386 protein-coding genes, 5 tRNA genes and 1 pseudogene (1 of these 392 only partly in view) are annotated in these 400,628 nt (G+C 75.2%); 247 read left to right on the plus strand and 145 right to left on the minus strand.

From position 1 onward, the window contains the following. The 3 genes in view from HL054_RS04300 to HL054_RS04310 are tightly spaced (each overlapping or abutting the next) and all read left to right on the plus strand, a layout consistent with a single transcriptional unit that may run on beyond the window. On the plus strand, window positions 1-1,667 hold the 3' portion of the coding sequence (locus HL054_RS04300; protein ID WP_369137524.1) for a hypothetical protein. The gene continues 1,069 nt to the left of window position 1, outside the view; 1,667 of the gene's 2,736 nt are visible here — the last part of the coding sequence; its start codon lies off the left edge, out of view; it ends in the stop codon at window positions 1,665-1,667. After that, window positions 1,657-2,490, plus strand: coding sequence for an ABC transporter ATP-binding protein (locus HL054_RS04305; RefSeq protein ID WP_369137525.1), 834 nt, complete (start codon window positions 1,657-1,659; stop codon window positions 2,488-2,490). The genes HL054_RS04300 and HL054_RS04305 overlap by 11 nt, the downstream gene beginning before the upstream one ends. After that, complete coding sequence (locus tag HL054_RS04310; protein WP_369137527.1) at window positions 2,487-3,131, plus strand: ABC transporter ATP-binding protein; 645 nt, start codon at window positions 2,487-2,489, stop codon at window positions 3,129-3,131. Before HL054_RS04305 ends, HL054_RS04310 begins: the two co-directional genes overlap by 4 nt. Window positions 3,132-3,176: 45 nt before the next feature. Here HL054_RS04310 and HL054_RS04315 read toward each other — a convergent pair whose 3' ends face one another. After that, the gene (locus HL054_RS04315) at window positions 3,177-5,447 is read right to left on the minus strand and encodes a putative bifunctional diguanylate cyclase/phosphodiesterase (protein WP_369137528.1); all 2,271 of its coding nucleotides are present in this window, start codon (window positions 5,445-5,447) and stop codon (window positions 3,177-3,179) included. Window positions 5,448-5,558: 111 nt separating this feature from the next. Between HL054_RS04315 and HL054_RS22315 the strand changes: the two genes are divergently transcribed. After that, entirely contained in the window at window positions 5,559-5,969 is a 411-nt protein-coding gene (locus tag HL054_RS22315; RefSeq protein ID WP_440347914.1) for a YkvA family protein, read from the plus strand. 59 nt (window positions 5,970-6,028) lie between these two features. On the opposite strand, the gene HL054_RS04325 is transcribed toward HL054_RS22315, so the two are convergent. Then, the gene (locus tag HL054_RS04325) at window positions 6,029-6,364 is read right to left on the minus strand and encodes a hypothetical protein (RefSeq protein ID WP_369137529.1); all 336 of its coding nucleotides are present in this window, start codon (window positions 6,362-6,364) and stop codon (window positions 6,029-6,031) included. Between the two features lie 286 nt (window positions 6,365-6,650). On the opposite strand from HL054_RS04325, the gene HL054_RS04330 reads away from it, so the two are divergent. Together HL054_RS04330 and HL054_RS04335 are read left to right on the plus strand one after the other, a co-directional pair. Beyond that, complete coding sequence (locus tag HL054_RS04330) at window positions 6,651-6,908, plus strand: DUF2795 domain-containing protein (protein WP_369137530.1); 258 nt, start codon at window positions 6,651-6,653, stop codon at window positions 6,906-6,908. A 44-nt stretch (window positions 6,909-6,952) separates the two neighbouring features. Continuing rightward, window positions 6,953-7,174: a hypothetical protein gene (locus tag HL054_RS04335; protein WP_369137531.1), complete on the plus strand. Its 222-nt coding sequence runs from the start codon at window positions 6,953-6,955 to the stop codon at window positions 7,172-7,174. Between the two features lie 19 nt (window positions 7,175-7,193). Here HL054_RS04335 and HL054_RS04340 read toward each other — a convergent pair whose 3' ends face one another. Further along, window positions 7,194-8,216, minus strand: a complete 1,023-nt coding sequence (locus tag HL054_RS04340; protein WP_369137532.1) for a LacI family DNA-binding transcriptional regulator — start codon at window positions 8,214-8,216, stop codon at window positions 7,194-7,196. A gap of 139 nt (window positions 8,217-8,355) precedes the next feature. On the opposite strand from HL054_RS04340, the gene HL054_RS04345 reads away from it, so the two are divergent. Both HL054_RS04345 and HL054_RS04350 read left to right on the plus strand, forming a co-directional pair. Continuing rightward, window positions 8,356-8,778, plus strand: a complete 423-nt coding sequence (locus HL054_RS04345; protein WP_369137533.1) for a ChaB family protein — start codon at window positions 8,356-8,358, stop codon at window positions 8,776-8,778. An 18-nt stretch (window positions 8,779-8,796) separates the two neighbouring features. Next, complete coding sequence (locus HL054_RS04350; protein ID WP_369137534.1) at window positions 8,797-9,567, plus strand: potassium channel family protein; 771 nt, start codon at window positions 8,797-8,799, stop codon at window positions 9,565-9,567. On the opposite strand, the gene HL054_RS04355 is transcribed toward HL054_RS04350, so the two are convergent. Then, window positions 9,545-10,867, minus strand: a complete 1,323-nt coding sequence (locus HL054_RS04355) for a M24 family metallopeptidase (RefSeq protein WP_369137535.1) — start codon at window positions 10,865-10,867, stop codon at window positions 9,545-9,547. The two genes, HL054_RS04350 and HL054_RS04355, sit on opposite strands and share 23 nt — an antisense overlap. A 56-nt stretch (window positions 10,868-10,923) precedes the next feature. Next, window positions 10,924-12,096, minus strand: coding sequence for a GGDEF domain-containing protein (locus HL054_RS04360; protein WP_369137536.1), 1,173 nt, complete (start codon window positions 12,094-12,096; stop codon window positions 10,924-10,926). Window positions 12,097-12,266: 170 nt separating this feature from the next. On the opposite strand from HL054_RS04360, the gene HL054_RS04365 reads away from it, so the two are divergent. Then, complete coding sequence (locus HL054_RS04365) at window positions 12,267-12,455, plus strand: hypothetical protein (protein ID WP_369137537.1); 189 nt, start codon at window positions 12,267-12,269, stop codon at window positions 12,453-12,455. Window positions 12,456-12,545: 90 nt separating this feature from the next. Next, window positions 12,546-13,241 (plus strand): NADPH-dependent F420 reductase, encoded by a 696-nt coding sequence (gene npdG / locus HL054_RS04370; RefSeq protein ID WP_369137538.1) that lies wholly within the window; start codon window positions 12,546-12,548, stop codon window positions 13,239-13,241. A 123-nt stretch (window positions 13,242-13,364) separates the two neighbouring features. Here npdG and panB read toward each other — a convergent pair whose 3' ends face one another. Both panB and HL054_RS04380 read right to left on the minus strand, forming a co-directional pair. Further along, window positions 13,365-14,195: a 3-methyl-2-oxobutanoate hydroxymethyltransferase gene (gene panB / locus HL054_RS04375; RefSeq protein ID WP_369137539.1), complete on the minus strand. Its 831-nt coding sequence runs from the start codon at window positions 14,193-14,195 to the stop codon at window positions 13,365-13,367. After that, window positions 14,192-16,024, minus strand: coding sequence for an NAD+ synthase (locus HL054_RS04380; protein ID WP_369137540.1), 1,833 nt, complete (start codon window positions 16,022-16,024; stop codon window positions 14,192-14,194). Before HL054_RS04380 ends, panB begins: the two co-directional genes overlap by 4 nt. Before the next feature lie 135 nt (window positions 16,025-16,159). On the opposite strand from HL054_RS04380, the gene HL054_RS04385 reads away from it, so the two are divergent. The 7 genes from HL054_RS04385 to HL054_RS04415 all read left to right on the plus strand — a co-directional run bounded on the left by HL054_RS04385 (window position 16,160) and on the right by HL054_RS04415 (window position 25,172). Further along, entirely contained in the window at window positions 16,160-17,371 is a 1,212-nt protein-coding gene (locus tag HL054_RS04385) for a L,D-transpeptidase (protein ID WP_369137541.1), read from the plus strand. Between the two features lie 109 nt (window positions 17,372-17,480). Then, complete coding sequence (locus HL054_RS04390) at window positions 17,481-18,821, plus strand: glutamine synthetase family protein (RefSeq protein ID WP_369137542.1); 1,341 nt, start codon at window positions 17,481-17,483, stop codon at window positions 18,819-18,821. Between the two features lie 86 nt (window positions 18,822-18,907). Further along, window positions 18,908-19,654: a type 1 glutamine amidotransferase gene (locus tag HL054_RS04395; RefSeq protein WP_369137543.1), complete on the plus strand. Its 747-nt coding sequence runs from the start codon at window positions 18,908-18,910 to the stop codon at window positions 19,652-19,654. Between the two features lie 2 nt (window positions 19,655-19,656). Next, window positions 19,657-22,770, plus strand: coding sequence for a bifunctional [glutamine synthetase] adenylyltransferase/[glutamine synthetase]-adenylyl-L-tyrosine phosphorylase (locus HL054_RS04400; protein ID WP_369137544.1), 3,114 nt, complete (start codon window positions 19,657-19,659; stop codon window positions 22,768-22,770). A 3-nt stretch (window positions 22,771-22,773) separates the two neighbouring features. Beyond that, complete coding sequence (locus tag HL054_RS04405; RefSeq protein ID WP_369137546.1) at window positions 22,774-23,394, plus strand: FMN-binding negative transcriptional regulator; 621 nt, start codon at window positions 22,774-22,776, stop codon at window positions 23,392-23,394. After that, window positions 23,391-23,786, plus strand: a complete 396-nt coding sequence (locus tag HL054_RS04410) for a CDGSH iron-sulfur domain-containing protein (protein WP_369137548.1) — start codon at window positions 23,391-23,393, stop codon at window positions 23,784-23,786. Before HL054_RS04405 ends, HL054_RS04410 begins: the two co-directional genes overlap by 4 nt. A 108-nt stretch (window positions 23,787-23,894) precedes the next feature. Continuing rightward, window positions 23,895-25,172, plus strand: coding sequence for a hypothetical protein (locus HL054_RS04415; protein ID WP_369137549.1), 1,278 nt, complete (start codon window positions 23,895-23,897; stop codon window positions 25,170-25,172). A 49-nt stretch (window positions 25,173-25,221) separates the two neighbouring features. Here the strand turns inward: HL054_RS04415 and HL054_RS04420 are convergent, their stop codons facing one another. Then, entirely contained in the window at window positions 25,222-26,235 is a 1,014-nt protein-coding gene (locus HL054_RS04420; protein ID WP_369137551.1) for an iron-containing redox enzyme family protein, read from the minus strand. A gap of 113 nt (window positions 26,236-26,348) precedes the next feature. Then, a complete protein-coding gene (locus HL054_RS04425; RefSeq protein WP_369137553.1) occupies window positions 26,349-27,908 on the minus strand; it encodes a methyl-accepting chemotaxis protein in 1,560 nt (519 codons plus the stop codon). A gap of 226 nt (window positions 27,909-28,134) precedes the next feature. Here HL054_RS04425 and HL054_RS04430 point away from each other — a divergent pair, with 226 nt between their 5' ends. Then, on the plus strand, window positions 28,135-29,292 hold the full coding sequence (locus HL054_RS04430) for an MFS transporter (protein WP_369137554.1): 1,158 nt from the start codon (window positions 28,135-28,137) through the stop codon (window positions 29,290-29,292). Window positions 29,293-29,395: 103 nt separating this feature from the next. Here the strand turns inward: HL054_RS04430 and HL054_RS04435 are convergent, their stop codons facing one another. The 5 genes from HL054_RS04435 to HL054_RS04455 are packed head-to-tail and all read right to left on the minus strand — an operon-like array spanning window position 29,396 to window position 34,415. Then, entirely contained in the window at window positions 29,396-30,637 is a 1,242-nt protein-coding gene (locus HL054_RS04435) for an ABC transporter substrate-binding protein (RefSeq protein WP_369137555.1), read from the minus strand. Further along, a complete protein-coding gene (locus HL054_RS04440; RefSeq protein ID WP_369137556.1) occupies window positions 30,634-31,863 on the minus strand; it encodes a branched-chain amino acid ABC transporter permease in 1,230 nt (409 codons plus the stop codon). The genes HL054_RS04435 and HL054_RS04440 overlap by 4 nt, the downstream gene beginning before the upstream one ends. Next, window positions 31,856-32,746 (minus strand): branched-chain amino acid ABC transporter permease, encoded by an 891-nt coding sequence (locus HL054_RS04445; protein ID WP_369137557.1) that lies wholly within the window; start codon window positions 32,744-32,746, stop codon window positions 31,856-31,858. The genes HL054_RS04440 and HL054_RS04445 overlap by 8 nt, the downstream gene beginning before the upstream one ends. Beyond that, window positions 32,743-33,639 (minus strand): ABC transporter ATP-binding protein, encoded by an 897-nt coding sequence (locus HL054_RS04450; RefSeq protein WP_369137558.1) that lies wholly within the window; start codon window positions 33,637-33,639, stop codon window positions 32,743-32,745. The genes HL054_RS04445 and HL054_RS04450 overlap by 4 nt, the downstream gene beginning before the upstream one ends. Beyond that, the gene (locus HL054_RS04455) at window positions 33,627-34,415 is read right to left on the minus strand and encodes an ABC transporter ATP-binding protein (RefSeq protein ID WP_369137559.1); all 789 of its coding nucleotides are present in this window, start codon (window positions 34,413-34,415) and stop codon (window positions 33,627-33,629) included. Before HL054_RS04455 ends, HL054_RS04450 begins: the two co-directional genes overlap by 13 nt. Before the next feature lie 298 nt (window positions 34,416-34,713). Between HL054_RS04455 and HL054_RS04460 the strand changes: the two genes are divergently transcribed. Beyond that, window positions 34,714-36,936 (plus strand): carbon starvation CstA family protein, encoded by a 2,223-nt coding sequence (locus HL054_RS04460; protein WP_369137560.1) that lies wholly within the window; start codon window positions 34,714-34,716, stop codon window positions 36,934-36,936. Further along, the gene (locus HL054_RS04465) at window positions 36,933-37,136 is read left to right on the plus strand and encodes a YbdD/YjiX family protein (RefSeq protein ID WP_369137561.1); all 204 of its coding nucleotides are present in this window, start codon (window positions 36,933-36,935) and stop codon (window positions 37,134-37,136) included. The genes HL054_RS04460 and HL054_RS04465 overlap by 4 nt, the downstream gene beginning before the upstream one ends. Window positions 37,137-37,201: 65 nt before the next feature. On the opposite strand, the gene glnA is transcribed toward HL054_RS04465, so the two are convergent. Continuing rightward, window positions 37,202-38,635, minus strand: a complete 1,434-nt coding sequence (gene glnA, locus HL054_RS04470; protein WP_369137562.1) for a type I glutamate--ammonia ligase — start codon at window positions 38,633-38,635, stop codon at window positions 37,202-37,204. Window positions 38,636-38,824: 189 nt separating this feature from the next. On the opposite strand from glnA, the gene HL054_RS04475 reads away from it, so the two are divergent. After that, window positions 38,825-39,247, plus strand: coding sequence for an RDD family protein (locus HL054_RS04475; protein ID WP_369137564.1), 423 nt, complete (start codon window positions 38,825-38,827; stop codon window positions 39,245-39,247). 15 nt (window positions 39,248-39,262) lie between these two features. Here the strand turns inward: HL054_RS04475 and HL054_RS04480 are convergent, their stop codons facing one another. The 5 genes from HL054_RS04480 to HL054_RS04500 form a co-directional block, all read right to left on the minus strand. Beyond that, a complete protein-coding gene (locus tag HL054_RS04480) occupies window positions 39,263-40,051 on the minus strand; it encodes a helix-turn-helix domain-containing protein (protein WP_369137565.1) in 789 nt (262 codons plus the stop codon). A gap of 55 nt (window positions 40,052-40,106) precedes the next feature. Then, entirely contained in the window at window positions 40,107-40,493 is a 387-nt protein-coding gene (locus HL054_RS04485; RefSeq protein ID WP_369137566.1) for a hypothetical protein, read from the minus strand. A 161-nt stretch (window positions 40,494-40,654) separates the two neighbouring features. After that, entirely contained in the window at window positions 40,655-41,515 is an 861-nt protein-coding gene (locus HL054_RS04490) for a DUF4191 domain-containing protein (RefSeq protein ID WP_369137567.1), read from the minus strand. An 83-nt stretch (window positions 41,516-41,598) separates the two neighbouring features. Continuing rightward, window positions 41,599-42,588, minus strand: a complete 990-nt coding sequence (gene lipA, locus HL054_RS04495; protein ID WP_369137568.1) for a lipoyl synthase — start codon at window positions 42,586-42,588, stop codon at window positions 41,599-41,601. A gap of 103 nt (window positions 42,589-42,691) precedes the next feature. Then, on the minus strand, window positions 42,692-44,110 hold the full coding sequence (locus HL054_RS04500) for a hypothetical protein (protein WP_369137569.1): 1,419 nt from the start codon (window positions 44,108-44,110) through the stop codon (window positions 42,692-42,694). Between the two features lie 115 nt (window positions 44,111-44,225). Between HL054_RS04500 and HL054_RS04505 the strand changes: the two genes are divergently transcribed. Beyond that, a complete protein-coding gene (locus HL054_RS04505) occupies window positions 44,226-45,155 on the plus strand; it encodes an LLM class F420-dependent oxidoreductase (protein WP_369137571.1) in 930 nt (309 codons plus the stop codon). A gap of 48 nt (window positions 45,156-45,203) precedes the next feature. On the opposite strand, the gene HL054_RS04510 is transcribed toward HL054_RS04505, so the two are convergent. The 4 genes from HL054_RS04510 to HL054_RS04525 are packed head-to-tail and all read right to left on the minus strand — an operon-like array spanning window position 45,204 to window position 49,604. After that, window positions 45,204-46,025, minus strand: a complete 822-nt coding sequence (locus HL054_RS04510; RefSeq protein ID WP_369137572.1) for an NTP transferase domain-containing protein — start codon at window positions 46,023-46,025, stop codon at window positions 45,204-45,206. A 2-nt stretch (window positions 46,026-46,027) separates the two neighbouring features. Continuing rightward, window positions 46,028-47,158, minus strand: coding sequence for a CDP-glycerol glycerophosphotransferase family protein (locus tag HL054_RS04515; RefSeq protein ID WP_369137573.1), 1,131 nt, complete (start codon window positions 47,156-47,158; stop codon window positions 46,028-46,030). After that, window positions 47,155-47,931 (minus strand): HAD family hydrolase, encoded by a 777-nt coding sequence (locus tag HL054_RS04520; protein WP_369137574.1) that lies wholly within the window; start codon window positions 47,929-47,931, stop codon window positions 47,155-47,157. Before HL054_RS04520 ends, HL054_RS04515 begins: the two co-directional genes overlap by 4 nt. Before the next feature lie 26 nt (window positions 47,932-47,957). After that, complete coding sequence (locus HL054_RS04525) at window positions 47,958-49,604, minus strand: mannitol dehydrogenase family protein (protein ID WP_369137575.1); 1,647 nt, start codon at window positions 49,602-49,604, stop codon at window positions 47,958-47,960. A 947-nt stretch (window positions 49,605-50,551) separates the two neighbouring features. Here HL054_RS04525 and leuS point away from each other — a divergent pair. Next, window positions 50,552-53,464 (plus strand): leucine--tRNA ligase, encoded by a 2,913-nt coding sequence (gene leuS, locus HL054_RS04530; RefSeq protein ID WP_369137576.1) that lies wholly within the window; start codon window positions 50,552-50,554, stop codon window positions 53,462-53,464. 136 nt (window positions 53,465-53,600) lie between these two features. Here leuS and lipB read toward each other — a convergent pair whose 3' ends face one another. The 3 genes from lipB to HL054_RS04545 are packed head-to-tail and all read right to left on the minus strand — an operon-like array spanning window position 53,601 to window position 56,276. Further along, complete coding sequence (lipB, locus tag HL054_RS04535) at window positions 53,601-54,239, minus strand: lipoyl(octanoyl) transferase LipB (RefSeq protein WP_369137577.1); 639 nt, start codon at window positions 54,237-54,239, stop codon at window positions 53,601-53,603. 40 nt (window positions 54,240-54,279) lie between these two features. Beyond that, entirely contained in the window at window positions 54,280-55,014 is a 735-nt protein-coding gene (locus HL054_RS04540; protein WP_369137578.1) for a Type 1 glutamine amidotransferase-like domain-containing protein, read from the minus strand. Then, window positions 55,014-56,276, minus strand: coding sequence for an NAD(P)/FAD-dependent oxidoreductase (locus HL054_RS04545; RefSeq protein ID WP_369137579.1), 1,263 nt, complete (start codon window positions 56,274-56,276; stop codon window positions 55,014-55,016). Before HL054_RS04545 ends, HL054_RS04540 begins: the two co-directional genes overlap by 1 nt. Before the next feature lie 119 nt (window positions 56,277-56,395). Between HL054_RS04545 and HL054_RS04550 the strand changes: the two genes are divergently transcribed. Then, window positions 56,396-58,132: a serine/threonine-protein kinase gene (locus tag HL054_RS04550; RefSeq protein ID WP_369137580.1), complete on the plus strand. Its 1,737-nt coding sequence runs from the start codon at window positions 56,396-56,398 to the stop codon at window positions 58,130-58,132. Window positions 58,133-58,153: 21 nt separating this feature from the next. Here the strand turns inward: HL054_RS04550 and HL054_RS04555 are convergent, their stop codons facing one another. The 3 genes from HL054_RS04555 to lpdA form a co-directional block, all read right to left on the minus strand. Next, complete coding sequence (locus tag HL054_RS04555) at window positions 58,154-59,059, minus strand: TIGR01777 family oxidoreductase (RefSeq protein ID WP_369137581.1); 906 nt, start codon at window positions 59,057-59,059, stop codon at window positions 58,154-58,156. A gap of 94 nt (window positions 59,060-59,153) precedes the next feature. Further along, the gene (gene sucB / locus HL054_RS04560) at window positions 59,154-61,049 is read right to left on the minus strand and encodes a 2-oxoglutarate dehydrogenase, E2 component, dihydrolipoamide succinyltransferase (RefSeq protein WP_369137582.1); all 1,896 of its coding nucleotides are present in this window, start codon (window positions 61,047-61,049) and stop codon (window positions 59,154-59,156) included. A gap of 62 nt (window positions 61,050-61,111) precedes the next feature. Further along, window positions 61,112-62,491 carry a dihydrolipoyl dehydrogenase gene (gene lpdA / locus HL054_RS04565; protein WP_369137583.1) on the minus strand — a complete coding sequence of 460 codons (1,380 nt, stop codon included), beginning with the start codon at window positions 62,489-62,491 and terminating at the stop codon, window positions 61,112-61,114. Window positions 62,492-62,647: 156 nt separating this feature from the next. On the opposite strand from lpdA, the gene HL054_RS04570 reads away from it, so the two are divergent. Further along, a complete protein-coding gene (locus tag HL054_RS04570) occupies window positions 62,648-63,034 on the plus strand; it encodes an oxidoreductase (protein ID WP_369137584.1) in 387 nt (128 codons plus the stop codon). A 2-nt stretch (window positions 63,035-63,036) separates the two neighbouring features. On the opposite strand, the gene HL054_RS04575 is transcribed toward HL054_RS04570, so the two are convergent. Beyond that, window positions 63,037-64,554: a leucyl aminopeptidase gene (locus tag HL054_RS04575; RefSeq protein WP_369137585.1), complete on the minus strand. Its 1,518-nt coding sequence runs from the start codon at window positions 64,552-64,554 to the stop codon at window positions 63,037-63,039. Between the two features lie 83 nt (window positions 64,555-64,637). Between HL054_RS04575 and gcvT the strand changes: the two genes are divergently transcribed. Continuing rightward, window positions 64,638-65,798: a glycine cleavage system aminomethyltransferase GcvT gene (gene gcvT, locus HL054_RS04580; protein ID WP_369137587.1), complete on the plus strand. Its 1,161-nt coding sequence runs from the start codon at window positions 64,638-64,640 to the stop codon at window positions 65,796-65,798. 14 nt (window positions 65,799-65,812) lie between these two features. Here gcvT and HL054_RS04585 read toward each other — a convergent pair whose 3' ends face one another. The 3 genes from HL054_RS04585 to HL054_RS04595 are packed head-to-tail and all read right to left on the minus strand — an operon-like array spanning window position 65,813 to window position 67,530. Further along, a complete protein-coding gene (locus tag HL054_RS04585; RefSeq protein WP_369137589.1) occupies window positions 65,813-66,988 on the minus strand; it encodes a YihY/virulence factor BrkB family protein in 1,176 nt (391 codons plus the stop codon). 27 nt (window positions 66,989-67,015) lie between these two features. Continuing rightward, window positions 67,016-67,288 (minus strand): DUF4235 domain-containing protein, encoded by a 273-nt coding sequence (locus HL054_RS04590; protein WP_369137590.1) that lies wholly within the window; start codon window positions 67,286-67,288, stop codon window positions 67,016-67,018. Beyond that, entirely contained in the window at window positions 67,285-67,530 is a 246-nt protein-coding gene (locus HL054_RS04595; protein ID WP_369137591.1) for a DUF3618 domain-containing protein, read from the minus strand. Before HL054_RS04595 ends, HL054_RS04590 begins: the two co-directional genes overlap by 4 nt. Window positions 67,531-67,714: 184 nt before the next feature. Between HL054_RS04595 and HL054_RS04600 the strand changes: the two genes are divergently transcribed. Beyond that, the gene (locus tag HL054_RS04600; RefSeq protein WP_369137593.1) at window positions 67,715-67,927 is read left to right on the plus strand and encodes a hypothetical protein; all 213 of its coding nucleotides are present in this window, start codon (window positions 67,715-67,717) and stop codon (window positions 67,925-67,927) included. A gap of 39 nt (window positions 67,928-67,966) precedes the next feature. Here HL054_RS04600 and HL054_RS04605 read toward each other — a convergent pair whose 3' ends face one another. Together HL054_RS04605 and HL054_RS04610 are read right to left on the minus strand one after the other, a co-directional pair. Continuing rightward, window positions 67,967-68,950, minus strand: a complete 984-nt coding sequence (locus tag HL054_RS04605; protein ID WP_369137594.1) for an aldo/keto reductase family protein — start codon at window positions 68,948-68,950, stop codon at window positions 67,967-67,969. A 98-nt stretch (window positions 68,951-69,048) separates the two neighbouring features. Beyond that, the gene (locus HL054_RS04610) at window positions 69,049-69,657 is read right to left on the minus strand and encodes a DUF3043 domain-containing protein (protein ID WP_369137595.1); all 609 of its coding nucleotides are present in this window, start codon (window positions 69,655-69,657) and stop codon (window positions 69,049-69,051) included. A 219-nt stretch (window positions 69,658-69,876) separates the two neighbouring features. Here HL054_RS04610 and HL054_RS04615 point away from each other — a divergent pair, with 219 nt between their 5' ends. Continuing rightward, a complete protein-coding gene (locus HL054_RS04615; protein WP_369137596.1) occupies window positions 69,877-70,233 on the plus strand; it encodes a HesB/IscA family protein in 357 nt (118 codons plus the stop codon). A gap of 105 nt (window positions 70,234-70,338) precedes the next feature. Here the strand turns inward: HL054_RS04615 and asnB are convergent, their stop codons facing one another. The 3 genes from asnB to HL054_RS04630 are packed head-to-tail and all read right to left on the minus strand — an operon-like array spanning window position 70,339 to window position 73,000. After that, a complete protein-coding gene (gene asnB / locus HL054_RS04620; RefSeq protein ID WP_369137598.1) occupies window positions 70,339-72,273 on the minus strand; it encodes an asparagine synthase (glutamine-hydrolyzing) in 1,935 nt (644 codons plus the stop codon). Window positions 72,274-72,309: 36 nt separating this feature from the next. Further along, on the minus strand, window positions 72,310-72,645 hold the full coding sequence (locus HL054_RS04625; RefSeq protein WP_369137599.1) for a DUF3817 domain-containing protein: 336 nt from the start codon (window positions 72,643-72,645) through the stop codon (window positions 72,310-72,312). Next, complete coding sequence (locus tag HL054_RS04630; RefSeq protein WP_369137601.1) at window positions 72,635-73,000, minus strand: metalloprotease; 366 nt, start codon at window positions 72,998-73,000, stop codon at window positions 72,635-72,637. Before HL054_RS04630 ends, HL054_RS04625 begins: the two co-directional genes overlap by 11 nt. A 244-nt stretch (window positions 73,001-73,244) precedes the next feature. Here HL054_RS04630 and ctaC point away from each other — a divergent pair, with 244 nt between their 5' ends. Together ctaC and HL054_RS04640 are read left to right on the plus strand one after the other, a co-directional pair. Continuing rightward, entirely contained in the window at window positions 73,245-74,153 is a 909-nt protein-coding gene (ctaC, locus tag HL054_RS04635; RefSeq protein ID WP_440347915.1) for an aa3-type cytochrome oxidase subunit II, read from the plus strand. 33 nt (window positions 74,154-74,186) lie between these two features. Then, on the plus strand, window positions 74,187-74,588 hold the full coding sequence (locus tag HL054_RS04640) for a cytochrome c oxidase subunit 4 (protein WP_369137604.1): 402 nt from the start codon (window positions 74,187-74,189) through the stop codon (window positions 74,586-74,588). A gap of 609 nt (window positions 74,589-75,197) precedes the next feature. Here HL054_RS04640 and qcrB read toward each other — a convergent pair. Genes qcrB through ctaE form a run of 4 tightly spaced genes read right to left on the minus strand, consistent with a single transcriptional unit; the run spans window position 75,198 to window position 79,523 of the window. Beyond that, a complete protein-coding gene (gene qcrB / locus HL054_RS04645; RefSeq protein ID WP_369137605.1) occupies window positions 75,198-76,904 on the minus strand; it encodes a cytochrome bc1 complex cytochrome b subunit in 1,707 nt (568 codons plus the stop codon). After that, window positions 76,904-78,022 carry a cytochrome bc1 complex Rieske iron-sulfur subunit gene (gene qcrA / locus HL054_RS04650; protein ID WP_369137606.1) on the minus strand — a complete coding sequence of 373 codons (1,119 nt, stop codon included), beginning with the start codon at window positions 78,020-78,022 and terminating at the stop codon, window positions 76,904-76,906. Before qcrA ends, qcrB begins: the two co-directional genes overlap by 1 nt. Next, on the minus strand, window positions 78,019-78,900 hold the full coding sequence (gene qcrC, locus HL054_RS04655; protein ID WP_369137607.1) for a cytochrome bc1 complex diheme cytochrome c subunit: 882 nt from the start codon (window positions 78,898-78,900) through the stop codon (window positions 78,019-78,021). The genes qcrA and qcrC overlap by 4 nt, the downstream gene beginning before the upstream one ends. 8 nt (window positions 78,901-78,908) lie before the next feature. Next, entirely contained in the window at window positions 78,909-79,523 is a 615-nt protein-coding gene (gene ctaE, locus HL054_RS04660) for an aa3-type cytochrome oxidase subunit III (protein WP_369137609.1), read from the minus strand. A 134-nt stretch (window positions 79,524-79,657) separates the two neighbouring features. Between ctaE and HL054_RS04665 the strand changes: the two genes are divergently transcribed. Beyond that, on the plus strand, window positions 79,658-80,080 hold the full coding sequence (locus HL054_RS04665; protein WP_369137610.1) for a hypothetical protein: 423 nt from the start codon (window positions 79,658-79,660) through the stop codon (window positions 80,078-80,080). A gap of 5 nt (window positions 80,081-80,085) precedes the next feature. Next, window positions 80,086-81,144 carry an anthranilate phosphoribosyltransferase gene (trpD, locus tag HL054_RS04670; RefSeq protein WP_369137611.1) on the plus strand — a complete coding sequence of 353 codons (1,059 nt, stop codon included), beginning with the start codon at window positions 80,086-80,088 and terminating at the stop codon, window positions 81,142-81,144. 59 nt (window positions 81,145-81,203) lie between these two features. On the opposite strand, the gene HL054_RS04675 is transcribed toward trpD, so the two are convergent. Further along, window positions 81,204-81,485 (minus strand): Lrp/AsnC family transcriptional regulator, encoded by a 282-nt coding sequence (locus tag HL054_RS04675; protein WP_369137612.1) that lies wholly within the window; start codon window positions 81,483-81,485, stop codon window positions 81,204-81,206. Further along, window positions 81,482-83,431, minus strand: coding sequence for a DEDD exonuclease domain-containing protein (locus HL054_RS04680; RefSeq protein ID WP_369137613.1), 1,950 nt, complete (start codon window positions 83,429-83,431; stop codon window positions 81,482-81,484). Before HL054_RS04680 ends, HL054_RS04675 begins: the two co-directional genes overlap by 4 nt. 175 nt (window positions 83,432-83,606) lie before the next feature. On the opposite strand from HL054_RS04680, the gene HL054_RS04685 reads away from it, so the two are divergent. The 4 genes from HL054_RS04685 (at window position 83,607) to HL054_RS04700 (ending at window position 87,857) form a co-directional block, all read left to right on the plus strand. Continuing rightward, window positions 83,607-84,005, plus strand: a complete 399-nt coding sequence (locus tag HL054_RS04685; protein ID WP_369137614.1) for a hypothetical protein — start codon at window positions 83,607-83,609, stop codon at window positions 84,003-84,005. A 471-nt stretch (window positions 84,006-84,476) separates the two neighbouring features. Beyond that, window positions 84,477-85,352: a C40 family peptidase gene (locus HL054_RS04690; RefSeq protein WP_369137615.1), complete on the plus strand. Its 876-nt coding sequence runs from the start codon at window positions 84,477-84,479 to the stop codon at window positions 85,350-85,352. Between the two features lie 94 nt (window positions 85,353-85,446). Beyond that, the gene (locus HL054_RS04695; protein WP_369137617.1) at window positions 85,447-86,736 is read left to right on the plus strand and encodes a M48 family metallopeptidase; all 1,290 of its coding nucleotides are present in this window, start codon (window positions 85,447-85,449) and stop codon (window positions 86,734-86,736) included. Then, on the plus strand, window positions 86,736-87,857 hold the full coding sequence (locus HL054_RS04700) for a glycosyltransferase family 4 protein (RefSeq protein ID WP_369137619.1): 1,122 nt from the start codon (window positions 86,736-86,738) through the stop codon (window positions 87,855-87,857). The genes HL054_RS04695 and HL054_RS04700 overlap by 1 nt, the downstream gene beginning before the upstream one ends. A 62-nt stretch (window positions 87,858-87,919) precedes the next feature. Here the strand turns inward: HL054_RS04700 and HL054_RS04705 are convergent, their stop codons facing one another. Then, complete coding sequence (locus HL054_RS04705; RefSeq protein WP_369137620.1) at window positions 87,920-89,713, minus strand: AMP-dependent synthetase/ligase; 1,794 nt, start codon at window positions 89,711-89,713, stop codon at window positions 87,920-87,922. A 179-nt stretch (window positions 89,714-89,892) separates the two neighbouring features. Between HL054_RS04705 and HL054_RS04710 the strand changes: the two genes are divergently transcribed. The 4 genes from HL054_RS04710 to HL054_RS04725 are packed head-to-tail and all read left to right on the plus strand — an operon-like array spanning window position 89,893 to window position 92,886. Further along, the gene (locus HL054_RS04710; RefSeq protein ID WP_369137621.1) at window positions 89,893-90,324 is read left to right on the plus strand and encodes an SRPBCC family protein; all 432 of its coding nucleotides are present in this window, start codon (window positions 89,893-89,895) and stop codon (window positions 90,322-90,324) included. An 8-nt stretch (window positions 90,325-90,332) separates the two neighbouring features. Further along, window positions 90,333-91,481, plus strand: coding sequence for an ArsA family ATPase (locus HL054_RS04715; RefSeq protein ID WP_369137622.1), 1,149 nt, complete (start codon window positions 90,333-90,335; stop codon window positions 91,479-91,481). Next, window positions 91,478-91,888, plus strand: coding sequence for a hypothetical protein (locus HL054_RS04720; RefSeq protein WP_369137623.1), 411 nt, complete (start codon window positions 91,478-91,480; stop codon window positions 91,886-91,888). The genes HL054_RS04715 and HL054_RS04720 overlap by 4 nt, the downstream gene beginning before the upstream one ends. Further along, the gene (locus HL054_RS04725; protein WP_369137625.1) at window positions 91,885-92,886 is read left to right on the plus strand and encodes an ROK family glucokinase; all 1,002 of its coding nucleotides are present in this window, start codon (window positions 91,885-91,887) and stop codon (window positions 92,884-92,886) included. Before HL054_RS04720 ends, HL054_RS04725 begins: the two co-directional genes overlap by 4 nt. 1 nt (window position 92,887) lies before the next feature. Here the strand turns inward: HL054_RS04725 and HL054_RS04730 are convergent, their stop codons facing one another. Genes HL054_RS04730 through HL054_RS04740 form a run of 3 tightly spaced genes read right to left on the minus strand, consistent with a single transcriptional unit; the run spans window position 92,888 to window position 95,606 of the window. Then, window positions 92,888-94,126, minus strand: a complete 1,239-nt coding sequence (locus HL054_RS04730; protein ID WP_369137626.1) for an ornithine cyclodeaminase — start codon at window positions 94,124-94,126, stop codon at window positions 92,888-92,890. A gap of 17 nt (window positions 94,127-94,143) precedes the next feature. Next, window positions 94,144-94,830 (minus strand): hypothetical protein, encoded by a 687-nt coding sequence (locus HL054_RS04735; protein ID WP_369137627.1) that lies wholly within the window; start codon window positions 94,828-94,830, stop codon window positions 94,144-94,146. Then, window positions 94,827-95,606, minus strand: coding sequence for an alpha/beta hydrolase (locus HL054_RS04740; RefSeq protein WP_369137629.1), 780 nt, complete (start codon window positions 95,604-95,606; stop codon window positions 94,827-94,829). Before HL054_RS04740 ends, HL054_RS04735 begins: the two co-directional genes overlap by 4 nt. 114 nt (window positions 95,607-95,720) lie before the next feature. Between HL054_RS04740 and HL054_RS04745 the strand changes: the two genes are divergently transcribed. Continuing rightward, window positions 95,721-96,503 (plus strand): lysophospholipid acyltransferase family protein, encoded by a 783-nt coding sequence (locus HL054_RS04745; RefSeq protein ID WP_369137630.1) that lies wholly within the window; start codon window positions 95,721-95,723, stop codon window positions 96,501-96,503. 102 nt (window positions 96,504-96,605) lie between these two features. On the opposite strand, the gene HL054_RS04750 is transcribed toward HL054_RS04745, so the two are convergent. Beyond that, window positions 96,606-98,162: an HNH endonuclease signature motif containing protein gene (locus tag HL054_RS04750; protein WP_369137631.1), complete on the minus strand. Its 1,557-nt coding sequence runs from the start codon at window positions 98,160-98,162 to the stop codon at window positions 96,606-96,608. 449 nt (window positions 98,163-98,611) lie between these two features. On the opposite strand from HL054_RS04750, the gene HL054_RS04755 reads away from it, so the two are divergent. Next, window positions 98,612-99,901, plus strand: coding sequence for a cation:proton antiporter (locus HL054_RS04755; RefSeq protein ID WP_369137633.1), 1,290 nt, complete (start codon window positions 98,612-98,614; stop codon window positions 99,899-99,901). A 3-nt stretch (window positions 99,902-99,904) separates the two neighbouring features. Here HL054_RS04755 and HL054_RS04760 read toward each other — a convergent pair whose 3' ends face one another. Continuing rightward, on the minus strand, window positions 99,905-100,411 hold the full coding sequence (locus HL054_RS04760) for a DUF6584 family protein (RefSeq protein ID WP_369137634.1): 507 nt from the start codon (window positions 100,409-100,411) through the stop codon (window positions 99,905-99,907). A gap of 60 nt (window positions 100,412-100,471) precedes the next feature. Between HL054_RS04760 and HL054_RS04765 the strand changes: the two genes are divergently transcribed. The 6 genes from HL054_RS04765 to HL054_RS04790 all read left to right on the plus strand — a co-directional run bounded on the left by HL054_RS04765 (window position 100,472) and on the right by HL054_RS04790 (window position 106,413). Next, window positions 100,472-100,882 (plus strand): RidA family protein, encoded by a 411-nt coding sequence (locus HL054_RS04765; protein ID WP_369137635.1) that lies wholly within the window; start codon window positions 100,472-100,474, stop codon window positions 100,880-100,882. After that, the gene (locus tag HL054_RS04770; RefSeq protein ID WP_369137636.1) at window positions 100,879-101,373 is read left to right on the plus strand and encodes a polyadenylate-specific 3'-exoribonuclease AS; all 495 of its coding nucleotides are present in this window, start codon (window positions 100,879-100,881) and stop codon (window positions 101,371-101,373) included. Before HL054_RS04765 ends, HL054_RS04770 begins: the two co-directional genes overlap by 4 nt. 86 nt (window positions 101,374-101,459) lie before the next feature. Further along, on the plus strand, window positions 101,460-102,482 hold the full coding sequence (locus HL054_RS04775) for a 6-phosphofructokinase (protein WP_369137637.1): 1,023 nt from the start codon (window positions 101,460-101,462) through the stop codon (window positions 102,480-102,482). A 26-nt stretch (window positions 102,483-102,508) separates the two neighbouring features. Beyond that, window positions 102,509-103,846 carry a class II 3-deoxy-7-phosphoheptulonate synthase gene (locus HL054_RS04780; protein WP_369137638.1) on the plus strand — a complete coding sequence of 446 codons (1,338 nt, stop codon included), beginning with the start codon at window positions 102,509-102,511 and terminating at the stop codon, window positions 103,844-103,846. Between the two features lie 3 nt (window positions 103,847-103,849). Beyond that, a complete protein-coding gene (locus HL054_RS04785; protein ID WP_369137639.1) occupies window positions 103,850-104,896 on the plus strand; it encodes a threonine aldolase family protein in 1,047 nt (348 codons plus the stop codon). A 101-nt stretch (window positions 104,897-104,997) separates the two neighbouring features. Further along, entirely contained in the window at window positions 104,998-106,413 is a 1,416-nt protein-coding gene (locus HL054_RS04790) for a GntP family permease (protein ID WP_369137640.1), read from the plus strand. Between the two features lie 63 nt (window positions 106,414-106,476). Here HL054_RS04790 and HL054_RS04795 read toward each other — a convergent pair whose 3' ends face one another. From HL054_RS04795 to pknB, 3 genes are all read right to left on the minus strand, one after another. After that, window positions 106,477-107,634 (minus strand): S8 family peptidase, encoded by a 1,158-nt coding sequence (locus tag HL054_RS04795; protein ID WP_369137642.1) that lies wholly within the window; start codon window positions 107,632-107,634, stop codon window positions 106,477-106,479. Between the two features lie 141 nt (window positions 107,635-107,775). Continuing rightward, window positions 107,776-108,675 carry a deoxyribonuclease IV gene (locus tag HL054_RS04800; protein WP_369137644.1) on the minus strand — a complete coding sequence of 300 codons (900 nt, stop codon included), beginning with the start codon at window positions 108,673-108,675 and terminating at the stop codon, window positions 107,776-107,778. Between the two features lie 10 nt (window positions 108,676-108,685). Then, on the minus strand, window positions 108,686-110,707 hold the full coding sequence (pknB, locus tag HL054_RS04805) for a Stk1 family PASTA domain-containing Ser/Thr kinase (RefSeq protein ID WP_369137645.1): 2,022 nt from the start codon (window positions 110,705-110,707) through the stop codon (window positions 108,686-108,688). 252 nt (window positions 110,708-110,959) lie between these two features. Here pknB and HL054_RS04810 point away from each other — a divergent pair, with 252 nt between their 5' ends. The 3 genes and pseudogenes from HL054_RS04810 to HL054_RS04820 all read left to right on the plus strand — a co-directional run. Further along, window positions 110,960-111,283 carry an Rv2175c family DNA-binding protein gene (locus HL054_RS04810; protein WP_369137646.1) on the plus strand — a complete coding sequence of 108 codons (324 nt, stop codon included), beginning with the start codon at window positions 110,960-110,962 and terminating at the stop codon, window positions 111,281-111,283. A gap of 13 nt (window positions 111,284-111,296) precedes the next feature. Next, window positions 111,297-111,653 carry a lycopene cyclase domain-containing protein gene (locus HL054_RS04815; protein ID WP_369137647.1) on the plus strand — a complete coding sequence of 119 codons (357 nt, stop codon included), beginning with the start codon at window positions 111,297-111,299 and terminating at the stop codon, window positions 111,651-111,653. Next, window positions 111,650-111,859 (plus strand): annotated as a pseudogene (locus tag HL054_RS04820) (lycopene cyclase domain-containing protein); the annotation flags it as partial. The gene HL054_RS04815 and the pseudogene HL054_RS04820, both read left to right, overlap by 4 nt. On the opposite strand, the gene HL054_RS04825 reads toward HL054_RS04820, so the two are convergent. From HL054_RS04825 to HL054_RS04835, 3 genes are read right to left on the minus strand one after another with little or no spacing between them, the layout of a single operon-like run. Then, window positions 111,856-112,818: a phytoene/squalene synthase family protein gene (locus HL054_RS04825; protein WP_369137648.1), complete on the minus strand. Its 963-nt coding sequence runs from the start codon at window positions 112,816-112,818 to the stop codon at window positions 111,856-111,858. The pseudogene HL054_RS04820 and the gene HL054_RS04825 sit on opposite strands and share 4 nt — an antisense overlap. After that, window positions 112,815-114,317 (minus strand): phytoene desaturase family protein, encoded by a 1,503-nt coding sequence (gene crtI, locus HL054_RS04830; protein WP_369137649.1) that lies wholly within the window; start codon window positions 114,315-114,317, stop codon window positions 112,815-112,817. Before crtI ends, HL054_RS04825 begins: the two co-directional genes overlap by 4 nt. Beyond that, a complete protein-coding gene (locus tag HL054_RS04835; protein WP_369137650.1) occupies window positions 114,314-115,450 on the minus strand; it encodes a polyprenyl synthetase family protein in 1,137 nt (378 codons plus the stop codon). The genes crtI and HL054_RS04835 overlap by 4 nt, the downstream gene beginning before the upstream one ends. 93 nt (window positions 115,451-115,543) lie before the next feature. On the opposite strand from HL054_RS04835, the gene metF reads away from it, so the two are divergent. Further along, window positions 115,544-116,443: a methylenetetrahydrofolate reductase [NAD(P)H] gene (gene metF, locus HL054_RS04840; RefSeq protein WP_369137651.1), complete on the plus strand. Its 900-nt coding sequence runs from the start codon at window positions 115,544-115,546 to the stop codon at window positions 116,441-116,443. On the opposite strand, the gene HL054_RS04845 is transcribed toward metF, so the two are convergent. Continuing rightward, a complete protein-coding gene (locus HL054_RS04845; RefSeq protein WP_369137653.1) occupies window positions 116,430-117,068 on the minus strand; it encodes a hypothetical protein in 639 nt (212 codons plus the stop codon). The two genes, metF and HL054_RS04845, sit on opposite strands and share 14 nt — an antisense overlap. Before the next feature lie 80 nt (window positions 117,069-117,148). Here HL054_RS04845 and HL054_RS04850 point away from each other — a divergent pair, with 80 nt between their 5' ends. Genes HL054_RS04850 through HL054_RS04860 form a run of 3 tightly spaced genes read left to right on the plus strand, consistent with a single transcriptional unit; the run spans window position 117,149 to window position 119,999 of the window. Then, window positions 117,149-118,261: a LolA family protein gene (locus tag HL054_RS04850; protein ID WP_369137654.1), complete on the plus strand. Its 1,113-nt coding sequence runs from the start codon at window positions 117,149-117,151 to the stop codon at window positions 118,259-118,261. 44 nt (window positions 118,262-118,305) lie between these two features. Then, the gene (locus HL054_RS04855; protein ID WP_369137974.1) at window positions 118,306-119,193 is read left to right on the plus strand and encodes an ABC transporter ATP-binding protein; all 888 of its coding nucleotides are present in this window, start codon (window positions 118,306-118,308) and stop codon (window positions 119,191-119,193) included. Further along, the gene (locus HL054_RS04860; protein WP_369137656.1) at window positions 119,190-119,999 is read left to right on the plus strand and encodes an ABC transporter permease; all 810 of its coding nucleotides are present in this window, start codon (window positions 119,190-119,192) and stop codon (window positions 119,997-119,999) included. The genes HL054_RS04855 and HL054_RS04860 overlap by 4 nt, the downstream gene beginning before the upstream one ends. On the opposite strand, the gene HL054_RS04865 is transcribed toward HL054_RS04860, so the two are convergent. After that, window positions 119,996-120,811, minus strand: coding sequence for a lipase family alpha/beta hydrolase (locus tag HL054_RS04865; protein ID WP_369137658.1), 816 nt, complete (start codon window positions 120,809-120,811; stop codon window positions 119,996-119,998). The two genes, HL054_RS04860 and HL054_RS04865, sit on opposite strands and share 4 nt — an antisense overlap. A gap of 47 nt (window positions 120,812-120,858) precedes the next feature. Here HL054_RS04865 and HL054_RS04870 point away from each other — a divergent pair, with 47 nt between their 5' ends. Continuing rightward, window positions 120,859-121,530, plus strand: coding sequence for a CDP-alcohol phosphatidyltransferase family protein (locus HL054_RS04870; protein ID WP_369137659.1), 672 nt, complete (start codon window positions 120,859-120,861; stop codon window positions 121,528-121,530). 114 nt (window positions 121,531-121,644) lie between these two features. After that, window positions 121,645-122,619: a carbohydrate kinase family protein gene (locus HL054_RS04875; protein WP_369137660.1), complete on the plus strand. Its 975-nt coding sequence runs from the start codon at window positions 121,645-121,647 to the stop codon at window positions 122,617-122,619. A 64-nt stretch (window positions 122,620-122,683) separates the two neighbouring features. On the opposite strand, the gene HL054_RS04880 is transcribed toward HL054_RS04875, so the two are convergent. The 6 genes from HL054_RS04880 to HL054_RS04905 are packed head-to-tail and all read right to left on the minus strand — an operon-like array spanning window position 122,684 to window position 128,000. Further along, on the minus strand, window positions 122,684-123,331 hold the full coding sequence (locus HL054_RS04880) for a flavin reductase family protein (RefSeq protein WP_369137661.1): 648 nt from the start codon (window positions 123,329-123,331) through the stop codon (window positions 122,684-122,686). Further along, window positions 123,328-124,461, minus strand: coding sequence for a glycosyltransferase (locus HL054_RS04885; RefSeq protein WP_369137662.1), 1,134 nt, complete (start codon window positions 124,459-124,461; stop codon window positions 123,328-123,330). The genes HL054_RS04880 and HL054_RS04885 overlap by 4 nt, the downstream gene beginning before the upstream one ends. Beyond that, window positions 124,458-125,255 carry a carotenoid biosynthesis protein gene (locus HL054_RS04890; protein WP_369137663.1) on the minus strand — a complete coding sequence of 266 codons (798 nt, stop codon included), beginning with the start codon at window positions 125,253-125,255 and terminating at the stop codon, window positions 124,458-124,460. Before HL054_RS04890 ends, HL054_RS04885 begins: the two co-directional genes overlap by 4 nt. Continuing rightward, a complete protein-coding gene (locus HL054_RS04895; RefSeq protein WP_369137664.1) occupies window positions 125,252-126,880 on the minus strand; it encodes a phytoene desaturase family protein in 1,629 nt (542 codons plus the stop codon). The genes HL054_RS04890 and HL054_RS04895 overlap by 4 nt, the downstream gene beginning before the upstream one ends. A gap of 14 nt (window positions 126,881-126,894) precedes the next feature. After that, window positions 126,895-127,473, minus strand: a complete 579-nt coding sequence (locus HL054_RS04900) for a GNAT family N-acetyltransferase (RefSeq protein ID WP_369137666.1) — start codon at window positions 127,471-127,473, stop codon at window positions 126,895-126,897. Then, on the minus strand, window positions 127,470-128,000 hold the full coding sequence (locus HL054_RS04905; RefSeq protein WP_369137667.1) for a YbaK/EbsC family protein: 531 nt from the start codon (window positions 127,998-128,000) through the stop codon (window positions 127,470-127,472). Before HL054_RS04905 ends, HL054_RS04900 begins: the two co-directional genes overlap by 4 nt. A gap of 310 nt (window positions 128,001-128,310) precedes the next feature. On the opposite strand from HL054_RS04905, the gene HL054_RS04910 reads away from it, so the two are divergent. Genes HL054_RS04910 through HL054_RS04920 form a run of 3 tightly spaced genes read left to right on the plus strand, consistent with a single transcriptional unit; the run spans window position 128,311 to window position 132,874 of the window. Further along, a complete protein-coding gene (locus HL054_RS04910; RefSeq protein WP_369137668.1) occupies window positions 128,311-128,631 on the plus strand; it encodes a DUF6504 family protein in 321 nt (106 codons plus the stop codon). A gap of 17 nt (window positions 128,632-128,648) precedes the next feature. Continuing rightward, a complete protein-coding gene (locus tag HL054_RS04915) occupies window positions 128,649-129,143 on the plus strand; it encodes an SAV_6107 family HEPN domain-containing protein (RefSeq protein ID WP_369137669.1) in 495 nt (164 codons plus the stop codon). Beyond that, window positions 129,140-132,874, plus strand: a complete 3,735-nt coding sequence (locus tag HL054_RS04920) for a DNA polymerase III subunit alpha (RefSeq protein ID WP_369137670.1) — start codon at window positions 129,140-129,142, stop codon at window positions 132,872-132,874. The genes HL054_RS04915 and HL054_RS04920 overlap by 4 nt, the downstream gene beginning before the upstream one ends. A gap of 61 nt (window positions 132,875-132,935) precedes the next feature. Here HL054_RS04920 and HL054_RS04925 read toward each other — a convergent pair whose 3' ends face one another. Then, window positions 132,936-133,142: a hypothetical protein gene (locus HL054_RS04925; protein WP_369137671.1), complete on the minus strand. Its 207-nt coding sequence runs from the start codon at window positions 133,140-133,142 to the stop codon at window positions 132,936-132,938. A 186-nt stretch (window positions 133,143-133,328) separates the two neighbouring features. Between HL054_RS04925 and HL054_RS04930 the strand changes: the two genes are divergently transcribed. Continuing rightward, the gene (locus HL054_RS04930) at window positions 133,329-134,072 is read left to right on the plus strand and encodes a class I SAM-dependent methyltransferase (RefSeq protein ID WP_369137672.1); all 744 of its coding nucleotides are present in this window, start codon (window positions 133,329-133,331) and stop codon (window positions 134,070-134,072) included. Then, window positions 134,072-135,241, plus strand: coding sequence for an alkaline phosphatase family protein (locus tag HL054_RS04935; RefSeq protein WP_369137674.1), 1,170 nt, complete (start codon window positions 134,072-134,074; stop codon window positions 135,239-135,241). The genes HL054_RS04930 and HL054_RS04935 overlap by 1 nt, the downstream gene beginning before the upstream one ends. Window positions 135,242-135,244: 3 nt before the next feature. Here the strand turns inward: HL054_RS04935 and HL054_RS04940 are convergent, their stop codons facing one another. The 3 genes from HL054_RS04940 to HL054_RS04950 are packed head-to-tail and all read right to left on the minus strand — an operon-like array spanning window position 135,245 to window position 137,803. Then, window positions 135,245-136,240 (minus strand): sucrase ferredoxin, encoded by a 996-nt coding sequence (locus HL054_RS04940; protein WP_440347916.1) that lies wholly within the window; start codon window positions 136,238-136,240, stop codon window positions 135,245-135,247. Further along, window positions 136,209-137,540 carry a cupin domain-containing protein gene (locus HL054_RS04945; RefSeq protein WP_369137676.1) on the minus strand — a complete coding sequence of 444 codons (1,332 nt, stop codon included), beginning with the start codon at window positions 137,538-137,540 and terminating at the stop codon, window positions 136,209-136,211. Before HL054_RS04945 ends, HL054_RS04940 begins: the two co-directional genes overlap by 32 nt. Window positions 137,541-137,542: 2 nt before the next feature. Next, window positions 137,543-137,803, minus strand: a complete 261-nt coding sequence (locus tag HL054_RS04950; RefSeq protein ID WP_369137677.1) for a BatC protein — start codon at window positions 137,801-137,803, stop codon at window positions 137,543-137,545. 393 nt (window positions 137,804-138,196) lie between these two features. On the opposite strand from HL054_RS04950, the gene dinB reads away from it, so the two are divergent. Both dinB and HL054_RS04960 read left to right on the plus strand, forming a co-directional pair. Then, a complete protein-coding gene (gene dinB / locus HL054_RS04955; RefSeq protein WP_369137678.1) occupies window positions 138,197-139,408 on the plus strand; it encodes a DNA polymerase IV in 1,212 nt (403 codons plus the stop codon). Window positions 139,409-139,552: 144 nt separating this feature from the next. After that, window positions 139,553-139,993, plus strand: coding sequence for a DUF3040 domain-containing protein (locus HL054_RS04960; protein WP_369137679.1), 441 nt, complete (start codon window positions 139,553-139,555; stop codon window positions 139,991-139,993). A gap of 204 nt (window positions 139,994-140,197) precedes the next feature. Here HL054_RS04960 and HL054_RS04965 read toward each other — a convergent pair whose 3' ends face one another. The 3 genes from HL054_RS04965 to HL054_RS04975 are packed head-to-tail and all read right to left on the minus strand — an operon-like array spanning window position 140,198 to window position 145,003. After that, window positions 140,198-142,537, minus strand: coding sequence for a transglutaminase family protein (locus HL054_RS04965; RefSeq protein WP_369137680.1), 2,340 nt, complete (start codon window positions 142,535-142,537; stop codon window positions 140,198-140,200). Further along, a complete protein-coding gene (locus HL054_RS04970) occupies window positions 142,534-143,931 on the minus strand; it encodes a DUF58 domain-containing protein (RefSeq protein ID WP_369137682.1) in 1,398 nt (465 codons plus the stop codon). Before HL054_RS04970 ends, HL054_RS04965 begins: the two co-directional genes overlap by 4 nt. Before the next feature lie 19 nt (window positions 143,932-143,950). After that, a complete protein-coding gene (locus tag HL054_RS04975) occupies window positions 143,951-145,003 on the minus strand; it encodes an AAA family ATPase (protein WP_440347917.1) in 1,053 nt (350 codons plus the stop codon). Between the two features lie 224 nt (window positions 145,004-145,227). Between HL054_RS04975 and mraZ the strand changes: the two genes are divergently transcribed. The 20 genes from mraZ (at window position 145,228) to HL054_RS05075 (ending at window position 167,022) form a co-directional block, all read left to right on the plus strand. Continuing rightward, a complete protein-coding gene (gene mraZ / locus HL054_RS04980) occupies window positions 145,228-145,662 on the plus strand; it encodes a division/cell wall cluster transcriptional repressor MraZ (RefSeq protein WP_369137683.1) in 435 nt (144 codons plus the stop codon). 388 nt (window positions 145,663-146,050) lie between these two features. Beyond that, a complete protein-coding gene (gene rsmH / locus HL054_RS04985) occupies window positions 146,051-147,028 on the plus strand; it encodes a 16S rRNA (cytosine(1402)-N(4))-methyltransferase RsmH (protein ID WP_369137684.1) in 978 nt (325 codons plus the stop codon). Beyond that, on the plus strand, window positions 147,025-147,690 hold the full coding sequence (locus HL054_RS04990; protein WP_369137685.1) for a hypothetical protein: 666 nt from the start codon (window positions 147,025-147,027) through the stop codon (window positions 147,688-147,690). The genes rsmH and HL054_RS04990 overlap by 4 nt, the downstream gene beginning before the upstream one ends. A 3-nt stretch (window positions 147,691-147,693) precedes the next feature. Then, a complete protein-coding gene (locus tag HL054_RS04995) occupies window positions 147,694-149,556 on the plus strand; it encodes a peptidoglycan D,D-transpeptidase FtsI family protein (protein ID WP_369137686.1) in 1,863 nt (620 codons plus the stop codon). 78 nt (window positions 149,557-149,634) lie between these two features. Then, window positions 149,635-151,188, plus strand: coding sequence for a UDP-N-acetylmuramoyl-L-alanyl-D-glutamate--2,6-diaminopimelate ligase (locus HL054_RS05000; RefSeq protein WP_369137687.1), 1,554 nt, complete (start codon window positions 149,635-149,637; stop codon window positions 151,186-151,188). Further along, a complete protein-coding gene (locus HL054_RS05005; protein WP_369137688.1) occupies window positions 151,185-152,642 on the plus strand; it encodes a UDP-N-acetylmuramoyl-tripeptide--D-alanyl-D-alanine ligase in 1,458 nt (485 codons plus the stop codon). The genes HL054_RS05000 and HL054_RS05005 overlap by 4 nt, the downstream gene beginning before the upstream one ends. Beyond that, entirely contained in the window at window positions 152,639-153,718 is a 1,080-nt protein-coding gene (mraY, locus tag HL054_RS05010; protein WP_369137689.1) for a phospho-N-acetylmuramoyl-pentapeptide-transferase, read from the plus strand. Before HL054_RS05005 ends, mraY begins: the two co-directional genes overlap by 4 nt. After that, window positions 153,718-155,130, plus strand: coding sequence for a UDP-N-acetylmuramoyl-L-alanine--D-glutamate ligase (murD, locus tag HL054_RS05015; protein WP_369137690.1), 1,413 nt, complete (start codon window positions 153,718-153,720; stop codon window positions 155,128-155,130). Before mraY ends, murD begins: the two co-directional genes overlap by 1 nt. 7 nt (window positions 155,131-155,137) lie before the next feature. Next, entirely contained in the window at window positions 155,138-156,997 is a 1,860-nt protein-coding gene (ftsW, locus tag HL054_RS05020; protein ID WP_369137691.1) for a putative lipid II flippase FtsW, read from the plus strand. Beyond that, window positions 156,994-158,148 carry an undecaprenyldiphospho-muramoylpentapeptide beta-N-acetylglucosaminyltransferase gene (gene murG, locus HL054_RS05025; RefSeq protein ID WP_440347918.1) on the plus strand — a complete coding sequence of 385 codons (1,155 nt, stop codon included), beginning with the start codon at window positions 156,994-156,996 and terminating at the stop codon, window positions 158,146-158,148. Before ftsW ends, murG begins: the two co-directional genes overlap by 4 nt. Further along, on the plus strand, window positions 158,145-159,626 hold the full coding sequence (gene murC / locus HL054_RS05030) for a UDP-N-acetylmuramate--L-alanine ligase (protein WP_369137692.1): 1,482 nt from the start codon (window positions 158,145-158,147) through the stop codon (window positions 159,624-159,626). Before murG ends, murC begins: the two co-directional genes overlap by 4 nt. Continuing rightward, window positions 159,623-160,438 (plus strand): cell division protein FtsQ/DivIB, encoded by an 816-nt coding sequence (locus HL054_RS05035; RefSeq protein WP_369137693.1) that lies wholly within the window; start codon window positions 159,623-159,625, stop codon window positions 160,436-160,438. Before murC ends, HL054_RS05035 begins: the two co-directional genes overlap by 4 nt. Before the next feature lie 26 nt (window positions 160,439-160,464). Then, window positions 160,465-161,049 (plus strand): peroxidase-related enzyme, encoded by a 585-nt coding sequence (locus tag HL054_RS05040; RefSeq protein WP_369137694.1) that lies wholly within the window; start codon window positions 160,465-160,467, stop codon window positions 161,047-161,049. Between the two features lie 310 nt (window positions 161,050-161,359). Further along, entirely contained in the window at window positions 161,360-162,649 is a 1,290-nt protein-coding gene (gene ftsZ / locus HL054_RS05045) for a cell division protein FtsZ (protein ID WP_369137695.1), read from the plus strand. Between the two features lie 104 nt (window positions 162,650-162,753). Further along, window positions 162,754-163,455: a peptidoglycan editing factor PgeF gene (pgeF, locus tag HL054_RS05050; protein ID WP_369137696.1), complete on the plus strand. Its 702-nt coding sequence runs from the start codon at window positions 162,754-162,756 to the stop codon at window positions 163,453-163,455. 2 nt (window positions 163,456-163,457) lie between these two features. Beyond that, window positions 163,458-164,231, plus strand: a complete 774-nt coding sequence (locus HL054_RS05055) for a YggS family pyridoxal phosphate-dependent enzyme (RefSeq protein WP_369137697.1) — start codon at window positions 163,458-163,460, stop codon at window positions 164,229-164,231. Window positions 164,232-164,299: 68 nt separating this feature from the next. After that, window positions 164,300-165,124, plus strand: coding sequence for a cell division protein SepF (locus HL054_RS05060; RefSeq protein WP_369137698.1), 825 nt, complete (start codon window positions 164,300-164,302; stop codon window positions 165,122-165,124). Window positions 165,125-165,177: 53 nt separating this feature from the next. After that, the gene (locus tag HL054_RS05065) at window positions 165,178-165,477 is read left to right on the plus strand and encodes a YggT family protein (protein WP_369137699.1); all 300 of its coding nucleotides are present in this window, start codon (window positions 165,178-165,180) and stop codon (window positions 165,475-165,477) included. Window positions 165,478-165,574: 97 nt separating this feature from the next. Next, complete coding sequence (wag31, locus tag HL054_RS05070; protein ID WP_369137700.1) at window positions 165,575-166,309, plus strand: DivIVA-like cell division protein Wag31; 735 nt, start codon at window positions 165,575-165,577, stop codon at window positions 166,307-166,309. 134 nt (window positions 166,310-166,443) lie between these two features. Continuing rightward, window positions 166,444-167,022 carry a hypothetical protein gene (locus HL054_RS05075; protein ID WP_369137701.1) on the plus strand — a complete coding sequence of 193 codons (579 nt, stop codon included), beginning with the start codon at window positions 166,444-166,446 and terminating at the stop codon, window positions 167,020-167,022. Between the two features lie 67 nt (window positions 167,023-167,089). On the opposite strand, the gene ileS is transcribed toward HL054_RS05075, so the two are convergent. Next, window positions 167,090-170,233, minus strand: coding sequence for an isoleucine--tRNA ligase (ileS, locus tag HL054_RS05080; protein WP_369137702.1), 3,144 nt, complete (start codon window positions 170,231-170,233; stop codon window positions 167,090-167,092). A gap of 118 nt (window positions 170,234-170,351) precedes the next feature. Here ileS and HL054_RS05085 point away from each other — a divergent pair, with 118 nt between their 5' ends. Further along, window positions 170,352-171,863, plus strand: a complete 1,512-nt coding sequence (locus HL054_RS05085) for a potassium/proton antiporter (protein WP_369137703.1) — start codon at window positions 170,352-170,354, stop codon at window positions 171,861-171,863. Here HL054_RS05085 and mqo read toward each other — a convergent pair. Next, on the minus strand, window positions 171,860-173,341 hold the full coding sequence (gene mqo, locus HL054_RS05090) for a malate dehydrogenase (quinone) (protein WP_369137704.1): 1,482 nt from the start codon (window positions 173,339-173,341) through the stop codon (window positions 171,860-171,862). The two genes, HL054_RS05085 and mqo, sit on opposite strands and share 4 nt — an antisense overlap. A gap of 248 nt (window positions 173,342-173,589) precedes the next feature. On the opposite strand from mqo, the gene lspA reads away from it, so the two are divergent. From lspA to HL054_RS05120, 6 genes are all read left to right on the plus strand, one after another. Beyond that, window positions 173,590-174,162, plus strand: a complete 573-nt coding sequence (gene lspA / locus HL054_RS05095; protein WP_369137705.1) for a signal peptidase II — start codon at window positions 173,590-173,592, stop codon at window positions 174,160-174,162. Window positions 174,163-174,236: 74 nt separating this feature from the next. Then, window positions 174,237-175,202 carry an RluA family pseudouridine synthase gene (locus HL054_RS05100; protein WP_369137706.1) on the plus strand — a complete coding sequence of 322 codons (966 nt, stop codon included), beginning with the start codon at window positions 174,237-174,239 and terminating at the stop codon, window positions 175,200-175,202. Between the two features lie 4 nt (window positions 175,203-175,206). Continuing rightward, on the plus strand, window positions 175,207-176,001 hold the full coding sequence (locus HL054_RS05105; protein WP_369137707.1) for a CPBP family intramembrane glutamic endopeptidase: 795 nt from the start codon (window positions 175,207-175,209) through the stop codon (window positions 175,999-176,001). After that, window positions 175,998-176,471, plus strand: coding sequence for a GNAT family N-acetyltransferase (locus tag HL054_RS05110; RefSeq protein WP_369137708.1), 474 nt, complete (start codon window positions 175,998-176,000; stop codon window positions 176,469-176,471). The genes HL054_RS05105 and HL054_RS05110 overlap by 4 nt, the downstream gene beginning before the upstream one ends. A 301-nt stretch (window positions 176,472-176,772) precedes the next feature. Next, window positions 176,773-180,330, plus strand: a complete 3,558-nt coding sequence (gene dnaE / locus HL054_RS05115; protein WP_369137709.1) for a DNA polymerase III subunit alpha — start codon at window positions 176,773-176,775, stop codon at window positions 180,328-180,330. A 43-nt stretch (window positions 180,331-180,373) separates the two neighbouring features. Continuing rightward, the gene (locus tag HL054_RS05120) at window positions 180,374-181,057 is read left to right on the plus strand and encodes a DUF2567 domain-containing protein (protein WP_369137710.1); all 684 of its coding nucleotides are present in this window, start codon (window positions 180,374-180,376) and stop codon (window positions 181,055-181,057) included. 97 nt (window positions 181,058-181,154) lie between these two features. Here HL054_RS05120 and HL054_RS05125 read toward each other — a convergent pair whose 3' ends face one another. Further along, on the minus strand, window positions 181,155-182,075 hold the full coding sequence (locus HL054_RS05125) for an LON peptidase substrate-binding domain-containing protein (RefSeq protein ID WP_369137711.1): 921 nt from the start codon (window positions 182,073-182,075) through the stop codon (window positions 181,155-181,157). A gap of 81 nt (window positions 182,076-182,156) precedes the next feature. On the opposite strand from HL054_RS05125, the gene hisD reads away from it, so the two are divergent. Genes hisD through hisH form a run of 7 tightly spaced genes read left to right on the plus strand, consistent with a single transcriptional unit; the run spans window position 182,157 to window position 187,084 of the window. Further along, a complete protein-coding gene (gene hisD / locus HL054_RS05130; RefSeq protein WP_369137712.1) occupies window positions 182,157-183,461 on the plus strand; it encodes a histidinol dehydrogenase in 1,305 nt (434 codons plus the stop codon). 5 nt (window positions 183,462-183,466) lie between these two features. Continuing rightward, window positions 183,467-184,570: a histidinol-phosphate transaminase gene (locus tag HL054_RS05135; RefSeq protein ID WP_369137713.1), complete on the plus strand. Its 1,104-nt coding sequence runs from the start codon at window positions 183,467-183,469 to the stop codon at window positions 184,568-184,570. Between the two features lie 5 nt (window positions 184,571-184,575). After that, entirely contained in the window at window positions 184,576-185,172 is a 597-nt protein-coding gene (gene hisB / locus HL054_RS05140) for an imidazoleglycerol-phosphate dehydratase HisB (RefSeq protein WP_369137715.1), read from the plus strand. Continuing rightward, window positions 185,169-185,348 carry a hypothetical protein gene (locus tag HL054_RS05145; protein ID WP_369137716.1) on the plus strand — a complete coding sequence of 60 codons (180 nt, stop codon included), beginning with the start codon at window positions 185,169-185,171 and terminating at the stop codon, window positions 185,346-185,348. The genes hisB and HL054_RS05145 overlap by 4 nt, the downstream gene beginning before the upstream one ends. A gap of 31 nt (window positions 185,349-185,379) precedes the next feature. After that, window positions 185,380-185,838 carry a GNAT family N-acetyltransferase gene (locus tag HL054_RS05150; RefSeq protein ID WP_369137717.1) on the plus strand — a complete coding sequence of 153 codons (459 nt, stop codon included), beginning with the start codon at window positions 185,380-185,382 and terminating at the stop codon, window positions 185,836-185,838. Continuing rightward, entirely contained in the window at window positions 185,835-186,428 is a 594-nt protein-coding gene (locus HL054_RS05155; protein ID WP_369137719.1) for a nucleotidyltransferase family protein, read from the plus strand. Before HL054_RS05150 ends, HL054_RS05155 begins: the two co-directional genes overlap by 4 nt. A gap of 17 nt (window positions 186,429-186,445) precedes the next feature. Next, the gene (hisH, locus tag HL054_RS05160; protein ID WP_369137720.1) at window positions 186,446-187,084 is read left to right on the plus strand and encodes an imidazole glycerol phosphate synthase subunit HisH; all 639 of its coding nucleotides are present in this window, start codon (window positions 186,446-186,448) and stop codon (window positions 187,082-187,084) included. A 74-nt stretch (window positions 187,085-187,158) separates the two neighbouring features. On the opposite strand, the gene HL054_RS05165 is transcribed toward hisH, so the two are convergent. Together HL054_RS05165 and HL054_RS05170 are read right to left on the minus strand one after the other, a co-directional pair. After that, entirely contained in the window at window positions 187,159-187,923 is a 765-nt protein-coding gene (locus tag HL054_RS05165) for an SDR family NAD(P)-dependent oxidoreductase (RefSeq protein WP_369137722.1), read from the minus strand. Between the two features lie 16 nt (window positions 187,924-187,939). Then, entirely contained in the window at window positions 187,940-188,539 is a 600-nt protein-coding gene (locus tag HL054_RS05170) for a nitroreductase family protein (RefSeq protein ID WP_369137723.1), read from the minus strand. A gap of 61 nt (window positions 188,540-188,600) precedes the next feature. On the opposite strand from HL054_RS05170, the gene priA reads away from it, so the two are divergent. The 3 genes from priA to hisF are packed head-to-tail and all read left to right on the plus strand — an operon-like array spanning window position 188,601 to window position 190,512. Next, on the plus strand, window positions 188,601-189,332 hold the full coding sequence (gene priA / locus HL054_RS05175) for a bifunctional 1-(5-phosphoribosyl)-5-((5-phosphoribosylamino)methylideneamino)imidazole-4-carboxamide isomerase/phosphoribosylanthranilate isomerase PriA (protein ID WP_369137724.1): 732 nt from the start codon (window positions 188,601-188,603) through the stop codon (window positions 189,330-189,332). Then, on the plus strand, window positions 189,329-189,721 hold the full coding sequence (locus HL054_RS05180) for a RidA family protein (RefSeq protein ID WP_369137725.1): 393 nt from the start codon (window positions 189,329-189,331) through the stop codon (window positions 189,719-189,721). Before priA ends, HL054_RS05180 begins: the two co-directional genes overlap by 4 nt. A 14-nt stretch (window positions 189,722-189,735) precedes the next feature. Continuing rightward, window positions 189,736-190,512, plus strand: a complete 777-nt coding sequence (gene hisF, locus HL054_RS05185) for an imidazole glycerol phosphate synthase subunit HisF (protein ID WP_440347919.1) — start codon at window positions 189,736-189,738, stop codon at window positions 190,510-190,512. Window positions 190,513-190,682: 170 nt separating this feature from the next. Here hisF and HL054_RS05190 read toward each other — a convergent pair whose 3' ends face one another. The 3 genes from HL054_RS05190 to HL054_RS05200 all read right to left on the minus strand — a co-directional run bounded on the left by HL054_RS05190 (window position 190,683) and on the right by HL054_RS05200 (window position 192,430). After that, on the minus strand, window positions 190,683-191,213 hold the full coding sequence (locus HL054_RS05190) for a pyridoxamine 5'-phosphate oxidase family protein (protein ID WP_369137727.1): 531 nt from the start codon (window positions 191,211-191,213) through the stop codon (window positions 190,683-190,685). 71 nt (window positions 191,214-191,284) lie between these two features. Then, window positions 191,285-191,797, minus strand: coding sequence for a GrpB family protein (locus HL054_RS05195; RefSeq protein ID WP_369137729.1), 513 nt, complete (start codon window positions 191,795-191,797; stop codon window positions 191,285-191,287). 3 nt (window positions 191,798-191,800) lie between these two features. Continuing rightward, window positions 191,801-192,430, minus strand: coding sequence for a TIGR03085 family metal-binding protein (locus HL054_RS05200; RefSeq protein ID WP_369137730.1), 630 nt, complete (start codon window positions 192,428-192,430; stop codon window positions 191,801-191,803). Between the two features lie 145 nt (window positions 192,431-192,575). Here HL054_RS05200 and HL054_RS05205 point away from each other — a divergent pair, with 145 nt between their 5' ends. From HL054_RS05205 to HL054_RS05285, 17 genes are all read left to right on the plus strand, one after another. Beyond that, window positions 192,576-194,381, plus strand: coding sequence for an ABC transporter ATP-binding protein (locus HL054_RS05205; RefSeq protein WP_369137731.1), 1,806 nt, complete (start codon window positions 192,576-192,578; stop codon window positions 194,379-194,381). Then, the gene (locus tag HL054_RS05210) at window positions 194,378-196,195 is read left to right on the plus strand and encodes an ABC transporter ATP-binding protein (protein WP_369137733.1); all 1,818 of its coding nucleotides are present in this window, start codon (window positions 194,378-194,380) and stop codon (window positions 196,193-196,195) included. Before HL054_RS05205 ends, HL054_RS05210 begins: the two co-directional genes overlap by 4 nt. 78 nt (window positions 196,196-196,273) lie before the next feature. Beyond that, window positions 196,274-196,699, plus strand: a complete 426-nt coding sequence (locus HL054_RS05215; RefSeq protein WP_369137734.1) for a hypothetical protein — start codon at window positions 196,274-196,276, stop codon at window positions 196,697-196,699. Window positions 196,700-196,751: 52 nt separating this feature from the next. After that, window positions 196,752-197,294 (plus strand): hypothetical protein, encoded by a 543-nt coding sequence (locus HL054_RS05220; RefSeq protein ID WP_369137735.1) that lies wholly within the window; start codon window positions 196,752-196,754, stop codon window positions 197,292-197,294. Window positions 197,295-197,304: 10 nt separating this feature from the next. Further along, entirely contained in the window at window positions 197,305-198,960 is a 1,656-nt protein-coding gene (locus HL054_RS05225) for an FAD-binding dehydrogenase (protein ID WP_369137737.1), read from the plus strand. Next, on the plus strand, window positions 198,957-199,637 hold the full coding sequence (locus HL054_RS05230; RefSeq protein WP_369137738.1) for a hypothetical protein: 681 nt from the start codon (window positions 198,957-198,959) through the stop codon (window positions 199,635-199,637). The genes HL054_RS05225 and HL054_RS05230 overlap by 4 nt, the downstream gene beginning before the upstream one ends. A 33-nt stretch (window positions 199,638-199,670) precedes the next feature. Further along, window positions 199,671-200,045, plus strand: coding sequence for a phosphoribosyl-AMP cyclohydrolase (gene hisI / locus HL054_RS05235; RefSeq protein ID WP_369137739.1), 375 nt, complete (start codon window positions 199,671-199,673; stop codon window positions 200,043-200,045). Beyond that, entirely contained in the window at window positions 200,042-201,550 is a 1,509-nt protein-coding gene (locus HL054_RS05240) for an anthranilate synthase component I (RefSeq protein WP_369137740.1), read from the plus strand. Before hisI ends, HL054_RS05240 begins: the two co-directional genes overlap by 4 nt. After that, on the plus strand, window positions 201,543-202,187 hold the full coding sequence (locus HL054_RS05245) for a TIGR02234 family membrane protein (RefSeq protein WP_369137741.1): 645 nt from the start codon (window positions 201,543-201,545) through the stop codon (window positions 202,185-202,187). The genes HL054_RS05240 and HL054_RS05245 overlap by 8 nt, the downstream gene beginning before the upstream one ends. A 130-nt stretch (window positions 202,188-202,317) precedes the next feature. Continuing rightward, window positions 202,318-203,127, plus strand: coding sequence for an indole-3-glycerol phosphate synthase TrpC (gene trpC, locus HL054_RS05250; RefSeq protein ID WP_369137742.1), 810 nt, complete (start codon window positions 202,318-202,320; stop codon window positions 203,125-203,127). A gap of 95 nt (window positions 203,128-203,222) precedes the next feature. After that, window positions 203,223-204,629 carry a tryptophan synthase subunit beta gene (trpB, locus tag HL054_RS05255; protein WP_369137743.1) on the plus strand — a complete coding sequence of 469 codons (1,407 nt, stop codon included), beginning with the start codon at window positions 203,223-203,225 and terminating at the stop codon, window positions 204,627-204,629. Further along, window positions 204,626-205,423 (plus strand): tryptophan synthase subunit alpha, encoded by a 798-nt coding sequence (gene trpA / locus HL054_RS05260; protein WP_369137744.1) that lies wholly within the window; start codon window positions 204,626-204,628, stop codon window positions 205,421-205,423. Before trpB ends, trpA begins: the two co-directional genes overlap by 4 nt. Further along, entirely contained in the window at window positions 205,420-206,490 is a 1,071-nt protein-coding gene (gene lgt, locus HL054_RS05265) for a prolipoprotein diacylglyceryl transferase (RefSeq protein WP_369137745.1), read from the plus strand. Before trpA ends, lgt begins: the two co-directional genes overlap by 4 nt. 434 nt (window positions 206,491-206,924) lie before the next feature. Next, a complete protein-coding gene (gltB, locus tag HL054_RS05270) occupies window positions 206,925-211,616 on the plus strand; it encodes a glutamate synthase large subunit (RefSeq protein ID WP_369137746.1) in 4,692 nt (1,563 codons plus the stop codon). Next, window positions 211,609-213,096, plus strand: coding sequence for a glutamate synthase subunit beta (locus HL054_RS05275; protein WP_369137747.1), 1,488 nt, complete (start codon window positions 211,609-211,611; stop codon window positions 213,094-213,096). The genes gltB and HL054_RS05275 overlap by 8 nt, the downstream gene beginning before the upstream one ends. Window positions 213,097-213,229: 133 nt before the next feature. Next, complete coding sequence (gene pyk, locus HL054_RS05280; protein ID WP_369137748.1) at window positions 213,230-214,645, plus strand: pyruvate kinase; 1,416 nt, start codon at window positions 213,230-213,232, stop codon at window positions 214,643-214,645. Then, on the plus strand, window positions 214,642-215,526 hold the full coding sequence (locus tag HL054_RS05285; protein WP_369137749.1) for an acyl-CoA thioesterase: 885 nt from the start codon (window positions 214,642-214,644) through the stop codon (window positions 215,524-215,526). Before pyk ends, HL054_RS05285 begins: the two co-directional genes overlap by 4 nt. A gap of 13 nt (window positions 215,527-215,539) precedes the next feature. Here the strand turns inward: HL054_RS05285 and HL054_RS05290 are convergent, their stop codons facing one another. Together HL054_RS05290 and HL054_RS05295 are read right to left on the minus strand one after the other, a co-directional pair. Further along, the gene (locus tag HL054_RS05290; RefSeq protein WP_369137750.1) at window positions 215,540-217,243 is read right to left on the minus strand and encodes an aminotransferase class V-fold PLP-dependent enzyme; all 1,704 of its coding nucleotides are present in this window, start codon (window positions 217,241-217,243) and stop codon (window positions 215,540-215,542) included. 227 nt (window positions 217,244-217,470) lie between these two features. Then, a tRNA-Leu gene (locus HL054_RS05295) sits at window positions 217,471-217,544 on the minus strand. 67 nt (window positions 217,545-217,611) lie between these two features. Between HL054_RS05295 and HL054_RS05300 the strand changes: the two genes are divergently transcribed. The 4 genes from HL054_RS05300 to HL054_RS05315 all read left to right on the plus strand — a co-directional run bounded on the left by HL054_RS05300 (window position 217,612) and on the right by HL054_RS05315 (window position 220,702). After that, window positions 217,612-218,229, plus strand: a complete 618-nt coding sequence (locus HL054_RS05300) for an ANTAR domain-containing response regulator (protein WP_369137752.1) — start codon at window positions 217,612-217,614, stop codon at window positions 218,227-218,229. 265 nt (window positions 218,230-218,494) lie between these two features. Beyond that, on the plus strand, window positions 218,495-219,832 hold the full coding sequence (locus tag HL054_RS05305) for an ABC transporter substrate-binding protein (protein WP_369137753.1): 1,338 nt from the start codon (window positions 218,495-218,497) through the stop codon (window positions 219,830-219,832). Between the two features lie 124 nt (window positions 219,833-219,956). After that, window positions 219,957-220,280, plus strand: a complete 324-nt coding sequence (locus tag HL054_RS05310; protein ID WP_369137754.1) for a hypothetical protein — start codon at window positions 219,957-219,959, stop codon at window positions 220,278-220,280. Next, entirely contained in the window at window positions 220,277-220,702 is a 426-nt protein-coding gene (locus HL054_RS05315) for a DUF1772 domain-containing protein (protein WP_369137755.1), read from the plus strand. The genes HL054_RS05310 and HL054_RS05315 overlap by 4 nt, the downstream gene beginning before the upstream one ends. An 89-nt stretch (window positions 220,703-220,791) precedes the next feature. On the opposite strand, the gene HL054_RS05320 is transcribed toward HL054_RS05315, so the two are convergent. From HL054_RS05320 to HL054_RS05340, 5 genes are all read right to left on the minus strand, one after another. Further along, window positions 220,792-221,643 (minus strand): ABC transporter ATP-binding protein, encoded by an 852-nt coding sequence (locus tag HL054_RS05320; protein WP_369137756.1) that lies wholly within the window; start codon window positions 221,641-221,643, stop codon window positions 220,792-220,794. Beyond that, the gene (locus HL054_RS05325) at window positions 221,640-222,683 is read right to left on the minus strand and encodes an ABC transporter ATP-binding protein (protein WP_369137757.1); all 1,044 of its coding nucleotides are present in this window, start codon (window positions 222,681-222,683) and stop codon (window positions 221,640-221,642) included. The genes HL054_RS05320 and HL054_RS05325 overlap by 4 nt, the downstream gene beginning before the upstream one ends. Continuing rightward, window positions 222,673-223,671, minus strand: coding sequence for a branched-chain amino acid ABC transporter permease (locus HL054_RS05330; protein ID WP_369137759.1), 999 nt, complete (start codon window positions 223,669-223,671; stop codon window positions 222,673-222,675). Before HL054_RS05330 ends, HL054_RS05325 begins: the two co-directional genes overlap by 11 nt. A gap of 4 nt (window positions 223,672-223,675) precedes the next feature. Continuing rightward, on the minus strand, window positions 223,676-224,986 hold the full coding sequence (locus tag HL054_RS05335) for an ABC transporter permease subunit (RefSeq protein WP_369137761.1): 1,311 nt from the start codon (window positions 224,984-224,986) through the stop codon (window positions 223,676-223,678). A gap of 243 nt (window positions 224,987-225,229) precedes the next feature. Continuing rightward, on the minus strand, window positions 225,230-225,652 hold the full coding sequence (locus HL054_RS05340; protein WP_369137762.1) for a PaaI family thioesterase: 423 nt from the start codon (window positions 225,650-225,652) through the stop codon (window positions 225,230-225,232). A gap of 79 nt (window positions 225,653-225,731) precedes the next feature. On the opposite strand from HL054_RS05340, the gene polA reads away from it, so the two are divergent. Next, the gene (polA, locus tag HL054_RS05345; protein ID WP_369137763.1) at window positions 225,732-228,473 is read left to right on the plus strand and encodes a DNA polymerase I; all 2,742 of its coding nucleotides are present in this window, start codon (window positions 225,732-225,734) and stop codon (window positions 228,471-228,473) included. A 106-nt stretch (window positions 228,474-228,579) separates the two neighbouring features. On the opposite strand, the gene HL054_RS05350 is transcribed toward polA, so the two are convergent. The 3 genes from HL054_RS05350 to HL054_RS05360 form a co-directional block, all read right to left on the minus strand. Next, window positions 228,580-229,422 carry an SDR family NAD(P)-dependent oxidoreductase gene (locus HL054_RS05350; protein WP_369137764.1) on the minus strand — a complete coding sequence of 281 codons (843 nt, stop codon included), beginning with the start codon at window positions 229,420-229,422 and terminating at the stop codon, window positions 228,580-228,582. 38 nt (window positions 229,423-229,460) lie between these two features. Continuing rightward, entirely contained in the window at window positions 229,461-230,468 is a 1,008-nt protein-coding gene (locus HL054_RS05355) for a zinc-dependent alcohol dehydrogenase (protein WP_369137765.1), read from the minus strand. 201 nt (window positions 230,469-230,669) lie between these two features. Then, the gene (locus tag HL054_RS05360) at window positions 230,670-231,530 is read right to left on the minus strand and encodes a class I SAM-dependent methyltransferase (protein WP_369137766.1); all 861 of its coding nucleotides are present in this window, start codon (window positions 231,528-231,530) and stop codon (window positions 230,670-230,672) included. 233 nt (window positions 231,531-231,763) lie between these two features. Between HL054_RS05360 and rpsA the strand changes: the two genes are divergently transcribed. Further along, on the plus strand, window positions 231,764-233,254 hold the full coding sequence (gene rpsA, locus HL054_RS05365; RefSeq protein ID WP_369137767.1) for a 30S ribosomal protein S1: 1,491 nt from the start codon (window positions 231,764-231,766) through the stop codon (window positions 233,252-233,254). A gap of 329 nt (window positions 233,255-233,583) precedes the next feature. Here rpsA and HL054_RS05370 read toward each other — a convergent pair whose 3' ends face one another. After that, entirely contained in the window at window positions 233,584-233,841 is a 258-nt protein-coding gene (locus HL054_RS05370) for a hypothetical protein (RefSeq protein WP_369137768.1), read from the minus strand. Window positions 233,842-234,027: 186 nt separating this feature from the next. Here HL054_RS05370 and coaE point away from each other — a divergent pair, with 186 nt between their 5' ends. Both coaE and HL054_RS05380 read left to right on the plus strand, forming a co-directional pair. After that, window positions 234,028-234,624: a dephospho-CoA kinase gene (coaE, locus tag HL054_RS05375; protein ID WP_369137769.1), complete on the plus strand. Its 597-nt coding sequence runs from the start codon at window positions 234,028-234,030 to the stop codon at window positions 234,622-234,624. A gap of 87 nt (window positions 234,625-234,711) precedes the next feature. Continuing rightward, a complete protein-coding gene (locus HL054_RS05380; RefSeq protein ID WP_369137770.1) occupies window positions 234,712-235,203 on the plus strand; it encodes a VOC family protein in 492 nt (163 codons plus the stop codon). Between the two features lie 109 nt (window positions 235,204-235,312). Here HL054_RS05380 and HL054_RS05385 read toward each other — a convergent pair. The 4 genes from HL054_RS05385 to HL054_RS05400 form a co-directional block, all read right to left on the minus strand. Next, window positions 235,313-235,384, minus strand: a tRNA-Val gene (locus HL054_RS05385). A 51-nt stretch (window positions 235,385-235,435) separates the two neighbouring features. Further along, window positions 235,436-235,506, minus strand: a tRNA-Cys gene (locus HL054_RS05390). 43 nt (window positions 235,507-235,549) lie between these two features. Beyond that, window positions 235,550-235,621, minus strand: a tRNA-Gly gene (locus HL054_RS05395). 103 nt (window positions 235,622-235,724) lie between these two features. Then, window positions 235,725-236,201 carry an SsgA family sporulation/cell division regulator gene (locus HL054_RS05400; RefSeq protein WP_369137771.1) on the minus strand — a complete coding sequence of 159 codons (477 nt, stop codon included), beginning with the start codon at window positions 236,199-236,201 and terminating at the stop codon, window positions 235,725-235,727. Window positions 236,202-236,367: 166 nt separating this feature from the next. Between HL054_RS05400 and HL054_RS05405 the strand changes: the two genes are divergently transcribed. From HL054_RS05405 to HL054_RS05475, 15 genes are all read left to right on the plus strand, one after another. Next, entirely contained in the window at window positions 236,368-236,982 is a 615-nt protein-coding gene (locus HL054_RS05405) for a sigma-70 family RNA polymerase sigma factor (RefSeq protein WP_369137772.1), read from the plus strand. Next, entirely contained in the window at window positions 236,979-237,839 is an 861-nt protein-coding gene (locus HL054_RS05410; RefSeq protein ID WP_369137773.1) for an anti-sigma factor domain-containing protein, read from the plus strand. The genes HL054_RS05405 and HL054_RS05410 overlap by 4 nt, the downstream gene beginning before the upstream one ends. A gap of 119 nt (window positions 237,840-237,958) precedes the next feature. Then, window positions 237,959-238,309 carry a TIGR02611 family protein gene (locus HL054_RS05415; RefSeq protein WP_369137977.1) on the plus strand — a complete coding sequence of 117 codons (351 nt, stop codon included), beginning with the start codon at window positions 237,959-237,961 and terminating at the stop codon, window positions 238,307-238,309. Window positions 238,310-238,335: 26 nt separating this feature from the next. Then, window positions 238,336-238,407 (plus strand) — tRNA-Val (locus tag HL054_RS05420). A gap of 84 nt (window positions 238,408-238,491) precedes the next feature. After that, the gene (locus HL054_RS05425; protein WP_369137774.1) at window positions 238,492-238,875 is read left to right on the plus strand and encodes an HNH endonuclease; all 384 of its coding nucleotides are present in this window, start codon (window positions 238,492-238,494) and stop codon (window positions 238,873-238,875) included. Window positions 238,876-238,885: 10 nt separating this feature from the next. Next, complete coding sequence (locus HL054_RS05430; RefSeq protein WP_369137775.1) at window positions 238,886-239,449, plus strand: MOSC N-terminal beta barrel domain-containing protein; 564 nt, start codon at window positions 238,886-238,888, stop codon at window positions 239,447-239,449. An 85-nt stretch (window positions 239,450-239,534) separates the two neighbouring features. Beyond that, window positions 239,535-241,571 carry a threonine--tRNA ligase gene (gene thrS, locus HL054_RS05435; RefSeq protein WP_369137776.1) on the plus strand — a complete coding sequence of 679 codons (2,037 nt, stop codon included), beginning with the start codon at window positions 239,535-239,537 and terminating at the stop codon, window positions 241,569-241,571. Then, window positions 241,568-242,134: an HIT family protein gene (locus HL054_RS05440; RefSeq protein WP_369137777.1), complete on the plus strand. Its 567-nt coding sequence runs from the start codon at window positions 241,568-241,570 to the stop codon at window positions 242,132-242,134. Before thrS ends, HL054_RS05440 begins: the two co-directional genes overlap by 4 nt. Beyond that, window positions 242,135-242,791 (plus strand): phosphatidylinositol phosphate synthase, encoded by a 657-nt coding sequence (gene pgsA, locus HL054_RS05445; protein ID WP_369137779.1) that lies wholly within the window; start codon window positions 242,135-242,137, stop codon window positions 242,789-242,791. Next, complete coding sequence (locus tag HL054_RS05450) at window positions 242,788-243,762, plus strand: phosphatidylinositol mannoside acyltransferase (RefSeq protein ID WP_369137781.1); 975 nt, start codon at window positions 242,788-242,790, stop codon at window positions 243,760-243,762. Before pgsA ends, HL054_RS05450 begins: the two co-directional genes overlap by 4 nt. After that, a complete protein-coding gene (locus HL054_RS05455) occupies window positions 243,762-244,991 on the plus strand; it encodes a glycosyltransferase family 4 protein (protein WP_369137783.1) in 1,230 nt (409 codons plus the stop codon). Before HL054_RS05450 ends, HL054_RS05455 begins: the two co-directional genes overlap by 1 nt. Before the next feature lie 11 nt (window positions 244,992-245,002). Next, complete coding sequence (locus HL054_RS05460) at window positions 245,003-245,545, plus strand: hypothetical protein (RefSeq protein WP_369137784.1); 543 nt, start codon at window positions 245,003-245,005, stop codon at window positions 245,543-245,545. A gap of 64 nt (window positions 245,546-245,609) precedes the next feature. Further along, the gene (gene pdxS, locus HL054_RS05465; protein ID WP_440347920.1) at window positions 245,610-246,527 is read left to right on the plus strand and encodes a pyridoxal 5'-phosphate synthase lyase subunit PdxS; all 918 of its coding nucleotides are present in this window, start codon (window positions 245,610-245,612) and stop codon (window positions 246,525-246,527) included. Then, the gene (gene pdxT, locus HL054_RS05470) at window positions 246,524-247,201 is read left to right on the plus strand and encodes a pyridoxal 5'-phosphate synthase glutaminase subunit PdxT (protein ID WP_369137785.1); all 678 of its coding nucleotides are present in this window, start codon (window positions 246,524-246,526) and stop codon (window positions 247,199-247,201) included. The genes pdxS and pdxT overlap by 4 nt, the downstream gene beginning before the upstream one ends. Then, on the plus strand, window positions 247,198-247,950 hold the full coding sequence (locus tag HL054_RS05475) for a YebC/PmpR family DNA-binding transcriptional regulator (RefSeq protein WP_369137786.1): 753 nt from the start codon (window positions 247,198-247,200) through the stop codon (window positions 247,948-247,950). Before pdxT ends, HL054_RS05475 begins: the two co-directional genes overlap by 4 nt. 181 nt (window positions 247,951-248,131) lie before the next feature. Here the strand turns inward: HL054_RS05475 and HL054_RS05480 are convergent, their stop codons facing one another. Continuing rightward, a complete protein-coding gene (locus HL054_RS05480) occupies window positions 248,132-248,710 on the minus strand; it encodes a hypothetical protein (protein WP_369137787.1) in 579 nt (192 codons plus the stop codon). A 194-nt stretch (window positions 248,711-248,904) separates the two neighbouring features. Between HL054_RS05480 and HL054_RS05485 the strand changes: the two genes are divergently transcribed. From HL054_RS05485 to HL054_RS05525, 9 genes are all read left to right on the plus strand, one after another. Next, window positions 248,905-249,081 carry a L,D-transpeptidase family protein gene (locus tag HL054_RS05485; protein ID WP_369137788.1) on the plus strand — a complete coding sequence of 59 codons (177 nt, stop codon included), beginning with the start codon at window positions 248,905-248,907 and terminating at the stop codon, window positions 249,079-249,081. An 88-nt stretch (window positions 249,082-249,169) separates the two neighbouring features. Beyond that, window positions 249,170-249,775, plus strand: a complete 606-nt coding sequence (gene ruvC / locus HL054_RS05490; protein WP_369137789.1) for a crossover junction endodeoxyribonuclease RuvC — start codon at window positions 249,170-249,172, stop codon at window positions 249,773-249,775. Further along, window positions 249,754-250,410 carry a Holliday junction branch migration protein RuvA gene (gene ruvA / locus HL054_RS05495; protein ID WP_369137791.1) on the plus strand — a complete coding sequence of 219 codons (657 nt, stop codon included), beginning with the start codon at window positions 249,754-249,756 and terminating at the stop codon, window positions 250,408-250,410. The genes ruvC and ruvA overlap by 22 nt, the downstream gene beginning before the upstream one ends. Further along, window positions 250,407-251,534 (plus strand): Holliday junction branch migration DNA helicase RuvB, encoded by a 1,128-nt coding sequence (ruvB, locus tag HL054_RS05500; RefSeq protein ID WP_369137792.1) that lies wholly within the window; start codon window positions 250,407-250,409, stop codon window positions 251,532-251,534. Before ruvA ends, ruvB begins: the two co-directional genes overlap by 4 nt. A gap of 156 nt (window positions 251,535-251,690) precedes the next feature. Continuing rightward, window positions 251,691-252,035, plus strand: a complete 345-nt coding sequence (yajC, locus tag HL054_RS05505) for a preprotein translocase subunit YajC (RefSeq protein WP_369137793.1) — start codon at window positions 251,691-251,693, stop codon at window positions 252,033-252,035. Window positions 252,036-252,048: 13 nt separating this feature from the next. After that, on the plus strand, window positions 252,049-253,728 hold the full coding sequence (secD, locus tag HL054_RS05510; RefSeq protein WP_369137794.1) for a protein translocase subunit SecD: 1,680 nt from the start codon (window positions 252,049-252,051) through the stop codon (window positions 253,726-253,728). Then, window positions 253,725-255,131 carry a protein translocase subunit SecF gene (gene secF / locus HL054_RS05515; protein ID WP_369137795.1) on the plus strand — a complete coding sequence of 469 codons (1,407 nt, stop codon included), beginning with the start codon at window positions 253,725-253,727 and terminating at the stop codon, window positions 255,129-255,131. The genes secD and secF overlap by 4 nt, the downstream gene beginning before the upstream one ends. After that, entirely contained in the window at window positions 255,128-255,703 is a 576-nt protein-coding gene (locus tag HL054_RS05520; RefSeq protein ID WP_369137796.1) for an adenine phosphoribosyltransferase, read from the plus strand. The genes secF and HL054_RS05520 overlap by 4 nt, the downstream gene beginning before the upstream one ends. 87 nt (window positions 255,704-255,790) lie before the next feature. Then, window positions 255,791-258,196 (plus strand): RelA/SpoT family protein, encoded by a 2,406-nt coding sequence (locus HL054_RS05525; protein ID WP_369137797.1) that lies wholly within the window; start codon window positions 255,791-255,793, stop codon window positions 258,194-258,196. A 77-nt stretch (window positions 258,197-258,273) separates the two neighbouring features. On the opposite strand, the gene HL054_RS05530 is transcribed toward HL054_RS05525, so the two are convergent. Then, window positions 258,274-258,918 carry a class I SAM-dependent methyltransferase gene (locus HL054_RS05530; protein WP_369137798.1) on the minus strand — a complete coding sequence of 215 codons (645 nt, stop codon included), beginning with the start codon at window positions 258,916-258,918 and terminating at the stop codon, window positions 258,274-258,276. Window positions 258,919-258,958: 40 nt separating this feature from the next. After that, the gene (locus HL054_RS05535) at window positions 258,959-259,807 is read right to left on the minus strand and encodes a peptidylprolyl isomerase (RefSeq protein WP_369137799.1); all 849 of its coding nucleotides are present in this window, start codon (window positions 259,805-259,807) and stop codon (window positions 258,959-258,961) included. A 161-nt stretch (window positions 259,808-259,968) separates the two neighbouring features. Here HL054_RS05535 and HL054_RS05540 point away from each other — a divergent pair, with 161 nt between their 5' ends. The 4 genes from HL054_RS05540 to aspS are packed head-to-tail and all read left to right on the plus strand — an operon-like array spanning window position 259,969 to window position 264,697. Next, window positions 259,969-260,652, plus strand: coding sequence for an MBL fold metallo-hydrolase (locus HL054_RS05540; RefSeq protein WP_369137800.1), 684 nt, complete (start codon window positions 259,969-259,971; stop codon window positions 260,650-260,652). Continuing rightward, the gene (hisS, locus tag HL054_RS05545) at window positions 260,649-261,914 is read left to right on the plus strand and encodes a histidine--tRNA ligase (protein ID WP_369137801.1); all 1,266 of its coding nucleotides are present in this window, start codon (window positions 260,649-260,651) and stop codon (window positions 261,912-261,914) included. Before HL054_RS05540 ends, hisS begins: the two co-directional genes overlap by 4 nt. After that, window positions 261,911-262,936 (plus strand): aldo/keto reductase, encoded by a 1,026-nt coding sequence (locus HL054_RS05550; RefSeq protein WP_369137802.1) that lies wholly within the window; start codon window positions 261,911-261,913, stop codon window positions 262,934-262,936. The genes hisS and HL054_RS05550 overlap by 4 nt, the downstream gene beginning before the upstream one ends. Before the next feature lie 24 nt (window positions 262,937-262,960). Next, complete coding sequence (aspS, locus tag HL054_RS05555) at window positions 262,961-264,697, plus strand: aspartate--tRNA ligase (protein ID WP_369137804.1); 1,737 nt, start codon at window positions 262,961-262,963, stop codon at window positions 264,695-264,697. 67 nt (window positions 264,698-264,764) lie between these two features. On the opposite strand, the gene HL054_RS05560 is transcribed toward aspS, so the two are convergent. Together HL054_RS05560 and HL054_RS05565 are read right to left on the minus strand one after the other, a co-directional pair. Further along, a complete protein-coding gene (locus HL054_RS05560; protein ID WP_369137805.1) occupies window positions 264,765-265,115 on the minus strand; it encodes a DUF559 domain-containing protein in 351 nt (116 codons plus the stop codon). Between the two features lie 722 nt (window positions 265,116-265,837). Further along, window positions 265,838-266,695, minus strand: a complete 858-nt coding sequence (locus tag HL054_RS05565) for an aldo/keto reductase (protein ID WP_369137806.1) — start codon at window positions 266,693-266,695, stop codon at window positions 265,838-265,840. A gap of 38 nt (window positions 266,696-266,733) precedes the next feature. Between HL054_RS05565 and HL054_RS05570 the strand changes: the two genes are divergently transcribed. The 16 genes from HL054_RS05570 (at window position 266,734) to nusB (ending at window position 281,372) form a co-directional block, all read left to right on the plus strand. Beyond that, window positions 266,734-268,068 (plus strand): replication-associated recombination protein A, encoded by a 1,335-nt coding sequence (locus HL054_RS05570; RefSeq protein ID WP_369137807.1) that lies wholly within the window; start codon window positions 266,734-266,736, stop codon window positions 268,066-268,068. 118 nt (window positions 268,069-268,186) lie between these two features. After that, window positions 268,187-268,612 (plus strand): DUF948 domain-containing protein, encoded by a 426-nt coding sequence (locus HL054_RS05575; RefSeq protein WP_369137809.1) that lies wholly within the window; start codon window positions 268,187-268,189, stop codon window positions 268,610-268,612. Next, complete coding sequence (locus HL054_RS05580) at window positions 268,612-268,890, plus strand: hypothetical protein (RefSeq protein WP_369137810.1); 279 nt, start codon at window positions 268,612-268,614, stop codon at window positions 268,888-268,890. Before HL054_RS05575 ends, HL054_RS05580 begins: the two co-directional genes overlap by 1 nt. 62 nt (window positions 268,891-268,952) lie before the next feature. After that, window positions 268,953-271,631: an alanine--tRNA ligase gene (alaS, locus tag HL054_RS05585; RefSeq protein ID WP_369137811.1), complete on the plus strand. Its 2,679-nt coding sequence runs from the start codon at window positions 268,953-268,955 to the stop codon at window positions 271,629-271,631. A 46-nt stretch (window positions 271,632-271,677) separates the two neighbouring features. After that, window positions 271,678-271,989, plus strand: coding sequence for a hypothetical protein (locus HL054_RS05590; RefSeq protein ID WP_369137813.1), 312 nt, complete (start codon window positions 271,678-271,680; stop codon window positions 271,987-271,989). Then, a complete protein-coding gene (ruvX, locus tag HL054_RS05595) occupies window positions 271,979-272,461 on the plus strand; it encodes a Holliday junction resolvase RuvX (RefSeq protein WP_369137814.1) in 483 nt (160 codons plus the stop codon). Before HL054_RS05590 ends, ruvX begins: the two co-directional genes overlap by 11 nt. Continuing rightward, entirely contained in the window at window positions 272,458-274,599 is a 2,142-nt protein-coding gene (gene mltG, locus HL054_RS05600; protein WP_369137815.1) for an endolytic transglycosylase MltG, read from the plus strand. The genes ruvX and mltG overlap by 4 nt, the downstream gene beginning before the upstream one ends. Further along, on the plus strand, window positions 274,596-275,423 hold the full coding sequence (locus HL054_RS05605; RefSeq protein WP_369137817.1) for a shikimate dehydrogenase: 828 nt from the start codon (window positions 274,596-274,598) through the stop codon (window positions 275,421-275,423). The genes mltG and HL054_RS05605 overlap by 4 nt, the downstream gene beginning before the upstream one ends. A gap of 7 nt (window positions 275,424-275,430) precedes the next feature. After that, window positions 275,431-276,087, plus strand: a complete 657-nt coding sequence (locus HL054_RS05610; RefSeq protein WP_369137818.1) for a prepilin peptidase — start codon at window positions 275,431-275,433, stop codon at window positions 276,085-276,087. Between the two features lie 24 nt (window positions 276,088-276,111). Continuing rightward, a complete protein-coding gene (gene aroC / locus HL054_RS05615; protein WP_369137820.1) occupies window positions 276,112-277,290 on the plus strand; it encodes a chorismate synthase in 1,179 nt (392 codons plus the stop codon). After that, on the plus strand, window positions 277,287-277,817 hold the full coding sequence (locus HL054_RS05620) for a shikimate kinase (protein ID WP_369137821.1): 531 nt from the start codon (window positions 277,287-277,289) through the stop codon (window positions 277,815-277,817). The genes aroC and HL054_RS05620 overlap by 4 nt, the downstream gene beginning before the upstream one ends. After that, window positions 277,814-278,878, plus strand: coding sequence for a 3-dehydroquinate synthase (gene aroB / locus HL054_RS05625; RefSeq protein ID WP_369137823.1), 1,065 nt, complete (start codon window positions 277,814-277,816; stop codon window positions 278,876-278,878). Before HL054_RS05620 ends, aroB begins: the two co-directional genes overlap by 4 nt. Continuing rightward, window positions 278,875-279,309 carry a type II 3-dehydroquinate dehydratase gene (gene aroQ, locus HL054_RS05630; RefSeq protein ID WP_369137824.1) on the plus strand — a complete coding sequence of 145 codons (435 nt, stop codon included), beginning with the start codon at window positions 278,875-278,877 and terminating at the stop codon, window positions 279,307-279,309. The genes aroB and aroQ overlap by 4 nt, the downstream gene beginning before the upstream one ends. Beyond that, window positions 279,306-280,403, plus strand: a complete 1,098-nt coding sequence (locus HL054_RS05635; protein ID WP_369137825.1) for a M24 family metallopeptidase — start codon at window positions 279,306-279,308, stop codon at window positions 280,401-280,403. Before aroQ ends, HL054_RS05635 begins: the two co-directional genes overlap by 4 nt. Further along, on the plus strand, window positions 280,403-280,963 hold the full coding sequence (efp, locus tag HL054_RS05640) for an elongation factor P (RefSeq protein ID WP_369137826.1): 561 nt from the start codon (window positions 280,403-280,405) through the stop codon (window positions 280,961-280,963). The genes HL054_RS05635 and efp overlap by 1 nt, the downstream gene beginning before the upstream one ends. A gap of 4 nt (window positions 280,964-280,967) precedes the next feature. After that, window positions 280,968-281,372 carry a transcription antitermination factor NusB gene (gene nusB, locus HL054_RS05645; protein ID WP_369137827.1) on the plus strand — a complete coding sequence of 135 codons (405 nt, stop codon included), beginning with the start codon at window positions 280,968-280,970 and terminating at the stop codon, window positions 281,370-281,372. Window positions 281,373-281,457: 85 nt separating this feature from the next. Here nusB and bldD read toward each other — a convergent pair whose 3' ends face one another. Continuing rightward, window positions 281,458-282,006, minus strand: a complete 549-nt coding sequence (gene bldD / locus HL054_RS05650; RefSeq protein ID WP_369137828.1) for a transcriptional regulator BldD — start codon at window positions 282,004-282,006, stop codon at window positions 281,458-281,460. Between the two features lie 253 nt (window positions 282,007-282,259). On the opposite strand from bldD, the gene pyrR reads away from it, so the two are divergent. The 18 genes from pyrR to HL054_RS05740 all read left to right on the plus strand — a co-directional run bounded on the left by pyrR (window position 282,260) and on the right by HL054_RS05740 (window position 302,656). After that, the gene (gene pyrR / locus HL054_RS05655) at window positions 282,260-282,832 is read left to right on the plus strand and encodes a bifunctional pyr operon transcriptional regulator/uracil phosphoribosyltransferase PyrR (protein ID WP_369137829.1); all 573 of its coding nucleotides are present in this window, start codon (window positions 282,260-282,262) and stop codon (window positions 282,830-282,832) included. Beyond that, window positions 282,829-283,755, plus strand: a complete 927-nt coding sequence (locus HL054_RS05660; RefSeq protein ID WP_369137830.1) for an aspartate carbamoyltransferase catalytic subunit — start codon at window positions 282,829-282,831, stop codon at window positions 283,753-283,755. Before pyrR ends, HL054_RS05660 begins: the two co-directional genes overlap by 4 nt. Before the next feature lie 69 nt (window positions 283,756-283,824). Next, window positions 283,825-285,126 carry a dihydroorotase gene (locus tag HL054_RS05665; protein ID WP_369137832.1) on the plus strand — a complete coding sequence of 434 codons (1,302 nt, stop codon included), beginning with the start codon at window positions 283,825-283,827 and terminating at the stop codon, window positions 285,124-285,126. Between the two features lie 73 nt (window positions 285,127-285,199). Then, window positions 285,200-286,357, plus strand: coding sequence for a glutamine-hydrolyzing carbamoyl-phosphate synthase small subunit (carA, locus tag HL054_RS05670; RefSeq protein ID WP_369137833.1), 1,158 nt, complete (start codon window positions 285,200-285,202; stop codon window positions 286,355-286,357). Continuing rightward, window positions 286,357-289,683 (plus strand): carbamoyl-phosphate synthase large subunit, encoded by a 3,327-nt coding sequence (gene carB, locus HL054_RS05675; RefSeq protein WP_369137834.1) that lies wholly within the window; start codon window positions 286,357-286,359, stop codon window positions 289,681-289,683. The genes carA and carB overlap by 1 nt, the downstream gene beginning before the upstream one ends. Further along, complete coding sequence (locus HL054_RS05680) at window positions 289,680-290,738, plus strand: iron-sulfur cluster-binding protein (protein ID WP_369137835.1); 1,059 nt, start codon at window positions 289,680-289,682, stop codon at window positions 290,736-290,738. The genes carB and HL054_RS05680 overlap by 4 nt, the downstream gene beginning before the upstream one ends. Continuing rightward, on the plus strand, window positions 290,735-291,694 hold the full coding sequence (locus tag HL054_RS05685) for a dihydroorotate dehydrogenase (protein WP_369137837.1): 960 nt from the start codon (window positions 290,735-290,737) through the stop codon (window positions 291,692-291,694). The genes HL054_RS05680 and HL054_RS05685 overlap by 4 nt, the downstream gene beginning before the upstream one ends. After that, on the plus strand, window positions 291,691-292,584 hold the full coding sequence (gene pyrF, locus HL054_RS05690; protein ID WP_369137838.1) for an orotidine-5'-phosphate decarboxylase: 894 nt from the start codon (window positions 291,691-291,693) through the stop codon (window positions 292,582-292,584). The genes HL054_RS05685 and pyrF overlap by 4 nt, the downstream gene beginning before the upstream one ends. Before the next feature lie 321 nt (window positions 292,585-292,905). After that, window positions 292,906-293,235, plus strand: coding sequence for an integration host factor, actinobacterial type (mihF, locus tag HL054_RS05695; RefSeq protein ID WP_369137839.1), 330 nt, complete (start codon window positions 292,906-292,908; stop codon window positions 293,233-293,235). 44 nt (window positions 293,236-293,279) lie between these two features. Beyond that, window positions 293,280-293,885 (plus strand): guanylate kinase, encoded by a 606-nt coding sequence (gene gmk / locus HL054_RS05700; protein WP_369137840.1) that lies wholly within the window; start codon window positions 293,280-293,282, stop codon window positions 293,883-293,885. Between the two features lie 66 nt (window positions 293,886-293,951). Beyond that, window positions 293,952-294,215, plus strand: a complete 264-nt coding sequence (gene rpoZ, locus HL054_RS05705; RefSeq protein ID WP_153360746.1) for a DNA-directed RNA polymerase subunit omega — start codon at window positions 293,952-293,954, stop codon at window positions 294,213-294,215. A gap of 135 nt (window positions 294,216-294,350) precedes the next feature. Beyond that, on the plus strand, window positions 294,351-295,586 hold the full coding sequence (gene coaBC / locus HL054_RS05710) for a bifunctional phosphopantothenoylcysteine decarboxylase/phosphopantothenate--cysteine ligase CoaBC (RefSeq protein WP_369137841.1): 1,236 nt from the start codon (window positions 294,351-294,353) through the stop codon (window positions 295,584-295,586). 160 nt (window positions 295,587-295,746) lie between these two features. Further along, entirely contained in the window at window positions 295,747-296,958 is a 1,212-nt protein-coding gene (metK, locus tag HL054_RS05715) for a methionine adenosyltransferase (RefSeq protein ID WP_369137843.1), read from the plus strand. A 96-nt stretch (window positions 296,959-297,054) separates the two neighbouring features. After that, a complete protein-coding gene (locus HL054_RS05720) occupies window positions 297,055-299,007 on the plus strand; it encodes a primosomal protein N' (protein WP_369137845.1) in 1,953 nt (650 codons plus the stop codon). Between the two features lie 28 nt (window positions 299,008-299,035). Next, window positions 299,036-299,725: an aspartate/glutamate racemase family protein gene (locus HL054_RS05725; protein WP_369137846.1), complete on the plus strand. Its 690-nt coding sequence runs from the start codon at window positions 299,036-299,038 to the stop codon at window positions 299,723-299,725. Between the two features lie 20 nt (window positions 299,726-299,745). Further along, window positions 299,746-300,303, plus strand: a complete 558-nt coding sequence (gene def / locus HL054_RS05730; RefSeq protein ID WP_369137848.1) for a peptide deformylase — start codon at window positions 299,746-299,748, stop codon at window positions 300,301-300,303. Next, complete coding sequence (gene fmt / locus HL054_RS05735; protein WP_369137979.1) at window positions 300,300-301,241, plus strand: methionyl-tRNA formyltransferase; 942 nt, start codon at window positions 300,300-300,302, stop codon at window positions 301,239-301,241. Before def ends, fmt begins: the two co-directional genes overlap by 4 nt. Then, on the plus strand, window positions 301,238-302,656 hold the full coding sequence (locus tag HL054_RS05740; RefSeq protein ID WP_369137849.1) for an RsmB/NOP family class I SAM-dependent RNA methyltransferase: 1,419 nt from the start codon (window positions 301,238-301,240) through the stop codon (window positions 302,654-302,656). The genes fmt and HL054_RS05740 overlap by 4 nt, the downstream gene beginning before the upstream one ends. Before the next feature lie 4 nt (window positions 302,657-302,660). On the opposite strand, the gene HL054_RS05745 is transcribed toward HL054_RS05740, so the two are convergent. Next, window positions 302,661-304,133 (minus strand): tannase/feruloyl esterase family alpha/beta hydrolase, encoded by a 1,473-nt coding sequence (locus HL054_RS05745; protein ID WP_369137850.1) that lies wholly within the window; start codon window positions 304,131-304,133, stop codon window positions 302,661-302,663. Window positions 304,134-304,255: 122 nt separating this feature from the next. Between HL054_RS05745 and HL054_RS05750 the strand changes: the two genes are divergently transcribed. After that, window positions 304,256-304,756 carry a hypothetical protein gene (locus HL054_RS05750; RefSeq protein WP_369137851.1) on the plus strand — a complete coding sequence of 167 codons (501 nt, stop codon included), beginning with the start codon at window positions 304,256-304,258 and terminating at the stop codon, window positions 304,754-304,756. Window positions 304,757-304,806: 50 nt separating this feature from the next. Here the strand turns inward: HL054_RS05750 and HL054_RS05755 are convergent, their stop codons facing one another. Together HL054_RS05755 and HL054_RS05760 are read right to left on the minus strand one after the other, a co-directional pair. Continuing rightward, window positions 304,807-305,298 (minus strand): hypothetical protein, encoded by a 492-nt coding sequence (locus tag HL054_RS05755; RefSeq protein ID WP_369137852.1) that lies wholly within the window; start codon window positions 305,296-305,298, stop codon window positions 304,807-304,809. Window positions 305,299-305,553: 255 nt separating this feature from the next. Beyond that, window positions 305,554-306,042: an SRPBCC family protein gene (locus HL054_RS05760; RefSeq protein ID WP_369137854.1), complete on the minus strand. Its 489-nt coding sequence runs from the start codon at window positions 306,040-306,042 to the stop codon at window positions 305,554-305,556. A gap of 105 nt (window positions 306,043-306,147) precedes the next feature. Between HL054_RS05760 and rpe the strand changes: the two genes are divergently transcribed. From rpe to HL054_RS05800, 8 genes are all read left to right on the plus strand, one after another. Then, window positions 306,148-306,807 carry a ribulose-phosphate 3-epimerase gene (rpe, locus tag HL054_RS05765; RefSeq protein ID WP_369137855.1) on the plus strand — a complete coding sequence of 220 codons (660 nt, stop codon included), beginning with the start codon at window positions 306,148-306,150 and terminating at the stop codon, window positions 306,805-306,807. Beyond that, complete coding sequence (gene ribD, locus HL054_RS05770) at window positions 306,804-307,859, plus strand: bifunctional diaminohydroxyphosphoribosylaminopyrimidine deaminase/5-amino-6-(5-phosphoribosylamino)uracil reductase RibD (protein ID WP_369137856.1); 1,056 nt, start codon at window positions 306,804-306,806, stop codon at window positions 307,857-307,859. The genes rpe and ribD overlap by 4 nt, the downstream gene beginning before the upstream one ends. Window position 307,860: 1 nt before the next feature. Next, window positions 307,861-308,493: a riboflavin synthase gene (locus HL054_RS05775; RefSeq protein ID WP_369137857.1), complete on the plus strand. Its 633-nt coding sequence runs from the start codon at window positions 307,861-307,863 to the stop codon at window positions 308,491-308,493. Then, complete coding sequence (locus tag HL054_RS05780; RefSeq protein ID WP_369137858.1) at window positions 308,490-309,800, plus strand: bifunctional 3,4-dihydroxy-2-butanone-4-phosphate synthase/GTP cyclohydrolase II; 1,311 nt, start codon at window positions 308,490-308,492, stop codon at window positions 309,798-309,800. Before HL054_RS05775 ends, HL054_RS05780 begins: the two co-directional genes overlap by 4 nt. Beyond that, entirely contained in the window at window positions 309,797-310,306 is a 510-nt protein-coding gene (gene ribH, locus HL054_RS05785) for a 6,7-dimethyl-8-ribityllumazine synthase (RefSeq protein ID WP_369137859.1), read from the plus strand. The genes HL054_RS05780 and ribH overlap by 4 nt, the downstream gene beginning before the upstream one ends. Beyond that, window positions 310,303-310,566, plus strand: a complete 264-nt coding sequence (locus tag HL054_RS05790; RefSeq protein ID WP_369137860.1) for a phosphoribosyl-ATP diphosphatase — start codon at window positions 310,303-310,305, stop codon at window positions 310,564-310,566. Before ribH ends, HL054_RS05790 begins: the two co-directional genes overlap by 4 nt. 91 nt (window positions 310,567-310,657) lie before the next feature. Then, window positions 310,658-311,524: an ATP phosphoribosyltransferase gene (gene hisG, locus HL054_RS05795; protein WP_369137861.1), complete on the plus strand. Its 867-nt coding sequence runs from the start codon at window positions 310,658-310,660 to the stop codon at window positions 311,522-311,524. 9 nt (window positions 311,525-311,533) lie between these two features. After that, the gene (locus HL054_RS05800) at window positions 311,534-311,938 is read left to right on the plus strand and encodes an SSI family serine proteinase inhibitor (RefSeq protein WP_369137862.1); all 405 of its coding nucleotides are present in this window, start codon (window positions 311,534-311,536) and stop codon (window positions 311,936-311,938) included. A gap of 15 nt (window positions 311,939-311,953) precedes the next feature. Here the strand turns inward: HL054_RS05800 and HL054_RS05805 are convergent, their stop codons facing one another. Next, window positions 311,954-312,958: a DUF2877 domain-containing protein gene (locus tag HL054_RS05805; RefSeq protein WP_369137863.1), complete on the minus strand. Its 1,005-nt coding sequence runs from the start codon at window positions 312,956-312,958 to the stop codon at window positions 311,954-311,956. A 389-nt stretch (window positions 312,959-313,347) separates the two neighbouring features. On the opposite strand from HL054_RS05805, the gene HL054_RS05810 reads away from it, so the two are divergent. From HL054_RS05810 to HL054_RS05820, 3 genes are all read left to right on the plus strand, one after another. Then, window positions 313,348-315,183 carry a PucR family transcriptional regulator gene (locus tag HL054_RS05810; RefSeq protein WP_369137864.1) on the plus strand — a complete coding sequence of 612 codons (1,836 nt, stop codon included), beginning with the start codon at window positions 313,348-313,350 and terminating at the stop codon, window positions 315,181-315,183. A gap of 145 nt (window positions 315,184-315,328) precedes the next feature. Beyond that, the gene (locus HL054_RS05815; RefSeq protein ID WP_369137865.1) at window positions 315,329-316,795 is read left to right on the plus strand and encodes a uracil-xanthine permease family protein; all 1,467 of its coding nucleotides are present in this window, start codon (window positions 315,329-315,331) and stop codon (window positions 316,793-316,795) included. A gap of 155 nt (window positions 316,796-316,950) precedes the next feature. Next, window positions 316,951-317,709, plus strand: a complete 759-nt coding sequence (locus HL054_RS05820; RefSeq protein WP_369137866.1) for an SDR family NAD(P)-dependent oxidoreductase — start codon at window positions 316,951-316,953, stop codon at window positions 317,707-317,709. A 1-nt stretch (window position 317,710) separates the two neighbouring features. Here the strand turns inward: HL054_RS05820 and HL054_RS05825 are convergent, their stop codons facing one another. Beyond that, window positions 317,711-318,109 (minus strand): SRPBCC family protein, encoded by a 399-nt coding sequence (locus HL054_RS05825; protein WP_369137867.1) that lies wholly within the window; start codon window positions 318,107-318,109, stop codon window positions 317,711-317,713. A gap of 159 nt (window positions 318,110-318,268) precedes the next feature. On the opposite strand from HL054_RS05825, the gene HL054_RS05830 reads away from it, so the two are divergent. Both HL054_RS05830 and HL054_RS05835 read left to right on the plus strand, forming a co-directional pair. After that, the gene (locus tag HL054_RS05830) at window positions 318,269-319,186 is read left to right on the plus strand and encodes a DMT family transporter (RefSeq protein WP_369137868.1); all 918 of its coding nucleotides are present in this window, start codon (window positions 318,269-318,271) and stop codon (window positions 319,184-319,186) included. 44 nt (window positions 319,187-319,230) lie between these two features. Beyond that, window positions 319,231-320,442, plus strand: coding sequence for an amidohydrolase family protein (locus HL054_RS05835; protein ID WP_369137869.1), 1,212 nt, complete (start codon window positions 319,231-319,233; stop codon window positions 320,440-320,442). A gap of 1 nt (window position 320,443) precedes the next feature. Here the strand turns inward: HL054_RS05835 and HL054_RS05840 are convergent, their stop codons facing one another. Further along, a complete protein-coding gene (locus HL054_RS05840; RefSeq protein WP_369137870.1) occupies window positions 320,444-320,806 on the minus strand; it encodes an ArsR/SmtB family transcription factor in 363 nt (120 codons plus the stop codon). 99 nt (window positions 320,807-320,905) lie between these two features. Between HL054_RS05840 and arsB the strand changes: the two genes are divergently transcribed. The 4 genes from arsB to HL054_RS05860 are packed head-to-tail and all read left to right on the plus strand — an operon-like array spanning window position 320,906 to window position 324,541. Beyond that, window positions 320,906-322,036: an ACR3 family arsenite efflux transporter gene (gene arsB, locus HL054_RS05845; RefSeq protein ID WP_369137871.1), complete on the plus strand. Its 1,131-nt coding sequence runs from the start codon at window positions 320,906-320,908 to the stop codon at window positions 322,034-322,036. Continuing rightward, window positions 322,033-322,683 (plus strand): arsenate-mycothiol transferase ArsC, encoded by a 651-nt coding sequence (locus tag HL054_RS05850; protein WP_369137872.1) that lies wholly within the window; start codon window positions 322,033-322,035, stop codon window positions 322,681-322,683. Before arsB ends, HL054_RS05850 begins: the two co-directional genes overlap by 4 nt. Beyond that, on the plus strand, window positions 322,680-324,098 hold the full coding sequence (locus tag HL054_RS05855) for an FAD-dependent oxidoreductase (RefSeq protein ID WP_369137873.1): 1,419 nt from the start codon (window positions 322,680-322,682) through the stop codon (window positions 324,096-324,098). Before HL054_RS05850 ends, HL054_RS05855 begins: the two co-directional genes overlap by 4 nt. A 23-nt stretch (window positions 324,099-324,121) precedes the next feature. Further along, on the plus strand, window positions 324,122-324,541 hold the full coding sequence (locus HL054_RS05860; RefSeq protein ID WP_369137874.1) for an arsenate reductase ArsC: 420 nt from the start codon (window positions 324,122-324,124) through the stop codon (window positions 324,539-324,541). Here the strand turns inward: HL054_RS05860 and HL054_RS05865 are convergent. Together HL054_RS05865 and HL054_RS05870 are read right to left on the minus strand one after the other, a co-directional pair. Continuing rightward, window positions 324,538-325,758: an MFS transporter gene (locus tag HL054_RS05865; RefSeq protein ID WP_369137876.1), complete on the minus strand. Its 1,221-nt coding sequence runs from the start codon at window positions 325,756-325,758 to the stop codon at window positions 324,538-324,540. The genes HL054_RS05860 and HL054_RS05865 overlap by 4 nt on opposite strands. Next, window positions 325,755-327,167: an FAD-dependent oxidoreductase gene (locus tag HL054_RS05870; protein ID WP_369137877.1), complete on the minus strand. Its 1,413-nt coding sequence runs from the start codon at window positions 327,165-327,167 to the stop codon at window positions 325,755-325,757. Before HL054_RS05870 ends, HL054_RS05865 begins: the two co-directional genes overlap by 4 nt. Before the next feature lie 93 nt (window positions 327,168-327,260). Here HL054_RS05870 and HL054_RS05875 point away from each other — a divergent pair, with 93 nt between their 5' ends. After that, complete coding sequence (locus HL054_RS05875) at window positions 327,261-327,623, plus strand: ArsR/SmtB family transcription factor (RefSeq protein ID WP_369137878.1); 363 nt, start codon at window positions 327,261-327,263, stop codon at window positions 327,621-327,623. Window positions 327,624-327,627: 4 nt separating this feature from the next. Here HL054_RS05875 and HL054_RS05880 read toward each other — a convergent pair whose 3' ends face one another. Together HL054_RS05880 and HL054_RS05885 are read right to left on the minus strand one after the other, a co-directional pair. Then, entirely contained in the window at window positions 327,628-328,233 is a 606-nt protein-coding gene (locus tag HL054_RS05880; protein ID WP_369137879.1) for a DUF305 domain-containing protein, read from the minus strand. 82 nt (window positions 328,234-328,315) lie between these two features. Further along, a complete protein-coding gene (locus HL054_RS05885) occupies window positions 328,316-328,807 on the minus strand; it encodes a DUF6153 family protein (protein ID WP_369137880.1) in 492 nt (163 codons plus the stop codon). A gap of 67 nt (window positions 328,808-328,874) precedes the next feature. On the opposite strand from HL054_RS05885, the gene HL054_RS05890 reads away from it, so the two are divergent. Next, a complete protein-coding gene (locus tag HL054_RS05890; RefSeq protein ID WP_369137881.1) occupies window positions 328,875-329,402 on the plus strand; it encodes a DUF4396 domain-containing protein in 528 nt (175 codons plus the stop codon). Between the two features lie 113 nt (window positions 329,403-329,515). Here HL054_RS05890 and HL054_RS05895 read toward each other — a convergent pair whose 3' ends face one another. After that, entirely contained in the window at window positions 329,516-330,322 is an 807-nt protein-coding gene (locus tag HL054_RS05895) for a DUF998 domain-containing protein (RefSeq protein ID WP_369137882.1), read from the minus strand. Between the two features lie 49 nt (window positions 330,323-330,371). On the opposite strand from HL054_RS05895, the gene HL054_RS05900 reads away from it, so the two are divergent. Continuing rightward, window positions 330,372-330,704, plus strand: coding sequence for a YnfA family protein (locus HL054_RS05900; RefSeq protein ID WP_369137883.1), 333 nt, complete (start codon window positions 330,372-330,374; stop codon window positions 330,702-330,704). On the opposite strand, the gene HL054_RS05905 is transcribed toward HL054_RS05900, so the two are convergent. Further along, the gene (locus HL054_RS05905; protein ID WP_369137884.1) at window positions 330,679-331,119 is read right to left on the minus strand and encodes a hypothetical protein; all 441 of its coding nucleotides are present in this window, start codon (window positions 331,117-331,119) and stop codon (window positions 330,679-330,681) included. The genes HL054_RS05900 and HL054_RS05905 overlap by 26 nt on opposite strands. A 107-nt stretch (window positions 331,120-331,226) precedes the next feature. Here HL054_RS05905 and HL054_RS05910 point away from each other — a divergent pair, with 107 nt between their 5' ends. Together HL054_RS05910 and HL054_RS05915 are read left to right on the plus strand one after the other, a co-directional pair. Next, the gene (locus HL054_RS05910; protein ID WP_369137885.1) at window positions 331,227-332,741 is read left to right on the plus strand and encodes a Mur ligase family protein; all 1,515 of its coding nucleotides are present in this window, start codon (window positions 331,227-331,229) and stop codon (window positions 332,739-332,741) included. A gap of 44 nt (window positions 332,742-332,785) precedes the next feature. Continuing rightward, window positions 332,786-333,997: an MFS transporter gene (locus HL054_RS05915; RefSeq protein WP_369137886.1), complete on the plus strand. Its 1,212-nt coding sequence runs from the start codon at window positions 332,786-332,788 to the stop codon at window positions 333,995-333,997. Between the two features lie 24 nt (window positions 333,998-334,021). On the opposite strand, the gene HL054_RS05920 is transcribed toward HL054_RS05915, so the two are convergent. From HL054_RS05920 to HL054_RS05930, 3 genes are all read right to left on the minus strand, one after another. Beyond that, complete coding sequence (locus HL054_RS05920; protein WP_369137887.1) at window positions 334,022-334,225, minus strand: hypothetical protein; 204 nt, start codon at window positions 334,223-334,225, stop codon at window positions 334,022-334,024. Window positions 334,226-334,377: 152 nt separating this feature from the next. After that, entirely contained in the window at window positions 334,378-334,707 is a 330-nt protein-coding gene (locus HL054_RS05925; protein WP_369137888.1) for a hypothetical protein, read from the minus strand. Window positions 334,708-334,752: 45 nt separating this feature from the next. After that, window positions 334,753-335,778: a helix-turn-helix domain-containing protein gene (locus tag HL054_RS05930; protein ID WP_369137889.1), complete on the minus strand. Its 1,026-nt coding sequence runs from the start codon at window positions 335,776-335,778 to the stop codon at window positions 334,753-334,755. Window positions 335,779-336,002: 224 nt separating this feature from the next. On the opposite strand from HL054_RS05930, the gene HL054_RS05935 reads away from it, so the two are divergent. Beyond that, window positions 336,003-336,827 (plus strand): alpha/beta fold hydrolase, encoded by an 825-nt coding sequence (locus HL054_RS05935; protein ID WP_369137890.1) that lies wholly within the window; start codon window positions 336,003-336,005, stop codon window positions 336,825-336,827. 43 nt (window positions 336,828-336,870) lie between these two features. Here the strand turns inward: HL054_RS05935 and malQ are convergent, their stop codons facing one another. Genes malQ through hrpB form a run of 5 tightly spaced genes read right to left on the minus strand, consistent with a single transcriptional unit; the run spans window position 336,871 to window position 343,826 of the window. Further along, window positions 336,871-338,790, minus strand: coding sequence for a 4-alpha-glucanotransferase (gene malQ / locus HL054_RS05940; RefSeq protein WP_369137892.1), 1,920 nt, complete (start codon window positions 338,788-338,790; stop codon window positions 336,871-336,873). A gap of 57 nt (window positions 338,791-338,847) precedes the next feature. Further along, the gene (locus HL054_RS05945) at window positions 338,848-340,056 is read right to left on the minus strand and encodes an MFS transporter (protein ID WP_369137893.1); all 1,209 of its coding nucleotides are present in this window, start codon (window positions 340,054-340,056) and stop codon (window positions 338,848-338,850) included. Continuing rightward, a complete protein-coding gene (locus HL054_RS05950; protein ID WP_369137894.1) occupies window positions 340,053-340,721 on the minus strand; it encodes a TetR/AcrR family transcriptional regulator in 669 nt (222 codons plus the stop codon). The genes HL054_RS05945 and HL054_RS05950 overlap by 4 nt, the downstream gene beginning before the upstream one ends. Continuing rightward, window positions 340,718-341,287 (minus strand): sugar O-acetyltransferase, encoded by a 570-nt coding sequence (locus tag HL054_RS05955; protein WP_369137895.1) that lies wholly within the window; start codon window positions 341,285-341,287, stop codon window positions 340,718-340,720. The genes HL054_RS05950 and HL054_RS05955 overlap by 4 nt, the downstream gene beginning before the upstream one ends. Further along, window positions 341,241-343,826: an ATP-dependent helicase HrpB gene (gene hrpB / locus HL054_RS05960; RefSeq protein ID WP_369137896.1), complete on the minus strand. Its 2,586-nt coding sequence runs from the start codon at window positions 343,824-343,826 to the stop codon at window positions 341,241-341,243. Before hrpB ends, HL054_RS05955 begins: the two co-directional genes overlap by 47 nt. Before the next feature lie 89 nt (window positions 343,827-343,915). Here hrpB and HL054_RS05965 point away from each other — a divergent pair, with 89 nt between their 5' ends. Continuing rightward, window positions 343,916-346,006, plus strand: coding sequence for an elongation factor G-like protein EF-G2 (locus HL054_RS05965; RefSeq protein ID WP_369137897.1), 2,091 nt, complete (start codon window positions 343,916-343,918; stop codon window positions 346,004-346,006). 67 nt (window positions 346,007-346,073) lie between these two features. Here the strand turns inward: HL054_RS05965 and HL054_RS05970 are convergent, their stop codons facing one another. After that, on the minus strand, window positions 346,074-346,451 hold the full coding sequence (locus HL054_RS05970; protein ID WP_369137898.1) for a nuclear transport factor 2 family protein: 378 nt from the start codon (window positions 346,449-346,451) through the stop codon (window positions 346,074-346,076). Between the two features lie 161 nt (window positions 346,452-346,612). On the opposite strand from HL054_RS05970, the gene HL054_RS05975 reads away from it, so the two are divergent. The 3 genes from HL054_RS05975 (at window position 346,613) to HL054_RS05985 (ending at window position 350,217) form a co-directional block, all read left to right on the plus strand. Then, the gene (locus tag HL054_RS05975; RefSeq protein WP_369137899.1) at window positions 346,613-347,662 is read left to right on the plus strand and encodes a TIGR03885 family FMN-dependent LLM class oxidoreductase; all 1,050 of its coding nucleotides are present in this window, start codon (window positions 346,613-346,615) and stop codon (window positions 347,660-347,662) included. Between the two features lie 29 nt (window positions 347,663-347,691). Beyond that, window positions 347,692-349,371 carry an alpha-amylase family protein gene (locus tag HL054_RS05980; protein WP_369137900.1) on the plus strand — a complete coding sequence of 560 codons (1,680 nt, stop codon included), beginning with the start codon at window positions 347,692-347,694 and terminating at the stop codon, window positions 349,369-349,371. 129 nt (window positions 349,372-349,500) lie between these two features. Beyond that, complete coding sequence (locus HL054_RS05985; protein WP_369137901.1) at window positions 349,501-350,217, plus strand: hypothetical protein; 717 nt, start codon at window positions 349,501-349,503, stop codon at window positions 350,215-350,217. On the opposite strand, the gene HL054_RS05990 is transcribed toward HL054_RS05985, so the two are convergent. The 6 genes from HL054_RS05990 to HL054_RS06015 form a co-directional block, all read right to left on the minus strand. After that, window positions 350,189-350,566, minus strand: coding sequence for a DoxX family protein (locus HL054_RS05990; RefSeq protein ID WP_369137902.1), 378 nt, complete (start codon window positions 350,564-350,566; stop codon window positions 350,189-350,191). The two genes, HL054_RS05985 and HL054_RS05990, sit on opposite strands and share 29 nt — an antisense overlap. Window positions 350,567-350,571: 5 nt before the next feature. Further along, window positions 350,572-351,054, minus strand: a complete 483-nt coding sequence (locus HL054_RS05995) for an SRPBCC family protein (RefSeq protein ID WP_369137903.1) — start codon at window positions 351,052-351,054, stop codon at window positions 350,572-350,574. After that, window positions 351,051-351,410, minus strand: coding sequence for an ArsR/SmtB family transcription factor (locus HL054_RS06000; RefSeq protein ID WP_369137904.1), 360 nt, complete (start codon window positions 351,408-351,410; stop codon window positions 351,051-351,053). Before HL054_RS06000 ends, HL054_RS05995 begins: the two co-directional genes overlap by 4 nt. 88 nt (window positions 351,411-351,498) lie before the next feature. Next, a complete protein-coding gene (locus tag HL054_RS06005; RefSeq protein ID WP_369137905.1) occupies window positions 351,499-352,239 on the minus strand; it encodes a hypothetical protein in 741 nt (246 codons plus the stop codon). Between the two features lie 80 nt (window positions 352,240-352,319). Next, window positions 352,320-353,081 carry a sulfite exporter TauE/SafE family protein gene (locus HL054_RS06010; protein ID WP_369137906.1) on the minus strand — a complete coding sequence of 254 codons (762 nt, stop codon included), beginning with the start codon at window positions 353,079-353,081 and terminating at the stop codon, window positions 352,320-352,322. Further along, on the minus strand, window positions 353,078-353,866 hold the full coding sequence (locus HL054_RS06015; protein WP_369137907.1) for a sulfite exporter TauE/SafE family protein: 789 nt from the start codon (window positions 353,864-353,866) through the stop codon (window positions 353,078-353,080). Before HL054_RS06015 ends, HL054_RS06010 begins: the two co-directional genes overlap by 4 nt. A 142-nt stretch (window positions 353,867-354,008) precedes the next feature. On the opposite strand from HL054_RS06015, the gene HL054_RS06020 reads away from it, so the two are divergent. Beyond that, a complete protein-coding gene (locus HL054_RS06020) occupies window positions 354,009-354,572 on the plus strand; it encodes an SRPBCC family protein (RefSeq protein ID WP_369137908.1) in 564 nt (187 codons plus the stop codon). An 18-nt stretch (window positions 354,573-354,590) separates the two neighbouring features. Here the strand turns inward: HL054_RS06020 and HL054_RS06025 are convergent, their stop codons facing one another. Then, window positions 354,591-357,197 carry a DEAD/DEAH box helicase gene (locus tag HL054_RS06025; RefSeq protein WP_369137909.1) on the minus strand — a complete coding sequence of 869 codons (2,607 nt, stop codon included), beginning with the start codon at window positions 357,195-357,197 and terminating at the stop codon, window positions 354,591-354,593. A gap of 158 nt (window positions 357,198-357,355) precedes the next feature. Here HL054_RS06025 and HL054_RS06030 point away from each other — a divergent pair, with 158 nt between their 5' ends. The 3 genes from HL054_RS06030 (at window position 357,356) to yidD (ending at window position 359,113) form a co-directional block, all read left to right on the plus strand. Next, complete coding sequence (locus tag HL054_RS06030) at window positions 357,356-357,499, plus strand: hypothetical protein (protein ID WP_369137910.1); 144 nt, start codon at window positions 357,356-357,358, stop codon at window positions 357,497-357,499. Between the two features lie 267 nt (window positions 357,500-357,766). Then, window positions 357,767-358,624: an SDR family oxidoreductase gene (locus tag HL054_RS06035; RefSeq protein WP_369137911.1), complete on the plus strand. Its 858-nt coding sequence runs from the start codon at window positions 357,767-357,769 to the stop codon at window positions 358,622-358,624. Continuing rightward, window positions 358,625-359,113, plus strand: a complete 489-nt coding sequence (gene yidD, locus HL054_RS06040; protein WP_369137912.1) for a membrane protein insertion efficiency factor YidD — start codon at window positions 358,625-358,627, stop codon at window positions 359,111-359,113. Between the two features lie 58 nt (window positions 359,114-359,171). Here the strand turns inward: yidD and mmuM are convergent, their stop codons facing one another. From mmuM to HL054_RS06055, 3 genes are all read right to left on the minus strand, one after another. Next, complete coding sequence (mmuM, locus tag HL054_RS06045; protein WP_369137913.1) at window positions 359,172-360,065, minus strand: homocysteine S-methyltransferase; 894 nt, start codon at window positions 360,063-360,065, stop codon at window positions 359,172-359,174. Between the two features lie 16 nt (window positions 360,066-360,081). Continuing rightward, window positions 360,082-360,840 (minus strand): hypothetical protein, encoded by a 759-nt coding sequence (locus HL054_RS06050; RefSeq protein ID WP_369137914.1) that lies wholly within the window; start codon window positions 360,838-360,840, stop codon window positions 360,082-360,084. 201 nt (window positions 360,841-361,041) lie between these two features. Further along, the gene (locus HL054_RS06055) at window positions 361,042-361,536 is read right to left on the minus strand and encodes a SixA phosphatase family protein (RefSeq protein ID WP_369137915.1); all 495 of its coding nucleotides are present in this window, start codon (window positions 361,534-361,536) and stop codon (window positions 361,042-361,044) included. A 113-nt stretch (window positions 361,537-361,649) separates the two neighbouring features. Between HL054_RS06055 and arfB the strand changes: the two genes are divergently transcribed. The 3 genes from arfB to HL054_RS06070 are packed head-to-tail and all read left to right on the plus strand — an operon-like array spanning window position 361,650 to window position 362,869. Further along, on the plus strand, window positions 361,650-362,087 hold the full coding sequence (arfB, locus tag HL054_RS06060; RefSeq protein WP_369137916.1) for an alternative ribosome rescue aminoacyl-tRNA hydrolase ArfB: 438 nt from the start codon (window positions 361,650-361,652) through the stop codon (window positions 362,085-362,087). A 2-nt stretch (window positions 362,088-362,089) separates the two neighbouring features. After that, complete coding sequence (locus HL054_RS06065) at window positions 362,090-362,482, plus strand: hypothetical protein (RefSeq protein WP_369137917.1); 393 nt, start codon at window positions 362,090-362,092, stop codon at window positions 362,480-362,482. A gap of 9 nt (window positions 362,483-362,491) precedes the next feature. Next, window positions 362,492-362,869, plus strand: a complete 378-nt coding sequence (locus HL054_RS06070; protein WP_369137918.1) for a VOC family protein — start codon at window positions 362,492-362,494, stop codon at window positions 362,867-362,869. 4 nt (window positions 362,870-362,873) lie between these two features. Here the strand turns inward: HL054_RS06070 and HL054_RS06075 are convergent, their stop codons facing one another. After that, the gene (locus HL054_RS06075; RefSeq protein WP_369137919.1) at window positions 362,874-363,023 is read right to left on the minus strand and encodes a hypothetical protein; all 150 of its coding nucleotides are present in this window, start codon (window positions 363,021-363,023) and stop codon (window positions 362,874-362,876) included. Window positions 363,024-363,076: 53 nt separating this feature from the next. On the opposite strand from HL054_RS06075, the gene HL054_RS06080 reads away from it, so the two are divergent. From HL054_RS06080 to HL054_RS06095, 4 genes are all read left to right on the plus strand, one after another. Further along, entirely contained in the window at window positions 363,077-363,403 is a 327-nt protein-coding gene (locus tag HL054_RS06080; RefSeq protein ID WP_369137920.1) for an MmcQ/YjbR family DNA-binding protein, read from the plus strand. 201 nt (window positions 363,404-363,604) lie between these two features. Beyond that, window positions 363,605-366,172, plus strand: coding sequence for a molybdopterin oxidoreductase family protein (locus HL054_RS06085; protein WP_369137921.1), 2,568 nt, complete (start codon window positions 363,605-363,607; stop codon window positions 366,170-366,172). Beyond that, window positions 366,169-368,721, plus strand: a complete 2,553-nt coding sequence (gene nirB, locus HL054_RS06090) for a nitrite reductase large subunit NirB (RefSeq protein ID WP_369137922.1) — start codon at window positions 366,169-366,171, stop codon at window positions 368,719-368,721. The genes HL054_RS06085 and nirB overlap by 4 nt, the downstream gene beginning before the upstream one ends. Further along, window positions 368,718-369,044, plus strand: coding sequence for a Rieske (2Fe-2S) protein (locus tag HL054_RS06095; RefSeq protein ID WP_369137923.1), 327 nt, complete (start codon window positions 368,718-368,720; stop codon window positions 369,042-369,044). The genes nirB and HL054_RS06095 overlap by 4 nt, the downstream gene beginning before the upstream one ends. 64 nt (window positions 369,045-369,108) lie before the next feature. Here HL054_RS06095 and HL054_RS06100 read toward each other — a convergent pair whose 3' ends face one another. Further along, window positions 369,109-369,540 carry a DUF2000 family protein gene (locus HL054_RS06100; RefSeq protein WP_369137925.1) on the minus strand — a complete coding sequence of 144 codons (432 nt, stop codon included), beginning with the start codon at window positions 369,538-369,540 and terminating at the stop codon, window positions 369,109-369,111. A gap of 49 nt (window positions 369,541-369,589) precedes the next feature. Here HL054_RS06100 and HL054_RS06105 point away from each other — a divergent pair, with 49 nt between their 5' ends. Beyond that, window positions 369,590-370,456: an AraC family transcriptional regulator gene (locus HL054_RS06105; RefSeq protein ID WP_369137926.1), complete on the plus strand. Its 867-nt coding sequence runs from the start codon at window positions 369,590-369,592 to the stop codon at window positions 370,454-370,456. Here HL054_RS06105 and HL054_RS06110 read toward each other — a convergent pair. The 5 genes from HL054_RS06110 to HL054_RS06130 form a co-directional block, all read right to left on the minus strand. Beyond that, the gene (locus HL054_RS06110) at window positions 370,357-370,929 is read right to left on the minus strand and encodes a hypothetical protein (protein ID WP_369137927.1); all 573 of its coding nucleotides are present in this window, start codon (window positions 370,927-370,929) and stop codon (window positions 370,357-370,359) included. The genes HL054_RS06105 and HL054_RS06110 overlap by 100 nt on opposite strands. Before the next feature lie 68 nt (window positions 370,930-370,997). Further along, window positions 370,998-371,570: a hypothetical protein gene (locus HL054_RS06115; RefSeq protein ID WP_369137928.1), complete on the minus strand. Its 573-nt coding sequence runs from the start codon at window positions 371,568-371,570 to the stop codon at window positions 370,998-371,000. A gap of 26 nt (window positions 371,571-371,596) precedes the next feature. Next, window positions 371,597-372,985, minus strand: coding sequence for a hypothetical protein (locus HL054_RS06120; RefSeq protein WP_369137929.1), 1,389 nt, complete (start codon window positions 372,983-372,985; stop codon window positions 371,597-371,599). Then, on the minus strand, window positions 372,982-373,479 hold the full coding sequence (locus HL054_RS06125) for a SigE family RNA polymerase sigma factor (protein ID WP_369137930.1): 498 nt from the start codon (window positions 373,477-373,479) through the stop codon (window positions 372,982-372,984). The genes HL054_RS06120 and HL054_RS06125 overlap by 4 nt, the downstream gene beginning before the upstream one ends. A gap of 251 nt (window positions 373,480-373,730) precedes the next feature. Then, entirely contained in the window at window positions 373,731-374,522 is a 792-nt protein-coding gene (locus tag HL054_RS06130) for a hypothetical protein (protein WP_369137931.1), read from the minus strand. Window positions 374,523-374,667: 145 nt separating this feature from the next. Here HL054_RS06130 and HL054_RS06135 point away from each other — a divergent pair, with 145 nt between their 5' ends. Continuing rightward, window positions 374,668-376,050: a nitrate/nitrite transporter gene (locus tag HL054_RS06135; protein WP_369137932.1), complete on the plus strand. Its 1,383-nt coding sequence runs from the start codon at window positions 374,668-374,670 to the stop codon at window positions 376,048-376,050. A gap of 61 nt (window positions 376,051-376,111) precedes the next feature. Here the strand turns inward: HL054_RS06135 and HL054_RS06140 are convergent, their stop codons facing one another. Then, a complete protein-coding gene (locus tag HL054_RS06140; protein WP_369137934.1) occupies window positions 376,112-376,435 on the minus strand; it encodes a DUF6221 family protein in 324 nt (107 codons plus the stop codon). A gap of 254 nt (window positions 376,436-376,689) precedes the next feature. On the opposite strand from HL054_RS06140, the gene HL054_RS06145 reads away from it, so the two are divergent. After that, on the plus strand, window positions 376,690-377,802 hold the full coding sequence (locus HL054_RS06145) for an amidohydrolase family protein (RefSeq protein WP_369137935.1): 1,113 nt from the start codon (window positions 376,690-376,692) through the stop codon (window positions 377,800-377,802). Between the two features lie 72 nt (window positions 377,803-377,874). Here HL054_RS06145 and HL054_RS06150 read toward each other — a convergent pair whose 3' ends face one another. Further along, window positions 377,875-379,050, minus strand: a complete 1,176-nt coding sequence (locus HL054_RS06150; RefSeq protein WP_369137936.1) for a uroporphyrinogen-III synthase — start codon at window positions 379,048-379,050, stop codon at window positions 377,875-377,877. A gap of 76 nt (window positions 379,051-379,126) precedes the next feature. Between HL054_RS06150 and HL054_RS06155 the strand changes: the two genes are divergently transcribed. The 5 genes from HL054_RS06155 (at window position 379,127) to HL054_RS06175 (ending at window position 382,188) form a co-directional block, all read left to right on the plus strand. Continuing rightward, a complete protein-coding gene (locus HL054_RS06155) occupies window positions 379,127-379,621 on the plus strand; it encodes a PH domain-containing protein (RefSeq protein WP_369137937.1) in 495 nt (164 codons plus the stop codon). Window positions 379,622-379,955: 334 nt separating this feature from the next. Further along, the gene (gene infC / locus HL054_RS06160; protein ID WP_369137980.1) at window positions 379,956-380,537 is read left to right on the plus strand and encodes a translation initiation factor IF-3; all 582 of its coding nucleotides are present in this window, start codon (window positions 379,956-379,958) and stop codon (window positions 380,535-380,537) included. A gap of 78 nt (window positions 380,538-380,615) precedes the next feature. Further along, window positions 380,616-380,810 (plus strand): 50S ribosomal protein L35, encoded by a 195-nt coding sequence (gene rpmI, locus HL054_RS06165; protein ID WP_369137939.1) that lies wholly within the window; start codon window positions 380,616-380,618, stop codon window positions 380,808-380,810. A 36-nt stretch (window positions 380,811-380,846) separates the two neighbouring features. Continuing rightward, window positions 380,847-381,236 carry a 50S ribosomal protein L20 gene (gene rplT / locus HL054_RS06170; protein ID WP_369137940.1) on the plus strand — a complete coding sequence of 130 codons (390 nt, stop codon included), beginning with the start codon at window positions 380,847-380,849 and terminating at the stop codon, window positions 381,234-381,236. Window positions 381,237-381,381: 145 nt separating this feature from the next. Next, entirely contained in the window at window positions 381,382-382,188 is an 807-nt protein-coding gene (locus HL054_RS06175) for a TrmH family RNA methyltransferase (RefSeq protein WP_369137941.1), read from the plus strand. A 97-nt stretch (window positions 382,189-382,285) separates the two neighbouring features. Here the strand turns inward: HL054_RS06175 and HL054_RS06180 are convergent, their stop codons facing one another. Next, the gene (locus HL054_RS06180) at window positions 382,286-384,541 is read right to left on the minus strand and encodes a diguanylate cyclase domain-containing protein (protein WP_369137942.1); all 2,256 of its coding nucleotides are present in this window, start codon (window positions 384,539-384,541) and stop codon (window positions 382,286-382,288) included. 155 nt (window positions 384,542-384,696) lie between these two features. Between HL054_RS06180 and pheS the strand changes: the two genes are divergently transcribed. The 3 genes from pheS to HL054_RS06195 are packed head-to-tail and all read left to right on the plus strand — an operon-like array spanning window position 384,697 to window position 389,104. After that, window positions 384,697-385,764, plus strand: coding sequence for a phenylalanine--tRNA ligase subunit alpha (gene pheS / locus HL054_RS06185; protein WP_369137943.1), 1,068 nt, complete (start codon window positions 384,697-384,699; stop codon window positions 385,762-385,764). Continuing rightward, window positions 385,764-388,223, plus strand: a complete 2,460-nt coding sequence (pheT, locus tag HL054_RS06190; RefSeq protein ID WP_369137945.1) for a phenylalanine--tRNA ligase subunit beta — start codon at window positions 385,764-385,766, stop codon at window positions 388,221-388,223. The genes pheS and pheT overlap by 1 nt, the downstream gene beginning before the upstream one ends. Next, complete coding sequence (locus HL054_RS06195; protein ID WP_369137946.1) at window positions 388,220-389,104, plus strand: SDR family NAD(P)-dependent oxidoreductase; 885 nt, start codon at window positions 388,220-388,222, stop codon at window positions 389,102-389,104. Before pheT ends, HL054_RS06195 begins: the two co-directional genes overlap by 4 nt. Before the next feature lie 38 nt (window positions 389,105-389,142). On the opposite strand, the gene HL054_RS06200 is transcribed toward HL054_RS06195, so the two are convergent. From HL054_RS06200 to HL054_RS06210, 3 genes are all read right to left on the minus strand, one after another. Beyond that, window positions 389,143-389,478, minus strand: coding sequence for an STAS domain-containing protein (locus HL054_RS06200; protein ID WP_369137947.1), 336 nt, complete (start codon window positions 389,476-389,478; stop codon window positions 389,143-389,145). A 106-nt stretch (window positions 389,479-389,584) separates the two neighbouring features. Further along, window positions 389,585-389,986: a VOC family protein gene (locus HL054_RS06205; protein ID WP_369137948.1), complete on the minus strand. Its 402-nt coding sequence runs from the start codon at window positions 389,984-389,986 to the stop codon at window positions 389,585-389,587. A 46-nt stretch (window positions 389,987-390,032) separates the two neighbouring features. Continuing rightward, window positions 390,033-390,914 (minus strand): diacylglycerol/lipid kinase family protein, encoded by an 882-nt coding sequence (locus tag HL054_RS06210; RefSeq protein WP_369137949.1) that lies wholly within the window; start codon window positions 390,912-390,914, stop codon window positions 390,033-390,035. Window positions 390,915-391,043: 129 nt separating this feature from the next. Between HL054_RS06210 and argC the strand changes: the two genes are divergently transcribed. Genes argC through tyrS form a run of 9 tightly spaced genes read left to right on the plus strand, consistent with a single transcriptional unit; the run spans window position 391,044 to window position 400,334 of the window. After that, entirely contained in the window at window positions 391,044-392,081 is a 1,038-nt protein-coding gene (gene argC / locus HL054_RS06215) for an N-acetyl-gamma-glutamyl-phosphate reductase (RefSeq protein ID WP_369137950.1), read from the plus strand. Next, window positions 392,078-393,229, plus strand: coding sequence for a bifunctional glutamate N-acetyltransferase/amino-acid acetyltransferase ArgJ (gene argJ, locus HL054_RS06220; protein WP_369137951.1), 1,152 nt, complete (start codon window positions 392,078-392,080; stop codon window positions 393,227-393,229). Before argC ends, argJ begins: the two co-directional genes overlap by 4 nt. After that, the gene (gene argB, locus HL054_RS06225; RefSeq protein WP_369137952.1) at window positions 393,226-394,236 is read left to right on the plus strand and encodes an acetylglutamate kinase; all 1,011 of its coding nucleotides are present in this window, start codon (window positions 393,226-393,228) and stop codon (window positions 394,234-394,236) included. The genes argJ and argB overlap by 4 nt, the downstream gene beginning before the upstream one ends. Continuing rightward, a complete protein-coding gene (locus tag HL054_RS06230) occupies window positions 394,233-395,417 on the plus strand; it encodes an acetylornithine transaminase (RefSeq protein ID WP_369137953.1) in 1,185 nt (394 codons plus the stop codon). The genes argB and HL054_RS06230 overlap by 4 nt, the downstream gene beginning before the upstream one ends. Continuing rightward, window positions 395,414-396,364, plus strand: a complete 951-nt coding sequence (gene argF / locus HL054_RS06235) for an ornithine carbamoyltransferase (protein WP_369137954.1) — start codon at window positions 395,414-395,416, stop codon at window positions 396,362-396,364. The genes HL054_RS06230 and argF overlap by 4 nt, the downstream gene beginning before the upstream one ends. Next, window positions 396,361-396,918: an arginine repressor gene (locus HL054_RS06240; RefSeq protein WP_369137955.1), complete on the plus strand. Its 558-nt coding sequence runs from the start codon at window positions 396,361-396,363 to the stop codon at window positions 396,916-396,918. Before argF ends, HL054_RS06240 begins: the two co-directional genes overlap by 4 nt. Further along, window positions 396,915-398,357 (plus strand): argininosuccinate lyase, encoded by a 1,443-nt coding sequence (gene argH, locus HL054_RS06245; protein ID WP_369137956.1) that lies wholly within the window; start codon window positions 396,915-396,917, stop codon window positions 398,355-398,357. The genes HL054_RS06240 and argH overlap by 4 nt, the downstream gene beginning before the upstream one ends. Window positions 398,358-398,361: 4 nt before the next feature. Further along, window positions 398,362-399,030: a DNA-3-methyladenine glycosylase gene (locus HL054_RS06250; protein ID WP_369137957.1), complete on the plus strand. Its 669-nt coding sequence runs from the start codon at window positions 398,362-398,364 to the stop codon at window positions 399,028-399,030. After that, entirely contained in the window at window positions 399,027-400,334 is a 1,308-nt protein-coding gene (gene tyrS / locus HL054_RS06255; RefSeq protein WP_369137958.1) for a tyrosine--tRNA ligase, read from the plus strand. The genes HL054_RS06250 and tyrS overlap by 4 nt, the downstream gene beginning before the upstream one ends. The last annotated feature ends 294 nt before the right edge of the window (window positions 400,335-400,628 follow it).

The following is a 400,628-nucleotide window of genomic DNA, read 5'->3' on the forward strand; positions in this document are numbered from 1 at the left end:
GCGGCGACGAGCTGGCCGCGCTGGTGGCCCGGGGGGTGTCCCCGCTGCGCGCGGCCGGGACGGCGGGGCGGGAGGCGCTGCTGCCCGTGCTGGCCGGGGCGGTCCTGGGCACCGGCGGCGCCTGGGCACTCGTCCGGCTCGGCGGGCCGGCGGCGGACCTGCCGGGGTCGGTGTGGCCGCGCGCCGGGGGAGCGCTGGCCGTCGGGGCGCTGGCCGCGCTGCTGGTCGTCGGCCTGGTGACCGGCGCCCTCGTGGCCCGGGCCGGGCAGCTGTCCCCGGGCCCGCTGGTCCAGTGGCTGGGCCGGCTGCCGTGGCTGGCCGTCACGGCGGCGGTCACCGCCGTCGCCGCCGTCCCGCTGGTCACCGGGGACCGCGGCGACCGGACGCTCGGCCCGGTGCCGCTGGCCGTGCCGCTGCTGGTGACCGTCGTCGTGGCCGGGGCGGTCACCGCGGCGCTGCCGCTGCTCGGCCGGCGGGCGGGGGCCCGGGTGCGGCGGCTGCCCCCGGCCGGCTTCCTGGTCGCCCGCCGCGTGCTGGCGGCGCCGGGCGCCACCCGGCTGGTCGTCGTGACGACGGCGCTGTCCCTCGGGCTGGTCGTGTACGCCGGTGCCCTGGCCGACTCCAGCCGGCGGTCGCTCGCGGCGAAGGCCGCCGTCGACACCCCCGCCGACGTCGTCGCGCCGCTGGTCCGCCGCACCGTCGAGGAGGGCGCGCTGCCGCCCGGGGCCACGATGGTCGGCTACGAGGAGGGGCTGGACGTCGTCCCGGGGGGTTCGACCGCCGACCTGCTGGCCGTGCGCCCCGACGAGCTGCCCGGGATCGTCCACTGGGACGACGCCCTCGCCGACCGGCCGCTGGCGGACCTGCTGGCGGCCCTGGCCGACGACCGCGGCACCGGGCGGGTGCCGGTGGTCGCAGCCGGCCCGGCGTCCGGCGCGCCGGCGGTCGGCCGCGAGCTCGAGGTGTCCCTGGGCCGCTACTACGCGGTGCCCGTCGTGGTCGTCGCCCGGGCCGAGGCATTCCCCGGCCAGCGCTCGCGGCTGCCGCTGCTCGTCGCCGACTGGGACAGCCTGGGTGCCGCGCTCGCCGCGGTCGACCGCGAGCCGGCCGGCGTCCTGGACCGCCAGGTGTGGGCCGCCGGTGCGGCCACCCCGCTGCTGGAGGCCCTCGCCGCCGCTGAGTACGGCGTCGACGAGACGGCCGTGGACACCGGCGGTGCGTTCGCGCTCCGGCCGGAGGTCCGGGCGCTGTCCTGGTCGCTGGGGTACCTGCGCGCCGTCGCGCTGGCCGCCGGCGGGCTCGGGCTGGTCGCGCTGGCCCTGCACGCGGCCGCCCAGCAGCGCCACCGCACGGTGGCGGCGCTGCTGCTGGCCCGGATGGGGATGAGCCGCCGCGCCTCGGACACCGCGGCCGGGCTGGAGACCGGGCTGCTCGCCGGGCTGGCCACCGTCGTCGCCCTGGCGGTGGCGCTGCCGGCGTCGGCGCTGGTGCTGCCGCTGCTGGACCCGGTGCCCGCGGTGCTGCCCGGGGTCACCGTCGCGGTGCCGTGGCCGACCGTCGGCCTCACCGTGGCCGGCGCGGCGCTGGCGACCGCCGCCGCGACGTGGCTGGTGGGTCGCGCCGCCGGGCGCACGAGCGGTGGGCAGGTGATGCGCGATGCCGGGTGACCCGCGGGCACCGGCCGCGCTGTGCGAGGGGCTGGTCCGCATCTACTGGTCCCGCAGCGGCGAGGTGCACGCGCTCAAGGGCGTCGACGCCGTCGTCCCGGCCGGCCGGCTGACCGCCGTCACCGGGCCGTCCGGGTCGGGCAAGAGCTCGCTGCTGCGGGTCCTGGCCGCCCAGGACCGGCCCACCGCCGGCCGGGCCGAGGTCGCCGGGGAGTCCCTCGCCGGCATGTCGGCCCGCCGGCTGCGCGCGGTGCGGCGCCGGCACGTCGGCTACGTCTTCCCCCGGCCCGCGGCGAACCTGGTGCCGCACCTGACCGGGCGCGAGCACCTGGCCATGGCCGCCCGGCTGCGGGGGGTGCCGCGGGCCCGTGCCGCCCGCGAGGGCGGAGAGCTGCTCGACCTGCTCGGCATCGCCGACCGCGCCGGGCACCTGCCCGGCCAGCTGTCCGGGGGAGAGCAGCAGCGGCTGGCCTTCGCGCTGGCGGTGATCGGCGGGCCGGCGCTGGTCGTCGCGGACGAGCCGACCGGCGAGCTGGACTCGCAGACGACCGCGGAGCTGCTCACCGCCGTCCGGGCGCTGACCCGGGCCGGCACCACGGTCGTGCTGGCCACCCACGACCCGCTGGCCGCCGCGGCCGCCGACCAGGTCGTGCACCTGCGCTCCGGCACCGTGGCGCACGAGGAGGTGGCCGGTCAGCGGCTGGCGGTCATCGACGGCGACGGGCGGGTGCAGCTGCCCGAGGAGGCGCTGCGCCGGTTCCCCGACCGGCGGGTGCGGATCGACGTGACGCCCGACGGCGTCGTCCTGCGGGAGCCGTCGTGACCGTGCTGCGCGCCGTCGACGTGCACAAGACGCACCGCCGCGGGCAGGAGCGGGTGCACGCGCTCCGCGGGGTCAGCCTGGAGGTGCACCCCGGTGAGGTGGTGCTGCTGCTGGGCCGGTCCGGCTCGGGCAAGACCACGCTGCTCAACTGCCTGCTGGGCTGGGAGACCCCCGACTCGGGCACGGTCAGCGTGCCCGGCGCCGCCGAGCCGGCCGCGGCCTCCTGGCGGACGGTCGCCGTCGTGCCCCAGCGGTTCGGGCTGCTCGAGGAGCTCAGCCTCGCCGACAACGTCACGGTGCCGGCCCGGCTGGCCGGGGTCGACCGGCCCCGCGAGGCGGCGCTCGCCACCCTGGCCGACCTCGGGCTGGGGCACCTGGCCGACCGGTCGCCCGACGAGGTGTCGCTGGGGGAGCAGCAGCGGACGGCGCTGGCCCGCGCGCTCGTCGTCCGCCCGGCGTTCCTGGTGGCCGACGAGCCGACCGCCCGGCTGGACGAGGAGACCTCCACCCGGGTGCTGGCCCTGCTGCGCGACCGGTACGCCGCCGCGGGCACCGGGGTGCTCCTCGCCGGCCACGACCCGCTCGCCGTCGCGATCGCCGACCGTGTCGTCCGGCTCAGCGACGGCGTCCTGCTGCCCTGACCCCCTGCTTCCCTGACCTCCTGCTGCCCTGACCGCTTGCTGCCGTCAGGCCAGCAGCGCCGGACGGGCCCGCGCCGCCAGCCACGCCTCCAGCTCGGTGGCCGGCAGCGGCCGGGAGTGCAGGTAGCCCTGGCTCTCGTCGCAGCCCAGCAGCCGGAGGTCGGCCAGCGTGGCGGGGTCCTCCACGCCCTCGGCCACCACCCGCAGCCCCAGCTGGTGGGCCAGGCCGATGGTGCTGGCGACGATGGCGGCGGCCCGGGCGTCGGTGAGCAGGTCGGCCGTGAAGGAGCGGTCCAGCTTGAGCTCCGCGACCGGCAGCTGCCGCAGGTAGGTCAGCGAGGCGTAGCCGGTGCCGAAGTCGTCGATGCTCACGGTGGTGCCCATCGCGGCCAGCGCCCCGACGACGGCGAGGCTCCGCTCGGGGTCGCTGAGCAGCACGCTCTCGGTCACCTCCAGCACGATGGCCGACGGCGGCACCCCGTGACCGGCGAGCAGGTCGGCGACCCGCTGCGGCAGCCCGGTGTCGAGCAGGTTGCTGGCCGACAGGTTCACCGACACCCGCAGGTGGTGGCCGGTGCGGCGCCAGGCGGCGGCCTGGGCGACCGCCTGGCAGAGGACGGTGTCGGTGAGCTGGCCCATCAGCCCGTGCACCTCGGCCAGGGCGAGGAACTCGGCGGGGCCCAGCAGGCCCCGGGTCGGGTGCGCCCAGCGGACCAGCGCCTCGACCCCGACGGTCCGGCCGGTGGCGACGTCGACCTGCGGCTGGTGGTGCAGCACGAACTGCCCGGTGAGCATCCCGTGCCGCATCTCCTCGACCAGTGCGAGGTGGCCGCTGCTGTCGACGTGCCGGGTGCTGTCGTAGACCGTCACCTCGGCACCGGTGCGCTTGGCGTCGTACATGGCGGCGTCTGCCTGCCGGAGCAGCACGGCGCGCGTGGCGGTGCCCGGTCCCTCGGCGGCCCCGTCGCTGCAGGTCAGCCCGATGCTCACCGTCACGTGCAGGCTCAGCCCGCCGACGTCGAAGGGCTCGGCGAGCCGGTCGCGCAGCAGCCGGCCCAGCAGCTCGGCGCGCTCGGCCGGGGACTGCCCGCCGGGGACGCGGGCGACCACGGCGAACTCGTCCCCGCCGAGCCGGCCCAGCACGTCGCTCGGCGCCAGCGCGGGCTCCAGCCGGGCGGCGACGAGCCGGAGCAGCTCGTCGCCGGCGGAGTGACCGAGGCCGTCGTTGACCTCCTTGAACTTGTCCAGGTCCAGCAGGGCGAGGACGACGGGCAGCCGCTCCTGGCACAGCTCCTCCACCCGGCGCAGCACGGCCCTGCGGTTGGCCAGCCCGGTCAGCTCGTCGGTCAGCGCCTCGCGGCGGCTCACCGCCAGCTGGGCCAGTTCCCGGACGTTGACCAGCAACCGCACGCTGGACCCGGTCGCTGCCACCGCGGCGCACCAGACGGGGAAGCCGCCGGACCCGGTGAGCGCGCTGCCCACCAGGAGCGCGGTCGAGGCGGCGATGACGACGAACGCGCCGACCGTGGAGGCCGTGGGGTCCGCCGGCTGGGGGCTGGACGGCGCCGGGTCGAGCAGCGCGGCCAGGCCCAGGCAGCACGCCCCGAGCACGCCGGCCACCACTGCCCAGCCGCCGGGCTCACCGCCGGCCGCCGTCGTCGCCACCGACCCGGAGAGCTGGAGGGAGAAGGCGGCGAACACCAGCCAGGTCCGCGGGTCCCGCCACATGGCGCCGAGGAAGACCATCGACAGGGCGGTGCCGGCGATGACGAACAGCACGGCGTCCTGGGCCAGCAGGGGCTGCAGCCGCCACCACGGGAGGTCGGCGAGGCGGCCGCCGGTGTGGGTCACGACCGCGCCGAGCACGGCGACGACGGCGAGGACGGCGGCCGACCCGTTCAGCACGTCGTTGGGGTCGGCGAGGCTGGTGCTGTAGCGGTTCCACCGGACCAGCCCGCCGTAGGCGAAGGGGAACGCGACGACCGGCGCCCACAGCAGCGGTGCGGCCACGACGGCGTCCGGCACCGGGAGGGCGAGCAGCACCGCGCCGAGCAGCACGGCGGCGGTCGTCAGCAGTCCGGCGACGGCCAGCCGCGACCAGAGCGACCGCTCGGTGGGCACGGTCCGCGCCCGCCAGACGAGGACGCCGGCCAGGCTGCCGTGGACCAGGGCCGCCGCTGAGAGTGCCGCCGCGGGGGAGGAGGGCACCGTCCAGCCAGCGGCGCCGCCCGGCGCTGCGAGCAGGGCGACGGGCGGGAGGGCGAGGGCCCACCGTGGCGCCCCGGGGAGGAACCGCGGCCGCGGCAGTACGGGCATGCAGCAGTCATCGAACGGCGGGCCGCCGCGCTGGAGCGCCCCGCGCCCGGCTCACCCCTTCGAGCGCCTGGGGCAGCCCGGCCGGAGAGGCGCCCGGGGCAGGATGTCCCGGTGGACCTCCGCCGCTGGCTGACCCTCGCCGGCATCGGCGTCGCCCTGGTCCTGCTCAGCTGGGCGGTGCTGGTGCTGCTCGCCCGCCGGCTCCCACCCGGCACCGCCCGGGAGCTGGCCCGGTTCCTGCCCGCCTGCGCGACCACGGTCCGCCGCCTGCGCCGCCACCCCGACGTCCCGCGGCGCGCCCGGCTCGCCCTGCTCGTGGCCCTGCTCTGGGTGCTGTCGCCGATCGACCTGATCCCGGAGTTCCTGCCGGTGATCGGTCCGCTGGACGACGTCGTGGTGGTGGCGCTGGCGCTGCGCTACGCGGCCCGCCAGGTGCCCCGGGAGGTGGTGCTCGAGGCGTGGCCGGGCGACCGGCGGCTGGTCGAGCGGCTGCTCGGTGAGCTTCGGACCACCGGCAGCTGAGCCGGCCGGCGCGGCGACGCGGCCGGGCGCTCCCCGGGTCGGGAGCGCCCGACCGAGGCTCAGCGGGGCTGCGCGGGGTTGGTCGGGTCGCCGTGCGACGGCGGGTTGACCGGCGGGCCGGACGTGGCCTCGGAGACCGCGGAGCCGCCCGCGGCCGCCGGGGCGTGCTCGGGCTGGGCGGCCGCCGGGTCGCCGCCCGAGGGCTGGGCCCCGGCCTTGAGGTCGTCCAGCCGGTGGGTCATCGCCGACACGACCTGCACCCGGTTCGCGTGCGCCTGCTCGTAGCCGAGCAGCGTCTCGAGGTCGTCGGCGTCCAGGGTGCGGATGCGCGAGGTCAGGCTGCCCACGGGCAGGTGGTCGTAGTCGGGCAGCGGGAGGTCGTCGCGGTCGGACATCCCAGCTCCTTCCGGTCGCGGGAACGGGTCCCCGAACCGCTACCCGGCGGGCCCGTGCCGACACCCGGGGTGTGAGCCCGGTGGTACCGGGTAGCGGTCGGGCGGACGACGCAGGGTCCAGCAACGGCCCTGGTTCGCACGCACCGCAGGAGCGCTCGTCCGACGGACGTCACCCCGGCACCCGGCGAGGATCGGGCTCGCCGGGGGCCGGTCGTCGAGGCGTTGCCCCGCCCGCCCCAGCCGACCTCCGGCCGCGCCGCGGCCGATCGAGAGAAGGAGCATCCCCATGACCGACCCGCACCAGCCAGGCACCCCGCAGGGCATGGACCCGGCCGACGTCGAGCGGCGGGCAGCGCTCGCTGAGGCGCTGGGCAAGGAGGTGTGGCCGGCCGACCGGGACACCCTGGTGGCGAAGGCCGAGGAGGCCGCCGCACCGGACGCCGTGCTGGGCCAGCTGCGCCGGCTGCCGGCCGGCACCGAGTTCACCAACGTGCAGGACGTCGCCGCCGCCCTGGGTCTGGGCACGGAGCAGCAGCGCTTCTGAGGCGTCGCCTCGGGGAGACGGGGTAGGGGGAGTCCATGCCCGACATGAAGGAACCGACCCCCGAGGCGCTCGCCAACGTCACCGAGCACAACGTGGAGACCCGCTCCCACCTGCTGCCCGAGGAGGTCTCCGCCGGGCCCAGCGCCGACCCGGAGACCCAGGCCGCAGTCATCCTCGCCGAGTCCGAGGAGCGCACCGTGCACGCCGACCCGGACGACGCCCAGGGCGGGCACCGGCAGTCCGCGGAGACCGCCGACCTGCCCTGAGCCCCGACTGCCCCGAGCCTCAGCGCGCCCGCGGCGGTGCGGTGCTCTCCCGGACGACGAGGTGGGTGGCCAGCTCCAGCCGCGGGGTCTCGAGCTGCTCGCCGCGCACCAGGCGCAGCACCGTGCGGGCGGCCAGCGCCCCCATCTCCGCCAGCGGCTGCACCACGGTCGTCAGCGGCGGGGAGGCCCAGCGGGCCCCCGGCAGGTCGTCGAAGCCGACCACGCTGACGTCCTCGGGCACCCGCAGCCCGCGCCGGCGGACCGCCTCGTAGACCCCGTAGGCCATCTGGTCGTTGGCCGCCACGACGGCGGTCGGCGGCTCCGGGTGGTCCAGCAGCTGCACGCCGGCGCGGAAGCCGGACTCGTGGTTGAAGTCGCCGACCACCACCAGCCCCGGGTCGACGGTGAGACCGGCCGCGTCGGCGGCGGCCCGGTGGCCGTCCAGCCGGGCCCGGCTGCACAGCAGCGTCGGGATGCCGGCGATGACGCCGATCCGCCGGTGGCCCAGCCCGATCAGGTGCTCGGTGGCGCTCAGCCCGCCGGCCCAGTTGGTCGCCCCGATCGTCGGGACGTCGAGCGCGGGCACCCCGGCCGGGTCGACGACGACCGCGGGCACGTGCAACCGCTGCAGCTCGGCGTGCAGGGCCGGGTCGACGTCGCTGGTCACCAGGATCGCGCCGTCGCTGGCCCGGGCGGCCAGGTTGTCCAGCCAGGAGCGGGTGTCGCTGGCCCGGCGGTGGATCGCGGTCACCACGGTGCCGACGCCCTCGGCGTGGGCGGCGTGCTCGACCCCGCGGATGATCTCGACGGCCCAGGGGCTGTCCAGGTCGTTGAAGACCAGGTCGACCAGCCGGGCGGCGGTGGTGGGGCGGACCCCGCGGCGGCGGTAGCCGTGGTCGCGGAGCAGCTGCTCGATGCGCTCCCGGGTGTGCGGCGCGACGTCGGAACGCCCGTTGAGCACGCGCGAGACGGTCGGCACGGAGACGCCGGCCTCCGCGGCGATGGTGGCGATCGTGACCCCGCGGGTCCGGCTCTCCGGCACTGGCCCTCCTCGTCCGACCGCCCAGCCTAGGGGGCGGCCCGGCGGGCCGCCCGGTCCGCGGCCGCCGGGCGCCCCGGCGTGGCAGGACTGAGGCCACCGGCGGGGGGTACCCCGGCGGGTCCACCGAGGAGGGACGGCCATGCCGAAGACGACGAAGAAGGGCGACGCGGTGCCGGAGGAGCTCCCCAGCACCCTGCAGCGCTCCGACGAGAAGGCGCAGCGGACCTTCGCCAAGGCGCACGACTCCGCCGCGGGGTCCTACGGCGACGAGCAGCGGGCGAACCAGGTGGCCTGGGCCGCGGTGAAGCACACCCACGAGAAGGTCGGCGACCACTGGGAGCCCAAGGACGCCGCCGGCCCGAGCGACCCGCAGGCCGAGGGCGGCGCCGGCACCGACCGGGAGACCAAGGGCGGGGTGGACGCCAACGCCAGCAAGGAGCACCTGATGGAGCTCGCCCGGCGGCTCGACGTGCCCGGCCGGTCGTCGATGACCAAGGCCGAGCTGGTGGACGCGGTGCAGAAGGCGAACGACCGGGAGACCGCCGCCGCGCGCAAGCGGTGACCAGGCGAGACTGACCGGGTGAGCAAGGACGACCTCCGCCGCCGGTACGAGGAGGTCAGCCAGTGGCCGCTGATCACGCTGGCGGTGCTGTTCGTGGCCGCCTACGCGTGGGGGGTGCTGCGGCCCGACCTGCCGGGGTGGCTGCTGAGCACCCTGCGCGTGGTCACCGTGGTCACCTGGCCGGTGTTCCTCGCCGACTACGTGCTGCGGCTGGCGCTCGCCGAGCAGCGCTGGCACTTCGTCCGGCGGAACTGGGTCGACGGGCTCGCCGTGCTGCTGCCGCTGCTGCGGCCGCTGCGCGTGCTCAGCCTGGTCCGGGTCGCCCGGGTGCTCGACCGGCGGCTGACGTCCACGCTGCACGGCCGGGTGGCCGCCTACGTCACCGCCATCGCCTCGCTGGTCGTCTTCATGGCCTCGCTGGCGGCCTTCGACGCCGAGCGGTCCGCTCCCGGCGCCTCGATCACCAGCTACGGCGACGCCGTGTGGTGGGCGATCACCACGATCACCACGGTCGGCTACGGCGACGCCTACCCGGTGACGCCGGAGGGCCGGCTGGTCGCGGTGCTGCTGATGATCAGCGGCATCGCGCTGCTGGGGGTGGTCACCGCCGCCGTCGCGTCCTGGTTCGTCGGCCGCGTCGCGGAGGCCGCCCAGGCCCAGGACGATGCCGACGACGCCGAGCTGCGCAGCGAGGTCCGCGCGCTGGCCGCCGAGGTGCGGGCGCTGCGCGCCGAGCTCGCCGGGCAGTACGCCGACGGCGGGGAGGTCAGGAGGACGGGATCAGGATGAGCTCGGTCTGCCGGCCGTCGAGGTACTCCACCCCGTCGCCGGTCAGCGCGATGCCCTGCTCCAGCGCCATCCGCACCAGCTGGCCGCCCCACTCGGCCACCGGCACCCGCACGCACAGCTCCAGCGCCCAGACGGTGTCGGTGCGCACCAGCGCGGAGCCGGCCCCGGGGACGCCGTGCTGCTGGTCCCACATGCCGATCGCCGGGCCGGCCCCGTGCCCGTGCACGCCCACCGGGTGGGAGTAGACGTCGCCGTCGATGCCCTCGGCGGCCGCCGCGGCGCGGGCCGCGGCCAGCACCTCGTCGCCGGTGCGGCCGGGCTGCAGGGCCGCCGTCGTCAGGTCCTGCATCCGGTTGCCGACCGCCAGCGCGGCCACCAGCCCGGCCGGCGGCCCGGTCTCGCCCGGACGCAGCACGTAGCCGTTGCGCTGGGTGTCGGTCATCAGCCCCAGGGTCGACAGGCCGACGTCGCAGTGCACCAGGTCACCGGCCTCGATCACCGCGTCCCACGGCACGCTCGGGACGGCGGTGCCGCGCTCCTCGGCGAGCGGTGAGCCGGCGCGCTGCAGGCCGACGGTCGGCTGGAACCAGCCGGCCACGCCGAGGTCGGCGAACCGCTGCCGGATCCACCAGGCGACGTCGGCCGCGGTGGTCCGGCCGACGGTGATGACCGCGGGGGAGTAGGCCTCGTCGATGACCTGGTGGACGAGCCGGTTCATCGCGTGCATCGCCGCGATCTCCTCGGGCAGCCGGGTCTCCAGCCAGCCGACGGCCACCTGCTCGGCCGACACCAGCTTCTCCGCGTGCGGCCCGAGCGCGGCCACCAGCAGGCCGTGCTCGGTGTGCGAGAGGCCGTCGGCGTGCGCGAAGGTCGCCGACACGTCGATCCCGATGGTGCGCGGGTCGGCCTGGTCGACGAACCGGCGGACCGCCGCCCACTGCGACTCCTCGTTGGTCCGGCCGGGCTGCCCGTCGGCGTCCCAGGCGGGGAGGAACTGGCCGACCGGGTAGCGGGAGACGGCCACCGCGGTGACGCCGTCGTCGCTGCGGTGGAACAGCAGGATCGTGCGCCGCCGGGCCGACAGCCAGGTCGCCGGCAGCAGGGTCGGCAGCACCGGGTCCTCGTTGTACTCGCGCCCGACGACCACCCACAGGTCGATCCCGGCCGCGTCCATCAGCCCCGGCAGCACGTCCAGCAGCCGCTGGGTGAGCCAGCGGTCGCGCACGTCGGCCTGCTCGCGCAACGGCAGCGGCACGGTGCGGGTGGGGTCCGGGACGGTGCGGTCGGCGGTGGCGGTCATGCAGGCAGGAAAGCAGACGGTGGCCCCGGGCACCGCTCGGGGCGGGTCCGTGCAGGTCAGGCCATGCCCCCGGCCCCCTGCGGGGCCACGTCACCGGCCTCCCGGGGGAGCGGTACGGCGGGGGGCCCGGCGACCGCGACGCGGTCCCGGCCGTGCTCCTTGGCCTGGTACATCGCCCCGTCGGCGCGGTCGACCAGCTGCCACAGCGCGTCGGTGGTGTCCTCCCCGTCGCCGGGGCGGGTCAGCGCCACCCCGATCGAGACGGTGACCGCCCGCTGCAGCCCCGCCCCGCTGACCGCCACCGCCGTCCGCAGGCGTTCGGCCAGGTGCCGGGCTTCGCTCGGGTCGGCCACCAGGCCGAGCACGACCAGCTCCTCGCCGCCGGTGCGGGCCAGCACGTCGGCCGGCCGGACCGTGGCGCGCAGGGCCCGGGCGACCTCGCACAGGACCGCGTCACCGGCGGCGTGGCCGAAGGCGTCGTTGAGGCGCTTGAAGTGGTCGACGTCGAGCACCAGCGCGGCCACCCGCTGCCCGTCCCGGCGGGCCTGCCGCCAGATGCGCGGGCCCTGCTCGACCAGCGACCGCCGGTTGGCCAGGCCGGTGAGCGGGTCGGTGGAGGACAGCGTGAGGGTGTGCGCCAGCAGCCGCTGCACCCGCCGCCGCAGCACGAAGACGCCCAGCGTGACCAGGTCCAGCACCGCCGCGTTCACCACCACCTGGACGACCAGGCCGGCGGTGTCGGGGTGGCTGCGGCCCAGTGCCAGGGCGCAGGCGACGACCACGAGCACCATCTGCAGGGCCACCATCCGGGGCCCGAGGAACCAGGCGGCGGCGGCGCAGCAGAACAGCAGCATCAGCGGCGAGGCGTAGAGCAGCGGGTCGACCGTCGAGGCGGCGACCACGACGTAGACGCCGTCGCCCACGACGACCAGCGCGGCGGTCGCCGCCGGGCCGACCCGGCGCAGCACCACGAGCACGGCGGCGGACAGCAGCAGCACGCCCATCGTCGCCGCGTACAGCGCCCGGGTGGGCCCGGGCCGCAGCACCCCGTCGATGAACAGGTTCATCGACCCGAGCGCCGCCCCGGTGCCCAGCAGGGCGGCCAGGCAGGCGGCGGTGACCCGGGTGTCCGTCCCGTCGGGGAGCAACCCCGGGACGTCGGCCGAGCACGGCTCGCGGACGGCGGAGGACCGGCGACGTCGGGCGCCCGGCCCCCGCAGACCCCACATGGGCAGCAGGATGCACCACCGGCGGCCCGGGCAGAACCCGTTCGGCCCTGCCCGTTCTCGGAACTCCCCGGTCGCGGCCGGCGACGGTGGGGGAGCGCTGACCTGGGCGTGGGTGCGAGGGTTGGCGCTGGGACGCACACGCGGACGCACACGCTGAGAGGAGCACGACGATGAGCGAGGGCCCCTGGTTCTTCTGCCTCAAGCACCACACCGTCGAGACGCGGGACGGGTGCGCCGAGCGGCACCGCCTCGGCCCCTTCGCCACCCGGGCCGAGGCCGAGCACGCGCTGGAGAAGGTGGCCGAGCGCAACGAGGCCGCGGACGCCGCCGACCGCGCCTGGCAGGAGGGCGACCGCTGAGCGGCCCGGTCGGCCGGGACGCGCCGGCCGGGGCATGATCCTCGGCAGGTGGCGCGCCCAGCGGGGCGGCCCGCGGGGACTGGAGGGGTCGTGACGGACGGACGTGCGGTGGAGGACCTCGTGGTCGGGGTGCTCGGGGGCACCGGGCCGCAGGGCCGCGGGCTGGCGGTGCGGCTGGCCGCCGCCGGGCAGCGGGTGCTGCTCGGGTCCCGCGACGCGCAGCGCGCCGAGGAGGTCGCGGCCGAGGTCGCCACCCGGGCCGGTGCGGCCGCCGGCGGGGTCGAGGTGTCGGTGCGCGGCGGGTCCAACGTCGACGTCGCCGGGGCGGCCGACCTGGTCGTCGTCGCCGTCCCCTACGCCGGTCACGCCGACACCCTCGCCGAGCTGGCCACCCCGCTCGCCGGCAAGGTCGTCGTCGACTGCGTCGTGCCGATGGGCTGGGACGAGCTGGGCGCCTACGTGCTCGACGTCCCGGAGGGCAGCGTCTGCCAGCAGGCCGCGGTGCTGCTGCCGGACAGCTCCGTCGTCGGGGCGTTCCACCACCTGTCCGCCGTGACGCTGGAGGACCTCTCCCAGCCCACCCTGGACGGCGACGTGATGGTCGTCGGCGACACCCGGGAGGCCACCGACGTGGTGCAGGCGCTGGCCGGGCGGCTGCCGGGCATGCGCGGGGTCTACGCCGGCCGGCTGCGCAACGCCCGCCAGGTGGAGGCGCTGACCATCAACCTGGTCTCGGTCAACCGCCGCTACAAGGCCCACGCCGGCGTCCGCATCACCGACGTGTAACGGGGTTGCGGCCGGAGGCCGCTGTCCGATCCGATCGCGGGGCCGGAGGCTCCCGATCCGATCGGACCCAACGGCTCCACGGCGGCCGGGACGGCTCCTGGCCGCGTTGACGTCCGGAGGACGTCAGTCGAAGGAGTGCTCGGGGCCGGGGAAGGTGCCCTCGCGGACGTCGGCGGCGTACTCCTGGGCGGCGCGGAGCAGCTCGCTGCGCAGGTCGGCGTACTTCTTCACGAACTTCGGCACCCGGCCGGCGGTCATCCCGGCCATGTCCGGCCAGACCAGCACCTGGGCATCGCAGTCCGGGCCGGCGCCGATGCCGACGGTGGGGATCGTCAGCTCCTTGGTGACCTGGCCGGCGATCTCCGCGGGCACCATCTCCAGCACGACGGCGAAGGCGCCGGCGTCCTCGACGGCGTGCGCGTCGGCGAGCAGCTGCTCGGCGCCGGCGCCGCGGCCCTGCACCCGGAAGCCGCCGAGGGCGTGCTCGCTCTGCGGGGTGAAGCCGATGTGCGCCATGACCGGGATGCCGGAGGAGACCAGCAGCTCGATCTGCGGCGCCACCCGGACGCCCCCCTCGAGCTTGACCGCCTGCGCCCCGCCCTCCTTCATCAGCCGGACGGCGGTGTCGAAGGCCTGCTGCGGGCCGGACTCGTAGCTGCCGAAGGGCAGGTCGGCGACGATCAGCGAGCGCTTCGTCGACCGGGTGACCGCCTTGGTCAGCAGCAGCATGTCCTCGACGGTCACCGGCACCGTGGAGGTGTGGCCGAGCACGACGTTGCCCGCCGAGTCGCCGACCAGCATCACCGGGGTGCCGGCCTCCTCGAACACCTGGGCGGCGTAGGTGTCGTAGGCGGTGAGCATCGCCCACCGCTCGCCGCGGGCCTTGGCCTGCAGCAGGTGGTGCACGCGCACCCGGGCGGTCGACGTGCCGCCGTAGAGGGGGGACTCGCTCACTGTGCCGCTCCTTCGCGGACGCTGGGCAGGCTCTCCCGCCAGCGGTTGGTGACCGGCAGCCGCCGGTCTCGGCCGAACGCCTTGAGGGAGATCTTGGTGCCCGGGGCCGACTGGCGGCGCTTGAACTCGGCGACGTCCACCAGCCGGAGGACCCGGGCGACGACCTCCGGGTCGTGCCCGCGCTCGAGCAGCTCGGCCATCCCGAGGTCGCGGTCCACGTAGTCGGTGATGACCGCGTCGAGCTCCTCGTAGGAGGGCAGCGAGTCGCTGTCCTGCTGGCCGGGGGCGAGCTCGGCCGACGGCGGCTTGTCGATGGAGTCCTGCGGGATCGGCTCCACCTCGCCGCGCTCCCGGGCGTGCGCGTTGCGCCAGCGGGCCAGGTCCCAGACGAGGGTCTTGAGCACGTCCTTGATCGGCGCGAAGCCACCGGCGGCGTCGCCGTAGAGCGTCGAGTAGCCCACGGCCACCTCGCTCTTGTTGCTGGTGGCCAGCAGCAGGTGGCCGTGCTGGTTGGACAGCCCCATGAGCAGCGTGCCGCGCACCCGGGCCTGGAGGTTCTCCGCGGCGACGCCGGACAGCTCCACCGCCTGCTCGTACGCCTTGACCATCGGGGCGATCGGGACGACCGAGTAGTGCATGCCGAGGCGCTGCGCGGAGTCCGCGGCGTCGGAGAGCGAGTGCTCGCTGGACCACTTCGACGGCAGCCCCACGCCGACCACCCGGTCCGGGCCGAGGGCGTCGACGGCGAGCGCGGCGACCAGCGCCGAGTCGATGCCGCCGGACATGCCGAGCACCACCGACGGCATGCCGTTCTTGTCGATGAAGTCGCGCAGCCCCAGCACCAGCGCCCGCCAGACCTCCTCGCAGTCGCCGAGCGGCTCGGCGACGGTGCCCGGCCGGGGCTCGTAGCCGGCGACGGGCGCGTCGGAGACGACGTGCCGGGTGACGGTCATCGGGCCGATCCGGCCCGCCCGGCGCTCCGGCACGGCCGCGGGGTCGAGGGCCAGGTCGACGGTGAGCAGGTGCTCGACGAACTGCGGGGCGCGGGCGAGCAGCCCGCCGTCCGCGCCGACGACCAGCGAGTCGCCGTCGAAGACCAGCTCGTCCTGCCCGCCGACCTGGTTGCAGTAGACGACCGGGGCGTGCGCCTCCGCGGCGCGGCGCTGCACCAGCGGCAGCCGGCTGTCGTCCTTGGCGCGCTCGTAGGGCGACGCGTTCGGCGACACCACCAGGTCGACCCCGGCCTGGCCGGCGACCCCGCACGGGCCGCCCTCCACCCAGAGGTCCTCGCAGATGGTCAGCGCGACGTCGACGCCGTGCAGCCGCACCACCGGCAGCTCGGTGCCGGGCACGAAGTACCGCGCCTCGTCGAAGACGCCGTAGTTGGGCAGGTGCCGCTTGTAGTAGCGGGCCACCACCACGCCGCCGTGCAGCAGGGCGGCGGCGTTGCGCGGGGCGCCGCGGCGCGGGTTGGCGTCGCCCGGGACGTCGTCGGCGTCCGTCGGCACCCGGTCGACCGGCGCCGGACCGCTGCCCTCGGTGTGCGCCAGGTACCCGACGACGACGGCGGTGTCGCCGAGGCCCTCGGCGGCCAGCCGGGCGGCCAGGTCGACCAGCGCGTGCTCGCTGGCCCGGGCGAAGGACTCGCGCAGCACAAGGTCCTCGGGCGGGTAGCCGGTGAGCGTCATCTCGGGGAAGACGACCAGGTGGGCGGCGTCGTCGGCGGCCCGCCGGGTCCAGCCGACGACGAGGTCCGCGTTGCCCGCCAGGTCGCCCACCCGGGTGTCGACCTGGGCGAGCGCGACGCGCAGCTGTACCGGTGCAGTCACAGGTCACAGTCTGGTCGCCGACCGCCTCCGATGACCATCGGGGGCTCCCGCGGCCGCCATGGGGGATGTCACACTCCCCGTCCCTCCCGCCGATACGGGGGTTGTCGTTCCTCCTCCCAGTTCGGGGTCCCCGCCATGACCGGCTCCCGGTCCGCCCGCACCACCGCCGCGCTGGCGGCCCTGCTCGTCCTGGCGCTGCCGGCCTGCTCCGCCGCCGAGGCCGGCACCGGCGTCACGCGCGCCGCTGCGCCCAGCACCCCGGCCGAGCAGCCGGCGCCGGTCGAGCCCGCGGTGATCAGCACCGACCCGCCGCTGGACTCCGTGGACGTCGCCCCGGTGACCCCGCTGCACGTCAACGCCGGCCACGGCACGCTCACCGCGGTGACCGTCACCGACCAGGACGGCGTGCCCCTCCCCGGCGCGCTGGACGCCGGGTCGGCGACCTGGACCGCCTCGGCCGAGCTCGCCTACGGCGCCACGTACTCGGTCGCGGCGACCGCGGTCGCCGCCGACGGCAGCCCGACGCAGGTCGGCGGCACCATCGCCACCGTGCGCCCCCGCACGCTCACCCTGGCCTCGGTCTTCCCCAGCGCCGACACCGGCACGGTCGGCGTCGGCCAGCCGATCTCGGTCACCTTCGACGAGGACGTCACCGACCGGGCCGCCGTCGAGCGCCGGCTGCACGTCACCACCACCCCGCCGGTCGCCGGCGCCTGGTCGTGGCTGTCCGACCGCACCGTGCACTACCGCCCGGAGCAGTACTGGCCGGCGCACACCCACGTCGCGGTGGACGTCGACGTGTACGGCGTGGACGTCGGTGCCGGGGTCCGCGGCCAGCGCAGCGAGCACGTGGAGTTCGACGTCGGCGCGAAGAAGGTCGCCGTGGTCGACGCCACCGAGCGGGTGCTGCGACTGTTCGTCGACGACCAGCTGGTCAAGGAGATGCCGACCTCGCTGGGCAAGAGCGCCAGCCCCACGCCCACCGGCACCTACGTCGTCATGCAGCAGTCCCGCGACTACACGATGCGCTCGGCGAGCTACGGCGTCCCGCTGGACGCCCCCGGCGGCTACGAGACCCCGGTCGAGTACGCGTCGCGGCTGTCCAACTCGGGGATCTTCGTGCACGCCGCCCCCTGGTCGGTGGGCGACCAGGGACGGCGCAACGTCTCCCACGGCTGCCTGAACGTCTCCACCGCGAACGCCGGCTGGTTCTACGACAACTTCGGCCGCGGCGACGTGGTCGAGGTGGCCAACGCCGGGCCCCGGCTCGAGGTCTGGGACGGCTTCGGCGACTGGAACACCGACTGGGCCTCGTGGCAGGCCGGCTCGGCGCTGGCCGCCGGCTGACCGACCCGGGCGACACACCCCGGGGGGCCTGGTGCGGCGGGGCACCCCGAGGAGGCAGGCTGGGGGTGCCGTAACACCCCCGACACGCCCGGAGACGACGATGCCCAGCATGGACCGTCAGCAGGAGTTCGTCCTGCGCACCCTGGAGGAGCGCGACATCCGCTTCGTGCGGCTGTGGTTCACCGACGTCTCGGGCTACCTGAAGGCGGTCGCGGTCGCCCCGGCCGAGATCGAGGCGGCCTTCGCCGAGGGCATCGGCTTCGACGGCTCGGCGATCGAGGGCTTCGCCCGGGTCTACGAGTCCGACATGCTGGCGAAGCCCGACCCGGGCACCTTCCAGGTGATGCCGGCGACGAAGGGCCAGCCCAGCGACACGGCGCGGATGTTCTGCGACATCACGCTGCCCGACGGCTCGCCGGCCTGGGCCGACCCGCGGCACGTGCTGCGCCGGACGCTGGCCAAGGCCGCCGACATGGGCTTCACCTTCTACACCCACCCCGAGGTCGAGTTCTTCCTGCTCAAGGACCTGCCCGCCGACGGCAGCCCGCCCGAGCCCGCGGACGTCGGCGGCTACTTCGACCTGTCCACGCACAACGTGGCGCACGACTTCCGGCGGGAGGCGGTCTTCGCGCTGGAGGCCATGGGCATCTCGGTGGAGTTCAGCCACCACGAGGTCGCGCCCGGCCAGCAGGAGATCGACCTGCGCTACGCCGACGCGCTGTCGATGGCCGACAACATCATGACGCTGCGGCACGTCGTCCGGGAGGTCGCGCTGGCCCAGGGGGTGCACGCCACCTTCATGCCCAAGCCGTTCACCGAGCTGGCCGGTTCGGCGATGCACACCCACCTGTCGCTGTTCGAGGGCGACCGCAACGCCTTCCACGACGCGTCGGACCCGATGCGGCTGTCCACCACGGCCAAGCAGTTCATCGCCGGCCTGCTGGTGCACGCCCGGGAGATGACCGCGGTCACCAACCAGACGGTCAACTCCTACCGGCGGCTGCTGGCCGGCACCGAGGCCCCGACCGCGGCGACCTGGGGCCGGGCCAACCGGTCGGCGCTGGTGCGGCTGCCCTCCTACAAGCCGAACAAGGGCAACTCGGCGCGGGTCGAGGTGCGCTCGCCGGACTCGGCGTGCAACCCGTACCTGACCTTCGCGGTGCTGCTGGCCGCCGGGCTGCGGGGGATCGAGAAGGGCTACGAGCTCCCGCCCGAGGCCGAGGACGACGTCTGGTCGCTCACCGACACCGAGCGGCGGGCCGCCGGCTACCAGGACCTGCCGGTCTCCCTCGGCGAGGCGCTGACGGCGATGGAGAGCAGCGAGCTGGTCGCCGAGACCCTGGGCGAGCACGTGTTCGACTTCTTCCTGCGCAACAAGCGCGAGGAGTTCGGCACCTACCGCCAGCAGGTCACCCCCTTCGAGCTGCGCCGCTACCTCCCCGGCCTGTAACGGCGAAGATGGCCATCTCCGCCCTTCCCGGAGGGGCGGAGATGGCCATCTCTGCGGGAGGGGTCCGGGGAACTAGCCTCTGCTGCGTGACCCGCCTGCTCGTCGTCGTGCCGTCCGACACCGATCCGCCGACCCGGCTCGGGCAGTGGCTGCGCGACGCCGGGCTGGAGCTCGACGAGCGGCGGCTGTCCGCCGGCGACCCGCTGCCGGAGGACCTCACCGGGCACCACGGGGTGCTGGTGCTCGGCGGCCCGCAGTCCTCGCTGGACGACGACACGGTCTCCCCGGAGCTCGTCGGCGTCCGGCACCTGCTGGGCCAGGCGGTCGCCGCCGACGTGCCGACGCTGGCGATCTGCCTCGGCGCGCAGCTGCTGGCCCAGGTCGGCGGGGGCAGCACCCGGGCGGGGGAGGACGGCCCCGAGGTGGGGGCGACGCTGGTGGCCAAGCGCGACGCCGCCGACGCCGACCCGCTGTTCGGGCCGCTGCCGCTGTCGCCCGACGTCCTGCAGTGGCACCACGACGAGGTCGACCGGCTGCCGCCGGGGGCGACGCTGCTGGCGAGCAACCCCCGCTACCCGCACCAGGCCTTCCGGGTGGGTCGGCAGGTGTACGGCCTGCAGTTCCACATCGAGCCCGACGAGGCGCTGATCCGGCGGTGGGCGGAGAGCGACCCGGTCGGCGTCGGGGCCAGCGGCACGGACGTCGACACGATCTGCGCACGGGCGGCCGCCGTCCAGCCCGACCTCGCCGAGGTGTGGGCGCCGTTCGCCGCCCGGTTCGCCGACCTGGTCCGCGCGCGGGCGCGCAGCGGGCAGCCGGCGTCCGGGGCCTGACGGTGGCGCTCGCCCCCACCGGCCCGGCTGCCGACGACGAGCTCCCGCGCCGGGCGGTCGTCCGGCTGGTCCGGTTCGGCTTCCAGGACGGCGCCCGCGCCGCCCGGCTGCTGAGCGACCCGACCCTGGGCCTGTGGGACCTGGAGCGCAACGAGCCGGCCGACCCCGAGGCCGCCCCGGTGGTCTCCGCGCTGGCCCGGGCCGGCGACCCGGACCTGGCGCTGCGCTCGCTGACCCGGCTGGTCGAGGCGCTGGACGCCGCCGACCCCGACGGGGAGCTGGCCGCGGGGCTGCTCGCCCGGCTGCGCGGCTCGGCGACCGTGCGGTCGCGGCTGCTGGCGGTGCTGGGCGCCTCGTCCGGGCTCGCCGACCACCTCGCCGCCCAGCCGGCCGACTGGGTCGTGCTGGACACCGAGGACCGCACCGCCCGCCCCTCGCCGCAGGAGCTCGAGGAGCAGATGCTCTTCGCGGTCGGCGCGGACCCCGGTGACCCGCCGTGGGGCGTGCGGCTGGGCACCGCGGCGCCGGACGCCTCCGCCGGCCGGGTCCGCGACCTCAAGCACGCCTACCTGCGCGCCGTGCTCTCGCTGGCCGGCCGGGACCTCGGCGACGGGCTGCCCGCCGACGAGGTCGCCGCCGAGCTGGCCGACATCGCCGGCGCGGTGCTCACCGCCGGGCTGGCGCTGGCCGTCGCCGAGCAGCCGGCCGACGCCGTGCCGTGCCGGCTGGCGGTCATCGCGCTGGGCAAGACCGGCGGGCGCGAGCTGAACTACGTCAGCGACGTCGACGTCGTCTTCGTCGCCGAGCCCGTCGACGCCGACGGCGACGACTCGGCGGCCCTGGGCAGCGCGACCCGGGTGGCCGGCGCGCTGATGCGGATCTGCCAGCAGGCGGCCTGGGAGGTCGACGCGGCGCTGCGGCCGGAGGGCAAGGCCGGCGTGCTGGTGCGCACCGTCGCCGGCATGCGCGCCTACTACGACCAGTGGGCGAGCACCTGGGAGTTCCAGGCGCTGCTGAAGATGCGCCCGGTGGCCGGCGACCCGGCGCTCGGGCGGGAGTACGTCGAGGCGCTGTGGCCGCTGGTGTGGCGGGCCGGCGACCGGCCCGGCTTCGTCGCCGAGATCCAGGCGATGCGCCGCCGGGTGGAGGCCAACATCCCCGCCGCGCAGGCCGACCGGGAGCTCAAGCTGGGCCGCGGCGGGCTGCGCGACGTGGAGTTCAGCGTCCAGCTGCTGCAGCTGGTGCACGGCCGCGCCGACGTCTCGCTGCGGGTCGGCGGCACCATCCCGGCGCTCACCGTGCTCGGGGCGAGCGGCTACATCAGCCGGGACGACGCCAACACCCTGGTCGCCTCCTACCGCTTCCTGCGCACCGTCGAGCACCGGCTGCAGCTGCTCCGGCTGCGGCGGACGCACCTGCTGCCGGTCGACGACGACCAGCTGCGCTGGCTGGCCCGCTCGCTGGGCTACAAGCCCGACTCCCGCGGCGACTCCGTGGTCGTGCTCAAGGCCGAGCTGGCGCTGCACACCCGGGTGGTGCGCCGGCTGCACGAGAAGCTGTTCTACGCACCGCTGCTGTCCTCGGTGGCACGGGTGCCCGGTGAGCAGCTGGCGCTGGGCCCCAAGGCGGCCGGGGCGTGGCTGCGGGCGCTGGGCTTCGCCGACCCGGAGGGCGCGCTGCGGCACATGACGGCGCTGACCGGCGGGCTGAGCCGGTCCGCCTCCATGCAGCGCTACCTGCTGCCGGTGCTGCTGCAGACCTTCGCCTCCTGCGCCGACCCCGACGCCGGCCTGCTGGCCTACCGCCGGGTCAGCGAGGCGCTGGGCAACGACCAGTGGTTCCTCCGGCTGCTGCGCGACGAGGGACAGGCCGCCGAGCGGCTCGCGGTGCTGCTGGGCTCCAGCCAGTACGTCGCCGGGCTGCTCACCCGCACGCCCGAGGCGATGCGGATCCTCGCCGATGACGCGCAGCTCGAGCCGCGCACCGCCGAGGCGCTCACCTCGGCGTGGCGGCAGGCCGTCGCCCGGGCCGGGGACGCCACGGCCGGCGTGCAGGTGCTGCGGTCGCTGCGCCGGCAGGAGCTGCTCCGGATCGCCTGCGCCGACCTGCTCGGCCGGCTCGACGTGCTGCAGGTGGGCCAGGCGCTGCACGCCGTCGCCGTCGCCACCCTCCGCGCCGGGCTCGACGCGGCGGTGCGCAGCTGGGCGGCCGACACCGGCAACGACGCCGCCGACGTGCCGGTGGACCTCGCGGTGATCGGGATGGGGCGCCTCGGCGGCGCCGAGCTCGGCTACGGCTCGGACGCCGACGTGCTGTTCGTCCACCGGGTGCGGCCGGGCGCGGACGAGTCCAAGGCCGCCTCGGTCGCCAACGCGGTCGCGCACGCGCTGCGCCGGCTGCTCGGTGCCCCCGCGCCGGACCCCGCCTTCGAGGTGGACGCCGACCTGCGCCCGGAGGGGCGGCAGGGGGCGCTGTCCCGCAGCCTCTCCGCCTTCGCCGAGTACTACCAGCGCTGGGTGTCCACCTGGGAGGTGCAGGCGCTGCTGCGGGCCGAGCCGGTCGCCGGCGACGAGGACCTGGGCCGCGAGTTCGTCGCGCTCGTCGACCCGCTGCGCTACCCGGGCGCCGGGCTGAGCTCGGAGCAGGTCGCCGAGATCCGCCGGATCAAGGCCCGGGTGGACAAGGAGCGGCTGCCCCGCGGCGCGGACCCCGCGACCCACACGAAGCTGGGCCGCGGCGGGCTGGCCGACGTCGAGTGGACCGTGCAGCTGCTGCAGCTCGAGCACGCCGCCGGCCACCCCGGGCTGCGGGTGACCTCGACGGTGGCCGCGCTGCACGCCCTGCGCCGGGCCGGCCTGCTGGACGACGGGCAGGCCGACGCGCTGCTGGCCGCCTGGGAGCTGGCCAGCCGGGCGCGCAACGCGGTGTTCCTGGTCCGCGGCCGCCCCGGCGACCAGCTGCCCCGGCAGGGCCTGGAGCTGCACGGCGTCGCCCGGGCCTGCGGTTACGGCGCCGACGTCGACCCCGGGCAGTTCCTCGACGACTACCGGCGCGTCACCCGGCACGCCCGTTCGGTCGTCGAGCACGTCTTCTACGGTCGCGACGAGGAGGGCTGAGCCGTGTACGTCCCCGCGCACTTCGCCGCCCCGGACGACGCCGTCGCGCAGCTGCTGGCCGCGCCCGGCGCCGTCGAGCTGGTCAGCAGCACGGCGGCCGGCCTCACCGCGACGACGATGCCGGTGCTGCACGACCCGGTGGCGGGCACGCTGACCGGCCACCTCGCGCGGAACAACCCGCAGTGGCAGGACACCCAGGGCGACGTCCTGGTGATCGTCCGCGGCCCGGACGCCTACGTGTCGCCGTCCTGGTACGCCACCAAGGCCGAGCACGGCCGGGTGGTGCCCACCTGGGACTACGTCGTGGCGCACGTGCACGGTGCGCTGGTGGTGCACGAGGACCCCGACTGGCTGGCCGCGCACGTGACCCGGCTGACCGCGGCGCACGAGGGCCACCGCGCCGAGCCCTGGGCGGTGACCGACGCGCCGGCCCGGTTCGTCGCCGGGCAGCTGCGCGCGATCGTCGGGGTGGAGGTGCGGATCAGCCGGGTCGAGGCGAAGTGGAAGCTGTCGCAGAACCGCCCGGCGGCCGACGTCGACGGTGTGGTCGCCGGGCTGCGGGCCGACGGGGAGCACGCCACCGCGGCGGCCGTGCAGGCCGTCCGGCCGGGGGAGCGCGGTTGAGCGCGGGCGTCACCGGGCACCGGGACCCGGTGCCCGACACCACCCCGGCCCAGCTCCCGGCCGCCGACGACGTGACCGACGAGACGGTGCGCGACCTGCCGCCGGCCGGCGAGCCGACCGCCACCATCACCCCCTACCGCGACGGCCCGCTGATCGTCCGCGGCGACTTCACCCTGCTCGACACCGAGGGCAACGAGATCGACCCCGGCCGCCGCACCGTGGCGCTGTGCCGCTGCGGGAAGTCGGGCATCAAGCCGTTCTGCGACGGCACCCACAAGCGCTCGGGCTTCCACGCCCCCAGCGCCCCCTCGCGGCCCCGCCCGGCCGCCCAGCTGTTCGGCGACGCCGCCCGCGACGACATCCGCGACGACACCCGCGACGACCGGGCCTGACCCGGCTGGCCGGGCGCGGGTCACCGGTCGTTCGCCGTCCGGACACCTGCTGCTGGCCGGGCGACCGCAGGGTGGTCGGGACCCCGTCCCCACCACCCGAGGTGATCCGTGCCCCGTCGTCCGCTCCGTCCCCTGACCGCCGTGCTCTCGCTGGGCGCGCTCGCCGTGGTCGCCACCGCCGGCCCGGCCGCCGCCCGGCCGCCGGCGCCCGTCCTCCAGCCGCTGGCGACGTTCGCGGTCGACGGCGAGGTGGCCGAGATCCTCAGCGCGACGCCGGACGGGAAGACAGTCGTCTACACCGACTCCGAGCTCGGCCGCATCGGCCTGGTCGACCTCCGCACCCCGTCGGCCCCGCGCCAGGTGGGCACCGTGGACGTCGGCGGCTCCCCGACGTCGGTCGCGGTCACCGACTCGGGCAGGTACGCGCTCGTCGCCGTCGACACCACCACCGACCTGACGGCGCCCTCGGGCCACCTGGCCGTCGTCGACCTCGCCGGGCGGGTCGTGGTGCGCACCCTCGACCTCGGCGGGCAGCCCGACTCGATCGACATCGGCCCCAGCGGGGCGTTCGCGGCGATCGCCGTGGAGGACCAGCGCGACGAGGAGCTCGTCGTCGACGGCGTCCCGGGCGGGCTGCCGCAGCTGCCCGCCGGCTTCCTGTCGGTGGTCGACCTGCGCGACGCCGTGCCGGCCTGGACCGCGGACCGGGTCGAGCTCACCGGGCTGCCGGGCGCCGCCTTCGCAGCGGACCCCGAGCCCGAGTTCGTCGACGTCAACCGGGCCGACGTCGCGGCCGTGACGCTGCAGGAGAACAACGCCGTCGCCCTGGTCGACCTGGCCCGCCGCCAGGTGGTGGGCTCGTTCTCGGCCGGCACGGTCACCCGCACCGACGCCGACACCGCCGACGACGGCGCCACCGCGTTCGACGACCCGCTGGTCGCCCCCCGCGAGCCGGACGCCGTGCAGTGGACGCGCGACGGCAACCTGGTCACCGCCGACGAGGGCGACCTCGCGGCCGAGCCCAGCGGCGGACGCGGCTGGACGGTGTTCCGCACCGACGGCAGCGTGCTGTGGTCCAGCGGTGGGTCCGCCGAGCAGGCCCTCGCCGCCGCGGGGCGGTACCCGGACGGCCGCAGCGACGACAAGGGCGCGGAGTTCGAGGGTGCCGAGGTCGCCCGGTCCAAGGGCGCCGACCTCGCGTTCATCGGCTCCGAGCGGGGTGACGCGGTGCTGGTCTACGACCTCGGCCGGGAGTCCGCCCCGCAGCTGCTGCAGGTGCTGGCGGTCGGCGACGCCCCCGAGGGCCTGCTCGCCCTGGAGAACCGGAAGCTGTTCCTGACCAGCAACGAGGACGACGGCACCCTGTCGGTCTTCGGTCTCCGCTGACGGCCACGCGCCCCGCCCACCCGGCCGAGCCGGGTGGGCGGGGTCTCGCTCAGGCGGCGAGCGCGGGCTGGGAGCGCAGGGCCGACCGGCCAGCCTCCCAGGCGCCGAGCAGGTGCACGGCGGTCAGCCCGTCCATCACCAGCGAGCACTGGGCGCCGAACAGCACGTCGGCGGCCAGCGCCGGGTCCTCGGCGACCAGCGAGCCGCACATGTCCACGGCCGCGATCTGCTCGTGCACGGCGTCGGCCTCCACGTGCTCGTCGTAGAAGACGGTCGTGCTCTCGTCGAAGCCCAGCCGGCGCAGCCCCGCGGAGTAGCGGCGGCTGGGCTCCGACGAGGTCATCTCCACCGCGGCCAGGTGCCCGAGGCAGGCCCCGCGCAGGGCACGGTGCAGGCCGAACAGCGACATGGTGTTGACCGAGCTGAACGCGACCGCGGGGGCGTCGTCCCACAGGGCGCCGTAGCCGGTGTCCAGGCCGAGGTCGCGCATCATGCCGGCGAACAGCTGGCTGTGCATGCGCTCGGCGGAGCCGCCGCCGTACTCGTCGGCCTGGATCTCCACCATGGCGGCCTTCGCCCGGCCGGACAGCCGCGGGATGGCGAACGTGTGCGGGTCGCCCTCCTTGAGGTGGTAGACCGACCGCAGCGCGAGGTACTCGCGCCACTGCCCGACGGTGCCCTGCCGGGCCAGGTACCGGGACAGCGACGGGCCGTCGTCGGCGGCGATCACCGCGGCCAGCTGCTGGTCGACCGGCTCGTCGGTGACCGGCCACGTGCCGGCCAGCTCGCGGAGCGCGGCCAGGTGCCGTTCCTCGAGCCGGGCCCGCAGCCGCAGGAGCTCGGGGTCCCACTCCCAGGTGTCGCCGACGCCGTCGAAGCCGCGGTAGTGCAGCTCGTAGCAGATCGCCAGGGACAGCTGGAGGTCGTCGTCGGTGAGCGGGTCGGCGACGGCGGCGAGCAGCTCGTCGGCCGCGGCCGTGGTGGCCGGGCTGATCGCGCGTCCGTCGAGCAGGTCGGTGCGCAGTCCGGCGCTGAGGGGGCCCCGTGGCTTGGGAAGCTGCATGGTCGCGATCATGCCCAGCTGCGCGCCGTCCGGAACCTCCTCGGCCCGGTGACCTGTTGCGCACAGCAGGACGGCCCGCCACCCGGTGGGTGGCGGGCCGTCAGGGTCCCTCGTCAGGGGCGGCGCTCGAAGGCCGAGGCCATCCTGGCCTGCTCCTCCAGCACCTCGCCGATCCGGGCCTGGACGACGTCGAGCTGGCCGATGATCTCCCCGGTGGTGTGGATGCCCGAGGCGACCGCCTTGCTGCTGGCCTGGATGCCGGCGATCTGGTTCGACACCCGCTGGGTGGCGTTGGCGGTCTCCCGGGCCAGGTCCTTGACCTCGCTGGCCACCACCGCGAAGCCCTTGCCCAGCTCACCGGCGCGGGCGGCCTCGATGGTGGCGTTGAGCGCGAGCAGGTTGGTCTGGTCGGCGATGCCGGAGATGATCCGGATGACCTCGCCGACGGCGGCGGAGGCCTCGTCGAGCGCCTCGACCTCGCTGGTCATCGTCGACGCCTGGCTGACCGCGCTCTCCGCGACCCGACCGGCGTCGCCGGCGGCCTCGCGCAGCCGGGCGACGGTGTCCAGCAGCTCCAGGGCGTTCTCGGCCGACTCCTCGGTGCGGCGCAGCACGTCGAGCCGCTGGGAGACCAGCTGCTGCACGTTGCGCAGCGCCGAGGCGCGGGACTCCGACAGCTCGATGGTCTGGGTGACGAAGAAGTCCATCGTGCCGACGACCCGGCCGCCGACGATGAGCGGGAAGCAGACGCCGGACTTCACGCCCGCGCGCTGGGCGGCAGGTGCCCGCACGCAGTCGGTCATCTCGCCGATGTCCCGGACGAAGAACAGGTCGCGGTTGCGCCAGGCCCGTCCGGAGACGCCGACGCCCTCGGCGAAGCTGGCGTTCAGCGTCACCTTGCGGAACTCGTCGCCGGCCGAGCCGGACTCCTGCTGGAAGCGCAGCACGTTCGCCTGCTCGTCCAGGGCCCAGTACGACCCGTATACCCAGCCGAAGGCCTCCCGCACGGTGTCCAGCGCGATCCGCAGCGCCGACTGCTGGTCGCTGGCGGCACCCAGCTCGGCGACCACGGTGGTGACGGCGACCCGGTCGTCGAGGTTCTCCTGCAGCGCCGTGCGGGCCAGCGCGGCCCGGCGGGCGTGGCTGAGCAGCCGGCCGAGGGAGTCCCACTTGCCCTTGCGGGCGCCGACGAAGGGCAGCTCGCCGGCGGAGTAGTACTCGTAGAGCGCGGCGACCTTGCCGTCCTCGACCATCGGCAGCAGGCAGCCGCCGGTCGCCCCCGCGGACAGCGCACCGCCCCAGCGCAGGCAGGCCCGGGGGTCGGACGAGGCGTCGAGCACCAGCGTCTTGCGGGTGCGGACGGCCTCCCCGCCGAAGCCGTCGCTGGGGGTGATCCGGGCGACGTGCCCGCTGGACCCGGAGGTGATGGCGGCGGCCAGCGGGCCGAACTCGGCGCGGCGGTGGAAGGCGCCGTCCTCGGCGGGGAGCCACACCGCGCCGTAGCCGATGCCCAGCTCGCCGACCAGCACCTCGGTGATCAGGCCGTGACCCTGCTCGTCGCTGAGGATGCCGCGGTCGAGCCGGTCGATGACGGCCTCGACCGCCTCGACGTCCCGGGGCATCTGATCGGTGGGCGTCGCGTTCGACGCCGGGCTGGCTGTGCGCCGCCTCATGCCTGTCCTCCATCGCCGGGACCCTGCTCACCGGGCGGGACGTCCCCTCCGGTGCCGGGGCCGCCGTCCCCGGCCGCCCTGGTCCCTGCTTGTCATCGGCAGTGGGCGGGCCGAGTTGACCTGTGCGATCGGGTCGTGTGCAACCTTTCCCCGGGGCGTCGTCCGGGGCGCACCGCCGTGGTCCGGGACGGCGCGCGAGTGTCCCCGGGTCCGTAGGGTCGCCCCGGTGACGTGGCGGCGGGCTGTCTTCGCGCTGTTCGCGGTGGCCGCCGGAACGAACGTGCCGACCCCGTTGCTGCTGGTCTACCAGGAACGGCTGGACCTCTCCGCCGAGGCGCTGACCGCGCTCTTCGGCTGCTACGCCGCGGGCCTGGTGCCGGCGCTGCTGCTGGCCGGCCCGCTGTCGGACCGGCTCGGCCGGCGCCGGGTGGCGCTGCCCGGGATGCTGCTGGCGGTCCTCGCGTCGCTGGCCTTCGCGCTGGCCGGCGGGTCGGTCGGGCTGCTGTTCACCGCCCGCTTCCTGCAGGGGGTGGTCAGCGGGATCGTGTTCAGCGTCGGCAGCGCCTGGGTCGGCGAGCTGTCGCTGGCCTCCGGTGAGGGGGCGGGGGGACGGCGGGCGGCCTTCGCCATGACGGCGGGCTTCTCGCTGGGGCCGCTGGTCAGCGGGTTCCTCGGCGAGTACGCCCCGGCGCCGACCGTGCTGCCCTACCTGCTGCACGCCGTGCTGGGCGTCGCCGGCCTGGCGCTGGCCACCCGGCTGCCGGAGACCGTCGACGTGCGCCCGGCCGGCAGTCCCGACGGCGCCGTCCCGGTGGCGGTGCCGCTGGTCCGGCCCGGGGACGGCGCGACCGTGCTGACCGTGCTGGCCCCGGTGGCCGTCTGCGTCTACGCCTTCCCGACCGCGGTGGTCTCGGCGGTGCCGCTGCTGGTCGACCTGCCCGGCCCGGCGGTCGCGGTCACCGGGGTGGTCGCCGGCGCCACGCTGGGCGCCGGGACGCTGGTCGCCGGGCTGCAGCGCCGGCTGGGCCCGTGGACCGCGGTGCTGGGCGCCGCCCTCGGCGCGGCCGGCTTCGCCGCGGCCACCGCGTTCGCGGTGACCGAGGCGCTGCCGTGGCTGGTGGCGGCCTCGCCGCTGCTGGGCGCCGGCGGCGGCCTCTGCCTGGCCGCCGGGTTGACGCTGAGCGCGCGGCTCGCGGCGCCGTCCCGCCGCGGCGCGCTGGCCTCCCTGTTCCTGGCCTGCGCCTACCTCGGCTTCGCCGCGCCCTTCCTGATCGCCACCGCGGCCGCGGCGACGTCGGCCGCCGTGCCGCTCACCGTGGCCGGGGTGCTCAGCGGCCTGCTGGCCCTCCGGCTCGTCCCCGCCGTCCGGCGCAGCCAGCTGTGACACGCGACGGCGCCCCCTCCCCGAGGGGAGGAGGCGCCGTCGGTGGCCCCCTCGCAGGGACCCGCCGTGAGCTCGCGAGTGGTGGGGGGCGAGGGGTCCTTCGTCAGCCGGCGATCGCCGCGGCGAACTCGCCCTCGAAGGCCTCCTCGAGCACCGTCGCGCCGCCGGGGACGTCGGCCGGCTGGAGGATGAAGCTCTCCAGGCTCGGCGAGGCGCCGGCCTCGAAGCCCCGGATCGGCACGACGACGTCGTTGGTGTCGACGTCCTCGAGGCCGGTGAAGGCGTCGAGCACGCCCTGCCGGGTCAGGTCACCGTTCTCGCAGGCCGAGTCGAGCACCTGCTTCATGATCTCGCTCATGCCCACGCCGACCAGCACGCCGAGGCTGGGCGTGGCGTCGGGGTAGGCGGTCTGGTACTGCTCCAGCAGCTCCGGGTGCGCGTCGAACGCGGAGACCGGCGAGGCCACGTACAGGTCGGCCTTGATCTTCGCCGCGGACGGCCCGGCGAGCAGGCCGGGGGCGAAGACCGGGTTGCTGCCCAGGATCGGGACGTCCAGGCCCTGGGCCTCCATCGCGACCGCCGCGGACGCCAGCTGGGTGGGCGCCACGGTGAGGGCGACCAGGTCGACCCCGGCGGCCTGGAACTGGGTGATCTGCGAGCTCATGTCCTGGTCGGTGGACTTGATCTGCGCCTCGACGACCTCCAGGCCGCGCTCCTCGGCGACGGCCTGGGTGCCGGCCAGGCCGTTGGCGCCGTACTCGCCCTCGAAGTAGATGTGGCCGACGGTGTCGCCCTCGGCCAGCAGCCCCTCGCGGAACATGTAGTCGTAGCCGTTGGCGATCTCCACCGCGTAGGTCGCCCCCACCACCCCGGTGCCGGGGATCTCGGTCAGGGTCTGCGCCCAGGCCGACGGGAAGTTGACGATCTGGTCGGCCTCGTACTCCGGTGCCAGCGCGGTGTTGATCGGCGACCCGATCGTCTGCTGCATCGCCAGGATGCCGTCCTTCATGCCGCTGTAGAGCTGCACGCCCTGCTGCGGCACGTAGCCGGTGTCCTGGACGTCGAGCTCCACGTCGTAGGTGTCGCAGACCTGGTTCTCCTCCCAGAACATCTGGTTGGCGTTGGTGATGTCCTTGCCGAGGGCGGCGAAGACGCCGGTCAGGTCGGTGAGCACGCCCAGGGTGATGGTGGTGCCCTCGACCCCGACGTCGGTGGCGACCTCCCCGGCGTCCCCGCCGGCGGCGGCGCCGCCGCCGGAGTCCTCGGCCTTGTTGCTGCAGCCGGTGGCGGCGGTGACGACGACCGCCGCCAGGACGGCGGCGCTGCCGGTTCGCTTGAGCTTCATGAGGTGCTCCCTTGTGCCGGTGGATCAGAGGGGTCAGCGGTGGTCGAGGAGGACGGGGGAGGAGGGGTGGTGGGCGCGGGCCGGCCTCCGCCGGGGTCCCGGCCGCGCCGGCGGAACCGTTGGCCCAGCCCGGCCAACCCGGCGGGCTGGAAGAGGATGACGAGCACGATCGCCGCGCCGTAGAGGAAGCGCGCCGCCTCACCGGCGGCCAGCCCGCCCTCGCCGACGCCGCTGACGAAGGGCACCGCGTCGGCGTAGCGCTGGAACACCAGCGGCAGCGCGCTGACGAACAGCGCGCCGAGCGCCGCGCCGCCGACCGACCCGAGCCCGCCCAGCACGATCATCGCCAGGTACTGGATGGAGACCTCCAGCCCGAAGGACTCCGGCGCGACGCTGCCGATGGACAGCGCGTACATCACCCCGGACAGCCCGGCGTACATCGAGCTGACCAGGAAGACCCGGCCCTTGTAGCGCTGCACGTTGACGCCCATCACCGACGCGGCGACCTCGCTGTCCCGCAGCGTCTGCAGCGCCCGCCCGGGGCGGCTGCGCAGCAGGTTGCGGGCGAACCAGTAGGCGGCCGCGGCGAGCGCGAGCCCCAGGTACCAGAGCCGCTCGGCCTCGCGGAACTCGACGCCGGCGATGAACAGCAGCGGGTCGCGGTTGGCGAAGGTGAACCCGAACAGCGAGAAGTCCGGCGCCGACCGCCCGTTGAAGCCGCCGGTCACCGACGTCCAGGAGTTGAGGACGTGCTGGCCGATGAACACCAGGCTGAGCGAGGCGACGCCGAGGTAGATGCCGCGCAGCCGCGCGGCGATCGGGCTGAACAGCAGCCCGGCCAGCCCGGCGAGCAGCACGCCCACGACCATGCCGACGATCGGCGGCAGGCCCAGGCCGGACAGCTGCGCGACCCCGATGCCGCCGGACTCGCCGGACACGAACACGTAGCTGATCGCCCCCACCGCGAGGAAGAACGCGTGCGCCAGCGACAGCTGGCCGGTGGTGCCGACCAGCAGGTTCAGCCCGATGGCCCCCACGACCGCGCCGAACACCGCGAACCCGGTGCGCAGCCAGAACTCCTCCACGTAGAAGGGCACCAGCAGCAGCACCACCAGGACGGCGACCGCCAGCAGCGGCCGGAGCCACGACCGGCGCGGCCGGGCCGCCGGGGTGGTCCCGGCCCGGCTCGACCCGCGGGCCGGCCGGGTGGCGGTCGCCTCAGACACGGGTCAGCTCCTTGGTGCCGAACAGGCCGGAGGGCCGCACCAGCAGGACCGCGATCATCACCACGTAGGGGACGACGTCGCCGAAGCCGCGGCCCAGGAACAGCAGCTGGTCCTGGTAGCCGGCGGCGAAGGACTCCGCCAGGCCGATGAGCAGCCCGCCCACCAGCGCACCGCCGGTGGAGTCCAGGCCGCCGAGGATCGCCGCCGGGAACGCGCGCAGCGCCACCGTGTAGGCCGCGGCGCTCACCCCCGGCGTCGGGGCGCCGACCAGGAACAGCGCCGCGACCGCGGCCAGCACGCCGGCGACGATCCAGGCCAGCGCGGAGACCCGGCCGAGCCGGATGCCCATCAGCGCCGCGGTCTCGCCGTCCTCGGCGGAGGCGCGCATCGCCACGCCCCAGCTGGAGTACTTGAACGCCAGGAAGAAGGCGATGATCAGCAGCCCGGCGACCCCGGTGGCGATCAGCCGGTTCTGGCTGATCCCGACGTCCCCGAGGCGCACGGAGCCGCTGCCCCACGGGTGCGGGACGTTGAGGATGTCCGAGCCGATCCGCCGGATGAGCTCGGTCAGCAGGATGATGTCGATCCCGATGGTGACGATCGCCAGGCTGATCACCGGCGCGCCCCGCAGCCGGTTGATGACCAGCCGCTCGATCACGAACGCGGCCAGCGCGGTGATCAGGATGCCGACCAGGATCGCCGGCAGGAAGCCCAGCGGCTCCGACAGCCGGGCGATCGAGTAGGCGCCCAGCAGCAGCAGCGAGCCGTGGGTGAAGCTCACGACCTCGCTGGCCTTGAAGATGATCACGAAGCCGAGGGCGATGAGCGCGTACAGCGCGCCCAGCGAGATGCCGTTGAGCAGCAGCGACAGGAACTGGGTCACGGGCGCGTCCCGGGGGTGTCGGAGGGAGTGGTCTCGGTGGCGGGGGTGGCGGGGGTGGCGGCGGCGCTGACGGCGTCCTCCGGGCTGGTGTCGTCGCCGGAGCCGAGGTAGGCCCGGATGACCTCGGGGTCCCGCTGCACCTCGGCCGGCGTGCCGTCGGCGATCCGGCGGCCGAAGTCCAGGACGGTGACCCGGTCGGCGAGGGACATGACCATCCCCATGTCGTGCTCGACCAGGACGACGGAGATGCCCAGCGCCGAGCGGATCTCCCGGATGGTCTGCGCCATCCGGTTGGTCTCCTCGGCGTTCATCCCGGCGACCGGCTCGTCCAGCAGCAGCAGCCGCGGCTCGGTGCAGAGCGCGCGGGCGACCTCCACCCGCTTCTGGTCGCCGTAGGAGAGCACCCCGACCGGCGTGTGCAGCCGGTCGCCGAGCTCGAGGAACTCGGCGATCTCGGCCACCCGCTCGCCGTGCCGTCGTCCCTCGCGGGTGGCCCGGGGGAGCCGCAGCCCGGCGGCGAGGAAGCCGGCCCTGGTCAGGTGGTGCCGGCCGAGCATCAGGTTCTCCGCCACCGACTGGGTGGGGGACAGCGCGATGTTCTGGAAGGCCCGGGCGACCCCGATGCCGGCGATCTCGTAGGGCCGCATCCGGTCCAGCCGGTGGTCGCCGAACCGGACCTCGCCCTCCGCGGCGCGGTAGACCCCGGAGAGGACGTTGAACATCGTCGACTTGCCGGCGCCGTTGGGCCCGATGATCGCGTGGATCGCGCCGGGGACCACGGTGAAGGAGACGTCGGCCAGCGCGGTGATGGCGCCGAACCGGACGGTGACGTGCTCGACCTCGACCGGCGGGATGTCGGTCCGGACGTCGGTGGGGGCGCTCACGGCGTCCACCGCGACAGGGTGCGGTGGGTCGTCGGCGCGGCGTCGACCGCGGTCTCGTCGCCGTCGTGCCCGAGGTAGAGCCGCTGCACCTCGTCGGTGCGGGCCAGCTCGGCCGCCGACCCGGACAGCGACACCTCGCCCACGTCGAGCACGCACGCGAGGTCGGCGACACCGAGGGCCATCGTGGCGTTCTGCTCCACCAGCAGCACCGAGGTGCCCTGCCGGTTGATCTCGGCGATGACCTCGCCGATCTGGCCGATGACGCGCGGGGCCAGGCCGAGCGAGGGCTCGTCGAGCAGCAGCAGCTTCGGGCTGGCCATCAGGGCCCGGCCGATCGCCAGCATCTGCTGCTCGCCGCCGGACAGCAGCGCGCCGCGCTGGGAGCTGCGCTCGCGGAGCACCGGGAACAGCTCGTACACCCGGTCGCGGGCCCGCGCCTTGCCCGCCTTGTCCCGGTTGCCCATGCCGCCGGCCCGGAGGTTCTCCTCGACGGTGAGCCGGCCGAAGATCCGCCGTCCCTCGGGCACCTGGACCAGGCCGAGGCGGACGGTCTGCGCCGGGTCGCGGTTGCCCAGCAGCGTGTCGCCGTAGCGGATCGTGCCGGAGTCGACCCGGCCGCGGTGCAGCCGCAGCGTGCCGGAGATGGCGCGCAGCAGGGTGCTCTTCCCGGCACCGTTGCTGCCCAGGACGGCGACGACGGTGCCGTCGGGCACCTCCAGGGAGATGCCGCGGAGCGCCTGCACCGCTCCGCCGTAGGTCACGTGCAGGGCGTCGATGCTCAGCACGGGCGCCACCTCTCAGATCGGCGTCGTCCCGGCGGTGGCCCGCTGTCCCGGCCGGGCCGAGGTGGCCCGTGCCGCGTGCCGTGCCGTGCGACGGGAACAGGTCAGCTGGTCGACGCGGGGCGCGTCGGGCCGGGACGGTATCGCAGTTTCTGCGACGTGCATCACATCGTTGCCATCTCGCGACCTTGGGGGTTGCGCCGCGCGGGCTCGGGTGCCCGGCGATCCGCCCGGCTCGGATCCGGACCTATGCTCACCGCCGACGGCGTCGACGAGGACGCCGCTGTGCTCGGAGGCGCGCATGTCCACGACGGCGACCAGGGACGACGCGAGCGGTGGCGGGCAGCCGCCGGAGGGGGCTGCCGGACGCCGCGGGTCGGTGCGGTCGATCGCGCTCTGGGTGGCTGTCGCCGCCCTCGGTGCGGTGGCCTGGACGGTGCTGGCGCTGGCCCGCGGCGAGGCGGTCTCCGCGCTGTGGATCCTGTTCGCGGCGATCTGCTCCTACGCCATCGCCTACCGCTTCTACGCGCGGTTCATCACCTACAAGGTGCTCCGGACCGACGACAGCCGCGCGACCCCGGCCGAGCGGCTGCACAACGGGATCGACTACGACGTCACCGACCGGCGGGTGCTCTTCGGTCACCACTTCGCCGCCATCGCCGGCGCCGGGCCGCTGGTCGGGCCGGTGCTCGCCGCGCAGATGGGCTACCTGCCGGGCACCATCTGGATCGTCGTCGGCGTCATCTTCGCCGGGGCGGTGCAGGACCTGACCGTCATGTTCTTCTCGATGCGCCGCAACGGGAAGAGCCTGGGCCAGATGGTCCGCGAGGAGATCGGCATCGTGGGCGGGATCGCCGCCCTGATCGCGGTCTTCACCATCATGATCATCATCCTGGCCGTGCTGGCGCTGATCGTGGTCAACGCACTGGCCGAGTCGCCCTGGGGCGTCTTCTCCATCGCGCTGACCATCCCGATCGCGCTCTTCATGGGGCTCTACCTGCGCCGGCTCCGCCCCGGCAGGGTGCTCGAGGCCACCGGCATCGGCGTCGCGCTGCTCCTGCTGGCCATCATCGGCGGTGGCTGGGTGCAGGAGAGCGGGCTGGCCGATGCGCTCACGCTGTCCAAGGAGTGGCTGGTCCTCGCGCTGGTCGTCTACGGGTTCGTCGCCTCGGTGCTGCCGGTCTGGCTGCTGCTCACCCCGCGCGACTACCTGTCGACGTTCATGAAGATCGGCGTCATCGTCCTGCTGGCGCTCAGCCTGCTGATCGCCCGCCCGGTGCTGCAGGCCGAGGCGGTCACCGACTTCGCCCGGGAGGGCACCGGCCCGGTCTTCGCCGGGTCGCTGTTCCCCTTCGTCTTCATCACCATCGCCTGTGGCGCCCTGTCCGGTTTCCACGCGCTGATCTCGTCGGGCACCACGCCGAAGATGGTGGCCAAGGAGAGCCAGGTCCGGCTCATCGGCTACGGCGGCATGCTGATGGAGTCCTTCGTCGCGATCAGCGCGCTGATCGCCGCCTGCGTCATCGACCAGGGCCTCTACTTCGCGATGAACAGCCCGGCCGGGGCCACCGGCGGCGCCGTCGACACCGCCGCGACGTTCGTGAACGGCCTGGGGTTCGACACCTCCGCGCAGGACCTCGCCGCGGCCGCCGCGGCGGTCCAGGAACCGACCCTCATCTCCCGCACCGGCGGCGCTCCGACGCTCGCGGTCGGCATCTCGCAGATCTTCAGCGACGCGTTCGGGGGCGGGCTCCAGGCGTTCTGGTACCACTTCGCGATCATGTTCGAGGCGCTGTTCATCCTGACCGCCGTCGACGCCGGCACCCGGGTGGGCCGGTTCATGCTGCAGGACACGATCGGCAACGTCTGGAAGCGGTTCGGCGACCTGTCCTGGCGGCCGGGCAACGTCATCGCCAGCGCCGTCGTCGTCGGGCTGTGGGGCTCGGTCCTCTACATCGGGGTGACCGACCCGCTCGGTGGCGTCAACCAGCTCTTCCCGCTGTTCGGCATCGCGAACCAGCTGCTCGCCGCCATCGCGCTCACGCTGGTCACGGTGCTGCTGATCAAGCACGGCAAGCTGCGCTACGCCTGGGTGACCGGGGTGCCGCTGGTCTGGGACCTCGTGGTCACGATGACCGCGAGCTGGCAGAAGGTCTTCTCCGACGTCCCGGCGATCGGCTACTTCGCGCAGGCGCAGCGGTACCGCGACGCGCGGGACGCCGGTGAGCTGCTGGCCCCGGCAACGGACCAGGGGCAGATGGACCAGGTCATCTTCAACTCCACCCTCAACGGCGTGCTGCAGAGCTTCTTCGCCGTGCTGGTGATCATCGTCGTCGTCAACGCCGTGTTCGTCGTCGCCCGGGCACTGCGCGCCGGGGGGTCGCTGCCGACCACCGAGGAGCCGGCCGTGCCGTCGTCGCTCGTGGAGCCCGCCGGCCTGTTCGCCACCGCGGAGGAGAAGCGCGCTCTGGCCGAGCACGAGGCGCTGGCCGGTGCGGGCGCCGGGGACGGGGGCCGGCGATGACCGCCGCGGACCTGCGGGCGGCCGTCGTCCGGGCCGGGCGCGGGGTGCGGTGGTACCTGCGGGAGTTCAGCGGCGAGGCGCGGTGGGACGACCACCTGCGGGAGTGCGCCGAGCACGGGCACGAGCCGCTCAGCCGGCGCGAGTTCGAGCGCCGCCGCGCCGACGCCGTCGAGCGCAACCCGGTCAGCCGCTGCTGCTGACCCCCGCCGCACAGCACAGCGGCCCCCGACCTCGGTGAGGTCGGGGGCCGCTGCGCGTGCGGGGATCAGATGTCGTAGTACAGGGCGAACTCGTGCGGGTGCGGGCGGAGCCGGATCGGGTCGATCTCGTTGGCCCGCTTGTACTCGATCCAGGTCTCGATCAGGTCGGAGGTGAACACGCCACCGTCGAGCAGGTAGTCGTGGTCGACCTCGAGCCGGTCGAGGACGGCGTCCAGCGACGCGGGCACCTTCTCGATGCCCAGGGCCTCCTCGGGCGGGAGCTCGTAGAGGTCCTTGTCGACCGGCGCCGGCGGCTCGATCTTGTTCTTCACGCCGTCCAGGCCGGCCATCAGCATCGCGGAGAACGCCAGGTAGGGGTTCGCCGACGGGTCGGGCACGCGGAACTCGATGCGCTTGGCCTTCGGGCTGTCCCCGGAGATCGGGATGCGGGTGCAGGCCGAGCGGTTGCGCGCGGAGTAGACCAGGTTGATCGGCGCCTCGTAGCCCGGCACCAGGCGGTGGTAGCTGTTCACCGTCGGGTTGGTGAAGGCCAGCAGCGAGGGGGCATGCTTGAGCAGGCCGCCGATGTAGTGGCGGGCCATGTCGGACAGGCCCGCGTAGCCGGTCTCGGCGTGGAAGAGCGGCTCGCCGTCCTTCCACAGGCTCTGGTGGCAGTGCATGCCGGAGCCGTTGTCGCCGAACAGCGGCTTGGGCATGAAGGTGGCCGACTTGCCGTGCGCCCAAGCGGTGTTCTTGATGATGTACTTGAACAGCATCAGGCTGTCGGCCGAGCGCAGCAGGGTGTCGAACTTGTAGTTGATCTCGGCCTGCCCGCCGGTGCCCACCTCGTGGTGGCCGCGCTCGAGCTCGAGGCCGGCGGAGGCGAGGTTGACCATCATCGTCGAGCGCAGGTCGCTCTGGTGGTCGTAGGGCTCGACCGGGAAGTACCCGCCCTTGGGCCGGGTCTTGTAGCCCAGGTTGGGGCCGCCGTTCTCGCCGGTCAGCGACCCGGTGTTCCAGGAGCCCTCGACCGCGTCGATGTGGTAGTAGCCCTCGTTGATCGACGTGTTGTGCCGGATCGAGTCGAAGACGTAGAACTCGGCCTCGGGGCCGAAGTACGCGGTGTCCGCGATGCCCGAGCTGGCCAGGTAGGCCTCGGCCTTCTTCGCCACGTTGCGCGGGTCGCGGCTGTAGGCCTCGCGCGTGATCGGGTCGTGGATGAAGAAGTTGATGTTCAGCGTCTTGTGGATGCGGAACGGGTCGAGGTAGGCGCTGCTCGCGTCGGGCAGCAGCAGCATGTCCGACTCGTTGATCGCCTGGAAACCGCGGATCGACGACCCGTCGAAGCCCAGGCCGTCGGCGAAGGTGTCAGGCCCGAAGGTCTCCGCCGGGATGGTGAAGTGCTGCATGACGCCGGGCAGGTCGCAGAACCGGACGTCGACGAACTTCACGTCGTTGTCTCGGATGTACGCGGTGACCTCGTCGGGACTGTTGAACATCGATCCTCCGGGTATGGGCGGCCAGCTCAGCGGCAAGTTACGAGCGCGGGGTTGCTCCGCGGTGTCCCTCGTGTTTCGTCGCGGTAACACCGCTCCCCGGCGTGTCGCGGCCGGGGCGCCGGTGCCCCTCGGGCACCCACCCGGTCCACCCCGGCCGGCCTGCGCCGAGGGGGGACCTACGCTGGCGGGGTGACCAGGGACGACGCCTCACCCTCTCAGGAACGCGGCCGCGGCGCCGCACTGGGGCTGCCGCCCGAGGGCCCGGGCTCGCTGGCGCCCTTCGGCCGGCGGGTGGCGCAGTACCTGGTCGACGCGGTGGCCGCGGGTCTGGTGACGGCGCTGTTCACCGCCCCCGACCCCCCGCAGCAGTGGAGCCTGCTCACCTTCGGCGTGATGACGGCGCTCTTCCTCGTGCTGACCGGGCAGACGCCGGGCATGCGGCTGCTGGGGTTGCGGCTGGCCCACCCGCACCCGGAGCAGCGGCTGGCGCCGTGGCGGGCCGTCGTCCGCACCGCGCTGCTGGTGCTGCTGCTGCCCGCGCTGGTGGTCGACTCCGACGGCCGCGGCCTGCACGACCGGCTCACCGACACCGCCGTCGTCCGCGACCGCTGACGACCAGCGGGCCGGTCAGGAGGTCCGGGCGAACCACGCCCGGGTGGCCTCGTCGGCCGGGAGGAACGTCTCGATGGCCAGCTCGCTGGCCGCGACGTCCAGCGGCGTGCCGAAGGTGGCCACCGTGCTGTACATCCGCAGGACGGCCCCCTCGACCTGCAGCTCCAGCGGCAGGGCGAACGTCGGGCCCGGTGCGTTGACCTCGGCCCCGGCCCGGTCCGGCCAGCCGGCGGCCTCGGCCAGCAGGGCCTGCAGGTCCGCCGACGGCGCGGCCGCCGCGTGCTGCCGCACCTGCCGGAGCAGGTGCGCCCGCCAGGGGCCGTAGTTGACCACCCGCTCCGCCAGCCCGCCGGGGGCCAGCATCACCCGGACGACGTTGACCGGCGGGTCCAGCAGCGCCGGGTCGACCAGCGCCAACAGCCGGTCGACGGCGGTGTTGGTCGCCACGACGTCGAACTGCGCGTCGATGACCAGGGCCGGCCAGGGGTCGTGGGCGGCCAGCGCCAGGTCGAGCACGTCGAGCAGGTACCGGGTGGCCGCGGCGTCCCGGCGGGCGTCGTGGAACTCGGGTGCGTGGCCGGCGGCGAGCAGCACCTGGTTCTGGTCCGACAGCGGCATCTGCAGCGCCTCCCCGAGCTTGAGCACCATCGAGCGGCTGGGCCGGGACCGGCCGGTCTCGACGAAGGACAGGTGGCGGGTGGAGGTGTCGGCCAGCCCGGCCAGGTCCAGCTGGCTCAGCCGCCGGCGCTCCCGCCAGTCCCGCAGGAGAGCGCCGGCGACCGCGGGCCGCTGCGTCGTCGTCACGGCTCGACGCTAGGGCGCGGCGGGGCCTGCCGGCCAGCACCGGGCGCCGGACGGGTCACCGCCGGAACGCCCGCAGCTGGACGACGGCGAGCGCACCGACCACCAGGCCCTGCGCGGCCACCAGGACCCGCCCGGTGGTGCCGAGGTCGGCGAAGGCGGCCACCGCGAGGCTCGCCACCTCCCAGCCGACGTTGCCGAGGGCCGCGACGCGGAGCACCGACCGGGCCCGGCGGGTGCGGGAGGCCGCCACCAGGACGACGGCGTAGCCGACCAGCGCGACGCCGACGCCGCGGACGACGCCGGTGGCCCCGGTGCCCAGGAGCTCGGCGACGGGGCCGGCGGCGGTGGCCGCCAGCAGACCCAGGGCGGCGCACAGCGCGCCGTCGAGCTGGAGCAGCCGGGCCGGGGCGGCGGTGACCGGGGGACGGGTGACGGTGGTCATGGGAGGTCCTCTCGACGGAGCGGGTGGCGGCCGGTCGTCCGGCCGCCACCACCGTCGCGCCTGACCCGCACCCCGTCGATGACCTCGGAGGTCATGCCCCGGACGCACGACGCCCCGGCCGCAGGAGCGGCCGGGGCGTCGGGGTGTGGTCCGGGGGTGGGTCAGCGGCGGCGCACCTGGCGCTGGCTGACCGACATCTGCCGGCCGCCGGGCAGCGGGCCGCCGGGCACCGGCATCCGCGCGCCGCCGAGGGCGCTCATCCGCTTGCCGAGGGCGTTGACCTCGGCCGCGGACAGGTTGCGCGGCAGCTTCATCACGTGGGCGCTCAGCTTCTTCAGCGGCACCTGGCCCTCGCCGTCGCCGACGAGCACGTCGTAGATCGGGGTGTCGCCGACGACCTTGGCGATCCGCCGCTTCTCCGCCGCGATCAGCCCGCGCACCCGGCCCTGGTTGCCCTCGCCGACCAGGATGATGCCGGGGCGGCCGAGCACCCGGTGGACGGCGTCGAGCTCGCGGTTGCCGGCGACGCCGGAGCTGACCCGCCAGTCGCCGCGCATGCCCTCGAGCACCCACGACGCCGCGCCGGGCTGGCCCTCGACCTGCTTGTAGGCGGTGCCCTGGGCGCGCCGGCCGAACACGATGAGGGTGGCGAGCAGGCCGAGCAGGACGGCGAAGGGCAGGAAGAGGAACGGCGAGCTCAGCAGGATCCCGACCAGCTCGACCACCGCGAAGGTCACCACGAAGGTGATCAGCATGACCCAGGGGAGCTTGGGGTCGTTGCGGTAGGTGAGCTTGTAGGCCTGGCCGATCATGCCGGCCTGGTTCTTGAGCTTGGTCAGCCGGCCGACCTTGGGCTTGCCGTCCTTGCCGAGCTTGGGGGCCTTCGCCTTGCCGTCCCGGCCGCCGCCCGTGGCCGCACCCACGGCCGTGGCGCCCTTGGTGCCGCGGCCGGCCACGCCGGCCGGGCCCCGTCCGGCGCTGCCGGTGGGGGCGGAGGGGTCGGTGGACCTGCTGCGTGCCATGACCACAGGATAGGAGAAGGACCCCGGTGCCCCCCACACCACGCTGACGCGCGGTGCGGGACCCTGCACCGGGGCCGAAGGACTCAGGCGGTGGTGATCGCGAGCCCGCGGGCCTCGGCGGCCTGCTGGTAGAGCCGCCCGGCGCGGTACGAGCTGCGCACCAGCGGCCCGGCCAGCACCCCGGCGAAGCCCATCTCCTCGGCCTGCGCCTGGAAGCCGACGAACTCGTCGGGCTTGACCCACCGGACGACCGGGTGGTGCCGGACGCTGGGCCGCAGGTACTGGGTGATGGTCAGCAGGTCGCAGCCGGCGTCGTGCAGCGCCTGCATGGCCTCGACGACCTCGTGCGGCTCCTCGCCCATGCCCAGGATCAGGTTGGACTTGGTGACCAGCCCGGCGTCGCGGGCGGCGGTGATCACCGACAGGGAGCGCTCGAAACGGAAGCCGGGGCGGATCCGCTTGAAGATGCGGGGCACCGTCTCCACGTTGTGCGCGAGCACCTCGGGGCGGGAGGAGAAGACCTCGGCCAGCTGGTCGGGCTCGGCGTTGAAGTCCGGGATGAGCAGCTCGACGCCGCAGCCGGGGATCTGCTCGTGGATCTGCCGGACGGTCTCGGCGTACAGCCACGCACCGCCGTCGGGCAGGTCGTCGCGGGCGACACCGGTGATGGTCGCGTAGCGCAGCCCCATCGAGACGACGCTCTCGGCGACCCGCCGGGGCTCGTCCCGGTCGAAGTCGGCGGGCTTGCCGGTGTCGATCTGGCAGAAGTCGCACCGCCGGGTGCACTGGTCGCCACCGATGAGGAAGGTGGCCTCCCGGTCCTCCCAGCACTCGTAGATGTTGGGGCAGCCGGCCTCCTCGCAGACCGTGTGCAGGCCCTCGCGGCGGACCAGCGACTTGAGCTCGGTGTACTCCGGCCCCGTCTTCAACTTGGTCTTGATCCACTCGGGCTTGCGCTCGATGGGGGTCTGGCTGTTGCGGACCTCCAGGCGGAGCAGCTTGCGACCGGCCGGCTCGATCCCGGAGGACGTCTGCGGGGTCTCCGCCGGCGCCTCCTCCATGCCCAGGCTCATGGCGGTCACGGTACTCCGGCCGGTGACGGTGCCTCCGGCGCCGGAGACGACGACGGGGCCCAGCCGGATCGGCTGGGCCCCGTCGGGGGAGTGCTGCGGCAGGTCAGCCGGCGCTGTCCTCGTCCGGCCGGGTGCCGCGGCTGGCGGCGGAGTTGCCGGCGCTGCCCGGGGCCTCGGTGTAGGAGTCCGGCGCCGCCGAGGCGACCGGGGCGTCGGGGTCGTTGGTGGTGCCGGTCGCCGTGGTGGGCCGGTCCTGGTTGCTGGGCTCACCAGGGCCGGAGGCCGGCTGCGCCTCGAGGGCACCGATGCCGCCCTCGGCCGGGCCGGAGTCCGACGGCGCGGTCATGGCCGTGGACACCTGCTTGCCCTGCGCCTCGGGGGTCTCGGCGCCACCTGCGGGGGTCTTGGCTGACATGGGGGAGGGGTCCTCTCGGTAGCTGGGCACCGGGCCGTCGCCGGTCGGCGCGGGGGTCCACAGGTCGTCGGCGCTCCTCCGGCGCAGCAGCACGACGACGGCGGCGCCGACGACGGCCAGGACGGCGACCACCCACGGCCACCGGCGGGGCTGGGGCTCGGGCACCAGACCGACGCTCCGCTTGACGGAGGTGACGGTCGCCGCGGTGCGCTTGCTGGCCTGCTTGCGGGCCTTGACGGTCGCCTTCTCCAGCTCGACGCGGCGCTTGGCTGCCTCGGCGGCCAGCTTGTCGGCCTTCCTGCCCAGCTTCTCGGCCTTCTTGCCGGCCGAGCTGCTCGTCGCCTCCGCGGCCGCACGCAGCGCCGCGACCCGGGCGGCCGCCTGCTCGCGGGCGGCCTCGGCCGCGGCGGCAGCGTCCTGGCGCACCTTGCCGGTCTGCTTGGCGGTCGCCGCTGACAGCGAGGCGGCGGTGGCGGCCAGCTCGGCGCTGCGCGCGTCCAGCTGGGCGCGCGCGGCCTCGACCTGGGCGGCGACGTTGGCCCGCGCGGTGTCCAGCGCCGGACCCGCTGCCTCGCGGGCCGCGGCCACCCGGGGGGCGGCGTAGGCGGTGGCGGCGGTGGTGGCCGCCGACAGCCGCGGACCGGCGGTCTCCAGGTTCGACCGGGCGGTGCGGGCCGCGCTCTCCAGCGCCGGTCCGGCCGCCTCGCGGGCGGCCTCGATCCGCGGCGCGGCCGCGGCCACCGCCGTCTCCAGGTTGGCGCGCGCGACCTTGGTCGCCGCCTCGAGCCGCGGGACGACGTCGGACTCGTAGGCCTTCTGCGCGGCCTCGATCCGCGGGGCGAGGGACTTCTGGGCCGCCTCGAGCCGCGGTACCAACACCTCGCGAGCGGCGTCGAGCTGCGGCGCCAGTACGGCGACGGCGGCCTCGACCCGGGGGGCGACGTCGGTGGCGTAGGTCTGCTGCGCGACCTTGGCCGCGGCGGCCACCTGCGGACCGAACTGCTCCGCCGTCGCCTTCCGGGCCTCGGTCACCGCTGCGCCGATGTGGGCGAACCCCTCCTGCAACTCGGCACCGATGACCTCTGTCCGGCTCTTCTTGCGGAACACTCCAGCACCTCCGGGTTGATCGCTTGGCGATCATCCTGCCCGCCTTCGCCTCCGGGCACACCCCGAAGCGGAAGGTGAGCGGCGCTCCGGGGTGTCCCTGGCTACGTTCGGACCCGTGCAGCTACGGATCTTCACCGAACCCCAGATGGGCGCCACCTACGACGACCTGCTCGCCGTGGCCCGGCGCGCCGAGGAGACCGGCTTCGACGCCTTCTTCCGATCCGACCACTACCTGACGATGGGCGGCGACGGGCTGCCCGGCCCGACCGACGCCTGGGTCACCCTGGCCGGGCTCGCCCGGGAGACCAGCACGATCCGGCTGGGGACGCTGATGACCGCGGCGACCTTCCGGCTGCCCGGGCCGCTGGCCATCTCGGTCGCCCAGGTCGACCAGATGAGCGGCGGGCGGGTCGAGCTCGGGATCGGCTCGGGCTGGTTCGCCGAGGAGCACAGCGCCTACGGCATCCCGTTCCCCGACCTCGGCGAGCGGTTCGACCGGTACGAGGAGCAGCTGGCCGTCGTCACCGGGCTCTGGGGCACCCCGGCGGGGGAGACCTTCGACTTCGCCGGCGAGCACTACCAGCTCAGCGGCTCGCCGGCGCTGCCCAAGCCGGTGCAGGCCGGCGGCATCCCGATCCTGGTCGGCGGCGGGGGGAAGAAGCGCACCCCGCGGCTGGCCGCCCGGTACGCCGCGGAGTTCAACGTGCCCTTCCAGTCGGCGGCGGACAACGCCCGGCTGTTCGCCGGCGTCCGCGAGGCCTGCAGCGAGATCGACCGCGACCCGGCCGAGCTGGTCTACAGCTCCGCGCTGGTGGTCTGCGTGGGCCGGGACGACGCCGAGGTGGCCCGCCGGGCCGCGGCGATCGGCCGCGACGTCGACGACCTCAAGCGCAACGGCGTCGCCGGCACCCCCGCCGAGGCGGTCGAGACCCTGGGCCGGTTCGCCGAGGCCGGCGCCTCCCGGGCCTACCTGCAGGTGCTGGACCTGGCCGACCTCGACCACCTGGACCTGGTGGCCGCCGAGGTCGCCCCGCAGCTGCGGTGAACCGGTCAGTGCCCCGCCCTCCGGGAGGGGCACTGACCGGCCGTGCGGTCAGGCCAGCTCGGAGGCCAGCGGCTCGAGCGTGGCCCGCGAGCTGAGCCAGGTGTTGGCCCGCTGCAGGTCGTCGTCGAAGTCGACCTCGACCGCCGAGAACCGGGAGATGTCCAGCGGGCGGAAGCGCACGCCGGCGTGCTGGACGGCCAGCTCCATGCCCCGCTCGAAGTAGTCGTTCGCCTCGCAGGCTGCCAGGTGCTCGATCAGCGCCGGCTTGTCGGCCGCGGAGACGTAGTTGATCCCCACCGCCTCGCCCAGGCCGCCCACCACCGTCTTGGACAGCTCCGCGATGAAGCCGTCGCCGTCGAGGGTGTACTTGACCTCCTCGTCGGCGACCGTGGAGGTGTCCACGCAGACGAAGCTCTCGTCCGCCCGGATGAGGGGGGCGGCGTGGTCGAGCACCGCCGGGTCGAAGACGACGTCGCCGTTCAGCCAGAGCACGCCGCCGGCCGGCGAGGACCGCAGTGCCCGCAGCAGGCTCTGCGAGGTGTTCGTGACGGCGAAGTCCGGGTTGAAGGCGAACAGCAGGTCCGGCTGGGCCCGCATGACGGCCTTCGCCCGGTAGCCCACGACCGCGGTCACCTTGACCTGCTCGCCGAAGACGGCGCGCAGCCCGTCGAGCTGCTGCTGCATGATGCTGCGGCCGTCCATCAGCGGGGTCAGCGGCTTGGGCTGCTTGCGGCCCAGCCGGGTGCCCATCCCGGCGGCCAGGACGACGACCTGGGGCGCGGACGGGGCGGCACCGGAGGAGCCTGCGGCGGTTGCCGGGCGCGACCGCTGATCGCGGCCCCCGGTCAGGATCGGGTCAGCAGTGCGCATGCTCATCTCCTCGGTTCGTCGTTCGTGGGTGGGTCGGTGCGGGCCGGCTCGCCGCTGGCGGCGGCGTCCGGCGGGAAGAACAGGTCCAGGACCCGGTCGGTGGCGTGGCCGTCCTCCAGCGAGCAGAAGGTCTGCTGGAAGTGGGCGTACCGCGGCCCGGGCTCCCAGGGCTGCCGACCGAGGTCGGCGATCGCCGACAGCACCTCGTCGCTGGTGCCCAGCAGGGGACCGGGTGCGGCCTCGGCGAGGTCGAAGTAGAACCCCCGCAGCTCGTTCTGGAAGTAGTCCAGGTCGTAGGTGAAGTGGATGATCGGCCGACCGGTGACCGCGAAGTCGAACATCGCCGAGGAGTAGTCCGTGACCAGGACGTCGGCGGCCAGGAACAGGTAGCGGATGTCCGGGTAGCCCGACACGTCCTGCACCGGCGTGCCCTCGGGGATGTCCAACCGGTCGGAGACCATCTGGTGCACCCGGAGCAGCAGCACGTGGTCCTCGCCCAGACCGCGGGCGAAGTCGCCGAGGTCCAGCGGGAACGTGTGGTCCGGCACCCCCTCGGTGAACACGGCGTCGTCCCGCCAGGTCGGCGCGTAGAGGACGGCGGTGACCCCGTCGGCGATGCCCAGCTGGGCCCGGACCTCGGCGCGCAGCCGGTCCCGGTCGGGCGAGCTGAGCACGTCGTTGCGCGGGTAGCCGGTCTCGTGCACCGGACCGGTGAACCCGAAGGCCCGCTTGAACAGCGGCGTGCTGACCGCGTTGGGGGAGAGCAGGGCGTCCCAGCGGGCGATGTCCAGGTCCAGGTAGGCCAGCCGGCCCTCGGGTGCCCACATGACGTCGTTGTGGATCCGCTTGAGCGGGGTGCCGTGCCAGGTCTGCAGGTAGGTGGTGCCCGGGGACTTGTCCCAGTCGAAGCCGAGGTGGTCGTTGGAGACCACGACGTCGGCGGACTCCAGGGCCGCCCGGGCCTCCGCGCTGCCGAAGGTCACGGTGGCCACGTCGGTCGGGAACTCCGCGACCCGGTCGGCAGCGGCCAGCCACAGGTACTCGTGGGCGTCACCGCGCTCCCGGAGGGCCTCGAAGAGCGTCCGCGGGCTGTCGGAGTACATCCCGCGGAAGCTGTTCAGGACGACCTTCACCGGTTCCCCCCCGCCAGCACCGCGGACGCGCGCCGCTGGAGGTCCGGCAGCAGCAGGTCCGCCAGCTCCGTCCAGGACGAGACGACGGTGAGCACACCGGCGTCGCGCAGCAGCGCCTCCCGCTCGGCGCGCTCGGCCGGGGCGACGAACTGCAGGTTGCCCACGGTCGGGCAGCCCGCGCGGACGGCGGACAGCGCGCCGGGGACGGAGTCCTCCACGGCCAGCCCCTGGTCCGGGGCGATGCCCAGCTGGTCGCAGGCGTGCAGGTAGACCGCCGGGTCGGGCTTGCTGGTCGGGGTGGGCAGGGAGTCCTCCGCGCTGTAGCGGCGGGCACGCGGGACCAGCTCGTCCAGACCGGTGGCCGTGAAGCACCCGGCCAACCGGGTCAGCGCGCTGGAGCTCACGGCCGCCGTCGTCAGGTGCTCGGCGAGAGCGCTGAGCGGACCGGTGACGCCGGCGTCGGGGCGCAGCACCTGCGACAGGTGGGCGGTGACCGCGTCCTTCTCCTCGGCGACCCAGGAGTCCAGGTCGTCGGCCGGCACACCCGCGGCGGCGGCGAGCTCGCCCGCCGTCGTCCGGAAGTTCTTCCCGGTGGTGGCCAGCCGGAGCTCCTCGGCGGTGAACCGCTGGGGGATCCCGTGGGCGGCCAGGAAGCGGTTGGTCACGTCGGCGGAGGCGACGAAGGCCGGCTCCTCGGACGGGAACAGGTTCCCGTCGGCGTCGCAGAGCAGCGCCTGGAGACGCTCGACGAGCGCTGCGGTGATCTGGGTCATCAGGAGCTCCTTCCGAGATCGGGTGGTCATGCCGGCAGCAGGTCGGCGGCGGCGCCGGTCTGCTCCACCGGGGTGGGCTCGCCCACGGCGTGCAGCCCACGGGTGCCGCGTTCGAGCGGCTCACCGGCGCCCGCGCCCGGGGCGTCCCGCCGGTCCAGCCGGTGCAGCGCGCGGCGGACCGCCCCGTGCACGCCGCGCCGCTCGATCTGCCGGAGCGCCCGGCCCAGGGCCGCCACGAACCGGGGGTCGTCCCCGAGGTCGCCGAACACCGAGCGGTTGCCCAGCAGCGGCCGCGGGTCGGTGCCGCCGGCACGGGCCAGCGACCGCAGTTCGTCGGCGAGCTCGTCCTGCACGGAGACCTCCCGGCCCTGCAGGTCCACGCCCTGCAGGTACCGGCACCACCCCGCGACGGCGAGGGTCAGCAGCTCGGCCGGCCGGCCCTCCGCCAGCGCGCTGCGCAACGAGGGCAGCACGTAGAGCGGCACCTTCGACGACCCCCGCCGGCACAACCGGTCCAGGCCGTCGCCGATGGCGGGGTCGGCGAAGCGCCGCAGGAGGCTCTGCTGGTACTCGGCCAGGTCCGTCCCCGCCGGGCTGGGGAGCTGCGGCCCGACCTCCTCGGCCATCAGCCGTGTCACGTACCGGCGCAGCACCGGGTCGGCCAGGACCTCGTGCACCCGGCCGAGCCCGGCCAGCGTGCCCAGGTGGCCCATCGCGGAGTGGCTGCCGTTCAGCAGCCGGGTCTTCATCAGCTCGTGCTGCCCGACGTCGGGTACGAACTGGACGCCGACCTGCTCCAGCGGCGGGCGGCCGTTGCAGAAGGCGTCCTCCATGACCCACTGGGAGAACGGCTCGGTGACGACCGGCCAGCGGTCGCCGACGCCGAACCGCCGGGCGACGTCCTCCCGGTCCGCGAGGGTGGTCTGCGGGGTGATCCGGTCGACCATGCTGCCCGGGAACGCGACGTTGCCGTCGATCCACCGGGCGAGCTCCTCGTCGTACAACCGGGCGAAGCCCACGACCGCCCTGCGCGCTGCCTCGCCGTTGGACTGCATGTTGTCGCAGGACAGCACGGTGAACGGCGGGAGTCCCGCCCGTCGGCGGAGGTCGAGCGCGCTGACGATGTAGCCGAACAGGGAGCGCGGGTGCGCGCGGTCGCTGATCTCGGCGCGGAGCGTGTCGTCCGGGATGAACTCGCCGCTGACGGCGTCGATCCGGTAGGCGTTCCCGGTCACGGTCATGGTGACCAGCCGGGTGCGCTCGTCGGTCAGGACGTCGAGGACCGTCTCCGGCGAGTCGGGCGCGAAGTGGTAGTCGATCATGGAGCCGACCACCCGGGCGCGGTCGCCCTCGCTGCTGCGCTCGACCACGGTGTAGAGGTGGTCCTGCGGGCGGAGCGCGTCGCGCATCGCGGTCGAGTGCAGGCCGACGCCGACGACGCCCCAGTCGGGGATGCCGTGCTCGGCCAGGTCGTCGAAGTAGACCAGCTGGTGGGCGCGGTGGAAGCCGCCGACGCTGAAGTGGACGACCGCCGGGACGAGGGCCGCGCGGTCGTAGGTGGGCACGCGCATCCGGCCGGCGTGCTGGGCCAGGGTCTGCTCGGACAGCGGGACGGCGACGGGGGCCGCGGGGTCCAGGGTGGGGACGGCGCCGTGCTGGGCGAGTGCTGCCATGCATGACCTCCTCTTCTGCGATCGGCGTGCTCTGCTGCCATCAACGTGCGGTGGGCCCGGTGGTGCCCGCACCCGGGAGCCACACCACTGGTCCGGCGCCGGTCCGGCGGGCGTGCACTCATCCGAGACGATCTGCCGGAGGCCCGGGAGGGCGTCGACGTCGTCGATCGGGGAGCGAGCCGCTCCGCGTACCGAACGCAGGCGGCGCCGCTGCTGGACACCGGATCTGATCTCTGCCCTGGCTGGGTTCGCCTGAAACTACCCGGTGATCATGAACACCTGGTAATCCGGGCGGACCGGGCCCGCCGAGGTCGAGCGCCCCGTCGTCCGCCGCCCCGCGGATCCGAGTTCCTCCACCGGTCCCGACGACCCGGCCGGTCGCGGTCCGTGGCGGCAGCGCGCCGGCCAGGGAACCGTCGGTCTGACCACCGTCCGCCCGGGCCTCCGGCTCGGCGGCGCGCCCGGCCCGGAGGTGCGCCGCCGGGGTCTCGCGTTGAGCAGCCGGGTCTCATCACCCCGTAGCGCCCGACGTCCCGCACGAAGCGGACGCCGACGCGGTCCAGCGGCGGGCGGCCGATGCCGAAGGAGTCCTCGACGACCGCGACCGCGACCGCCGGGCAGCCACGGCGGCCGGCGAGGAGACGTCTGCATCGTGCCCCTGCGCTGTCGCGCGTGGACCACGGCGGGGGGAGCGCTGCCGTGCTGAACGCCGATGGCGTCCCGCCCGGCATGCCGACGGCGGAACGGCTCGCACCGTCTGCTGCGTCGCGTGCGGGATCGAGTCGGTCCCGCTGCCGGCCCGCACGGTAGGATCGGCCCGTGACCGGCGGACTCCTGCTTCCCCCGCCGTGCTGACCTGACAACCCGGAGCAGCACGGCGACCCCTCCTGCGTGAGGGGTTTTTTTCTGCCCGCACACCAGATCGCCAGGACCCAGGAGCACCGACCATGAGCCAGACGGCCAGCCCGAGCACCGACCCGTCCGCCGGCGGGGTGCCGCCGCACCGGTACACCCCGGCCCTGGCGCAGCAGATCGAGCTCGCCTGGCAGGACCGCTGGCAGGACGAGGGCACCTTCCACACGCCCAACCCGGTCGGCCGGCTCAGCGAGGGCTTCGACCGGGTGGCCGACCGGCCCAAGGCGTTCCTGATGGACATGTTCCCGTACCCCTCGGGCGCCGGGCTGCACGTCGGGCACCCGCTGGGGTACCTGGGCACCGACGTCACCAGCCGGTTCCTGAGGATGGACGGGCACAACGTCCTGCACCCGATGGGCTACGACGCCTTCGGCCTGCCCGCCGAGCAGTTCGCGGTGCAGACCGGGCAGCACCCGCGGGTCACCACCGAGGCCAACATCGCCGCGATCAGCGCGCAGCTGCGCCGGCTGGGCGTCGACCACGACACCCGGCGCACCTTCGCCACGATCGACCCGGGCTACTACCGGTGGACCCAGTGGATCTTCCGGCAGGTGTTCGAGGCGTGGTTCGACGGGACCGCCGACGGCGGCCGTGGCCGGGCGCGGCCCATCGCCGAGCTGGTCGCCGAGCTGGACGCCGGCACCCGGGAGCCCGCCGCCGGCACGCTGCCCGAGGGCCGCGACTGGTCCGGGTTGTCCGACGTCGAGCGCCGCCGGGTGGTCGACGCGCACCGGCTGGCCTACCGGCACGAGGCGCCGGTGAACTGGTGCCCCGGCCTGGGCACGGTGCTGTCGAACGAGGAGGTCACCGCCGACGGCCGGTCCGAGCGCGGCAACTTCCCGGTGTTCCGCCGTCCGCTGACCCAGTGGATGATGCGGATCACCTCCTACGCCGAGCGGCTGCTGACCGACCTGGACCGGCTGGACTGGTCGGACTCGCTGAAGCAGATGCAGCGCAACTGGATCGGCCGCTCCGTGGGCGCCCGGGTCCGGTTCGCGGCCGGCGACGAGACGGTCGAGGTGTTCACCACCCGCCCGGACACCCTGTTCGGCGCCACCTACCTGGTGCTGGCCCCCGAGCACCCGCTGGTCGCCCCGCTGACCGCGGCCGCGTGGCCCGACGGGGTCGACGAGCGCTGGACCACCGGCGCGGCCACCCCGGCGGAGGCGGTCGCCGCCTACCAGCAGCAGGCCTCCCGCCGGTCGGAGCTGGACCGCCAGTCGGAGGGCCGGGACAAGACCGGCGTGTGGCTGGGGGTCACCGCGCGCAACCCGCTGACCGGTGCGGACCTGCCGGTGTTCATCGCCGACTACGTGCTGACCGGCTACGGCACCGGCGCGATCATGGCGGTGCCCGGCGAGGACGCCCGGGACTGGGAGTTCGCGCAGGTCTTCGGCCTGCCCGTGGTCCGCACCGTGCAGCCGCCGGCGGACTTCGACGGCGGCGCCTGGACCGGCACCGGGCCGATGATCAACAGCGCCAACGACCAGCTGTCGCTGGACGGGCTGGACAAGGGCGCCGCGATCGCCTCGGTCACCGAGTGGCTGGTCGCGACCGGGCACGGTGAGGCCACCACGACCTACAAGCTGCGGGACTGGCTGTTCAGCCGGCAGCGGTACTGGGGCGAGCCGTTCCCGATCGTCTACGACACCACCGACCCCGCGGCCGCCGACCTGCCGATCGCGGTGCCGGAGTCGATGCTGCCGGTGCTGCTGCCCGACGTGGACGACTACTCCCCGAAGACCTTCGCCGACGACGACGCCACCTCCGTGCCCGAGCCGCCGCTGTCCCGGGCGAGCGAGTGGACGACGGTGGAGCTGGACCTGGGCGACGGTCCGCGGCAGTACCGCCGGGAGACCAACACCATGCCCAACTGGGCGGGGTCGTGCTGGTACCACCTGCGCTACCTGGACCCGGGGGACGACGAGCGCTTCGTCGACCCGGAGCTGGAGCAGTACTGGCTGGGTCCGCGGGAGCCCGGCGACGTCGGCGGTGTGGACCTGTACGTCGGCGGTGTGGAGCACGCGGTGCTGCACCTGCTGTACGCCCGGTTCTGGCACAAGGTGCTGTTCGACCTGGGGTTCGTCTCCAGCGAGGAGCCGTTCCGCCGGCTGGTCAACCAGGGCTACATCTCGGCCTACGCCTTCACCGACGCGCGCGGCTTCTACGTGCCCGCCGCCGAGGTGGTGGAGGCCGACGGCCGGTTCACCTTCGAGGGCGAGCCCGTCACCCGTGAGTACGGGAAGATGGGCAAGAGCCTGAAGAACGTGGTCACGCCGGACGAGATGATCGCGATGTTCGGCGCGGACACCTTCCGGGTCTACGAGATGTCGACCGGACCGCTGGACCAGTCCCGGCCGTGGGAGACCAAGGCCGCGGTCGGTTCGCAGCGGCTGCTGCAGCGGATCTGGCGCGTGGTGCTCGACGAGGAGACCGGTGAGGTGCGGGCGGCCGACGTGGCCACCGACGACGAGACCAACCGCGCGCTGCACCGGGCGATCGAGGCCGTCCGGGACGGCATGACGACGCTGCGGTTCAACATCGCGATCGCCCGGGTCACCGAGCTGACCAACCACCTGACGGCCGCGTTCCCGCCGGGGACCGCGGTGCCCCGGGAGGTCGCCGAGGCACTGGTCCTGCTGGTCGCGCCGCTGGCCCCGCACCTGGCCGAGGAACTGTGGGCCCGGCTGGGGCACACCGGCTCGGTGGCCTGGGCGTCGTTCCCGGTGGCCGACCCGCAGTGGCTGGTCGACGACACCGTCGAGGTCGCCGTGCAGGTCAACGGCAAGGTGCGCGCCCAGGTCGCCGTCCCGGCCGACGCGGACGCCGCGGCGCTGGAGGCGGCAGCGCGGGCCGACGAGAAGGTCGCCGCGCAGCTGGAGGGGAAGACCGTGCGCCGGGTCATCGCGGTGCCCGGCCGGCTGGTCAACTTCGTCGTCGGCTGAGGAAGGACCCCCTCGCCCCTACCGCTCGCGGCGGGGCACTGCGAGACGAAGGACCCCCTCGCCCCCCACCACTCGCGAGCTCGCGGCGGGCCCTGCGAGGGGGCCGGCGGACCCGGTGCCTGCCTGGGGACCGTGGTCAGGCGGGGACGGCGGTGAGGACCTCGCGCATCGCGGCCTCGACGGCGTCGATCACCTCGGCGACCGGGACGTCGCGGCCCAGCTCGGCGCTCAGCGAGGTGGCGCCGGCGTCGGGGATGCCGCACGGGACCATGTTGCTGAAGGCGGCCATGTCGGGGTCGCAGTTGAGCGCGAACCCGTGCATGGTCACGCCGCGGGCGACCCGGACGCCGATCGCGGCGACCTTGCGGTCCGGCCCGCGCTCGTCGGCGCGCACCCACACGCCGCTGCGCCCCTCCACCGCACCGGTCCCGAGGCCGACGCTGGCGCAGACCCCGATCAGCGCCTGCTCCATCCGCCGGACGTGCGCCACCACGTCGACCGGGTCGGCGAGCGCGACGATCGGGTAGCCGACGAGCTGCCCCGGTCCGTGCCAGGTGATCTTGCCGCCCCGGTCGACGTCGATCACCGGCGTGCCGTCGAAGGGCCGCTCGTGCGCCGCGGTGCGCTTGCCGGCGGTGTACACCGGCGGGTGCTCCAGCAGCAGCATCGTGTCCGGACCCGTGCCCGCGACGCGCGCCTCGTGCAACTCCCGCTGCCACGCCCAGGCGTCCTCGTAGGGGACCGTGCCCGCCCGCACCACTCGCAGTTCGCTCACGACCCGAGCCTATGCCTGCCGCGGGCGCCCGTCCCGCGTCTCACCGCAGCCGCCGGGGTTCCACCCGGGTCTCCACCGCTGTCCCGTCCGGGCCCCGGTCGACCCGGTAGGCGGCCTTGCCGGGGCGGTCGGCGACCGCCTCGACCAGCTCGGTGCCGCGGTAGACCAGCCCCACGCCGTCCTCGGTCGCGTGCCCCGGCGGCAGCGTGCCGTCGGCGACCAGCTGCCGGTACAGCGGGCGGCGCCGGGGCTCGGAGTCGTGGTGCACGCTGTTGCTGGACGGCAGCAGGGCCAGCCCGTCGGTGACCGGCCGCAGCTCCGGGCCGAAGCTGTCCGTGGTGCCGCCCGCGTGCCAGCACAGCGAGCCCGCCGACACCCCGCCGAGGACCACCCCGGCCTCCCAGACCTCGCGGAACAGCTCGTCCAGGCCGTGCACGCGCCAGACGGCGAGCAGGTTGGCGACGCTGCCGCCGCCGACCCAGACCACGTCCTGGGCGAGCAGGTGCGCCCGCAGGTCGGGGACGGTGGGCATCGGGAACAGGCTCAGGTGGGACACGTCGACGTCCCGGCCGGCGAAGGCGCCGTAGAAGCCGGCCACCCGCGCCGGGTCGTCGCCGGTGGCGGTGGCGAGGTGGCAGATCCGCGGCCGGGCCGGGCTGCCGGCGAGCTCGAACGCCAGGTCGAACACCGGTCCGGGCGACCAGTCGGTGGGCCCCCGCCCGCGGGAGTCGAAGCCGATGCTGGTGGCCAGCACCGTCGGTGCGCCGGCGGCCATCAGGCGGGCCTCGCATGGGTGGCGGGCGCGTCGGACCGGCTCAGCCGCCGGAGCACGGCGCGGGAGGTGCGCGCGCCGCTGGCCATCGCGCCCTGGATGGACGGGGTGTCCCGGTGGTCGCCGCAGACGAACAGGCCCCCGCCGAGGTCCACCGGCTGCCGGTGCTGCAACGGCGGGAGGGCCGCCGGCTGCGCGCCGGGGACCGTGACGCTGGTCAGGTGCTCGAGGTCGGCCCCGACCACGTCGTGCGCCCGGGCGATCTCGGCGCGCACGTCGGACTCACGGGTGGGTGCGAGCGTCGAGCTGGCGACCAGGGCCCGGCCGTCGGGGCTGTAGGCGGGCTGGGCGTCGGAGACCACCACCGTGTTGACCAGCCGGCCACCGGGGCCGCCCAGGACGATCAGCGGCGAGGGCCACGGCGAGGCCGGCAGCACGTGCAGGTGGGTGGTGACCTGCCGCGGGGCCGAGGCCTGGATGCCGGGCAGCAGCGCTCCCGCGGTGTCCGGGTCGGTGGCCACGACGACCGCGTCCGCGGTGGTCCTGCCGGTGGCGGTGGTGACCGAGCCCCCGTCGACCGCGGTCACCCGGGTGCCCAGGTGCACGGTCCCGGCCGGCAGCCGTCCGGCCAGCTGCTCGCCGACCGACTGCATCCCCGCGGCCGGCAGCCCGACCCGGCCCCGGACGAAGCTCCGCCAGACCAGGTCGAGGTACCGGCTGGAGGTCGCCAGCCGGTCCTCGAGCAGCACGCCGGCCAGGAACGGGCGGAGGAACGTCTGCAGCGCCCTCTTCCCGACCCCGGCGGAACGCAGGTGCTCCTCCGCGGAGCGTTCCTCGGCCCGGAGCAGCCGGTCGACCGGGGCGTAGCCGGCCCGGGCGGAGAAGGCGCCCAGCGCGGCCAGCCGGTGCGGGCCGCCCAGTGGGGTGGCCAGCGTGCCCGGCAGCGTGGCGGGGTGCTGGCGCGGGTCGACGAACCGGTGCGCGCGGCCGTCGACGCGGACGACGGCGCCGGTCCAGAACCAGCCGAGGTCCAGCGCCGGGAGGTCGAGGTCGGCGGGGACGCGGGGGTAGCCGGTGTTAAGCACCTGGAAGCCGCGGTCGACCAGGAACCCGTCGACGCGCGAGGTCGTGAGCCGGCCGCCGGGGTGGTCGGCCGCGTCGACCAGGTGCACGTCGCGTCCGGCGGCGGCCAGCCGGGTGGCGGCGGAGAGCCCGGCGAGGCCGGCGCCGACCACGACGACCTCGACGCGGGGAGGCAGGGACATGGCCTGAACCTAGGCGCTGGCGCCGCCGGCCGTCCGCGTGTGCCCGGGGGTTGTGGACGGGCCCGTGACCTGTGGACGACGGCGGCGGCCCGGTCCCGGTCCGCTCTACGGTCCCCGGCATGCCTGCGCTGCCCGGCCGTCCCGCCGCCCCCGTCGTGCCCGGCCACGTGCTGGAGGAGCTGCTCGGCCGGGGCGGGTCTGGGCAGGTGTGGCGGGCGCGGCCGCGCAACGGTGGGCCGCCGGTCGCGGTGAAGGTGCTGGTGCGGGGTGACGCGGCCCGCCAGGAGCGGGAGGCCGCGCTGCTGGCCGAGCTCGACCACCCCCACCTGGTCCGGTTGCTGGACGTGGTCCGGCACGAGGTGCGGGGCGGTCCCGCCGAGGTGGCGCTGGTGCTGGAGCTGCTGACCGGCGGCAGCCTGGCGGCGCTGCTCGCCCGGCGGGGGCGGCTCCGGCCCGGTGAGGTCGTCACCACCGTGGCGCCGGTCGCCGCTGCGCTCGCGCACGCACACGACCGGGGCGTCGTGCACGGGGACCTCTCGCCGGGGAACGTGGTGTTCACCGGGGAGGGGCGCCCGGTGCTCACCGACCTCGGCACCGCTCGGCTGGTGGGGGACACCGGACGGGCCGAGGTGACGCCGGCCTACGTCGACCCCGTGGTGGCCCGGGGTGGGGCACCGGGACCGGCCTCGGACGTCTTCGGCGTCGCCGCAGCCGCCTTCCACGCCCTCACCGGCATCGCGCCGTGGAACGCGGCGGACCCCCGGGGCACGCTGGCGGTGGCCGCCGCCGGGGAGGTCCCCGACCTCGCCCTGCTTGCGCCCGAGGCGCCCGCGGAACTGGTGCGGGTGATCCGCCGCGGGATGTCGCCCGAGCCGCACCAACGGGGGTCGGCCGCCGCCTTCGCCCTCGACCTGCGGCACGCCTGCCGACCGGAACCGGTGCGGCTGCCGGTGGTCGGCGTGCCCGACGCCGAGCTCGGGCTGACCGGCCGCGGGCCGCGCACCGAGCTGACCCACCAGGTGCCCGGCCGGCGGCCCCGGGCGGCGCACGCCGCACCGCCCCGGCCCTCGCGGCTGGGCCGACTCCGGGCGGGTGTGGCCCTCCGCGTCCCTGCGCTCGCCGAGGACGGGCTGGGGGGCCGGCTGCGGGGCACCGTGCGGCGGGCCGTGGTGGTGGTCGGGGTGCTGGTGGCGGTCGCGGCCGGGCTGGCCGGTGCGGCGTGGGTGGGCGCGGCCTGGGCCGGGCAACCGACGGACGCCGTGCCGGTGGCCGACGCGCGCAGCGCGCCGGTCGACCCGCAGCCCGGGCCCGAGACGGGTGCCGCCTCCGCAGCTGATACCGAGGCCGGGGCGGCGACCGCGAACGATCGGACGGGCCCCGAACCGGTCCCCGGAGCCAGTCCGGCTGCCACCGAGACCACCGGCCCGCTGGCCGACGCACCGGCCCCACCACCGGACGACGCCGGCTGGGCGGCCCTGCTCACCGAGCTCTACGACCGGCGCGCTGCCGCCTTCGCCGCGGCTGACCCCGCAGCGCTGACCGGCGTGCACGCCCCCGGCAGCCCGCTGCTCGACCGGGACGCAGCGGCCCTGGCCGCCCTCCGGGACGGCGGCCGGGTCCTGACCGGGTTCGCCCCACGGGTGCAGGAGGCGCACGCCGTCGCCCCCGTGGCGGGGGACCGGGTGGAGCTCCGGGCGGTCGACGAGCTGCCCGGCTACGCCGTGGTCGACCGGGACGACCCGGTCGCCGGCCCGGTGGAGGAGGTCCCCGGTCGCGGGACGGCGACGGTCCGCCTCGAGCTGGTGCGGACCGGCGTCGGCTGGCGGATCAGCGACGCCGAGGTGCTGGGACCGTGACCCTCAGGTCGAGGTCCAGGGTCAGTCCTTCGCCAGGACGGCCTGCAGCGCCGCGGACAGGCCGGTGTGGGTGTGTGAGAACCCCGCCTCCTGCAGCACGCGCGGCACGGCCCGCTGCCCGGACAGCAGCGCGACCCGACCGAGCTCGCCGAGGCCGATCCGCAGCACCGGGGCCGGGACGGCCAGGACGGCTGGTCGGTGCACCGCCGCGGCGAGGGCGGCGGTGAAGTCGGCGTTGGTGGCCGGTTGCGGCGCGGTGAGGTTCACCGGTCCGGACACCGGGGCGGTGAGCAGGTACACGATCGCGTCGACCTCGTCGCGCAGGCTGATCCACGGCATGTACTGCCGGCCGGCCCCCAGCTTCCCGCCGAGCCCCAGCCGGAACAGCGGCAGCAACCGGCCGAGCAGCCCCCCGCGGGCGAGCACGAGCCCGGTGCGCAGGGTCGCGACCCGGACGCCGGCTGCGACGGCCGGCCCGGTCGCGGCCTCCCACTCGACGCAGACCCGTGCCAGGAAGTCCTCGCCGGCCGGGGCGGTCTCCTCGACGACCTGGTCGCCGGTGTCGCCGTACCAGCCGACCGCGGAGGCCGACAGCAGCACCCGGTCCCGTCCCGGGGCCGCGGCGACGGCCTGGGCCAGGGCCCGGCTGACCGTTCTCGTGCTGTCGACGCGGCTGGCGAGCACCTCGCGCTTGCGGGCAGCCGTCCAGGGCCGGTCGGCCACGCCCACCCCGGCCAGGTTCACCACCGCGTCGACGTCGTCGAACAGGCCCGGCGGGATGCGGTCGTGGGCGGGCTCCCAGCGGTGCTCGTCGGCGGTGCGGGGCGTGCGCCGCACCAGCCGCAGCACCTCGTGGCCCTCCGCCTGCAGGGTCGTGACCAGCTCGGAACCGATCAGTCCGGAGGAGCCGGTGACGGCGACCTTCAACGAGTGCTCCCTCGGTCGGTGCGCGGGCCGCGCACCGGCGGGGTACGCAGACGGCGGAGGGCCCCAGCCGAAGCCAGGGCCCTCCGTCGGCGGGTCAGGACAGGCCGAGCTCGCCGTGGAACTGACCGGCCTCCAGCCGCTCCCGCACCGTGGTGAGGAAGCGGGCGGCGTCGGCGCCGTCGACGATCCGGTGGTCGTAGGTCAGGGCCAGGTAGACCATCGACCGGACCGCGATGACCTCGCCGAGGTCGGGGTCCTGCACGACGACCGGGCGCTTGACGACCGACCCGACACCCAGGATGGCCACCTGCGGCTGGTTGATGATCGGGGTGTCGAACAGTGCGCCCCGGCTGCCGGTGTTGGTCAGCGTGAAGGTGCCGCCACCGAGCTCGTCGGGGGTGACCTTGTTGGAGCGCGTGCGCTCCGCGAGGTCGGCGATCTTGCGGGCGATCCCGGCGATGCTGAGGTCGCCGGCGCCCTGGATCACCGGCACGAGCAGCCCGCGCTCGGTGTCGACGGCGATGCCCAGGTTCTCGGCATCGTGGTAGGTGACCGTGCCGGCCGCCATGTCCACCGAGGAGTTCACCGACGGGTGCGCCTTCAGCGCCTCGACGGCAGCCTTCGCGAAGAAGGGCAGGAACGACAGCTTGACGCCCTCACGGGCGGCGAAGTCGGTCTTGACCTGGTCGCGCAGCTTGGCGATCCGGGTGACGTCGGCCTCGACGACGGTCGTGAGCTGTGCGCTGATCTCCAGCGACTCCACCATCCGCTTGGCGATGACCGTGCGGAGCCGCGACATCTTCTCCGTGCGCCCGCGCAGCGCGGAGTCCGGCTGGGCGGCCGGGGACGGGGTGCGCGAGGACGACGCCGCCGGTGCCGCGGACGCCGCAGCGGGGGCCGGAGCCGCCTGCTGGGCCTTCTCGGCGGCGGCCATCACGTCCTGCTTGCGGATCCGGCCCCCGACGCCGGTGCCTTCGACCGTGCTGAGGTCGACGCCCTGGTCGGCGGCGAGCCGACGGACCAGCGGGGTCACGTAGGCCCCGGCGCCGTCACCGGCGGGGGCAGCCGCCGGTGCGGAGGGGGCGACCGCCTCGGCGGGCGAGGGCTGGTCGGTGGGCGACTGGGTGGGCATCGCGCCGCTGGAGCCGTAGTCGGCACCGGGCTGGCCGGTGTCGGTGGTGGCCTGCACCGGGGTCGGCTGGGCCTCCTGCGGAGCCGGCGCGGGCGCCTCCTCCGCGGGGGCGGCGGACTGCCCCTGCGTCTCGGCCGGTGCTGCCTCGGCCGGCGCAGCGTCGGCCTGCGGGGCCGAGCCGGACGAGTCGCCGGAGCCGCCACCGGCGGCACCGATCACGGCGAGCTCGGCGCCGACCTCGACGGTCTCGTCCTCGTTGACCGAGATGGACAGCAGGGTGCCCGACACCGGCGAGGGGATCTCGGTGTCCACCTTGTCGGTGGAGACCTCGAGCAGCGGCTCGTCGGCGGACACCTCGTCACCGACGGCCTTCAGCCAGCGGGTGACGGTGCCCTCGGTGACGCTCTCGCCCAGGGCCGGCATGGTCACCTTCGTGCCCTCGCCGCCACCGGAGCCGCCGCCGGACCCACCGGCGGAGCCGCCGGAGTCGCCCGAGGCGGCGGGAGCCGGCGCCTCCTGGGCAGGAGCCTCCTGGGCCGGGGCCTCCTGCGCCGGCGGCTCTTCGGCCGGGGCCTCCTGAGCGGGGGCCTCCTGTGCCGGGGCAGCGCCGTCGCCGCCGGCGTCGCCGCCGATGACGGCGAGCTCGGCACCGACCTCGACGGTCTCGTCCTCCGCCACGACGATCTTGGTCAGCACGCCCGCCGCGGGGGAGGGGATCTCGGTGTCGACCTTGTCGGTGGAGACCTCGAGGAGCGGCTCGTCGACCTCGACCTGGTCACCCTCCTGCTTCAGCCATCGGGTGACCGTGCCCTCGGTGACGCTCTCGCCCAGGGCGGGCATGGTGACGGACGTCGGCATCGAAGGCAGGTCTCCTCAGGTCGGGGTGGCGGTGCTGGGGGCGGTACGGGGGTGCGGGTGGATCAGGTGTGCGCGTGCAGCGGCTTGCCGGCCAGCACCAGGGCGGCCTCGCCGAGGGCCTCGCTCAGCGTGGGGTGCGGGTGGATCAGCTGGGCGACCTCCTCGGGCAGGGCCTCCCAGTTGTAGACGAGCTGGGCCTCGGCGACCATGTCGCCGACCCGGCTGCCCACCATGTGCACGCCCACCACGGCGCCGTCCTTCGCGCGGATGAGCTTGACGGCGCCGGCGGTCTTGAGGATCGCCGCGCGGCCGTTGCCCGCCAGGTCGTAGGTGGCGACCTCGATCTCGCCGTACTTCTCCTTGGCCTGGGCCTCGGTCAGGCCGACCGAGGCGACCTCGGGCTCGGAGTAGGTGACGCGGGGGACGCCGGCGTAGTCGATCGGCACGACCGGCAGCCCGGCGAGGCGCTCGGCGACGAGGATGCCCTCGCCGAACCCGACGTGGGCCAGCTGCAGGGTCGGCACCAGGTCACCGACGGCGGAGATGGTCGGCACGTTGGTCTGCATGTACTCGTCGACGAGGACGTACCCGCGGTCCATCGCGACGCCGGCCTCCTCGTAGCCCAGGCCCTGGCTCACCGGGCCGCGGCCGACGGCGACGAGCACCAGCTCCGCCTCGAACTCCTTGCCGTTCTCCAGGGCGACCTTCACGCCGTCGGCGGTGGTCTGCACGCTGGCGACGCGGCTGCCCAGCGCGAAGTCGATCTTGCGACGGCGGAAGGCGCGCTCCAGCAGCTTGGACGACGACTCGTCCTCCAGCGGGACCAGGTGCGGCAGGCCCTCGACGATGGTCACGTCGACGCCGAAGGACTTCCAGGCGCTGGCGAACTCGCAGCCGATGACGCCGCCGCCGAGGATGATCGCCGAGCTCGGGACGCGGTCCAGCTTGAGCGCGTGGTCGCTGGTGATGACCCGGGTGCCGTCGATCTCGATGCCGGGCAGCGAGCGGGCGTAGGACCCGGTGGCCAGCAGCACGTGCTTGCCCTCGTATCGGGTGCCGTCGACCTCGACCGCGGTGGGGGAGACCAGCCGGCCCTCGCCCTGGACGGTGGTGATGCCGCGGCTCTTGATCAGGCCCTGCAGGCCCTTGAAGTTCTTCGAGATGACGCCGTCCTTGTAGGCGTTCACCCCGTCCATGTCGATGCCCGACAGGGTCGACTTGACGCCGAACTGCTCGCCCTCGCGGGCGTTGTCGGCCACCTCGGCGGTGTGCAGCAGCGCCTTGGTCGGGATGCAGCCGCGGTGCAGGCAGGTGCCGCCCACCTTGTCGCGCTCGATCAGGACGACGGACATGTCGAGCTCCGCGGCCCGCAGCGCGGCGGCGTAGCCACCGGAGCCACCACCGAGGATGACCAGGTCAGCGGGGGTGGTCGGTGCGCTCACGAGTGCTCCTCAAGTGCTGGGTGGCCCGGGATCTCCCGGGCGCGGCGATCCTGCGCGTGCCCATCCTGCCACTCCCGGGAACGGCGCGTCCGGATGCTCCGTTGCTGTCGCTGGAGCGTCGCGGAGAACCCGCGGCCGGAGTGACGGGATCGTGACATGGGGCTGTTCGATCGGCTGCGCGGGCGTCGCGCCCGGGGTGGTGCAGGGGGCGACCGGCGCGGGACGCTGGACCGCGCGTCCGGGTCCGCCGACCTCGCCCACCTGGAGCAGTTCGTGGCGACCCGGCGCGGGGTCGAGGGCTACGTCGAGCCGCGCACCGCGGTCACCGAGACCACCATCCTGCTGGTCGCCGCCGACGGGGAGTGGACCCGGCGGCGCATCGACGGGCCCGACGTGGCCCGGAAGCTGTCCCGCGACCTGACCGTCCCCGTCTACGACGCACAGGTCACCGGCTACCCGCAGCGGATGCGCGACTGGAACAAGGACCACCCTGCCCCGCACGACTCGCAAGCTCGCCGCGGGCCCCTGCAGGATGGCCGCTGACGTCAGCCGGCGTCCGCGATGAGCGCCTCGATGGTGGCCAGCAGGGTCCGCACCGGGACGCCGGTCCCGCCCTTGGGCGTGTAGCCCCACGGCGAGCCGGTGTTGTACGCCGGACCGGCCACGTCGATGTGGGCCCACGGCAGGCCGGCCGGCACGAACTCGGCCAGGAAGTGCCCGCCGACGAGCATCCCGCCCATCCGGTCGGCGTTGGCGTTGACCAGGTCGGCGATCGGGGAGTCCAGGCCGCGGCGCAGCTCCGGCGGCAGCGGCATCGCCCACATCGGCTCGCCGCTGCGCGCGCTGGCCGTGACGACGGCGTCCCGCAGCTCCTCGGTGCCCATCACCCCGGCCGTGCGGGTGCCCAGCGCGACCAGCTGGGCGCCGGTCAGCGTGGAGGTCTCCAGCAGGTGGGCGGGGGAGTCCTCGACGGCGCGGCAGATGGCGTCGGCGAGCACGACCCGGCCCTCCGCGTCGGTGTTGGTGATCTCCGCCTTGCGGCCGTTGCGGAAGGTCACCACGTCGGCCGGCCGGTACGCGGTGCCGCTGGGCATGTTCTCCGCGATCGGCACCGTGGCGGTGACGTCGACCGGCAGGCCCAGCTCGGCGACCAGGCAGACGGTCGCGATCACCGCGGCCGCGCCGGACATGTCGCTCTTCATGTCCTCCATGTGCAGCGCCGGCTTGATCGAGATGCCGCCGCTGTCGAAGGTGATGCCCTTGCCCACCAGCGCGACGCTGGTCACCGCCTTCTTGCCCCGGTACTCCAGCCGCAGCAACCGCGGCCCGCGGGCGGACCCGGCGCCGACGGCCAGGATGCCGCCGTACCCACCGGCGGCCAGCGCCTTCTCGTCCAGCACCTCAACGGAGAGCCCGGCCTTCTTGCCGGCCGCCGCGCCGCGGGCGGCGAGCTCGGCGGGGTACAGGTCGTTCGGCGGGGTGTTGACCAGGTCGCGGACCAGCGTGACCGCGTCGGCGACCGCGCGCACCCGGGCCAGCGGGGCCTTCGCGGCACCCGCGTCGGGGACGACGAGCTCGAAGGAGGCCGGCGGTGCGGGCCGGGAGGCCGGCAGGTCGGACTTGTAGGCGGTGAACTCGTACGCCCCGAGCAGGGAGCCCTCGCCGACCGCGTGCAGCCGCTCGGCGTCCGGCGTCCCCCCGACGGCGGCCAGCAGCGAGACGACGGCGCGGCGGCCGGTCAGCGCCCGGCTGGCGGCACCGGCGGCGCGTCGCACGGCCTCCGGGGCGTACCCGACACCGGCGCGAGGAGCGCCCAGCCCGGCCACGGCGACCACCGGGAACGGGCCCTGGCCGAAGGTGGGCAGCTTGGTGACCTCGTCCTCTGCGCCGGTGGCCCCGAGGTCGGCGAGCGCGGCCAGCAGCCGTCCGCCCAGCAGCCGGTCGACGGCGTCCGCGCCAGGCGTGGTGAGGAGCCCGGCGGGGCCCTTCCCCACGCCGACGACGACGGCGTCGGCGGAGAGCTTCTCGAGCGGGCGGTCGGTGGCGGAGACAGTCGGCGGCACGGGCCGATCTTAGGAACCCTCCTGCCCCCTACCGCTCGCAGGCTCGCGGCGGGCGCCTGCAGGAGGGCCGCTAGCGTGGCGGGGTGAGTGTGCTGACGTCCCCGCTGCACGACCGCCACGCCGCGGCCGGCGCCAAGTTCGCCGACTTCGGCGGCTGGTCCATGCCGATCGAGTACGCCGGCGGTGGGGTGCTGGCCGAGCACGTCGCGGTGCGCGAGGGGGTCGGCCTCTTCGACGTCTCGCACCTGGGGACGGCGACGGTCCGGGGACCCGGTGCCGCGGAGTTCCTGGACACCTGCCTGACCAACGACCTGCGGCGGATCGGTCCCGGGCAGGCGCAGTACACGCTGTGCTGCGTGCCCGACGGGGAGGACCGCGCCGGGGGAGTGGTGGACGACCTGGTCGTCTACCTGCACGGTCCCGACGACGTCCTGCTGGTGCCGAACGCGGCCAACGCCGCCGCGGTGCTGGACCGGCTCACGGCGGCGGCGCCGGCCGGGGTCACCGTCACCGACCGGCACACCGAGGTCGCCGTGCTGGCCCTGCAGGGGCCGCGCTCGGCGGAGGTGCTCGCCGCGGTGGGGCTGCCCGGCGAGCTGGGCTACATGTCCTTCGCCGAGACCCCGGGCAGCGGCGGCGACCAAGTCACCGTCTGCCGCACCGGCTACACCGGGGAGCACGGGTACGAGCTGCTGGTCGCCGCCGAGCGGGCCGGGGCGCTGTGGGACGCGCTGCTCGCCGCCGGTGAGCCCGAGCAGCTCCGCCCCTGCGGCCTGGGCGCCCGGGACACGCTGCGCACCGAGATGGGCTACCCGCTGCACGGCCACGAGCTGGGCCCGGACATCTCGCCGGTCCAGGCCCGCTCGGGCTGGGCGGTCGGCTGGGACAAGCCGGCGTTCTGGGGCCGGGAGGCGCTGCTCGCCGAGCGGGCCGCCGGACCGGCCCGCCGGCTGTGGGGCCTGCAGGCCCCCGGCCGGGGCATCCCGCGGCCGGGCATGGCCGTCCTCGGGCCGGACGGTGCGCCCGTGGGCGAGGTGACCAGCGGGACGTTCTCGCCGACGCTGCGCACCGGGATCGCGCTGGCCCTGCTCGACACCGCCACGGAGCCGGCCGAGGGCGACGAGCTCGCCGTCGACGTCCGCGGCCGCCCGCAGCCGGTCGTCGTCCGCCGTCCCCCGTTCGTGCCCTCGCACACGAAGGACCCCGTTCCCCCCACGCCTCGCACGCTCGACGCGGGCCCCTGAAGGGGCCACGAGAGCTACGCCTTCTGCTTGCTCTCCTTGGTGGGGGTCGGCGGGTCGGGCAGCTCGTCGGCCATGGTGGCGTCGCGCTGGCCCATCGGCTGGGGCTCGCCCTCGGTGGTGTCGTGCGCCGTCTGGTGCTCGGTCTCGGAGTTGATCTCCGCGCCCAGCAGCACCAGGAAGACGGTCAGCTGCAGCCAGAGCATCAGCACGATGACCCCGGCGATGGCGCCGTAGGTCTTGTCGTAGGAGCCGAAGTTGTTGACGTACAGGCTGAACAGCAGGCTGATCACGGCCCAGACGACGGTGACGACGACGGACCCGAGGCTGACCCAGCGGAACTTCGGCGCATCCCGGTCGGGGGCCACCCGGTAGAGCACCGACAGGGCGCCGGCCATCACCCCGAGCAGCAGCACCCAGCGGAGCACCTGGGCCAGGATGGTTCCGACCACGCCCAGCGGCAGCGCGTCCAGCACGACCGGGAACACCGCGATCAGCGCGATGGTGACCAGTACGAAGACGATCGCGCCGAGGGTCAGCCCGAGGGCCAGCGCCTTGCGCTTGACGAAACTGCGGGTCTCCACCTCGTCGTAGGCGAGGTTGACCGCGGTGATCAGGTTGCCGGTGCCGCCCGAGGCGCTCCACAGCGCCGCCGCGATCGAGACGAGCAGGCCGACCGTCAGCGCGCCGCCGCTGTTCTCCGTGATGGCGGTGAGCTGCTCGCTCAGCAGCGACTGCGCCTCGGCCGGCAGCTGGCCGGACAGCGACTCGATCTGCCGGGCCACCGTCTCGGGGGAGGCGACCAGCCCGTACAGCGAGATCGTGGCGATCAGCGCCGGGAAGAGGGCGAGGAAGGCGAAGAAGGCCACGCCGGCGCCGATGATCGGCATGTTGTCGGCGCTGTTCTCGGCCCAGGCCCGCTTGACGATCTGCACCCACCCGCGGGCCGGGATGTCGGTCGGCTTCTCGGCGTCGACGCCGGGCAGCTCGGCCTCGGAGGGCACCCGCTGGCGGGGCCGCTCGGCCTCGCGCTCGGCGGTGCGGACCGAGGTGGCCGACGACGCCCCGGTGTACGGCGCGGGGTCGTCGGCGCGGTCGTCGGCGACCCGCGCGGCGGCCCGGCGCTCGGCCTTCTCCTGCACCCGCTGCCGGATGCGGTCGACGGAGCTGCCCGGACGTCCGGTGGAGACCATGGGACTCGTCCTCTCGGGGTGCGTCGGTCAGTCGCCGGGCCAGGCGCCGGTCAGCTTGGTGAAGCCCCGCGCACCGCCCCGGCTGACGAGGGCCTTGACGACGGCGACGATCGCACCGCGCAGGGCGGAGGCGAGCAGGATCTCGCGCAGCCGGTACTCGCTCTGCATCGCGGTGGGGGCGTCGTCGGCGTGGGCCAGCTTCTTCCAGACCAGCTGGAACAGCGTCGCGGCGATCGAGCTCGCCACCAGGCTCCCGATCAGCCCGATCGGGCGGTAGGCGATCTTCGCGCCCTTGCTCATCGCTTCCTCCTCCAGACGACGACGCCCACCACCAGGGCGACGAGTGCGCCGGCCGCGCCGAGCACGGCGGGCGGGTTCTCCCGGTAGGTCTCCACCGCGGTGTCGCGGGCGCGCAGCACGCGCTCCCGGGCCCGGCTGGGGACGTCGAGGCGGGCGGCCAGCTCGTCGACGGTGGCGGCGAGCTGCTCGCGGGTGGCCTCGATCTCGGCGCGGATCGCGTCCGCGTCGTCGGGGCCGCTCACCGGGGCACGCCGGGGCAGGGGACGGGCTGGCTCATGGGTCCTCCGCGGGCTGGGGGGTCGGTGCGGGGGACGCGCCCGACCGTCGGTGCCATGCCCCGGTGTCCGGACCGGGTAAACCAAGATCGCGGGTGTCGCGGGGCGCTCGCCCGCGCCGTCCGGTGCCCGGCTCGCTAGCCTCGCCGCCATGAGCTGGACCTGGCAGCTGGAAGACGCCTCGGGCGCGCCCGTCGATCCCGCCACGCTCGGGGTGGAGGTGCCCGAGTGCGACAACCAGGGCGACGCGGAGTCCTGGCTGGGGGAGGTCTGGCGCGACCTGCTGGAGCAGGGCATCGCCACGGTCACGCTGCAGCAGGACGGCGTGCGGGTCTACGGCCCGATGGGCCTGGCGGCCACCTGAGACCGGGGCGGACGACGCGTCGTCCGCCCCGGTGGGGTCCTAGCCCCGCGAGGTCTTGGCGGGGTCGCGCTCGACGACGTCGCCGAGGACCTCGTCGATACGGGTGAGCACCTCGGCCGGCAGCTCGACGCCGGCCGCCGCCACGTTGTCGCGCACCTGCTCGGGGCGGCTCGCGCCGATGATCGCGGCGGCGACGTTCCGGTTCTGCAGCACCCACGCCAGCGCGAGCTGGGCCATCGTCAGGCCCACCTCCTGCGCCACGGGGGTGAGCTGCTGCACCCGGGTGAGGACGTCGTCGGTGAGGTAGCTCTTCATCGACCCGCCCACGGTGGCGTGGCCGCCGCGGCTGTCGGCCGGCGGCTGCTGGCCCGGCAGGTACTTGCCGGTCAGCACGCCCTGGGCGAGCGGGGACCAGACGATCTGGGAGATGCCCTCCTGCTCGCAGGTGGGCACCACCTCGGCCTCGATGACCCGCCACAGCATCGAGTACTGCGGCTGGTTGCTGACCAGCTGCACCTTGAGCTCGCGGGCGAGCTGCGCGGCCGCCGCGATCTCCTCCGCCCGCCACTCCGAGACGCCGATGTAGAGCACCTTGCCCTGCCGGACGAGGTCGGCGAAGGCGGTCATCGTCTCCTCCAGCGGCACCGAGGAGTCGTACCGGTGGGCCTGGTAGAGGTCGACGTAGTCGGTCTGCAGCCGCTGCAGCGAGGCGTTGCAGCTCTCGATGACGTGCTTGCGGGACAGCCCGCCGTCGTTGGCGCCGGGGCCGGTGGGCCAGTAGACCTTGGTGAAGATCTCCAGCCCCTCGCGGCGCTGACCGGCCAGCGCGCGGCCCAGCACCGACTCGGCCCGGGTGCCGGCGTAGACGTCGGCGGTGTCGAAGGTGGTGATCCCCACGTCCAGGGCGGCCCGCACGCAGGCGTGCGCGGCGTCCTCCTCGACCTGGCTGCCGTGGGTGAGCCAGTTGCCGTAGGCGATCTCGCTGATGTTCAGGCCGGAGCGGCCGAGGCGTCGTGTCTGCACGACCTGACGCTAGTCGTCAGCCAGGCTAACCACCGGCCGGCCCCGCTGCAGGGTCCCGCCGCGAGCTCGCGAGTGGTGGGGGGCAGCGGGGTCCTTCCTCAGACCTCGGTGCCGAGGTCGACCTGGGGCTTGGGGAAGCGCCACTTGCGGATCATGGTGGCCCGGCTGACGCCGTACCAGATCAGCGTGCGCATCGACTCCGGGTGGTCCGGGTGCCGCTCGTTGACGACCCGCTTGATCTTGCGGCCGAGCACGAACGAGTCGGCGATGATGACGACGAAGAAGGCGAACCAGACGAAGACCGTGTAGCTCTGCACCGCCGGGTTGGGGATGAAGTAGCCCAGCAGCACCAGCGCGGCCACGACCAGGAAGAAGCTGCCGGCGTTGCGGCGGGCGTCGACGAGGTCGCGGACCAGCTTGCGGCGGGGTCCCCGGTCGCGGGCGGGCAGCGAGCTCTCGTCGCCGCGGGCGGCGGCCTCGCGGGCGCTGCCGCGGCCGGCGGCCTGCTGCTCGCGCTGCCGCTTGTAGGCCTCCTTGCGGGTGGTCGGCGGCGGCGGGACCGGCCCGCTGCGCCGGGGCTGGGCCTCGCTGCGCTTCGGCGTCGGCCGGCCCTTGCCGCCCGCCGTCGCCAGCTGCGACGTGAGGTCGGTGTCGGGGTCCGGGGCCACGACGGTGGCGGGACGGCGGCCGGGGAGGCGGAGCTTCACGGGTCGGGAGTCTACGTGCCCGCCGGGGCCGCACGGTGCTGCTCCGGGGCCCGGTGTCCTCCCCTGGAGGGGTCCGCGTGCTCCCCTCCGGCGGTCCGGCGCCGTACAGTGGGAAGCAGCTCCGCCACGGCGGTGTTGGCCGTCAGTGTTCCGACCGGCGTGGGGTGCCCCTCCGCGACGGGTCGAGCAGGACACCCTCGAGTGTGGGAGGACCACAACATGACCGTGCAGGACACGCAGGCCCCCGGCGCCACCGGCGTCATCCTCAGTGACCCGGCCGCCCTGAAGGTGAAGACGCTGCTGGAGCAGGAGGGTCGCGACGACCTGCGGCTGCGGATCGCGGTGCAGCCCGGTGGCTGTTCCGGTCTCCGGTACCAGCTGTTCTTCGACGAGCGCTTCCTCGACGGCGACCAGACCTTCGAGTTCGGTGGCACCGAGGTCATCGTCGACCGGATGAGCATCCCGTACCTCAGCGGCGCGACGATCGACTTCGTCGACACCATCGAGAAGCAGGGCTTCACCATCGACAACCCGAACGCGGGCGGCTCGTGCGCCTGCGGCGACTCGTTCCACTGACGCAGCACCCGTCCTCACCCGGACGGGACTGACCCAGCGCACCGAGGCCCGGCACCCCCACCAGGGTTGCCGGGCCTCGTCGCGTCCGGGGGTGTCAGGCCCGGGTCACAGCCGGACCGGGTAGACGGGCTCGGGGATCTCCGGGTGGATCCGCTCCTCGACGAAGATGCCGTGCCAGACCATGAACACCAGCACCTCCCAGACCTGCCGGGCGATCCGCTTGCTGGGCACGTCCGCCTCGCGCAGCCGGTCCAGCAGACCGAGGACGTGGTCGCGGTCGAGCCACTCGTCGGTGCCGCTCGCGGTCACGATGTCGCGGGCCCACTGGTGCAGCGGACCGGCGAGGAAGTCCGCCGTCGGCACCGGGAAGCCCAGCTTGCGGCGGTTCATGATCGCCGGCGGCACGATCTGCCGCATCGCCTGGCGCAGCGCGTACTTGGTGGCGTCGCCCTTGCGGGGCACCCGCATCTCCAGCGGCAGCGTGCTGGCCAGCGCGAAGACCTCGGCGTCCAGGAAGGGCACCCGCAGCTCGAGCGAGTTGGCCATGGTGACCTTGTCCGCCTTGACCAGGATGTCGCCGCGCAGCCAGGTGAACAGGTCGACGTACTGCATGGCGGTGACGTCGTCGTACCCGGCCTCGCGGGTGAGCCGGTACAGGTCCTCGGTCACCTGGACGTGCGACAGGTCGGGGTCGCGGCCCGGCAGCAGGTCGGCCAGCTCGGCTGCGTTCAGGTTCCGGGCGTTGCCGTAGTAGCGCTCCTCGAGGGGGATGGAGGCCCGGCGCAGCAGGTCCTGGCCGCGGACCCCCTCGGGCACCAGCCGGGACAGCCGGCCCAGCGCCTGCCGTCCGACGGCGGGGAGCTTCGCGGCCCACGCCAGGCTCAGCGGCTCGCGGTAGATCGTGTAGCCGCCGAAGAGCTCGTCGGCGCCCTCGCCGGAGAGCACCACCTTGACGTGCTTGCGCGCCTCGCGGGCGACGAAGTACAGCGGCACCAGGGCCGGGTCGGCGACCGGGTCGTCCAGGTACCAGACGACCGTCGGGATGGCGTCGGCGAAGTCCTGCGCGGTCACCTCGACCGGGATGTGCCGCACGCCCAGGACGGCGGCGGACTCCGCGGCGATGTCGACCTCCGAGGTGGCCTCACGCTCGAATCCGACGGTGAAGGTGACCAGGTCCGAGTTGTACTTGTGGGCCAGCGCCGCGATCGCGGTGGAGTCGATGCCGCTGGACAGGAACGACCCGACCGTGACGTCGGCCCGCATGTGCTTGGCGACCGAGTCGTCGAGCACCGCGGCGATCCGGTCGAACAGCGCCTGCTCGCCACCCGGCGGGACCGGCTGCGGGCGGAAGGCGGGGTGGAACCAGCGCGTGGTGTGCAGCTCGCCGTCGGCGACGGTGAAGCTCGTGCCGCTCTCGATCCGCCGGATGCCCCGGTGCAGGGTCGCCGGCTCCGGCACGTACTGCAGCGTCAGGTAGTGCTGCAGCGAGGCCGGGTCCACGCCGCCGGCGCCGACCGTGCCGCCGAGCAGCTCGAGCAGGGCCTTCTTCTCCGAGCTGAAGACCAGGCCGCCGTCGGCGAGGCGGGCGGTGAACAGCGGCTTGATGCCGAACGCGTCGCGGGCGCCGAACGCCGTCCCGGTGAGGGTGTCCCAGATGACGAAGGCGAACATGCCCCGCAGCCGGGGGACGACGGCCTCGCCCCACAGGTGGTAGCCGGCGACGATCGCCTCGGTGTCGCCCTCGGTGGCGAAGGTGGCGCCGGCGGCCCGCAGCTCCTCGCGCAGCTCCAGGTAGTTGTAGATCTCGCCGTTGAACACGATCCGGTACCGGCCGTCGGCGTACGGCATCGGCTGCGGGCTGCCCTCGATGTCGATGAACGCCAGCCGGTTGAAGCCGAGGACGGCGTGCCGGTCCGACCACAGCTCACGGTCGTCGGGCCCGCGGTGCCGCAGGCAGCGCAGCGCGTGCTGCACCCCGGAGACCGTCTGCTCGTCGACCCGTTCGGCGTCGGTGGACAGGTAGGCGAGCAGTCCGCACATGCGGGGGGGTCTCCCGGGGTCAGGTGGGGCGGTCGGTCAGAGGGGCTGGCCGGCGCGGACCCGCGCCGTCACCCGGCGCTCGGCCCAGAAGGACACCAGCGGGACGACGCCGGCGAGCAGCACCAGCAGGGTGCCCTTGGCGGTGAACTTCGCGCGCAGCGCCAGGTCGAAGGCGGTGACCAGGTAGACGATGTACAGGAACCCGTGGACCGGCGACACGACGGCGGAGACCTCGGGGACGCCGGCGGCGTAGCGCAGCGGCACGGCCACGAAGACCAGGACCAGGAGCATCACGCCGACGACCCAGGCCATCACCCGGTAGCGGGTCAGCGCCGAGGCGGTGCGCGGCGCGAGCGTGGTGTCAGCGGCCACCGTTCACCTGCTGCCCGAGCGCCTTGGCGTTGAGCTCTGCGAGGTAGGCGTTGTAGGCGGCGAGCTCGGGGTCGCCGGTGGTGTCGATCCGCGGCCGCTGGTAGAGGACCACCGCGTTGCCGGGCTCGTCGTCGGCCGGGTCGCGCCGCCACTCGTCACGGACCATCCGGAGGTAGAAGCCCAGGCCCATGAAGCCGTACAGGGGCCACTGCAGGGCGTAGCTCCAGTTGACCGCGCCGCCGCCGTCCTCGGCCTTGCCCAGCTGCCAGGAGCCGAGGAAGAAGGTCATGACGAACAGCGCCGCGACCAGCAGGTGCATCAGCACCCAGCGCCAGGTCAGGAGGCGTCGGTACACGGCCCGACTGTAGCCGCCGGGCCCCGGCGGCCGCCGCCGTCCCGGGGCGCGAGCCGGGCCACACCTCGCCGCCGGGGGCCCTGGTCGGGCCGCCCGTCGCCGACCCGCCGGGCGGGTCCTCCCGCCCCCAGGACGACAGGCGGGGTCGGCTAGTCTCGGCCAGACTGTGGTCGGTGTGGCAGTGCCTGTCGGGCAACCGAGGAAGGCCCCGCCGGTGAGACCGCGTGGCACCGCCGCGCGGGGGATGAGGAGGCAGCGGGCAGTGGCTCGACGCAGCAAGCTGGCGAAGGTCGCCGGGCTCGGTCTCCTGGGGGCTCTGACGCTCAGCGGGTGCGACGCGCGCGGCAGTTGGCTCAGTTGGGGATGGCCCGAGGGCATCACCGACGAGGCCCACGCGATGCACGACCTGTGGATCGGCTCGACGATCACCGCGCTGGTCGTCGGTATCGCCGTGTGGATCCTGATCGCCTACGCCGCGATCCGGTACCGCAAGCGCAGGGACAGCGACGACTCGGAGCTGCCCCGGCAGACCGCGTACAACCTGCCGCTCGAGGTCGTCTACACGATCATCCCGTTCATCATCATCGCGGTCCTGTTCTTCTTCACCGTGAACACGCAGAACCAGGTGCAGGAGCGCAGCGACGAGCCCGACGTCACCGTCGCGGTCAACGCGTTCAAGTGGAACTGGCAGTTCGTCTACCCCGAGACCACCGACGACAACGGTGGTGAGCCGGTGTCGACCGTGGGCTCCAGCGACGAGGTCCCGATCCTCGTGCTGCCCACCGACCAGACCGTCCGCTTCGAGCTCGCCTCGGCCGACGTCATCCACTCGTTCTGGGTGCCCGAGTTCCTCTTCAAGCTCGACGTCATCCCGGGCAACGAGAACGGCCGCGACAACGTCTTCGAGGTGACCGTCCGCGAGGAGGGCGCCTTCGTCGGCCGGTGCGCCGAGCTGTGCGGCACCTACCACGCGTTCATGAACTTCGAGGTCCGCGCGGTGAGCGGCGACGACTTCGAGAGCTACCTGGCTGCCCGCGAGGACGGCCTGTCGACCTACGACGCGCTCGAGAGCATCGGCCAGCCGGGTGCCTCGACGTCCACCACGCCGTTCGAGGGCGAGCGCGAGCAGCAGGCCGCGGCCTCGGATGACTGACCAGACCACCCCGCAGCACCAGGAGGACCGGCCGTGAAGGTCGAAGCGCTCATCTTCAATCTGCTCGCGGTCTTCTGCGTCGTGGCCGCCGTCGTCTACGGCGTCTGGTCGAAGGAGCCGATCGGCACCACCGCGCTGGCCCTCTCCGGGGGCCTGACCGCGCTGATCGGCGGCTTCTTCTGGTTCGTCGCCCGGCGCATCGACGCCCGCCCCGAGGACAGCAAGGACGCCGAGATCGCCGACGGCGCCGGTGAGCTCGGCTTTTTCAGCCCGGCGAGCTACTGGCCCTTCGGGCTGGCGCTCTCCGCCGCGGTCATGGGCCTGGCCCTGGCGTTCTACTACCCCTGGTTGATCGGCATCGCCGGCGTTGCGCTGATCCTCACCATCGGTGGCCTGCTCTTCGAGTACTACGTCGGGCAGAACGCGCACAGCTGACCCCAGCACCCCACGCGACGACGGGGCCCCTCCCAGCCGGGAGGGGCCCCGTCGTGCGTCCGGCGGCGGTTCAGCAGGCTCGCCGGCGCCCGAGCGAACCGCCGCAGGCCGCCCGGGGCACGACGACGACAGCCAGGTCTCGGCCTCGTGCGGCAACAGGGACGGAGCGTCCCAGGGACGGAGCGTCCCAGGGCGGAGCCGTCCCAGGGCGGAGCCGTCCCAGGGCGGAGCCACGGTCGGGCAGCGCAACCTCCTGGCGGCTGAGCCGCGACGAGGGCGCGTCACGGGCCGGGGGCAGCACTCCACAGGGAGGGCAGGGTCCCGGCGCCGCAGGACCGGCCCCGGCCGGCGTACCCCGCGGCCACCGGCCACCGGACGGCAGGTACTGGGACCCACCTCGAGGGCCGCAACGGCCAGGTCATGACATCCCGGCGGCCGGGGTGCGGGCTGTGCGTCGCTCCGGCCCCCTCAGACGTGCGTGGACCGCCGTCGAAGGTGCGCCCCGGCGGGGTTGGACAGCAGCAGGGGAGCCGGCCCCCGGGAACACAGCAGGGGCCCCGGCGGACGATGCCGCCGGGGCCCCTGCTGGGTGGTGCTGGTCGCGCTGGGTCAGTCGCGCGGGTCCTGCGGTCGTCCGCCCTCGGAGGGCTTTCCGCCCTCGGAGGGACGGCCACCCTCGGCCGGGCGACCGGAGCCGGTGAGCTGCCGGGCAGCCTGCTCGGACTCCAGGCCACGGGCCTCGATCTCCGCCTGCCGCTGCACCTCGGCCGGGGACTCGATCGGCTTGAAGAAGCCCCGGACCGCGCGGCGGGCGCCACCGACCTGGTTCATCTTCTTGGGCACCGAGGCACCGCCGTAGGCCAGCTGCCCGTGGCCGTGCTCGTCGACCGGGCCCAGCGGCTGGTGGACCTCGATGAACTCACCGCTCGGCAGCCGGCGGATGACACCGGTCTCGATGCCGTGCTCGAGCACCTCGCGGTCGTGCCGCTCCAGGCCCAGGCAGATCCGGTACGTCGCCCAGTAGGCGATGGGGGGAAGCACCAGGAAGCCGATGCGGCCGAACCAGGTCATCGCGTTCAGGCTGATGTCGAACTTGTCGGCGATGAGGTCGTTGCCACCGGAGATCCACAGGACGACGTAGGCCGTGATGGCCATGGCGCCGATGGAGGTGCGCACCGGGACGTCGCGGGGACGCTGCAGCAGGTGGTGGCTGGCGGTGTCGCCGGTCAGCTTGCGCTCGAGGATCGGGTAGAGCGCGAGCGCACCGAACATCACGCCCGGGATGCCGAGGGCGCCCCAGAGCACCGGCGGGATGTGGTAGCCCCACAGCACGATCTCCCACGGCGGGAAGATGCGGGCGCCGCCGTCGACGAAGCCGATGTACCAGTCCGGCTGCGAGCCGGCGGTCACCTGGGCCGGGTTGTACGGACCGAGCAGCCAGATCGGGTTGATCTGCACCAGGCCACCGAGGGCGGCGCACAGACCGAACACGATGAACAGCAGCGCGGTCGCCTTGCCGGCGAAGGTCGGGAAGAGCCGGTGGCCGACCACGTTGTGCTCGGTCCGCCCCGCACCCGGGAACTGCGTGTGCTTCTGCTTCACCAGGATCAGCAGGTGCAGCGCGATGAGCGCCAGCAGGATCGCCGGGATGATCAGCACGTGCAGGATGTAGAGCCGGCCGATGATCAGCTCACCGGGGAAGTCGCCGCCGAAGACGGTGAAGTAGACCCAGGTGCCGATCACCGGGATGGAGAGGAAGACCGCGGAGAAGATCCGGAGTCCACCACCGGAGAGCAGGTCGTCGGGGAGGGTGTAGCCGGCGAAGCCCTCGAGCAGGGCCAGCACCAGCAGGCCGATGCCGATGAACCAGTTGGTCTCACGCGGGCGGCGGAACGCGCCGGTGAAGAAGATGCGGAGCAGGTGCACCACGATCGAGGCCACGAACAGCAGGGCGGCCCAGTGGTGCATCTGGCGGATCAGCAGCCCGCCGCGGACGTCGAAGGAGATGTCCAGCGTCGACTCGTAGGCCGCCGACATCTCGATGCCGCGCAGCGGTGCGTAGGAGCCGTCGTAGACGATCTCCCGCATCGAGGCGTCGTAGAAGAAGGTCAGGTACGTGCCCGACAGCAGCAGGACGATGAAGCTGTAGAGCGCGATCTCGCCGAGCAGGAACGACCAGTGGTCCGGGAAGACCTTGTTCAGGGTCCGGCGGACCGGCCCGGCGACGATCAGCCGATCGTCGACCTCGAAGGCCGCCTTGCCGGCGAGCGAGGTCGGCTGCCCGACCCGAGGACCGGGCACCGTGTTCGTGGCCATCAGCCGACTCTCCCCATGTTCCAGTAGGACGGTCCGACGGGCTCGGGGAAGTCCCCACGCGCGACGAAGTAGCCCTCATCATCCACGGTTATCGCGAGTTGGGGGAGCGAGCGGGTGGCCGGCCCGAACACGGGCTTTGCGCCGTCCGTCACGTCGAACTGCGACTGGTGGCACGGGCACAGGATCCGGCTGGTCTCCTGCTCGTACAGCGACACCGGGCACCCGGCGTGCGTGCAGATCTTCGAGTAGGCGACGTAGTCGCCGTAGCCGAAGTCCTCCTGGCCGGCGGGGATGCGGAGGGTCTCCAGCTGCTCGGGGCGCAGCCGGATGAGCATGACGGCCGCGTCGTAGGCCTTGTTGCCGCCCTCGACCGCGGGGAACACCGTCGCCAGCGAGCCGGGGGTCTGGTCGCCGGGGCGGACGGGCGTGCCGTCGTCACGGAGCATCCGCATGCCCTCGGCCCACGGGGTGGTGCCCAGCGGGTTGCCCTTGTTGGGGTCCTTGATGAAGCCGCCGAGGGGGGCCAGCAGCATCGCGCCGAACGCGGCACCCAGCAGGCCGAGGGCGCCCTTGAGCGCCTTGCGCCGGGGGAGCCCGGAGTTGTGCAGGCCGCTCATCAGCGTCGCGCCGGTGGTCACCCGGTCGAAGTGCGAGCCGTCGTGCTTGTCCTGCACCGCGGTCTCGTGCGGCAGCAGCTTCTTGACGTAGAGGACCAGGCCGATGCCGATCGCGATCATCGAGGCGCCGAAGGTCAGGCCCAGCAGCGGGGTGTAGATGCTGCTCCAGGTGCTGCCGCCGACCGTCCACTCCCAGTCGGGGAGGAACCAGCCCGAGCCGGCGTAGATGACGACGAACGCGAGCGCGAAGAGCGCGGCCAGCAGGAACCAGTTGGTGACCAGCCGGGTGTTCTTCTTCTCCAGCGCCGACCCGACCGGTGCGGCCGGCTCGACGTGCAGGACCTCGACGCCGTCGTAGCGGGCACCGAGCCGGTCCAGCTCGGTGCGGTCCATCGCCGCGAGCTGCTCGGGGGTGTAGTCGTCGTCCGGGCCGCCGTGCAGCTGGCCGGGCTCGTCCGCGCCGCCGCCGGAGCCCGGGCGGTCGGAGTGGGTGGTGGTCACGCCTTGGTCCCCATCCAGAAGATCCCGAACAGCAGGGCGCCGATGCCGACGACCCAGATGACCAGGCCCTCGGCGACCGGGCCGACGCGGCCGATGCTGGCGCCGCCGGGGTCGGCCTGCGTCTTGATGGTCTGCACGTAGTTGATGATCGCGCGCTTCTCGTCCGGGCTCAGCTGGTTGTCACCGAAGACCGGCATGTTCTCCGGCCCGGACAGCATCGCCGTGTAGATCGTCATGTCGTTGGCCTCCTCGAGCGAGGGGGCCCGCTTGCCGGAGGACAGGGCGCCACCGGCACCGGCGAAGTTGTGGCACTGGGCGCAGTTCAGCCGGAACAGCTCGCCGCCCTCGGCGAGGTCGCCGGCGCGCAGGTCGCCCGAGGGGAGGGTGGGGCCGCCACCGTTCTCCTGGATGTAGGCCATCAGCTGCTCGATCTGCTCCTCGGAGAAGATCGGCGGGCGCTCGGCGGCCTGGGCCTCCTGGCGGACCAGCGGCATGCGGCCGGTGTGCACCTGGAAGTACACCGAGGCCTCGCCCACCCCGATGAGCGAGGGGCCGCGGTCGGTGACGCCCTCGAGGTTGGAGCCGTGGCAGGTGATGCAGCTGCGGGTGTAGAGCTCCCGGCCGGCCTCGACGGCGTTGGACGGGTTGCCCGTGGCGTCGTCGGCAGCGCTCGCGCCCGGGGCCAGGGCGGAGTAGCCGACCCCGGTGAGCACGAGCGCGGCCATCAGGCCGGCGACGTTGGCCAGGCGGCGGCGCTGCTTGGAACGACGGCGCGCCCGGGCTGCGGCGGCGGGGGAGCCGGCTGCCGGACGGCGGCGCAGCAACCCGCGACGGCCCCCCTCGGGGGCAGCGACGGAGTCGGCATTCGGAGTGGACACCCGGTTCCCTACTTGATCAGGTAGATCGTGATGAAGAGACCGACCCACACGACGTCGACGAAGTGCCAGTAGTACGACACGACGATCGCCGAGGTCGCCTGGGCAGGCGTGAAGCGGCCCATCGTGGACCGGATGAGCACGAAGACGAAGGCGATGAGGCCGCCGATGACGTGCAGCGCGTGGAAGCCGGTGGTCAGGTAGAAGACCGACCCGTACGACGACGACGCGATCGTCGTCCCGTGCTCGGTGACCAGGGTGCGGTACTCGAAGGCCTGACCCAGCACGAACACCAGGCCCATCACGAAGGTGATGGTGAACCAGCGCCGCAGCCCGTAGACGTTGCCGATCTCCGCGGCGAAGACGCCGTACTGACAGGTGACCGAGGAGAGCACCAGGATCAGCGTGAAGAACAACGCGTACGGGACGTTCAGCTCGGTGGGCTCGGGCGGCCAACCGTCGGTGGCTCGCGCGCGCGCGGTGAAGTACATGGCGAACAGGCCGGCGAAGAACATCAGCTCACTGGCGAGCCAGACGATCGTGCCGACGCTGACCATGTTCGGTCGGGTCAGGGAGTGCACCCGCGAGGTGTCGAAGGTGCTGCTCGCCACGGGGGCCGTTGTCACGGGCCCATCATGGCATCGGGACGGCCGTCCCACGACGTGGGGTCCGCGGGCGTGGCGCACCCCTCCGGGGCCACCGGACGACGCGGTGCGACGCACCGCTCACGCCGGTCGCGCGGAGCACTAGGCTCCGCCGGGTGAGCGTCGACGCCGCACCGGCCACCGTGCTGGTCTTCAGCCAGCGGGCCGAGGTCCGCACCGCCGTCCGCACCGCCCTGGGGCTCTCGCCGGCGCCCGGGGTGGGGCCGCTGTCCTACGTCGAGTGCGCGACCGGTGACGAGGTCGTCGCCGCCGTCGACGCCGGCGGCATCGACCTGTGCGTGCTGGACGGCGAGGCGCAGCCGACCGGCGGGATGGGCATCAGCCGCCAGCTCAAGTACGAGATCGCCGACTGCCCCGCGCTGGTCGTGCTGATCGCGCGGCAGGCCGACCGCTGGTTGGCCCACTGGTCGCTGGCCGACGCCACCCTGGCCTACCCCGTCGACCCGCTGGTGGCGGCCGACGTGGTGGCGGGTCTGCTCCGCGAGCGTCTCGCGCAGCGCCCCGCCGTCCGCCGCTGACCGGCGTGACGGCGACCAGCCCGACCTGGCCGGGGCTGTTCAACCGGCTGCTCCGCGGCGAGGACCTCGCCACCCCCGACACCCGCTGGGCGATGCGGCAGGTGATGACCGGGGAGGCGACCCCGGCGCAGGTGGCCGCCTTCCTGGTGGCGCTGCGGGCCAAGGGCGAGTCGCCGGCCGAGGTCGCCGGCCTCGCCGAGACGATGGTCGAGCTGGCCACCCCGGTCACCCTGCCGGTCGACTGCGTGGACATCGTCGGCACCGGCGGCGACGGCGCCCAGACGGTCAACATCTCCACGATGGCGGCGATCGTCACCGCAGCGGCCGGTGCGCCGGTGGCCAAGCACGGCAACCGGGCGGCCTCCTCGAAGTCCGGCACCGCCGACGTGCTCGAGGCCCTCGGTGTGGTCATCGACCTGCCCGCAGCCGCGGTCGCCCGGTGCGTCGCGGAGGCGGGCATCGGCTTCTTCTTCGCCCCGGTCTTCCACCCCGGCTTCCGCCACGCCGCCGTGCCGCGCCGCGAGCTGGGCATCGGCACGGTCTTCAACTTCCTGGGCCCGCTGACCAACCCGGCCCGGCCGGTGGCGGCCGCGATCGGGTGTGCCGACACCCGGATGGCGCCGGTGCTGGCGGAGGTGCTGGCGGCGCGGGGCACCCGGGCGCTGGTCTTCCGCGGCGACGACGGGCTCGACGAGCTGACCACCACGACCACGTCGGCGGTATGGGTGGTCCGGGACGGCGAGGTGGTGGCCGAGCGGCTGGACCCGACGGCGCTCGGGCTGCCGGTGGCCGAGCCGGGGGCGCTGCGGGGTGGCGGCCCGGAGGTCAACGCCGACGTGGTGCGCCGGCTGGTGGCCGGTGACCGGGGGCCGGTGCGCGACGCGGTGCTGCTGAACGCCGCCGGTGCGCTGGCGGCCTTCGACGAGCGCGGCGCGCGGCTGCACGACGCGCTGGCCGCCGGCCTGGAGCGGGCGGCGGCCGCGGTCGACGACGGCCGGGCCGCGGCCAAGCTCGACGAGTGGGTCCGGGCCAGCCGCAGAGCCAAGGCGGATCCCGGAGCTTGACGGCCCCGCTGCAGGGTCCCGCCCCGAGCTTGCGAGGGGTGGGGGGCAGCGGGGTCCTTCTACTGCTCGAAGCCGATCGAGAAGGCGGCCTCCAGGTCGTGCCGCGAGTACGCCTGGAAGGCGATGTGGGTGGCGGTGTCAACCACGCCGGGCACCTTGTTGATCCGGCCGGCGATCACCTGCGCGATCTCCTCGAACTCGTGCACCCGGACCAGCGCGACCAGGTCGACGTCGCCGGCCACCGAGTACACCTCGCTGACCCCGGGCAGGGCGGCGACGGCCTCGGCGACCTCACCGATCGAGTCGGTGGCGGCATCGATCATCACGATGGCGGTGATCACGCCGGCGATGCTAGCCCGGTGACCGGCCGGCCGCGCCGTCCCGCCACCCGGGCCGAGCCGTGCCGGCCGGGCCTGCGCTCCGGCTGCCCGGGCGCCACCCGGTCGGGCTGGGCGCGCGTGCTCAGCGGCCGGGCGTCGCCGAAGGGGTCCCGCTCGGCGCGGCCGGCGTCGACCCGGGCGAGGAAGGCGCTGTAGTGCCCGGTGCCGGGGGTGCGGCTGGCCAGCACGCCGGTGACGTCGACCAGCCGGGTGCCGGGCTTCTCCATCCAGCGCAGCACCAGCTCCGTCTCGTCGACCGAGGCGGCGAGCTCGTCGGCCGGCCCGTCGGGCGTCTCGGCGGTGGCCCGCAGGTCGGCGAGGTACGCGCGCACCGACCGGCCGCGCTCGGCGACCCCGGCAGCGACCAGCCGGCCGCGGCGGACCACCGACAGCTGCCAGCCCCCCGACCCGTCCGGCCGGGCGAGCACCAGCTCGGGCACGGTGGCCAGCAGCTCCAGCCGCTGCCGCCGGCGCACCGCCCGGACCAGCACCGCCACCCGGTCGCGCAGCACCGCGGCGTCCTCGTACCGGCCGTCGGCGCCGAGCCGCTCGACCCGGGCGAGCAGCGGGGCGACCAGGTCCCCGGGGTCGGCGGCGACGGCCGCGGCGAAGACCGCGGCCACCGAGGCGTACTCCTCGCGGCTCTGCGCCCCGGTGCACGGGGCCCCGCACCGGCCCATGCCGGCCAGGGCGCACGCGGTGCCCAGCACGGTCAGGGACAGCCGTGAGGTGCACTGCCGCAGCGGTAGTGCCTCGTGGACGGCCGCGACCGCGGCGTCGGCGGCCCGCCGGTCGGGGAAGGGGCCCAGGAAGACGCCGGCGCCGGGCCGCACCCGCCGGACGACGGACAGCCGCGGGAAGACCTCCTCGGTGAGCCGGACCCACAGCGCCCGCTCGGGGAAGCGGGAGCGGCGGTTGTACCGGGGCTTGTGCTCAGCGATCAGCCGCAGCTCGCGGACCGCGGCCTCCAGGTCGTGCGCGCAGGGCAGCGCCTCGATCCGCTCGGCGAGGGCGACCATCTCGGTCATCCGGCTGCGCTGCTCCCCGGCGGTGAAGTAGCTGCGCACCCGGCTGCGCAGGTCGTTGGAGGTGCCGACGTAGAGCGGCTCGTCGCGCGGCCCGCGGAAGACGTACACGCCCGGACCGGAGGGGACGTGCTCGGCCAGGTGCCGCTTGCGCCGTCGCTGCGGGTCGACCTGCCGGGTGAGCCCGGTCAGCTCCTCCAGCGAGGTGACGCCCAGCGGCCCCAGCCGCTCGAAGAGGCCGTGCAGCACGTCCACGGTGGCGCGGGCGTCGTCGAGCGCGCGGTGGCAGGGCTGGGTGGAGGTGGAGAAGAACGGGGCCAGCGTGCCCAGCTTGCAGTTGGGCACCTCGTCGCGGGTGAGCAGCCGGCGCGCCAGGACCGCGGTGTCGACGGAGGCGAAGGCCGGCCACATCAGGCCGCTCGCGTCGCACGCCGCCCGCAGGAAGCCGAGGTCGAACGGGGCGTTGTGGGCCACCAGCACGGTGCCCCGGGCGAACTCGAGGAACGCCGGCAGCACCGCGTCGATCCGCGGGGCCGCGGCGACCATCATCGAGGTGATCCCGGTCAGCACGCTGATGTACGGCGGGATGGCCATGCCGGGGTCGACCAGCGTCTGGAACTCCCCGAGCACCTGGCCGCCGCGCACCTTCACCGCGCCGATCTCGGTGATCGCGCAGTCCTTCGGCGAGCCCCCGGTGGTCTCCAGGTCGACCACGACGAACGTGACGTCGGCCAGCGGCGTGCCGAGGTCGTCGATGGTGGCCTGGTGGTAGCGCGGCTGCCCGGCCTCGCCCGGCCGCGGCAGCGCCACCTGCCGCCAGCCGGGCGGTGAGCCGGCTCCGGCGGCCGGTGGGGACGGCGGGAGCGCGGGGTGGGACGGCACGCAGCGGACGCTAGGTCGGGGGTCCGACAGTCCCCGGGAGGCCACGCCGGGCGGTGCCGAGGGGGCGGGTGGCCGGCAGGCGCCACCGGGACCGGTGTCCGTGGGGGCGGGCGGAACTGTCGGTGGGTGCTCCTAGCGTCCGCGGTGTTGGACGACAGAGAAGAGGAGAGGCGCCGTGCTCATCGACTGCGACACCTGCACCGTCCGCGGGCAGGGGTGCGACGACTGCGTCGTGACCGTGCTGCTCGGCGCCCCGCCGGGCTGGCGCGGCAGCGACCCGACCGTCGTGCCGCTCACCCGCCGTCCGTCGGTGGGAGGTGCACCGGGACACCGTCGCCGGGCCGCGGAGGACGACGCAGTGCGTCACGGTGCGCACGCGGAGGGTGACGCGCCCGGGCAGGCGGCCGAGGGGCGTGACGTCCGTCGCGTTGACACCTCGGCCGAGGACGCCTGGTCGCTCGTCGACCTCGACGAGGTCGAGCGTCGGGCCGTGCAGGCGTTGGCAGACTTCGGCCTGGTTCCGCCGCTTCGTCATCAGGATGCGTCCATGCCGGGCGGCCGCCACGTGAGCTGACAAATCGCATGGTTGTGATTTGTCAGGGTTGACCCGTACTCGGACGTTTGACAGGGCTTCATCTCGATCCGGTCACGGACTTAGGTTCGTCGTGTCCGAACGAGACGTCGTCACCACGCAGCGTGACCTCGATCGGGCACCGCCACCCTCCGGGCCGCACGGCCCGGGTGCGCGGGGAGACCGCCGGCAGCGCCGGGGGAGCGACCCCGCGCCGGTCGGGTGGGCGGTCCGACCCGTCGAACGGAGTCCCGCCGAACCGTGGTGCGTCCTCAGTCCTGCTCCCGCCGGGTCCCGCGCCCGGATGCGTCTGCCGCCCGTCCGGCCGCTCCCCGCCGCACGATCGGCCGACTCGGCACCGGGCTCCTCCTGGGCGCCGCCGCGAGCCTGACCCTCACGCTCCTCCCCGGCAGCGCGGCTGCTGCGCCGGGCGACACCACCCAGGCCGGCACCGCGGACGAGGCGACCCGCCTGGTGGCCGCGTCCACCCACGACCTCGAGGTCGTCACCGAGCAGCTGAACGACGCGCAGGAGACCCTCGCCCAGCAGCAGGCCGCCGCCGACGCGGCCGGCGCCGCAGTCGCCGCCGCGCAGGCCCAGCTCGCCGCCCTGGACACCCAGATGCGGCAGATCGCCCGCAGCGCGTTCACCGGCGAGAACCTGTCCCGGTTCAACGCGCTGATGTCCAGCGGCTCGGCCGAGGAGTTCATCGCCCAGGTCAGCACCCTCGACGCCATCGCCGGGCACGCCGACGACGTGCTGACCGAGGTCACCGCCGCCGCGGCTGCCGCCGAGCAGGCCAAGGCCGACGCCGATGCGGCGGCCGCCGCCGCGCAGCAGACGCTGGAGGACGTGGGCGCCCGGCAGAGCGCGCTCACCGCCGACATCGCCGACTACCAGGCCCAGTTCCAGGCGCTCAGCGTCGTCCAGCAGGAGGAGGTCGTGGCCGAGCACGCCGGGCCGGTGCTGGAGGCCCCGGCCACCGTCACCGCCCCCAGCGACGCCGCCCAGGTCGTCCTGGACACCGCGCTGGCCCAGCAGGGCGACCCCTACGTCTGGGGCGCCGGCGGCCCGAACGCCTTCGACTGCTCCGGCCTCACCCAGTACGCCTACGCCGCGGCCGGCATCCGGCTGCCGCACTCCAGCCTCGCCCAGTCCCGGATGGGCACCGCGGTGTCCCGCGGCGACCTGCAGCCCGGCGACCTGGTCTTCTTCTACAGCCCGGTGAGCCACGTGGGCATCTACATCGGCAGCGGCCAGATGGTGCACGCCTCCACCTTCGGCAGCCCGGTGCTGGTCACCAGCGTGGACATGGCCGGCTACGTCAGCGCCCGCCGGCTCCTCGGCTGACCAGCGGGGCGCCGCGTGCGGGGCGGTCCGGCCGGTCCCCAGCCTGGCTCCCTAAGCTCGCCGCCGTGCCCCCGCCCCTGTCGTCCCGGTGCCGGTGAGCAACGCTCAGGCACCGGCCCGCTCCGCGAGCAGGCGCCCGGCCCTGCTGGTCGCCGCCGTCCTCGGTCTCGCGCTGGCCGTCGTCATCGTCGTCGTCACCCCGTGGGACCTGCTGCCCGCGCCGGCCGGCGGCCGGACCCCGGTCGACCCGGCGCAGGCCTTCACCGCCGAGCAGATCGCCCGCGCCGAGGACTTCACCGGCCAGCTCCGCCCGGCGTCGCTGACCTCGCTGCTGCTCGGCCTGGTCGTCTCCGCGGTCTTCGGGCTCACCCGTGCCGGGGCCGCCACCGCCCGCGCTGTGGCGCGCCCGCTCGGTGGCGGCTGGGCCTGGCAGGTGCTGCTCGGTGGGCTGGCTGTCCTGGTGGCCGGCCGGCTGGTCACCCTGCCGCTGTCCGCCTACGGGGAGATGGTGCGCCACCGGTTCGGGCTGTCGACCCGGGGCTGGGGGCTCTGGGCCCGCGACGTGGCCACCTCCACCGGCATCGACGCCGGCCTGACGGTGCTGGGCATGCTCGCGCTGGTCGCCCTGGCCCGGCGCGCACCGCGCACCTGGTGGGCCTGGGCCGGCGGGGCGGCGGCCGCGCTGGTGGTGGTCGGCTCCTTCCTCTACCCGCTGGCGATCGAGCCGGCGTTCAACCGGTTCGAGTCGATGCCCGCCGGTGAGCTGCGCACCGACCTGTTCGCCCTCGCCGAGCGCAGCGGCACCCCGGTGCAGGACGTGCTGGTGGCCGACGCCTCCCGGCGGACCACGGCGCTGAACGCCTACGTCTCCGGGTTCGGCTCCACCCGGCGGATCGTCGTCTACGACACGGTGCTCGACCAGCTCTCCGCCGAGGAGGTCGAGTCGATCGTCGCCCACGAGCTGGGGCACGTGGCGACCGACGACGTGCTGACCGGGACGCTGATCGGTGCCCTCGGTGCCGGCGCCGGCGTCGCGCTGCTCGGCTGGCTGCTGGGGTCCACGCCGCTGCTGCGGCGGAGCGGGGCGTCCGGTCCCGGCGACGGTCAGGTGATCGGGCTGCTGCTGTTCCTGCTGGCGGTGGGCACGCTGCTGTCCACCCCGGTGCAGAACCTGGTCTCCCGGCACGTCGAGGCGCGCGCCGACCTGCACGCGCTGGACCTCACCCGCGACCCGGCGTCCTTCATCGCCGTCCAGCGGCAGCTGGGGGAGGCCAACCTCTCCGACCCCGACCCGCCGGCGGTCTGGCAGTGGGCCTTCGGGTCGCACCCCACCGCTGCCCAGCGGGTGGCCTTCGCCGAGGACTGGACCCGGGTGCGCGGCTGATGGAGCGCACCCTCGTCGTCACCAACGACTTCCCGCCGCGGCAGGGCGGCATCCAGACCTTCGTCGCGGCGCTGCTGGCCACCCGCCCGCCGGGGTCGGTGGTGGTGTTCGCCTCCGACCACCCCGGCTCCACCGCGCACGACGCCGGGCTGCCGTACCCGGTGGAGCGGGCCGGCACCGGCCTGCTGCTGCCGACCCCCGGCGCGGCCCGGACCGCCGCCCGGCTGGCCCGGGAGCACGACTGCCGCACGGTGTTCTTCGGCGCCGCCGCGCCGCTCGGGCTGCTCGCCCCCGCACTGCGCCGGGCCGGGGTGGAGCGGCTGGTCGGTGCCACGCACGGGCACGAGACCGGCTGGGTGGCCCTGCCCGGCGCCCGGCAGCTGCTGCAGCGCATCGCCGGGGGACTGGACGCGCTGACCTACATCAGCCGGTACACCCACAGCCGGCTGGCGCCGGCGCTGCGCGACCGCACCGAGCTGGTGCAGCTGTCACCGGGCGTGGACGTCGACCGGTTCACCCCGGACGTCGACGGCTCCGCGGTCCGCGAGCGGCACGGCCTCGGCGACGCCCCGGTGGTCGTCTGCGTCTCCCGGCTGGTGCCGCGCAAGGGGCAGGACACGCTGGTCCGCGGCTGGTCGCAGGTGCTGGCCCGGCACCCGCGGGCCCGGTTGCTGCTGGTCGGCGGCGGACCGCTGGAGGCCTCGCTGCGGGCGGCGGTGCGGTCGGCGGGCCTGGCGGGGTCCGTCGTCCTGACCGGGGCGGTGCCGGCCGACGAGCTGCCGGCGCACTACGCCGCCGGCGACGTCTTCGCGATGCCGTGCCGCACCCGCCGCGGCGGGCTGGACGTCGAGGGTCTGGGGATGGTGTTCCTCGAGGCCGCGGCGTGCGGGCTGCCGGTGGTCGCCGGCACCTCGGGCGGGGCGCCGGAGACGGTGCAGGAGGGCGTCACCGGCCACGTGGTCGGCCCGCGGTCACCCGACGCCGTCGCCGCGGTGCTCGCCGACCTGCTCGACGACCCGGTCCGGTCGCGCGCGATGGGCGCGGCCGGCCGGGCCTGGGTCGAGCAGCGGTGGTCCTGGACGACGATCGCGCGGACCTTCGCCGGTCTTCTCAGCTCCTGACGGCCCCGCTGCAGGGTCCCGCCCTGAGCTCGCGAAGGGCGGGGGGCAGCGGGGTCCTTCTCCTAGCGGGCGTACAGGGCCTCGACCTCGTCGCCGAACTCCTTCATGACGACGGCGCGCTTGAGCTTCAGGCTGGGTGTGAGCGTGCCGTTGTCCTCGGTGAAGTCGACGGCCAGCACCCGGAACTTCTTGATCGCCTCGGCGTGCGAGACGGCCTTGTTGGCCTCGGCCACCGCGGCGTCGATCTCGGCGAGCAGCTCCGGGTCCTCGCGCAGCTGGGCCGCGGTCGTCCCGGCGTCCTTGCCCTTGCTCCGCAGCCAGGCGGGCAGCGCCTCGACGTCCAGGGTGACCAGCGCGGCGATGAACGGCCGCTGGTCGCCCACGACGATGCACTGGCTGACCAGCCGGTGCGCGCGGAGACGGTCCTCCAGCACCGCGGGGGCGACGTTCTTGCCCCCGGCGGTCACCAGGATCTCCTTCTTCCGGCCGGTGATCGCCAGGAAGCCCTCGTCGTCGAGCTCACCGATGTCGCCGGTGTGGAACCAGCCCTCGGCGTCGATGGCCTCGCGGGTCGCCTGCTCGTTGTGCCAGTAGCCGCGCATCACGATCCCGCCGCGCAGCAGCACCTCGCCGTCGTCGGCGATGGCGACGTCCACCCCGGGCAGCGGCCGGCCGACGGTGCCGATCCGCAGCGCGGCGTCGTGGTTCACCGCGGCGGCGGCGGTGGTCTCGGTCAGGCCGTAGCCCTCGAAGACGGTGACGCCGAGGCCGCGGAAGAAGTGGCCGAGCCGGTCGCCGAGCGGGGCGCCGCCGGAGATCGCGGCGCGGCAGCGGCCGCCCAGGGCGGCGCGCAGCTTGCTGTAGACCAGCCGGTCGAACAGCGCGTGCTGGGCGCGCAGCAGCAGCCCGGGGCCGCCGGTGTCCTGCGCCCGCGACCAGTCGATGGCCACCTGGGCGGCCCGGTCGAAGATCTTCCCCTTCCCGCCCTCGTCGGCGGTGGCCTTGGCGCCGTTGTAGACCTTCTCGAACACCCGCGGCACGGCCAGGACGAACGTCGGCTGGAAGCGGCCGAGGTCGCCGACCAGGTCCTTGACGTCGGGGGTGTGCCCGATGACGGTGCGGGTGTTGATCGCGCCGACCTCCAGCACCCGGGCGAGGACGTGGGCCAGCGGGATGAACAGCAGCAGCGAGCCCTTCTCGTCCAGGTAGTCGCTGAGCAGGCCCATCCCGTTGCGGACCTCGAACAGGAAGTTGGCGTGGGTGAGCTCGCAGCCCTTCGGCCGCCCCGTCGTCCCGCTCGTGTAGATCAGCGTGGCCAGGCTCGAGGAGGTGAGCGTGGCCCGGCGGGCGGCCAGCTCGCTGTCGGGCACGTCGGCGCCGGCGGCGGTCAGGGTGTCCAGCCCGCCGTCGTCGATCACCCAGACCGGGCCGAGGTCGGGGGCCTCGTCGCGCACCGAGTCGACGGCGGCGGCGTGCTCGGCGTTCTCCACGACCAGGGCGCGGGCGCCGGAGTCGGCCAGGATCCAGGCGATCTGGTCGGCGCTGGAGGTCTCGTAGACCGGCACCACGACGGCGCCGGCGGTCCAGATCGCGAAGTCCAGGACGGTCCACTCGTAGCGGGTCCGGGCCAGCAGCCCGACCCGGTCGCCGGGCTGGACGCCGCCGGCGACCAGGCCCTTGGCGACGCCGGCGACCTGGGCCGCGAACGCCGCGTGGGTGACGTCCTCCCAGACGCCGTTGCGCTGGATCCGCAGACCCACGTCGTCCGGGTGCTCGGTCGCGTTGCGGGTGACCATGTCCGTCAGGGCGTCGTCGGGGCCCACGGTGGCGGTGGGGGGGACGCTCAGTTCGCGCACGCCGGTCCTCTCGGTCGCGCCCGGTCGAAGGCGCCGTCGCCCCCGGGCCCCGGACGTGGGGTCGGTCCGGTCAATCTATCCCGCACGGCCACCGGGCAGTGGCCCAGCGTCCCCCCGCCCGGGGGAGCGCCCGGTGCGACCGGCCAGGTGGGAGCGGGGCAGCGACTACCCTCCGGCGCATGGCGGACCAGTCCACCCAGTCGATCGTCGTCGATGCTCCCGCGGCCGAGGTGATGGCCGTCGTCGCCGACTTCCCGGCCTACCCCACCTGGGTGTCGGCGGCCAAGCAGGTGGAGGTGCTGGAGACCGGCGCGGACGGCCGGGCGACGCGGGTGCACTTCGTGCTCGACGCCGGCGCCGTCAAGGACGACTACGTGCTGGCCTACACCTGGGACGGCGACCGCCGCGTCGACTGGACGCTGGTGCAGGGCCAGATGCAGAAGCGGCAGGACGGCTCGTACGTGCTGGCCGAGTCCGGCGGCACCACGACGGTCACCTACACGATCTCGATCGACCTCTCGATCCCCATGCTCGGGCTCATCAAGCGCAAGGCGGAGAAGGTCATCCTCGACACCGCGCTCAAGGAGCTCAAGAAGCGCGTCGAGGCCTGAGGCGCGGCGTGCAGACCCTCCTCCTCACCGGCCCGGGCGGCGCCGGCACCTCCACCGTCGCAGCCGCCACCGCGCGGCGGCTGACCGCCGACGGGGCCCGCTGCGTGCTGCTCACCACCCGCGCGCCCGACCTGCCCGGCCTGGCCGACGCGGTGCGGGTCGACGTCGTCTCCGCCCAGCCGGCGCTCGAGCAGCTGTGGGCCCGGCACGCCGACGCGCTCGCCGCCGCCGCCCCGGTGGTCACCGTGCCGCCGGCGGCGTCGGTGGTCCCGGTGCCCGGGGTCCTGGAGCTCGCCGTCGTGGCCGCCCTCGCCGGGCACGCCCGCGCCGGGGACGTCGACGCGGTCGTGCTGGACGCCGGCCCGCTGCCGGCCGCCACCGCGCTGCTCGCGCTGCCCGGCGCCCTGCGCTGGTGGCTGGCGCGCGCGGCGCCTCCGCAGCTGCGGGTGCTGGCCACGCTCCGCGCGGCGGCCAGCTCGGACCGGCCCGGGATCGCCGCGGGGCTGCTCGCCAGCGCCGGCGGGCTGGAGCAGCTGCTGGACGACGCCCCGCTGGCCGACGCGGCGCGGACCGCGGTGCACCTGGTGGTGCGCCCGGAGCGCGACGCCGCCGCCCGGGTCGAGGAGACGGCGACCGCCCTCGGGGTGCTCGGCCAGCACGTCGCCTCGGTGACGGTGTCCCGGGTGCTGCCCGGCGGGCCGGGGGAGTGGTGGGCCGCGCGCACCGCCGTCCAGGCCGAGGCGCTGCGCCGGGTCGGCGAGGTCGCCGGCGTGGTCCGGCAGGTCGCCGAGTCCGCCGCCGCCCCCGCCTCGGTCGAGGACCTGGACGCCCTGGACGCCGCGGTCCCGGACGCCGCCGCCCCGCCGGCCGGCGGCACCGCCTCCCGCCCGGTGGACGGCGGGTGGGTGCTCGACGTCCGCCTGCCGTTCGCGCGGACCGGCGGGGTCGAGCTGACCCGCTGGGCCGACGACCTGGTGGTCACCGCCGCCGGGGTGCGCCGCTCGCTGCCGCTGGACGCGCTGCTCCGCCGCTGCACGGTCGCCGGCGGTCAGCTGACGTCGCCCGGCACCGCCGCGGCGACGCTGGAGGTCCGGTTCGTGCCCGACCCCGAGCAGTGGCCCGCCGGGCTGCTGGAGGCGCAGGGGAGCCGGTCGTGACCAGCCCCGGACCCGACTGGGTCGATCAGGCGCGGCGGTTCGCCGCCGGGCTGGCCACCGAGCACCCCGGTCTCACCGACGCACTGGGCGGGCTGCTCGGTGCGGCCCGCACCGAGCAGCGCCCGGAGCAGGCCCCCGAGCACGGTGCCGAGTGCCGCTCGTGCCCGCTGTGCGCCGGGCTCGCCGCGCTGCGCGGCCGTCGTCCCGACCTGCTGGAGGCGCTGGCCGACGTGCTCTCCGGGGCCGCCACCGCGCTGCGCACCAGCGCGGCGACCAGCACCCGCACCGCCCCGGACGGCGACGACGCCGGCTCCGGCACCCCCGCACCCGAGCCGAGCACCCCTCCGGAGGAGACCGTGCCGCAGCCGGCCCCCGCCCCCGCCGTCCAGCGGATCGACGTCGCGTGACCGCCGCCCCGGCCCCGGCGGACGTCACACGACTGCCCGCGATCGGCATCGACATCGGCGGCACGAAGGTCGCCGGCGGCGTCGTCGCCCCCGACGGCACCATCCTGGACACCGCCCGCCGCGCGACCCCGGGCAAGTCCGTCAGCGCCACCGAGGACGCGATCGCCGCGGTCGTCGACGAGCTGGCCGACCGGCACGGCGGCCCGCTGGTCGGCGTCGGGGTCGGCGCCGCCGGCTGGTTCGACCGGACCGGTGACACCGTGCTGTTCAGCCCGCACCTGGCCTGGCGCAACCAGCCGCTGCGCAAGGAGCTCGCCGACCGGCTGCAGCGCCCGCTGTGGGTGGGCAACGACGCCGACGCGGCGGCCTGGGCGGAGTACCGCTACGGCGCGGCCCGGGGCAGCGACCTGGTCGTGATGATCACGCTGGGCACCGGGATCGGCGGCGGCATCGTCATCGACGGCCGGCTGCAGCGCGGCGCGCACGGCGTGGCCGGCGAGTGGGGGCACATGCGCGTGGTGCCCGACGGTCGGCTGTGCGCCTGCGGCAACCGCGGCTGCTGGGAGCAGTACGCCAGCGGCAACGCCCTCGGCACCACCGCCCGGGAGGTCGCCGTGAGCTCGCCGGCGGCCGCCGCCGACCTGCTGGACCGGGTGGGTGGCGACCCCGACCGGATCACCGGTGAGGTGGTGGCCCAGGCCGCCGCCGACGGCGACCCGCTGGCCATCGAGCTGCTCTGCGAGGTCGGCACCTGGCTGGGTCAGGGCATCGCGGACATGGCGGCGATCCTGGACCCCGACGTCGTGGTCATCGGCGGCGGCGTGAGCGTCCTCGGCGAGACGATCCTGGCGCCGGCCCGGGACCGGTTGGAGCGCGCGCTGCCCGGCCGCGGCTTCCGCCCCGGCCCGCGGGTGGTCGGCGCCGAGCTGAGCTCGCAGGCCGGCCTGGTCGGTGCCGCCGACCTGGTGCGCCGCGCGGTCGCCGAGGGGGAGGCCTGACTCACTCGGGGGCGAGCTCGCGGGCCAGCTGCTCGAGGAACAGGCCGATGTCGGTGACGATGCCCATCGCCTGGGCGCTGCCGCGGTCGGCGAGCTTGGTGACCGTCGCCGGGTTGATGTCCACGCAGACCAGCGGGATCGACGCCGGCAGCAGGTTCCCGGTGGCGATGGAGTGCAGCATCGTGGCGACCATGATCGCGAAGCCGACGTCGTGCAGCTCGGCGCGCATCGCCCGCTGACCGTCGATGACGTCGGTGATCACGTCGGGCAGCGGTCCGTCGTCCCGCACCGAGCCGACGAGCACGAACGGCTTCTCCGCCTGCACCATCGCGTGCATCACGCCGCCGGTGAGGACGCCGGAGTCGACGGCGGCGGCGATCGACCCGGCCGCCCGGATGGTGTTGATCGCCCGGATGTGGTGCTCGTGGCCGTGCGGCACGCCGGAGCCCTTGGCCAGGTCGACGCCGAGGGAGGTGCCGAACAGCGAGGACTCGATGTCGTGGGTGGCCAGCGCGTTGCCGGCGAAGAGCACGTCGACGTAGCCGGCCCGGACCAGCCGCACCATCGCCGGGGCCGCCCCGGTGTGCACCACCGCCGGCCCGCCGACCCACAGCACGCGCTGCCCGGCCGCCTTCACCTCCCGCATCCGCTCGGCGATCTGGCGCACCAGCAGCGCCTGCGGCTTCTCGCTGGACACCGTCGAGGACATGAAGCCGAAGTCGTCCTCCTCGCCGCGTGGTGCCTGCGGGGGCAGCTCGACCCGCACGCCGTGGGCGCCGCAGACCACGGCGTCCCCGGCCCGCACGTCGCTCACCGGCACGGTGCGGACGACGCCGTCGTCGCCGACGACCAGCCCGCAGTCCATCTCCGGGCGCTCCACCCGCAGCCACTCCCGGTCCAGCCGGACCAGCGTCTCCAGGTTGGTGGTCGAGTAGAAGTCGTCGGGGAAGACGCCGTCGGCCGGGGCGGGGCGGGTGGCCGCGGTGCCCGGGTCGACCGGGTTGGCGCCGTGCACCTGGACCCGCATGAGGATGCGCTCGAGCAGCTCGGGGTCGGCGGCGCTCACCTCGACCAGCGCCTTCGACTCGTCCCCGTGCTGGCGGCCGAGCTCGAGGCTGTCGATCCGGTAGTCGCCGCCGTACTCGAGGACGTCGTCCAGCACCCGGGCGAGGATGCCGGTGTCCATCAGGTGGCCGGTCAGGGTGACGACGGCGGAGTGCGCGCGGGTGGGGGGGGTCACGCCGCGGACGCTATCGGTCAGACGACCGCGCCGTCGTCACCGTCGTCGATCGAACGCTCCCGCATCCGGGACACCAGCACGGCGACGGCGCCGGCCACCGCGGCGACGCCCAGCACCAGCCCCACGTCGCCGGTCAGCCCGACGGTGCTGGGCCGGAAGACCAGCAGCACCCCGACGACCAGCAGCAGCAGCGCGTAGAGCGTGGCGGGGGCGAGCACCGGCAGCGGCGGGGGCGGCGGTGGCTCGTAGTGCTCCTCGGGGGCGTCCAGCACCGACGGCTCGGCCGGGGGCGGCGGCGGGTCGTCGCGGGGCTCCTCGGTGACGGCGGTGCGGCCGTGCTCGGCCTCGAAGGCGGCGACGATCCGGGCGAACTCGGCGTCCGCGTCGACGTCGGCCCGGTCGGCCCGGGCGGCCGGTGAGGGGACGACGGGGTGCACGTCGACGTGCTGGTCGACCAGGGCGTCGGCCTCCAGGCGGCGGGCGCGGTCGACGTAGAGCCGGTCGCTCGGCGGGCTCGGCAGCGAGACGGTGCGGGTGTAGGCGTCGACGTCGGTGGTGGGCTCGAGGTAGGCGGCGATGCCGGCGGCCTGCAGCAGGTCGAGCAGGTGCTCGCCGACCCGCGGGTCGACGTCCCGGACAGGGGACCAGAGGGCGGCGTCCAAGCCGTTGTCGCGGCGGCCGCGCCCGCGGCGGGGGAGGGTCACGGCGTCCCCGCTGCCGCCGCCGGGACGCGCTCGCGGATCCACTCGACGGAGCGCGCGAAGATCATCGGGGCGTCGTTGTCCAGGGTGGCCACGTGGAAGCTGTCGTGCAGCAGGACCTCGGTGGTGTCGCTGCTGCCGACCTCGGCGAGCAGCAGCCGGGTGGAGGCGGCCTCGACCACGTGGTCGGTGACGCTGCGGAACACCAGCAGCGGCGCCCGGACCAGGCCCAGGTCGGCCCGGACGGCGGCCCACAGCCGGCGCAGCGCCACGGCCGCGCGGGTGGGCAGCCGGGGGTAGGCCAGCTCGGTCGGGCCGGACTTCTTGATGTCGCTGCCGACCGGGGGCCAGGCGGGGGTGAGCCGCGCGATCAACGGCAGCAGCTTGGCGTCGCGGCGCTCGGTGAGCAGCGAGGGGTTGACCAGCACCAGGGCGGCGACGTCGTCGGGACGGCGCTCGGCCAGCCGCAGGGCGAGGGTGCCGCCCATGGACAGCCCGGCGACGACGACGGCGGTGCAGCGGCCGGCCAGGTCGTCGAGCGCGGTGGAGAGCGCGGCGTACCAGTCGTCCTCGGTGCTGCGGTTGGCGTCCTGCCAGCGGGTGCCGTGGCCGGGGAGGAGGGGGCAGCGGACGGTGAAGCCGGCCGCGGCGAGGTGCTCGCCCCAGTCGCGCAGGCCCTGCGGCGTGCCGGTGAAACCGTGGCAGAGCAGGACGCCGACCGGGCCGCCGGGCAGGTCGAAGGGCTCGGCGCCGGGCATCACCGGTGCGGCCTGCGACATCGGTCCTCCGGGGTGCGGGTGTGGGGGCCATGGGGCGGGACGGACGGCGCCCGCGGTCCCGATTGTCGGGGTGTGGTGCGCGTCCCTAGTCTGACAGTCGCTGAGGGAGGCGCGTTGTTCTACTGGTTCCTCAAGTTCGTGGCCGTCGGGCCGATCGCCAAGCTCGTGTTCCGACCTCGGGCCGAGGGTGTCGAGCACGTGCCGACGACGGGTGCGGCGATCATCGCCAGCAACCACCTGTCCGCGGCCGACTGGGTCTTCATGCCGCTGTCGCTGCGGCGCCGGGTGACGTTCCTGGCGAAGGCGGAGTACTTCACCGGGTCCGGGCCCAAGGGCTTCGCGCAGCGGGTGTTCTTCGGCGGCAGCGGGCAGGTGCCGATCGACCGCACCAACGCCTCCGCGGCCGAGGACGCGATCCGCACCGGCATCCGGATCCTCAGCGAGGGCAAGCTGCTGGGCATCTACCCGGAGGGCACCCGGTCCCCGGACGGGCGGCTGTTCCGCGGCAAGACCGGCATCGCCCGGATGACGCTGGAGACCGGTGCGCCCGTCGTCCCGGTCGCGATGCTCTACGAGCCCCGCAAGGTGCCGCTGCCGGGGAAGCTCGGCCGGCGGCTGAGCAAGAACATGGTGCGGGTCGTGGTGCGCTTCGGGAAGCCGCTGGACTTCTCCCGGTACGCCGGCCTCTCCGGTGACCGCTTCGTCGAGCGGTCGATCACCGACGAGGTCATGTACGAGATCATGGACCTGTCGGGTCAGGAGTACGTCGACCTGTACGGCGCCAAGGTGAAGAAGTCGATGGACACCACGGGCGTCACCGCCACCGAGGCCGTCAGCACGCTGCAGCCGCCGCCGCACGAGGCGGCCGACCGGCTGCCGAGCTCGCTCGCCGGCTGACGCGGTCACCGGTTGACCCGGTGACCTGGTCACCGGCTGACCCCGTCACCGGCTGACCCCTACGCGGCCGGCCGACCCGTGCCCGGCTGAGCCGGTCAGTCGTCAGAACGGCGGTGGGTCGGGTGCCGCCGGTGGGGGCAGGTCGTCGTCGGCGCCGAACCGGGGTGGGTGGGTGACCAGCACCTGACCCGTCGGCGTCCGCCACTCGAGCGAGCCGTCGTCGAGGCCGCGCAACCGCCAGCCCGGTGCCTGGTGGACCAGCCGGTGGTGGTGCCGGCAGAGGCTGCACAGGTTGTCGTGCGCCGTCGGCCCGGCCGGCCATGACGTGCGGTGGTGGAGGTCGCATCCGGAGGGTCGCCGGCGGCACCCCGGGAACCGGCACCGGCGGTCGCGCAGGCCGACGAAGCGGCGCAGTGCGGCGGTGGGGGCGTAGCCGGTCGTCGGTGGTGGCGGTCCCAGCGGCCGCCCCGCCCGCAGGCCCGCCGCGTCGGTGAGGGCCAGCAGCTGACCGGTCAGCTCGTCGACCACGGCGACGTCCGGTCGGCGGGCTGAGGCCGTGCCGGCCGACGAGCGGTCGCCCCAGAGGTGGGCCAGGCGCGGTCGCGCGTCCACTGCGTCGTCGGGGACCGCGTCGTCGGGAACTGCGTCGTCGGGGTGCAGCACTCCCAGCGTCTCCGCCAGGCGGCGGACCATCCCCGCGGGCACCAGGTCGCCGTTGACCTCCCCGGGCTCGTCGTCGGTCCCGTCGAGGGTGCCCGGCGTCGCCACCACGGTGAGCTGCGCCTGCACCGGCGCCAGCCCGTGCTCGCCCGGCCGCAGCACGAGGTCGACCAGGCAGTCGGCCATCCGCTGGGCGCGGGTCCGTTCGTCGCCCGGGACAGCGGCGGCGTCGGCGTACTGGCGCAGCGCGTCCTCCACCGCGCGGAGCACCGGCATCGGGAGCCCGGACGCGCACAGCGAGCCCATGCCGTCGCCCGTGGGGTAGATGCCCACCCGCCGCTCGAGGACCGCCTCGCGGATGCGCCGGAGGACGGCCTCCGCGTCCAGCCGGGCGACGACCCGGTGCGCCGCGGCGCGCAGCTGGGTCGGGGTCTTGCTGCCCAGCCGGGCGAGCAGGCGGTCCTCGGCCTGGCCGCGGAGGTCGTCGTCGAGCGGGGCGACCACCTCGGACATCACCCGGGCGTGCTCCCAGCTGAGCCGGCCCGTCTCCAGGGCGCGCAGGGTGCCGGGCAGCCGCTCGACCAGGTGCAGCGACTGGACGACCAGCCGGCTGGCACCGGACTCGCCGAGCGACAGCGCCACGGCGACCTCGTCGACGGCCCACTCGCTCACCGTGGTGAGCGCCGACGGCCGTGCGGCCCGCGTTGCTGCCGCGGCCGCGCCGATCTCGGACGCAGGCCGGTCGAGGGAGGCGGGGCGGCACCGGCAGAAGGCAGCGATCGCGCGTGCCCGGCGTGCCTCCTGCGCGCCGATGACCGCCTGGGCCGAGCGGATTTCGGACAGGTGAAGGGCCCCGGCCTCCAACTGCGCGGCGAGCCGCTGACCGGGCCCGGGGGACGGCGCGCCCGCCGCTGCCCGCCACCGCTCGTTCAGCTCGTCGAGGGCGCCCTGCAGCCACTCGTCGTCCAGGACCGCAGAGGTCGTCGCGCCATCGAACACGTGTTCGATCATACCGGCTCACCGCGCCCTGGACCAGAGCGAACGGCATCTGTGGACGAGTCCTGGGCAGGGCGAGCGACGGCCCTTGCCGGAGGACCTCGGTGTCGCGGCCGGGGCACGTGGACGACGGCCACGGGGATCGTGGGACGGAGCGCGGTCGCGCTGCGAGCGTCCACGGGGCTCGACCGGCCGCTGCTGGTGTGGCCGACCCAGCGGGACTCCGCTGTGGCAGTCGACCGCCGTGCCACCCGGCGATTGCGGCCCGCAGGGCCGGGCCATCGACGCGCCGTCCAGCCGTGGTCGCTGGGGGAGTGGTCGGTATGCGCGACCGGTGCGTCGCACACGACACCCAGGGAAGAGGTGTCCGGGACGCGACCAGTGGGCAGAGAGCACCGTGCCCCGCCACCTGATCGCACACCACCGGCCGTACCGGTCAGCGAGCTGACCCGGTGGACGCCGTCGGACTGACCTACTTCCTGGCCGGGTGGGCCGCCCTGCTGGCTGCCCTCCTGCCGCGGCTGCTGCGCCGTGCGCCGGTGTCCGAGCCGATGATCGTGGTGGCCATCGGCATCGTCGTGTTCTCCCTCGCCCAGGGCCTGCCGACCCCCGATCCCATGGCGCACGAGACGGTGACGCTGCACCTCACCGAGGTCTGCGTCATCGTCTCCTTGCTCGGCGCGGGGCTGGCCCTCGACCGACCGGTCGGCTGGCGGCGCTGGGCCTCCACGTGGCGACTGCTGGCCATCACCATGCCGGTGAGCATCGTGGTCACCGCCCTGCTCGGCGGCTGGCTGATCGGGCTCGGGGCGGCCGCCGCCGTCCTGCTCGCCGCCGTCCTGTCCCCGACCGACCCGGTGCTGGCCTCCGAGGTGCAGGTCGGGGAGCCCAGCGACGACACCGAGAGCGAGGACGAGGCGCGCTTCGCGCTGACCTCGGAGGCCGGGCTGAACGACGGGCTGGCCTTCCCCTTCACCTACGCCGCGATCGCGATGGCCACCCTGGGCGCGGCGCCGTCGCGCTGGCTGGGCGGCTGGCTGGCCGTCGACGTGCTGTGGAAGATCGCGGCGGGGGTGGCCATCGGCATCGCGGTCGGTTGGATGCTGCGGCTGCTGTTCTTCTCCGGCCGGTCCCGCAAGGCCGGACTGGCCGACCGCGCCGGTGGCTTCGTGGCGCTGGCCTCGGTGTTCCTGGCCTACGGCGCCGCCGAGCTGGCCAACGGCTACGGCTTCATCGCGGTGTTCGTCTGCGCCTGCACGATCCGGGCCGGCGAGCGGTCGCACGGCCAGCACCAGGTACTGCACACCTACGTCGAGCAGCTGGAGCGGCTGCTCACCGTGCTCGTGCTGGTGCTGCTCGGTGGAGCCGTCGCCCGCGGGGCGCTGGCCGACGTCACCTGGGCCGAGGGGCTGCTGGTCGGCCTCGTGCTGCTGGTCGTCCGGCCGGTGACCGGCTGGCTCGGCCTCGCCGGTGGGGCGACGGGCCCCCGGGAACGGGCGGTCATCTCCTTCTTCGGGGTCCGCGGCATCGGGTCGCTCTACTACGTCGCCTACGCGACCGGCGAGGCCGAGTTCGCCGGCGCCGAGCAGATCTGGCGGGTGACGATCCTGGCCGTCCTCGCCTCGGTGGTGCTGCACGGCGTGACCGCCACCCCGGTGATGCGCTGGCTGGACCGCCGGCGCGAGGTGACCGCGGAGTCGGTGCACGGGTCCGCCGACCGAGCGCCGGTCACGCCGGTCTGACGGTCAGCCGGCCAGCGCCCGGACGACGACCCCCGCGCCGAGGACCATCAGCACCAGTGCCAGCCCGACGAGCGCGAGGCAGCCGACGGTCGCGAACACGTCGGAGGCGGACGTCGGCGCCGGGACGACGCGAGGCTCGGGTCCCGACCAGACCGCGGACCCGTCAGCGAGGGCAGCGGAGTGCACCCGCAGGTCGTGCAGCCGCTGCCGCCCGACCGGGTCGGCGGGCTCCCCGCCGGGCCAGCGCAGCGCCGTCAGCCGCCGGTCGGGGTGCGGGTAGAGGGCCTCGAACGCCGTGACCTCGGCCGGCGCGGCGGACCCGCCCAGGTACGCCCAGCGGCCGGCCTGTGCCGGGTCGCCGGTCCACCGGTAGGTCTCGGCGAGCCGGTCGCGCAGGTCGAGCCGCTCCGGGAACGCCTCGACCAGGCCGCGCAGCCGCTGCCGGGCCCGCGACGTCCGCCCCTCGGTGAGGTCGGCCGTCACCCGGGCGAGGGTGTGGTCGACGGGCACGGGCGGAGATGCTCGCAGGCCGGCGCGGCCCTGGCGAGCAGGTTGCCGCACCATGACGCGGTGTCCGACGCCATCGAGCTCGTCCGCCCCGCCGCCCTGGCCGCCGCGCCCTACGCCCACGCCGCGGTCGTCGCGCCCGGCCGCACCGTGTACACCGCCGGTGCCTGCCCGCTGGACGGCGACGGGGTCGTCGTGGCGGTCGGGGACGTCGCCGGCCAGGCCCGCCAGGTGGTGGCCAACCTGGTCACCGCGCTGGCGGCGGCCGGGGCCGGGCTGCCCGACGTGGTGCGGACGACGGTGTACGTCGCCTCCGCCGACCGGGCCGACCTGGTGGCCGCCTGGGACGTCGTCCGGGCCGCGTTCGGCGACCACGACGCCCCCAGCACCCTGCTCGGCGTCACCGTCCTGGGGTACGCCGACCAGCTGGTCGAGGTGGAGGCTGTCGCGGTGACGCCTACGGTGTCGGCGTGAGCGTGCGGCGGTACTTCTACGACACCGAGTTCATCGAGGACGGCACCACCATCGACCTGGTGTCGATCGGCGTGGTCGACGAGAGCGGCCGCGAGTTCTACGCCGTGAGCACCGAGTTCGACCCCGACCGGGCGATCCCGTGGGTCCGCCGCAACGTCCTCGACCAGCTGCCCCCGCCGGCCGACCGGGCCTGGCGCAGCCGGCAGCGGATCCGGGAGGACCTGCTGTCCTTCCTCACCGCACCGGGCGAGGAGGTCGAGCTGTGGGCCTGGTTCGCCGCCTACGACCACGTCGCGCTCGCCCAGCTGTGGGGTGCGATGCCCGCGCTGCCCCGGTCGATCCCGCGCTTCACCCGCGAGCTGCGGCAGCGCTGGGACGACGTGGGCCGGCCGGAGTTCCCCGCCAAGCCCGCCGGCACCCACGACGCGCTGGTCGACGCGCGGTACAACCTGGCCCGCTGGCACGTCATGCAGCAGGCCGCCGGCAGCTGAGCTCTGGCCGTCGGCCCCTGCCGCCCGGCCGCGGGGTGCGGCATCATCGGCCTCCCATCCCGCACCACGGGCCCTCGGAGGCGTACGTGCGCATCGGCATCCTGACCGGTGGCGGCGACTGCCCCGGGCTCAACGCGGTGATCCGCGCCGTGGTCCGGTCCGGCATCCAGCACGGCGACGAGGTGGTCGGGTTCCGGGACGGCTGGCGCGGCGCGATGGACGGCGACACGGTGCCGCTGGACCTCGCCGCCACCCGTGGCCTGCTGCCGCGCGGGGGCACGGTGCTGGGCACGTCCCGGACCAACCCGTACGCCGTGGACGGCGGCCCCGAGCGGGTGCAGGCCACCTGCGCGCGGCTGGGCCTGGACGTGCTGGTGCCGGTCGGCGGCGAGGACACCCTGGGCGTCGCCCACCGGCTGGCCAGTACCGGGCTGCGCTGCGTCGGGGTGCCCAAGACCATCGACAACGACCTGGAGGCGACCGACTACACCTTCGGGTTCGACACCGCCGTCGGGGTCGCGTCGGAGGCCATCGACCGGCTGCACACCACGGGGGACAGCCACCACCGGGCGCTGGTGGTGGAGGTGATGGGCCGGCACGCCGGCTGGATCGCGCTGCACGCCGGGATGTCCGGCGGGGCCACCGTGGTGCTGGTGCCCGAGCGGCCGTTCGACACCGACGCGGTGGTGGCGCACTGCGAGCACCGCTTCGCCTCCGGGTTCAGCCCGATCGTCGTGGTCTCCGAGGGCGCCGTCCCGGCCGACGGGCACCTGACCACCACCACCGGCCAGCGGGACGCCTTCGGGCACGAACGGCTCGGTGGGATCGGCGAGGCGCTGGCCCGCGAGATCGAGCAGCGCACCGGGCGGGAGTCCCGGGCGGTGGTGCTCGGGCACGTCCAGCGCGGCGGCACCCCGACCCCCTTCGACCGGGTGCTGGCCACCCGCTTCGGGCTGGCCGCGGTGCGCGCGGCGCACGCGGGGGCCTCGGACGTGATGGTCGCGCTGCGCGGCACCGACATCGTGCAGGTGCCGCTGGCCGAGGCGATCGCCCGGCTCAAGCTGGTGCCGCTGGAGCGGTACGAGGAGGCGGAGGTCTTCTTCGGGTGATGCGGGGCCCGCCGTACCCTGGGTGTGTGAGCCTCCCCGAGCCAGCTGACGTGGTCCCCGACCTGGACCGGTGGCGGAGCCTGCCCGCCGCCCAGCAGCCCGAGTGGCCCGACCGGGGCGCGCTGGACGCCGTGCTGTCGACGCTGAAGACCGTGCCGCCGATCGTGGCGCCCGCCGAGGTGGACACGCTGCGCCGTCAGCTGGCCGAGGTCGCGCAGGGCCGGGCGTTCCTGCTCCAGGGCGGTGACTGCGCCGAGACGTTCGACCTGAACACCGAGCCGCACCTGCAGGCGACCACCCGCACGCTGCTGCAGATGGCCGTCGTGCTGACCTACGGCGCGAGCGTGCCCGTGGTCAAGGTGGGCCGGGTGGCCGGCCAGTACGCCAAGCCGCGCAGCTCGAACATCGACGCGCTGGGTCTGCCGTCCTACCGCGGCGACATGGTGAACTCGCTCAACCCGGTGCTGGAGGAGCGCATCCCCGACCCGGGCCGGCTGGTGCGCGCCTACGCGAACTCCGCCGCCGCGATGAACATGATCCGGGCCTACGCCCGCGGCGGCCTGGCCGACCTGCACGCGGTGCACGACTGGAACAAGGACTTCGTCTCCACCTCGCCGGCCGGCGTCCGGTACGAGGTGATCGCCCGCGAGATCGACCGCGCGCTGGCGTTCATGAAGGCGTGCGGCATCGACTCCGAGGCGCTGCGCGGGGTCGAGCTCTACAGCAGCCACGAGGCGCTGATCCTGGACTACGAGCGCGCCCTGCTGCGGATGTACGAGGGCCGCCCGTACGCGCTGAGCGCGCACTTCGTCTGGGTCGGCGAGCGGACCCGGCAGATGGACGGCGCGCACGTCGAGTTCGTCTCGAAGCTGGCCAACCCGATCGGGGTGAAGATCGGCCCGACCACCACCCCGGAGCAGGCCACCGAGCTCGTCGAGCGGCTGGACCCCGAGGGCCTGCCCGGCCGGCTCACCCTGATCAGCCGGATGGGCAACGGGAAGATCCGCGACGTGCTGCCGGCCATCGTGGAGAAGGTCACCGCCAGCGGCCACCAGGTCGTCTGGCAGTGCGACCCGATGCACGGCAACACCCACGAGTCGCCCAGCGGCTACAAGACCCGGCACTTCGACCGGGTGGTCGACGAGGTGCTCGGCTTCTTCGACGTGCACCGCTCCCTGGGCACCTGGCCGGGCGGGATCCACGTCGAGCTCACCGGCGAGGACGTCACCGAGTGCCTGGGCGGTGCCCAGGAGATCAGCGACGACGACCTCAACAGCCGGTACGAGACCGCCTGCGACCCCCGGCTGAACACCGGCCAGTCGCTGGAGCTGGCGTTCCTCGTCACCGAGATGCTGCGGGGCTAGCCCGTGTACGGCATCGACACCGACGGGCCGGCGGACAACAGCGGCGCCGTCGACCTCCGCTCGGACACCCTGACCCGCCCGACCCCGGCGATGCGCCGGGCGATGGCGGAGGCCGAGGTGGGCGACGACGTCTACCGCGAGGACCCGACCGTCACCGCGCTCGAGGAGCGGGTCGCCGAGCTGTTCGGTCACGAGGCCGCGCTGTTCGTGCCCTCCGGGACGATGGGCAACCAGATCGGCCTGCGGCTGGTGTGCGAGCCCGGCCAGGAGGTCCTCGGGGACGCCGACTGCCACGTGCTCACCTACGAGATGGGCGCCGCGGCCGCGCTGTTCGGGCTCTCCAGCCGCACGGTCGTCTCCGCCGGCGGCCGGCTGTCGGCCGACCAGCTGGTCGAGCAGGTACGGCCGCACGGGGACTGGCACCTGACGGCCACCGCGGCGATCGCGGTGGAGAACACCCACAACCGCGGTGGCGGGCTGGTCCAGCCGCTGCCCGAGCTGCAGCGGCTGTTCGACTGGTCCCGCGGGGCCGGGGTCGCCGTCCACCTGGACGGCGCGCGGGTGTTCAACGCGCACGTGGCCTCCGGCGTCCCGCTGTCCACCTACGGCCGGCTGGCCGACACCGCCTCGGTCTGCCTGTCCAAGGGCCTGGGCGCGCCGATCGGCTCGGTGCTGGTCGCCAGCGCCGAGCGGATCGCCGCCGGCCGGCTGTGGCGCAAGCGCCTCGGCGGGGGCATGCGGCAGGTCGGCGTGCTCGCCGCGGCCGGGCTGCACGCCCTCGACCACCACGTCGAGCGGCTGGCCGACGACCACGAGAACGCCCGGCTGCTGGCCGAGCGGCTCGGGACCGACCCGGCGTCGGTGGAGACCAACATGGTCGTCGTCGACGACGTCCCGGCGCCGGCCGTGGCCGAGGCGGCCAAGGCGCAGGGGGTGCTGGTCGGCCAGGTGGGCCCCCGGCGGATCCGGATGGTCACCCACCTGGACGTCGACCGGGCCGGCGTGGAGCGCGCCGCCGACGTCGTCAGCAAGGTCCTCGCCGACCTCTGACCCGTCGTGGCGGTCGCGCGACGATGATCACGACTGCCAGAGTGAGGGCCTCGCCGCGACCGCGACGGGACGGCGCCGCCGTCGACGCGAAGGGTCCTCCCGTGCCAGAAGTCGAACCCGCCCTGGGCACCACGCCGCTGCTGCTGATCGCGGTGGCCGCGGTCGGGCTGCTGCTCGTCCTGATCATGAAGTTCCGGGTCCACGCCTTCGTGGCGCTGGTGCTCGTCTCCCTGCTGACCGCGCTGGCCACCCGGATCCCGGTCGGGGACGTGGTCACCACGCTGCTGTCCGGCTTCGGGACGACGCTCGCCAGCGTCGCGCTGCTGGTCGGCCTGGGCGCCATGATCGGCAAGCTGCTGGAGGTCACCGGCGGAGCCCAGGTCCTGGCGGACACCCTGATCAACCGCTTCGGTGAGCGCCGGGCGCCGCTGGCCCTGGGCGTCGCCTCGCTGCTGTTCGGGTTCCCGATCTTCTTCGACGCCGGCTTCGTCGTCTTCCTGCCGATCATCTTCAGCGTCGCCCGGCGCTTCGGCGGCTCGGTGCTCACCTACGCCCTGCCGGCCGCCGGCGCCTTCGCCGTCATGCACGCCTTCGTGCCGCCGCACCCCGGGCCGGTCGGCGCCGGTGACATCCTCGGTGCCGACATCGGCCTGCTGGTGCTGACCGGTCTCGTCGTGGGCCTGCCCACCTGGTACGTCGCGGCCTACCTGTACGGCAAGTGGGCCGGTCAGCGGTTCCACGTGCCGGTGCCGGCGGGGGTGGCCGGGTCGACGGCCCCGGACGGGGACGGCAGCGGCGCCGGTGGCGTGGCGACGGCGGTCGACCGCAAGGCGCCGCCGCGGTTCAGCACGGTGCTGGCCCTGCTGCTGCTCCCGCTGGTGCTCATCCTGCTCAACACCGGTTTCACCACGCTGGCCACGGCGGGGGCGGTCGACGAGGAGGCCGGCTGGCTGCAGTGGGTCACCCTGCTCGGCCAGACCCCGGTCGCGCTGCTGATCACCGTGCTGGTGGCGATGGTCGTGCTGACCCGGGAGCGGTTCACCCGGGCGGAGACCGAGACGCTGCTCAACGACTCGCTGGGCCCGGTCTGCGCGATCATCCTGATCACCGGTGCCGGCGGCATGTTCGGTGGCGTGCTGCGCGCCAGCGGCATCGGCACGGCCCTGGCCGACAGCCTCGAGTCGATCGGCCTCCCGGTGATCCTGGCCGCCTTCGTGATCGCCACCTGCCTGCGGGTCGCCCAGGGCTCGGCCACGGTGGCGCTGCTGACCACCGCCGGGCTGATCGCCCCGGCCGTCGAGGCCGCCGACCTGTCCCGGCTGGACGTCACCCTCGTGGTGATCGCGATCGCCTGCGGTGCCACGGTGCTCTCCCACGTCAACGACTCCGGGTTCTGGCTGGTCGGCCGGTTCCTGGAGATGGACGTGAAGACGACGCTGCGGACCTGGACGGTCATGGAGACGCTGATCGGCGTGGTCGGCTTCGCCATCGCCTGGCTGCTCAGCCTGCTGGTCTGACGGCCCGTCCGCCGGGACCACCTCGTCGCACCAGGCCGCCCGCGACCCCGCGGACGGCGCGGGTCACCAGCCGCTGAACAGCAGGTGGTCGTGCGTCGTGCCGGTCGTCGGCACCGCGTCCGGGGTGGCCGCCGCGAGCAGCGCGGCGGCCACCCCGGCCGGCGTCGCCGTGGGCTCGGTCTGCAGGTACAGCGCAGCCACCCCGGCCACGTGCGGCGCGGCCATCGACGTCCCGCTGGCCGTCGCGGTCGCCGTCGGCGAGGTGTGCCAGTCGCTGGTGATGCCGACGCCCGGGGCGAAGAGGTCGACGCAGTCGCCGTGGTTGCTGAACGGGGCCGGGGCGTCGGTGCTGTCCGTGGCACCGACGGTCAGCACCTCGGGCACCCGCGCCGGGGAGGACCCGCAGGCGTCCTGCGGGACCCCGTCGGCGTCCCCGTTGCCGGCCGCCACCGCGTAGGTCACGCCGTCGGCCACGGAGCGCTGCACGGCCTGGTCGAGCGCGGCGCTGGCCCAGCCGCCCAGGCTCATGTTGGCCACCGCCGGCCACCCGGCGGCGTGGTGGGCGGTCACCCAGTCGATGCCGGCGATCACCCCGCTGCTGCTCCCGCCGCCCGCGCAGTCCAGCACCCGGACGGCGACCAGCCGCACGTCCTTGGCCACGCCGTACGCGGTGCCGCCGACCGTGCCGGCCACGTGGGTGCCGTGGCCGTTGCAGTCGTCGGCGCTGCCGCCGTCGACCGCGTCGTAGCCGCTGACCACCCGGCCGCCGAGGTCGACGTGGTCCAGCCGGATGCCGGTGTCGATGACGTAGGCGGTCACCCCCGCGCCGGTGGCCCCGTAGCCGTACGCCCCGTCCAGCGGCAGGCCGCGCTGGTCGACCCGGTCCAGGCCCCACGGCGGGAAGACCTGGGTGCCGGTGAGGTCGACCGGCGCGTCCTGCTCGGCAGCCGTCACGCCGGGCAGCTCGGCCAGCTGCCCGGCGGCCGTGGTGGGCAGCGTGACGGCGAAGCCGGTGAGGGCGGCGGTGTAGACGTGCTCGACGCGCCCGCCCAGCCGGGCCGCGGCCAGCTCCGCGGTGGCCGCCGCCGGCGAGCCGGGCGCCAGGGTGACGACGTAGGTCGCGACCGCCGGGGCCGCGGCGGCGGTGCCGGGCGTCGCGCCGATGCCGGTCGCGGCCAGGACGGCGACGGCGGTGACGGCCAGGGTCTGTCGCACGTGCACGGGCGGATCTCCTCGGTCCGGGTACCGCCGCACCCCGGGTGCGGCACCTCCCCGACGAGTGGACCCCGGCGAGGCCGCCGACGGAAGCGCCCGGCGCCTGCCATCGCTGCCGCACCGGCGTTTCGGCCCCCGGGCGCGCCGTCAGGTGGGCAGCAGCGCGCCGTCGCGGAGGGCGGACAGCAGGGCGATGTCGCGGGCGTGCCCGTCGTCGGCGCTCGGCGTCTCGACCACCACGGGCACGCCGGCCACCTCGGGGTGGGCGAGCAGCTCCGCGAACGGGGCCGTGCCGATCGACCCGGCGCCGATGGTGGTGTGCCGGTCGCGGGTCGACCCGCAGGCGTCCAGCGAGTCGTTGGCGTGCACCAGCCCGAGCCGGCCGGTGCCGACCGTGGCGACCAGGGCGTCGAGGGTCGCGGTCATCCCGCCGGGCACCGAGAAGTCGTGCCCGGCGGCCCAGGCGTGGCAGGTGTCGAAGCAGACGCCGACCGCGGGGTGGTGCTCGAGCGCGGCCAGGTAGGGGCCGAGGTCCTCCACCGTGGCGGCCAGCGACCTGCCCCCGCCGGCGGTCGGCTCGATCAGCAGCCGGGGCGCGCCCTCGGGGAGCTCCGCGAGCACCGGGAGCAGCCGCTCGTGCAGCTGGCGGAGCGCGGCCTCGTAGCGGTCCCCGTCCACCGCGGACCCGGCGTGCACCACGACGCCCTGCACGCCGAGCTGGTGGCCGCGGGCCAGGTTGTGCCGGACGGTCGCCACCGACTGCTCGACGGTGGCCTCGCTGGGGGAGCCGACGTTGACCAGGAACGGCGCGTGCACGAACGACGGCACGCCCCGCTCGGCGCACCCGGCGGTGAAGGCGGCGTCCTGCGCCGGGTCGCCCGCGCTGGGCCGCCACCCGCGCGGGTTGCCCACGAACACCTGCACCGCGCGGGCACCGACGGCGTCGGTGTAAGCCAGCCCACCGGTGGCCAGGCCGCCCCTGATCTGGACGTGCGCCCCGATCGGGGGCAGCGCGGAGCCGGGCAGGTCGACGAGCGTGGAGGTCACGAGGAGCAGGTCACCCGAACGTCACGAGGATGGTCACCGTCGACCCGAGGTCGACCTGCTCGCCGGCCGACGGCGTCTGCCGGAGGACGTTGTTGCCGAAGAACTGCTGCACCTGGGCCTTGAGCCCGGCGGCCTCCAGGGCCTTGACCGCGTCGTCCCGCTTCTTGCCCGTCACGTCCGGCACGGCGACCTTCGGCAGGCCCTCGGAGACGGTGATGGTGACCGTGCTGCCGTAGGGCTGGGCGTCGTCACCGGGGCCGGGGCTGACGGCCATCACCTGCCCGGTGGCCACCTCGGCGCTGCGGCCGGAGTCCCGCTGCACGGCGAAGCCGAGGGTCTCCAGGGTGTCCTCGGCCGCCTCCGGGGACTGGCCCACGACGTTGGGCACGTCGACCGGCGAGTGCCCGGCGGAGACCACGATGGTGACCGTCTCGTCGCGCTTGAGGTCGGTGCCGGCGCCGGGCTCGAAGCCCAGCACCACGCCCTGGGGCTGCTGGTCGTCGAACTGCTCGCGGGTGGCCGGCACGACCGGCAGCGCGGCCAGCGCGGCCTGCACCTCCTCCAGCGACTTCCCGGTCAGCGCCGGGTCGACCTGGAAGCGCTCGGGGCCCTTGGACACCACGAGTTCGACGTCGGAGCCGCGGATCGCCTCGCCGGCGGCGGGGTCGGCGGAGATGACGACGCCGGCGGCCACCGTCTCGCTGAACTGCTCGTCGGACAGGACCGGGTCGAGGCCGGCCTCCTGCAGCATGCCGATCGCGGTGTCCTGGTCCTGGTTGACCAGCTCCGGCACGTCGACCCAGCGGCCGGAGCCCAGCCACCAGCCGATGGCGCCGATCGTGATGGCGAGCAGCAGCACCAGCGCCAGTGCGAAGCGGGCCCGGCGACGGCGGATGTGCGGCGGGACGCCGGGGCGGGCCGCCGGCGGACGGGGCGCGATGCCGGGGCGGGCCGAGCCCACCGACGTGGTCGGGCCGGAGCCCATGCCGGGGAGCACGGTGGTGCCGCGGCCGCGGTCGACCCGGGCCCCGCCCAGCACCTCGGTGCGCGGGTCGTGCCGGCTCGCACCGCCGGGGGCGCTGGGGTGCCGCGGCCGCGGGGTGGTCGGCCGGTTGGTCGGCCGCAGGGTCTGCGTCGGGTTCTCCGGGGGCCGCCCGGTGGGCACCGGCACCCGGGCCAGGCCCAGGTCGGCACGCAGGTCGGTGAGCTCGGCCAGGAAGGCGCCGGCGTCCAGCGGCCGGGCGCCCGGGTCGCGGCGGGTGGTCCGGGCGACCAGCTCGTCGACCTGCCACGGCACGCCCGGCACCTCGGCCGACGGGGCCGGGACGTCGTGGTGGACGTGCTGGTAGGCCACCGCCAGGGCGCTGTCCCCGGCGTAGGGCGGGTGCCCGGTGAGCAGCTCGTAGAGCATCACGCCGGCGGCGTAGACGTCGCTGCGGGCGTCGCTGCGCCCGCGCTCGAGCTGCTCGGGGGAGAGGTAGGCGACCGTGCCGATGAGCACGCCACCGGTGTGGCTGGTCTGCCCGGTGCCGGCCACCGCGCGGGCCAGCCCGAAGTCGGCGACCTTCACCTGGCCCTCGACCGAGATCAGCACGTTCTCCGGCTTGACGTCGCGGTGCGCGATGCCGGCCCGGTGGGCGGCGGTGAGCCCGGCGAGCACCGGCTCGAGGACGGCGAAGGCCTCCCCGACGGTGAGCCGGCCGCGGGCCTGGAGCAGGTCGCGCAGCGTGCGGCCGCGGACCAGCTCCATCACCAGGTACACCAGCCCCTGGTCGGCGCCCTGGTCGCTGACCGAGACCACGTTGACGTGGCTGAGCATCGCCGTCGCCCGGGCCTCCCGGGTGAACCGGTCGACGAACGCGGGGTCGTGGGCGAGGTGCTCGGCCATCACCTTGACCGCCACCGTGCGGTGCAGGCGCAGGTCGGTGGCCGCGTACACGGTGGACATGCCGCCGCGCGCCAGGCGCTCCTCGAGGCGGTAGCGCCCCTCGAGGACGAGGCCGACCACGGGGTCGGTCACGACGGTGTCCACGTCGGCGAGTCTAGGAGCGGATCGCGGCCGGCGGCCCCAACGACGCGGAGGAAGCGGTCACGGTCTGGACACCGGGGGCCTGGAGTGGCCAGGAGGGCCCGGTGGGGCGGACGAGGTGGACGCCGGGTGTCCGTGGTGGCCAGTCCCGGGCCACGCCGGGACCGGCCGCGCGCCCCGCCGCGGCGGGCGCCGGTCCGGCCGTCCGCCGACCGCGTCGCCGCCGGTCCGGTGCTCGCCATAGGCTGACAGCCTATGGACACGCTCACCCCCGCGGAGGTCGCCGAGCAGCTCGGCGTCTCGTCGAACAAGGTCCGCCAGCTCATCGCCGAGCGGAAGCTCATGGCGGTCCCCGGCAGCGGCAACAGCAGGATCCCGGCCGACTTCCTGCAGGACGGCGCGGTCCTCAAGCACCTGCCCGGGCTGCTCACCGTGCTGTACGACGGCCGGTTCACCGACGAGGAGGCCTTCGAGTGGCTCTTCCGCGCCGACGACTCGCTGCCCGGCACGCCGATCCAGGCGCTCCGCGACGACCGGCACACCGAGGTCACCCGCCGGGCCCAGGCCCTGGCGCTGTAGCCACCGCCGTCCGATGGGGCACCTGACCTACCTGTCGCTGCTGGTCGGCTGCCTCGTCGTCACCGCGCCGCTGGAGCTGCTGCTGGGGGTGCGGGTCTACGCCCGCTGGCGCCGGCTGCTGCTGGCGGTGCTCCCGGAGTTCACCGTGTTCGTCGTCTGGGTGCTCTACGCCATCGCCCAGGGCCACTGGGACTACAGCGACCGCTACACCCTGGGCGTGCGGCTCCCCGGCGGCATCCCGGTGGAGGAGGTGCTGTTCTTCCTCGTCGTCCCGCTGGCCTCGGTGCTCGCGCTGGAGGCGGTGCGGAAGGTGACCCGCTGGGACGCCGGCTACCCGGCGGTCGAGGCCGAGCCGGAGCGCACCCGATGAGCTACTCGGCGCTCGCCGTGACCGCCGTCGTCGCCGTGCTCGTGCTCGACCTGGTGGTCTACCGCACCCGGATGGTGACCCGGCGGGCCTACTGGACCGCCTACGCGATCATCGTGTTCTTCCAGCTGCTGATGAACGGCGTGCTCACCGGCCTCGGGGTGGTCACCTACGACGAACGCGCGATCTGGGGGCCGCGGATCGCCTACGCCCCGGTCGAGGACCTGCTCTTCGGCTGGGCCATGGTCACCCTCACCCTGGCCAGCTGGGCGGCGGTCAACCGGCGGGCGAACACCGCCAGGCGGCGCGGCTTCGACACCGACACCCGGCGGTCCAGCACCCGGTAGTCGGCCCGCTCGATCGCGGCGAGGATGCCGCCGTAGAGATCGGTGGCCGCCCGCACGCAGTCCCGGGACTCGGGCGCGAGCAGCGGGGTGCCGGGAGCGGCGTCGTCGTACCGGCGCCGGACGACGTCGACCATCTCCCGCATCAGCTGCCGGAACCGGTCGTCGAACCGCTTGGCCGCCAGCTGCTCGCGGGTGACGCCGTGGGCGGCCATCAGGTCCGCGGGCAGGTAGACCCGGCCGCGGTCGACGTCCTCGCCGACGTCGCGCAGGAAGTTGGTCAGCTGGAAGGCCTCGCCCAGCGCGATCGCGTGCGGCGCGGCCTCCTCGCGGGCCACCCCGGGCGCGGTGCCCAGCACGGGCAGCACCTGCAGCCCGATCACCGACGCCGAGCCCCACATGTAGCGGTCCAGGGCGGCCAGGTCGGCGTAGCCGGTGACGTCGAGGTCGCTGGTCATCGCGGCCAGGAAGTCGACCAGGTGCTCCCGCGGGATGTCGTACCGCCGGTAGGTGTGCACCAGCGCCAGCCGCACCGGGTCGTCCGACCAGCCCGCCTCGAGCTCGGCCAGGGCCGCCTGCGACCAGGCCAGCAGCTCGCCCTCCGGGTCCCGGCCGGGCTGGTCGGCGCCCACGTCGACGATGTCGTCGGCCACCCGGGCCGCGGCGTACAGCGCGTGCACCGCCGGCCGGCGGTCGGGGGTGAGCAGCCGGGTGGCCAGGAAGTAGGACTTGCCGTGCTCGGCGGCGATCCCGCGGCAGACGGCGTAGGCGGCGTCCAGCCGGGCCTGCTGCTCGGCCCGGCCGGCCGGGGGGACGGCGGTCACGCCGGCACCGGCCCGGTGATCCGCTCGGCGGCGAGCCGGCCGGAGATGACCACCATCGGGACGCCGACGCCCGGCTGCACCGACGAGCCGGCCAGCACCACGTTCTCCGGGCCGCTGCGGGGCAGCGTCGAGGGCCGGAAGGGGCCGGTCTGGCCGAAGGTGTGCGCCAGGGCGAACGGCGTGCCGGCGGCCATCCCCTGCTCGGCCCAGTCCAGCGGGGTGAGCAGCTCCTCCACCTCGATCTGCTCGCCGATGCCGGTCCAGCCCCGGGTCTCCAGGGTGGCCAGCAGCTCGTCCCGGTAGCGGGGCGCCAGCGCCGTCCAGTCCAGCTCGGCGTTGCCGCCGCTGCGCGGGTCCAGGTTGGGCGTCGGGGCCACCACGCTGAGCACCTGCCCGGCGCCGGGCGCCAGCGACCGGTCGGTGACCGACGGCATGCTGACCAGCAGGCTCGGGTCGCTCATCGGCCTGCCCTCGCGGGTGAGCTCGGCGAACACCTGCTCCCAGGCCGCGCCGAAGCTGATCGTGTGGTGCGCCTGGCCGGGCAGCTCGCTGCGCACGCCCAGGTGCAGGGCCACGCAGGACGGCGAGTAGACCGGCCGGCGCGGGCCGCGCAGGCCCGGCACCAGCCGGTGCGGGGCGTCGGCGGTGACCACGACGGCGTCGGCGGGCAGCCGCTCGCCGCCGTCCAGCACGACCCCGGTGACCCGGCTGCCGGACAGCTCCAGCACCGCCTCGGTGTCGTAGCGGAACCCGACGCCGGCGTCGGCCGCTGCGGCGGCCATCGCCCGGGGGACCGCGCCGATGCCGCCGGCCGGGTGCCAGACGCCGGCCCCGATGTCGAGCTGGGCGATGACCGCGTAGGCGGCGATCGCCCGGAACGGCGAGACCCCGGCGTAGAGGGCCTGGAAGCTGAACAGCCGGCGCAGCCGGTCGTCGGTGAAGAACCCGTCGACGTGGGAGGACAGCCGGCGGAACCCGCCGCGGCGGACGAGCTGGAGCAGCTCCGGGCCGACCAGGTCCAGCGGGGAGTCCAGGTTGCGGTCGATGAAGGTGCGCAGCTGCAGCCGGTACAGCTCGGCCAGGTCGTCGAGGTAGCGCAGCAGCGCGGCGGCCTCGCCGGGGCCGCACAGCTGCTCGACCTCCGCGGCGAAGGCGACCCGGTCGGCGTGCACGTCCAGGTGCGAGCCGTCGGCGAACTGCGCGCGGTAGGTGGTGTCCAGCGGGAGGAGCGTGAGCCGGTCCTCCATCCGGTCGCCCACCGCGGCGAAGGCGTCGGCGAGCAGCTCGGGGGCGGTGAAGACCGACGGCCCGGTGTCCAGGGTGTAACCGGACCGGGTGAGGACGCCGGCCCGGCCGCCGGGACCGGGGCCGCGCTCGACCACGGTGACCTCCCGGCCGGCGCCGCGCAGCCGCAGCGCGGCCGACAGCCCGGCCAGGCCGGCGCCGATGACGACGACCCGGTCGGTGCGGCCGGGGACGGTGCGCAGGGTGCGGCTCACGCCGTGCGCGTCGTCGCCGCGACGGCGAGCGCGTCCAGGGCGCGGCGCGCGTCGTCGGCCAGCGGCGCGGTGGCGATCGCCTCGCGGGCCCGGGCGGTCTGCTCGGCGATCCGTTCCTCGACCCGGTCCAGCGCGCCGCAGCGGGTCATCAGCGCGCGGACGCCGTCCAGCTGCTCGGCGCCGGCGGCGGTGTTGCCCAGCGCGCCGGTCAGCAGCGCGCGCCCCGCGGCGTCGCTGCCCTCCTCGGTCAGCGACACCAGCAGGGTGCGCTTGCCCTCGCGGAGGTCGTCGTCGGCGGACTTCCCGGTGACGGCGGGGTCGCCGAACACGCCGAGCACGTCGTCGCGCAGCTGGAAGGCCTCGCCCAGCGGCAGGCCGATGGCCGAGCAGGCGTCGAGGGCGTCCGGGCCGGCACCGGCCAGCGCCGCGCCGAGCTGCAGCGGCCGCTGCACCGTGTAGCCGGCGCTCTTGTACCGGGCGACCTTGAGCGCGCCGGCGGGACCGGGCAGCCCGCCGGCGGCGCGGAGCAGGTCCAGGTACTGGCCGGCGGTGACCTCGGTGCGCATGGTGTCCCAGACCGGCCGGGCGCGGGCCAGCGCGTCGGCGGAGATGCCCGAGCGGCGCAGCAGCTCGTCGGACCAGACCAGCGCCAGGTCGCCCACCAGGATCGCCGCGCCCACGCCGAATGCGCTGCCGTCGCCGTCCAGGGACAGCCCGCCGTGCCGGTCGGCGAAGCCGACGTGGGTCGAGGGGCGGCCGCGCCGGGTGACCGCGGCGTCCATCACGTCGTCGTGCACCAGCGCGCTGCTGTGCACCAGCTCCAGCGCGGCGACCGCGCGGAGGACCGCGTCGTCGGCCTCGGCGGCGGCGTCGTCGGGGCTGACGAAGCCGCGCCAGCCCCAGTAGGCGAAGGCGGGGCGCAGCCGCTTGCCGCCGCCGGCGACCGCGGCCACCTCGTCGGCGACCGGCTCCAGCTCGGCGGCCATGCCGGCCAGCGTCGCCCGCTGCTCGGTCAGGAAGGCGCGCAGCGCCGACTCCACGGCGGCCCGCACGCGGTCCAGGTCGGCGGCCGCCAGGGGCGGCACGGCAGAGCCGTCGATGGTGGTGGCGCGCTGCTGCGTCCCGACTGTCACACAGCGAGTATTGCGCAACTCGGCGGGGCGCGACTCCCCGTCGGGGACAGCGGTGCGCCGGTGGTGCCCCCGGCGCCCGTACCCTCGGCGGGCATGACCGACACCGTGCGCGAGCTCCTGCAGTCGGAGCAGCCGACGTGGTCCTTCGAGTTCTTCCCTCCCCGGGACGAGGTGGGCGAGGCGCAGCTGTGGACCGCGCTGCGCCAGCTCGAGTCGCTGCGTCCCTCCTTCGTCTCGGTCACCTACGGCGCCGGGGGCTCGACCCGCGAGGGCACCGTCTCGGTGACCGAGCGGATCACCAGCGAGACGACGATGCTGCCGCTGGCCCACCTGACCGCCGTCGACCACAGCGTCGCCGAGCTGCGGCACGTGATCAGCCGGCTGGCCGCGGCCGGCGTGCGCAACCTGCTGGCGCTCCGCGGTGACCCGCCGGGCGCCGACCCGCAGGCCGAGTGGGCCGCCCACCCGCAGGGCCTGCGGTACGCCGCCGAGCTGGTCGAGCTGATCAAGGACATCGGCGACTTCTCCGTCGGCGTGGCGGCCTTCCCCGAGCGGCACCCGCGCTCGCCGGACTTCGAGGCCGACACCGACATGTTCGTGGCCAAGTGCCGGGCCGGCGCGGACTTCGCGATCACCCAGATGTTCTTCCGGGTCGAGGACTACCTGCGGCTGCGCGACCGGGTCACCGCCCGGGGCTGCGACGTCCCGGTCATCGCCGGGGTCATGCCGGTGACCAACGTCCGGCAGATCAGCCGGATCGTGCAGCTGTCCGGGATGGCCTTCCCCGCCGAGCTGGCCGAGCGGTTCGCCGAGCTCGACGGCGACACCCCGGAGCACAAGCAGGCGGTGCGGGCCTACGGCGTGGAGGTGGCCACCGGCATGTGCGAGCGGCTGCTGGCCGAGGGCGTGCCCGGCATCCACTTCATCACCATGAACCGGTCGACGGCGACCCGTGAGGTGTACGAGGCGCTCGCCGGGGTCAACGCGCTCTGACGCCGGGGCCGCCGCCGAGCAGCTCCTCGGCCTCGAGCGCGGCCCGGCGCAGGCCCTCCCGCTCGGCGGCGTAGCCCCCGACGACGCCGACGACGGGCAGCTGCGCCAGCGCCCGGTGCCGCAGCTTGCCCTTGGGCCGGGCGTCGAGGGCGTCGTCGATCCGGCTCAGCAGCCGGGCGGCCCGCCACACGCTGCGCGCCGCGCCGTCGAGCCCGGACCGGTCCTCGCCCAGGGCCTCGTCGACGTACACCCCGCGGCTGCGGGCCAGCAGCGGCTGCACCCGCTCGACCGGCAGCTGCCGGTTCAGCAGCACCTCGGCCAGCAGCGCGACCCGGGCCGCCTGGTCGTCGACGCCGTGCTCGCGGGCCACGCCCAGGACGACGAGGGCCTGCACCGCCGACCCCACGGTGTTCTGCAGCGGGAGCAGGTCGGCGAGCTTGCCGGCGAGGCGCGGGGCGGCCGACACCCCGGCGGCCACCCGGCTCACCCGGCCCGCCCACCAGGCGGCGCGCTGGGCCGGGGACAGCCGCGGGGGGCGGCCGAGCCGCTGCACCAGCGGGCCGAGCCCGCGGTCCACGCGGCGCAGCACGTCGACGACGACGGCGTCACTGATCGGGGCGGCCATGGGGGCACGCTATGCGCCGGCCCGGTGCCCGGCACCCCGTCCGGCGACCTGCCCGCGCGAGACCGTCGTACCGTGGCCGGGTGGCCAGCCGACGCACCGGGGCAGCCGGCCGCTGGGCCGTCGTCGGGGTCGGTGTCGCCGTCCTGCTGGCGCTGCCGTCGGTGGTGGGCGCCCTGCCGGCCTCCGACGCCGCCACCTCCGCGCCCGAGCTGCGCCGGCAGGCACTGGCGTCGACCGGCGTCGCCTTCACCGGCCACGCCCAGGCCGCCGGCGGCCTGGCCCTCCCGGTGGCCGACCAGCTGACCGGCGTCGCGGACCTGCTCAGCGACCGGACGACGATGCGCGCCTGGTACCGCGGGCCGGCCGACTGGCGGGTCGACGTCGTCACACCGACCGGGGAGACCGGGGTGCACGCCGACGGCACCGGCACCTGGACGTGGGAGTACGAGGACGACGTGGCCACCCGCAGCGAGCCGAGCCCGCTGGCGCTGCCGGCCGCGCCCGACCTGCTGCCCAGCACGCTGGGCCGGCGGCTGCTGTCCGAGGCCACCGACGGCGAGCTGTCCCGGCTCGGGGCCGAGCGGGTCGCCGGCCGGGACGCCCTCGGCCTGCGGCTGGTGCCGGCCGAGGAGGCGGCGTCGGTGGCCCGGGTCGACGTCTGGGTCGACGCCGACAGCGGCGTCCCGCTGCGGGTGCAGGTCGTCGGCGAGGACGCCGGCGCCGGCCCGGCCCTGGACACCGGCTTCCTCGACTTCGAGCTGGGCACCCCCGCGGCCGACGTGGTCGCCTTCGACGTCCCGCCGGGCGCGGACGTGCGGGCCGGGGAGGACGCCCGGCTGCTGCAGGCCGCCGACCGGGCCGCCCGGGACGGCGACCGCGTCCGGCTGCCCGACGAGCTGGCCGGGCTGCCGCGCCGCACCATCGAGGGGGCGCCGCGCGGCGTCGGGGTCTACGGCCGCGGCGTCACCCTGCTGGCGGTGAGCCCGCTGCCCTGGCGGGTGGCCGGGCCGCTGCTGGACGCGCTGCGGGCCTCACCCGACGCGGTCGCCGACGAGCTCGGTGTGCGCATCGCGGCCGGGCCGCTGGGCCTGATGCTGCTGCGCGGGCCGGACGGGCCGGTGCTCGCCGTCGGCACCGTCGACCTCGACGCGCTGGCCGGGGCGGCCACCGAGCTGACCGGAGGGGACCGCTGAGCACCGTCATCGGGACGCAGGGCCTGACCAAGCGGTACGGCCGGCTGCGCGCGGTCGACGGCATCGACCTGGACGTCCGGGCCGGCGACGTCTACGGCTTCCTCGGCGCCAACGGCTCGGGCAAGACGACGACGGTGCGGATGCTGCTGGGCCTGGTGCTGCCCACGTCGGGGTCGGTGCAGCTGCTGGGCGAGCCGATGCCGAAGGCCGCCCGGCGGGTGCTGCCCCGCGTCGGCGCGCTGATCGAGGGGCCGGCGCACTACGGGCACCTGTCCGGCCGGGCGAACCTGGCGCTGCTGGACGCCGCCGGCCCGGGCGGCTCCCGGCGCAGCCGCCGGGCCCGGATCGACACCGTGCTGGAGCAGGTCGGCCTGGCCGGGGTCGGCCGCAAGCCGGTCAAGGCGTACTCGCTGGGCATGCGGCAGCGGCTGGGGCTGGGTGCGGCGCTGCTGCGCCGGCCGGAGCTGCTGGTGCTCGACGAGCCGACCAACGGGCTGGACCCGCAGGGCATCCACGAGGTCCGCGACCTGCTGCTGGACCTGCACCGCGGTGGGACGACGGTGTTCCTGTCCAGCCACCTGCTGGCCGAGGTCGAGCAGCTGTGCACCCGGGTCGGCGTGCTGGACCGCGGCCGGCTGGTGCTGCAGGACCAGCTCGCCACGCTCACCGCCCCGACGGGCGCGACCGTCGTCGAGACCCCGGACCCGGAGCGGGTGCGGGCCGCGCTGGACGGGCGGGTGCTCCGCCTGGACGCCGGCCGCGCGGTCGTGCGCGGCGAGGACCCGGCCGAGGTCAACGCCGCGCTGGTCGGCGCCGGCGTGCCGGTCACCGGCCTCGCGCTGGAGCGCCCGACCCTGGAGGAGGTGGTGCTGGCCGCGGCCAGCAGCAGCGCCGACCGGGTCGACGCGCCGGGGGAGCGGTCGCGCCGGTGATCGCCGTCGAGCTGCGCAAGCTGTTCCGCCGTCCGCGCACCTGGGTGACGATCGCCCTGCTCAACGCCCTGCCGGTGCTGGTCGCGGTGCTGCTGGCGGTCACCGACCTGGCGCCGCGGCCCGGCGAGGGCCCGGTCTTCCTCTCCGCGGTGCTCACCAACGGCACGCTGTACCCGCTGGCCGCCCTGGCCATCGTCCTGCCGCTGTTCCTGCCCATCGCGGTGGCGCTGATCGCCGGGGACTCGGTGGCGGGGGAGGCCCAGGCCGGCACGCTGCGCTACCTGCTGGCCCGGCCCGCGGGGCGCACCCGGCTGCTGGTGGCCAAGCTGGTGTCGGTGTTCGCGTTCGTCGCGGTGACCGTGCTGGTCGTGGCGGTCGTCGGCTACCTGGCCGGCCAGCTGCTGTTCGACGTCCAGCCGATCGGCGGCACGTCGCTGTCCGGGACGACGCTGACGCCGGCGGAGATCTCCGGGCGGACGGTGCTGGCCATCGGCTACGTGACCGTCTCGATGCTCGGCGTCGCGGCGTTCGCGCTGTTCTTCTCCACCCTCACCGACTCGCCGCTGGCCGCGATGCTCGGCGCCCTCGGCATCCTGGTGGCCTCCTCGCTGCTGTTCACCCTGGACGCCGCGTCGTCCTTCGCGCCCTACCTGCCGACCCGGTACTGGCTGGCCTTCGTCGACCTGTTCCGCTCACCGATCGAGTGGCGCGACGTCGTCCGCGGGCTGGCGCTGCAGGGCGTCTACGTGGCGGTGCTGCTCGGGGCCGCCTGGGCGAACTTCACCACCAAGGACATCAGCTCCTAGCCGGCCGACAGCCGCGCGCAGTCGGCGGAGCCGAGCTCCACGGGCGGGCCGGCGGCCAGCTGCGCCAGCACGATGCCCTGGACGAGAGCATCGGTGGGCAGCTGCCCGTGCGCGACCCGCGAGTCGGCGCAGACGTCCTGCACCCGCAGGTCCACCGCACCCTCGAGGACGGCGGAGTCCGGCGGGGTCACCGTCTGGTCGGCCGTCGTCCAGACCGACACCCAGGTCGGGCCCTCGGGGGTCTCGTCCCCGGCGTTGAGCCGGCTCAGCAGCTCGCTGCCGGTGGTCAGCTGCCGGCAGCCCTCGGGGCACTCGGTGGGCAGCACGCCGGCGGCCAGGTCGGCGACGGTGGTGCCGTGGTGCGGCGAGCCGAGGGTGACCACCCGCCGCGCCTGCCCCGCTCCGCCGTCGGCGGCCCACAGCCGGGCGATGACGCCGCCCGCGGAGTAGCCGACGACGTCGACGCTGTCGGCGCCGGTGCGCGCCAGGGCGTCGTCGACCGCGCCGGCCAGCACGTCGGCGGAGGCGGTGAGGTCACCGGTGCCGTCGCCGGGCACCGCCACGACGGTCGCGTCCCGCCCGGTCGCGGTCAGCCGGTCGGCCAGCACCTGCAGCGCCGAGGTCGAGCCGCCGTAGCCCGGCACGAGCAGCACCGGGCCCGGGACGTCGTCCTGGGTGGCCGCCACCCCCGGACCGTCGTCGGTGAGCCGGGGGACGACGACCGCGGCGGTGACGGCCGCGACGGCGACCAGGACGAGCGCCAGCAGCAGCAGGACCAGGCGACGACGGGCGGGGGCGAGACCAGCGAGCACGCCACCACTGTCCCTGCTCCGGCGGCCGGGCGTGGTGGACTGGTCCGGTGCTGACCCGGGACGAGTACCTGGCGGCCTGGTCGCGCTGGCACGGTGGCACCGACCCGGCCGACAGCCGGCTGGTGCACGGCTGGCTGACCCTGGCCTACCGGCTGGCCGTGCCGCTGGCCCGGATGTCGCCGCTGGCCGCGACCGCGCTGGGGCTGGTGGTGGCCGGCGCGGCGATCGGACCGGCCGTCGCCGGGGGCGGCTGGCTGGTCGCCACCGGGCTGCTGATCGGGCTGTCCGGGCTGCTGGACTCCCTCGACGGGGCGCTGGCGATCGCCGGCGGCCGGGCGTCCCGGCGGGGGTTCGTGCTGGACTCCGCGGTCGACCGGCTCACCGAGGTGGCCTACGCGGTGGCCTTCTGGGTCGCCGGTGCGCCGGGCTGGCTGGCGGTCGCCTTCGGGGCGCTGTGCTGGCTGCCGGACTACCTGCGGGCCCGGGCCGGGCAGGCCGGGGTGAGCGAGACCGGCGCGATCTCGGTGTGGGAGCGACCCACCCGGGTGGCGATGGCCGGGTTCTCCCTCGGCGGCGCCGGGGTGGTCGCCGGGCTCGACCTCACCGGGCTCGACCTCACCGGGGTGGTCGTCACCGCCGGGGCCGCGGTGGGCTGCCTGCTCGGCGTCGTCGGGACCGCCCAGCTCGGGGTGCAGCTGCGCCGCGCGCTGGCCGACTGACCGGACCCACCGCGGGCGGGCCCCGACGGCGGCTCCTACGCTGGACCCGCCCGGTGCTCGAAACCGCCGGGTCCGCCGGCCGCTGGCGGCCGCCGTCCCGGAGGAAGCCCCCTCATGCCCGTCGTCGTGACCGGATCCATCGCCACCGACCACCTGATGACCTTCCCCGGCAAGTTCACCGACCAGTTCGTCGAGGGTCAGATGGAGGAGGTCTCGCTCTCCTTCCTGGTCGACGACCTGGTCCAGCACCGCGGCGGGGCCGGCGCGAACATGGCCTACGGCCTGGCGCTGCTGGGCCTGGGGCCGGTGCTCGTGGGCGCGGTCGGCGCCGACTTCGCCGACTACGACGCCTGGCTGACCCGGCACGGGGTCGACACCGGCAGCGTGCACTGGTCCGAGCTCAAGCACACCGCCCGGTTCACCTGCACCACCGACGTCGCGAACAACCAGATCGCGTCGTTCTACTCCGGTGCCATGAGCGAGGCCTCGATGATCGAGCTGGCCCCGGTGGCCGAGCGGGTCGGCGACATCGACCTGGTCATCGTCGGCCCCAACGACCCGACCGCGATGGCCCAGCACACCCAGGAGTGCCGGCAGCTCGGCTACCGCTTCCTCGCCGACCCCTCCCAGCAGCTGGCCTGGGCCGACGGCGAGCTGATCCGCGAGCTGGTCGACGGCGCCGACCTGCTGTTCACCAACAACTACGAGCACGGCCTGCTGCTGCAGAAGACCGGCTGGACCGACGCCGACGTGCTCGCCCGGGTCGGCACCTGGGTCACCACCCGGGCCGCGCACGGGGTGCGGGTCGAGCAGGCCGACACCGCGCCGATCGACGTCATCGCCGTCCCGGAGACCAAGCCGGTCGAGCCGACCGGTGGTGGCGACGCGCTGCGGGCCGGCTTCGTCGCCGCCCGGCAGTGGGGGCTGGGCGTCGAGCGCGCCGCCCAGGTGGGCTCGGCGGTGGCGACCGCGGCGGTCGAGGTGATCGGCACCCAGGAGTACACGCTGCCCCGCGAGGCGTTCCTGGCCCGGTTCGCCGAGGCGTTCGGCGCCGACGCGGCCGACGAGGTCGCCCCGCACCTGCCGTGACACCGGCCCCGCTGCAGGGGCCCGTCGCGAGCTCGCGAGCGACGAGGGGCAGCGGGGTCCTTCGTCAACTCCCGCGGAGCCGCTCGCCGATGCCGGGGTCCTCGGTCCAGTCGCGGTACGGGATCCGGCGGATCTCCCTGACCTCGCCGATCGTCGACCACTCGTTGCCGCCCAGCCGGGCCAGCGGCCGCAGCTGGTCGATCCGCGGCCGGCCGTCGCGCACGGCGGTCTCGTGCACGGCGGCGTGCACCACCCGGCCGAAGACGACGGTGCTGTCGCCGAAGGAGACGGTGCCGTGCAGCCTGCACTCCAGGGACACCGGCGACTCCGCGACCCGCGGCACTCCCACGACGTCGCTGGGCTCCAGGTGGACGCCGGTGTGCTCGGCCTCGTCGTGCTCCGGCGGGAAGTCGGTGCCGGTGGCGTTGACCTGCTCGAACAGCTGCTCCGGCGTCAGGCTGACGGTGAACTCGCCGGTCTCCTCGGCGTTGGTGAGCGAGTCCTTGCGGCCCACCGAGGTGAACTGCACGACCGGCGGGTCGACGCAGGCCACCGTGTAGAAGGAGTGCGGCGCCAGGTTGAGCACGCCGGCGGCCGAGCGGGTGCAGACCCAGGCGATCGGCCGCGGCACCACCACCGAGTTCAGCACCCGGTAGAAGGCGCCGGGGTCCATCTCGGCGGGGTCGAAGTGCACGCGCGCGGGGGAGGTCACCGCCCCATCGTGGCCGACGGCGCCGGACCCGGCGCGCCGGTCACCGACCGCCCGCGCCACTGCAGGACGCCCCGGCGGTGGCCGGCCACCGAACGGGCGACCAGCACGTCGAGCAGGGCGATCGACACGGGGTGGGCCAGCGCGTCGGGCCACACCCGCCCGCCGGTGCCGGCGGCCACGACCGCGCGGCCGGCCACCCCGGCGGCGTAGCCGGCCAGCCCGGCCCGCGAGCCGGTGAGCGCGGCCAGCGGCGGCAGCAGCCAGACCGCGCTCAGCACGGTCGCGGCGGCCACGGCGCCGGCCGGCCGGCCGCCCAGCGCCGACCACAGCGACTTCGCGTAGCCGTCGCGCACCCCGGCCCAGCCGTCGTACATCCGGCAGGCGGCCAGCGTCGACCCGTCCACCACGACCCCGCGGCCACCGGCGGCCTTGACCGCGCGCAGCAGCGCGATGTCCTCGATCACCTCGCCGCGCACCGCGGCGTGCCCGCCGGCCCGGTCGTACGCCGCGCGGCGGACCACCAGGAACTGGCCGTTCGCCGCCGCCAGCGACGGCCGCGGGGAGCGCTCGGCCAGCCGGAGCGGCAGCAGCGTGCCCCACAGCCACTGCTGCAGCGGCTGCACCAGCCGCTCCGCGGCGCTGCCGGCGAGCTGCCGCGGCCACGGGGAGACCAGGTCGAGCCCCGCGTCGTCCAGCACGGCCACCGCCTTGGCGACGGCGTCGGGCACCAGCCGCACGTCGGCGTCGACGAACACCAGCACGTCGGCGTCCCCGGCGGCGGCCGCGCCCTGCGCGCAGGCGCTCGGCTTGCCCAGCCACCCCGGCCCCGGCGGCACGGCCCGGACCAGCTGCACCCGGTCGTCGGCGACCACCCGCCCGGCGGTGCCGTCGGTCGAGCCGTCGTCGACCACCACCACCCGCAGCGCGTCGACGCCCCGCTGGTCCAGGACTGCGGCCACGCAGCCGGCCACCTGGTCGGCCTCGTCGCGGACCGGCAGCACCACGGTGACCGGCCGGGTGACCCGCCGGGGGAGCGCCGGCGGCCGGCGCAGCAGCCGGGTGTTGACCGCCGCGTGCAGCGCGCCGAGGACCGACAGCGCCGCGCCGCCGCGCACCAGCGCGCGGATCACCTCCGCCGGGCCCGTTCCTGCGCGACCACCGCGGCGAGCACCGGCAGCGCCAGGACGACGCCCCAGGCCGCGGAGCCGGGCAGGTCCAGCCAGCCCGCGTGCGCCAGCGCGCCGCCCAGCGTCATCCAGCCCAGGGTGAGCAGCGGCGCCAGGTCGCCGACGGCCGGCGGGCCGGGGCGGGCGGTGCGCTCGACCACCAGGTCCAGCAGCGTCATCAGCACCAGCCCGGCGAGCAGCCAGCCGGCCAGGTTGGTCAGCGGCACCGTGTCGATCCCCGGCAGGCCGGGCTCCGGGTGGGCCCAGCGCCAGTAGCCGGCCTGCACCATCTGCGGGTCCAGGACGACGTCCCAGGCGGCGAAGACGTAGGCGGCGACCAGCACCCGCACCGGGCGGGAACGCGGCGCGAGCCGGGCGGCCAGCAGCCAGCTCGGCCAGGCCATCAGCAGCCAGGCCAGCGGCACCAGGAAGGGGACCCCGAGCAGGGTGGGCCCGAGCACGTCGCTGTAGGAGTACTCGCCGTACGGGAACCCGGTGGCCAGCCCCAGCGCCTCGGCCAGGACGGCGACGACGGCGACCAGGGCCGCGGTGGCCAGCCCGGTGCGCAGGCCCCGGCTGAGCGCGGCGTGGCTCACCGACACCCCGGAGCCGAGCAGCACGATCGCCCAGCTCACCGCGTCCCGCGCCGACCCGTCGGTGAGCGGGTAGGCGATCGCGGTGGCGACGAGCAGCAGCGCCAGCACCAGCGGCACGACGGCGCGGGTGCCCGGTCGCCGGAGGGTCGGCGTGCCGGTCACCGGCGCAGGCCCCGCAGCCGCCGGCCCACGCCGGCCCGCAGCCGGGCGGCCGGCCGGCGGTCGGCGAGCACCACCCGGGCCGCGGTGCGCCCGGAGTTGCCCGACACGCCGCCGCCGGGGTGGGTGGAGGCGCCGGTCAGGTACAGCCCGCCCAGCCCCGGCACCCGGTGGCCGGAGAGCGCCGGGGTGGGCCGGAAGCCGAACATGCTGGCCAGGCCCATCTCCACGTGCATGACGTTGCCCCGCAGCAGCGACAGCTCCTGCTCCAGCCGCAGCGGCGTCTGGACGTACATCCGCTGTACCGAGTCGGCGAACCCGGGCGCGTACCGGTCGACGGCCGCGACGAGCTGCCGGGCGGCCGGCTCGGCCAGGTCGTCCCAGCTGCTGCCGTTGGCCAGCGCGTACGGGTACCACTGGCCCCAGATCGTGACGACGTGCTGGCCGGCCGGCGCCAGGGTCGGGTCGCTCGCGGAGAACGACATCGCCAGCGGCACCGGCTCGCGCGGGACCTCCCCGGCCAGCCAGTCGCCGTGTGCCCGGGCCAGCTGGGCCCGGTCGGTGCACAGCAGTTGCAGCCCCTGCAACGCCTCGTCCCCGACGCCGGGGTAGGCCGGCAGCGCGTCGGTCTGGCAGCGCAGCACCAGCCCGAAGCCGTTGCCCAGCGGCGGGTCCGCGTCGGCCAGCGCGGGCGGGGCGTCGGCGCCGGCCAGGTCGCGGGTGGCGAGCACGTGGCAGGCGGCGACGACGACCGGGGCGCTGATCCGCCGTCCGGAGACCGTCTGCACGCCGGTGACCCGCCGGTCGTCGTCCGGACCCCCGACGAGCAGCCGGGCGGCGCCGTCGCCCAGGGTGACCCGGCCGCCGTCGGCGGCCAGCCGGGCGGCCAGCGCCTGGGTGAGCCCGCCGGAGCCGCCCACCGGGTGGCCCGGGGGGACGTCGTGCAGCAGCGCCACCCAGCCGACCATCGCGGCCGTGCCGGGCTCGGACATCGGCGGACCGGACTGGGCGCCGAACCAGGCCAGCGCCGCCTTGAGCCGCTCGCTGGTGAACCAGCGGTCCAGCAGGGCGTCGCCGGAGCCCAGGAAGTCGGTGGCGATCTCCCCGCCGGGGGTGCGCGGCTGGCCCCGGCGCGGCGCACCGACCGGCCACAGGTGCCGGACCAGCCGGCTGGGGCTGGGCCGGTCGCCGAAGGCCTTCACCACCGCGGCGCTGCGCGGGCCCCACACCCCGACGAACCGGCGGTAGGCGGCGGCGTCGGCGTCCCCGCAGGCGGCGGCGATGGAGGCGCAGGTGGCGTCCAGGTCGACCGAGAACACCAGCGGCCGGCCGTCGGGTCCGTCGTCCCCGGGGGTGGGTGCCGGGGCGAAGCCCCACGGGTCGCAGTCGATGTAGCGCAGCCCGAAGCGCTCGAGCTCCAGCTCCTCGACCACCCCGCTGTGCCGGATGATCACGTGCGCGCTGGAGCCGCGGTCGACCCGCACCCCCGGCCAGCGCTCGACGGTGGAGACCGCACCGCCGAGCACCTCGTCGGACTCCACGACCTCGACCCGCAGGCCGGCCCGGGCCAGGTGGCAGGCGGCGACCAGGCCGTTGTGGCCGGAGCCGATGACGACGGCGTCGGCCACTGCGTCGACGGTGATCAGTCCTTCGGTCGGGGTGGGGTGAGCGGCAGCCGGGCGCCGAGGATGGCGAACGGCCGGGCGTCGCCGGGGAAGTGGTAGCCGCGGGCCAGGTCGACGAAGCCGTCGGCGTGGTAGAGCCGGAACGCCTTGGTGTCGGTGTCCGGGGTGCTCAGCAGCGCCGCGGGGTGCGGCAGGTCGGCCACCAGCGCGTGCAGCAGCTGCCGGCCCAGGCCGCGGCTCTGGTGGTCGGGGTGCACGTGCAGCTCGCAGACCTCGAAGGCCCCGGGCAGCCACTGCTTCGCCGTCCGCCGGTCCAGCGCGTTGCGCACCTGGTCGTGCCACCACTGGCCCGGCGCCACCAGGTAGCCGTAGCCGAAGCCGACCAGCTGCTCGCCCTCGGCGGTGCGGGCGAAGCCGCCCACGGCGCGGAAGCCGGGCCGCTCGGTGTGCTGGACGGCGTAGCCGTAGCGGCCGGCGACCACGGAGTCGCCGTAGCCCATGGCCGCGCCGTAGATCGCCAGCGCCTCGTGCAGGTGGTCGCGCAGCCAGCGGGTGGGCAGCTCGGTCACCCGGGTGGCGGGCGTGGTGTCGGTCATCGGGAGGTCGCTCCTGCGTCGGGCTGCGCTGCTGCGACCGGACCGGGACCCACCTCGGCGGGGGTGCCCTCGGTGAGCTGCAGCAGCTCGTCGTAGGTGGTGGGGAAGACGGTGTGCGGGTGCCCGGCGGCGGCCCAGACCGTGCCGTGCCGGGCGAGCTCGACGTCGACCAGGGTGCCGATCGGTGCCGGGTGCCCGATCGGGGCGACCCCGCCGATGGCCTGGCCGGTGTGCCGGCGGACGAACTCCGGCGTCGCGCGGGTGAGGGCCGGGACGCCGAGCAGGTCGGCGACGAGGGCCTCGTCGACGCGGTGGGCGCCGCTGGTGAGCACCAGCAGCGGCTCGCCGCCGGCGTCGAACACCAGGCTGTTGGCGATCGCGCCGACCTCCACCCCGAGCTGGGCCGCGGCGGCGGCGGCCGTGCGGGCGCTCTCGGGCAGCACGCGCACCTCGCCGGCGGCCCCGGCCGCGCGCAGCTGCCGCGCGACCTCGGCGACCCGGGGGTGCGGGGTCTCCGCTCCGGTCATGCCGCGATCCTCCCATCGGTGCGGCTCCGGTGCGCCACCCGGCTCAGCCGCCCTCCGCACGAGCACCCGCTGCCCGGCCGCGGGGTGGCCGTGCGGCCACGAGTACGCCGCCCGGGCGTGGGTGCAGTCGCTGTAACGACACGTCCACCGGCACCCCCGTGTCGGCTTGACGCCCCTGCCCCGGTCCGGTCTACTCATCGGTGTTCGAACACCTGTTCGAACACCGGTCGCACACCCGCCCGGCGCCCTCCGGGGCGCTTCCCCGCCGGGTGGTGCGCGGCCGGTGGGGGCGAGAGTGCGGGAGTCTGTCATGAGCCGGGTGCTCGTCGGGGCCGGAGGCCGCGTCGGTGAAGAGGTGCAGGTCGAGCAGGGGCCGTCGGGGCCGGCCCGGTTCTGGCGCGGGCAGACCCGCTACCTGGTGGGGGAGCTGCTCGACTCCTGGGTGGAGACCGCACCGTGGTGGCAGGGCGACGCCGGGGGCGGCGCGTCGGCGGAGCTGGTCGCCACCCGGCAGGTCTGGCGGGTGGAGGCGGTCCGCCCAGGACGGTCCCGGTCGGACTTCGCCGGGGTGTTCGACCTGTCGTGGGAGCCGACGGCCAACCAGTGGCTGCTCGTCCGGGTCCACGACTGATGGGCGCGGTCCGCGCCATGTCGTTCGACGAGCTCCCCGTCGCCGACCAGCTGCCGTTGCCCCCGCCGCTGCCGGCCCACGCCGCCCAGCTGCTCGGCCAGGCCCACCGCGGGCTGGCCGAGGCGGCCGCCTGCCCCGACGCCGGCTGGCGCTACGCCACCGCGCACCTGGCCGCGCTGCGCGGTGCGGCCGCGGTGCTGGCCGCCCGCACCCGGCCCGAGCCCGGCCGCCGCCGGCCGCGCAGCGCCTGGGTGCTCATCGGCCAGGTCGCACCCGAGCTGGCCGAGTGGGCGGCGTTCTTCGCCGCCGGCGCCGCCAAGCGGGCCGCGGCCGAGGCGGGCATCAGCCACGCGGTCACCGAGCGGGAGGCCGACGACCTGGTCCGCGACGCCGGCACGTTCCTCGGCGTCGTGGAGGGGGCGATCAGCCGCGCGGTGCCGCCCCAGCCCCCGGCCCGGCTGCGCTCGACGGACGGCGGGCGTCGCCGTCCCTCCGCGCGCCCGGGTCAGTGAGCGACCCCTTCGTCCACCTGCACGTCGCCTCGGGCTACTCGATGCGGCACGGCGCGAACCACCCGGCCGACCTCGTCGCCCGGGCCGCCGAGCACGGCATGGACGCGCTGGCGCTGACCGACCGCGACGGCCTGTACGGGGCGGTGAAGTTCGCCCTCGCCTGCCAGTCGGCCGGCATCCGGCCGCTGTTCGGGGTCGACCTCGCCGTCGACCCGGCAGCCGGCGGCGAACCGGGGGAGCCCGGCCGGGTCCGGGCCGCCGACCTGCACCGGGCCCGGCACCCGGCCGGCCGGCGGTCACCGGCCCGGGGCGGGGCCAGCGTCGACCCGCGGCTGCCGCGGGTCACCTTCCTGGCCAAGGACGGCGCCGGCTGGGCCTCGCTGTGCCGGCTGACCAGCGCCACCCACCTCGGCGGCACCCGCGGGGAGCCGGTCAGCTCGCTCCAGCTGGCCGCCGCCCACTCCACCGGGCTCCTCGCGCTGCTGGGGCCGGACTCCTCGGTGGGCCGGGCGCTCGCCGCCGGCCAGGAGGACCTGGCGCGGGCCCGGCTGGCCGCCTGGCGGTCGGTGTTCGGCGCCGGAGGGCTCGTCCTCGAGGTCGTGCACCACCGCGGCCAGGGCGACCGCTCCCGGGCGCAGGCGATGCTGCGGTTCGCCGCCGCGACCGGGGTGCCGGCGGTGCTCACCAACGCCGTGCGCTACGTCGACACCTTCGACGCGCCCACCGCCGACGTGCTCGACGCCGCCCGCCGGCTGGTGCCGCTGGGGCAGCGGCACGTCGACCGGCGCACCGCCGAGGGGTACCTCAAGTCGGGCAAGGAGATGGCCGACGTCGCCGAGGACCTGGCCGGTCCCGACCGGGACGCCGCCGCGCGGCTGCTGGCCACCACCGCCCGGGTCGCCGAGCAGTGCGCGGTCGACGTGCGGGAGGACCTGGGCATCGGCACGGTCCGCTACCCCGAGCTCGACGTGGTCACCACGCCCGCCGAGCGGGGGATGGGCCCCTCGGCGGTGCTGCGGGCGCGCTGCGAGGCCGGGTTCGGCCGGCGGGCGATGACGCCCTCGGCCGCGGTGCGGGAGCGGCTGGACGACGAGCTGTCGGTCATCGACTCCCTGGGCTACCCCTCCTACTTCCTCACCGTCGCCGACGTGGTGGGGCTGATCAAGGAGCTGCGGGTGCGGGCCGCCGCCCGGGGGTCCGGCGCGGGCAGCCTGGTCACCTACCTGCTGGGCATCTCCGACGTCGACCCGATCCGCTACGGCCTGCTGATGGAGCGGTTCCTCTCCCCGCTGCGGGTCCAGCTGCCCGACATCGACATCGACGTCGAGTCCGCCCGGCGGATGGAGGTCTACGACGCGGTGATCGACCGCTTCGGTGCGCACCGGGTCAGCTGCATCTCGATGATGGACACCTACCGGGTCCGGCACGCGATCCGCGACGTCGGCGCCGCGCTCGGGCTGCCGCCGGCCGAGGTCGACGCGATCGCCAAGGCGTTCCCGCACATCCGGGCCAACCAGGTGCACGCGGCGCTGCGCGACCTGCCGGAGCTGCGGGCCAGCCGGATGGGCTCGCAGCGGACCGGTGGCAGCGGTGACCTCGACCTGGTGTTCGACCTGGTCGCCCGGCTCGACGGGCTGCCCCGGCACATCGCACTGCACCCGTGCGGGGTGCTGCTGTCGGACGCGACGCTGCTGGACCGCACCCCGGTCGAGCTCAGCTACCTCGGCTACCCGATGAGCCAGTTCGACAAGGACGACGTCGAGGAGCTGGGGCTGCTCAAGCTGGACCTGCTGGGCATCCGGATGCAGTCGGCGATCGCGCACGCGATGGACGAGGTGGCCCGGGTCGACGGGGAGCAGGTGGAGATCGACGCCGTCCCCCGCGACGACCCGGCCACCTTCGAGCTCATCCGCAGCACCCGCACGCTCGGCATGTTCCAGATCGAGTCGCCGGGGCAGCGGGAGCTGGTCGGCAAGTTCGGTCCGAAGACCTTCGAGGACCTCATCGTCGACATCTCGCTGTTCCGGCCCGGGCCGGTCAAGAGCGACATGGTCACCCCGTTCCTGATGGCCCGGAACGGCTGGCGGGACCCGGTCTACCTGCACCCGGCGCTGCAGCCGGCGCTGGAGGAGACCGCCGGGGTGGTGGTCTTCCACGAGCAGGTGCTGCAGATCGTGTCGGTGATGACCGGCTGCGACCTGGCCAGTGCCGACGAGGTGCGCCGGGCGCTGGGGGAGAAGGACGCCCACCCCGAGGTCAAGGCCTGGTTCGCCCCGCGGGCCCTGGAGGAGGGCTTCGACGTCGCGGTGGTCGAGCAGGTGTGGGAGGTGCTGGTCGCCTTCGGCTCCTTCGGGTTCTGCAAGGCCCACGCGGCGGCGTTCGCGCTGCCCACCTACCAGTCGGCCTGGCTGAAGACCCACCACACCGCGGCGTTCCTGGCCGGGGTGCTCACCCACGACCCGGGGATGTACCCCAAGCGGCTGATCCTCGACGACGCCCGCAACTTCGGGGTGCGGGTGCTGGGGCTGGACGTCAACGCCTCGGCCGGCAGCTACCGGGTGGAACGGGTGGACGAGGCTCCCGGGGAGGAGGACGACGGCGCCCGGCCCCGGCCGGGCTGGATGCCGGCGTCGATGCCGGACCCGGGGCGGTACGGCATCCGGCTGTCGCTGGCCGACGTCAAGGGCATCACCGACGACGAGGTCGCCCGGGTGGTGGCCGGTCAGCCCTACCGCTCGCTGGCCGACTTCTGGAACCGGGCGAACGTGTCCCGGCCGGTGGTGGAGCGGCTGGTGCTGGCCGGTGGGTTCGACTCGGTCTACGGGTTCGAGGTGCGCGACAGCGAGGGCGGCCGGCCGACCCGGCACCGCCAGTCGGTCACCCGCCGCGACCTGCTGCTGCAGATCGGCGAGCTCGACCGGTGGAGCCGCAGCGGCGCCAAGGCGGCCGGCACCGGGCAGCTGGGGCTCGACCTGTTCGGCACCGAGACCGGCGACCCCGGGCTGTTCGACGCCGAGGAGGCCACCGGGGCGCCGGAGTTCGTCAGCTCCGGGCTGCCGGAGTTCACCGACGCCGAGCGGGTGCGCGCCGAGCTGGAGGTGCTCGGGCTGGACGCCAGCCGGCACGTCGTGGACTTCTACCGGCCGTTCCTGGCGGCGCTGGGCGCGGTGCCGGCGGGGGAGCTGCTGGGCTGCCGCAGCGGTGCGGAGGTGCTGGTGGCCGGGGTGAAGGTGGCCACCCAGACCCCGCCGATCCGGTCCGGCCGCCGGGTGGTGTTCGTGACCCTCGACGACGGCACCGGCTGCGCGGACTCGACCTTCTTCGAGGACGTGCAGGGGCCCTACGCCGCGACGGTGTTCCACTCCTGGCTGCTGGTGGTGCGGGGGGTGATGCGCCGCACCGGGCCGCGCGGGGTGTCGATGCGGGCCACCGGGGCGTGGGAGCTCCCGGCGCTGCACGAGGCGTGGGAGGCAGGCGGCCTGGACGCGGTCGCCGAGCTGATGGCCGCGCCCGGGGAGTACACCGAGCAGGCGATCGCCGGGGCGGCAGCGTCCCACGGGCCGCGGCCGGTGGTGGTCCGGCCGGTGCTGGTGCACCCCACCGGGTTCCGGATGTCGCCCTACGCGGACATCAAGCCGGCCGGGGACGACGCCGCGACCGCGGTGCGCAAGGCGGCCTCGGCCCCGCCGCGGAAGCTGTGGCACTCCAGCCCCGGCAGCTCCGGCCACTGAAGAAGGACCCTGCTGCCCCCCACGCCTCGCAAGCTCGGCGCGGGACCCTGCAGCAGGGCCGTTACACCGGGGCGAAGGCGACGAGGAGGCGCCAGCGGTCGCCGTCGGCGCGGTGCACCTGGAAGTCCCGGCGGCCGCCGAAGCGGGGTTCGGGTCGGGGGTGGTCCAGGGCCCGCGCCCGACCGAAGGCGGTGGCCTCCTCGTCGCAGGCGGCGGTGAAGACGTCGGTCGGGTGCCCGTACCCGTCCATCAGTCGGTAGCTCGGCATGGCCGGGAACGTAGGGCCGCCGTTCGCACACCATGCGGCAGGCGCACGAACTCGCGGCCTCCTGCGCACCAACAGCAGCCCCCCGCCCCACCCGTCCCGGACCGGGCCGGCGGCCGCGGCCCCACCCGGTGCGCCGTCCCACCGGGTGGGAAGCGCCCGGACGGGGGCGCCACTAGGCTCCGACGGGTGCCCGTGACCGACCCCGCCGCCCTCGCGCAGCCCCCTGCCCGGACGGCGGCGATCTGGGCCGCCCTCGACCCGGTGGCCACCGCCGGCACCCCGCTGCAGGTGCTCGACGTCGGCGGCGGCAGCGGGATGTTCGCCGTCCCGCTGGCCCAGCTCGGCCACCAGGTCACCGTCGTCGACCCCAGCGCCGACGCCCTCGCCACCCTGCACCGCCGGGCCGCCACCGCCGGCGCCGGCGAACGGGTCCGCGGCGTCCAGGGCGACGGCGACCGGATGCTCACCGTGCTGCCCGACGGCGAGCGCTACGACCTGGTGCTCTGCCACTTCGTCCTCGAGGTCGTCGACGACCCGGCCAGCACCCTGCAGCAGATCGCCGGCGTGCTGCGGCCCGGCGGGCAGCTGTCCACCGCCTCGGCCAACCGGGCCGGCGCCGTGCTGGCCCGCGCCGTCGGCGGCCACCCGGTCGAGGCCCGCGCCCTGCTCACCGGCCAGGACCCGGCGCCCGCGCGCGGCGGCCCGGCCCGCCGCCGGTTCAGCCCCGACGAGCTGCTGGCGCTGCTGACCGGCGCCGGCCTCCAGCCCGGGGAGTGGCGGGGCGTCTCCGTCGTCACCGACCTGCTCGGCGCCTCGACCGGGGCCGACGCCGACGCGCTGCGCGCCCTGGAACTCGCGCTGGCCAGCACCTCGCCCTACCGCGACGTGGCGACCGCGCTGCACGTGCTGGCCACCCGTCCCGCTGCCTGATGGAGCTGCCCGACGACCTGGCGGTCCCGAGCTACGGCGCGAACACCCTCGCCGACGTGCTGCCCAGCGTCGCGACCGCCCTCGGGGTGCCGGTCCGCCGCGGCGACCTCCCCGTCGACCCGCTGGACCTCACCCCCGCCCTGGGCGGCGCCCGCCGGGTCGCGGTCCTGCTGGTCGACGGGCTGGGGGCGGAGCTGCTGGCCGCGCACCCCGACGAGGCGCCGGTGCTCAGCGCGCTGGGCACCCCGGCCGGGGTGCTGTCCGCGCCCTGCCCGAGCACCACCCCGGTCAGCCTCACCACCCTGGGCACCGGCCTGCCGCCGGGCAGCCACGGCGTGCTCGGCTTCGTCACCGAGGTGCCCGGTGAGGACCGCACGCTCAACCACGTCCAGTGGCGCGACGACCCCGACCCCCGGCAGTGGCAGGCCCAGCAGACCGTCTTCGAGCAGGCCACCGCGCACGGGGTCACCTGCACCGCGGTCGGCCCGCACAGCTTCGCCCGCTCCGGCCTGACCGCAGCCGCCTACCGCGGCGCCGACTACGCGAACGCCTACAGCCCCGGCGACCTGGTGGCCGTGGTGCACGCGGCGCTGGCCACCGGCGACCGCAGCCTGGTCTACGGCTACACCGCCGACCTCGACCTCACCGGGCACGTCCGCGGGGTCGACTCGGCCAGCTGGCGGCACCAGCTCGGCGTCGTCGACCGGATGGTCGAGCAGCTCGCCGCCGGGCTCCCCGACGACGCCGTCCTGCTGGTCACCGCCGACCACGGGATGGTCGACGTCCCCGCCGCCACCCGGCTCGACATCGGCGAGGAGCCGGGGCTGACCGACGGCGTCCGGCTGCTCACCGGCGAGCCGCGGGCCCGCTACGTGCACACCGATCCCGGCGCCGCCGACGACGTGCTGGCCACCTGGCGCGCCGTCCTCGGCCACCGCGCCTGGGTGGCCGGCCGGGACGAGGCCATCGAGCGCGGCCTGTTCGGCGACGTGCGTGAGTCCGTCGCCGACCGGATCGGTGACGTCGTCGCGCTGGCCCGGGGCAGCTGGGCGTTCACCGACGTCGCCACCGAGCCGCACAGCTCGCTGCTCGCGGCCTTCCACGGTTCGCTCACCTCCGCGGAGCTGGCCATCCCGCTGCTCGCCGCCCGCGGCCGCGCGCTCCGCTAGCGGTCAGGCCGGCGCGGCGACCTGCAGCGCCAGCGGGTGCCAGGTGCGCCAGTGGCCCGGGTTCGGGGCCGCGCAGGTGAGCCGGTGCGCCGCAGCGGACAGCCGGCTCTCCACGGTCACCGTCACGTCGCCGTCCGGCGCGGCGAGGGTGACGTCGAACCGGTCGGTGCCCGGCGCCGGGGCCGGCAGCGCCCGCACCCGCCGCGGCGGCAGGTCGTGCACCCCAAGCAACCCCAGCTCGGTGCGCGCGTGGTGCTGGGCGGCCTGCGCGGCCGGCACCAGCCCGGCCCGGCCGCGCAGCCACGGCAGCGCCACCTGGCCGGCGGCGTGCGCGGCGAGCAGCTCGCCGCCGCCCTCGGGCACCTGCCCGTAGACGAACCCCCAGGGCAGGACGACGACGTTCGCGGCGAACCGGTCGCCGCCGAGGTGGCTGGTCTCCCAGACGTCGGCGGCGCCCAGCGCGCGGGCGAGCGGCCGGCCGCGGACGGCGCAGCAGGCGTCGTGCGCGCCGTGCGTGCAGACCAGGTAGGTGGGCGCGGTCGAGGGCGTGCCCACCGAGCCGTCCCACGGCAGGTCGAGCAGGTCCGCGTCGCTCTCCCGGGTCGACCACCAGGTCGTCTCCACGCCCGGGGTGGTGTCGGCGACCCCCCAGCGGCGGCCGGAGTCGGCCAGCCGGTCGCCGGCCCGCCGCACCAGCTGGATCCGGACGCCCAGCTCCCGGGCGCGTGCGGCCAGCCGGGAGGCCACCCGGCGGTCGAAGCGGGACTCCAGCAGCGCGTCGCGCCCCCAGGGCCCGGGTTGCTCGACCAGCAGCCAGCGACGGGCCGGCGGAGCCGTCGCCACCGGGGAGTCACCGCGCAGCAGCGCCTGCACCGAGCAGCGGGCGTCATCGAGCCGGCCGGCGGGGGAGCTGCGGGACGCCGGCGTCACCGGCTCCTGGCAGGACTCCGGGTCGGCGCCGGTCGGCTCAGGCCCCACCGGTGTCGCCACGGCCCCCATGGTGCCCCCCGGCCCCACCGGGCCGGGCGTCGGGGACGACCGCGATCGCCTCGGTCACCAGCCGCCGGGCCAGGGTGAGCTGGTCCCCGGCGTCCAGCCCGGGCAGGTCGCCCACCTTCAGCTCGCCGGCGGCGAGCAGGGCGGCCAGCGCCGGGTGGGTGTCGGCCGGCAGGTCGTGCGTCCGCCGTCCGGCGACGAGGGCGACCCGGTCGCCGGCCGGCGCGCGCAGCTGCGCGCGCAGCAGCGGGCGCACCCGCAGGACGGTGTCGGCGGTGAGCGCGGCGGCCGCGGCGGACTGCGCCAGCGGGGCGACCGGGGCCGGCCGCACCTGGCCCCAGGTGCGGGCCCGCAGAGCGTCGGCGACCGCGGCCGGGTCGACGTCGGCCAGCCAGCGCTGCAGCCCGGAGAGCACCGCGGCGACGTCCTCGGTCGTGGCGTCGGGGTCGGCGAGGTCGACGCCCAGCGGCAGGGAGCCGCGCAGCGAGGGGTCGTCGGCGGCCAGTGTGCGGACCAGGTCCAGCGCGGACTCGACGGCACCCCAGCGGGTCACCGAGTGCACGCCGACGGTCAGGTGGGCGCTGATCTCGCCCAGCGCGACCGCCGAGTGGATGTAGCCGCGCGGCAGGTAGAGGGCGTCGCCGGGGCGCAGCACGGTGTCGATCACCGGCGCGCGCTCGGCAGCAGCGGCCACCTCGGCGGCCCGGTCGGTCCACGGGTGGGTGCGCAGCGGGTCGGCGAGCACCGGCTCGTGGATGGTCCAGTGCTTCTCGCCGGCGACCTGCAGCACGAAGACGTCGTGCACGTCGTAGTGCGGGGAGAAGCCGCGCGAGGACGGCGGCGTGACGTAGGCGTTGACCTGGGTGGGGTGCCCGAGGTCGGCGGCGAGCTGGCCGGCGAAGTCGATCAGCGGCGGCCACAGCCGGTGCAGGCCCTGCAGGACGACGGTGCTGCCCTCGGCGAACAGCCGGAGCACCGCGTCGGAGGAGACCTGGTCGGCGACCTCCGCGCCGGCTCCCTGCGGGCTGGTGAAGCGCTTCGCGTCGACGACGGCGCCGTCCTTGGCGATCCGCAGGAAGGGCGTCCGCAGGCCGCGCCTGCTCAGCAGCTCGTCGACGGCGTCCAGGTCGAGCAGGTCGGTGAAGGTGCCACCGAGCTCCTCGGCGGTGGACAGCAGCGGCCGGCGCGACCAGTGCTCGGTGGCGAAGACGTCCGGGTCGACCCGGACGCAGCGGCGCAGCGCGGGGCGGGCGCCGCCCTCCGAGGAGGACGGCGCCCGGTCCCGCAGGTCGCGGTCGGACACGCTCAGGCCGAGCCGTCCGCGCCGCCGTCGTGCTGCCCCGGGGTGCCGCCACCGGCGCCGGAGTCGAGCGGGCCCTCGGCGCCGCCGTCCGCACCGCCGTCTGCGCCACCATCGGCACCGCCATCGGCACCGCCATCGGCACCGCCGTCCGCGCCACCATCGGCACCGCCGTCAGCGCCGCCGTCGTGCTGGCCCGGGGTGCCCTCGGCACCGCCGTCGGCGGGACCCTCCGTGCTGGTCATGTCGTCGTCGTCGAGCGCCATGGCTCCTCCGATCGTCAGGGGTCGTGACCGCCGGACGGCGACCACCCACGGCAGTTCTACCGCGATGATCGACTTCGCACACCTCGACGTCGCGCACCGCCCGGTTGCGCACAACCCGATGCAGCAGGGGCGCGGGAGATGACCACGTCGGCAGCGTCTCCGTCCCCCGCGGTACCGGCCGAGGACGCCGTCGCGCGGTGCCGCCGACGCGTTCCCGGGCGCTGCTCGACGGCGGCTGGTCGCCCCCGCTGCCGGGTGTCGGGTGCCGGGGATGTGCTCGCCCGGTCACGAGGTGGTCTCGGCACGGACTCGAGCGCCTGGCGGTGCGCCTCGACGGGGGAGGACCGGCTAACCTCTCGAACAGGTGTTCGACACAAGAGGTGGGGGTGGACGGTGTCCGATCGCGCCACCGGTTGCACGGTGCTGCACGTCGACATGGACGCCTTCTTCGCCAGCGTCGAGGTCCGCCGGCACCCGGAGCTGGCCGGCACGCCGGTCATCATCGGCGGGGTGGGCAACCGCGGCGTCGTCACCTCGGCCACCTACGAGGCCCGCCGGTACGGGGTGCACAGCGCCATGCCGACCTCCCGGGCGCTGCGGCTGTGCCCCACGGCGACCGTGCTGCCGGGCGACCTGGGCCTCTACACCGAGGTCTCCCGCTCGGTGATGGCGCTGTTCCGCACGATCACCCCGTTGGTCGAGCCGCTGAGCCTGGACGAGGCGTTCCTCGACGTCTCCGGCTCCGGGCGCCGGCTGGGCGACCCGGTGGCGATCGGGGAGTACATCCGGGCGCGGGTCTTCGACGAGCAGGGCATCACCTGCTCGGTCGGGGTGGCCGGCAGCAAGTTCGTCGCCAAGCTCGCCTCCACCCGGTCCAAGCCCGACGGGCTGCTGGTGGTGCGCCCGGCCGAGGTCATGGACTTCCTGCACCCGCTGCCGGTCGGCGCCCTGTGGGGCGTGGGCGCCAAGACCGAGGAGGTGCTGCTCCGGCTCGGGCTGCGCACGGTCGGCGACCTCGCGCACGTGCCGGCCCGCACCCTGCAGCGGGCGGTCGGGCAGGCCGCGGGCGCGCACCTGCACGAGCTGGCCTGGGGCCGCGACCCCCGCCGGGTGGTGCCCGACGAGCCGGACCGCTCCACCGGCGCGGAGGAGACCTTCGGCACCGACGTCGACGACCCCGCCGTCATCCACCGGGAGCTGCTGCACCTGGCCGAGCGGACGGCGGGACGGCTGCGCTCCACGGGCCACCTGACCCGCACGGTGAGCATCAAGGTGAGGTTCGCCGACTTCACCACGATCACCCGCTCGCGCACGCTCAAGGTGCCCACCGACGTGGGCCAGGAGCTGTACGACACGGCCCGCGCGCTCTACGACGCGCTGGGCCTGGACCGGGCCCGGATCCGGCTGGTGGGGGTCCGCGCGGAGGGGCTGGTGGAGGCCGGGAGCACCGCCCGGCAGCTCGAACTGGGTGCCCGCGAGCACGGCCGGCGGGACGCCGAACTGGCCGCGGACCGCGCTGCCCGGCGGTTCGGGGCCGGCGCGGTCCGGCCGGCGACGCTGATCGGCCGGACGCACCGGCCGGGCGGCCGGCGACCCGCCGGGTGAACACCTCGCTGACCTGCGGTGACGCCAGGACAGCCGGCGGTGTGTCCATGCCGACAGCCCGGAGGGGTGTGTCGATGGAGACTCGCCTTTCGCAGCCTGCAATCGGCTCGTATCCTCGGTGTCACTGCGGGCGGACTGCCGCCGGTGGCTTGTAGCACTGCGCACCTGGAGGTCGACGTGCCGCTCTCCGAGCACGAGCAGCGTCTGCTGGAGCAGATCGAGCGTGCCCTCGTCGACGACGACCCGAAGTTCGCTTCGACCGTACGTACCGGCGACCGACGCCAGAAGGCCCGCCGGAAGGTGCAGGTGGGCATCGGGCTGGTCGTCGTGGGTCTGGCGATCGTCCTCGGCGGGGCCGTCCTGCCCCAGGTCCTGGTCGGCGTCGCCGGCTTCCTGGTGGCCTTCGGCGGTGCCGCCCTCGTCGTCCTGAACTACAAGAACGCGACCGGCGCCGTCGAGGCCGGTGCTCCCGCTGCCGGTCCGGCCGGGCGTCCCGGTCGCGGCGGCAAGGGCAGCAGCCGGGCCCGCCGCCAGCCGCTGAAGAACCGGCTCGAGGAGCGCTTCCGCCGCCGCTACGACCAGTAGCCGGTCCTCGCACCCCACCAGCAGCCGCCGTCCCCCGGGACGGCGGCTGCTGCCGTCTCGGGCCGCCCCGTCGGCGCAGACCCACGCTCGGCGCCGTGCAGGGGCGACCCGGCGTCCCGCTCCTGCGGTGTCCTGCCTGCTCCTGCGGTGCTGCAGCACCGCAGGAGCAGGTACAGCACCGCGACAGTCCCGCGGCGCCCTGCGTCAGGCGGCGCGCAGGGAGCGGGGGGTGTGGGCGGTGACCCACCGGCCGGCCTCGGCCAGCGTGGACGCCGGCCAGACCGCCGCCCGCAGCCGCTGCCCGCGGGACGCCTGGCGGAGCAGCGCCCGCCGCACGGTCCGCAGCGCCGTCGCCGCCGCCGGGTCCGGGCCGGACGCGGTCGGCGGGCCGTAGACGGCCCGCTCCTGGGCCAGGGCGAGCGTCCGCACCGCGGTGACCGCCGCCGGCTCCGCGCCGCTGAGCTGCTCGGCGAGCTGCCGCGCCAGCTGCCGGGCGGTGGTGGTCCCGGGCACGCTGATGCCCAGGTCGGTGGCGGTGGCCAGCAGCTCGGCCCACAGCTCGCCGGGCGTCCCGTCGGCCAGCCGGCGCCGGGCGGCGCGGCGGCGGACCGCCGCCGGCACCGCGGCCAGCGCGAGCACCAGCACGGTCAGCCCACCGCCGGCCACCCACGGCAGCGGCGAGGGGTCGTCGGCCAGCGCGTCGGTGTCCAGCGGGATGAACTGGTCGTCCCGGTCGAGCTCGGCGGTCGGGCCGGAGGGCAGCGGCAGCTCCGCACCCGGCGCCGTCGGCTCGGCCACGGTGCCACCGGTGGTGGCGTCGACCCGGGGCGCCCAGGGCAGCTCGACGGCGCGGTCGCGGGGGATCGGGGTCGGGTCGAAGGGGACCCAGCCGATGCCGGCGAACCACACCTCGACCCAGGCGTGCGCGTCGTCGGTGGTGACGACCCGGGTCCCGCCGTCGAGCTCCTGGCCGGGGGTGTACCCGAGCACCACCCGGGCCGGGACGCCGGCCGCCCGCACCAGCACCGCCATCGCCCCGGCGTACTGCTCGCAGTAGCCGCGCTTGAGCTCGAGGAAGTCGGCCAGGTCGTCGCCGCTGGTGCCGGGGGTCGTCGAGAGGCTGTAGACGAAGTCGTTGGCCGGGTCGGTGAAGTGGTCGAGGACCGCCCGCACCCGGTCGTAGGGGGTCTGCGCGCCGGCGGTCAGCGAGGTCGCGAGCTCGCGGACGGACGGGGCCAGCTCGGGCAGCTCGGTGTACCGCCGGGCGTCGTCGCCGACGCCCAGCTCCGGCGAGGCCGCCAGGTCGGCCACCGAGGGCTGCGGCTGCTCGGCGACGACCTCGTAGACGATCTCCTCGGTGGTCGCGTCGCGGCCGAAGACCGTGCTGCCGGCCCGGTCGAAGCGCCAGTCGTCGTCGTCGGCGTCGCGCACCTCGATCCGCTGCGGCGAGTAGGGGACCGGCAGGAACTGGTCGTCGTGCTCCAGCACGGTGATCTCCTCGCGCACCTGCCGGCTGGCGGTCCGCTCGGGCAGCGGCGCCAGGGCGTCCGCGGTGACGATCGACTGCTGGCCGTCCAGGTTGGTCAGGTGCCAGCCGCCCGCGTCGTACTCGTCCAGGGCCACCGACCGCAGGTAACCGGGGTCGTCGACCGACGCCCGCACCGACAGCAGGTCGACCGGCTCGGGCAGCGTGAGCTGGCCGGTCATCTCGGCGACCGGGTCGATCGAGGCGCCCACGCCGTCGCCGGTGCCCGACCCGCCCAGCCCGCTGGCCAGCGACCCCTCCGCCAGCGTGGGCACGAACAGCGGCAGCACCAGTCCGGCCACCACGGCCACCGCTCCGGTGCGCAACGCGGGCAGGGTGGCGGTGCCCAGCGGTGAGCCGCTGCCGCCCCGCGCGTCGCCCACCAGCCGGCCGCGCTGGTCGGCCCACAGCAGGACGGCGAAACCGGCGGCCGGGGCGGCGAACGAGACCAGGGCCATGCTGCCGGTGACCGTGCTGACCGGGACGCAGTACAGGACCAGCAGCCCCAGCCCGCCCAGCGCCGGCTGCCGGGCCGGGACGGCGAGCAGGTCGACGGCCAGGGCGACCAGGGCCACGAACAGCGTGGTCAGCGCCACCAGCCCGGTCAGCGGCAGCGCCGGGGTGGCCTGCTCGCGGATCTCCGCGGCGCCGTCCCCGAACAGCGCCACCAGGTCGGCGACGGCGCCCGGGGTGGGCACCAGCCCGGCCCACAGGCGCTCGGGGGTGAAGACCCGGGTGAGGACGGTCAGCACCACCAGCAGCTGGCCGACCGGGATCAGGGCCCGGACGGCGCCGGACGCGGCACCGGGGACCCGGCGGTCGGCGAGGGCGGCGAGCCCGGCCCGCAGCGCGATCCCCGACAGCGTCACCGCCGCGACGACGACCACCACCGAGGGGATCCAGGAGCGGGCGGCGAAGACCGGGTCCAGGGCGAGGGCACCCAGCAGGACGGCGACCCCGGCGGCGGCCGCGGTCCCGGTACGGCCCGGCACGGCGCGGGGCAGGTCGGGAGCGGTCATGCCGGCACCTGCCCGCCGACGCTGCCGGCCGCGCTGACCGCCGGTGCCCCGTAGGTCGCCGCGCTGGGCAGCGGCCCGCCCAGCTGGTCCCACACCTGGTCGACGGACTGGTCCGGGCGGACGGCGACGACCTGCCAACCGGCGCTGCGGAACAGGTCGACGGCCTGCTGCTGGCGGGAGACCAGCTCCGCGCGCGCGGCCGGGGCCAGCGGCCGGCGCCCCCGGCCGGCCCCGGCGTCCAGCCAGGCCGCGGCGTCGACCAGCACGGCGACGTCGGTGCCCGGCCCGGAGCGGGCCCGCACCAGGGCGTGCACGTCGTCCGGGCCGAGGAGGCCGAGCAGGCAGATCGCCGGCCCGTCGACCCCGGCCCGGCGCAGCGCCTCGGCACCGGCCTGCAGCCCGGCGTGCCGGGAGCCGCCCAGCTCGGCCAGTCGCTCGAGCAGCTCCTCCGGGCCCAGCGGCCCGCGGCCCAGGGACGGCGTCAGCTCCCCGCCCTCGGTGACCACCCGCAGCCCGGCGCCCCGCCGCAGCAGGTGCACACCGATGCTCGCCGCCGCCTCCACGCCCCACTCCAGGGTGTCCGGCGGCGCGGCGGGGTCGCCGGCCGGACCGGTCACCCGGCCGCCGGTGAGGTGCGCGGGCAGCCGGGCGTCGAGGAAGAGGGTGGCCGCGGCGCGCCAGGGCCGTTCCTCCAGCCGCACCATCAGCTCACCGGTGCGGGCGGTGGCCCGCCAGTGCACCAGCCGGAGGTCGTCGCCGTAGCGGTACTCGCGGGTGCTGACGTCGTCCTCGCCGTGCACCGCGATGGACCGGCGGGCACCCTCGCCGCCGTTGCCGCCCGCCCCGGCGAGCGCGCCGCTGCCCTGCAGCGGCCGTACCCGCGGGGTGACCAGCAGGGTGGCGGTGTCGCTGCCGGCGGCGGTGCGCAGCACCAGGCCGAACGGGTCGACCAGCCGCAGCCGCACCGGGCCGAGGGAGAACCGGCCGCGCCGGCCGCCGTGCAGGCGGTACCGCAGCGGTGCGGTGGCGCCGCTGGCCAGCCGCTCCACCACGAACCGCGGCCGGGCCGCGAGCTCGGCCGGCAGCTGCTCGGTGAGCACCCACAGGCCACCGGTCCGCCGGTCGGTGTTGGCCACCTCCAGCAGCACGTCGGCGTCCTCGCCGCGGGGCAGCCGGGCCGGGGTGACGGTGCGGCGGGTGGCGATCCGGAACCGCTGCCGGGCCACCCCGACGGCGGACAGCACCGGCAGGGTGAGCACGAACACGGCCACCTGCACCAGCGCCCGCTCGCCGAGCAGCGCGCCGAGCAGGCCGAGGGTGACCCCGGCGGCCACCAGGCAGCGGCCGCGCGGGGTCAGGCTGGAGGCGGCGTCGGCGATCCGGGTGCGGGCCATCGTCGGGGTGCGGCGCGGGTCAGCGGGTGCGCTGGACCGGGACCGTCGCCAGCAGGTCGGTCACGACCCGCTGGGTGTCCCGCCGGGCCAGCGCGGCGTCCGGGGTGAGCAGCAGGCGGTGGGCGAGCACCGGCACGGCCATCGCCTGGACGTCGTCGGGCAGCACGTGGTCGCGGCCGGCCAGGGCCGCGGTCGCCCGGGCGGCGCGCAGCAGCTGCAGCCCGGCGCGCGGCGAGGCGCCCAGCCGCAGGTCGGGGGAGCGGCGGGTGGCCTCGACCAGGGAGACGACGTACCGGCGCAGCGGCTCGGCGACGTGCAGCCGGCCCACGGCGTCGACCAGCCGGCGCACCGAGGCGGCGTCGGTGACCGGGGTCAGCGCGGTGAGCGGGTCGGTCGTGGCGCGCTCGTCGAGCATCGCCAGCTCGGCGTCGCGGTCCGGGTAGCCCATCGACACCCGCGCGGTGAACCGGTCGCGCTGGGCCTCGGGGAGGGGGTAGGTGCCCTCCATCTCCAGCGGGTTCTGCGTCGCCACCACCATGAACGGCCGGGCCAGCTCGTAGGTGACGCCGTCCACGGTGACCTGGCGCTCCTCCATGCACTCCAGCAGCGCCGACTGGGTCTTGGGGGAGGCGCGGTTGATCTCGTCGGCGACCACGATGTTGGCGAAGACGGCGCCGGGCTTGAACTCGAACGCCCGGGTCTCCTGGTCGTAGACCGCCACCCCGGTCACGTCGCTGGGCAGCAGGTCCGGGGTGAACTGGATCCGCCGCACGCTGCCGTCGATGGACCGGGCCAGCGCCTTGGCCAGCGTCGTCTTGCCCACGCCGGGCACGTCCTCGATGAGCAGGTGGCCCTCGGCCAGCAGCACGGCCAGCGCCAGCCGGACGACGTCGGGCTTGCCCTCCACGACCCGGCTGATCGCGGCGGCCAGCCGCGCACCCTCGGCGGCGACGTCCACGTCCGCGCCCGTGTGGTGGCCGGGGCCGCCGTCCAGCACGGCTCCCACCCCGGTGCCGGAGGTCGGTGCTGCGTCGGTCCCTGCGGCGTCCAGCGCAGCCGTGCTCTCCGTCACCCGGACCACGGTACGTGCTGATCGGCGGGTCGCGACGGGATCGGACCGCTGCACCGGCGGCCGGGGCTGCCTCCCGGGTGGGGCGGGGTGGGGTGGAGGGGGCGACACGACGCGGAGTGGTGTCCAGTGGGGCGCAGTGGGTTACTGTGTCGCGCAATGGGGAGGCAGGGACCACGGATGGTGCCTCGCCCGGCCACAGGAGGACAGATGTTGGGGGTGATCCGGTGTTCGTCGGCAACTACCCCCTGCGTCTCGACGAGAAGGGCCGGCTCGCCCTCCCCGTCCGCTACCGCGAGCTGGTGGCCGGCGGCATGGTGATCAAGAAGGGCCAGGAGCGCTGCATCTACGGCCTCACGATGGCCCGGGTCGCCGAGCAGAGCGCCGCCCTCAAGGCCATGGCGCCCGCCGACACCAACGTCGCCCGCATGCACGCCCGGATGAGCTTCGGCTCGATGGTCGAGGTCGAGGCGGACAAGACCGGCCGGATCACCCTCCCGGCCGCGCTCCGCGAGTACGCCGGCCTGGACCGCGACGTCGTGGTCGTCGGCGTCGACACCCGTTTCGAGATCTGGGACGCCCCGACCTGGGCGGCCTACGAGGCCGAGCAGGAAGCCGTCTACGCGGCGATGGAGAGCGAGGGGATGCCGACGCTGTCCTGACCTCCCACCCCGCCCCACCGAGGAACACCGCAGCACCGGAACGCCGCACCACCCCGGACGAGCCGACTTCCCCGCGGCTCGACCGGACCCGGGCACCGAGCCGACTTCCCCCCGGCTCGACGCCCACCGTCCGACCGCACCAGCGCTCCACCGCAGCACCGCTCCACCGCAGCACCGCTCCACCAGCCCGGCCGCCCCAGCAGGGCACCTCCTGGTACCGCTTCCCCGGCGCCAGGCGGGCCCTGCGGGGCGGCGGGCCAGGGGAGGGCCCACCCGGGCTCCACCCCGCTCCACCCGCCCCACCGCACCCCACCGCCGCCCCACCTCCCGCCCAGCCCGCCCCGGACCCCCTGGAGCGCTCCGCCCCGCGACCCCCGAGGAGCAGTCGATGAGCAGCCCCGAGCCCTCCGGGCCCGCGCTGCACGTCCCCGTCCTGCTCGACCGGGTCACCGAGCTGCTGGCACCGGCCCTCGGCGCCGACGGCGCCGTGCTCGTCGACTGCACGCTCGGCCTCGCGGGCCACTCGCTGGCGCTGCTGGGCGCCCACCCCGGGCTCCGCCTGGTCGGCCTGGACCGGGACCCCGATGCCCGCGCCGAGGCCGCCGCCCGGATCGCCGCCGCCGGGCACGCCGACCGGGCGACCCTGGTGCCGGCCGTCTTCGACGAGCTCCCCGACGTGCTGGCCGACCTCGGCATCGCGGAGGTCCAGGGCATCCTGTTCGACCTCGGCGTCTCCTCCCTCCAGCTCGACCGGCCGACCCGCGGCTTCAGCTACTCCACCGACGCCCCGCTGGACATGCGGATGGACCCCAGCGGTCCGCGCACCGCGGCCGACGTCGTGAACACCTACTCCCGCGGCGACCTCACCCGGGTGCTCAAGGTCTACGGCGAGGAGCGCTTCGCCGGCCGGATCGCCTCCGCCATCGAGCGCGAGCGGGCCCGGGAGCCGTTCACCGGCACCGCCCGGCTGGCCGAGCTGGTCCGCGACGCCATCCCCGCCGCCACCCGCCGCACCGGCGGGCACCCCGCCAAGCGGACGTTCCAGGCACTGCGCATCGAGGTCAACGACGAGCTCGGCGTGCTCGGCCGGGCCCTGCCCGCCGCCATCGAGGCCCTCGCCGTCGGTGGCCGGCTGGTCGTGATCAGCTTCCACTCCCTCGAGGACCGCATCGTGAAGCAGACCCTCGCCGCCGAGGCGGTCGACCGCACCCCGCACGGGATGCCGGTGCCGATGCCCGAGCACGCGCCGGTGCTCCGGCTGGTGACCCGGGGCGGTGAGGCACCCGGCGAGGACGAGGTCGCCCGCAACCCCCGGTCGGCGTCGGCCCGCGTCCGCGCCGCGGAGCGCATCCGGAGGGCCTCGTGAGCCAGCCCGCCCGGGCCACGTCCGCCCGGACGACGGCCCGCACCGCCACGACCCGCACCGCCACGGCCCGCACCGCCACGACCCGCACCGCCACGACCCGCACCGGCAGCACCCGGGCCACCCCCCGCACCGCCACCGCCCGCACCGCCACCGCCCGCACGGCGCCGCGGCCGGGGACCGGGCCGGTGCACGTCCCGCGGACCGGCTCGACCCGGCGCACCGGCCCGGTCGCCACCGGCCCGCAGCTCCGGCTGGTGCCCCCGGCCCGGACGACGCCCACCCGCACCCCCGCCCGAGCGGGCGCCACCGCCCGCCGGCGCGCGCCGTTCGTCGTCCTGCTGGTCGCGATGCTGGTCGCCACCACCGTCGGCCTGCTGCTGCTCAACACCGCCATCGCCGTCGACTCGCTGGAGGCCAACCAGCAGCGCGCGGCCATCGCCGAGCAGGCCGAGGAGGTCGCCCGGCTGGAGCAGCAGGTCGTCGCGGCCGACACCGCCGCCCAGCTGGCCCGGGTGGCGGCCGAGGCCGGGCTGGTCCCGGCCGGCGCCGCGGGCCACCTCGTGCTCCAGCCCGACGGCAGCTCGGTGCTGCTGGGCACCGCCGAGCCCGCGCCCGAGCCGGTGCCCGCCCCGTCCGCCGACCCGACGACCCCGGGGGACTGACCCGTGCCCCCTGCCGGCCCACCGCCGCCCTTCCGCCCCGGCGGGGCGCGGCGCACCCCTGCTCGGGCGACCGGACCGGCCGGCCGCGGCGACCAGCGGCCGCGCCGCGACCCCGGCGGCCGGCGCCGCCAGCCGCTGGGTCTCGCCTACCGCGAGCAGCGCAACCGGTGGGGGCTGCTGTTCCTCTGCGCCCTGCTGGTGGTGGTCGTCGGCCGGCTCGTCGTGCTGCAGGGCGTCGACGGCGCGGCCTACGCCCAGGCCGCCACCGACGACCGGATGGCCGAGTACCCGATCGAGGCCGTCCGCGGCCAGATCACCGACCGCAACGGCCAGGTGCTGGCGTACTCCGTCGGCGCGGAGCGGGTCGTCGCCGACCCGGCCGTGGTCGCCGACCCCACCCGGACGGCGCTGGCGCTCACCACGCTGCTGGACGTCCCGGCCGCCGAGCTGACCGAGAAGCTGTCCCGCGACTCCCGCTACGTCGTGCTCGCCCGGCACGTGTCGACCGACGTCACCGAGCAGGTCCGCGAGCTGCCGCTGGACACCCGGACCGGGCTGGTGTTCGAGGACGACCCGGTGCGGCTCTACCCGGCCGGCGCGGTCGGCGGCCAGGTCGTCGGGTTCGTCGGCAGCGACGGCGACGGGCTGGCCGGCATCGAGCAGACCCAGGAGGACGTGCTGGCCGGCGTCGACGGGGAGAAGCGGGTCGAGGTCGACAACAGCGGCAACGAGATCCCCTCCGGCATCGACGCGACGACCCCGGCCGTCGACGGCGGCTCGGTCCAGCTGACCCTCGACGAGGACCTGCAGTACGTCGTCCAGCAGCGGCTGGACACCGCGTGCTCCGACGGGGCCACCACCTCGGCCTCGGCCGTGGCGCTCGACGTGCACACCGGCGAGGTCGCCGCGATGGCCTCCTGCCCGGGCTACGACCCCGGCCGGTACAACGACACCGACCCGGACCTGCTGGGCAACCCGGTGGTGTCCGACGTCTACGAGCCCGGCTCGGTGATGAAGGCGGTGACCCTGGCCGCCGCCATCGAGGAGGGCGCGGCCACCAAGGACACCGTGCTCACCGTCGACGGGCACATCCAGGCCGGTGACGCCGTCGTCACCGACGCCCACGACCACGAGCCGATCGACTTCACCGTCACCGGCATCCTCGCCCAGTCCAGCAACGTCGGGTCGATCATGCTGGCCCGCGAGGTCGGCGACGCGACGCTGGAGCGGTACCTGCGCGCCTTCGGCCTCGGCTCCCGGACCGGCATCGAGCTGCCCGGCGAGAGCGCGGGCATCCTCGAGGACTCCGCCGACTGGACCGAGAGCCGCGCGGCCAACGTCCCGATCGGGCAGGGCATCTCGGTGACCACCCTGCAGATGGCGTCGGTCTACCAGACGCTGGCCAACGGCGGCGTCCGCGTCCCGCCGCGGGTGGTCTCCTCGGTGACCGCGGCCGACGGCACCGTCACCGACGCGCCCCGGCCCGAGGGCACCCGGGTGGTCAGCGAGGACACCGCCGACCAGCTGACCTACATGCTCGAGGCCGTCGTCGGCAAGGGCGGCACCGCCCCGCTCGGCGAGGTCGACGGGTTCCGGGTGGTCGGCAAGACCGGCACCGCGCAGCGCGCCAACCCCGACTGCAGCTGCTACACCGGCGGCGGCTACTTCACCACCTTCGTCGGCTACGCCCCGGCCGACGACCCGCAGTACGTGGTGGCCGTCGACCTCGAGCGCCCGACCAGCTCGGCCGAGGGCGGCCAGGTCGCCGCCCCGGTGTTCGCCGACGTCATGCGGTACGCCCTGACCGCCGGCGGCGTCGTCCCCTCCGGCACCCCCCGCCCGGACTTCACCCTCCGCGTCGACTGACCGCCCGGCCGGGCACCGACACGAGGACGATCCGATGATCATCGGACCGGCGGGAGGCCGCCGGTAGATTGGACTGCTGTGAACCCGACCGCGTCCGGGTCGGAGCCCCGGCCAGCGGGCGACCGCCCGCTCACCCTCACCGACCTGGCCGACCTGGTCGGCCCGCCCGTACAGGGTGATCCGGCCACCCCGGTCACCGGCGTGACGCTCGCCTCCGGCGCCGTCCGGCCCGGCGACCTGTTCGCCGCCCTGCCCGGCGCCAACGCGCACGGTGTCCGGTTCGCCCCGGACGCCGCGGTACGGGGCGCCGTCGCGGTGCTCACCGACCCGGCCGGCGCCGGCGCCGCGACCGCCACCGGGCTGCCGGTCTGCGTCGTCGACGACCCGCGCGCCGTGCTCGGCGCCGTCGCCGGCCGGTTGCACGGCCTGCCCAGCGAGCAGCTCACGGTCATCGGCATCACCGGCACCAACGGCAAGACGACGACCAGCTACCTGGTGGAGGCCGGCTTCGCCGCCGCCGGCTGGACCAGCGGGCTCATCGGCACCGTGCAGACCCGCACCCGCGGCCGCGACGCCGCGGGGGAGCCGGTCACCACCGAGATGCCCAGCGCCCGCACCACCCCGGAGGCCCCCGAGCTGCACGCGCTGCTGGCCGGGATGGTGGCCTCCGGCGTCCGGGGCGTGGTCATGGAGGTCTCCAGCCACGCGCTGGTCATGGGCCGGGTCAGCGGGGTGCGCTTCGCCGCCGCCGGGTTCACCAACCTCTCCCGCGACCACCTCGAGTACCACCACGACATGGAGAGCTACTTCCAGGCCAAGGCGCTGCTGTTCGACGGCCGGGCCGCGGTCGAGGTGGTCGACGTCGACGACGCGGCCGGCCGGCGGCTGGTCCGCCCCACGACCGTCACCGTCAGCACCCACGGCGCCGCCGCGGACTGGTCGGCCACCGACGTCGCCGGGGTCGCCGCGGGCGGCTCGACGTTCACCCTGCACGGACCCGGCGGCCGCAGCTGGCCGGCCCGGCTGCGGTTGCCGGGTGACTTCAACGTGGCCAACGCGGTGCTCGCGGTCGCCCTGCTCGACGCCGTCGGGGTGCCCCCGGAGACCGCGCTGGCCGGCATCGCCGATACCGTCGTCCCCGGCCGGATGGAGCCGGTGGACGCCGGTCAGCCGTTCGTGGCCGTCGTCGACTACGCGCACACCCCGGACGCGGTGACCACGGCGCTGGCGGCGCTGCGGTCCGCGACGGGCGGGCGGCTGCTGACCGTGCTGGGCTGTGGGGGTGACCGCGACCCCGGCAAGCGACCGGCGATGGGCGCCGCGGCGGCGGCCGGCAGCGACCTGCTGGTGATCACCGACGACAACCCCAGGTCGGAGGACCCGGCCCTGGTGCGCGCCGCCATGCGGGCCGGTGTGGACGACGTCCCGGCCGGGAGCCGCGCCGAGGTGCTGGAGATCGGCGACCGGCGGGCGGCGCTGGCGGCCGCGGTCGCCCGGGCGCGGCCGGGTGACACCCTCCTGGTGGCCGGCAAGGGCCACGAGACCGGCCAGGAGGTGGGAGGACAGGTGCTGCCCTTCGACGACCGGGCCGTGCTCCGCGAGGTGCTGCTGGCCCGGACGGTGGACGCATGATCGAGCTGACGCTCGCCGAGGTCGCCGAGGCCGTCGGCGGGGAGCTGACCGGCGACGGGACGCTCGCCGTCACCGGCGCGGTGCTCGTCGACTCCCGCGCGCTGGGCGCCGGTGACCTGTTCGTGGCGCTGCCGGGGGAGCGGGTGGACGGCGCGGACTTCGTGCCCGCCGCCGCCGCGGCCGGCGCGGTCGCCGCCCTCACCACCCGGGCGGACCCGGCGCTGCCCTGCGTCGTGGTGGCCGACCCGGTCGAGGCGCTGGGCCGGCTGGCCGCCGCGGTGCACCGCCGGCTCGCCGACGCCGGCCTGTCCACCGTCGGCATCACCGGCTCCTCGGGCAAGACGTCCACCAAGGACCTGCTCGGCCAGGTGCTCGCCGCCGACGGCCCCACGGTCAGCCCGCAGGGCTCGTTCAACAACGACATCGGGCTGCCGCTCACCGTGCTCACCGCCGGCACCGGCACCCGCCACCTGGTGCTGGAGATGGGCTCGCGCGGGCCGGGCCACGTCGCGCGGCTGTGCCGGATCGCCCGCCCGGACGTCGGGGTGGTGCTCAACGTCGGCTCCGCCCACCTCGGCGAGTTCGGCAGCGCCGAGGTGATCGCCCAGAGCAAGGGCGAGCTCGTCGAGGCGCTGCCGGCCGACGGCACCGCCGTCCTCAACGCCGACGACCACCGCGTGCTGGGCATGGCACCGCGCACCAGCGCGCGGGTGGTCACCACCGGGCTGGGCCCGGACGCGGACGTGCGCGCCACCGACGTGACGCTGGACGACGCCGCCCGACCGCGGTTCACCCTGGTCGCCGGCGGCGAGGAGCACCCGGTCGCGCTGCAGGTGGTCGGCGCCCACCAGGTGCCCAACGCGCTGTCGGCGGCCGCCGCCGCCCTGGCCGCCGGGATGACCCCCGCCGCGGTCGCCGCCGCGCTGTCCGCGGCCGGGCCGCGCAGCCGCTGGCGGATGGAGGTCACCCGCCGCGCCGACGGGCTGACCGTCGTCAACGACGCCTACAACGCCAACCCCGAGTCGATGCGCGCCGCGCTCGCGGCGCTGGTCCGGCTCCCGGGCCGGCGGCGGGTCGCCGTCCTCGGCGCGATGGGCGAGCTCGGGCCCGGCTCCGACGCCGAGCACGCCCGGCTCGGCCGGGACGCCGTCCGGGCCGGGGTCGACCTGCTGGTCTCCGTGGGGCCGGACGCGATCGGCGTGCACACCGGGGCGCTGGCCGAGCTGTCGGCGCAGGGCCGGACGACCGACGACAGGACCCAGGAGGGACCAGCGCTGGACAGCGTGCTGCACGTGCCCGACCGCGAGGCAGCCCGCGCGCTGCTGGCCGACGCCCTCGGCGCGGCGGACGTGGTGCTGGTCAAGGCGTCCCGGTCCTACGGGCTGGAGCGGCTGGCCGCCGACCTGCTGGAGGGCACCGACGGCGCCGCCGGCACGGACGGGGCGGCCTCGTGAAGTCCGTCCTCATCGCCGCGGCCGTCGGGCTGATCGTCTCCATCCTGGTGACGCCGCTGGCGATCAAGGCCTTCCGGCAGCACGGCTTCGGCCAGGAGATCCGGGACGACGGCCCGGAGAGCCACCTGTCCAAGAAGGGCACGCCCACCATGGGCGGCACCGTGATGGTGCTGGCCACCGTGCTGGGCTACCTGGTGGCCCACCTGTTCCTGCTGGACCAGGAGGGCCGGGGGGTCACCAAGACCGGCCTGCTGCTGCTGTTCCTGCTCATCGGGCTGGGCACCGTCGGCTTCCTCGACGACTACCTGAAGATCCGCTACCGCCGCAGCCTCGGGCTGAACAAGACCGCCAAGCTGGTCGGCCAGCTCGTCATCGGCGTCACCTTCGCGGTGCTGGCGCTGATCGAGGACGGCAGCGGGCCGGCGGTGGCGACCACCGCGGTCTCCTTCGTCCGCGACATCGAGCCGCTGGTGCTCCCGACGTTCCTGTTCGTCGCGGTCGCCTACCTGTTCATCGCCGGCTTCTCCAACGCGGTCAACCTCACCGACGGGCTGGACGGGCTGGCGGCCGGCTGCTCGGCGATGGTGTTCGCCTCCTACGTGATCATCTCGTTCTGGCAGTTCGGCCACGACTGCGGCAGCGCGCTGGCCACCGACGGCTGCTACACCGTCCGCGACCCGCTGGACGTCACGCTGATCGCCGCCGCCGCGATGGGCGCCTGCCTGGGCTTCCTGTGGTGGAACACCTCACCGGCCCGGATCTTCATGGGCGACACCGGCTCGCTGGCCCTGGGCGGGCTGATGTCGGGGCTGGCCATCGTCACCCGCACCGAGCTGCTGCTGGTCGTGCTCGGCGGGCTCTTCGTGGCGGTGACCCTGTCGGTGGTCATCCAGGTCGGCTTCTTCCGGGCCACCCGCCGGAGGGTGTTCCGGATGGCACCGCTGCACCACCACTTCGAGCTGGCCGGTTGGACGGAGAACACCGTCATCGTGCGGTTCTGGCTGGTGACCGGCATGGCGGTGGCCTTCGGCATCGGGCTGTTCTACGCCGACTGGCTCTCCATCACGGGCCTGTGATGGTCGGCCGGCTGGGCACCGTGCTGGTCGCCGGGCTGGGCGTCTCCGGCGCCGCGGCCGCCCGGGTGCTGCTCGCCCGCGGCGACGACGTCGCCCTCACCGACGCCGCCGAGCCGGCCGTCGTCGGTGAGCTGGTCGCGGCCGGCGCCCGCTGGCTGGGCCCGGTCACCGCGCCGCCCCAGGACGTCGACCTGGTGGTCACCTCCCCGGGCTGGCGGCCGGAGCACCCGCTGCTCCAGGCCGCGGCCGCCCGCGGCCTGGAGGTCGTCGGCGAGCCCGAGCTGGCCTGGCGGCTGCGCACCCCCGGCCCGGACGGCGGGGCGCCGGCGCCCTGGTACGCGGTCACCGGCACCAACGGCAAGACGACCACGGTGACGATGCTGGAGCAGGTGCTGCTCGCCGGAGGCCGGCGGGCCGTCGCCGCCGGCAACGTCGGCCGGCCGCTGGTCGAGGTGGTCACCGCCCGCGACGCCGACGGCCGGCCCTCCTTCGACGCGGTCGCCGTGGAGTTGTCCAGCTTCCAGCTGCACTGGTCCTCCTCGATCGCCCCGGCGGCCGCGGCGGTGCTCAACGTCGCCGACGACCACGTCGACTGGCACGGCTCCTTCGAGGCCTACCGGGACGCCAAGGCGCGGCTGCTGCGGCTGGCCCCGGTCGCCGTGGGCGACGCCGGCGACCCGGTGGCCGCCGCGCTGGTGGCCCGGCACCGGCACCCGGTGACGGTGACCCTGGGCGAGCCGACCCGCGGGCAGCTCGGGGTGCGCGCCGGGTCGCTGGTCGACCGGGCGTTCAGCGCCACCCCCGCCGGGGAGCTGCTCGTCGAGCTGGACGCGCTGCAGGTGCGCGGCCCGCACAACACGGTGAACGCGCTGGTCGCGGCGGCGCTGGCCCGGGCCGCCGGGGTCGACGCCGAGGCCGTCGGGCGGGGGCTGGCGGCGTTCCGCGGCGGCGCCCACCGCAACGTGCTGGTCGGCACCGTCGACGGCGTCGACTTCGTCGACGACAGCAAGGCCACCAACCCGCACGCGGCGGGCGCCTCGCTGGCCGCCTACCCGCGGGTGGTGTGGATCGCCGGCGGGCTGCTCAAGGGCGCGGACGTCGACCCGCTGGTCGCCGCGGTCGCCCCCCGGCTGGCCGGGGTGGTCCTGCTGGGCCGTGATCGCGAGCAGTTGGCGAGGTCGTTGGCGCGACACGCCCCGTCGGTCCCACGCACCGTGGTCCCCAGCGGCGACGATGGGGCCGTGGGTGCGGATGGGGACAGCGTGATGCGTGAGGTGGTGGCCGCCGCCGTCCGCCTGGCGCACCCCGGTGACACCGTCCTGCTGGCCCCCGCGGCCGCCTCCATGGACGTGTTCACCGACTACGCGCACCGCGGCCGGGCGTTCGCCGACGCGGTGCGCGCTCTGGGCTGAGGTCCCGGTGACCGCCTCCACCCGCGAGCGGAGCGCCCGGCCTGCCCCGCGGGAGCGGACGTCGGCGGGCGCACGGACCGCCGGTGGCGTCCGGCTGCGCGGGCCGGCCTGGCTGGACGGCCCGATGACCTCCTCGCACCTGGCGCTGGGCTCGGCCGGGCTGCTGCTCGTCGTCGGCCTGGTCATGGTGTTCTCCGCCGCCTCCATCGAGGCGGCCAAGGCAGGGCTGCCCGCCTGGGAGCCCGGGGTGCGGCAGAGCGCCTTCGCGCTGATCGGGCTGGTCGGCATGCTCGTGGCGATGCGGCTGCCGGTCGGGCGGCTGCGCCAGTGGTCGGGCCGGGCGATGCTGGTGGTCTTCGGGCTGCTGCTGCTCGTGCTGGTCCCGATCCCCGGGGTGACCCTCGAGCTCAACGGGGCGCGGGCCTGGTTCAACCTCGGGTTCACCAACTTCCAGCCCTCGGAGCTGGCGAAGCTGGTGTTCGCGCTCTGGGGCGCGCACGTGCTCGCCACCCGGGAGAAGTACCTCACCACCCGGTCGCTGCTGATGCCGGTGCTGCCGGCCTTCGGGGCGATGACGGTCCTGCTGCTCCTCGAGCCGGACATGGGCGCGGTGGTCAGCCTCGGCCTGGTGGTGGCCGGCCTGTTGTGGGCCGGCGGGCTGTCCCGGCGCTGGATCGGCGGCGCCGTGCTCGCCGTGGCCGTCGGGGTGTTCCTGATGGTGCAGGCCGCGCCCTACCGGATGGCCCGGGTCACCGGGTTCCTCGACCCCTGCTCGGACGCCAGCGACAGCGGCTACCAGGCCTGCCACGGCCTGTACGCGCTGGCCACCGGCGGGTTCTGGGGCGTCGGGCTGGGCAACAGCGCGATGAAGTGGAACCTGCTGCCGCACGCGGAGTCCGACTACATCTTCGCGATCATCGGCGAGGAGCTGGGCTTCCTCGGCTGCCTCGTCGTCGTCGTCCTCTACGGCATCCTGGGCTGGGCCGGCTTCCGGATCTCCCGGCGCTCGACCGACCGGTTCGTCCAGCTGGCCAGCGTCGCGATCACCGTCTGGCTGATCGGCCAGGCCACCATGAACATGGGCTACGTCGTCGGGCTGCTGCCGGTCACCGGTGTCACGCTGCCGCTGATCTCCGCCGGCGGCACCTCGCTGGTGCTCACCCTGTTCGTGGTCGGGCTGCTCGCCCGGTTCGCCCGCGCCGAACCGGCGGCCATCGCCCACCAGCGCGCCCACCCCCGCGGCCGGCTCGCCCGGCTGCTGCTGCCGGTGCCGACCGCCGCGGTCGACCCGGTGCCGCCGCGGCGCCGGCGGAACGGGCGCGCCCCCGACCCCCGCGCCGCCGCCGGCCGGCCCGAGCGCACCCCGGGCCGCACGGTGGCCCGGGTGCCCGACGACCGCCGTGCGCAGCCGCGGGGCCCCGAGCTGCGCCGTGCCGAGCTGCGCCGTGCCGAGCCCCGCCGTGCCGAGACCCGTGCCGAGCCCCGTGCCGAGCCCCGTGGCGCCGACCCGCGCCGCACGGAGCCCCGCCGCACCGAGCCCCGGGGCGCCGACGCCCGACGCGGCGACCCCCGCCGTGCCGACCCCCGCCGCGCCGACCTGCGGCGCGGCCCGGAGCTGCGCCGTCCACCGGAACCGGACCGCACCCCGGACGAGCGGCGACGCCGTCCGGAGCGGCAGACTGTCCCCGGCCGGCAGGACGCCGGTGACCGCCCCACCGTCCGCAGCCGGCCCGCGCCCGCCGCGGGGTCCGTCCCCCGGGACGCGCCCCGCGAGCGACCACGGTCCGGTGAGCTCCCCGCCGTCGGGGCGCGCCCGGTGCCGCGGTCCCGCCCCCCGAGAACGGAACGGCCAGGACGCCCGCAGTGACCTCCCCCCAGCCCGCCCCCGGCACCCCCGGAGCGGCTAAGCCCTCGTCCGCCGCCCTGCACGTCGTCCTGGCCGGTGGTGGCACCGGCGGGCACATCGAGCCGATGCTCGCCCTCGCCGACGCGCTCAGCCGCCGCACCGTCGGCGGCGCCGCCGTCCGGATCACCTGCCTGGGCACGGCCCGGGGCCTGGAGACCACGCTGGTGCCGGCCCGCGGCTACGACCTGCGGCTGATCCCGCCGGTGCCGCTGCCCCGCAAGCCCACCCTCGACCTGCTCCGCGTGCCCGGCCGGGTCCGCCGCGCGGTCGCCGACACCCGGGCCCTGCTCACGGAGCTGGGCGCCGACGTGGTCGTCGGCTTCGGCGGGTACGTGGCGCTGCCGGCCTACCTGGCCGCCCGCGGCGCGAAGGTGCCGGTGGTCGTGCACGAGGGCAACCCGCTGCCCGGGCTGGCGAACCGGATCGGCGCCCGCCGCGCCGCCCGCGTCGCGGTGACCACCGCCGGGACGCCGCTGCGCGGCGCCGAGCACGTCGGCATGCCGCTGCGGACGTCGATCACCGGCCTGGACCGGGCGGGGGAGCGGGCCGCCGCCCGGGCCGCCTTCGGCCTGGACGCCGACCGCCCGACGCTGCTGGTCTTCGGGGGGTCGCAGGGGGCCGCCTCGCTGAACCGCGCCGCGGTCGGTGCCGCCGACGCGCTCACCGCCGCCGGGGTCCAGGTGCTGCACGCGCGGGGCCCCAAGAACACCGACGTCACCGTGCCGGCCCGGCCGGCCGGCTCGGCGCCCTACGTCGTCGTCGACTACCTGGAGCGGATGGACCTCGCCTACGCCGCCGCCGACCTGGCGCTGTGCCGCTCCGGTGCGGTCACCGTCGCCGAGCTCTCCGCGGTCGGCCTGCCGGCCGCCTTCGTGCCGCTGCCGATCGGCAACGGCGAGCAGCGGCTGAACGCGCTGCCGGTGGTCGAGGCCGGGGGAGGGCTGCTGGTGGACGACGCCGAGCTGTCCCCGGCCTGGATCGAGGCGCAGCTGCTGCCCCGGCTGACCGACCCTGCCGCCCTCGCGGCGCTCGCCCGGCACGCCGCAGCGGCCGGCATCCCCGACGCCGACGAGAGGCTGGCCGACATCGTGCTGGAGGTGGCTCGCCCGTGAGCGCTGCCGACGTGGCTGCCTGGAAGGACCCGATCCCGCCGCTGGAGTCGCTGGGGGCGGTGCACTTCATCGGCATCGGCGGGGCCGGGATGAGCGGGATCGCCCGGATCATGCTGGCCCGCGGGCTGGCGGTGTCCGGCACCGACCGGCGCGACTCCCCGGCGATGCGGGCGCTGGCCGCGCTCGGCGCCCGCGTCGAGGTCGGCCACGACGCCGCCCACCTCGGCGACGCGGCCACCGTGGTGGTCTCCACCGCGATCCGGCCGGACAACCCGGAGCTGGTCGCCGCCCGCGAGCGCGGGCTGCGGGTGGTGCCGCGTGCGGTGGCGCTGGCCGCGGTGATGGCCGGGCGGCGCAGCGTCGCGGTGGCCGGCACGCACGGCAAGACCTCGACGACCTCGATGCTCACCGTCGCGGTGCAGTCCTGCGGGGTCGACCCCTCCTTCGCCATCGGCGGCACGCTGAACGAGTCCGGCTCCAACGCCCACGCCGGCCAGGGTGACGTCTTCCTGGCCGAGGCCGACGAGAGCGACCGGTCCTTCCTGCTGCTGGCGCCGTACGGCGCGATCGTCACCAACGTCGAGGCCGACCACCTGGACAACTACGGCGACCTGGCGGCGGTGGAGGCGGCGTTCGACACCTTCGTGGGCACCGTGCCGGCCGACGGTTTCCTGGTGCTCTGCGCCGACGACCCCGGCGCGGCCCGGCTGGCCGGCAACGACCCGCCCGCCCGGGTGCGCACCTACGGCCAGGGTGCCGGGGCCGACCTGCAGCTGGTCGACCTGACCGTCGCCGCCGACGGCACCCGGTACACCGCCGTCCTGGACGGCGAGGTGCTGGGCCCGGTGCACCTCCGCCTGCCCGGGGCGCACATGGCGCTCAACAGCGCCGCCGCCCTGCTCGCCGGGCTCGAGCTGGGGTTGCCGGCCGCCGGGCTCATCGGCGGGCTGGGCCGCTTCGGGGGCGTGCACCGCCGCTTCGAGCTCAAGGGCGTCGTCGCCGGGGTGCGGGTGTACGACGACTACGCCCACCACCCGACCGAGGTCGCCGCGCAGCTGCGTGCCGCCCGGGCGGTGGTCGGCGACGGCCGGCTGCTGGTGCTGTTCCAGCCGCACCTCTACAGCCGCACCGCCCAGTTCGCGACCGGCTTCGGCGAGGCGCTCGGCCTGGCCGACGAGGTCGTGGTGATGGAGGTCTACGGCGCGCGGGAGGACCCGGTGCCCGGCGTCACCGGCGCGCTGGTCGCCGACGCCGTCCCGCTGCCGGCCGGCCGGGTGGCCTTCGAGCCCTCGTGGTCGGCCGCGGCCGGGGCGATGGCGGCCCGGGCCCGCCCCGGTGACCTCGTGGTGACCATGGGGGCCGGCGACGTGTCGATGGTGGGCCCGGAGGTGCTGGCCGCGCTCGGCGAGACGGACGAGGACGAGAACGGGGACGAGGACGCCACCGCGGACGGGGACGGGTCGGAGCCCGCGCGGTGAGCCGCGCCGCGACCACCCGCGACCGGGCCCGGGGCGGCCGGGACGGGCGGCCGGGTCGCGGCGACGTGCCACCTGCGGTCACCCCGCTGAAGCCGCGCCGCCGGCGGGCCCGCCGGCGCGCCTCACCGCGGCGCCGGCTGCTGACGGCGCTGGCCGCGGCCGCCGTGGTCCTCGGCGCGCTGGGCTGGCTGCTGCTGGGCAGCCCGCTGCTGGCCGTGCGCACCGTGCAGGTCGACGGCGAGGCGGGGCTCAGCGCCGACCTGGTGGCCCGGACGGCCGGCATCCCCGAGGGCACCCCGCTGGTGCGGGTGGACACCGCGGCCGCGGCCGCCCGGGTGGCGGCGCTGCCGCAGGTCGACTCGGTCGAGGTCACCCGGGGCTGGCCGAGCACCGTGGTGGTCACCGTCGCCGAGCGGGTGCCGGTGGCCCTGGTCGTCGACGGGGGCCGCCGCCAGCTCGTCGACGCCGAGGGCGTCGTCTACGACACCATCAGCGGCGCCACCCCGGCCGGGGTCGTCCCGCTCGACGTCGCCGACCCGGGACCGGACGACGCCGCGACCACCGCCGCGCTGGGCGCGCTCACCGCCCTGCCGCGGAGCGTCCGGACCGAGGTCACCGGGCTCGCCGCCCGCAGCGCCGACGACGTCCGGCTGACGCTCACCGACGGCCGCGAGGTGCTGTGGGGGAGCGCGGCAGGCACCGACCGCAAGGCGGACGTGCTGGGCGCGCTCGTGGCCCGGATCGAGGCCGGCGACCTGGCGCCGGCGACCACCCTGGACGTGAGCACGCCGGACGCCGTCGTCCTGCGGTAGCCGCGCCGCGGCGGGAGAGTCCCAGGATGACCGAGACGCCGATCAGCCGGTTCCCCGTCGTCCCGCTCGCCGACCTGCCCCCGGACCTGCGGGAGCGGTTCGCCGAGGTGGCCGACCGGAGCGGCTTCCTGCCCAACGTGTTCGCGGCGCTGGCCTGGCGGCCGGACGAGGCCCGCGCCTTCTTCGCGCTGCACGACGCGCTGATGGACAAGGACACCCCGGGGTTGAGCCAGGCCGACCGTGAGGTGCTGGTCGTCGCGACCAGCGCGGCCAACGGGTGCCTGTACTGCGTGGTGGCGCACGGCGCGCTGGTCCGGATCCGGGCCCGGGACCGCTACCTGGCCGACCAGGTGGCCGTGGACTGGCGCAAGGCGCCGCTGTCCCCGCGGCTGCGGGCGGTGGTCGAGGTGGGCGTGCTGCTGGCCGTCGACCCGGTCCGGGTGACCGAGGCCCAGCAGCACGGGCTGCGCGGGCACGGGCTCACCGAGGACGACGTGTGGGACGTCGGCGCGATCGTGGCGCTGTTCGCGCTGTCCAACCGGCTGGTGCACTGGGCCGCGGTGCCCCCGAACCCGGAGTTCCACCTGCTCGGCCGGGTGCCCCGCGGGTGACCGGGACGCGTCGCCCGACACGCCCGGGCAGAAATCGGTGTGCGAGTCGTCGTCCTCGGGCGCGCCGGTGTGCTCCGCCGACGTCTGCACCCGGGCGTGAGACGTCCACCAGGCGGGTCGTCACCAGCAGTGAGCCGGATGTGACAGACGGGTCGGTCGATCCTGGTGCGACATCGCCTGCTGGACACGCCGACCTCGGGCGGGTGCTTGCTGCCCCGTCGGGGCCCACCTAACTTCGTCCTCACACGGACTGAGTTGACATAACTATAAGGCTTAACCTGAGGATGAGGGTCCAGTTGGGGAGCGCAGCATGACACCTCCGCACAACTACCTCGCGGTCATCAAGGTCGTCGGCATCGGCGGCGGCGGGGTGAACGCGGTCAATCGCATGATCGAGGTCGGCCTCAAGGGGGTCGAGTTCATCGCGATCAACACGGACGCACAGGCACTGCTGATGAGCGACGCGGACGTCAAGCTCGACGTCGGCCGTGAGCTCACCCGCGGCCTGGGCGCGGGCGCGCAGCCCGATGTCGGCCGCCAGGCCGCAGAGGACCACCGCGAGGAGATCGAAGAGGTGCTCAAGGGCGCCGACATGGTCTTCGTGACGGCGGGCGAGGGCGGTGGCACCGGCACCGGTGGTGCCCCGGTCGTCGCCTCGATCGCCCGCAAGCTCGGCGCCCTGACCATCGGCGTGGTGACCCGCCCGTTCTCCTTCGAGGGGAAGCGGCGGGCCGTCCAGGCCGAGACGGGCATCGAGGAGCTGCGCAACGAGTGCGACACGCTCATCGTGATCCCGAACGACCGGCTGCTGCAGCTGGGCGACCGGAACGTCAGCGTCATGGACGCGTTCCGGACCGCCGACCAGGTGCTGCTCTCCGGTGTCCAGGGCATCACCGACCTGATCACCACGCCCGGCCTGATCAACCTGGACTTCGCCGACGTCAAGTCGGTCATGTCCGGGGCGGGCTCGGCGCTGATGGGCATCGGCAGCGCCCGCGGGGACAACCGCGCGCTGCTGGCGGCCGAACAGGCGATCGCCTCGCCGCTGCTGGAGGCCTCGATGGAGGGTGCCCACGGCGTCCTGCTGTCGATCTCCGGTGGGTCGGACCTGGGGCTGTTCGAGATCAACGAGGCCGCCTCGCTGGTCTCCGACGCCGCGCACCCGGACGCGAACATCATCTTCGGCGCCGTCATCGACGACGCCCTCGGTGACGAGGTGCGGGTGACGGTGATCGCCGCCGGCTTCGACGGCGGGAAGCCCAGCAACCGCAAGGACGCCGGGACGACGACCCTGGCCACCGCCGCACCGGTGGCCCCGGCCCCCGTCGCGCCGGCTGCGCCCGTGACGGCGACCGCCCCGCGGCCGAGCGTCCCGGCGCAGACCGGCGAGCGGCTGGTGACCCAGGCCCCCGCGGCCGCGGCACCGGCGTCGCCGGCCGCCCCGCGCCCGGGCCAGCCCGGTCAGCCGCCGCAGGGCGGTGGCATCACCGTGCCGCCGCTCCCGCCGATCGCGGGCGCCGGCAGCGGCAACCGCCGTCCGCTGGCGTCGGACGACTTCGAGGAGGAGCTGGACATCCCCGAGTTCCTCCGCTCCCAGTAGAAGGACCCCTGTGCCCCCCACCACTCGCGAGCTCGTGGCGGGCCCCTGCACAGGGGCCGTTCCAGCGGGTCACCTTGAGTGACGGACCGGCCGCTCCGACGGCGGTGCGACCCCGACGGGTCGTCACCGACCGACGGGGCGGCCGTTCCGTGTCCCCGTACGAGTCGTTCAACCTCGGCGTCCACGTCGGCGACGACCCGGCCGCGGTCGCCGCCAACCGGCAGCGGCTCGCGACGGAGATCGGCGTCCCGGTCGACCGGCTGGTCTGGATGACCCAGGTGCACGGCACCGGGGTGGCCGTCGTGGAGGACGCGGGGGAGAACCCGGTCGCCGACGTCGACGCCCTGGTCACCGCCACCCCCGGCCTGGTGCTGTGCGTGCTGGTGGCCGACTGCGTGCCGGTGCTGCTCGCCGACCCGGTCGCCGGTGTCGTCGCCGCGGTGCACGCCGGGCGCGAGGGCGTCCGCCGGGGCGTCGTGCCGGCCACGCTGGCGGCGATGACCCGGCTCGGTGCCCGTCCCGCCGACGTCGAGGCGCTGCTGGGCCCGGCGGTCTGCGGCCTGGACTACGAGGTGCCGGCCGGCATGCAGGCCGACGTCGCGCGGGTCGCCCGGGCCGCGGCGGTCCGCACCCGCCAGGGCACGCCCGGGCTCGACCTGCGGGCCGGGATCGCCGAGGTGCTCCGCGGGGCCGGCGTCCGGCAGGTCGTGCACGACCCCCGCTGCACCGTGGAGGACCGCCGGCTGTTCAGCCACCGCCGCGACGGCGTGACCGGTCGCCAGGCCGGCGTCGTGTGGCTCGGCTGACGGTGCCGGCACCGCTGGACACCGAACGGCTGGCCGAGGCGCTGCGGCTGGTCCGCGCCCGGATCGACGCGGCCGCCTCCGCCGCGGGTCGCGACCCGGCCGGGGTCGCGCTGCTGGCGGTGAGCAAGACGTGGCCGGCCGAGGACGTCCGGGCGCTGGTCGGCCTGGGGCTCCGGGACTTCGCCGAGAACCGGGTCCAGGAGCTCACCGGCAAGGCCGCCGCGCTGGCCGACCTGACCGACCTCCGCTGGCACCTGGTCGGCCAGCTGCAGCGCAACAAGGCCGCCGCCGTCGTCCGGCTGGGCGCCACCGTGCACTCGGTCGACCGGCTCCGGCTGGTCGAGGCGCTGAGCCGGGCCGCCGAGCAGGAGGGCCGGCAGACCGGGGTGTTCGTCCAGGTCGACCTCGGTGGCCCCGAGGGCGAGCTCGGTGCCCGGGGCGGCGCCGTCCCGGCCGAGGTGCCGGCGCTCGCCGACGCCGTCGCCGCGGCCCCGGGGCTGCAGCTGCGCGGGCTGATGGCCGTCGCGCCGCGGGACGCCGACCCGGCCCCCGCCTTCGCCCGGCTGGCCGAGCTGTCCGCCCGGGTGCGGGCCGACCACCCCGGCGCCACCGCCGTCTCGGCCGGCATGAGCGGGGACCTGCAGGCGGCCGTGGCGGCCGGCGCCACCGTGGTGCGTGTCGGTACCGCGTTGTTCGGCTCCCGCCCAATAGCCTCGCGTGAGGAGAGCGCCACGGACCCCGTGCGCCCTCACGAGTCACACCAGCACCACCGGTGACACCAGCACCACCGATCAGCCGCTGCCAGCACGAGTCGTCCTGCGACGAGACCAGAGGGAGACGTCCGATGGCCGGAGCCATGCGAAGGATGGGGGTCTACCTGGGCCTCGTCGAGGACGACGACGCCCGGGGCGGCTACGACCGCTACGCCGCGCGGCAGAGCGACTACGACCGGGACGACCGCGGCTACGACCGCGGCTACGACCGGTACGCCGCCGACGCCCACGACGAGCCGCCGGTCGACGACCGCTACGGCTACGGCAGCGGGTACGGGGCCGCCGGCTACGACACCGACTACCCGGTCGAGGCCGTCGCCGAGGCGCGGGTCGAGGAGCGGGCGCCCGAGCCCGAGGTGTCGCTGGGCCGTCGCCCCGCGGCGGTTCCCCGCACGCTCGGCCTCGCCCCCAACACGACCGGCAGCACCGCGGCCCGGCTCGCCGGGACCGCCGGCCCGGGTGCCGTCGGCGGTGGGATCGGCGCCCCCGGTGGCCGCAGCCGGATCTCCGCGGGCCTCGCCGGCGGCGTCTCCGGGTCTGCCGGCCTGGCGATGAGCGAGCCGGTCGCCGTCGACCCGACCCCGGAGCCCGTGCCGGCCCCCGAGCCGAAGGCCAAGTCCTACCGGATCACCACCGTGCACCCGGCCTCGTACAACGAGGCCAGGACCATCGGTGAGCGGTTCCGCGACGGGATGCCGGTGATCATGAACCTCACCGAGATGGAGCACGCGGACGCGAAGCGGCTCGTGGACTTCGCCATCGGCCTGACGTTCGGTCTGCACGGTAGTATCGAGCGCGTCACGGCCAAGGTCTTCCTGCTCAGTCCGCAGGACGTGGACGTGACGGCTGAGGACAAGGCCCGCATCCGCGAGGGTGGCTTCTTCAGCCAGTCCTGACCCAGTGCACCTCGTGGTCCCCGCGCACGAGGTGCCCCGAACGAACGAGGACCGTGGCTCTTCTCCTGCAGATCGTCTCGTCGGTCCTGTTCGTGTTCCTCATCCTGCTGTTCGCCCGGTTCGTCGTGGACTGGGTGATGGTGCTGGCCCGCAGCTGGCGGCCGCAGGGCATGGTCGCGGCCGGGCTCGAGGTCGTCTACACCACGACCGACCCGCCGCTCAAGGCCGTGCGCAAGGTCATCCCGCCGCTGAACCTCGGGTCCATCCGCCTGGACCTGGGGTTTATGGTGCTCCTGATCGCCGTCATCCTGCTGCGCAACCTGGTGGGTGCCCTCGCGGGCTCCGTCGCATGACCATCCCCACCTGCCCGGAGCGGGGTGTGGACCGCACGCGGTCAGCCGCCGGTCTTCGTCCGTTCCCGTTCCTCCCGTCCGACCTGAGGTGAGCCGCATGCCACTGACTCCCGCCGACGTGCACAACGTCGTCTTCAAGAAGCCGCCGATCGGCAAGCGCGGCTACGACGAGGACGAGGTCGACGCCTTCCTCGACGTCGTCGAGGCCGAACTGGCCCGGCTGATCGAGGAGAACAACGACCTGCGCGCCTCCGGCGGTGGGTCCGGCACCCGGGACGAGCGTCCCGAGTCCGCACCGATGACCGTCGCCGCGCCGCCGCCCCCGCCGGCCGCGGCCCCCGCGCCCGTGGTGCGCGAGGACGAGCCCGTCCGCGCCTCCCGGATGCTGGCGCTGGCCACCGAGACGGCCGAGCGGCACGTCAACGAGGCCAAGGCGCAGGCCGACCAGATGGTCGGCAGCGCCAAGAGCACCAGCGAGCGGATGATGTCCGAGGCCCGCGCCAAGAGCGAGCAGATGGTCACCGAGGCCAAGAACCGCGCCGACTCGATGCTCGGCGACGCCCGCACCCGCGCGGACACGATGGAGCGCGAGGCCCGCGCCAAGGCCACCGCCCTGGCCCAGGACGCCGAGCGCAAGCACGTCGAGGCGATGGGCTCCCTCGAGGAGAAGCGCGCCAGCCTGGACCGGAAGGTCGAGGAGCTGCGCACCTTCGAGCGGGAGTACCGCACCCGGCTGCGGTCCTACCTCGAGTCCCACCTGCGCGACCTGGACAGCCGCGGCTCGGCCGAGCCGTCGACGAACAACCGGCAGAACCAGCACGTCAGCGCCTGAACAAGGACCACCCTCCCCCCCACGCCTCGCACGCTCGGCGCGGGCCCCTGGAGGGTGGCCGGAGGGCCGGGTGGAGCCCCGTCGGACCTCGGTCCGGCGGGGCTCCGTCGTCCTGCCACCACTAGCATCCGGCTGTGACCGGTCTCGCGGCGTCGCTGCTGCTCGTCGCCGTGGGCCTGCTGGTCGCCGGCCTGGCCCGCGGCCAGGCCACCCTGCAGTGGGCCTCGTTCGCCGCCAGCGTCCTGGCCGCGCTCGTCCTCGTGACCGCCGAGCTCCGGCGGCGCCGGGCGGAGCTCTCGGGGTCGGGACCTGCGGCGGCGCCTGAGCAGCACGAGGCGCCGACCCCCCAGGCGGGGCTGGGCGCCCTGGTGGCCGGCCCGTCCGAGCCGGCCGGCGCGGTCCCCGCCGGAGCCGTGGCCGACCGCGGTCGCCCGCCCACCGGGGCGCACGCCGTCCCGGCGGTGGCCGCGGACGGCGAGCCGCCGGTGGAGGAGGTCGAGGTGACCGACCTGCTGCTGGTGCTCGACCTGACCGACGAGGTGCTCGTCGTCGACGAGCACCCGCGCTACCACCTGGCCGGCTGCCGGCACACCGGCGGCGTGACCACCCTGCCGCTGCCGCTGGCCGAGGCCCGCACCGACGGGTTCACCCCGTGCGGCACCTGCACGCCCGACCGCACCCTCGCCGCCCGCGAGCGGGCCCGCCGCGCCTAGTCCGTGCGGCCCCCGTGCAGGGCCCCGCCGCGAGCGTCCGAGTGGTGGGGGGCACGGGGGTCCTCCATCAGGCCCGGGCGATCCAGACCCGCGCGCCGCCCGGGCCCTCGAGACCGGCACCGGACCCCGGCTGGCCGGCGTGCACCGTGGTGGCCAGCACCTCCTCGGCCAGCGCCGCGGAGTGCTCGGTGAGGGCCTGGCCCACCGCGCCGTCGCCGGTCCACCACAGCTCGATCCGGTCGCTCACCGCCAGCCCGGTGGACTTGCGCGCGTCCTGCACCAGCCGGACGACCTCACGCACCAGCCCGGCCCGCTCCAGTTCCGGGGTGAGGGTGAGGTCCAGCGCCACGGTGAGGCCGGCGGCCGAGGCCACCGTCCACCCCTCGCGCGGGGTCTCGGTGACCACCAGGTCGCCCTCGGCCAGGGGCACCGGCGCGCCGTCGACCGGCACCGTGGCGGTGCCGGCCCGGTAGGCGGCGACCAGCTCGACCGGGTCGGCGGCCGCCACCGCGGCGGCCACCGCCTGCACCTGCTTGCCCAGCCGGCGGCCCACGGCGCGGAAGTCGACCTTCACCGAGACGTCGACCAGCGACCCCTCGACGGTCGACAGCTCGGTCAGCTCGGCGACGTTGAGCTCCTCGGCCACCTCGGCGACCAGGTCGCGGGGCAGCTGCGACCAGCCGTTCGCCGCGACGAGGGCGCGGGCCAGCGGCTGCCGCGTGCGGGCCTTGGCCGCGGTGCGGGCCGAGCGGCCCAGCTCGACCAGCCGGCGGACCAGCGCGACCTGCTCGACCAGGACGTCGTCCCGGGCGTCGGTGTCCACGGTGGGCCAGCTGGCCAGGTGCACCGAGTCGACGCCGTCGGCGAGCGCCGGCAGCACCGCGCTGCGCCACACCCGCTCGGTGACGAACGGGGTGAACGGGGCCATCAGCCGGGTCAGCCCGTCCAGCACCTCGTGCAGCGTGCCCAGCGCGGCCGGGTCGCCGTCCCAGAAGCGCCGCCGGCTGCGCCGCACGTACCAGTTGGACAGGTCGTCGACGAAACCGGCGATCAGCCGCCCGGCGGTCTGGGTGTCGAAGTCCTCCAGCGCCTCGGTGACCCCGGCGGTGACCGAGGCGAGCTCGGCCAGCGCCCAGCGGTCCAGCAGCGGCCGCTCCGCCCGCGGGGGAGCCGGGGTGGTGGCCGGGTCCCAGCCGTTGGTCTCGGCGTAGAGGGTGAAGAAGCTGGCGGTGTTCCAGTAGGTCAGCAGGACCTTGCGGACCACCTCGGAGAGCGTCTCGTGGCCGACCCGGCGGGCCGCCCACGGCGAGCCGCCGGCCAGCATGAACCAGCGGACGGCGTCGGCGCCGTGCCGGTCCATCAGCGGCATCGGCTCCAGGATGTTGCCCAGGTGCTTGCTCATCTTCCGGCCGTCCTCGGCCAGGATGTGCCCCAGGCACAGCACGTTCTCGTAGGAGCTCTGCCCGAACACCAGCGTGCCGACCGCCATCAGCGTGTAGAACCAGCCGCGGGTCTGGTCGATCGCCTCGGCGATGAACTGCGCCGGGTAGGCCGCCTCGAACTCGGCCTTGTTCCGGTGCGGCGCGCCCCACTGGGCGAACGGCATCGAGCCGGAGTCGTACCAGGCGTCGATGACCTGGCGGACCCGACGGTAGGTGCCCTCCTCGCCGGGCACGGTGAAGGTGACGTCGTCGATGAACGGCCGGTGCGGGTCGAGGTCGGACAGGTCCGTGCCGGTGAGCTCGGACAGCTCGGCCAGCGAGCCGACGACGACCATCCGGGCCGGGTCGGCGTCGTTGCGCCAGATCGGCAGCGGCGTGCCCCAGTACCGGTCGCGGGACAGCGCCCAGTCGACGTTGTTGTGCAGCCAGTCGCCGTAGCGGCCCCACTGGATGTTCTCCGGGTGCCAGTTCGTGCGCTCGTTCTGCGCCAGCAGCTGGTCCTTGACCTGGCTGGTGCGGATGTACCAGGACGGCTGCGCGTAGTACATGAGCGGCGTGTGGCAGCGCCAGCAGTGCGGGTAGCTGTGCTCGTACCGCAGCTCGCGGAACAGCACGCCGCGGTCCTGCAGGTCCTGCACGAGGGTCGGGTCGGCGCCCTTGAAGAAGTGCCCGCCCACCAGCGGGACGTCGGGGAGGAAGTGCCCGGACGGGTCGATGGGGTTGACCACCGGCAGCCCGTAGGCCCGCCCGACGGCGAAGTCCTCGGCGCCGAACGCGGGGGACTGGTGGACCAGCCCGGTGCCGTCCTCGACGGTGACGTAGTCGGCCAGCACGACGTAGTGGGTGTCCACGTCCGCGGGGAAGTCGACCAGCTCGAAGGGCCGCTGGTAGTGCACGCCCTCCCAGTCGCGGCCCGGCGTGCGGGCGAGCACCTCGGCGCCCTCGCCCAGGACGGCGGCCAGCAGCGGCTCGGCGACGACGAACGTGCCGGCGTCGGTGCGCGCGACGACGTAGTCGACCTCCGGGTGCACGGCGACCGCGGTGTTGCTGGGCAGCGTCCACGGCGTCGTGGTCCAGATCAGCAGGTCGGCCCGGCCGGCCCAGTCGCCGCTGGTGACCGGCAGCCGGACGTAGACCGAGGGGTCGGTCAGCGTCTCGTAGCCCTGGGCCACCTCGTGGTCGGACAGGCCGGTGCCGCAGCGCGGGCAGTACGGGGCGACCCGGTGGTCCTCGACCAGCAGGCCCTTGTCGAACACCTGCTTGAGCGACCACCAGACGCTCTCGATGTAGCTGGCGTCCATCGTCCGGTAGGCGGTCGACATGTCGACCCAGTAGCCCATCCGGCTGGTCAGCTCGGCGAAGGCGTCGACGTGCCGCTCCACCGACTCCCGGCAGCGGGCGTTGAACTCCGCGATGCCGTACCGCTCGATGTCCGGCTTGCCGGCGAAGCCCAGCTCCTGCTCGACGGCGATCTCCACCGGCAGGCCGTGGCAGTCCCAGCCGGCCCGGCGGGGCACCGAGAAGCCCTGCATCGTCTTGAACCGGGGGAAGACGTCCTTGAACGCCCGGGCCTCGATGTGGTGCGTGCCCGGCCGGCCGTTCGCGGTCGGCGGGCCCTCGTAGAAGACCCACTGCGGCTTGTCGGCCGAGCCCTCCAGCGACCGCGCGAAGACCTTGTCGGCCTCCCACTGGTCGAGCACCTCGTGCTCCAGGGCCGGCAGGTCGACGTGCGGGGGGAGGGCCCGGAACGGGCCGGCGGTCGAACTCACGCACCCATCATCCCCGACGGCGCCACCCCGTTCGCGCAGCGCCCGCGGTCGCCGGCCGCCGCGTCCGTGACCGGCCGGACACGCCGGTACGGGACACTGCGCGCATGGGGGCCCGCCGATGAACACGACGGTCACCGTGGCGTTGGCCGTCGGGGCCCTCGTGGTGCTGGTGGCCGCGGTCGCGCTACGGCTCGCCGACCGCATCGGGCTGCCCTCCCTGCTGCTGTACCTGGCCTTCGGCGTGGCCCTCGGGGAGAGCGGGCTGGGCGTCGAGTTCGAGGACGTCGCGCTGACCCAGACCCTCGGGGTGGCCGCGCTCGTGGTGATCCTCGCCGAGGGCGGGCTGACCACCCGCTGGAGCGACGTCCGAAGGGCGGTGGGCCCCGGGGTCGCGCTGGCCACGATCGGCGTGGTGGTGAGCATCGCCGTCGTGGCCGCGGTGGGCGTGTGGCTGCTGGACTTCAGCTGGCCCTTCGCGCTGCTGGTGGGCGCCGTCGTCACCTCCACCGACGCGGCCGCGGTCTTCGCCACGCTGCGCCGGCTGCCGCTGCCGCGCCGGATGGTGGCCGCCCTCGAGCTCGAGTCCGGGCTCAACGACGCCCCGGTGATCCTGCTGGTGCTGGCCCTGTCCGAGCAGCTGACCGGCGGGGCCACCCACGCCTGGTACCTGGTGCTGGCCGAGGTGCTCGGCGAGCTGGCCGGCGGCTCGGTGCTCGGGCTGGCCATCGGCTTCGGCGGCGCCTGGCTGCTGCGCCGGCTCGCGCTGCCGCTGGCCGGCTTCTACCCGCTGGCCACGCTGGCGCTGTGCGTGCTGGCCTTCTCCTCCGCCGACCTGGCCCACACCTCGGGGTTCGTCGCGGTCTACCTCTGCGGGCTGGTGCTCGGCAACGCCTCGCTGCCGCACCGGGCCGGCACCATCGGCTTCGCGGAGGGGCTGGCCTCCCTCGCCCAGATCGGGCTGTTCGTGCTGCTCGGGCTGCTGGTGTCGCCGGCGCGGCTGCCCGAGGCGGTGCTGCCGGCCCTGCTCATCGGCGGCGCGCTGCTGCTGGTGGCGCGGCCGCTGTCGGTGGTGGCCAGCCTCGCCTGGTTCAAGGTGCCGCTGTCCCAGCAGGCGTTCATCGCCTGGGCAGGGCTGCGCGGCGCGGTGCCGATCGTGCTGGCGACCTTCCCGATCGCCGCCCAGGTGCCCGGGGCGACGCGGGTCTTCGACACCGTGTTCGTGCTGGTCGTCGTCTTCACCGTGGTGCAGGGCTGGGGGCTGCCGACGGTTGCCCGGCTGCTGCGGATCGCCACCCCGGTGACCCCCCGGGACATCGACGTGGAGTCAGCGCCGCTGGACGAGCTCGGGGCGGAGCTGATGCAGCTGCGGGTGTCGGAGACGTCCCAGCTGCACGGCGTCTACCTGCCCGAGCTGCGGCTGCCCGAGGACTCGGCCGTGGTGCTCGTCGTCCGGGACGGGCGGCCGTTCGTGCCCGACCGCAACACCCGGCTGATGCGGGGCGACCAGGCGCTGCTGGTCTCCGCCCGCGGCTCCCGCCGGGAGGCCGAGCGGCGGCTGCGCGCGGTGAGCCGGGCCGGCCGGCTCGCCACCTGGCGCGGCGAGGCCGGCGACCCGTCGCAGACGGACTAGGAGTGGAGTTCCAGGGTCTTCGTGGTGTCGGCGAAGACCTCGGCGAGCAGGGCGGGCTCCTCGGACAGCTTGTGGCCGTAGGACGGGATGGCCTCCTGCAGCAGCGGCTTCCAGGCCTCGACCCGGTCGGGGAAGCAGCGCTCGAGCAGGGTCAGCATCGCCGAGGTGGCGGTGGAGGCGCCCGGTGAGGCGCCCAGCAGCCCGGCGATCGACCCGTCGGCGCCGACCACCAGCTCGGTGCCGAACTGCAGGATCCCGCGGCCGGCGTCGTCCTGCTTGATGACCTGCACGCGCTGGCCGGCGGTGATCAGGTCCCAGTCGTCGGACTCCGCGGTCGGGACGAACTCCTCCAGCGCCCGGAACCGCGACTTCTCCGACTGCAGCACCTGGCCGATGAGGTACCGGGTGAGCGGGATGTTCGCCCAGCCTGCGCCCAGCATCGAGCCGAGGTTGCCGGCCCGCACCGAGCGCGGCAGGTCCCACAGCGAGCCGGACTTGAGGAACTTGGGGGAGAAGCCGGCGTACGGGCCGAACAGCAGCGCCTGCTCGCCGTCGATGAGCCGCAGGTCCAGGTGCGGCACCGACATCGGCGGCGCGCCGACCTTGGCCTGGCCGTAGACCTTCGCCTGGTGCTGGGCGACCAGCTGCGGGTTGCGGGTGCGCAGGAACTGCCCGCTCACCGGGAACCCGCCGAAGCCCTTGACCTCGGGGATGCCCGCGCCCTGCAGCAGCGGCAGCGCGCCACCGCCGGCGCCGACGAACAGGAACCGGCTGCGCACGGTGCGGCGCTTGCCGGTGGCCTGGTCGCGCACGGTGGTGGCCCAGCGGCCGTTGCCGTCGCGGCGGACCTTGAGCACCCGGTGCTGCAGGTGCAGCTGCACGCCGCGGTCGACGGCGGCGTCGAGCATGAGCCGGGTGAGCGCGCCGAAGTTGACGTCGGTGCCGGCCAGCGAACGGGTCGCGGCGACCTTCTCCCTGGTGCCCCGCTCGGCCATCATCAGCGGAACCCAGGAGGCGAGCTCGGCGGCGTCGTCGGAGTACTCCAGCCCGGCGAACAGCGGCTGCGGGGCCAGTGCCTGGTACCGGTTGCGCATGTAGGCGCGGCCGTCGTCCCCGGTGACGAAGCTGATGTGCGGCACGGAGGTGATGAACGACTTGGGGGAGTCGGTGAGCCCGGCGCGCACGAGGTGCGACCAGAACTGCCGGGACACCTGGAACTGCTCGTTGATGCCCACGGCCTTGGCCGGGTCGACGCTGCCGTCGGGGCGGGCCGGGGTGTAGTTCAGCTCGCACAGCGCCGAGTGGCCGGTGCCGGCGTTGTTCCACGGCCCGGAGCTCTCCTCGGCGACCGCGCTGCCGGACTCGAAGACCTCGACGGTCCAGTCCGGGGCGACGATCCCCAGCAGCGACGCCAGCGTCGCGCTCATGATGCCGCCGCCGACGAGCACTACGTCGGGGTTGGAACCACCCGTGGTCACGATCTGCCTCCGTGCGTTCGGAACGTCTCCACCCCATCGTCGTCCCGCCGCGGGGTCCGCACGTCCAGATCGGGGGCCGACCCCCGATCTGGGGTGATGAGATGGGTCACAGACAGGGTGCCCGCCTCCGCCCGCCCCCGCAGGACGGGGCCGGCAGGTGCCGGCGTCGCGGTGCGCCGGGGTGCGGGACCACCCCGGCTATCGTCGTCCCGGACGTGGCCGCCGGGCCGCGCGACGGGGAGGACGGCGTGGCGAGCGAGGAACCCGACCACCTGGAGCGTCCCCGCCGGTCCCGGGCGCGGCTGCTGCTCGGGCTGGCCGCCGCCGTCCTGGCCCTGGACCTCGCCACCAAGCTGCTGGTCGTCGCCACGCTGTCCGACCGCGAGCCGCTGCGGCTGCTCGGCGGTGCGGTGTACCTGACCGAGGCCCGCAACACCGGCGCCGCGTTCTCCTTCGCCGAGGGCGCGACCGTCGTGTTCACGCTGATCGCCGTGGTGGTCGTGGTGGTCATCGTGCGGAGCGCCCGCCGGCTGTTCTCCACCGGCTGGGCGGTCGCGCTGGCCCTGGTCCTCGGCGGCGCGGTGGGCAACCTGGTGGACCGCGTCTTCCGCGACCCCGGGTTCCTGCGCGGCGGCGTCGTCGACTTCGTGTCGCTGTTCGACCCCTACGGCCAGGTGTGGCCGATCTTCAACGTCGCCGACTCCGCGATCGTCTGCGGCGGGGTGCTGGGAGCGCTGCTCGCCTTCCGCGGCATCGAGTTCGACGGCGGCCGGGCCCGGGACGCCGACGGCGCGGACGACGACGCGGCCGTCCGCGACTGACGAAGGACCCCTCAGCCCCCCACCACGGGCAGGCGCGCGGGAGGACGCCGCGGAGACGCCACAATGGTCGGGTGATGAGCAGTCCCGTCCCGACCCCGGCCGCCGGTGGGCGCCCCGGCGAGCAGCGTTCCCTGCCGGTGCCCGACGGCCTCGAGGGGCAGCGGGTCGACCAGGCGCTCACCCGGCTCTTCGGCCTGACCCGGGCCGTCGCCGCCGACCTCGCCGACACCGGCCGGGTGGTGGTGGACGGCCGGGCCCGCGGCAAGGGCGACCGGCTCACCGCCGGCAGCTGGCTGGAGGTCGAGCTCCCGCCGCCGCCGGGCGACCCCGCCCCGCCGCAGCCGGTCGACGGGCTCGTCGTCGTCCACGACGACGACGACATCGTGGTGGTGGACAAGCCGGTCGGCGTCGCCGCCCACGGCAGCCCCGGCTGGACCGGGCCGACGGTCACCGGCGGGCTCGCCGGCGCCGGGTACCGGATCTCGACCAGCGGCGCGGCCGAGCGGCAGGGGATCGTGCACCGGCTGGACGCCGCCACCACCGGGCTGATGGTGGTGGCGAAGAGCGAGCGGGCGTACACGCTGCTCAAGGCGGCGTTCAAGGAGCGCACCGTCGACAAGGGCTACCACGCGCTGGTGCAGGGCCACCCCGACCCGTCCAAGGGCACCATCGACGCGCCCATCGACCGGCACCCGACGCACGACTGGCGCTTCGCCGTCGTGGCCGGCGGCCGGCCCTCGGTCACCCACTACGAGGTGCTGGAGGCCTTCCCGGCGGCCAGCCTGGTCGACGTCCACCTGGAGACCGGGCGGACCCACCAGATCCGGGTGCACTTCTCCGCGCTGAAGCACCCGTGCGTCGGCGACCCGACCTACGGCTCGGACCCGACCCTCGCCGCCCGCCTGGGCGTGAGCCGGCAGTGGCTGCACGCCGTCCGGCTGGGCTTCGCGCACCCGGCCGACGGCCGCTGGGTGGAGTTCACCAGCGAGTACCCGGCCGACCTGGCCGGCGCCCTGGCCGTCCTGCGCGCCGAGAACTGACCGCGTGACCGCAGCCGACCTGCCCACGGACTTCGCCGACCTCGGTCCGGCGCAGCTGTCGGCGGCGGTGATCGCGGTCTACCTGGTGGTGGGGGAGCCGGTCGTCGGGTACGTGCTGCACCGGCGGTTCGAGGGGCGGCTGCGCAGCGACCCGGCGGCGCGGCGGTCGTTCTACCGCCGGCTGCTGGTGCTCGAGTGGGGGCTGGCGCTGCTCGCGCTGGTGGTCTGGGCCGCGGCGACCGACGTCAGCGCGGCGCAGGTGGGCCTGGTGCTGCCGCAGCGCTGGCCGGGGGCCTGGACCTGGCTGGTCTGCGCCGCGCTGCTGGTGCTCGTGCTGGTCTCGACCCGGGCGCTCCGGTCGGGCGCGCTGGCCGGCCCGCCGCCGGAGGTGCTCCGGACGACGCGGCCCGGCGAGGCCCGGCACGCCGAGCCGCCGGGGCACGCGACGCTGGCGCTGCTCCCGCGCAGCCGGTCCGAGCGGCACCTGTTCGCGCTGGTGGGGGTGACCGCCGGGGTCTGCGAGGAGTGGCTCTACCGGGGCTTCTTCCTCGCCGTGGTCGCCGCCGCGGCACCGGCGCTGCCCTCGGCCGGGCTGGTGCTGGTCGCGGCGGTCGCGTTCGGGCTGGCGCACGCCTACCAGGGCCGCTCCGGCATCGTCACGACCGGCGTGCTGGGCGGGGTGCTCGCCGGGGTGTACCTGTCCACCGGGTCGCTGCTGCTGCCGGTGCTGCTGCACGCCGCGATCGACCTGCGCTTCCTCCTCGTCCCCTCCTCGGCGCTGCCCCGGACCGCCGCGTGACCGGCGCCGTCCCGGTCGCCGGCCCGGTCGCCGTGGTGGCCACGCCCGCCGACCGCCCGGAGGTGGCCGCGCTGCGGCACCGGGTCTTCGTCGAGGAGCAGGGCGTGCCCGCCGAGCTGGAGCGCGACGACGCCGACGCCACCGCCGTGCACGCCCTCAGCCGGGACGACGCCGGCCGGGTGGTCGCCGTCGGACGCCTGCTGCCCGACGCCGCCGGTCCCGGGCGCGCGGTGGTCGGCCGGATGGCCGCCGACCCGGCGGTGCGCGGCCGGGGGCACGGCGGCGCGGTGCTCGCCGTCCTCGAGCGGGAGGCGGTCGCCCGCCGCCAGCGGGAGGTCGAGCTGCACGCCCAGGTCACCGCGCGGCGCTTCTACGAGCGGGCCGGCTACACCGCCGTGGGCGCGGAGTACCAGGAGGCCGGCATGGCGCACGTGACGATGGTCAGGCGACTCCCGGACGGCCTCCTGTAGGGGCCCGCCGCGAACGTGCGGGTGGTGGGGTGCAGGGGGCCCGTGACGGAGTGGTCCGGATCGCGAGACACGAACCGTCAGACCCTTCGGGTAGACCTCCGGAGGTGCGAGGATCGGACCACCGGACGCGGCCCCCTCCCGTGGTGGGGCCGTCCCCCCGGCGGCACCACCCGTGGTGCCCGGCGCCACCCCGGCTCGACCCCCGAACGGCCTTCCCCGCCGGTCACCCAGCACCACCCGCCGCCCCTGCCCGCGCCCTCGTGGACAGGCGGCCGCACGACCGTGAGGAGCACCCCGCACCGTGAGCACCCCGTCTGCTGAGAACTTCGTGCACCTGCACGTGCACACCGAGTACTCGATGCTCGACGGGGCGGCGAAGCTCGGTGAGGTGACCAAGGCCGCCGCGGCCGAGGGGATGCCGGCGCTGGCGATGACCGACCACGGCAACGTGTTCGGCGCCTACGACTTCTACAAGCAGGCCAACGCCGCCGGGGTCAAGCCGATCATCGGCATGGAGGGCTACTACACCCCCGGCTCGCGGTTCGACCGCGCCCCGTTCGACTTCGGCGACAAGCTGATCGACGAGGAGGGCGACGGCGGCAACAACCGCGGCAAGGCCGCCTACACCCACATGACGCTGCTGGCCAAGACGACGGAGGGGATGCACAACCTCTTCCGGATCTCCTCGCTGGCCAGCCTGGAGGGCCAGTACCGCAAGCCGCGCTTCGACCGCGACCTGCTGGAGCGCTACGGCAAGGGCCTGATCGCGACCACCGGCTGCCCGTCCGGCGAGGTCAACATGTGGCTGCGCGCCGGCAAGGTCGACCGGGCCCGCCAGGCGGCGGCGGACTTCCAGGACATCTTCGGGCGGGAGAACTTCTACGCCGAGATCATGGACCACGGGCTGTCCATCGAGAAGAAGACCAAGCCCGCGCTGCTGGAGATCGCCAAGGACCTCGGCATCCCGCTGCTGGGCACCAACGACCTGCACTACACGCACCGCGAGGACGCCCAGGCGCACGACGCCCTGCTGTGCATCCAGACCGGCTCGCGGCTCAACGAGACCAACCGCTTCAAGTTCAACGGCGACGGCTACTACCTCAAGTCCGCCGCCGAGATGCGCGCGCTGTTCCGCGAGCACCCCGAGGCCTGCGACAACACGCTGCTGATCGCCGAGCAGTGCGAGGTCCAGTTCACCGAGGGCGCCGACCTCATGCCGCGGTTCCCGCTCCCGGAGGGCGAGGACGAGACCTCCTGGTTCATCAAGGAGGTCGAGCGCGGGCTGCACAAGCGCTGGCCCGGCGGCATCCCCGACCACGTGCGCAAGCAGGCCGACTACGAGACCGGGATCATCGTCCAGATGGGCTTCCCGGGGTACTTCCTCGTGGTCGCCGACTTCATCAACTGGGCCAAGGACAACGGCATCCGGGTCGGCCCGGGCCGTGGCTCGGCCGCCGGCTCGCTGGCCGCCTACGCCATGGGCATCACCGACCTCGACCCGCTGGCGCACGGGTTGATCTTCGAGCGCTTCCTCAACCCCGAGCGCGTCTCCATGCCCGACGTCGACATCGACTTCGACGACCGCCGCCGCGGCGAGGTCATCCAGTACGTCTCGCAGAAGTACGGCGAGGAGCGGGTCAGCCAGATCGTCACCTACGGCACGATCAAGGCGAAGGCCGCCGTCAAGGACGCCGCCCGGGTGCTGGACCGGCCGTACTCGGTGGGCGACGAGCTGACCAAGCTGATGCCGCCGGGCGTGATGGGCAAGGACATCCCGCTGTCGGGGATCTTCGACCCCAAGCACGAGCGCTACAAGGAGGCCGGGGAGTTCCGCGCCCGCTACGAGTCCGACCCGGGCGCGGCCGAGGTCGTCGACCAGGCGCGCAAGCTCGAGGGGCTGAAGCGCCAGTGGGGCGTGCACGCCGCCGGCGTCATCATCGGCCGGTACCCGCTGATCGACAGCATCCCGATCATGCGGCGCGAGGCCGACGGCGCGATCATCACGCAGTTCGACTACCCGACCTGCGAGACGCTCGGCCTGCTCAAGATGGACTTCCTGGGCCTGCGCAACCTCACCGTCCTCGACGACGCGCTGCGCAACATCGTGATCAACGGCAAGCCGCCGGTCGACCTCGACGAGATCAGCAAGGACCTCACCGACCCGGCCACCTACGCGCTGCTGGCCCGCGGGGACACCCTGGGCGTCTTCCAGTTCGACGGCGGCCCGATGCGGTCGCTGCTGCGGCTGATGCGCCCGGACAACTTCGAGGACATCTCCGCCGTCGGCGCCCTCTACCGGCCCGGTCCGATGGGCGCCAACTCGCACACCAACTACGCGCTGCGCAAGAACGGCCAGCAGGAGATCACCCCGATCCACCCGGAGCTGGCCGAGCCGCTCGCGGAGATCCTGGGGCAGACCTACGGCCTGATCGTCTACCAGGAGCAGGTCATGGCGATCGCGCAGAAGGTCGCCGGGTACTCCCTCGGCAAGGCCGACCTGCTGCGCCGCGCGATGGGCAAGAAGAAGAAGTCGGTCCTGGACGCCGAGTACGTCGGCTTCGAGGCCGGGATGAAGGCCAACGGCTTCTCCGCGGCGGCGGTCAAGACGCTGTGGGACATCCTGGTGCCCTTCGCCGACTACGCCTTCAACAAGGCCCACTCGGCCGCCTACGGGCTGATCTCCTACTGGACGGCCTACCTCAAGGCCAACTACCCGGCCGAGTACATGGCCGGGCTGCTCACCAGCGTCGGCGACGACAAGGACCGCCGGCCGGTGTACCTGGCCGAGTGCCGCCGGATGGGCATCAAGGTGCTGCCGCCGGACGTCAACGAGTCCTCCTGGGACTTCACCGCCGTCGGCAACGACATCCGCTTCGGCCTGGCCTCGGTGCGCAACGTCGGGCACAACGTCGTCGACTCGATCGTCCGGGCGCGCGAGGAGAAGGGCGCGTTCAAGGACTTCGCCGACTTCATGCGCAAGATCGACACGGTGGCCTGCAACAAGAAGGTCATCGAGTCCCTCGCCAAGGCCGGCGGCTTCGACTCCCTGGGCCACTCGCGGCAGGGCATCGCCGCGATCCACGCCCAGGCCGTCGACTCCGCGATGAGCCTCAAGCGCAAGGAGGCCGAGGGGCAGTTCGACCTGTTCGGCGGCTTCGGTGACGGCGCCGACGACGACCCGTTCGCCGCCTCGCTGGACATCGCCATCCCCACGGCCGACTGGTCGAAGTCGGAGAAGCTGGTGTTCGAGCGGGACATGCTCGGCCTCTACGTCTCCGACCACCCGCTGCACGGCGTCGAGCACGTGCTCACCTCGCACGCCGATACCGCGCTCGCCGAGATCCTGGCCGGCGGCGTCGAGGACGGCGCCAACGTCACCGTCGCCGGGATCCTGACCGCGGTCGGGCCGCGGACGAACAAGCAGGGCGCGCCCTGGGCGATCGCCACGCTGGAGGACCTCGAGGCCGGCCTGGAGGTGCTGTTCTTCCCCAAGACCTGGGCGCAGGTGTCGGACAAGGTGGTCCGGGACGCGATCGTGGTGGTGAAGGGCCGGATCAGCCGGCGCGACGACACCCCGTCGCTGTTCGCCTCCGAGGTCACCGTCCCCGAGCTCACCGAGGGCCCCCGCGGGCCGGTGCTGGTCTCGATGCCCGCCGCCCGCTGCACCCCGCCGGTCGTGGAGCGGCTGCGCGAGGTGCTGGGCAGCCACCCGGGCACGACCGAGGTGCAGCTCAAGCTGCTCAACGGCGGCCGGGAGACGGTGCTCCGGCTCGACCAGGGGCTGCGGGTGCGGCCGAGCACCGCGCTGATGGGCGACATCAAGGCGCTGCTCGGGCCCACCAGCGTCGCGCTGCTCTAGGGGTGGACGGGCCGCGCCCGGCGACCACGACGAGGATGGGCCGGTGACCGACGCACGTCCGCCCGGCCTGGTGCCCCCGCCGACCCCGGCCGGTGGGCCGCCCGGGCTCCCGCCGGCGCCGTGGCAGCCGGCCGTCCCGGCCGGCGTCCCCGGCCTGCGCGGCACCCGGCAGGACCTGCGCGGCGCGCTGCTCACCGTGCTGGCGCTGACCGCCGCCGGCCTCGTCGCCGGTGGGCTGTGGGCCTGGCTGGCGCCCCGCGCCGACTACCGGGTGACCGCGAGCGGCATCGAACCGGTCGGCACGGCGCCCTCGGCCGAGCTGTTCATGGCCGACGACGGCGTCTTCGTCGTCGTCCTGGCCGGGCTGGGCCTGCTGGCCGGGGTCGCGGTGTGGCTGCAGCGGCGCCGCCGCGGGGCGCTCACGCTCACCGCCCTGGCCACCGGGATGCTCGCCGCCGGCGTCGTCGCCTGGCTGCTGGGGGAGTGGACCGGGCCCGGCCCGACCGACGCCGAGCTCGCCGAGGTCGGCACCACAGTCACCACCGGGCTGTCCCTGGGGGCGACGGCCGCGCTCGCCGTCGGCCCGTTCGTCGCCGTGCTCAGCTACCTGGTCGGCACCGCGCTCACCTCGCGCGACGACCTCGGCCGCACCGAGGACCCCCCGGCCCCCGCCGAGCCGCTCCGCCCCCCGCTGCCCCCGGTCCCCCCGCCCGCGCACCGCGCGTGACGGCCCCCGTGCCGGCCCCCGTGCCGGCCCCCGTGCCGGCCCCCTCGCAGGGGCCCGCCCCGAGCTCGCGAGGGGTGGGGGGCGAGGGGGTCCTTCTTCAGTTGGCGGTCATCGGGGTGGCGAACTGGCGCAGCGGCACCGGGACGGCGCCGAGCGCACGCAGCAGGGTGAGCTCGCGGCGCAGCAGCCGCATCTCCATCGCCAGCCGCCGCCGCGTCGCAGACTCGGCCAGCAGCGCCTGCCGGTCCTCGGTGGTCAGCAGCGCCGAGGAGGCCACCAGGTAGGACAGCCCGCGGGCGTCGTCGCTGACCTCGCGGAGCAGTGCCGCGGCGGCGGCGAGCTCGCCGGCGGCCTCGTCCTCGGGCAGGTCCTCGGGGGAGAGGGCGTCGAGCACCTCGTCCGGCAGGCCCTCCGGGGCACCGCTCTGCCGCACCGCGACGTCGGTGACGTAGCGGGCGAAGAGGTCGCGGACGTTGCTGGCCAGCAGGTCCAGCGACCCGCGGGCCACCTCGGTCACCACCTCGTCGGGCACCAGGCCGGCCGCGGCGTCGGCACCGACCAGCTCGCCAGCGTCCCCGGCCGCCTCCTCGGCGGCCTCCTCCTCGGCCAGCCACTCCACCAGCGCCTGCAGGTAGGGCGGCTCGTCGCTGTGCTCGTCGGCGTCGACGGAGGGGACGAGGACGTCGAGCAGCCGGAACCGCGCGTCGCCCACGGCCGCGACCCGGTAGCCGCCGTCCCGCTGGGGGGCCACCATCCGCAGCACGGCGGTGCAGCCGACGTCGAACAGCGCCTCGGCCGGGGCGACCCGCTCGACCTCCCAGCCCTGCCGGATGGCGACCACGCCGAAGCGGCGGGAGTCCCCCTCGGGCCGGGTGGTGAGGTCGGCGACGAGCCGGCGGTAGCGGGGCTCGAAGATCTGCAGCGGCAGGACCACACCGGGGAACAGCGGGGTCTCCAGCGGGAACAGCGGGATGACCTCCTGGGTGCCGGAGCTGCCTGCCTCGCCCGCATCTGCCACGGCGGGAGCCTACGGGCAGCAGGGCCGCCCAGCCCGGCGTCTACCGTGGGGTGTTCTCCCGCTCGAACCCGGAGGTGCTCCGTGCTGTCCCGCATCGACCTGCGAGGGTCCGCCCTGCCCGGGCCCCGGGAGCTCGCGCAGCTGCTCCCGCGGGCCGCCACCGACATCGACTCGGTGCTGGCCGTGGTCCGGCCGATCTGCGAGGACGTGCGGCTGCGCGGCGCCCAGGCGGTCCGCGAGATCACCGCACGGCTGGACGGCGTCGACGTCCCGGACGCCCGCGTGCCGCAGGCCGCGCTCGACGAGGCGCTGGCCACCGTCGACCCCACCCTGCGGGCCGCGCTGGAGGAGTCGGTCCGCCGGGTCCGCAAGGTGCACGCCGACCAGCGCCGCACCGACGTGACCACCGACGTCGTCCGCGGCGGCACCGTCACCGAGCGGTGGGTGCCGGTGCGCCGGGTCGGGCTCTACGTGCCCGGCGGGCTGGCGCCGCTGCTGAGCTCGGTGGTGATGAACGTCGTCCCGGCCCAGATCGCCGGCGTCGAGTCCATCGCCGTCACCAGCCCGCCGCAGCGGGACAACGGCGGGCTGCCCGACCCGGGCGTGCTCGCCGCCTGCGCGCTGCTGGGCGTCACCGAGGTCTACGCCGTGGGCGGGGCCCAGGCGATCGCGATGTTCGGCTACGGCGCGGGCTCCTGCGCGCCGGTCGACATGGTCACCGGCCCGGGCAACGTCTACACGACCGCGGCCAAGCGGCTGCTGCGCGGGCTCATCGGCATCGACTCCGAGGCCGGCCCGACCGAGGTCGCCGTGCTCGCCGACGACACCGCCGACCCGGCGCACGTGGCCGCCGACCTGATCAGCCAGGCCGAGCACGACCCGCTGGCCGGCGCGGTGCTGGTGACCACCAGCGAGGAGCTCGCCGACGCCGTCCTGGACCTGGTGCCCGGTCAGGTGGCGGCCACCAAGCACGGCGACCGGATCAGCACCGCCCTGGCCGGCAGCCAGTCCGGCGTCGTGCTGGTCGACGACCTGGACACCGGCCTGGCGGTCGTGGACGCCTACGCCGCCGAGCACCTGGAGATCCAGACCCGCGACGCCCGGGCCGTGGCGATGCGGGTGCGCAACGCCGGCGCGGTGTTCGTCGGCCCGTGGGCACCGGTCTCGCTGGGCGACTACGCCGCCGGGTCCAACCACGTGCTGCCCACCGGCGGCTGCGCCCGGCACTCCAGCGGCCTGAGCGTGCAGTCGTTCCTGCGCGGCATCCACGTCGTGGAGTACGACGAGCAGGCCCTCGCCGAGGTCGCCGGGCACATCGACGCCCTGGCGAACGCCGAGGACCTGCCGGCGCACGCGGCCGCCGTCCGGGTCCGCCAGCGCCCGTGACGGCGATGGAGGAGCTCCCGCTGCGGCCGGAGCTGCGTGGCCGCACGCCCTACGGCGCCCCGCAGCTCGCCGTCCGGTACGCGCTGAACACCAACGAGAACCCGCACCCGCTGCCCGAGGCGCTGCTGGCGGACCTGCAGACGGCGCTGGCCGAGGCGGCGCGGGGGCTCAACCGCTACCCGGACCGGGAGGCGACGGCGCTGCGGGCGGACCTGGCCGCGTACCTGTCCCGGACCAGCGGTGAGCCGATCACGCCGCCGATGGTGTGGGCGGCCAACGGCTCCAACGAGGTGCTGCAGCAGGTGCTGCAGACCTTCGGCGGGGCCGGGCGCACCGCGCTGGGGTTCACGCCGTCGTACTCGATGCACCCGATCATCAGCGCGGGCACCGGCTCGGCCTGGATGGACGGGCACCGCCGCGCCGACTTCACCATCGACCGGGAAGCCGCGGTCGCGCAGCTGCGCGAGGTGCGCCCGGACGTCGTCTTCGTGACCAGCCCGAACAACCCGACCGGCACCGCCGTCGACCTGAACACCGTCGCGGCCCTGTACGAGGCGACCGAGGGCGTGCTCGTGGTCGACGAGGCGTACGCCGAGTTCGCCCGGCCGGGCACCCCGTCGGCGCTGACCCTGCTGCCCGGCCGGCCCCGGCTGGTCGTCAGCCGCACGATGAGCAAGGCGTTCGGGATGGCCGGGCTGCGGCTGGGCTACCTGGCCGCCGACCCGGCCGTGGTCGACGCGCTGCAGCTGGTCCGGCTGCCCTACCACCTGAGCTCGCTGACCCAGGCCGCGGCGCGGACCGCGCTGGCGCACACCGAGCAGCTGCTGGCCACCGTCGACGCGGTCAAGGCCGAGCGCGACCGGATCGTGGCCGCGCTCCCGGGGCTCGGGCTGACCAGCGTGCCCAGCGACGCCAACTTCGTGCTGTTCGGGCACTTCGCCTCCGCGCCCGCCGCCTGGCAGGCGCTGCTGGACCGCGGGGTGCTGGTGCGCGACGTCGGCCTGCCCGGCTGGCTGCGGGTCACCGCCGGCACCACCGAGGAGACCGACGCGTTCCTCACCGCCTTGGGTGAGGTCGCGCCGGGGCACCGCACCGCTCTGGGAGGATGACCGCCATGACTCGCACTGCACGCGTCGAGCGGGCGACCAAGGAGACCACGCTGGTGGTCGAGCTCGACCTCGACGGCACGGGTGCGGCCGACGTCGCCACCGGGGTCGGGTTCTACGACCACATGCTCACCGCGCTGTCCAAGCACAGCGGGATCGACCTGACCGTGCGCGCCGACGGCGACCTGCACATCGACGCCCACCACACCGTCGAGGACGTCGCGATCGCGCTGGGCCAGGCCTTCGCCGAGGCGCTGGGCGACAAGCGCGGCATCACCCGGTACGGCGACGCCACGATCCCGATGGACGAGGTGCTGGTGCAGGCCGCGGTCGACCTGTCCGGCCGGCCGTACTTCGTGCACGCCGAGCCCGAGGGCATGACGCCGATGATCGGGCCGGACTACCCGACCTCGCTCACCAAGCACGTGCTCGAGTCCTTCGCGTTCAACGCGCGGATCAGCCTGCACGTGCGCGTGCTCTACGCCGGCCGGGACGCCCACCACATCGTCGAGGGCCAGTTCAAGGCGCTGGCCCGCGCGCTGCGGACCGCCGTCGCGCTGGACCCGCGGGTCACCGACGTCCCCTCCACCAAGGGAGCTCTGTGACCTTCGGGGTCGCACTGCTCGTGGTCGGGGGGTTCCTGCTGGGCGGGTCCTACAGCATCTTCAAGGCCGACTCCGACACCGAGGGCCGCACCGGCCCGCAGCTGGCCTTCGCCGTCGTCCTGCTGGTCGCGGCGCTGCTCGCCTCCGTGGCGGGCGTCTTCTACCTCGTCGGCTGAGGCTGTCGTACCCCTGGGGCAGTCTCCCGGCATGGACCTCCGCCTCGCCCCGGTGACGCCGGACAACGTCGCCGACGCCTGCCGGCTGAGCATCCGGCCCGAGCAGGAGGGCGTGGTCGCCCCGGTGGCGGTGTCCCTCGCCGAGGCCTACGCCAGCCGGGACGTGGCCTGGCCGCGGCTGGTCACCGACGGCGACGGCGGCCCGGTCGTCGGGTTCGTGATGGGCTCCTTCGACCCGGGCAACGAGGTGCCGGCGTTCCGCTGCGGGATCTGGCGGCTCAACGTCGCCGCCGGTGCCCAGGGGCAGGGCGTCGGCCGGTTCGCCGTCACGGCGGTGGCCGACGAGGCGCGCCGCCGGGGGCAGGACCGGGTCACCGTGCTCTGGGTGCGCGCCGAGCACGGCCCCGAGGAGTTCTACCTGCGGCTGGGCTTCCGGCCGACGGGGGAGGAGCTCTTCGGCCAGGTGGTGGGCGAGCTGGCGCTCGGGTGACCGCCGACGAGGACCGCTTCCTGGAGCTGGTGCTGGCCGACCCGACGGTGCGCACGGTGCTCGACCGGGCGCCGCAGCTCGGCGTCGAGGACTGCTGGCTGACCGCCGGCGTGCTCTTCCAGACGGTCTGGAACGCGCTGACCGGCCGGCCGGCGGGCACCGGCGTGCGCGACGCCGACCTGTTCTTCTTCGACCCGGACACCTCCTGGGACGCCGAGGACGCGGTGATCCGCCGCGCCGCGGAGCTGTTCGCCGACGTCGGTGTGCCGGTCGAGGTCCGCAACGAGGCACGGGTGCACCTCTGGTACGCCGACCACTTCGGGGTGCCCGCGCCGCCGTTCCGCGACTGCCGGGACGCGATCGACCACTTCGCCGCCGTCTGCTGCTGCCTCGGCGTCCGGCGGACCCCGGCCGGCGACGTGGAGGTGTACGCCCCGCACGGGTACGCCGACCTCTTCGGCCTCGTCGTCCGGCCGAACCCGCGGCTGGCCCCGCGGGAGGTCTACGAGACGAAGACCACCCGCTGGCAGGCGCAGTGGCCGGAGCTGACAGTGCTGCCCTGGGAACACGCCGGGGCCCCGGGGAGCTGATGGGTAGCGTGGCAGCTGTGAAGAAGGTCGTCGTGCTCGACTACGGGTCGGGCAACCTGCGTTCCGCCGAGCGGGCGCTGTCCCGGGTGGGGGCCGACGTCACGGTGACCGCCGACCCACAGGAGGCGATGGAGGCCGACGGTCTCGTCGTCCCCGGGGTGGGCGCCTACGCCGCCTGCATGGACGGGCTGCGCGCCGTCGACGGCCCCAAGGTCATCGGACGGCGGCTGGCCGGCGGGCGCCCGGTGCTCGGCATCTGCGTGGGCATGCAGGTGCTCTTCGAGCGCGGCGTCGAGCACGGGCAGGACACCGAGGGCTGCGGCGAGTGGCCCGGCGTGGTCGAGCAGCTCCAGGCGCCCGTGCTGCCGCACATGGGCTGGAACACCGTGCAGGCACCGGCGGACAGCACGCTGTTCGCCGGCCTGGCCGACCAGCGCTTCTACTTCGTGCACTCCTACGGCGTGCGGGAGTTCCCGCTGGCCGAGCCCGGGGTCACCGGCCGGCTGACGCCGCCGTCGGTCACCTGGGCCGAGCACGGCGACCGGTTCGTCGCCGGGGTCGAGAACGGGCCGCTGTCGGCCACCCAGTTCCACCCGGAGAAGAGCGGCGACGCCGGCGCCCAGCTGCTCACCAACTGGCTCGACTCCCTCGACTGAACGAGCCCCCTCCTCCCGGCCCCGCTGCAGGGGCCCGCCACGAGCTTGCGAGTGGTGGGGGGCAGCGGGGTCCTTCAGCTGCGCAGGTAGCTGGCGCCGTTGACGTCGATGATCGTGCCGGTGGAGAAGCGCGCTCCCGGGCTGGCCAGCCAGAGCACCGCCGAGGCGACCTCCTCCGGCTCGGCCACCCGGCCGTAGGGCGACTGCGCCCGCACGGCGTCGCCGCCCGGCCCGTCCAGCACCTCGCGGGCCATCTCGGTCTGCACGAAGCCGGGCGCCACCGTGCCCACCGAGATCCCGTGCGGGGCCAGCGCGAGCGCCATCGACTGGCCGAAGGCGTTGAGCCCGGCCTTGGACGCGCCGTACGCCGGGTTGGCCGGCTCGCCGCGGAACGCGCCGCGGCTGGAGACGTTGACCACCGCCCCGCCACCGGCGGCGACGAGGTGCGGCAGCGCCCGGAACGTCGCGTTGGCCGGGCCGAGCAGGTTGACCGCCAGGGTCTGCTGCCAGGCGGCCTGCCAGTCGGCGTAGCTGGTCTCCATCGGCGGGTGGGCGGTGAAGACGCCGGCGTTGTTGACCAGCACGTCGAGCCGGCCGAGCTGCGCCGCGGCGTCGTCGACCATCCTGCCGACGGCGTCGGGGTCGGCGAGGTCGGCCTGGACCAGCACGTGGCCCGCGCCGGGGAGCTCGGCGAGCACGCGCTCGGCCCGCTCGCGGGACCCGCCCCAGTGCACCGCCACCCGGTCGCCCTGCGCGGCGAAGGCCAGCGCGATGGCGCGGCCGATGCCGCGGGAGGCGCCGGTCACCAGGACGCCGCGGGAGCTGCTCTCGTCGGTCACGGGAGGAGTCAACCAGTCACCACCGGCCGCGGTGCACGACCTCGTCGAGGCCCCGGCGCCCCCGGCGCAGCGACGGCGAGCGCCGGTCCTCGGGGCCCGGGTAGCCGATCGAGAGGCAGCCGATCGGGGTGTGGGTGGTCGGGACGCCGAAGGCCTCCCGCAGGGCGTCGACGCGCTCCGGCGGGACCCCGAACAAGCAGCCGCCGAGCCCCTCGTCGACCGCGGTGAGCAGCACGAGCAGCGACGCCATCCCGGTGTCCACGTGCCACCACGGCACCGGCCAGCGGCCCTCGTCCCGGTCGGTCCACCCCTTGTCCGGCTCGGCGTACCGGTCCAGGTAGGCGTCCTTGTGCGACAGCGGCACGACCAGCAGCGGGGCGCGCCGCATCCGGGTGAGCCAGCCGTCGGGAGCGCCCTCGCCGGCGGTGGCCGCCCAGAAGCGGTCGCGGTCCGCCGCCGTCTCCAGCACCAGGAACGCCCAGCCTTGGCTGAACCCGGCGGACGGGGCGCGGATCGCGTGGGCCAGGAGCCGCTCCACGACGTCGTCGGGCACCGGCCGGTCGGGGTCGTAGTCGCGCACCATGCGCCGGCGGCGGACCACCTCAGCGAACTCCACGGACCGCACCCTGCCGCAACGGTCCGACGAGGCCGTCGGGGGGCTTCCCTAGGCTGACCCCGTGCCGAAGCTGCAGCTGCTCCCCGCCGTCGACGTCGCCGACGGTCTCGCCGTCCGCCTGGTGCAGGGCGAGGCCGGCAGCGAGACCTCCTACGGCGACCCGCTCGAGGCCGCGCTGGCCTGGCAGCGCGACGGCGCCGAGTGGGTGCACCTGGTCGACCTGGACGCCGCCTTCGGCCGCGGGTCCAACCGCGAGCTGCTGGCCCGCGTCGTCGGTGAGCTGGACGTCGACGTGGAGCTCTCCGGCGGCATCCGGGACGACGAGTCGCTGGCCGCCGCGCTCGCCACCGGCTGCCGGCGGGTCAACCTGGGCACCGCGGCGCTGGAGTCGCCGGAGTGGTGCGCCCGGGCGATCGCCGAGCACGGTGACCGGATCGCCGTCGGGCTGGACGTCCGCGGCACCCGGCTGGCCGCCCGCGGCTGGACCCAGGAGGGCGGCGAGCTGTACGAGACCCTCGCTCGGCTCGACGCCGAGGGCTGCGCCCGGTACGTCGTCACCGACATCACCAAGGACGGCACGCTGCGCGGACCGAACCTGGACCTGCTGCAGGAGGTGTGCGCCGCGACCCCGCGCCCGGTCGTCGCCTCCGGCGGGGTCAGCTCGCTGGCCGACATCCGCGCCCTGGCCGGGCTGACCGCCATCGGCGTCGAGGGCGCGATCGTGGGCAAGGCGCTGTACGCCGGCCAGTTCACCCTGCCCGAGGCGCTGCAGGTGACCGAGGAGCTGGCGTGAGCACCGTCCGGCTCGGCTCGGGGGCGCCCTGGGAGGCGGTGGTCGGCTACAGCCGGGTCGTCGTCGTCGGCGACTCCGCGTGGGTGAGCGGGACGACGGCCACGGTCGACGGCGAGGTCGTGCACCCCGGGGACGCCGGTGCGCAGACCCGGGTCGCGCTGGAGACGGTCGCCCGGGCGCTGGCCGACGCCGGCTTCGCGCTGGGCGACGTCGTCCGGACCCGGCTGTACGTCACCGACATCAGCCGCTGGGAGGAGGTCGGGCGGGTGCACGGCGAGTTCTTCGGCGACGTCCGGCCGGCCGCCTCGATGGTGCAGGTCGCCGCGTTGATCGACCCGGCCATGCTGGTCGAGGTCGAGGCGGACGCCGTCCGGGGGGCAGCGGAGTGAGCCTGGCCGTCCGCGTGATCCCGTGCCTGGACGTCGACGCCGGCCGGGTGGTGAAGGGCGTCAACTTCGTCGACCTGGTCGACGCCGGCGACCCGGTGGAGATGGCCCGGGTCTACGACGCCGAGGGCGCCGACGAGCTGACCTTCCTGGACATCACCGCGAGCTCCGGCGACCGGGAGACCACCTACGACGTCGTCCGGCGGACGGCGGAGAGCGTCTTCATCCCGCTGACCGTCGGCGGTGGGGTGCGCAGCGTCGCCGACGTGGACAAGCTGCTGCGGGCCGGGGCGGACAAGGTCGCGGTGAACACCGCGGCGGTCGCCCGGCCGGAGCTCATCGCCGAGATCGCCGACCGGTTCGGCAACCAGGTGCTGGTGCTGTCCCTGGACGCGCGCCGGGTGCGGGACGGCGCGGTCACCGACTCCGGCTTCGAGATCACCACCCACGGCGGGCGCCAGGGCACCGGCCGGGACGCCGTCGAGTGGGTCGTGCAGGCCGCTGCGCTGGGGGTCGGCGAGGTGCTGCTCAACTCGATGGACGCCGACGGCACCCGGGCCGGGTTCGACACCGACCTGATCCGCGCGGTGCGCCGGGAGGTCAGCGTGCCGCTGATCGCCAGCGGGGGAGCGGGCGCGGTCGAGCACTTCCCGCCGGCGGTCGAGGCGGGGGCCGACGCGGTGCTGGCCGCCAGCGTCTTCCACTTCGGCCAGCTGCGGGTGGGCGACGTGAAGCAGGGCCTGGCCGCGGCCGGCGTCCCGGTCCGGTGGGAGTTCGACCACCCGCTCCGCTGATCTGAGGCGCCCCGCCGGGCTCAGCGCACGCAGCCGCAGGTCGGGCACGGCGACGGACGACGAGGGGGCGGCGGGGGGCGGCCGGTCGGGGCGTCGGTCCCCGGCCGGCGGCAGGGCAGCGCCCGCCGGCGGCGGGTGCGCAGGCACCGGTCCACTTCGCCCCCGCGCCGTCAGAACCGCCAGCGGGTGGCCCCGCCGGGGTCCACGGTGAGCAGGGCGGTCGCCTGCCGGGGCTCGAGCCGGTACACCTTCCACGGCGGGTGCCCGGCCGAGGGCGCGCTGAACTCGGCGGTCAGCGCCGTGCCGCTCTCGTCGACCCGGGCCGGCCAGCCCTCGTCCGCCCACCGGGCCGCCATGTCCGCGACCACCGCCGGCTCGTCGACGATGGTCGCCGGCCCGTCCACGACCAGGTCGAACTCCCGGGTCGCGACGCCCAGCGAGCACCGCGGGTCGCGCGCCAGGTTCCGGCCCTTGCGGGTGGTCTCCCCGGTCTCGAAGAAGAACGCGCCGCCCACCCACAGCGCGCCGATGCCGGTCAGGTGCGGGGTGCCGTCGTCGTTGGTCGTCGCCAGCCAGCAGGTGTGCCGGCCGGGGCCGTCGCTGCCCGGCGCCTGCTGCAGACCGCGCGCCAGCCGGTCCTCGACGCGGGTCCACTCGATCAGGGGCGTGCCGTACCGCTCCGCCAGGTTCCTGGTGTCCACGAGGGGGAGGACCCCCGGGCGCCGCCGAACTCATCGGCGCGCCGGACCGGCTCCGTCGACCGGCGCGGGCGTCAGGACGAGCGGGCCCGCGCCAGCAGCTCCTCGACCAGCCAGGCCTTGCCGGCCACGTAGGCGTCCCGGTCGGAGACGAGCAGCGGGGAGAGCCGCCGTTTCTCCGCTGCGTAGCGGGCGGCGTCGTCGGGGTGGGCGCGCAGGTGGTCCCGGAGGTCGACGTGGTCGCGGAGAGCGGGGGAGCCGTGCACCACGACGTACAGGTGGTGCAGGGGCAGTCCCGGCAGGACGGAGAACGCCTCCCTGCCCCGGATCCCCAGATCTCCCTGGTGCGCGTACCCCAGCGACTCGAGCGCGGCCACGGCGCGGGGCACCTGGGCGGCCTCGACCACGACCACGTCCAGGTCGATCACCGGCTTGGCGGCCAGCCCGGGGACGGCGGTGCTGCCCACGTGCTCGATCGTGACCGCCAGCCCGGCGAACGCCGGGAGGAGGTGCTCGCGGATCGCGGCGAAGTCCCGCGGCCAGCGCTCGTCGTAGGCGACGACGACGGCCCCGGCGGGTGGCGGCACCGGCTACTCGACGGTCAGGTCCACGCAGGCGACGTCCTCGCGGCCGGAGACCCACAGCAGCGCCTCCAGCGGGGCGCCGGTGACCGTCGTCGTCGGCGTCCCGGCGCGCAGCCGGCGCTCGCTGCCCGGCGCGCCGTCGGGCACGTCGCTGCGCCGCACGACCAGGCCGCCGGCCGGCCGGGCCGCCCCCCGGCCGCGGGCCAGGAAGGGCACCGTGCGCCACAGCTGGTCCTGCACCGACCGGGGCAGCTCCCGCGGCGCCCAGTCCGGCTGCGCCCGCCGCACGTCCTCGTGGTGGATGACCATCTCCGCGGTGTTCAGCACCCGGTCCAGCGCCGGCCAGGCGGTGGGCAGCCACCGCGGCGGCCCGGACCGCAGCTCGGCCACCAGCACCCCGTACGGCCGGGCGTCCCGGGCCCGCGCGTGCGCCCGCTCGGTCCACGCCGCGAAGGGGCCGCCGAGCGCGAACCCGGGCATCGCGTCCGGCCGCCGGTCGCGCACCACCAGGTGGGTGGCGAGGTCCCGGGTGGTCCAGCCCTCGCAGCAGGTCGGCCGGTCGGGCCCCAGCTGCTCCAGCAGGTCGGCCAGCGCGGCCCGCTCCGACTGCGACACGGGCACGGAAGAGGTCGGCATCGACCGAGGTTATCCCCAGCCGGCACCCCTGGAGCCGGCCGTGCGGGGGCCCGGGAAGAGGACCTCCGGCAAAGCAGTTAGAGCGGGTAACGAGCGCGGGTAGGGTCGGGACACCGCTCGCACCACCATCTCCAGGAGGACACCTGTGCCGCGCCGCAGAGACGCCGTGGTCCGGCGCGGGCTCCGCCACGTCGGCCGCGCCGTGTCCGAGCAGCCGGGCATCTTCGTCCTCGCCGTCCTGGGCAGCAGCCTCTACGGCGCGATGACCGTGGCCAGCGCCTACGTCATCGGCGGCATCACCGACCGCGTCCTGCTGCCGGCCTTCGACGAGGGCTCCACCACCGCCGCGGCGCTGGGCCTGGCGGCGCTGGCGATCCTGGTCGTCGCCGTCCTCAAGATCGTCGGCATCATCGGCCGGCGCCTGTTCGCCGGCATCATGAGCTACCGGTTGATGGCCGACTACCGCCGCCGGGTCACCGGCCAGTACCTGCGGCTCCCGCTCTCCTGGCACCAGCGGCACCCCACCGGCCAGCTGCTGTCCAACGCCAACTCCGACGTCGAGGCCAGCTGGTTCTTCGTCGCCCCGCTGCCGTTCGCCGTCGGCGCGCTGGTGATGGTCGCCATCACCGTCGCCGCGCTGGTGCTCACCGACCCGCTGCTGGCCGTCGTCGGCCTGGTCGTCTTCCCGCTGGTCTTCGTCGCCAACGCCGTCTACAGCCAGGTCATGTCGCCGCGGATGGAGCGCGCGCAGCAGCTGCGGGCCGAGGTCAGCGAGATCGCGCACGAGAGCTTCGACGCCGCCCTGGTCGTCAAGACCCTGGGCCGGGAGGACGACGAGGCCGCCCGGTTCGCCGTCAAGGCCGACGACCTGCGCGACGGCCTGGTCGCGGTCGGCCGGGTGCGCGGCCTGTTCGACCCGCTGATGGAGGCGCTGCCGAACCTGGGCACCCTCGCCGTGCTGCTGGTCGGCGCCGAGCGCGTGGCCGCCGGCGCCACCGACGCCGGCGAGCTGGTCTCCATCGCCTACCTGTTCACCCTGCTCGCCCTGCCCATCCGGGCGATCGGCTGGGTGCTCGCCGACCTGCCCCGCGCGATGGCCGGCTTCGACCGGGTCACCCCGGTGCTCGAGGCGACCGGCGAGATCCCCTTCGGCCCGGACGGCGCCCCGGCCGGCACCGGCGGCGCCCCGCTCGGGCTGCGCGACGTCGAGTTCCGCTACGACGGCGCGGCCCGCCCCACGCTGCAGGGGGTCACCTTCGACGTCGCCGCCGGGCGCACCCTGGCCGTCGTCGGCCCCACCGGTTCGGGCAAGTCGACGATGGCCGGCCTGCTGGTCCGGCTCGTCGACCCGCACACCGGCGCCGTGCTGCTCGACGGCGTCGACCTGCGCACCATGCGCGAGGGCGAGGTCAGCAGCCAGGTGGCCTTCGTCGCCCAGTCGACCTTCCTCTTCGACGACACCGTCCGCGACAACGTCACCCTGGGCGGGGACTTCACCGACGAGCAGGTGCACGAGGCGCTGCGCGTCGCCGCCGCCGACGACTTCGTCGCCCGGCTCCCCGACGGGCTGGACACCCACGTCGGCGAGCGCGGCGCCAGCCTCTCCGGCGGGCAGCGCCAGCGGCTGGCCCTGGCCCGCGCGGTCATCCGCCGTCCCCGGCTGCTGGTGCTCGACGACGCGACCAGCGCGGTCGACCCCTCCGTGGAGGCCCGGATCCTCGACGCGCTGCGGGCCGCCGACCGGCCGGTGACCGTCGTGGTCGTCGCCTACCGGCAGGCCACCATCGCCCTCGCCGACGAGGTGGTCTGGATCGCGAACGGCCGGCTGGTCGCCCGCGGCTCGCACGACGAGCTGCTGGCCGAGGTCCCCGGTTACGCCCGGTTGGTGCAGGCCTACCAGCCCCCGGACGCCGATGCCGCCGAGCCGGCGACGGCCGGAGCTCAGGCATGACCGCCGCCGCCGAGGTCGTGCTGCCGATGGACAGGCCCGACGAGAGCGCCACCGCCACCCTGCGCCGCGGGCTGCGGATGATGCCGGAGTTCCGCCAGGGCCTGCCGCTGACCTTCCTCTTGGCGCTGCTGGCCACCGCCGGCCGGGTGGTCGTGCCGATCGCCGTCCAGCAGACCCTCGACCGCGGGCTCAACGCCCCGGGCGGCCCGGACATCGGCCTGGTCCGCGACCTCGTCGCCGTGTGCGCGGTCGTCGTGCTGGTCACCGCCTTCGCGGTCTACCGGATGAACGTCCGGCTCTTCCGCACCACCGAGACCGCGCTGGCCAACCTGCGGGTCCGCGCGTTCCGGCACGTCCACGACCTGTCGGTGCTGCACCAGCAGGGCCAGCGGCGCGGCTCGCTGGTCTCCCGGGTCACCAGCGACGTCGACCAGCTGTCGGTCTTCATGCAGTGGGGCGGGGTGCTCGGCCTGGTCAGCCTGGGCCAGCTGGTGGTCGCCACCGTCGTCATGGCGGTCTACTCCTGGCAGCTGACCCTGCTGGTGCTGGTCTGCTTCATCCCGCTCGCGTTCGCGGTCCGGTTCTTCGCCCGCCGGCTCGCGCACGTCTACGGCATCGTCCGCGAGCGGGTGGGCGACGTGCTGGCCGCGGTGGGGGAGTCGGTCGTCGGCGCCCCCACGGTGCGCGCCTACGGCATCCGGGCCCGGACGGCGGCCCGCATCGACCGCGCCATCGACCGGCACTACCGCGCCTCGGTCGACGCCCAGCGGACGACGGCGGCGGTCTACGTCAGCGGCGAGTTCGTCGCCGCGGTGGCCAACGCCGCCGTCGTCGTGGTCGGCGTCCTGCTCGGCATCGGCGGGCAGATCTCCGCCGGCACGCTGGTCGCCTTCCTCTTCCTGGTCACCCTGTTCGTGGCGCCGGTGCAGACCGCCAGCGAGGTGCTCAACGAGGCGCAGAACGCCGTCGCCGGGTTCCGCCGGGTGCTCGACGTGCTGGACACCGCCCCGGACGTGCAGGACCCGGCCGTCGCCGACCCGGCGCGCGCCCGCACCCTGCCGCCCGGTCCGCTGGACGTCACCTTCGACTCCGTCGGCTTCGCCTACTCCGCCGGTGGCCGCAAGGCGCTGGAGGAGGTCGACCTGACCATCCCGGCCCGCACCCGGGTGGCGATCGTCGGGGAGACCGGCTCGGGCAAGACGACCTTCGCCAAGCTGGTCACCCGGCTGATGGACCCCACCGAGGGCCGGGTGCTGATCGGCGGTGTGCCGCTGCGCGACGTCGCCTTCGCCTCGCTGCGGGAGCGGGTGGTGATGGTGCCCCAGGACGGGTTCCTGTTCGACGCGACCGTGGCCGACAACGTCCGGTACGGCCGGCCCGGTCTGACCGACGCCCAGATCGCCACCGCCTTCGACGAGCTCGGCCTCACCGACTGGGTGCAGGGCCTGGCCGACGGCGTGGCCACCCCGGTCGGCCAGCGGGGCGAGTCGCTGTCCGCGGGGGAGCGGCAGCTGGTCGCCGTCGCCCGCGCCTACGTCGCCGACCCCGACCTGCTGGTGCTCGACGAGGCCACCAGCGCCGTCGACCCGGCCACCGAGATGCGGCTGACCCGCGCGCTGGACGCGCTCACCACCGGCCGCACCACGCTCACCATCGCGCACCGGCTGTCGACCGCCGAGCGGGCCGACGAGGTGCTGGTGGTCGACGCCGGCCGGGTCGTGCAGCGCGGGTCGCACGCCGAGCTGGTCGACGTCCCCGGGCCCTACGCCGGTCTGCACGCCTCCTGGCGCCGGAGCTCGGGACGGCAGCCCTGACCGGCACCGTGACACCCCATCCGTCACAGCGCGGCGGGGATGGGCCCGCGACGGCCCGCTGACCTCTACGTTCCGCTCGTGCACGCCGCCCCCGAAGCACCCGCCCGCCGCCGTCCCCCGCTGGCGGTCCTCGCCGCCGTGCCCCTGGCGGTGCTCAGCGCGCTGGTCCTGGCCTTCTTCGGGCTCATCGCGCTCGCCTTCTCCGACGGCCAGTTCGACGACGGCGGCTGGCTGGTGGTCACCGTCCCGGCGGTGCTCGCCGTGCTGCTGCTCGCCGGCGCCCTGCTCCTGCTGCTCGGCCGGTCCTGGCTGGCGGTCTTCCTCCCCGCAGCGGCGCTGGCCGTGGCGCTGGTCTGGCTGATCCTGGCCGAGGACCTGGTCGAGGACAGCGGCGGCACCGCCGTCCTGGTCTGGACGCTGCCCACCGCGACCGCCCTGCTCGCCGCGCTGCCCCCGGTGCGCCGCTGGGTCACCGGCCGGAAGCTGGCCCGGCTCAGCCGCTGACCCCCGGCGGGCCCCCAGCGCACCCCCAGCCGGCGTCCCTACCCTCCCGGGCATGCCGACCCCGCCGCCCCGGAGGTCACCCCGGCGTGCCGCCCCGGCCACCCCGGTGCCCTCGGCCACCACCCGGTCCCGCACGCCCGGCCGGGGCTTCGGCACGGCCCCCGCCGCGCCCGTCCGGCCGGTCGCCGCGCCGTTCGCCGCCGTCTTCGGCCTGCTGGTCGCCGCCGAGGACGGCTACCTCGGCTGGCTGCTCTGGGACGCCGACCCCGGCTGGGGCTGGTACCTGCTGCTGCCCGCCGTCGGTGTCGTCCTCGCCCTGACCGGCGCGGCCCTGGTGCTGCGCGGCCGGGCGCTGGGCGGCCGGCTGAGCGGGTCCGCGGTGCTCGCGGTGGCGTGCCTGCTGCCGCTGCTCGGGCTGCTCGGGCTGGCGGCCCTCTTCGCGCTGCTCGGCGCGGGGGAGGAGGTCTGGTGGACGGTGCTGCTGCTCGTCGGCCCGGTCGGCGGCCTGGTGGTCGCCCTGCAGCGGCCGGTCCGGGGGTGGACGCGCCCGCAGCGGCCACGCCGGCTGGGCCGCGGGGCGGCCCGAGCCCGCTAGCGTCCCGGGCGTGAGCACCGACGCCGACGTCATCGTGGTGGGAGCGGGGCTGGCCGGACTGGTCGCCACCGCCGAGCTGGCCGACGCCGGGAAGCGGGTGGTGCTGCTGGACCAGGAGCCGGCCGGCTCGCTGGGCGGGCAGGCGCACTGGTCCTTCGGCGGGCTGTTCCTCGTCGACACCCCCGAGCAGCGCCGGCTGCGGGTGAAGGACTCCCTGGAGCTGGCCCGGCAGGACTGGCTCGGCACCGCCGGCTTCGACCGCGCGGAGGACCACTGGCCGCGCCAGTGGGCCGAGGCCTACCTGCAGTTCGCCGCGGGCGAGAAGCGCTCCTGGCTGCGCGCGCAGGGCATGCGGTTCTTCCCGGTCGTCGGCTGGGCCGAGCGCGGCGGCTACACCGCGACCGGCCACGGCAACTCGGTGCCGCGCTTCCACGTCACCTGGGGCACCGGTCCCGGCGTCGTCGCCCCCTTCGCGCGCCGGGTCGCCGAGGCCGCCGGCCGCGGGCTGGTCGAGTTCCGGTACCGGCACCGCGTCGACGGCCTGGTGCTCACCGACGGCGCGGTCACCGGCGTCCGGGGTGCGGTGCTCGAGCCCAGCGACGCCCCGCGCGGGACGGCGACCTCCCGGGTCGAGACCGGGGACTTCGAGCTGTCCGCGCAGGCCGTCGTGGTCACCTCCGGCGGCATCGGCGGCAACCACGACCTGGTGCGCCGCAACTGGCCGGCCCGGCTGGGCCCGGTGCCGCAGCGGCTGCTCTCCGGCGTGCCGGCCCACGTCGACGGCCGGATGCTGCAGATCACCGAGGACGCCGGCGGCCGGGTGGTCAACCCCGACCGGATGTGGCACTACACCGAGGGCATCGTCAACCACTCACCGATCTGGGCCCGGCACGGCATCCGGATCCTGCCCGGGCCCTCCTCGCTGTGGCTGGACGCCACCGGCACCCGGCTGCCGGTGCCGCTGTTCCCCGGGTTCGACACGCTCGGCACGCTGGCGCACATCGGCACCACCGGGTACGAGCACACCTGGTTCGTGCTCACCCAGAAGATCATCGAGAAGGAGTTCACCCTCTCCGGCTCCGAGCAGAACCCCGACCTGACGAACAAGGACCTGAAGCTGCTGCTCACCCGGGTGCGGCCGGGTGCGGCGGCGCCGGTCCAGGCGTTCATGGACGCCGGCGAGGACTTCGTCGTCGCCACCACCCTGCCCGAGCTGGTCGCCGGGATGAACCGGGTCACCGGGGACACCCCGCACCTGGACCTGGCCACCGTCGAGCGCGAGGTGGTCGCCCGGGACCGGGAGATGGCCAACACCTTCACGAAGGACCTGCAGGTGACCGCGATCCGGCAGGCGCGGACCTTCCTCGGCGACAAGCTGATCCGGGTCGCCCAACCGCACCGCATCCTCGACCCGGAGGCCGGGCCGCTGATCGCCGTCCGGCTCAACCTGCTCACCCGCAAGACGCTCGGCGGGCTGGAGACCGACCTGTCCGGCCGGGTGCTGCGGGCCGGTGGCGCGCCGTTCCCCGGCCTCTACGCCGCGGGCGAGGTCGCCGGCTTCGGAGGCGGCGGCATGCACGGCTACCGCTCGCTGGAGGGCACCTTCCTCGGCGGCTGCATCTTCTCCGGCCGGGTCGCCGGCCGGGCCGTGGCCGCCGCCCTGTGACCGGGCCCGACTGGGAGGCGACCAGCCCGTACCCGGGCCCGCCGCACCACGCCCCGCCGCCGCAGTACGCGCCGCCGCAGTACGCCCCGCCGCAGTACGCCCCGCCGCCGCAGCAGTGGGCGCCGCCGTCGTACGGACCACCGCAGCCGTGGGCGCCCCCGCCGTACGGGCAGCAGCCGCCGTACGCGCCCCCGCCGTACGGGCACCAGCCGCCGGCGTGGGCGTACCCGCCGGCGCCGCGCGGGCCGCAGCGTCCGGGGCCGGTGATCGCCGCAGCGGTGTTCGCCTTCGTCTCCGCCGTGCTGGTGCTGGTCGGCACGCTCTACGGCGCGGCGTTCGGTGCGCTGCTCACCCTCGCCCGCGGGCCGGACTCCGGCATGCCGGTCTGGTTCGCGCTCCTCCAGGTGGCGCTGGCCGGCCTGCTGGTCGTCGGCGGCATCCGGGTGCTGTCCGGCGACCGGCGCTGGCTGCTCGGGGCGGCCGGCGCCCAGCTGGCGCTGTGCCTGTGGTGGTACGTCGCCCTCGACGACGTCGCCACCTCGGTGTTCCAGGACAGCGTGCGGGTGCTCCCGCTGGTCTACGGCGTGCTGGCGCTGCTCGCCGGCGGCCTCACCTCCCTGCCCGACGCCCGGACGTGGACGGCGCGCCCCGCGGCCCCGGCGGGCCCGGGCGGCTGACCGGGGGAGACCAGCGGGTGGGACGATCGGGGCATGTCCGCCCCCGCCCCCGACACCCGGCTCGACCCCGCCGTCTCCGCGCTGCTGCGCCGCGACCCCGCCGGCCTGGTCGCCGCCGTCGTCCAGCAGCACGACACCGGCGAGGTGCTGATGGTCGCCTGGATGGACGACGAGGCGCTGCACCGCACGCTGACGACGGGCCGGGCCACCTACTGGTCGCGCAGCCGCGGCGAGTACTGGGTCAAGGGCGAGACGTCGGGCCACCGCCAGTGGGTCCGCGACGTCCGGCTGGACTGCGACGGCGACGCGCTGCTGCTGCTCGTCGACCAGGAGGGCCCGGCCTGCCACACCGGCGAGCGCAGCTGCTTCCACACCCCGCTCCCCGCCGTCCCCGGGGCGCCGGCGTGAGCCTCGACCTGGGCGCGACGACGCCCACCCGCGAGGAGTTCAGCGCCCTGTCGGCCGTGGTCGTGCCGGTCACCCGGCGGCTGCTCGCCGACAGCGAGACCGCGGTCGGCATCTACCGCAAGCTGGCCGGCAACCGGCCGGGCACGGTGCTGCTGGAGTCCGCCGAGCAGGGCAAGCAGTGGTCCCGGTTCAGCTTCGTCGGCGTCCGCAGCGCCGGCGTGCTCACCGAGCGGGACGGGACGACGGCCTGGCTCGGCGACGCGCTGCCCGGGCTGACCGACGACCTCCCCGCCGACCCGCTGGCCGCCGTCCGGACGCTGGCCCGCCGGCTGCGCTCACCGCGCACCCCCGGGCTCCCCCCGCTGACCGGCGGCCTGGTCGGGTACCTCGGCTACGACGTCGTCCGGCGGCTGGAGCGGTTGCCGGCGACGGCGACCGACGACCTGGGCATGCCCGAGCTCGCGCTGATGCTGGTCACCGACCTGGCCGTGCTCGACCACACCGACGGCACGGTGCTGCTGATCGCCAACGTGCTCGGCGGGGGAGCCGACGGCTACGACGACGCGGTCACCCGGCTGGACTCGATGGCCGCGGACCTGACCAAGGCGGTGCCGCCCGGGGTGGCCACGGTCCGCACCGCCGAGGCGCCCGCGGTGGCCAGCAACATGGCGGCCGGGGTGTTCGAGCAGGGGGTCGAGCGGGTGCGCGAGCACGTCCGCGCCGGCGACGTGTTCCAGACCGTGCTCAGCCAGCGGTTCGAGCTGGCCACCGGCGTCGAGGCGCTGGACCTCTACCGGGTGCTGCGGGCCACCAACCCCTCGCCGTACATGTACCTGCTGCGGTTCGCCGGCCGGGAGTCGCCCTTCGACGTCGTCGGCTCCTCACCCGAGGCGCTGGTCACCGTCACCGGCGACCGGGCGGTCGTGCACCCGCCGGCCGGCACCCGGCCGCGCGGTGCCACGCCCGAGGACGACGTCCGGCTCACCGAGGAGCTGCTCGCCGACCCCAAGGAGCGGGCCGAGCACGTGATGCTGGTCGACCTGGCCCGCAACGACCTGGGCCGGGTGAGCGTGCCGGGCACCGTCGAGGTCGCGGACTTCATGCGCATCGAGCGGTACAGCCACGTCATGCACCTGGTCTCCACCGTCGCCGGGCAGGTGCAGCCGGGCCGGGACGCCCTCGACGTCTTCGACGCCACCTTCCCGGCCGGCACGGTCTCCGGCGCCCCGAAGCCGCGGGCGATGGAGGTCATCGAGTCCCTCGAGCCGACCCGGCGGGCGCTGTACGCCGGCACCGTGGGCTACGTCGACGCCAGCGGCGACATGGACATGGCCATCGCGATCCGCACCGCCGTGCTGCACGAGGGCACCGCCTACGTGCAGGCCGGCGCCGGGGTGGTGGCCGACAGCGACCCGGTGGCGGAGGAGGCCGAGACCCGGCACAAGGCCCGGGCGGTGCTCTCCGCGATCGCGACGGCCGAGGGGCTGCGCGAGCTCGGTGGCTGAGGCGTCGTCGCGGCGGGAGCTGACCGTCGCCCTGCTCGGCTGCGCGCTGGCCGGGGGGCTCGCGCTGTCCTCGTCGTCCCAGCCGTGGGCCGACGTCACGATCACCCGGCGGGCGCCGCTGCCGCCCACGGCCGAGGTGCTCACCGGCGGACAGGCGGCCCCGCTGGTCAGCGCCTGCGGGCTGCTGCTGCTCGCGGCGGCGGTCGCGGTGATCGCCGTCCGGGGCGTCGGGCGGGTGGTGGTCGGCGTGCTCGTCACCCTGGCCGGCGGCGTGCTGGCCTGGTCCGGGCTGCGCGGCGCGACCGGCGGGCTGGACCTCGACGTCGCCGACGTCACCGACGCGGTCGGCCTGGGCCGTGCCGAGGTGACCGCCGACCCGGTCGCCGGCTGGCCGGTGCTCGCCCTGCTGGCCGGGGTGGTCGGGGTGCTCGCCGGGCTGCTGGTGGTGCTGCGCGGGCGGCGCTGGCCGGCGATGGGCCGCCGCTACGAGCGCACCGGGACGCCGGCGCAGCAGCGGCCGGCCGCGGCCGCCCGCGCCGGCCGCCCGGCCCGGCCGGAGACCGACGAGGACCGGCACCAGGCGGCCTGGAAGGCCCTGGACCGCGGCGACGACCCGACCGACGACCGGACAGTGTGAACCGCCGTCCCGGTCCACGGGCAGCCAACCCCCGGGCGGGGGGCGAGAGGTGCCTCACTACAGTGATCGCCACGGTCCGGGTGGTCGGGGCCGGTCCGGTGGTTCATCCTGAAGGGTCCGAGGAGGGGTCATGAGCGTCCTCGACGACATCGTCGCCGGCGTCCGTGAGGACGTCGGGGCACGGCAGGCCGCCACCCCGCTGACCGAGGTGCAGGCCGCGGCCCGCGACGCCCGGCCGGCGCTCGACGCCCTCGCCGCCCTGCGCGCCCCCGGCGTCGGGGTGATCGCCGAGGTCAAGCGGCGCAGCCCCAGCAAGGGCGACCTCGCCGCGATCGCCGACCCGGCCTCCCTCGCCGCCCAGTACGCCGCCGGCGGTGCCCGGGTGATCAGCGTGCTCACCGAGCGCCGCCGCTTCGGCGGTTCGCACGCCGACCTGGCCGCCGTCCGCGCCGCCGTCGACGTCCCGGTGCTGTGCAAGGACTTCGTGGTCAGCAGCTACCAGGTGCACGAGGCGCGGGCCCACGGCGCCGACGTCGTCCTGCTGATCGTCGCCGCGCTGGAGCAGAACGCGCTCACCGGCCTGCTCGAGCGGGTCGAGTCGCTCGGCATGACGGCGCTGGTCGAGGTGCACACCGAGGCCGAGGCCGACCGCGCGCTGTCCGCCGGGGCCGTCGTCATCGGGGTCAACGCCCGCGACCTCACCACCCTCTCGGTCGACCGCAGCACCTTCGAGCGGATCGCCCCCGGCCTGCCCAGCGACGTGGTCAAGGTCGCCGAGTCCGGCGTCCGCGGCCCGCACGACCTGATCAGCTACGCCGGGGCCGGCGCCGACGCCGTGCTCGTCGGCGAGGGCCTGGTCACCGCCGGGGACCCCCGCCAGGCGGTGGCCGACCTGGTCACGGCCGGCTCGCACCCGGCCACCCCCCGCACCACCCGCTGATCAGGCCTCGTCCCGAGGCTCACCCCGAGCTCGCGAGGGATGAGGAGGACGAGGTCCTTCGTCTGCAGGGGCAGGGAGGTCCCTACTCTGGGGGCATGACCCTCTCCGCGCACGCTCCGGCCCCTGACGTCGGCTCCGGCCATGCAGACGCCACGGCGCCGTCCGAGTGGCCGGACGCGACCGGTCACTTCGGTCCCTACGGGGGCCGGTTCGTCCCCGAGGCGCTGATCGCCGCCCTGGACGAGCTCACCGCCGCCTACGAGGCGATGCGGGTCGACCCCGCGTTCATCGAGGAGTTCGCCCGGCTGCAGCGCGACTACACCGGCCGGCCGAGCCCGGTCACCGAGGTGCCGAAGTTCGCCGAGCACTGCGGCGGCGCCCGGGTGCTGCTCAAGCGCGAGGACCTCAACCACACCGGCTCGCACAAGATCAACAACGTGCTGGGGCAGGCGCTGCTGACCAAGCGGATCGGCAAGAGCCGGGTGATCGCCGAGACCGGCGCCGGCCAGCACGGGGTGGCCACCGCGACCGCGGCCGCGCTGATGGGGCTGTCCTGCACCGTCTACATGGGCGAGGAGGACACCCGGCGGCAGGCGCTGAACGTCGCGCGGATGCGGCTGCTGGGCGCCGAGGTCATCCCGGTCACCACCGGCTCGCGCACCCTCAAGGACGCCATCAACGAGGCGTTCCGCGACTGGGTGACCAACGTGGAGACCACCAACTACGTCTTCGGCACCGTCGCCGGCCCGCACCCGTTCCCGACCATGGTCCGCGACTTCCAGCGGGTCATCGGCGACGAGGCGCGCCAGCAGGTGCTCGACCGGGAGGGCACGCTGCCCGACGTCGTGCTGGCCTGCGTGGGCGGCGGCTCCAACGCCATCGGCATCTTCACCGCGTTCGTGCCCGACACCGGCGTCCGGCTGGTCGGCCTGGAGGCCGGCGGCGACGGGGTGGAGACCGGCCGGCACGCGGCGACCATCACCGGCGGCGACCCGGGGGTGCTGCACGGGGCGCGGTCCTACCTGCTGCAGGACGACAACGGCCAGACGATCGAGTCGCACTCCATCTCCGCCGGGCTCGACTACCCCGGCGTCGGCCCGGAGCACGCCTTCCTGCACGACATCGGCCGGGCCGAGTACCGGCCGGTCACCGACGCCGAGGCGATGGAGGCCTTCGCGCTGCTGTGCCGCACCGAGGGCATCATCCCGGCGATCGAGTCGGCGCACGCGCTGGCCGGCGCCATGACGGTGGGCCGGGAGCTAGGCCCGGACGCGCTGCTGCTGGTCAACCTCTCCGGCCGCGGCGACAAGGACGTCGAGACGGCCAGCGCCTGGTTCGGTCTCGGCGAGGAGACCGCGCCGACCGACGACGACGAGCGCGCGGTCGAGGCCGGCCGCGGCGCCGAGCCGGGCCCGGGCCTGGACGACGACCAGCGGGCGACCGAGGGCGCCGTGACCAACGACCGGGCCGTGGCCGGCCAGGACGCGGGGGAGCAGGCATGAGCCTGCTGCAGACCCGGATCGCCGCCGCCCGCGCCGAGGGCCGCGCGGCGCTGGTCGCCTACCTGCCGGTCGGCTACCCCGACGTCGACACCTCGATCGCGGCCATGGTCGCCGCGGTCGAGGGCGGCGCCGACGTCGTCGAGGTCGGCGTCCCCTACTCCGACCCGGGGATGGACGGACCGGTGATCCAGGAGGCCGTCGACGTCGCCGTCCGGGCCGGGGTCGGCCTGCGCGACGTGTTCCGGGCGGTCGAGGCGGTCGCGGCCGCCGGCGCCGTCCCGGTGGTGATGAGCTACTGGAACCCGATCGAGCGCTACGGGGTCGACCGGTTCGCCGACGACCTGGCCGCCGCCGGGGGAGCCGGGGCGATCACCCCCGACCTCATCCCGGACGAGGCCGGCGCCTGGTTGGCCGCCTCCGAGCGCACCGGGCTGGACCGGGTGTTCCTGGTCGCGCCGAGCTCGACCGACGCCCGGCTGGCCGCCACCGCGCGGGCCTCCCGCGGCTTCGTCTACGCCGCCTCCACCATGGGCGTCACCGGCACCCGGGCCACGGTGGGCGACGCCGCCGAGCGCCTGGTCGCCCGCACCCGCCAGGTGACCGGCACCGCGGTCTGCGTCGGCCTCGGCGTCTCCGACGGCGACCAGGCCGCGGAGGTCGCCGGCTTCGCCGACGGCGTGATCGTCGGCTCGGCCTACGTCCGCACGCTGCTGGAGGGGCGCGGCCCCGACGGCGTGCGTGTCCTGTCCCAGGAGCTCGCCGGCGGCGTCCGGCGTGCGAAGGTGCCCACATGACCGTGCTCGCCGCGATCCCGAGCCCGACCCAGGGGGTCTGGGAGCTCGGGCCCTTCCCGCTGCGCGGCTACGCGCTGTGCATCATCGCCGGCATCATCGTGGCCTGCTGGCTCGGTGAACGCCGCTGGGTCGCCCGTGGCGGCGCCCCCGGCGACGTCCTCGACGTGTCGGTGTGGGCGGTGCCCTTCGGCATCGTCGGCGGCCGGATCTACCACGTGCTCACCACCCCGGAGCCCTACTTCGGCGAGAACGGCGACCCGCTGCGCGCCTTCGCCATCTGGGAGGGCGGCCTGGGCATCTGGGGCGCCATCGCCCTCGGCGGCGTCGGCGCCTGGATCGGCTGCCGCCGCCGCGGCATCCCGCTGCCGGCCTGGGCCGACGCGCTGGCCCCGGGCATCGTGCTGGCGCAGGCGATCGGCCGGCTGGGCAACTGGTTCAACAACGAGCTCTACGGCCGCGCCACCGACCTGCCCTGGGGCCTGACCATCCACCGCTGGGACTCCTCGGCCGGCCGGGCGCTCACCGACGCCAACGGTCAGGCCGAGGTGCTGGGCACCTTCCACCCGACGTTCCTCTACGAGCTGCTGTGGAACGTCGGCGTCGCGCTGCTGGTCATCTGGGCCGACCGCCGCTTCCGGCTCTCCCACGGCCGGGCGTTCGCCCTCTACGTGGCCGCCTACTGCGCCGGCCGGGTGTGGATCGAGGCGCTGCGCATCGACACCGCAGAGCAGTTCTTCGGCATCCGGCTCAACGTCTTCACCTCGGTCGTCGTCGGCCTGCTGGCCATCGTCTACCTGTTCCTGCAGCGCGGCCGGCCCCGCGAGGTCATCACCCGCGGCCAGGAGAAGGAGGCCGCCACCCGCACGTCGGTCCCGGCGGCCGACACCGGGGCGGGCACCGACGCGGCCGCCGACGCAGGAACTGGCACTGGGACCAGCACGGGGGCCGGCGAGGGGGCCGGCGCCTCCCGGCCGGCCGCCGACCCGGTGGAGGCCCGCGCCGACGGGCCGGCCGACCGCCGCCCGGCCGGCCGGGACGACGAGGGCGGGCGCCCGGCGACCGGCTGATCGTGGGGCCCGCGGCCCGCCTCCGGCACCGTCCTCCCGTCGTCCGGACGAGACATGCGTGACACCAGCTGGACATGTCGCACAGGTGACGGTGCTGTGTACGCTCATCGTCGGCCGACCAGTGATCCTGGGCAGGCCGGCGACGTCGGAACCGGGCCAGCGCTGCCCCGAGCACGACCACCCCGCGCGGCCACCCGCCCCCGCGGGTGCGCGGTCCTCGGGCCGGCTCGGACGCACCGCGTCCCGCCGGCCGCTGCAGCCCCACCCGTCGGGCCCCCGGTCCGCCGACCGGCCCCACCGACCACCGCACCACCCTCCAGCACTGACCACCCGGCGGGGTCCCCGTGGCCCCCCGCACCAGCGCCTCCCCTCCCGGCTCCGCTCGCGGGGCCACCGGTGGAGGGTCGCCGCGGCCAGCCGACGACGGGAGTGACATGTCCGACCTCGCCGCCCCCTCCCCGTCCCAGCACGACGGGGTCCAGCCGTTCTCGACCGCCCCGGGCACCGCGGTGCCGTTCTCGGCCCTCCCGGCCGCCGCCGGCCTCTACGACCCGGCCCGCGAGCACGACGCCTGCGGTGTCGCGTTCGTCGCCGACGCCCGCGGACGGCGCTCCCGCTCGATCGTGTCCGCCGGGCTCACCGCCCTGCACAACCTCGACCACCGCGGCGCGGCCGGGTCCGAGCCGAACTCCGGTGACGGCGCCGGCATCCTCACCCAGGTCCCCGACGCGCTCTTCCGCGACAGCGTCGACTTCGACCTGCCGCCGGCCGGCGAGTACGCCGTCGGCATCGCCTTCCTGCCCGCCGACGAGTCCGAGCGGGCGTCGGTCGTCGACGCGGTCGCCGGTCTCGCCGCGGAGGAGGGGCTGACCGTGCTGGGCTGGCGCGAGCTGCCCGTCGACCCCGACGGCGCCGACCTCGGGCCCACCGCCCGCCGGGTGATGCCGCACTTCGCCCAGCTGTTCGTCGCCGAGACCACCGGCGCCCGGGCCGACGCCGCCGCCTTCGGCGGCACCGTCGCGCCGCACGGGGTCACCCGGCTGGAGCGGCGCTGCTTCGTGCTGCGCAAGCGCGTCGAGCGGTCGGCCCGGGACTCCGGGACCAGCTGCTACATCACCTCGCTGTCCTCCCGCACGATCACCTACAAGGGCATGCTGACCACCGACCAGCTGCCGGCGTTCTTCCCCGACCTGCGCGACGAGCGCTACGAGTCGGCCATCGCCCTGGTCCACAGCCGCTTCTCCACGAACACCTTCCCGAGCTGGCCGCTGGCCCACCCGTTCCGCTTCATCGCGCACAACGGCGAGATCAACACGATCAAGGGCAACCGCAACCGGATGCGCGCCCGCGAGGCCAAGCTGGAGACCGAGCTGTTCGACGGCCCGGCCGGCCCGGCCAGCGAGCTCGGCCTGGAGCGGATCTTCCCGGTCACCGCCAGCGACTTCAGCGACTCGGCCACCTTCGACGAGGTGCTCGAGCTGCTGCACCTGTCCGGCCGCTCGCTGCCGCACGCGGTGCTGATGATGATCCCGGAGGCGTGGGAGAACCACGACGAGATGGACCCGGCCCGCCGGGCCTTCTACCGGTACCACTCCTCGATCATCGAGGCCTGGGACGGCCCGGCCTGCGTGGCGTTCACCGACGGCTCGCTGATCGGCGCCGTGCTCGACCGCAACGGCCTGCGGCCCGGCCGCTGGTGGCGCACCAAGGACGACCTGGTCGTGCTGGCCAGCGAGGCCGGCGTGCTCGACATCCCGCCGGGCGACGTCGTCGCCAAGGGCCGGCTGCAGCCGGGCCGGATGTTCCTCGTCGACACCACCGCCGGCCGGATCGTGGCCGACGAGGAGGTCAAGGGGGCGCTGGCCGCCGCGCAGCCCTACGACGACTGGCTGCACGCCGGCCTGGTGCACCTGCCCGCGCTGCCCGAGCGGCGCCGGTCGCGGCCCAGCCACGAGTCCGTCGTCCGCCGGCAGCAGCTCTTCGGCTACACCGAGGAGGAGCTGCGGATCCTGGTGCAGCCGATGGCGGCCAGCGGTGCCGAGCCGATCGGCTCGATGGGCACCGACACCCCGATCGCCTCGCTGTCGGACCGCTCGCGCCAGCTGTTCGACTACTTCACCCAGCTCTTCGCCCAGGTGACCAACCCGCCGCTGGACGCCATCCGCGAGGAGCTGGTGACCAGCCTGGGCCGCACCTTCGGGCCGGAGCAGAACCTGCTCAAGGCCACCCCGGCCTCGTGCCGGCAGGTGTTCCTGCCCTACCCGGTCATCGACAACGACGAGCTGGCCAAGATCCTGCACATCGACGACGACGGCGACCTGCCCGGCTTCGCCGCCGTCCGGATCACCGGCCACTTCGACGTCACCGGCGGCGGCACCGCGCTCGCCCAGGCGATCACCGAGCTGCGCACCAAGGTCAGCAAGGCGATCGCCGCCGGCGCCCGGGTCATCGTGCTGTCCGACCGCGACTGCGACGAGAAGCGCGCGCCGATCCCGTCGCTGCTGATGACCGCCGCCGTCCACCACCACCTGGTGCGCGAGCGCACCCGGATGGAGGTCGGCCTGGTCGTGGAGACCGGCGACTGCCGCGAGGTGCACCACGTCGCGCTGCTGCTGGGCTACGGCGCCGCCGCGGTCAACCCGTACCTGGCCTTCGAGAGCGTCGAGGACCTGATCCGCACCGGCACCCTCACCGGCGTCCAGCCCGCGCAGGCCGTCCGCAACGTGGTCAAGGCCATGGGCAAGGGCGTGCTCAAGGTGATGAGCAAGATGGGCATCAGCACCGTCGGCTCGTACACGATGGCGCAGATCTTCGAGACCGTCGGGCTGAGCAAGGCCGTCGTCGACGAGTACTTCACCGGGACGTCGGCCACGCTGGACGGCGTCGGGCTGGACGTGCTGGCCGAGGAGGTGGCCATGCGCCACCGCCGGGCCTACCCCAGCAACCCGACGGAGACCGCGCACCGCCGGCTGGAGACCGGCGGGGAGTACCAGTGGCGCCGCGAGGGCGAGGTGCACCTGTTCAACCCCGAGACGGTGTTCCTGCTCCAGCACGCCACCCGGTCCCGGCAGTACGACGTCTTCCAGCGCTACACCGACACCGTCGACGGGCTGTCCGCCCAGGCGGCGACGCTGCGCGGCCTGTTCGAGCTCAAGGTCGGCGACCGGCCCGCCGTCCCGGTCGAGGAGGTCGAGCCGATCAGCGAGATCGTCAAGCGCTTCCAGACCGGCGCGATGAGCTACGGCTCGATCTCCGCCGAGGCGCACGAGACGCTGGCGATCGCGATGAACCGGCTCGGTGGCCGCTCCAACACCGGCGAGGGCGGCGAGGACCCCGACCGGTTCACCGCCGACCCCAACGGCGACCTGCGCCGCTCGTCGATCAAGCAGGTGGCCAGCGGCCGCTTCGGGGTGACCAGCGAGTACCTGGTCAACGCCGACGACATCCAGATCAAGATGGCCCAGGGCGCCAAGCCCGGCGAGGGCGGTCAGCTGCCGGGCAGCAAGGTCTACCCGTGGGTGGCCCGCACCCGGCACTCCACGCCCGGCGTCGGCCTGATCAGCCCGCCCCCGCACCACGACATCTACTCGATCGAGGACCTCAAGCAGCTCATCCACGACCTCAAGAACGCGAACAACGAGGCGCGGGTGCACGTCAAGCTGGTCTCCGAGTCCGGCATCGGCACCGTCGCGGCCGGGGTGGCCAAGGCCAAGGCCGACGTCGTCCTGGTGTCCGGGTTCGACGGCGGCACCGGTGCGGCGCCGCTGACCTCCCTCAAGCACGCCGGGACGACGTGGGAGATCGGGCTGGCGGAGACCCAGCAGACGCTGCTGGCCAACGGGCTGCGCGACCGGATCGTCGTCCAGGTCGACGGGCAGATGAAGACCGGCCGGGACGTCATCGTCGCGGCGCTGCTGGGTGCGGAGGAGTTCGGCTTCGCCACCGCCCCGCTGGTGGTCGAGGGCTGCGTGATGATGCGCGTCTGCCACCTGGACACCTGCCCGGTGGGCGTGGCCACCCAGAACCCGGAGCTGCGCAAGCGGTTCACCGGCAAGCCCGAGTTCGTGGTCACCTACTTCGAGTTCATCGCCCAGCAGGTGCGCGAGCACCTGGCCCAGCTCGGCTTCCGCTCGATCGACGAGGCCGTCGGCCACGCCGAGCTGCTCGACGTCGCGCCGGCCCTCTCGCACTGGAAGGCCGCCGGCCTGGACCTCTCCCCGGTCCTCGCGGTGCCCGACCTGCCCGAGGGCACCCCACGGCGCCGGGTCCGCAGCCAGGACCACGGGCTGGACGTCGCCCTGGACCAGACGCTGATCCAGCTCTGCGAGGGTGCGCTGCTCGACGCACGCCCGGTGCACCTGGAGCTGCCGGTGCGCAACGTCAACCGCACCGTCGGCACGATGCTGGGCTCGATGGTCACCCGCCGCTTCGGCGGCGAGGGGCTGCCCGACGGCACCATCGCCCTGACCTTCACCGGGTCGGCCGGGCAGTCCTTCGGGGCCTTCCTGCCGCGCGGCATCACCATGACCCTGGTCGGGGACGCCAACGACTACGTCGGCAAGGGCCTGTCCGGCGGCCGGATCGTCGTCCGGCCCGCGCCGGAGGCGACCTTCGCCGCCGAGGACAACGTCATCGCCGGCAACGTCATCGGCTACGGCGCGACCAGCGGCGAGCTGTTCCTCCGCGGCCGGGTGGGCGAGCGGTTCTGCGTCCGCAACTCCGGTGCGCTGGCCGTCGTCGAGGGCGTCGGTGACCACGCGCTGGAGTACATGACCGGCGGCACCGCGGTCATCCTGGGCGCGACCGGGCGGAACATCGCCGCGGGCATGTCCGGCGGCATCGGCTACGTGCTGGACCTGGCCACCCACCGGGTCAACGGCGAGATGGTGGACGTCGAGCCGCTGGACGGGCAGGGCGCGCAGTGGCTGCGCGACGTGCTCGAGCGCTACCGCGAGGCGACCGGCTCGGCCGTCGCGACCAGCCTGCTGGCCGACTGGGGCCGCTGGTCGGAACGCTTCAGCGTGATCATGCCGCGGGACTACCGGCGGGCGATGGAGGCCCGGCGGGCCGCCGAGGCCGCCGGGTACGACGTGGACGTCGCAGTGATGGAGGCCGCACGTGGTTGACAGCACCGGGTTCCTGAAGTTCGACCGGCAGATGCCCCCGCGGCGCCCGGTCGAGCTGCGGCTGCTGGACTGGAAGGAGGTGTACCTGACCCGCGACACGGGTGAGGACGCCGTCTTCCCGGTGCAGGCCGTCCGTGAGCAGGCGGCGCGCTGCATGGACTGCGGCATCCCGTTCTGCCACCACGGCTGCCCGCTGGGCAACCTGATCCCGGAGTGGAACGACCTCGCCCGCCGGGACGACTGGCAGGAGGCGATCGAGCGGCTGCACGCGACGAACAACTTCCCCGAGTTCACCGGGAAGCTCTGCCCGGCGCCGTGCGAGTCCGCCTGCGTGCTGAACCTGGAGAACGCGCCGGTCACGATCAAGCAGATCGAGTGGGAGATCATCGACCAGGCGTTCCTCAACGGCTGGGTCACCCCGCAGCCGCCGGCGGAGCTGTCGGGCCGGAAGGTCGCCGTCGTCGGCTCCGGGCCGGCGGGACTGGCTGCCGCGCAGCAGCTGACCCGCGCCGGCCACGAGGTCACCGTCTACGAGCGGGACGACCGGGTCGGCGGGCTGCTCCGCTACGGCATCCCCGAGTTCAAGATGGAGAAGCGCCACCTGGACCGCCGGCTGGACCAGATGCGCGCCGAGGGCACCCGGTTCGTCACCGACGCCGACGTCGGCGGCACCGGCGAGGGCGCGGTCACCACCGAGGCGCTGCGGGCCGGGTACGACGCCGTGGTGCTGGCCATCGGCACCCCGGTCGCCCGCGACCTGCCGCTGCCCGGCCGGGAGCTGGACGGCGTGCACTTCGCCATGGAGTACCTGCCCTTCGGCAACCGCGAGGCGCTCGGCGAGCTCGACGCCCCGCCGATCAGCGCCGAGGGCAAGCACGTGGTGATCATCGGCGGTGGCGACACCGGCGCGGACTGCCTGGGCACCGCCCACCGGCAGGGTGCGGCCAGCGTCGCGCAGCTGGACTACAAGCCCTCCCCGCCCGGCTCGCGGCCGCAGGACAACCCGTGGCCGACCTACGAGATGGTGCTGCGGGTCTCGCCGGCCCACGAGGAGGGCGGCGAGCGGCTGTTCGCGGTCAACACCGAGGCCTTCCTCGGCGACGACCAGGGCCGCGTCCGCGCCATCGAGGTCGTGGAGATCGAGATCGTGGACGGCGAGCGCCGGCCGCGGCCGGGCAGCACCCGCGAGCTCCCCGCCGACCTGGTGCTGCTCGCGCTGGGCTACACCGGGCCGCAGACCACCGGGCTGGTCGAGGAGCTCGGCTGCGGCGTCGACGAGCGAGGCCGGGTCACCCGCGACACCGAGTACATGTCCAGCGTCCCGGGGGTGTTCGTGGCCGGTGACATGGGCCGGGGGCAGTCGCTGATCGTGTGGGCGATCGCCGAGGGCCGGGCGGCCGCGGGCGCGGTCGACGACTGGCTCACCGGCAACTCGATGCTGCCCCGCCCGGTGACCCCGGACGCCGTCCCGCTGCGCTGACCGCGGACCTCCCCGGACGGCCAGAACCGCTGGTCGCACGGGGGATGAGACGTCCCTGACGACTGCTGCTCCCTCGGGGGACACGGTGGACCCCGTCCGCCGTGCCGCCCCGGGGAGCGGCTACTTTTGGGCCATGTCTCGTCGCGCGAAGATCGTCTGCACCCTGGGCCCGGCCACGTCGTCCCTGGAGCAGATCACCGCACTCGTCGAGGCCGGCATGGACGTCGCCCGCCTCAACTTCAGCCACGGCAAGCACGCCGACCACGAGACCGCCTACCGGCACGTCCGCGCCGCCTCCGACCAGGTCGGCCACGCGGTCGCCGTCCTGGCCGACCTGCAGGGCCCCAAGATCCGGCTCGGCACCTTCGCCGACGGCCCGGTGGAGTGGGAGACCGGCAGCCGGGTGTGCATCACCGTCGAGGACGTGCCCGGCACCGCCGACCGCGTCTCGACGACCTACAAGGACCTCGCCAACGACGCCCGCGTCGGCGACCGGCTGCTGGTGGACGACGGCAAGATCGCGCTGACCGTCGTCGACGTGCAGGGCCCGGACGTCTTCTGCCTGGTGCTGGAGGGCGGGCCGGTCTCCAACAACAAGGGCCTGTCGCTGCCCGGTGTCGCCGTCAGCGTGCCGGCCATGTCGGAGAAGGACGCCGAGGACCTGCGCTTCGCGCTGTCCCTGGGCGTGGACTTCGTCGCGCTGTCCTTCGTCCGCTCGGCGAAGGACGTGGAGCTGGTGCGCGAGATCATGCACCAGGAGGACGTCGAGTGCCCGGTCATCGCCAAGCTGGAGAAGCCCGAGGCGGTCGAGAACCTCGAGGCCATCGTCGACGCCTTCGACGGGATCATGGTCGCCCGCGGCGACCTGGGCGTGGAGCTGCCGCTGGAGCAGGTGCCGCTGGTGCAGAAGCGCGCCGTGCAGGCCGCCCGTGAGCGCAACAAGCCGGTCATCGTGGCCACCCAGATGCTGGAGTCGATGATCGAGAACTCCCGGCCCACCCGGGCCGAGGCCTCCGACGTCGCGAACGCCGTGCTCGACGGCGCCGACGCCGTGATGCTGTCGGGGGAGACCTCGGTCGGCCGGCACCCGATCGGCGTGGTGCGCACGATGGAGCGGATCATCGCCGCGGTCGAGGCCGGCGAGATCCTCACCCCGACGCTCAAGCGCGCGCCGGCCAGCCGCCCCGCCGCGATCGTCCGGGCCGCCAAGGACATCGGCGAGGCCCTCGACGTCGCCGCGCTGGCCGCCTTCACCGCCACCGGCAGCAACGCGCGCCGGCTGGCCTCGCTGCACACCCGGCTGCCGATCCTGGCCTTCACCAACGACCCGCGGGTGCGCAGCCGGCTGGCGCTGTCGTGGGGCGTGGAGACCTTCATCGTCCCGACGGTCTCGCACACCGACGACATGGTCGCCCAGGTCGACTTCTCCCTGCTGTCCATCGGCCGGCTCAAGGAGGGTGACAAGGTGGTCGTGGTGGCCGGGTCGCCGCCGAACACCGCCGGCTCGACGAACCTGGTCCGGGTGCACGAGGTGGGGACCGAGGCGTGAGCTCGTCGGCGGGGGTGACGTCGGGTCCGGCCGCGGACCTGATGGAGGTGCTGGCCCTGGAGGAGCGCGGGCCGGACCTCTACGTCGGCCTCACCCCGGCGACGACCCTGCAGCGGATCTTCGGCGGGCAGGTGGCCGCGCAGGCGCTCACCGCCGCGCAGGCCACCGTCTCCGCCGACCGCGCGGTGCACTCGCTGCACTCGTACTTCCTCCGGCCGGGCGACCCGCACGAGGAGATCCGCTACGAGGTGGACCGGATCCGGGAGGGCCGGACGTTCAGCACCCGCCGGGTTGTGGCGCGGCAGACCCGCAAGGGCGCCGACGTGGCGATCTTCGCGCTGACCGCCGACTTCACCGCGGGGGAGCGGGCGGTGGTGGAGCACTCGCTGCCGATGCCCGAGGTCCCCGGACCCGAGTCGCTGCCCGGGCTGGCCGAGGTCATCGCCGCGCACCCCGGCCGGGACGACGCGTCGAACGCCATCTCCCGGGCCGTCGAGCAGCGCTACCTGTCCGACCCGTACGACCCCGAGCCCCGGCTGCCCCCGGACACCGCCTTCCGGGTGTGGTTCCGAGTGACCGGACGGCTGCCCGACGACGAGGCGGTGCACGCCGCGGCGCTGACCTTCGTCAGCGACCTGACGCTGCTGTCGGCCGGGCTGGCCCGGGTCGGCGGCGGCTGGGGCGGGTCGACGGTGGGCGCCAGCCTGGACCACGCGCTGTGGTTCCACCGGCCGATGCGCGCCGACGAGTGGTTCCTCTACGAGACCGACAGCCCGGCGGCGGCCAGCGGCCGCGCGCTGTGCTTCGGGCAGGTCTGGTCCGCCGACGGCACGCACGTGGCCTCGGTCGCCCAGGAGGGGCTCATCCGCTCGCTCGGCTGAGCCCCCCCTGCGGTCAGTCGCCGCTGGGGCGCGGCTCGAGGTCGGCCTGGGCGGCGGCCTGGGTGGCTGTCTCGTCCTGCGCCGCGGGCGTCTCGGTGGCCGGCACCGGGGTGTCGGTGGCCTCGGGCGTATCGGGCGTCTCGGGCATCTGGGTGCTCGCTGCGGCCTCCTCGGCCGCCAGTGCGGCGGCCCGGTTCGCCTGGTACTGCGCCTCGGCCTCGTCCTTCTCCCGGCGCAGGGCCTCGCGCCGCTCGCGGGCCTGCTCCTCGAAGTCGGCGGCCAGCCAGTCGTGCGCCTCGCCCAGCAGGGTCCACAGCCGCTCCACGTGCTCGCGGGTGGTGGCCGGGGCGCCGATGGCCACCCGGAGCACCGCGGCCCCGCCGACCGTGGTGTGGGTCAGGAAGACCTCGCCGCCGTCGTTCAGCCGGTCCAGCAGCGTCATCGTGGCGACGTCGGCGTCCACGTCGGCCGCCCAGCGCGGCTGCAGGCAGACCAGCGACAGCGGGTGCGGGGCGGCGACGTCGAACCGCGCGTCGGCGTCGGCCCAGCCGGCCAGCTCCTGGGCCAGGGCGACGTGGCTGCGGACGTGCTCCCGCAGGCCCTCGGCGCCGTACCAACGGACGACGAACCACAGCTTGAGCGCGCGGAACCGGCGGCCGAGCTCGATCTGCCAGTCGCGGTAGTCGACGACGGCGCCGGCGTCGGTCTGGGCGTTGCGCAGGTACTCCGGCAGGATCGCCAGCGCGCCGGTCAACGCCGCCCGGTCCGCCACCCAGAACAGCGTCGCGTCGAAGCCGGTGAGCAGCCACTTGTGCGCGTCGGTGGTGTAGCTGTCGGCCCACTCGACCCCGGCCTGCAGCGCGCGCAGCTCCGGTGCGACGGCGCTGACCCCGGCGTAGGCGGCGTCGACGTGCAGCCAGACGCCGTGCTCCCGGCAGATCGGGCCCAGCTCGGCCAGCGGGTCGACGGCGGTGGTGGAGGTGGTGCCGACGGTCGCGCACACCAGGACCGGCGTGAACCCGCGGGCGACGTCCCGCTCGAGCCGCTGGGCGAGCGCGCGGGGGCTCATCGCCAGGTCGCCGTCGACCTCCACGACCCGGACGGCGTCGGTGCCCAGCCCGGCGATGCGGGCGGCCTTCTCCATCGAGCTGTGGGTCTCCGCGGAGACGTAGACGGTGTGGTCCTCGGGCCGGACGCCGTGCCGGACGGTGGCGGCCTTGCTGGCCCGATGCAGGGCGGCCAGCAGGGCGACGAGGTTGGCGCCGGAGCTGGAGTCCTGGACGACGCCGCCGCCGGTGCCGGTGGACCGGAAGGACGCCGGCAGGTCCATCAGGTCGGCGAACCAGTCCAGGACGTGCTGCTCGAGCTCGGTGGCCGCCGGGCTGGTCACCCAGGACATGCCCTGGACGCCGAGGCCGGCCGAGACCAGGTCGCCGAGCACGGAGGGGCCGGAGGTGTTGGCCGGGAAGTAGCCGAAGAAGCCGGGGTGCTGCCAGTGGGTGACGCCGGGCAGGACCACGCGGTCGAGGTCGGCCAGGACGGCGGAGAACGGCTCGCCCTGCTCGGGGGCGCTGGGCGGCAGAGCGGCGCGCACGTCGCCGGGGGAGACCTGCGACCGCACCGGGAACGACCCGATCCGCGTCCAGTAGTCGGCGATCCAGTCGACGACCTCGTGGCCGTGCTGGCGGAACTGCTCAGGGGTCATGTGGCCGGTCACGGCCCAAACCTAGGCGCTGAGCCACGCCCCCACGCCCGGGGGCCACGAGTCCGCGAGGCGCTGACCCGTGCCCCCACGCTCGGGGGCCACACGTCCGCGAGGCGACCCCTCGAGTTCGTGAGGAGTGGGGCCCGGAGGGTCCCGCGACCGATCGACGAAGCGGCTCAGCGGAGCCGGGGTACGGCTCCTGGCCGCGTTGCGGTCCGCCAGGACCGCCATCTGCAGAGTGCCCCCGGTGCGACTCGAACGCACACTGCGCGGGTTTTGAATCCGCTCCCTCTGCCGATTGGGGTACGGGGGCCAGCTCGACCAGGCGGCAGCAGCGTATCGGGCGCTCGGGGGCTGGTCGTGGCCGATAGGATCACCTGGTGAGCAACGCACCGACCCGGGTCCTCATCGCCGAGGACGAGGCACTCATCCGCCTCGACCTCAAGGAGATGCTGGAGGAGGAGGGTTACGTCGTCGTCGCCGAGGTCGGCGACGGCCAGGCGGCCGTCGACCAGGCCAGGGAACTCCGGCCCGACCTCGTCGTCCTCGACGTCCAGATGCCCGTCCTCGACGGACTCGCCGCCGCCGAGCAGATCGCGGCCGCCCGGATCGCGCCGGTGATCGTGCTGACGGCGTTCAGCCAGCGCGAGCTGGTCGAGCGCGCCCGCGACGCCGGCGCCATGGCCTACCTGGTCAAGCCGTTCTCCAAGAACGACCTGGTGCCGGCGATCGAGGTCGCCGTCGCCCGGTTCCAGGAGATGCACGCGCTGGACGCCGAGGTGACCGACCTCAAGGAGCGGCTGCAGGCGCGCAAGGTCGTGGAGCAGGCCAAGGGCCGGCTGATGGCCGAGCGCGGCATGACGGAGGCCGAGGCGTTCCGCTGGATCCAGCGGACGGCGATGAACGAGCGCACGTCGATGAAGGCGCTCGCCGAGGCGATCCTCGCCACCGAGGCCGCCGGCGAGGCCGCGGCCACCCCGGGGCCCACCGCTCCCTGAGACCCACCGCTCCTCGAGACCCGCTCCCTGAGACCCACCACACAGTCCCCCCGGCGCGTCGCGCGGCTGATCCCGGCCGTGTGACGCGCCGGTCCTGTCTGTGGCGGAGGGATGACACGCAGGTCACGACCTCATCACGGTGCACCCGCGGGCGGCTCCGGGCGCTGTGACGGCGGTTAGGTTCTGCGCACTGATCGGCTCCCCGACAGGCGATGCTGCCTGCGAGTGCCGGTGGACATGTATTCAGATCTCTGGGAGTTCCTTGATGCGCACAGGCACCTTCGCCCGCGCGACCGCGCTCTCCGGTGCTGCCCTGCTCGCCCTGACCGCCTGTGGCGGCAGTGACGACAGCGGCGACAGCGGTGGTGGCGGCGACAGCGGCGCGAGCAGCGAGAAGCAGGTCAACGTCTACGGCACTGACGGCAACATGGGCAACGCCCTCGGCGAGGACTTCGACGAGGAGGGTGCCCTGGCCGGCATGAAGGGCACCACGCCGCTGACCGAGCTCTCCGGGGACTTCACCGACCGGCTGCTCGAGGTCGACCCCGACCTGCAGGACTACAACTACAGCGCCGAGTCCTACGACGCCACGATGCTCGTCGCGCTGGCCGCGCAGTCCGCCGGCAGCACCCAGGCGACCGCCTTCGGTCCCTACGTCAACGCCCTCACCGTCAGCGGTGAGAAGTGCTCCGACTTCGCCGCGTGCGTCGAGATCATCAACGCCGGTGGCGACGTCGACTTCGACGGCTTCTCCGGTCCGCTGAGCTTCACCGACGCCGGCGAGCCGGCGCAGGCGAGCTTCGGTCTGCTGCAGTTCGGCGAGGACAACGCGCTGGACGACTCGAAGACCGAGTACCAGATCGCCGGCGACGAGGCCAACGCCACCACCACGGCCGGCCCCGCGCCGGTCGCCGGTGCCACCTCGGCCACCCCGCTGGTCATCGGCACCCTGCTGCCCGAGACCGGCAACCTGGCCTTCCTCGGCCCGCCGGAGGTCGCCGCCGTCCAGCTGGCGATCAACGACATCAACGCCGCCGGTGGCGTGCTCGGCCAGCCGGTCACCCTGGTGACCGGTGACTCGGGCGACGCCTCGACCGACACCGCCACGCAGACCGTCGACCGCCTCCTGCAGTCGGGCGTCAACGCGATCATCGGTGCCGCGTCCTCCGGTGTCAGCCTGACCGTGATCGACACGATCACCCAGGCCGGCGTCATGCAGATCTCGCCCGCGAACACCTCCGACCAGTTCACGAACTACAACGACCAGGGGCTGTACTTCCGCACCGCGCCCCCGGACCTGCTGCAGGCTCGCGCGCTGGCCGACCTGATCGGCGCCGACGGCAACAACACCGTCGGCATCCTCGCCACCAACGACCCGTACGGCACCGGGCTGGCCGAGAACACCAAGGCCAACCTGATCGCCGACGGCCTGCCGGAGGACTCGATCGAGACCGTCATCTACGACCCGCAGGCGGCGAACTACGACGCCGAGGTCCAGCAAATGACCGAGTTCAGCCCGGACGCCATCGTGGTCATCGGCTTCGAGGAGTCCTCGCGGATCATCCAGGGCCTGAACACGAACGGTGTCGGCCCCCAGCGCTGATCTCCTGACCAGCGTGTGACACCACCTGCACCAGGCTGCGGCCCGGCACCCACCAGGGTGCCGGGCCGCAGTGCTGTGCGGGGGCCGGGACGCGGGTCGGGCCGGTGCCCCGCAGACTCTCCTGGTGGCCGACCGTGACCTGCTGCTGTCCCGCTACCGGGAGCTGGTGCTCGCCGAGCTGCCCCGCCGGGCCCGGGCGGAGGGCTGGGTGGTCAGCGCCGACCACTGCTTCGGCCGGATCGTGCTGGACCACGCAGTCGGGGGGCGTTGGTACGACGTGCTGGACCGCCGGCGGTCCCCGGCCTTCGCCCAGCTGGACGACGAGCGGCTGACCGCGGCGGTCGCCCTGGCCGAGCAGATCGCCGCCGAGGGCGACCCGCTGCTGCGCCTCCTGGACGCGCAGAGCCTGGCCTGGCGGGGCAAGCGGCGCGAGGACGCCCCCGCGTGAGCGCGGTGGCGGTGGCCCACCTGCTGCTGGTGGGCGGGTACGCGGGCTTCCAGTGGACCGTGCGGGTGCTGGTCTACCCGCAGTTCACCGCCGTCCCGGCCGCCGGCTTCGCCGGTTACGAGCAGAGCCACTCCCGGCGGATCAGTGTCGTCGTCGGCCCGTTGTTCGCCGGCCAGCTGGTCACCACCGGCTGGCTGCTCCTGGCGCGGCCGGCGGACGTCGTCCCGGCCGGGGTGCTGGGCAGCGCCGCCTGCCTGGCGGTCGTGCTGGCGGTGACGGCGCTCGGCGCGGTGCCGCAGCACCGGCGGCTCGGCGGGGGCTTCGACCCGGCCGCATACACGGCGCTGCTGCGCGCGGACACGGTGCGGCTGGTCGCGGCCGCCGGCAACGTGGCGGTCAGCGCGTGGGCCGTGCTCGGCTGACCGACCACCGGACGACGAACGGCGCCGCCCCCCGGTGGGGGAGCGGCGCCGTTCTCGGCCTCGGTGCCGGGGGCAACGAGGTCCTTCGGCTACTGGGCCTTGGCCAGCGTCCCGAGGTACAGCTCGATCACCTTGGGGTCGTTCATCAGCGACTGGCCGGTGTCGGTGTAGGCGTTGCGGCCCTGGTCGAGCACGTAGCCGCGGTCGCAGATCTGCAGGCACCGGCGGGCGTTCTGCTCGACCATGATGATCGAGACGCCGGTGGCGTTGATCCGCCGGCAGCGGATGAACACCTCGTCCTGCAGTGCGGGGGACAGGCCGGCGGAGGGCTCGTCGAGCAGCAGGACCGACGGGTCCATCATCAGCGCCCGGCCCATCGCCACCATCTGCCGCTCGCCGCCGGACAGCGCCCCGGCCTTGCCCCTGCGCCGCTCGCCGAGCAGCGGGAACAGGTCGACGACGTAGTCGAACCGGTCCTTGAACGTCTTGGGCCGCAGGTAGACGCCCATCTGCATGTTCTCCTCGATGGTGAGCGAGGGGAACACGTTGTTGTTCTGCGGCACGTAGCCGACGCCCATCGAGACCAACCGGTGCGCCGGGGCGCCGGTGATGTCCTCGCCGCGCAGGGTGACCGCACCCGAGCGGACCGGGATCAGCCCGAACAGGCTCTTCAGCAGCGTCGACTTGCCCGCGCCGTTGGGCCCGATGATGCCGACCAGCTCGCCGTCCTGCAGGTAGAAGTCGCACCCGCGGAGGATGTTGACGCCCGGGACGTAGCCGGCGACCAGGTCGTCGGCGCGGACCAGGGCGCCCTCGGCGAGCTTGACGTGCTCCTCGCGGGTGGCGGCCTTCTCCGCGGGGGAGAGCTCACCGGTGCTCACCGTCTGGGCGCGGGTGACGTCCTCCCCGGTCTCGTCGACCTCGAACAGGGGGTCGCTCATCGTCGTCCTCCGTCACTGATCACGTCGGTGCCGGAGCCGGCCCCGCCGTGGATCTCCCGGGCGACCTCGGCCTCCGCCTCGGCGAGCACCCGGTCCTCCTCCTCGATGGTGAGGGGGGCGTCGTGGTGGGCGCCCAGGTAGGCGTCCACGACGGCCTTGTTCTGCGAGATCGACTCCGGCGGCCCCTCGGCGATGATCTTGCCGGCGGCCATGACCACGACCCAGTCGCTGATGTCCCGGACGACGTCCATGTCGTGTTCGACGAAGATGACCGTCATGCCCTCCTCGCGGAGGTCCTTGACGTGGCCCAGCAGGCTCTGGGTGAGCGCCGGGTTCACCCCGGCCATCGGCTCGTCGAGCATGACGACCTTGGGGTCGCTCATCAGCGCGCGCGCCATCTCCAGCAGCTTGCGCTGACCGCCGGACAGGATGCCGGCGAAGTCGTCCTTCTTGGCGTCGAGCTTGAACCGCCGCAGCAGGTCCATGGCCCGCTCGGTGTTCTCCTTCTCCTGCGCCCGCCACCCGCCGGGCACCAGGGCCCGCAGGAAGCTCTCGCCGCGCTGGCCCTGGGCGCCGAGCAGCATGTTCTGCAGCACGGTGAGCCGGGACAGCGCCTTGGTGAGCTGGAAGGTGCGCACCACGCCGAGCCGGGCCACCTGGTGCGGGGAGAGCTTGCCCAGGTCGCGCCCGTCGAAGGACCAGGTGCCGGTGTTGGGCTGGTCGAAGCCGGTGAGCAGGTTGAACAGCGTCGTCTTGCCGGCGCCGTTCGGGCCGATCAGCCCGGTGATGCCGCCCCGCTGGATCTCGAGGTGGTCGACCGAGACCGCGGTCAGGCCACCGAAGGTGCGGGTGACCTTGTCCACCACGATCGCCGGGTCGGGCTTGGCGACGCCGATCTCCCAGGGCAGGTCCTTGAGCGCGGCCTGGGCCAGCCGCTGCGGGGTGCGCCCGGCGGCGGACTCCCGGGTCGGCGCGAGGACGGCGGGGACCTCGTCGGGGCGGGCGGCATGAGCGCCGTGCGATCCGCGGTCAGCGGGCATCGAGCATCACCTCTCGTCGGTCACCGAAGATGCCCTGGGGTCGGAACACCAGCAACAGCATGAGCCCGATGCCCACCAGGACGAAGCGGATCTGCGCCACGTCGGTGGAGGTCAGCAGGGTCTCCGGGATGACGCCGTTGGAGATCAGGGCGCGCAGTCCGGTGTCGGTGAACTGCAGGATGAACAGCAGCAGCATCGAACCGATCACCGGGCCGAGCACGCGGGCCGCGCCGCCCAGGATGAGCGCCGCGTAGGCCAGGAACGTGTTGGCGTTCTGGTACTGGTCCGGGATGGCCGAACCGGTGCTGACGGCGTAGACCATGCCGCCGAAGGAACCGATGACGCCACCGAGCACCAGCGACTGCATCTTGTAGGCGTAGACGTTCTTGCCCAGCGCGCGGACGGCGTCCTCGTCCTCCCGGATGGCCTTGACCACGCGGCCCCAGGGGCTGCGCATCAGCTGCCAGACCAGCAGGCTGAACAGGGTCACGATGATCCAGCCGATGAGGGCGACCCACAGCTCACCACCGCTCCAGGTCGTGCCCAGGATGTTGTAGCGGCGCTGGGTGTCCCAGGGGGCCAGGGAGATGAAGTCGCCGTTGAAGGCCGACAGGCCGCGGGTGCCGCCGGTGACCGGGGTGGCGCCGACGGACCGGAAGAGCAGTCTCAGCCCCTCCGCCACAGCGATCGTCACGATCGCCAGGTAGTCCGCCCGCAGCCGCAGGGTGGGCAGGCCCAGCAGCAGGGCCAGCACGATCGCCGCACCGATGCCGACGAGGACGCCGACCCAGAACGGCAGGCCCCACTGGCTCACCGAGATGGCGATGCCGAAGCCACCGAGCATGGCGAACGCGATCTGCCCGAAGTTCAGCAGGCCGGTGTAGCCGAAGTGCACGTTGATGCCGATGGCGAGCAGGGCGAAGAAGATCGCCTGGAAGCCGAAGAAGGCCTTGCCGGCGACCTGGAACGCATCGAGGAGTTCGGACATGGCGTCAGCCGATCCGAGCCCGGGAGCCCAGGATCCCCTGGGGCTTCACGACGAGGATGACGATCAAGAGGAGCAGCCCTCCGACGTACTTCACGTCACTGGGGATGACGAGGGTGGACATCTGCACGAACACACCGACGATGAGGCTGCCGATCAGGGCGCCGTAGGCCGTGCCGAGCCCGCCCAGGGTGACCCCGGCGAACATCAGCAGCAGCAGGCGGAAGCCCATGTCCCACTGCACCTGGTCGGACAGGCCGAGCAGCACACCGCCGAGGGTGGCCAGCGCCCCGCCCATCATCCAGACCACGAGGATGACCCGGTTGACGTCGATGCCCGAGGAGGCGGCCAGGTCCCGGTTGTCCGAGACCGCCCGCATCGCCTTGCCGATCTTCGTCTTCTGCAGCATCAGCGCGACCAGCACCAGGACGACGACCGAGATGACGATCGAGGCCAGCGCCCGGTTGGTCATCGTGAACACGCCGTAGTCGACGGCCCGCTGGCTCTGGTAGTCGCCGTAGGGGCTGGAGAACCCGCCGTAGACGATCTGCACCAGGTAGCGGAGCAGCATCGACAGGCCGATGGAGACGACCAGCGCCGCGACCAGGCCGGTGCCCCGGCGGCGCAGCGGCCGCCAGAGGGCCAGTTCGTTCAGCGCTCCGACGGCCGCGCCGGCGACCATCGCGATGATCGTGGCCGGGATGAGCGGGACCCCGCCCCGGACGTTGATGTACCAGGCGATGACCGCACCGATGGTGACCAGCTCGCCGTGGGCGAAGTTGGTGAGCCCGGTGGTGCCGAAGATCAGCGAGAGGCCGACGGCGCAGACGGCGATCAGCAGGCCGAAGCGGATGCCGTCGACGAGCAGCTGCACGGCCTCGATCGAGCCGCCGCCGGCGTTGGAGCTGCCGTCGACGAGGCCGAAGTTGACCGGCTGCGAGCGGCCGGTGTTGACCGTGACGTCGCGGCTGGCGCCGGCGGTGCCGAGGTCGACGCCCTCGGGCAGCGCCTCCTCGTCCAGGCTGATCGTGTAGACGCCGGCGGCGGGCAGGTCGATGGCGAAGCGGCCGTCCTCGTCGGTCTCGACCGAGTCGACCTCCTCGCCGTCCGCGGTCTCGACGGTGACCTCGACGCCCTCGATGGGGCCGCTGCGGCTGGTCTGCAGCGTGCCGACGAGGCGCTCGCCCTCGGCGCTGGCGATGCCGGGGACGAGGGTGGCCAGGGCCATGGCGAAGGCGGCGACGAGCAGCGCGAGGACCAGCGGGCGGCGCCCTGAGCGCCACCGCTCCAGACGCCTGCCGGTACGTGGTCGTCCCACCGGTACCTCCCCGGTGGAACTGCGTTCACCCTGCCCTCGGGCACGGTGCGGCGCGTGCGTCACTCGACCTCCCAGCCGTTGGTGTGAGCCGGGACAGTAACCCACCCGTGTTACCGGGATCGACCTGCTGGGACGCACTGTGACCCTTCTGCGACACGCCGAGGGCGGTGCGACCCGTTGCGCACGACCGGCGTCTCCGGGACGGCCGTGCAACGCCGGCCGATCGGGTGCGGCACAGGCCGGTCAGGCCCCGGCGGTCCGGCGGGCCGGCCGGATCATGCAGGTCAGCCGGGCGCTGGCGGTGGGCCGGCCGTCCTCGTCGCTGACCTCGATCAGGTAGGTGGCCAGCGTGCGGCCCTGCCGGACCGGCGTGCAGACGGCGGTGACCACCCCGGACGTCGCCCCCCGCAGGTAGCTGACGTTCAGCTCGATGCCCACGACGTTGCCGCCCGGACCGGCGTGCAGCATGCCGGCCCAGGAGCCGATGCTCTCCGCCAGCGCGCAGGTGGCGCCGCCGTGCAGCAGGCCGAACGGCTGCTCGTTGCCCGCCACGGGCATGGTGGCGACCAGCCGCGCCGGGTCGAAGTCGGTGATCTGGATGCCGAGCTTGTCGTCGAGCGGACCCTGGGTGTGCTGCGGCAGCCAGTCCGGGCGGGGCGTGGTCATCCCGGCACCGTAGCCAGCCACCCGCGGGCGGTCCTCCGCACCCGCAGGACCGTCGGTGCCCCCACCTAGGATCGGGTCGATGTCCGCACCGGTCAGCACCTCCGCGCCCGCACCCGCCTCCGCGCCCTCGGGCGCCCGTCCGCGGCTGCTGCTGCTCGACGGCCACTCGCTGGCCTACCGGGCGTTCTTCGCGCTGCCGGTGGAGAACTTCTCGACGACCACCGGTCAGCCGACGAACGCCGTCTACGGGTTCACCTCGATGCTGATCAACGTGCTGCGCGACGAGCAGCCGTCCCACCTCGCGGTCGCCTTCGACGTCAGCCGCAAGACCTTCCGCAGCGAGATCTACGCCGAGTACAAGGCGAACCGCTCGGAGAGCCCGACCGACTTCCGCGGCCAGGTCAGCCTCATCCAGGAGGTGCTCGGCGCGCTGCACGTGCCGGTGATCACCGCCGAGAACTACGAGGCCGACGACGTCATCGCCACCCTCACCGTGCAGGCGGTCGAGCAGGGCATGGACGTGCTGATCTGCACCGGTGACCGGGACGCGCTGCAGCTGGTCAACGACCACGTCACCGTGCTCTACCCGCGCAAGGGCGTCTCCGACCTCACCCGGTTCACGCCGGAGGAGGTGGAGACCAAGTACGGCCTGAGCCCGACGCAGTACCCGGACTTCGCCGCCCTCCGCGGCGACCCGAGCGACAACCTGCCCAGCATCCCGAGCGTGGGGGAGAAGACCGCCGCCAAGTGGGTGCGCGAGTACGGCTCCCTCGACGCGCTGGTCGACCAGGTCGACACGGTCAAGGGCAAGGTCGGCGAGAAGCTCCGCGAGCACCTGTCCTCCGTGCTGCAGAACCGCCGCCTCACCGAGCTGGACCGGGCGGTGCCGCTCGAGGTCGACCCCTCGGACCTCGCCGTGCAGTCCTGGGACCGCAACGAGGTGCACACCCTCTTCGACAACCTGCAGTTCCGGGTGCTCCGCGACCGGCTGTTCGCCACCCTCTCCGCCCCCGAGCCCGAGGTGGACGGCGGCTTCGACGTGGCCGAGGACCAGGTGCCGGCCGGCGGGCTGGGCGACTGGCTGCGCGCCAACGCCGCGACCGGCTCCACCGGCGTGGTGTTCCGGGGCACCTGGGGCCGCGGCACCGGCGAGCTGACCGGGCTGGCCCTGGCCGCCGCCAACGACCACGCCACCTTCGTCGACCTCGGCCCGGGGCTGGACACCGCCGACGAGCAGGCGCTGGCCGCGTGGCTGGCCGACCCGCAGACCCGCAAGGTCGTGCACGACGTCAAGGGCCCGCTGCTCGCCGTCTGGGCGCGCGGCTGGGACCTGCAGGGCATGGTCAGCGACACCGCGCTGGCCGCCTACCTGGCCACGCCCGGTCAGCGCAGCTTCGACCTCGGCGACCTCGCGGTGCGGTACCTGCGCCGCGAGCTCAAGGACGCCGCCGAGACCGACGGGCAGCTGACCCTCGACGGGCTCGGCCCGAGCGAGGACGACGTCGCCCGAGAGGCGGCCAAGGCCGACGTGCTCAAGGCCGTCGCGGTCAACGACCTGTCCGACGCCCTGGAGCAGGTGCTCGGCTCGAAGGGCGGGGACCACCTGCTCGGCGACATCGAGCTGCCGCTGACCCGGGTGCTCGCCGCGATGGAGTTCCGCGGGATCGCCGCCGACCTGGACTCGCTGCACGAGCTGCAGCAGGAGTTCGCCACCGCGGTCGCCGACGCCGCGCAGGAGGCCTACGCGGTCATCGGCAAGGAGATCAACCTCGGCTCGCCCAAGCAGCTGCAGGCGGTGATCTTCGACGAGCTGGGCCTGCCCAAGACGAAGAAGATCAAGAGCGGCTACACCACCGACGCCGACGCCCTCACGTCGCTGCTGGCCAGCACCGGGCACCCGTTCCTGGAGCACCTGCTCCGGCACCGCGACGTCACCCGGCTGCGCACGGTCATCGACGGGCTCATCCCGATGGTCGACGACGGCGGGCGGATCCACACCACCTACCAGCAGACCATCGCGGCCACCGGCCGGCTGAGCTCGACCGACCCGAACCTGCAGAACATCCCGATCCGCAGCGCCGAGGGCCGCCGCATCCGGCAGGCCTTCGTCGTGGGCAGCGGCTACGAGTCGCTGATGACCGCCGACTACAGCCAGATCGAGATGCGGATCATGGCGCACCTGTCCGAGGACGCCGGGCTGATCGAGGCGTTCACCTCCGGGGAGGACCTGCACTCCTTCGTCGCCTCCCGGGCGTTCGGCATCCCGATCGAGCAGGTCGACCCGGAGATGCGCCGCCGGATCAAGGCGATGAGCTACGGGCTGGCCTACGGGCTGAGCGCCTACGGGCTGGCCCAGCAGCTGCGGATCACCCCGGAGGAGGCGCGCGAGCAGATGCACGCCTACTTCGAGCGCTTCGGCGGAATCCGCGACTACCTCGACGGCGTGGTCGACGACGCCCGGCAGACCGGCTACACCGAGACGACGCTGGGCCGCCGGCGCTACCTGCCCGACCTGACCAGCGACAACCGGCAGCGCCGGGAGATGGCCGAGCGGATGGCGCTCAACGCCCCCATCCAGGGGTCCGCCGCCGACGTCATCAAGGTCGCCATGCTCAACGTGGAGCGGGCCATCGAGGCGGAGGGGCTGCGGTCACGGATGCTGCTGCAGGTGCACGACGAGCTCGTGCTCGAGGTCGCGACCGGCGAGCACGAGACGCTGGAGGCGCTGGTGCGGCGGGAGATGGCCGGCGCCGCGCAGCTGTCGGTGCCGCTGGAGGTCTCGGTCGGCTTTGGCGCGAGCTGGGACGCCGCCGCCCACTAAGGAAGGACCACCCTGTCCCCCCACCACTCGCGAGCTCGCGGCGGGCCCCTGCAGGGTGGCCGAGGCGTCCTGTCGGGTGCCCGTCGGGGCCGGGACGCGGGCGGGGCTAGGCGGTGGGCGGGTCGACGGCGGCGGCCATGATGGCGTCGTGCCGGGCCTGCACCCGGTCGTCCCACTCGTGGTCGGTGAGCAGGTAGGGCGCGTTGCGGCGGACGGCGTCCACCAGCAGCGCGGCGACGGTGTCGGGGGACATGCCCTCGCTCAGCGTGGCGTGCATCCGCTCGCGCAGCTCCGCGCCGGCGCGGGCGCCCTCGGTCTCCTGCTCGTTGCGCAGCGCCGCGGGTCGGTTGCGGCTGCCCTGGAACAGGTTGGTGGCGATCATGCCGGGGCACAGCGCCGTCACCCCGATCCGGGCGTCGCGGGCGCGCAGGTCGGCGCCGAGCACCTCGGTGAGCGCCAACACCGCCTGCTTGGTGATGCCGTACATGTTCGACGCGGCCACCACCGACGTCATCGAGCAGGTGTTCACCACATGCGCCGGCTCCCCGTGGGCGAGCATGTGCGGCACGAACGCGCGGATCCCGTGCACCACCGACCAGTAGTTCACGTCGACGGTCCAGGACCAGTCCGCGTCGGTGGCCTCCCAGATCGCGCCGTCCAGGTAGCCCTCCACCCCGGCGTTGTTGCACAGCAGGTGCACGGCGCCGAACCGGCCCACCGCCTCGTCCCGCAGGTGCTCCACCGCGGCCCGGTCGGACACGTCGGTGCGAACCCCGACCGCCTCGTGCCCGGCATCGGTGAGCTCGGCGACCGTGCGGTCCAGGGCGTCCTGCTGCACGTCGGCGGCGACCACCCGCATGCCCTCGGCGGCCCAGCGGCGGGCGAAGGCCCGGCCCATGCCGCTGCCTGCGCCGGTGACCACGGCCACCCGGCCGGCGAACTCGTCCATGTCGACTCCTGTGTGTGCGGGATCGGGGTGGGGGAGGGTCAGGTGGTCGGCAGGGCGAGCACGCGCACCAGGTCCACCGGGGTGCGCAGCCGGACGAGCGCGGCGGGCACGTCGGCGAGCGAGACCCGCTCGCTGATCAGGCCGGTGACCCGCGGGTCACCGGTGGCCACGTGGGCGACGGCGGCGGTGAAGTCGGCGCGCGCGAACGCGCAGCTGCCGGTCAGCGTCAGCCCGGCGCCGACCAGCGGACCCAGCGGCACGGCGGCCGCCTCGCCGGAGAGCGCCACCTCCACGCAGGTGCCGCCCGAGGCCAGCACCGCCATCGCCTCGGTGACCGTGCCGGGGGAGGCGGAGCACTCCAGGACCGCGTCGAACGCGCGGCCGGTGGCGGCCACGTGCTCGGCGAGGGACACCTCGCGGGTGTCGATGACCACGTCGGCGCCGGCGAGCGCCGCGGCCCGCCGCCGGGTTACCGACCGGCCGGCCCCGACGACGAGGTCGACGCCGGCGGCCTTGAGGGCGATCACCGCGTTGAGCCCGATGGTCCCCACGCCCAGCACGAGGACGGCATCGCCGGGACCGACCCCGGCCAGCGCCGCCGCCCGGGTCGCCACGGCGAGCGGCTCGGCGTGCGCACCCCACTCCGCGGGCACCCCGTCGGGCAGCGCGACCAGCTGGGCGGCGGGCACCGCGGCGTACTCGGCGTAGCCGCCGGGGGCGTTGATCCCCAGGTTCGGCAGCGCCGCGCAGCGGAACGGCATCCCGCGCCGGCACTCCCGGCAGCTGCCGCATGACCCCAGCGGGTCGACCGCCACCGGCTGTCCGACCCGCCAGCCGTCGACGTCCCGGCCGACCTCGACGACGGTGCCGCCGAACTCGTGGCCGAGCACCTGCCCCTCGGTGGTGTGGCCGCGCTCGACGGCGTGCACGTCGCTGCCGCACAGCCCGCAGGCGGCGACCTCGACGACGACGCCGTCCGGCGCCGGTCGCGGGTCGGGCAGCTCGGCGAGCTCGGTGCCCCCGGCCACGCAGACGACGGCCCTCACCGGCGGTGCGTCCCGGGACGGTGCGCGGGCGTGGCGGCCGGTCCGGTCTCGACACCCATGTCGATCGCTCCCTTGCGACGTGCCATCGGTTGACCGCGCCGGCCGGGGCCGGTGGCCGCCGACGCTAGCCGCCCCCGCCGCCGGGACGGCCCCGGTTCCGCCACGGGGAAGACCAGCTCGCCGGCGGGTGCCCGGCCGGCGTCAGCGGGGGAGGTCGGCGACCAGGACGAGCGTCCCGGGCACCAGGGCGCCGCGCTCCGGTGACCACTGCCCCCAGGTCTCCGTGCGGCCCGGCGTCCACTCCGGCTCGACCAGGTCGGTGAGCACGAACCCGGCGCCGACGACCGCCCGCACCCAGTCGCCGACCGTCCGGTGGTGCTCGACGTACACGGTCCGGCCGCGGTCGTCGGTCTCCACGTAGGGCGTGCGGTCGAAGTAGGAGGAGACGACCCGCAGGTCGTCGGGGTCGGGGGAGTCGGGCATCGGCCAGCGCAGCGGGTGGTTCACCGAGGCGACGAAGCGGCCACCGGGCCGCAGCACCCGGGCGACCTCGGCCAGCACCGCCCCGGCGTCGGCCACGAACGGCAGCCCCCCGAACGCCGAGCAGGCCAGGTCGACGCTGCCGTCGGTCAGCGGCAGCGCCCCGGCGTCGGCCTGCAGCAGGCCCACCCGCAGCCCGGTCGCCCGGTTCAGCTCCGCGGCCCGGGCGAGCATCCCGCCGGAGACGTCCAGCGCCACCGGCTCGGCGCCGGCCGCCCGCAGCCAGCGCGAGCAGGGGGCCGAGCCGCAGCCGATCTCCAGCACCCGGCGGCCGGCCACCTCGCCCAGCAGGTGCGCGTCGGCCTCCCGCAGGCCCTCGGGGCACCAGAGGAAGTCCGCGTCGCCCAGGTCCCGGCCGTGCTCGGCCAGGTAGGCGGGTGCGGCGGCGTCCCACCAGCCCCGGTTGGCCCGTGCCGACTCGGCCTGCCCGACCGGCCGCCGGGCGACCCCGCCGGCCGCCGGGTAGCCGTCGGCGGCCAGGGGCAGGGGGCCGGGGCGAGGTCCCGCGGAAGTGCCGTCCATGACGCGCCGATGGTGACACGCCGCCCGGCCCGCAGGCGGCCCCGGGCGGGCCGGACCCCTGGTGGACCGGCTCCCGGCAGGTCCGTACGATGGGGAATCACGCCAGAGGTCTGTGGCGTTGGTCCCCCTGTACGGGTGCCGACATCGCCGTCTCCCGTGAACCTCCCCGCCGCCCTACCTGGGCTGCGGGTGATCCTGTCCCTACGCATCCCCCGTCCGGAGCACTCGACCACATGACCTCCACCCAGGTCCGTCCCGACAGCACCCCCCAGATCGCGGTGAACGACATCGGCACCGCCGAGGACTTCCTCGCCGCGATCGACCAGACCATCAAGTACTTCAACGACGGCGACATCGTCGAAGGCGTGATCGTCAAGGTCGACCGGGACGAGGTGCTGCTGGACATCGGCTACAAGACCGAGGGCGTCATCCCCTCGCGTGAGCTGTCCATCAAGCACGACGTCGACCCGACCGAGGTCGTCAAGGTCGGCGACGAGGTGGAAGCCCTCGTCCTCCAGAAGGAGGACAAGGAAGGCCGGCTCATCCTGTCCAAGAAGCGGGCTCAGTACGAGCGCGCCTGGGGCACGATCGAGGCCAAGAAGGAAGCCGACGAGGTCGTCACCGGCACCGTCATCGAGGTCGTCAAGGGCGGCCTGATCCTCGACATCGGCCTGCGCGGGTTCCTCCCCGCCTCGCTGGTCGAGATGCGGCGCGTCCGCGACCTGCAGCCCTACGTGGGCCGCGAGCTCGAGGCGAAGATCATCGAGCTGGACAAGAACCGCAACAACGTCGTGCTGTCGCGCCGCCAGTGGCTGGAGCAGACCCAGTCCGAGGTGCGCAGCGAGTTCCTCAACAAGCTCGCCAAGGGCCAGGTCCGCACCGGCGTCGTCTCCTCGATCGTCAACTTCGGTGCCTTCGTGGACCTGGGCGGCGTCGACGGCCTGGTGCACGTCTCCGAGCTGTCCTGGAAGCACATCGACCACCCGTCCGAGGTCGTCGAGGTGGGCCAGGAGGTCACCGTCGAGGTCCTCGACGTCGACCTGGACCGTGAGCGGGTCTCCCTGTCGCTGAAGGCGACGCAGGAGGACCCGTGGCGCCAGTTCGCCCGCACGCACCAGATCGGGCAGGTCGTCCCCGGCAAGGTCACCAAGCTGGTCCCCTTCGGCGCGTTCGTGCGCGTCGACGAGGGCATCGAGGGCCTGGTGCACATCTCCGAGCTGGCCGAGCGCCACGTGGAGATCCCGGAGCAGGTCGTCCAGGTCGGCGACGAGATCCTGGTCAAGGTCATCGACATCGACCTGGACCGCCGCCGCATCTCGCTGTCCCTCAAGCAGGCCAACGAGGGCGTCGTCGGCGACGAGGACCAGTTCGACCCGGCCGCCTACGGCATGTCGGCGTCCTACGACGAGCAGGGCAACTACGTCTACCCCGAGGGCTTCGACGCCGAGACCGGCGAGTGGCTCGAGGGCTACGACGAGGCCCGCGAGACGTGGGAGCGCCAGTACGCCGAGGCCCAGGCCCGGTTCGAGGCGCACCGCAAGCAGATCGCCGAGGCCAAGGCGGCCGACGCCGAGGCCGCGGCCGGCGGCAGCTACTCCAGCGCTGCCGAGCCCGAGGACGAGACGTCCTCGAACGGCGGCGGTGGCGGTGGCGGCGGTGGCGGCACCCTCGCCTCCGACGAGGCGCTGGCTGCCCTGCGCGCGAAGCTCGCCGGCGGCGAGTGAGCCCGCGGCTCAGCTGAGCCGCAGCACCTGACAGTGCGCCGTCCACCCTCCGCGGTGGGCGGCGCACTGTCGTTCCACGGCGGTCCTCCACCCGGCAGCGCCGCAGGACCACGACGACCCCGCCGACCGTGGTGGTCGACGGGGTCGTCGGGGCGTCCCACTCATCCGTGAGTCGTGGACGGTCGTACCGGCTCGTCCGTGAGCCGTCTGTGGGGCGTGAGCGGGAGCGCGGGCGTCGTCCACCCGGTCGGCGTTCCTTCCCCCTGCTGCCGACGGGGACGGTGCGCGCTCAGGCCGGCGCAGGCCGGCCCGGACCGCTCAGGCCGCGATCAGAGGCTGAGGATGATGGCGAACGCGGTGCGCGGCCGGCCGCCGGCGTTGGCCAGGAAGTCCCAGGTGTGCCGGCCCGAGGGGACGCTGGGCAGCAGTGCGCGCAGGAAGGACAGGCCGCGGCGGCCCTGTGGCAGCTTCTCGCGCACGCCCGGCAGGTCGGCGCACCGGACACCGGCGGGGTTGTCGAGCCGGTGCCGGCCGCGGCGGGGGGTGCCGGCAGCCGACGGAGCGCCTTCGAGCGTGGGACGGGACATGATCACTGCCTCTCTGCTGCTGTGGCGGGGGAAGACCACCGGGGCAGAACGTAAGTCCTGTGACTGGTGGGGTCGGCCCGGCGCGCCGCGTGTCGGGGTCGCCGTGATCGTCTCGAGACCTCACGCGTCGGGAGCCGTCGCCCACGGTGCCCGGCCCGCCACGCACCAGTGGCTAGGCTCGGCCGCGTGCTGAGGATCGGGCTGACCGGTGGCATCGGATCGGGGAAGAGCACCGTGGCGGCGCTGCTCGCCGAGCGCGGCGCGCTGGTGGTGGACGCCGACCGGATCGCCCGCGAGGTCGTCGAGCCGGGCACCCCCGGGCTGGCCGCCGTGGTCGCCGAGTTCGGGGACTCGGTGCTGACCGCCGAGGGCGCGCTGGACCGGCCCGCGCTGGCGTCGGTGGTCTTCGGCGACCCGGCCGCCCGGGCCCGGCTGGACGCCGTCGTCCACCCGCTGGTGCGCGCCCGCGCCGCCGAGCTGGTCGCCGCCGCCCCCGCGGACGCCGTGGTGGTGCAGGACGTCCCGCTGCTCGTGGAGACCGGCCAGGCGGGCTCCTACGACCTGGTGCTGGTCGTGGAGACCGAGCCCGCCACGCGCGTGGCCCGGTTGGTCGACCGCGGGCTGTCCGCGGACGACGCCCGGGCGCGGATCGCCAGCCAGGCCACCGACGAGCAGCGCCGGGCGGTGGCCGACGTGGTGCTGCGCAACGACGGCGACCGGGCCGCCCTCGCGACGGCGGTCGAGCGCTTCTGGGTGGAGCGGGTGCGGCCGGCGCTCGGCTGAGCCGCGCCGGGCACCGATGAGTCCGCCGCCGTCCGCCGGTCTTCCCCGGTACGGCCCCGGAGGGGGCGCCGACAGGGAGGACCCGTGATGGCCCAGCAGAAGATCATCCCGAACCTGTGGTTCGACACCCAGGCCGAGGAGGCCGCCCAGTACTACATCGACGTCCTCGGTTCCGGCCGCGTCCTGGACGTCGCGCGCTACCCCGAGGGGGCGCCCGGCCCGGCGGGGACGGTGATGTCGGTCGACTTCGAGGCCGGCGGCATGCACTTCGTCGGCATCAACGGCGGGCCGATCTTCCCCTTCACCGAGGCGGTGTCCTTCCAGATCGACTGCGCCGACCAGGCGGAGGTCGACCGCTTCTGGGACCGGTTCATCGCCGACGGGGGGCAGGAGGGCCAGTGCGGCTGGCTGAAGGACCGGTACGGGCTGTCCTGGCAGGTCGTCCCGCAGGGGATGGCCGAGCTCTTCGCCGACGCCGACCCGGCCCGGGCGCAGCGCGCCGTGCAGGCGATGCTGCAGATGAAGAAGCTCGACGTCGCCGCCCTGCGGGCCGCGGCGGACGGCGTGCCGGTCGGCTGAACGGGCGGCGGTGCCCGGCCCGGCCACGACGAGAGCCGGGGACGAGCCGGGGACGGGGGCCGGGACGACGAAGGCCCCGGGTCGGTGACCCGGGGCCTTGCACCTGCTGTGGGCGATACTGGGATCGAACCAGTGACCTCTTCCGTGTCAGGGAAGCGCGCTACCGCTGCGCCAATCGCCCCGCCCGGTCTCGCGACCGGCCCACCTCCGCGCTCGTGCTCCGTGGAGGACGAGGTGGAGACGGGATTTGAACCCGTGTAGACGGCTTTGCAGGCCGTTGCCTCGCCTCTCGGCCACTCCACCGCACACCGGGCGCCGGTCTCGCGACCAGCGCCCGGGAGTTCCGAGCGGACGACGGGATTCGAACCCGCGACCCTCACCTTGGCAAGGTGATGCTCTACCACTGAGCCACGTCCGCGCTGCGGAGCAAGTCCGCGTTACGGGGAGAACTCTAACCGACCGGTTCAGGGGGTCCAAACCCGGGGGGGGCCCGGGGTGTCGGGCAGGGCCGTCCGCCCAGGTCAGTGGGCCGTCGGGTTGTCCGTGCCGCCCCGCAGCAGCGCGGACAGCTCCTCGTCGACCCCGAGCTCGTCACTCTCCGTGCCGACGGGCACGAGCAGGTCGGTCTCCTGGAGGAAGTCGCCGACGACCGCCCCGGACAGCTCGAACAGTGCCTCGCCCGAGGGTGCGCGCAACTGCAGGAAGACCACGTCGAGGCCGCCCCGCGCCGGCCAGAGCCGGACGTCGCCCTCGCCGACCGGGGCGGTGAGCCCGGCGCGCAACAGGTCCCGGCTCAGCAGCCACTCCACGCCACCGTCGTCCGGGTCGTCGTAGAGCGGGCCGTCGACGTCGTCGGGCTCGTCGCCGAACCGCACGCGGACGGCGAAGGGGTCGGCCGAGTCGTAGACCAGAGCCGCCGGGACCGCCGTCCAGGACTGGGGACCGACCAGGTGGAAGGTGGTGCGGGCAGTGCAGCCGGACCTCGGAGAACGCGCCATGCCCCCTTAACGACCCAGAAAGCCCCGAGGTCACGCATGGTCCCGGCGTGTCGTGCCCCAACTGTCACACCAGACCCTTCGCGGCACTCGCGTCACGCCGCCCGGCGGGTGCCACCCGGCCCGGCTGAACCGGAGAGGGCGGACGATGCGAACACCGCATGTGACGATGGGCCTCGTGAGTCGACCTCCCCGCAGCGCCGAGGACAGTGCCGCTGACCTCGAGCTGCTGCGTCGCGTGGCCGCCGGTGACCGCGGCGCCGTCGACGACCTCTACCAGCGCTTCCGCCGACCGGCCTTCGCCCTCGCCCGGCGGGTGCTCGGGGACGACGTGCTCGCCGAGGACGTGCTGCAGGACGTCTTCGTGGCGGTCTGGCGCGACCCGAGCGCCTTCGACGGTGCGCGGGGGAGCGTTGCCTCCTGGCTGCTGACGCTGGTCCACCACAAGGCCGTGGACGCCGTGCGCCGGGAGGAGTCCCACCGCCGCCGCCACGCCCGCGCCGAGGAGGAGCTGGTGCTCGCCGCCCCCACCCAGACCACCGACGTCGAGGACACCGCCTGGGAGCGTCTCGTCGCCGAGCGGGTGCGCGGTGCGCTGCACGCGCTGCCCGCCCCGCAGCGGGAGGCCCTCACGCTGGCCTACTACGGCGGGTACACCCAGCGGGAGGTGGCGGCGCTGACCGGCACCCCGCTGGGCACGGTGAAGACCCGGATGCTCACCGGCATGCGCCGGTTGAAGGACACCCTCGGCACCGGCCTGCCCGCCGACGGAGGTGCCCGGTGAACCCGCACGACCGGGACGACGTGCACCGCGACTGGGACGAGCTGGCCGTGGGCTGGGCGCTGCACGCGCTCGAGCCCGAGGACGAGGCCCGGTTCACCGACCACCTGACCAGCTGCGCGCGCTGCGCGCGGACCGCTGCCGAGACCACGGAGGTGATGGCCGCGATGGCTGCTGACCTGCCCCCGGCCGAGCCCTCCGAGGGCCTGCGCGAGCGGCTGCGCGCCGCCGTCGAGCAGACCGAGCAGCTGCCCCCCGCGCCACCCCGCCGCGAGCCGGCCGCCGCCCCGGCCCGGCCACCGGCGGCACCCCCCGCGGAGGGCGGGTTCGACCTGCGGCGCCCGTCGCCGGTGCGCACCCCCGACGACCGGCCCGCGTGGCGGCGGGTGCTGCCCACGGCCCTGGTCGCCGCCGGCGTCGCCGCCGTGCTCTCGCTGGGGGCCTGGAACGTCGTGCTGTCCGGCGACCGGGACGCGGCCGAGGCCGCGGCCGCGGAGCAGTCCCGGGTGCTGGACGCGCTGCTGCAGCCCGGTCGGGCCGCGGTCGCCCCGGTCCTGGACGACGGCCGGACGGTCGCCACCGTGGTCGCCCGCGAGGGCGGGGTCCAGGTCGTCAGCGAGGGCCTGCCCGTCAACGACGACGACACCGAGACCTACGTCGTCTGGGGCGTGCCCGACGGTGGCGACCCCGAGGCGCTGGGCACGTTCGACGTGGTCACTCCACAGATGGACCTCCGGACCGTAGGCTCGGCGGAGACCGGGGTCGACGACTACGCCGTCTACGCGATCAGCATCGAGCCGGGTCGCCAGGCGCCGTCGTCCCCGACGGACATCATCGGGCAAGGTGAGGTGACCAGCTGAACGGCAGGCCGAGGGGCGCGGACACCGTCCCGCCGCCGGGCGAGCACCTCCCGCCCGTCGACGAGGACGAGTCGCGCAGCCTCCGGGAGCGGGTCGCCTCGACCCGCTGGCGGCGCACGATCCACGCCCGCCGCAGCCTCGACGCCCCGTACCGGGCGCTGGTCGGGCTGATCGGCGCCCTGGTGGTCGCGTTCGGCATCGTGACCATCCCGCTGCCGGGCCCCGGGTGGCTGACCGTCATCGCCGGGTTGTTCGTGCTGGCAACCGAGTTCGCCTGGGCCGAGCGGCTGCTGGAGTACACCCGGCGGCGGGTGACCCAGTGGACCGAGTGGCTGGGCCGGCAGCCGGTGTGGGTGCGGGTCGGCGTCGCCGTGCTCACCGCCGCGTTCGTCTACGGCGTCCTGGTGGTGACCCTGCACGTCATCGGCGTCCCGCACTGGGTGCCGGGGTGGGTGCCGCTGTGGCACTGAGCATCTGGCAGACTGGTCAGCGCTCCGGGCGATTGGCTCAGCGGTAGAGCGCTTCGTTCACACCGAAGAGGTCACTGGTTCGATCCCAGTATCGCCCACCGGATGCAAGGCCCCAGGTCGCTGACCTGGGGCCTTCGTCGTGTCCGGGCGCCGGTCGCTGGCCCGGCGCACCATGGACGGCGATGGCACGGGACCGGGTCGCCCGCCTGCGGGCCGCCGTCGAGCGGGACGGGCCCACCTGCATCTGGTGCGGCCGGGCGTTCAGCGAGCAGGTCGAGCCCTCCACCGAGCACGTCGTGCCGCGGGTCAAGGGCGGGCCGTCGTGGCTGGAGAACGAGGTCGCGGCGTGCCGCCGGTGCAACTCCGAGCGCGGGCACACCGCGCCGGTGGAGTGGCTGGAGGAGTGCGGGCGCCGCGGCTGGGAGCCCGACGAGCCGCGGCTCGGCCGGGTGCTCGCCGCGCTGGCCGGGGCCATCGCCGAGCGCGGCGGGCAGCGCCGGGCCCGGCCCTACCTGGACGCCCAGCTGCGGCGGCTGCGTCGCCGCCGGGCGCCCGGCACCGCGTAGCGTCGGGCGGGTGACCGACAGCGGACCGGTGGGCTCGGTGGCCTCCATCTCGGTGTACCCGGTGAAGTCCCTCGGCGGGCGCACGGTGGCCGCGGCGCAGGTCGACGACGCCGGCCTCCGGGGCGACCGGGCGTGGTCGGTCGTGGACGCCGGCACCGGCGAGCGGGTGACCGTCAAGACGACGCCGGCGCTGCGCGAGGTGGTCGCCACCGGGGACGCCGAGGCGGACACCGCCACGCTCACCGCGGTGCTCGGCCGGCCGGTCCGGCTGGCGCACTCCGACACCGGACCGCAGGTCGACGCGGCCGCCGTCCACCTGGTCTCGCGCGGCGCGCTGGCCCGGGCCGCCACCGGTGAGGTCCCGGAGGGGTGCTCGGCCGAGGACCCGCGCGCCAACCTGGTGCTGCAGCTGGCCGGGGACGTCGACGAGCGGAGCTGGGTCGGCCGCCGGCTGCAGGTGGGGGAGGCGCTGCTGGAGGTGGTCCGCACCCCGAAGCACTGCCTGGGCGTGTACGCCGAGGTGCGCCGCCCCGGCCGGGTGGCCGAGGGCGACGCCGTCGTCCTCTCCGGCTGAACCCGGCTGACGCCCCGCCGGCGGGCACTACCCTGACGGTCGGCCCGCCGCTCTGCGGCACCCGACCACCCTGAGGAGCACCGCCGTGTCCACCGCGCCTTCGCCCACCGCCGCCGCCCCGATCCGGGTGCCGGCCGGGACGACGGCCTCGCAGGCGCTCAAGGACGCCGGGGTGCCGTTCAAGGGCCCCGACGGTGCGGTCGTCGTCCGGGAGCTGGCCTCCGGCGACCTCCGGGACCTCGGCTGGACCCCGGACGCCGACGTGGAGGTGGAGCCGGTCCCGGCCGCCAGCGCCGACGGCCGCGCGGTGATCCGGCACTCCGCGGCGCACGTGCTGGCGCAGGCCGTGCAGGAGCTCTTCCCCGGCACCCGGCTGGGCATCGGCCCGCCGGTGGAGAACGGCTTCTACTACGACTTCGAGCCCGAGCGGCCGTTCACCCCCGAGGACCTGCAGGCCCTCGAGAAGAAGATGACCGAGATCGTCCGGGCCGGGCAGCACTTCCGCCGCCGGGAGGTCAGCGACGACGAGGCGCGGGCCGAGCTGGCGCACGAGCCGTACAAGCTGGAGCTGATCGGCCTCAAAGGCGGTGCCGGCGACGAGGCCGCCGAGGGCGCCGACGTCGAGGTGGGCGGTGCCCAGCTGACCATGTACGACAACGTCGACGCCCGCACCGGCGACCGGGTCTGGACCGACCTGTGCCGCGGCCCGCACGTGCCGCGCACCTCCACCATCCCGGCGTTCTCCCTCACCCGGAGCGCCGCTGCCTACTGGCGCGGGAACGAGAAGAACCCGCAGCTGCAGCGGGTCTACGGCACCGCGTGGGAGAGCAAGGACGCGCACAAGGCGTACCTGGAGCAGCTGGCCGAGGCCGAGCGCCGCGACCACCGCCGGCTCGGGGTGGAGCTGGACCTGTTCAGCTTCCCCGACGAGATCGGCTCCGGTCTGGCGGTCTTCCACCCCAAGGGCGGGGTGGTGAAGCGGGAGATGGAGGACTACGTCCGCCGCCGGCACCTCGAGGAGGGCTTCGACTACGTCGGCACCCCGCACATCAGCAAGCGCGGGCTGTTCGAGACCTCCGGGCACCTGCCCTACTACGAGGACACCATGTTCCCGGCCATGGAGCTGGAGAACAGCGAGTACTTCCTCAAGGCCATGAACTGCCCGATGCACAACCTGATCTTCCGGTCGCGCGGGCGGTCCTACCGCGAGCTGCCGCTGCGGTTCTTCGAGTTCGGCTCGGTGTACCGCTACGAGAAGTCCGGCGTCGTGCACGGCCTGACCCGGGTGCGCGGCCTGACCCAGGACGACTCGCACAGCTACGTCACCCCCGAGCAGGCGCCCGGCGAGGTGCGGCACCTGCTGGCCTTCGTGCTCGGCCTGCTCAGCGACTTCGGTCTGGACGACTACTACCTGGAGCTGTCCACCCGGGGCGACGACCCGGCCAAGCAGGCCAAGTTCATCGGCTCGGACGCGGAGTGGGCCAACGCCACCGCCGTGCTCGAGGAGGCGGCCCGGGAGACCGGGCTGGAGCTCGTGCCCGACCCCGGCGGTGCGGCCTACTACGGCCCGAAGATCTCCGTGCAGGCCCGCGACGCCATCGGCCGCACCTGGCAGATGTCGACCATCCAGTACGACTTCAACCAGCCCGCCCGCTTCGGCCTGGAGTACAGCGCCGCTGACGGCACCCGGCAGCAGCCGGTGATGATCCACTCGGCCAAGTTCGGGTCGATCGAGCGGTTCTTCGGCGTGCTCACCGAGCACTACGCCGGTGCCTTCCCGGCGTGGCTGGCCCCGGTGCAGGTGGTCGGCATCCCGATCACCGACGAGCAGGTGCCCTACCTGACCGACGTCGCCCTGCTGCTGCGGGAGAAGGGCATCCGGGTCGAGATCGACGACTCCGACGACCGGATGCAGAAGAAGATCCGCACCGCCAGCAAGCAGAAGGTGCCCTTCGTGCTGATCGCCGGGGCGACCGACGCCGACGCCGGGGCGGTCTCCTTCCGCTACCGCGACGGCTCGCAGCGCAACGGGGTGCCGGTGGCCGACGCCGTGGCCCAGGTGGCCGCCTGGGTGGTCGCGCGGCACAACGCCGACCCGACCGCCGAGGTGCCGCAGGGATGAGCGTCGCCAACGACGACGGCGGCCCGGCGGCGGTGTTCGAGCACCTCTGGACGCCGTACCGGATGGCCTACATCCGCGGCGGGAAGCCGACCGGCGACCACGACTGCCCGTTCTGCCTCATCCCGCAGATGGACGACGAGGAGGGGCTGGTCGTCGCCCGCGGCGCGACCGTCTTCGCCGTGCTGAACCTCTACCCGTACAACGCCGGCCACCTGATGGTGGTGCCCTACCGGCACGTGCCCGACTACACCGACCTCACCGTCGCCGAGGTGGCCGAGCTGGGGTCGTTCACCCAGACGGCGATGCGCGTCGTCCGCTCGGTCAGCGGCGCGCACGGGTTCAACGTCGGGATGAACCAGGGGTCGATCGCCGGCGCCGGCATCGCCGACCACCTGCACCAGCACGTCGTGCCGCGCTGGGGCGGTGACACCAACTTCATGCCCGTCGTGGGGCTGACCCGGGTGCTGCCGCAGGTGCTCACCGAGACGCGGGCGCTGCTCGCCGCCCAGTGGCCGGCCGCCGTCCCGGCCGGGCCGGCGGGCCCCGGGCAGGGTGTGGCCTGAGTGCTCGGCATCAACCTCCGTCCCGCCGTCGGCCGGTTCTGGGCCCCCGTCGTCCGCGGCCTGGTCCGGGTCGGGGTGACCGCTGACGCGGTGACCCTCACCGGCACCCTCGGCGCGGTCGCCGCGGCGGTGTTCCTGATCGGCGGCGGCGAGCTGTTCTGGGGTGCCTTCGCCGTCACCCTGTTCGTGCTGCTGGACATGCTCGACGGCGCGCTGGCCCGGGCCCGCGGCGGCGGCTCCGTCTTCGGCGCGGTGCTGGACTCCACCGGCGACCGGGCCGCGGACGCGGCCATCTTCGCCGGCCTGGTCTGGTGGTACAGCGGGGACGGCGACAACCGGCTCATCGTCCTGCTGGCGCTGGTCTGCCTGGTGCTCGGCGTGCTGACCTCCTACGTCAAGGCCCGAGCCGAGGGCATGGGGCTGCGGGTCGAGGTCGGCATCGTCGAGCGCACCGAGCGGTTGATCCTGGTGCTGGTCGGCACCGGGTTCACCGGCCTGGGCATCCCGTACGCCCTGCACGTGTGCCTCTGGGTGCTGGCCGTGGGCAGCGCGATCACGGTGGGCCAGCGGTTCGCCGCCGTCCGCAGCGGCTCCCGCGGGATGCGGCTGCCCGGGCCGGCGGCCGCCGACGAGCCGACCGGACCGCCGGCGCCGTGAGCCGCCGGGCCGAGCTGACCGACCGGGTGGTCGACGCCGGCTACGCCGCCGGGTGGCGCGCTGTCCGGCTGCTGCCGGAGCCGGTCGCCCGGAGCCTGTTCGCCGGCGCCGGGTCGCTCGCCGCGGCCCGGCGCGGGCCGCGGGCGCGGCAGCTGCGCGCCAACCTCGACGTCGCCACCGGCGGCCGGCTGGACGACGCGGCGCTGGACGACCTGACCCGGCGCGGCATGCGGTCCTACGCCCGGTACTGGCAGGAGGCATTCCGGCTGCCGACGCTGACCCGCGAGCGCATCGTCGCCTCCTCCGACCTGCCCGGCCGCGAGCACCTCGAGCGGGCCGTCGCCGGGGGCCGCGGCGTCGTGCTGGCCCTGCCGCACAGCGGCAACTGGGACGCCGCCGGCGTGTGGCTCGTCGACCTGCTCGGCGGGCCGTTCGTCACCGTCGCCGAGCGGCTGCGCCCGGAGTCGCTGTACCGGCGCTTCGTCGACTACCGCGAGAACCTGGGCATGCGGATCGTCCCCCTCACCGGGGGCGAGCGGCCCAGCTCAACGGTGCTCCGCGAGTGGCTCACCGCCGGTGGGACGGCGTGCCTGCTGGTCGACCGGGACCTCTCCGGCGCCGGCGTCCCGGTCACCTTCTTCGGCCGCCGCACCACGATGCCCGGCGGGCCGGCGCTGCTGGCCGCGCAGACCGGGGCGGTGCTGCTGCCGGCGGTCTGCCAGTTCGACGGCGCCGGCTGGCGGTTCGTCGTCCACCCGCCGGTGCCGGTCGACGGGCCCGGTCGGCTGCGCGAGCGGGTGACCACGGCGATGCAGCAGGTCGCCGACGCGTTCGCCACCACCATCGCCGAGCAGCCCGAGGACTGGCACGTGCTGGGCCGGGTCTGGCCCGAGGTCGGGCCGGACGGGCGGCCCACCCCGGACGCCGGGACGCCGCAGCGGGCCGGGCAGCTGTCCGGCGGGCCGGGCTGATGCGGATCGGCCTGGTCTGCCCCTACCAGTGGGACGTGCCCGGGGGCGTCCAGTACCACGTGCGCGACCTGGCCGAGACGCTGCGCGCGCTGGGGCACCACGTCGAGGTGCTCACCCCCGCCGAGCACGAGGAGGACCTGCCGGCCGAGCACGTCACCTGGGCCGGGCGGGCCGTGCCGGTGCCGTACAACGGCTCGATGGCCAGCATGCAGATCGGCCTGGTGTCGGCCGCCCGGGTGCGGCGCTGGCTGCGGGAGGGCGCCTTCGACGTCGTCCACGTGCACGAGCCGGCCTCGCCGTCGGTGTCGCTGCTGGTCTGCATCATCGCCAAGGGGCCGATCGTGGCGACCTTCCACGCGGCGACCACCCGGTCGAAGGTCCTCGCCGCGCTGGGGCCCTGGGTGCGCCCCTGGCTGGAGAAGATCAGCGGCCGGATCGCCGTCTCCGACTTCGCCCGGCGGGTGCAGGTGGAGCACCTCGGCGGGGACGCGGTGGTGATCCCCAACGGCGTGCACGTGCCGGCCTTCGCCGAGGGCCCCCCGCTGCCCGGGTACGCACGCGGCGGCGACGCCCCCACGATCGGCTTCCTGGGCCGCTACGACGAGCCGCGCAAGGGCCTGCCGGTGCTGCTGGACGCGATGCGCACCGTGGTCCGCGACCACCCCCGGGCACGGCTGCTGGTGGCCGGCCGCGGCGACCCGGACGGGTTCGCGGACCTGGTGGGGGCCGACCTCGCCCCGCACGTGACGCTGCTCGGGGAGCTCGCCGAGACCGAGAAGGCGGCGTTCCTCCGCTCGGTCGACGTCTACTGCGCGCCCAACCTGCTGGGGGAGTCCTTCGGGGTGGTGCTGCTGGAGGCGATGGCCGCCGGGGCCCCCGTCGTCGCCAGCGACCTGGACGCCTTCGGCCGGGTGCTCGCCGACGGCACCGCGGGGGTGCTGGTGCCCCGCGGGGACGTCGCCGCGCTGGCCCGCGCGCTGTCCGGGCTGCTCGCCGACCCGGTCCGGCGGGCCGAGCTGGCCGGCGCGGGCACCCGCGCGGTCGCCGGCTACGACTGGTCGGTGGTGGCGCAGCGCATCCTCGCCGTCTACGAGACGGTCGCCCCCACCGGCGGCATCGGCGTCACCGCCTCGGCCGACGACGACCCCGCGCTGCTGGGCACCCCGCCTCCCCCCGGCGAGGCACACCCGGCGGTGTCGGGGCCCTTCCGGCGGCGGGTGCGGCGCTAGCCTGAGGCCCGATGACCACCGGGACCTGGCTGCTGCTCGCCGCGGGGCTCGTGCTCGCCCTGCTGCTGGTGTCGGTGACGTTCACGCTGACCCGGCTGCGCCGGCTGGCCGGCCGGGTGCGCCGCGCGCGCGAGGTGCTCGACGCCGCCCTCCTGCGCCGGGCCGAGCTGGCGGCGGCGCTGACCCGCGAGCGGTCCGACGAGCTCGGTGCCGCGCTCACCGCCGCCCTGGCCGAGGCCGCGGCCGAGGCCCGGGCGCCCAGCGCGGGGGACCGCGAGGCCGCGGAGAACCAGGTGGGCCGGCTGCTGCGGCGGGTGCCCGCGGGGACGCTCACCCCGGAGCTGACCGAGGCCGGCCTGCGGGTGGGGCTGGCCCGGCGGTTCTACAACGACGCCGTCCGGGACACCCGGGCGTTGCGCCGCGGCCGGCTGGCCCGGGTGCTCCGGCTGCACGCCCGGCGGCCGCTGCCCCGGTACTTCGACATCGACGACGGGCTGGACGCCGTGCTCACCGGGCCGGCACCGGCCGGTGGCGGACCGCAGCCCCGGCGCTGACCGGTCCGGCGCCGGTCGGCCGTAGGCTGGGAGTCCCTCCCGACGTCCGATCGAAGGCAGTCCCGTGTCCCTGAACGACAGCCCGGCCACCCCCACCCCCGCCGCCACCGGCACCGACCGGGTCAAGCGAGGCATGGCCGAGCAGCTCAAGGGCGGCGTGATCATGGACGTCGTCACGCCGGAGCAGGCCAAGATCGCCGAGGACGCCGGCGCGGTCGCGGTCATGGCGCTGGAGCGGGTGCCCGCCGACATCCGCGCCCAGGGCGGCATCGCCCGGATGAGCGACCCGGACATGATCGACGGCATCATCGCCGCGGTCTCCATCCCGGTGATGGCCAAGGCCCGGATCGGGCACTTCGTCGAGGCGCAGGTGCTGCAGGCGCTGGGCGTGGACTACATCGACGAGTCCGAGGTGCTCAGCCCGGCCGACGAGGCGCACCACATCGTCAAGAGCGAGTTCACCGTCCCGTTCGTCTGCGGGGCCACCGACCTGGGCGAGGCGCTGCGCCGGATCTCCGAGGGCGCGGCGATGATCCGGTCCAAGGGCGAGGCCGGCACCGGCAACGTCGTGGAGGCCACCCGCCACATGCGGTCGATCCGGGCCAGCATCAAGCGGCTGTCGACCCTCGACGAGACCGAGCTGTTCGTCGCCGCCAAGGAGCTGCGCGCCCCGCACGACCTCGTGCTCGAGGTCGCCCGGCTCGGTGCCCTGCCCGTCGTGCTGTTCACCGCCGGCGGCATCGCCACCCCCGCCGACGCCGCGATGATGATGCAGCTGGGCGCCCAGGGCGTGTTCGTCGGCTCGGGCATCTTCAAGTCCGGCGACCCGGCGCAGCGGGCCGCCGCCATCGTGCAGGCCACCACGTTCCACGACGACCCCGACGTCATCGCGAAGGTCTCCCGCGGGCTCGGCGAGGCGATGGTCGGCATCAACGTCTCGACGCTCCCGGAGAGCGAGCGCTACGCCACCCGCGGGTGGTGACCGCACCGCTCGTCGGTGTCCTGGCGCTGCAGGGTGACGTCCGGGAGCACCTCGCCGCGCTGACCGCGGTGGGCGCCCGGGCCGTGCGGGTGCGGCGGCCGGGGGAGCTGGCCGCGGTCGACGGGCTCGTCGTCCCGGGCGGGGAGTCGACGACGATGGCCAACCTGGCCGTCCGGTCCGGCATGCTCGAGCCGCTGCGGGCCGCGGTCCGCGGCGGGCTGCCGGTCTACGGCTCCTGCGCGGGGATGATCATGCTGGCCGACACGGTGCTCGACGCGGTCGAGGGCCAGCAGACCATCGGTGGGCTGGACGTGGCGGTGCGCCGCAACGCGTTCGGCCGGCAGGTCGACTCCTTCGAGGGCGCCGTCCGGCTGGCGGGGGTGCCCGGGCCGCCGGTGCACGCGGTCTTCATCCGCGCGCCGTGGGTCGAGCGGGCCGGCCCGGAGGTGCAGGTGCTCGGCCGGGTCGAGGGCGGGGCGGCCGACGGTAAGATCGTCGCCGTCCGTCAGGGCCGGCTGGTGGCGACCAGCTTCCACCCCGAGCTGACCGGCGACCTGCGCGTGCACGCTCTCTTCGCGGAGCTGGTGGGCGAGGCGGCGGCCGAGCGGGTCCGAGACCAGGCAACAGGCGGCGGCGTCGGAGCCGGCGCTGTCAGTGAGGGGAGTCAGTCGTGAGCGGCCATTCCAAGTGGGCGACGACCAAGCACAAGAAGGCCGGGATCGACGCCAAGCGCGGCAAGCTCTTCGCCAAGCTGATCAAGAACATCGAGGTCGCGGCGCGCACCGGCGGCGCCGACCTGTCCGGCAACCCGACCCTCTACGACGCCGTCCAGAAGGCGAAGAAGAGCTCGGTGCCCAACGACAACATCGACCGCGCGGTCAAGCGCGGCGGTGGCCTCGAGGCCGGCGGCGTCGACTACCAGAGCATCACCTACGAGGGCTACGGCCCGGGCGGGGTCGCGGTGCTCATCGAGTGCCTCACCGACAACAAGAACCGGTCGGCGATGGAGGTGCGCACGGCGATGAGCCGCAACGGCGGCAACATGGCCGACCCCGGCTCGGTGTCCTACCTGTTCTCCCGCAAGGGCGTCGTCGTGGTCCCGGCGACCGGCACCACCGAGGACGACGTGCTGATGGCCGTGCTGGACGCCGGCGCGGAGGAGGTCCGCGACCTCGGCGACACCCTCGAGGTGGTCTGCCAGCCCGGTGACCTGGTCGCCGTGCGCACCGCGCTGCAGGACGCCGGCATCGACTACGACTCCGCCGACATGGGCTTCGTGCCCAGCGTGCAGGTCGAGCTGGACGCCGACGGGGCGGGCAAGGTCTTCCGGCTCATCGACGCCCTCGAGGACCTCGACGACGTGCAGAACGTGTACGCGAACTACGACGTGTCCGACGAGGTCATGGAGTCGATCGACGCCTGACGGGTCGGTGAGCATCGCAGGGAGCGCCAGCGACCGAGGAGTGGAGCCGTCCCGGAAGGCGTCCCGGGAGGTCGACGCCTGACGGGTCGGTGGGCCTCGCGGCGTGGTCGCCTCGTTGGCCCCTGCCGCCCCAGGCGCACCGGGCCCCGGGCGGGTCGGCCCGCCCGCCGGGCGGGTCGCCCTAGCGTCCGCCGCGAGGCGCCGTCCCGGTCGCCGGGGGCGGGGGTGCGACGGTGGCCGCTGGTGCCGGTGCCCGCACCGCCCGCGCCGTCCGGCTGCTGCTGACCGGGCTGCTGGTGGTCGCGGCCGGCGTCTGCGGCCCGGCCGGCCCGCCGGTGGCCACCGCGGCGGCCGCTTCACCGGCACGCGCCCCGGCGACCGCCGACCCCGTCGCGGAGCCGGTGGGCCGCCGTCCCGGCGTCGGGCTGGTCGCCCGGCCGACCACATCAGCACCCCCGGCTGAGCCTGCCCCGCCGCCCGAGGCCGCACCACCGGTCGGGCCACCGGTCGCGGAGCCCGCCGTCGCCCCCGCCCCGGCGCCGTTCCTGCTGCCGCTGGGCGTGGAACCGCCGGGCACGCAGGTGGTCACCGTGGTGGCGGCCGGCCGCTCCGCGACGTCCGCCCGGCTCACCGCCTGGGAGCTCGGGCCCGACGGCTGGACGCCGGTGCTGGGCCCGCTGACCGCCCGGGTCGGCGCGGCCGGCGTGGGGGTGGCCAGCGAGTCCTCGACCCGGACGCCGGCCGGCACGTTCACCCTCACCGAGGCGTTCGGCCGGGCAGCCGACCCCGGCACCGCGCTGCCCTACCGGGTGGTGGACGGCGACGACTGGTGGGTCTCCGACGTCGCGAGCCCGCGGTACAACCAGTACGTGCAGTGCGCCCCCGGGCAGCTGCGACTTCGACGAGCAGGCGGGGGAGGACCTCGCCGCCGCCGGGCCGGTGTACGACCACGCGGTGGTCATCGACCACAACCGCGGCGGCACCCCGGGCGCGGGCTCGGCGTTCTTCCTGCACGTCACCGACGGCGCCCCGACCGCCGGCTGCGTGGCCGTCGACCGGGCCGCGATGCAGCAGCTGCTCCGCTGGCTGGACCCGGCGGCCACCCCGGTCATCTCCATCGGCGTCGGCTGAGGCCCCGGCGCGTCGCAGCCGGACCGACCCCGGTACCCGGGCTAGCGTTCCGTCGAACACGTGTTCGTGCGAAGCTGGGAGAGTGGGCATGGCGGTGCCGCGCATGGGCGCTCCGGGGACGGGCATCCGGGTGCTGGGGATCGACCCGGGCCTCACCCGGTGCGGGTGGGGCGTCGTCGAGGGGCGCCCCGGTGCCCGGCCCACGGCGCTGGGGGTCGGCGTCGTCCGCACCAACCCCGAGCTCGACCTGGAACTCCGCCTGCTGGAGGTGCACACCGCCGTGACCGCACTGCTGCGCGAGCACCGGCCCGGTGCGATGGCCATCGAGCGGGTGTTCCACCAGAACAACAAGGGGACGGCGACCGGCACGGCGCAGGCCGCCGGCGTCGCCGCCCTGGCCGCCGCCCAGGCGTCGGTTCCGGTGGCCTGGCACACCCCGAGCGAGGTGAAGGCCGCCATCTCCGGCAACGGCCGGGCCGACAAGGACCAGGTGACGATGATGGTCACCCGGGTGCTCGGGCTGGCCACCGCGCCGAAGCCGGCCGACGCCGCCGACGCGCTGGCGCTGGCGGTCTGCCACGTGTGGCGCGGCCCGGCGCAGGACCGGCTGAGGGTGGCCGCGCTCGCCGGCGGCATCGGTGCCCCGGTGCCCGCGGCCCGCACGCTGCCGCGGTGGACGGGGATCTCCCGGTGATCGCCAGCGTCAGCGGCCGGGTGGCCGCGGTCTCCCCGGACGGCGCCGTCGTCGAGGTCGGCGGCATCGGCCTGTCGGTGCAGTGCACCCCCGGCACGATCGCCCGGCTCACGGTGGGGGAGCAGGCCCGGCTGGCCACCAGCCTCGTCGTCCGCGAGGACTCGCTGACCCTGTACGGCTTCGCCGACGACGACGAGCGGCAGCTGTTCGAGCTGCTGCAGACCGCGAACGGCGTCGGGCCGCGGCTGGCCCAGGCGGTGCTCGCCATCCACCCGCCCCGCGAGGTGCGCCGGGCGGTCTCGATGGGCGACCTCAAGGCGCTGATGCAGGTGCCCGGGATCGGCAAGAAGGGCGCCGAGCGGCTGGTGCTGGAGCTGCGCGACCGGCTCGGCACCACCTCCTCCGACGCCTCGCTCGACGGCCCGGCCCCCGCCGGGCTCGGCTCGGTCACCCCGGTCGCGCCGTGGCGCGACCAGCTCACCGCCGCGCTGGTCAGCCTCGGCTGGACCGGCCGGGAGGCCGAGGGCGCGGTGGCCCAGCTGGCCCCGATCGCCGATGAGCAGGTGGCCGCCACCGGTGGCGTGGAGATCGCGATCCTGCTGCGGCAGGCGCTGCGGCTGCTGGGCCGGTCATGAGCTCGCCGTTCGACCGCGGTCTGTCCGCCGCCGACGCAGGCCCCGGCCGGCTGCCCGACGACGCCGTCGACCCGCGCGCCGGGGACGAGGAGCGGGTCGTCGAGTCGGCGTTGCGGCCGCACTCGCTCGCCGACTTCATCGGCCAGCCCAAGGTCGCGCGCCAGCTGGACCTGGTCCTCGAGGGCGCCAAGCGGCGCGGCCGGCCGCCGGACCACGTGCTGCTGTCCGGTCCGCCCGGCCTGGGCAAGACCAGCCTGGCGCTGATCATCGGCTCGGAGCTGGGCACCTCGGTGAAGATCACCAGCGGCCCGGCGATCGAGCGGTCCGGCGACCTCGCCGCGATGCTGTCCAACCTGTCGCCCGGTGACGTGCTGTTCATCGACGAGATCCACCGCATCGCCCGGCCGGCCGAGGAACTGCTGTACATGGCGATGGAGGACTTCCGGGTCGACGTCGTCGTCGGCAAGGGCCCGGGCGCCACCGCCATCCCGCTGGAGATCAACCCGTTCACCCTGGTCGGGGCCACCACCCGGGCCGGGCTGCTCACCGGCCCGCTGCGCGACCGGTTCGGCTTCGTCGGCCAGATGGAGTTCTACGACACCGCCGACCTGGAGCGGGTGCTGGCGCGCAGCGCCGACCTGCTCGGGGTCGAGCTGACGGCCGAGGGGTCCGCGGAGATCGCCGGCCGCTCGCGGGGCACGCCGCGGATCGCCAACCGGCTGCTGCGGCGGGTCCGCGACTTCGCGGAGGTGCGCGCCGACGGCCGGGTCACCCTGGACGTCGCCCGGGCCGCGCTGGCCCTCTACGACGTCGACGACCTCGGCCTGGACCGGCTGGACCGGTCGGTGCTGGAGGCGCTGGTCAGCAGGTTCGGCGGCGGTCCGGTCGGCGTCGCGACCCTCGCGGTGGCGGTGGGGGAGGAGCCGCACACCGTCGAGGAGGTGTGCGAGCCGTTCCTGGTCCGGGCCGGCCTGCTCGCCCGCACCCCCCGTGGCCGGGTCGCCACCGAGGCCGCCTTCCGGCACCTGGGGCACCCCGTCCCACGCGGCGGGGTGGCGCTCAGCGGGGGCACAGCCGACCCGCCGTCGGACGGGCCTTCGTCACAGACGCTGTTCGACGCCTAGACTCCACGGCGCTGGCGCGCAACCCGGGACGTCCCGGGCGGCCGCGCCCCGGTTCCCCTGCCTGCGCAGGGCGACGCCGGCACCGATGTACCCGAGCGGCCCGCCCCGGGCCGCACCCACCGCGCGATGACGCCGCGGTAGAGAGGCTCACCTGTCGTGGAATCCTTGCCGTTGCTCATCCTGGTCGCGCTGGCGTTCGTCGTCCTCTTCGTCCTGCCCTCCCGGCAGCGGAAGAAGATCCAGGCGAACGCCCAGGCGATGCAGGACTCGCTCACCATCGGGACGCCGGTGATGCTGACCAGCGGCATCCACGGCACGGTCGCCGCGCTCGGTGAGTCGACGGTGGACCTCGAGATCGCCCCCGGGGTGGTCATGACGGTCGCCCGCCCGGCGATCATGGAGATCCGCAAGCCCGCGACCGACACCGCCACCCCGGGCTCCGGCTCGAGCGCCACGGGCATCGTCGACGGCGACGGCGACCCCACCGACCCGACGCGCTGAGCCGGTAGACCGGATGGCCGCCCGCCAGCTCCCCGCACGGCGCTACTTCGCCGCCTTCGTCGTCATCGTCGCCGGCCTGTACGCGCTGATCTTCCTCACCGGTGACACCCGCACCCCGCAGCTCGGGCTCGACCTGCAGGGCGGGACGACGGTCACGCTGACCGCCCGCACGCCCGACGGCCAGGCGCCCGCCCCCGAGGACCTCGAACTGGCACGCCAGATCATCGAGCAGCGCGTCAACGGGCTCGGCGTGGCCGAGGCCGACGTGGTCACCGAGGGCGACAGCAACATCGTCATCTCGGTCCCCGGCGACGACGGCGAGCAGGCCCGCGAGCTCGGCGCCACCGCCCAGCTGCGCTTCCGGCCGGTCCTGCAGGGCCCGGAGCCGGCGTCCCAGGCGAGCACGGAGCCGACCGACGGCGCGGAGCCCACGGACGGCGCCGAGCCCACGGACGGCGCCGAGCCCACGGACGGCGCAGCCCCGACCGACAGCGCCGCGCCCACCGACAGCGCGGCGCCCACCGGGTCCGCGCCCGCGACGACCGACCCGGCGACGACCGGGAGCGGCGCGGCGACCGACACCGGCGCCCCCGACCCGGACGCCCCCGCCGTGACGCAGGAGGTGGCCGCCGCCGAGTACGCCACCCTCACCTGCGACACCACGACCACCCAGGTCGACCGGCCCGACGACCACATCGCCGCCTGCTCCGACGACGGCTCGGTCAAGTACCTGCTCGGCCCGGCCGTCCTGGAGGGCACCGCCGTCACCGATGCCGGGGCCGGGACCCAGGTCGGCACCGGCGAGTGGATCGTCACCCTGGACCTGACCAACGCCGGGTCCGAGGCCTGGGCGGCCTTCACCGCCGCCAACGTCGGCAACGCCGTCGGCATCACCCTGGACGGCCGGGTCGTCTCCGCCCCGAACATCAACAGCGCCATCAACGGCGGCACCACCGAGATCAGCGGCTCCTTCGACCAGGAGACCGCCACCGAGCTCGCCAACCAGCTCAAGTACGGCGCGCTGCCGCTGACGTTCAGCCAGGCGACGGCGCAGTCGATCTCCACCGAGCTCGGCAGCGAGCAGCTGCGGGCCGGGCTGATCGCCGGGGCCATCGGCGTCGCCCTCGTCTTCGTGTACGCGCTGCTGTACTACCGGCTGCTCGGGCTGGTGATGATCGCCAGCCTGGTGCTGTCGGCGGTGGTGGTCTACGCCTGCCTGGTGCTGCTGGGCCGGCAGATCGGCTTCGCGCTCAGCCTCGCCGGGATCGCCGGGTTCATCGTCTCCATCGGCATCACCGCCGACTCGTTCGTCGTCTACTTCGAACGCCTCAAGGACGAGGTGCGCGAGGGGCGCAGCCTGCGCAGCGCCGCCCCGCGGGCCTGGGTCCGCGCCCGGCGGACGATCCTGTCCGCCGACGCGGTCAGCTTCCTGGCCGCCGCCATCCTCTACTGGCTGGCCATCGGTGACGTGAAGGGCTTCGCGTTCACCCTCGGCATGTCCACGGTCCTGGACCTGGTCGTGGTCTTCCTCTTCACCCACCCGCTGATGGCGGTGCTCAGCCGGGTCAGGTCCTTCGGCAGCAACCGCTTCTCCGGCCTCGGCCAGGTCGACCACAGCCGGCGGCCCCCGCCGCCGGCCCGGGCCGACCGGGACCTGGTCGGCGCCGGCAGCACGAACGGGAGCAACCGATGACCCCGCGCGACGCGGCCGACGTGCCGCTCGGCACCGACGCCGACGAGACGGTCGACGACGGCGCGGTGCTGGCCGACGCCGCCGGCGACAGCACCGGTGACCAGGCGCTGGCCGACGCGGGCCTGCCCGCGGAGGGCGCGACGCCCGGCCGGTCCGCCCGGCGTGCGCCGGCCCGCGGCTCGTTGGCCCACCGGCTCTACAACGGCGAGGCCGGGCTGGACGTCGTCGGCAAGCGGCGCTTCTGGTTCCGGGTCACCGCCGTGGTCATGCTGCTGTGCGTCCTGGCCATGGTGTTCCGCGGCTTCAACTTCGGCATCGAGTTCGCCGGCGGCACCAGCCTCAGGGTGCCGGCGGAGAGCTCGCAGCTGACCACGGTCCGTGAGGCGGCCGAGGGCGCCGGGGCCGAGGTGTCCAGCGCGCAGGTCGTCGGCGGCAACTCCGTGCTGCTGCGCACCGAGGCGCTGGACGCCGACACCGAGGAGGCCGTGGTCGCCGCCGTCGCCGAGTCCGTCGGTGTGCCGCCGGCGGAGGTGAGCCCGCAGTCGGTGAGCGCCGACTGGGGCGGCGACATCACCAACCAGGCGCTCAAGGCGCTGCTCGTCTTCCTGGTGGCAGTCGTGGCCTTCCTCGCCGTCCGCTTCCAGCCGAAGATGGCGGTCGGCGCGATCGTGGCGGTGCTGCACGACATCGTGGTGACCGCCGGCGTCTACGCGCTGATCGGCTTCGAGGTCACCCCGTCCACGGTCATCGGCCTGCTGACCATCCTGGGCTTCTCGCTCTACGACACCGTCGTGGTCTTCGACAAGGTCGAGGAGAACACCAAGGACCTCAGCAAGAGCGCCCGCTCCACCTACGGCGAGGCGGCCAACCTGGCGGTCAACCAGACGCTGATGCGGTCGATCAACACCTCGGTGATCGCGCTGCTGCCGGTGGCCGGCCTGCTGTTCGTCGGCGCCGGCCTGCTCGGCGCCGGCACGCTCAAGGACCTCGCGCTGGTGCTCTTCGTCGGCCTGGCCGTGGGCACCTACAGCTCGATCTTCCTGGCCACCCCGGTGCTGGCCGAGCTCAAGGAGCGCGAGCCCGAGCAGCAGGCCCTGCGCAAGCGGGTGCTCGCCCGGCGGGCCGCCGAGGCGCGGACCTCCGCCTCCGGAGCCCCGCGCGGCCCGGTCGCCAGCGCCCGCCGCGCCGGCGGGGCGACCAGCACCGCCCGGCGGTCGGCGGTCGCCGTGGCCGAGCGGCCCGACGCGCTGCCCGACCGGCCCGACGCCGACGTCCAGGTCGAGTCCCCGGAGTCCGTGCAGCCGACGGTCCGGAGCGGGTCGAGCACCCCGCGGCCGGGTCAGCGCCCGCAGCGGCCGGGGCAGAAGCCGGCCCAGCGACCGGCCGGCAGGAAGCGCCGGTGAGCCAGGTCGGCGAGGTCCCGGTCGACGAGCTGATCGCCTCCATCGCGGTCGACGTCCCGGACTTCCCCGAGCCCGGGGTGGTGTTCCGTGACCTGACCCCGGTGTTCGCCGACGCCGCCGCCTTCCGCCGGGTCGTCGACGCGCTCACCGAGCCCGCCGACGTGGACCCGCGGGCGGCGGCGCTGTCCGGCGGCGGCCGTGGCTTCGACGTCGTGGCCGGGGTCGAGGCCCGCGGCTTCCTGCTGGCCGCCGCGGTGGCGCTGGACGCCGGCACCGGGGTGGTGCCGATCCGCAAGGCCGGCAAGCTGCCCCGCGAGCGGGTGTCGGCGGACTACGCGCTGGAGTACGGCACCGCGACCCTGGAGCTGCACACCGACTCGGTCCGGCCCGGCCAGCGGGTGCTGCTGGTCGACGACGTGCTGGCCACCGGCGGCACGCTCCAGGCGGCGATCGCGCTGGTCGAGCGGCTGGGCGGGGTGGTGACCGCGGTCGCGGTGGTCATCGAGCTCGCCGCGCTGGCCGGCCGGGAGCGGCTCGCCCCGCACCCGGTGCACGCGCTCTGGACCACCTGACCACCCCGGGTGAGCACGGGCGGCGGCCCGTGCAGCACCGCGGCTAGCATGGGGAGGGTCCGCCTCCTCAACAGAGCAGGAGCACCCGTGGCCTCTGACGTCGTCGCACCCCGGACGTCCGGCGCGCCCCCCACCGAGGAGGCCGCGCCGAGGCCCGCGCTGCCCGAGCGCCCCGCCGTCCGCCGTCCCGACGACGTCGCACCGGAGCCGGGCGGCGAGAACGAGGCGGTGCCCCGCCGCCGGGTGCGCGACCGGCTGGCCCGGCGGATCGTCGCCGGGCAGCGGTCCACCGGCATCCGCCCGGTCCTCGAGCCGCTGGCCGCGCTCCACCGGCAGAGCCACCCCAAGGCCGACCTGGTGCTGCTGCAGCGCGCCTACGACGTCGCCGAGGCCGCGCACGCCCCGCAGAAGCGGAAGAGCGGCGACCCCTACATCACCCACCCGCTGGCAGTGGCCACCGTGCTCGCCGGGCTGGGCATGGACACCACGACGCTGGTCGCGGCGCTGCTGCACGACACCGTGGAGGACACCGGGGTCACCCTGGACACCATCCGCGCCGAGTTCGGCCCCGAGGTCGCCCACCTGGTCGACGGTGTCACGAAGATCGACAAGGTCAAGTTCGGTGACGCGGCGCAGGCCGAGACGATCCGCAAGATGATCGTCGCGATGTCCCGCGACCCCCGGGTGCTGGTGATCAAGCTCGCCGACCGGCTGCACAACATGCGGACGCTGCGCTTCCTCCCGCCGGAGAAGCAGGAGAAGAAGGCGCGCGAGACGCTGGAGATCCTGGCCCCGCTGGCCCACCGGCTGGGCATGAACACCATCAAGTGGGAGCTCGAGGACCTCGCGTTCGCGACGCTGTACCCCAAGCGCTACGACGAGATCGTGCGGCTGGTCGCCGAGCGCGCGCCGTCCCGGGACACCTACCTGGCCGAGGTCGCCTCCGCGGTCACCGACCAGCTCAAGGCCGCCAAGATCGAGGCCGTCGTCACCGGCCGGCCCAAGCACTACTACTCGATCTACCAGAAGATGATCGTCCGCGGCCGCGACTTCACCGACATCTGGGACCTGGTCGGCATCCGGATCCTGGTGGACTCGGTACGCGACGTGTACGCGGCGCTGGGCATCATGCACGCGCACTGGCAGCCGGTGCCCGGCCGGTTCAAGGACTTCGTGGCGATGCCGAAGTTCAACATGTACCAGTCGCTGCACACCACGGTCATCGGGCCGCAGGGCAAGCCGGTCGAGCTGCAGATCCGCACGCACGACATGCACCGGATCGCCGACTACGGCATCGCCGCGCACTGGAAGTACAAGGAGAACGCCCGCAGCGGCGGCAAGACCACCGAGGCCGGCCCCACGCCGGGGTCCGCGGGCGACGACATGCTGTGGCTGCGCCAGCTGCTGGACTGGCAGCGCGAGGCCCAGGAGCCCGGCGAGTTCCTGGAGACGCTGCGCTACGACCTCGGTCCGCAGGAGGTCTTCGTCTTCACGCCCAAGGGCGACGTGATCAGCCTGCCGGGGGAGTCGACGCCGGTCGACTTCGCCTACGCCGTGCACACCGAGGTCGGCCACCGCTGCATCGGGGCCCGGGTCAACGGCAACCTGGTCTCGCTGGACAGCAAGCTGAGCAACGGTGACGTGGTGGAGGTCTTCACCTCCCGCTCGCCCACGGCCGCGCCCTCCCAGGACTGGCTGACCTTCGTCGGCTCCTCGCGGGCCCGGACGAAGATCCGCCAGTGGTTCACCAAGGAGCGCCGCGAGGACGCGGTCGAGGCCGGCAAGGACGCGCTCACCAAGGCGATGCGCAAGGCCGGGCTGCCGCTGCAGCGCCTGATGGGCGGCGAGTCGCTGGCCACCCTGGCCGCCGACCTGCACTACCCGGACATCAGCGCGCTCTACGCCGCGGTCGGGGAGAACCAGGTCTCGGCGCACTCGCTGGTCGAGAAGCTGATGACGGCGCTCGGCGGGTCCGAGGGTGCCACCGAGGACATCGCCGAGACCGCGATCCCGACCAAGCGGACGGTCGCGCGCACGTCCAGCGGCGACCCGGGCGTCGTCGTCCACGGGATGACCGACGTGTGGGCCAAGCTCGCCAAGTGCTGCACGCCGGTGCCCGGCGACGACATCCTCGGCTTCGTCACCCGCGGTGGCGGGGTCAGCGTGCACCGCACCGACTGCACCAACGCCGCGGACCTGCAGCGCAAGCCCGAGCGGCTGGTCGAGGTCGACTGGGCGTCCCAGCCGGGGTCGGTGTTCCTGGTCGCCATCCAGGTGGAGGCGCTGGACCGGCACCGGCTGCTCTCCGACGTCACCCGGGCGCTGGCCGACGAGCGGGTCAACATCCTCTCCGCGTCGGTGCAGACCAGCCGGGACCGGGTGGCGATCAGCCGGTTCACCTTCGAGCTCGCCGACCCGGCGCACCTGGGCTCGGTGCTGCAGACGGTCCGCAACGTCGACGGCGTCTTCGACGTGGAGCGCGTCACCGCCTGAGGAACGACCCCGCTGCCCCCACGCAGCGCCGCGCGCGGCGCGGGTCCCTGCAGCGGGGCCGGGGACGGGGTCTCCCGTCAGGCGAGCCGGGTGGCGGTGACCGCGTAGAGCGGGTCGCCGGTGCCCGGCCGCGTGCGCAGCTGGACCGTGGGCTCGGTGAACCCACCGGCGCGCCGGACCAGCTCGGCGACGACGGCCCCGTGCTGCTGGTCGTCGGTGGCCAGCCAGCCGCGCACCGCCTTGGTCGGGAAGCACCGGTTGGAGTACGTGATCGCCAGGTGCCCGCCGGGGCGCAGCACCCGCGCGGCCTCGGCGAGCACCTCGACGGGCCGGGTGAGGTAGTCGATCGACACGCAGCAGACCACCGCGTCGACGTCGTCGTCGGGCAGCGGCACCCGCGGGTCGGCGTTCAGGTCGTGCACCAGCCGCTCCGTCGCCGCGGGGTTCGCCGCCAGCTCCGCGGCGTTCATCCCAAGCACCACCAGCTCGGCCGGCGGGGTGCCGAAGTGCGACACCCACGACGACATCAGGTCCAGCACCCGCACCGGCCGCGGGGCGTCCCCGTCGATGCCGAGGTCGGCGTACAGCTGCCCGACCGCGGCGATCGCACCGTCGTCGATGTGGGTCACCAGCCGCGGGCTCCGGTAGAACCCGGCGTCCGGCGCCTCGTCACTGCGGTCGAAGAAGCCCGGGGGGAAGCCCGCGTACGGATCGGCGTCCATCGTGCCCAGTCTGCGGGCCGCGGCGCGGCCCCGCCCGGCGTCAGCCGACGACGGTCATCGAGGTGATCGTCACCGGGGTGGTCGGGGCGCCGCCACCGGGGCTGGGCTCGAACGAGCCGTCGTTGCCCGCAGCCGCGATCTGGTCCAGCACGGCCAGCCCGGCCTCGTCGACGGTGCCGACGGCGGTGTAGTCCGGCGACAGCTCGGTGTCGACGAAGCACAGGAAGAACTGGCTGCCGGTCGAGTTCGGCTGGCCGCTGTTGGCCATCGCGATGGTGCCGCGCGGGTAGGTGGTGTCCGCGCTGACCTCCTGGCCGAACTTGTACGTCGGGCCGCCCTGACCGGTGCCCGACGGGTCGCCGCACTGCAGCACGCCGAAGGTCTCCTGGTTGACCTCCCGATGGCAGGGGCTGCCGTCGAAGAAGCCCTGCGAGGCCAGGTAGGTGAAGCTCGAGGCGGCGCACGGGGCGCCGGCGCGGTCCAGGGTCAGGGTGAGGTCGCCCTGGCCGGTGCTCATCACGAGCGTCGACGTGCCCGTGGTGGGCGTGGTCGCGGCGTCCGGCGGGGTGCCGACGTCGGTCAGGTTCGCGTTGCCCGAGTCGTCGGGGACGAAGGCGCAGGCGACGGTGCCGTCGGCGTTGGTCGCGGTGGCCGCGGCCGTGGGGGCGGCTGCCGGCGACGAGGAGCTGCCCGTGGCCGCGGTGCTGCTGCCCTCGTCGTCACCGAGGTTGGTGACCACCAGCGCTGCGCCGACGACCGCCAGCACGGCCAGCACGGTGACGCCGATCAGCAGGCGGGTGCGGCGCCGGCGGGCGACCTGGGCACGCCGTTCGAGCTGGCGCTGCAGCCGTCGCTGCGCGGCCTGACGCTGCTGCTTGTTGGTCGGCACTCTTCTCGGGCTCCTCGGCTTCTGCACGGACGCGGGGGCGGTCGCGCTCGTCGAGCCGACGCCGTCCACCCCGCGGTGTCGAGTGCGCAGTGTAGGGCGGGCACCTGTCCGGTCCCTGGCAGCGGCGCGGAGGCGGTGATCTCCCCGCGTAACCTGCACGGGTGCTCATCCGCTCCTTCCCCGCCGGCGCCTTCGGCACGAACTGCTACGCCGTCGCCTCGGGACCGGGCGCCGAGTGCGTCGTCGTCGACCCGGGGATGGAGGCGGTGGAGCCGCTGGGCCGGATGCTCGCCGACGACGGGCTCAAGCCGGTGGCCGTCGTGCTCACCCACGGGCACCTGGACCACACCTTCTCCGTGCTGCCGGTCTGCGAGGGGTACGACATCCCCGCCTACCTGCACCCCGCCGACGCCGGGATGCTCAGCGACCCGCTGCGCTGGCACGGCCCGGCGCTGGCACCGCTGATCGGTCAGGTCGCGCTGCCCGACCCGGCCGACGTCCGGCCGCTGACCGACGGGGCGACCCTCTCGCTGGCGGGGGTGGAGGTGACCGTGCGGCACGCGCCGGGCCACACCCAGGGCTCGGTGGTCTTCTCCCTCGACCTCGACGACTCCCCGGCGCTGCTCGCCGGCGACGTGCTGTTCGCCGGGTCAGTGGGCCGGGTGGACCTGCCGGGCGGGTCCTGGGAGGCGATGCTCGGCTCGCTGCGCGACGTCGTCCTGCCGCTGGACGACGCGACCGTCGTCCTGCCCGGGCACGGGCCGGCCACCACCATCGGGCGCGAACGCGCCACCAACCCGTACCTGGCCGAGGCCGCCGGTGCGCCGAAGGGACGAGGACTGTGAGCGAGCCGATGCGGGCTCCCAAGGGGACGTTCGACACGCTGCCGCCGGCCTCGGCGGAGTTCCTCGCCGTCCGGGACACCCTCACCGCGCCGTTGCGGCGGGCCGGCTACGGCTACGTCGAGACGCCGGTCTTCGAGGACACCGCGGTGTTCTCCCGGGGCGTGGGGGAGTCCACCGACGTCGTCTCCAAGGAGATGTACACGTTCACCGACCGCGGCGGCCGGTCGCTGACGCTGCGCCCGGAGCTCACCGCCGGGCTGATGCGCTCCTTCATCGAGCACCGGCTGTACTCCGGCGCGCTGCCGGTGAAGCTGTGGGCGGTCGGGTCGGCGTTCCGTTACGAGCGCCCGCAGGCCGGCCGCTACCGGCACTTCACCCAGGTCGACTGCGAGGCCCTGGGCGTCGACGACCCCGCACTGGACGCCGAGGTGGTCGCGCTGGCGGTGCAGGGGTTCCGCGACCTGGGGCTGACCGGCTTCGAGCTGCTGCTCACCTCGCTGGGCGACGCCACCTGCCGGCCGCAGTACCGCGAGCTGCTGGTGGACTTCCTGGCCGGCCTCGACCTGGACGAGGACACCCGCCGCCGCGCGGAGATCAACCCGCTGCGGGTGCTCGACGACAAGCGCCCCGAGGTGCAGGCCCAGCTGGACGGCGCCCCGCTGATGGTCGACCACCTCTCGGACTCCACGAAGGCGCACTACGACGCCGTCCGCGAGCACCTGACCGACCTGGGCGTGCAGTGGACCGAGGCGCCCCGGCTGGTGCGCGGCCTGGACTACTACACGAAGACCACGTTCGAGTTCGTCCACTCCGGCCTGGGCGCGCAGTCGGCGATCGGCGGCGGCGGCCGCTACGACGGGCTGTCCGCGGCGCTGGGTGGCCCCGACCTGTCCGGGATCGGCTACGCCGTCGGCGTGGACCGCACCCTGCTGGCGGTGCAGGCCGAAGGGCTGGACATCGCGACCTCGGCGGGGGTGCGCGCGTTCGTCGTCCCGCTGGGCGCCGAGGCCAAGCGGTACGCCGTGAAGCTCGTCGGCCAGCTCCGCGAGGCCGGCGTCCCGGCCGACACCGTCTACGGCGACCGCGGCCTCAAGGGCGCGATGAAGGCCGCCGACCGGTCCGGCGCCAGCCACGCGGTGGTCGTCGGCGACCGGGACCTCGCCGAGGGGGTGGCCCAGCTGCGCGACCTGCGCACCCACGAGCAGGTCGCCGTCCCCCTGGGTGAGCTGCTCGAGCGGGTGCGTGGCACGGTTGAGCCGTGACAGTCACTGACGGCATCGCAGAGGCCGCGAACACCCCCATGGAGACCCGGCCGCTGGGCCGCACCGGCGCCGACGTGTCCGTCGTCGGGCTCGGCACCTGGCAGCTGGGCGGCGACTGGGGCGACGTCTCCGAGGACGACGCCGCCGCCGTGCTCGACGCCGCGCTGGACGCCGGTGTCACGCTGCTGGACACCGCCGACGTCTACGGCGACGGCCGCTCCGAGGAGCGCATCCGCCGGGCGCTGGCCGCCCGCGGCGAGCGCCCGTTCGTGGCCACCAAGGCCGGCCGCCGCGCCGACCCGTTCACCGCCGAGACCTACACCCCGGAGAACCTGCGGGCCTGGGTCGACCGCTCGCGCCGCAACCTCGGGGTCGAGACGCTGGACCTGGTGCAGCTGCACTGCCCGCCGCCGGCCGTCTACTCCGACGAGCGGGTCTACGCGACCCTCGACGCCCTGGTCGAGGAGCAGGCCATCGCCGGCTACGGCGTCTCGGTGGAGACCGTCGCCGAGGGGCTGACCGCGCTGCAGCACCCCGGCGTGCAGTCGATCCAGGTGATCCTCAACATCTTCCGGCGCAAGCCGCTGGAGCAGCTGCTGCCGGCCGCCCAGCGCGCCGACGTCGGCATCCTGGCCCGGGTGCCGCTGGCGAGCGGGCTGCTGACCGGCAAGTACACCGCCGACACCACGTTCGGCGCCGACGACCACCGGAACTTCAACCGCAACGGCGAGGCCTTCGACGTCGGCGAGACCTTCGCCGGCGTGCCGTTCGAGGTCGGCGTGGCCGCGGCGCGCGAGGTGGCGGAGATCGCCGGTCCCGACGTCGCCACCTCGGCGTTCGCGCTGCGCTGGGTCATCGACCAGCCCGGGGTCACCACCGTCATCCCCGGTGCGCGCAACGTCGAGCAGGCGCTCGGCAACGTCGCCGCCGCCGCCCTCCCGTCGCTGTCCGACAGCCAGCTCGCCGACCTTGAGCGCGTGTACGACGAGCGCATCCGCGCCCACGTGCACGACCGCTGGTGAACCCCTCTCTCGAAAGGCACTGACGTGCTCCGCACCCACGACGCCGGCACGCTCCGCGCGACCGACGCCGGTTCCACGGTCACCCTCGCCGGCTGGGTCGCCCGCCGGCGCGACCACGGCGGGGTCGTCTTCCTCGACCTGCGCGATGCCTCGGGCTACGCCCAGGTCGTCGTCCGGGAGGAGGAGGCGCACGCGCTGCGCAACGAGTACTGCGTGCTGGTGACCGGGCAGGTGCAGGCCCGCCCGGCCGGCAACGAGAACCCGGAGCTGCCGACCGGCGAGATCGAGGTCGTCGCCACCGCCGTCATCGTCCTCTCGGCGTCCGCGCCGCTGCCGTTCCCGATCGAGACCACCCAGGCCGCCGGGGACGACGTCCGCTACAAGTACCGCTACCTCGACCTGCGCCGTCAGGGCCCGGCCGGGGTGCTTCGGCTGCGCTCGGAGATCAACCGGATCGCCCGCCAGGTCATGGCCGGCCACGGGTTCGTCGAGGTCGAGACGCCGACGCTGACCCGTTCCACGCCGGAGGGTGCCCGCGACTTCGTCGTCCCGGTGCGGCTGCAGCCGGGGTCCTGGTACGCACTGCCGCAGTCGCCGCAGCTGTTCAAGCAGCTGCTGATGATCGGCGGGCTGGAGCGGTACTACCAGATCGCCCGGGCCTTCCGGGACGAGGACTTCCGCGCCGACCGGCAGCCGGAGTTCACCCAGCTGGACTTCGAGATGAGCTTCGTCGACCGCGACGACGTGCTGGCCGTGGCCGAGGACGTCGTCCGGCAGCTGTGGCGGGAGCTGGCGTCCTACGACGTGCCGGAGATCCCGCGGATGAGCTACCGCGAGGCGATGGACCGGTTCGGCTCGGACAAGCCCGACCTGCGCTTCGGGATCGAGCTGACCGAGCTCACCTCGTACTTCGCGGAGACCCCGTTCCGGGTGTTCCAGTCGCCCTACGTCGGCGCCATCGTGATGCCCGGCGGCGGGTCGCAGCCGCGCCGGGCCTTCGACGCCTGGCAGGACTGGGCGCGTTCGCGGGGCTCCAAGGGGCTGGCCTACGTGACCATCGCCGAGGACGGCACCCTCGGCGGCCCGGTGGCCAAGAACATCTCCGACGCCGAGCGGGCCGGTCTGGTCGAGGCCGTCGGCGCTGAGCCGGGCGACTGCGTCTTCTTCGCCGCTGGGGCCCGCCGCTCCTCGCAGGAGCTGCTCGGCGCCGCGCGCAACGAGGTGGCCAAGCGGCTGGAGCTGATCGAGCCGGGGTCGTGGTCGTTCCTGTTCGTCGTGGACTTCCCGATGTTCGAGGAGACCGAGAACGGCGACTGGACGTTCATGCACCACCCGTTCACCTCGCCCACCCCCGAGTGGCGGGACCGCTTCGCCGAGGACAAGGGCGGCGCGCTGTCGGACGCCTACGACCTGGTGGTCAACGGCAACGAGCTGATGAGCGGGTCGGTCCGCATCCACGACGCCGACCTGCAGGAGCGGGTGTTCGAGACCCTCGGCATGTCGCGCGAGGAGGCCCGGGAGCGGTTCGGGTTCTTCCTCGAGGCGTTCGCCTACGGCCCGCCGCCGCACGCCGGCGCTGCGCTGGGTTGGGACCGGCTCACCGCGCTGCTGGCCGGGGTCGACTCGATCCGCGAGGTCATCGCCTTCCCGAAGACCGGCGCCGGTTACGACCCGCTGACCGGCGCGCCGACGCCGATCTCCGACGCACAGCGCGCCGAGGCCGGCATCGACCTCGTCCCGGAGCCCGACCCGGCGCCTTGAGGTCTTCGCGTTGATCATCGGCATGTGGTCGCCCGCACCGGCGTGGCGACCGGCCACATGGCGATGATCAACCCTGGCCAGGCCGCCACCCCTGGCTGAGCAGGGCGCCGCGGGTCCGGTTGACGACTGTCCACGGTCCGGTGAGGTGGCGGCGGGCGAACCGCAGCACGAGCCAGCCACCGGCCGCCATCAGCGAGTAGCGGTCGATGTCCCGGTCGAACTGCCCGGCCTCGGCGTGCTGCCGGCCCTCGTACTCGAGCAGGACCTTCCAGCGGCTGTAGCCGAGGTCGCCGTGGGCGACCACCCGACCGCGCCGGTCGGTGACGGGCAACTGGAGCTCCGGGGCCGGCAGGTCGCTGGTGCCCAGCCAGTAGCGGGTCAGGCTCTCCGGGCGGGACTGGGCGCGGGGGTCGAGCAACGGCGCACACGCCCGTGCCCGGACGACGCCGCGCACCCGGGAGCGGGCGGGCCAGGCGCTCGGCGAGCCGCGCGTCGTCCAGGTGGTGGCAGCGGACCAGGGCGTCGCCCACGGCGACGAGCTCGTGCGGGGGCAGGACCGCGGCCAGGTCGAGGAACGTCTGCGCCCCCGAGGTCACACGCACTCCTCGGTGGGTGACGACGTCCGGTCGCTCGAGCCGGCGGCCGTGCACGACCAACCCGGCGTGCTGGGGCAGCACCCTCCGCGGCGTCAGCGCCACGTGCGGGCGGGGTGGCGGGTGCGCCGGGGCACCCAGCACGGTGGCGGCGGTCTGGTGGCTGAACGCGGCGTCGGGCGGCAGGACGCTCGCCAGCAGAGCCAGCCGCTCGACCTCGTCGACGGCGTCGTCCAGCCGGACGTGGACGCCGTGGGCAAGCCGCACGAACGCCGGACCGCGCAGCGCCGACCGCGGCACGCCCATCGACCGGGCTGCGGCAGTGGTGAAGACCTCGGGCATGCCGCCACGCTCGGCCGCGCCCCGGCCGCCCACCAGCGACGCAGCGCATCTGTGCACAGCGATCCGCCCTGTGGACGGCGCCCCGGTCGGCCTCGGGTCCGCGGTGATCATCGGCATCTGGCCGCCGACACGCCGGCCGGACGTGGCGGATGCCGATGATCAACGCAGGCGACCTAGACACTCACCCTCGGGTCGAGGGTGAGGGTCAGGCGTTGTCGAGGCGGGCGCGCTGTTCGGCGGTGAGCTGGACGTGCACCGCGGCTGCCGAGTCGACGATCGACTGGGGCCGGGACGCCCCTGGGATGGGCAGCACCACGTCGGCCTGGGCGAGGTGCCAGGCCAGCGTCACCTGGTAGACCGAGACGTCGAGCTCGGCGGCGACGGCGGCGAACTCGTCGGCGGTGGTGTCCAGCGACTTGGCCGCCGAGACGCCGCCGAACGGGCTCCACGGGATGAACGCCAGCCCGGTCGCGGCGCAGTGCGCGAGCTCGCCGGCGGAGGACCGGTAGCCGGGCGAGAACTGGTTCTGCACGCTCACCAGGCCGTCGCCGACGATCGCCCGGGCGGCGTCGATCTGCGCCAGGTCGGCGTTGGAGATGCCGGCCATCCGCACCAGGCCGTCGTCCAGCAGCGACCTCAGCGCGCCCATCGACTCCTCCCACGGCGTGGCCGGGTCCGGCCGGTGCAGCTGGTACAGGCCGATCGCCTCGACCCCCAGCCGGCGCAGCGAGGCCTCGCAGGCCCGGCGCAGGTACCCCGGCGTCCCGTCCAGCTCCCACTCGGCGCCGCGCCGGGTGTGCCCGCCCTTGGTGGCCACCAGCACGTCGTCGGACCGGCCGTAGGAGGCCAGCGCACGTGCCACCAGCTCCTCGTTGTGCCCGAACTCCGCCTCGTCGATCGAGTACGCGTCCGCGGTGTCGATCAGCGTCACCCCGGCGTCCAGGGCGGCGTGCACGACGGCCTCGGCCTCCTCCGGGGAGGGGCGGGGCACCTTGGTCGACAGGGGCATCGCGCCCAGGCCGATGGCGCTGACGGTCGTGGAGCCGAGTCGTCGCTGCTGCATGGTCAGGACCGTCGCTGGCCGCGGGTAACTTCGCAACCGTGAGCTCGCTGTTCGACCCCGCGCCCGACGAGGGGCCGCCGCCGGTCGACCCCGGCGCGCCGCTGGCCGTCCGGATGCGGCCGCAGTCGCTCGACGAGGTGGTCGGCCAGCAGCACCTGCTCGGCCCGCGCGCCCCGCTGCGCCGGCTGGTCGAGGCCGACGAGCCGATGTCGCTGGTGCTCTACGGCCCGCCCGGCACCGGCAAGACCACCCTGGCGCACGTCATCTCGCTGGCCACCAAGCGCTCCTTCGTGCAGCTGTCCGCGCTGGACGCCGGGGTGAAGGAGGTCCGCGCGGTCATCGCCGCCGCCAAGCGCGAGCTCACCCACGCCGGCCGCCGCACCGTGCTCTTCATCGACGAGGTGCACCGGTTCTCCAAGACCCAGCAGGACTCGCTGCTGTCCGCCGTCGAGGACCGGATCGTCAGCCTGGTCGCGGCGACCACCGAGAACCCGTTCTTCTCCGTGGTCAGCCCGCTGCTGTCGCGCAGCCTGGTGCTGGCGCTGCAGCCGCTCGAGGACGACGACGTGCGCACCGTGCTGCGCCGGGCCCTGACCAGCGAACGCGGGCTGGACGGCGCGGTGACGCTCACCGAGGAGGCCGAGGAGCACCTGCTGCGGGTCGCCGGCGGCGACGCCCGCAAGGCGCTGACGGCGCTGGAGAGCGGCGCGGGCGCGGCCCGGGCGGTGGGCTCCGACGTGCTCGACCTCGCCACCCTGGAGACGGCGGTCGCCCAGGCCGCGGTGCGCTACGACCGCTCCGGCGACCAGCACTACGACATCGCCAGCGCGCTGATCAAGAGCATCCGGGGCAGCGACGTCGACGCGGCGCTGCACTACCTGGCCCGGATGGTGGAGGCGGGGGAGGACCCGCGGTTCATCGCCCGGCGGCTGGTGATCTCCGCCAGCGAGGACATCGGCATGGCCGACCCGACCGCGCTGCTCACCGCCGTGGCCGCCGCCGACGCCGTCGCGTTCATCGGCATGCCCGAGGGCCACTTCCCGCTGGCGCAGGCCGTCGTCCACCTGGCGACCGCGCCGAAGTCCAACGCGGTCACCACGGCGATGGGGGAGTCGGTCGCCGACGTGCGGGCCGGCCTGGCCGGCCCGGTGCCCGCAGGCCTGCGCGACGCGCACTACGCCGGGGCGAAGAAGCTCGGCCACGGGAAGACCTACGTCTACCCGCACGCCCACCCCGACGGCGTCGTGCCGCAGCAGTACCCGCCCGACGCGCTGGTCGGCCGCGACTACTACCGCCCCACCGGCCGTGGCGTCGAGGCGCAGATCGGTGCCCGGCTGGCCAAGCTCCGCGCGATCGTCCGCCGCCGCGGCTGAGCCGCCGCGACCGGAAGCCGACGGCGACCGTCGGCGCCCGCGGCTAGTGTTGCCCCACCCCCGGCCGGAGCCCTGGACCGGGGCCGGACGACGAGAGTCTGACCAGAGGAGTGCACGCGTGTCCGCAGGAGAGTGGGCCGGGCTGGTCGCAGCCCTCGCCTTGGTGCTGCTGGTCCTCCTGTTGGCGGTGCCGCTGCTGAAGCTCGGGCGCACCCTGGACGAGACCACGCTGACCATCCGCCAGGTACGGGAGCAGAGCCAGCCGATCCTGAGCCAGGCGTCGACGACGGTCACCCACGTCAACGCCAACCTCGAGCGGGTCGACGACATCACCGGCAACGCGGCCAACGTGTCGAGCAACGTCGCCGCCCTGACCAGCGTCTTCGCCGCCACGCTCGGCAGCCCGCTGATCAAGGTCGCCGCGTTCAGCTACGGCGTGCGCAGCGCGGCCCGGAAGAAGCGCGAGGGCGCGGCCCTGGCCGACGCCCAGCGCAGCGCCAAGGACGAGCGCCGGGCCCGGCGCGCCGGTCGGCGGGCCGCCTGATGCGCCGGCTGTTCTGGCTCGCCATGGGCATCACCATCGGCGCCCTCGTCGTCCGCCGGCTGTCCCGCGCGGCCGAGAAGCTGACCCCGCAGGGCATCGCCGGGCAGCTGGCCGACGGCCTGCGCGACCTGGCCGAGGCGATCGGTGACTTCGGCGCCGACGTGCGCGCCGCCGCGGCCGCCCGCGAGGACGAGCTGCGCGCCGGCACCGGGCTGGACGCGCCGCTGCCCGAGCAGACCGCCCTGCCGCGCCGCGGCGCCCACGCCGCGGACAGCTGACACCACCCCACCCGGGCGCCACCCGCGCGCCCACCCCGCGCTGAAGGACCGAGACCTCCCGCATGCAGACCGCCGAGATCCGCCGCCGCTTCCTCGAGCACTTCGAGAAGCGGGGCCACACCGTGGTGCCCAGCGCGTCGCTGGTGTCGCCCGACCCCTCGCTGCTGTTCACCGTCGCCGGGATGGTGCCGTTCATCCCGTACCTGACCGGGCGGGAGCCAGCGCCCTACCCGCGGGCCACCAGCGTGCAGAAGTGCGTGCGCACCCTCGACATCGAGGAGGTGGGCAAGACCACCCGGCACGGGACGTTCTTCCAGATGAACGGCAACTTCTCCTTCGGCGACTACTTCAAGACCGAGGCGATCGCCTTCGCCTGGGAGCTGGTCACCGGCGCGGTCGCCGACGGCGGGCTCGGCCTGGACCCGGAGCGGATCTGGCCGACGGTCTACCTCGACGACGACGAGGCCTTCGACGCCTGGCTGGCCTACGTGCCGGCGGAGCGGATCCAGCGCCGCGGCAAGGACGACAACTACTGGTCCACCGGTGCCGCCGGCCCGGCCGGCCCGTGCTCGGAGATCCACTACGACCGCGGCCCGGAGTACGGCCCGGACGGCGGCCCGGAGGCCGACCCGACCGGCGACCGGTTCCTGGAGATCTGGAACCTCGTCTTCATGCAGTACGAGCGGGGGCCGGGGGAGGGCAAGGAGTTCCCGATCCTCGGCGACCTGCCGAAGAAGAACATCGACACCGGCATGGGCCTGGAGCGGGTTGCCTTCCTGCTGCAGGGCGTCGACAACATGTACGAGATCGACGAGGTCGCCCCGGTGCTGCACAGGGCGGCCGAGCTCGCCGGTGTCCGCTACGGCGCCGACCACGAGGCCGACGTCCGGCTGCGGGTGGTCGCCGACCACGTGCGCAGCGGGCTGATGCTGATCAGCGACGGCGTCACCCCGGGCAACGAGGGCCGCGGCTACATCCTGCGCCGGCTGCTGCGCCGCGCCGTCCGGTCGATGAAGCTGCTCGGGGTCGAGGACGCCGCCCTGCCGGCGCTGCTGCCGGTCTCCCGTGACGCGATGAGCGCCAGCTACCCCGAGGTCGCCGCCGACTTCGCGCGCATCTCCGGCATCGCCTACGCCGAGGAGGAGGCGTTCCGGCGCACCCTCGCGGCCGGGACGGCGCTGTTCGACACCGCGGTCGCCCAGGCCAAGGCCGCGGGCACCCCGGCGCTGTCGGGCACCCAGGCGTTCTCGCTGCACGACACCTACGGGTTCCCGATCGACGTCACCCTGGAGATGGCCGCCGAGCAGGGCGTCACCGTCGACGCCGAGGGCTTCCGCGCCCTGATGACCGAGCAGCGCGACCGGGCCCGCGCCGACGCCCGGGCCAAGCGCACCGGGTCGGTCGACGTGCTGGCCTACCGCCGGCTGCTGGCCGAGTTCGGCCCCACCGACTGGCGGGCCTACGACACCCTGCACACCGAGTCCCGCGTGCTCGGGGTCGTCGACGAGGGTGACGACGCCACCTCCGACGACGCCGAGCCGGTGGTCGGCCCCGGCGGGCTCACCCGGGTCGTGCTGGACCGGACGCCGTTCTACGCGGAGTCCGGTGGCCAGGTCGCCGACGCCGGTGAGCTCGTCTGGGACGGCGGCCGGGCCGAGGTCGTCGACGTCCAGCGCCCGGTCAAGGGCCTGGTCGCCCACCAGGTGCGGGTGCTCGAGGGGGAGCTGCGCGCGGGCACCGAGCTGCGCGCGCAGGTCGACCGCGACTGGCGGCTGTCGGCCTGCCAGGCGCACTCGGGCACGCACGTGCTGCACGCCGCGCTCCGCCAGGTGCTCGGCCCGCAGGCGCTGCAGTCCGGCTCCTACAACCGCCCCGGCTACCTGCGGCTGGACTTCGCCTGGCAGGGCGCGCTGTCCCCGCAGCAGCGGATCGACGTCGAGGACGTCGCCAACGCCGCGGTCCGGGCCGACCACGGTGTCCGCGCGCTGTACATGACGCTGCCCGAGGCCCGCGACTTCGGCGCCCTGGCGCTGTTCGGCGAGACCTACGGCGAGCAGGTGCGCGTCGTCGAGATCGGCGGCGAGTGGTCGCGCGAGCTGTGCGGTGGCACCCACGTGCGCGGCAGCGCGCAGATCGGCACGCTGGCGCTCACCGGGGAGAGCTCGGTCGGGTCCGGCGCACGGCGGGTCGAGGCCGCGGTCGGGCTGGAGGGCTTCCGGTACCTGGCCCGCGAGCGCGACCTGGTGCGCCAGCTGGCCGACCTGCTCAAGACCCCGCAGGACGGCGTCCTCGACCGGGTGGAGGGCATGCTCGGCCGGCTCAGGGACGCCGACCGCGAGCTCGCCGACCTCCGCGGCAAGCAGACGCTGGCCGCCGCCGGCGACCTCGCCGCCTCGGCCCGCGACGTCGGCGGGATCGCGGTCGTCACCGCCGCGCCGGACGGGCTGTCCGGCGGCGACCTGCGCACCCTCGCGCTGGACGTCCGCGGGCGGCTCGGCGACCAGCCGGCCGTGGTCGTGCTGGCGTCGGCCGCCGACGGCAAGGTCGCGCTCATCGCCGCGGTCAACCCGCCCGCCCAGCAGCGCGGCCTGTCGGCCAACGACCTGCTCAAGGCCGCGGCCGGTCCGGTCGGCGGCCGGGGCGGCGGCAAGCCGGACGTGGCGCAGGGCGGCGGCACCGACCCCGCGGGCATCCCGGCGGCCCTCGCGGCCGTCGAGCAGGCGATCAGCGGCCGGGGCTGAGGCAGCCGTGCGCGAGCGACCCGATGCGGAGGGCGCCGACCCGGCTGTGGCGCCGACGCGTCGCTCCGGCCGGCCGCCGGTGCCCCCGCGGCCGGGTCCGGCCGCCGACCCCGCCGAGGTGCGCGCCGGTCAGCACGCCACCGAGCGGGTCCCGCTGCCGCCGTCCTCGGCCGGGATCGCCCCGGTCGAGCCGGACGGCGTCCCGGACGGGCCTGACGGCGCCCCGGCGCCGCTGGCGGCGCCGGAGACCGGCCAGCTGGACCTGGGCAGCTACCCGCCGCGGGTGCCCGGCCGGCCCCGGCCCGACGACCGGGCGCGACGGGACGGCGACGGCCGCGGTGCCCACCGTGGACCCTGATCCGACGAGCGGGACCTGGGTCCCCGGGCGGAGACTGGGCGTCGACGTCGGCACCGTCCGGGTCGGCGTCGCGCTCTCCGACGTGACCGGCACCCTCGCCAGCCCGCTGGAGACGCTGCGCCGGGCCAAGGACCGGAGCGACCTGGCCCGCCTCGCCGCGCTGGTCGTGACACACGAGGTGGTCGAGGTGGTGGTGGGGTTGCCGACGCACCTGTCCGGTGCGTCGGGCGCGTCGGCACGGGATGCCAGTGCCTACGCTGACGACCTTGCCAGTCGCATCGGGGACGTCCCGGTGCACCTCGTCGACGAGAGGCTCTCCACCGTGACCGCTGCGACTCATCTGCGCGCCGGGGGCATCCCTGCCCGCCGTCAGCGCCCGGTGATCGACCAGGCGGCGGCCGTGGTCATCCTGCAGAGCCATCTCGACGGGCGTCCACGGACTGGCCCCGACACCAGGGGGCGCCACACGTGACGGACCCGACCCAGCCGCGTCCGCGCGGCCGCCACTCCCAGCCCGACGGCGCCGACGCCGGGCGGCCGGCCTCGGACCTGCTGGACTCGTGGGCCGGCGCAAACGCGCTGCAGCTCACCGACGACACCGCCACCCCGCGCCGCCGTCGTCGGCACGCGCCGGAGACCGACGGCGCCGGCCTGCAGGTGCCGCCGCGCGGCGCCGTCGACGTCGCCGACGTGGAGATCACCGGGCTGGCCGCGGGCGGCATCGCCGACATGGGGCTGGCCGCGGCCGGTCTCGACCTGAGCGCCTACGGCATCGACCGCCCGGAGGCCGCCCCGCGCAGCCCGGGCACCCTCGCGCCGCGCTCCTGGGCCGGCGCGGCCGCCGCCGCCGCTGCCGACGCACCGCGCACCAGCGAGATGCGCGCCGTGCCCCCGGCCGTCCCGCACCTGGGGGCCGACGCCGCAGCGGCGACCCGGCGGCCAGCCCTCGCGCCGCGCGCCGCCGCCGCACCGACCACCGCCGAGCGGGTCGCCGCCGACCGCTTCGCCGACGCCGAGACCGACCCGGGCTGGCTGTCGGCCACCGGGCGTCCCGCGCCCGGCCCGGGTGTCCCGGTCCCGCCGCGGGCGCGCCCGGCCGCCGCGCCCGCCGACGAGCCGCAGCCCGCCTCCGCCGGGTCGCTCGCCTCCCTGTTCACCGACGCCCCGGGCAGCGCGCTGCCCGCCGGGCAGCGCCCGGCGCCCGTCGCCGACCCGGCGACCGAGGCGCACGCCGCCCTCGGCGACGAGCCGCTCGTCGACGAGGACGCCGGCTGGCACGCCGCGCAGGTCCGGCACCGCGGCGGCCCCGACGACCGCCCGCACGACGACCACCCGCTCGGCGACCACCCGCTCGGCGACCACCCGCACGACGACCTGCACGACGGGCACCACGACGACCACGACGGGCACCCGACGGTCTTCGACCAGACCGGGGGCCTCGAGCTCGTGGTCGTCGACGACCACGACGACCACGACGACCACGACGGGCACGACGACGTCGGGGGCGGCTCGGGTGGCGGTGGCCGCCGCGGCGGTCGTGGCGGTCGTGGCGGCGGGCGGGGCGGCTCCGGCCGGCGCCGACGGCCGATCGCCGTCGTGCTGTCGCTGCTGGTCCTCCTCGGCCTGGTGGGCGGCCTGGCGTACGGCGGCAAGGCGCTGTACGACCGGCTGAACCCGGTCGCCGAGGACTACACCGGCGCCGGCACCGGCGAGGTCGACGTCCGGGTCGAGCCGGGCGACTCGCTGCGGGCCATCGCCGGCACGCTGGTGGGCGCCGACGTCATCGCCTCGAGCGAGCCCTTCGAGGACGCGGCCGACGCCAACCCCGCGGCCACCGGCATCCAGCCGGGCGTCTACCGGCTGCGGCTGCAGATGTCCGGTCAGGCCGCGCTGGACCTGCTGCTGGACCCCGCGTCCCGTCAGGTCTCCCGGGTCACCGTCCCCGAGGGGCTGACCCAGACCCAGGTCCTCGACCGGCTCGCCGAGCAGGGCGGGCTGCCGCTGGCGGACCTGCAGGCTGCCGTGGCCGACCCCGCCGCGCTGGGCCTGCCGTCCTACGCCAACGGGCTGCTCGAGGGCTGGCTGTTCCCGGCCACCTACGACATCGAGCCCGGGGACACCGCCGCCGAGGTGCTGTCGGAGATGGTGGCCGGCTCGGTGCGGGTGCTCGACGGGCTGCAGGTGCCCGAGGCCGAGCGGCTGGCCCTGATCACCGAGGCGAGCATCGTGCAGGCCGAGGCCGGCTCCGTCGAGGACATGGGCAAGGTCGCCCAGGTGCTGGACAACCGGCTGGCCATCGACATGCCCCTCCAGCTGGACACCACGGTGAACTACGCCAACGGCAAGGCCGGCATCACCACCACCAGCGAGGACCGGGCCAACCCCTCCCTCTACAACACCTACGTGCACACCGGGCTGCCGCCGGGCGCGATCAGCAACCCCGGCGAGGACGCCATCCGCGCGGTGCAGGCTCCCACCCCGGGCGACTGGCTGTTCTTCGTCGTGGTCGACCCGGACACCGGTGAGACCCGCTTCGCGGCCACCGCCGAGGAGCACGAGGAGAACGTGCTGCTGTTCCAGCAGTGGCTGCGGGACAACCCGGGCAATTGACCGCCTCGCCCGCGGACGACGGGCCGGTCAGCAGGGCTGCGGTCCTCGGCCGGCCCGTCAGCCACTCCCTGTCCCCGCTGCTGCACCGGGCGGCCTACGCCGCGCTCGGCCTCCCCGGCTGGAGCTACGACGCGCTGGACATCGGCGCCGAGGACCTGCCGGTGCTGCTTGCCGGCCTGGGCCCGGAGTGGCGGGGCTTCTCGGTGACCATGCCGTGCAAGCAGGCGGCGGTGCAGGCCGCCGACGAGGTCGCCGCCCTGCCCCGGCTCCTCGGCGCGGCCAACACCCTCACCCGGACCGCCGACGGCGGCTGGCGCGCGGACAACACCGACGTCGCCGGGGTCGGCACGGCGCTGCGGGCCGGCGGCATCGAGCAGGTCGAGCACGCCGCGATCCTCGGCGCCGGCGGGACGGCGGGCGCCGCGGCCGTCGCGCTGGCCTCCCTGGGCGCCCGGCAGGTCGACGTGCTGGTCCGCGAGCCGGCCCGGGCCGCCGACCTGGTGCGGGTGCTCGAGGTGCTGGGGGTGGTCAGCCACGTGCAGCGGTTCGACGACGTCTCGGCCGTCGAGGCCCCGGTGGTGGTCAGCGCGGTCCCGGTCGGTGCCCAGCCGGTGGTCGCGGCGCTCGGCTGGCGCGCCCGGCAGACCGTGCTCGACGTGCTCTACGCGGACTGGCCGACCCCGCTGGCCCAGCAGGTGGAGGAGGCCGGCGGGCACTCGATCAGCGGCCTGGAGGTGCTGTTCTGGCAGGCCACGGCGCAGGTCGAGCTGATGACCGGGCAGTCGGCGCCGATCGCCGCGATGCGCGCCGCGCTGGACGCCTGACCCGGCCGTGACCGGAGCGCTGGCCGTCGCCGGCGGCGTCGTGGGGCTGCTGCTGGGTCCGTGGCTGGCCACGACCACGGTGCGGCTGGCCCGGCGCGACCCGTCGGCCCGCGCGGCACCCCGCCGGGTGGCCGTCACCGCCCTGCTCGCCGCCGGCGCGGTGGCCGCCGCCCCCGTGCTGACCGGGGCCCGCCCGGCGGTCGTCGCGCTCGGCTGGTTCGGGGCGGCCGCCGTCGTCCTGGCCGGGGTCGACCTGGCCGTGCACCGGCTGCCCCGCCGGGTCGTCCTCCCGGCCGTCGCCGGCTGCGCCCTCGCCCTGGCGGTCGACGCCGCGGTCACCGGGGACGGCGACGCGCTGCTCCTCGCGCTCGGCGGGGCCGCCGTCAGCTGGGGGCTCGCGACGCTCGCCCGGCTGGTGCACCCCCGCAGCCTCGGCGGCGGGGACGTGCAGCTGCTCGGGCTGCTCGGCCTGGTGCTCGGCTGGTCGGGCTGGGGCGTGCTGGCCACCGGCGTGTTCCTCGGCTTCCTGGCCGGTGCGGTGGGCTCGCTGCTGCTGGTGGCGCTGGGCCGCGCGGGCTGGCGCACCGCCGTGCCGTTCGGCCCGCCGCTGCTGGTCGGCGCCTACGCCGCCCTCGCCCTGGCGGCACCGTTGCCGATGGCGTGACCCCCGGCTGGCAGAATCGTCGGCATGTTGCGCTGGCTGACCGCAGGTGAATCGCACGGTCAACAGCTCACCGCCGTGCTCGAGGGCCTCCCGGCCGGGGTGCGGGTGCAGACCTCCGACCTGGACGGCCAGCTGTCCCGGCGCCGGCTCGGGCACGGCCGCAGCGCCCGGATGAGCTTCGAGGAGGACGTCGTCACGCTCAGCGGCGGCGTCCGGCACGGCGTCACCCAGGGCGGGCCGATCGCGGTCCAGATCGGCAACACCGAGTGGCCCAAGTGGGAGAGCGTGATGTCGGCCGACCCGGTCGACGCCGAGGTGCTGGCCGGTCAGGCCCGCAACGCGCCGCTCACCCGGCCCCGGCCGGGGCACGCCGACCTGGCCGGCATGCAGAAGTACGGCTTCGACGACGCCCGCCCGGTGCTGGAGCGGGCCAGCGCGCGGGAGACCGCCGCCCGGGTCGCGCTGGGCACCGTCGCGCGGGCCTTCCTGCAGCAGGTGCTGGGCGTGCAGGTGGTCAGCCACGTCGTCGGCATCGGCCCGGTCGTCGCCCCGGCCGGCGTGCTGCCCGGCCCGGAGGACAACCCGCGGATCGACGAGGACCCGGTGCGCTGCGCCGACCCGGCGACCAGCGAGCAGATGGTCGCCGAGATCGACGACGCCCGGAAGTCCGGCGACACCCTGGGCGGGGTGGTCGAGGTCGTCGTCCACGGCCTGCCGCCGGGTCTGGGCAGCCACGTGCACTGGGACCGCCGGCTGGACTCCCGGCTGGCCGGTGCGCTGATGGGCGTGCAGTCGGTGAAGGCCGTCGAGGTCGGCGACGGCCTGGAGACCGCCCGCCGGCGCGGTTCGGTCGCCCACGACGAGATCGACCTGACCGACGGCCAGCTCTCCCGGCGCACCGACCGGGCCGGCGGCATCGAGGGCGGGATGACCAACGGCGAGGTGCTGCGGGTGCGGGCGGCGATGAAGCCGATCAGCACCGTACCGCGCGCGCTGGCGACCATCGACACCACCACCGGCGAGCCGGCGGTGGCGATCAACCAGCGCAGCGACGCCTGCGCCGTCCCGCGCGGCAGCGTGGTGATGGAGGCGGTGGTGGCCCTGGTGCTCGCCGACGCGGTGCTGGAGAAGTTCGGCGGCGACTCGGTGCCGGAGACCCGCCGCAACGTGCAGGGCTACCTCGACGCGCTGACCCTGCGATGACCGGTCCCGTGCTGGTGCTCGTCGGTCCGCCGGGCGCCGGCAAGACCACCGTGGGCACGGGAGTGGCCCGGCGGCTCGGGGTGCCGTTCCGGGACACCGACGCCGACGTCGAGGCCGCCACCGGGACGACGGTCGCCGACCTCTTCGTCCAGCACGGCGAACCGCGCTTCCGGGCGCTGGAGCAGGCGGCGGTCGCCACCGCCCTCGCCGAGCACACCGGCGTCCTGGCCCTCGGCGGGGGCGCGGTGACCAACGCGGCCACCCGCGAGCTGCTGGTCGCGCACGGGCGCGGCGGCGGCACCGTGGTCTGGCTCGACGTCGACGTGCCGTCGGCGGCCAAGCGCGTCGGGCTCAGCCGCGACCGCCCGCTGCTGGCGGTCAACCCGCGGGCCATGCTCCGCAGCATGCTGGAGACCCGCGCCCCGCTGTACCGGGAGGTCTCCACGGCCACCGTGACCACCTCCGCCCGGCCGGTGGGCGACGTGGTGGCCGACGTGCTGGCCGCGGTGCGGTCGGTGACGTCGTGACGGCGCAGCGGATCACCGTCGCCGGTGACCGGCCCTACGACGTGCTGATCGGCCCGGGGGTGCAGGCGCAGCTCGGGCTGGTGCTCGACGGCACCGCCCGCGCCGCGGTCGTGCACAGCCCGTCGCTGGCGGCCGCGGCGGGCGCTGCCGTGGAGACGCTGCAGCAGGCCGGCGTCGCCGCCGAGGCGGTCGTCGTCCCCGACGGCGAGGCCGCCAAGACCGCCGAGGTCGCGGCCGGCGCCTGGGAGCAGTTCGGCCGGCTCGGGCTCACCCGCTCGGACGCGGTCGTCGGCGTCGGCGGGGGAGCGGTCACCGACCTGGCCGGCTTCCTGGCCGCCACCTGGCTGCGGGGCGTGCGCGTCGTGCAGGTGCCGACCAGCCTGCTGGGCATGGTCGACGCCGCGGTCGGCGGCAAGACCGGCATCAACACCGCCGCGGGCAAGAACCTCGTCGGCGCCTTCCACCCGCCCGCCGCCGTGCTGGCCGACACCGACGCCCTCGCCGGGCTGCCCGAGGCCGAGTTCCGGTCCGGGCTGGCCGAGGTCGTCAAGTGCGGCTTCATCGCCGACGGCCGCGTGCTCGAGCTGCTCACCGCCGACCCGACCGGGTGCGACGACACCGCCGAGCTGATCGCCCGCGCGGTGCAGGTCAAGGCCGACGCGGTGGCCGACGACCTCTACGACACCGGGCGGCGGGAGTTCCTCAACTACGGCCACACCCTCGCCCACGCCATCGAGCGGGTCGAGGACTTCGGCTGGCGGCACGGGGAGGCGGTGGCCGTCGGGCTGGTCTTCGCCGCCGAGCTGGCCGCGGCCGCCGGGCGGCTCAGCCGGGCCGACGCCGACCGGCACCGCGACCTGGTGGCGGCGATGGGCCTGCCCACCAGCTACCGGGGCGACTGGGCGGCGCTGCAGCAGGTGATGCGGATCGACAAGAAGGCCCGCGGCGCCTCGCTGCGGTTTGTCGTCCTGGACGGCCTCGGCAACCCCACGATCCTGACCGACCCGGACCAGGTTTGGCTCGACGCCGCCTGGGCAGCAGTCAACGGAGACCACGCATGACGATCCACGTCCTCAACGGCGCCAACCTGGGCCGGCTCGGCACCCGGGAGCCGGAGGTCTACGGGACGACGACGTACGCCGAGCTGGTCGAGCTGGTGCAGGCCGCGGCCGCGGAGCTGCAGGTCGACGTCGTCGTCCGGCAGACCGACGACGAGGGGCAGCTGCTGCGCTGGGTGCACGAGCTGACCGACGCCGGCGACCCCCTGGTGCTGAACCCCGGCGGCTGGTCGCACACCTCGGTGGTGCTGCACGACGCGGTCGCCGCGGTGCAGGCCCCGGTGGTCGAGGTGCACCTCACCAACATCGCCGCCCGCGAGGAGTTCCGGCACCACTCCTACGTCTCGCGCGCGGCGACCGGCGTCATCACCGGGCTCGGCGTGCACGGCTACGTGCTGGCGCTGCAGTGGCTCGTGCTGCGCGGGGCCAGGTGAGCACCCGCACCGCCGAGCGCCGGGACCGGCTGCGGGCGACCGCGGCCGCCGCCGGGCTGGACGCCGTCCTGGTCACGAACCTGCTCAACGTCCGCTACCTCACCGGGTTCACCGGGTCCAACGGCGCGCTGCTGCTGCGCACCGACGGCACCGACCTGTTCGGCACCGACGGTCGGTACACGACGCAGGCCGGCACCCAGGTGCCCGACGTCGAGCTGCTGGTCGACCGGGGCACCGAGCTGGCGCTGGCCCGCGCGGCGGTGGCCGGCGGCGCCACCCGGCTCGGCTTCGAGTCCCACGCGGTCACCGTCGACGGCCTGCGCGGGCTCGAGCAGGCCACCGGCGAGGGCGGGTCGGCGGTCGAGCTGGTCAGCGTCCGCCGGGCGGTCGAGGCGCTGCGCGCGGTCAAGGACGACGCCGAGGTCGACGCCCTGCGGCAGGCCTGCGCCGTCGCCGACCGCGCGCTGGCCGAGCTGGCCGCGGAGGGCGCGCTGCGCCCGGGCCGCACCGAGCGGGAGGTCGGCCGCGAGCTCGACGCCCGGATGCTGACCCTGGGCGCGGAGTCGCCGAGCTTCGAGACGATCGTCGCCACCGGTGCGAACTCCGCGATCCCGCACCACCGTCCCGACGCGACCGTGCTGCGCGACGGCGACCTGCTCAAGCTGGACTTCGGCGCCACCGTCGCCGGCTACCACTCCGACATGACCCGCACCCTGGTGCTGGGCCACCCGGCGGACTGGCAGCGCGAGCTGCACGACCTCGTCGCCGCCGCGCAGGCGGCCGGCCGGGCGGCGCTGGCGGTCGGGGCCGACGTTCGGGCGGTGGACGCCGCCGCCCGCGACGTCATCGCCGCGGCCGGCCACGGCGAGCACTTCACCCACGGCCTCGGGCATGGCGTGGGGCTGGAGATCCACGAGGCTCCGGCCCTCGCTGCAGCGGGCGCAGGTACCCTGAGCGCTGGCATGGCCGTCACCGTGGAGCCGGGCGTCTACCTGCCCGGCCACGGCGGTGTCCGGATCGAGGACACCTTGGTCGTCACGGACGACGAGCCCGAGTTGTTGACCCTCACGAGCAAGGAACTGCTGGTCCTCTGATGGCTACCACCAACGACCTCAAGAACGGCACCGTCCTGAACCTGGACGGGCAGCTGTGGACCGTGACCGACTTCCAGCACGTGAAGCCGGGCAAGGGCGGGGCCTTCGTCCGCACGACGCTGAAGAACGTGCTGTCGGGCAAGGTCGTCGACCGCACCTTCAACGCCGGCACCAAGGTCGAGACGGCGAACGTCGACAAGCGGTCGATGACCTATCTCTACGCCGACGGCACCGACTTCGTCTTCATGGACGGCGACACCTTCGAGCAGATCTACGTGCCGGCGGCGACGCTCGGCGGCGGCTCGGACTACCTGCTGGAGAACACCGAGGTCACCGTGGCGGTGCACGACGGCACCCCGCTGTACGTCGAGCTGCCGGTGACCATGGAGCTCGTCGTGCAGCACACCGACCCGGGCCTGCAGGGCGACCGCTCCACCGGCGGCACCAAGCCGGCGACGCTGGAGACCGGCGCGGAGATCCAGGTGCCGCTGTTCATCACCACCGGCGAGAAGCTGAAGGTCGACACCCGCGACGGCCGCTACCTCGGCCGGGTCAGCTGACCTCGTGGCCGCCCGGACCAAGGCGCGCAAGCGCGCGGTCGACGTCCTCTACGAGGCCGACCTGCGGGGCTCGGACCCGCTCGCGGTGCTGCGCGACCGGCTCGCCGACGCGAACCCGCCGGTGCCCGACCACGCCGTCCGGCTGGTCGAGGGCGCGGTCGAGCAGCGGGAGCGGATCGACGCGCTGATCGAGCAGCACGCCGCCGGCTGGTCGCTGGACCGGCTGCCCGACGTGGACCGCGCGATCCTGCGGATGGCGGTCTACGAGCTGCTCTGGGTCGACGACGTGCCCGACGCCGTGGTCATCGACGAGGCGGTGGAGCTGGCCAAGACGCTGTCCACCGACGACTCGCCGGCCTACGTCAACGGCGTCCTCGGCGGCATCGTGCGGGCCGAGATCCCCACCTAGGCACGGACCTCTGAACGCGAACGGCCCACCCTGCTGAGCAGAGTGGGCCGTTCGCGTTCGACCCCTGGCCGGCAGGGGTCGTTTGTCAGCGCGGGCTGCGTCGGCGGTCGCCGCCCCAGGAGGCGGACTCGTCGTCGTCCTCGGTGGCGTAGATGCTGCCGTCGGCGCCGGGGGACAGCACGCCCCACTCGATCAGCCGGGTGGTCAGCTCGTCGGGGCTCATGTCGTAGATGATCGCCAGCGACTTGAGGTCCTCGGCGCGGATCGACAGCACCTTGCCGTTGTAGTCGTGCCGCTGCGCCTGGATGGTCGAGGCGTAGCGGGCGAGCGGGCCGGCCTCGTCGGCGGGCAGCGAGCCCAGCGACTCCAGGTTCAGCACGATCTTGGTGCTCTTGGTGACGGCGGAGCTGGGGCGCGGGTCGGGGAGCAGCTCGGAGACCGGCACGCCGTAGAAGACGGCGAGCTCGGAGAGCCGCTGCACGGTGACCGCACGGTCGCCGCGCTCGTAGGAACCCACCACCACTGCCTTCCAGCGGCCGTGGGACTTGTCCTCCACGCCCTGCAACGACAGCCCTTGCTGGTTGCGGATGGCCCGCAGGCGGGCGCCCAGCGCCCTGGAGTAGTCGGTGCTCATGACCTCTGCTCACTGACTGTCGTCGGATGGGGACGGTGCTGGTGACAGAGAGTACTGGTCGGCGGAGCGGCGCGACAGTCAGGTGCCCCCGATGGGGCAGATCTGGCTCCCCGGGCGGGGGAACGGGCGCGGTGCGGCTCACAACAGCCCGTGCAGTACGGTCGTCCGCGGTCCACCTCGTCGCCGGCGCAGCCGCGTCGACGACGGCCAACTCCTTTAACGACCCGTCCCGTGAGGCGGGGAAGGAGGCCTGATGACCGAGTCATCTGCCCTGCCCGACGGGCCCCCGCCCGCGCCCCTGCTCACCGCCGACGACGTCGCCCGCGTGGTCGACCGGGTCGCCCACCAGCTGATCGAGAAGGCCGGCCCACACCTCGCCGACCTCGTGCTGGTCGGCATCCCCACCCGCGGCGCCCCGCTGGCCCGCCGGCTCGCCGCCCGGATCGAGGCGTTCAGCGGCACCGCGGTCGACGTCGGCACCGTCGACATCACCCTCTACCGCGACGACCTGCGGCTGCGCGGGGTGCGCGCGCTGGAGGACACCCGGCTGCCGGGGTCCGGCATCGACGGGCGGCTGGTGGTCCTGGTCGACGACGTGCTCTTCTCCGGCCGCTCGGTCCGCGCCGCCCTCGACGCGCTGCGCGACCTCGGCCGGCCGCGCTCGGTGCAGCTGGCGGTGCTGGTCGACCGCGGCCACCGGGAGCTGCCCATCCGCGCCGACTACGTGGGCAAGAACGTGCCGACGTCCCGCGCGCAGTCGGTCAAGGTGCACCTGACCGAGGTCGACGGCGTCGACGAGGTCCTGCTGGCCGGGGGCGACCGGTGAAGCGGCACCTGCTGGAGGCCGCCGACCTGGACCGGGCCGACGCGACGCTGGTGCTCGACACCGCGGCGCAGATCGAGCAGGCGCTGGCCGGCCGCGAGGTCAAGAAGCTGCCGACCCTGCGGGGGCGCACCGTGGTCAACCTCTTCTACGAGGACTCCACCCGCACCCGGATCTCCTTCGAGCTGGCGGCCAAGCGGCTGAGCGCCGACGTCATCAACTTCTCGGCGAAGGGCAGCAGCGTCTCCAAGGGCGAGAGCCTCAAGGACACCGCGCTGACCCTGGAGGCGATGGGCAGCGACGCGATCGTCGTCCGGCACGGTGCCTCCGGTGCCCCGCACCGGCTGGCGCAGTGGGTGCAGGGCAGCGTGGTCAACGCCGGCGACGGCACCCACGAGCACCCGACCCAGGCGCTGCTGGACGCCTACACGATCCGGCAGCGGCTGGGCCGGCTCGACGGCGTGCGGGTGGCGATCGTCGGCGACGTGCTGCACAGCCGGGTCGCCCGCTCCAACGTCTGGTTGCTCAGCACGCTGGGCGCCGAGGTGACCGTGGTCGCCCCGCCGACGCTGCTGCCGGTGGGGGTGGACAGCTGGCCGGTGGCGGTCGGCTACGACCTGGACGCCGTCCTGCCCAAGGCCGACGTGGTGATGATGCTGCGGGTGCAGGCCGAGCGGATGAACGCCTCGTTCTTCCCCAGTGCGCGCGAGTACAGCCGCCGCTACGGGCTGGACGGCCGGCGGATGGGCGTCCTGCCCGACGACGCGATCGTCATGCACCCCGGCCCGATGAACCGCGGCATGGAGATCGCCGCCGAGGTGGCCGACTCCGTCCGCTCCACGATCGTCGACCAGGTCGGCAACGGCGTCAGCGTGCGCATGGCCGTCCTGTACCTGCTGCTCGGAGGGGCATCCGCAAGTGAGTGAGCATCGAGTGAGCGCCAGCGAGCGAGGCGCGGAGCGAACGACGAGCGCCAGCGAGGCGGGGGTCCGAGCATGACACTGCTGATCAAGGGCGCCCGCCCGTACGGCGAGGCCGCCGTGGACATCCTGGTCAAGGACGGGGTGATCGCCGCCGTCGGCGACCAGCTCACCGTCCCCGGCGCCGACGTCGTCGAGGCCGCCGGGCTCATCGCGCTCCCGGGCCTGGTCGACCTGCACACGCACCTCCGCGAGCCGGGCCGGGAGGACGCCGAGACCGTCGAGACCGGCAGCCGGGCCGCCGCGCTCGGCGGCTACACCGCGGTGCACGCGATGGCCAACACCGACCCGGTCGCCGACACCGCCGGCGTGGTGGAGCAGGTCTGGCGGCTGGGCCAGCAGGCCGGCCTCGTCGACGTCGTCCCGGTCGGGGCGGTCACCGTGGGGCTGCGCGGCGAGCGGCTGGCCGAGCTCGGCGCCATGGCCGACTCCGCCGCCCGGGTCCGGGTCTTCTCCGACGACGGCCACTGCGTCGCGGACCCGGCGCTCATGCGCCGCGCGCTGGAGTACGTCAAGGCGCTCGACGGCGTCGTCGCCCAGCACGCCGAGGAGCCGCGGCTCACCGAGGGCGCCCAGATGAACGAGGGCGAGCGCTCCGCCCGCCTCGGGCTGGCCGGCTGGCCGGCCGCCGCGGAGGAGGCGGTGATCGCCCGCGACGTGCTGCTGGCCGGGCACGTCGGCGCCCGGCTGCACGTCTGCCACGTCTCGACGGCCGGCTCGGTGGAGATCCTCCGCTGGGCGAAGTCGCGCGGGGTGCAGGTGACCGCCGAGGTCACCCCGCACCACCTGCTGCTCACCGACGAGTGCGCGGAGGGCTACGACCCGGTGTTCAAGGTCAACCCGCCGCTGCGCACGGACGCCGACGTGCAGGCGCTGCGGGCCGGCCTGGCCGACGGGACGATCGACGCGGTCGCCACCGACCACGCGCCGCACGCGGTGGAGGACAAGGAGAGCGAGTGGGCCTCGGCCCGGCCGGGGATGCTCGGCCTGGAGCAGGCGCTCTCGGTGGTCGTGCAGACCATGGTGGAGCCCGGCCTGCTCGACTGGCGCGGCGTCGCCGAGCGGATGTCGGTCGCCCCGGCGGCGATCGGCCGGCTCTCCGACCGTGGCATCGCAGCCCACGGCCGCCCGCTCGCCGTGGGCGAGCCGGCCACCCTGCTGCTGCTGGACCCCGCGCACCGGGCCGTCGTCGACCCGGCCGCGCTGGCCAGCCGCAGCCGCAACAGCCCCTATGCCGGCCGGGAGCTCCCCGGCCGGGTGGTCGCCACGTTCCTCCGGGGCGTCGCGACCGTTCTGGACGGAAAGGCGACCAAGTGAGCGAGCTCGCGAGCTCACCCATGAACACAGCAGCGGCGCGAACGCGACCGACGAGCGCCAGCGAGGAGGACAAGTGAGCGCGATCCTCGTTCTGGAGGACGGACGGACCTTCCGCGGTGACGCCTACGGCGCGACCGGCACGACGGTCGGCGAGGCGGTGTTCTCCACCGGCATGACCGGCTACCAGGAGACCCTCACCGACCCCAGCTACGCCGGTCAGATCGTGGCGATGACCGCCCCGCACATCGGCAACACCGGCGTGAACGCCGAGGACGACGAGAGCCGCCGGATGTGGGTGGCCGGCTTCGTCGTGCGCGACCCCGCCCGCCGACCGGCGAACTGGCGGGCCACCGGCAGCCTGGACGACGAGCTGGTCGCCCAGGGCGTCGTCGGCATCAGCGGCATCGACACCCGCGCGCTGACCCGGCACCTGCGCGACCGCGGCGCCATGCGCGCGGGCATCAGCACCGAGCTGGCCGCCGACGAGCTGCTGGCCCGGGTCACCGGCAGCCCGAGCATGACCGGCGCGGACCTGGCCCCCTCTGTCAGCGCCCGCGAGGCCTACGTCGTCCCGGCGGTGGGGGAGCGGCGGTTCACCATCGCCGCGCTCGACCTGGGCATCAAGACCGCCACCCCGCGGTACCTCGCCGAGCTCGGCGTGGAGACCCACGTGCTGCCCGCCACCGCGACCGCCGAGGAGCTGCTCGAGCACGGCGTCGACGGCGTCTTCGTCTCCAACGGCCCCGGTGACCCGGCGGCTGCCGACTACGCGGTCGCCGCCGTCCGCGGGGTCCTGGAGGCCCGCCGGCCGCTGTTCGGCATCTGCTTCGGCAACCAGATCCTCGGCCGGGCGCTGGGGCTGGGCACGTACAAGCTGCGCTTCGGCCACCGCGGGCTGAACCAGCCGGTGCTGGACCGGGTCAGCGGCACCGTCCGGGTCACCAGCCACAACCACGGCTTCGCCGTCGACGCCCCGCTCGACCGGCCGACCGACACCCCGTTCGGCCCGGTCGAGGTCAGCCACGTCGGCCTCAACGACCAGGTCGTCGAGGGCCTGCGGCTGCTCGACGCCCCCGCCTTCAGCGTCCAGTTCCACCCCGAGGCCGCCGCCGGCCCGCACGACGCCAACCCGCTGTTCGGCCGGTTCGTCGACCTGATGGCGGCGTCCCGGGACGGCGCTGCCGTGACACCACCACCCGTCGTCGGGTCGAGCACGGGGGAGGCGCTCTGATGCCCAAGCGCACCGATCTGCAGCACGTCCTGGTCATCGGCTCCGGGCCGATCGTCATCGGCCAGGCCAGCGAGTTCGACTACTCGGGCACCCAGGCCTGCCGGGTGCTCAAGGCCGAGGGGCTGCGGGTCAGCCTGGTCAACAGCAACCCGGCCACGATCATGACCGACCCGGAGATCGCCGACGCCACCTACGTCGAGCCGCTGACCCCGGAGTTCGTCGAGCGGGTGATCGCCGCCGAGCGCCCCGACGCGCTGCTGGCCACCCTCGGCGGGCAGACGGCGCTCAACATCGCCATCGGCCTGTTCGAGAACGGCGTGCTGGAGAAGTACGGCGTCCAGCTGATCGGCGCCGACGTCGAGGCCATCAACCGCGGCGAGGACCGGCAGCGGTTCAAGGACATCGTCCGGTCGATCGGCGCCGACGCCCCCCGGTCGACGGTGTGCGGCACCGTCGAGGAGGCCATCGCCACCGCCGAGGAGGTGGGGTACCCGGTCGTCATCCGGCCCAGCTTCACCATGGGCGGGCTGGGCTCGGGCATCGCCACCGACGAGCCGATGCTCCGCCGGATGGCCGGGCACGGGCTGGCCGACTCACCCGTCCACACCGTGCTGATCGAGGAGTCGGTGCTGGGGTGGAAGGAGTTCGAGCTGGAGCTGATGCGCGACCGCAGCGACAACGTGGTGGTCATCTGCTCCATCGAGAACATCGACGCGATGGGCGTGCACACCGGCGACTCGGTGACCGTCGCCCCCGCGATGACCCTCACCGACCGCGAGTACCAGCACATGCGCGACGTCGGCATCGCCGTGCTCCGCGAGGTCGGCGTCGAGACCGGCGGCTGCAACATCCAGTTCGCCGTCCACCCGGAGACCGGCCGGCTGGTCGTCATCGAGATGAACCCGCGGGTCTCCCGGTCCTCGGCGCTCGCGTCCAAGGCCACCGGCTTCCCGATCGCCAAGATCGCCGCCAAGCTGGCGATCGGCTACACCCTCGACGAGATCACCAACGACATCACCGGGGTCACCCCGGCGTCGTTCGAGCCGGCGCTGGACTACGTGGTCGTGAAGATCCCGCGGTTCGCCTTCGAGAAGTTCCCCGGCGCGGACCCGCGGCTGACCACGACGATGAAGAGCGTCGGCGAGGTCATGGCGATGGGCCGCAACTTCACCGAGGCGCTGGGCAAGGCGATGCGGTCGACCGAGACCGCCGCGTCCGGCTTCTGGACGACGCCCGAGGACGGCGCCAGCGCCGAGGAGCTGCTGGAGGCGCTGCGCACCCCGGTGGACGGCCGCCTCTACACCGCCCAGCGCGCCCTGGCCGCCGGCGCCACCGTGGAGCAGGTCTCCGCGGCGTCGGGCTTCGACGCCTGGTTCGTCGACCAGATCGCGCTGGTCACCGAGGTCGGCGAGCAGGTGCGGGCCGAGCCCGCGCTCACCCCGGCGCTGCTCCGGCTGGCCAAGCGGCACGGCCTGTCCGACCGGCAGATCGCCGAGCTGCGGCCCGAGCTCGCCGGTGAGGACGGCGTCCGGCGGCTGCGCTGGCGGCTGGGCATCCGGCCGGTCTACAAGACGGTGGACACCTGCGCCGCCGAGTTCGCCGCCCGCACGCCCTACCACTACTCCTCCTACGACGAGGAGACCGAGGTCGAGCCGCGCGAGCGCCCGGCGGTGCTCATCCTCGGCTCCGGGCCGAACCGGATCGGGCAGGGCGTGGAGTTCGACTACTCCTGCGTGCACGCGGTGATGGCCCTGCAGGACGCCGGCTACGAGGCGGTGATGGTCAACTGCAACCCGGAGACCGTCTCCACCGACTACGACACCGCCGACCGGCTGTACTTCGAGCCGCTCACGTTCGAGGACGTGCTGGAGGTCGTCGAGGCCGAGCGCGCCGCCGGCCCGGTCGCCGGGGTCATCTGCACCCTCGGCGGGCAGACCCCGCTCGGGCTCGCCCAGCGGCTCAAGGACGCCGGTGTGCCGGTGCTCGGCACCTCCCCGGAGGCCATCGACGCCGCCGAGGACCGCGGCGAGTTCTCCCGGGTGCTGGCCGACACGGGCCTGCTCGCCCCCAAGCACGGCATGGCGACGACGTCGGCCGAGGCCACCGCGATCGCGGCGACCATCGGCTACCCGGTGCTGGTGCGGCCCTCCTACGTGCTGGGCGGCCGCGGCATGGAGATCGTCTACGACGACGCCACGCTGGAGTCCTACATCCGCCGGGCCACCGACGTGAGCACCGACCACCCGGTGCTGGTCGACCGGTTCCTCGAGGACGCCGTGGAGATCGACGTCGACGCGCTCTACGACGGCACCGACCTGTACCTGGGCGGCGTCATGGAGCACATCGAGGAGGCCGGCATCCACTCCGGCGACTCGGCGTGCGCCCTGCCGCCGATCACCCTGGGCGGCTCGGACCTGCGCACCATCCGGGCGGCCACCGAGGCGCTGGCGGCCCGGATCGGCGTCCGCGGGCTGATGAACGTGCAGTACGCCCTCAAGGACGACGTGCTGTACGTGCTGGAGGCCAACCCGCGGGCCAGCCGCACGGTGCCGTTCGTCTCCAAGGCGACCGCGGTGCAGCTGGCCAAGGCGGCGGCCCGGATCGCGGTGGGGGAGACGATCGCCTCGCTGCGGACCGCCGGGGTGCTGCCGGAGAGCGGGGACGGCACCGACCTGCCGGTCGACGGGCCGATCTCGGTGAAGGAGGCCGTGCTGCCCTTCCACCGGTTCCGCACCGTCGAGGGCCACGGCGTGGACACCGTGCTCGGACCGGAGATGAAGAGCACCGGTGAGGTGATGGGCATCGACGCGGAGTTCGGCACCGCGTTCGCCAAGTCCCAGGCCGCCGCCTACGGCAACCTGCCCACCTCCGGCACGGTGTTCGTGTCGCTGGCCAACCGGGACAAGCGGTCGGCGGTCTTCCCGGTCAAGCGGCTGGCCGACCTCGGCTTCACCGTGCTGGCCACCGTCGGCACCGCCCAGGTGCTGCGCCGCAACGGCGTGGCCTGCGAGGTCGTCGGCAAGTTCTCCGAGGGCCCGGGCAACGTGGTCGAGCGGATCCTGGCGGGGTCGGTCGACCTGGTCGTGAACACCCCGTTCGGCACCCCCGGCAACGGCGGGCCGCGGCTGGACGGGTACGAGATCCGGGCGGCCGCGGTGAGCATGGGCATCCCGTGCATCACCACGGTGCAGGGGATGGCGGCCACCGTGCAGGGGGTCGAGGCGCTGCGCCGGGGCGACCTGGGGGTGCGCAGCCTGCAGGACCTGCACCGCGCCCTGGCCGACGCCCAGGCGGCGAGCAAGGCCGCCGCCGGGACGACGCCGTGAGCGGCCGGCCGGTGCTCACCGCACCGGTGCCGCCGGCGCGGTCGGCCCCGGTGCAGCGGACGGCGCAGGTGGCCTCCCGCCGGCCGCTGGGCGCCTACGTGGAGCTCGGGCTGGTCGCCCCGGACGTCGCCGCGCGCGCCGAGCCGGGGCAGTTCGTCGCCTTCGTGGTGGGCGGCCCGACGTCGGCGGCCCTGCTGCGCCGGTCGATCGCGATCGCCGGGGTCGGCGCCGGTCTGGTGCACGTGGTGGTGTCCCCCCACGGGGTCGGCTCCACCTGGCTGGCCGGGCTGCCGGTGGGAGCCGAGGTCGACGTGGTGGGCCCGCTGGGCCGGCCGTTCCCGACCCCACCGCCGGGGACGCCGGCGCTGCTGGTGGGCGGCGGCTACGGCGCCGCCGCGCTGGTCGGGCTCGGTGCCCGGCTGCGCGCCGCCGGGCACCAGGTGGCCGCGGTCACCGGGGCCGCCGCGGCCGACCGGCTGTGCTCCGTGCCCGAGCTGGGCGCGCTGGCCGCGCCGTTCGTGGTGATGACCGACGACGGCAGCGCCGGCCGCCGCGGCTGGGTGACCGAGGCGGTCGCCGAGCTGGTCACCGGCGCCGGGGTGGTCTACGCCTGCGGGCCGATGGGCATGCTGCGCGCGGTCAGCGAGCTGGCCGCCGCCGCCGGCGTCCCCTGCTACGTGGCGGTGGAGGAGTCGATGGCCTGCGGCATCGGGGTCTGCATGACCTGCGTGCTGCCGGTGGTCGGCGACGACGGGCGCACCCGGTTCGCCCGGTCGTGCGTGGAGGGCCCGGTGTTCGGCGGTGACCGGGTCCGGTTCGCCGACGTGGGCACCCTGCCGGCCGACGTCGTCGGCGCCGACGCGATGGGCGTGGTGGCGGCCCCGGCCGCCGAGCCCACCCCCGAGCCCACCCCCGGCGGGCCCACCCCCGCGTCCGCACCGCCGCCGGTGCCCGCGGGCGCCACCGGGGTCACCGCCTACCGCGCCGTCGGGCTGCCCCCGCCGCCGCCGCCCGGTGTGCGGCGCCCCGCGCCGGGCACGGGGGAGCAGCCGTGAGCGCCGCGACCCGGCCGGCCGCTGCGGTCGACATGCAGGCCGCCCTGGGCACGGTGCCGCTGGTCAGCCCGGTGCTGACGGCGTCGGGCTGCTCGGCCTTCGGGCAGGAGCTCGACCCGTTCTTCGACCTCACCACGATCGGCGCCGTGGTCACCAAGTCGGTGCAGCTGCGCCCCCGCTCCGGCCGCCCCACCCCGCGGATGGCCGAGACCCCCAGCGGGATGCTCAACTCCATCGGCCTGCAAGGCCCCGGCATCGACGGGCTGCTGGCCGACGACCTGCCCTGGCTGGCCCGGCGCGGCGCGAAGGCCCTGGTGTCCATCGCCGGCACCCGGGTCGAGGACTTCGCCGAGCTGGCCACCCGGCTGCGCGGCGTGCCGGGCGTGCTCGGGCTGGAGGTCAACATCTCCTGCCCGAACGTGGAGAGCCGCGGCGAGGTCTTCGCCTGCGACCCGGTGGCCGCCGCCGACGTGGTCCAGGCGGTGCGCGAGGTCGCCGACCCCGCGCAGCCGGTCTACGCCAAGCTCAGCCCGGACGTCACCGACATCGTCACGATCGCGCGGTCCGTGGTCGCCGCCGGCGCCGACGGGCTGTCCATGATCAACACGCTGCTCGGGCTGGTGATCGACCCGGACACCATGCGCCCGGTGCTGGGCGGGGTCACCGGTGGGCTGTCCGGTCCGGCGATCCGCCCGGTGGCGCTGCGCTGCGTGTGGCAGGTGCACCAGGCGCTCCCGCACGTGCCGGTCCTGGGCATGGGCGGCATCCGCACCGGCCTCGACGCGCTGCAGTTCGTGCTGGCCGGGGCCAGCGCGGTCTCGGTCGGCACGGCGGTCTTCAACGACCCCTCGGCGCCGGCCCGGGTGCACGCCGAGCTGGCCGCGGCGCTGGCCGCCCGGGGCTTCGACCGGCTCGCCGACGCCGTCGGCCACGCGCACCGGCCGGTGGGGGCGTGACCGCCCCCTTCGGGCAGCGGCTGGCCGCGGCCGTCGCCGACCGCGGCCCGCTGTGCGTGGGCATCGACCCGCACCGGGCGCTGCTGCTGGACTGGGGCGCCGGGGACGACGTCGCGGGCCTGCGCCGGTTCACCGAGCTGGTCGTGGACGCCCTGGCCGACCGGGTCGCGGTGCTCAAGCCGCAGCTGGCCTTCTACGAGCGGCACGGGTCGGCCGGGCTGGCCGTGCTGGAGGAGGCCGTCGTCCGGGCCAGGGCCGCCGGGTGCCTGGTGCTGCTGGACGCCAAGCGCGGTGACATCGGCTCGACGATGGACGCCTACGCCGACTACCTGCGCCCCGGGCACCCGCTGGCCGTCGACGCGCTGACGGTGAGCCCGTACCTCGGCCCGGACTCGCTGGAGCCCGCGGTGCGCACCGCCCGCGCCTGGGGCGGTGGGCTGTTCGTGCTCGCCCGCACCTCCAACCCCGACGCGGGCGCCTTCCAGCACGCGCTGGTCGAGGAGCCCACCGGCGGGCGCCGCAGCGTCGCCCAGACCGTCGTGGACACCGTGGGCCGGTGGAACGCCCCCGACGTGCTGGTGGGCGACCCGGCGCCCGACCCGGGGGCGTACGCCGACCTGCAGGGCCGGTGGGGACCGGCCACCGGTTCCTTCGGCGTCGTCGTCGGGGCCACGCTGCCCGAGCTGGACGTCGACCTGGCCGGCCTGCGCGGTCCGGTGCTCGCCCCCGGCCTCGGTGCCCAGGGCGGGTCGGTGGCCGACCTGCGACGGCTCTTCGGCGCCGGCCGGGCCGTCGTCCCGACCGTCTCCCGGGACGTGCTGCAGGCCGGGCCGGACGTCGCCGCGCTGCGCGCCGCCGCCGACCGCTGGACGGCCGCCCTCGCCGGCTGAGGCCGGTGCCCGCGGCGCGGGCGGTGACGGACCGGTCCCCGCCCGGTGACGGCCCGCGACGGTGCCGTGAACGGTGGGTGACGGAGCGCAACTCGGCGTCTGACCAGCGGTGACACCACGATTACGACACCGTCCGGTCCGATCGGTATGTCGACGCAGCACACGGGTCGGTCGGAGATCGCACCGGGGTCCCGGGTGACCAGCCGGTTCGCAGTGACTAGGGTCGCCGCCAGGTTCGCTCGCCGAGCCGTCCAGCAGGCGAACCACAACCGAACAACACCGCCGGGCAGTCCGCCGGCACGAACACGATTGGGTTGCTCCGTGCCCCTTCCCGAGTTGTCCCCCGAACAGCGCGCCGCAGCCCTCGAGAAGGCCGCCGCGGCCCGCAAGGCCCGTGCCGAGCTCCGCGAGAAGCTGAAGAGCAAGGGCACCACGGTCGGCGACGTCCTCAAGCAGGGCGAGACCGACGAGGTCATCGGAAAGATGCGGGTGTCCGCCGTGCTGGAGTCCCTCCCGGGCGTCGGCAAGGCCCGCGCAGCCAAGATCATGGAGCGCCTGGAGATCTCCCCGACCCGCCGCGTCCGGGGCCTGGGCGCCAACCAGCGCAAGGCGCTGGAGGCCGAGTTCGCCGGCGAGGTCGTCGAGCCCTGAGCACGTCGCTGTCCCGACCGACCCCCAGCCCCAGGACGCCCGGAGTGGCCCGCCCTGCAGCCCGCCTGACGGTCCTGTCGGGCCCCTCCGGGGTGGGCAAGGGGACGGTCGTGGCCGAGGTGCGGCGCCGGCACCCCGAGGTGTGGGTGTCGGTGTCGGTCACCACCCGCCAGCCCCGGCCCGGTGAGGTGGACGGCGAGCACTACTGGTTCGTCGACGCCGAGCACTTCGACTGGCTGGTCGCCAACGACGGGCTGCTGGAATGGGCCGAGTTCGCCGGCAACCGCTACGGGACGCCGGTGGGGCCGGTGCGGGAGCAGCTGGCCGCCGGGTCGCCGGCGCTGCTGGAGATCGAGCTGCAGGGCGCCCGCCAGGTGCGCGCCCGCGCCCCGGAGGCCCAGCTGGTGTTCCTGGCCCCGCCGTCCTGGGCCGAGCTGGTCAGCCGGCTGGCCGGCCGGGGCACCGAGCACCCGGAGGTCCAGGAGCGCCGGCTGGCCCTCGCGCAGGCCGAGCTGGACGCCGCCGGGGAGTTCGACGTGGTGGTCGTCAACGACGACGTGGCCAGGGCCGCGGACGAGTTGGTACGATTGCTGACTGCGCCACCGTCGCGGCCCGTCGAGGGACCGTCGGACGGCAGCGCCCCCGAGTGAGAGCGGTCCGGCTGCCTCCAGCCGGCCAGGCTCACTCCCGCAAACGAAGAAGGAGCACGCTCGCCCGTGTCCGGAGTCGCACCCGCCCCTGAGGGCATCACCAACCCGCCCATCGACGAGCTGCTCGAGCGCACCACGAGCAAGTACGGGCTGGTCATCTACGCCGCCAAGCGGGCCCGCCAGATCAACGCCTACTACAGCCAGCTCTCCGAGGGTCTGCTGGAGTACGTCGGCCCGCTGGTCGACACCGCGCCCCAGGAGAAGCCGCTCTCGATCGCGCTCCGCGAGATCAACGAGGGCCTGCTGACCCACACCGCCGGCGAGAACTGACGAAGGACCCCCTTGCCCCCCACCGCTCGCAAGCTCGCGGCGGGACCCTGCAAGGGGGCCGTTCCAGCCCCTTGCGAGTGACGATGCCCCCGGCTGGTGCCGGGGGCTTCGTCGTGCCTGGGGGAGGATGACGGCATGAGCAAGATCGTGCTGGGGGTGGGTGGTGGTGTCGCTGCCTACAAGTCGGCGCTGCTGCTGCGCGCCCTGACCGAGGCCGGGCACGACGTGCGGGTCGTGCCGACCGCGTCGGCGCTGCGCTTCGTCGGGGCCGCCACCTTCGAGGCGCTCAGCGGCAACCCGGTCTCCACCGAGGTCTGGGACGACGTCCCCGAGGTCGCGCACGTGCGGATCGGGCAGACCGCCGACCTGGTGGTGGTCAACCCCGCCACCGCCGACCTGCTCGCCCGCGCCGCCGCCGGGCGGGCCGACGACCTGCTCACCGCCACGCTGCTCGCCGCGCACGCACCCGTCGTCTTCGTGCCGGCCATGCACACCGAGATGTGGCTGCACCCGGCCACCCAGGACAACGTGGCCACCCTGCGCCGGCGCGGGGCGGTCGTGCTGCCGCCGGCGGTCGGCCGGCTCACCGGCCCGGACTCCGGTCCCGGCCGGCTGCCCGAGCCCGCCGACGTCGCTGCGCTCGCCGAGGTGGTGCTCGCCGGCGGCGCCGCGGCGCTGCGGCAGGACCTCGCCGGGCGCCGCGTGGTGGTCAGCGCCGGGGGCACCCGCGAGGCGCTGGACCCGGTGCGTTTCCTGGGCAACCGGTCCTCGGGCATGCAGGGCTGGGCGCTGGCCCGGGTCGCCGCCGCCCGCGGCGCCGAGGTCGTGCTCGTCGCCGCCAACGTCGAGGCACCGGCGCCCTTCGGCGTCCGCGTCGTCCCCGTCGGGTCCGCCGAGGAGCTGCGCACCGCGATGCACGCCGAGGCCGCCGGCTCCGGCGACCGCGGCCCGGCCGACGTGGTCGTGATGGCGGCCGCCGTCGCCGACTTCCGCCCCGGCACGGTGGCCGCCAGCAAGCTCAAGAAGGGCAGTGCCGGCGAGCCCACCGCCCTCGACCTGGTCCGCAACCCCGACGTGCTGGTCGAGCTGGTCGGCGGCCGTCCGGCCGGTCAGCTGCTGGTCGGGTTCGCCGCCGAGACCGGGGACGACGAGGCCGACGTGCTCACCCACGCCCGGGCCAAGCTGCAGCGCAAGGGCGTCGACCTGCTCGTGGTCAACGACGTCTCCGCCGGCCGGGTCTTCGGCCGGTCGGACAACGAGGTGACGGTGCTCGCCGCCGACGGCAGCGCGTCCCCGGTGCTGTCCGGCCCCAAGGACACCGTCGCCGCCGGGATCTGGGACGCCGTCAGCGCCGCCCTCCCGCCGCGCTGACCACCCTGCTGACCCCCGGGCGGCCGGTCCGCGGACCGGGGGCGACCGTCGCCCCGGGCCGGATCCGACGCCCGTCGGGAGGTCCCGGTAGCCTCAGCCGCCGAGGCCATCCGCCCACCGGACGCGATCGCGTGCGGCAGCCGACCGCAGGGAGTACCGAGTGTCACGCCGTCTGTTCACCTCCGAGTCGGTGACCGAGGGCCACCCCGACAAGATCGCCGACCAGATCAGCGACTCGATCCTGGACGCGATGCTGGAGCAGGACCCCCGCAGCCGGGTGGCCGTCGAGACCCTCATCACCACCGGCCAGGTGCACATCGCCGGCGAGGTGACCACCTCCGGCTACGTCGACATCGCCGACATCGTCCGCAAGACGGTGCTGCGCATCGGCTACGACTCCTCCCGCAAGGGCTTCGACGGCGCCTCGTGCGGTGTCAGCGTCTCGCTGGGCGCGCAGTCGCCGGACATCGCCCAGGGCGTCGACGTCGGCTACGAGGCGCGCACCGGTGCCGAGCACCGGGCCGCCGCCGCCGACGACATCATCGAGCGGCAGGGCGCCGGCGACCAGGGCCTGATGTTCGGGTACGCCACCGACGAGACCCCCGAGCTGATGCCGCTGCCCATCGCGCTGGCGCACCGGCTGTCCCGCCGGCTGTCGGCGGTCCGCAAGGACGGGTCCGTGCCCTACCTGCGGCCCGACGGCAAGACCCAGGTCACCGTGGTCTACGAGGACGACCGCCCGGTCGCCGTGGACACCGTCGTCGTCTCCTCCCAGCACGCCGAGGACATCTCGATCGACACGCTGCTGGCGCCCGACGTCAAGGAGCTCGTCGTCGAGCCCGAGCTCGCCGCGCTGGGCCTGCCCACGTCGGACTACCGGCTGCTGGTCAACCCGACCGGCAAGTTCGTCATCGGCGGCCCGATGGGCGACGCCGGCCTGACCGGCCGCAAGATCATCGTCGACACCTACGGCGGCATGGCCCGGCACGGTGGCGGCGCCTTCTCCGGCAAGGACCCGTCGAAGGTGGACCGCTCCGGCGCCTACGCGATGCGCTGGGTGGCGAAGAACGTCGTCGCCGCCGGCCTGGCCCGCCGCTGCGAGGTGCAGGTCGCCTACGCGATCGGCGCCGCCCACCCGGTCGGCCTCTTCGTGGAGACCTTCGGCACGAACACGGTGCCCGAGGAGGCGCTGGAGAAGGCGATCAGCTCGGTGTTCGACCTGCGGCCGGGCGCCATCGTCCGCGACCTGGACCTGCTGCGCCCGATCTACGCGCCGACGGCCGCCTACGGCCACTTCGGCCGCACCGACCTGGACCTGCCGTGGGAGCGGCTGGACCGGGTCGACGCGCTGAAGTCGAACCTCTCGGTCTGATGAAGGACCCCCTTGCCCCCCACCGCTCGCGAGCTCGCAGCGGGCCCCTGCAAGGGGGCCGTTCCAGTCGGTGACGCCGGCCCGGGCCCCCGCAGCATGCGGGTGGCCCGGGTCGTCGTCGACGTGCCGCTGGCCCACCTGGACCGGCCGTTCGACTACGCCGTCCCCGACGAGCTCGCCGAGCAGGTCGTCGCCGGGTGCCGGGTGCGCGTCCGGTTCGCCGGCAAGCTGGTGGACGGCGTCGTGCTGGAGCTGGCCGGCAGCACCGACCACACCGGCACGCTCGCCCCGCTGGCCAAGGTGGTCTCGCCGGAACCGGTGCTGACCCCGGGGGTCGCCGAGCTGGCCCGGTCGGTCGCCGACCGCTACGCCGGCTCGCTGACCGACGTCCTCCGGCTGGCCCTCCCGCCCCGCCGCGGTGCACCGGAGAAGCGCCCCCGGCTGGACCCGCCGGCGGCCCCGCCCGCCCCCGACGCGGCCGGCTTCGCCCGCTACCCGACCGGGCCGCAGCTGCTCGCCGCCGTCGCCGAGGGCCACCCCGCCCGGGCGGTCTGGACGGCGCTGCCCGGCGAGGACTGGCCGGCCCGGCTCGCCGAGCTGTGCCAGGCGGCGCTGTCCGGCGGCCGCGGGGCGCTGGTCGTCGTCCCCGACGGCAAGGACCTGGACCGGCTGGCGGCCGCCGCCGAGCGGTCGCTGCCGGCCGGCTCGGTGGCGGTGCTGCGCGCCGACTCCACCCCCGACACCCGCTACGGCCGGTTCCTCGCCGCCGCCCGCGGCACCGCGCAGGTGGTGCTGGGCACCCGCGGCGCGGTCTTCGCCCCGGTGCGCGACCTCGGGCTGGTCGTGGTCTGGGACGACGGCGACGACCTGCACGCCGAGCCCCGCGCGCCCTACCCGCACGCCCGCGACGTGCTGGTGCACCGGGCCCACCTGGCCTCCTGCGCGGCCGTCGTGGCCGGGACGGCGCGCACCGCGGAGGCCGCGCTGCTGGTGGAGTCCGGCTGGGCGCACGAGCTGGTCGCCGACCGGGCCACCCTGCGGGCCGCCGCGCCCCGGGTGGAGGCCCTGGGCAGCGACTTCGAGCTGGCCCGGGACCCGGCCGCCCGGTCCGCCCGGCTGCCCACGCTGGGCTTCGAGGCGGCCCGCCGGGCCCTGGCCGCGGGCGCGCCCGTGCTCATCCAGGTGCCCCGTTCGGGCTACGTCCCCTCGCTGGTGTGCGACCGGTGCCGGGCCCCGGCGCGCTGCGTGCACTGCGCCGGGCCGCTGGGCATCGCGCCCACCCCCGGGCCGAACGGCGTGCGGATCGCCGCGTGCCGGTGGTGCGCGCGGCCGGCGGCGACGTTCTCCTGCCCGCACTGCTCCGGCACGAAGCTGCGGGCGGCGGTGATCGGCGCCTCCCGGACCGCCGAGGAGCTGGGCCGGGCCTTCCCCGGGGCCGCCGTCCGGGTCTCCGGCCGCAGCTCCGGGGTGCTGGCGACCGTCCCGGCCGAACCGGCGATCGTGGTCGCCACCCCGGGTGCCGAGCCGGTGGCCGAGGGCGGCTACGGCGCGGCGCTGCTGCTGGACGCCTGGGCGCTGCTGGGCCGGGCCGACCTGCGGGCGGGGGAGGAGACCATGCGCCGCTGGGTCAACGCCGCCGCCCTGGTGCGGGCAGGGGGCCAGGTGGTGGTCGCCGCCGACGCCGCGCACCCGGTGGTGCAGGCCCTGGTGCGCTGGGACCCGGCGGGGCTGGCCGAGCGCGAGCTGGCCGACCGGCGGGCGCTCGGCTTCCCCCCGGTGACCCGGATGGCGTCGCTGTCGGCGTCCTCGGCGGCGCTGGCCGAGTTCCTGGCGGCGCTGCGGCTGCCCGACGGCGCCGACGTCCTCGGGCCGGTGCCGGAGCTGCCCCGGCCGGGCCAGGAGGGGGAGCGCGAGCGGTACCTGGTCCGGGTCCGGCGCTCGGACGGCGTCGCGCTGGCCCGGGCGCTGCACGACGTGCAGGGCGTGCGCAGCGCCCGCAAGGTGCCCGAGCACGTGCGCGTGCAGCTGGACCCGCTCGAGCTCGCCTGAGCCGGGGCGCGGCTGGCACGATGCGGCGGTGCGCACGATCGGGTTGCTGGGCGGGATGAGCTGGGAGAGCAGCGCGCTGTACTACCGGCTGGTCAACGAGGGGGTGCGCGAGCGGCTCGGCGGCCTGCACTCCGCCCGGTGCGTGCTGCTGTCGGTCGACTTCGCGCCGGTCGAGCGGCTGCAGGTGGCCGGGGCGTGGGACGAGGCCGGCGAGCTGCTGGCCGCCGACGCGCAGGCGCTGCAGCGGGCCGGCGCCGACCTGGTCGTGCTCTGCACCAACACCATGCACCGGGTCGCCGACCAGCTCACCGCCGTCCTCGACGTCCCCCTGCTGCACATCGGCGACGTCACCGCGGCCGCGGTGCGGGCGGCCGGCCTGCGCCGGGTCGGGCTGCTCGGCACCGCCTTCACGATGGAGCAGCCGTTCCTCCGCGACCGGCTGGCCGCCGCCGGGCTGGAGGTGCTCGTGCCGGGCCCGGACGACCGCGCCGAGGTGCACCGGGTCGTCTACGAGGAGCTGTGCCTGGGCGTCGTCCGCCCGGCGTCGCGGGCGGCCTACCAGCAGGTGGTGGCCCGGCTGGTGGCCGCCGGGGCGGAGGGGGTCGTGCTGGGCTGCACCGAGATCGAGCTGCTCCTCGGCCCCGGCGACGTCCCGGTGCCGGTCTTCCCGACCACCCGGCTGCACGCCGAGGCCGCGGTGGCCGAGGCGCTGCGCTGAGCGCCGCCTAGGATCGACGGGTGAGCGTCACCCCGATCCGGATCATGGGCGACCCGGTGCTCCGCACCCCGGCCGCGCCCGTCGTCGACTTCGACGCCGAGCTGCGCCGGCTCGTCGCCGACCTGACCGACACCATGCACGCCGCCGGCGGAGCCGGCATCGCTGCCCCGCAGATCGGCGTCGGCCTGCGCGTCTTCACCTGGTACGTCGACGGCGAGGTCGGCCACCTGGTCAACCCCGACGTCACGCCGGTGGGGGAGGAGACCGAGGAGGACGCCGAGGGCTGCCTGTCGATCCCGGGGTACCGGTTCGACTGCCGCCGGCACCTGTACGTCGCCGCCACCGGCTGGGACATGCACGGCGAGCCGATCAGGGTCGAGGGCTCGCACAAGCTCGCCCGCGCCATCCAGCACGAGACCGACCACCTGGACGGCGTGCTGTTCGTCGACCGGCTGGACGCCGAGGCGCGGGAGGCCGCGCTGGCGGTGCTCGGTGACGCGGCGTGGCAGGGCCAGCAGGCCTGGCTGCCCGACGGCTCGCCGGTGTTCCCGCCCGTCGTGAAGGTGAGCCCCCACTGAGGCTCCTCTTCGCCGGCACCCCGGCGCCGGCGGTGGTCTCGCTGGAGGCGCTGCTGGGCTCCCGGCACGAGGTGGTCGCCGTGCTGACCCGCCCGGATGCGCCGTCCGGCCGGGGCCGCCGGACCAGCCGCTCCCCGGTCGCCGAGCGCGCCGACGCCGCCGGCGTCCCGGTGCTCCAGCCCCGTTCCCCGCGGGAGCCGGAGTTCTTGGACGCCCTGCGCGACCTCGCCGTCGACTGCGCCCCGGTCGTCGCCTACGGCGCCCTGGTGCCGCCGGCGGCGCTCGACCTGCCCCGGCACGGCTGGGTCAACCTGCACTTCTCCCTGCTGCCGGCCTGGCGCGGCGCCGCGCCGGTGCAGCACGCGGTCATGGCCGGCGACGAGGTCACCGGTGCCGCCACGTTCCAGCTGGAGGCCGGCCTGGACACCGGCCCGGTCTTCGGCGTCGTCACCGAGCCGATCGGCCCGCGGGACACCGCCGGCGACCTGCTGCAGCGGCTCGCGGTCAGCGGGGCCGGGCTGCTGGTCGCCACCCTCGACGGCATCGCCGACGGGACGCTGCGCGCCGAACCCCAGCCGGCCGAGGGCATCAGCCTCGCGCCGCGGATCGAGACCGCCGACGCGCAGGTGGACTGGACGCTGCCGGCCCACGTCGTCGACCGCCGGGTCCGAGGCGTCACCCCGGCACCAGGGGCCTGGACGACGTGGCGCGGCACCCGGCTCCGGCTGGCGCCGGTGGAGCCGCTGGGTTCGTCGCTCGCGCTGCAGCCCGGCGAGGTGTCGCCCGGCCCGACCGGCGTCCTGGTCGGCACCGGCCGCGGCGCCGTCCGGCTCACCGAGGTGCAGCCCGCCGGCAAGAAGATGCTCCCCGCCGCGGACTGGGCCCGCGGTGCCCGGCCCGCGCCGGGCGAGCGGCTCGGCGAGCAGGTGACCGCGTGACCGGCCCGGCGCGGCGCGCCGGCCACAAGAAGCGGAACGACCCCGGCACGGGCAACCAGCGGCCGCAGTCCCGCCGGCACCGGCCGGTGCTCGACGGCGCCCGGCTGACCGCCTACGACGTCCTGGACGGCGTCTCCAGCCGGGAGGCCTACGCGAACCTGCTGCTGCCCCAGCTGCTGCGCGAGCGGCAGCTGGAGCCCCGCGACGCGGCCTTCGCCACCCAGCTCGCCTACGGCACGCTGCGGGCGACCGGCACCCTGGACGCGATCCTCGCCACGCTGGTGTCCCGGCCGCTCGCCGAGCTCGACCCCAAGGTGCTCGACCTGCTGCGGCTGGGCGCCTACCAGCTGGTCGACCTGCGGGTGCCGGCGCACGCCGCGGTCGACACCACGGTGGCCCTCACCCGGGCCATCGTCGGCACCGGTGCGTCCGGGTTGGTCAACGCGGTGCTGCGCAAGGTCGGCGCGGGTGGTGACCGGGCGGCCTGGCTGGCCGCGCTCGCCCCCGGCGACGAGGACGAGCGGCTGTCGCTGGGCACCGACCACCCGCGCTGGATCGTCGAGGCGTGGCGCGACGCGCTGGCCGAGGACGGCGAGGTCGAGGCCGCACTGCTCGCCGACGACGCGGCCCCCGTGGTGCACCTGGTCGCCCGGCGCGTCGACCGCGACGAGCTGGCCGCCGAGTCCGGTGGGGAGCCGGGGCCCTGGTCGCCCTACGCCGTCCGGCTGCCCGGCGGCGACCCCGGCAAGGTCTCCGCCGTCCGCTCCGGTGCCGCGGCCGTGCAGGACGAGGGCAGCCAGCTGGCCGCGCTCGCCCTGGTCCGCGCGCCGCTGGAGGGCCCGGACGCCGCCTGGCTGGACATGTGCGCCGGCCCCGGCGGCAAGGCGGCGCTGCTGGCCGCCGTCCGGCCGGAGGGGGTGCGGCTGACCGCCGCCGACCGCAGCGAGAACCGCGCCGAGCTGGTGCGCGGTGCTCTCACCGGGGTGGACGACGTCGAGGTGCTGGTCACCGACGGCACCGCGCCCAGCTGGCCGGCCGGTTCGTTCGACCGGGTGCTGCTGGACGCGCCGTGCACCGGGCTGGGCGCGCTGCGCCGCCGTCCCGAGGTGCGCTGGCGGCGCACGGCCGACGACGTGGCGCCGCTGGCCGACCTGCAGCGCCGGCTGCTGGACAGCGCGCTGGCCTCGGTCCGGCCTGGTGGGGTGGTCGCCTACGTGACCTGCTCGCCGCACACCGCCGAGACCGTCGACGTGGTCGCCGCCGCGGTCGCCGGACGGGACGACGTCGAGGTGCTGCCCGTGGCGCCGTTGTTCCCCGAGGTGCCCGACCTGGCCCGGGGCGACGCGGCGCAGCTGTGGCCGCACCGGCACGGCACCGACGCGATGTTCATGGCCCTGCTGCGCCGCACCCGCTGACGGCTCAGCGGCCCGGCGGCAGCTCCAGCCGGGTGCCCTCGACCGGGGCGTAGGAGGCGGCGTCGGCGGGGTCGCCCGTGCCGGTCCAGCGGGCCACCCGCGGGTAGGGGAACAGCGGCCGGGTGGCCACCACGGCGCCGGTCCCGTCGACCTGGCGGGCCAGCAGCTGCTCGGGCGCGCGGCCGTGCTCCACCCAGTCGACCAGGGCCTCGAGCGCACCGGTCGGCTGCGGGCCGACGCCGCCGCCGCAGTGCCCGACGCCGGGGGCGACGAAGAGCCGGAGGAAGGCGTGGGTGCGGTCGGCGCCGAGGAGGCGCTGCACCCGTTCGTGGTAGTCGAGCGTGCCCTGCAGCGGGACGCCGAAGTCGGCGGCGCCGTGCCAGAGCAGCGCCTTGCCGCCACGCTCGGCGAACGCGGACAGGTCCGGGTCGTCGGCGGCCAGCACCGCCGAGTACTGCTCCACGGCCTGGTCGAAGAACGCCTCGAACCGGTCGGTGCCGAGGGTGCGCCAGTCCCAGTCGGGGTCCTGGGCCAGGAAGAGCCCGAACCACCAGAGGTCGAACACGAACGGCCGGCCGACCAGCCCGCCGTCGACCACCTCCGAGTCGTGCAGCCCGGCGAAGGGCGCGCCCGGGGGCAGGCCGTACCAGAGGAACTCGCCGGTGCGGCGCCGCGGGCCCTCGCCGATCGCCCGGACCACCGCGACGTCGGCCTCGGTCAGCGGGCCGTCCGGCGTCGGCAGGCCGACCAGGGCGTCGAGGTCCACGGTGCAGCCCAGCGGGTCGGCGACCACGCCGTCGGCGACCCCGTCGCCGGCGGTGTCGCACTGCGCGACGACCGCGGCCAGCGCCGCCTCGAACTTCGCCGCCGAGACCACGGTGCCGCGCTCGCGCATCACCACCTGGCCCCACAGCTGCGCGGTCTGCATCTGCGGGTAGTTGATCACCGGGGCGCCGGCGAGGACGCCGTCGTAGTCGCCGGGGTGGCGCTGGGCCTCCGTCAGCCCCTGCCGCCCGCCGGTGGAGCAGCCGTTCCAGTAGCTGAACCGGGGCCCGCGGCCGTAGCAGGCGGTGACGACGGCCTTCGCGGCCACGGTCATCTCGTGCACGGCCACGTGGCCGAACGCGCGGATCCGCGGCCAGTCCAGCCGGCCGCGCCCGTCCAGCGCGAAGGACGCCGTCGGGCCGGGGTGACCGCCGTCGGTGGCCGCGGCGGCGTAGCCCGCGCGCAGCGGGTCGGCCAGCGCGTCGGGGGAGCCGCCGAGGAAGCCGCCCCCGCCGGTGCCCTGGAACCGCTCGTTCCAGCCCTCGACGGGCAGCCACACCCAGACGGTGACGGGATCGCCGGCCGCCGGGTGGGTGATGGTCAGCTGCACCCGCACCGAGGCCGGCGTCGCGTCGTCGCCGGGGTGCTCCTCGACGCTGTCGACGGTGGTGTCGGGCAGGGTCAGTGCGCGCAGTGCGGCCAGGTCTGCCACGGGCGGTTCCGTCCTCTCGGGGGGTCGGCGCAGCGTGGCACGCGCGGTCGCCGCCCACGAGCCGGTCTTCCGTCCGCGCGGTGGTACCGCCGGCCGGGGGAGGGCCGCTACCGTGCCGGGCCGTGAGCTGGCTGCCCGACGACTTCGTCCACCCGCTGCGGGCCGAGCTGCCCACCGGTCACCACCTGCGGCCGGTGGGCGACGCGGACACCGCCCTCGACTTCCCGGCGGTGATGGGCTCGCGGGAGCGGCTGTGGTCGGTCTACGGCCCGGCGTGGGGCTGGCCGCCGGCCACCATGACCGAGGAGCAGGACCGGGAGGACCTGGCCCGGCACGCCCGGGAGACCGCTGCGCACGAGAGCTTCCTGTACGGGCTCTTCCCCGCCGACGAGTCCGAGCTGCTCGGCTGCCTGTACGTCGACCCCCCGGAGCGCGTGGGCGGCGCGGACGCCGAGGTGTCCTGGTGGGTGGTCGACGGCCTGGTCGGCAGCGAGGTGGAGCGGGCGTTCGACGCGTTCGTGCCGCGGTGGCTGGCCGACGAGTGGCCGCTGCGCGCACCGCGGTACGTCGGCCGCGACCTCAGCTGGGCCGAGTGGCTGTCGCTGCCCGAGCTCGACCGCTGACCACGGGCTCCACACCGCGCCGAGCGGCACGTCCGGGCGACGATCGGACCTCAGGCGCCGTCCGGGACCGGTGGGTGGTCCGACCAGCGCCGCGCCTCAGCCACGAGGCGCCGGACCCACCGGTGGACCAGCACCCCGACCGCGGCCAGCGGCACGGCCGGGAGTGCGGCGGTCCAGTCGTCCCGGGGGACGGCCGCCACGAGACACGCCAGGGCCGGGGCTCCCACCACCGCGCCCAGCAACGCGCCGAGCAGCCACCACTCACGCCGGGTCGTCGCGAGGCGGCGTCGCACCTCGGCGTCGACGGCGGGTCGCCACTGCGGCCCCGGGTCGTCGTGCTCACGCAAGGACCGCCGGACCACCCGACGGCGCTCCCGGGCGTCCGCCGTCCGCAGCTGCCAGGCCAGGACGGCGGCCCAGCCGACCGAGGACCCTGCCATCCCGCTCAGCGCCACTGATCCGGCCAGGACGACCACGGCCCAGCCGAGCGCGGCGTGGAACGCCACGAGGAGCAGCAGCCACCCCCGGGCCGAGTCGATCATGGCAGCAGCGTAGGCACCGGCCGTGAGCTGGACGTTCGAGCGGCGGCACGCACGGGCAACGGCGCACGAGAGGGCCTTCCGGACCGCACCCCGGTGGCACGGGACCGTGTCGCCGTCACGGTCGCGACGCCGGGGCGTGCAGCGGCAGGAGCCGGGCGGCCAGCGACTCCGGCCGGCGGCCGCGCCGGTCCGACTGCGCTCCGGTCGACAGCGCCCTCGGCCACGGCGCTGCGACCGGCAGCCCCCGCCGTGCCCTCAGGACCTGCCCTCCAGCGCACGGCGCGCAGCCGCGAGCACCACGGGGTCCGCGCAGCCACCGGCGAACCCAGCGATCCGGCGCTCGATGTCGCGGCCCAGCACCCGGGTGCCGATGTGCTCGGCCAGCGGGGCCAGCCAGGCCGGGCGGCAGCGGAAGACGTACCGCCACACCGCGCGGGTGCCGCCGTCCACCGGGGTGAACCGCCAGCTGCCGGCGAAGACGCCGAAGAACCACGGGCCCTGGGTCATGTGCATCCCGACGTGCGACGGCGGCACGTAGGAGACGTACTCGCTGACCATGCCCAGGCCGTGCCGCGACCGGGTGGCGGTGCGCACGCCCTTGGCCGGCCGCGTGCTGCCGTCGAGGAAGTGCTGCCGGCGCACGAAGGGGTCCCAGCGGTAGCGCACCTCGCCGGTGGTCTGGGAGACGGCGAAGGCCAGCGCCGGCTCGACCGGGACCACCACCTCGGCCTCGACCTGGGCCATCACGCCCCGCTTCCAGCGATCATGGCCGGAGCGTAGGTACCACCCGCCTGAGCTGCACCTTCGAGGTCTGAGAAGGGGCCGCAGGAGGCCCCCTACGATCTACGCGTGTCCCGGGAACCGATGATCGCGCCCAGCCTGCTGTCCGCGGACTTCGCCCGGCTCGCCGACGAGGTGCAGCGCATCGCTGACGCCGACTGGGTGCACGTCGACGTCATGGACGCCCACTTCGTGCCGAACCTGACCCTGGGCCTGCCGGTGGTGCAGGCGATCCAGGCGGTCAGCCCGGTGCCGCTGGACTGCCACCTGATGATCGAGGACCCGGAGCGCTGGGCGCCCGGGTACGCCGAGGCCGGCGCCCGCAACGTGACCGTGCACGCGGAGGCCTGCACCGACCCGCGCGCGGTGGCCCGCGACCTGAAGGCCGCCGGGGCGCTGGCCGGGCTGGCGCTCAAGCCGGGCACCCCGCTGGAGGCCTACCTCGACGTGCTGCCCGAGTTCGACACCCTGCTGGTGATGACCGTCGAGCCCGGGTTCGGCGGCCAGTCGTTCATGCCGGAGGTGCTGCCCAAGGTCCGTGAGGCGCGGCGGCTGGTCGAGACCGGGCACCTGCAGCTCTTCGTCGAGGTCGACGGCGGCATCAACGCCGACACCATCGAGCAGGCGGCCACCGCCGGCGCCGACGTGTTCGTCGCCGGCTCCGCCGTCTTCGGCGCCGACGACCCCGCCGCGGCCATCGCCAGGCTCCGGGCGCTGGCCGCCCGGTGAACGCCGCCGAGCAGGCGGCGATGGCCCGGGCCCGCGAGCTCGGGCTGCGGGTGCTGGGCACGACCAGCCCCAACCCGCCGGTCGGCGCGGTGGTGCTGGACGCCGCCGGCGCCGTGGTGGGCGAGGGCGCCACCTCCCCGCCCGGCGGCCCGCACGCCGAGGTGCACGCGCTGGCCCAGGCCGGCGAGCGGGCCCGGGGCGGCACCGCGGTGGTCACCCTGGAGCCGTGCGCGCACACCGGCCGCACCGGGCCCTGCGCCGACGCGCTGCTCGCCGCCGGCATCGCCCGGGTCGTCGTCGCGGTGCCCGAGCCGACCACCCTGGCCACCGGCGGTGCCACCCGGCTGCGCGCGGCCGGCGTCGACGTCGAGCTCGGCGCGGAGCGGACAGCGGCGGCCGAGGGTGCGCTGGCGGCCTGGCTCACCGGCGTCCGCGAGCACCGCCCGCACGTGGTGTGGAAGGTGGCCACCACCCTCGACGGCCGGGTGGCCGCCGCCGACGGCACCAGCCGCTGGATCACCGGCCCCGAGGCGCGGGCCGAGGTGCACCGGCTGCGGGCCGGCTGCGACGCCGTGCTCGTCGGCTCCGGCACGGCGCTCGCCGACGACCCGCAGCTGACCGTGCGCGACCCCGACGGCCGCCCCGCCGGGCGGCAGCCCCTGCGGGTGGTGCTGGACCGCCGCGGCCGGGTGCCGGCCACCGCCCGCGTGCACGACGCCGCCGCCCCCACCCTCGTCAGCACCGCGCCGACGCCGGCCACCCTGCTCGCCGAGCTGTTCGGCCGCGACGTCCGCCGGGTGCTGCTGGAGGGCGGCCCGACGCTCGCCGCGGCGTTCCTGGCCGACGGGCTGGTCGACGAGGCCGTCGTGCACGTCGCACCCCAGCTGCTGGGTGCCGGTGCCCACATGGTGGGGGCACTGGGAATCAGCACGATCACCGACGCGCTGCACCTGCACGTCACCGACGTCACCCGCCTGGGCGGGGACGTGCAGATCCGGATGCGTCCCACCCGGCACACTGGTGGGCCTGGGACGACCGGCGGAGGGAGCTGACGTGTTCACCGGCATCGTGGAAGAGCTCGGCACCCTGGTCGCGCGCGAGGACGGCGCGGACAGCGCGGTGCTGCGCATCCGGGCCCGGACGGCGCTGCAGGGCGTCGCGCTCGGCGACTCCATCTCGGTCAACGGCGTCTGCCTCACCGTCACCGGTGTGGAGCCGGACGCCGACGGCACCGGCATCTGGAGCACCGACGTGATGGCCGAGACGCTGCGGCGCAGCAGCCTGCGCCGGGTCGGCACCGGCGACCCGGTGAACCTGGAGCGCGCCGTCACCCCGACCACCCGCCTCGGCGGGCACATCGTGCAGGGCCACGTCGACGGCGTCGGCACCGTGCTGTCCCGCACGCCCGGCGACGACTGGGAGGTCGTGCGGGTCGCCGTCCCGGCGGACCTGGCCCGCTACGTGGTGGAGAAGGGCTCGATCACCGTCGACGGCGTCTCGCTGACGGTCAGCGCGTTGTCCGACGACGAGGGGGCGGACCAGCCCCAGCCGTGGTTCGAGGTCAGCCTCATCCCGACCACCCTGCGAGAGACCACCCTGGGCGAGCGCGCTCCCGGTGACCCCGTCAACCTGGAGGTGGACGTCATCGCCAAGTACGTCGAACGACTGTTGGGAGCACGACGATGACCCTGCACCTGGACTCGATCGAGGACGCGATCGCAGCGGTCAAGAGCGGGCGCCCGGTCGTGGTGATCGACGACGAGGACCGGGAGAACGAGGGCGACCTCATCTTCGCCTCCGAGCTCGCGACCCCCGAGCTGGTGGCCTTCATGGTCCGCTACACCTCGGGCTACATCTGCGTGGCCGTCACCGAGGAGGACGCCGACCGGCTCGACCTGCCGCCGATGTTCCGGGTCAACCAGGACCGCCGGGGCACCGCCTACACCGTCACCGTCGACGCCCGCGAGGGCGTCACCACCGGCATCTCCGCGGCCGACCGGGCGCACACCATCCGCACGCTGGCCTCGGCCGACTCCGGCTCCGCCGACCTGGCGCGCCCCGGGCACGTGGTGCCGCTGCGCGCCCGGGACGGCGGCGTGCTGCGCCGGCCCGGCCACACCGAGGCCGCCGTCGACCTGGCCGTGCTGGCCGGGCTGCGCCCCTCGGGGACGCTGTGCGAGGTGGTCAGCGAGAAGGACCCGACCGGCATGGCGCGGGGCGAGGAGCTGCGGGTCTTCGCCGACGAGCACGACCTGGTGATGGTCTCCATCGCCGACCTGATCGCCTACCGCAAGCGGTTCGACAAGCTGGTCGAGCGGGTCGCCGAGGCCCGGGTGCCGCTGCGGGCCGGCGAGTTCGTCGCGGTGGGCTACCGCAGCTCCTACGACGAGCGCGAGCACGTGGCCTTCGTCTACGGCGACATCGCCGACGGCGACGACGTCCTGGTCCGGGTGCACTCCGAGTGCCTCACCGGCGACGTCTTCGGCTCGCTGCGCTGCGACTGCGGCCCGCAGCTGGACGCCGCCCTCGCCGCGGTGGCCCACGAGGGGCGCGGCGTCGTGCTCTACATCCGCGGGCACGAGGGCCGGGGCATCGGCCTGCTGCACAAGCTGCAGGCCTACCAGCTCCAGGACACCGGGGTCGACACGGTCGACGCGAACCTCGACCTCGGCCTGCCCGCCGACGCGCGCGACTACGGTACGGGCGCCCAGATCCTGGTCGACCTGGGCGTGCACACGATGCGGCTGCTGACCAACAACCCGGCGAAGCGGGCCGGGCTGGAGGGCTACGGCCTCAAGATCACCGGTCGGGTGGGCCTGCCCACGCACGTCACCGCCGACAACGTCGGGTACCTGCGCACCAAGCGCGACCGGATGGGACACCTGCTGGACATCATCGAGCCCGACCACGGGCCGGTGGACGACGAGCGAGGCGGCCGCGCGGCCGCCGGGGGGAGCGACATCCCGATGCGCCAGAACGAGCAGCCGGCATGAGCGGCGTGGGAGCGCCGCGGCAGGAGCCGGTCGACGCCGCAGGGCTGACCCTGGGCATCGTCGCCGCCACCTGGCACCGCGAGATCAGCGACTCGTTGCTCGAGCGCGCGCTCGCGTGCGCCGCCGCCGCGGGGGTCACCTCCCCGACCGTCGTCCGGGTGCCGGGCGCGATCGAGCTGCCCGTCGTCGCCCAGGCGCTGGCGCAGACCCACGACGCCGTCGTGGCGCTCGGCGTGGTCGTCCGCGGCGGCACCCCGCACTTCGAGTACGTCTGCGACTCCTTCACGGAGGGGCTCACCCGCGTCGCGCTGGACGCCGGCAAGCCCGTCGGCAACGGCGTGCTGACCACCGAGGGGGAGCAGCAGGCCCGCGACCGGGCCGGCATGGACGACTCCGCCGAGGACAAGGGCTGGGAGGCCACCGCCGCCGCCCTGCAGACCGCGCTGGTGCTGCGCGACCTGCGCACGCCCAAGCAGAGCACCGGATTCGGCGTGAACCCCGCGTGAAGTCGTTCGACCAGCTCTTCGCCGAGCTGACCGAGAAGGTGGCCGCCGGTGACCCCGCGTCGGGCACCGTCACCGCCGTCCGGGACGGGGTGCACGCCGCGGGCAAGAAGGTCGTCGAGGAGGCGGCCGAGTCGTGGATGGCCGCGGAGCACGAGGGCGCCGAGCGCACCGCCGAGGAGATCAGCCAGCTGCTCTACCGGGTGCAGGTGCTGATGCTCGCCCGGGGCCTGAGCCTGGACGACGTCTACGCTCACCTCTGAAGAAGGACCTCGTCCCTCCCCACGACGCGCTCCGCACGCCGCGGGGCCCTGGGACGAGGCCGTTCCATCACGTCACCTAGGAGTTCGTACCGTGCTGCGCGTCGCCGTGCCCAACAAGGGCGTCCTGAGCGAGCCCGCGGCGGCGATGCTCGCCGAGAGCGGGTACCGGCAGCGCCGGACCACCAGCGAGCTGGCGGTCTACGACCCGGAGAACGACACCGAGTTCTTCTACCTGCGCCCGCGCGACATCGCCATCTACGTCGCGGCCGGCACGCTGGACGTCGGGATCACCGGCCGGGACATGCTGCTGGAGACCACCCCCGGCGACGGGGAGGGCGCGGTGGCCGCCGAGGTCATGCCGCTGGGCTTCGGCCGCTCCTCCTTCCGCTTCGCCAGCCCCGCCGACTCCCCGGTCGACGAGGTCGCCAAGCTCGAGGGCCGGCGGATCGCCACCGCCTACCCGGGGCTGCTGCAGCGCTTCCTGGACGAGAGCGGGATGAAGGCCTCCGTCGTCAAGCTCGACGGCGCGGTCGAGACCGCCTGCCGGCTCGGTGTCGCCGACGCCGTCTGCGACGTGGTGGAGACCGGGACGACGCTGCGGGCGGCCGGCCTGCGGATCATCGGCGACCCGGTGCTGGCCAGCGAGGCCGTGCTGGTCGGCCGGGCCGGCGCCGACGAGGTGCCCGCGGTCGCCCAGCTGCGCCGCCGGCTGCAGGGCGTCCTGGTCGCCCGGCGCTACGTGATGCTGGACTACGACTGCCCCGACGAGCTGCTGGCCCGGGCGACCGCGATCACCCCCGGGCTGGAGGGCCCGACGGTCAGCCCGCTGCAGACCGAGAACTGGTCGGCGGTGCGGGCGATGGTGCTCAAGGACGACACGAACCGGTTGATGGACGAGCTCTGGGAACTCGGGGCCCGGGCCATCCTGGTCACCACCATCACCGCCTCCCGCCTCTAGGAGCACCCCGTGCGCCGCGCCGTCCTCTCCCTGGTGATCCTGGCACTGGCCGGTTGCGCCACCGGCCCGGACGACGGCACGGCCGCGGCACCGACCTCGGCCGGGGACGAGCTGGTGGTGGTCGTGGACCGGGGCGACGGCAGCGCACCGGAGCGCCACACGCTCACCTGCGGTGACCCGGCGGACGGCGACCTGCCCGACCCGGCGGCGGCCTGCGACCAGTTGCGCGCGCTCGAGGCGCCGTTCGACCCGCTGCCGGCCGACCAGGCGTGCACCGAGCAGTACGGCGGACCGGAGACGGCGCTGGTCACCGGCCGCTGGGCCGGCGACGCCGTCCGGCTGGAGCTGGCCCGCACCCACGGGTGCGAGATCGACCAGTGGACCCGGCTGGCGCCGCTGCTCCCGACCGGCTGAGCCGACCGCGACCGGTCAGCGCGGGCGGGCGGTGCGGTCGACCAGGTCGATGGCGGTGCACAGCCCCAGCGCCAGGGCCCGGCCGCTGGTGGACCCGGTGGCCAGCAGCGCCCGGATGGCCGGTGCCAGCGCCCCGTCGCCCACCAGGCCGCGCAGCACGGCGGCGAACTCACCGCTGACCTGACCGGCGGCGGCGTGCTTCAGCAGCGCCCGGGACAGCTCGGTGGTGCGGCCGGCGGCCAGCGAGGTGACGCCGGCGCCGAACCGCTCGGCGGCGGGGTGGCCCAGCAGCACCAGCCCGGCCGTCGTCCCGGCGAGCACGTCGTCACCGGCCGGGGTGAGGCCGGGGCCGAGCCCGATCAGCCGGGTCGCGGTGCGCAGCGCGGCGTCCAGGTCGGCGCGGCGCACCGCACCGCGGAGCGCGGCCAGCGGACCGCTCGGGCCGCCGGGCAGCCCGGGCAGCGAGAACGCGCTGTGCGGCACGCCCTCGCCGTACAGCGCGGCGCGCAGCTGCCGGACGCCCTCGGGGAGCAGCGCGGGGCGGGCGGTCGGCAGCTTGGGCCGCGGGTCCCACCAGGAGGCCGCGCTGACGGTCAGGTCACCGACCACCAGCCGGCCGCCGCCCACCCGGGCCGGGGCGCCGCTGGGCACCGACACCAGCGGGCGGCCGTTGGCGGGGCGGAACAGGATGCAGCCCAGCGGGAGCCGGGCGGCGTCGGAGGTGAGCACGCCGACGACGTCGGCACCCTGCGGGGTCTGCACGGTCAGGTACACCGCCGCCGGCACGCTGAGCAGCACCCGGGCCGGGCGCACCGGACCGCGGAGCAGCTCGGCGACGCCGGTGCTGGCCTGGGCCGGGACCGACGCGCGGCGACCGGCGCCGTTCTCCGGGGAGGAGCGGGGCACGTGCATGGCGGGCACGCCGGCGCGGGCCGCCCGCCCGGGGTGCGCGCCCCGGCGGGCCGTGGTCTGCTGAGCTCCCGCGGGGGTGCCGCCGGTGCTCTCGTCGATGGTGTGCATGTGCCCTCCACCTGTGCGTCGACGGCGGTGCCTGGTGCGGCAGACCGTCCCGGTGCTGTCCCTCGGACCGAGGCAACCGGCCCCCGGTCTGATACCGGGACGACCGACCTCCGCGCGCCGAGACCAGGTGTCCGGGAGACGAACCTAAGTGGCGAGTCCCTCGGGCCTGTATGGCGATTCTCGCCAAGCCTGGGTATTGCCGTCCAGAGACGTCTGACAGAATCTCGGGGGAGTTGACTCGGTAGGGCGTCGTGGGGGTACGTACAGTGACTGAACGTGAAGCTTCCGTGACATACCCTGCACAAAGCGATCGGTCGGCTACGTTCAGTTCTGTCCCGGCCTCGCCGGAACCGGTCCTCTCGCAGCTGCCACCGGCCGACCGGACCGCGATGCAGGACAGCATGGGCCTCACCGTCGACCAGCTCCTGCAGCTGCCGGGGCTCGAGGGCACCGTCGTCGTCGGTGGGGCCACCGGTACCCGCCGGATCGTCCGGCACGTGGCCGTCGACGACCCGGCCGACCCGCTCGCCGGCGGGCCCGACGTGCTGGTGATCCTGGGCTCGAAGCTCCCGCGGTCCGATCCGGGGCAGAGCCGGGCGCTCATCGAGCGGCTGCACCGCGGCGGCAACGGCGCGCTGGCCTACCGCTCCGAGGCCGGCGTCGGCAACGCGGCGGGGGAGATGCCCGCGGAGGTGCTCGCCGAGGCCGACCGGCGGGGCTTCCCGGTGCTCGCGCTGCCCAGCTCGACCCGGCTGGACGAGGTCGTCGCCGAGGTGCTCGGCGCGATCATCGACAAGCAGACGCAGGCGCTCTCGCTCGCCAACCGGATGCACAACCAGTTCATCGACGTCGCGCTGTCCGGCGGTGGGCTGGCCGAGGTCACCACCCAGGTCTCGACGTTCCTGGCCGGTGCCGCGGTCCTGGGGCTCGGCCCGGACCGCGAGGTGGCCACCAGCGCCGGCCCGCCGGACGAGGTCACCGAGATCCGCGACTGGCTGTGGCTGCTCGACGCCGCCGCCGACGACGCCTTCGGCGACCTGACCCCGGCGCGGCGGCTGTCGGGCAACCGCGCCGACCAGAGCGTGGTCACCCCGGCCGAGGTGCTCGCCGACGCCGACCTCTCCCCGGCCGACGGCATCCTGCTGGTCCCCGGCCACCACGAGCTCCCCGGTGGGCTGGGGGAGTACGCCGTCGCCCCGATCATGGCCGGCGAGCAGCGCCACGGCTGGCTCGTCGCGGTCAACCGGCACGGGCCGATGCTGCTCGGCGCCGGTGCCGTGCTCGAGCAGGCCGCGGTGATCGCCGCGCTGTCGGAGATCCGCTCGCAGGCCGTGCACTCGGTCGAGCTGCGCTTCCAGGGCGACCTGGTCCGCCGGCTGGTCGGCGGGGTGGTCGGGCACACCGAGCGGACGCTGGCCTACACCCGGTCCTTCGGCTGGCGGCTCGACGGCCCGGTCGTGGTCCTGGTGAGCGGCACCGAGACGGTGGCCGACGCCAGCGCCGACCCGACCCGCGCGCTCGACGTGCTGGACCGGCTGGCCGACGGCTGGCGGGCCGCGGTGGACGCCGAGGTCGCCGGGGCCGCCGTCGCGGGTCTGGCCACCGAGATCGTCACCGTGCTGCCGCTGGACGGGCGCACCCCCGAGGAGCTGTCCGCGCTGGTCGCCGCGGTCACCGCCCGGGTCAACGCCCGGCTGCGGCGGGTGGGCCGGCTGCTGGGCACCGGCATCGGGCGTCCGGCCGAGTCGCTGTCGGGGCTGTCCGAGGCCTACCAGCAGGCGCAGCGCGCCCTCGTCGTCGGCCAGGAGATCCACGGCGGGCACGCGGTCACCCACTTCGACCAGCTCGGCGTCTTCCGGCTGCTGTCGCTGATCCCGGACAGCAACGAGCTGCGGTCCTACGTCGACGAGGTGCTCGGTCCGCTGGCCGACTCCGCCGACACCGACTCGACCGACCTCCGCGACACCCTGCGGGTGCTGCTGGAGACCAACCTGAACGTGGCCGAGTCGGCCCGCCGGCTGCACTTCCACTACAACACGATGCGGTACCGGATCGGCAAGCTCGAGCGCCTGCTCGGGCCCTTCACCACTGACCCGACGCTGCGGCTGAACCTGCTGCTGGCGCTGCACGCGGCGCGGATGCGCGGGCTCGACCAGCCGCACCGCCCGCCGCTGGAGAGCCTGGCCTCCGTCGTCCTGGACGACGGGCTCGAGTCACTGGGGTAAGTCGGGGAGGTAACGGCTGGTCACACGCGCCACGCCGTGATCCGAACGTGTCCGCAGACCCCTGGTGCGGGCGCGATCGGGATGCCATTGTGCGATCCCTCAGCGCTGAGCTACTTCGCTCGGCGGCCCGCTCGAGGAGGACCTGATGGCGTTCGGCTGGAAGCTCTACGGGGACGGGAAGACCCCGCCGCTCGGTGAGGCGGTGGCGCCCGACGAGCGGCTGTCGTGGCCGCTGACCGTCGGCATCGGCGCGCAGCACGTCGTCGCCATGTTCGGCGCGACGTTCGTCTTCCCCCTCATCATGGGCCTGGACGCGAACCTCGCGATCCTGATGAGCGGCATCGCGACGATCATCTTCCTGCTCATCGTGCAGGGGAAGGTCCCCTCCTACCTGGGCACCAGCGCCTCCTTCGTCGGGGGTGTGGCCGCGGTACGGGCCCAGGGCGGTGACAGCGGGGACGTCGTCGGCGCGATCCTGGTGTCCGGCATCGTGCTGGCGCTCGTCGGCCTGCTCATCCAGCGGGCCGGCACCGTCGTGGTCAACAAGGTGCTGCCGCCCGCCGTCACCGGCGCCGTGGTGCTCTTGATCGGCTTCAACCTGGCCCCGGTCGCCGCCGCCACGTACTGGCCGCAGGACCAGTGGGTCGCGCTGGCCACGATGACCTTCGTCATCGTCTGCTCGCTGGCGCTGCGCGGCTTCTGGGCCCGCATCTCGATCCTGCTCGGCCTGGTGTTCGGCTACCTGTTGTCGTTGCTGCTGGACGCCACGGCCGGCCAGATCACCTCCTTCGACGCCGGCGTCGGCGACGTCACCACCCGCGACCGGGTCAACCTGGACGCCGTCGGCCAGGCCGACTGGTTCGGGCTGCCGGACTTCACCGCGCCGTCGTTCTCGGTCAACTTCTCCCTCCTCGTGCTGCCCGCGGTCATCGCGCTGGTCGCGGAGAACGCCGGCCACGTCAAGGCCGTCGGCGAGATGACCAAGCGCAACCTGGACCCGGTGCTCGGCCGGGCGGTGTTCGCCGACGGCGTCGGGACCGTGGTCGCGACCTCGGTCGGCGGCTCGCCCACGACCACCTACGCGGAGAACATCGGCGTCATGGCCGCCACCCGGGTGTACTCGACCGCGGCGTACTACGTCGCGGCGATCGTGGCGATCCTGCTGGGCCTGGTGCCCAAGTTCGGCGCGATCGTCAACGCCACCCCGGGCGGCGTCCTCGGCGGCATCACCGTCGTCCTCTACGGGATGATCGGGCTGCTGGGCGCCAAGATCTGGAAGGAGAACCGGGTCGACTTCGCCAACCCGATCAACCTGGTGCCGCTGGCGGCCGGGATCATCATCGGGATCGGCAACGTCAACCTGACCTTCACCGACAACTTCTCCCTCGGCGGCATCGCGCTGGGCACGATCGTCGCGGTGGCCGGCTGGCACCTGGCCCGGGCGCTCGCCCCGGCCGAGATGAAGGCGGCGCTGTACGAGGAGGGTGGCTTCGCCGGCGGCACCGGCCCGGCCCTCGGGTCGACCGGTGGGCACCGGGCCGGCGGCGGTCACCGCGCCGACGCGGGCGGGGCGGACCCCTCCGACGTCGACCGGGCCAACCCCCCGCGCTGACCGCAGCACCCCTGTCCACGCCGGCCCGGCTCCTCCCGTGGGGAGCCGGGCCGGCGCGCGTCCCGGCCCGGGCCGGGGTCGGTGCGTGACCGCCGGGCCGCCGGGGCACAGGCTCCGACGGGGGCCGCGCCGGTCGGCCCGGAGGAGAGGTGCGCATGACCGAGAGCAGCAGGCCGCTGGCCGGGAAGGTCGCCCTGGTGACCGGGGCGTCGTCGGGCATCGGGGAGGCGACCGCGGTCGCCCTCGCCGAGGCCGGCGCCGCGGTCGCCGTCGGGGCCCGCCGGCGCGACCGGCTCGAGGCGCTGGCCGGCCGGCTGCGGGCGGGCGGTGCCACGGTGCTGGAGCTCGACCTGGACGTCACCGACGAACGGGCCTGCGCCGCTGCCGTCGCCCGCACCCGCGAGGAGCTCGGCGGCCTCGACGTCCTGGTCAACAACGCCGGGGTGATGCTGCTCGGGACGATCGTCGGCGCGGACACCGAGGACTGGCGCCGGATGGTGCAGACCAACGTGATGGGCGTGCTCTACATGACCCACGCGGCCATCGACGGGATGGTCGAGCAGGGGTCGGGCGACGTGGTCAACCTGTCCAGCGTGGCCGGCCGGGTGGCCCGCAAGGGCGCCGGCGTCTACAACGCCAGCAAGTGGGCGGTGAACGCCTTCAGCGAGTCGCTGCGCCAGGAGGTCACCGGCCGTGGCGTGCGGATCGGCCTGGTCGAGCCCGGCGCGGTGGCCACCGAGCTGTCCAGCCACATCACCCAGCCCGAGGCGCGGGAGGCGTCGGCCCAGATGGCGGCGGGCATGCGCACGCTGCAGGCCGAGGACATCGCCCGCGCGGTGCTCTACCTGGTCACCCAGCCGCCGCACGTCGCGGTCAACGAGGTGCTGGTGCGCCCCACCGACCAGGAGCGCTGAGTCAGCCGGCCTCCAGCACCCGCTTGAGGGTCTGCAGGTCGGTGCTGATCGCGTCGGTGTCGGCGGCCCAGGCCTCGTCGGGGGTGCCGGGCGCGCGGCGCACGGTGAAGACGACCTCGCTGCGGTCCGGGCCGTCGGCGAGCACCCGCAGCGGGTTGGTCGTCGTCGTCCCGTCGGGCAGCACGACGTCGTGGTCGAGGACGCCGTACTCGTTGACCGGGACGAACCGCACCAGCACCCGGCCCATCGGGGAGTCGGCCACCCACTCGCCGCGCTCGCGCCGGATGCCGTCGGCCAGCCCGGCCGCCCACCGCGGCAGGTGCGCCGGGTCGCGGGCGTAGGCGTACACGGCGGCGGCGGGGCGGTCGATGGACACGGTGAGGTGCCGGGACTCCGTCATGCCCGCATCGTGCCCTGTGGCTCCCCTCGGGGTGGCGGGTCCCTCCGGCGACCGCCGGACCGCAGCGTTCCCGCCGGACACCGACGCTCCCCGGCCAATGCCGGTGCGGCGTCCGGGAACCGCCAGAACCCGTCGGTGGTCCTCCCTAGGGTCGGGCACGTGCCCACCGCGACGCGTGCCCCGCTGACCCTGCTGGCCGTGGCGGTCACCCTGCTGGCCTGGGCTTCGGCGTTCATCGGCATCCGCGCGGTGGGGGAGGACCTCTCCCCGGGGGCGCTGGCGCTGGGCCGGCTCGCCGTCGGCACGGCGGTCCTCGGCCTGCTGCTGGCCCCGCGGGGCTGGGTGCGCCCCACGGCCGGGGAGTGGCGGCTGCTGGTGGTCTGCGGGGTCGGCTGGTTCGGCATCTACAACGTCGCGCTCAACGCCGCCGAGCAGCACCTCGACGCCGGGACGACGGCCATGCTGGTGAACATCGGCCCGGTGCTGATCGCGGTCTTCGCCGGGCTGCTGCTGGGCGAGGGCTTCCCGCGCTGGCTGGTCGTCGGGCTGGGCGTCGCGTTCTGCGGGGTGCTGCTGATCGGGGCGGCCACCCGCAGCTCCGGCGCGGACCTGCTCGGGGTCGCGCTCTGCGTGGTCGCCGCCGTCACCTACGCCGCCGGCGTGGTCGCGCAGAAGCCGCTGCTGCGCCGGCTCCCGGCGCTGCAGGTCACCTTCACCGCCTGCGCGATCGGCGCGGTCTGCACCCTGCCGTGGGCCGGCGTGCTGGCCGGCGAGCTCGCCGGGGCGCCGGCGTCCTCGATCGCCGGCATGGTCTACCTCGGGGTGGTGCCGACCGCGATCGCGTTCAGCACCTGGGCCTACGCGCTGTCCCGGATGGACGCCGGCCGGCTCGGGGCCACGACGTACCTGGTGCCGCCGATCGTGATCCTGCTGGGCTGGCTGCTGCTGGACGAGGTGCCGCCGGGGTTGGCGTTCGTCGGCGGGGCGGTCTGCCTGGCGGGGGTGGCGCTGTCCCGCCGCCGCGACCGGCCCCGGCGGCCCGTGCCGGTGCCGCAGGAGGCCGGGTCCGCTCCCTGACCAGCCGTAGCCGGTCCGACATCTGCGCCTGCTAGGACTGCGTCATGACCGACTCCCCAGCCGACCTCGTCGTCACCGGTGCGCGGGCGCGCGGCGGGGCGGTCGTCGACGTGCACTGCGCCGGCGGCCGGGTGACCGCGCTGCCACCGGCCGGCGAGCTGCCCGTGCCGCCGGGCGCGGTGCTGGTCGAGGCCGACGGCGGGCTGGTCACCGAGCCGTTCGTCGACGCCCACCTGCACCTGGACAAGGTGCGCACGCTGCCCTGGATCGGCGATGCGGCGCTGCAGGCCTACACCGGCGACGGGATGGCCGACTCGGCGCGCAGCATCGACCTGGCCCGCGCGGTCAAGGAGCAGTACACGCTCGAGCGGCTGCTGCCCTCGGTCCGGCAGGCGCTGGCCGACGGCGAACGGCACGGGGTGCTGCACGTCCAGGCGTTCGCCGACGTCGACACCGCCGCCGGGCTGGTCGGCGTGCAGGCCGTGCTGGCGGCGCGGGAGGAGTTCCGCGGCCGGGTCGACGTCTCCGTCGTCGCCTTCCCGCAGGACGGCGTGCTGCGCGACCCGGGGGCCGCCGAGCTCGTCGAGGAGGCGCTGGCCGCCGGCGCCGACGTCGTCGGGGGCATCCCGTGGATCGAGGCCTCGGTCGCCGACCAGGAGGCGCACGTGGAGTGGGCGTGCGCGCTGGCGGCCCGGTCCGGACGCCGGGTGGCCATGCTCACCGACGACGCCCCCGACCCTGCCTACGACACCACCCGGATGCTGGCCGAGGCGATGCGCCGGCACGGGCTGCAGGGCCGCGGGGTCGCCTGCCACGCCCGCGCGCTGGGGCACTACGACGCCGACCGGCAGGCCGCGGTGCTGCAGCTGGCCCGGGAGGTGGGCCTCGGGCTGGTCAGCGACCCGCACACCGGCTCGGTCGCGCTGCCGGTCGAGCGGGCCGTGGCGGCGGGCGTGGCGGTGGCGCTGGGCCAGGACGACATCGAGGACGCCTACTACCCGTTCGGCCGGCACAACCTGCTGGAGGTGGCGTTCCTGGCCGCCCACCTGCTCGACATGCGCACCGGACCGCAGCAGGAGGTGCTGGTCGACCTGGTGACGACGTCGGCGGCGCGCGTGCTGGGGCTCGCCGACCACGGGCTGCGCGTCGGCGGGCCGGCCGACCTGCTGGTGCACGACGCGACCCGCACCGTCGACCTGCTGGCCCGGCACGCGCCACCGCGGGTCGTGCTCCGCGGCGGGGCCGTGCTGCGCTGAGTCAGCGCCCGCCGGGCAGCGCGTCGGTCACCCGCTCCAGTGCGCCGGGCACCAGCGAGTAGTAGGCCCACACCCCGCGCTTGTCGCGCTGCAGGAAGCCGGCGTCGACCAGCACCTTGAGGTGGTGGGACACCGTCGGCTGGGAGAGCCCGAGCGGGTCGGTCAGGTCGCACGCGCAGACCTCGCGGCCGTCGTTGCCGGCGACCAGGGAGAGCACCCGCAGCCGGGCCGGGTCGGCGAGGGCCTTGAGCGTGCGGGCGAGCTCGGTGGCCGTCTCCGCGCTCATGGCGTCGGACAGCGCGGCGGGGGAGCAGCCGACGTCGACCAGCTCGAGCATCGGCAGCGCAGTTCGCCCGGTGTTCACCACGCCAGTATCGGTGGGACATTGACGGCTGTCGATACCCCAGGCATCCTCGCGAGGGACATCGACCGATGTCGATGGACGACGAGGAGCAGCCCCCGCATGAGCGACACCGTCGCCGAGACACCTCGGCCGGCCACCGACCTCGAGACCCCGGTGCTCGCCCGGCTGTCGACGCTGGACCGGTTCCTGCCGGTCTGGATCGTCGTGGCCATGGCGGCCGGGCTGCTGCTCGGCCGGCTGGTGCCCGGGCTCGACGACGCGCTGGACGCCGTCCGGGTCGGCGACGTGAGCTTGCCGATCGCCGTCGGGCTGCTGCTGATGATGTACCCCGTGCTGGCCAAGGTCCGGTACTCCGAGCTGGACCGGGTGACCGGCGACCGCCGGCTGCTGGCCGCGAGCCTGGCGCTGAACTGGCTGATCGGGCCCGCGCTGATGTTCGCCCTGGCCTGGCTGCTGCTGCCCGACCTGCCCGAGTACCGCACCGGCCTGGTCATCGTCGGGCTGGCCCGCTGCATCGCCATGGTGCTGATCTGGAACGACCTGTCCTGCGGCGACCGTGAGGCCGCCGCAGTGCTGGTCGCGATCAACTCGGTGTTCCAGATCGTCGCCTTCGCCGCGCTCGGCTGGTTCTACCTGCAGGTGCTGCCCGGCTGGCTGGGCCTGTCGACCACCTCGGCGGAGTTCAGCGTGTGGGCGATCGTGGTCTCGGTGCTGGTCTTCCTCGGCATCCCGCTGCTGGCCGGGTTCCTCACCCGCACGATCGGTGAGCACCGCAGGGGCCGCGACTGGTACGAGAGCCGGTTCCTGCCGAAGATCGGCCCGGTCGCCCTGTACGGGCTGCTGTTCACCATCGTCATGCTCTTCGCCCTGCAGGGCGACGCCATCACGTCGAACCCCTGGGACGTCGTCCGGATCGCGCTGCCGCTGCTGGCCTACTTCGCACTGATGTTCGGCGGCTCGTTCCTGCTCGGCATGCGGCTGCGGCTGGGCTACGCCAAGACCGCCACGCTGGCGTTCACCGCCGCCGGCAACAACTTCGAGCTCGCCATCGCCGTCGCGATCGGCACCTTCGGCGTCACCTCGGGGCAGGCGCTGGCCGGGGTGGTCGGCCCGCTGATCGAGGTGCCGGTGCTGGTCGCGCTCGTCTACGTCTCGCTCTGGGCCGCCCGGCGCTGGTTCCCGGGCGACCCCACCGTCCCGGCCCGCATCGACGAGGGAGCAGCGCGATGACCCAGACCGACCAGCCCGGTGGCTTCCCGGGGCTGCAGGACCCGCACGTGGTGCTGCGGCGCCACGTGGAGGACCTCTCCACCCGCTTCGCCGGGATGGTGAACCCGGAGACCGTCGAGCGGATGGTCTTCGAGTCCTACGCCGGGCTGGGCCGGACCGCCCGCGTGACGACCCACCTGCCCGTGCTGACCTGCCGCTTCGCGACCGAGCGGCTCACCGCCCTCGCCCAGGCGAAGGGAGTGCTGGCCAAGGAGGCACCGGAGGTGTTGTTCGTCTGCGTGCAGAACGCCGGCCGCTCGCAGCTTGCCGCCGCCATAGTCGAGCACCTGTCGGAGGGGCGGGTGCACGTCCGGTCCGCGGGGTCCATGCCGGCGGACGAGGTCGACCCGGTCGTGCTGGAGGTGCTGAGCGCACGGGGCATGACCGCCACCGACGCGTTCCCCAAGCCGCTGACCGACGACGTCGTCCAGGCCGCCGACGTGGTCATCACCATGGGCTGCGGTGACGCCTGCCCGGTCTACCCGGGAAAGCGCTACCTGGACTGGGACGTCGCCGACCCCGCCGGCCGGGAGTCGGCGCAGGTCGAGGCGATCGCCGTCGACGTCGAGACCCGCGTGCGGGGGCTGCTCGCCGAGCTCGGCGCGTGAGCCGCCGGCTGGTCGTCATCGGCGGCAGCGACGCCGGCACCTCCGCCGGGCTGCGCGCCCGGGAAGTCGACCCGGCCGCTGAGGTCACCGTCGTGGTCGCCGACGCCCACCCCAACTTCTCCATCTGCGGCATCCCGTACTACATCGCCGGTGACGTACAGCCCTGGCAGTCGCTGGCGCACCGCACCTACGCCGACCTGGAGGCGGCCGGGCTGACCCTGCGGGTCGACACCCGGGCCACCGGGATCGACGTGGCCGGGCAGCGCGTCGTGGTGACCGGTCCGGACGGCGCCACCGACCGGCTGGCCTACGACGAGCTGGTCGTCGGCACCGGCGCCCTCCCGGTGGTGCCGGCCATCGCCGGGATCGGCGGGCCGGACGGACTCGGGCCGGCCGACGGGGTGCACCTGCTGCACACGATCGATGACGCCCGCGCCCTGATGACCGGTCTCACCAGCCGCCCCGTCCGCTCGGCGCTGATCGTGGGTGCGGGCTACATCGGGGTGGAGATGTCCGAGGCCCTCGTCGCGCGCGGCATCGCGACCACCGTGGCCCAGCGGCCGGCCGAGGTGCTGGCCACCGTCGACGCCGAGCTCGGCGCCCTGGTGCACGCCGAGATGGCGGGGCACGGGGTCGAGGTGCTCACCGGCACCACCGTCACCGGGCTGGCCCGCACCGAAGACGCCCGGATCGCGATCACCGTGCCCGGGCAGCCGCTGGTGACGCGGTTCGACCTCGTGGTCGTCGTCGCCGGCGTCCGGCCCGACGTGGAGCTGCTGGTCGAGGCCGGCGCACGCACCGGCCCCGGCGGTGCGGTGGTCGTCGACGAGACGATGGCCACCGGTCTGCCGCACGTCTGGGCAGCCGGGGACTGCGTGGTCACCCACCACCGCCTGCTGGGCGTCACCTGGCTGCCACTCGGGACGACCGCCCACAAGCAGGGCCGCGTCGCCGGTGCCAACGCCGTCGGCGGGACCGCCCGCTTCGCCGGGAGCGTGGGCACCCAGGTGGTCAAGGTCTTCGACCTGGTCGCCGCCCGCACCGGCCTGCTCGAGCACGAGGCGGTGGCGGCGGGCTTCCGGCCGGTGACCACCCAGACCAGCCCGGACGACCACAAGGGCTACTGCCCCGGCGCCCAGCCGATCACGATCCGGGTCACCGCCGACGCCGACACCGGTCGGCTGCTCGGCGCCCAGCTGGTCGGCCGGCTCGGCAGCGAGGTCGCCAAGCGCGCCGACGTCTACGCCACCGCCCTGTTCCATGCCATGACCGTCGAGGGCCTGGCCGACCTCGACCTGGCCTACACCCCGCCGCTGGGGTCACCCTGGGACGCGGTCCAGCTGGCCGCCCAGGCCTGGAGCCGGGAACACCGACCCCCGACCCGCACCGCAGCACGTCCGGCGCTGGCCGGATGAGCCCCTCGATCAAGGAGAACGACGTGACCGACCGCCCCAGCGTCCTGTTCGTCTGCGTGCACAACGCGGGCCGCTCGCAGATGGCCGCCGGCTGGCTGCGGCACCTGGCCGGCGACGCCGTCGAGGTCCGCTCCGCCGGGTCGGTACCGGGCGACCAGGTGAACCCCTCGGCGGTCGCCGCGATGGCCGAGGTCGGCATCGACATCTCCGACCAGCAGCCCAAGGTGCTCACCACCGACGCGGTCGAGGCCTCCGACGTCGTGATCACCATGGGGTGCGGCGACGCCTGCCCGATCTTCCCCGGCAAGCGGTACCTGGACTGGGCGCTGGAGGACCCGGCCGGCAAGGGCGTCGAGTCGGTGCGCCCCATCCGGGACGAGATCGAGGGCCGGATCCGCGGGCTGCTCACCGAGCTCGAGGTACCGGTCGCACCGGCCCGCTAGAGCCGGGAGCTGGCCGCCGCAGCGACGGCTGCGACGGCCGCCAGCCCGGCCAGCCCGGTCAGCATCGCCGGGTAGCTGCCCAAGGTCTCGGCCAGCGCCGTGCCGGCCCAGGGTGCGAGCGCGGCCGCGGCGGTGATCGGGGCGGCGAACCAGCCGGACAGCGCGCCGTACCGGTCGCTGCCCCACCGGTCGGCGACGACGGTGGCCGCCAGCAGCGTGGCGGCGCCCCGTGCGGCGCCGGCGAACACGGCCAGCGCGACCAGCAGCGGGACCGGTCCGGGGACCGCGGCCAGCAGCCCGATCGCCAACGCGGAGGCGGCCACGATCGCCACGGTCCGGGTCGTCGGGGTGGTCCGGGCGGTCAGCGGGGCGTAGCCGATCCGGCCCAGCAGCTGGCCGGCGCCCAGCAGCCCGAGGGTGGTGGCGGCGAGCGAGGCGGACATGCCCCGCCCGGTGAGCAGCGGGATGAGCGTCAGGCTGGCGGAGTACATGCCGAACGCGGTGAGCGTGAGCGCCCCGGACAGCAGCAGGAAGCCGGGGCTGGTCACGATCGACCGCACCGAGGCCGGGACGGCGTCCCGGTGCGGGTGCTCCCGTGCCGGGGTCCACGCCGGCGTGAGCGCCAGGGCGTGCAGCGGGACCGTCACCACCACCAGGACGACGGCCAGCACGAGGTAGGTGGCCCGCCAGGACAGCTGGTCCAGCAGCACGCTGGTCAGCGGCGCGAAGACGGTGCTCGCGAGCCCGGCCACCAGGGTCAGCGTGGTCAGCGCCCGTACCCGCCCGGGCCCGTACCAGCGGGTGACCGCGGCGAACGCGGCCTGGTAGAAGGTGGCGGCCATGGCCATTCCCGCCACCAGCCAGGCGGCGACGAACCAGGCCAGCGTCGGCGCCAGGGCGATCCCGGCGACGGCCGGCCCGGCCAGCAGCGAACCGGCGGTCATCACCCGCCGCGGGCCGGCCCGGTCCAGCCACCGGCCCACCGGGATGCCGGCCAGCGCCGAGACCACCAGCCCTCCGGAGAACGCGGCGGTGGTCGCCGACGCGGACCAGCCGGTGTCCGCGGTGATCGAGGCGAGCGCGACGGGGAAGGCGTAGTAGAGAACGCCCCAGCTGACCACCTCGCTGACGCACAGCGCGGCCAGCACCCTCCTGGGCGGACACGGGCGGGCGTCCGCCCCGGCGGTGCCCGTCGTGGCGGCCGGGTGCCCGGTCACCAGCCCGACGCGGGGGCCCCGATGGTCACCGGCTCGGGAGCGGTGCTGCAGCAGCCGGCCGCCGGTGGCTCCTCGGCCGAGTAGCCGTGCTGGCTGCCGGTGGAGAAGCCGACGCCCGAGGTCTCCACCGCCTCCCGGGCACCCAGGTCGGTGCTGCAGACCCCGGTGCTCGGCAGGTGCAGCTGCACCGAGTCGGCGGCCTCGGTGTCGCCGGCCAGCGCCGCGGCGATCGACCGGACCTGCTCGTAGCCGGTGGCCAGCAGGAAGGTCGGGGCGCGGCCGTAGGACTTCATGCCGACCAGGTGGAAGCCCTCGTCGGGGTGCTGCAGGTCGCGGTGGCCGTGCGGGGGGACGGTGCCGCAGGAGTGGGAGTTGGGGTCGATCAGCGGCGCCAGCCGCGCGGGGGCCTCCAGTGCCGGGTCGAGGTCCAGTCGCACCTCGCGGAGCATCGCCAGGTCGGGGCGGAAGCCGGTGGCCGCGGCGACCGCGTCGACGTCGAGTTCGAGGGCCCCGCCGTCCCGGGAGGTGCCGGTGACGTGCAGCCGGCCGTCGGGGGACGGCGTCAGGGCGGTGACCGTGACCTCGCGGTGCAGCGTCACCGCACCGGCCTGGACCGCCTCCTTGAGGCGCGACCCGAGCAGACCGCGGGCGGGCAGGCCGTCGGCGTCCCCGCCGCCGTAGAGCCGGGCGGGGGAGCGGCCGCGGATGGCCCAGCTGATCGCGGTGCCGGGGTCGGTCTTCTGGAGCTCGACGAGTGCGAGCAGCGTGTTCGCCGCCGAGTGGCCCATGCCGACCACGAGGGTGTGCCTGCCGGCGAAGCGGGCCCGGTCGGCGCCGAGCACGTCGGGCAGGGGCCCGGTCAGCCACGGGGCGGCCTCGACCTCGCCGACGGCGGCCAGGCCGGCAGCGCCCAGCGGGTTGCGCTGGCCCCAGGTGCCCGAGGCGTCGATCACCGCCCGTGCGCGGAGGTCGGACACCCGGCCGTCGACGACGGTGCGCACCAGGTAGGCGCGGCCCTCGCGGCCCACTGTGCGGGTCTTGTCCACCCCGACCCGGGACACCGCGACCACCCGCGTGCCGGTGCGGATCCGCCCGGCCAGCTGCGGGGTGGCGGCCAGCGGGGCCAGGTAGTGATCGGTCAGCTCGGCGCCGGTGGGCAGCTGCGCCGGGTCGGGGGACTGCCAGCCGGTGGGCTGCAGCAGCCGGGCGGCCGCCGCGTCGACGTCGTACTCCCAGGGGGAGAACAGCCGGACGTGCCCCCACGCGCGCACCGCGGCGGCGGGCGTCGGCCCGGCCTCGAGCACGAGCGGCTCCAGGCCCCGCTCGAGCAGGTGGGCGGCGGCGGCCAGGCCCACCGGCCCCGCCCCGATCACCACGACCGGCAGGTCGTCCGTCGTGTACGCGCTCATGACGTGCTCCGTCCTCGTCCGCCGACTACCAACGTCGAGGGACATTAACAGCGAACGCTGTTGACAGCAACGACGGTGTGGCACACTCGGCGCATGACCCAGGGCCTGGACGTCCGCCTGCTCGACGTCGACGAGCTGACCTCGCCCGCCGATCGCGCGAGGATGCTCGCACCGCAGCTGAAGGCGCTCTCCGACCCCAACCGCCTGCACCTGCTGCTGCTGCTGGCCGAGGGGTCGCGCACCGTCCGGGAGCTCACCGACGCCGCCGGGATGAGCCAGACTCTGGTCAGCCACCACCTGGCGCCGCTGCGCGAGCAGGGTCTGGTCACCATCACCCCCAAGGGCCGCAGCAACGTCTACTCGCTGTGCTGCGAGGCCCTCGCCGGCCCGGTCAAGACCCTGGCCACCCTCGCCGCGCTCACTCCTGAGGGCGCCGACGCCTGCTGCGCGCCCTGACGAGCTAGAGCCGCCCGAGCAGCTCCTCCATCTCGGCGATCTCCGCGGTCTGGTCGGCGACGACCCGTGCCGCCAGCGCCACCGCGTCGGGGTCGTGCCCCTCTGCCTGCTCGGTCCTGGCCATGTCGACCGCCCCCTCGTGGTGATCGATCATCAGCGTCAGGAACTCGCGGTCGAACGCGCCGCCGGACAGGCCGGTCAACCGGTCCGTCTCCGCGGCGGACATCCCCCCAGGCATGGCGCCCGAGCCGTGCCCGCCGTGGCCGGTGCCCGACGTCGGGGCGCCGGTGCCCCAGCGGTCGAGCCAGCCGGCCATCGTCTCGATCTCCGGGCCCTGGGCGGCTTCGATCCGGGCGGCGAGGTCACGCACCTCGGCGCTGCCGGACCGGTCGGCGGCGAGCTGGGCCATCTCGACGGCCTGCTCGTGGTGGACGGTCATCTGCTGGGCGAACGTGACGTCGGCGGCGTTGGCGCTGCTCACCGATGCAGAGGAGCCGGCGCCGACGGAGGACGCGGACTGTGCGCTGGTGCCGTCCCCGCTCCCGCAGGCGGTGAGGACGACGGCGGTGGCGAGGCCGGTGACGGCCACGGTGATGCGGTGCACGGACATGGGGGTCTCCTCGAACTGGGACGGGATGGGTAGATCGCGGTGGTCCCGGGCGCGTGGCAGCGCTGGGAACGGGTCGATCGGCCTAGGTCCGCAGGACGCAGAGAACGCTGAGGTCGGGCGGTCTCAGGGGTGGCCACCCGGACCGGACGCGCCGGGGCCGGGGTGCGGGTCGGTCGTGGAAGGCGGTGGCCGGCAGGGCCCGGAGCGGGCGCAGCAGCAGGAGCACGAGCACGGCGACGCCGGTGAGGACGGCGAGGCACAGCTCGGCGAGGTCGGACCTCGGGGCGTCGTCGGCCGGGTGCCCGGTCGCCGGGGCGACGGGATGGTCGTCGGTCATGGTCATGGTCGTGGTCATGGTGGTGGCCATGGCCTCGACCGGAGTTGCCGCGTGCCCGCCCGGCGATCCGTGGCCGGTGCTCAGGCCGTGCATGGCGAACAGGCCGGTGAGCACCCCGAACACCAGCAGCAGGCGGGCGATCAGCCCCACCCCGGCGCGGAGCGCGTGCTGGTGGGCCGTGGTCGCGGTGAGCACCGTCGCCCCCTCCAGTCGTCGTCGCCGGTCGTCCTCCGCCACGGTACCCCTTGCGCAGGCATACCCCCTAGGGGTATCCCGTTACTTACATCGACCCAGGAGGAACGCGATGGACGCCCACTCGACCCACCAGCACGCGGGCCCGGCCCTGCACGACGGCCACCCCGGACCCGACGGGCAGCAGCACGCCGGTCACGGCGGCCCGGTCAGCTGGGCCATGGCCGCACAGGCAACCCTGCACTGCCTCACCGGCTGTGCCATCGGCGAGGTGCTGGGCATGGTGATCGGCACCTCGCTCGGCTGGCACGACCTGGCCACCGTGGCGCTCGCGATCGGGCTGGCCTTCGTGTTCGGCTACGCGCTGACCATGCGCGGCGTCCTGCGCGCCGGGCTCCCGTTCCGCCGGGCCCTGCGCGTCGCGCTGGCCGCGGACACCCTGTCGATCACCGTCATGGAGGTCGTCGACAACGCCGCGATGCTGACGATCCCGGGCGCCATGGACGCCGGCCTGGGCAGCGGCTTCTTCTGGGGTGCGCTCGCCGCGGCCCTGGCAGTGGCCTTCGTCGTCACCACGCCGGTCAACCGGTGGCTGATGGGCCGCGGCAAGGGGCACGCCGTCGTCCACGCGCTGCACTGACGGGGTCGGCGGTCGCGGGCCGCGACGTCCGAGCTCACCGCCGTTGCTCCTGGCTCACCGCACACCCTGAGCCAGGAGCACCCGGGATCAGGTCACCTGATCCCGGGGGACGGTCAGCGGCGGCGGGGGGCCCAGGGGTCGTCGGGGTCGAAGTCGTCGTCCTCGTCCGCCGGCCGCGGTGCGGGGGCAGCCGGGGCCGGGCGCTCCGCCGGACGGCGGGCGGCGGCCTCCAGCGCGGCGTCCCGCTGGGCGGCGCGCTGCGCCCGCTCGAGCCGGGCGTCCTCCCGCAGCTGCCGGCGGCTGGGCGTACCGTCGGGGTTGGTCAGCGCCAGCCAGCCGTCCTTCTGCCGCCACAGCGCGATGCCGGCCGCGACCAGCCCGATCGGGATCACGTAGGCCGCGACCCGCTCCATCCCGCCCTCGCCGAGGCCGAGGAAGACGGCCGAGCCGAAGAAGATCGTGCCGATGACGCCGACCAGCCCGAGCACCGCCAGCGCCGTCCCGAGCTCCTCCGAGCGCGGCCGCACCCCGTAGGCCAGCGCGATCAGGCCGACGCCGCCACCGAGCAGGTGCGCGCCGGCGGCGAGGGAGTGGGCGGTGGCGTTGCCGTCCGAGGGGAAGACCCCGACCAGCAGCACGCCGAGCCCGGAGACGACCAGCAGCACGCGGGCCAGCCGGCCGCCGGTGCCGGCCAGCCCGGGCCCGAGCAGCAGGGCGCCGGCGGCGATGAGCAGCCCCTGGACGACGAACGAGGCGTTCATCAGCACCCGGGCCGCGGAGCCCGCCGTCCCCAGGTCGCTGATCACGTCCTCCGAGTAGGAGAAGCCGCCGAACCGCGATGCGGCGATCGCCTCGACGACGAAGAACTGCAGCGTGAGTGCCCACGCGAGCCCGCCCCAGCGGTACCGGCTGTCCGTCACGAGGAGCCATGGTCCCAGCTCCTGCCGGGCAGGCGGCAGAGTGGGCGCGGTGACCGCCCGTTCGATCGCCCTGTTCGTCCTCGCCGCGCTGCTGGAGATCGGCGGCGCGTGGCTGGTCTGGCAGGGGCTGCGCGAGCACCGCGGCTGGGCCTGGGTGGGGGTGGGCGCGGTCGCGCTGGCGCTGTACGGGGTGGTCGCGACGCTGCAGCCCGACGCCGCCTTCGGCCGGGTGCTGGCCGCCTACGGCGGGGTGTTCATCGTCGGGTCGCTGCTGTGGGCCGCCGTCGCCGACGGCTTCCGGCCCGACCGCTGGGACGTCGCCGGTGCGCTGGTCTGCCTGGTCGGGGTGGCCCTGATCATGTACGCGCCGCGGACCGCCTGACCGGGCCGAGGTGGGCGCGCACGGCGGCGTACTGCCCGGCCGACAGCCAGGAGGGGTTGCTGCCCGCCGGCATCCGCAGCACCTCGGCGTCCCGGGCCGCCGGGTCAGCCAGCAGCTCGGCCCGGTCGACCGGCTCGGCCAGCCGGGTCAGCCGGACGGCGACCACCGGCCCGCCGCCGCTCCCGACCGGGGCGGCGGTCAGCTCGCCGACCGCGTGCACGCCGGGCCGGGTGCGACCGCTGACCCAGAGCAGGCACGGCTGGCCGGCCGCCATCAGCTCCAGCCGGTAGGAGGAGCGCAGGCAACGCTCCAGCTCCCGGCTGCCGCCAGGTGGCCAGCCGGTCGCGATCCCGTCGGGCGGCAGGGTGCTCTTGAGCACCCAGCAGGCGACGTCCTCGACGGTCAGGCGGGCCACGCCGACGAGCCAACCAGCCCCGCCGGGGGAGCGCGCCCCGGGCGATGGGTGGTGCGCCGCCGGATCTCACGCTGCCGAACCGGCGATCCGGCCCTACCGTTGCCGGGGTGCCGCTCCCCGCCGTCGCCTGGTCCGCCGTCGAGCACCGGGCCCGCGCCGTCGCCGCCGGCCCCGTCGTCCGCTCCGGCGGCCCCGACGACCTCCTGCTCACCGGCCTGGTCACCGATTCCCGCGCCGTCACCCCCGGCTCCCTGTTCGCCTGCGTCCGGGGCGGCAGCAGCGACGGCCACCGGTTCGCCGGGACGGCGGTCGCCGCCGGCGCCGCGGCGCTGCTCACCGACCGGCCGGTGCCCGGGACGGTGCCCCAGCTGCAGGTGCCCTCGGTGCGCGCCCTGCTCGGCCCGCTGGGCGCCCTGCTGGCCGGTGACCCCGCCGACGAGCTGCGGCTGGTCGGCGTCACCGGCAGCAACGGGAAGACCACGACCAGCACGCTGGTCCGCGGCGTGCTGGAGGCCGCCGGCGAGTGCGCCGGGGTGGTCACCACCCTCGGTGCCCGCGTCGGCGGGCTGGAGCGCAGCACCCGGCTGACCACGCCGGAGGCCCCCGAGCTGCACGGTCTGCTGCGCTGGATGCTCGACGCCGGCGCCACCAGCGCGGTGGTCGAGGCGTCGTCCATCGCGCTGGACGTCGGCCGGGTCGACGGCGTGCACGTGCAGGTCGCCGTCTTCACCGGCTTCGAGGAGGACCACCTCGACCACCACGGCACCATCGAGCAGTACTGGGCCAGCAAGGCGCTGCTGTTCAGCCCCGAGCGGTCCGACAGCGCGGTGGTCGTCGTCGACGACCCGTGGGGACGGCGGCTGGCCGACCAGACCCGGGTGCCGGTGACCCGGGTCAGCACCCGGCCCGACGCCGACGCCGACGTCCGGGTGGTGAGCTGGCGCACCGGGGCCGGCGGCACCACCCTCGTGCTGGACGACGGCGACGGCCGGCACTGGCTCTGCTCACCGCTGGTCGGCCGCGTGCACGTGGGCAACCTGGCCGCCGCCTGGGCCACCGGCCGCTCGCTCGGGCTCCCCCCGGAGGCGGTCGCCGCCGGGCTGGCCGCCACCGCGCCGCCGGCCGGCCGCAACACCCTGCTCCGCGGCGCCGGCGGGCCGCTGGTCGTCGTCGACTACGCGCACACCCCGGGCGCGCTGGCCGAGGCGCTGGCGACCGCCCGCGAGCTCACCGGCCCCGGCGGGCGGGTGCACCTGGTGCTCGGCGCCCGTGGCCGCCGCGACCGCTACAAGCGGCAGGGGCTCGGCGTCGCGGCGCGGGCCGCCGACACCGTCCGGCTCACCAACGAGGGCAGCCACGGCGAGCGGCCCGAGGCGATCGTCGAGGAGCTGCGGGTCGGGCTGATCGGCAGCAGCGCCACCGTGCACACCGTCCTGGACCGGCGCGAGGCGATCACCGAGGCGGTGCAGGCCGCCGGCGAGCGGGACGTCGTGCTGGTGGTCGGCCGCGGCCACGAGCAGACCCTCACCGACGACGGCGCCCCGGTGCCCTTCGACGACGCCGTGGTCGCGCGCGAGGCGCTGGAGTCCGTCGCCGACCTGGTGACCGAGCGCGCCTCCTGACCCCTGCGCGGGGAGCGACGCCGCGTCCGGGCAGGCTGCAGGGCGTGACGGAGGAGTGGCCGGGGCACCGGGTCGGCGAACCGGGGTTCCGGCGGGCCGCGCTCGCGGTGTTCCTGGCCGGCGTCGCCGTCTTCGCCACCCTCTACGCGCCGCAGGCGCTGCTGCCCGAGCTCAGCCGGGCGTTCGACGTCACCCCTGCCGCGTCGACGCTGGCCATCTCGATCGGCACCGCGGCGCTCGCCGTCGGGCTGCTGGTGCTCGGCCCGGTGTCCGACCGCCGGGGCCGCACCGGCATCCTGCACGCCTGCCTGGCGGTCGTCGCGCTGCTCGCCGTCCTCCTCGCCGTCGCCCCCTCCTGGGAGGTGCTGCTGGTGCTGCGCGGCGTGCAGGGCTTCGCGCTGGCCGGCCTGCCCGCGGTCGCCGTCGCCTACCTGCGCGAGGAGCTGCACCCCGCGGTCAGCTCCCGGGCCGTCGGCCTCTACGTCAGCGGCACCGCGATCGGCGGGCTCACCGGCCGGGTGCTCAGCGGCTTCCTCACCGAGCTGGGCGGCTGGCGGACGGCGCTGGGCGGGGTCGCGGTCCTGGCCGTCGGCTGCGCGGTCGCCGTCCGGCTGCTGCTGCCCCCCTCCCGGCGGTTCACCCCGCTGGTCCGGCAGGGGCCGCTGCTCCGGCAGCTGGGCCGGGCCTTCACCGACCCGGCGCTGCTCGCGCTGTACGGCGTCGCCGCGCTGTTGATGAGCGGCTTCGTCGCGGTCTACAACGCCGGCACCTTCCGGCTGGAGTCCGAGCCGTACGGGCTCACCCCGGCGCTCGCCGGCCTGGTGTTCCTCGCCTACCTGCTGGGCTCGGTGAGCTCACCGACCGCCGGCGCGCTGGCCGACCGGTTCGGCCGCCGGCTGGTGGTGCCGGGCGCGGTGCTGGTGATGGGCGCCGGGATCGCGCTGACCCTGCCCACCCCGCTGTGGTGCGTGGTGCTGGGCGTGTGCGTGCTGACCACCGGCTTCTTCGCCGCGCACGGCGTGGCCAACGGCTGGGTGGCGGCGCGGGCCCAGCTCGGCGGGCGGCCGGTCGGGCAGGCGGCCTCGCTGTACTCGTTCTGGTACTACGTCGGCTCGTCGGTCGGCGGCACGCTGGCCGGCCGGGCCTGGTCCGAGGCGGGCTGGTCCGGGGTGGCGCTGCTGGCCGGCGGGTCGACGCTGGCCGCCCTGCTGCTGAGCCTCGTGCTGGGCCGGACACGGTCCCTGGGACGCCGCTGAACGGCGTCCCGGGGCCGTCGCAGGTCAGCCCTCGGTGGCGTCGTGCTCGTAGGCGCCGGCCGGCTTGGCGTCGTCCGAGCCGACGGCCTGCCGCTCCAGCTCGGTGCGGTGCTCGAGGGCCTCGTCGGACAGGTGCGGGTCCTTGGCGTGCTCGCTGCGGTCCCGGGGCGCCTGCTCCTCGGGGATGATCACGTCGTCGAGCGTCGGTTCGTCGCGCGGGCTGGTCATCGGTGTCCTCCGCTCTGCGGCCCGGCGGGTCCGGGCGTCCTGGTCCTGCGGTATCCCGCCGGGGTGCCTGCTGAAACCGCGTCGAGCTGCGGCCCGCTGCGGGGTCCCGGGCCGGCGACCCAGCGGTGCGGCGCACCTCGATGCGCCCCGCCTCAGCCCTGCTTGAGCTGGTCGGCCGGCAGCCACGCCTCGACCAGCACCGGGCCGTGGTCGCCGGGGACGGTGTAGGCGACCCGGCCGTGCCAGCCGTCCTCGCGCTGCCGCCACTCGACCAGCAGCCCCGGCCAGGTGCCCGGGGCGTCCGGCGGGTCGTGCACCCAGCAGTGCCGGCCGTGCCCGTCCGCGCCCGCCCGCCGGGCCGGGGACGGCGCTGAGGACGACGCCGGGGGAGGGGGCGCCGGGGCCGCGGCGGGGACGCCGGAGCGGGCCGCGCGGTCGGCCAGGGACGGGCCGTGCCGCCCCCGGTTCATCCCGCCCGCCACCGCACGATGCTCTCACGGCGGTCGAACACACGTTCGACCGCGCGGTCAGTCGATCCGCGTCAGCGCCGCCGGGCGGATCCGCACGCCGTCGGCGGGCAGCAGGACGACGGCCGGCGGCGGGGGGCCGCCCAGCCGCCACTCCCGCGGGGCGACGCCGAAGGCCTGCCGGAAGCGGCGGCTGAAGTAGGAGGGGTCGGTGAACCCCCACCGGCGGGCCACCCCGGCGATCGACCGGTCCCGGCTGCCGGGGTCGGCGAGCTCGGCGCGGGCGCCCTCCAGCCGCTGCTCGATGATCCACTGCTCCAGGCTGACCCCGGCCGCCGCGCACAGCCGGTACAGCTGGCGCACCGAGACGGCCAGCGCCCCGGCGACCTGCTCGGCGTCCAGCCCCGGGTCGGCCAGGTGCTGCTGCACGTAGCTGCGCACCTGGGTGAGCATCGTCGCCGCCGCGACGTCCGCGAGCGCCCGCCCGGACCCGGCCGCCGACGCGAGCAGCGCGCGGGCCAGGTCGACCGTGGCCGAGGCCACCGAACGGGCCAGCGGCTCGGCGGCCAGCAGCTCGGCGTCCCGGGTGACCTGGGCCAGGTGGGTGCGGACGAGGCCGTAGAGCGGGCTGTGGTGGGCCACCGGGACGGCGCGGCGGACGACGTCGACCGGCAGGCCCAGCCGGCTGACCGGCACCTGCAGGGCGCGGCACGCGCCGGGGCCGGCCCAGCGGTACTCGTACACGGTGGAGACCTCGGTGACCGCCAGGCCGTCGGCGGGCACGGCGCGCTGGCTGCCGAGGTGGTCCTGCCGCGCCCCGGTCTGCTCCTGCACGGCGAAGGAGACCGTCGGCGGGACGTCGTCGCGCACCTGGCGCACCGAGCGGCCCAGCACCGGCTCGCCGGTGAGCTCGGCCCGCAGCACGGGCAGCCCGCCGAGGTCCCAGGCCTCCAGCCGGGCCCGGGTCGGTCCGCGGCCGCCGGTGAAGCGGACCCTCGAGGTCATCGTCGCCTCGAGCAGGGCGGCCACCTGGGCGGGCCGGCGCTCGGGGGTCGGCAGCCGGTCGGTGTCGAGCAGGGTGACCACGGGTGCTCCCTCGGTCGGGGACCACGGCAGCGCTGCCCTGACCGGGAGATCCTCGCCGTCCCGGCGGGCCGGTGTAAAGGCTCTCACCGGGCCGCGCCCGGACCAGGTCCGGCAGCCAGGGTCCGGACCCCGTCACGGAGGGCACACCCGCAGGGGCGGGGGCGGCCCTAGCGTCCGGAGCGCTCACCGGAGCAGCAGACGACGAGGACAAGAGGAGAACCAGCGTGCCCATCGTGACCACCACCGACGGTGTCGAGATCTTCTACAAGGACTGGGGCACCGGCCAGCCGATCGTGTTCAGCCACGGCTGGCCGCTGTCGTCGGACGACTGGGACGCCCAGCTGATGTTCTTCGTGCAGCACGGGTACCGCGTGATCGCCCACGACCGCCGCGGCCACGGCCGCTCCACCCAGGTCGGCGACGGGCACGACATGGACCACTACGCCGACGACCTCGCCGCGGTCACCGCCCACCTCGACCTGCACGACGCCGTGCACGTCGGGCACTCCACCGGCGGTGGCGAGGTCGTCCGCTACCTCGCCCGGCACGGGCAGGACCGGGTCGCCAAGGCCGTGCTGATCAGCGCGGTGCCGCCGATCATGGTGCAGACCGACGCCAACCCGGGCGGCCTGCCCAAGAGCGTGTTCGACGGCATCCAGGAGCAGGTGGCCACCAACCGGTCGAACTTCTACCGCGACCTGCCCGCCACGGCGTTCTACGGCTTCAACCGGCCCGGCGTCGAGCCGCAGGAGGCCGTGATCCAGAACTGGTGGCGGCAGGGGATGGCCGGCGGCGCCAAGGCCCACTACGACGGCGTCGTCGCGTTCTCCCAGACCGACTTCACCGACGACCTGAAGAAGATCACCGTGCCGGTGCTGGTCATGCACGGCGACGACGACCAGGTCGTGCCCTACGCCGACTCGGGTCCGCTGTCGGCCGAGCTGCTGCCGAACGGGACGCTGAAGACCTACGCCGGCTTCCCGCACGGCATGCCGACCACGGAGGCCGCGACGATCAACGCCGACCTGCTGGCGTTCCTGCAGGGCTGAGCCCCGCCGCGGGGACCGGCCGGCCGGGCCGGTCCCCGCGGTCTCACCCGGGGTTGCCCGACTTCGACGGCTTGCGCTTGGCCTGGGTCTTCTTCGGCTGCAGGCCGTCGGCCAGCAGCGCGGCGACCGCCTGGACGCCGGGGTGCCCGGCCAGCTCCTCGGTGGGCACCGGCAGCGGCAGGCACCAGTTCGGCCGCTCGCCCGCGCCGGGCATGTTCGGCCGCCGCTCCTCGCCCAGCGCGTCGTCCAGCGTCGCGGAGATCAGCGTGCAGGGGGCGCCGGCCAGCCGCCGGTAGGCCGCCCGCACCGCCTGGTCCGGGGTCGACTTCTTCGCCACCTTGCCCAGGTGCGCGAGCAGCGAGCTGCGCCCGCGCTCCAGGTCCTCGTCGGTGCCCAGGCCGTGCTCGCGCTGCTCGGCCAGGTCCGAGCCGGTCCACAGGCCCGGGACGGTCGGCAGGTCGTGGGTGGTCACCGCGGCCATCGCCTCGGCCGGCCACTGCGCAGGGGCGTCGTCCTCGAACCACAGCAGCTTGTAGGACAGGATCCCGTGCTCGGCCATCGCCTCCCGGACGCCGTCCTCGACGGTGCCCAGGTCCTCCCCGACGACGATCGCCTGCGCCCGGTGGCTCTCCAGCGCGACGATGTCGAGCAGGTCCTCGTGCGGGTAGCGGACGTAGGCACCCTCGGCCGCGGTCCCGTCCGACGGCACCCACCACAGCCGGAACAGCCCCATCACGTGGTCCACCCGCAGCCCGCCGGCGCCGGCCATGGTCGCCCGGATGGACTGCACGAACGGCTCGTAGTCGGCGGCCTGCAGCCGCCACGGCACCAGCGGCGGTGAGCCCCAGTCCTGGCCCAGGCTGTTGAACGCGTCCGGCGGGGCGCCCACGCTCACGCCCTGCGCCAGCACGTCCTGCCAGGCCCACGCGTCGGCGCCGCCGCCGGCGACGCCGATCGGCAGGTCCTGGATGACGGTGACGCCCTCGGCGGCCGCCCGCAGCTGGACGTCGAGGAGCCACTGCAGCCAGGCGTGGAACGCGATCTCGCGGTCGTGCGCCGCGGCGAACGCGGCGACCGCCTCGCCGCGCGGGTCCTGCAGCTCGGCCGGCCAACCGTGCCAGTCCGGCCCGTGCGCGTCGGCCAGCGCGCACCAGGTCGCCCAGTCCATCAGCGGCTGGCCCTCGTGCCACCACCAGTCGCGGAAGGGCTTCTCGGCACCGTCGTCGGCGTGCCGGGAGTCGAAGACCCGCTGCAGCACCCGGCGCTTGAGCGCCCAGACGGCGTCCCGGTCGATGAGCGCGCCGTCGTTGAGCGCCCGCCCGGCCTCGTCCTCCACGTCCACGCCCTCGGCGCCGGGCACGTCGGCGATCCGCAGGTACACCGGGTTGCGGAACCGGCGGGTGGCCGGCAGGTAGGGGCTGTCCTCCTGGCCCTCGGTCGGGGCGACCGCGTGCAGCGGGTTGACCAGCACGAAGCCGGCCCCCTGGGTCTGGGCGAGCTCGCGGACGGTGCGCAGGTCGCCGAGGTCGCCGATGCCCCAGCTGTCCCGGCCGCGGGTGGCGTAGAGCTGCACGGCCCAGCCCCAGGCGCGCCAGCCCTCGGGCAGCCAGCAGCGGCCGGGGGAGACGATCAGCCGGCGCTCGCGGCCGTCCGGGGTGCGCAGCGAGTGGTAGCCCAGGGGGAAGTCCTCGGGCAGCTCGCCGTCGACCTGCCGGGTGCTGCCGTCCTCGCACGTGACCTCGGCCTCGTCGACCTCCAGCGGGTCACCGGGGCGGGCGACGATCGGCGTCCGCTCGGCCAGGTCCTCCGGTGGGGTGCCGATGACCGCGCGCAGGCGTTCGATCGTCGCCGGCGCGACGGTGTGCACCTCGTCGAGGGCGTCGAGCCAGCTGGCGTCGATGCCCCAGGCGTCCGTGGTCGGAGCGGCGGGGGTGGGCTGCGGCTGGGAGGCGGCGCTGGTCACCCCTCGATGATCGTGGGTCGCCGCCCGCCTCGCCGGGTGGGGAGGGTGCGGAGGCGGTCACACCCCCGGGTGCGGCTCCTCCGCCGGCGGCCGCAGCGTCCCGGCGATCGCGGTGGCCACGGCCAGCAGGACGGCGACCACCAGCAGCGCCTTGAGCACCGTGACCTGGTGGCCGAGCAGCCCGATCAGCGGTGGCCCGCCGAGGAAGGCGCAGTACCCCAGCGAGGCGATGACGCTGACCCGGCCGGCGGCCCGCGCGGGGTCGTCCGCCCCGGCGCTCATCCCGACCGGGAAGCCGAGGGAGGCGCCGGCGCCCCACAGCAGGGCGCCCAGGAAGGCCACCACCGGGTTGCCGAAGACGAACAGCAGCAGCCCCGCGACGGCGAGCACGGCCAGCAGCCGCACGACCGGGACCCGGCCGTAGCGGTCCAGCAGCGGCGGCCCGGCCCAGCGCGCACCGGTCATCGCGGCCAGGAAGACCGCGAAGCCGAGCGTGCCGACGGCGGGGGAGACGCCGTGGTCGTCGATGAGGGCGACGCTGATCCAGTCGTTGGCCGACCCCTCGGCGAAGGCGAAGGCCAGCACGAAGAGCCCGATCAGCAGCGTCCGCGGCTCGCGCCAGGCGGTCAGCGCGCTCGGGCCGCCGTCGGCCGGGACGTCGTCGGTGGGGTGCACGTCGGACAGGAACCCGCGGACGGCGAACGGCACGCCCAGGCCGACGACGACGGCCACGCCCACCAGGTGCGCGGCGACCGGGACGTCGAGGGCGACCAGCCCCGCCCCGAGCAGCGCGCCGGCCACCGTGCCGAGGCTGAAGCCGGCGTGGAACCGGCTCATGATCGACCGCTCCAGCTGGCGTTCGACCACGGCGCCCTGCACGTTCATCCCGACGTCCCAGGCGCCGTTGGACAGCCCCATCAGGAACAGCCCCGCGACCAGCACGGCGACCCCGGTCGCCGAACCGACGGCGACGACCAGCAGCGAGACGCCGAGGACGACGGCCATCACCATGACGGTCCGGCGCGAGCCGAACCGGGCGATCAGCGGGCCGGACAGCGGCAGCGCCAGCACCGAGCCGGCCGCGATCGCCAGCAGCACCAGCCCGAGCGCGGCAGGGTCGAGGTCCAGCCGGGTGCGCACCTGCGGGATGCGGGAGGCCCAGCTGGCGAAGGCGAAGCCGGCGCCGATGAACGCCAGGTAGGTGGCCCGGGTCGCCGACGCCAGCCGGGGGCCGGGCGGTGCCTGGGGGTCGCGGGTGGTGGTCACGCGGGGTCCTCGCTGCTGGTGGTGGGGTCGCTGGTGGTGGGGTCGCTGGTGGGGAAGTCGCTGGTGGTCGGGTCGCTGGTGGGGGAGTCGGTGGGCCGGACGGCGCGGGCGACGATCTCGCGGGTCTGCTCCCGGGAGACCGGCCCGGTCGAGAGGACCTTGTGCATGACCAGGCCCTCGATCAGCGCGTCCACGCCGCGCGAGGTGGTCGGGTCGACGAAGCGCTCGAGCACGCTGCGGCTGCGCCGCATCCAGGACTCGGTGACCGTGCGCAGCGCCGGGTTGCGCACGGCGGCGAGGTTGAGCTCGTAGGCGACGGCCCAGTCGCGGTCGTCGGCGTCGGCCTCGGCGTGCACGAGCCCGGTGACGGCGTCGATGAGGTCCTCAGTGCTCCGGACGTCGGCGAAGCGGGCCTCGTAGTCGGCCGCCATCCGCTCGGCGTGCCGGGTGAAGGCCCTCTCCAGCAGGTCGTCCAGGCCGGTGAAGTGGTAGGTCAGCGACCCCAGCGGGACGTCGGCGGCCGCGGCGATGAGGCGGTGCGTGGTGCCGGCCACCCCGTGCTCGGCGAGGACGTCGATGGTGGCGTCGACGATCCGGGAGGCCCGGTCGGGGTCGTGCCGGCGAGCCGGGCGGTCGCCGGGCCGGGTGGCGGGTGCGGTGGTCACCCCAGCGACCGGACGACCCGGGCAGGGCTGCCGACCGCGACGACGTCGGCGGGCAGGTCGCGGGTGACCACGGAGCCGGCGCCCACGACGGTGTTCGCGCCGATCGTGACGCCGGGGCAGACGATGACGCCGCCGCCGAGCCAGACGTTGTCCCCGATGACGATCGGCTCGGCGGACTCCCACTTGTCGCGGCGCGGGCCGGGCTCGACCGGGTGCGTGGCGGTGAGCAGCTGGACGCGCGGGCCCAGCTGGACGTCGTCGCCGATGGTGACCCGGGCGACGTCGAGGCAGACCAGCCCGAAGTTGGCGAACGTGCGGGAGCCGACCGTGGTCCGGTACCCGTAGTCGCAGTGGAAGGGCGGCCGGATCTCGCTGCCCGGCCCGAAGGCGTCCAGCAGCTCCTCGAGCAGCGCGCGCCGGGCGGCGCCGTCGGTGGGGTCCATGGTGTTGTACCGGTGGGTCAGCGACTGGGCCCGGGTGCTGTCGGCCGCGAGCTGCGGGTCGTCGGCGATGTAGGGGTCACCGGCGAGCATCCGGTCGCGCATCGAACGCTGGTCGTCGGCCATGTGTACGACCGTACACATCGGGTGTACGGCTGTACACATCAGCTCCGGCGTGGCGCGGCGCGCCGGGTCGGCGTCGCGGCCGCGGGGTCCTCCGGCCAGGGGTGCCGGGGTAGCGGCCGCGCAGCTCGCTGCGGACGGCGGGGTAGCCGGTGACCCAGAAGCCGGCCAGGTCGGCGGTGGTGGCGACCACCCGGGAGGCCGGGGACAGCAGCTGCAGGCGCAGCGGCCGGCCCGCGACGACGGGCGCCGCCGTCCAGCCGAACACCTCCTGCACCCGCACCGACAGGGTGGGCACCGCCGGGTCGGTGTAGTCGACCCGCACCTTGGACCCGGTGGGCACCTCCACCCGCTCGGGCACCAGGTCGTCCAGCCGCCCGGCCAGCTGCCAGGGCAGCAGCGCGCGCAGCCCCGCCACCACGTCGACCCGGGCCAGGTCGCGCCGGCGCCGGGCACCGCCCAGCGCCGGGCCCGCGGCGAGCGCGGCCAGCAGCGCCTCGTCGTCGACCGCCGGCCACGGGTCGCCGAGCCCGGCGTGCGCGGCGGCGAGCCGCGCGCGCAGCGAGACCGCGGCCGGCGTCCAGGTCAGCAGCCCCAGGCCCTCGGTGCGCAGCCCCTCGGCCACCGCGGCGGCCAGCGCCGCCGGGTCGGGGTGGGGCAGCGGTCGCTCGGCGAGGACGATCGCGCCGAGGCGCTCCACCCGGGCGGCCGCCACGTCGCCGTCCCGCCAGACCACCTCCGCCGCGTCGGTGTGGGCAGCCGCGCCGGCCAGCAACGCCGTCCCCTCGTCGACGGCCACCGCCGCCCGGACCCGGGCGTCGCGGCGGCCCGGGGCCCGGTCGGCCGCGGCCACCGCGAGCCACTCCGCCCCGGCGAGGGCGCTGCCCGGGGGGAGTTCCGCGCCGGTGCCGGCGGCCAGCAGGTAGGTGCGCTCCGCGCGGGGGCGGCGGCGGGCCAGCCACTCCGGGTGCGCCAGACCGACGACGAGCCCCGCGGCCTGGTCGTCGGTCGGGTCGTCGGTCCAGTCCTCGGTCCGGTCGTCGCTGGTGGTCCCGGTGGCCGGGGGAGCGGCCCGGGTCAGCCGGTCGACCTCCTCGCGCCACCGGCCGTCCCGGGTGCGGCGGAGCTCCCGCCAGCCGGCGACCAGGTCGTCGGAGCGGTTCGGGACGTCGGCCGACAGCAGGGCGACCACCTCCGCGGCCCGGCGCCGGCCGACCAGCGGTGCCCCGTCCAGCAGCGCCCGGGCCAGCCGGGGGTGGGCGCCGACGGCGGTCAGCGAGCGGCCGCGCGGGGTGACCCGGCCGGCGTCGTCCACCGCGCCGAGCCGGTGCAGGGTCTCCCGCGCGACGGTGAAGGCGGCCGCCGGCGGGGCGTCGGGCAGCGCCAGCCCGGCGCCGTCCGGCGCACCCCAGCAGGCCAGCTCCAGGGCCAGCCCGGTCAGGTCGGCACCGCTGACCTCCGGCTCGCCCGAGGCCGCCAGCCGGTCGTGCTCGGCGGCCGACCACAGCCGGTACACCCGGCCCGGGGCCTCCCGGCCGGCCCGCCCGGCGCGCTGCACCGCCGAGGAGCGGGACACCCGCACGGTCACCAGCGCGCCCATGCCGCGGGCCACGTCGAAGCGCGGCACCCGGGCCAGCCCGGCGTCGACCACGGTGCGCACGCCGGGCACGGTCAGGCTGGTCTCGGCGACGTCGGTGGACAGCACCACCCGCCGGCGCGGCCCCGGGCTGAGCGCGGCGTCCTGGTCGGCGGCCGGCAGCCGGCCGTGCAGCGGCCGGACGTCGGCGTCGACGCCGGTCAGCAGCCCGGCGACCCGGCCGATCTCGCCCGCGCCGGGCAGGAAGACCAGCACGTCGCCGGCGGTCTCGGCCAGCGCCCGGCGCACGGTGTCGGCGACCGCGGCCAGCAGCCGCGGGTCGACCCGCAGCCCGTGCGGCGGGGCGACCGGCGGGCTGGGCGGGCACCACACCGGCTCGACGTGGTGCAGCGCGCCGGTCGCCTCGACCACGGGCGCCTGCCCCATCAGCTCGGCGAGCCGCCCGGACTCGGCCGTCGCTGACATGGCCAGCAGCTCCAGCTCCGGCCGCAGCGCCCCGCGGACGTCCAGGGTGAAGGCGAGGGCCAGGTCGGTGTCCAGCTGCCGCTCGTGGCACTCGTCCAGCACGACCGCCGAGACGCCGGGCAGCTCCGGGTCGGCCTGGAGCCGGCGGACCAGCAGGCCGGTGGTGACCACCTCGACCCGGGTGGCGTCGCTGCGCCGGCTGTCGCCCCGGACGCTGTAGCCCACCGACCGGCCGACGTCCTCGCCGAGCAGGGCGGCCATCCGGCGAGCGGCGGCCCGGGTGGCGACCCGGCGCGGCTCGGCCACCAGCACCCGGCCCGGGCCCCGGTCGGCCAGCGCGAGCGGCACCAGCGTCGTCTTCCCGGTGCCCGGCGGGGCGACCAGCACCGCGGCGCCGGCGGCGTCCAGCGCGGCGTCCAGGGCCGCCAGCGCTGAGCGCACCGGCAGGTCGGTGCCGGGCGTCCTGGGCGGTGGCAGCACGCGGCCGAGTCTGGCCGCCCCTTGTCCCGACGCGCCGACCGGGCCAGGCTGGACGTCTCGGGGACAACGACGTCTCACCGGAGGTCCACGTGGCTGCGCACGGGAACAGGGACAACGGCAAGGAGGCCTCCGGGGCGCCCGCGCCCCGGGCGCCGGAACGGGTGCGCAACGTCGCGCTGGTCGGCCGGCCGGGCGCCGGGAAGACCACGCTCGCCGAGGCGCTGGTGGTCGCGACCGGGGCGCTGCCGCGGGCCGGCCGGGTGGAGGACGGCACCACCTGCCTGGACACCGACGAGGTCGAGGTCCGGCTGCAGCACTCGGTGACGCTGCACGCGGCGACCGTCGAGCACGCCGGCCACCGGCTCACCCTGCTGGACACCCCCGGGGCGCCGGACTTCGTCGGCGAGCTCCGGGCCGCGCTGCGGGCGGCGGACGCGGCGCTGTTCGTCGTCTCCGCCGTCGCCGGGGTCGACGCGGGCACGGTCGCGCTGTGGGACGAGTGCGCCGCGGTGGGCCTGCCCCGGGCGGTCGTCGTCACCCAGGTCGACCGGCCGCGCGCCGACGTCCCCGCCGTCGTCCAGGCCTGCCAGGAGCAGCTGGGCCTGGGCGTCCACCCGCTGCAGGTGGTCGCGGACGGCGCGCTGAGGTCGCTGCTGGAGCCGGCGCAGGGCGACCCGGACGCCGACCGGCTGCGCGCCGAGCTGATCGAGGCGGTGATCGCCGAGAGCGAGGACGAGTCGCTGATGGACCGCTACCTGGCCGGCGAGCCGGTGGCGGTGCCCGACCTGGTGCCCGACCTGGAGACCGCCGTGGCCCGCGGCGCCTTCCACCCCGTGCTGCTCGCCGCGCCGGTCACCGGGCTGGGCGTCACCGAGCTGCTCGACCTGCTGGTCAGCGGCTTCCCCTCGCCGCTGGAGCGGCCGTGCCCCGAGGTCGCACGGCCGGACGGGACGCCGGTGGGCGCCGTCGGCTGCGACCCGGCCGGCCCGCTGCTCGCCGAGGTGGTCAAGACCACGACCGACCCCTACCTCGGCCGGATCTCGCTGGTCCGGGTCTTCTCCGGCACGCTGCGCCCGGACACCCCGGTGCACGTCTGCGGGCACGGGACCGGGCACGGCTGGGGCGAGCAGCACCCCGACCACGACGCCGACGAGCGGGTCGGCACCATCTCCGGCGTGCTCGGCAGCGTGCTGCGCCCGGTGGCCGAGTGCCCGGCCGGCGACGTCTGCGCGGTGGCCCGGCTGACCACCGCGGAGACCGGCGACACGCTGTCGGACCCGGCCCGGCCGCTGGTCGTCACGCCCTGGCCGCTGCCCGAGCCGCAGCAGCCGGTCGCGGTGGCGGCCGCCTCGCGCAGCGACGAGGACCGGCTCGCCGCCGCGCTCACCCGGCTGGCCGCCGAGGACCCGACCGTGCGCGTCGACCGGCGGGCCGACACCGGGCAGCTGCTGCTGTGGACCGTCGGCGACGCGCACGCCGAGGTGCTGCTGGACCGGCTGCGCGGCCGGTACGGGGTGAGCCTGCAGACCCCGCCGGTGCAGGTGCCGATGGTCGAGACGCTGGCCGGCCCGGCGACGGTGACCGCGCGGCACGTCAAGCAGTCCGGCGGGCACGGGCAGTACGCCGTCGTCGTCCTGGAGGCTCGGCCGGGGGCGCCCGGCTCGGGCATCACCTTCGGTCAGCGGGTGGTCGGCGGCGCGGTGCCCACGGCCTTCCACGGCAGCGTGGAGAAGGGGGTGCGCGCCCAGGCCGCGCGGGGTGTCTCGCCGGGGCGGCCGCTGGTCGACGTCGAGGTGACCCTGGTCGACGGCAAGTCGCACTCGGTCGACTCCTCCGACGCCGCCTTCCAGTCGGCCGGCGCCCTGGGGCTGCGCGAGCTGGCCGCGGCGGCCGGCACCACGGTGCTCGAGCCGTGGTGCGCGGTCGAGGTGACGGTGCCGGCCGAGCACGTCGGCCCGGTGCTCAGCGACCTCGCCGGACGGCGGGCCCGGGTCACCGGCAGCGCCGCCGCCCCGGACCGGGACGCCACCACCGTGCAGGCCGAGGTGCCCGAGCGGGAGCTGCTCAGCTACGCCGGGGCGCTGCGGTCGGTCTCCCACGGCACCGGCCGGTTCACCCGCCGTCCGCTGGGCCACGAGCCGGCACCGGCTGCCGTCGTGGCCGAGCTGCAGCCCGCCTGACCGCGCTGCCGGGGGGAGGTGTGCAGCTGCCGCGGGTCCGCCGCAGCTGCGCACCACCCGGCGGCGGTCAGCCGGGCACCCGGTCCAGGAAGCCGAGCACGCTGGTCAGCCGGCCGGCGTCGTCCCGCACGGCGACGTCGAAGCCGACGACCGGCGCCTCGGCCGCGTCGGCCGGGCCGAGCTCCCAGCTGAAGCGCGCCTGGTCGTGGTGGGCGTCGACCGGCCCGGCGAGCCGGAACCGGAATCCGGGGAACTGCTGCTGCACCGCGCCGATCGTCGCGGCGATCGCCTCCCGCCCCTGTGCGTCGACCATCGGGTCGGTGTAACGGGCGTCCTCGGCGTACAGCTCGGCGACCGCTGCCCGGCGGGCCGCGGGGTCGGTCTCGTTCCAGGCGGCGATGTACCGCTGGGCGAGGGTGTCGAAGGAGGTGTCGATGTCGGTCACGGGGTGTCCTCTCCTCGGAGGTGCGGCCCGCCTGCCGGGCCGTCGGACCCAGCCTGGGCAGCGCCGGTCGTGGCGTCGATGACCTCCCGGGTAAGGGCCCAGCGGTGGTTGCGGACTGCACCCGCCCTGCAGGCGCGTCTGATCATCGGTAGGCATGGCCCATGACCGTGATCGGCTTCCACAACTCCCACGAGCAGGTGCACCCCAGCGACCTGCTGCGCGCGGTGCAGCACGCCGAGCAGGTCGGCTTCACCGCGGCCATGTGCTCCGACCACCTCGAGCCCTGGAACGAGCGGCAGGGCCACTCCGGGTTCGCCTGGTCCTGGCTCGGCGCCGCGCTCGCCACCACAGACCTGCCCTTCGGCGCGGTGAACGCCCCCGGCCAGCGCTACCACCCGGTGATCATCGCCCAGGCCATCGCCACCCTCGGGTCGATGTTCCCGGGCCGCTTCTGGGTCGCGCTGGGCTCCGGCGAGGCGATGAACGAGCACGTCACCGGGCACGTCTGGCCGAACAAGGAGCTGCGCGACGCCCGGCTGCGCGAGTGCGTCGACGTGATCCGGGCGCTGCTGGCCGGCGAGGAGGTCAGCCACGAGGGCCTGGTGACCGTCGACCGGGCCCGGATCTGGACGCTGCCGGAGCAGCAGCCGGCGCTCATCGCCCCCGCGGTGACCGCGAAGACCGCCGCCCGGCACGCCGAGTGGGCCGACGGGCTGGTCACCATCAACCAGCCGCACGACACCCTGCGCGAGGTGATCGCCGCCTACCGCGACGCCGGCGGTCAGGGCACGCTCACCATCCAGGTGCACGTCTCCTACGACCCCGACCCCGACCGGGCGCTGGCCCTGGCGCACGACCAGTGGCGCAGCAACGTCTTCCCGCCGCCGCTGTGCTGGGACCTGGACACCACCAAGGCGTTCGACCAGGCCAGCACGCACGTCCGGCCCGAGGACATGCACGACGCGGTGCGCATCTCCAGCGACCTCGGCCAGCACGCCGCCTGGATCGCCGAGTACGTCGAGCTCGGCTTCGACCAGGTCTACCTGCACCACGTGCCCAAGGAGCAGACCGCGTTCCTGGACGCCTTCGGCGAGCACGTGCTGCCGCAGCTGGACGTCACCGCCCCCGCGCCGGCGGTCGCCATCGACCCGCCCGGGCCGGCCGAGCCGCTGCGCCCGCGGCAGGAGCCGCAGCCCGCCGTCCTGCCCTGATCCCGACCGTTCCGAGGAGAGGAGCACCCGTGCGGATCACCGACACCGCCGACCTGTGGTGGAAGAACGCCGTCGTCTACTGCCTGGACGTCGAGACCTACCTGGACTGGGACGGCGACGGCTGCGGCGACTTCGCCGGGCTGGCCCAGCGGATCGACCACCTCGCCGACCTGGGCGTCACCTGCCTGTGGCTGATGCCCTTCTACCCGACCGCCGAGCGCGACGACGGCTACGACATCACCGACTTCTACGGCGTGGACCCGCGGCTGGGCACCCACGGCGACCTGGTCGAGGTCATCCGGACCGCCAAGGACCGCGGGATGCGGGTGATCGTCGACCTGGTCGTGAACCACACCTCGGCCAAGCACCCGTGGTTCCGCTCGGCGCGCTCGTCGAAGGACTCGCCGTACCGCGACTGGTACGTCTGGCGGGCCGACCCGCCGCCGGACACCTCCGCCGAGGTGGTCTTCCCCGACCAGGAGGACAGCATCTGGCAGCTGGAGGAGAAGACGGGGGAGTGGTACCTGCACAAGTTCTACAAGGAGCAGCCCGACCTGAACGTGGCCAACCCCGCGGTGCGGGACGAGATCGCCAAGGTGATGGGCTTCTGGCTGCAGCTGGGCATCGACGGGTTCCGGGTCGACGCCGTGCCGTTCCTGCTGGAGACCTCGGGCATCCCCGAGGAGGAGACCGAGCGCTTCCCCGACCCGCACGAGTACCTGCGGGCGCTGCGCTCGCTGGTGGACCGCCGGGCCGGTGACGGCGTGCTGCTGGGCGAGGTGAACCTGCCGCACGACCAGCAGCAGCAGTTCTTCGGCGGCACCGACGGCGACGAGCTGACCATGCAGTTCGACTTCATCGCGATGCAGGCGATGTACCTGTCGCTGGCCCGCTGCGACGTCGCCCCGCTGGTCGACGCGCTCACCAGCCGGCCGGCGACGAACCCGGACAACCAGTGGGGGATGTTCGTCCGCAACCACGACGAGCTGACCCTGGACAAGCTCAGCGAGGACGAGCGCGCCGAGGTGTTCGCCGCCTTCGGCCCCGACCCGGACATGCAGGTCTACGACCGCGGCCTGACCCGACGGCTGCCGCCGATGCTGGCCGGCGACCCGCGGCGGGTCCGGATGGTCTACAGCCTGATGTTCTCCCTGCCCGGCACCCCGGTGCTGTTCTACGGCGAGGAGATCGGGATGGGGGAGAACCTGGCCGCCGAGGGGCGGCTGGCGGTGCGCACCCCCATGCAGTGGACGTCGGGCCGCAACGGCGGCTTCTCGACCGCGGCACCGTCGAAGCTGCCCGGGCCGGTGGTCGAGGGCGGGTTTTCCCCGGAGTTCGTCAACGTCGCCGACCAGCGGCGCGACCCGGACTCGCTGCTGTCGTTCATGAAGCTGCTGGTCCGCCGCTACCGGGAGTCCCCGGAGCTGGGCTGGGGCACCTTCGAGGTGCTCGGGCAGCCGCACCCGCAGGTGCTCGCCCACCTCAGCACCTGGGACGACGGCACGCTGGTGGCGCTGCACAACCTGGGCGCCGAGCCGCGCACCGTGCCGCTGGTGCTGCCCGACTGCGGCTCGACCCACCGGCTGGAGGACCTGCTCGAGCCGGGCAGCACGCCGCTGGCCGACGACGGCTCGGTCGAGCTGACGCTGGACGGCTACGGGTACCGCTGGCTGCGGGTGGTCGCCGAGGACAGCCGCCGGCTGGTCTGACTCTCCGGTCCCGGTGCGGCACGCTCGGTGAGCCCGCGCCGGGGCCACAGCAGCCCCTCCCGCCACACCCGGCCGCCTGCCCGGACCGGCCGGTGCCGCCACCTAGCGTCCGGCCCGAGGTGATTCGCAGTGAGCGAGCAGGACGTGCAGGCGCCCGGGTGGGTCGACCCCCACGGTGGACGACGGAGTGAGACAGGGGCGACGGCGGTGGTGCCCGGGCAGCGGACCGAGGGTGCCCCGGCCGGGCCGGCGCCGGAGGTGACCGCCGGCGCGGCCGTCGCCGCGCCGCCGGCCCAGCAGCCGGTCGTCCAGCAGCCGGTCGTCCAGCAGCCGGTCGTCCAGCAGCAGGCTGCCCCCCAGCCGCCGGCCCAGGACCCGCCGGCGCAGGACCCGCCGGCCCGGCAGCCGGCCGGACCGGCGACCGCGGGACCGGCGGCGACGCAGCACCCGACCGCCCCGGTCGACGTCGGCTCCCGGCCGCGCCCCCGGCTGCCGCGCCGCGACCCGCTGATCCGGATGGGCCCGTGGGCGCCGGTCGCCGGGGCCGCCGTCGGGCTGCTGCTCGGCATCGTCGTGGTGCTGTTCCTCGCCCCGGCGGTGGAGACCTTCGACGAGCGGCTCGCGCTGGTCTTCGTCGTCCTCGGGACGACGCTGCTCGGCGCCGGCGGCACCCTGCTGGCCGACGAGGTGCGGCTGCTCCGCCGGGGCGCGCAGGCGGCCGAGGCGCGGGCGTCCGGTGCCGGGGTGATCGCCGGGCTGCTCAACGGGCTCACCCCGGCCCGGCTGCTGATCACCGCCAGCGCGTTCTCGCTGCTGCTCAGCGCGTACGTGACCCAGGGGAGCTGAGCGCGGCGGCCGCGACCGCGGCCGCCGCGAGCAGCACCGTCAGCAGCGGGCTGACCCCGAGCACGACGACGTTGACCACGGTCGCACCGGCCATCAGCGCGGCCAGCCCGAGCGCGGCGGACCGGGTCAGCCGAGGGACGAACAGCCCGACCGCGCCGGCCACCTCGAGCGCCCCGACGAGGGGCCGGAGCCACTGCCCGGCCCCGATGTCGTCGAAGAGCTCGACGGCCTCCGGGGCACCGGCCAGCTTGGACAGCCCGGCGGCCAGGAACATCCCGGCCAGACCGGCCCGGAGCGCCCAGAGCAGCACCGTCCGGGACCGGGCCGGCCGCACCGCGGTGACGGCCACCGGGCTCAGCCGGCCAGCAGGGCGTCGAGCCGCTGGTAGCCCTCGCGGACGCCGGTGTCCATGCCGCTGGCCAGGAAGGCGTCGCGGCCCTCGAAGGAGTCGACCAGCGACGTGGCGGTCAGCCGGGTGCGGCCGCCCGGCAGCTCCTCCAGGACGAGCCGCTCCAGCGCCACGCCGTCCGGGAACCCCTCGAAGGTGAACGTCTGGACGATCAGCTCGGGGGAGCGGACCTCGTGGAAGCAGCCGTGGAAGCCGTACTCCTGGCCGTCCTGGACGTGCACGTAGCGGTAGGAGCCGCCGGTGCGGCAGTCGTAGTGGTCGACCCGCGCCTCCATCCCGTTCGGGCCCTGCCACTGGACGACCAGCTCGGGGTCGGTGTGGGCGCGGAAGACCTTCTCCCGCGGGGCGTCGAACTCCCGGGTGATCCGGACGAGCGGGACGTCGGGGTCGGCGACGATCTGGGTCTCGCGGGCGCTGGTGCTGGTCATGACGGACTCTCCTGTCCTCGGGTGGGGGTGACGTCGTCCGGCATCGCGGCCAGGACGTCGTCGAGCCGGCGGTAGCGCTGCTCGGCCTCGCGGCGGTAGCGCTCGATCCACTTCGTCATCAGGTCGAAGACCTGCGCTTCCAGGTGCACCGGGCGGCGCTGGGCGTCCCGGCTGCGGCTGACCAGGCCGGCGTCCTCGAGCACCCGGAGGTGCTTGGACACCGCCTGCAGGCTCACGTCGTAGGGCGCGGCGAGCTCGTTCACGGTGGCGTCGCCGACGGCGAGCCGGGCCACCATGTCGCGCCGGGTGGGGTCGGCCAGGGCCGAGAACACCCGGGACAGGGCATCTGCCGCCACTCGTCCTCCTCTCTTCATCAACCAAGCGGTTGATGACGAGAGTGGACCTCCGGATGGGTGTTGTCAACCGTCTGGTTGACGAATGGGGTCAGTTGTCGGAGGAGCTGAGCTCGGAGAGCCCGATCCGTCCCTCGACCAGGTCGTCGGCGACGTCGTCCACCACCTGGCCGGTCGCGAAGGCGTGCGCCTTGAGCACCGCGAGCGCTTCCGGGGCGTCCAGCCCGAGGGCCACGTTGACCATGCCGGTCGCCTGCCAGACGCGGGCCCGCCGGAGGGCGTCCGGGCCGTCCCACCAGCCGCGGCGGCCCTCCTGCACCGGCGCACCGAGCGCCGCGGTGACCATCGCCCGGGTGAGCGCGATGGTCACGTCGGCGACGTCCTCGCGGTCGGTGGCGGGCAGCGCGCCGGCGTCCCGCACGTACAGGTCCAGCACCACCAGCGGGCCCAGCGGCGGCAGCAGCGGCACGGAGAGGACGGCGTGGAACGGTGTGTCGCCGATCAGCGAGGCGTGCAGGTCGGGCCAGTTGCGGGCGATGGCCGCCTCGTCGAAGGCGATCGTCACGCCGTCGTCGTGGGCCCGCAGGCAGGGGCCCTCGCCGTGGGTGAACTGCAGCCGCTCGGCCTGCGAGGCGGTCGCGTCGCTGGCCCCGATCGGCGTCCGCAGGCCGTGCATGTCGTGGATGCTCAGGCCGGCGCCGTCGACCGGCAGCGCGGCGACGCACGCCCGGGACAGCCGGACGGCGAGCATCTCCGGTCCGCGGAGCTCCGGCGGGGGCAGCTGGTCCAGCGCCTGCACGAAACGCTCTGCCGCCGGTCCTGGCCCGCTCATCTGTCTCCCGTCGTCGCCGTGCCCCGGTGGCACCCCGACCAGACTGCCCCGGCCGGCGGGCCGGCACCACCCGGAGTTGATCAGCCGAACGCGTCGAGGCCCAGGTGCACGGCGAGCCCGAGGCCGGCGACGGCGATCATCCGGCGCAACAGGGTCTGCGGCACCCGGCGCACCACCGCCGGGCCCAGCGAGCCGCCGACCAGGAAGCCGATCGCCAGGGGCAGCGCGGCCAGCCAGTCGACGTCGGCGAAGAAGGCGTAGCCGAGCGCCGCCACCGAGTTGGCTACCCCGAGCACCACGTTCTTCAGCGCGTTGCTGCGCGGCACGCCCTCCCCGGTGACCAGCAGCAGCATCGCCAGCATCAGCACGCCGGCGGCCGCGCCGAAGTACCCGCCGTAGATCGAGACGACGAACGCGCCGAGCACCAGCCAGCGGGAGTCGCGGTGCGGGTGCCGGACCCCCTCCGCCGCCAGTTCGCGGGGCGGGCGCTGGACCAGGATCGCCGCCGACGCCCCGGCGATCAGGAACGGCACGAGCTTCTCGAACGCCGACGACGGCGTCAGCAGCAGCAGGACGGCGCCGGTGACCCCGCCCAGCAGTGCGGCGACGCACAGCGGCACGAGCCGGCGCCGCTGCCCGGCCAGCTCCGGCCGGGAGGCGCTGACCGACCCGATGCTGGAGAAGGCCAGCGCGACGGTGTTGGTGACGTTGGCCGTCAGCGGCGGGATGCCGGTGGCCAGCAGCGCGGGGTAGCTGAACAGCGAGGCCAGGCCCGCGACGCTGCCCACCAGACCCGCGGCGACCCCGGCGAGCACCAGCAGCACGAACTCCACCGTGCTCACCGGGTCACCAGCACCGCGATCGCGACCAGGCCGAGCAGCACGATCGCCGTCCGGAGCACCGGGGCCGGCAGCCGCCGGCCCAGCGTCGACCCGACGAACCCGCCCACCAGCGAGCCGCCGGCGACCAGCCCCGCGGCGCGCCAGTCGATCCGGTCGGTGGCGACGACGACGTAGGCCAGCGCGGCGACGGCGTTGACCCCGAGGGTGAGCACGTTCTTGATCGCGTTGAGCCGCTGCAGCGGCTCGCGCAGCAGCAGGCCGAAGATGCCGATCTGCAGCACGCCCTGGCTGGCGGCGAAGTAGCCGCCGTAGGTGCCGGTGGCGTAGGCGCCGGCGAACAGCGCCGCCAGCCGGCCCCGCCCCAGCGGGGCGTCGTCGTCGGTGGTCCCGGCACGGGCCCGGCGGGCGGCCAGCCGGCGCTGCAGCAGCGGCTGGACCGCGACCAGCACGACGGCGAGGGCGACCAGCCCGGGCACGATCGCCTCGAACGCCGACGCCGGCAGGTGCAGCAGCAGGAACGACCCGGTGAGCGCGCCGAGCACGGAGGCCGGCATCAGCCGCACCAGCAGCCGGCGCTGGCCGGCCAGTTCCCGGCGGTAGCCGATCGCACCGGTCAGGTTGCCCGGCACCAGGCCCAGCGAGTTGGAGATCGTGGCGGTCACCGGGGGCAGCCCGACCGCGAGCAGCACCGGGAAGGTGACCAGGGTGCCCGACCCGACGACGGCGTTGATGGAGCCCGCCGCGAGCCCGGCGAGGGCCACCGCGACCATCTCCCACGCCGTCATGCCCGCATCGCCGCGAGGGTGTCACAGCGGCCCGCTGTGAGCCCGCGCACGGCGGTCGGACCGGCCGGCGCCGACCCGTGTCCCCGGAGGTGACGGCGAGCCGGCATGGACAGCCCGCGCCCCGGTGGGGAGAGTGCGGCTCGTGTCCGCACCCGCGCCCGACTACTGCTTCCGCACCGTCTGGCGGGTCGCCGGCACCATCGCCGAGGTGCAGGCGGTGCTCAGCGACAGCGCCTCGCTGACCCGCTGGTGGCCGGCGGTCTACCTCGACGTCGTCCCGGTCGCCGACGGCGGGCCGGACGGCGTGGGCCGCACGGTCGAGGTGTCCACCAAGGGCTGGTTGCCGTACACCCTGCGCTGGACGCTGCGGATCACCGAGACGATGACCGACGCCGGCTTCGCGCTGGCTGCCAGCGGCGACCTGGTCGGCACCGGTCGCTGGACGTTCGCCCAGGACGGCCCCGAGGTGGTGGTCACCTACGACTGGCAGGTGACGGCGGCCAAGCCGCTGCTGGCCCGGCTCAGCTGGCTGCTCCGCCCGGCGTTCGAGGCCAACCACCGGTGGGCGATGGCCCGCGGCGAGGAGAGCCTGGCCCTGGAGCTGCGCCGCCGCCGCGACCCGTCCGCCGTCGTCCCGCCCCCGCCCGGCCCCACCTTCCGCCGTTCGGCCCCGTCCAGAGACTCGTCCCGAGCTAGCGAGGGATGAGGAGGACGGGGTCCCTCCTCAGTCCTTGCGGCCGGCCTCGACCAGCTGCATGACCACGACGCCCTCCTCGTCGGAGGCGTCCAGGTCCACCTCGACGTCGAACCCCCAGTCGTGGTCGCCGGCCGGGTCGTCCAGGATCTGCCGCACCCGCCAGACCCGCGGCTCGGCCTTGTCGAAGATGAGCAGTGCCGGCCCGCGGGCGTCGCCGCCGGTGTTCAGCTCGCCGTGCTCGGCGAAGTACGCCTGCACCACCTCGCCCCACCGGTCGGCGTCCCAGCCCGAGGCCTGGTCCAGCTGGCCGAGGTCGTACCAGCGGCGCAGCGCGAACAGCTCGACCCGGCGGAACAGCGCGTTGCGCACCATCGCGGTGAACGCCCGCTCGTTGCCGGTCAGCGGCCGCGGCCGGGCCGGGACGGCGACCGGCGCGTCCAGCGGCTGGTCGGGGCTGGTCAGCTGCTCCCACTCGTCCAGCAGCGAGGAGTCGACCTGCCGGACCAGCTCGCCGAGCCACTCGACCAGGTCGGTGACCTCCTCGGTGCGGGCGTCGGCCGGCACGCCGGAGCGCAGCGCCTTGAAGGCGTCGGACAGGTAGCGCAGCACCGCCCCCTCGGAGCGGGTGAGCGAGTAGGTGTTGACCAGCTCGCGGAAGGTCATCGCCTGCTCCCACATGTCCCGCACCACGGACTTCGGCGACAGCTGCGCGTCGGCGGCCCACGGGTTGCCGGAGACGTAGACCTCGAAGGCGTGCGCGAGCAGCTCCTCCAGCGGCTTGGGGTAGGTGATCTCCTCGAGCAGCTCCATCCGCTCGTCGTACTCGATGCCCTCGGCCTTCATCTGCGCCACCGCCGCGCCCTTGGCCTTGTTCAGCTGGGCGGCCAAGATCTGCCGGGGGTCGTCGAGGGTCGCCTCGATCACCGAGACGACGTCCAGCGCGTAGGTGTCGCTCTCGGCGTCCAGCAGGCCGATCGCGGCCAGCGCGAAGGTCGACAGCGGCTGGTTGAGCTGGAAGTCCGGCGGCAGGTCGACGGTCAGCCGGTAGCGACGCCCGTCCGGCTCGGGCTCGTCGAGCCGGACGATGACCCCGGCGGTGATCAGCGACCGGGCGATGCCGATCGCCTCGCGGATGTGCCGGAGTTGCCGCTTGCGCGGTTCGTGGTTGTCGGTGAGCAGCTCGCGCATCGCCGCGACCGGGTCGCCGGGCCGGGCCAGCACGTTGAGCAGCATCCCGGTGAAGACGCGGAAGTGGCTGCTGAGCGGCTCGGGGTCGGCGGCGATCAGCCGCTGCTGGGTCGCCTCGCTCCACGGCACCATGCCCTCGGGCACCTTGCGGCGCACGAGCTTGCGGCGCTTCTTCGGGTCGTCGGCCACCTTGGCGAACTGCTTGAGGTTCTCCACCTCGTGCTCGGGCGCCTGGACGACGACGGTGCCGGCGGTGTCGTAGCCGGCCCGGCCCGCGCGGCCGGCGATCTGGTGGAACTCGCGGGCGTTGAGCAACCGGGTGCGGGTGCCGTCGTACTTGCTCAGCGCGGAGAAGACGACGGTGCGGATCGGCACGTTGATGCCCACGCCGAGCGTGTCGGTGCCGCAGATGACCTTCAGCAGACCCGCCTGGGCGAGCTGCTCGACCAGCCGCCGGTACTTGGGCAGCATCCCGGCGTGGTGCACGCCGATCCCGTGCCGCACCAGCCGGGACAGCGTCGTCCCGAACGCCGAGGAGAACCGGAAGCCGCCGATCTGGTCGGCGATCGCCTGCTTCTCCTCCTTGGTCGACACGTTGACGCTCATCAGCGCCTGGGCCCGCTCCAGCGCGGAGGCCTGGGTGAAGTGGACGACGTAGACCGGTGCCTGCTTCGTCGACAGCAGCTCGTCGATCGTCTCGTGCATCGGCGTCGTGGCGTAGTAGTGGTGCAGCGGCACCGGGCGCTCGGCGTGCGCGACCAGCGCGGTGGGCCGCCCGGTGCGCCGGGTGAGGTCCTCGCGCAGCGCGGTGACGTCGCCGAGGGTGGCGCTCATCAGCAGGAACTGGGCCTTCGGCAGCTCGATCAGCGGCACCTGCCAGGCCCAGCCGCGGTCGGGGTCGCCGTAGAAGTGGAACTCGTCCATCACGACCAGGCCGATGTCGGCGTCCGGCCCCTCGCGCAGCGCGATGTTGGCCAGCACCTCGGCGGTGCAGGCGATGATCGGGGCGTCGGCGTTGACGCTGGCGTCCCCGGTGAGCATCCCGACGTTCTCCGCGCCGAACACCCCGCACAGCGCGAAGAACTTCTCGCTGACCAGCGCCTTGATCGGCGCGGTGTAGAAGCTCACCCGGTCGTTGGCCAGCGCCGCGTACTGCGCGCCGGTGGCCACCAGCGACTTGCCCGAGCCCGTCGGCGTCGCCAGGACGACGTTCGCGCCGCTGACCAGCTCGATCAGCGCCTCCTCCTGGGCGGGGTAGAGCACCGTGCCGGCGGCCTCGGCCCACTCCGCGAAGTGGGTGAACAGCGCGTCCGGGTCGCCCGCCCGGGACTGCAGCTCGGTGAGGTCGGACGGGTCGCCGATCAGCGACCGCACGTCGGGCGAGGGCAGGGCGGTGGCGGGGGAGTCGGCCGGGGTGGTGTCCGTGCCGGCGGGGGAGAGCGTCATCGTGCCCCCCAGGGTGCCCGATGGACGGCGGGCGCTCGCACCGACGCCCGGAAGGGTGACGCGCCGACACGAATCGGTAACGGTTGGGCCGGTCGGGCGTAGGGTGGCCAGCTCCTGGACACAAGGTGAACACCAGGTGAACGAGAGGTGGAACGAAGATGCGCGATCAGCTCAGCCCCCAGTGCCGGTGGGTCCCCGTCGTGGACGGGTCGGGACGTCGTCGGCTCGAGATGCAGTGGAGCCGGCCGGCCACCGTCACCGCCCTGGTGACCCCGGCTGCCCGGACCGCCCGCGCCGCCTGACGAAGGGCTTCCTGCCCCCACCGCTGGCGAGCTCGCGGCGGGGCCCTGCAGGAGGCCGCACCCCACCCCGCGACCCGGGTGGTGCCGAGGAGCTCACCGCAGAGCGCCCTCGGCACCTCCCGGGTCGCGGGCTGTCCGGGGCCGGTTCACCGCGCGAGGTCGCGGGTAGGCGGGGGACGACGTCGCACCAGGCCGGCCCGTCCGCGGAGCCGGCTGCGTGAGCAGAGCGCGAGGTGCCGCCGCCCGGACACTGCAGGAGGAACACCCATGTCGTCACCCCGCCCCGAGTCCCAGCCCGAGCAGACCCAGACCCCGCCCGGCGTGCTGGGGGAGATGACGCCGAAGCCCGACCACGGCGAGGAGAGCTACCGCGGCTCCGGGAAGCTCACCGGCAAGCGCGCGGTCATCACCGGCGGCGACAGCGGCATCGGCCGTGCGGTCGCGATCGCCTTCGCCCGCGAGGGCGCCGACGTCCTCATCTCCTACCTCAGCGAGCACGACGACGCGAAGGACACCGCCCGGTACGTCGAGGAGGCCGGCCGCAAGTGCGTGCTGGTGGCCGGTGACCTCGCCGACCGCGCCCACGTGAAGACGATCGTCCCGAAGGCCGTCGAGGAGCTCGGCGGGATCGACGTGCTGGTCAACAACGCCGCGTTCCAGATGACCCACGAGACCCTGGACGAGATCAGCGACGAGGAGTGGGACCACACCGTCGCGGTGAACCTCAGCGCGATGTTCACCCTCTGCAAGGACGCCGTGCCGCACATGCAGCCCGGTGCGGCGATCATCAACTCCTCGTCGGTGAACTCCGACATGCCCAAGCCCACCCTGGCGCCCTACGCCATGACCAAGGCCGGCATCGCCAACTTCACCGCCAGCCTCGCCCAGATGTACGCCGACAAGGGGATCCGGGCCAACAGCGTGGCCCCGGGCCCGGTCTGGACGCCGCTGATCCCGGCGACCATGCCGGCCGAGGACGTCGCCAGCTTCGGCTCCCAGGTGCCGATGGGCCGCGCCGCCCAGCCGGCCGAGCTGGCCCCGGTCTACGTGCTGCTGGCCAGCGACGAGGCCAGCTACGTCTCGGGGGCGCGGGTGGCGGTCACCGGCGGCAACCCGATCCTGTAGATGGTCTTCGTCTGGGGCTGGGGTGGCGGCGGCCCGCGACGGCGCCGCGGCTTCGGGCGGCGCGGCTACGGCCCGCCGCCCGGCTACGGCGGCTACGGCCCGGGGTTCGGGCCCGGGTACGGCTACCGCCGCGGCAACGACTCCTGCCTGCGCAACCTGTTCTTCCTCAACACCGGCTGCTGCCTGGCCCAGGCGCTCGGCTGCGGCATGGAGATGCTGCTGGTCGCGCCCTCGACCGTCCGCCGGGTCCGGGCCGACAGCCCGGATGGCCGGGCCGTCCACCGGCTCGTCGCCGCGGTCCGGCTCTACCAGCGGGAGGTCAGCCCGCGCCGCCCACCGTGCTGCCACTTCACCCCGACCTGCTCGGCGTACGCGGTCGAGGCCCTGGAGCGGCACGGTGCGCTGCGGGGCAGCTGGCTCACCCTGCGACGGCTGGTGCGCTGCCGGCCCGGCGGCCGCCGCGGCGCGGACCCCGTCCCCGCCTGGTGAAGGACCCCGCTGCCCCCCACCGCTCGCAAGCTCGCGGCGGGGCCCTGCAGCGGGGCCGTCACCGGACGGCGTCCGCCACCGCGCGGACGTCGTCCGGCCGCACCCGGCAGCAGCCACCCACCAGCCGGGCGCCGGTAGCGAGCCAGCCGCTGACGTCGCCGACCCCGGCGTGCCCGGTCCACCGGCGGCCGGCGGCGTCCCACTCCTCGCCGCTGTTGGGGTAGGCGACCACCGGCTTGCCGCTGGCCGCCGCGGCGACCCGCACCGCGGTGGCGACGCCGGCCGGGGCGGTGCAGTTGACGCCGACGGCGACCACCGCGTCGACGTCCCGGGTCATCGCCAGCACGTCGGCCAGCAGCTCGCCCCGCCGGGTGCGCGGGACGCCGTCGCCGTCCAGCACCGTGGTGAGCGAGAGCCACGCGGGCACGCCGAGGTCCGCCAGCTCCGCCAGCAACGCCTCGACCTCCGCGGCGGCGGGCAGCGTCTCGCAGGCGAGCACGTCGGCGCCGGCGTCGGCGAGCACCTGCAGGCGCGGCCGGTGGAACGCCCGCAGCCCCGCGACGCCGACGTCGGTCACGTAGCCGCCGGTGTACTCGGAGCCGTCGGCGAGGTGGGCGCCGTACGGCCCGACCGAGGCGGCGACCCAGCCGTCCGGGGCTCCCTCCCGCGCCAGCTGCACCGAGCGGGTCATCAGCCGGGCCGCCTCGTCGGCGTCGATCCCGGCCGCGGCGAACCCGGGGAAGCTGGCCTGGTAGCTGGCCGTCGTCGCCACCTGGGCCCCGGCGGCGGCGAAGGCGGCGTGCGCGGCGGTGACGGCGGCCGGGTCGTCCCGCAGCAGCCGGGCCGACCACAGCGCCGAGGTGACGTCGTGGCCGCGTGCCTCCAGCTCGGTGGACAGCCCGCCGTCCAGCACGACCGGTCCGGCAGCGAGCGCGTCGGCGAGGGGGATCACGCCCCCGATGGTGCGCTCAGCGCCGGCGGCGGTGCACGGCGGCCACCAGGGCCACCCCCACGTACAGCGGCGCGACCCCGGCGAGCACGGTCATGCCCAGCACGTCGCCGAGGTGCGCCGTCGACCAGACCGACGACGAGAGCAGCGCCCAACCGACCGCGGTCATCGGCACGGTGACCAGTCCGGTGCCCAGCGCCGTCCGCACCCGGTCGGCCCGCGCCGCGGACGCGGCCAGCGCCCCGGCCAGCACCGCGGGGACGAGCGGGACCGCGCAGCGCAGCACCAGGTCCTCCAGCGGCCGGTCCGTGCCGGCGAAGGAGGCCAGCGACAGCGCGCCGGCCACCGCCACCAGCGCCGACCCCGAGACCAGCGCCCACCACAGCCGGGCGGCGGCCGGGGGCAGCACGTCGGCGGGACGGACCAGCCGGCCGGCGGTCCACACGCAGAGCGCGGCGCACAGCATGAGGAAGGTGAGCAGCGACTGCGGGACGTCGGTGACGCCGCCGCCGTCCCGCTGGGGGAGGTCCCAGGCCTGCCGGCCCAGCAGCGCGAGCACGGCGGTCAGCACGACGCCGGCGACGGCCAGGCCGGCCGGCCGGAGGTCCCGCGGTCCGCGCCCGGCGGCCACCTGCGCGTCCAGCGCCTCGGCGCGACGCAGCAGGTCGGCCATGACGGCGTTCCCGGTCGGGCCTGCCACGTCTCTGGCCGGGGCGTGGGTCGGGGCCACGTGGTTGCCGGTCACCACGTGCAGGCGGGGCGGAGCGTCCTGCGTCACCCCCTGAGCGTCACACCCAGTGACGGACGCGGCCAGGTGGACCGTTGCGGTCCATGCGAACGGGTGTCACCCGGGGCGCGACCAGAGCTGACGGCAGCCGCTCGTCACCCTCCAGGTCGACCCCGGCCACCCACGAGGAGGACCCCGGGACAGCCTGCCCGCACGCCGGTGGACGCCTCCCGGCGGGCGGCCTGGGCGCGCTCAGTCGCTGCCGGGCACCGCGACGGCGTGCAACCGCGCCCCGCCGGGGACGAGGTCGGCGAACGGGCCGTCCAGGTCGAACACCGCGACCGCGCCGGTGGGGAAGCCGGCGGCCACCTCGCGCCGCGCGGCCGCGTCACCGGCACCGTCGTCCAGGATGGCGGCGAGCTCGCCGATCGACGGGTTGTGGCCGACCAGGACCAGCCGCTGCACGTCGTCCGGGGTCTCGTGGACGACGGCCAGCAGCGCCTCGACCGTGTTGTCGTAGACCCGCGGCTCGACGACCGGCGGCACCCCACCGGCCAGCTGCCAGGTCTGCAGGGCCCGGCGGGCGGGCGACACCACCGCCCGGTCGGGGGTCAGGTCGTGCTGCGCCAGCCAGCCGCCGATCGCCACCGCGCGGCGGGCGCCGTGCGCGGTGAGCGGGCGGTCGACGTCGGACGCGGCGTCGGCGGCCTGGGCGTGCCGGACGAGCAGGAGTCGGCGGACGGTCACCTGCCGAGTCTGGCACCGCCGCACCGGTGGAGCAGGCCCGTCGTCACCCGAGCCGCCCGTGGCGGTCGGCAACTCGGTCGTCGTGCGGGCCGCCGTCCGGGAGACTGGCGCGCATGCCCGGGGACGACGCCTACGCCGACCTGCCGGTGACCGACCGCCTGGTCGTGCCGGCAGGCGTGCTGACCTGGCGCTTCTCGCGGTCCTCCGGCCCGGGCGGGCAGGGCGTGAACACCGCCGACTCCCGGGTCGAGCTCTCGGTGTCCCCGCTGGCGCTGCCCGGGCTCAGCGACGTGCAGCGGCAGCGGCTGGTCGAGCGGCTGGGCGACCGGCTGGTCGACGGGGTGCTCACCATCGCCGCCAGCGAGCACCGCCAGCAGCTGCGCAACCGCGAGGCGGCGCGCGCCCGGATGGCCGCGGTGCTGCGGTCGGCGATCGCCGCGCCCCCGGCGGCCCGGCGGAAGACCCGGCCGACCCGCGGCTCGCAGGAGCGGCGGATCAAGGCGAAGAAGGAGCGCGGGCAGACCAAGCGCCTGCGCGGCAGCTGGGACTGAGCGTGTGGGGCGGAGCGCCGCGGTCCCTGCGCGCCGTCGTCCGCGGGTTCGTGGTGCTGCTCGGCTACGGCACGGCGGTGCACCTGCTCCACCTGGTCACCGGCGGTCTCGACCCGTACCCCGGGCTGCCGGGCTGGCTGGCCGGGTACTTCGTCAGCCTCACGGTGCTCGACCCGCTGGCCGCCGTGCTGCTGGTCCGCGCCCGGCGCAGCGGGATCGTGCTGGCCGTGGCGGTGCTCACCACCGACGCGGCGGCCAACGGCTGGGCTGCCTACGCGCTGGACCCGGCCGGCGGTGTCACCCCGGGCCGGGTCGGTCAGGCGGTGATCACCGCGCTGGCGCTGCTGCTCCTCCTGGTGGCCCCGCGGCTGTGGCGGTACGCCGGTGAGGTGTAGGACCAGCGCATGCGCATCGACCGGATCGACCACCTGGTGCTGACCGTGGCCGACCTCGACCGGACCGTCGCCTTCTACACGCAGGTGCTCGGCATGACCGTGGAGACCTTCGGCGAGGGCCGGACGGCGTTGCGGTTCGGCCGGCAGAAGGTGAACCTGCACGTGCGGGGCGCGGAGTTCGAGCCCCGGGCCGCGCACGCCGCCACCGGTACCGCCGACTTCTGCCTGGTGACCGCGGACCCGCTGGACCAGGTGCGCGCCGAGCTGGCCGCGCACGGGGTGCCCGTCGAGGTCGGGCCGGTGACCAAGCAGGGGGCGCTGGGGGAGATGACCAGCGTGTACGTGCGCGACCCGGACGCGAACCTGGTGGAGATCTCCCGCTACTGAGCGCTCAGCGCCGGCGGCTCAGCCGGGTGCCGACCAGCACGCCCGCCAGCGCCCAGAAGGCGCCCACGCCGACGCCGGCGAGCACCACCCAGAACGGCACCCGCATCTCGTCCGTCGCCACCTGCACCAACCGCTGCTCGGTCTGCTGCTCCACGCCGCAGAGCCTGGCCCGGTCGCCGTCCGGCCGCCAGCCCCTACGGTGCGGCCATGGACGTCGATGCGGCCGCCGCGCTCGCGCTCGCGCTGCCCGGGGTCACCGAGGCCGACCACCACGGACGGCGTTCGTTCCGGGTCGCCGGCACCAAGGTGCTGGCCACCGTGCCGGCCGAGGGCGTGCTGAACGTGATGGTGGGCGAGGACCTGGCGCACGCCGCGGCCGCGCAGCCCGGCGTCGAGCTGCTGTGGTGGGGGAAGCAGCTCTCCGGCGTCCGGGTGCAGCTGGCCGGCGTCGACCCCGCCCTGCTCGAGGACCTGCTGACCGACGCCTGGTCCCGCCGCGCCCCCGCCGCCCTCCGCCGCCAGCTCCCCACCTGACCGGCGGAGATGGCCATCTCCGCCCCGGTCTGCAGGGCCGAAGATGGCCATCTTCGGCGCGGGGGGAGGCCCGGAGATGGCCATCTCCGGGCTCGAGGGAGGTGGGGCGCACGGACGGCGGACGGCCGGTGTGAGGTCGACGGAACGCGACCTTGACCTGACCGATGCGGTCGGGAAACCGCGCCACCGGAACCTCGGGCTGTGTCCGCTGCCGTGTCGTTGCCGCACCCGACCACCGGCACGCGCACCACCGAGACGCACTGCCCGTACTGCTCGCTGCAGTGCGGCGTCACGATGACCGCCGGCGACCGCCCGGCCACCCTCGTCCCCGCCGACTTCCCGACCAACCGCGGCGGGCTGTGCTCGAAGGGCTGGTCGGCGCCGGAGCTGCTCGACCACCCCGAGCGGCTGACCCGCCCGCTCGTCCGCGCCGACCCGGCCGACCGCACCAGCCCGCTGGTCGAGTCCACCTGGGACGTCGCCCTCGACCGGGTCACCGCGGCGATCACCCGCACCCAGGCCGAGCACGGGCGGGACGCGGTCGGCTGCTTCGGCGGCGGCGGGCTGACCAACGAGCAGGCCTACCAGTTCGGCAAGTTCGCCCGGGTCGCGCTGCGCACCAGCGCCATCGACTACAACGGCCGGTTCTGCATGTCCTCGGCCGCGGGGGCGGCGATCCGCGCCTTCGGCCTGGACCGCGGCATGCCCTTCCCGCTGGCCGACATCGCCGAGGCCGACGTCGTCGTGCTGGTCGGCAGCAACCCGGCCGACACCATGCCGCCGGCGATGCAGTACTTCGACACCGGCCGGGAGCGCGGCGCCGAGCACGTGGTCATCGACCCGCGACGCACCAGCACGGCGAAGAACGCCAGCCTGCACGTCCAGCCGCTGCCGGCCACCGACCTGGCGCTGGCCAACGGGCTGCTGCACATCGCCATCGCCGAGGGGCTCGTCGACACCGCCTACGTCGAGGCGCGCACCACCGGGTTCGCCGACGTCCGGGCCGGGGTCGCCGGCTACTGGCCCGACCGGGTCGAGCGGCTCACCGGGGTGCCGGTCGAGCAGCAGCGCCGGATCGTCTTCGCGCTGGCCCGCGGGCAGCGGTCGATCATCCTGACCGCCCGCGGGGCCGAGCAGCACCGCAGCGGCACCGACACCGCCCAGGCGTGGATCAACCTGGCCCTGGCCCTCGGCCTGCCCGGGCGGGAGGGCAGCGGCTGGGCGACCGTCACCGGGCAGGGCAACGGGCAGGGCGGCCGGGAGCACGGGCAGAAGGCCGACCAGCTGCCCGGCTACCGGAAGATCACCGACCCGGCCGCCCGGGCGCACGTGGCCGCGGTGTGGGGCGTGGACCCCGACGACCTGCCCGGTCCGGGCCGCAGCGCCTTCGAGCTGCTGGACGCCCTGGGCACCGCGGGCGGCGTCCGCACGCTGCTGGTGATGGCCTCCAACGTCGCCGTCTCCGCCCCCGACGCCCGCCGGGTGGTCAGCCGGCTGCGCGACCTGGACTTCCTCGTCGTCAGCGACTTCTTCCTCTCCGAGACCGCCGAGCTCGCCGACGTGGTGCTGCCCAGCGCCATGTGGGCGGAGGAGGAGGGGACGATGACCAACCTCGAGGGCCGGGTGATCCGCCGCCGCCGGGCGATGGACCCGCCCGACGGCGTCCGCGACGACCTGCAGCTGCTGGCCGAGCTGGCCGGCCGGCTCGGGGTCGGCGGGTTCAGCGGGGACGCCGAGACGGTGTTCAGCGAGCTGGGCCGGGCCAGCGCCGGCGGCGCCGCGGACTACTCCGGCATCACCTACCGGCGGATCGACGCCGAGCAGGGGCTCTTCTGGCCCGTCCCGTCCCCGGACCACCCCGGCACGCCCCGGCTGTTCACCGAGCGGTTCGCCACCCCGGACGGCCGGGCGCGGTTCGTCCGGGTCGAGCAGGTCGACGCGCACGAGCGGCCCGACGCCGACTACCCCTACGTGCTCACCACCGGCCGGGTGCTCGCCCAGTACCAGTCCGGCACCCAGACCCGCCGGTCGCGCAGCCTGCAGCTGATCGCGCCGACCCCGCGTGCCGAGCTGCACCCCGACCTCGCCCGGACCCTCGGCATCGGCCCGGACGACGTGGTCGAGCTGGCCACCCGCCGCGGCCGGGCCCGGTTCCACGCGCTGGTCACCGACGCCGTCCGGCCCGACGTGGTGTTCGCGCCCTTCCACTGGGGCGGCGGCTCCAGCGCCAACGCGCTCACCGACCCCGCGCTGGACCCGACCAGCCGGATGCCGGCGTTCAAGGCCTGCGCGGTCGCCGTCCGGCGGGTCGGCGGCCCGGAGGAACGCATCCCGCCCCCGGAGCACCAGCCGCAGCCCCGGCCGCACCAGCCGACCACGGCCCACACCCCGCACACCCCGGCACGGAGGAGGACCACCAGCGTGAAGAGCACCCCCCGCTTCCTGCACGGCGTCTACCCGATCATCGGCGAGGGGCTGGGCAAGCCCGGCCCGCTCGACCCGGCGCTGCGCTACCAGGTGCCCCAGGGCCGCACCGCGCAGGCGCTGTACTTCCGCGGCGGCAACTCCACCGACGAGCTGGTCTACCTGCTGCTGGTCCGCGACGGCGAGCCGATGCGCTGGTTCCCGATCGGCGCCAAGGGCGACTGCCACGTGCCGCTGCGGGTGGTCGAGGACCTCGACGGCGGCACCGTCGTCGAGCTGCACGCCGCCGCGCCGCTGGGCGTCACCGGCGAGGTCGTCGTCGACCTGGGCCTGGTGGAGGTGTGACCGCGGTCCTGGGCGGGCGCCCGGCCGGCGTCAGCACCCTGCACTTCGCGATGGACGAGCCCGACGGCTTCGACACCCGGCAGCAGCTGGTCGTCATCGGCAACGGCATGGCCGGCGCCCGGGTGGTCGAGGAGGTGCTCGAGCGCGGCGGCGGCGAGCAGTTCGCCATCACGGTGTTCGGCGAGGAGCCGCACGGCAACTACAACCGGATCATGCTGTCCCACGTGCTCGCCGGCGAGGAGCACGAGGACGACATCGTGCTCAACAGCCACGACTGGTACGCCGACAACGGGGTGCAGCTGCGGGCCGGCGTCCGGGTCGACCGGGTCGACACCCACGCCAAGGTCGTGCACGCCGCCGACGGGACGACGACGCGCTACGACCAGCTGGTCATCGCCACCGGCAGCCGGTCGTTCATCCCGCCGATGACCGGCCTCCACCGCGGCTCCGACCAGGGGGACGGCGAGCTGCTGCCCGGCGTCTTCGGGTTCCGCACCATCGACGACACCCGGGCGATGCTGGCCGCGGCCGCCGAGCACGAGCGGGTCGTCGTCGTCGGCGGCGGGCTGCTCGGGCTGGAGGCCGCCCGCGCGCTCCAGGGCCACGGGCTGCAGGTCGAGGTCGTCCACGCCGGCACCCACCTCATGAACCAGCAGCTGGACCCGGACGGCGGCGCGATCCTCCGGCACTCGGTGGAGGCGCTGGGCATCGTCGTCCACCTGGCCACCCGCACCACCGAGGTCATCGGGCCCGACCGGGTGCGCGGCGTGGTGCTGGCCGACGGCCGGGTCGTCGACGCCGACATGCTGGTGATAGCCGCCGGCATCCGGCCGGTCACCGAGGTCGCGCTGCTGAGCGGCCTGGAGGTCGAGCGCGGCATCGTCGTCGACGACCAGCTGCGCACCGACGACCCCGACGTCTACGCGGTGGGGGAGTGCGCCCAGCACCGCGGCGAGCTCTACGGCCTGGTCGCACCGGTCTGGGAGCAGGCCCGGGTGCTCGCCGACCTGCTCACCGGCACCGACCCGGACGCCGCCTACCACGGCTCCCGGACCGCGACGAAGCTCAAGGTCGCCGGCGTCGACGTGGCCACGATGGGCGTCAACCGGCCCGAGCGGGACAGCGACGAGTTCCTGGTCATCTCCGAGCCCCGCCGCGGGGTGCACCTGAGCGTCGTCGTCCGGGACGACAAGCTGATCGGCGCGACCCTGCTCGGCGACACCCGCAAGGTCGCCTTCCTGACCCAGGCGTTCGACCGCGGCGCACCGCTGCCGCAGGAGCGGATCAAGCTGCTGGTCGACCTCTCCGACGGCGCCGCGGACGTCGGGGTGGCCGAGCTGCCCGCCGACTCGCAGGTCTGCAACTGCAACGGGGTGTCCAAGCAGGCGATCTGCGACGCGGTCGCCGGCGGCTGCGGCAGCGTCGGCGCGGTCATGGACGCCACCCGGGCCGGCAAGGGCTGCGGGTCGTGCAAGGGCCTGGTGAAGCAGGTCGTCGAGTGGGCCGCCGACGGCGACGTCACCGAGGACGCCGCCGCGAGCTGGTACGTGCCGGCCATCCCGCTGGCCAAGCCCGAGCTGATGGCCGCGATCCGCGAGCAGGGGCTGCTCAGCGTCTCCGCCGTCTTCGCCGCGCTCGCACCCGGCGGAGCCGAGGACGCGAAGTCGAAGATGGGCCTCACCTCGCTGCTGCGGATGATCTGGGGCGCCGACGTCGTCGAGGAGAACGACGCGAAGTTCATCAACGACCGGGTGCACGCCAACATCCAGCGCGACGGCACGTTCTCCGTCGTCCCGCAGATCAAGGGCGGGGTGACCACGCCGGCGCAGCTGCGGACGATCGCCGACGTCGCCGAGAAGTACGCGGTGCCGATGGTCAAGATCACCGGGGGTCAGCGGATCGACCTGCTCGGCGTCCGCAAGGAGGACCTCCCGGCGGTGTGGGCCGACCTGGGCATGCCCTCGGGCTATGCGTACGGCAAGAGCTTCCGCACCGTGAAGACCTGCGTCGGCAGCGACTTCTGCCGGTTCGGCCTGGGCGACTCCACCCAGCTGGGCATCGACCTCGAGACGCGGTTCCAGGGCATCGAGAGCCCGGCGAAGATGAAGCTCGCCGTCGTCGGCTGCCCGCGCAACTGCGCCGAGGCCTACGTCAAGGACGTCGGCGTCGTCGCGGTCGGCAACGGGAAGTGGGAGGTCTACGTCGGCGGCGCCGCGGGGGCGACCATCCGCAAGGGCGACCTGCTGGCCACCGTCGACTCCCCGGCCGCGGTCATCGAGCTGACCGGCCGGTTCCTGCAGTACTACCGGGAGAACGCCAACTGGCTCGAGCGCACCTACGACTTCGTGCCCCGGGTCGGGCTGGAGAAGATCAAGGACGTGCTGCTGGAGGACGGCGAGGGCATCGTGCTGCACCTCGACGAGGGCATCCAGCGCTCGATCGACGCCTACACCGACCCGTGGGGCCAGGACGGCCGGACGCCGGCCACCCCCGGCCAGTTCCGCACCGCGCTGCCGCTGGTCGACCTGCCCCAGGTGCCCGTCCGATGAGCGTGGTGGACCGCACGGCGACGACCGCGCACGTCGTGGGCCGAGTCGAGGACGTGCCGCCCGGCGAGGGCCGGGCCTTCGTCGCCGGCGGCGTCCAGCTGGCGGTGTTCCGGCTGCGCGACGGCTCGCTGCACGCCACCCAGGCCGCCTGCCCGCACGCCGGCGGCCCGCTCGCCGACGGGCAGACCGACGCCGACGTGCTGGTCTGCCCGCTGCACCTGTTCGCCTACCGGTGGCGCGACGGCACCTCGACCAGCGGCGCCGGCCCGCTGCAGGTGTACCCCGTCCGCGAGGAGGACGGCCACCTCGTCGTCACCGTCTGACCCTCAGGGCGAACATGGCCATCTCCGCCCCCTCCCGACGCGGCGAAGATGGCCATGTTCGCCGTCAGGGGTGCATGCGGGCGCCCTTGACCACCTTGTCGACGGCGTTCTTCGGGCCGTGGACGGCGAGGCCGACGAGGTCCAGGTCGGCGCCGGCCACCGCCTTGACCGCGGCCCGGTTCTGCACGTCGCCGGGGGTGCGGAACAGGTCGGCGGTGAAGACCGCGGGCGTCACGTCGCGGGCCAGCGCCCGGGTGCGGGCGGTGTGCAGCAGCTCCGCGGTGCCGGCCAGCACCAGCACCGGCTGCCGGATCATCGGCAGGTACCCGGTGCCGTCTGCGTCCTCGTAGGGCTCGCCGACCAGCTCCGGACCGGTGGCGACGACCCCGCTGACCAGGAACGACGTGACGTTGAGCGCCTGCCACGGGGCGAGGTCCTCGCGCAGCAGGACGGCGATCTTGGTGGCCCAGCGGGGGAGCTCGTCGGCGGTGTCCATGCTGCTCAGCGTCGGACGCCGGCCCCGACGGGTCTTGTACGTTCCTGACGTGAGCGAGGTGCTCGCCTGGCGCCCCGCGGTGCCCGGGCTGACCGAGGTGCTGCACGCCTCCTTCACCGACCACGTCTACCCGCCGCACACCCACGACGCCTGGACGCTGCTGCTGGTCGACGACGGCGCGGTCCGCTACGACCTGGACCGGCACGCGCACGGCGCCACCCGCAGCCTGGTCACCCTGCTGCCGCCCGGCGTCCCGCACGACGGCCGGTCGCAGTCCCCGGCCGGCTTCCGCAAGCGGGTGCTGTACCTGGAGCCGGGCACGCTGGGCGCCCACCGGGTCGGGACGGCGGTCGACCAGCCCGCCGTCGACGACGCGGCGCTGCGGGCACGGCTGTCGGCGCTGCACCGGGCGCTGGCCCCGGACGGCGACGCGCTGGAGGCGGAGAGCCGGCTGGGCTTCGTGCTCGAGCGGCTCGGCCAGCACCTGGACCGCGCGGTGGCGCCGCCGCCGGCCGTCCGGGACGACGCGCTGGCCGACCGGGTGCGCGAGCTGCTCGACGCCCGGGTCACCGAGGGCCTGGCGCTCGCCGAGGCCGCGGCGCTGTTCGGCGTCCACCCGACCCACGTCGTCCGCGCCTTCACCCGGCGGCACGGGCTGCCGCCGCACCGCTACCTCACCGGCCGGCGGATCGACCTGGCCCGCCGGCTGCTGCTGGCCGGGATGCCCGCCGCCGAGGTGGCCACCGCCGCCGGGTTCGTCGACCAGTCGCACCTGACCCGGCACTTCCGCCGGATGCTGGCCACGACGCCGGCGGCCTACGCGCGCTCGGCCGGCCGCGCCTCGGCGCGGGCGGCGACAGCCCGGAGCAGCAGCCGGCGGATCAGCCCGCTGAACGGGCTGACCACCGTCCAGTAGCGGGCGAAGGCCTGCCGGGCGCCGGCGTCGGTGCTCCGCACCCAGGTCTCGGTGACCACCCGGGTGCCGCCGTCCTCCGCGGTCAGCGTGATGCTCATGGCCCCCTTGGCGTACCCCGGCTCGGCGAAGTCGAGGAACCAGTCCCGGCCCCGCGGGCGCAGCACGCCGCCGGTCGGCCGCCAGAACCGGCCGACCAGGCCCAGCACGACCTCCTCGCCGGGCACCTCGTGGAGCACGGTGAACCCGGCGGCCAGCGCGTGGTCGAGCAGAGGCCGGTCGGCCGCGGCGCGGCCGGCGCCGGTGACCAGCCGGGGCAGCGAGCGCACCGCCGCCAGCAGCGCCACCGCGGGCACGTCGCGCAGGGTGAGCTCCCGGAACGCCGCCTCGACGGCCCGAGGGGCGGCGTGCACCAGCCGTTCGTGGCGCTCGGTCACGTCGGGGTGGGGCAGCAGCTCATCGAGGGCGGTGGGCACGGGCACCTCCTGTCACCGGCACGGTGCGCCCGCCCGGCGGGCCCGGTCAAGGTCCTGTGCAGGCACTGTCACGGCGCGGGCACTCTCACGATCGCCTCCAGCGGCCCACCGCACTCCTCGGTCCCGCCGACCCGCTGGAAGTCCAACGCGGACGCGGCCCGGGCCAGCACCGTCCCGTCGGTCGCCCGCACCGTGGCGACCGCCGACCCCGGCTGCTCCCCGAGGAGCACCGGCCAGACCAGCGGCTCCGCGCCGGCCTGCAGCGACGCTGGCTCGCCGGTGACCTCGTCGAGCACGAGTGGGAGCTCGCACGAGGGCGAGCACACCAGCTCCACCGCCCCCACCGGCTGGGCCGACCAGTCCCCGGCCAGCTCCACCCGCACCGACGAGCCCCACCCGATCGCCGGGCACGCGACGCTCCCGTGGCCCCAGGTGAGGGCGGTGAGCACGACCGCCAGAGCGGCGCCGAAGGCGAACAGGCCTCTCACGGCACCGGCGGTGCTGCCGGGGCGCGGCGGTCGGCGGCGCACCGCACTCCGCCGGAGACGGGCCTCCTCGGCCAGCTGCCGGGCCGCGACCACCGAGGCGGGCTCGGCCGGCGCCCCGGTCACCGGGGCGGGCTCGGCCGGTAGCCCGGTCACCGGGGCGGGCTCGACCGGCGCCCCGGTCACCCGAGGTCGGCTGTCGCGAGCAGCCGCAGGCGCCAGGACCGGCCGTCGTCCGCGCTGGCGGCGACCGAGGCGGTGCGCTCCGGGGCGTCGACCACCGCGACCCCGTCGACCAGCGGGAACGCGGTCAGGGCCACCCCCGTCATGTCCACCGCCTGCGCGGTGGCCGCCTGCGGGGCGAGCACCACCAGGCTGCTGGTGGTCGCGGCGTCGGCGGTGCCGTCGGGCACGTCGCACCGGACGACGAGGGCCTGGTCCGCCGGCGCCACCCCGGCGGCCTGTACGCCGGAGCCGCAGGACCCGCCGAGCACGGAGCCGTCCGCCGTCCCGTAGCCGAACGGTGCGGTGAGGTACACGGCGCCGGACGGCAGGGTCACCGCCAGCAGTGTCACCCGGGCCGGCCGGTCGTGCGGGCCGGGCACGTCCCCGGCCCACAGCGCGGCGACCGTCACCTCGGCCGGCGTCAGGCCGGTCGCGCCCAGCACCTCGGCGACCGCCCCGGCGACCGCGGCGTCACCGGCCGCAGGCGGCGGCTGCGGGCGCACCCACTCGACGGCCGCCGGTGCCGGTGCGGCGGCGGTGCTGCTGTGCCCGTCCGGGACCGCGGTGGCCACCTCGACGCCGTCCCGGACCACCCGGTACCGCACCGCGGTGGCGTACGGCGCGGCGCCGGGCGGCAGCGTCGTCACCACCACGCCGTCCGGCGCGTCGACCGGCTGCCAGGCCCGGCTGCTGGTGCCGTCCGCGGCGACGTCGGGGCGGCTCGAGAGCTCGACGGCGTCGCCCGGGGCGGCGACCACCACGAGCGCACCGGTGCCGTTGTCTGCCCGCGCGACGGGCCGGGCGGGGTCGACGACGACCGGGACGCCGGCCGGCCGGAGCTGCTCGGCGGGAGCACCGGGCGGGCCGGAGAACCAGGCGAGCGCGGTGTCGTCCGTGCCGCTCGCCGTCCCGGCGACCAGCGCCCACCGGCCGCCCGCGACGTCCCCGGCGAAGACGACCCGTCTGCTCCCCGGCGGCACGTCCGTGCCGGCGTCGGCCCAGGGCAGCCGGCGCACGCCGTCGAGGAAGGCCGCGTCCCCGGCCAGCGGACCGCGGGCCGGGCCGGCGAGCACGTCGACCCCCGGCGGCTCCGGGGCCGGCTCGGCGGCGGGCAGGTCGACCGACGCCGCGCCGGCGGGCTCGGCGGCCGGCCCCCCGGGCAGCAGCGTCGTCGAGGCGACCACCAGCGCCGCCACCGCGGCGGCCAGGCCGGCGGCCCCGAGGGCCTGCCGGTGGCGGGCGCGGTGCCGGGCGACGACGACGTCCGCCAGGTCGGCGCGCGGCGGGGGAGCGGAGCGTTCGGCGAGCCCGGTCAGCCGCCGCTGCAGGTCGACGTCGTCGGTCATGGGTGCTCCTCAGCTACCAGCACGGGTGGGGCGAGCAGCTGACGGAGCCGCGCCAGCCCGCGGGCGGTCTGGGTGTTGACGGCGCTGGCCGAGCCCCCCATCGCCTCGGCGGTCTGCCGCTCGGTGAGGTCGGCGTAGTAGCGGAGGACCACGGCGGTGCGCATGCGCGGGGGCAGGGCGCGGAGCGCGGACCGCAGGTCGTCGTCGTCCTCCCGGGGCGCGGCCGGGTCGGCCGCGTCGGGCAGCGTGCCCACCACCTGCTCGGTGCTGGACAGCCGCCGCCGCCAGCTGGTGTGCGTGGTGACGAGCACCCGCCGGACGTAGGCGGTCGGGTCGCCGGCGCGGGTGATCCGGCCCCAGTGCCGGTAGCTCTTCAGCAGCGCGGTCTGCACCAGGTCCTCGGCGTGGCCGCGGTCACCGGTCAGCAGCACGGCCAGGCGCAGCAGGGCAGCCTGCTCCCGGGACACGAAGTCCTCGAAGCCTGCCCCGTCCACCCGGTCCCTCCCGCCGTCGCCCACCTCTTACACGCGGTGGGCGGCCCCGGGGACCCACAGCCGTGGTCACGAAGTGGTCACGACCGGCGAGCACCGCCGTGCGACTGCCGGGAGCCGCTGCCGGGACCGCCCGTCCGGTGCAGCCGCCGGCCGTCCTCCTGCACCAGAGGCCGTCCTCCTGCACCGATGTCGCTGCGGGAGGACGGCCTTCGATCAGGTGACCTGATCGAAGGCCGCCGGGGCGCCGGCCATCAGGCGGGCGGGAGCTCCAGGTCGGCGACGGCGGCCTGGACGTCGTCCTCGCGCACGAAGTCCAGCGCCAGCAGCCGGTGCACGAGCACGCCGCGGCGGGTGAGCCGCAGGTCGGCCGGGCGCAGCCGGGGGCGGGTGCCGGGCCGGTCCGGAGCCGGCGGCGGGTCGAGCAGGCCGGCGCGCTGCAGGTCGGCGACGTCCTCGCGGGCGCCCCACGCCCGCCAGCTCCGGGGGTCGTCCTCGAGCGGCGCCATCGGCAGCGGCGAGCGGTCGCGGCGGCCGACGGCGGCGAGCAGCACCAGCTGCCGCCAACTGCACGACTCGGCCAGCTGCAGCGCGCGGGCGGCCAGGGCGACGTCGATGTCGGGGGAGACGGCGACCTCGGCCACCAGGTAGCCCAGGTGCCGCACCCGCCGTTCCTCGGTGGTCAGCCGCGCCGCCTGGACGACGTCCTCGACCAGCCGCTCGGCGGCCGACCGGGCGGCGGTGGTGACGCTGAAGAACCCGTCGGTGCGGACGGCGCGGCCCTGGTGGGCGCGGGTGACCGACAGCTCGGCGGTGAAGGCGAGCACCGCGCCGGCCCGGGCGCGCTCCCAGGTCAGCGGCAGCTCGGCGGCGCAGGTGGCGGCGTCGCGCAGGCAGGAGGCGAGCCGCTCGTCGAGCCGCAGCGGGCTGGTCTCCGGGGCGAACAGCAGGCCGGCGACCGCGCGGCTCATCGACCCGGCGACCAGCTCCCCGGTCTCCACCAGGTCCCGGCCGGGGGCGCGCTCGTCGCCGATGGGGTCCCTCACCCGGTGATCATGACGCGCCGCCCGCTCGCACGCACCCGACGGCCGCGTCCCCTCACCACAGCGGGGCAGGGGCGGTGAGCACAACGGAACACGAGCTCACCGTCCCGGCAACGGCCGGGGAACGCCGGCCCGCCACGGTGCTCCCATGGCCACAGCCACCCAGACCGGCGCCCCCGTCCAGCAGCACGCCCCCGGCCGGCTCGGTGGCCGGTGGATCGACGACTGGCGCCCCGAGGACCCCGACTTCTGGGAGACGACCGGCAAGGGCGTCGCCCGCCGCAACCTGTTCTTCTCGGTGTTCTCCGAGCACATCGGCTTCTCGATCTGGAGCCTGTGGTCGGTGATGGTGCTGTTCCTGCCCGAGCCGGTGTTCGGCATCGACCCGGCCGGCAAGTTCCTGCTCACCACGCTGCCGACCGCGCTGGGTGCCGTCGTCCGGCTGCCCTACACCTTCGCGGTGGCCAAGTTCGGCGGCCGGAACTGGACGATCATCAGCGCCGCGGCCCTGCTCGTCCCGACCATCGCGACCGCGGTCGTGCTCGAGCCGGGTGTCTCGTACACGACCCTGCTGGTCGTCTCCTGCCTGGCCGGCGTGGGCGGCGGCAACTTCGCCAGCTCGATGACCAACATCAACGCCTTCTACCCGACCCGGCTCAAGGGCTGGGCGCTCGGCCTGAACGCCGGCGGGGGCAACCTCGGCGTCCCGGTGATCCAGCTGATCGGCCTGCTCGTGCTGGCGACCGCCGGGGCCGAGCACCCGCGGATCGTGCTGTTCGTCTACCTGCCGTTCATCGTCGTGGCCGCCGTGGGCGCCGCGCTGCTGATGGACAACCTGACGACGGCGCGCAACCAGCCGCGGGCCATGCGCGAGGCGACCCGCGAGGGCCACACCTGGATCATGTCGTTCCTCTACATCGGCACCTTCGGCTCGTTCATCGGCTTCGGGTTCGCCTTCGGCCAGGTGCTGCAGAACCAGTTCGCCGACGACTTCGCCACCCCGCTGGCCGCCGCCCAGCTCACCTGGCTGGGGCCGCTGCTGGGCTCGCTCATCCGGCCGCTCGGCGGGTCGCTCGCCGACCGCTACGGCGGCGCCCGGATCACGTTCTGGAACTTCGTGGCGATGGCGGTAGGCGCGGGGGTCGTGCTCACCGCCAGCCGGGTCGAGTCGCTGCCGCTGTTCCTGCTCGGGTTCGTCCTGCTGTTCGTGTTCAGCGGGATCGGCAACGGCTCGACCTACAAGATGATCCCGGCGATCTTCCGGTCCCGCGCCATGGACGCCGTCGCCGGCGGCGCCGACCCGGCGGTCGCGGACAAGCACGCGCTGCGGATGTCCGGCGCGCTGATCGGCATCGCGGGGGCCATCGGCGCGTTCGGCGGCGTGCTGGTGAACCTGGCCTTCCGCCAGTCGTTCCTGTCCACCGGCAGCGGGGACGGCGCCTATCTGGCCTTCATCGCCTTCTACGCCGTCTGCGTCGTCGTCACCTGGGTCGTCTACCTGCGCCCGGGCACCAAGCTCGCCGGTGTTTGATGGCCCCCCTGCAGGGGCCCGCCGTGAGCTTGCGAGCGGTGGGGGGCAGGGGGGTCGTTCGTCAGGGGCGCCAGACCTCCTGGTAGTCGGGGTGGTCGGCGTAGGGCGTGGCCAGCAGAGCGAGGGTGACGGCGGCCAGCTGGTGGACGTCCCGGGGCGGCATCGGGAAGTCGGCCAGGCCCTGCGGCCGGGACCCGAGGAAGTCCAGGTCCGGCGCCGCCGCCTGGCAGGTCAGCACCACCTTCCGCTTGGCGGCGCAGTCGGCGCGGAGTCGCTCGGCGGTGCCCTCCTCGCCCTGCGCGGCCGCGAGGTCCGCGGCGGTGCGGGCGTCCTCGGCCATCCGGGCCAGGAGGAACCCGACCAGGTCCATGACGGGCGGTTCCATCCGCCCAGTGTCCTACCGCGCGTTGCCCATCTCCAGGGCGGTGCGCGCCGGGTGCGCGGGTCCGACGCCGCCGGTCAGCTGGGCGGCTGGCGGGCGCACCTGGCCGCGGTGGGCGCGTCCCCGACGGCGGTGCCGGCCTGAACGCGTCCGGCTTCTCCCCGGTCCCCGGTCCGGCAGCGCCGTCCCGGACCCTGCGCCACACCCGCCTGGTCGGGGTCGACGGGCTCTCCGACGTCCGGCTCGACGTCGGCACGGTGACCTCGGTGCAGCCGGCGGACCCGACCGCAGTGCCGGACCCGGCCGACCTCGACGTGGCCGGGCGGGTCGTGGTGCCCGGCCTCGTGGACGCGCACGTCCACCTCGACAAGGCGTACACCCTCGCAGCGCTGGAGGAGCGCGGACTGCCTGGTGACGGCATCGCCGCCGCGATCGAGGCCACCAGGGCACTGCGCGCCGAGCTCGGGCCGGCGCTCGTCCGCCCCGGGATGGAGCGGCTGCTGACCGAGCTGGCCCGGGACGGCACGGTCGCCGCCCGGGCCCACGTCGAGCTCGACCGGGGGACCGACCCGGCGGTCGTCGGCCTGCACCGCGAGGTGCTGGCGGAGCACCCGGGCGTGGGCCTGCAGCTGGTCGCGTTCCCGCAGAACGGCACCTCGCACGACCCGGACGCCCGGCGGTGGATGACGCGCGCCCTGGACGACGGCTGCGAGGTCGTCGGGGGCTGCCCGTACGCCGACGCCGATCCGCGGGCGCACCTGGACCTGGTCCTCGGCCTCGCCGCCGACCGGGGTCTGCCCGTCGACCTGCACCTGGACCTCACCGACGACGTGGCCGACGCGCAGATCGACCTGGTCCTCACGCTCGTGGAGCGGGCGGGCCTGCAGGGCCGGACCACCGTGGGCCACCTGACCGCGCTGTCCGGCTTCGACCCCCAGCGGCGGCGGCGGACGATCGACCGGCTCCGCGAGCTCGCCGTGTCCGTCGTGGTCCTGCCCACCACCGACCTCTGGCTGTCCGGGCGCACCAGCGCCCGGCCCGGCGTCCGTGGTCTCGCGCCGGTCCGGGAGCTGCTCGACGGCGGGGTGCCCGTGGCGCTGGCGAGCAACAACCACCAGAACGCGTTCACCCCGGTGTCCGGGGGTGGCCTGCTGCGCGTCGCCTGGCTGAGCAGCCTGGCCTGCCACATCGGGGACGCCGCCGGCCAGGCTCGACTGCTCGACGCCGTCACCGCGGCACCTGCGGCGATGCTGGGTCTGGGGCGCTGGGACGTGGCGCCGGGCAGCAGCGTGCCGCTGCTGCTGGTGGACGCGACCGACCCGCTCGACCTGGTGCGGCAGGCGCCGGCGGTCCTCGGCCGACTGTGCTGACCTGCCCGACCCCTGGCCCGGACCGCCGCCGGACGCGGGACGCGGGACGCTGCGGACCCGAGCCCGGGGGTCCTAGACGGCGAGCCGGTAGCCCCGCTTGACGACCGTCTCGACCACCGGGGCGCCGAGCGCGGCGCGCAGCCGGGTCACCGCCATCTCGACGGCGTGCGCGTCACCGCCCCCGGACAGCTCGCCCAGCAGGTCGGCCCGCGAGACGACGACGCCGGGACGGCGGGCCAGCGCCCGCAGCACGGCCATCGGCCCCGGCGGCAGCTCCACCAGCCGCCCGTCGAGCACCGCGGCGTGCCCCCGCACCTGCAGCGTGTGCGGGCCGGAGGTGAGCACCGGGTGCCGGGCGGGCAGCTCGGCGACGACCGAGCGGGCCAGCGCCCCCAGGCGGGCCCGCTCCGGCTGGACGGTGCGGATGCCGACCGCCTCCAGCGGGGCGGCGGTCACCGGGCCGACCGCCACCGCCAGCACGGCGTCGTCGAAGGCGGTCAGCACCGCGGCGCGCACGCCCTCGTCCGCGGCCACCTGCAGCAGGCTGGCCGCGGCGGGGGCGCTGGTGAAGGTGACCGCGTCCACGCCGCGGGCGGCGATGGCGGCGACCAGCCGGCGCAGCGGCGCGGTGTCCTCGGGCAGCACCCAGCGGTACACCGGGACGGTGAGCACGTCGGCACCGGCGTCGCGCAGGCCGGAGACCAGGTCGGGCAGCGGGTCGCCGTGCAGCTGCACCGCCACCCGCCGGCCGGCGATGGGGCCCTCCGCGCCGGACAGCAGGTGCTCCAGCACCTCCGCCGAGCTCTCCGACTCCGGCGACCACGCGTCCACCAGCCCGGCGCCGCGGATCGCGCCGCGGGCCTTGGGGCCCCGGGCGAGCACCCGGGAGGTCTGCAGGTGCTCGCGCAACGGCAGGTCCCAGGCCTCGGCGGCCTCCAGCCAGCCGCGGAAGCCCACGCCCGTCGTCGCCACCACCAGGTCGACCGGGGCGGCCAGCACCTCGCGGGTCGCGGCGACCAGGTCGGCGTCGTCGGACAGCGGCACGATCCGGATGGCGGGGGCGTACACGACCCGGGCGCCGCGGCGGTCGAGCAGGGCGCCGAGCTCCTCGCGGCGGCGGGCGGCGGTCACCGCGACCGTGTAGCCGCGCAGCGGCAGCAGCTCGTCGGCGGGGACCTCGGGGGCCGGCCCGGCGGGGGAGCCGCCGGCCGGGCCGTCCTCGGGACGGTCGAGCGCGGGGTCGGTCACCCCTCCATCGTGCTGCCTCGGTGTTGCGGCCGTGTGACGGGCGACCCCGCCGGACCCGGCAGTGCACCATGGGGACGTGCCCGCCGACCCCACCCCTGCCCCGGTGTCCGCCGTCCCGCAGCGCCTGCGGCTGATCACCGCCCTGGCCGCCGCCGGGCTGGTGGCGGTGATGACCGTGGTCGCGGTGCTGCTCAAGTCCTCGACCACCGGCGTCGTCTCCTTCCAGACCGCCGACCAGGTGGCGATGGTCGGGCTCGGGCTGGCCATGGGCGCCGGCGTGCTGATGATCGGCAGGTCCCGGATGGAGGCCGACGCCGACGGCGTGCACGTGCGCAACGTGGTGATGAACCACCAGGTCCCGTGGTCGGCGGTGCGCGCGGTGCGGTTCGACCGGCACTCGCCGTGGGCGACGCTGCTGCTCACCAACGACGACGAGCTGGCCGTCTCCGCGGTCCAGGCGGCCGACGGCGAGCGGGCGCTGCACGCCGTCCAGGGCATGCGCGCGCTGCTCGCCGACCACCAGGCCCGGCACGCCGTCCCGCGCGAGGACCTGCTGTACCCCCGGGAATGACGGACGGGGGGCGGACGCTGTACTGTGAGCGAGCCTCCCCCCGCTACATCGAGGCGCGTGAACCACGGTGGCCCCGGTCTGCAGAGACCGACGGCCACCTACCAAAGAGGAGCCCGCTCCCACCTGGCGCCGTACAGGCACCCAGGTCCCCGGATCGCGCAGACCGGTCACCCGGCCTGCGTGGCCAGCACGGCACCCCCGCCCCGGGGTGCCGTCGGCGTCCGGCGAGTGGGCCCCGTGAGCTCCGGCTCACGGGGCCTCTTCCGTCGGCGACCCGGGTGGGACACCGGCTCCTCACCGCAGCAGCAGAGGAGAGGCCATCACCGAGCCCCGCATCAACGACCGCATCCGCGTCCCCGAGGTCCGCCTCGTCGGGCCCGAGGGTGAGCAGGTCGGCGTCGTGTCGATCGGCGAGGCACTGCGCCTGGCCCAGGACAGCGAACTCGACCTCGTCGAGGTCGCGCCCATGGCCCGGCCGCCCGTCGTCAAGCTCATGGACTACGGCAAGTTCAAGTACGAGGCTGCGCAGAAGGCCCGCGAGGCCCGGCGCAACCAGGCGCTCACCGTCATCAAGGAGATGCGGCTGCGCCTGAAGATCGACCCGCACGACTACGAGACCAAGAAGGGCCACGTCGAGCGCTTCCTCAAGGGCGGCGACAAGGTCAAGATCACCGTGATGTTCCGCGGTCGCGAGCAGTCCCGCCCGGAGATGGGCTACAAGCTGCTGCAGCGGCTGGCCGGCGACGTCGCCGACCTCGGGGTGGTCGAGTCCAACCCCAAGCAGGACGGCCGGAACATGGTCATGGTCATCGCCCCGCACCGGAACCAGGCGGCGACGGACGCGGCGCGGCGATCGGCCAAGCAGGAGAAGCAGGCGGCCAACGACGAGCCGGCCCAGCAGGCGCCCCCGGCCTGAACCAGGCCGGCACCACCCGTACCCGCGCCGCGCAGCTGAAGGCTGCGCGGCGCCGGGCAGACACGAACAGGACCACAGATGCCGAAGAACAAGACCCACAAGGGCACGGCCAAGCGCATCCGCGTGACCGGCACCGGGAAGCTGGTGGGTGAGCACCAGAACAACCAGCACAAGTTCGAGGCGAAGTCCTCCTCCCGCAAGCGCCGGGTCAGCGGTATCGGGGTCATCTCCAAGGCCGACACCCCGCGGATGAAGAAGCTCCTCGGTCTCTGACCGTCCTTCCCCCCACGAGCAGAACGGAGCTCTCACGTGGCACGCGTGAAGCGGGCGGTCAACGCCCAGAAGAAGCGTCGTACGACCCTCGAGGCGGCCAGCGGTTACCGCGGCCAGCGCTCGCGGCTGTACCGCAAGGCCAAGGAGCAGATCCTCCACTCCGCCACCTACAACTACCGCGACCGCAAGGTCCGCAAGGGTGACTTCCGCAAGCTGTGGATCACCCGGATCAACGCCGCGGCCCGGCAGAACGACATGACCTACAACCGCTTCATGCAGGGCCTCAAGCTGGCCGGCATCGAGCTGGACCGTCGTGTCCTCGCCGAGCTCGCCGTCAACGAGCCGGCCGCCTTCACCTCGCTGGTGGAGTCGGCCCGCGCCGCCCTCCTCGCGAACCCCGAGGCGACCGGCGCCGCAGCCGCCTGACGAAGGACCCCCTTCCCCCCACCCTTCGCAAGCTCAGGGCGGGACCCTGAAGGGGGCCGAACACCTCACGACGCCGTCGTGGGCGGGTCCCCGGACCTGCTCACGGCGGCGTCGTCGTCTGTCCACCCCTGACCCGAGGAGTCCCGTGCCCGACCAGCTGACCGAGCGCTCGGCGCGGGTCGCCGCTGCCCGCAAGCTGACCCGCCGCAGCGGCCGGGACGACGCCGGCGCCTTCCTCGCCGAGGGGCGGCAGGCGGTCACCGAGGCGCTGGCCGAGGCGCAGAGCGACCCGGCCGCCGTGCTGGAGGTCTTCGTCACCGAGGCCGCGGCAGTCGCCCACCGCGAGCTGCTGGCCGCCACCCGGGTGCCGGTGCACGTCGTCACCGACCGGGCCGCGGCGTCGCTGTCGGAGACGGTCACCCCGCAGGGGCTGGTCGCGGTCTGCGCGCTGCGCGACGTCCCCGTCGAGACGCTGCTGGACGACCCTCCGCGGCTGGCCGTCGCGCTGGCCGAGCTCGCCGACCCCGGCAACGCGGGCACGGTGCTGCGCACCGCGGACGCCTGCGGCGCCGGCACGGTCGTGTTCGGCACCGGGTCGACCGACCCCTACAACGGCAAGGTCGTGCGCAGCAGCGCCGGCAGCCTGTTCCACGTCGACGTCGTCCGGAGCGCGTCGCTGGCCGAGCTGGTGCCGCGCGTGCAGGCCGCCGGGACGACGGTGCTGGCCGCCGACGGTGGGGGAGAGGTGCCGCTGGACGAGGCCGCCGACGAGGGCCTGCTGGCCGCGCCGGTGCTGTGGCTGTTCGGCAACGAGGCACGCGGGCTGGACCCCGCCCTGGGAGCCCTGGCCGACGCCCGGGTGCGGATCCCGATGCGCGGCCGGGCGGAGAGCCTCAACCTCTCCGTGGCCGCCTCGATCTGCCTCTACGCCACCCAGCTCGCCCAACGCTGACCCGCCGCGGCCACCCGTCCCCGCCCCCAGTCCCGAAGATGGCCATCTTCGGCGTCCCGACGGGGCCGAAGATGGCCATCTTCGGCCGTAGGCGGGTTCAGCAGACGGCGGTCGGGTGCTTGGCGGCGTACATCCGGGCGTCGGCGGTGTGCAGCAGCGGGCCGAAGTCGGCGCCGTCCTCGGGGTGCACGCCCACGCCCACGCTCACCCGCACCTGCACCGTCGAGGTACCGAGCACGACCGGCTCGGTCAGCGCCGCCTGCAGCTGGTCGGCGACCGAGGCCGCCTCCGCGGCGGCGGTCGCCGGGTCCAGGCCGAGCAGGCCGACCAGGAACTCGTCGCCGCCCAACCGGGCCAGCAGGTCGCCGCGGCGCAGCCGGCCGCGCAGCCGGTCGGCGACCACCTGCAGCAGCTCGTCGCCGGCGGCGTGGCCGAGCGCGTCGTTGACCGCCTTGAAGCCGTCGAGGTCCAGGAACAACAGGGCGACGGCGTCGCCGGCCAGCCGGGCCTGCCACAGCGCGGCCTCCATCCGCTCCTCGAAGCGGCGGCGGTTGGGCAGCCCGGTCAGCGGGTCGGTGTACGCCAGCTGCTCGATCTGGGCCAGGTGCTGGCGGGTGCGGTCGCGCTCCTGGAGCAGCTCGCGTTCGGCGGTCACCCGCGCGGTGACGTCGGTCTGCACGCCGATGTACTGCACGACCTGGCCGCCGGCGCCCAGCACCGGGGCGAGGTGGATCTCGTTCCACCACGGCTCGCGGTCCTTGCCGCGGTGGTTGAGCAGCGTCGTCCGGAACTCGGCGCCCTCGCGGATCGCCGCGCGCATCCGCCCGACGACCCCGGGGTCGGTGTCCGGGCCCTGCAGGAAGCGGCAGTTGCGGCCCAGCATCGCGCTCGCGGGCAGGCCGGCGAGCTGCTCGAAGGCGGCGTTGACGTAGACCAGCGGCTGGTCGGGCGCGGTCATGTCGGCGATCGCCACGCCGCTGGTGGTCGCGGCCAGGGCGCGGTGCAGCAGCACCTCCTCGACCCGCCCGCCGTCGGCGCCCACGGTCGGCGGCACCGCGGGCGGCGTCTCCGCGGGTGGGTCCTCCGGCAGCACGGGCACGGGCACGGGCTGCGCGGCGACCCGGGCCACGAGCGCGACGCCGGCCCGCTCGACGGTGGTGCGGTCGTAGGTGAGGGCGTACTCGTAGCGGCGCTGCCGGTCCGGTCCGCCGTCGCCGAGGTCGCGGGCCAGCAGGGCGGCGCTGAAGTGCGGGCTCAGGACGACGACGTCCCACTCGCCGCGGACGGGGTCCGTGGGGGCCAGGTGCGCACCACGCACGCCGGGCACCGGCTCGACCGGCAGGTCCTCGCCGAGCGCGGCGACGAACCCGGTCCGGGCGACCAGGTCGCGGTACCGCAGCGCGGTGGCCGGGGTGAAGTGCCGTGCCTCCTGGAAGGTCGAGGCGACGACGCAGGTGTCGCCGAGCCGCATCGCCTGCCGCTCCAGGTGCTTGCTGAGCTCGATGAGGAGCGCCTTGGGCGCGGTCCGCAGCCGGGTGCCGGCGGGCAGGCAGCTGAACGGGGACGCCTGGGTGTCGGCGGTCCGGTCCGTCTCGGGCAGCTCCAGGCGGCCCACCGGGCGGCCGGGCACCGCGGTGGGGCCGGGGCGCCCGAAGAACCAGCCCTGGCCCAGGCTCGCGCCGAGCGCGTGCGCCATCGCCAGGTGCGCCTCGTCCTCGATGCCCTCGGCCAGCACCAGCGCACCGGTCCGCTCGGCGTAGCCGTTGACCGCGTTCATGATCTCGGCGACGGCAGGGCCGGGCCGCTGCTGCACCAGCCGCAGGTCAAGCTTGACCACGTCCGGCCGCAGCAGCGGCATGAAGGCCAGCGACATCGACTCGGCCCCGACGTCGTCCAGGGCGATGCCCCAGCCGACCTCGCGGACCCGCTCGACGGCGCGCAGCAGGTCCGCCGGCCGGGTGGCCAGCGCCCGCTCGGTGATCTCCACGACGACGCGCAGGCCGGCCGGGGCGGTGGTGGCGATGGCCAGCAGCCCCTCCAGCGGGGCGGACTCCAGCACCTGGGGCTCGACGTTGACGAAGACCGTCAGCGGGGCATCGAGCCGGGCCGCCACCGCGCCGCGCAGCGCGGCCGCCCGGCACAGTGCGTCCAGCTCGGCGAGCCGGCCGGCGGCGCGGGCGGCGGCGAAGAGCGCGTCGGGGGTGTGCAGCGGGCCGACCGGACCGCGGGCGAGCGCCTCATAGGCGACGACGCGGCCGGAGTCCAGTTCGACGATGGGCTGGTAGACGCTCTGCACACCGGCAGAGCGGAGCACGTCCTCGATCGTCGGGACGGCGGTGTCAAGCGAGGTCACGGACAGGTGATCGGCACCGCCGGCCCCCGGCTCGTGCCCTGGCGGGGGCCGGGGCACCCGTGCGGGTGAGGCGGCCGCCCGGCGGCCCGTGCCCGGGACCCGCGCACGGGAACCCACGCGCGGCCCGGGCGGCGGGCCGGGCAGAATGGCCTCCCGTGTCTGGCGCCAACGACCCCTACGACCCCAAGCAGGTCGCCGCGCTGTCCGCGGAGGCCCTCGACGCCGCGGTGAGCGCGGCGACCGAGGCCTTCGCCGCGGCCGGTGACCTGGAGGCGCTGGCCGCCGTCCGGCCGGCCCACCTGGGCGACCGCGCGCCGGTGCTGCTGGCCCGCCGCGAGCTCGGCGCGCTGCCCCCGGCGGCCCGCTCGGACGCCGGCAAGCGGGTGAACGCGGCCCGGGTCGCGGTCACCGAGGCCTACGCCACCCGGCTCGCCGCGCTGGAGACCGAGCGCGACGAGCGGGTGCTGGCCGAGGAGCGGGTCGACGTCACGCTGCCCTGGGACCGTGCCCCGCGCGGCGCGCGGCACCCGCTCACCACGCTGACCGACCGGATCGCCGACGTCTTCGTCGGGATGGGCTACGAGGTGGCCGAGGGGCCCGAGCTCGAGGCGGAGTGGCTGAACTTCGACGCGCTCAACATCAGCACCGACCACCCGGCGCGGTCGATGATGGACACCTTCTTCGTCGCCCCGGAGGACTCCGGCCTGGTGCTGCGCACGCACACCAGCCCGGTGCAGGCCCGGACCATGCTCGAGCGCCGGCCGCCGATCTACGTCATCGCGCCGGGCCGGGTGTACCGGACCGACGAGCTGGACGCGACGCACACCCCGGTCTTCCACCAGGTCGAGGGCCTGGCGGTCGACCGCGGGCTGACCATGGCGCACCTGCGCGGCACGCTGGACCACCTGGCCCGCCAGCTGTTCGGCGCCGACGCGGTCACCCGCTGGCGGCCGTCCTACTTCCCCTTCACCGAGCCCTCGGCGGAGTTCGACGTCTGGTTCCCCGAGCACCGCGACGGACCGCGCTGGGTCGAGTGGGGTGGCTGCGGGATGGTCAACCCGCGGGTGCTGACCGCCTGCGGCATCGACCCGGAGGAGTTCACCGGGTTCGCGTTCGGCTGCGGCATCGAGCGCGCCCTGCAGTTCCGCCACGAGGTGGGCGACATGCGCGACATCGTCGAGGGCGACGTCCGCTTCACACGAGCATTCGGAGTTGAGCAGTAGTGCGCGTCCCCATCGGCTGGCTTGCCGAGCACGTCGACCTGCCCGCGGGCACGACGGTCGAGGACCTCGACACCGCCTTCGTCCGGCTCGGCCTGGAGGTCGAGGAGGTGCACCGGGCGCCGGAGACGACCGGCCCGCTCGTCGTCGGCCGGGTGCTCGAGGTCGAGGAGCTGACCGGCTTCAAGAAGCCGATCCGGTACTGCCAGGTGGACGTCGGGGAGGAGGCGCCGCGCGGCATCGTGTGCGGCGCCCGCAACTTCGCCGCCGGTGACCTGGTCGTCGTCGCGCTGCCCGGTGCGGTGCTGCCCGGCGGGTTCGCCATCGCCGCCCGCACCACCTACGACCACGTCTCCGACGGGATGATCTGCTCGGTCCGCGAGCTGGGCATCGGCGAGGACCACGCCGGGATCCTGGTGCTCGGGCGGGACGGCTACGAGCCGGGCACGCCGGCCGGCGGCGTCCTCGGCCTGGACGACGTGGTCATCGAGCTCAACGTCACCCCCGACCGCGGCTACTGCCTGGCGATGCGCGGCATCGCCCGCGAGATGGGCACCGGGCTGGCCGTCGACTGGCGCGACCCCGGCGCGACCACCCCGCCGGCCTGGTCCGGCGAGCCGGCCTGGCAGGTCGAGGTCGCCGCCCCCGACCGCTGCGACCGGTTCTCCATGATCGCCATGGAGGGCCTGGACCCGACGGCGCCGAGCCCCTGGTGGATGCGCCGCCGGCTCACCCAGTCGGGCATCCGCACCATCTCGCTGGCCGTCGACGTCACCAACTACGTGATGCTCGAGCTCGGCCAGCCCATGCACGCCTTCGACCGGGACACCGTGCGCGGCCCGATCGTCGTCCGGCGGGCGTCGGCGGGGGAGCGGGTGACGACCCTGGACGGCGTCGACCGCGCCGTCGACCCCGACGACGTGCTGATCACCGACGACTCCGGGCCGATCGGCCTGGCCGGCGTCATGGGCGGGGCGTCCACCGAGATCGGCGACGGCACCTCGGCCGTGCTGCTGGAGGCGGCGCACTGGGAGCCCACCGGCATCGCCCGCACGGTGCGCCGGCACAAGCTGCCCAGCGAGGCGGCCAAGCGCTACGAGCGCGGCGTCGACCCGGAGATGACGGTGGTGGCGCTGGCCCGGGCGGCCGCGCTGCTCGCCGAGTACGGCGGCGCCCGCGTCGTCGGGTCGCCGGTCGACCCCGACACCCGCGGCCCCCGGCCGGCGATCGCGCTGGACGCCGGCCGCCCGTCCCGGGTCTCCGGCGTCGAGTACCCGGTCTCCCAGGTCATCGAGTCCCTGGTGGCCGTGGGTGCGTCGGTCGACGCCGACGGGAGCCTGCTGCAGGTCACCCCGCCGTCCTGGCGCCCCGACCTCACCGACCCCGCCGACCTGGTCGAGGAGGTCGTCCGGCTCGCCGGCTACGACGACATCCCGTCGGTGCTGCCCAACGTGCCGCCCGGCCGCGGCCTCACCGAGCGGCAGCGCCGCCGGCGCAGCATCGGCCGCGCGCTGGCCGAGGCCGGCTACGTGGAGGCGCCGGCCTACCCGTTCGTCGGCACCGCGGCGCTGGACGCGCTCGGCCTGCCCGCCGACGACGTCCGCCGCCAGGTGGTCGTGGTGCGCAACCCGCTGTCGGAGGAGGAGCCGGCGCTGCGGACGACGCTGCTGCCCGGCCTGCTCGCGACGCTGGCCCGCAACCTCTCCCGCGGCCAGCGCGACGTGGCCGTCTTCGAGCACGGCTCGGTGTTCCCCGGCGACCACCGCACCCCGGCGCCGGTGCCCGGCGTCGACCGGCGCCCGGACGACGAGACCCTGGCCGCGCTGCTCGGTGCGGTCCCGGCGCAGCCCTGGCACGTCGCCGTCGCGCTGACCGGGCACCGCGAGCCGCGCGGCTGGTGGGGCGCGGGGCGCCCGGTCGACTGGGCCGACGCCGTGCAGGCCGCCCGGGTCGTCGCCGCGACGGCCGGGGTCGAGCTCACCGTCCGCGCCGGCGAGCTGGCGCCCTGGCACCCCGGCCGCTGTGCCGAGCTGCTGGTCGGGGACGTGGTCGTCGGCCACGCCGGGGAGCTGCACCCCCGGGTGCTCGCGGCGCTGGACCTGCCCGCCCGCACCTGCGCGATGGAGCTCGACGTCGACGCGCTGCCGCCGGCCGCGGTACCGGTGGGGCCGCACGTGTCCACCTTCCCGCCGGTGCTGGTCGACCTCGCGCTGGTGGTCCCGGACGACGTCCCGGCGGCCACCGTGGAGGCGGCGCTGCGCGAGGGCGCTGGGGAGCTGCTGGAGGCGCTGCGGCTCTTCGACGTCTACACCGGCGCCCCGGTGCCGGCCGGGTCGCGGTCGCTGGCCTACGCGCTGACCCTGCGGGCACCGGACCGCACGCTGACCGGCGAGGAGGCCAACGCCGCCCGCGACGCGGCGACCGCGCTGGCCGTCGAGCGCACCGGGGCGGCGCTGCGGTGATCGAGAAGGGACCCCGTCCCCCCCACCCTTCGCAGGCTCAGGGCGGGCCCCTGGACGGGGCCGAAGGCCACCGGAAGAGGGTTCTCGCGGGCACCGTCGCGCTGGTCACCGGGGCGTCGGCCGGCATCGGCCGGCACCTGGCGCAGGGGCTCGCCGAGCGGGGTGCGGCCGTCGCCGGCCTGGCCCGGTCCGCCGACCGGCTGCTGACCGCGATGGACGAGGTCGCCGACGCCACCGGCGCCCGCACCCTCGCCGTCGCGGCCGACGTCACCCACCCCGACGCCGTCCGGGCGGCGGTCACCCAGGTGACCGCCGAGCTCGGGCCGGTGACGCTGCTGGTCAACAACGCCGGGCTGATCGACGCCGCCGAGGTGCCGCTGTGGGAGGCGGACCCGGCGCAGTGGTGGCAGGTGGTGGAGAGCCAGGTGCGCGGGCCGTTCCTGCTGGCGCACGCCGTCGTCCCGGGGATGGTCGCGGCCGGCGGCGGCCGGGTGATCGGGCTGGGCAGCGGCCTGGGCACCCGGGGGAGCGACGTGTACAGCGCCTACTCCGCCGGCAAGAGCGCGCAGATGCGGATCACCGAGGGCCTCGCGCTGGCCGGTGCCGCGCACGGCGTGCGGGCCTTCGACCTGGCGCCCGGGGTGATCGACACCGGGATGACCCGGGCCATGCCGATGCACGCCGGGCGCACCGACTGGACCCGCCCGGAGGACGTGGTCGCGCTGGCGGTGGCGATCGCCGCGGGGGAGCTGGACCAGTGGTCCGGCCGGTTCCTGCGTGCCGGCGCCGACGACGTGGCGACGCTGCGCGCCACCATGCCGGCGGGCACGGCCCGCCAGCTGCGGCTGCAGCCCTACGGGGACACCGACCCCGTCGGCTGACCGGCCGGCCGGCCGGGCCCGGCCCGGAGAGCCGCGCGTCAGCCGACGGTGGCGAACAGCGGTGCGGCCCCGGCGACCTCGAGCAGCCGCTGCACGCCCCGCGAGGGGCGGCGCAGCTCGGGCACCCGGCCGGCCCGCCGGGCGCCCTCGGTCTCCTGCACGAGCAGCCGCAGCCCCCGGCAGTCCAGGAACGTCGCCCCGGACACGTCCACCGCCACCGGGGCGCGGGAGCCTCGCGGCGTGCTGGCCCGCCAGGCGTCGACGACCAGGGTGTCCACGTCGCCGCGCAGCCGCAGCACCGGGCCACCGGCCTCGTCGACCAGGTCGATGACGCCGGTGAGCTGTGCGTCGAGCGGTGCGACGAACGTGTCCATGGTGGCGTTCCTCCCCCTGCCCGGCACCGGATGCCGGAACGGGGCCCACCGTGCCCGACGGGTCTGACAGGAATGCTGCCGTCGGCTGTGGACCTGCTGGGAGCACTCAGCCCGCGGCGGTGGCCTCGACCACCCACACGGAGTTCCCGTCGGGGTCGCGCAGCGCGAACATCAGCGGCGCTCCCGGCGTCCGCATCGGCTCCGGGTCGACGTCGACGTCACCGCGCGCGGCCAGCCGGGCGTGCTCGGCGAGGACGTCGGTGCACTCGACGCCGATCGCGCCGCCGCCGGGCGTGCCGCCCATCGGCGGGTTGAGGGCCAGCCGGGCGGTCGACCCGGGCGGGGCGACCTCCAGCCAGCGGGCCTCGCCGTCCGCGCCGAAGCGCTCGTCGCCGCGCACCTCGAAGCCGAGGACGCCGGTGTAGAAGTCCCGGGCCGCGTCCTGGTCGGAGACGCTGAACATGGCGACCGCGATGTGCGTGAGGGTGGTGGGCTGGATCTGGGTCATGCGGACAGGACCGGTCCCCGCGCCCGGACTCATCGGTGCGGCCGGTTCAGACGACCGTGGCGAGCGCCCGCGGGGCGATGTCGACCGAGACCCGGGTGCCGGCCGCCAGCTCGACCAGCTCGCCGTCCAGCTGCAACGGCATCGGCGCCAACGTCGTGAACGCGTAGTGGGTGGCGCTGGGCTGCGGTCCCAGCCCGCGGGTCGCCGCCCGCACGGCGGTCGCCAGCACCCGCAGCTTGCCGGTGCGCTGCTGGGTGACCACCTCGAAGAGGCCGTCGTCGGGCGCCGCGCCCTCGCTGAGCGTGGCGTACTTGGCCATCTGGGAGATGTTGGCGAACACCAGGCTGTCGATCGTGCGGCGCCGGCCGTCCTCCAGCCGGATCGGGAAGGGCCGGAACCGGGCGAACCCGCGGACCACCGACACGATCTCCCGCCAGGAGCCCTTGCCGCCGGCCTCCAGGTCGACCGCGACCACCGGGGTGAGCCCGACGCCGATGTAGGAGTGCGCGTACCGCACCTGGTCCGCGTCGCCCCCGGCCAGGGTGAGCCGCAGCAGGTCGATCCGGCGGACGTCGCCGGCCACGATCGCGTCGGCCAGGTGGTGCTCCCGCGTCGTCCGCCGGTGGTCGTTGGCGTTGCCGGCGGCCCGCACCGCGCAGACCGCCCGGTCGTTGCCGGCCTGCACGACGCCGTCGACGACCTCGTTGTAGCCGCCGTCCCCGCTCACCGACACCAGCAGCGGGGAGCCGGCGGCGGCGACCTCCCGGGCGATCTCCCGGGCGTGGCCGGCGTACTGCGTCGGCCGCAGCTCCAGCGGCACGTCGGGCAGCCGGCGCGCCAGCTCGGCCCGCAGCTCCTCCGCCGAGGCCGGGGCGTCGCCGGTGCTGTGCGGGTTGAAGACCAGGACGATGCGGTCGAACGGGCTCACGCGGAAGGCTCCTCGGTCTGCGGGGGCGCGGGGTGTCGCGACCGGCGTCCGGAGTCTGCCCTGCCCGCCGGTCGAGCGCGCCCACCCCAGGAGTGCACGGCCATGCATGCTTGTGTATGGTCATGCACCGTGAACGCGCAGACGTGGACGGTCGGGGTCACCGGCGCCACCGGGTACGCGGGCGGTGAGGTGTGCCGGCTGCTGGCCGGGCACCCGCAGCTGCGGCTGACCGGGGTGCACGCCAGGTCGAGTGCCGGCCGACGCCTGGGGGAGGTGCAGCCGCACCTCACGCCCTACGCCGACCTGGTCGTCCAGGGCAGCAGCGCCGAGGAGCTCGCCGGCTACGACGTCGTCGTCCTGGCGCTGCCGCACGGCGAGTCGGCCGCGGTCGCCGCCCAGCTGCCCGACGACGTCCTGGTCATCGACTGCGGCGCCGACCACCGGCTCGACGACCCGGCGGCCTGGGCCCGCTGGTACGGCGGAGAGCACGCCGGCGCGTGGCCCTACGGCCTGCCCGAGCTGCCCGGCCAGCGGGAGAGGCTGACCGCGGCGCGGCGGATCGCCGTGCCCGGGTGCTACCCGACCTCGGTCACCCTGGCGATGGTCCCCGCGCTGGCCGCCGGGCTCGTCACCCCGGACGTCGTCGTGGTCGCCGCCAGCGGCACGTCGGGCGCCGGAAAGTCGGCCAAGACCCACCTGCTGGGCAGCGAGGTGATGGGCTCGGCCAGCGCCTACGGCGTCGGCGGCGGGCACCGGCACACCCCGGAGATGGTGCAGAACCTGTCGCAGGCGGCCGGGGGGCCGGTGACCGTGAGCTTCACCCCCACCCTGGTGCCGATGAGCCGCGGCATCCTCGCCACCTGCTCCGCGCCGCTGGCCCCGGGCGTGGACGCCGCCTCGGCGCGGGCCGCCTACGAGCAGGCCTACGCCGACGAGCCGTTCGTGCAGCTGCTGCCCGAGGGGCAGTGGCCGACCACCGCCGCCGTCCTGGGCGCCAACACCGTGCAGCTGCAGCTCGCCGTCGACCCCGACGCCGGCCGGCTGGTCGTCGTCGCCGCCGTCGACAACCTCACCAAGGGCACCGCCGGCGGCGCGCTGCAGTGCGCCAACCTGGCGCTGGGCCTGCCCGAGACGACCGGTCTCCCGCTCGTGGGGGTCGCGCCGTGACCGTCACCGCCCCCCAGGGGTTCCGGGCGGCCGGGGTGGCCGCCGGGCTGAAGTCCAGCGGTGACCGGGACGTCGCCCTGGTCGTCAACGACGGGCCGGACGACGCCGCGGCCGCCGTCTTCACCACCAACCGCTTCCCGGCTGCACCGGTGCTGTGGAGCCGGCAGGTGCTGTCCGGCGGCCGGCTCCGGGCCGTGGTGCTCAACTCCGGCGGCGCCAACGCCTGCACCGGCACCGGCGGCTTCCAGGACACCCACGCCACCGCCGAGCACGTCGCCGGTGCGCTGGGCCTGGGCGCGATCGACGTCGCGGTCGCCTCCACCGGGCTGATCGGCGTCCGGCTGCCGATGGACCGGCTGCTGGCCGGTGCCACCGCGGCGGCCGGCGCGCTCTCCGCCGACGGCGGCCCGGACGCCGCCCGGGCGATCATGACCACCGACTCGGTGCCGAAGACCACGGTGCAGACCGGCGACGGCTGGACGATCGGCGGGATGGCCAAGGGCGCGGGGATGCTCGCGCCGTCGCTGGCCACCATGCTCGTCGTGCTCACCACCGACGCCGTCGTCCCCGCCGAGGTCCTGGAGCCGGCGCTCCGCGCGGCCTCCGCCGCCAGCTTCGAGCGGGTCGACTCCGACGGCTGCCTGTCCACCAACGACACCGTCCTGGTGCTGGCCAACGGCGCCAGCGGCGTCACGCCCACGGCCGAGGAGTTCACCGCGGCGCTCACCGCGGCGGCCACCGACCTGGCGATGCAGCTGCTGGCCGACGCCGAGGGCTCGACAAAGGACATCGCGATCACCGTCCGCGGCGCCGCCAGCGTCGCCGACGCGCTGACCGCCGGCCGGGCCTGCGCCCGCAACAACCTGCTCAAGACGGCGCTGTTCGGCAACGACCCCAACTGGGGCCGGGTGCTGGCCGCCATCGGCACCACCGACGCCGCGTTCGAGGCCGACCGGGTCGACGTCACGATCAACGGCGTGACCGTCTGCCGGGGCGGTGCGATCGGCGACCCGCGCGAGGGCGTCGACCTCACCGGCCGCGCCGTCTCCATCGACGTCGACCTGGCGGCCGGCACCGAGCAGGCCACCATCTGGACCAACGACCTGTCCCTCGCCTACGTGCACGAGAACTCGGCCTACTCGACATGACCCACGCCCAGGACCCCACCCCGCCGGACGTCGCCCTCGACGAGACCCCACCGCGCCGGACCATCGGCACCCACCGGGTGATGCGGGTCAACGACCCCGCGGGCGACGCGGCCAAGGTCGCCGTCCTCACCGGTGCGCTGCCGTGGCTGCGCGAGTTCCACGGCAACGTCGTGGTGGTCAAGTACGGCGGCCACGCCATGGTCGACGACGACTGCCGCCGCGCCTTCGCCGAGGACATGGTCTTCCTCCGCACCTGCGGCATCTACCCGGTCGTCGTGCACGGCGGCGGCCCGCAGATCAGCGCCATGCTGAACCGGCTGGGCATCACCAGCGAGTTCCGCGGCGGCCTGCGGGTCACCACCGAGGAGACCATCGACGTCGTCCGGATGGTGCTCACCGGCCAGGTCAGCCCGGAGGTGGTCGGGCTGATCAACGAGCACGGCCCGCTGGCGGTCGGCCTGTCCGGCGAGGACGGCGGCCTGTTCACCGCCGAGCGCACCCACGCGATCGTCGAGGGCGAGCCGGTCGACGTCGGCCTGGTCGGCGACGTGGTGGCGGTCGACCCCACGCCGGTGACCGCGCTGATCGAGGCCGGGCACATCCCGGTCGTCGCGACCGTGGCCCCCGACGCCGAGGGGCAGGTGCACAACGTCAACGCCGACACCGCGGCCGCCGCGCTCGCCGTCGCGCTGGGGGCGGTGAAGCTCGTCGTCCTCACCGACGTCGAGGGGCTCTACGCCAACTGGCCCGACCGCGACTCGCTGGTCGAGCAGATCGACGCCACCGAGCTGGCCGGGATCCTGCCCACCCTGGACGCCGGGATGATCCCGAAGATGGCCGCCTGCCTGCGGGCGGTCGAGGGCGGCGTGAAGCGGGCGACCGTCGTCGACGGCCGGCTGCCGCACGCGCTGCTGCTGGAGATGTTCACCACCGAGGGCACCGGGACGATGGTCGTCCCGGCCGGCACCGAGAGCACGACCGATCAGGAGGGAGTGACCGCACCATGACGCACACCGAGGAGCTGGCCACCCGTTGGTCGGCCGTGATGATGGGCAACTACAAGACGCCGCCGGTCGCGCTGGTCCGCGGCGCCGGCGCCACCGTCTGGGACGCCGACGGCACCGAGTACACCGACCTGCTGGGCGGCATCGCCACCACGATCCTGGGCCACGCGCACCCGGCGGTCGTGCACGCGATCACCGCCCAGGCCCAGCTGCTGGGGCACGTGTCCAACCTGGCGATGCACGAGCCCGGTGTCCTGCTGGCCGAGCGGCTGCTGGAGCTGGCCGGCCGGCCCGGCCGGGTCTTCTTCTGCAACTCCGGCACCGAGGCCAACGAGGCGGCGTTCAAGATCAGCCGGCTCACCGGGCGGCCGGAGGTCGTCACCGCGCTCGGCTCGTTCCACGGCCGGACGATGGGCGCCCTCGCGCTCACCGGCCAGCCGGGCAAGGCCGCGGCCTTCGCCCCGCTGCCCGGCGGGGTGCGGCACGTGCCCTACGGCGACGCGGACGCCCTCCAGCTCACCGACCGGACGGCGATGCTCCTGCTCGAGCCGATGCTCGGCGAGGGCGGCGTGCTGCCGGCGCCGCCCGGCTACCTGGCCGCCGCGGCCGGCGCCGCGCGGGACGCCGGCGCGCTGTTCGCCCTCGACGAGGTGCAGACCGGCATGGGCCGCACCGGGCACTGGTTCGCCCACCAGGCCGAGGGGCTGCAGCCCGACGTGGTCACCCTCGCCAAGGCGCTCGGCGGCGGCCTGCCGATGGGCGCCACGCTGGCCTTCGGCGCCGCCGCGGACCTGATGACCGCCGGCGCCCACGGCTCCACCTTCGGCGGCAACCCGATCGCCGCGGCCGCCGCGCTCGCGGTGCTGGACACCATCCGCGACGAGGGGCTGCTGGAGCGGGCCAAGGAGATCGAGCAGCGCTTCACCGCCGGCATCGAGGCGCTCGGCCACGCCGGTGTGAGCGGGGTCCGGGGGCGGGGCGCGCTGCTGGGCGTCGTCCTCACCGCCCCGGTCGCCGCCGCGGTCGAGGCGCAGCTGCGGACGGCCGGCTTCCTCACCAACGCGGTCGCCGCCGACGTCGTCCGGCTCGCCCCCTCGCTGGTCGTCACCGACGCGCAGGTCGACGCCTTCGTCGCCGCCCTCCCGGGTGCGCTCGACGCCGCCCTGCAGGAGGCCGGTCAGTGACCGTCCGGCACTTCACCCGGGACGACGACCTCACCCCGGCCGAGCAGGCCGAGGTGCTCGCCCTGGCCGCGCAGCTCAAGGCCGGCCGGCACACCGCCGGGGCGCCCACCCCGCTGCGGGCGCCCAACGGGACGGCGCGGACGGTCGCGGTGCTGTTCGACAAGCCCTCGACCCGGACCCGCATCTCCTTCTCCGTCGGGATCGCCGACCTGGGCGGCGCCCCGCTGGTCATCGACTCCGGCAGCAGCCAGCTCGGCCGCGGCGAGTCCGTCGAGGACACCGCCCGGGTGCTGGACCGGCAGGTCGCCGCGATCGTCTGGCGCACCTTCGGCCAGGACCGGCTCGACGCGATGGCCGCGGTCAGCCGGGTGCCGGTGGTCAACGCGCTCACCGACAGCTACCACCCCTGCCAGATCCTGGCCGACCTGCAGACCGTGGCCGAGCGGAAGGGCGAGCTGGCCGGCCTGACCTTCAGCTACCTCGGCGACGGGGCCAACAACATGGCGCACTCCTACCTGCTGGGCGGGGCGCTCGCCGGGATGCACGTGCGGATCGGCTCGCCGGAGTCCTTCCAGCCCGACCCGGCGGTGCTGCGGCGGGCCGCCGCGATCGCCTCGGACACCGGCGGCTCCGTGCAGTGGACGGGCGACGCCGCCGCGGCCGCCGACGGGGCCGACGTCCTGGTCACCGACACCTGGGTGTCGATGGGCCAGGAGGCCGAGTACGAGGCGCGGATCGCGCCCTTCCTGCCCTACGCCGTCGACGAGCCGGCGCTGGCCCGGGCCGCCGACGACGCCGTCGTCCTGCACTGCCTGCCGGCCTACCGCGGCAAGGAGATCGCCGCCGAGGTGATCGACGGGCCGCAGAGCGCGGTGTGGGACGAGGCGGAGAACCGGCTGCACGCGCAGAAGGCGCTGCTGCTGTGGTTGCTGGAGCGATCCGGGTGACCACGGCCCTGACCCGCTCCGCCCGGCACGCCCGGATCGCCGAGCTGATCAGCTCCGGACCCGTCACCTCGCAGACCCAGCTGGCCCGGCTGCTGGCCGAGTCCGGCGTCGACGTCACCCAGGCCACGCTGTCCCGGGACCTGGAGGAGCTGGGCGCGATCAAGCTCCGTGGCTCGGACGGCGCCCCGGCGTCCTACGTGCTGCCGCCGGAGAACGCCCCGCTGCGCCCGGCGCAGTCCGCACCGGCCCGGCTGACCCGGCTGCTGGCCGACCTGCTCACCTCCGCGGAGGGCAGCGCGAACCTGGCCGTCGTCCGCACCCCGCCGGGCGCCGCCCAGTTCCTGGCCTCCGGGCTGGACAAGGTCGGCCTCCCCGACGTGCTGGGCACGATCGCCGGGGACGACACTCTGCTGGTCGTCTCGCGCGCGCCGGACGGCGGGCCGGCGCTGGCCGACCGGCTGCGGGCGCTCGCCGAGCGCGCCCGGCCGGCGCACGGGGACGACCCCGAGCTGCACACCGACCTGCACGCCGAACCGGAGGAGGACGCAGAGTGACCGAGGGCAACGCCGAGAGCCAGACCCGACTGTGGGGCGGCCGGTTCGGCGGTGGCCCGTCCCCGGCGATGGCCGCGCTGTCCAAGTCCACCGACGTCGACTGGCGGCTGGCGCCCTACGACCTGGCCGGGTCCCGCGCCCACGCCCGGGTGCTGCAGCGGGCCGGCCTGCTGACCGTCGACGAGCTCGCCCGGATGATCGGCGCGCTCACCGAGCTGTCCGCCGAGGTTGCCGACGGCAGCTTCGCGCCGATCGAGGCCGACGAGGACGTGCACGAGGCGCTGGAGCGCGGGCTGCTGGACAAGCTCGGCACCCTCGGCGGCAAGCTCCGCGCCGGCCGCAGCCGCAACGACCAGGTGGCCACCGACCTGCGGCTCTACCTGCGGCACAACGTGCGGCGGCTGGTCGGGGAGCTGGCCTCCCTGGAGTACGCGCTGATCGGCCTGGCGCTGCGCTACCGGGACGTCGCCGCGCCGGGCATGACCCACCTGCAGCACGCGCAGCCGGTGCTCATCGCCCACCAGCTGCTGGCGCACGCGCACGCGCTGTCCCGCGACGTCGACCGGCTGCTGGACTGGGACGACCGCGCGGCGGTCAGCCCGCTGGGCTCGGGCGCCCTGGCCGGGTCCTCGCTGGCGCTGGACCCCGACGCCGTGGCGGCCGAGCTCGGCTTCGACCGGGCGTCGGACAACAGCATCGACGCGGTCAGCGACCGCGACTTCGCCGCCGAGTTCTGCTTCGTCGCCGCCCTGCTCGGCGTCCACCTGTCCCGGCTGGGGGAGGAGGTCGTGCTCTGGACGTCGACCGAGTTCGGCTGGGCCCGGCTCGACGACGCCTGGGCGACCGGGTCGTCGATCATGCCGCAGAAGAAGAACCCGGACATCGCCGAGCTGGCCCGCGGCAAGGCCGGCCGGTTCGTCGGCAACCTGACCGGCCTGCTGACCATGCTCAAGGGCCTGCCGCTGGCCTACGACCGCGACCTGCAGGAGGACAAGGAGCCGGTCTTCGACTCCGTCGAGCAGCTGCTCCTGCTGCTGCCGGCCGTCACCGGCATGGTCGCCACCCTCACCCTGCGGCCCGAGGTCATGGAGGCCGCCGCCCCGCAGGGCTTCGCGCTGGCGACCGACGTCGCCGAGTGGCTGGTGTCCTCCGGGGTGCCGTTCCGCTCGGCCCACGAGATCAGCGGCGAGATGGTGTCCTTCTGCGAGCAGGCCGGCCTCGAGCTCGACGAGCTCGACGACGAGCAGCTCGCCGGCATCGACGAGCGGCTCACCCCGGAGGTGCGGTCCGTGCTGCACGTCGCCGGTGCGCTGGCCGCCCGGCGGGCCCGCGGCGGGACGGCGCCGGAGCGGGTGGCCGAGCAGCTCACCTCGCTGGCCGACCTCGCCCGGCAGCACACCGAGTGGGCCTCGTGGTCGCCGGTGACGGCAGCCCTCTGAGCCCGTGACCGAGCCCTCCGAGCCGGGTCCGCTGCTGACGGCGGCGGACCTGCTCGGTCCGGTCGACGCCGTCGCCGCGTCGCTGCTGGGCTGCTGGGTGGTGACCGACCGGCCGGACGGGCGGGTCGCGCTGCGGCTGACCGAGGTCGAGGCGTACTCCGGGCAGGGCGAGGACCCGGCGTCGCACGCCCACCGCGGGCCCACGCCGCGCGCGGAGGTCATGTTCGGCCCGCCCGGGCGGCTCTACGTGTACTTCAGCTACGGCGTGCACTGGTGCGCCAACGTCGTCGTCGGCCCGGCCGGCCGCGGCTCGGCGGTGCTGATGCGCGCGGGCGAGGTGCTGGAGGGGGAGCCGCTGGCCCGGTCCCGCCGCCCGGCCGCCCGGGTGGCCCGCGACCTGGCGCGCGGGCCGGCCCGGCTGACCCAGGCGCTGGCGATCGGCCCGGACGACCGCGGCGCCGACCTGCTCGACCCGGCGTCGTCCGTGCGGCTGCACCGGGGCGCCGCGCCCGGCTCGGTCTCCGCCGGCCCCCGGGTCGGGATCAGCGTGGCGACCGAGCTGCCGTGGCGGTTCTGGGAGACCGAGGCGCCGTCGGTCAGCGTGTTCCGGGCGGGTGTCCGGCCACGGCGCGCAGCGGGACGCTCCGACCGGTCAGGCAAGATCGACCCGTGACCACACCCCCCGCCACCGGAGTGATCGACGAGCTGCAGCGCCGCGGGCTGATCGCGCAGAGCACCGACGAGGAGGCGCTGCGGGCGCACCTCGCCGAGGGGCCGGTGACCTACTACTGCGGCTTCGACCCGACGGCGCAGAGCCTGCACGTCGGGCACCTGATCCAGTTCATGGTGCTGCGGGCGCTGCAGCGCGCCGGCCACCAGCCGATCGTGCTCGTCGGCGGGGCCACCGGCCTGATCGGCGACCCGCGGATGACGTCGGAGCGGGTGCTCAACGACCCCGCGACCGTGGCGGGCTGGGTGGACCGGATCCGCCGCCGGGTGGCGCCCTTCCTGGACCGCCCGGCGCAGGAGCAGGGGCTGCGGGCTCCGGTCTACGTCGACAACCTCGACTGGACCGGGGAGCTGTCCGCGCTGGACTTCCTCCGCGACCTCGGCAAGCACTTCCGGGTCAACCGGATGCTGGCCAAGGAGGCGGTGTCCGCGCGGCTCAACAGCGAGGCCGGCATCAGCTACACCGAGTTCAGCTACCAGCTGCTGCAGGCCAACGACTTCCGCGAGCTGTTCCGCCGGCACGGGTGCACGCTGCAGAGCGGCGGCTCGGACCAGTGGGGCAACATCACCGCCGGCGTCGACCTCGTCCGGCGCACCGAGGGGGCCGGCACGCACGCGCTGTCGACCCCGCTGATCACCACCGCGGACGGCACCAAGATCGGCAAGACCGAGGGCGCCACCGTGTGGCTGGACCCGGAGCTGACCAGTCCGTACGCGTTCTTCCAGTACTGGCTGAACATCGACGACGTCGACGCCCGGGCGTGGCTGCCGCTGTTCTCCGAGCGGCCGGCCGAGGAGGTCGCGGCCCTGGTGGCGGAGTCCGTGGAGCGGCCGGCGTCCCGGGCGCCGCAGCGGGCGCTCGCGGAGGAGCTGACCCGGCTGGTGCACGGGGCCGACGAGCTGGCCCAGGCCGAGGCCGCGGGCCGGGCCCTCTTCGGGCGGGCGGAGCTCGGTGAGCTCGACGCCGCGACGCTCGCCGCCGCCCTGACCGAGGCCGGGGCGGTGGAGGTCGAGGACCCGGCGGTGCCGGTGACGACGCTGCTCCAGCAGGCCGGGCTGGCGTCGTCGCTGTCCGAGGCCCGGCGCACCGTCAAGGAGGGCGGGGCGTACCTGAACAACGTGCGGGTCACCGACGGCGACGCCGTCCCGGCAGCGGGGGAGTGGCTGCCCGGCGGGTGGCTGGTGCTCCGCAAGGGCAAGCGCTCGGTGGCCGGCGTGCACTGCCCCGCGGCGGCCCCGGGCAGCTGAGCTGGGCACCCCTGCGGGACGTCCCTGAGGTCGCCGGCGCGTGTGAACGGCAGGTGACGGGGACGTTCCGGCCAGGTGGCGGGCGTCACGAGACCCGGGTTTGACACGGGTCCGACAGCCACGTAACTTTCTCTCTGCGCCGGGAACGACCGCGAGGCCGGGACCGGGCGCCGAGCAGGACAACACAAGCCGTGGACGACGACCTGAGAGGGTCTGGTTCCTCGCGCGTCCGCTCCTTGAGAACTCAACAGCGTGCCGAAAGTCAGTGCCAAGTAACAATTCCCCTTGGCCTGG

The organism is Modestobacter versicolor (assembly GCF_041028285.1).
Classification (GTDB): Bacteria; Actinomycetota; Actinomycetes; order Mycobacteriales; family Geodermatophilaceae; genus Modestobacter; species Modestobacter versicolor_A.

Bases quoted from the DNA above. Each gene is read 5' to 3' on its own strand.
- trpC (WP_369137742.1), top strand. From the start codon at position 202,318: ATGAGCGTCCTCGACGACATCGTCGCCGGCGTCCGTGAGGACGTCGGG.
- aroQ (WP_369137824.1), top strand. From the start codon at position 278,875: ATGACGATCCACGTCCTCAACGGCGCCAACCTGGGCCGGCTCGGCACC.
- rpsA (WP_369137767.1), top strand. From the start codon at position 231,764: ATGACCTCCACCCAGGTCCGTCCCGACAGCACCCCCCAGATCGCGGTG.
- HL054_RS04900 (WP_369137666.1), bottom strand. From the start codon at position 127,473: ATGACCGACACCACGCCCGCCACCCGGGTGACCGAGCTGCCCACCCGC.
- gltB (WP_369137746.1), top strand. From the start codon at position 206,925: ATGTCCGACCTCGCCGCCCCCTCCCCGTCCCAGCACGACGGGGTCCAG.
- murD (WP_369137690.1), top strand. From the start codon at position 153,718: ATGGTCGGCCGGCTGGGCACCGTGCTGGTCGCCGGGCTGGGCGTCTCC.
- HL054_RS05890 (WP_369137881.1), top strand. From the start codon at position 328,875: ATGGACGCCCACTCGACCCACCAGCACGCGGGCCCGGCCCTGCACGAC.
- secD (WP_369137794.1), top strand. From the start codon at position 252,049: ATGGCCGCCCGCCAGCTCCCCGCACGGCGCTACTTCGCCGCCTTCGTC.
- HL054_RS04525 (WP_369137575.1), bottom strand. From the start codon at position 49,604: ATGGCAGCACTCGCCCAGCACGGCGCCGTCCCCACCCTGGACCCCGCG.
- HL054_RS04315 (WP_369137528.1), bottom strand. From the start codon at position 5,447: ATGCCCGTACTGCCGCGGCCGCGGTTCCTCCCCGGGGCGCCACGGTGG.
- HL054_RS05210 (WP_369137733.1), top strand. From the start codon at position 194,378: ATGACCGCCGCCGCCGAGGTCGTGCTGCCGATGGACAGGCCCGACGAG.
- HL054_RS04710 (WP_369137621.1), top strand. From the start codon at position 89,893: ATGGCGGACCAGTCCACCCAGTCGATCGTCGTCGATGCTCCCGCGGCC.
- glnA (WP_369137562.1), bottom strand. From the start codon at position 38,635: ATGTTCAACAGTCCCGACGAGGTCACCGCGTACATCCGAGACAACGAC.
- HL054_RS04935 (WP_369137674.1), top strand. From the start codon at position 134,072: ATGGAGCTGCCCGACGACCTGGCGGTCCCGAGCTACGGCGCGAACACC.
- HL054_RS05760 (WP_369137854.1), bottom strand. From the start codon at position 306,042: ATGGCCCAGGTCGAGGCCGAGGTGGTGGTCCCGGTCGAGCCGGCGCTG.
- HL054_RS05380 (WP_369137770.1), top strand. From the start codon at position 234,712: ATGGCCCAGCAGAAGATCATCCCGAACCTGTGGTTCGACACCCAGGCC.
- HL054_RS04355 (WP_369137535.1), bottom strand. From the start codon at position 10,867: ATGACCGCCACCGCCGACCGCACCGTCCCGGACCCCACCCGCACCGTG.
- HL054_RS04810 (WP_369137646.1), top strand. From the start codon at position 110,960: ATGGACACGCTCACCCCCGCGGAGGTCGCCGAGCAGCTCGGCGTCTCG.
- lgt (WP_369137745.1), top strand. From the start codon at position 205,420: ATGACCGTGCTCGCCGCGATCCCGAGCCCGACCCAGGGGGTCTGGGAG.
- HL054_RS06070 (WP_369137918.1), top strand. From the start codon at position 362,492: ATGCGCATCGACCGGATCGACCACCTGGTGCTGACCGTGGCCGACCTC.
- aroC (WP_369137820.1), top strand. From the start codon at position 276,112: ATGTTGCGCTGGCTGACCGCAGGTGAATCGCACGGTCAACAGCTCACC.
- HL054_RS05780 (WP_369137858.1), top strand. From the start codon at position 308,490: ATGACCCTGCACCTGGACTCGATCGAGGACGCGATCGCAGCGGTCAAG.
- HL054_RS05880 (WP_369137879.1), bottom strand. From the start codon at position 328,233: ATGTCCGTGCACCGCATCACCGTGGCCGTCACCGGCCTCGCCACCGCC.
- trpB (WP_369137743.1), top strand. From the start codon at position 203,223: ATGACCCTCTCCGCGCACGCTCCGGCCCCTGACGTCGGCTCCGGCCAT.
- HL054_RS05720 (WP_369137845.1), top strand. From the start codon at position 297,055: ATGCGGGTGGCCCGGGTCGTCGTCGACGTGCCGCTGGCCCACCTGGAC.
- HL054_RS04550 (WP_369137580.1), top strand. From the start codon at position 56,396: ATGCCTGCGCTGCCCGGCCGTCCCGCCGCCCCCGTCGTGCCCGGCCAC.
- HL054_RS05405 (WP_369137772.1), top strand. From the start codon at position 236,368: ATGGGCCTCGTGAGTCGACCTCCCCGCAGCGCCGAGGACAGTGCCGCT.
- ctaC (WP_440347915.1), top strand. From the start codon at position 73,245: ATGAGGAGGCAGCGGGCAGTGGCTCGACGCAGCAAGCTGGCGAAGGTC.
- HL054_RS04420 (WP_369137551.1), bottom strand. From the start codon at position 26,235: ATGCAGCTTCCCAAGCCACGGGGCCCCCTCAGCGCCGGACTGCGCACC.
- HL054_RS05305 (WP_369137753.1), top strand. From the start codon at position 218,495: ATGCGCACAGGCACCTTCGCCCGCGCGACCGCGCTCTCCGGTGCTGCC.
- HL054_RS04335 (WP_369137531.1), top strand. From the start codon at position 6,953: ATGAAGGAACCGACCCCCGAGGCGCTCGCCAACGTCACCGAGCACAAC.
- HL054_RS05425 (WP_369137774.1), top strand. From the start codon at position 238,492: ATGGCACGGGACCGGGTCGCCCGCCTGCGGGCCGCCGTCGAGCGGGAC.
- HL054_RS04435 (WP_369137555.1), bottom strand. From the start codon at position 30,637: ATGAAGCTCAAGCGAACCGGCAGCGCCGCCGTCCTGGCGGCGGTCGTC.
- HL054_RS05370 (WP_369137768.1), bottom strand. From the start codon at position 233,841: ATGTCCCGTCCCACGCTCGAAGGCGCTCCGTCGGCTGCCGGCACCCCC.
- HL054_RS06135 (WP_369137932.1), top strand. From the start codon at position 374,668: ATGGCCACAGCCACCCAGACCGGCGCCCCCGTCCAGCAGCACGCCCCC.
- HL054_RS04465 (WP_369137561.1), top strand. From the start codon at position 36,933: ATGACCGCCGCGGACCTGCGGGCGGCCGTCGTCCGGGCCGGGCGCGGG.
- secF (WP_369137795.1), top strand. From the start codon at position 253,725: ATGACCCCGCGCGACGCGGCCGACGTGCCGCTCGGCACCGACGCCGAC.
- HL054_RS06200 (WP_369137947.1), bottom strand. From the start codon at position 389,478: ATGGACACGTTCGTCGCACCGCTCGACGCACAGCTCACCGGCGTCATC.
- sucB (WP_369137582.1), bottom strand. From the start codon at position 61,049: ATGCCGACGTCCGTCACCATGCCCGCCCTGGGCGAGAGCGTCACCGAG.
- pyrR (WP_369137829.1), top strand. From the start codon at position 282,260: ATGACCGAGTCATCTGCCCTGCCCGACGGGCCCCCGCCCGCGCCCCTG.
- wag31 (WP_369137700.1), top strand. From the start codon at position 165,575: ATGCCACTGACTCCCGCCGACGTGCACAACGTCGTCTTCAAGAAGCCG.
- rsmH (WP_369137684.1), top strand. From the start codon at position 146,051: ATGAGCAGCCCCGAGCCCTCCGGGCCCGCGCTGCACGTCCCCGTCCTG.
- HL054_RS04940 (WP_440347916.1), bottom strand. From the start codon at position 136,240: ATGGGGGCCGTGGCGACACCGGTGGGGCCTGAGCCGACCGGCGCCGAC.
- HL054_RS04570 (WP_369137584.1), top strand. From the start codon at position 62,648: ATGGGGCTGTTCGATCGGCTGCGCGGGCGTCGCGCCCGGGGTGGTGCA.
- HL054_RS05665 (WP_369137832.1), top strand. From the start codon at position 283,825: ATGACACTGCTGATCAAGGGCGCCCGCCCGTACGGCGAGGCCGCCGTG.
- HL054_RS04325 (WP_369137529.1), bottom strand. From the start codon at position 6,364: ATGTCCGACCGCGACGACCTCCCGCTGCCCGACTACGACCACCTGCCC.
- HL054_RS04740 (WP_369137629.1), bottom strand. From the start codon at position 95,606: ATGTCGCAGGCCGCACCGGTGATGCCCGGCGCCGAGCCCTTCGACCTG.
- HL054_RS04845 (WP_369137653.1), bottom strand. From the start codon at position 117,068: ATGGCCGCCCCGATCAGTGACGCCGTCGTCGTCGACGTGCTGCGCCGC.
- HL054_RS05135 (WP_369137713.1), top strand. From the start codon at position 183,467: ATGGAGGAGCTCCCGCTGCGGCCGGAGCTGCGTGGCCGCACGCCCTAC.
- HL054_RS04510 (WP_369137572.1), bottom strand. From the start codon at position 46,025: ATGCGCACTGCTGACCCGATCCTGACCGGGGGCCGCGATCAGCGGTCG.
- arsB (WP_369137871.1), top strand. From the start codon at position 320,906: ATGAGCGACACCGTCGCCGAGACACCTCGGCCGGCCACCGACCTCGAG.
- HL054_RS04590 (WP_369137590.1), bottom strand. From the start codon at position 67,288: ATGAGCAAGGGCGCGAAGATCGCCTACCGCCCGATCGGGCTGATCGGG.
- HL054_RS05835 (WP_369137869.1), top strand. From the start codon at position 319,231: ATGACCGACTCCCCAGCCGACCTCGTCGTCACCGGTGCGCGGGCGCGC.
- HL054_RS05825 (WP_369137867.1), bottom strand. From the start codon at position 318,109: ATGACGGAGTCCCGGCACCTCACCGTGTCCATCGACCGCCCCGCCGCC.
- HL054_RS04545 (WP_369137579.1), bottom strand. From the start codon at position 56,276: ATGTCCCTGCCTCCCCGCGTCGAGGTCGTCGTGGTCGGCGCCGGCCTC.
- HL054_RS04905 (WP_369137667.1), bottom strand. From the start codon at position 128,000: ATGACCGGAGCGGAGACCCCGCACCCCCGGGTCGCCGAGGTCGCGCGG.
- HL054_RS05810 (WP_369137864.1), top strand. From the start codon at position 313,348: ATGCAGGACAGCATGGGCCTCACCGTCGACCAGCTCCTGCAGCTGCCG.
- HL054_RS04925 (WP_369137671.1), bottom strand. From the start codon at position 133,142: ATGCCGAGCTACCGACTGATGGACGGGTACGGGCACCCGACCGACGTC.
- HL054_RS05350 (WP_369137764.1), bottom strand. From the start codon at position 229,422: ATGGACGAGTTCGCCGGCCGGGTGGCCGTGGTCACCGGCGCAGGCAGC.
- yidD (WP_369137912.1), top strand. From the start codon at position 358,625: ATGGTCTTCGTCTGGGGCTGGGGTGGCGGCGGCCCGCGACGGCGCCGC.
- coaBC (WP_369137841.1), top strand. From the start codon at position 294,351: ATGAGCAAGATCGTGCTGGGGGTGGGTGGTGGTGTCGCTGCCTACAAG.
- HL054_RS04910 (WP_369137668.1), top strand. From the start codon at position 128,311: ATGAGCCGGGTGCTCGTCGGGGCCGGAGGCCGCGTCGGTGAAGAGGTG.
- ruvC (WP_369137789.1), top strand. From the start codon at position 249,170: ATGGCGGTGCCGCGCATGGGCGCTCCGGGGACGGGCATCCGGGTGCTG.
- HL054_RS05040 (WP_369137694.1), top strand. From the start codon at position 160,465: ATGACCGAGACGCCGATCAGCCGGTTCCCCGTCGTCCCGCTCGCCGAC.
- HL054_RS05955 (WP_369137895.1), bottom strand. From the start codon at position 341,287: ATGGCCGACGACCAGCGTTCGATGCGCGACCGGATGCTCGCCGGTGAC.
- HL054_RS04585 (WP_369137589.1), bottom strand. From the start codon at position 66,988: ATGGTCTCCACCGGACGTCCGGGCAGCTCCGTCGACCGCATCCGGCAG.
- HL054_RS05360 (WP_369137766.1), bottom strand. From the start codon at position 231,530: ATGGACGGCACTTCCGCGGGACCTCGCCCCGGCCCCCTGCCCCTGGCC.
- HL054_RS05755 (WP_369137852.1), bottom strand. From the start codon at position 305,298: ATGATCGACTCGGCCCGGGGGTGGCTGCTGCTCCTCGTGGCGTTCCAC.
- asnB (WP_369137598.1), bottom strand. From the start codon at position 72,273: ATGTGCGGACTGCTCGCCTACCTGTCCACCGACGCCGAACGGGTCGAC.
- HL054_RS06205 (WP_369137948.1), bottom strand. From the start codon at position 389,986: ATGACCCAGATCCAGCCCACCACCCTCACGCACATCGCGGTCGCCATG.
- HL054_RS04305 (WP_369137525.1), top strand. From the start codon at position 1,657: ATGCCGGGTGACCCGCGGGCACCGGCCGCGCTGTGCGAGGGGCTGGTC.
- bldD (WP_369137828.1), bottom strand. From the start codon at position 282,006: ATGAGCACCGACTACTCCAGGGCGCTGGGCGCCCGCCTGCGGGCCATC.
- ftsZ (WP_369137695.1), top strand. From the start codon at position 161,360: ATGACACCTCCGCACAACTACCTCGCGGTCATCAAGGTCGTCGGCATC.
- metF (WP_369137651.1), top strand. From the start codon at position 115,544: ATGACCGACACCGTGCGCGAGCTCCTGCAGTCGGAGCAGCCGACGTGG.
- HL054_RS06035 (WP_369137911.1), top strand. From the start codon at position 357,767: ATGTCGTCACCCCGCCCCGAGTCCCAGCCCGAGCAGACCCAGACCCCG.
- alaS (WP_369137811.1), top strand. From the start codon at position 268,953: ATGCAGACCGCCGAGATCCGCCGCCGCTTCCTCGAGCACTTCGAGAAG.
- HL054_RS05330 (WP_369137759.1), bottom strand. From the start codon at position 223,671: ATGTCCGAACTCCTCGATGCGTTCCAGGTCGCCGGCAAGGCCTTCTTC.
- HL054_RS05455 (WP_369137783.1), top strand. From the start codon at position 243,762: ATGCGGATCGGCCTGGTCTGCCCCTACCAGTGGGACGTGCCCGGGGGC.
- leuS (WP_369137576.1), top strand. From the start codon at position 50,552: ATGAGCCAGACGGCCAGCCCGAGCACCGACCCGTCCGCCGGCGGGGTG.
- hisI (WP_369137739.1), top strand. From the start codon at position 199,671: ATGTCCGCCCCCGCCCCCGACACCCGGCTCGACCCCGCCGTCTCCGCG.
- lipA (WP_369137568.1), bottom strand. From the start codon at position 42,588: ATGAGCCTGGGCATGGAGGAGGCGCCGGCGGAGACCCCGCAGACGTCC.
- pyk (WP_369137748.1), top strand. From the start codon at position 213,230: ATGTCTCGTCGCGCGAAGATCGTCTGCACCCTGGGCCCGGCCACGTCG.
- HL054_RS04700 (WP_369137619.1), top strand. From the start codon at position 86,736: ATGGAGCGCACCCTCGTCGTCACCAACGACTTCCCGCCGCGGCAGGGC.
- HL054_RS06095 (WP_369137923.1), top strand. From the start codon at position 368,718: ATGAGCGTGGTGGACCGCACGGCGACGACCGCGCACGTCGTGGGCCGA.
- HL054_RS05220 (WP_369137735.1), top strand. From the start codon at position 196,752: ATGCCGACCCCGCCGCCCCGGAGGTCACCCCGGCGTGCCGCCCCGGCC.
- HL054_RS04360 (WP_369137536.1), bottom strand. From the start codon at position 12,096: ATGTGGGGTCTGCGGGGGCCGGGCGCCCGACGTCGCCGGTCCTCCGCC.
- HL054_RS04540 (WP_369137578.1), bottom strand. From the start codon at position 55,014: ATGGCCGCCGGCGCACCGACGGTGCTGGCCACCAGCATCGGCTTCGAC.
- HL054_RS06015 (WP_369137907.1), bottom strand. From the start codon at position 353,866: ATGACGGCGTGGGAGATGGTCGCGGTGGCCCTCGCCGGGCTCGCGGCG.
- HL054_RS04385 (WP_369137541.1), top strand. From the start codon at position 16,160: ATGACCGGCTCCCGGTCCGCCCGCACCACCGCCGCGCTGGCGGCCCTG.
- HL054_RS04490 (WP_369137567.1), bottom strand. From the start codon at position 41,515: ATGGCACGCAGCAGGTCCACCGACCCCTCCGCCCCCACCGGCAGCGCC.
- HL054_RS05320 (WP_369137756.1), bottom strand. From the start codon at position 221,643: ATGAGCGACCCCCTGTTCGAGGTCGACGAGACCGGGGAGGACGTCACC.
- HL054_RS04425 (WP_369137553.1), bottom strand. From the start codon at position 27,908: ATGAGGCGGCGCACAGCCAGCCCGGCGTCGAACGCGACGCCCACCGAT.
- HL054_RS05100 (WP_369137706.1), top strand. From the start codon at position 174,237: ATGAGCAGTCCCGTCCCGACCCCGGCCGCCGGTGGGCGCCCCGGCGAG.
- HL054_RS04615 (WP_369137596.1), top strand. From the start codon at position 69,877: ATGACCGTGCAGGACACGCAGGCCCCCGGCGCCACCGGCGTCATCCTC.
- HL054_RS06005 (WP_369137905.1), bottom strand. From the start codon at position 352,239: ATGAGCGGGCCAGGACCGGCGGCAGAGCGTTTCGTGCAGGCGCTGGAC.
- HL054_RS04520 (WP_369137574.1), bottom strand. From the start codon at position 47,931: ATGACCCAGATCACCGCAGCGCTCGTCGAGCGTCTCCAGGCGCTGCTC.
- HL054_RS06120 (WP_369137929.1), bottom strand. From the start codon at position 372,985: ATGACCGACGACGTCGACCTGCAGCGGCGGCTGACCGGGCTCGCCGAA.
- HL054_RS04460 (WP_369137560.1), top strand. From the start codon at position 34,714: ATGTCCACGACGGCGACCAGGGACGACGCGAGCGGTGGCGGGCAGCCG.
- HL054_RS05620 (WP_369137821.1), top strand. From the start codon at position 277,287: ATGACCGGTCCCGTGCTGGTGCTCGTCGGTCCGCCGGGCGCCGGCAAG.
- HL054_RS05875 (WP_369137878.1), top strand. From the start codon at position 327,261: ATGACCCAGGGCCTGGACGTCCGCCTGCTCGACGTCGACGAGCTGACC.
- HL054_RS04815 (WP_369137647.1), top strand. From the start codon at position 111,297: ATGGGGCACCTGACCTACCTGTCGCTGCTGGTCGGCTGCCTCGTCGTC.
- HL054_RS05805 (WP_369137863.1), bottom strand. From the start codon at position 312,958: ATGCACACCATCGACGAGAGCACCGGCGGCACCCCCGCGGGAGCTCAG.
- HL054_RS05005 (WP_369137688.1), top strand. From the start codon at position 151,185: ATGATCGAGCTGACGCTCGCCGAGGTCGCCGAGGCCGTCGGCGGGGAG.
- HL054_RS04600 (WP_369137593.1), top strand. From the start codon at position 67,715: ATGAGCTGGACCTGGCAGCTGGAAGACGCCTCGGGCGCGCCCGTCGAT.
- arfB (WP_369137916.1), top strand. From the start codon at position 361,650: ATGCCCGGGGACGACGCCTACGCCGACCTGCCGGTGACCGACCGCCTG.
- HL054_RS05565 (WP_369137806.1), bottom strand. From the start codon at position 266,695: ATGCAGCAGCGACGACTCGGCTCCACGACCGTCAGCGCCATCGGCCTG.
- rpmI (WP_369137939.1), top strand. From the start codon at position 380,616: ATGCCGAAGAACAAGACCCACAAGGGCACGGCCAAGCGCATCCGCGTG.
- HL054_RS06230 (WP_369137953.1), top strand. From the start codon at position 394,233: ATGACGCACACCGAGGAGCTGGCCACCCGTTGGTCGGCCGTGATGATG.
- HL054_RS05530 (WP_369137798.1), bottom strand. From the start codon at position 258,918: ATGGACGCCGATCCGTACGCGGGCTTCCCCCCGGGCTTCTTCGACCGC.
- efp (WP_369137826.1), top strand. From the start codon at position 280,403: ATGGCTACCACCAACGACCTCAAGAACGGCACCGTCCTGAACCTGGAC.
- HL054_RS06140 (WP_369137934.1), bottom strand. From the start codon at position 376,435: ATGGAACCGCCCGTCATGGACCTGGTCGGGTTCCTCCTGGCCCGGATG.
- HL054_RS04390 (WP_369137542.1), top strand. From the start codon at position 17,481: ATGGACCGTCAGCAGGAGTTCGTCCTGCGCACCCTGGAGGAGCGCGAC.
- qcrB (WP_369137605.1), bottom strand. From the start codon at position 76,904: ATGGCCACGAACACGGTGCCCGGTCCTCGGGTCGGGCAGCCGACCTCG.
- HL054_RS06025 (WP_369137909.1), bottom strand. From the start codon at position 357,197: ATGACGCTCTCCCCCGCCGGCACGGACACCACCCCGGCCGACTCCCCC.
- HL054_RS04365 (WP_369137537.1), top strand. From the start codon at position 12,267: ATGAGCGAGGGCCCCTGGTTCTTCTGCCTCAAGCACCACACCGTCGAG.
- HL054_RS04915 (WP_369137669.1), top strand. From the start codon at position 128,649: ATGTCGTTCGACGAGCTCCCCGTCGCCGACCAGCTGCCGTTGCCCCCG.
- HL054_RS05460 (WP_369137784.1), top strand. From the start codon at position 245,003: ATGACCACCGGGACCTGGCTGCTGCTCGCCGCGGGGCTCGTGCTCGCC.
- polA (WP_369137763.1), top strand. From the start codon at position 225,732: ATGTCCGCACCGGTCAGCACCTCCGCGCCCGCACCCGCCTCCGCGCCC.
- HL054_RS05340 (WP_369137762.1), bottom strand. From the start codon at position 225,652: ATGACCACGCCCCGCCCGGACTGGCTGCCGCAGCACACCCAGGGTCCG.
- HL054_RS05870 (WP_369137877.1), bottom strand. From the start codon at position 327,167: ATGAGCGCGTACACGACGGACGACCTGCCGGTCGTGGTGATCGGGGCG.
- trpA (WP_369137744.1), top strand. From the start codon at position 204,626: ATGAGCCTGCTGCAGACCCGGATCGCCGCCGCCCGCGCCGAGGGCCGC.
- HL054_RS06080 (WP_369137920.1), top strand. From the start codon at position 363,077: ATGGACGTCGATGCGGCCGCCGCGCTCGCGCTCGCGCTGCCCGGGGTC.
- HL054_RS05920 (WP_369137887.1), bottom strand. From the start codon at position 334,225: ATGACCAGCCCGCGCGACGAACCGACGCTCGACGACGTGATCATCCCC.
- HL054_RS05975 (WP_369137899.1), top strand. From the start codon at position 346,613: ATGACCGTGATCGGCTTCCACAACTCCCACGAGCAGGTGCACCCCAGC.
- argB (WP_369137952.1), top strand. From the start codon at position 393,226: ATGACCCACGCCCAGGACCCCACCCCGCCGGACGTCGCCCTCGACGAG.
- HL054_RS05815 (WP_369137865.1), top strand. From the start codon at position 315,329: ATGGCGTTCGGCTGGAAGCTCTACGGGGACGGGAAGACCCCGCCGCTC.
- HL054_RS04875 (WP_369137660.1), top strand. From the start codon at position 121,645: ATGCCCGTCGTCGTGACCGGATCCATCGCCACCGACCACCTGATGACC.
- HL054_RS05995 (WP_369137903.1), bottom strand. From the start codon at position 351,054: ATGACCAGCACCAGCGCCCGCGAGACCCAGATCGTCGCCGACCCCGAC.
- HL054_RS05850 (WP_369137872.1), top strand. From the start codon at position 322,033: ATGACCCAGACCGACCAGCCCGGTGGCTTCCCGGGGCTGCAGGACCCG.
- HL054_RS06030 (WP_369137910.1), top strand. From the start codon at position 357,356: ATGCGCGATCAGCTCAGCCCCCAGTGCCGGTGGGTCCCCGTCGTGGAC.
- HL054_RS04970 (WP_369137682.1), bottom strand. From the start codon at position 143,931: ATGGCCCGCACCCGGATCGCCGACGCCGCCTCCAGCCTGACCCCGCGC.
- HL054_RS04965 (WP_369137680.1), bottom strand. From the start codon at position 142,537: ATGACCGCTCCCGACCTGCCCCGCGCCGTGCCGGGCCGTACCGGGACC.
- hisB (WP_369137715.1), top strand. From the start codon at position 184,576: ATGACTCGCACTGCACGCGTCGAGCGGGCGACCAAGGAGACCACGCTG.
- ribH (WP_369137859.1), top strand. From the start codon at position 309,797: ATGAGCGGCGTGGGAGCGCCGCGGCAGGAGCCGGTCGACGCCGCAGGG.
- HL054_RS05085 (WP_369137703.1), top strand. From the start codon at position 170,352: ATGAACACGACGGTCACCGTGGCGTTGGCCGTCGGGGCCCTCGTGGTG.
- HL054_RS05150 (WP_369137717.1), top strand. From the start codon at position 185,380: ATGGACCTCCGCCTCGCCCCGGTGACGCCGGACAACGTCGCCGACGCC.
- HL054_RS04345 (WP_369137533.1), top strand. From the start codon at position 8,356: ATGCCGAAGACGACGAAGAAGGGCGACGCGGTGCCGGAGGAGCTCCCC.
- HL054_RS05820 (WP_369137866.1), top strand. From the start codon at position 316,951: ATGACCGAGAGCAGCAGGCCGCTGGCCGGGAAGGTCGCCCTGGTGACC.
- HL054_RS05325 (WP_369137757.1), bottom strand. From the start codon at position 222,683: ATGCCCGCTGACCGCGGATCGCACGGCGCTCATGCCGCCCGCCCCGAC.
- carB (WP_369137834.1), top strand. From the start codon at position 286,357: ATGCCCAAGCGCACCGATCTGCAGCACGTCCTGGTCATCGGCTCCGGG.
- HL054_RS05200 (WP_369137730.1), bottom strand. From the start codon at position 192,430: ATGCCGACCTCTTCCGTGCCCGTGTCGCAGTCGGAGCGGGCCGCGCTG.
- HL054_RS04330 (WP_369137530.1), top strand. From the start codon at position 6,651: ATGACCGACCCGCACCAGCCAGGCACCCCGCAGGGCATGGACCCGGCC.
- ruvB (WP_369137792.1), top strand. From the start codon at position 250,407: ATGAGCTCGCCGTTCGACCGCGGTCTGTCCGCCGCCGACGCAGGCCCC.
- HL054_RS05440 (WP_369137777.1), top strand. From the start codon at position 241,568: ATGAGCGTCGCCAACGACGACGGCGGCCCGGCGGCGGTGTTCGAGCAC.
- HL054_RS05060 (WP_369137698.1), top strand. From the start codon at position 164,300: ATGGCCGGAGCCATGCGAAGGATGGGGGTCTACCTGGGCCTCGTCGAG.
- HL054_RS05580 (WP_369137810.1), top strand. From the start codon at position 268,612: ATGCGCCGGCTGTTCTGGCTCGCCATGGGCATCACCATCGGCGCCCTC.
- HL054_RS05400 (WP_369137771.1), bottom strand. From the start codon at position 236,201: ATGGCGCGTTCTCCGAGGTCCGGCTGCACTGCCCGCACCACCTTCCAC.
- HL054_RS04950 (WP_369137677.1), bottom strand. From the start codon at position 137,803: ATGGCGCTCGACGACGACGACATGACCAGCACGGAGGGTCCCGCCGAC.
- HL054_RS04485 (WP_369137566.1), bottom strand. From the start codon at position 40,493: ATGACCACCGTCACCCGTCCCCCGGTCACCGCCGCCCCGGCCCGGCTG.
- HL054_RS06100 (WP_369137925.1), bottom strand. From the start codon at position 369,540: ATGGACACCGCCGACGAGCTCCCCCGCTGGGCCACCAAGATCGCCGTC.